General features: G+C 72.1%; 382 protein-coding genes, 11 pseudogenes and 3 riboswitches (1 of these 396 only partly in view). Of the genes and pseudogenes, 199 read left to right on the top strand and 194 right to left on the bottom strand.

All coding sequences use genetic code 11. From position 1 onward, the window contains the following. The 6 genes from cbiQ to dhaK all read right to left on the bottom strand — a co-directional run. On the bottom strand, positions 1-400 hold the 5' portion of the coding sequence (cbiQ, locus tag ACZ3IJ_RS11860) for a cobalt ECF transporter T component CbiQ (protein WP_467467523.1). 350 nt of this gene lie to the left of the window's left edge; only the first 400 of its 750 coding nucleotides appear in the window; its start codon is at positions 398-400; the stop codon falls past the left edge of the window. A 6-nt stretch (positions 401-406) separates the two neighbouring features. After that, a complete protein-coding gene (locus tag ACZ3IJ_RS11855) occupies positions 407-808 on the bottom strand; it encodes an energy-coupling factor ABC transporter substrate-binding protein (protein WP_467467522.1) in 402 nt (133 codons plus the stop codon). After that, positions 808-1,506, bottom strand: a complete 699-nt coding sequence (locus ACZ3IJ_RS11850) for an energy-coupling factor ABC transporter permease (protein WP_467467521.1) — start codon at positions 1,504-1,506, stop codon at positions 808-810. The genes ACZ3IJ_RS11855 and ACZ3IJ_RS11850 overlap by 1 nt, the downstream gene beginning before the upstream one ends. A 29-nt stretch (positions 1,507-1,535) precedes the next feature. Continuing rightward, a riboswitch (cobalamin riboswitch) is annotated at positions 1,536-1,731 on the bottom strand. A 113-nt stretch (positions 1,732-1,844) separates the two neighbouring features. Continuing rightward, entirely contained in the window at positions 1,845-2,258 is a 414-nt protein-coding gene (locus ACZ3IJ_RS11845; RefSeq protein ID WP_467467520.1) for a PTS-dependent dihydroxyacetone kinase phosphotransferase subunit DhaM, read from the bottom strand. Continuing rightward, entirely contained in the window at positions 2,255-2,869 is a 615-nt protein-coding gene (dhaL, locus tag ACZ3IJ_RS11840) for a dihydroxyacetone kinase subunit DhaL (protein ID WP_467467519.1), read from the bottom strand. The genes ACZ3IJ_RS11845 and dhaL overlap by 4 nt, the downstream gene beginning before the upstream one ends. A 6-nt stretch (positions 2,870-2,875) precedes the next feature. Beyond that, positions 2,876-3,868, bottom strand: a complete 993-nt coding sequence (dhaK, locus tag ACZ3IJ_RS11835; protein WP_467467518.1) for a dihydroxyacetone kinase subunit DhaK — start codon at positions 3,866-3,868, stop codon at positions 2,876-2,878. 509 nt (positions 3,869-4,377) lie between these two features. On the opposite strand from dhaK, the gene ACZ3IJ_RS11830 reads away from it, so the two are divergent. The 3 genes from ACZ3IJ_RS11830 (at position 4,378) to ACZ3IJ_RS11820 (ending at position 9,576) form a co-directional block, all read left to right on the top strand. Beyond that, complete coding sequence (locus tag ACZ3IJ_RS11830; protein WP_467467517.1) at positions 4,378-5,556, top strand: carboxylate-amine ligase; 1,179 nt, start codon at positions 4,378-4,380, stop codon at positions 5,554-5,556. Between the two features lie 226 nt (positions 5,557-5,782). Beyond that, a complete protein-coding gene (locus ACZ3IJ_RS11825) occupies positions 5,783-7,567 on the top strand; it encodes an N-acetylglutaminylglutamine amidotransferase (RefSeq protein WP_467467516.1) in 1,785 nt (594 codons plus the stop codon). Then, a complete protein-coding gene (locus ACZ3IJ_RS11820; protein ID WP_467467515.1) occupies positions 7,540-9,576 on the top strand; it encodes a S9 family peptidase in 2,037 nt (678 codons plus the stop codon). Before ACZ3IJ_RS11825 ends, ACZ3IJ_RS11820 begins: the two co-directional genes overlap by 28 nt. A gap of 36 nt (positions 9,577-9,612) precedes the next feature. Here ACZ3IJ_RS11820 and ACZ3IJ_RS11815 read toward each other — a convergent pair whose 3' ends face one another. Next, positions 9,613-10,824: an amidohydrolase gene (locus ACZ3IJ_RS11815; RefSeq protein WP_467467514.1), complete on the bottom strand. Its 1,212-nt coding sequence runs from the start codon at positions 10,822-10,824 to the stop codon at positions 9,613-9,615. A 137-nt stretch (positions 10,825-10,961) separates the two neighbouring features. Between ACZ3IJ_RS11815 and ACZ3IJ_RS11810 the strand changes: the two genes are divergently transcribed. Then, positions 10,962-11,402 carry an HD domain-containing protein gene (locus ACZ3IJ_RS11810; protein ID WP_467467513.1) on the top strand — a complete coding sequence of 147 codons (441 nt, stop codon included), beginning with the start codon at positions 10,962-10,964 and terminating at the stop codon, positions 11,400-11,402. A 10-nt stretch (positions 11,403-11,412) separates the two neighbouring features. Here ACZ3IJ_RS11810 and ACZ3IJ_RS11805 read toward each other — a convergent pair whose 3' ends face one another. Further along, positions 11,413-12,330, bottom strand: a complete 918-nt coding sequence (locus ACZ3IJ_RS11805; RefSeq protein WP_467467512.1) for a LysR substrate-binding domain-containing protein — start codon at positions 12,328-12,330, stop codon at positions 11,413-11,415. 72 nt (positions 12,331-12,402) lie between these two features. Between ACZ3IJ_RS11805 and ACZ3IJ_RS11800 the strand changes: the two genes are divergently transcribed. From ACZ3IJ_RS11800 to ACZ3IJ_RS11785, 4 genes are all read left to right on the top strand, one after another. After that, positions 12,403-13,902 carry an aminotransferase class I/II-fold pyridoxal phosphate-dependent enzyme gene (locus tag ACZ3IJ_RS11800; RefSeq protein ID WP_467467511.1) on the top strand — a complete coding sequence of 500 codons (1,500 nt, stop codon included), beginning with the start codon at positions 12,403-12,405 and terminating at the stop codon, positions 13,900-13,902. Between the two features lie 136 nt (positions 13,903-14,038). Beyond that, a complete protein-coding gene (locus tag ACZ3IJ_RS11795; RefSeq protein ID WP_467467510.1) occupies positions 14,039-14,989 on the top strand; it encodes an ABC transporter substrate-binding protein in 951 nt (316 codons plus the stop codon). Positions 14,990-15,019: 30 nt separating this feature from the next. Then, positions 15,020-15,961 carry an amino acid ABC transporter permease gene (locus ACZ3IJ_RS11790; protein WP_467467509.1) on the top strand — a complete coding sequence of 314 codons (942 nt, stop codon included), beginning with the start codon at positions 15,020-15,022 and terminating at the stop codon, positions 15,959-15,961. A gap of 5 nt (positions 15,962-15,966) precedes the next feature. Continuing rightward, positions 15,967-16,719 (top strand): amino acid ABC transporter ATP-binding protein, encoded by a 753-nt coding sequence (locus tag ACZ3IJ_RS11785; RefSeq protein WP_467466956.1) that lies wholly within the window; start codon positions 15,967-15,969, stop codon positions 16,717-16,719. Between the two features lie 325 nt (positions 16,720-17,044). Here ACZ3IJ_RS11785 and ACZ3IJ_RS11780 read toward each other — a convergent pair whose 3' ends face one another. The 3 genes from ACZ3IJ_RS11780 to ACZ3IJ_RS11770 all read right to left on the bottom strand — a co-directional run bounded on the left by ACZ3IJ_RS11780 (position 17,045) and on the right by ACZ3IJ_RS11770 (position 21,077). Beyond that, positions 17,045-18,586 carry a hypothetical protein gene (locus ACZ3IJ_RS11780; protein ID WP_467467508.1) on the bottom strand — a complete coding sequence of 514 codons (1,542 nt, stop codon included), beginning with the start codon at positions 18,584-18,586 and terminating at the stop codon, positions 17,045-17,047. After that, positions 18,583-20,580 (bottom strand): P-loop NTPase family protein, encoded by a 1,998-nt coding sequence (locus ACZ3IJ_RS11775; RefSeq protein WP_467467507.1) that lies wholly within the window; start codon positions 20,578-20,580, stop codon positions 18,583-18,585. The genes ACZ3IJ_RS11780 and ACZ3IJ_RS11775 overlap by 4 nt, the downstream gene beginning before the upstream one ends. A gap of 140 nt (positions 20,581-20,720) precedes the next feature. Continuing rightward, positions 20,721-21,077, bottom strand: coding sequence for a PRC-barrel domain containing protein (locus tag ACZ3IJ_RS11770; protein WP_467467506.1), 357 nt, complete (start codon positions 21,075-21,077; stop codon positions 20,721-20,723). A gap of 182 nt (positions 21,078-21,259) precedes the next feature. Here ACZ3IJ_RS11770 and ACZ3IJ_RS11765 point away from each other — a divergent pair, with 182 nt between their 5' ends. Both ACZ3IJ_RS11765 and ACZ3IJ_RS11760 read left to right on the top strand, forming a co-directional pair. Further along, entirely contained in the window at positions 21,260-21,883 is a 624-nt protein-coding gene (locus ACZ3IJ_RS11765; RefSeq protein WP_467467505.1) for a flavodoxin family protein, read from the top strand. 112 nt (positions 21,884-21,995) lie between these two features. Beyond that, positions 21,996-23,807: a thiamine pyrophosphate-requiring protein gene (locus ACZ3IJ_RS11760; RefSeq protein ID WP_467467504.1), complete on the top strand. Its 1,812-nt coding sequence runs from the start codon at positions 21,996-21,998 to the stop codon at positions 23,805-23,807. A gap of 9 nt (positions 23,808-23,816) precedes the next feature. Here the strand turns inward: ACZ3IJ_RS11760 and ACZ3IJ_RS11755 are convergent, their stop codons facing one another. Both ACZ3IJ_RS11755 and ACZ3IJ_RS11750 read right to left on the bottom strand, forming a co-directional pair. Next, positions 23,817-24,059, bottom strand: coding sequence for a DUF6480 family protein (locus ACZ3IJ_RS11755; RefSeq protein ID WP_467467503.1), 243 nt, complete (start codon positions 24,057-24,059; stop codon positions 23,817-23,819). A gap of 75 nt (positions 24,060-24,134) precedes the next feature. Next, on the bottom strand, positions 24,135-24,599 hold the full coding sequence (locus ACZ3IJ_RS11750) for a DUF5709 domain-containing protein (RefSeq protein WP_467467502.1): 465 nt from the start codon (positions 24,597-24,599) through the stop codon (positions 24,135-24,137). 320 nt (positions 24,600-24,919) lie between these two features. Here ACZ3IJ_RS11750 and ACZ3IJ_RS11745 point away from each other — a divergent pair, with 320 nt between their 5' ends. Further along, the gene (locus ACZ3IJ_RS11745) at positions 24,920-25,315 is read left to right on the top strand and encodes a hypothetical protein (RefSeq protein WP_467467501.1); all 396 of its coding nucleotides are present in this window, start codon (positions 24,920-24,922) and stop codon (positions 25,313-25,315) included. A 194-nt stretch (positions 25,316-25,509) separates the two neighbouring features. Here ACZ3IJ_RS11745 and meaB read toward each other — a convergent pair whose 3' ends face one another. The 5 genes from meaB to eno all read right to left on the bottom strand — a co-directional run bounded on the left by meaB (position 25,510) and on the right by eno (position 33,361). Beyond that, positions 25,510-26,532 (bottom strand): methylmalonyl Co-A mutase-associated GTPase MeaB, encoded by a 1,023-nt coding sequence (gene meaB, locus ACZ3IJ_RS11740; protein ID WP_467467500.1) that lies wholly within the window; start codon positions 26,530-26,532, stop codon positions 25,510-25,512. Then, positions 26,529-28,703: a methylmalonyl-CoA mutase gene (gene scpA / locus ACZ3IJ_RS11735; RefSeq protein WP_467467499.1), complete on the bottom strand. Its 2,175-nt coding sequence runs from the start codon at positions 28,701-28,703 to the stop codon at positions 26,529-26,531. Before scpA ends, meaB begins: the two co-directional genes overlap by 4 nt. Next, positions 28,703-30,511: a methylmalonyl-CoA mutase family protein gene (locus tag ACZ3IJ_RS11730; protein ID WP_467467498.1), complete on the bottom strand. Its 1,809-nt coding sequence runs from the start codon at positions 30,509-30,511 to the stop codon at positions 28,703-28,705. The genes scpA and ACZ3IJ_RS11730 overlap by 1 nt, the downstream gene beginning before the upstream one ends. 96 nt (positions 30,512-30,607) lie before the next feature. Next, positions 30,608-31,933, bottom strand: coding sequence for a nicotinate phosphoribosyltransferase (locus ACZ3IJ_RS11725; RefSeq protein ID WP_467467497.1), 1,326 nt, complete (start codon positions 31,931-31,933; stop codon positions 30,608-30,610). 120 nt (positions 31,934-32,053) lie between these two features. Beyond that, positions 32,054-33,361 carry a phosphopyruvate hydratase gene (gene eno / locus ACZ3IJ_RS11720; RefSeq protein WP_467467496.1) on the bottom strand — a complete coding sequence of 436 codons (1,308 nt, stop codon included), beginning with the start codon at positions 33,359-33,361 and terminating at the stop codon, positions 32,054-32,056. A gap of 195 nt (positions 33,362-33,556) precedes the next feature. On the opposite strand from eno, the gene ACZ3IJ_RS11715 reads away from it, so the two are divergent. From ACZ3IJ_RS11715 to ACZ3IJ_RS11705, 3 genes are all read left to right on the top strand, one after another. After that, positions 33,557-33,982, top strand: coding sequence for a MarR family winged helix-turn-helix transcriptional regulator (locus ACZ3IJ_RS11715; RefSeq protein WP_467467495.1), 426 nt, complete (start codon positions 33,557-33,559; stop codon positions 33,980-33,982). 212 nt (positions 33,983-34,194) lie between these two features. Beyond that, positions 34,195-35,214 (top strand): ion transporter, encoded by a 1,020-nt coding sequence (locus tag ACZ3IJ_RS11710; RefSeq protein ID WP_467467494.1) that lies wholly within the window; start codon positions 34,195-34,197, stop codon positions 35,212-35,214. Between the two features lie 51 nt (positions 35,215-35,265). Beyond that, a complete protein-coding gene (locus tag ACZ3IJ_RS11705; protein WP_391799295.1) occupies positions 35,266-35,565 on the top strand; it encodes a DUF1876 domain-containing protein in 300 nt (99 codons plus the stop codon). Positions 35,566-35,797: 232 nt separating this feature from the next. Here ACZ3IJ_RS11705 and ACZ3IJ_RS11700 read toward each other — a convergent pair. The 5 genes and pseudogenes from ACZ3IJ_RS11700 to ACZ3IJ_RS11680 form a co-directional block, all read right to left on the bottom strand. Beyond that, a pseudogene (locus ACZ3IJ_RS11700) lies at positions 35,798-36,412 on the bottom strand (CBS domain-containing protein); the annotation flags it as partial. A 320-nt stretch (positions 36,413-36,732) separates the two neighbouring features. Beyond that, positions 36,733-37,989, bottom strand: coding sequence for a glycoside hydrolase family 64 protein (locus ACZ3IJ_RS11695; RefSeq protein ID WP_467467493.1), 1,257 nt, complete (start codon positions 37,987-37,989; stop codon positions 36,733-36,735). Between the two features lie 119 nt (positions 37,990-38,108). Continuing rightward, positions 38,109-38,669, bottom strand: coding sequence for a 3'-5' exonuclease (locus ACZ3IJ_RS11690; RefSeq protein ID WP_467467492.1), 561 nt, complete (start codon positions 38,667-38,669; stop codon positions 38,109-38,111). A 74-nt stretch (positions 38,670-38,743) separates the two neighbouring features. After that, the gene (locus tag ACZ3IJ_RS11685) at positions 38,744-39,409 is read right to left on the bottom strand and encodes a GntR family transcriptional regulator (protein ID WP_467467491.1); all 666 of its coding nucleotides are present in this window, start codon (positions 39,407-39,409) and stop codon (positions 38,744-38,746) included. 115 nt (positions 39,410-39,524) lie between these two features. Beyond that, complete coding sequence (locus tag ACZ3IJ_RS11680) at positions 39,525-40,700, bottom strand: CaiB/BaiF CoA transferase family protein (RefSeq protein WP_467467490.1); 1,176 nt, start codon at positions 40,698-40,700, stop codon at positions 39,525-39,527. Between the two features lie 136 nt (positions 40,701-40,836). Between ACZ3IJ_RS11680 and ACZ3IJ_RS11675 the strand changes: the two genes are divergently transcribed. Then, positions 40,837-42,042 carry an acyl-CoA dehydrogenase family protein gene (locus tag ACZ3IJ_RS11675; RefSeq protein ID WP_467467489.1) on the top strand — a complete coding sequence of 402 codons (1,206 nt, stop codon included), beginning with the start codon at positions 40,837-40,839 and terminating at the stop codon, positions 42,040-42,042. A 22-nt stretch (positions 42,043-42,064) separates the two neighbouring features. On the opposite strand, the gene ACZ3IJ_RS11670 is transcribed toward ACZ3IJ_RS11675, so the two are convergent. Together ACZ3IJ_RS11670 and ACZ3IJ_RS11665 are read right to left on the bottom strand one after the other, a co-directional pair. Then, entirely contained in the window at positions 42,065-42,607 is a 543-nt protein-coding gene (locus ACZ3IJ_RS11670; RefSeq protein WP_467467488.1) for an FBP domain-containing protein, read from the bottom strand. Positions 42,608-42,614: 7 nt separating this feature from the next. Beyond that, positions 42,615-43,910 (bottom strand): DUF6777 domain-containing protein, encoded by a 1,296-nt coding sequence (locus ACZ3IJ_RS11665; protein WP_467467487.1) that lies wholly within the window; start codon positions 43,908-43,910, stop codon positions 42,615-42,617. A gap of 119 nt (positions 43,911-44,029) precedes the next feature. On the opposite strand from ACZ3IJ_RS11665, the gene ACZ3IJ_RS11660 reads away from it, so the two are divergent. Further along, the gene (locus tag ACZ3IJ_RS11660) at positions 44,030-45,355 is read left to right on the top strand and encodes a streptophobe family protein (protein WP_467467486.1); all 1,326 of its coding nucleotides are present in this window, start codon (positions 44,030-44,032) and stop codon (positions 45,353-45,355) included. Between the two features lie 65 nt (positions 45,356-45,420). Here ACZ3IJ_RS11660 and ACZ3IJ_RS11655 read toward each other — a convergent pair whose 3' ends face one another. Continuing rightward, positions 45,421-46,017, bottom strand: a complete 597-nt coding sequence (locus ACZ3IJ_RS11655; RefSeq protein ID WP_467467485.1) for a TetR/AcrR family transcriptional regulator — start codon at positions 46,015-46,017, stop codon at positions 45,421-45,423. Between the two features lie 102 nt (positions 46,018-46,119). On the opposite strand from ACZ3IJ_RS11655, the gene ACZ3IJ_RS11650 reads away from it, so the two are divergent. Beyond that, on the top strand, positions 46,120-47,025 hold the full coding sequence (locus ACZ3IJ_RS11650) for an NAD(P)-dependent oxidoreductase (RefSeq protein WP_467467484.1): 906 nt from the start codon (positions 46,120-46,122) through the stop codon (positions 47,023-47,025). Between the two features lie 52 nt (positions 47,026-47,077). Here ACZ3IJ_RS11650 and ACZ3IJ_RS11645 read toward each other — a convergent pair whose 3' ends face one another. The 3 genes from ACZ3IJ_RS11645 to ACZ3IJ_RS11635 form a co-directional block, all read right to left on the bottom strand. Beyond that, positions 47,078-48,082 carry a serine/threonine-protein kinase gene (locus tag ACZ3IJ_RS11645; RefSeq protein ID WP_467467483.1) on the bottom strand — a complete coding sequence of 335 codons (1,005 nt, stop codon included), beginning with the start codon at positions 48,080-48,082 and terminating at the stop codon, positions 47,078-47,080. Next, entirely contained in the window at positions 48,082-48,756 is a 675-nt protein-coding gene (locus ACZ3IJ_RS11640) for an SH3 domain-containing protein (protein WP_467467482.1), read from the bottom strand. Before ACZ3IJ_RS11640 ends, ACZ3IJ_RS11645 begins: the two co-directional genes overlap by 1 nt. 114 nt (positions 48,757-48,870) lie before the next feature. Further along, a complete protein-coding gene (locus ACZ3IJ_RS11635; protein WP_467467481.1) occupies positions 48,871-51,705 on the bottom strand; it encodes an FHA domain-containing protein in 2,835 nt (944 codons plus the stop codon). A gap of 89 nt (positions 51,706-51,794) precedes the next feature. On the opposite strand from ACZ3IJ_RS11635, the gene ACZ3IJ_RS11630 reads away from it, so the two are divergent. Next, the gene (locus ACZ3IJ_RS11630) at positions 51,795-52,421 is read left to right on the top strand and encodes a TetR/AcrR family transcriptional regulator (protein ID WP_467467480.1); all 627 of its coding nucleotides are present in this window, start codon (positions 51,795-51,797) and stop codon (positions 52,419-52,421) included. A gap of 46 nt (positions 52,422-52,467) precedes the next feature. On the opposite strand, the gene ACZ3IJ_RS11625 is transcribed toward ACZ3IJ_RS11630, so the two are convergent. Next, positions 52,468-53,274, bottom strand: coding sequence for a class II aldolase/adducin family protein (locus ACZ3IJ_RS11625; protein ID WP_467467479.1), 807 nt, complete (start codon positions 53,272-53,274; stop codon positions 52,468-52,470). 141 nt (positions 53,275-53,415) lie between these two features. Here ACZ3IJ_RS11625 and ACZ3IJ_RS11620 point away from each other — a divergent pair, with 141 nt between their 5' ends. Together ACZ3IJ_RS11620 and ACZ3IJ_RS11615 are read left to right on the top strand one after the other, a co-directional pair. Continuing rightward, positions 53,416-54,096, top strand: a complete 681-nt coding sequence (locus tag ACZ3IJ_RS11620) for a ThuA domain-containing protein (protein ID WP_467467478.1) — start codon at positions 53,416-53,418, stop codon at positions 54,094-54,096. Between the two features lie 104 nt (positions 54,097-54,200). Next, positions 54,201-55,592, top strand: coding sequence for an NADP-dependent succinic semialdehyde dehydrogenase (locus ACZ3IJ_RS11615; RefSeq protein WP_391799277.1), 1,392 nt, complete (start codon positions 54,201-54,203; stop codon positions 55,590-55,592). 37 nt (positions 55,593-55,629) lie between these two features. On the opposite strand, the gene ACZ3IJ_RS11610 is transcribed toward ACZ3IJ_RS11615, so the two are convergent. Together ACZ3IJ_RS11610 and ACZ3IJ_RS11605 are read right to left on the bottom strand one after the other, a co-directional pair. Beyond that, positions 55,630-56,643: a PHP domain-containing protein gene (locus ACZ3IJ_RS11610; protein ID WP_467467477.1), complete on the bottom strand. Its 1,014-nt coding sequence runs from the start codon at positions 56,641-56,643 to the stop codon at positions 55,630-55,632. A gap of 19 nt (positions 56,644-56,662) precedes the next feature. Beyond that, positions 56,663-58,744: a SpoIIE family protein phosphatase gene (locus ACZ3IJ_RS11605; protein ID WP_467467476.1), complete on the bottom strand. Its 2,082-nt coding sequence runs from the start codon at positions 58,742-58,744 to the stop codon at positions 56,663-56,665. A gap of 96 nt (positions 58,745-58,840) precedes the next feature. Between ACZ3IJ_RS11605 and ACZ3IJ_RS11600 the strand changes: the two genes are divergently transcribed. The 3 genes from ACZ3IJ_RS11600 (at position 58,841) to ACZ3IJ_RS11590 (ending at position 63,957) form a co-directional block, all read left to right on the top strand. Continuing rightward, positions 58,841-62,284, top strand: coding sequence for an ATP-binding protein (locus ACZ3IJ_RS11600; protein WP_467467671.1), 3,444 nt, complete (start codon positions 58,841-58,843; stop codon positions 62,282-62,284). A gap of 108 nt (positions 62,285-62,392) precedes the next feature. Next, entirely contained in the window at positions 62,393-62,593 is a 201-nt protein-coding gene (locus ACZ3IJ_RS11595; RefSeq protein ID WP_352191786.1) for a hypothetical protein, read from the top strand. A 185-nt stretch (positions 62,594-62,778) separates the two neighbouring features. Further along, complete coding sequence (locus tag ACZ3IJ_RS11590; RefSeq protein WP_467467475.1) at positions 62,779-63,957, top strand: acyl-CoA dehydrogenase family protein; 1,179 nt, start codon at positions 62,779-62,781, stop codon at positions 63,955-63,957. 48 nt (positions 63,958-64,005) lie between these two features. Here ACZ3IJ_RS11590 and ACZ3IJ_RS11585 read toward each other — a convergent pair whose 3' ends face one another. After that, complete coding sequence (locus tag ACZ3IJ_RS11585; protein ID WP_467467474.1) at positions 64,006-64,419, bottom strand: DUF4345 domain-containing protein; 414 nt, start codon at positions 64,417-64,419, stop codon at positions 64,006-64,008. A gap of 89 nt (positions 64,420-64,508) precedes the next feature. Here ACZ3IJ_RS11585 and ACZ3IJ_RS11580 point away from each other — a divergent pair, with 89 nt between their 5' ends. From ACZ3IJ_RS11580 to ACZ3IJ_RS11535, 10 genes are all read left to right on the top strand, one after another. Continuing rightward, positions 64,509-65,138: a TetR/AcrR family transcriptional regulator gene (locus ACZ3IJ_RS11580; protein ID WP_467467473.1), complete on the top strand. Its 630-nt coding sequence runs from the start codon at positions 64,509-64,511 to the stop codon at positions 65,136-65,138. A gap of 127 nt (positions 65,139-65,265) precedes the next feature. After that, a complete protein-coding gene (locus tag ACZ3IJ_RS11575) occupies positions 65,266-66,156 on the top strand; it encodes an aminoglycoside phosphotransferase family protein (RefSeq protein ID WP_467467472.1) in 891 nt (296 codons plus the stop codon). A gap of 273 nt (positions 66,157-66,429) precedes the next feature. Further along, positions 66,430-67,473: a GNAT family N-acetyltransferase gene (locus ACZ3IJ_RS11570; RefSeq protein WP_467467471.1), complete on the top strand. Its 1,044-nt coding sequence runs from the start codon at positions 66,430-66,432 to the stop codon at positions 67,471-67,473. Positions 67,474-67,623: 150 nt separating this feature from the next. Continuing rightward, positions 67,624-68,520 carry an oxygenase MpaB family protein gene (locus ACZ3IJ_RS11565; protein ID WP_467467470.1) on the top strand — a complete coding sequence of 299 codons (897 nt, stop codon included), beginning with the start codon at positions 67,624-67,626 and terminating at the stop codon, positions 68,518-68,520. Continuing rightward, positions 68,502-70,772, top strand: a complete 2,271-nt coding sequence (locus tag ACZ3IJ_RS11560) for a serine/threonine-protein kinase (RefSeq protein ID WP_467467469.1) — start codon at positions 68,502-68,504, stop codon at positions 70,770-70,772. The genes ACZ3IJ_RS11565 and ACZ3IJ_RS11560 overlap by 19 nt, the downstream gene beginning before the upstream one ends. 100 nt (positions 70,773-70,872) lie before the next feature. After that, positions 70,873-72,411 carry a phytoene desaturase family protein gene (locus tag ACZ3IJ_RS11555; RefSeq protein WP_467467468.1) on the top strand — a complete coding sequence of 513 codons (1,539 nt, stop codon included), beginning with the start codon at positions 70,873-70,875 and terminating at the stop codon, positions 72,409-72,411. Between the two features lie 168 nt (positions 72,412-72,579). Then, a complete protein-coding gene (gene tdh, locus ACZ3IJ_RS11550; protein ID WP_467467670.1) occupies positions 72,580-73,608 on the top strand; it encodes an L-threonine 3-dehydrogenase in 1,029 nt (342 codons plus the stop codon). 20 nt (positions 73,609-73,628) lie between these two features. Next, positions 73,629-74,828, top strand: a complete 1,200-nt coding sequence (locus tag ACZ3IJ_RS11545) for a glycine C-acetyltransferase (protein WP_467467467.1) — start codon at positions 73,629-73,631, stop codon at positions 74,826-74,828. A gap of 4 nt (positions 74,829-74,832) precedes the next feature. Further along, positions 74,833-75,741: a LysR family transcriptional regulator gene (locus ACZ3IJ_RS11540; protein ID WP_391799261.1), complete on the top strand. Its 909-nt coding sequence runs from the start codon at positions 74,833-74,835 to the stop codon at positions 75,739-75,741. A gap of 106 nt (positions 75,742-75,847) precedes the next feature. Further along, entirely contained in the window at positions 75,848-76,747 is a 900-nt protein-coding gene (locus ACZ3IJ_RS11535; protein ID WP_467467466.1) for a proline iminopeptidase-family hydrolase, read from the top strand. A gap of 71 nt (positions 76,748-76,818) precedes the next feature. Here ACZ3IJ_RS11535 and ACZ3IJ_RS11530 read toward each other — a convergent pair whose 3' ends face one another. Further along, complete coding sequence (locus ACZ3IJ_RS11530; protein ID WP_467467465.1) at positions 76,819-78,609, bottom strand: serine hydrolase domain-containing protein; 1,791 nt, start codon at positions 78,607-78,609, stop codon at positions 76,819-76,821. A 170-nt stretch (positions 78,610-78,779) separates the two neighbouring features. Here ACZ3IJ_RS11530 and ACZ3IJ_RS11525 point away from each other — a divergent pair, with 170 nt between their 5' ends. From ACZ3IJ_RS11525 to ACZ3IJ_RS11505, 5 genes are all read left to right on the top strand, one after another. Further along, positions 78,780-79,889 carry an NAD(P)H-dependent flavin oxidoreductase gene (locus ACZ3IJ_RS11525; protein WP_467467464.1) on the top strand — a complete coding sequence of 370 codons (1,110 nt, stop codon included), beginning with the start codon at positions 78,780-78,782 and terminating at the stop codon, positions 79,887-79,889. Continuing rightward, complete coding sequence (locus ACZ3IJ_RS11520; protein ID WP_467467463.1) at positions 79,886-81,433, top strand: acyl-CoA synthetase; 1,548 nt, start codon at positions 79,886-79,888, stop codon at positions 81,431-81,433. The genes ACZ3IJ_RS11525 and ACZ3IJ_RS11520 overlap by 4 nt, the downstream gene beginning before the upstream one ends. A gap of 67 nt (positions 81,434-81,500) precedes the next feature. After that, positions 81,501-82,526, top strand: coding sequence for an aldo/keto reductase (locus ACZ3IJ_RS11515; RefSeq protein WP_467467462.1), 1,026 nt, complete (start codon positions 81,501-81,503; stop codon positions 82,524-82,526). A gap of 149 nt (positions 82,527-82,675) precedes the next feature. Then, the gene (locus ACZ3IJ_RS11510; protein WP_467467461.1) at positions 82,676-83,773 is read left to right on the top strand and encodes a calcium:cation antiporter; all 1,098 of its coding nucleotides are present in this window, start codon (positions 82,676-82,678) and stop codon (positions 83,771-83,773) included. A gap of 71 nt (positions 83,774-83,844) precedes the next feature. Next, positions 83,845-85,347, top strand: a complete 1,503-nt coding sequence (locus tag ACZ3IJ_RS11505) for a fatty acyl-CoA synthetase (protein WP_467467460.1) — start codon at positions 83,845-83,847, stop codon at positions 85,345-85,347. Positions 85,348-85,385: 38 nt separating this feature from the next. Here ACZ3IJ_RS11505 and paaK read toward each other — a convergent pair whose 3' ends face one another. Then, a complete protein-coding gene (paaK, locus tag ACZ3IJ_RS11500; RefSeq protein WP_467467459.1) occupies positions 85,386-86,675 on the bottom strand; it encodes a phenylacetate--CoA ligase PaaK in 1,290 nt (429 codons plus the stop codon). Between the two features lie 160 nt (positions 86,676-86,835). On the opposite strand from paaK, the gene ACZ3IJ_RS11495 reads away from it, so the two are divergent. Both ACZ3IJ_RS11495 and ACZ3IJ_RS11490 read left to right on the top strand, forming a co-directional pair. After that, positions 86,836-87,651, top strand: a complete 816-nt coding sequence (locus tag ACZ3IJ_RS11495; RefSeq protein ID WP_467467669.1) for a bestrophin-like domain — start codon at positions 86,836-86,838, stop codon at positions 87,649-87,651. 132 nt (positions 87,652-87,783) lie between these two features. Beyond that, positions 87,784-88,561 (top strand): annotated as a pseudogene (locus tag ACZ3IJ_RS11490) (GNAT family N-acetyltransferase). On the opposite strand, the gene ACZ3IJ_RS11485 reads toward ACZ3IJ_RS11490, so the two are convergent. Next, positions 88,558-89,373, bottom strand: a complete 816-nt coding sequence (locus ACZ3IJ_RS11485) for a pentapeptide repeat-containing protein (RefSeq protein WP_467467458.1) — start codon at positions 89,371-89,373, stop codon at positions 88,558-88,560. The pseudogene ACZ3IJ_RS11490 and the gene ACZ3IJ_RS11485 sit on opposite strands and share 4 nt — an antisense overlap. Positions 89,374-89,474: 101 nt before the next feature. Here ACZ3IJ_RS11485 and ACZ3IJ_RS11480 point away from each other — a divergent pair, with 101 nt between their 5' ends. Further along, positions 89,475-90,995, top strand: a complete 1,521-nt coding sequence (locus tag ACZ3IJ_RS11480; protein WP_467467457.1) for an alpha/beta fold hydrolase — start codon at positions 89,475-89,477, stop codon at positions 90,993-90,995. 16 nt (positions 90,996-91,011) lie between these two features. Here ACZ3IJ_RS11480 and ACZ3IJ_RS11475 read toward each other — a convergent pair whose 3' ends face one another. Together ACZ3IJ_RS11475 and ACZ3IJ_RS11470 are read right to left on the bottom strand one after the other, a co-directional pair. Continuing rightward, entirely contained in the window at positions 91,012-91,626 is a 615-nt protein-coding gene (locus ACZ3IJ_RS11475) for a dihydrofolate reductase family protein (RefSeq protein ID WP_467467456.1), read from the bottom strand. 113 nt (positions 91,627-91,739) lie between these two features. Further along, a complete protein-coding gene (locus tag ACZ3IJ_RS11470) occupies positions 91,740-93,377 on the bottom strand; it encodes an acyl-CoA synthetase (RefSeq protein ID WP_467467455.1) in 1,638 nt (545 codons plus the stop codon). Positions 93,378-93,560: 183 nt separating this feature from the next. On the opposite strand from ACZ3IJ_RS11470, the gene ACZ3IJ_RS11465 reads away from it, so the two are divergent. From ACZ3IJ_RS11465 to ACZ3IJ_RS11425, 9 genes are all read left to right on the top strand, one after another. Further along, positions 93,561-94,361, top strand: coding sequence for a crotonase/enoyl-CoA hydratase family protein (locus ACZ3IJ_RS11465; protein WP_467467454.1), 801 nt, complete (start codon positions 93,561-93,563; stop codon positions 94,359-94,361). Between the two features lie 225 nt (positions 94,362-94,586). After that, positions 94,587-95,546, top strand: coding sequence for a Zn-ribbon domain-containing OB-fold protein (locus tag ACZ3IJ_RS11460; RefSeq protein WP_467467453.1), 960 nt, complete (start codon positions 94,587-94,589; stop codon positions 95,544-95,546). Further along, positions 95,543-96,619: a thiolase domain-containing protein gene (locus ACZ3IJ_RS11455; protein ID WP_467467452.1), complete on the top strand. Its 1,077-nt coding sequence runs from the start codon at positions 95,543-95,545 to the stop codon at positions 96,617-96,619. The genes ACZ3IJ_RS11460 and ACZ3IJ_RS11455 overlap by 4 nt, the downstream gene beginning before the upstream one ends. After that, positions 96,612-97,778, top strand: a complete 1,167-nt coding sequence (locus ACZ3IJ_RS11450; RefSeq protein WP_467467451.1) for a thiolase domain-containing protein — start codon at positions 96,612-96,614, stop codon at positions 97,776-97,778. The genes ACZ3IJ_RS11455 and ACZ3IJ_RS11450 overlap by 8 nt, the downstream gene beginning before the upstream one ends. A 78-nt stretch (positions 97,779-97,856) precedes the next feature. Next, positions 97,857-98,099 (top strand): DUF397 domain-containing protein, encoded by a 243-nt coding sequence (locus tag ACZ3IJ_RS11445; RefSeq protein WP_391799243.1) that lies wholly within the window; start codon positions 97,857-97,859, stop codon positions 98,097-98,099. A 52-nt stretch (positions 98,100-98,151) separates the two neighbouring features. Further along, positions 98,152-98,562, top strand: a complete 411-nt coding sequence (locus tag ACZ3IJ_RS11440; RefSeq protein WP_467467450.1) for an ACT domain-containing protein — start codon at positions 98,152-98,154, stop codon at positions 98,560-98,562. 414 nt (positions 98,563-98,976) lie between these two features. Further along, positions 98,977-101,814 (top strand): ATP-binding protein, encoded by a 2,838-nt coding sequence (locus tag ACZ3IJ_RS11435; protein WP_467467668.1) that lies wholly within the window; start codon positions 98,977-98,979, stop codon positions 101,812-101,814. A 152-nt stretch (positions 101,815-101,966) separates the two neighbouring features. Beyond that, positions 101,967-102,467 (top strand): hypothetical protein, encoded by a 501-nt coding sequence (locus ACZ3IJ_RS11430; RefSeq protein ID WP_352189247.1) that lies wholly within the window; start codon positions 101,967-101,969, stop codon positions 102,465-102,467. 16 nt (positions 102,468-102,483) lie between these two features. Beyond that, entirely contained in the window at positions 102,484-102,849 is a 366-nt protein-coding gene (locus ACZ3IJ_RS11425; RefSeq protein WP_467467449.1) for an RNA-binding S4 domain-containing protein, read from the top strand. A gap of 8 nt (positions 102,850-102,857) precedes the next feature. Here ACZ3IJ_RS11425 and ACZ3IJ_RS11420 read toward each other — a convergent pair whose 3' ends face one another. From ACZ3IJ_RS11420 to ACZ3IJ_RS11400, 5 genes are all read right to left on the bottom strand, one after another. Then, the gene (locus tag ACZ3IJ_RS11420; RefSeq protein WP_467467448.1) at positions 102,858-104,111 is read right to left on the bottom strand and encodes a Gfo/Idh/MocA family protein; all 1,254 of its coding nucleotides are present in this window, start codon (positions 104,109-104,111) and stop codon (positions 102,858-102,860) included. Between the two features lie 48 nt (positions 104,112-104,159). Further along, positions 104,160-105,308 (bottom strand): ROK family transcriptional regulator, encoded by a 1,149-nt coding sequence (locus tag ACZ3IJ_RS11415; protein ID WP_467467447.1) that lies wholly within the window; start codon positions 105,306-105,308, stop codon positions 104,160-104,162. 187 nt (positions 105,309-105,495) lie between these two features. Then, positions 105,496-107,685 (bottom strand): terpene synthase family protein, encoded by a 2,190-nt coding sequence (locus ACZ3IJ_RS11410; RefSeq protein ID WP_467467446.1) that lies wholly within the window; start codon positions 107,683-107,685, stop codon positions 105,496-105,498. A 159-nt stretch (positions 107,686-107,844) separates the two neighbouring features. After that, positions 107,845-109,767 carry an N-acetylmuramoyl-L-alanine amidase gene (locus tag ACZ3IJ_RS11405; RefSeq protein ID WP_467467445.1) on the bottom strand — a complete coding sequence of 641 codons (1,923 nt, stop codon included), beginning with the start codon at positions 109,765-109,767 and terminating at the stop codon, positions 107,845-107,847. Between the two features lie 330 nt (positions 109,768-110,097). Continuing rightward, positions 110,098-111,222 (bottom strand): aminoglycoside phosphotransferase family protein, encoded by a 1,125-nt coding sequence (locus tag ACZ3IJ_RS11400; protein WP_467467444.1) that lies wholly within the window; start codon positions 111,220-111,222, stop codon positions 110,098-110,100. A 234-nt stretch (positions 111,223-111,456) separates the two neighbouring features. Between ACZ3IJ_RS11400 and ACZ3IJ_RS11395 the strand changes: the two genes are divergently transcribed. Beyond that, the gene (locus ACZ3IJ_RS11395; protein WP_391799234.1) at positions 111,457-112,950 is read left to right on the top strand and encodes a DNA-binding protein NsdB; all 1,494 of its coding nucleotides are present in this window, start codon (positions 111,457-111,459) and stop codon (positions 112,948-112,950) included. 258 nt (positions 112,951-113,208) lie between these two features. Here the strand turns inward: ACZ3IJ_RS11395 and ACZ3IJ_RS11390 are convergent, their stop codons facing one another. Continuing rightward, entirely contained in the window at positions 113,209-114,678 is a 1,470-nt protein-coding gene (locus ACZ3IJ_RS11390) for a PP2C family protein-serine/threonine phosphatase (protein ID WP_467467443.1), read from the bottom strand. A gap of 227 nt (positions 114,679-114,905) precedes the next feature. Beyond that, positions 114,906-115,556, bottom strand: a complete 651-nt coding sequence (locus tag ACZ3IJ_RS11385) for an NADPH-dependent F420 reductase (RefSeq protein ID WP_467467442.1) — start codon at positions 115,554-115,556, stop codon at positions 114,906-114,908. 161 nt (positions 115,557-115,717) lie between these two features. On the opposite strand from ACZ3IJ_RS11385, the gene ACZ3IJ_RS11380 reads away from it, so the two are divergent. Further along, positions 115,718-116,218 carry a GNAT family N-acetyltransferase gene (locus ACZ3IJ_RS11380; RefSeq protein WP_467467441.1) on the top strand — a complete coding sequence of 167 codons (501 nt, stop codon included), beginning with the start codon at positions 115,718-115,720 and terminating at the stop codon, positions 116,216-116,218. A 19-nt stretch (positions 116,219-116,237) separates the two neighbouring features. On the opposite strand, the gene ACZ3IJ_RS11375 is transcribed toward ACZ3IJ_RS11380, so the two are convergent. The 5 genes and pseudogenes from ACZ3IJ_RS11375 to ACZ3IJ_RS11355 all read right to left on the bottom strand — a co-directional run bounded on the left by ACZ3IJ_RS11375 (position 116,238) and on the right by ACZ3IJ_RS11355 (position 120,006). Beyond that, positions 116,238-116,816, bottom strand: a complete 579-nt coding sequence (locus tag ACZ3IJ_RS11375; RefSeq protein ID WP_467467440.1) for a YdeI/OmpD-associated family protein — start codon at positions 116,814-116,816, stop codon at positions 116,238-116,240. Between the two features lie 79 nt (positions 116,817-116,895). Further along, a pseudogene (locus ACZ3IJ_RS11370) lies at positions 116,896-118,189 on the bottom strand (ATP-binding protein). A 199-nt stretch (positions 118,190-118,388) separates the two neighbouring features. Next, positions 118,389-118,745, bottom strand: coding sequence for a DUF805 domain-containing protein (locus ACZ3IJ_RS11365; protein WP_467467439.1), 357 nt, complete (start codon positions 118,743-118,745; stop codon positions 118,389-118,391). Between the two features lie 209 nt (positions 118,746-118,954). Further along, the gene (locus ACZ3IJ_RS11360; protein ID WP_467467667.1) at positions 118,955-119,197 is read right to left on the bottom strand and encodes an SPW repeat protein; all 243 of its coding nucleotides are present in this window, start codon (positions 119,195-119,197) and stop codon (positions 118,955-118,957) included. 428 nt (positions 119,198-119,625) lie between these two features. Then, complete coding sequence (locus ACZ3IJ_RS11355; protein ID WP_391799225.1) at positions 119,626-120,006, bottom strand: VOC family protein; 381 nt, start codon at positions 120,004-120,006, stop codon at positions 119,626-119,628. A 326-nt stretch (positions 120,007-120,332) separates the two neighbouring features. On the opposite strand from ACZ3IJ_RS11355, the gene ACZ3IJ_RS11350 reads away from it, so the two are divergent. Together ACZ3IJ_RS11350 and ACZ3IJ_RS11345 are read left to right on the top strand one after the other, a co-directional pair. Then, positions 120,333-120,704, top strand: coding sequence for a cupin domain-containing protein (locus ACZ3IJ_RS11350; RefSeq protein WP_467467438.1), 372 nt, complete (start codon positions 120,333-120,335; stop codon positions 120,702-120,704). A 431-nt stretch (positions 120,705-121,135) separates the two neighbouring features. Continuing rightward, a complete protein-coding gene (locus tag ACZ3IJ_RS11345; protein WP_467467437.1) occupies positions 121,136-121,666 on the top strand; it encodes a GNAT family N-acetyltransferase in 531 nt (176 codons plus the stop codon). Positions 121,667-121,861: 195 nt separating this feature from the next. Here ACZ3IJ_RS11345 and ACZ3IJ_RS11340 read toward each other — a convergent pair whose 3' ends face one another. Further along, complete coding sequence (locus ACZ3IJ_RS11340; protein ID WP_467467436.1) at positions 121,862-122,233, bottom strand: hypothetical protein; 372 nt, start codon at positions 122,231-122,233, stop codon at positions 121,862-121,864. Between the two features lie 139 nt (positions 122,234-122,372). Between ACZ3IJ_RS11340 and ACZ3IJ_RS11335 the strand changes: the two genes are divergently transcribed. Continuing rightward, complete coding sequence (locus ACZ3IJ_RS11335; RefSeq protein ID WP_467467435.1) at positions 122,373-123,818, top strand: carboxylesterase/lipase family protein; 1,446 nt, start codon at positions 122,373-122,375, stop codon at positions 123,816-123,818. Between the two features lie 30 nt (positions 123,819-123,848). Here ACZ3IJ_RS11335 and ACZ3IJ_RS11330 read toward each other — a convergent pair whose 3' ends face one another. Together ACZ3IJ_RS11330 and ACZ3IJ_RS11325 are read right to left on the bottom strand one after the other, a co-directional pair. Then, a complete protein-coding gene (locus tag ACZ3IJ_RS11330) occupies positions 123,849-124,478 on the bottom strand; it encodes a type 1 glutamine amidotransferase domain-containing protein (protein ID WP_467467434.1) in 630 nt (209 codons plus the stop codon). A 150-nt stretch (positions 124,479-124,628) separates the two neighbouring features. Then, positions 124,629-125,069, bottom strand: a complete 441-nt coding sequence (locus ACZ3IJ_RS11325) for an OsmC family protein (protein WP_383221726.1) — start codon at positions 125,067-125,069, stop codon at positions 124,629-124,631. A 150-nt stretch (positions 125,070-125,219) separates the two neighbouring features. Between ACZ3IJ_RS11325 and ACZ3IJ_RS11320 the strand changes: the two genes are divergently transcribed. Both ACZ3IJ_RS11320 and ACZ3IJ_RS11315 read left to right on the top strand, forming a co-directional pair. Next, positions 125,220-125,606, top strand: a complete 387-nt coding sequence (locus ACZ3IJ_RS11320) for a hypothetical protein (RefSeq protein ID WP_467467433.1) — start codon at positions 125,220-125,222, stop codon at positions 125,604-125,606. Positions 125,607-125,783: 177 nt separating this feature from the next. Then, positions 125,784-126,701 (top strand): glutamate ABC transporter substrate-binding protein, encoded by a 918-nt coding sequence (locus ACZ3IJ_RS11315; protein WP_467467432.1) that lies wholly within the window; start codon positions 125,784-125,786, stop codon positions 126,699-126,701. Positions 126,702-126,796: 95 nt separating this feature from the next. Here the strand turns inward: ACZ3IJ_RS11315 and ACZ3IJ_RS11310 are convergent, their stop codons facing one another. Further along, a complete protein-coding gene (locus ACZ3IJ_RS11310; RefSeq protein WP_467467431.1) occupies positions 126,797-127,459 on the bottom strand; it encodes an NADPH-dependent F420 reductase in 663 nt (220 codons plus the stop codon). 201 nt (positions 127,460-127,660) lie between these two features. On the opposite strand from ACZ3IJ_RS11310, the gene ACZ3IJ_RS11305 reads away from it, so the two are divergent. The 7 genes from ACZ3IJ_RS11305 (at position 127,661) to ACZ3IJ_RS11275 (ending at position 136,361) form a co-directional block, all read left to right on the top strand. Next, a complete protein-coding gene (locus ACZ3IJ_RS11305; protein WP_467467430.1) occupies positions 127,661-130,024 on the top strand; it encodes a molybdopterin cofactor-binding domain-containing protein in 2,364 nt (787 codons plus the stop codon). Between the two features lie 15 nt (positions 130,025-130,039). Next, positions 130,040-130,519: a (2Fe-2S)-binding protein gene (locus ACZ3IJ_RS11300; protein WP_391799214.1), complete on the top strand. Its 480-nt coding sequence runs from the start codon at positions 130,040-130,042 to the stop codon at positions 130,517-130,519. Positions 130,520-130,812: 293 nt separating this feature from the next. Further along, positions 130,813-132,090: a YncE family protein gene (locus ACZ3IJ_RS11295; protein WP_467467429.1), complete on the top strand. Its 1,278-nt coding sequence runs from the start codon at positions 130,813-130,815 to the stop codon at positions 132,088-132,090. Between the two features lie 144 nt (positions 132,091-132,234). Beyond that, positions 132,235-133,188, top strand: a complete 954-nt coding sequence (locus tag ACZ3IJ_RS11290; protein ID WP_467467428.1) for an alpha/beta hydrolase — start codon at positions 132,235-132,237, stop codon at positions 133,186-133,188. After that, complete coding sequence (locus ACZ3IJ_RS11285; RefSeq protein WP_391799210.1) at positions 133,181-134,338, top strand: acyltransferase family protein; 1,158 nt, start codon at positions 133,181-133,183, stop codon at positions 134,336-134,338. The genes ACZ3IJ_RS11290 and ACZ3IJ_RS11285 overlap by 8 nt, the downstream gene beginning before the upstream one ends. Positions 134,339-134,355: 17 nt before the next feature. Further along, a complete protein-coding gene (locus ACZ3IJ_RS11280; protein WP_467467427.1) occupies positions 134,356-135,687 on the top strand; it encodes a sensor histidine kinase in 1,332 nt (443 codons plus the stop codon). Further along, on the top strand, positions 135,684-136,361 hold the full coding sequence (locus tag ACZ3IJ_RS11275) for a response regulator (RefSeq protein WP_467467426.1): 678 nt from the start codon (positions 135,684-135,686) through the stop codon (positions 136,359-136,361). Before ACZ3IJ_RS11280 ends, ACZ3IJ_RS11275 begins: the two co-directional genes overlap by 4 nt. A gap of 118 nt (positions 136,362-136,479) precedes the next feature. Here ACZ3IJ_RS11275 and ACZ3IJ_RS11270 read toward each other — a convergent pair whose 3' ends face one another. The 3 genes from ACZ3IJ_RS11270 to ACZ3IJ_RS11260 all read right to left on the bottom strand — a co-directional run bounded on the left by ACZ3IJ_RS11270 (position 136,480) and on the right by ACZ3IJ_RS11260 (position 139,027). Beyond that, entirely contained in the window at positions 136,480-137,301 is an 822-nt protein-coding gene (locus ACZ3IJ_RS11270; RefSeq protein WP_467467425.1) for a hypothetical protein, read from the bottom strand. Then, entirely contained in the window at positions 137,301-138,575 is a 1,275-nt protein-coding gene (locus ACZ3IJ_RS11265; protein WP_467467424.1) for a VWA domain-containing protein, read from the bottom strand. The genes ACZ3IJ_RS11270 and ACZ3IJ_RS11265 overlap by 1 nt, the downstream gene beginning before the upstream one ends. A 233-nt stretch (positions 138,576-138,808) precedes the next feature. Continuing rightward, positions 138,809-139,027, bottom strand: a complete 219-nt coding sequence (locus tag ACZ3IJ_RS11260) for a hypothetical protein (RefSeq protein ID WP_467467423.1) — start codon at positions 139,025-139,027, stop codon at positions 138,809-138,811. Between ACZ3IJ_RS11260 and ACZ3IJ_RS11255 the strand changes: the two are divergent. Then, a pseudogene (locus ACZ3IJ_RS11255) lies at positions 138,999-140,015 on the top strand (DNRLRE domain-containing protein); the annotation flags it as partial. The gene ACZ3IJ_RS11260 and the pseudogene ACZ3IJ_RS11255 sit on opposite strands and share 29 nt — an antisense overlap. 76 nt (positions 140,016-140,091) lie before the next feature. On the opposite strand, the gene ACZ3IJ_RS11250 reads toward ACZ3IJ_RS11255, so the two are convergent. The 5 genes from ACZ3IJ_RS11250 to ACZ3IJ_RS11230 all read right to left on the bottom strand — a co-directional run bounded on the left by ACZ3IJ_RS11250 (position 140,092) and on the right by ACZ3IJ_RS11230 (position 145,388). Further along, a complete protein-coding gene (locus tag ACZ3IJ_RS11250; RefSeq protein ID WP_467467422.1) occupies positions 140,092-140,808 on the bottom strand; it encodes a flavodoxin family protein in 717 nt (238 codons plus the stop codon). A gap of 137 nt (positions 140,809-140,945) precedes the next feature. After that, positions 140,946-141,890, bottom strand: a complete 945-nt coding sequence (locus ACZ3IJ_RS11245) for an endonuclease/exonuclease/phosphatase family protein (protein WP_467467421.1) — start codon at positions 141,888-141,890, stop codon at positions 140,946-140,948. 257 nt (positions 141,891-142,147) lie between these two features. Then, on the bottom strand, positions 142,148-143,362 hold the full coding sequence (locus ACZ3IJ_RS11240; protein ID WP_467467420.1) for an amidohydrolase: 1,215 nt from the start codon (positions 143,360-143,362) through the stop codon (positions 142,148-142,150). Positions 143,363-143,427: 65 nt separating this feature from the next. Then, the gene (locus tag ACZ3IJ_RS11235) at positions 143,428-144,768 is read right to left on the bottom strand and encodes a hypothetical protein (protein WP_467467419.1); all 1,341 of its coding nucleotides are present in this window, start codon (positions 144,766-144,768) and stop codon (positions 143,428-143,430) included. Continuing rightward, positions 144,765-145,388 (bottom strand): ankyrin repeat domain-containing protein, encoded by a 624-nt coding sequence (locus tag ACZ3IJ_RS11230; RefSeq protein ID WP_467467418.1) that lies wholly within the window; start codon positions 145,386-145,388, stop codon positions 144,765-144,767. The genes ACZ3IJ_RS11235 and ACZ3IJ_RS11230 overlap by 4 nt, the downstream gene beginning before the upstream one ends. A gap of 265 nt (positions 145,389-145,653) precedes the next feature. Here ACZ3IJ_RS11230 and ACZ3IJ_RS11225 point away from each other — a divergent pair, with 265 nt between their 5' ends. Together ACZ3IJ_RS11225 and ACZ3IJ_RS11220 are read left to right on the top strand one after the other, a co-directional pair. Continuing rightward, positions 145,654-146,874: an RNA ligase gene (locus ACZ3IJ_RS11225; protein WP_467467417.1), complete on the top strand. Its 1,221-nt coding sequence runs from the start codon at positions 145,654-145,656 to the stop codon at positions 146,872-146,874. Between the two features lie 3 nt (positions 146,875-146,877). After that, a complete protein-coding gene (locus ACZ3IJ_RS11220; protein WP_467467416.1) occupies positions 146,878-147,795 on the top strand; it encodes a phosphatase domain-containing protein in 918 nt (305 codons plus the stop codon). A 6-nt stretch (positions 147,796-147,801) separates the two neighbouring features. On the opposite strand, the pseudogene ACZ3IJ_RS11215 reads toward ACZ3IJ_RS11220, so the two are convergent. Continuing rightward, a pseudogene (locus ACZ3IJ_RS11215) lies at positions 147,802-148,503 on the bottom strand (alpha/beta fold hydrolase). A gap of 66 nt (positions 148,504-148,569) precedes the next feature. Between ACZ3IJ_RS11215 and ACZ3IJ_RS11210 the strand changes: the two are divergent. Together ACZ3IJ_RS11210 and ACZ3IJ_RS11205 are read left to right on the top strand one after the other, a co-directional pair. Continuing rightward, on the top strand, positions 148,570-149,682 hold the full coding sequence (locus ACZ3IJ_RS11210) for a CapA family protein (RefSeq protein WP_467467415.1): 1,113 nt from the start codon (positions 148,570-148,572) through the stop codon (positions 149,680-149,682). 55 nt (positions 149,683-149,737) lie between these two features. Further along, positions 149,738-151,015: a phosphoribosyltransferase family protein gene (locus ACZ3IJ_RS11205; protein ID WP_467467414.1), complete on the top strand. Its 1,278-nt coding sequence runs from the start codon at positions 149,738-149,740 to the stop codon at positions 151,013-151,015. Between the two features lie 8 nt (positions 151,016-151,023). Here the strand turns inward: ACZ3IJ_RS11205 and ACZ3IJ_RS11200 are convergent, their stop codons facing one another. The 4 genes from ACZ3IJ_RS11200 to ACZ3IJ_RS11185 form a co-directional block, all read right to left on the bottom strand. Further along, positions 151,024-151,890, bottom strand: coding sequence for a transglycosylase SLT domain-containing protein (locus ACZ3IJ_RS11200; protein WP_467467413.1), 867 nt, complete (start codon positions 151,888-151,890; stop codon positions 151,024-151,026). Between the two features lie 4 nt (positions 151,891-151,894). Beyond that, a riboswitch (cyclic di-AMP (ydaO/yuaA leader) is annotated at positions 151,895-152,051 on the bottom strand. A gap of 316 nt (positions 152,052-152,367) precedes the next feature. Beyond that, a complete protein-coding gene (locus tag ACZ3IJ_RS11195) occupies positions 152,368-154,392 on the bottom strand; it encodes a phosphocholine-specific phospholipase C (protein ID WP_467467412.1) in 2,025 nt (674 codons plus the stop codon). A 183-nt stretch (positions 154,393-154,575) separates the two neighbouring features. Further along, the gene (locus ACZ3IJ_RS11190) at positions 154,576-156,219 is read right to left on the bottom strand and encodes a SpoIIE family protein phosphatase (RefSeq protein WP_467467411.1); all 1,644 of its coding nucleotides are present in this window, start codon (positions 156,217-156,219) and stop codon (positions 154,576-154,578) included. A gap of 11 nt (positions 156,220-156,230) precedes the next feature. Then, positions 156,231-156,485 carry a LapA family protein gene (locus tag ACZ3IJ_RS11185; RefSeq protein WP_391799191.1) on the bottom strand — a complete coding sequence of 85 codons (255 nt, stop codon included), beginning with the start codon at positions 156,483-156,485 and terminating at the stop codon, positions 156,231-156,233. 136 nt (positions 156,486-156,621) lie between these two features. Here ACZ3IJ_RS11185 and ACZ3IJ_RS11180 point away from each other — a divergent pair, with 136 nt between their 5' ends. Next, entirely contained in the window at positions 156,622-158,847 is a 2,226-nt protein-coding gene (locus ACZ3IJ_RS11180; protein ID WP_467467410.1) for a PAS domain-containing protein, read from the top strand. 99 nt (positions 158,848-158,946) lie between these two features. Here ACZ3IJ_RS11180 and ACZ3IJ_RS11175 read toward each other — a convergent pair whose 3' ends face one another. From ACZ3IJ_RS11175 to ACZ3IJ_RS11145, 7 genes are all read right to left on the bottom strand, one after another. Further along, entirely contained in the window at positions 158,947-160,374 is a 1,428-nt protein-coding gene (locus ACZ3IJ_RS11175; protein WP_467467409.1) for an FAD-dependent oxidoreductase, read from the bottom strand. A gap of 109 nt (positions 160,375-160,483) precedes the next feature. Then, complete coding sequence (locus ACZ3IJ_RS11170; RefSeq protein ID WP_467467408.1) at positions 160,484-161,626, bottom strand: PP2C family protein-serine/threonine phosphatase; 1,143 nt, start codon at positions 161,624-161,626, stop codon at positions 160,484-160,486. A gap of 65 nt (positions 161,627-161,691) precedes the next feature. Further along, entirely contained in the window at positions 161,692-162,600 is a 909-nt protein-coding gene (locus tag ACZ3IJ_RS11165) for an NAD-dependent epimerase/dehydratase family protein (protein WP_467467407.1), read from the bottom strand. After that, positions 162,597-163,952 carry a cytochrome P450 gene (locus ACZ3IJ_RS11160; protein ID WP_467467406.1) on the bottom strand — a complete coding sequence of 452 codons (1,356 nt, stop codon included), beginning with the start codon at positions 163,950-163,952 and terminating at the stop codon, positions 162,597-162,599. The genes ACZ3IJ_RS11165 and ACZ3IJ_RS11160 overlap by 4 nt, the downstream gene beginning before the upstream one ends. Then, on the bottom strand, positions 163,949-165,430 hold the full coding sequence (locus ACZ3IJ_RS11155) for a class I adenylate-forming enzyme family protein (protein ID WP_467467405.1): 1,482 nt from the start codon (positions 165,428-165,430) through the stop codon (positions 163,949-163,951). Before ACZ3IJ_RS11155 ends, ACZ3IJ_RS11160 begins: the two co-directional genes overlap by 4 nt. Next, the gene (locus ACZ3IJ_RS11150) at positions 165,430-166,173 is read right to left on the bottom strand and encodes a glycosyltransferase (protein WP_467467404.1); all 744 of its coding nucleotides are present in this window, start codon (positions 166,171-166,173) and stop codon (positions 165,430-165,432) included. Before ACZ3IJ_RS11150 ends, ACZ3IJ_RS11155 begins: the two co-directional genes overlap by 1 nt. Further along, positions 166,170-167,198: a 3-oxoacyl-ACP synthase III family protein gene (locus tag ACZ3IJ_RS11145; RefSeq protein WP_467467403.1), complete on the bottom strand. Its 1,029-nt coding sequence runs from the start codon at positions 167,196-167,198 to the stop codon at positions 166,170-166,172. Before ACZ3IJ_RS11145 ends, ACZ3IJ_RS11150 begins: the two co-directional genes overlap by 4 nt. A gap of 181 nt (positions 167,199-167,379) precedes the next feature. Here ACZ3IJ_RS11145 and ACZ3IJ_RS11140 point away from each other — a divergent pair, with 181 nt between their 5' ends. The 4 genes from ACZ3IJ_RS11140 to ACZ3IJ_RS11125 all read left to right on the top strand — a co-directional run bounded on the left by ACZ3IJ_RS11140 (position 167,380) and on the right by ACZ3IJ_RS11125 (position 173,805). After that, positions 167,380-168,483, top strand: coding sequence for an enoyl-CoA hydratase/isomerase family protein (locus tag ACZ3IJ_RS11140; RefSeq protein WP_467467402.1), 1,104 nt, complete (start codon positions 167,380-167,382; stop codon positions 168,481-168,483). A 427-nt stretch (positions 168,484-168,910) separates the two neighbouring features. Next, positions 168,911-170,992, top strand: coding sequence for an elongation factor G (gene fusA / locus ACZ3IJ_RS11135; protein ID WP_467467401.1), 2,082 nt, complete (start codon positions 168,911-168,913; stop codon positions 170,990-170,992). Positions 170,993-171,088: 96 nt separating this feature from the next. Further along, on the top strand, positions 171,089-171,523 hold the full coding sequence (yidD, locus tag ACZ3IJ_RS11130) for a membrane protein insertion efficiency factor YidD (protein ID WP_467467400.1): 435 nt from the start codon (positions 171,089-171,091) through the stop codon (positions 171,521-171,523). A 146-nt stretch (positions 171,524-171,669) separates the two neighbouring features. Then, on the top strand, positions 171,670-173,805 hold the full coding sequence (locus tag ACZ3IJ_RS11125; RefSeq protein ID WP_467467399.1) for a SpoIIE family protein phosphatase: 2,136 nt from the start codon (positions 171,670-171,672) through the stop codon (positions 173,803-173,805). 35 nt (positions 173,806-173,840) lie between these two features. Here ACZ3IJ_RS11125 and ACZ3IJ_RS11120 read toward each other — a convergent pair whose 3' ends face one another. Together ACZ3IJ_RS11120 and ACZ3IJ_RS11115 are read right to left on the bottom strand one after the other, a co-directional pair. Beyond that, complete coding sequence (locus tag ACZ3IJ_RS11120; RefSeq protein ID WP_467467398.1) at positions 173,841-174,566, bottom strand: transporter substrate-binding domain-containing protein; 726 nt, start codon at positions 174,564-174,566, stop codon at positions 173,841-173,843. 10 nt (positions 174,567-174,576) lie between these two features. Beyond that, entirely contained in the window at positions 174,577-175,080 is a 504-nt protein-coding gene (locus ACZ3IJ_RS11115; RefSeq protein ID WP_467467397.1) for a MarR family winged helix-turn-helix transcriptional regulator, read from the bottom strand. Between the two features lie 145 nt (positions 175,081-175,225). Between ACZ3IJ_RS11115 and ACZ3IJ_RS11110 the strand changes: the two genes are divergently transcribed. Continuing rightward, positions 175,226-176,746 carry an MFS transporter gene (locus tag ACZ3IJ_RS11110; protein WP_467467396.1) on the top strand — a complete coding sequence of 507 codons (1,521 nt, stop codon included), beginning with the start codon at positions 175,226-175,228 and terminating at the stop codon, positions 176,744-176,746. 150 nt (positions 176,747-176,896) lie between these two features. Further along, positions 176,897-177,664: an NPP1 family protein gene (locus ACZ3IJ_RS11105; protein ID WP_467467395.1), complete on the top strand. Its 768-nt coding sequence runs from the start codon at positions 176,897-176,899 to the stop codon at positions 177,662-177,664. A gap of 38 nt (positions 177,665-177,702) precedes the next feature. On the opposite strand, the gene ACZ3IJ_RS11100 is transcribed toward ACZ3IJ_RS11105, so the two are convergent. Further along, positions 177,703-177,921 (bottom strand): DUF6296 family protein, encoded by a 219-nt coding sequence (locus tag ACZ3IJ_RS11100; protein ID WP_352191332.1) that lies wholly within the window; start codon positions 177,919-177,921, stop codon positions 177,703-177,705. Positions 177,922-178,091: 170 nt separating this feature from the next. Here ACZ3IJ_RS11100 and ACZ3IJ_RS11095 point away from each other — a divergent pair, with 170 nt between their 5' ends. Beyond that, positions 178,092-180,194, top strand: coding sequence for a hypothetical protein (locus ACZ3IJ_RS11095; RefSeq protein ID WP_467467394.1), 2,103 nt, complete (start codon positions 178,092-178,094; stop codon positions 180,192-180,194). Here the strand turns inward: ACZ3IJ_RS11095 and ACZ3IJ_RS11090 are convergent. Beyond that, a complete protein-coding gene (locus tag ACZ3IJ_RS11090) occupies positions 180,115-180,777 on the bottom strand; it encodes a TetR/AcrR family transcriptional regulator (protein ID WP_467467393.1) in 663 nt (220 codons plus the stop codon). The two genes, ACZ3IJ_RS11095 and ACZ3IJ_RS11090, sit on opposite strands and share 80 nt — an antisense overlap. 91 nt (positions 180,778-180,868) lie before the next feature. Continuing rightward, positions 180,869-182,860: a galactose-binding domain-containing protein gene (locus ACZ3IJ_RS11085; protein WP_467467666.1), complete on the bottom strand. Its 1,992-nt coding sequence runs from the start codon at positions 182,858-182,860 to the stop codon at positions 180,869-180,871. 307 nt (positions 182,861-183,167) lie between these two features. On the opposite strand from ACZ3IJ_RS11085, the gene ACZ3IJ_RS11080 reads away from it, so the two are divergent. The 3 genes from ACZ3IJ_RS11080 (at position 183,168) to ACZ3IJ_RS11070 (ending at position 186,448) form a co-directional block, all read left to right on the top strand. After that, positions 183,168-184,391, top strand: a complete 1,224-nt coding sequence (locus ACZ3IJ_RS11080) for a cytochrome P450 family protein (RefSeq protein ID WP_467467392.1) — start codon at positions 183,168-183,170, stop codon at positions 184,389-184,391. Positions 184,392-184,554: 163 nt separating this feature from the next. After that, the gene (locus ACZ3IJ_RS11075; RefSeq protein ID WP_467467391.1) at positions 184,555-185,286 is read left to right on the top strand and encodes a VOC family protein; all 732 of its coding nucleotides are present in this window, start codon (positions 184,555-184,557) and stop codon (positions 185,284-185,286) included. Between the two features lie 106 nt (positions 185,287-185,392). Next, positions 185,393-186,448 (top strand): NAD-dependent epimerase/dehydratase family protein, encoded by a 1,056-nt coding sequence (locus ACZ3IJ_RS11070; RefSeq protein ID WP_467467390.1) that lies wholly within the window; start codon positions 185,393-185,395, stop codon positions 186,446-186,448. Here ACZ3IJ_RS11070 and ACZ3IJ_RS11065 read toward each other — a convergent pair. Continuing rightward, positions 186,423-187,535 carry a sensor histidine kinase gene (locus ACZ3IJ_RS11065; protein WP_467467389.1) on the bottom strand — a complete coding sequence of 371 codons (1,113 nt, stop codon included), beginning with the start codon at positions 187,533-187,535 and terminating at the stop codon, positions 186,423-186,425. The genes ACZ3IJ_RS11070 and ACZ3IJ_RS11065 overlap by 26 nt on opposite strands. Positions 187,536-187,538: 3 nt before the next feature. Beyond that, positions 187,539-188,285: a response regulator transcription factor gene (locus tag ACZ3IJ_RS11060; protein WP_467467388.1), complete on the bottom strand. Its 747-nt coding sequence runs from the start codon at positions 188,283-188,285 to the stop codon at positions 187,539-187,541. 116 nt (positions 188,286-188,401) lie between these two features. Between ACZ3IJ_RS11060 and ACZ3IJ_RS11055 the strand changes: the two genes are divergently transcribed. Genes ACZ3IJ_RS11055 through ACZ3IJ_RS11045 form a run of 3 tightly spaced genes read left to right on the top strand, consistent with a single transcriptional unit; the run spans position 188,402 to position 190,649 of the window. Then, positions 188,402-189,142, top strand: coding sequence for a glycosyltransferase family 2 protein (locus ACZ3IJ_RS11055; RefSeq protein WP_467467387.1), 741 nt, complete (start codon positions 188,402-188,404; stop codon positions 189,140-189,142). Beyond that, the gene (locus ACZ3IJ_RS11050; protein ID WP_467467386.1) at positions 189,139-189,840 is read left to right on the top strand and encodes a TIGR04282 family arsenosugar biosynthesis glycosyltransferase; all 702 of its coding nucleotides are present in this window, start codon (positions 189,139-189,141) and stop codon (positions 189,838-189,840) included. The genes ACZ3IJ_RS11055 and ACZ3IJ_RS11050 overlap by 4 nt, the downstream gene beginning before the upstream one ends. Continuing rightward, on the top strand, positions 189,837-190,649 hold the full coding sequence (locus ACZ3IJ_RS11045) for a class I SAM-dependent methyltransferase (RefSeq protein ID WP_467467385.1): 813 nt from the start codon (positions 189,837-189,839) through the stop codon (positions 190,647-190,649). Before ACZ3IJ_RS11050 ends, ACZ3IJ_RS11045 begins: the two co-directional genes overlap by 4 nt. On the opposite strand, the gene ACZ3IJ_RS11040 is transcribed toward ACZ3IJ_RS11045, so the two are convergent. Further along, on the bottom strand, positions 190,625-191,023 hold the full coding sequence (locus ACZ3IJ_RS11040; RefSeq protein WP_467467384.1) for a hypothetical protein: 399 nt from the start codon (positions 191,021-191,023) through the stop codon (positions 190,625-190,627). The genes ACZ3IJ_RS11045 and ACZ3IJ_RS11040 overlap by 25 nt on opposite strands. 2 nt (positions 191,024-191,025) lie before the next feature. Further along, positions 191,026-192,168 (bottom strand): molybdopterin-dependent oxidoreductase, encoded by a 1,143-nt coding sequence (locus ACZ3IJ_RS11035; protein WP_467467383.1) that lies wholly within the window; start codon positions 192,166-192,168, stop codon positions 191,026-191,028. A gap of 113 nt (positions 192,169-192,281) precedes the next feature. Between ACZ3IJ_RS11035 and ACZ3IJ_RS11030 the strand changes: the two genes are divergently transcribed. Next, positions 192,282-193,832 (top strand): glycosyltransferase 87 family protein, encoded by a 1,551-nt coding sequence (locus ACZ3IJ_RS11030; RefSeq protein ID WP_467467382.1) that lies wholly within the window; start codon positions 192,282-192,284, stop codon positions 193,830-193,832. Further along, complete coding sequence (locus ACZ3IJ_RS11025; protein WP_467467381.1) at positions 193,816-194,376, top strand: DM13 domain-containing protein; 561 nt, start codon at positions 193,816-193,818, stop codon at positions 194,374-194,376. Before ACZ3IJ_RS11030 ends, ACZ3IJ_RS11025 begins: the two co-directional genes overlap by 17 nt. A 51-nt stretch (positions 194,377-194,427) precedes the next feature. Here ACZ3IJ_RS11025 and ACZ3IJ_RS11020 read toward each other — a convergent pair whose 3' ends face one another. Both ACZ3IJ_RS11020 and ACZ3IJ_RS11015 read right to left on the bottom strand, forming a co-directional pair. Continuing rightward, a complete protein-coding gene (locus tag ACZ3IJ_RS11020) occupies positions 194,428-194,913 on the bottom strand; it encodes an SRPBCC family protein (protein ID WP_467467380.1) in 486 nt (161 codons plus the stop codon). Positions 194,914-194,973: 60 nt separating this feature from the next. Then, the gene (locus ACZ3IJ_RS11015; protein WP_467467379.1) at positions 194,974-196,425 is read right to left on the bottom strand and encodes a purine-cytosine permease family protein; all 1,452 of its coding nucleotides are present in this window, start codon (positions 196,423-196,425) and stop codon (positions 194,974-194,976) included. Positions 196,426-196,494: 69 nt separating this feature from the next. Here ACZ3IJ_RS11015 and ACZ3IJ_RS11010 point away from each other — a divergent pair, with 69 nt between their 5' ends. Then, the gene (locus ACZ3IJ_RS11010; RefSeq protein ID WP_467467378.1) at positions 196,495-197,187 is read left to right on the top strand and encodes a TetR/AcrR family transcriptional regulator; all 693 of its coding nucleotides are present in this window, start codon (positions 196,495-196,497) and stop codon (positions 197,185-197,187) included. A gap of 328 nt (positions 197,188-197,515) precedes the next feature. Next, positions 197,516-199,159: an amidohydrolase gene (locus tag ACZ3IJ_RS11005; RefSeq protein ID WP_467467377.1), complete on the top strand. Its 1,644-nt coding sequence runs from the start codon at positions 197,516-197,518 to the stop codon at positions 199,157-199,159. Positions 199,160-199,162: 3 nt separating this feature from the next. On the opposite strand, the gene bla is transcribed toward ACZ3IJ_RS11005, so the two are convergent. Continuing rightward, the gene (bla, locus tag ACZ3IJ_RS11000) at positions 199,163-200,092 is read right to left on the bottom strand and encodes a class A beta-lactamase (RefSeq protein ID WP_467467376.1); all 930 of its coding nucleotides are present in this window, start codon (positions 200,090-200,092) and stop codon (positions 199,163-199,165) included. A 189-nt stretch (positions 200,093-200,281) separates the two neighbouring features. Here bla and ACZ3IJ_RS10995 point away from each other — a divergent pair, with 189 nt between their 5' ends. Next, complete coding sequence (locus ACZ3IJ_RS10995; RefSeq protein ID WP_467467375.1) at positions 200,282-205,195, top strand: hypothetical protein; 4,914 nt, start codon at positions 200,282-200,284, stop codon at positions 205,193-205,195. 321 nt (positions 205,196-205,516) lie between these two features. Here the strand turns inward: ACZ3IJ_RS10995 and ACZ3IJ_RS10990 are convergent, their stop codons facing one another. From ACZ3IJ_RS10990 to ACZ3IJ_RS10975, 4 genes are read right to left on the bottom strand one after another with little or no spacing between them, the layout of a single operon-like run. Then, complete coding sequence (locus ACZ3IJ_RS10990) at positions 205,517-206,722, bottom strand: ABC transporter permease (RefSeq protein ID WP_467467374.1); 1,206 nt, start codon at positions 206,720-206,722, stop codon at positions 205,517-205,519. Then, positions 206,722-207,504, bottom strand: a complete 783-nt coding sequence (locus ACZ3IJ_RS10985) for an ABC transporter ATP-binding protein (RefSeq protein ID WP_467467373.1) — start codon at positions 207,502-207,504, stop codon at positions 206,722-206,724. The genes ACZ3IJ_RS10990 and ACZ3IJ_RS10985 overlap by 1 nt, the downstream gene beginning before the upstream one ends. A 50-nt stretch (positions 207,505-207,554) precedes the next feature. Continuing rightward, a complete protein-coding gene (locus tag ACZ3IJ_RS10980; protein ID WP_467467665.1) occupies positions 207,555-208,616 on the bottom strand; it encodes a peptidoglycan-binding protein in 1,062 nt (353 codons plus the stop codon). Further along, positions 208,613-209,116 (bottom strand): hypothetical protein, encoded by a 504-nt coding sequence (locus ACZ3IJ_RS10975; RefSeq protein ID WP_467467372.1) that lies wholly within the window; start codon positions 209,114-209,116, stop codon positions 208,613-208,615. The genes ACZ3IJ_RS10980 and ACZ3IJ_RS10975 overlap by 4 nt, the downstream gene beginning before the upstream one ends. An 88-nt stretch (positions 209,117-209,204) precedes the next feature. On the opposite strand from ACZ3IJ_RS10975, the gene ACZ3IJ_RS10970 reads away from it, so the two are divergent. Both ACZ3IJ_RS10970 and ACZ3IJ_RS10965 read left to right on the top strand, forming a co-directional pair. Beyond that, a complete protein-coding gene (locus ACZ3IJ_RS10970) occupies positions 209,205-209,864 on the top strand; it encodes a response regulator transcription factor (RefSeq protein ID WP_467467371.1) in 660 nt (219 codons plus the stop codon). A gap of 77 nt (positions 209,865-209,941) precedes the next feature. Next, complete coding sequence (locus tag ACZ3IJ_RS10965; RefSeq protein WP_467467370.1) at positions 209,942-211,216, top strand: sensor histidine kinase; 1,275 nt, start codon at positions 209,942-209,944, stop codon at positions 211,214-211,216. Here ACZ3IJ_RS10965 and ACZ3IJ_RS10960 read toward each other — a convergent pair. Further along, positions 211,164-212,084 carry a glycerophosphodiester phosphodiesterase gene (locus tag ACZ3IJ_RS10960; protein WP_467467369.1) on the bottom strand — a complete coding sequence of 307 codons (921 nt, stop codon included), beginning with the start codon at positions 212,082-212,084 and terminating at the stop codon, positions 211,164-211,166. The two genes, ACZ3IJ_RS10965 and ACZ3IJ_RS10960, sit on opposite strands and share 53 nt — an antisense overlap. Before the next feature lie 91 nt (positions 212,085-212,175). Then, complete coding sequence (locus ACZ3IJ_RS10955; RefSeq protein ID WP_467467368.1) at positions 212,176-212,547, bottom strand: VOC family protein; 372 nt, start codon at positions 212,545-212,547, stop codon at positions 212,176-212,178. Positions 212,548-212,619: 72 nt separating this feature from the next. On the opposite strand from ACZ3IJ_RS10955, the gene ACZ3IJ_RS10950 reads away from it, so the two are divergent. From ACZ3IJ_RS10950 to ACZ3IJ_RS10925, 6 genes are all read left to right on the top strand, one after another. Continuing rightward, the gene (locus tag ACZ3IJ_RS10950; protein WP_467467367.1) at positions 212,620-213,216 is read left to right on the top strand and encodes an HD domain-containing protein; all 597 of its coding nucleotides are present in this window, start codon (positions 212,620-212,622) and stop codon (positions 213,214-213,216) included. 126 nt (positions 213,217-213,342) lie between these two features. Beyond that, entirely contained in the window at positions 213,343-214,506 is a 1,164-nt protein-coding gene (locus ACZ3IJ_RS10945; RefSeq protein ID WP_467467366.1) for a glycosyltransferase, read from the top strand. 103 nt (positions 214,507-214,609) lie between these two features. Continuing rightward, positions 214,610-215,257 (top strand): alpha-ketoglutarate-dependent dioxygenase AlkB, encoded by a 648-nt coding sequence (locus ACZ3IJ_RS10940; RefSeq protein ID WP_467467365.1) that lies wholly within the window; start codon positions 214,610-214,612, stop codon positions 215,255-215,257. A gap of 70 nt (positions 215,258-215,327) precedes the next feature. Continuing rightward, the gene (locus ACZ3IJ_RS10935; protein ID WP_467467364.1) at positions 215,328-217,112 is read left to right on the top strand and encodes a serine/threonine-protein kinase; all 1,785 of its coding nucleotides are present in this window, start codon (positions 215,328-215,330) and stop codon (positions 217,110-217,112) included. 397 nt (positions 217,113-217,509) lie between these two features. Next, entirely contained in the window at positions 217,510-218,886 is a 1,377-nt protein-coding gene (locus ACZ3IJ_RS10930; RefSeq protein WP_467467363.1) for a nucleobase:cation symporter-2 family protein, read from the top strand. 1 nt (position 218,887) lies between these two features. Further along, positions 218,888-219,592 carry a helix-turn-helix transcriptional regulator gene (locus tag ACZ3IJ_RS10925; protein WP_467467362.1) on the top strand — a complete coding sequence of 235 codons (705 nt, stop codon included), beginning with the start codon at positions 218,888-218,890 and terminating at the stop codon, positions 219,590-219,592. A gap of 34 nt (positions 219,593-219,626) precedes the next feature. Here ACZ3IJ_RS10925 and ACZ3IJ_RS10920 read toward each other — a convergent pair whose 3' ends face one another. The 3 genes from ACZ3IJ_RS10920 to ACZ3IJ_RS10910 all read right to left on the bottom strand — a co-directional run bounded on the left by ACZ3IJ_RS10920 (position 219,627) and on the right by ACZ3IJ_RS10910 (position 222,849). Then, complete coding sequence (locus tag ACZ3IJ_RS10920) at positions 219,627-220,493, bottom strand: PhzF family phenazine biosynthesis protein (RefSeq protein ID WP_467467361.1); 867 nt, start codon at positions 220,491-220,493, stop codon at positions 219,627-219,629. 191 nt (positions 220,494-220,684) lie between these two features. After that, a complete protein-coding gene (locus tag ACZ3IJ_RS10915; protein ID WP_467467360.1) occupies positions 220,685-222,253 on the bottom strand; it encodes a glycerol-3-phosphate dehydrogenase/oxidase in 1,569 nt (522 codons plus the stop codon). After that, positions 222,250-222,849, bottom strand: coding sequence for a TetR/AcrR family transcriptional regulator (locus ACZ3IJ_RS10910; RefSeq protein WP_467467359.1), 600 nt, complete (start codon positions 222,847-222,849; stop codon positions 222,250-222,252). Before ACZ3IJ_RS10910 ends, ACZ3IJ_RS10915 begins: the two co-directional genes overlap by 4 nt. A gap of 74 nt (positions 222,850-222,923) precedes the next feature. Between ACZ3IJ_RS10910 and ACZ3IJ_RS10905 the strand changes: the two genes are divergently transcribed. The 3 genes from ACZ3IJ_RS10905 (at position 222,924) to ACZ3IJ_RS10895 (ending at position 226,341) form a co-directional block, all read left to right on the top strand. After that, the gene (locus ACZ3IJ_RS10905; RefSeq protein WP_467467358.1) at positions 222,924-224,519 is read left to right on the top strand and encodes an FAD-binding oxidoreductase; all 1,596 of its coding nucleotides are present in this window, start codon (positions 222,924-222,926) and stop codon (positions 224,517-224,519) included. Positions 224,520-224,563: 44 nt separating this feature from the next. Next, positions 224,564-225,445, top strand: a complete 882-nt coding sequence (locus ACZ3IJ_RS10900) for a diacylglycerol/lipid kinase family protein (protein ID WP_467467357.1) — start codon at positions 224,564-224,566, stop codon at positions 225,443-225,445. Positions 225,446-225,777: 332 nt separating this feature from the next. After that, complete coding sequence (locus tag ACZ3IJ_RS10895; RefSeq protein ID WP_467467356.1) at positions 225,778-226,341, top strand: HPP family protein; 564 nt, start codon at positions 225,778-225,780, stop codon at positions 226,339-226,341. Positions 226,342-226,364: 23 nt separating this feature from the next. On the opposite strand, the gene ACZ3IJ_RS10890 is transcribed toward ACZ3IJ_RS10895, so the two are convergent. Next, the gene (locus tag ACZ3IJ_RS10890) at positions 226,365-227,807 is read right to left on the bottom strand and encodes a S1 family peptidase (protein ID WP_467467355.1); all 1,443 of its coding nucleotides are present in this window, start codon (positions 227,805-227,807) and stop codon (positions 226,365-226,367) included. A gap of 330 nt (positions 227,808-228,137) precedes the next feature. Between ACZ3IJ_RS10890 and ACZ3IJ_RS10885 the strand changes: the two genes are divergently transcribed. The 6 genes from ACZ3IJ_RS10885 to ACZ3IJ_RS10860 all read left to right on the top strand — a co-directional run bounded on the left by ACZ3IJ_RS10885 (position 228,138) and on the right by ACZ3IJ_RS10860 (position 233,029). Further along, positions 228,138-228,872 (top strand): lysophospholipid acyltransferase family protein, encoded by a 735-nt coding sequence (locus tag ACZ3IJ_RS10885; protein WP_467467354.1) that lies wholly within the window; start codon positions 228,138-228,140, stop codon positions 228,870-228,872. A gap of 49 nt (positions 228,873-228,921) precedes the next feature. Beyond that, positions 228,922-229,506, top strand: coding sequence for a hypothetical protein (locus ACZ3IJ_RS10880; RefSeq protein WP_467467353.1), 585 nt, complete (start codon positions 228,922-228,924; stop codon positions 229,504-229,506). Between the two features lie 145 nt (positions 229,507-229,651). Then, positions 229,652-230,455, top strand: a complete 804-nt coding sequence (locus ACZ3IJ_RS10875; protein ID WP_467467352.1) for an SGNH/GDSL hydrolase family protein — start codon at positions 229,652-229,654, stop codon at positions 230,453-230,455. A 183-nt stretch (positions 230,456-230,638) separates the two neighbouring features. Continuing rightward, positions 230,639-231,214 carry a hypothetical protein gene (locus tag ACZ3IJ_RS10870; protein WP_467467351.1) on the top strand — a complete coding sequence of 192 codons (576 nt, stop codon included), beginning with the start codon at positions 230,639-230,641 and terminating at the stop codon, positions 231,212-231,214. 147 nt (positions 231,215-231,361) lie between these two features. Continuing rightward, a complete protein-coding gene (locus tag ACZ3IJ_RS10865; protein WP_467467350.1) occupies positions 231,362-231,730 on the top strand; it encodes a hypothetical protein in 369 nt (122 codons plus the stop codon). A 213-nt stretch (positions 231,731-231,943) separates the two neighbouring features. Then, the gene (locus tag ACZ3IJ_RS10860; RefSeq protein ID WP_467467349.1) at positions 231,944-233,029 is read left to right on the top strand and encodes a S1 family peptidase; all 1,086 of its coding nucleotides are present in this window, start codon (positions 231,944-231,946) and stop codon (positions 233,027-233,029) included. A 79-nt stretch (positions 233,030-233,108) separates the two neighbouring features. On the opposite strand, the gene ACZ3IJ_RS10855 is transcribed toward ACZ3IJ_RS10860, so the two are convergent. Continuing rightward, a complete protein-coding gene (locus tag ACZ3IJ_RS10855; RefSeq protein WP_352192338.1) occupies positions 233,109-233,636 on the bottom strand; it encodes an NUDIX hydrolase family protein in 528 nt (175 codons plus the stop codon). Positions 233,637-233,776: 140 nt separating this feature from the next. Further along, positions 233,777-234,472, bottom strand: coding sequence for an MOSC domain-containing protein (locus ACZ3IJ_RS10850; protein WP_467467348.1), 696 nt, complete (start codon positions 234,470-234,472; stop codon positions 233,777-233,779). Between the two features lie 318 nt (positions 234,473-234,790). Between ACZ3IJ_RS10850 and ACZ3IJ_RS10845 the strand changes: the two genes are divergently transcribed. The 5 genes from ACZ3IJ_RS10845 to ACZ3IJ_RS10825 all read left to right on the top strand — a co-directional run bounded on the left by ACZ3IJ_RS10845 (position 234,791) and on the right by ACZ3IJ_RS10825 (position 241,872). Next, complete coding sequence (locus ACZ3IJ_RS10845) at positions 234,791-236,623, top strand: CAP domain-containing protein (protein WP_467467347.1); 1,833 nt, start codon at positions 234,791-234,793, stop codon at positions 236,621-236,623. Between the two features lie 150 nt (positions 236,624-236,773). Continuing rightward, a complete protein-coding gene (locus ACZ3IJ_RS10840) occupies positions 236,774-237,208 on the top strand; it encodes a VOC family protein (RefSeq protein WP_467467346.1) in 435 nt (144 codons plus the stop codon). Positions 237,209-237,776: 568 nt separating this feature from the next. Continuing rightward, entirely contained in the window at positions 237,777-239,189 is a 1,413-nt protein-coding gene (locus ACZ3IJ_RS10835) for a family 2B encapsulin nanocompartment shell protein (protein ID WP_467467345.1), read from the top strand. Between the two features lie 386 nt (positions 239,190-239,575). Next, a complete protein-coding gene (locus ACZ3IJ_RS10830) occupies positions 239,576-240,961 on the top strand; it encodes a family 2 encapsulin nanocompartment cargo protein terpene cyclase (RefSeq protein ID WP_467467344.1) in 1,386 nt (461 codons plus the stop codon). A 17-nt stretch (positions 240,962-240,978) separates the two neighbouring features. Further along, positions 240,979-241,872, top strand: a complete 894-nt coding sequence (locus tag ACZ3IJ_RS10825; protein WP_467467343.1) for a geranyl diphosphate 2-C-methyltransferase — start codon at positions 240,979-240,981, stop codon at positions 241,870-241,872. Between the two features lie 78 nt (positions 241,873-241,950). Here the strand turns inward: ACZ3IJ_RS10825 and ACZ3IJ_RS10820 are convergent, their stop codons facing one another. The 3 genes from ACZ3IJ_RS10820 to ACZ3IJ_RS10810 all read right to left on the bottom strand — a co-directional run bounded on the left by ACZ3IJ_RS10820 (position 241,951) and on the right by ACZ3IJ_RS10810 (position 244,404). Further along, the gene (locus tag ACZ3IJ_RS10820) at positions 241,951-243,570 is read right to left on the bottom strand and encodes an MFS transporter (RefSeq protein ID WP_467467342.1); all 1,620 of its coding nucleotides are present in this window, start codon (positions 243,568-243,570) and stop codon (positions 241,951-241,953) included. A gap of 151 nt (positions 243,571-243,721) precedes the next feature. Continuing rightward, the gene (locus ACZ3IJ_RS10815; protein ID WP_467467341.1) at positions 243,722-244,144 is read right to left on the bottom strand and encodes an acyl-CoA thioesterase; all 423 of its coding nucleotides are present in this window, start codon (positions 244,142-244,144) and stop codon (positions 243,722-243,724) included. A 26-nt stretch (positions 244,145-244,170) separates the two neighbouring features. Then, positions 244,171-244,404, bottom strand: a complete 234-nt coding sequence (locus ACZ3IJ_RS10810; RefSeq protein WP_383221569.1) for a hypothetical protein — start codon at positions 244,402-244,404, stop codon at positions 244,171-244,173. A 208-nt stretch (positions 244,405-244,612) separates the two neighbouring features. On the opposite strand from ACZ3IJ_RS10810, the gene ACZ3IJ_RS10805 reads away from it, so the two are divergent. Then, a complete protein-coding gene (locus ACZ3IJ_RS10805) occupies positions 244,613-245,698 on the top strand; it encodes an S-(hydroxymethyl)mycothiol dehydrogenase (protein ID WP_467467340.1) in 1,086 nt (361 codons plus the stop codon). A gap of 101 nt (positions 245,699-245,799) precedes the next feature. Here the strand turns inward: ACZ3IJ_RS10805 and ACZ3IJ_RS10800 are convergent, their stop codons facing one another. The 5 genes from ACZ3IJ_RS10800 to ACZ3IJ_RS10780 all read right to left on the bottom strand — a co-directional run bounded on the left by ACZ3IJ_RS10800 (position 245,800) and on the right by ACZ3IJ_RS10780 (position 250,723). Next, positions 245,800-247,557: a lysyl oxidase family protein gene (locus ACZ3IJ_RS10800; RefSeq protein ID WP_467467339.1), complete on the bottom strand. Its 1,758-nt coding sequence runs from the start codon at positions 247,555-247,557 to the stop codon at positions 245,800-245,802. 306 nt (positions 247,558-247,863) lie between these two features. Next, positions 247,864-248,556, bottom strand: a complete 693-nt coding sequence (locus ACZ3IJ_RS10795) for a polysaccharide deacetylase family protein (RefSeq protein ID WP_467467338.1) — start codon at positions 248,554-248,556, stop codon at positions 247,864-247,866. Between the two features lie 11 nt (positions 248,557-248,567). Then, positions 248,568-248,771, bottom strand: a complete 204-nt coding sequence (locus tag ACZ3IJ_RS10790) for a hypothetical protein (protein ID WP_467467337.1) — start codon at positions 248,769-248,771, stop codon at positions 248,568-248,570. A 109-nt stretch (positions 248,772-248,880) separates the two neighbouring features. Further along, positions 248,881-249,921 (bottom strand): vWA domain-containing protein, encoded by a 1,041-nt coding sequence (locus ACZ3IJ_RS10785; RefSeq protein ID WP_467467336.1) that lies wholly within the window; start codon positions 249,919-249,921, stop codon positions 248,881-248,883. Between the two features lie 73 nt (positions 249,922-249,994). Next, positions 249,995-250,723 carry a ribonuclease H family protein gene (locus tag ACZ3IJ_RS10780; RefSeq protein ID WP_467467335.1) on the bottom strand — a complete coding sequence of 243 codons (729 nt, stop codon included), beginning with the start codon at positions 250,721-250,723 and terminating at the stop codon, positions 249,995-249,997. 83 nt (positions 250,724-250,806) lie between these two features. On the opposite strand from ACZ3IJ_RS10780, the gene ACZ3IJ_RS10775 reads away from it, so the two are divergent. Both ACZ3IJ_RS10775 and ACZ3IJ_RS10770 read left to right on the top strand, forming a co-directional pair. After that, a complete protein-coding gene (locus ACZ3IJ_RS10775) occupies positions 250,807-251,904 on the top strand; it encodes a MerR family transcriptional regulator (RefSeq protein ID WP_467467664.1) in 1,098 nt (365 codons plus the stop codon). 163 nt (positions 251,905-252,067) lie between these two features. Continuing rightward, the gene (locus tag ACZ3IJ_RS10770) at positions 252,068-253,615 is read left to right on the top strand and encodes a fused MFS/spermidine synthase (protein WP_467467334.1); all 1,548 of its coding nucleotides are present in this window, start codon (positions 252,068-252,070) and stop codon (positions 253,613-253,615) included. A 3-nt stretch (positions 253,616-253,618) separates the two neighbouring features. Here ACZ3IJ_RS10770 and ACZ3IJ_RS10765 read toward each other — a convergent pair whose 3' ends face one another. Continuing rightward, positions 253,619-254,380 (bottom strand): bestrophin-like domain, encoded by a 762-nt coding sequence (locus ACZ3IJ_RS10765; RefSeq protein WP_467467333.1) that lies wholly within the window; start codon positions 254,378-254,380, stop codon positions 253,619-253,621. Positions 254,381-255,226: 846 nt separating this feature from the next. On the opposite strand from ACZ3IJ_RS10765, the gene ACZ3IJ_RS10760 reads away from it, so the two are divergent. After that, the gene (locus tag ACZ3IJ_RS10760; protein ID WP_467467332.1) at positions 255,227-255,844 is read left to right on the top strand and encodes a suppressor of fused domain protein; all 618 of its coding nucleotides are present in this window, start codon (positions 255,227-255,229) and stop codon (positions 255,842-255,844) included. A 101-nt stretch (positions 255,845-255,945) separates the two neighbouring features. Here the strand turns inward: ACZ3IJ_RS10760 and ACZ3IJ_RS10755 are convergent, their stop codons facing one another. After that, positions 255,946-256,383, bottom strand: a complete 438-nt coding sequence (locus tag ACZ3IJ_RS10755) for a nitroreductase family deazaflavin-dependent oxidoreductase (RefSeq protein WP_467467331.1) — start codon at positions 256,381-256,383, stop codon at positions 255,946-255,948. Positions 256,384-256,648: 265 nt separating this feature from the next. Here ACZ3IJ_RS10755 and ACZ3IJ_RS10750 point away from each other — a divergent pair, with 265 nt between their 5' ends. Next, a complete protein-coding gene (locus ACZ3IJ_RS10750; RefSeq protein ID WP_467467330.1) occupies positions 256,649-256,933 on the top strand; it encodes a hypothetical protein in 285 nt (94 codons plus the stop codon). A gap of 45 nt (positions 256,934-256,978) precedes the next feature. Here ACZ3IJ_RS10750 and ACZ3IJ_RS10745 read toward each other — a convergent pair whose 3' ends face one another. Both ACZ3IJ_RS10745 and ACZ3IJ_RS10740 read right to left on the bottom strand, forming a co-directional pair. Continuing rightward, the gene (locus tag ACZ3IJ_RS10745; RefSeq protein WP_467467329.1) at positions 256,979-257,239 is read right to left on the bottom strand and encodes a hypothetical protein; all 261 of its coding nucleotides are present in this window, start codon (positions 257,237-257,239) and stop codon (positions 256,979-256,981) included. Between the two features lie 410 nt (positions 257,240-257,649). Then, positions 257,650-258,117, bottom strand: coding sequence for a lamin tail domain-containing protein (locus ACZ3IJ_RS10740; protein WP_467467328.1), 468 nt, complete (start codon positions 258,115-258,117; stop codon positions 257,650-257,652). Between the two features lie 581 nt (positions 258,118-258,698). On the opposite strand from ACZ3IJ_RS10740, the gene ACZ3IJ_RS10735 reads away from it, so the two are divergent. Further along, entirely contained in the window at positions 258,699-259,997 is a 1,299-nt protein-coding gene (locus ACZ3IJ_RS10735; RefSeq protein WP_467467327.1) for a GDSL-type esterase/lipase family protein, read from the top strand. 24 nt (positions 259,998-260,021) lie between these two features. Here the strand turns inward: ACZ3IJ_RS10735 and ACZ3IJ_RS10730 are convergent, their stop codons facing one another. Further along, positions 260,022-260,486: a carboxymuconolactone decarboxylase family protein gene (locus tag ACZ3IJ_RS10730; protein WP_467467326.1), complete on the bottom strand. Its 465-nt coding sequence runs from the start codon at positions 260,484-260,486 to the stop codon at positions 260,022-260,024. A 47-nt stretch (positions 260,487-260,533) separates the two neighbouring features. Between ACZ3IJ_RS10730 and pdxR the strand changes: the two genes are divergently transcribed. Next, positions 260,534-261,955, top strand: a complete 1,422-nt coding sequence (gene pdxR / locus ACZ3IJ_RS10725; RefSeq protein ID WP_467467325.1) for a MocR-like pyridoxine biosynthesis transcription factor PdxR — start codon at positions 260,534-260,536, stop codon at positions 261,953-261,955. 18 nt (positions 261,956-261,973) lie between these two features. Here pdxR and ACZ3IJ_RS10720 read toward each other — a convergent pair whose 3' ends face one another. After that, positions 261,974-262,471 carry a cupin domain-containing protein gene (locus ACZ3IJ_RS10720; protein WP_467467324.1) on the bottom strand — a complete coding sequence of 166 codons (498 nt, stop codon included), beginning with the start codon at positions 262,469-262,471 and terminating at the stop codon, positions 261,974-261,976. Positions 262,472-262,745: 274 nt separating this feature from the next. Here ACZ3IJ_RS10720 and ACZ3IJ_RS10715 point away from each other — a divergent pair, with 274 nt between their 5' ends. Next, positions 262,746-263,492, top strand: coding sequence for a class I SAM-dependent methyltransferase (locus tag ACZ3IJ_RS10715; protein ID WP_467467323.1), 747 nt, complete (start codon positions 262,746-262,748; stop codon positions 263,490-263,492). Between the two features lie 38 nt (positions 263,493-263,530). On the opposite strand, the gene ACZ3IJ_RS10710 is transcribed toward ACZ3IJ_RS10715, so the two are convergent. Continuing rightward, the gene (locus ACZ3IJ_RS10710; protein WP_467467322.1) at positions 263,531-263,899 is read right to left on the bottom strand and encodes a winged helix-turn-helix transcriptional regulator; all 369 of its coding nucleotides are present in this window, start codon (positions 263,897-263,899) and stop codon (positions 263,531-263,533) included. A gap of 63 nt (positions 263,900-263,962) precedes the next feature. On the opposite strand from ACZ3IJ_RS10710, the gene ACZ3IJ_RS10705 reads away from it, so the two are divergent. After that, a complete protein-coding gene (locus tag ACZ3IJ_RS10705; protein ID WP_467467321.1) occupies positions 263,963-264,841 on the top strand; it encodes an SDR family oxidoreductase in 879 nt (292 codons plus the stop codon). 5 nt (positions 264,842-264,846) lie between these two features. Here ACZ3IJ_RS10705 and ACZ3IJ_RS10700 read toward each other — a convergent pair whose 3' ends face one another. From ACZ3IJ_RS10700 to ACZ3IJ_RS10670, 7 genes are all read right to left on the bottom strand, one after another. Beyond that, positions 264,847-266,025 (bottom strand): acyl-CoA dehydrogenase family protein, encoded by a 1,179-nt coding sequence (locus tag ACZ3IJ_RS10700; protein WP_467467320.1) that lies wholly within the window; start codon positions 266,023-266,025, stop codon positions 264,847-264,849. A gap of 271 nt (positions 266,026-266,296) precedes the next feature. Continuing rightward, entirely contained in the window at positions 266,297-267,601 is a 1,305-nt protein-coding gene (locus tag ACZ3IJ_RS10695; RefSeq protein WP_467467319.1) for an activator-dependent family glycosyltransferase, read from the bottom strand. Positions 267,602-267,692: 91 nt separating this feature from the next. After that, on the bottom strand, positions 267,693-267,896 hold the full coding sequence (locus ACZ3IJ_RS10690; RefSeq protein WP_467467318.1) for a ferredoxin: 204 nt from the start codon (positions 267,894-267,896) through the stop codon (positions 267,693-267,695). Between the two features lie 5 nt (positions 267,897-267,901). Then, positions 267,902-269,131 carry a cytochrome P450 family protein gene (locus tag ACZ3IJ_RS10685; protein WP_467467317.1) on the bottom strand — a complete coding sequence of 410 codons (1,230 nt, stop codon included), beginning with the start codon at positions 269,129-269,131 and terminating at the stop codon, positions 267,902-267,904. Between the two features lie 253 nt (positions 269,132-269,384). Then, positions 269,385-270,812, bottom strand: a complete 1,428-nt coding sequence (locus ACZ3IJ_RS10680; RefSeq protein WP_467467316.1) for a flavin monoamine oxidase family protein — start codon at positions 270,810-270,812, stop codon at positions 269,385-269,387. A gap of 190 nt (positions 270,813-271,002) precedes the next feature. After that, entirely contained in the window at positions 271,003-271,926 is a 924-nt protein-coding gene (locus tag ACZ3IJ_RS10675) for an NAD(P)-dependent oxidoreductase (protein ID WP_467467315.1), read from the bottom strand. 203 nt (positions 271,927-272,129) lie between these two features. Then, entirely contained in the window at positions 272,130-273,008 is an 879-nt protein-coding gene (locus tag ACZ3IJ_RS10670; protein WP_467467314.1) for an NAD(P)-dependent oxidoreductase, read from the bottom strand. A gap of 409 nt (positions 273,009-273,417) precedes the next feature. Here ACZ3IJ_RS10670 and ACZ3IJ_RS10665 point away from each other — a divergent pair, with 409 nt between their 5' ends. After that, entirely contained in the window at positions 273,418-274,080 is a 663-nt protein-coding gene (locus ACZ3IJ_RS10665; protein ID WP_467467313.1) for a DUF4232 domain-containing protein, read from the top strand. Between the two features lie 109 nt (positions 274,081-274,189). Here the strand turns inward: ACZ3IJ_RS10665 and ACZ3IJ_RS10660 are convergent, their stop codons facing one another. Further along, positions 274,190-274,912, bottom strand: a complete 723-nt coding sequence (locus ACZ3IJ_RS10660; protein WP_467467312.1) for a TetR/AcrR family transcriptional regulator — start codon at positions 274,910-274,912, stop codon at positions 274,190-274,192. Positions 274,913-275,030: 118 nt separating this feature from the next. On the opposite strand from ACZ3IJ_RS10660, the gene ACZ3IJ_RS10655 reads away from it, so the two are divergent. Then, positions 275,031-276,254 carry a saccharopine dehydrogenase family protein gene (locus ACZ3IJ_RS10655; protein ID WP_467467311.1) on the top strand — a complete coding sequence of 408 codons (1,224 nt, stop codon included), beginning with the start codon at positions 275,031-275,033 and terminating at the stop codon, positions 276,252-276,254. A gap of 18 nt (positions 276,255-276,272) precedes the next feature. On the opposite strand, the gene ACZ3IJ_RS10650 is transcribed toward ACZ3IJ_RS10655, so the two are convergent. Next, positions 276,273-276,779, bottom strand: coding sequence for a MarR family transcriptional regulator (locus ACZ3IJ_RS10650; protein WP_467467310.1), 507 nt, complete (start codon positions 276,777-276,779; stop codon positions 276,273-276,275). 100 nt (positions 276,780-276,879) lie between these two features. Here ACZ3IJ_RS10650 and ACZ3IJ_RS10645 point away from each other — a divergent pair, with 100 nt between their 5' ends. Continuing rightward, positions 276,880-277,236 (top strand): HGxxPAAW family protein, encoded by a 357-nt coding sequence (locus ACZ3IJ_RS10645; RefSeq protein WP_467467309.1) that lies wholly within the window; start codon positions 276,880-276,882, stop codon positions 277,234-277,236. Between the two features lie 24 nt (positions 277,237-277,260). On the opposite strand, the gene ACZ3IJ_RS10640 is transcribed toward ACZ3IJ_RS10645, so the two are convergent. After that, positions 277,261-277,869, bottom strand: a complete 609-nt coding sequence (locus ACZ3IJ_RS10640) for a helix-turn-helix domain-containing protein (RefSeq protein WP_467467308.1) — start codon at positions 277,867-277,869, stop codon at positions 277,261-277,263. A gap of 86 nt (positions 277,870-277,955) precedes the next feature. Between ACZ3IJ_RS10640 and ACZ3IJ_RS10635 the strand changes: the two genes are divergently transcribed. Both ACZ3IJ_RS10635 and ACZ3IJ_RS10630 read left to right on the top strand, forming a co-directional pair. Next, a complete protein-coding gene (locus ACZ3IJ_RS10635; RefSeq protein WP_467467307.1) occupies positions 277,956-278,585 on the top strand; it encodes an SAM-dependent methyltransferase in 630 nt (209 codons plus the stop codon). Positions 278,586-278,626: 41 nt separating this feature from the next. Continuing rightward, on the top strand, positions 278,627-279,115 hold the full coding sequence (locus tag ACZ3IJ_RS10630) for a DinB family protein (RefSeq protein WP_467467306.1): 489 nt from the start codon (positions 278,627-278,629) through the stop codon (positions 279,113-279,115). A 28-nt stretch (positions 279,116-279,143) separates the two neighbouring features. Here ACZ3IJ_RS10630 and ACZ3IJ_RS10625 read toward each other — a convergent pair whose 3' ends face one another. From ACZ3IJ_RS10625 to ACZ3IJ_RS10610, 4 genes are all read right to left on the bottom strand, one after another. Further along, positions 279,144-279,428 carry a hypothetical protein gene (locus ACZ3IJ_RS10625; protein ID WP_467467305.1) on the bottom strand — a complete coding sequence of 95 codons (285 nt, stop codon included), beginning with the start codon at positions 279,426-279,428 and terminating at the stop codon, positions 279,144-279,146. A 160-nt stretch (positions 279,429-279,588) separates the two neighbouring features. After that, a complete protein-coding gene (locus ACZ3IJ_RS10620; protein ID WP_467467304.1) occupies positions 279,589-280,233 on the bottom strand; it encodes a GAP family protein in 645 nt (214 codons plus the stop codon). 171 nt (positions 280,234-280,404) lie between these two features. After that, entirely contained in the window at positions 280,405-280,713 is a 309-nt protein-coding gene (locus ACZ3IJ_RS10615; RefSeq protein WP_467467303.1) for a hypothetical protein, read from the bottom strand. A 137-nt stretch (positions 280,714-280,850) separates the two neighbouring features. Continuing rightward, on the bottom strand, positions 280,851-282,812 hold the full coding sequence (locus tag ACZ3IJ_RS10610; protein ID WP_467467302.1) for an acyl-CoA dehydrogenase family protein: 1,962 nt from the start codon (positions 282,810-282,812) through the stop codon (positions 280,851-280,853). A gap of 179 nt (positions 282,813-282,991) precedes the next feature. Here ACZ3IJ_RS10610 and ACZ3IJ_RS10605 point away from each other — a divergent pair, with 179 nt between their 5' ends. After that, positions 282,992-283,819, top strand: a complete 828-nt coding sequence (locus tag ACZ3IJ_RS10605; RefSeq protein ID WP_467467301.1) for a class I SAM-dependent methyltransferase — start codon at positions 282,992-282,994, stop codon at positions 283,817-283,819. A gap of 231 nt (positions 283,820-284,050) precedes the next feature. After that, the gene (locus tag ACZ3IJ_RS10600) at positions 284,051-285,232 is read left to right on the top strand and encodes a PQQ-dependent sugar dehydrogenase (RefSeq protein WP_467467300.1); all 1,182 of its coding nucleotides are present in this window, start codon (positions 284,051-284,053) and stop codon (positions 285,230-285,232) included. A 70-nt stretch (positions 285,233-285,302) separates the two neighbouring features. On the opposite strand, the gene ACZ3IJ_RS10595 is transcribed toward ACZ3IJ_RS10600, so the two are convergent. The 3 genes from ACZ3IJ_RS10595 to ACZ3IJ_RS10585 all read right to left on the bottom strand — a co-directional run bounded on the left by ACZ3IJ_RS10595 (position 285,303) and on the right by ACZ3IJ_RS10585 (position 288,504). Continuing rightward, positions 285,303-286,403, bottom strand: coding sequence for a hypothetical protein (locus ACZ3IJ_RS10595; RefSeq protein WP_467467299.1), 1,101 nt, complete (start codon positions 286,401-286,403; stop codon positions 285,303-285,305). 90 nt (positions 286,404-286,493) lie between these two features. Then, positions 286,494-287,480 carry a glutathione S-transferase family protein gene (locus ACZ3IJ_RS10590; protein WP_467467298.1) on the bottom strand — a complete coding sequence of 329 codons (987 nt, stop codon included), beginning with the start codon at positions 287,478-287,480 and terminating at the stop codon, positions 286,494-286,496. Between the two features lie 64 nt (positions 287,481-287,544). Continuing rightward, entirely contained in the window at positions 287,545-288,504 is a 960-nt protein-coding gene (locus ACZ3IJ_RS10585; RefSeq protein ID WP_467467297.1) for an SMP-30/gluconolactonase/LRE family protein, read from the bottom strand. Between the two features lie 102 nt (positions 288,505-288,606). Between ACZ3IJ_RS10585 and ACZ3IJ_RS10580 the strand changes: the two genes are divergently transcribed. The 3 genes from ACZ3IJ_RS10580 (at position 288,607) to ACZ3IJ_RS10570 (ending at position 290,530) form a co-directional block, all read left to right on the top strand. Beyond that, a complete protein-coding gene (locus ACZ3IJ_RS10580) occupies positions 288,607-289,059 on the top strand; it encodes an Lrp/AsnC family transcriptional regulator (RefSeq protein WP_467467296.1) in 453 nt (150 codons plus the stop codon). A gap of 81 nt (positions 289,060-289,140) precedes the next feature. Further along, positions 289,141-289,776: a hypothetical protein gene (locus ACZ3IJ_RS10575; protein WP_467467295.1), complete on the top strand. Its 636-nt coding sequence runs from the start codon at positions 289,141-289,143 to the stop codon at positions 289,774-289,776. A 109-nt stretch (positions 289,777-289,885) separates the two neighbouring features. Beyond that, positions 289,886-290,530 (top strand): dihydrofolate reductase family protein, encoded by a 645-nt coding sequence (locus ACZ3IJ_RS10570; RefSeq protein ID WP_467467294.1) that lies wholly within the window; start codon positions 289,886-289,888, stop codon positions 290,528-290,530. Positions 290,531-290,584: 54 nt separating this feature from the next. Here ACZ3IJ_RS10570 and ACZ3IJ_RS10565 read toward each other — a convergent pair whose 3' ends face one another. The 3 genes from ACZ3IJ_RS10565 to ACZ3IJ_RS10555 form a co-directional block, all read right to left on the bottom strand. Beyond that, the gene (locus ACZ3IJ_RS10565; RefSeq protein ID WP_352190666.1) at positions 290,585-290,749 is read right to left on the bottom strand and encodes a hypothetical protein; all 165 of its coding nucleotides are present in this window, start codon (positions 290,747-290,749) and stop codon (positions 290,585-290,587) included. Positions 290,750-290,861: 112 nt separating this feature from the next. Beyond that, a complete protein-coding gene (locus ACZ3IJ_RS10560) occupies positions 290,862-291,689 on the bottom strand; it encodes a DUF1206 domain-containing protein (RefSeq protein WP_467467293.1) in 828 nt (275 codons plus the stop codon). Positions 291,690-291,782: 93 nt separating this feature from the next. After that, a complete protein-coding gene (locus tag ACZ3IJ_RS10555) occupies positions 291,783-292,163 on the bottom strand; it encodes a DoxX family protein (RefSeq protein WP_467467292.1) in 381 nt (126 codons plus the stop codon). A gap of 462 nt (positions 292,164-292,625) precedes the next feature. On the opposite strand from ACZ3IJ_RS10555, the gene ACZ3IJ_RS10550 reads away from it, so the two are divergent. The 8 genes from ACZ3IJ_RS10550 (at position 292,626) to ACZ3IJ_RS10515 (ending at position 309,339) form a co-directional block, all read left to right on the top strand. Further along, positions 292,626-299,828, top strand: a complete 7,203-nt coding sequence (locus ACZ3IJ_RS10550; protein ID WP_467467291.1) for an SDR family NAD(P)-dependent oxidoreductase — start codon at positions 292,626-292,628, stop codon at positions 299,826-299,828. A 1-nt stretch (position 299,829) separates the two neighbouring features. Further along, the gene (locus ACZ3IJ_RS10545; RefSeq protein ID WP_467467290.1) at positions 299,830-304,725 is read left to right on the top strand and encodes a beta-ketoacyl synthase N-terminal-like domain-containing protein; all 4,896 of its coding nucleotides are present in this window, start codon (positions 299,830-299,832) and stop codon (positions 304,723-304,725) included. Then, the gene (locus tag ACZ3IJ_RS10540) at positions 304,722-305,045 is read left to right on the top strand and encodes an acyl carrier protein (protein ID WP_391799078.1); all 324 of its coding nucleotides are present in this window, start codon (positions 304,722-304,724) and stop codon (positions 305,043-305,045) included. Before ACZ3IJ_RS10545 ends, ACZ3IJ_RS10540 begins: the two co-directional genes overlap by 4 nt. 3 nt (positions 305,046-305,048) lie before the next feature. After that, a complete protein-coding gene (locus tag ACZ3IJ_RS10535; protein ID WP_467467289.1) occupies positions 305,049-305,927 on the top strand; it encodes an alpha/beta fold hydrolase in 879 nt (292 codons plus the stop codon). Next, a complete protein-coding gene (locus ACZ3IJ_RS10530) occupies positions 305,924-307,120 on the top strand; it encodes a glycosyltransferase (protein WP_467467288.1) in 1,197 nt (398 codons plus the stop codon). The genes ACZ3IJ_RS10535 and ACZ3IJ_RS10530 overlap by 4 nt, the downstream gene beginning before the upstream one ends. Continuing rightward, positions 307,117-308,220: a class I SAM-dependent methyltransferase gene (locus tag ACZ3IJ_RS10525; RefSeq protein ID WP_467467287.1), complete on the top strand. Its 1,104-nt coding sequence runs from the start codon at positions 307,117-307,119 to the stop codon at positions 308,218-308,220. Before ACZ3IJ_RS10530 ends, ACZ3IJ_RS10525 begins: the two co-directional genes overlap by 4 nt. 155 nt (positions 308,221-308,375) lie before the next feature. Further along, positions 308,376-308,714 (top strand): hypothetical protein, encoded by a 339-nt coding sequence (locus ACZ3IJ_RS10520; protein ID WP_391799074.1) that lies wholly within the window; start codon positions 308,376-308,378, stop codon positions 308,712-308,714. An 85-nt stretch (positions 308,715-308,799) separates the two neighbouring features. Continuing rightward, on the top strand, positions 308,800-309,339 hold the full coding sequence (locus ACZ3IJ_RS10515; protein WP_467467286.1) for a 2'-5' RNA ligase family protein: 540 nt from the start codon (positions 308,800-308,802) through the stop codon (positions 309,337-309,339). A gap of 116 nt (positions 309,340-309,455) precedes the next feature. Here the strand turns inward: ACZ3IJ_RS10515 and ACZ3IJ_RS10510 are convergent, their stop codons facing one another. The 5 genes from ACZ3IJ_RS10510 to ACZ3IJ_RS10490 form a co-directional block, all read right to left on the bottom strand. Then, a complete protein-coding gene (locus ACZ3IJ_RS10510; RefSeq protein ID WP_467467285.1) occupies positions 309,456-309,992 on the bottom strand; it encodes a transglycosylase SLT domain-containing protein in 537 nt (178 codons plus the stop codon). 348 nt (positions 309,993-310,340) lie between these two features. Next, complete coding sequence (locus tag ACZ3IJ_RS10505) at positions 310,341-311,258, bottom strand: squalene/phytoene synthase family protein (RefSeq protein ID WP_467467284.1); 918 nt, start codon at positions 311,256-311,258, stop codon at positions 310,341-310,343. Between the two features lie 30 nt (positions 311,259-311,288). Next, positions 311,289-312,602 (bottom strand): MFS transporter, encoded by a 1,314-nt coding sequence (locus ACZ3IJ_RS10500; RefSeq protein ID WP_467467283.1) that lies wholly within the window; start codon positions 312,600-312,602, stop codon positions 311,289-311,291. Further along, positions 312,599-313,213, bottom strand: a complete 615-nt coding sequence (locus tag ACZ3IJ_RS10495) for an ArsR/SmtB family transcription factor (protein ID WP_467467282.1) — start codon at positions 313,211-313,213, stop codon at positions 312,599-312,601. The genes ACZ3IJ_RS10500 and ACZ3IJ_RS10495 overlap by 4 nt, the downstream gene beginning before the upstream one ends. 162 nt (positions 313,214-313,375) lie before the next feature. Next, a complete protein-coding gene (locus ACZ3IJ_RS10490) occupies positions 313,376-315,394 on the bottom strand; it encodes an ABC transporter ATP-binding protein (protein ID WP_467467281.1) in 2,019 nt (672 codons plus the stop codon). A 523-nt stretch (positions 315,395-315,917) separates the two neighbouring features. Between ACZ3IJ_RS10490 and ACZ3IJ_RS10485 the strand changes: the two genes are divergently transcribed. Continuing rightward, positions 315,918-317,435 carry a DHA2 family efflux MFS transporter permease subunit gene (locus ACZ3IJ_RS10485; protein ID WP_467467280.1) on the top strand — a complete coding sequence of 506 codons (1,518 nt, stop codon included), beginning with the start codon at positions 315,918-315,920 and terminating at the stop codon, positions 317,433-317,435. A 26-nt stretch (positions 317,436-317,461) separates the two neighbouring features. Here ACZ3IJ_RS10485 and ACZ3IJ_RS10480 read toward each other — a convergent pair whose 3' ends face one another. Beyond that, positions 317,462-317,839, bottom strand: coding sequence for an FKBP-type peptidyl-prolyl cis-trans isomerase (locus ACZ3IJ_RS10480; protein WP_467467279.1), 378 nt, complete (start codon positions 317,837-317,839; stop codon positions 317,462-317,464). A 230-nt stretch (positions 317,840-318,069) separates the two neighbouring features. On the opposite strand from ACZ3IJ_RS10480, the gene ACZ3IJ_RS10475 reads away from it, so the two are divergent. The 4 genes from ACZ3IJ_RS10475 to ACZ3IJ_RS10460 all read left to right on the top strand — a co-directional run bounded on the left by ACZ3IJ_RS10475 (position 318,070) and on the right by ACZ3IJ_RS10460 (position 321,849). Continuing rightward, positions 318,070-319,473 carry a DUF5685 family protein gene (locus ACZ3IJ_RS10475; RefSeq protein WP_467467278.1) on the top strand — a complete coding sequence of 468 codons (1,404 nt, stop codon included), beginning with the start codon at positions 318,070-318,072 and terminating at the stop codon, positions 319,471-319,473. 247 nt (positions 319,474-319,720) lie between these two features. Beyond that, positions 319,721-320,098: a hypothetical protein gene (locus ACZ3IJ_RS10470; protein ID WP_467467277.1), complete on the top strand. Its 378-nt coding sequence runs from the start codon at positions 319,721-319,723 to the stop codon at positions 320,096-320,098. Between the two features lie 69 nt (positions 320,099-320,167). Further along, a complete protein-coding gene (locus tag ACZ3IJ_RS10465) occupies positions 320,168-320,329 on the top strand; it encodes a hypothetical protein (protein ID WP_467467276.1) in 162 nt (53 codons plus the stop codon). A gap of 14 nt (positions 320,330-320,343) precedes the next feature. Beyond that, positions 320,344-321,849 (top strand): SulP family inorganic anion transporter, encoded by a 1,506-nt coding sequence (locus ACZ3IJ_RS10460; RefSeq protein WP_467467275.1) that lies wholly within the window; start codon positions 320,344-320,346, stop codon positions 321,847-321,849. 111 nt (positions 321,850-321,960) lie between these two features. Here ACZ3IJ_RS10460 and ACZ3IJ_RS10455 read toward each other — a convergent pair whose 3' ends face one another. Then, positions 321,961-323,217: an NAD(P)/FAD-dependent oxidoreductase gene (locus tag ACZ3IJ_RS10455; RefSeq protein WP_467467274.1), complete on the bottom strand. Its 1,257-nt coding sequence runs from the start codon at positions 323,215-323,217 to the stop codon at positions 321,961-321,963. Between the two features lie 41 nt (positions 323,218-323,258). Next, entirely contained in the window at positions 323,259-324,770 is a 1,512-nt protein-coding gene (locus ACZ3IJ_RS10450) for a cryptochrome/photolyase family protein (protein ID WP_467467273.1), read from the bottom strand. Positions 324,771-325,364: 594 nt separating this feature from the next. Between ACZ3IJ_RS10450 and ACZ3IJ_RS10445 the strand changes: the two genes are divergently transcribed. Next, positions 325,365-325,784 (top strand): TOBE domain-containing protein, encoded by a 420-nt coding sequence (locus ACZ3IJ_RS10445; RefSeq protein ID WP_467467272.1) that lies wholly within the window; start codon positions 325,365-325,367, stop codon positions 325,782-325,784. A 90-nt stretch (positions 325,785-325,874) separates the two neighbouring features. On the opposite strand, the gene ACZ3IJ_RS10440 is transcribed toward ACZ3IJ_RS10445, so the two are convergent. The 6 genes and pseudogenes from ACZ3IJ_RS10440 to ACZ3IJ_RS10415 all read right to left on the bottom strand — a co-directional run bounded on the left by ACZ3IJ_RS10440 (position 325,875) and on the right by ACZ3IJ_RS10415 (position 333,649). Then, positions 325,875-327,836 (bottom strand): ABC transporter permease, encoded by a 1,962-nt coding sequence (locus ACZ3IJ_RS10440; RefSeq protein WP_467467271.1) that lies wholly within the window; start codon positions 327,834-327,836, stop codon positions 325,875-325,877. 102 nt (positions 327,837-327,938) lie between these two features. Next, a complete protein-coding gene (modA, locus tag ACZ3IJ_RS10435) occupies positions 327,939-328,754 on the bottom strand; it encodes a molybdate ABC transporter substrate-binding protein (protein ID WP_467467270.1) in 816 nt (271 codons plus the stop codon). Positions 328,755-328,848: 94 nt separating this feature from the next. Then, complete coding sequence (locus tag ACZ3IJ_RS10430) at positions 328,849-329,241, bottom strand: TOBE domain-containing protein (RefSeq protein ID WP_467467269.1); 393 nt, start codon at positions 329,239-329,241, stop codon at positions 328,849-328,851. 109 nt (positions 329,242-329,350) lie between these two features. Then, positions 329,351-329,863, bottom strand: coding sequence for a molybdopterin-binding protein (locus ACZ3IJ_RS10425; protein WP_467467268.1), 513 nt, complete (start codon positions 329,861-329,863; stop codon positions 329,351-329,353). 147 nt (positions 329,864-330,010) lie between these two features. Then, positions 330,011-332,809, bottom strand: coding sequence for a molybdopterin-dependent oxidoreductase (locus ACZ3IJ_RS10420; RefSeq protein ID WP_467467267.1), 2,799 nt, complete (start codon positions 332,807-332,809; stop codon positions 330,011-330,013). Then, a pseudogene (locus ACZ3IJ_RS10415) lies at positions 332,809-333,649 on the bottom strand (FAD binding domain-containing protein). Before ACZ3IJ_RS10415 ends, ACZ3IJ_RS10420 begins: the two are co-directional and overlap by 1 nt. A 225-nt stretch (positions 333,650-333,874) precedes the next feature. Here ACZ3IJ_RS10415 and ACZ3IJ_RS10410 point away from each other — a divergent pair. Next, complete coding sequence (locus tag ACZ3IJ_RS10410; RefSeq protein WP_467467266.1) at positions 333,875-335,398, top strand: PucR family transcriptional regulator; 1,524 nt, start codon at positions 333,875-333,877, stop codon at positions 335,396-335,398. A 122-nt stretch (positions 335,399-335,520) separates the two neighbouring features. On the opposite strand, the gene ACZ3IJ_RS10405 is transcribed toward ACZ3IJ_RS10410, so the two are convergent. Continuing rightward, positions 335,521-335,919 (bottom strand): TOBE domain-containing protein, encoded by a 399-nt coding sequence (locus ACZ3IJ_RS10405; RefSeq protein ID WP_467467265.1) that lies wholly within the window; start codon positions 335,917-335,919, stop codon positions 335,521-335,523. Between the two features lie 110 nt (positions 335,920-336,029). On the opposite strand from ACZ3IJ_RS10405, the gene ACZ3IJ_RS10400 reads away from it, so the two are divergent. From ACZ3IJ_RS10400 to ACZ3IJ_RS10390, 3 genes are all read left to right on the top strand, one after another. Then, entirely contained in the window at positions 336,030-336,722 is a 693-nt protein-coding gene (locus tag ACZ3IJ_RS10400) for a M24 family metallopeptidase (protein ID WP_467467264.1), read from the top strand. Between the two features lie 238 nt (positions 336,723-336,960). After that, entirely contained in the window at positions 336,961-337,200 is a 240-nt protein-coding gene (locus ACZ3IJ_RS10395; protein WP_467467263.1) for a chaplin, read from the top strand. A 231-nt stretch (positions 337,201-337,431) separates the two neighbouring features. Then, positions 337,432-339,024 (top strand): molybdopterin-dependent oxidoreductase, encoded by a 1,593-nt coding sequence (locus tag ACZ3IJ_RS10390; protein WP_467467262.1) that lies wholly within the window; start codon positions 337,432-337,434, stop codon positions 339,022-339,024. A gap of 70 nt (positions 339,025-339,094) precedes the next feature. On the opposite strand, the gene ACZ3IJ_RS10385 is transcribed toward ACZ3IJ_RS10390, so the two are convergent. Further along, complete coding sequence (locus ACZ3IJ_RS10385) at positions 339,095-339,982, bottom strand: DUF4394 domain-containing protein (RefSeq protein WP_467467261.1); 888 nt, start codon at positions 339,980-339,982, stop codon at positions 339,095-339,097. 246 nt (positions 339,983-340,228) lie between these two features. On the opposite strand from ACZ3IJ_RS10385, the gene ACZ3IJ_RS10380 reads away from it, so the two are divergent. The 7 genes from ACZ3IJ_RS10380 to ACZ3IJ_RS10350 all read left to right on the top strand — a co-directional run bounded on the left by ACZ3IJ_RS10380 (position 340,229) and on the right by ACZ3IJ_RS10350 (position 350,377). Further along, positions 340,229-341,323 carry a substrate-binding domain-containing protein gene (locus ACZ3IJ_RS10380; RefSeq protein WP_467467260.1) on the top strand — a complete coding sequence of 365 codons (1,095 nt, stop codon included), beginning with the start codon at positions 340,229-340,231 and terminating at the stop codon, positions 341,321-341,323. 126 nt (positions 341,324-341,449) lie between these two features. Then, on the top strand, positions 341,450-342,760 hold the full coding sequence (locus ACZ3IJ_RS10375; RefSeq protein WP_467467259.1) for an ABC transporter substrate-binding protein: 1,311 nt from the start codon (positions 341,450-341,452) through the stop codon (positions 342,758-342,760). 90 nt (positions 342,761-342,850) lie between these two features. Next, positions 342,851-343,852 carry a carbohydrate ABC transporter permease gene (locus tag ACZ3IJ_RS10370; RefSeq protein ID WP_467467258.1) on the top strand — a complete coding sequence of 334 codons (1,002 nt, stop codon included), beginning with the start codon at positions 342,851-342,853 and terminating at the stop codon, positions 343,850-343,852. After that, positions 343,849-344,784, top strand: coding sequence for a carbohydrate ABC transporter permease (locus tag ACZ3IJ_RS10365; protein ID WP_467467257.1), 936 nt, complete (start codon positions 343,849-343,851; stop codon positions 344,782-344,784). The genes ACZ3IJ_RS10370 and ACZ3IJ_RS10365 overlap by 4 nt, the downstream gene beginning before the upstream one ends. An 86-nt stretch (positions 344,785-344,870) precedes the next feature. Next, entirely contained in the window at positions 344,871-345,848 is a 978-nt protein-coding gene (locus ACZ3IJ_RS10360; protein ID WP_467467663.1) for a hydroxyacid dehydrogenase, read from the top strand. 65 nt (positions 345,849-345,913) lie between these two features. Continuing rightward, positions 345,914-348,808 carry a glycoside hydrolase family 2 TIM barrel-domain containing protein gene (locus ACZ3IJ_RS10355; protein WP_467467256.1) on the top strand — a complete coding sequence of 965 codons (2,895 nt, stop codon included), beginning with the start codon at positions 345,914-345,916 and terminating at the stop codon, positions 348,806-348,808. A gap of 66 nt (positions 348,809-348,874) precedes the next feature. Continuing rightward, entirely contained in the window at positions 348,875-350,377 is a 1,503-nt protein-coding gene (locus ACZ3IJ_RS10350; protein WP_467467255.1) for an HAD-IA family hydrolase, read from the top strand. A gap of 42 nt (positions 350,378-350,419) precedes the next feature. On the opposite strand, the gene ACZ3IJ_RS10345 is transcribed toward ACZ3IJ_RS10350, so the two are convergent. From ACZ3IJ_RS10345 to ACZ3IJ_RS10325, 5 genes and pseudogenes are all read right to left on the bottom strand, one after another. Next, positions 350,420-352,852 (bottom strand): polysaccharide lyase 8 family protein, encoded by a 2,433-nt coding sequence (locus tag ACZ3IJ_RS10345; protein ID WP_467467254.1) that lies wholly within the window; start codon positions 352,850-352,852, stop codon positions 350,420-350,422. 256 nt (positions 352,853-353,108) lie between these two features. After that, positions 353,109-353,999, bottom strand: a pseudogene (locus ACZ3IJ_RS10340) (alpha-L-fucosidase); the annotation flags it as partial. 117 nt (positions 354,000-354,116) lie between these two features. Further along, entirely contained in the window at positions 354,117-355,742 is a 1,626-nt protein-coding gene (locus ACZ3IJ_RS10335; RefSeq protein WP_467467253.1) for a glycoside hydrolase family 13 protein, read from the bottom strand. Between the two features lie 14 nt (positions 355,743-355,756). Then, positions 355,757-357,046 carry an alpha-L-fucosidase gene (locus ACZ3IJ_RS10330; RefSeq protein ID WP_467467252.1) on the bottom strand — a complete coding sequence of 430 codons (1,290 nt, stop codon included), beginning with the start codon at positions 357,044-357,046 and terminating at the stop codon, positions 355,757-355,759. 183 nt (positions 357,047-357,229) lie between these two features. Further along, positions 357,230-357,496, bottom strand: a pseudogene (locus ACZ3IJ_RS10325) (lamin tail domain-containing protein); the annotation flags it as partial. A 360-nt stretch (positions 357,497-357,856) separates the two neighbouring features. Here ACZ3IJ_RS10325 and ACZ3IJ_RS10320 point away from each other — a divergent pair. The 3 genes from ACZ3IJ_RS10320 to ACZ3IJ_RS10310 all read left to right on the top strand — a co-directional run bounded on the left by ACZ3IJ_RS10320 (position 357,857) and on the right by ACZ3IJ_RS10310 (position 361,650). Beyond that, complete coding sequence (locus tag ACZ3IJ_RS10320; protein WP_467467251.1) at positions 357,857-359,086, top strand: hypothetical protein; 1,230 nt, start codon at positions 357,857-357,859, stop codon at positions 359,084-359,086. Next, positions 359,070-359,840 (top strand): hypothetical protein, encoded by a 771-nt coding sequence (locus ACZ3IJ_RS10315; RefSeq protein WP_467467250.1) that lies wholly within the window; start codon positions 359,070-359,072, stop codon positions 359,838-359,840. Before ACZ3IJ_RS10320 ends, ACZ3IJ_RS10315 begins: the two co-directional genes overlap by 17 nt. Before the next feature lie 133 nt (positions 359,841-359,973). Next, the gene (locus tag ACZ3IJ_RS10310) at positions 359,974-361,650 is read left to right on the top strand and encodes a right-handed parallel beta-helix repeat-containing protein (protein ID WP_467467249.1); all 1,677 of its coding nucleotides are present in this window, start codon (positions 359,974-359,976) and stop codon (positions 361,648-361,650) included. Between the two features lie 277 nt (positions 361,651-361,927). Here the strand turns inward: ACZ3IJ_RS10310 and ACZ3IJ_RS10305 are convergent, their stop codons facing one another. From ACZ3IJ_RS10305 to map, 6 genes are all read right to left on the bottom strand, one after another. Beyond that, positions 361,928-363,364 carry a UDP-glucose dehydrogenase family protein gene (locus ACZ3IJ_RS10305; protein WP_467467248.1) on the bottom strand — a complete coding sequence of 479 codons (1,437 nt, stop codon included), beginning with the start codon at positions 363,362-363,364 and terminating at the stop codon, positions 361,928-361,930. Between the two features lie 45 nt (positions 363,365-363,409). Beyond that, the gene (gene galE, locus ACZ3IJ_RS10300) at positions 363,410-364,432 is read right to left on the bottom strand and encodes a UDP-glucose 4-epimerase GalE (protein WP_467467247.1); all 1,023 of its coding nucleotides are present in this window, start codon (positions 364,430-364,432) and stop codon (positions 363,410-363,412) included. Positions 364,433-364,466: 34 nt separating this feature from the next. Then, positions 364,467-366,356 (bottom strand): glycosyltransferase family 2 protein, encoded by a 1,890-nt coding sequence (locus ACZ3IJ_RS10295; protein ID WP_467467246.1) that lies wholly within the window; start codon positions 366,354-366,356, stop codon positions 364,467-364,469. A 137-nt stretch (positions 366,357-366,493) separates the two neighbouring features. Then, positions 366,494-367,588, bottom strand: a complete 1,095-nt coding sequence (locus ACZ3IJ_RS10290; protein WP_467467245.1) for a UDP-glucuronic acid decarboxylase family protein — start codon at positions 367,586-367,588, stop codon at positions 366,494-366,496. A 510-nt stretch (positions 367,589-368,098) separates the two neighbouring features. Continuing rightward, positions 368,099-369,157, bottom strand: a complete 1,059-nt coding sequence (gene ppk2, locus ACZ3IJ_RS10285) for a polyphosphate kinase 2 (RefSeq protein WP_467467662.1) — start codon at positions 369,155-369,157, stop codon at positions 368,099-368,101. Between the two features lie 244 nt (positions 369,158-369,401). Further along, positions 369,402-370,178, bottom strand: coding sequence for a type I methionyl aminopeptidase (gene map / locus ACZ3IJ_RS10280; protein WP_467467244.1), 777 nt, complete (start codon positions 370,176-370,178; stop codon positions 369,402-369,404). Positions 370,179-370,311: 133 nt separating this feature from the next. On the opposite strand from map, the gene ACZ3IJ_RS10275 reads away from it, so the two are divergent. After that, on the top strand, positions 370,312-371,163 hold the full coding sequence (locus ACZ3IJ_RS10275; RefSeq protein ID WP_467467243.1) for a LysR family transcriptional regulator: 852 nt from the start codon (positions 370,312-370,314) through the stop codon (positions 371,161-371,163). A gap of 144 nt (positions 371,164-371,307) precedes the next feature. Here ACZ3IJ_RS10275 and ACZ3IJ_RS10270 read toward each other — a convergent pair whose 3' ends face one another. The 4 genes from ACZ3IJ_RS10270 to ACZ3IJ_RS10255 form a co-directional block, all read right to left on the bottom strand. Then, positions 371,308-371,670: a DoxX family protein gene (locus tag ACZ3IJ_RS10270; RefSeq protein WP_467467242.1), complete on the bottom strand. Its 363-nt coding sequence runs from the start codon at positions 371,668-371,670 to the stop codon at positions 371,308-371,310. A gap of 525 nt (positions 371,671-372,195) precedes the next feature. Next, entirely contained in the window at positions 372,196-375,225 is a 3,030-nt protein-coding gene (locus tag ACZ3IJ_RS10265; RefSeq protein WP_467467241.1) for a hypothetical protein, read from the bottom strand. Next, positions 375,226-377,100: an HSP90 family protein gene (locus ACZ3IJ_RS10260; protein ID WP_467467240.1), complete on the bottom strand. Its 1,875-nt coding sequence runs from the start codon at positions 377,098-377,100 to the stop codon at positions 375,226-375,228. 537 nt (positions 377,101-377,637) lie between these two features. Beyond that, positions 377,638-378,615, bottom strand: coding sequence for a hypothetical protein (locus ACZ3IJ_RS10255; protein ID WP_467467239.1), 978 nt, complete (start codon positions 378,613-378,615; stop codon positions 377,638-377,640). A gap of 328 nt (positions 378,616-378,943) precedes the next feature. On the opposite strand from ACZ3IJ_RS10255, the gene ACZ3IJ_RS10250 reads away from it, so the two are divergent. From ACZ3IJ_RS10250 to ACZ3IJ_RS10230, 5 genes are all read left to right on the top strand, one after another. Then, a complete protein-coding gene (locus ACZ3IJ_RS10250) occupies positions 378,944-380,056 on the top strand; it encodes a hypothetical protein (RefSeq protein ID WP_467467238.1) in 1,113 nt (370 codons plus the stop codon). A 241-nt stretch (positions 380,057-380,297) separates the two neighbouring features. After that, complete coding sequence (locus tag ACZ3IJ_RS10245; protein WP_467467237.1) at positions 380,298-381,815, top strand: aminotransferase class III-fold pyridoxal phosphate-dependent enzyme; 1,518 nt, start codon at positions 380,298-380,300, stop codon at positions 381,813-381,815. Beyond that, positions 381,805-384,471 (top strand): phytanoyl-CoA dioxygenase family protein, encoded by a 2,667-nt coding sequence (locus ACZ3IJ_RS10240; RefSeq protein WP_467467236.1) that lies wholly within the window; start codon positions 381,805-381,807, stop codon positions 384,469-384,471. The genes ACZ3IJ_RS10245 and ACZ3IJ_RS10240 overlap by 11 nt, the downstream gene beginning before the upstream one ends. Further along, complete coding sequence (locus ACZ3IJ_RS10235) at positions 384,464-386,002, top strand: aminotransferase class III-fold pyridoxal phosphate-dependent enzyme (protein ID WP_467467235.1); 1,539 nt, start codon at positions 384,464-384,466, stop codon at positions 386,000-386,002. Before ACZ3IJ_RS10240 ends, ACZ3IJ_RS10235 begins: the two co-directional genes overlap by 8 nt. Next, entirely contained in the window at positions 385,999-387,483 is a 1,485-nt protein-coding gene (locus tag ACZ3IJ_RS10230) for an aminotransferase class III-fold pyridoxal phosphate-dependent enzyme (RefSeq protein ID WP_467467234.1), read from the top strand. The genes ACZ3IJ_RS10235 and ACZ3IJ_RS10230 overlap by 4 nt, the downstream gene beginning before the upstream one ends. A 93-nt stretch (positions 387,484-387,576) precedes the next feature. Here the strand turns inward: ACZ3IJ_RS10230 and ACZ3IJ_RS10225 are convergent, their stop codons facing one another. Together ACZ3IJ_RS10225 and ACZ3IJ_RS10220 are read right to left on the bottom strand one after the other, a co-directional pair. Beyond that, complete coding sequence (locus ACZ3IJ_RS10225) at positions 387,577-389,085, bottom strand: aminotransferase class III-fold pyridoxal phosphate-dependent enzyme (RefSeq protein WP_467467233.1); 1,509 nt, start codon at positions 389,083-389,085, stop codon at positions 387,577-387,579. A 230-nt stretch (positions 389,086-389,315) separates the two neighbouring features. Beyond that, a pseudogene (locus ACZ3IJ_RS10220) lies at positions 389,316-389,464 on the bottom strand (NADPH-dependent F420 reductase); the annotation flags it as partial. Here ACZ3IJ_RS10220 and ACZ3IJ_RS10215 point away from each other — a divergent pair. Next, positions 389,465-389,734: pseudogene (locus ACZ3IJ_RS10215) on the top strand (hypothetical protein); the annotation flags it as partial. It abuts the pseudogene before it with no gap. Here the strand turns inward: ACZ3IJ_RS10215 and ACZ3IJ_RS10210 are convergent. Then, on the bottom strand, positions 389,685-392,036 hold the full coding sequence (locus tag ACZ3IJ_RS10210) for an arylsulfatase (RefSeq protein ID WP_467467232.1): 2,352 nt from the start codon (positions 392,034-392,036) through the stop codon (positions 389,685-389,687). The pseudogene ACZ3IJ_RS10215 and the gene ACZ3IJ_RS10210 overlap by 50 nt on opposite strands. A 435-nt stretch (positions 392,037-392,471) precedes the next feature. Between ACZ3IJ_RS10210 and ACZ3IJ_RS10205 the strand changes: the two genes are divergently transcribed. The 8 genes from ACZ3IJ_RS10205 (at position 392,472) to ACZ3IJ_RS10170 (ending at position 399,981) form a co-directional block, all read left to right on the top strand. Then, a complete protein-coding gene (locus tag ACZ3IJ_RS10205; RefSeq protein WP_467467231.1) occupies positions 392,472-392,960 on the top strand; it encodes an SRPBCC family protein in 489 nt (162 codons plus the stop codon). 214 nt (positions 392,961-393,174) lie between these two features. Then, entirely contained in the window at positions 393,175-394,404 is a 1,230-nt protein-coding gene (locus ACZ3IJ_RS10200) for a PP2C family protein-serine/threonine phosphatase (RefSeq protein WP_467467230.1), read from the top strand. A 189-nt stretch (positions 394,405-394,593) separates the two neighbouring features. Next, positions 394,594-395,958, top strand: a complete 1,365-nt coding sequence (locus ACZ3IJ_RS10195) for a glutamate decarboxylase (RefSeq protein ID WP_467467229.1) — start codon at positions 394,594-394,596, stop codon at positions 395,956-395,958. Between the two features lie 349 nt (positions 395,959-396,307). Further along, positions 396,308-397,663 (top strand): hypothetical protein, encoded by a 1,356-nt coding sequence (locus tag ACZ3IJ_RS10190; protein WP_467467228.1) that lies wholly within the window; start codon positions 396,308-396,310, stop codon positions 397,661-397,663. 175 nt (positions 397,664-397,838) lie between these two features. Next, a complete protein-coding gene (locus tag ACZ3IJ_RS10185; RefSeq protein ID WP_467467661.1) occupies positions 397,839-398,270 on the top strand; it encodes a DUF6325 family protein in 432 nt (143 codons plus the stop codon). A gap of 6 nt (positions 398,271-398,276) precedes the next feature. After that, positions 398,277-398,552 carry an SHOCT domain-containing protein gene (locus tag ACZ3IJ_RS10180; RefSeq protein ID WP_467467227.1) on the top strand — a complete coding sequence of 92 codons (276 nt, stop codon included), beginning with the start codon at positions 398,277-398,279 and terminating at the stop codon, positions 398,550-398,552. Positions 398,553-398,803: 251 nt separating this feature from the next. After that, complete coding sequence (locus tag ACZ3IJ_RS10175) at positions 398,804-399,220, top strand: DUF7144 family membrane protein (RefSeq protein WP_467467226.1); 417 nt, start codon at positions 398,804-398,806, stop codon at positions 399,218-399,220. Between the two features lie 431 nt (positions 399,221-399,651). Beyond that, a complete protein-coding gene (locus tag ACZ3IJ_RS10170) occupies positions 399,652-399,981 on the top strand; it encodes a hypothetical protein (protein ID WP_467467225.1) in 330 nt (109 codons plus the stop codon). Positions 399,982-400,292: 311 nt separating this feature from the next. Here ACZ3IJ_RS10170 and ACZ3IJ_RS10165 read toward each other — a convergent pair whose 3' ends face one another. The 3 genes from ACZ3IJ_RS10165 to ACZ3IJ_RS10155 all read right to left on the bottom strand — a co-directional run bounded on the left by ACZ3IJ_RS10165 (position 400,293) and on the right by ACZ3IJ_RS10155 (position 404,920). Beyond that, positions 400,293-401,711, bottom strand: coding sequence for a DUF2252 domain-containing protein (locus ACZ3IJ_RS10165; RefSeq protein WP_467467224.1), 1,419 nt, complete (start codon positions 401,709-401,711; stop codon positions 400,293-400,295). Between the two features lie 359 nt (positions 401,712-402,070). Further along, positions 402,071-403,594: an acetaldehyde dehydrogenase ExaC gene (exaC, locus tag ACZ3IJ_RS10160; RefSeq protein WP_467467223.1), complete on the bottom strand. Its 1,524-nt coding sequence runs from the start codon at positions 403,592-403,594 to the stop codon at positions 402,071-402,073. Positions 403,595-403,639: 45 nt separating this feature from the next. After that, positions 403,640-404,920, bottom strand: coding sequence for a GAF domain-containing protein (locus ACZ3IJ_RS10155; protein ID WP_467467222.1), 1,281 nt, complete (start codon positions 404,918-404,920; stop codon positions 403,640-403,642). Between the two features lie 240 nt (positions 404,921-405,160). Next, a riboswitch (ZMP/ZTP riboswitch) is annotated at positions 405,161-405,268 on the top strand. 29 nt (positions 405,269-405,297) lie between these two features. Between ACZ3IJ_RS10155 and ACZ3IJ_RS10150 the strand changes: the two genes are divergently transcribed. Beyond that, positions 405,298-406,152, top strand: coding sequence for a bifunctional 5,10-methylenetetrahydrofolate dehydrogenase/5,10-methenyltetrahydrofolate cyclohydrolase (locus ACZ3IJ_RS10150; RefSeq protein ID WP_467467221.1), 855 nt, complete (start codon positions 405,298-405,300; stop codon positions 406,150-406,152). Positions 406,153-406,272: 120 nt separating this feature from the next. Then, positions 406,273-406,854: a hypothetical protein gene (locus ACZ3IJ_RS10145; RefSeq protein ID WP_467467220.1), complete on the top strand. Its 582-nt coding sequence runs from the start codon at positions 406,273-406,275 to the stop codon at positions 406,852-406,854. A gap of 64 nt (positions 406,855-406,918) precedes the next feature. Here ACZ3IJ_RS10145 and ACZ3IJ_RS10140 read toward each other — a convergent pair whose 3' ends face one another. Continuing rightward, positions 406,919-408,277, bottom strand: a complete 1,359-nt coding sequence (locus ACZ3IJ_RS10140; protein WP_467467219.1) for an SWIM zinc finger family protein — start codon at positions 408,275-408,277, stop codon at positions 406,919-406,921. Then, positions 408,274-411,366, bottom strand: a complete 3,093-nt coding sequence (locus ACZ3IJ_RS10135) for a DEAD/DEAH box helicase (protein WP_467467218.1) — start codon at positions 411,364-411,366, stop codon at positions 408,274-408,276. Before ACZ3IJ_RS10135 ends, ACZ3IJ_RS10140 begins: the two co-directional genes overlap by 4 nt. Before the next feature lie 298 nt (positions 411,367-411,664). Here ACZ3IJ_RS10135 and ACZ3IJ_RS10130 point away from each other — a divergent pair, with 298 nt between their 5' ends. The 3 genes from ACZ3IJ_RS10130 to ACZ3IJ_RS10120 all read left to right on the top strand — a co-directional run bounded on the left by ACZ3IJ_RS10130 (position 411,665) and on the right by ACZ3IJ_RS10120 (position 413,603). Continuing rightward, entirely contained in the window at positions 411,665-412,765 is a 1,101-nt protein-coding gene (locus ACZ3IJ_RS10130; protein WP_467467217.1) for a fatty acid desaturase family protein, read from the top strand. A 15-nt stretch (positions 412,766-412,780) separates the two neighbouring features. Then, complete coding sequence (locus tag ACZ3IJ_RS10125; protein ID WP_352192628.1) at positions 412,781-412,963, top strand: hypothetical protein; 183 nt, start codon at positions 412,781-412,783, stop codon at positions 412,961-412,963. 94 nt (positions 412,964-413,057) lie between these two features. After that, complete coding sequence (locus ACZ3IJ_RS10120; RefSeq protein ID WP_467467216.1) at positions 413,058-413,603, top strand: MOSC domain-containing protein; 546 nt, start codon at positions 413,058-413,060, stop codon at positions 413,601-413,603. A gap of 54 nt (positions 413,604-413,657) precedes the next feature. Here the strand turns inward: ACZ3IJ_RS10120 and ACZ3IJ_RS10115 are convergent, their stop codons facing one another. The 4 genes from ACZ3IJ_RS10115 to ACZ3IJ_RS10100 all read right to left on the bottom strand — a co-directional run bounded on the left by ACZ3IJ_RS10115 (position 413,658) and on the right by ACZ3IJ_RS10100 (position 417,227). Further along, a complete protein-coding gene (locus ACZ3IJ_RS10115) occupies positions 413,658-415,049 on the bottom strand; it encodes a tannase/feruloyl esterase family alpha/beta hydrolase (protein WP_467467215.1) in 1,392 nt (463 codons plus the stop codon). 211 nt (positions 415,050-415,260) lie between these two features. Continuing rightward, on the bottom strand, positions 415,261-416,097 hold the full coding sequence (locus ACZ3IJ_RS10110) for a hypothetical protein (RefSeq protein WP_467467214.1): 837 nt from the start codon (positions 416,095-416,097) through the stop codon (positions 415,261-415,263). 123 nt (positions 416,098-416,220) lie between these two features. After that, positions 416,221-416,526 carry a hypothetical protein gene (locus ACZ3IJ_RS10105; protein WP_467467213.1) on the bottom strand — a complete coding sequence of 102 codons (306 nt, stop codon included), beginning with the start codon at positions 416,524-416,526 and terminating at the stop codon, positions 416,221-416,223. A gap of 86 nt (positions 416,527-416,612) precedes the next feature. After that, positions 416,613-417,227, bottom strand: a complete 615-nt coding sequence (locus tag ACZ3IJ_RS10100; RefSeq protein WP_467467212.1) for a class I SAM-dependent methyltransferase — start codon at positions 417,225-417,227, stop codon at positions 416,613-416,615. A gap of 151 nt (positions 417,228-417,378) precedes the next feature. On the opposite strand from ACZ3IJ_RS10100, the pseudogene ACZ3IJ_RS10095 reads away from it, so the two are divergent. From ACZ3IJ_RS10095 to ACZ3IJ_RS10075, 5 genes and pseudogenes are all read left to right on the top strand, one after another. Further along, positions 417,379-418,143: pseudogene (locus ACZ3IJ_RS10095) on the top strand (MHYT domain-containing protein); the annotation flags it as partial. Positions 418,144-418,383: 240 nt separating this feature from the next. After that, positions 418,384-421,428: a sensor histidine kinase gene (locus ACZ3IJ_RS10090; RefSeq protein WP_467467211.1), complete on the top strand. Its 3,045-nt coding sequence runs from the start codon at positions 418,384-418,386 to the stop codon at positions 421,426-421,428. After that, positions 421,425-421,859, top strand: coding sequence for a roadblock/LC7 domain-containing protein (locus tag ACZ3IJ_RS10085; RefSeq protein WP_467467210.1), 435 nt, complete (start codon positions 421,425-421,427; stop codon positions 421,857-421,859). Before ACZ3IJ_RS10090 ends, ACZ3IJ_RS10085 begins: the two co-directional genes overlap by 4 nt. A gap of 15 nt (positions 421,860-421,874) precedes the next feature. Continuing rightward, positions 421,875-422,291 carry a DUF742 domain-containing protein gene (locus ACZ3IJ_RS10080; RefSeq protein WP_467467209.1) on the top strand — a complete coding sequence of 139 codons (417 nt, stop codon included), beginning with the start codon at positions 421,875-421,877 and terminating at the stop codon, positions 422,289-422,291. Beyond that, entirely contained in the window at positions 422,272-422,889 is a 618-nt protein-coding gene (locus tag ACZ3IJ_RS10075) for a GTP-binding protein (protein WP_361444698.1), read from the top strand. The genes ACZ3IJ_RS10080 and ACZ3IJ_RS10075 overlap by 20 nt, the downstream gene beginning before the upstream one ends. 100 nt (positions 422,890-422,989) lie before the next feature. Here the strand turns inward: ACZ3IJ_RS10075 and ACZ3IJ_RS10070 are convergent, their stop codons facing one another. Continuing rightward, positions 422,990-423,415: a PPOX class F420-dependent oxidoreductase gene (locus ACZ3IJ_RS10070; protein WP_467467208.1), complete on the bottom strand. Its 426-nt coding sequence runs from the start codon at positions 423,413-423,415 to the stop codon at positions 422,990-422,992. Positions 423,416-423,578: 163 nt separating this feature from the next. On the opposite strand from ACZ3IJ_RS10070, the gene ACZ3IJ_RS10065 reads away from it, so the two are divergent. The 5 genes from ACZ3IJ_RS10065 (at position 423,579) to ACZ3IJ_RS10045 (ending at position 430,202) form a co-directional block, all read left to right on the top strand. Beyond that, complete coding sequence (locus tag ACZ3IJ_RS10065; RefSeq protein WP_391802171.1) at positions 423,579-423,983, top strand: roadblock/LC7 domain-containing protein; 405 nt, start codon at positions 423,579-423,581, stop codon at positions 423,981-423,983. Between the two features lie 83 nt (positions 423,984-424,066). Continuing rightward, the gene (locus ACZ3IJ_RS10060) at positions 424,067-425,059 is read left to right on the top strand and encodes a DUF6397 family protein (protein WP_467467207.1); all 993 of its coding nucleotides are present in this window, start codon (positions 424,067-424,069) and stop codon (positions 425,057-425,059) included. 204 nt (positions 425,060-425,263) lie between these two features. Next, positions 425,264-425,974, top strand: coding sequence for a DUF6333 family protein (locus ACZ3IJ_RS10055; protein WP_467467206.1), 711 nt, complete (start codon positions 425,264-425,266; stop codon positions 425,972-425,974). A 216-nt stretch (positions 425,975-426,190) separates the two neighbouring features. Next, entirely contained in the window at positions 426,191-428,482 is a 2,292-nt protein-coding gene (locus ACZ3IJ_RS10050; protein ID WP_467467205.1) for an LAETG motif-containing sortase-dependent surface protein, read from the top strand. Positions 428,483-428,654: 172 nt separating this feature from the next. Beyond that, positions 428,655-430,202, top strand: a complete 1,548-nt coding sequence (locus ACZ3IJ_RS10045) for an ATP-dependent DNA ligase (RefSeq protein ID WP_467467204.1) — start codon at positions 428,655-428,657, stop codon at positions 430,200-430,202. Positions 430,203-430,218: 16 nt separating this feature from the next. Here the strand turns inward: ACZ3IJ_RS10045 and ACZ3IJ_RS10040 are convergent, their stop codons facing one another. Continuing rightward, positions 430,219-430,734, bottom strand: a complete 516-nt coding sequence (locus tag ACZ3IJ_RS10040; RefSeq protein ID WP_467467203.1) for a DUF6328 family protein — start codon at positions 430,732-430,734, stop codon at positions 430,219-430,221. A gap of 145 nt (positions 430,735-430,879) precedes the next feature. On the opposite strand from ACZ3IJ_RS10040, the gene ACZ3IJ_RS10035 reads away from it, so the two are divergent. The 4 genes from ACZ3IJ_RS10035 (at position 430,880) to ACZ3IJ_RS10020 (ending at position 433,746) form a co-directional block, all read left to right on the top strand. Next, entirely contained in the window at positions 430,880-431,290 is a 411-nt protein-coding gene (locus tag ACZ3IJ_RS10035; RefSeq protein ID WP_467467202.1) for a hypothetical protein, read from the top strand. 192 nt (positions 431,291-431,482) lie between these two features. After that, the gene (locus ACZ3IJ_RS10030) at positions 431,483-432,286 is read left to right on the top strand and encodes a polysaccharide deacetylase family protein (protein ID WP_467467201.1); all 804 of its coding nucleotides are present in this window, start codon (positions 431,483-431,485) and stop codon (positions 432,284-432,286) included. A gap of 393 nt (positions 432,287-432,679) precedes the next feature. Continuing rightward, a complete protein-coding gene (locus ACZ3IJ_RS10025) occupies positions 432,680-433,381 on the top strand; it encodes a hypothetical protein (protein ID WP_467467200.1) in 702 nt (233 codons plus the stop codon). Continuing rightward, on the top strand, positions 433,378-433,746 hold the full coding sequence (locus ACZ3IJ_RS10020; protein ID WP_467467199.1) for a peptidase inhibitor family I36 protein: 369 nt from the start codon (positions 433,378-433,380) through the stop codon (positions 433,744-433,746). The genes ACZ3IJ_RS10025 and ACZ3IJ_RS10020 overlap by 4 nt, the downstream gene beginning before the upstream one ends. Before the next feature lie 51 nt (positions 433,747-433,797). Here ACZ3IJ_RS10020 and ACZ3IJ_RS10015 read toward each other — a convergent pair whose 3' ends face one another. From ACZ3IJ_RS10015 to ACZ3IJ_RS09990, 6 genes are all read right to left on the bottom strand, one after another. Further along, positions 433,798-434,985: a globin domain-containing protein gene (locus ACZ3IJ_RS10015; protein WP_467467198.1), complete on the bottom strand. Its 1,188-nt coding sequence runs from the start codon at positions 434,983-434,985 to the stop codon at positions 433,798-433,800. Positions 434,986-435,071: 86 nt separating this feature from the next. Further along, positions 435,072-435,524 carry an RrF2 family transcriptional regulator gene (locus tag ACZ3IJ_RS10010; RefSeq protein ID WP_467467197.1) on the bottom strand — a complete coding sequence of 151 codons (453 nt, stop codon included), beginning with the start codon at positions 435,522-435,524 and terminating at the stop codon, positions 435,072-435,074. A 56-nt stretch (positions 435,525-435,580) separates the two neighbouring features. Then, positions 435,581-436,420, bottom strand: coding sequence for a hypothetical protein (locus ACZ3IJ_RS10005; protein ID WP_467467196.1), 840 nt, complete (start codon positions 436,418-436,420; stop codon positions 435,581-435,583). 95 nt (positions 436,421-436,515) lie between these two features. Beyond that, on the bottom strand, positions 436,516-436,911 hold the full coding sequence (locus tag ACZ3IJ_RS10000) for an SHOCT domain-containing protein (RefSeq protein ID WP_467467195.1): 396 nt from the start codon (positions 436,909-436,911) through the stop codon (positions 436,516-436,518). 148 nt (positions 436,912-437,059) lie between these two features. After that, the gene (locus tag ACZ3IJ_RS09995; RefSeq protein ID WP_467467194.1) at positions 437,060-437,515 is read right to left on the bottom strand and encodes a peroxiredoxin; all 456 of its coding nucleotides are present in this window, start codon (positions 437,513-437,515) and stop codon (positions 437,060-437,062) included. 95 nt (positions 437,516-437,610) lie between these two features. Beyond that, positions 437,611-438,180: a PadR family transcriptional regulator gene (locus ACZ3IJ_RS09990; RefSeq protein WP_467467193.1), complete on the bottom strand. Its 570-nt coding sequence runs from the start codon at positions 438,178-438,180 to the stop codon at positions 437,611-437,613. 348 nt (positions 438,181-438,528) lie between these two features. Here ACZ3IJ_RS09990 and ACZ3IJ_RS09985 point away from each other — a divergent pair, with 348 nt between their 5' ends. Further along, entirely contained in the window at positions 438,529-439,323 is a 795-nt protein-coding gene (locus ACZ3IJ_RS09985; protein WP_467467192.1) for an ArsR/SmtB family transcription factor, read from the top strand. An 83-nt stretch (positions 439,324-439,406) separates the two neighbouring features. Here the strand turns inward: ACZ3IJ_RS09985 and ACZ3IJ_RS09980 are convergent, their stop codons facing one another. From ACZ3IJ_RS09980 to ACZ3IJ_RS09965, 4 genes are all read right to left on the bottom strand, one after another. Next, positions 439,407-441,905: an ATP-dependent Clp protease ATP-binding subunit gene (locus tag ACZ3IJ_RS09980; RefSeq protein WP_467467191.1), complete on the bottom strand. Its 2,499-nt coding sequence runs from the start codon at positions 441,903-441,905 to the stop codon at positions 439,407-439,409. A 265-nt stretch (positions 441,906-442,170) separates the two neighbouring features. Then, positions 442,171-443,319, bottom strand: a complete 1,149-nt coding sequence (locus tag ACZ3IJ_RS09975) for an MFS transporter (RefSeq protein WP_467467660.1) — start codon at positions 443,317-443,319, stop codon at positions 442,171-442,173. An 80-nt stretch (positions 443,320-443,399) separates the two neighbouring features. Then, positions 443,400-443,966, bottom strand: coding sequence for a Chromate resistance protein ChrB (locus ACZ3IJ_RS09970; RefSeq protein WP_467467190.1), 567 nt, complete (start codon positions 443,964-443,966; stop codon positions 443,400-443,402). 114 nt (positions 443,967-444,080) lie between these two features. Next, positions 444,081-445,688, bottom strand: a complete 1,608-nt coding sequence (locus ACZ3IJ_RS09965) for an extracellular catalytic domain type 2 short-chain-length polyhydroxyalkanoate depolymerase (RefSeq protein ID WP_467467189.1) — start codon at positions 445,686-445,688, stop codon at positions 444,081-444,083. A gap of 180 nt (positions 445,689-445,868) precedes the next feature. On the opposite strand from ACZ3IJ_RS09965, the gene ACZ3IJ_RS09960 reads away from it, so the two are divergent. Further along, positions 445,869-446,420: a tetratricopeptide repeat protein gene (locus ACZ3IJ_RS09960; protein WP_467467188.1), complete on the top strand. Its 552-nt coding sequence runs from the start codon at positions 445,869-445,871 to the stop codon at positions 446,418-446,420. A 41-nt stretch (positions 446,421-446,461) separates the two neighbouring features. Here ACZ3IJ_RS09960 and ACZ3IJ_RS09955 read toward each other — a convergent pair whose 3' ends face one another. Together ACZ3IJ_RS09955 and ACZ3IJ_RS09950 are read right to left on the bottom strand one after the other, a co-directional pair. Beyond that, positions 446,462-446,779, bottom strand: coding sequence for a cupin domain-containing protein (locus tag ACZ3IJ_RS09955; RefSeq protein WP_391802151.1), 318 nt, complete (start codon positions 446,777-446,779; stop codon positions 446,462-446,464). A gap of 73 nt (positions 446,780-446,852) precedes the next feature. Next, entirely contained in the window at positions 446,853-448,169 is a 1,317-nt protein-coding gene (locus ACZ3IJ_RS09950; RefSeq protein WP_467467187.1) for an amidohydrolase, read from the bottom strand. A 150-nt stretch (positions 448,170-448,319) separates the two neighbouring features. On the opposite strand from ACZ3IJ_RS09950, the gene ACZ3IJ_RS09945 reads away from it, so the two are divergent. Next, on the top strand, positions 448,320-448,661 hold the full coding sequence (locus ACZ3IJ_RS09945; protein WP_467467186.1) for a DUF5713 family protein: 342 nt from the start codon (positions 448,320-448,322) through the stop codon (positions 448,659-448,661). A 131-nt stretch (positions 448,662-448,792) separates the two neighbouring features. On the opposite strand, the gene ACZ3IJ_RS09940 is transcribed toward ACZ3IJ_RS09945, so the two are convergent. Next, positions 448,793-449,377: a TMEM165/GDT1 family protein gene (locus ACZ3IJ_RS09940; RefSeq protein WP_467467185.1), complete on the bottom strand. Its 585-nt coding sequence runs from the start codon at positions 449,375-449,377 to the stop codon at positions 448,793-448,795. Between the two features lie 311 nt (positions 449,378-449,688). Here ACZ3IJ_RS09940 and ACZ3IJ_RS09935 point away from each other — a divergent pair, with 311 nt between their 5' ends. The 3 genes from ACZ3IJ_RS09935 (at position 449,689) to ACZ3IJ_RS09925 (ending at position 452,944) form a co-directional block, all read left to right on the top strand. After that, complete coding sequence (locus ACZ3IJ_RS09935; protein ID WP_467467184.1) at positions 449,689-450,294, top strand: TetR/AcrR family transcriptional regulator; 606 nt, start codon at positions 449,689-449,691, stop codon at positions 450,292-450,294. A 14-nt stretch (positions 450,295-450,308) separates the two neighbouring features. Next, the gene (locus ACZ3IJ_RS09930) at positions 450,309-451,751 is read left to right on the top strand and encodes an MFS transporter (RefSeq protein ID WP_467467183.1); all 1,443 of its coding nucleotides are present in this window, start codon (positions 450,309-450,311) and stop codon (positions 451,749-451,751) included. 89 nt (positions 451,752-451,840) lie between these two features. Beyond that, entirely contained in the window at positions 451,841-452,944 is a 1,104-nt protein-coding gene (locus ACZ3IJ_RS09925) for a PP2C family protein-serine/threonine phosphatase (RefSeq protein WP_467467182.1), read from the top strand. Between the two features lie 7 nt (positions 452,945-452,951). On the opposite strand, the gene ACZ3IJ_RS09920 is transcribed toward ACZ3IJ_RS09925, so the two are convergent. After that, on the bottom strand, positions 452,952-453,365 hold the full coding sequence (locus ACZ3IJ_RS09920) for a cupin domain-containing protein (RefSeq protein ID WP_467467181.1): 414 nt from the start codon (positions 453,363-453,365) through the stop codon (positions 452,952-452,954). Positions 453,366-453,417: 52 nt separating this feature from the next. On the opposite strand from ACZ3IJ_RS09920, the gene ACZ3IJ_RS09915 reads away from it, so the two are divergent. Continuing rightward, positions 453,418-454,434, top strand: a complete 1,017-nt coding sequence (locus ACZ3IJ_RS09915; protein WP_467467180.1) for a GlxA family transcriptional regulator — start codon at positions 453,418-453,420, stop codon at positions 454,432-454,434. On the opposite strand, the gene ACZ3IJ_RS09910 is transcribed toward ACZ3IJ_RS09915, so the two are convergent. Further along, positions 454,431-455,009: a nucleosidase gene (locus ACZ3IJ_RS09910; protein ID WP_467467179.1), complete on the bottom strand. Its 579-nt coding sequence runs from the start codon at positions 455,007-455,009 to the stop codon at positions 454,431-454,433. The two genes, ACZ3IJ_RS09915 and ACZ3IJ_RS09910, sit on opposite strands and share 4 nt — an antisense overlap. A gap of 78 nt (positions 455,010-455,087) precedes the next feature. Between ACZ3IJ_RS09910 and ACZ3IJ_RS09905 the strand changes: the two genes are divergently transcribed. After that, positions 455,088-455,291 carry a cold-shock protein gene (locus ACZ3IJ_RS09905; RefSeq protein ID WP_352192870.1) on the top strand — a complete coding sequence of 68 codons (204 nt, stop codon included), beginning with the start codon at positions 455,088-455,090 and terminating at the stop codon, positions 455,289-455,291. A 50-nt stretch (positions 455,292-455,341) separates the two neighbouring features. Here the strand turns inward: ACZ3IJ_RS09905 and ACZ3IJ_RS09900 are convergent, their stop codons facing one another. After that, positions 455,342-455,713, bottom strand: coding sequence for a hypothetical protein (locus tag ACZ3IJ_RS09900; protein WP_467467178.1), 372 nt, complete (start codon positions 455,711-455,713; stop codon positions 455,342-455,344). Positions 455,714-455,763 lie beyond the last annotated feature (50 nt).

The raw sequence follows: 455,763 nt of genomic DNA, 5'->3' as shown, positions 1-455,763 counted from the left end.
GCACCAGCCGGGGCAGGACGTCCGAGACGGGCGTCGTGAAGGCGAACAGCAGCACGCCCAGCGACGCCGACGAGGTCCGCAGCAGCAACTCGCCCGCGTGCACGGGCCCGTCGTGCGCGAGCGCCACCAGGCCCCGGTCCCCGCCCACCTCGAGGAGCAGCGGGACCGCTCCCGTCACACAGAAGCCCAGCGGGATGCGGAACGCGCGCCACAACTGGCGCCCCGGCACCCCGGCCGGCCCGAGAAGGACGGCCAGGGTGGCCACCGCGACCAGCACGGCACCCGGCCACGGCGGCAGGCACACCGCGCAGAGCGTCAGACCGAAGCCGAGTGCCGCTTTCTCGCACGGGTGACGGCGGCGCCAGCGACTGCTGTGCGCCGCCGCGTCGATCGGCAGCACCGGCGGCTACTCGTCGCCGGACGTGGACGTGGACGTGGCCGTGGCCGTGGCCGTGGACACCGGCGCCGAAGCAGGCTCGGGCACGGACCTCGGCGACTTCGCGAGCGCGCGGGCCTCGCCCTGCCTGCGACCCTTGTGCAGGCCGAAGTAGTAGGCGAGCACTCCGGCGCCGAGCGCAGCCTGCAGGGAGAAGAGCGCCGACTCGATCTCGCCGGACGGGGGTTCGTACAGCGGGGAGAACCACGGCTCGTAGTCCGGGTCGATCTCCGTGATCGCCGTCTCTGCCTCACCGTCGGCGCCGGTGAACGGCTCCTCCTTGTGGTCGCCCAGTCCCAGGACCAGCGGGAGGACGGCCAGCGCTCCGACGACGAGCAGGAGCAGTGCGTTGATCTTCGCGTTCCGGCTCATCAGGCGCTCGCCTCCGCTTTCTCGTTCTTCTTACGGGACGGGAGCAGCACCCCGAGGCGGGTCAGGTCCGCCTTGCTGGACTGCGTGAGCAGCCGCATGACCAGCACCGTCAGCAGGCCCTCGCTGACGGCGAGCGGCAGCTGCGTGACGGCGAAGATGCCACCGAACTTGGCCAGCGCGCCGAGCACACCGCTGCCCGGGTCCGGGAACGCCAGCGCGAGCTGGACGCTGGTCACGCAGTACGTCGACAGGTCGGCGACGAACGCGCCGAAGAACACGCTCACCATGAGCGGGACGTCGAAGCGGCGAAGCAGCCAGTACGTACCGAAACCGGCCCACGGCCCGACGATCGCCATGGAGAAGACGTTGGCACCGAGCGTGGTGAGCCCGCCGTGGGCGAGCAGCAGTGCCTGGAACAGCAGGGTGATCGTGCCCAGGACCGCCATCACCGGCGGCCGGAACAGGATCGCGCCGAGGCCCGTGCCGGTCGGGTGCGAGCAACTGCCCGTCACCGACGGGATCTTGAGCGCGGACAGAACGAAGGTGAACGCACCGGACGCACCGAGCAACAGGGTGGACTCGGGGTTGGCCTTGACCTCACGGGTCAGCGCGCGGACACCGTGGACGACGAAGGGAGCGGACGCGACGCCCCAGGCGGCCGCGTGCACAGGGGGCAGATACCCCTCGGCTATATGCATGGTTGGGAGACCCTCTCCAGCACCTCGTGGATGGACAACGCACCTTGGCCGGTCTCCTGGCTGACGGGTCATGCCGCCGCGGCTCCGCCTTCCCACACCCCCGCGGTCTCCCGCGGCGGTCCAGTGGCTTCCCCGGAGGGATGGAGCCGGACTTCCCGATCACAGTGGCGAGGGCCGCACCGGTACCGCACCGGTTTCCCGTACACCAAGGCGCTGTGACATTAGTGGGTTGACCAGGTACATCACAACACGGGAGGCGCCGCGGACGGTGTGTGACGGATCTCCCGCGCGCCCCACGCACCCCTGTCGCCCCTGTGCACGCCTCCCGCGCCCCCGCCTCACTCCTTCCGGTACGCGTACGCCTCCGAGGCCGCCGCCACCACCGCGTCCAGGTCCCCGCCGGCGCTCGCCGTGACGAGCGCGGCGACGGCGCCCTCGACGAAGGGGGCGTCCACGAGCCGTGAGCCGTCCGGAAGCTCGTCCTCCTCGGCGAGGAGCGCCTTGACGGTCAGGACGGCGCTGCCGAGGTCGACGAGCAGGGCCACTCCGGCGCCCCCGTCGACCGCGTTCGCCGCCTCGACGATCCGCTCGGAACTCGTGCCGAGACCCCCGTCGGGAGTGCCTCCGGCCGCGGCGACGGGAGCGGTCGCCCCGCCGCCCGCGAGCCCCTGGGCCAGGGCGGCGACCGCGTCGGCCACGGCCGCGCTGTGCGAGACGAGAACGATGCCCACCGTGCCCTGCCGGCCCGTCATGCGGCGGCCACCTCCGCGAGCGCGGCGATCAGCAGGGCCGACGAGGTGGCCCCGGGGTCCTGGTGCCCGACGGAGCGTTCGCCCAGATAGCTCGCCCTGCCCTTGCGCGCCCGGAGCGGGACGGTCGCGAGCGCCCCGCGCTCGGCCGCGTCCCGGGCCGCGGCGAAGGAGTCGCCGAGCTCCTCGGCCGCGGGGGTGAGCGCGTCCAGCATGGTCTTGTCCCCGACCTGGGCCCCGCCGAGCTGCGCGACTGCGGCGACCCCGGCGGCCAGCGCCGCGGCCAGGTCCTCCCGTGTCACCGATGCGGCATCCCCGAGCGCCTTGCCGGTCCGCCGCAGCAGCGTCCCGTACAGCGGCCCCGACGCACCCCCGACCGTGGAGATCAACTGCCGCCCCGCGGCCACGAGTACGGCCCCCGGAGTCTCGGGTGGATCCTTCTCCAGGATGTCCCTCACGGCGGCGAACCCCCGCTTCAGATTGGCGCCGTGGTCCGCGTCGCCGATCGCCGAGTCGAGCTCGGTGAGACGCTCCGCCTCACGGTCGACGACCGCCGCGGCACCGGTCAGCCAGCGACAGAAGAACGCGGCGTCGAACTCCTCCGGTTCGGTCATCCCCGCTCACCGGCCCCAGCGCAGCGCCGGCGTCTGCACGGGCGCGTCCCAGAGCCGGAGCAGCTCCTCGTCGGCCTGACAGAGCGTCACCGAGCAGCCGGCCATGTCGAGCGAGGTCACGTAGTTGCCGACCAGCGTGCGGGCGACGGGCACCCCGCGCTCGGCCAGCACGCGCTGCACCTCGGCGTTGAAACCGTACAGTTCGAGCAGTGGCGTGGCGCCCATCCCGTTCACGAGGGCGAGGACGGGACCGGACGGCCGCAGGTCCTCCAGGACGGCGTCGACGGCGACGTCCGCGATCTCGCCCGAGGTCATCATGGGCCGCCGCTCCCGTCCCGGCTCCCCATGGATTCCGATCCCCAACTCCAGCTCACCTTGCGGTAGTTCGAAAGTGGGACTGCCCTTGGCGGGTGTGGTGCAGGCGCTCAGCGCCACACCGAAACTCCGCGACCGTTCGTTCACGCGGCGGGCGAGCGCCTCCACCCGCTCCAGCGGCGCACCCTCCTCGGCGGCGGCACCGGCGATCTTCTCCACGAAGAGGGTCGCCCCCGTCCCGCGCCGGCCGGCGGTGTACAGGCTGTCCGTCACCGCCACGTCGTCGTCGACGAGCACCTTCGCGACCTGGATGCCCTCGTCCTCCGCGAGTTCGGCGGCCATGTCGAAGTTGAGCACGTCACCGGTGTAGTTCTTGACGACGAACAGCACCCCGGCCCCGCTGTCGACCGCGGCGGCCGCGCGCACCATCTGGTCGGGGACGGGCGACGTGAACACCTCTCCGGGGCAGGCGGCCGCCAGCATCCCGGGCCCCACGAAGCCCCCGTGGAGGGGTTCGTGCCCGGACCCGCCCCCGGACACCAGCCCCACCTTCCCGGCGACCGGAGCGTCACGCCGCAGTACGACGCGGTTCTCGACGTCGACGGTGAGTTCGGGATGCGCGGCGGCCATCCCGCGCAGGGCATCGGCGACGACGGTCTCCGGAACGTTGATCAACATCCTCATGGGTACCTCCTGAAGCGATGACGGTCGATCCGCTGAGCCTGCTCCGTTCCGCTCGCGCCCACACGTGCCGGTCGCCGCCGCCGGCACCGCGCTACGGCGCGGGCAGCACCTGCCAAGGGTAGGCTGGGGTGCGACGGCCCCCCGTGAATGCCACGGCAACCACACTGTGTCCGGAGGGATGGAAGAGCTTGCGGGCCGATCCTCTACCTCGTCGGGTGGACCCGTTCCCCCGGCGGGCGGCGCTTTTCGGCGAGCTGTGTCGGGTCCCCTCGGACCGCGGTTCGACGATCGCCAGAGCCGTGATGCCGGCCGAATCTCCGTAGGGCAGCCGCCCTTCCGGCATGTCCGGCTCCCTCGCCGCCCGCGCCCGATTGAGCGGCTGGTGTGACAGGTGAGCGGCCTGTGCTTAGGTCGGCCCCGATGGGGCAGTCGCACTGCAGGACCGGGCAGGGCCGCCGGTCAGGGCGATCAGCCGGCCCGACGATCGTCGATCTCGCACAGGAGGCGCAGTGGTCGTCCGGATGGGTGTCGAAGAAGAGTTCCATGTGATCGATGTCGAGAGCGGCGCGCTGACAGCTCGGGCCGCCGCTGTCCTCGGACGGTTGTCCCCTCACGGCGGCGGCTTCACACGGGAACTGCACCAGTCGGTCGTCGAGTCGAACAGCGGGGTGCACGCGGGCCTCGACGAACTCCACGCGGACCTGTCCGCCTCGCGGCGGCGGCTGAACGAGGCCGCCGCCTCCCAGGGGTTGGCGATCATGGCGGCGGGCGCGGCCCCCGTCGCACGACTCGGAGCCGTACACCCGACCGACGAACCCCGCTACCTGGCGATGGCGGACGAGTACCGCCGGGTCGCCGACGAGCAGCTGATATGCGGCGCCCAGGTGCATGTCGACGTCCCTGACCGGGACACCGCCGTGCGGGCCCTCTGCGCCCTGAGCCCATGGCTTCCGCCCCTCCTGGCCCTGTCCGCGAGCTCCCCCTACTGGCTCGGCTCCGACACGGGCTACGCGAGCTGGCGCACCATGCTCTGGCAGCGCTGGCCCACCTCCGGACCGGCCCCATGCTTCACCGGCGCCGCCGAGTACGACAGCGCGGTGAACGAACTGGTCGGTTCCGGCGTCATCAGCGACCCCGGAATGATCTACTACGACGTCCGCCCCTCCGCGCATCTGCAGACACTCGAACTGCGCATCTGCGACTCCTGCCCGCGCGTCGAGACGGTCGTGCTGGTCGCGGCGCTGTTCCGGGCCCTGGTCACCGACGCCTGCGCACACGCCGAGGCCGCCGGGGACGCCGTCTGTGGCGACCGGCACGAATGGCTGCGGACCGCGACGTGGCGGGCCGCCCGTTCCGGCCTCGAGGGCGACCTGATCGATCCCGTCACCCGCCGGCCCGCCGCGGCCCCCGCCGTCGTACGCACCATGCTGCGCCGACTCCGGCCGACCCTGGAGGCGTACGGGGACTGGGAGACCGCTCACCGTCTCGCGGAGGAGGCCCTGGCCCGCGGCAGCGCCGCCCACCGCCTCCGCCGGGTGGCGGCCGACGACGACCTGCTCGCGGCCGTGGACCTGTTCCTGGCCGAGACCCGCGGCGAGGCCTGGAACCGTCGCAGGCGGCCGCGTTCGCGACGCCCGGCAGCCCGCGCGCGAGCAGGGGGCATGCCCGCCAGGGTCTTCTGGAGATGACTCACCCGCGCTACCGACCCACGCGGCACGCCGGCCGTCGATGCCGCTTGCCGCGGGCCGCCGACGCCTCCGTCGGACGGCACACCGAGGAGAGAGCAGACCATGCAGAAGCCGAGCAACGTCCGGACAGAACAGGACTCATGCGGACACGATTCGTCCCCACCGTCCCGCCGCCTCAAGCGTCTTCGAGGCCCGCGCATGTGTCCGCCCGTCCGGGAGGTGGCGCATGTGCGGCTTGAGCGGTGAGATCCGCTTCGACGGGGGACGGCCCGATCTGGCGGCTGTCGAGCGCATGACCGACCGGATGGCGGCCCGTGGCCCGGACGGCCGGGGAGTCTGGTCACAGGGTGCCGTCGCCCTGGGACACCGGCGTCTGAAGATCATCGACCTGTCGGAGCGCGGGGCGCAGCCGATGACGGACAGCGAAGCGCTGATGACCTGTGTCTTCAACGGCTGCATCTACAACTACCGGCGACTCCGCGACGAACTGCGGCGGCTCGGCCACCACTTCGCCACCACCTCCGACACCGAAGTGGTGATCAAGGCGTACCGCCAGTGGGGTACCGACTTCGTCAGCCACCTCGTCGGCATGTTCGCCGTGGCGCTGGTGGAGCACGAGACGGGCCGGCTCGTACTCGCGCGTGACCGGCTGGGCATCAAGCCGCTGTACCTGGCCGATCTGCCCGGCCGTCTGCGCTTCGCCTCGACGCTCCCGGCCCTCCTCGCGGGCGGCGGGGTGGACACCTCGCTCGACCCGGTCGCGGTGCACCAGTACATGAGCTGGCACGCGACCGTCGCCGCGCCTCGCACCGTCCTCGCCGGAGTACGCAAGCTCCCGCCGGCCACCGTCCGTGTCGTGGAACGCGACGGAACGCAGCGCGACCACCGGTACTGGCAACCCTCGTACACGCGCCGCGCCGAGTTCGCCGGGATGGGACCCGACGACTGGCGGGACGCCGTACTCGAAGCCCTCCGCACGGCCGTCCGCCGGCGGACGGTGGCCGACGTGCCGGTCGGCGTCCTGCTCTCGGGCGGCCTCGACTCCAGCCTCATCGTGGCCCTGCTGGCCGAGGAGGGACAGAAGGACCTGGCGACGTTCAGCGTCGGATTCGAGTCGGAGGCGGGTGAGGACGGTGACGAGTTCGCCTACTCCGATCAGGTCTCGCGGCACTTCGACACCGACCACCACCAGCTGATGGTTCCGTCCGACCGGGTCTCCACCGCCCTGGGCGGTGCGATCGCCGCCATGAGCGAACCGATGGTGAGCCACGACGTCGTCGCCTTCCATCTGCTGTCGGAGCTGGTCTCCAAGGAGATCAGCGTCGTACAGAGCGGGCAGGGGGCCGACGAGGTCTTCGCCGGCTACCACTGGTACCCGGACCTCGCGGCCGCCGAGCGGGCGCAGGAGCCACGGCGCTACCAAGAGGTCTACGTCGACCGCCCGCACGCCGACCTCGCCGCGGTCCTGCAGCCGCACATGCTGCCCGACCACGACACGTCCGCCGCGTTCGTCCACACGCACATGGCCGCACCCGGCGCCGAGACCGCACTGGACGCGGCACTCCGGCTCGACACCCACGTGATGCTGGTGGACGACCCGGTCAAGCGGGTCGACAACATGACGATGGACTGGGGCCTGGAGGCCCGAGTGCCGTTCCTCGACCACGAACTGGTCGAGCTGGCGGCCGCCTGTCCGCCGGAGCTGAAGCTCGCCGAAGGCGGCAAGGGCGTACTCAAGCGGGCCGGCCGCACGGTACTGCCGCGCAACGTCGTCGACCGGCCCAAGGGCTACTTCCCGGTGCCGGCGATCCGTCACATGGCGGGCCCCGTCCTCGAACGCGTACGGGAGACCCTGTCCGCGCCCGAGGCCCGGGCGCGCGGACTCTTCCGCGAGGAGTACGTCGCCACACTGCTGGCGGCACCCGACGACCACCGCACGAACCGAGGGGCGAACGCCCTGTGGCAAGTGGCGCTGTTGGAGACATGGCTGCAGACGCACGGAATCAACTGACCTCTGACCCCGTGTCGACGGCTCCCGTGGCGGAGCCGCTGGTCGACGCGCCCGGTCCGCGGGACGCCCCGCGACCGTGGGTGGCCCACGGCTGCTGGTACCCGTCCGCCGACCCGCGGGGCGAGCAGGTGGCGTTCGTCTGCGACCGCGAGGGCGCGCCACAGCTCTGGGCCGGGCCGGTCGGGAGTGACGACGTACACCTGCTGGACACCAGTCCGGAGCACGTCACGGAGGTCTCCTGGTCACCGGACGGCAGGTGGATCGCGTACACCGTGTCCCCGGGCGGCAGCGGCCACACGCGCGTGCTCTGCGTCCGCCCCGACGGCTCCGGCCGCAGGGTCCTGGCGGGCGCGGAGCCGGGGAGTTCGGCGTATCTGGGGTGCTGGACGCCCGACGGCTCGGCCCTGGCCGTCACGGTCGCCGAGCCCGTGGGGGAGAGCCCCGGTCCGCTCACCGACACGGACCGGCCCGCCGGCTGGACGGAACGCGACGGGCACGCGACCCTCCTCGACGGCGCACGCCCCGGCACGTCGGACGACGGGACGCCGGCGCCCGTCCGCGACCGGCTCACGGCGTACCTCGTCGACCCCGCCGCGGTGTCCGCGCCCCACCTCCTCGCCGACGAGACCGAGGCCGCGACCCTGCGCGTCTGCGACATCAGCCAGGACGGGCGCCTGGCCCTGCTGCGTCGCGGGCCCCGTGGACGGCGCGAGGCCGTGGTCGTCCGCTCGGCGGACCAGACCCCGACGTGCACCCTGCCGGTGGCCGACGGGGATCCGTGGATCGGTCGCTTCTCGACCGACGCCCGCACCGTATGGCTGCGCAGCAACCACGACCGGGAGTTCGCGGCGCTGCTCGCGGTCCACCTCGACGGAGCCGACGAGCGGAAGGACCTCACGGTCGTGACCGCACGCGACGCGTGCGACCTCGAACTGCTCACCCTGGTGGAGAGCGATCGGCGAGCGGCCCTCGCCTGGAACGACGGAGGGACGAGCGTCCTGGAGACCCTCCCGCTGACCGGTGGGCGGACAGACCCGCCCGCCCCGCGCGAGGTGACGCTGGCCCACGAGGTGGTCACCCGCGTCACGCCCGCGGGGCCGAACGGCATGGTGGTCGCGCTCTCCGGCTCCCTGCGCCGACCCGGAGTGTGGTCCGTCCCGGCGTCGGCGCCACCCGCCCGTACCCCGTGGTCGGCGAGCGACGCCGACTCCGTACCCCAGGGGCTCCCGCCCGCACGGCCCGTACCCCTGCGTGCCACGGCTCGCGACGGACTGCTGCTGGGCGGCTGGTACCACCGGGCTCCGGGCCGGGCTCCCGGAGAGCCCGCACCGTGCGTCCTCCATCTGCACGGCGGTCCCGAGGAGCAGGAACGCCCGGTCTTCGACCCGCTGTACCAGGAACTGCTCGGCCGGGGCATGGACGTCTTCGCCCCCGACGTCCGCGGCTCCTCCGGCTGGGGCCGCTCCTTCGTCGACGCCGACCTGGGCGACGGCCGCTTCGCGGCGATCGAGGACGTCGCCGACTGCGCGACCCACGCGGTCGCGTCGGGCCTCGCCGATCCCCGCCGACTCGCCGTGATGGGGCACTCGTACGGCGGCTACCTCACGCTCGCCTCGCTCGTCTGGCACCCCGCCCTCTTCCGCACCGGCATCACGGTGTGCGGGATGTCCGACTTCGCCACGTTCTTCGCCGGAACCGAGCCGTGGCTCGCCGAATCCGCCGCCCACAAGTACGGCCACCCCGAGAGGGACCGCGACCTGCTGCGCGCGCTGTCGCCGATGAGCCGCGTCGACGAACTGCGCGTCCCCCTGCTCGCCGTGCACGGAGAGCACGACACGAACGTCCCGCCCGGGGAGTCCGAACAGATCGTCAGCGCCGCGCGGGCCCGGGGGCTGGTGGCGGAACTGCTCCTGCTGCGCGACGAGGGCCACGACTTCCGGCGCGCCGGCAACCGGCGGCTGTTCCGCCGCGCCGCCGCGGACTGGATGCAGCGGTGGCTGCTCGGCTGAGCCCCGGCGACGCCGTACGGCACCTGGCCGTGTCCGTCACTGCCCGGAGGCGGCCTTCGCCCGCAGGGACGCCCATGCCCGTTCCCGTACGTCCGGACGGAGCAGGACGTCGACCGCCGTGCACGCGAGCGCCTCCGCCGCGGCCAGCATCACGTTCCGCGCCCGGGGCCCCGCCGCCGCCTCCGCGAACTCGGGCGAGTGACGGGACCCGTCCGCATCGTCCATGACGGCGATCCACGGATGGATCCCGGGCACCCGCGTGCTGACGTTCCCGAAGTCGGAGGACCCCAGGTAGACGCCTGGTACCGGTTCCGACAGCGGGATGCCGGCCCGGTCGAGATGCCCGGCGAACAGCCCCGACAGCACCTCGTTGTCACGGACGTGCTCGTACCGCCCGCCCACGTCGGTCACCTCCACCCCGGTACGGGTGGCCAGTGCCACGCCCTGCGCGCAGGAGCGCAACTCCTCCACCAGCTCCTCCAGCGCGGACGTGGTCCCCCCGCGCAAGCCGAACAGCCCCTCCGCGTACTCGGGGACGATGTTCGTGGCACGCCCGCCGTCCGTCACGATGCCGTGGACGTGCGATCCCGGCGGAAGGCGCCTGCTCAGCACGGACAGCGTGTTGAAGAGCTGGATCAGCGCCCCCAGCGCGTCGATCCCCTCCGTGGGGCTGCCGGTCGGGTGCGCGGCGCGGCCGTGGAAACCCACCCGCACCTGCGCGCTGGCCGTCAGCGGCGCCCACCTCCAGTCGTACACACCCGGATGGAACATGAGCGCCGCGTCCACGCCCTCGAACAGACCCGCCGCCACCTGCGCGACCTTGCCGCCGCCGCGCTCCTCCGCGGGTGCGCCGACCGCCAGCAGCGTCCCCTCCACCTCACCGTCGAACGCGGCCCGCACGGCGAGCGCCGCGCCGAGGCCCGCCGACGCGATCAGATTGTGGCCGCAGGCGTGCCCGAGAAGCGGCAGCGCGTCGTACTCCATGAGCAGCGCCGCACAGGGCCCTTCCCGGGTGTCGGCCGCCGACCCCGTCCTGGCCGTGAACGCGGTCGGCAGACCGGCCACCCCGCGTACCACCTCGAAGCCCTCCCGTTCGAGTTCGCCGGCCAACAGGGAGGCCGCCCGGTGCTCTTCGTACGCGGTCTCCGGTTCGCGGTGCAGCGCCAGGCTCACGTCCCACAGCCGGTCGGCGCGGGCGGCCACCTCCTGCCCGACGCGGGCGTGCAGGGACTCCAGGCTCTGTGACACGTGCGCCCTCCTCCGGCTCGGTCGCTCGCCGCGACACCCCACGTGTTCCACGACCGGAGCGGTCGCACACCGAGGGGGCCCGGAGTCCGGCTCGCCGTGACGGGCGACGGCGACCCGGCCCCCGTAGAGTCGTAGCCATGCCGGACCTCACGCTCGACCAGGTCGAGGCCATCGCGCGCGAAGGCCACGCCCACGAGAAGGACGAGACGGGGCGGCCCTACCTGGAGCACGTCCAGGCGGTGGTCGACGGTGTGAGGAAGCGGGGCGGCTCGGACGAACAGCTCGCCGCCGCGTGGCTGCACGACACGATCGAGAACGATGTCCTCTCCCGCGAGTGGCTGGCGGCGGCCGCGCTTCCCCAGCGCGTGAAGGACCTGGTCGACGCCATGACCAAGCGCCCGGGCGAGGACGACGAGGCGTACACGCGGCGGATCCTCGCCACACCGGGCGCGCTCCTCGTCAAGGAGGCCGACCTCGCCCACAACGCCGACCCCGCCCGGCTCGCCCTCCTCGACGAACCGACCCGGGTCCGTCTCGGTGAGAAGTACGCGAGGCTGCGGCGGCTGCTCGGCCTGTGAGGGCCGGACTTCAGGCTGTGGCCCAGCGGTTCTCGATCAGCGTGGCCTGTTCCCGCAGCGCCGAGATCAGCTCCCGGGCGGCCCGGTTCGACGCCGAGCGCGGCACGGCCACGCTGATCTCCCGGGCGAGTACCGGTCCGGCCAGAGGCCGTGCGACGAGGTCGGGGCGCGGGGCTCCCAGGGCGAGCCGGGGGATGAGCGCCACACCCGTCCCGGCGGCCACGAGGCCCTGGACCACCGCGTAGTCGTCCGTGCGCATCGCGTGCAGCGGCTCGAAGCCCTCCTGGCCGCACGCCCACGCCAGCACGCGGTCGCAGGGGTCGTGCGGGTCGGCCGCGCCCACCCACGCGGTGTCGCGGAGATCGCCGAGAGGCACCTGGTCCAGCCCTGCGCACGGATGGTCCTCCGGCATGACCAGGAGCAGCGGGTCGGACAGGAGCGGGTGGACCTCGACGTCCTCCTCCAGGTTGAGCCGGTCGCCGGGCTGGGAGAAGACGAGGGCGGCCTGGAGCTCCCCCGCGCGCAACGCCTTCAGAAGCAGGGGCAGTTCGCCCTCGGTGAGCGAGATGTGGACGCCCTGCTGGTGGAGGCGTTTGACCGCCGGCGCCAGGAGCAGGGCTCCGGCGGTGGGAAAGGTCCCGATGTGGATCGTGCGCATGCCCCGCTCGGCGAGGTTGCGCACCTCCAGCTCGGCGTGGCGAAGGCGTTCGAGCACGACCTCGGCGTGCGGCAGCAGCGCTTCGCCGAGCTCGGTGAGGGTGGCGCCGCGTGGCCCGCGCTGAACGAGCTGGGCGTTGAAGTGCGCCTCCAGAGAGGCCAGATGGTGGGTGATCGTCGGCTGACTGTAGTGCAGCGCCCGCCCGGCGGCGGCCAGCGACCCCTCCTGGGCGATGGAGCGGAGTACCTGGAGATGTCTCACGTCGAGCATATAGAGATCCTATGGAGGGCTCACGAAAAGTCCACCATTCCTCGATGACTCCAGCGGTGTCACGCTCCCGGGGTGAACACGCGAACGACCGATCTCCGCACCCCGATCCCCACCGATCCCGGCTCCGGCCAGCTGTCCGCGCCCTTCGCCGAGGCCGTGCTCGCCCACGCGGCACGGGACTGGCTGAGGCTGAACGTCCCGGGACATGCCGCGGCTCCCGGATCGGACCTCGCCGGGTTCTTCGGCTCGCGGATCACGTCCCTGGACTTCCCCCCGCTGCTCGACGGCATCGACCTCGGCGCGGACACCCCGCTCGACAGGGCGCTGGCGCTCGCAGCCGAGGCCTGGGGCGCACGGCGCACCTGGTTCCTGACGAACGGCGCCTCGCAGGGCAACCAGATCGCCTCGATGGTCGCCCCCTCCCTGGGGCGGACACTCGTCGTCCAGCGCAGTGTGCACTCCAGCGTGATCGACGGGCTCGTGCTCTCGGGCATGGACGCGGTCTTCGTCCAGCCGTCCGTCGACCCCGAGCAGGGCATCGCCCACGGCGTGACCGCCCAGGACGTCGCGGCGGCGCTCCGGCGCACCCCCGACGCGGCCGCCGTGTACATCGTCTCCCCGAGCTACTTCGGCGCCGTGGCCGACGTGCGCGCCATCGCGGACACCGCCCACGCGGCGGGCGTCCCGCTGATCGTCGACGAGGCATGGGGATCCCACTTCGGCTTCCACCCCGCCCTTCCCACGGGCGCGCTCTCGCTGGGCGCGGACCTGGTGACCTCCAGTACGCACAAGCTCGGCGGCAGCCTGACGCAGTCGGCGATGCTCCATGTGGCGGAAGGCCCCTTCGCGGACCGGCTGGAGGCGCTGGTGGACCGGGCGTTCCGGCTCGTGCAGTCCACCAGCGCCAGCGCCCTGCTGACCGCCTCCCTGGATCTGGCGCGCAGGAGCCTCGTCACCGACGCGGACGCGACGGCTGCGTCGGTCGAGTCCGCCGACAAGGTACGCGGGGTGGTGCGCGCGCTGGGCCGCTTCCGGGTCGTGAGCGACGGGTTCGCCGCCTTCCCCGACATCGTCGGCACCGATCCGCTGCGGATCGCCCTGGACACGCGGGCCGGCGGGATCACAGGGCACGAGGCCAGGCGACTGCTCTTCAGGGACCACCAGGTCATGGTCGAGGTGGCCACCGACGCGGCGGTCGTCGCCGTGATCGGCGCGGGTTTCGTGCCCGACACGGACCGGTTCCTGGAGGCCCTGCACACCCTTCCCTCCCCGCTGACCGGATCCGCCGCCGACCCGGCGGCCGTACCGCAGCTGCCGGCGCCCGGCCCCGCGAAGCTCACGGCGCGCGAGGCGTTCCTGAGCCCGACCCGGGTACTGCCCGCGGAGCAGGCCGTCGGACGCGTCTCCGCGGACACGCTGGCCGCGTACCCGCCCGGCATCCCCAACGTCCTGCCGGGCGAGGTCATCACCGCCGAGGTGGTCCGCTTCCTCCAGCGGACCGCGACCGCACCGAACGGCCACGTCCGTGGAGCGCTCGACCTGGGCGTCACCCGGCTGCGCGTCGTCGACTGACCGCTCGACGCGACCGGCGCCCCGCGTCCTGGCACACCCCTGCAACCTCGCCCCGCACCCCCCGCCCCCCCACGACCCGCCCCCCCGCACACCGCACCATCCCGAACCCGCACCGTCCCCGAGAGAGAGCACGACCATGGCCGCACGCAATCCGATCCGTCAGGCGATCGCCGCCGCCGTAGCCGCGACGACAGCCACACTGCTGCTGGGCGCCTGCGGCGACCAGACGGGCACCGGCACAGGCTCAGGCGGCAGCCGGGCCGGTGGAGCACCGAGCGACGCTCCCCTGTTCGACAAACTGCCGAAGAAGTACCAGGACGCAGGTGTCATCAAGGTCGGTACGGACGCCGCCTACGCGCCGATGGAGTTCATCGAGAACGGGAAGATCGTCGGTGTCGACCCCGACATCGCCGACGCCCTCGGCAGACAGCTCGGAGTGAGGTTCGTCTTCACCAGCGGTACGTTCGACAGCCTCATCACCTCCCTCAACTCCGGGCGACAGGACATCGTCATGTCGTCGATGAGCGACACCAGGGCGCGCCAGGAGGGTCTGGACGGGAAGGGCCAGAAGACCGGCAACGGCGTGGACTTCGTCGACTACTTCACCGCGGGCTCCGTCGTCTACGTCCAGAAGGGCAACCCGCGGCACATCGCCTCCATCGCCGACCTCTGCGGGCAGCCGGCGGCGGTACAGCGGGGCACGACGTTCGAGACCGTCGTCAAGACGCAGTCGAAGGACTGTGAGGCGGACGGAAAGCCGGCCATCGAAATCGAGTCCTTCCCGACCGATGCCGAGGCCCAGACCCGGGTGAAGGCGGGCGGAGCCGTCGCCGGCGTGAACGACTTCCCGGTGGCCGTCGACCTGGCGCGCAAGGCCGACGGAGGAAAGGCCTTCGAGGTCGTCGGCGACCAGATCGAGGGCGGCCCCTTCGGCATCGCGGTCGACAAGAGGAACACCCAGCTGCGTGACGCGCTGAAGGAAGCGCTGGACGCGATCATCAACGACGGTTCGTACAAGAAGGCGCTGGACAAGTGGGGTGCGGGCTCGGGGGCCGTGACCTCGGCCGAGATCAACGGCGGCTCCTGACCTCTCGCGTATCACTGAAGGGCAGTCGCTGTGACTGACAAGATCGACACGATTCCGGCCGGGACGGAACCCGTCCCCGCCGGAGTCCGGCCGGTGGCCATCAAGGCCATACCGGTCCGCCACTACGGACGCTGGGTCGCCGGCGTCGTCGTGGTTGCCCTGCTGGCCCTCCTGGGCCAGGCGTTCTCCCAGGGCAACGTTCGCTGGGCCACCGTGGCGGAGAAGCTCTTCGACACCTCCGTGCTGAGCGGCCTGGGCAACACGGTGCTCATCAGCGTCGCGTCCATGGCGCTGGGCCTGGCGCTCGGCGTGCTGTTCGCCGTGATGCGGCTCTCGAAGAACCCGGTGACCAGCGCGGTCGCCTGGCTCTACATCTGGATCTTCCGAGGCACCCCGGTCTATGTGCAGCTGCTGATCTGGTTCAACCTCGCCCTGATCTTCCCGGTCTTCGACATCGGGTTCTACCGGGACGAGATGACCGACGTCATGACCCCCTTCCTGGCCGCCCTGCTCGGGCTCGGCCTGAACGAGGGCGCGTACATGGCGGAGATCGTCCGCGCGGGCATCCAGTCGGTGGACGAGGGACAGACGGAGGCCTCGCAGGCCCTGGGCATGAGCCAGGGGAAGACGATGCGGCGGGTGGTGCTCCCGCAGTCGATGCGGGTGATCATCCCGCCGACCGGCAACGAGTTCATCAACATGCTCAAGACCTCGTCCCTGGTCGTGGCCGTCCAGTACCCGGACCTGCTGCGCGCCGCGCAGGACATCGCCTCGACGTCGTTCGCGGTCATGGAGATGCTCTTCGTGGCGTCGATCTGGTACCTGGCTCTGACCAGTGTGTTCAGCGTGGGTCAGTACTACCTGGAGCGGCACTTCTCGCGTGGTTCGCTGCGGTCCCTGCCGCCGACCCCGCTCCAGCGCATCCGTACTAACCTGAACTTGTTCAAGCGTTCTCCGGAGGCAACGCGATGACGGCCATGGTGAAGGCCGAGGGCGTCCACAAGTCCTACGGCGCCGCGCACATCCTGCGGGGCATCGACCTGGAGGTCGCTCCCCGTGAGGTCTTCTGCCTGGTCGGGCCCTCGGGCTCGGGCAAGTCGACGTTCCTGCGGTGCATCAACCACCTGGAGCGGATCGACGGCGGCCGGCTCTCGGTCGACGGCGAGCTGGTGGGCTACCGCCAGAAGGGCGACAAGCTCTACGAGCTGAAGGACAGCGAGGTCGCGGCCCAGCGCCGGGACATCGGCATGGTCTTCCAGCGGTTCAACCTGTTCCCGCACATGACGGCCCTGGCCAATGTCATGGAGGCGCCGATCCAGGTGAAGGGCGAGTCGAGGGCCGTGGCCCGCGAGCGCGCCGAGCGGCTCCTGGACCGGGTCGGCCTGGCCGACAAGGCCGGGAACTACCCCTCACAGCTCTCCGGCGGCCAGCAGCAGCGTGTCGCCATCGCCCGCGCGCTGGCGATGGAACCGAAGCTGATGCTCTTCGACGAGCCGACCTCCGCCCTCGACCCCGAGCTGGTGGGTGACGTCCTGGACGTCATGCGCGACCTCGCCGAGGACGGCATGACGATGATCGTCGTCACCCACGAGATGGGCTTCGCCCGCGAGGTCGGCGACAACCTCGTCTTCATGGACGGCGGCGTCGTCGTCGAATCCGGCCACCCCCGCGACGTCCTGGGCAACCCCCAGCACGACCGCACCAAGGCATTCCTCTCCAAGGTGCTCTAGGGCGTGTTGCGAAAGTCCCGCCTGCCCCGCGACGCCTGGCACGCACGCTCGCTGCGTTGTCGGGATCGTCCGAGTACACCCGGTACGAGGACGACCCTCCGCCTTGCGATCGCACGCACCAGACGCCGCGGGGCCCGCCCTTCGGGCGGACGGCGCTACTTTCGCAACACGCCCTAGGGGCGGCCACGGTTGGGGACGTACGGGAACCGGCCCGGACGTCCCCTCCTGTCAGGTCGGACCGGGCCGGACGTCGGTGGCGTCAGCCCCGGGGACGGGCGGTCGGGAGGTGCCAGCGCCCGGTTCGGTGCTCCGCGTGGCACCTGTGTCATCCGCGGCTCGCGGTGCAGTCCGCCGGTGTGGGGCGGCCGGTCGGCCAGGCGAGTCCGACGAAGCGGATGCGGCCGGGCGCGTCCGGCGCGAGCTCCACCACGGAGACCGCCTTGTTGTACGGGTTGCCGTAGTTGTCGAGGCAGATCCATCCGCTGGCACCGTCGACCTTGCCCATTCCGTGCAGCCGCAGCCACGAGTCGCTGATACGGCCGAGGGTGGGGATGACCGGGTCGCCGTCGTCGCGCATCCGGATGGCGGTGATCGCGGTGAGCCCGGCGTCGTAGAAGGTGATCGTCCGTGAGTCGGTGAGCTCCACCGGGCCGATGTCCCCGACCTCCTTGCTGCCGGCGAGCGTGGCCAGGGTGCGGAAGGCGGCCGGGGAACCGCCCGTGGTGGGGGCCTTGGGGCCGCTCCAGGCGTCGGGATGGGCGACGGCGGCGTACTGGAGGGTCACGCTCTTGCGGAAGGCGTCCCAGTCGAGGAGCTTGTCCGAGGAAAGCGTGGAGGCGCCCGAGCCGGTGATGATCGTGTACTTCTTCTCGGTGCAGCCCCGGTTGCCCAGTTCGTTGACGAACTGCCGTAGCTGGACCGGTCGTCCGGCGAAGTAGATCACTTTGGCCGCCGAGGTGCAGATGGTGTCGACCATCTGGTCGAAGGCGTTGGCGGTGGTGCCCTCCTCGTGGAACTCCTCGGGCGCGCGGTACTGCTCGGGTGCGCGGGGCGACCCCACGGTCCGCGCGGCGAAGGCCCGCTTCAGCGCGTCGACGTAGTTGTCGCCGGTCCGGATGTCTTCGACGACCAGGGTGTGCCGGGGGTCGATGCCCGCGTTGAAGTGCGACAGGGCCCTGGCCTGGTCGGAGGTGGTGGGGACGACCCGGGCGAGCCCCGGGTAGGCGTCGGGCCGCTGGGCGCTGTTGCCCGAGTCGTCGGCGGTGATGGGGCCGCCGACGACGGGAATGCCGCGCTCGCGGGTGAGGTAGCCGATGGCGGCCTGGGTGGTGGCGGTGGAGACGTCGAAGCCGATGACGGCCCGGAGGTTGTCGGTCGTGGATTCCGACATGGCCCCCAGCTGTTCGGCGACGGGCCGCCAATGGGCGTGGCTGCGGCCGGGGTTGGCGAGCAGAAGCCGGATCGCCGGCTTCTTGCTGTTGGAGTCGTGGTTGGCGCGGTACTGCGCGAGGTAGGCGCCCTGCACCTCGTGGAGCGTCTTCTGCTGCTCGAAGGCCTGCGTCGGTGCCATGGGCAGCATCACGGCGACGGAGACGTGCGGTTCGCCCTTGATCCGCTCGTTCTCCGTCTTGATCCGTGCGCTGACCTCCCTGAGGTTGTCCGCGAAGACGTAGCCCCCGTCGGTGACGCCCGTGCACTCCCGCGAGCCCTCCGGGCCCCGTTCCTCGATGCCCTTGCCGCAGGCCGGGTCGGGCCCGAGGACGAGGATGCCGGCCCATACGGCGGCGCCGAGCACGGCCAGGGCGACGACGAGGGCGGCGGCCTTGGTCAGCGGCCCGCCGGGCAGTCTCGAGATGAACGACGTCATGACGCGGCACCTTCCTGGACGGGCAGGTCGGGAGCCTGTGCCCCGGCCCGCAGGCGGGCGGGCCAGGCGGCGGACGCCTCGCGGTAGGCGGCGTGCGCGGCCTTGTTGCCGTACAGCGTCTCCAGCGCGATGCGGACGGTGGTCAGCTCGTCCTCGCGCGGGGCGAGGGTGAGCGGGTCGGAGAGCCGCCAGAGCAGCGGCACGAGGGAGGCGATCGCGTCGTGGTGCGGTCCGGGAAGGTCGCTGCCGCAGGCCGTGCACGACAGGAACCGGCTCGCGGCGGGGGGCTCGTACCCGGCGCGCGGGTGGGGGGCCGAGCAGACGACGTTGAGCGCGGCCAGCCATGCGTCCGGCGGGGTGACGGTGAACCGGTGGTGCAGGGCGCCGACCACCTCGTCCACCCGGCCAAGCGCCAGCGTGTGGTGCAGGTACGTGTCGCCGCGCGGGTCGCACAGGGAACGCAGCCGGAGCTGGGTGTCGCGCCAGCGTTCGTGGGAGACGGTGGCGGCCAGCCGGTGCCGCAGCAGCAGATCGAGGGCGCGGTCGCCGTCGAGACAGGACCGGGTCCGATAGTCGTCGGCCTCTCGGACACGGACGGCGACCAGCTCCTCGGAGTGGTCCTCCGGGTGGGAGAACGTCCACAGCCCGCGCCGGGTGCCCGCCTCGGCGGCGGCGGAGAGCAGCACGAGGCGCTCCCGTAACACGGGGTCGGGCAGCAGCTTCGCGAGGAGCGCGGGCGCGGCCTCGTCGAGGAGCTCCCCGCCCCGTATCGTGCCCACGTCCTCGACCCTGCGGACGGCCGCGTCCGCCAGGATGCGGGCGCTCGCCGCGCGGCCGCCGCTGTAGCGGGCGACGACGCGGGGCAGGTGGTCGGGATAGTCGACGGGGCTGAGCATCTCCGCGATATGGGCGGGTTCGATGCCGGGGATGCTCAGGACCAGTGGCCGCGCCCGCGGGACGGCGTCACCGCCGACCTCGGTCAGCGGCGGGTGTCCGGACGCCCGGCCGAGCAGCGTGGCGAGGACCACGGGGCGCGTCGGCGCCTTGCCCGGCGCGTCGCCGGGTCCGAGGTCCCCGGCGTCCAGCAGGTCGAGGAAGTCGCGTCCGACGTCGGTGTGGGCGTTGTCCAGGAGCAGCAGCGGCCGCGGCTTCCGGTTCAGCCGGCGCAGCGTGCCGTAGTTGGCGTCGATGTCGCCGAGGAGCGCGGCGACGAGGTGCTCCTCGGCGGTACGCCGGCGGTCGTCGAGTCTGCGGAAGCCGCGGACGAACTGGAAGAGCCGCTGCAGCGAATCGCCCTGGTACCCCTGCGAGCGGTGCAGTCGATCGCCCCACCAGGCGAGCGAGCCCTTGTCCGGCTCGCTCCGCACGAGCTGTGCCCGCGCGGTGTCGAGGACGATCCCGGCGATGGTGTCGAGGCCCGGAACGGCGGACAGGACCAGCGGGAGGTTGTCCGTGACGACGTCGAACCAGCGGCCGAGGCTCTCCCTGCGACGCCGTACGTCGGGGTCCTCGGCGGTGATGAGGGTGCGCAGATCGGCCTCCGCCCGACGCAGGTCGGGCGGTCGCACGTCGGTCTCGTCGCTGTTCAGCGGGCGCCAGGCGGTGACGACGAGAAGTCCGAGGGAGAGCCGAGGGAAGACCATCGGCTTGCCGAAGTGCCTTACGTCCAGGCCTAGTTTGTACGCGAGGAGATACAACAGGTGCGTGATGCGTGAGGCGTTGGGGACGCCGTCGTCGCCGTCGGCCACACCGGGTTCGCCGAACCCCGGTGCGCCGAGGTCCACCCGGGCGAGCGGCACCCGGCCGTTGTACGCGTCGTGGACGGCGCCCAGGAGGGCGGTCTTCCCGCTGCCCCGGCCGCCGACGATCCGTACGACGGGCGAGCCCTTGGGATAGGCGAACGGAACGAGGTACCCGTCCTTGTGATGCAGCCCCACGAGCCGGGGGACGAACCCCTCCTGCAGGGCCTGCTGACCGTACAACCTCCCGCCCATGGCGCTACCGCCTCCCCCTGTGAGCCGCGCGTCAAGAGATCAACTGGTCGTGCACAAGGGGAACTTACCCGAGATGCGCCTGTTCGGCAGTGGGGTTGCGGGCGATCGGAGGGGAAGGGCGCAGCCGCTCGCGGGCGGGCCTACGGGTGGGGGAGCCGGCCGTAGTACATGCCGAACCTCTCGAGGTAGCCCGGCTCGCCGCCGTACTTCGTCGCGTCGAATTCCGGCGCGTCCTTGACCTCGTCCTTCGTCCTGTTGAGATACACCGTCCGATGCGCGGCGTCCACCCGTGTGATCGTTCCCGCCGGCAGGAGAACGCGCTTGCCGAAGATCCACGTGCCCGTGTCGACGACGACGAAGGACGAACCCACGTCGTCCGAATGCTCGTCGATGGTGCCGATACCGCCGTCCATCGCCTCGACGTCGAAGCCGACGAGGTCCCGCCCCGGCTCGTGGCCGGCTTCCGGTGCGTACCGCCAGATGTTCTCGCCGGTCATGGTCCCCAGCTCCTCTCCGGCTCCACGGTCCCGCTCGGCCAGGTGGACGGGGCGGGGCCGCATACGCGCGGACCGCACGAGAGCGGCTACCCGCATCGGCGGCCTTGATGCGGGTAGCCGTGTACGTGCCGACGAGGGAGATCCGGTGCGGTGAGCCGTGGTCCGCTGGGTAGCCGCGCCGTATGGAACCCTATGAGACCGTCCCGCTCAGCGCCGTCGCGCTCGTCTGCACGCTTTCCCCGTCCCCCGCACCGTCCAGCTCGCACCTGCTGGCCGAGCAGACCATGGCCGCTCTCCGGCAGCACGGGGTCACCGGAAAGGTGATCCGCATCGCCGACCACGACGTCAAGCCTGGCGTGGAGGTGGACATGGGCGACGGGGACGACTGGCCGGGCATCCGCGAGGCCGTCCTGAACGCGGACATCCTCGTCCTGTCCACGCCGATCTGGCTCGGCCACCCCTCCAGCATCGCCCAGCGCGTCCTGGAGAGGCTCGACGCCGAGCTCGGAGAGAGCGACGACGAGGGCCGCATGCTCACCTACGGCAAGGTGGCCGGTGTCTGCGTGGTCGGCAACGAGGACGGCGCCCACAAGGTCGGCGCCGACCTCTTCCAGGGCCTGAACGACGTCGGCTTCACCCTCCCGGCGAACGCCGTCACCTACTGGGTCGGCGAGGCCATGCAGGGCACCGACTACCAGGACCTGGACAAGGTCCCCGCGAAGACGGCGGCCACCACCGCCACCCTCGCGTCCAACGCCTCCCACCTCGCCCGCCGCCTCAAGGGCACGCCGTACCCGCCGAGCTGACCCGCGCTCTCGGCCGCGTTCCCTGCAGACGGCGTGCCGGACGCCGCGCACGGAGGAACGGCCGTCCTGTCGGCGTTCACCTCGTAGGAACTCATCGGGAGAGGAAGCAACCGTGTCGACCAAGGTCTCCGACTTCATCCTCCAGCGTCTGCGCGAGTGGGACGTGGATCATGTGTTCGCCTACCCAGGCGACGGCATCAACGGCCTTCTCGCCGCCTGGGGCCGCGCCGACGACAAACCCAGGTTCGTCCAGGCACGCCACGAGGAGATGTCCGCTTTCGAAGCCGTGGGGTACGCCAAGTTCTCGGGCAAGGTCGGCGTGTGCGCGGCCACCTCGGGCCCGGGAGCGATCCACCTCCTCAACGGGCTGTACGACGCGAAGCTCGACCACGTTCCCGTGGTTGCCATCGTGGGACAGACCGACCGCAGCGCCATGGGAGGCTCATACCAGCAGGAGGTCGACCTGTTGAGTCTGTACAAGGACGTAGCCTCCGCGTTCTGCGAGATGGTGACCGTCCCCGAGCAGCTGCCGAACCTCATCGACCGTGCCGTCCGGACGGCCTACGCCCTGCGGACCGTCACCGCCATCGTCGTCCCCGCCGACGTGCAGGAACTCGACTACTCCCCACCCGAGCACGCGTTCAAGATGGTCCCCTCCAGCCTCGGTACGTCCTCCTACGCTCCCGTCCCGGCCGAGAGCGAGATCATGCGCGCGGTCGAGGTGCTCGACGCCGGCGAGAAACCCGCCGTCCTGATCGGCCAGGGGGCGCGCGGCGCACGCCGGGAGGTCGAGGAGATCGCCGACGTACTGGGAGCGGGAGTGGCGAAGGCGCTGCTCGGCAAGGACGCACTCGGGGACGACCTCCCCTATGTGACCGGCTCGATCGGACTGCTCGGCACCCGGCCCTCGTACGAGATGATGCGGGACTGCGACACCCTCCTCGTCGTGGGCTCCAGCTTCCCGTACACGCAGTTCCTGCCCGAATTCGACCAGGCGCGCGCCGTGCAGATCGACATCGATCCCTTCATGATCGGGCTGCGCTACCCCTTCGAGGTGAACCTGGTCGGAGACGCGAAGACGACGCTCAGGGCCCTCCTGCCGCGGCTGAGGCGGAAGAAGCACGGGGGGTGGCGCAAGAAGATCGAGAAGGAGACCGCGCGCTGGTGGGAGGTCATGGAGCGCCGGGCAGCCGTGGACGCCGACCCCATCAATCCCGAGTACGTCGTGCACACTCTCGACGCCCTCCTGCCGGACGACGTCGTCCTCGCCGCCGACTCCGGTTCGGCGGCCAATTGGTACGCCAGGCACCTGCGGATGCGGGGCTCGATGCGGGGCTCGCTGTCCGGCACGCTCGCCACGATGGGTCCTGGGGTGCCGTACGCGATCGGCGCCAAGTTCGCTCATCCCGACCGGCCCGCCGTCGCGCTCGTGGGCGACGGCGCGATGCAGATGAACGGGATGGCCGAACTCGTCACCGCCGCCAAGTACAGCTCCTCGTGGCAGGACCCGAGGCTCGTCGTGGGAGTGCTGAACAACCGGGACCTCAACCAGGTCACCTGGGAGATGCGTGCGCTGACCGGAGCGCCGCAGTTCCTGCCCTCCCAGGAGCTCCCCGACGTCCCGTACGCCGACTTCGCCCGCTCCATCGGCCTGGGCGGGGTCCGGGTGGAGAAGCCGGAGCAGGTGGAGGCCGCCTGGCGGGAGGCGCTGGCGGCCGATCGTCCCTTCGTCATCGATTTCCGCACCGATCCGGCGGTGCCGCCGATTCCTCCGCACGCGAGCCTCGATCAGATCGAGGCCGCCGCGGCGGCCGTCGTGAAGGGCGACAGCGACCGGACCGGCATGATCCGGCAGGGCCTCAAGGCCAAGGTGCAGGAGATGCTGCCCGGCCGCCGCCACCGCGAAGGTGACGACGGGCCGTGACGGGCCGGGTCAGAGCGCGAGCACGATGGCGTAGACGAGGAAGAACAGGGCGACCAGCACGGCCAGCGCCACGATCAGCACGAGCGGACCGCGCCCCCATCCGGCCTTGAGAGGTCGGTGGGGGCCGGTGGCCGTGCCGGTGCCCGCCTCTGCGGGGGGAGTCTCGCCGGGCGGCACCCCGCCACCCGGTTCGAGCCCTGAGGTCGTGCGGGGGTCGGGATCTGGATTCGCATCAGGGTACTTTTCGGTCATGCCGGGCGGCTCCCCGTCGCGGCCGAGACCATGCCTGGCGGGCGCCACGGGTTCGTCACCGCTCCGGCTCGGCGGTCAGACGCCGTCGATGCCCGTCTCCTCGTGGACCGCGGCCTCCTCGGCCGAGGTGATGCCGTCGTCCGGGCCCACGTCGTCGGCCACGATCGTGGTCGTACTGCCTCCGGCGGGCACGGCGAGACGGCCGGCGCGCGACAGGCCCGACTCTGCGTCGACGGGCTCTCCTTCCCCGTCCGGGAGGTCGCCGATGTCGTCGCCGTCCGGGGTCGCGACGTCGGGGCTCTCCTGGGCGAGGCGGTCGTCCAGCGACTCGCCCTCGCGCTGTTCCCGTACGGTCGTCCCGTACCGGGTCACGCCCCGAGGGTGATCCGGTGGGGAGTAGCCGGGTTCGCCCATGTCCTCCGTGACCGGTGTGCCGAGGGCGTTGTCCGGATCGAGCTCGCCGTCGGGGTAGTCCCCACTTTCCGCGTCCGCGGGCTGGTAGACGTCGTCTCCACGGGAGGTCGGCTGGTTCTCGGACATGGTCCGGATCTCCTCTCGGTGCGGTCGTACTCCGCCCCGTCCAGGGCCGGCGACAGGCCGTCCCCGTTTCCGTCCCCGTGCTGATCCGCATCCTCAGGGTATCTCCGGCGACGCCGCCAGGGCGGATCTCGCCCTGCTCTCGCCTGCCCGGCCCCGCCCCTCTCATGCCCGGGCGAGCGCTCTCCTGCTCGACCTTGCATATGTCAGGTCTCAGCCTCCAAACACCTCATAGACGCACACGGCTTCGGCTGCGACGGTACGCAGCTGCCGCCCGCCGCACTGGGCTGCGTCCCCTGCGGAGATCCCAGGAGACGGATCCCATGCACTCTGTCGTCCACCGCCGTTCCCGGACCCGGCGCACGGCCAGGGCCCTCGCCCTCGTGGCGGGAGCGGCCCTCGCCGTGACCGTCCCGTTCGCCGCGTACGCCAACTCTGTCGGCGTCACGGTCCGCACCCCCGGTGCCACCACCGGGCCCGCTTCCACGTTCGCCGAGATCATCACCGACGCCACCTGCTCCAGCGGCCTGATCTACGGCGGCGGCATCAGCCAGACCATCGGCACCGGCACCTCCTCCAACGGCAACGAGATCAACGGCACCGTGCCCAGCCCCGACGGAAGCACCGAGTTCGCGACGACAGGGCCGGTCGTCCTCTGCGAAGCGGCGCGGTCACCGGCCCGGCCACCTTCGACTCCAACACGGGCGGCACCACGCTGAACGGCACCACCGTCACCGGCCCCTCGAGGTGCGAGGGCAACACCCCCGCCCCCGAGACGACGGGCGTCACCGGGCGCGGACCGCGCCACGGTCAGTGCCGCTGACACCGGCGGACCGACGGCACCACCGCGAACGCCGACGCGGGCCGGAGGACGTCCGTCCTCCGGCCCGCGTCCGGCATGCCGACACCTCGGCTACGCCTCGCCGGCGTCCCGCCCCGCGTACACGTCGTCCGTCCCGCCGGGCTCCCCGAACGCGCGGAGGAGGCGTTCGGCCGCCGTCGTCGCCGTCAACTCACCCTCCCTGACCTGCTGTTCGAGGCCGGGAGCCAGAGCCCGTACGGCCGGGTGGGCGTGCAGGCGCCCCAGCAGCTCCTCCCGGACCATCGTCCAGGTCCAGTCGACCTGCTGGTCGCGCCGGCGGGCCGCGAGGCGGCCCGTCGAGTCGAGCAGCGTACGGTGCTGTTCGAGGCGCTCCCAGACCGTGTCGAGACCGGTCGACTCGCGGGCGCTGCAGTGCAGCACCGGCGGAGTCCAAGCGGCGTCCGCGCCGTGCATCAGCCGCAGCGCCCCCGACAGCTCACGAGCCGCCGCGCGGGCGTCCCGCTCGTGCGGTCCGTCCGCCTTGTTGACGGCGACCACGTCCGCCAGCTCAAGCACGCCCTTCTTGATGCCCTGCAGCTGGTCTCCCGTCCGCGCGAGCGTCAGCAGCAGGAACGAGTCGACCATGTCGGCCACGGCGGTCTCGGACTGTCCGACACCGACCGTCTCGACCAGGATCACGTCGTAACCGGCGGCCTCCATCACGATGATCGACTCGCGGGTCGCCTTGGCGACCCCGCCCAGCGTCCCGGCCGTCGGCGACGGCCGTACGAACGCCGCCGGGTCCACCGCGAGCCGCTCCATCCGCGTCTTGTCGCCCAGGATGGAGCCGCCCGTCCGGCTCGAGGACGGGTCGACGGCAAGGACCGCGACCCGGTGGCCGAGACCGGTCAGCATGGTGCCGAACGCGTCGATGAACGTCGACTTCCCGACCCCCGGCACGCCGCTGATCCCGATCCGCCGCGCCTTCCCGCTGTGCGGCAGCAGCTCGGTGAGCAACTCCTGTGCCAGGGCGCGGTGCTGGGGGCGGGTGGACTCGACGAGCGTGATCGCGCGGGCCACGATCGCCCGCTTCCCGCCGAGTACACCCTTCACATACGCGTCCCGGTCGATCACAGCTCGTGCCCGAGACCGTCCGAGAGCCGCTTCACCAGGTCGTACGCCGCGTCGGGGATCACCGTCCCGGGCGGGAAGACGGCCGCCGCGCCCATCTCCAGGAGGGTCGGCACGTCCTGCGGGGGGATCACGCCGCCGACGACGATCATGATGTCCTCACGCCCCTCCGCTGCCAGCTCCTCGCGCAGCGCCGGTACGAGGGTGAGGTGTCCGGCGGCCAGCGACGACACCCCGACGATGTGCACGTCCGCCTCGACGGCCTGCCGCGCGACCTCGGCGGGCGTCTGGAACAGCGGGCCGACGTCCACGTCGAAGCCCAGGTCGGCGAAGGCGGTGGCGATGACCTTCTGGCCGCGGTCGTGGCCGTCCTGGCCCATCTTCGCGACCAGGATGCGGGGGCGGCGGCCCTCGGCCTCGGCGAACGCGTCCACGAGGGTGCGGGTGCGGTCGACGGAGGGGGACTCGCCGGCTTCGTTGCGGTACACACCGGAGATCGTACGGATCTGGCTCGCGTGCCGTCCGTACACCTTCTCCAGGGCGTCGGAGATCTCGCCCACGGTGGCCTTGGCGCGGGCCGCGCGCACGGCGAGCTCCAGCAGGTTGCCGTCGCCGCCGGCCGCCCGGGTGAGCGCGTCGAGCGCGTCCCTGCAGGCGGTCTCGTCGCGCTCGTCGCGCAGCCGTCGCAGCTTGGCGATCTGCTGGGCGCGCACGGAGGAGTTGTCGACCTTCAGCACGTCGATCTGCTCGTCGGAGTCGACGCGGTACTTGTTGACGCCGATCACGGGCTGCCGGCCGGAGTCGATACGGGCCTGGGTGCGGGCCGCCGCCTCCTCCACGCGCAGCTTCGGGATCCCGGCGTCGATGGCCTGCGCCATGCCGCCCGCCTGCTCGACCTCCTGGATGTGCTGCCAGGCCCGGCGCGCCAGGTCGTACGTCAGCTTCTCCACGTAGGCGCTGCCGCCCCAGGGGTCGATCACCCGCGTCGTGCCCGACTCCTGCTGGATGAGGAGCTGCGTGTTGCGGGCGATGCGCGCCGAGAAGTCGGTCGGCAGGGCGAGCGCCTCGTCGAGGGCGTTCGTGTGCAGCGACTGCGTGTGCCCCTGCGTGGCCGCCATCGCCTCCACGCACGTGCGCGTGACGTTGTTGAAGACGTCCTGCGCGGTGAGCGACCAGCCCGACGTCTGCGAATGGGTGCGCAGCGAAAGGGACTTGGCGTTCTGCGGGTCGAACTGCTTCACCAGCTTCGCCCAGAGCAGCCGGGCCGCCCGCATCTTGGCGATCTCCATGAAGAAGTTCATGCCGATCGCCCAGAAGAAGGAGAGCCGGGGCGCGAAGGCGTCCACGTCCAGGCCCGCCTCACGTCCGGCGCGGATGTACTCCACGCCGTCGGCGAGGGTGTACGCCAGCTCCAGGTCGGCCGTGGCACCCGCCTCCTGGATGTGGTAGCCCGAGATGGAGATCGAGTTGTAGCGCGGCATCCGCTGCGACGTGTACGCGAAGATGTCGGAGATGATCCGCATCGACGGCTTCGGTGGATAGATGTACGTGTTGCGGACCATGAACTCCTTGAGGATGTCGTTCTGGATGGTCCCCGCGAGCTTCTCCGGCGGCACGCCCTGTTCCTCGGCCGCCACGATGTAGAGCGCGAGCACCGGAAGCACCGCGCCGTTCATGGTCATCGACACGGTCATCCTGTCCAGGGGGATGCCGTCGAAGAGCTGACGCATGTCGTAGATCGAGTCGATCGCCACACCCGCCATGCCGACGTCGCCGGTCACCCGAGGATGGTCGCTGTCGTAGCCGCGGTGCGTGGGCAGGTCGAAGGCGACCGAGAGGCCCTTCTGGCCGGCCGCCAGGTTGCGCCGGTAGAACGCGTTGGACTCCTCGGCGGTGGAGAAGCCCGCGTACTGGCGGATCGTCCAGGGCTGGTTGACGTACATCGTCGGGTACGGTCCGCGCAGATACGGAGCCATGCCCGGATACGTCCCCAGGAAGTCCAGGCCCTCCAGGTCCTGCCCGGTGTACAGCGGCTTGACCGCGATGCCCTCCGGGGTCTCCCAGAGCAGGTCGTCACCCCCGGCGGCCTTCTTGACGGCCGTCCGCCACTCGTCGGCGCCGGCCGCGGCGGTCGGAGTCCCCAGACCGATCGCGGAGAAATCGGGGATGGACATCAGGACACTCCCATGCGGTCGAGCGTGGCGGAGAGTACGGCGACGGCGTCGCAGCCGGCGAAGACGTAGGAGTCGACACCGGCGTACGCGGCGGGCCGCCCGGCGAGGAACACATGGCGGGCGCCCAGCGCCCCGAGCTCGGCGGCCCGGTCCGCGGCCTGCTCCTCGTACAGCGCGTCGCTGGAGCAGAGGCAGGCCTCGGTCGCCCCGCTCTCCTCGAAGGTGCCCTCCACGACGGGCTCGATGCCGCCCGCCTGGAACAGGTTGGCGGCGAACGTGGCGCGCGCCGTGTGCGCCGCGGCGGGGCCGAGCGTGGCCAGGAAGATCCGGGGCCGTGCGCCGGTCGCGGCGAGATGCGCGTCGGAACGGGCGCGCAGCTCCTCGAAGGCGTCGTCGCGGCGCACGCGCGGCAGACCGCCGGCCGGCCGCTCGGGCGCGGCCTCGCGGACGACGGGCTTCTCGGTGAGGTTCGGGAACTCGCTGACGCCCGTGATGGGTTCGCGCCGCTTCGCCAGCTTCGCGCTGCGCGCCTCCCAGGTGGCGGCCAGTTCCTGCCCGAGACGGCCCGAGCGCAGGGTAGCGGCCTGACCGCCCGTCCGCTCGATGCCCTGGAAGAACTCCCAGCCGGCCTCGGCCAGCTCGTCCGTCAGCCGCTCCACGTACCAGGATCCGCCCGCCGGGTCGATCACCCGGGACAGGTGCGACTCCTCGATGAGGATCGTCGAGGTGTTACGGGCGATACGGCGGGCGAACCCGTCCGGCAGCCCCAGCGCGTGGTCGAACGGCAGCACGGTGACGGAATCGGCCCCGCCCACCCCGGCGGCCAGCGTGGCCACCGTCGCACGCAGCATGTTCACCCACGGGTCGCGACGCGTCATCATGACCGACGACGTCACCGCGTGCTGCGTCTGCGCGCCGGCCGCGCCCGCTCCGCACACCTCGGCGATCCGGGCCCACAGCCTGCGTGCGGCCCGCAGCTTGGCGATCGTCAGGAACTGGTCGGCGGTGGCCGCGTAGCGGAACTCGAGCTGCCCACAGGCCTGTTCGACGCTGAGCCCCGCCTCGGTGAGCTGCCGCAGATACGCGACGCCGGTCGCCAGCGAGCACCCCAGCTCCTGCGCGGCCGAGCCTCCGGCCTCGTGGTACGGCAGTGCGTCGACGGTCAGCGCCCGCAGGCCCGGGTACTCCTCGGCGCACCGGCGCGCGAGAGCGGCGACGGGAGCGAAGCCGAACGACCGGCCCGTACGCGCCTCGAAGCCCAGCGGATCCGCGCCCAGACCGCCGCGCGCGGCCTCCTTCGCGACGCCCCGCTCCTCGTACAGGCGCAGCAACTCCCGCGCGGCGTCCTCGACGTCGGCGCCCGCGTCGAGCACGACGGGTGCGAGGTCGAGGTACACACCCTCCAGGACCCGAGCCAGCGACGACACGGGGACGCCGCCCTCGCCGACGAGCAGCCAGAGCGACGTGACGCCGTTCTCCAGGTCGGTCAGCACCGCCTCGCCGTCGGCGACCGAGTGGCGCTGCCGCACGTCCCAGCCGCCCAGCGTGTTGCCCTCGGCACGGCCTGACCGCACGAAGGGCGCGAAGCCGGGGAAGCCGGGGTCGGACGCGGTGTCTTCGGCGGCGTACAGGGGACGGACGCGAAGCCCGTCCTCCAGAGTGGTCGTCAGGACGTCCTCGGCCGCCGCGCCCTCCACGTCCTTGCCCGACTTGCTCAGCACGCCTGACACGAGGCGCTGCCACTGCTCACGGGTTGCGTCGGAGAATTCGGCGGCGAGGCTGAGCCCGTCGTCGGGAAGGACTGTCATGCTCGGATGCTAGGCCAGGTGAACAAAGGTGCAGCAGGGCACACGGCTGTGACCTTGCCCTCCTTGAAGCACGGGCCGATTCCGGGTTAGGCGGGTCTAGGGCTTCGGACGCGCCTCGATCCGGTGCCGGACGATCGTCGAAAGTACACCCAGTCGCGTCGACATGCCCGGGACGGGGGCCGCGGGGTCCTCGATCCGGCGGGCCGGTTCCGGAAGCAGCGCGAGATCGGCCTCGAAGCGGGCCCGCGCCGCGTCGAGGGTGTCCGGCGGCTCTGTCCGGAGCCCCCCGCGCATCACGGTCCGCAGCTGCGGCTCCGTACCCGCCGGCGGCTCCTCGTTGGCCAGACCGATGACGTCCCGGAGACCGGGACCCCGGAACACCTGCTTGGGGCCCGGCGCCGTCGCCTTCCCCGGCGAGAACTTCATGACCGGCGTGCCGTCGTACTCGACCAGCTTGTACGCCGCGTCCAGGTACGGGGCGTCCGCCGCCACCCCCACCCGCGTCCCCACCGCGAAGACGTCGATCGGCGCCCCGTCGCGTACGAGCCCGGCGATCGCGTACTCGTCGAGACCGCCGCTCGCGATGATCCCGACGTCCCGGAGCCCCGCCGCGTCCAGCGTGGCGCGGGCCCGGCGGGCCAGGGCGGCCAGGTCACCGCTGTCCAGGCGGATCGCGCACCCCGGACCGCGCTCCAGCTCGGCCAGGACGCGCGCGGCCGTTCCCACCCCGCGATCGGTGTCGTACGTGTCGACGACGAACGTCACCGGGCCGGGATGGGAGCGGGCGAACGCCCGGAAGGCCTCCTCCTCGGACGGGAACGCCTGGACGTACGAGTGGGCCATCGTGCCCGAGCCGGGGATGTCGTACCGGACCGCGGCGGCGACGTTGCTGGTCCCGGCGAAGCCCACCAGCGCGCCGAGCCGCGCCGACTGCATGCCGGCCGCCGGTCCGTGGGAGCGGCGGAGCGCGAAGTCCACCAGGGGCTTCCCGCCGGCCGCCAGCACGCACCGCGCGGCCTTGGAGGCGACCGCCGTCTGATGGCAGAGCAGCGAGAGCAGGTACGTCTCCACGAGCTGGGCCTGCGGCAGCGGCGCGGTGACCTCGACGAGAGGCTCGCCGGCGAAGACGAGCCGCCCCTCCGGGACGGCGCGGACCTGCCCGTCGAAGGACAGGCCGTGGAGCGGTTCGAGCGTCTCCACGGGCCACCCGAGGACCTCGGCGAACTCCCGCACGTCCGCCCGGCCGATCCGGAACCGGGAGAGGTGGTCGAGGACCGGCTCCAGTCCCGCGGCGACGAGGAACCCACGGCCCGGCGGGAGGTCGCGCACGAAGAGGCTGAACGTGGCAGGGGCCCGCATGCCCTCCCGTAGGTACGAGAGCGCCATCGTGACCTCGTACAGGTCGGTGGTGGTCACCTGCATGCTTCGAGCATGCGCGGCCGGCCGGCGCCCCGCACACGGACGGGCGCGGGGGAGGGCCCGGACTTCGGCGTCGGGGTCGAGCGGGCTCCCGGTCGTGAGCGGGGGGCCTGGAGGCCCGGGTCAGGCCCGACGCAGTGCCGAGCGCCCCGCGAAGCGCCCCGTGGCGCCCAGCTCCTCCTCGATTCGGATCAGTTGGTTGTACTTCGCCGTACGGTCGGAACGGGAGAGCGAACCGGTCTTGATCTGACCGCACCCCGTCGCCACCGCCAGATCCGCGATGGTGGTGTCCTCCGTCTCGCCCGAGCGGTGCGACATGACCGCCGTCCAGCCCGCCTCGTGGGCCACGGCCACCGCGGCGAGGGCCTCGGTCAGGGTCCCGATCTGATTCACCTTGACCAGGACCGAGTTGCCGACGCCGGTGCGGATGCCCTCGCGCAGCAGCGTCTCGTTCGTGCAGAACACGTCGTCGCCGGTGAGCTGGCAGCGGTCGCCGACACGGGCGGTCAGCTCGCGCCAGCCGTCCAGGTCGTTCTCCGCCATCGGGTCCTCGATGGAGACGATCGGGTAGGCGTCGATGAGCTTCGCCAGATGGTCGGCGTGCTCGGAGGGGGTGCGGCGCACCCCCTCGCCCGCGTAGTCGTAGACCCCGTCGCGGAAGAACTCCGACGACGCCGGGTCCATGACCAGACCGATGTCCGCACCGGGGCGGTAGCCGGTGCGCTCGATGGCGGCCATCACGAAGTCGAGCGCCTCCTCGGCGGTACGCAGCGCGGGCGCGAAGCCGCCCTCGTCGCCGACGCCCGTGGAGTGCCCGGCGGCCAGCAGATCGCGGCGCAGGGTGTGGAAGACCTCGCTGCCCATGCGCACGGCTTCGGCGAAGGAGTCCGCGCCCACGGGTGCGATCATGAACTCCTGGAAGTCCAGCGGGTTGTCGGCGTGGGCGCCGCCGTTGACGATGTTCATCATCGGCAGCGGCAGAAGGTGGGCCTCGCTCCCGCCGAGGTGGCGGTAGAGGGGCCGGCGGTGGGCCGCCGCGGCGGCCTTGGCGACGGCGAGGGAGACGCCCAGGATCGCGTTGGCGCCGAGCCGGGACTTCGTGGCCGTGCCGTCGAGGGCGACCAGTGCCGCGTCGAGAGCCGCCTGGTCGACCGCGTCCCGGCCGTGCACGGCCGCCGCGATCTCCCCGTTCACGTGGGCCACCGCCCGGTCGACGCCCTTGCCGTGCCAGCGCGCCGGGTCCCCGTCGCGCAGTTCCACGGCCTCCCGGGCGCCGGTGGAGGCGCCGGAGGGGACGGCTGCACGTCCCAGTGATCCGTCCGCCAGGACGACGTCGACCTCGACCGTGGGGTTGCCACGACTGTCGATGATGCGGCGGGCGGTGACGGTCTCGATGGTGGCGTCGACGGTTCCGACTGCCTGTGCGGACATGGGAGGTCCTTCCCGTTGTCGTGTGCCGTGCCCTTGCTGCGACAACGCTGGCGCCGAGCCCGACGGAGCGAAACCATACAGCAATGCTGTTCAGTTTGGCTGAGCAGTATTGCTGTACAGCATGGCTGTGCAGTGCGGCTGCGCGGTACGGCCCGGATGACGCATCCGTTCCTGACCAGCGAGGTAAGGTGCCCTATGCCCACCTCGGAAGCCGCCGCCATCGCCGCAGAACTGCGCACCGCGATGGGCAAGCTCACCCGACGCGTCACCCACGAGGACCGCATCCCGCTCGGCCAGGTCGCCGTGCTCGGCGCGCTCGACCGCAACGGCGCCATGACCACCAGCGACCTCGCGGCCGATCAGCGCGTACGCCCCCAGTCGATGGCGCGTGCGGTGGGCCTGCTCATGGACCAGGACCTGATCACGCGCCGCGCGCACCCCACGGACGGCCGGAAGTCGCTGGTCGAGCTGACGGACGCGGGCCGGGCCGCGCTCGAAGCGGAGCGTGGCCGCAGGGTCGGCTGGCTCGCGCAGGCCATCGAGGCCGAACTCACGGATGAGGAGCAGGTGTTGCTGGCCCGGAGCGCCACCCTGCTTGAGCGGCTCGCCGCACGGCGGTAGGCCCTGTTCGGACCAGGCCCGCCGGCGCCTCCGAGCGCCGGTGGGTCCTCGGTCCGCGTCCCGCTGATGCGCTCCGGCGGATGATCAGCAGCGCGAGCCGACTGGAGAAGCCCGGGCTCGACGCCACTCGCTCGGCGGTCCGTACCCAGAACCCTTGCGCGCCCTCGCCGTTGGATCACGTGAGCATGGTCAACGAATTGAGGAGCATCGACATGTCGGATCAGTCGGCTGTGGTGGGCCGCAGTCACCGCGTGCGCGTGGCGGAACGATGTCGCGAGATCACCGAGGCCCGCTGGTTCGCCACCGCCGTCTTCCTGCTCGTCCTCGGCAACGCCGCGGTGCTCGGGGTGGAGACGTACGCCGGCGTCAGCGCCCGTTGGCACACCCAGCTGCAGGCGATCGAGCACCTGTTCCTGGCGGCGTTCACGGTGGAGATGGTGCTCCGCGCGGGAGCGTACGCCGCGCGCCCGCTCGACTTCTTCCGGGACCCGTGGAACCTCTTCGACCTGCTCGTCGTCCTCGCCGCGTTCGTCCCCGCCGCCCGCGAGAACTCCACCGTGCTGCGACTGCTCCGCCTCGCCCGCGTGCTGCGCGCCGCACGCTTCCTCCCCCAGCTGCGGATCGTCCTCGTCGCCGTCGGCCGGAGCCTGCCGGGCACGGTCAGCTTCCTGCTGGTCGGCGCGCTGCTGCTGTACGTGTACGCCATGGTCGGCTGGGTCTTCTTCGCCGGCCACGACCCCGAGCACTTCGGCTCCATCGGGCGCGCCGTGCTCACCCTCTTCCTCCTGATGACCCTCGACGGACTGGGCGACGCGGTCCACGCGGGCCTCGAGATCTCCCGGTGGAGCTTCCTCTACTACGTCTCGTACGTCCTCATCGCCTCGTTCGTGCTCGTCAACGTGCTCATCGGCGTCGTGATCAATTCCCTGGAGGAGGCCCGGGAGATCGAGAAGGCGGAGATGGAGGCGGTGGAGAAGAGGGATGCCGAGAAGGCGGCGGTCGTGAAGGGGGCGCTCGTGAAGGAGGTGGTCACAGCGGAGGAGGCCGGGACGGACGTCTCCGACACGGCGGTCCGCGGCGCGGTCGACGGGACCGTCCTCGGGACCGTCGACGACGCGGGGCTGCGCGAGCGGATCGCGGTCGCCCGGCGCGCCCTCGACGACGTCGAGTCCGCCCTCTCCGCGCTCCCGCCGCCGCGCGCTCACGCGCGCGTGGACGGACCATGGGAGTAGCAAGGGATGCGCGGCGGCCCCACGCGTCCCGACGGTGCGAGGAGGCAGACCATGACACGGACCCTTGAGTGGACGGTCGGCCTGGAACTGGTCGAAGAGGACGGCAGGACCAAGGCCGAGGCACATCTCAACACCGGCACGTCGACCCTCACCGGCCACGGCAGCGCACGGTGCAACCCGACGGACGTGGACGTGCCCGCGATCGGTGACGAACTCGCCGCGAGCCGCGCCATGAGGGACCTTGCCGGGCAGTTGATGCGCGAGGCCAACCGCGAGATGGAGGCGGTGGGCGCGGGAACCGTACCCCAGCACACCGGCCCCGGCTACGGCTGGCCGGAGGCGGTCTCGTAGCGGGAGCGCCTCAGGCGCCGGGGCCCCGCCCCGCCCTCGGGCGCCGGTGCGCCTCGCCCACCGGGCCCGCCGGAGCCGCACCGGCGGGCGCGGTTCCGCGTCACACCCCGGGAGGCCGCAGATCCTCGACCGGGACACCGTGATCGGGCTCCCCGTCGAACTCGGGCCGCCCGAGCCCCCGGGCCCCGTCTCCGTCCACGACATGAGGCTCGGCGTCGTCCCCGGCCCCGGTTCCGGCCCCGGCTCCGTCCGCCTCGTCCTCGTCCTCGTACGCCAGCCGGTCCACGACCTCCACGACGCCGTCGACGCTCTCGCAGAGCCGGACGAAGACGGGTGACAGACTCCTGCGCGCCAGCGTGCCGCTGAGCGTCACCCGGCCCTCGTCCACGTCGACGTGGAGCGAGGCGGGGGAGAGGCCGAGGATGCGGACGACGACGTCCTCCAGGATCTCCTCCTGGATCGCGCGGTCGCGACGCAGGAACAGCTGCAGCAGATCGCTCCGGCTGAGCACCCCGATGAGCTGACCACCGGCGTCCACCACCGGCAGCCGCTTCACCCGGTGCCGCTCCATCAACCGTGCCGCCTCCACCGCCGTCCAGGACGGGCGGGCCACCACCACCGGGCTGGACATCATCGCCCCGGCGGTGCTCGGGCCGTCCTTGGCGGTGTGGCGGCGCAGCAGATCCGCCTCCGACACCACGCCGATGGGCCGGTTGGCCTCGTCGACGACCGGTACGGCGGTGATGCCGTACTCGTCGAGCAATCGCGCGATCTCCTTGAACGACGTCCCCGGCTGCACGGCCACCGCGGTCGGCGTCATCAGGTCGGCGACAGTGCGGTTCCGCATCGTCCGTTCCGTCCCTTCTCCGCTCCTCCTTCCATGATCCCTCACGTGGCGGGATCGCCTGTGCCGCGGATGCTCCGCTGCGCGTCGGACGCGATACGGCAGGCCCGGGATCCGCCGCTAGGGCCTGTCTTCCGGATCAGGCCCTAGGGCGTGTTGCGAAAGTCCCGCCTGCCCCGCGACGCCTGGCACGCACGCTCGCTGCGTTGTCGGGATAGTCCGAGTACACCCGGTACGAGGACGACCCTCCGCCTTGCGATCGCACGCACCAGACGCCGCGGGGCCCGCCCTTCGGGCGGACGGCGCTACTTTCGCAACACGCCCTAGTTGAACGGGTCGAGCGTCACGTACGCCTGCTGCGGGTTGCCGTCGTGCACCAGGGACTCGTGCGCGCCGACGTCGTCGAAGGCGAAGCCGTAGGCCTTGCCGTCCGCCATGCGCGCGTGGATCTCCCGCGCGTAGTGGTTGGTGACGGCGTCCTGGTAGAAGCCGGCCGGCGTGGTGTCCGGCTGCTGGGGGTTGGTGAGGAGGGTGGTGCGGTTGTACCCCGCGCAGAGGGTACGGGAGATGGGGCCGCGGACCTGGTCGTTGGGCGCGTCGAGCCGCTTGTAGCAGCCGAAGACGCTGTCGGAGTCGGGCTTCTGGAACGAGGTGACGACCGCGCCCGAGGTGTCGGTGAAGTTCATGACGTTGCCCGAGACACGGCCGAAGTACTTCACGGACGGCTGATTGGCGAAGGGCGTCACGGTGAGCGTCGAGGAGCTGTACTTCGTCCAGACGCGGTTGATGTAGTCGTCCATCACGGTGGACGGCAGCGCGCCGGCCTCGATGCCGTGGCCCGGTGCGAGGGTGCGCAGCACGGTGCCGTCGGAACGGGTCTGGATCAGGTTCGCCCAGCCGCCCGGGCGTGAGCGGAGCGCGTCGAGGAAGCCGTTGTACCCGCCGGGCTTGAGCCGGCCCGTGGTGGTGACGCTTCCGTCGGGGCGCCGGACGCCGACCGCGTACGGGGCCGAGACCATGTCGACCTGCGTGCTGTTGAGCCAGAGGCCCGAGTCGTTGAGCGTGTACTCGGACCAGTTGAAGAGGATGTTCCGGTTGGGGTCGCTCGGGTTCTGGACGGCCGGCTGGACGAGACCGCCGGTCGCCAGCTTGAAGACGAGCTTCTGGCCGTAGCTGAAGTAGATCCGGCCGGAGAACTTCGGCAGCCGGATCGTCATGGACTGCCCGCGGGCGGGGCCGGGGATGGCCGCGTCGGGCGCGGGGACCGGGACCGAGCCTCCGGCGGGCCAGGGGTGGAAGGTGCCGTTCGCGTCCGCCCAGCCCTGGCGGCCGGTGGAGAGCTCGGTACCGAGGTTGTAGACGTAGATCTGTTCGTTGCGACCGGAGTTGTTGGTGAAGGTGAGCGGAATGGTGGCCGGAACGGCGGCGGCCCCCGCGGTGTCGGTGTCGGAGGCGGTTCCGGTGGACGCGGCCTGGACCGTGGGGGAGGGGCCGGCGAGCGTGACGGCGGTACCGATCAGGGCGGCGGCGGTGACGGGCGCCAGCAGGGCGAGCCTGCGGCGACGGCGGTGGGTAGGCACGGCTGGGGCTCCTCGAGTGTGGGGTGCGAGGGCTCAAAGGGGACTGAGAGCGCTCTGAGAGCGCTCTCAGGATGGTGAGGATGATATGACCCTGTCAATGCTCTCGGACGTCCGGGATGCTAGGCGAACGGCCAGGCGCCGCGGTCGTTCAGCTGAAGGACGAGTGCGGCGATGTTCCAGGCGTCGTCCTCGCCCCGGTGGTGCCGGCCCTCCAGCGGGAGACCCGCGATCTCCAACGCGCGTGCCATGCCCGGGCGTTTGGCCAGGCCGTTCGCCTCGGTGAAGACGGCCTTGGCGTTGGTGTGCCGGTGACCGAAGGGGTACTCCGTACCCGTCACCCGGCACTGTTCCGCGAACTGCTTGCGGTCGTAGTCGCCCCAACTGGCCCACGGGCGCAGCCCGCCGGCGTGCTCGACGGCCAGCTGCCGACAGGCCGTGGCGAAGTCCACGCCCGTGTCGACCTCCGCCTGCGTGAGACCGGTCAGTTCGGTGCAGAACGGACTGACCGCGGACCGGGCGGGCCTCACCAGGATGCGGTGGCGCCCCGTCCGCTCGCCCGCGTCCAGGTCGACGACGGTGAGCCCGATCTCGATGATCTCGCTCACGGCCCCAGGCGGCCGCTTTCCGTTCCAGCAGGTCGCCTCGACGTCGACGATGTTCAGCAGGCGTCCATGGCTCATGGCGACGAGGCTAGAGCGGGGATGCGCAGTGGGTCACCCGGTTTTCGGTGGACAGGCCTGCGGCGCACGGGGGTTCACTCCAGGTCCAGGATCTCCCGCAGCGCGGCGACCGCGTGGGCCCGGTGCTCGTCGAGCCGGCGGACCGCTGCCTCCTCGTCCCCGTTGCGTACCGCCGAGATCACGGCGCGGTGCTCCCGTACCGCCAGCTCCCGGTTCGCCACCTCCGTGTAGTACAGCGACCGGTAGGCGTCGGTGGCGTCCCACAGGGTGGTGATCAGCCGGACCAGACGCGGCATGCCGGACGCCTCGATCAGGGCGAAGTGGAAGCGGCGGTTGGCCGTGGCCATCACCGTCACGTCCCCGGCGTCGGCGGCCCGTTCCACCTCCCGCTGGATCTTCTCCAGGGAGGCGAGCAGTCCGTCCTCGCCCCGCCGGACACCCATGCGGACCGCCTCGGTCTCCAGGAGCTGCCGGATGCGGTAGACCTCCTCCAGGTCCGCGAGCGAGAGCTCGGCGACGAAGTAGCCCCGGTGGATGTGGTGGACGACGAGGCCCTCGCCCTCGAGGATCTTCAGCGCTTCCCGCAGGGGCACGCGGCTGACGTCGAGGCGGGCGGCGAGCGCGTCCTGGCGGATCTGCCCGCCGGGCCGCAGCTCGCCGGCGGTGATCGCGCGCCGCAGCTCCGCCAGGACGAACTGCTGGGCGGTCGGCGGCCGCCCCTTCTGCACCGCGCTGCTCATCGCCTGTGACCTTCCGTCGTTCGGTGGTTCGGTGGTTCGGTGGTTCGGTGGTTCGGTGGTTCGGTGGTTCGGTGGTTCGGGCGTTCCGTGTTCCTGAACGTATCCGTATATCTTCCTACGGACCGTCGGGCGCCTCTTCCAACTCGTCGCGCACGGAGGCGGTGTGCTGTCCCAGGCGCGGGGGCGCGGCGCGATAGGAGGGCGGGGTGACGCCGAGGGTGATCGGGTTGACGACCTGTCCAGGCCCTGCCGCTTCGGCCGGCACCCGGGGCGCGAGACCCAGCCGGTCCGCCAGGTCGAAGGCGGCGGCGAGATCATTGATCGGGCCGCAGGGCACCCCGGCGGCGGTGAGTTCCTCGAACCAGTGGTCGGCGGTGTGCTCGGCGAGGGGGCCGGCCAGCGCCGCGACCAGCGCCTCGCGGTGGGCGACGCGGTCGGTGTTCGTCGCGAAGCGCGCGTCGTCGGCGAGGCCGGGCCGGCCGAGGCGTGCGCAGAGCGCCCGGAACTGACGGTCGTTCCCCACGGCGAGGACCAGGGGGCGGTCCCGCGCGTCGAACACCTCGTACGGAGCGATGCTCGGGTGCCGGTTGCCCATGGCCCGGGGGACGACACCGGCGCCGAGGTGGGCGGCCGACTGGTTGGTGAGTGCGGACAGGAGCGAGGTGAGCAGCGAGACGTCCACCCGCTGGCCTTCGCCGGTGCGTTCCCGGTGCCGCAGGGCGGCGAGGACGCCCATGCCCGCGTGGAGGCCGGTGATCACGTCGACGAGCGCGACCCCCGCCTTCGTGCCCGGCCCGTCCGGCTCGCCGGTCACGCTCATCAGCCCGCCCATCGCCTGGACGAGGAGGTCGTAGCCGGGCAGGCCGGCGCCCTCGGCGGTGCCGAATCCGGTGACCGAGCAGTAGACGAGTCCGGGGTTGGACGCGCGCAGGTCCTCGTAACCGAGACCGAGCTTCTCCATCGTGCCGGGCCGGAAGTTCTCCACGAGCACGTCGGCGCGCTCCACGATCGCCCGGGCCGTGGCCAGATCGGCCGGATCGGTGAGGTCCAGGGCGACGGACCGCTTGTTCCGGTTCACCCCGAGGAAGTAGGTCGCCTGGCCGTCGGCGAAGGGGGGACCCCAGGCGCGGGTGTCATCCCCGGATCCGGGCCGCTCGATCTTGATGACATCGGCGCCCAGATCGGCCAGCAGCATCGTCATGTACGGACCGGCCAGAACGCGCCCGAAGTCCGCCACCACGATTCCGGACAGGGCCCCGGGACCGGGCGTCACCTGCTGATCTGCGCCCATCACGCTCTCCTCCGCCGATGATCGGATCCAGCTGGAACGTACGCATCGGAGATCCGATATTCAATACTGGATCCAAAATCCGATCTGCGGATACGCTTCGGAGCGCCGCATAGCCGCACCAGCCTGGAGGCCGTCCGTGAAGCCGTCGCCGCAGTCGCCCAACGCGTCGAAGCCGACTCCCGTCCACCCCTTCGATCTGCTGGCGATCGACGGCCTGCTGAGCGACGAGGAGCGCGAGATCCGCCGGACCGTGCGCACCATGGCGGACAAGGAACTGCGCCCCCACGTCGCCGAATGGTTCGAGGCGGGCGCCATCCCCGCCCGGGAACTCGCCAAGCAGCTGGGCGGCATCGGCGTCCTCGGCATGCATCTGGAGGGCTACGGCTGCGCGGGCACCAACGCCGTCGCGTACGGCCTGGCCTGTCTGGAACTCGAAGCCGTCGACTCCGGCCTGCGCAGCCTGGTCTCCGTCCAGGGCTCCCTGGCGATGTACGCGATCTGGAAGTTCGGCTCCGAGGAGCAGAAGCAGCAGTGGCTGCCCGGCATGGCCGCGGGCGACTACATCGGCTGCTTCGGGCTGACCGAGCCGGACGCGGGATCGGATCCCGGAGCCATGCGCACCCGCGCTCGGCGCGACGGCGACGACTGGGTGCTCAACGGCACCAAGATGTGGATCACCAACGGTTCGGTCGCCGACGTGGCCGTCGTCTGGGCCCGGACGGACGAAGGCGTCCGCGGCTTCCTGGTGCCCGCCGGAACCCCCGGCTTCAGCGCGCCCGAGATCAAGCAGAAGCTGTCCCTGCGCGCGAGCGTGACCAGCGAACTCGTCCTGGAGGACGTACGGCTGCCGGCCGACGCGATGCTGCCCGGCGCGCGCGGGCTGTCCGGCCCGCTCGGCTGCCTCAACGAGGCGCGGTTCGGGATCGTGTTCGGCGCCCTCGGCGCGGCCCGCGACTGTCTGGAGACCGCGATCGCGTACGCGGGCGACCGCATCGTCTTCGAACGGCCCCTCTCGTCCTACCAGCTGACCCAGCAGAAGCTGGCGGACATGTCCCTCGAGCTCGGCAAGGGCATGCTCCTCGCCCTGCACCTGGGACGCCTCAAGGACGCGGGCGGCCTCACGCCCGAGCAGGTCAGCGTGGGCAAGCTGAACAACGTCCGGGAGGCCATCTCCATCGCCCGCGAGTGCCGCACCGTCCTCGGTGCGAACGGCATCACCCTGGAGTACCCGGTGATGCGCCATGCCAACAACCTGGAGTCGGTCCTCACCTACGAGGGCACCAGCGAGGTCCACTCCCTGGTCATCGGCAAGGCGCTCACGGGCGAGCAGGCCTTCCGCTGAGCGGGGCCCGCCCCACCGCTGCTCACCGGCCGGCCGTCACCTTGGCGAGGAACGCGTCCAGGTTGGAGGTCGTACGCTCGATCCGCTGCTCCAGCGTCAGCGACTCCTCCTGGCGGCCGGCCCGCAGCCTGGGCTGGCGCCTGCCGCGGACGTACAGGGAACAGGCCAGGTCGGAGCAGATGTAGATGCCGACCGTGTTCCCCTCGCGTCCGCGGCTGCCGGCGAGCGGTGCCGCCAGCAGGGTCACGCCCGACGAGGCGTGCCCCGTGAGGCAGACCTGACACAGGCTGGACTTGACCGCGCTCGTGCGGCTCGTGGCGGGCACCCGCAGCGTGATGCCGAGCGGACCGTCCTCGCGGGCCACCACGAGGTGGGCGCGCAGCGGCGCGCCCGGGTCGACCCAGCCGAGGAAGTCGAGGTCCTGCCAGGGCACTTCGGCGAAGTCCAGCGGCAGCTTGAGTCTGCTCGCCTCGCCCTTCGTGCAGTTCACGAAGGACGAGCGGATCTGTCGGTCGGTGAGAGGTTCCACTCGGTGGACCGTACACGGATCGTGCGGCCCGGGCATCCGGATTTCACCGGGCGGCCGGTGCCCCGCCGTCGGCCGCTTGCGGGCTCACCACGGACGCCGACTGGTCCGTCGCGCCGCCGGTGGGCGGCCCTTCCGTGGCCGTGTCGCCGGTCGCCGGTCCGGAGGGCGTGCTCGTGCCGGGCGAATCCGGCGACGCGGGCGACTCGGGGGCCGGCGGGGACGAAGGCGTGGAGGTCGAGGGGGCCGGCGAGGTGGGGGATCCCGTTCCCGAGTCCGAGACGGAGGGCGACGGAGGCGCCGTCGGCGGGGTCGTCGGCTTGTCCTGGTCTCCCGTGTCGCCCGGCTCACGGGCGAACCAGCCGTCGGTCTCGGGGTCGTACACGATGAAGACGTTCACCACGGTCACCGAGGGCGCCACGACGACCACCTGGGAGGGCTGGTAGCCCGCCCACCGGGTGCCCGTGGTCTTCGGCGACTGCTGGGCGACCGGCGGGGTCAGCGGATTGCCGCAGGCGCAACGCACCCGGGGCACGCCCCTTTCGTCGACGAGCACCGCCGTACCCGCCTGGAGGACCGCCTGGTACGAGGTGGCGTCGCCGTTCCGGAAGCCGTGGTTCGTCACCCGCGTGTCGACGCGGAGCTGCAGCGGGGTCAGGGAGCGCAGATAGCCCGGGACCTCGTTCGCCGAGATGCCGAGGGTCGAGGCGAAGGCCGCGTTCTTGGCGGGCTGGTCGGCGAGGTAACTCACCTGCTGCTCGACGTCGCAGCTCGCCACGTTCCGCGTTCCCCCGTACAGACCCGCCGACGCACCCGACACGCTGCGCGTGGCGGTGGCGTCCGCGGACCTGGTCGCACTGGGCAGCGGGGCGGGGGACTGCGAGGGGTCGGCGTCGTTGGCCGTCGACTTGGTGAAGGGGTCGGGCCCGGTGGCGGAGGCGTTCTGCAGGAACACCTCGCCGCCTCCCGCGCCGCCACCGGCGTCACTGTCGCCGTCCGGACGGGTGAGGACGACCACCAGGGCGATGGCCGCGACCAGCACGGCGGCGATGGACGCCACCTTGGGTACGGAACGCCACCAGGGGCCACCGCCGCCCCCTTCGCCGCCCGCGCCGCCGGCTCCACCGTCGCCGGGGCCGCCGGGCACGCCACCGCCACCGGTTCCACCGCCACCGGTTCCGCCGCCGGGACCGCCCGAACCTCCCCCCGAAGCGCCGCGCGGCGGCCCGGAGGGTGGCGGGGGTCCGGCCGCTCCCGGTGTGGTGCTCGGGCCCGAGAGCGGACCCGAAGGGGGACCCGAGGGGGGACCCGAGGGACGGTCGGACGGCGGGTGGGAAGTCACGTTTTTCCCTTTCTTCCGTTCCGGGCCCATTGTGTGCGTGGAACCGGGGCCGCCCGCAAGCGGACGGCGCCCACCCATCGGGACTGCGGAGGTCAACCACCGGTACTAGCGTGGAGACCGTGAGCAGTCGGCTCCCCACCACATCCGGCCCGGCGCACGACGCCCAGCACCTCGCCCGCCACTGGGGCGAGGCGTTGGCAGCCGTCCTCGCCGGGTTCGTCGCGATGGCGGTCGTCGCCGCGCTCGGCCTCTGGGCCGCGGGCGCCGCCGACCTGCCCGGCGGTTTCGTGAACATCGTCGCCGCGGTCGTCGTGATGGCCGCGGGCGGTCAGATCGGTCTCTCAGGCGACGCCGGCGCACTCGCCGGCACGAACGCCGATCTCACCGCCATGCCCCTCACCGTCACCCTGGTGGGTGCACTGGTCACGGGCTTCTGTTTTCTGCTCCCACTGCGCCATCACGCCGTCGCCAGGACCCGTGACCTGCTCGCCCGCGTCGCACGCACCGTCCTGCTCTGGCTGGCCGGGCTCGCCGGTCTGTCGGCGCTCGCCCGCCACGACTTCCCCGTCTCGATCGGAGGCGGGGAGAGCCAGGACGCCATGTCCGACCTCTTCGGCGAACTGCTCGACGCGGTGGACCCCACCGTCGGATTCCGCGCCGAGCTGGGACCCACCCTGTTCTTCGGCCTGCTCTGGATCCTCGGCGTCCTCCTCATCGCCCTGCTGGTCTCGCGCGGGACCCCGCTCCCGCCCCGGCTGGTCCGCTATCACGAGTCCGTACGGCCGGTCGCCTCCGCGATGCTGCTCCTGCTCCTCGCGTACGTGCTCATGGGCCTGGTCATCGGGATCGTCGTGGCGGCGACCCGGGGGCACGCGTCCGAGACCCTCGCCGTGATCCTCCTCGGCCTGCCCAACGTCAGCTGGCTCGCCCTCGGGGTCGGCATCGGAGGGTCCTGGGAGGGCACGGTCGAGGGGCCGTTCGGGCTGCCGATGCCCCCGATCCTCGACGCGGTGCTGCGCACGGACACCGGCAACCTCTCCACCGTGGACCTGTCGTCCCTCGCCTCGTACGACTCCCGGGCCTGGTGGATGCTGCCGATCGCGGCGGTCCTCGTCCTGGCCGTGGCGTTCGTGGCCGCCGTCCGCTCGCCGTCCCGCACACGGCTCTGGCAGCACGCGGTCCACCTGGGCGTCGCCTTCGCCCTGACGATGCTGGTGGTCGCCCCGATCACCCACGTGGAAGCGCGCTTCGGGCTCTCCATCCTCGGCATCGGCGAACTGGAATCCCTCGGCGGTCAGGTCGTGCTGAGTCCGCACGTCTGGAGGACGGCGGGCTTCGCCCTGCTCTGGGGGCTCGTCGCCGGCTTCCTCGGCGGGCTGCTCGCTTCGCGCGTCCACCGCCGCGGCGAGGTGGACACCCCCGAGCGGCAGCGCCCGAAGGGCTGAGGGCGACCCGCGTCACGCGAGTAGGCCGCTCGGTGGTACGAGGCGAGTCAGCGGTACGAGGCGAGTCAGCGGTACGAGGCGACGAGGCGCGCCAGATGGCGTCCCGCGACCTCCAGCGGCACCGCGCTGCGGGCGGTCTGCGCCGCCAGTTCGGCGCCCTCCAGGGTGGCGACCACCGTGTGTGCCAGCTCCTCGGCGTCCGTCGCGGCGAACCCCGCCGCGGCCAGCTTCCCCGCGACCACCGTCCGCCACCTCGCGAACGCCTCGGCGGCCGCCTGCTGGATGTCGGGGGCCGTGGTCGCCGTGCCCACGACGGCGGAGGTGACCGGGCACCCGTCGAGCCAGTCGGACTCCCGCAGCCCCTGTGCGAGGGCTGCGGTGAGCGCGACGAGGGCCTTCTCCGGCTCGGGCTCGGCTTCGAGCGCCTCACGCAGGAAGTCGCTGAACTCCTCGTCGCCGAGCCGCACGGCGGCAGTGCCGAGCTCCTGCTTCCCGCCGGGGAAGAAGTGGTACAGCGATCCGAGCGTCGCCCCGGCCTCGCGCGAGATCTGCTTGATGCCGGTGCCCTCGTAGCCCTGGCGCTGCATCAGGCGTGATGCCGTCCGCACGATCCGCTCGCGCGTTCCGGCGGTCTCGGGATCGTAGGCAGTCGTCGTCTTCACCCCGTCACCGTACCGAACTTGAACGATCGCTCTAGCCACCGTGCTACGGTCCTCCCTAGTTAGAGCGTTCGTTCTAGAGCGCTCCGGGGAAGGGGAACATCCATGAGTACGTCCGCTGTGAACACCCAGTCCGTGACGGTCATCGGGCTCGGCCCGATGGGCCGGGCGATGGCAGGTGCCTATCTGGACGCCGGCTACCGCGTCACCGTCTGGAACCGCACCGCCGCCCGAGCCGACGACCTGGTCGCCCGGGGCGCGGTGCGCGCCGCCACCGTCGAGGAGGCGCTGACGGCCAACAGGGTGGTGGTGCTGAGCCTGACCGACTACGCCGCCATGTACGCCATCCTGGAGCCGGCCGCCTCGGCGCTGGAGGGCCGCGTCCTGGTCAACCTCAGCTCGGACACCCCCGACCGGGCCCGCGAGGGTGCCGCATGGGCGGCACGGCACGGGGCCCGCCATCTCACCGGCGGAGTCCAGACGCCGCCTTCCGGCATCGGCTCGACGGAGTTCGACACCTACTACAGCGGGCCCCGGGACCTCTTCGACGCGTGCGAGGCCACGCTGAAGGTGATCACCGGTACGGACTACCGGGGTGAGGACCCCGGGCTGGCCGCGCTCTACTACCAGCTCCAGATGGATCTCTTCTGGAACGCCCTGACCGCCTGGCTGCACACCGTCGCGCTGGCGGAGGCGCACGGCATCAGCGCCGCCGAGATCAGGCCGTACGCGGCCGGGACGCTGGGCGGGATGAGCCGGTTCCTGGACTTCTACACACCCAGGATCGAGGCGGGGCAGCACGGCGGAGACGTGGAGCGGGTCTCCATGGCCGTGGCCAGCATGGACCACGTCGTGCACACGACGCGAGCTGCCGGCGTGGACCCGGCACTGCCCGCCGCGACGCTGGAGGCGTTCCGGCGGGCGGCGGCCGAGGGGTACGGGGACGACAGCCTGACCCGGCTGATCGAGGTGTTCGGAAAGGGCGCGACGGCGGAGAAGCCCCGGAGTTGAACGGAGGGAGGGGCGGGCGGAGGCGGACGTCGGCGCGCGTCCCGGCGTCGGGTCAGTGCCAGGTCGGGGGCGGAGTCCGGAAGACCGGACGGGCCCAGGCAGGGGGTTCGGGGGGCGGTGACGGGGGCTCGGGACCGAGCGGGCCGGCGCCGCCGCCCGGGCCGGGTCCGCCCCGCTCCAGGGCCGCCCGCAGCGCCGCGACGAACTCCAGGCACGTCCCGTAGCGCTCCTCCGGAGTCTTGGCCAGCGCCTTGGCCAGGACCTCGTCCGCCGCCTCCGGAAGCTCCGGACGTTCGGCGGACGGCGGGGGCGGGGGATCGTACTGGTGGGCCCAGAGCAGCGCCATGTCGTCGTCGCGGCGGAACGGCGGCATGCCGGTGAGCGTCTCCTGGACCACGCACGCCAGGCTGTACACGTCGCAGCGGCCGTCCACCGGTTTCCCCGAGATCTGTTCGGGCGCCACGTAGTCGAGCGTTCCGACGAACTGGCCGACCGTCGTCAGACCGGTCAGCGACAGCGACTTCTTCGTCAGTCCGAAGTCCGTGAGGTACACGTGCTCCGGATGGTCGCGGTCGGTGCCCTCGGCGACCAGGATGTTGCCCGGCTTCACGTCCCGGTGGACCAGGTCGTGGGCGTGCGCCGCGTCCAGGGCGGACGCCACCTGGACGGCGATCCGGCCCGCCGTCACCGGCTCCAGCGGCCCCTCGCGGTCGAGGAGCGCCCGCAGGTCCCGCCCGGCGACGTACCGCATCGCGATGTACAGCACGCCCTCCGTCTCGCCGGCCTCGAAGACCGGCACGATGTGCGGATGGTCGATCGCGGCCGCCACCCGCGACTCGTGGGCGAACCGCTTGCGGAAGGTGTCGTTGCGGGCCAGCTCGGGGGCCAGCAGCTTCAGCGCGACGGTCCGGTCCAGCCGCAGGTCGCGTGCCCGGTACACGACCGCCATCCCGCCACGGCCGATCTCGGCCTCGACCGCGTAGCCCGCGATCTGCTTGCCGACCAGTCCCGACTCCCGGCCGGCGGGCAGATCCGCGTTACGGGCCGCGCCGGCCATCAGCGCTCACCCTGCTGGTCAGCCCGGTTCACGATCCGGGTGGGCGGCGGTCCCGCCGGGGGCTCCGACGGACCGTCGCCCTCGTCGAGTCGGGGCACCACCCGCGTCGGCTCGTGCCCGGCCTCCGCCACCCCGCCCTCGGGCGGGGTCGCGGCCGCCGAGGGGGCAGCCGAGGCCGCGTACGTACTCAGCGCCGAACCGTCGCAGTAGACCCAGCGCTCGTGTTCCGCGTCGAAGAGCCAGAGCGACTCCCCGTCGACCACCATCCCCACCCGCAGTCCGTGCGTACGCCGCCCGAAGGTGTCCCCGTCCGCCCCGCCCGCCGCCAGCTCCTCCGCCGCGCGCCGGTAGCGGCCGAGCGACTCCTCCGCCCGGGCGATCAGCGGCCGGGGGTCGGCGGTCCTGGCGAGCTGCTGTCGGGCCTCGGGCGGATCCACCGGTACGGCGACGAGGAGGCGCGCGTCGACCCAGGCGGTCCACCCGTTGGAGCACAGGATCTGGCCCCAGTCCCCGACACGGTCCGTGAGCTGCACCGGCAGGAACGCGTCGAGCGGCACGGTCGGCAGGCCCGGGTCGGGGGTCTCCCAGGTAGGAAGACCGTCGCGCGGTACGACATGGGTCGGACGGAAGTCCGGAATGTCGTCCGGTACCGGGGGAGTGACCGGGATGCCCATGGGCGGCCTGCCTTCACTGTTCCGGATATTGGATATCGGATCCTGGATATCTGATCCTGGATCCAGGACCGTGGATCCTGGATCCGGAATCCGATGTCGGGTCGGGGGAATCGGCTACTTCCGCATGATCACCGGCTCCTGCCGCCGCAGCAGCCGCGCCACGAGGAACCCGAGGACGACACAGAGCACGACCAGCATCCCCATGTCGAAGAGCCAGGCGCTCGCGGTGTGCTCCATGAGCGGATCCGCCGTCTTGTCGCTCGGTGCGATCTTCCCGATGTCGATGGTCGCCCCCATCGCGGCGAACGCCCACCGCGACGGCACCAGCCACGCCAGCTGTTCGAGTACCGGCGTGCCCGTGACGGTCAGCAGCGCCCCGCAGAACACCACCTGCACGATGGCGAGGAGGACGAGCAGTGGCATCGTCACCTCCTCCTTGCGCACGAGGGCGGAGACGAACAGCCCGAGCATCATCGCCGTGAACGACAGCAGCGCGACCGCCAGCGTGATCTCCACGAGAGGCGGCATGAGCACGCCCTTGCCGTCCGGGACGTTCAGCGGCACCCCGATCAGCGCGACCAGCGTGAGGACCACGGCCTGGACGACGGTGATCAGCCCCAGGACGACGACCTTCGACATGAGGTACGCGGAACGGCTCAGGCCGACGGCTCTCTCGCGTCGGTAGATCGTGCGTTCCTTCACCAGCTCCCGTACCGCGTTCGCGGCCCCCGTGAGCACGCCGCCGACACAGAGGATCAGCAGCACGTTCAGCGTCGACTCGGGGTTGAGGCTGCCCTCCGACAGCGCCCGGGCCATCGCGCCCATCACGAACGGCAGCGCGATCATGATGGCGATGAAGGTCCGGTCGGCCGAGAGCGCCGCGGCGTAACGCCGGACGAGGGTGCGCAGCTGAGATCCCCAGCTCTGCGCCTTCCGCGGCGGACCGGGCTCCGGCGCGCCCTCCTCGGGCGCCAGCCCCGGCCGCTGCATCGCGTCGGCGATGTACCGGCGGTGGTGCCGCGACGCGCGGTACTGCTCCGCCCAGTCGCGGCGCCGGTCGGTCTCGAAGGCCTCGAACGCCTCCGGCCACTGGGTGAAGCCGAAGAAGTCCAACGACTCGTCCGGAGGCCCGTAGTAGGCCACGCGGCCGCCGGGCGCGAGCACGAGCAGCCGGTCGCAGACGTCCAGGCTCAGCACACTGTGCGTGACGACGATGACCGTACGGCCGTCGTCCGCGAGCCCGCGGAGCATGTGCATCACCGAGCGGTCCATGCCCGGGTCGAGCCCCGAGGTCGGCTCGTCCAGGAAGAGCAGCGACGGTTTGGTGAGCAGTTCGAGCGCGACGCTGACCCTCTTGCGCTGGCCGCCCGAGAGGCTGTGGATGGGCTGATCGGCCCGCTCGACGAGGCCGAGCTCGCCGATCACCTCGTCGACCCGGGCCCGGCGCTCGTCGGCGGCGGTGTCCTCGGGGAAGCGCAGCTCGGAGGCGTAGGTCAGGGCCCGCTTCACGGTGAGCTGGAGGTGGAGGATGTCGTCCTGCGGTACGAGACCGATGCGCTGGCGCAGCTCCGCGTAGTCCCGGTAGAGGTCCCGGCCGTCGTAGAGCACCGTGCCGTGGTCGGCGGGGCGCTGGCCCGTCAGGGCGCCGAGCAGCGTCGACTTGCCCGCCCCGGACGGCCCGACCACCGCGAGCAGACACTTCTCCCCGACCGGGAACGACACGTCCTCCAGGAGGGTCTTGCGCCCCTGGTCGACCGTGACGGCCAGATCCTGCACGTCGAGGGAGACCTCGCCGGTGTCGGTGAACTCGACGAGCTGCCCTCCGATGAGGCAGAACGCGGAGTGTCCGACGCCGACGATGTCGTCCGGGGTGACACGGGCCTCGGCGACGGGACGGCCGTTGAGGAAGGTGCCGTTGTGACTGCCGAGGTCCTGGATCCAGTACGTCCCGTCGCCGCGCGCCTTCAGTTCGGCGTGGTGCCGCGAGACGACGAGGTCGTCGACGACGAGGTCGTTGTCGGGCGCGCGCCCGATCCGCACGGTGCGCGTCGGCAGCGGCCGCACGGACGTGGGCTGCCGGAAGGTGCCGGTCGCGGCCGGATGCGAGACGGAGGAGGGTCGGGGCGGGGTCCGCGGCGGCGCGGGGGCCGGGGGCTCCGGGCTGGGTACGGGAGGGGGCGAGGGAGGCGTCTCCGGGCCCGGTACGGGTGTGGGCACCGGTGTCACGGGCCCGGGCTCCCGCGCCGGAGCCTCACGAGACCCGGCGGATGGGGCTTCCGTCGAGGGGGGCTCCGCCGCACGGGGCTCGGCGGAGGGCGCCGCCGCTGATGCAGCCGCCGCTGAAGCCGCCTCCGCCGACGGGGCCCGCGCGGCAGGCGCCGCGGGCTCGGGATCAGGCGGCGCGGGCGCAAACGCCTCGCGCTCCGCGCGCACGGGCGTCGGCCCGGGGTTCCGGGGCTCTGCCCGTAGGGGCGCGGCCGCCGGTTCCTGGGGCTCTGCCCGTACGGGTGTCGCCGCCGGTTCCTCGGGCTCTTCACGTACGGGCGTCGGCGCCGGTTCCTGGGGCTCGGGCGCGGTGCCTGCCGGCGCCTGCGCCGGCGCCTCGGGTCTGGGTGGGGCCGCACGTGCGGCCGTCCCGGAGAGGACGGCCCGTGGACCGTCTCCCGGGTGCCCGAACCGTATGACCGTTCCCGGACCGACCTCGCGCACGGCGATGCGGTGGCTGTCCGCGAACGTGCCGTTCGTACTGCCCTCGTCCGCCAGCGTCCAATGGTCGCCCACGGCCCGAAGGACCGCGTGGTGCCAGGACGCCCGGTCGTCGTCGAGGACGATGTCACTGGTGGGGTCGCGCCCGATGCGGTAGACCCGGCTCGGACTCATCACGGTCGCGTCCCCTGCGATCTCGAGGACGAGCTCGGGTGCGGCGGGCGCGACGGGCCGCTCTCCCATGCGTGAATTTTATCTTCCGGGGCAGATCCGTGCCTGCGAGAGCCGCCGGTATCGTGGGCGCCTCCACCGCGACCGAAGGAGCTCACCCCGTGCCGAAGGGTGTCACCAAGCGCCGTCCCCGGACGCGGGCGGCCCTGCTGAAGGCCGCGTTGGAGACCTTCGCCGAGCACGGCTTCCACGCCACCTCGATCGAGCAGATCTGCGACCGCGCCGGCTACACCCGGGGCGCGTACTACTCGAACTTCGCCAGCAAGGAAGAGCTCTTCCTCGCCCTCTTCGACGAGCACAGCGAGCGGACCGTACGACGCCTCGCGGAGGCCGTCGACGGCCTCGCAGACGAGGAGTACACCCTGGAGCGGCTCGCCGAACTCGCCTCCCGTATCGAGCCTGACGAGCGCGACTGGTACCTCGTCACCACCGAGTTCACCCTGCACGCCATCCGGGACCGGCAGGCGGCCTGGGTGCTCGCCCAGCACGACGCCCGGCTGCGGGCCGAGATCGCCCGGGGCCTGACGACCGTACTGCGCAGGGCGGGACGCGAACTGACCGTGGACGCGGACCGGTTCGCCCGGATGCTGATCGCCCTGCGCGAGGGCGGACTCGCGCAGAGCTACGTGGAACCGGAGGAGTTGCCGCCAGGAACTCTGGAACGGGACTTCCTGGCGCCGCTGTTGGAGGCTTCGACGCGGGAGACGGACACCCGGGCGCAGGGCTGAGTCCGAAAACCCGTGGCGCGGGTCAGCCGAAAACCCGTGGCGCGGGTCAGTCGAAGAGGTCGGGGTCCGACGCGGTGATCTGGTCCCAGAGCGGGCGGGCCTGGAACCAGCCGGCCAGCGGGGTGCCGACCTGGCCCCGGGTGATCAGCGCCGTCTCGCGGTCGATCAGCTGCGGTGTACCCGCGGCCATCGCCAACAGCTGTGCCTGGCACGAGCGTTCCATGGTGATGAACCACCAGACGGCCTCGGCGACGGAGTGGCCCACCGTGAGCAGTCCGTGGTTCTTGAGGATGACCGCCTTGTGTCCGGCGAGTGCCTTCGCGACCCGCTCGCCCTCGTCCAGCTCGTTGACCACGCCGCGGTAGTCGTCGTAGACGCCGTGGTCCTCGAAGAAGGCGCACGCGTCCTGTGTGATCGGATCCAGCGGAATGCCGAGGCTGGAGAACGCCTTGCCGTGCAACGAGTGCGAGTGCGCGGCGGCGACCGCGTCGGGGCGGGCCGCGTGGACCTGGGAGTGGATGACGAACGCGGCGCGGTTCACAGGGCGGTTGCCGGAGAGCAGAGTGCCGTCGTGCCCCACGAGGATCAGGTCGGAGGCCTTGATCTGGCTGAAGCTCATGCCGAAGGGGTTCACCCAGAAGGCGTCGAGCTGCTCGGGATCACGGACGGTGATGTGCCCGGCGACCCCCTCGGAGAACCCGAACCTGCCGAAGAGCCGGAACCCGGCGGCGAGTTGTTCCTTCCGGTACCGGCGCTCCTCCTCGACGGTGCCGAAGGTGGGCGGCAGGGGGAGCGTGACCCCGTCGGGCAGCGGGCCCACGGCGGCGGCCAGGGCGGGCGGGAGAGTGCTCACGGGGGTGCTCCTCACGGTGGCGGGACGTGCTGCCGCCAAAAGATACAGAGGTGTATCCGATTCGCCAATGGTTGCGGCGCGAGGGCGTCGATCGCTACGGTCGAGCCAGAAAGCGCTTACTTCCTCCAGGGAGCCCATCTCGTGCCGATCGCGGACGTCCTGATCTACACCCGCACCGCGGGCTACCGGCACGACTCGATCCCGGCGGGCGCGAAGGCGCTGGCGGAGCTCGCGGGCGCGGCGGGGTACGAGGCCGAGGTGACCGAGGATCCGGCCGCCTTCACACCGGAGCGGCTCGGACGTTGCGCTGCTGTGGTCTTCCTGTCGACGACCGGAACCGTCCTCGACGCGCCCGGCCGGGCGGCCTTCGAGGCGTACGTCAGGGGAGGCGGAGGCTTCCTCGCGATCCACGCGGCTGCGAACGCCGAGCCCGACTGGCCCTTCTACGGGGAACTGCTGGGCACACGCTTCGACGGCCACCCGGAGATCCAGCCGGGCGTGGTGTGTGTGGAGGCCTCCGACCACCCCGGAACGGTCGCGCTGCCGGGTCGCTGGGCGTGGACGGACGAGTGGTACAACTTCACGTCGAACCCCCGGGACGCCGGCGTACGCGTCCTGGCCCGCGCGGACGAGGCGACGTACCGGGGCGGGACCCTGGGCGCGGACCACCCTCTGGTGTGGTGCCGCGAGGCCGGCGCCGGCCGGGTCGTCTTCACGGCGCTGGGGCACCCGGTGGAGGCGTACGAGGACGGGACGTTCCGGGACCATCTGGCCGGGGCGCTCCGCTGGGTGTCCGGCGGGCACCGCTCCCTGGAGCCCTGACGTACCGGACACCCCGGGCCGTCACCCCCGTGCCCCCTCCCCGATTGCGATCGACGGCCGGGCGCGGGAGGGTTCCTGTTGGACGGACGGGCAGGAGGAGACCCATGGCCATCGCCACCGTGAATCCCGCGACGGGCGAGACACTGCGCACGTACGACGCGCACGGGCACGACGAGATCGAGCGGCGGATCGACGCCGCGCACGAGACCTTCCGGCAGTACCGCACCACCTCCTTCGCCGAACGCGCCCGCCTCATGCGCCGTGCCGCCGACCTCCTCGACGAGGACGCCGAGGACGTCGCCCGCACGATGACCACCGAGATGGGCAAGACGATCACGTCCGCGCGCGCCGAGGCCGCCAAGTGCGCCAAGGCCATGCGCTGGTACGCCGACCACGCCGAGGCGCTGCTCGCCGACGAACACCCGGCCCCGGGCGACGTCCGGGACTCGGGTGCCGACACCGCCCGGGTCCACTACCGACCCCTCGGCACGGTCCTCGCCGTGATGCCCTGGAACTTCCCCCTCTGGCAGGTCATCCGGTTCGCCGCACCCGCCCTCATGGCGGGCAACACCGGCCTCCTGAAGCACGCCTCCAACGTGCCCAGGACCGCGCTCTACCTCGGCGACCTCTTCCGCCGTGCAGGCTTCCCCGAGGGCTGTTTCCAGACCCTCCTCATCGGCTCGGGCGCCGTCGAGTCCGTCCTGCGCGACCGCCGGGTCGTCGCCGCCACCCTCACCGGCAGCGAGCCCGCGGGGCGCTCGGTGGCGGCGATCGCGGGCGACGAGGTGAAGAAGACGGTCCTGGAACTGGGCGGAAGCGACCCGTACATCGTGATGCCCTCGGCGGACGTGCCGCGCGCCGTCAAGACCGCCGTCACAGCCCGCGTCCAGAACAACGGCCAGTCCTGCATCGCGGCCAAGCGCTTCATCGTCCACGGCGACGTCTACGACGACTTCGCCGAACGCTTCACGGCCGCCATGACCGCGCTCACCGTCGGCGACCCCCTCGACGAGTCCACCGACGTCGGCCCGATCGCCACCGAGCAGGGCCGCGCCGACCTGGAGGAGCTCGTCGACGACGCGGTACGGAAGGGTGCGACGGTCCTCTGCGGCGGCTCGCGTCCCGAGGAGTTCCCGCGCGGCTGGTTCTACCGCCCGACCGTGCTGACCGACATCACCCCCGAGATGCGCATCCACCAGGAGGAGACCTTCGGCCCGGTCGCCACGCTCTACCCGGTGAGCGACATCGAAGAGGCCGTGGCCGTCGCCAACAATTCGCCGTTCGGACTCAGTTCGAACGTGTGGACCCGGAACGACGCCGACATCGACTTCTTCGTACGGGACCTGGAGGCGGGTGGCGTCTTCGTCAACGGAATGACCGCCTCCCACCCGGCGCTTCCGTTCGGCGGGGTGAAGCGCTCCGGCTACGGCCGCGAGCTCTCCGGCCACGGCATCCGCGAGTTCTGCAACGCGACCACGGTCTGGCAGCGCTCCTGACGCCCTCCCGACGGGTGCCGGGACCGGCTCCGGCGGTCTACCGGTCCCGTGTCCACTCCAGCAGCCGGTCCGCGGACCAGGTGTTGATCACACGCTCCGCCGGCACCCCGCACTCCTCCGCCCGCGCGCACCCGAAGATCTGCCACTCCAGCTGACCCGGCGCGTGGGCGTCCGTGTCCACCGCGAACCAGACGCCCGCCGCCACCGCCTGCCGCAGCAGCCGACGCGGCGGATCGAGACGCTCCGGGCGGCTGTTGATCTCCACCGCCGTCCCCGACTCGACGCAGGCCGCGAAGACCCGCTCCGCGTCGAAGACCGACTCGGGCCGCAGCCGGCCCCCGCTGACCAGCCGCCCGGTGCAGTGCCCGAGGACGTCCATCAGCGGATTGCGTACCGCCCTCTCCATCCGCCGCGTCATCGCCGGCGCGTCCATCCGCAGCTTGGAGTGCACCGAGCCGACCACCACGTCCAGCCGGTCGAGCAGCTCCGGCTCCTGGTCGAGCGAACCGTCCTCCAGGATGTCGCACTCGATCCCGGTCAGCAGACGGAACGGCGCCCACTCCTCGTTCAACCGCTCCACCACGTCCAGTTGCTCCCGCAGCCGCTCGGGCGAGAGACCGCGGGCCACCTTCAGGCTGGGGGAGTGGTCGGTCAGGACCGCCCACTCGTGACCGATCCGCGCCGCCGTACGGCCCATGTCCTCGATCGGGCTGCCGCCGTCCGACCACTCCGAGTGCAGATGGCAGTCGCCCTTCAGCGCGGCCCTCAGGGCCTCGCCGCCGACGGCCTCCGGCACGGGGATCTCGGCCTCGAGCCGCTCCAGGTACTCCGGGATACGCCCTTCCAGCGCCTCCCTGACCACCGCCGCCGTCTTGGGCCCGATGCCCTTGACCGACTCCAGCGTCCCCGCCGCGACGCGACGGCGCGCCTCGTCGTCCCCCATGGCCGTGACGGCGGCGGACGCGGTACGGAACGCCCGTACGCGGTACGTCGGCGCCTGCGAGCGCTCCAGCAGGAAGGCGATCCGGTCCAGCGCCGCCACGGGGTCCATCGCCGCTCCTCACCCACACTCAGGCCGACGGCCCGGGCGCGACCTCCGCGTGCACCGGGCCGATCTCGCACCACACCGCCTTGCCCTCGCCACGCGGCTCCACACCCCACCGCGACGCGAGGGCGTCGAGCAGCATCAGGCCTCGCCCCGAGGTCGCCGCCTCGCCCGGGGTACGCCTGCGAGGCCAGGCGCTCGACCGGTCCTGCACCGACAGCCGTACCCGGCGGACCGGTTCCGGCAGCACCTCCAGCGTGAGCACCGCGCCGCCCTCGGTGTGCAGCAGCACGTTGACGAGCAGCTCGCCTGTCAACAGCTCGGCGTCGTCGGCCAGTTCGGCCATGTTCCAGTCCCGCAGCGCCTGCCCCACCGCCGCCCGCGCGTCCGAGAGGCCCTGGGGATCCGCCTGGTGGATGTACTGGTGGATGCGCGGCGCCCGAGGCGTGCCGGGGTCCGGGCTGCGCCGCAGCACGAGCAGCGCCACGTCGTCGCCCGCGCCCCACCGCTCCCACAGCTGCTCCGACAGATGGTCCGCGAGCGCCTCCGCCTGCGGCGGTCCGCTGCTCACCGCCGCCGACAGCGCGTCGAGCCCGGACTGGATGTCCGAGCCCGGCTGTTCGACGAGACCGTCCGTACACAGCACCAGCGTCTCGCCGGGCACGAGGTCGAGCCGGGTCTCGGGGAACTCCTCCTCCCCGAACACGGTCGCAAGGCCCAGCGGCAGCCCGCCCCGGAGCTTGGGCTGCCCGACCCTGCCGTCGGTGTGCCGGATCAGCGGCCCCAGATGGCCGGCGCGCACCGCGCGCACGGTCCCGGTGCCCAGGTCGACCTGGGCGTACGTGCAGGTCGCGAACCGGTTGGTGTCCAGTTCGGCGAGGAAGCGGGAGGCCCGCGCGAGTACGGTCGAGGGCGCATGGCCCTCACCCGCGTACGCCCGCAGCGCGATGCGCAACTGGCCCATGATCGCCGCCGCGTGCGTGTCGTGGCCCTGGACGTCCCCCACGACGATCCCGACCCGGCTGCGGGGCAGCGCGATCACGTCGTACCAGTCACCGCCGACCTGCCGCCCGCTCCAGGCCGCGTGGTAGCGGACCGCGATCTCGCCGCCGGAGATCGCCGGGATGCGCCGCGGCAGCATCGTCTCCTGCAGCCCGGTCGCCAGCTCCCGCTCCTCGTCGAACAGGATGGCGCGCTGCAGCGACTGCGCGACGATCGCGGCGAGCCCCAGCAGCAGATTGCGTTCGTCCGCGTTGAACGCCGAGCGGCGCCGGTAGAACAGCGCCATCCCGCCGAGCGAACGCGCCTGCGCGACGAGCGGCAGATAGCAGGCGGACTTGAACCTCAGCCGTTCGACGTACGGCTCGAGTACGGGGAAGTCACGTCCGATGGCGGGGAACGAGGGCACGAAGCGCGGCCGTCCGCTCAGCACCGTCTCGGCGAGGGGCAGTCCCCGGTCGAGGCGGCGCGAACGGAAGTCGTTCAGCGCGTCCAGGGACTCCCCGCTGAGCGCGATGATGTTGAGCGATCCGTTCTCCACCAGGCCGAGCGCGAGTCCGTCCGCGCCGAGCCGGGCGAGCCCGCCCGGCCCGGTCATGGCCGCCGTCACGTCGTCCACCGTCACGGCCCGCGACAGCGCGTGCGTGGTCCGCTCGACGATGCTCGTCTGGACCTCGCGGCGCTTCTCCAGGTCGAGGACGAACTCGGAGTGCGCGACCTCGGTGGTGGTGTCCCGGACGATCCCCACGATGCGGTGCGCCATGCCGTCGGGCGTCCGCAGGATCCGCGCCTGCACGTGCGTCCACTGGGGTGCGCCGTCTTCGTCCTCGGTCTGGAAGTGCGCGGAGTACGAGGTCTCGCCACTGGTGATCGCGTGCCGGATCACCTGGGCCAGCCGGGTCCGCTCCTCCTCGTCGAGGCGCTGGATGAGTGTGGTGGGCCGTCCGTCGAACCCGGTCGACTCCAGCCCGAAGACCAGCAGCCCGGCCTCGTCGACGTCGATGGTGCCCGTGTCGAGATCCCAGTCGAAGCTGCCGGTCCGGTTCATGGCGAGCCGCTCGGTGGGCCCGATCTCGCCACTGTGCGTGCTCCGGTCGTCATCGGTCATCCCCACCATTGTCGAACCCGCACCCCTCCGACGCCATGGCGGCGACACACCGAGTGCCGGAGTTGTGACCCGGCGAGGGAGAATGGGCCGGTGATCATCCCGTACCGCGTCCTCGGCCCGAGCCGGGCCCTGCTGCCCGACGGCCGGGAGGCCCCGCTCGGCGGCGCCAGGCTGAGGGCCCTGCTCGCGGCGTTGGCCGCAGCCGGCGGGCGGGGCGTCCGGACGGGTGAGCTGATCGAGCTGATCTGGGAGGACGATCCCCCCGGTGACGGCACCGAGGCGCTCCAGGCGCTGGTCGGGCGGCTGCGCCGGGCGCTGGGGCGGGAGGCGGTGGTCTCGCTCGCCGGCGCCTACCGGATCGCGGCGGACCCCGAGGACATCGACCTGTACGTGTTCGAACGACTGGCCGCCGAGGGGTCCGCGGCGCTGGCCGCCGGGGAGGCGGAGCGGGCGGCGCGGCTGCTCGACGACGCGCTCGGACTGTGGAACGGGCCCGCGCTCGCGGATCTGCCGGGCCGGGACGATGATCCGCTGGTCGTACGGGTGGAGCAGCGCCACACGTACGCCCGGCGGGACCGGCTCACCGCGGCCGTCGCCCTGGGCGAGGCGGACACCGCTCTCCCGTCGCTGGAGGCCCTGGCCGCCGAGTACCCCCTGGACGAGCCGCTTCAGGCGCTCCGTATCCGCGCGTTGCGGGCGGCGGGCCGGGCGGCCGAGGCGCTGGAGGCGTACGAGAAGGTCCGTGCCCTCCTCGCCGACCGCCTGGGAGTGGACCCGGGGAGCGAACTGCGCTGCCTGCACGCGGAGTTGCTCGCGGGTCAGGAGCCCGCGGGGCGCCCGCCGGCTCCCCCCGCCCGACTGACCTCCTTCGTCGGGCGCGGAGGTGAACTCGGATCTCTGATGGCCGAGCTGGGTGAGCGCAGGCTCGTCACCCTGCTCGGACCCGGTGGGGTGGGCAAGACACGGCTGGCCCTGGAAGCCGCCGGAGGCATGGTGGACCGGCAGCCGGACGGGGTACGCGTCGCCGAACTGGCCGCCGTACGCGAGGCGTCCGACGTCGCCGACGCCGTCCTCACCGCTCTCGGCGGCCGGGAGACACAGCTCTGGGGCGGGGCCGCGCGTGACACCCTCACCCGGATCGTGGAGTACGGCGCGCCGCGCCGCCTGCTGCTGCTCCTGGACAACTGCGAGCACGTGGTGGGCGCGGCGGCGCAGCTGGTGGAGCAGGTGCTGGCGCGCTGCCCGGGAGTGACGGTTCTGGCGACGAGCCGCGAACCACTCGGCGTACCGGGGGAGTTCGTGCGTGTGGTGGAGCCACTGCCGCAGGACACGGCGCTCCGGCTCCTCGCCGACCGGGGTGCGGCCGCCCGTGCGGGCTTCGCGCCGGCCGACGACCCCGAGGCGTGCGCCGAGATCTGCCGGCGCCTGGACGGGCTCCCGCTCGCGATCGAACTGGCGGCGGCCCGGCTCAGACTGCTGTCCCCGCGCCAGATCGCCGACCGCCTCGACGACCGCTTCCGGCTCCTGACGTCGGGCGCACGGACCGTCCTGCCCCGGCAGCAGACGCTCCGGGCGGTCGTCGACTGGTCCTGGGACCTCCTCACCGCACCCGAACGCGCCGTGCTGCGCCGCATGTCGGTCTTCACGGGCGGCTGCGACCTGGAGGCGGCGGAGGCGGTCTGCCCGACGACGTACGAGGGGGAAGGTCCGAAGGCCGCTCCGGCGGCCGGCGGCCCGCCCCCCGGACGGGTCGCCGCGGACACCGGTGGCGGTCCGGGCGGCGGTGGGCCTCCGGGCGGCTGTGGCCGTCCCCGCGGTGGGCCTCCGGGCGGCGGTGGGCCCGGCGCCGGTGCCGTGGGGGGTCCACGCGCTGGTGCCGACACCCCCGTGAGAGCCGAGGCGTCGTGCGGCGACGTTCTCGATCTGCTCGGTTCGCTCGTCGACAAATCGCTCGTCGTCGCCGCGCCCGGCGATGACGGGGCCATGCGCTACCGGCTCCTGGAGACGGTCGCCGAGTACGCCGGTGAGCGGCTCGACGAAGCCGGGGACCGGGGTGACGCCGAGTACCGGCACCTCGTCCACTACCGGGAGCTCGCCCGCACCGGGGACCCCGCCCTCCGGGGCCCCGGGCAGGACCTCTGGCTACGCCGTTTCGAGCGCGAGCACGACAACCTCACCGCCGCCCTGCGGACCGCTGTCGAGCACGGCGACGAGGAGGAAGCGCTCTGTCTCGTCCTCTCCCTGAGCTGGTTCTGGCAGCTCAGGGCCCGCCAGGCCGACGCCCGTGCCTGGTCCCGCGCCGCGGCCGCCCTCGGACCCGACCCGTTCGTTCCGCCCGTACGCCCCGCCGCTCCCCTCGCCGACCGCTGCACCGACACGCCGCCGCCGTGGTCCGGGGAACAGCTGTGGGAGGCGCGACGAGGGTGCGGGCTGCTCGTGCTCGCGTCCGAGGGCGGCGAAGGCGCCACCGCCCTTCAGCGGCCCGGGATCCGCGCCCGACTCGACGCCGTCGTCTCCGCCTACCGCCCCGGCCTCCGGCAGAACTGCCGGCAGCCGGGGACCATGTGGTTCTTCGCCCGCCTGATGACCGGGGAGTTCCACAGCCTCGACGAGACGCTCGGCGCGCTCCTCGCCGCCTGCCGCGCCGAGGGCCTCGACTGGGACCTCGCCTTCACCCACCTCGTGCGGGCGAAACTCCTCGGTGGCCGTCCGGACGACGCCGAGGAGGCTCTCACCCGTTTCGAGCGGCTCCAGGACGCCTGGGGCATCGCCGAATCCCTCTCCGCGCGCGGCGAGGCGTACGAGCGGTCGGGACGGCTCGCCGAGGCCGCCGCCGACTTCGAGCGGGCCTCCCTCGCCACCGCCGGCCTCGGCGCCCGTTCCCAGCTGCCCGCCTTCAAGGCCCGGCTCGCCGCGGTACGCCTGAGGATCTCCGCCGACCCCGCGGCGCGGTCCGCGGCCGAAGAGCTCCTCGTCGAAGCGGCCGGGGAGGCTTCGAACGAGCCCAGCGGCGAGCCGGTCAGCACGGCGCGTCTGCTTCTCGCCCAGCACTACGGACACACCGGACGCACCGCCCTCGCCCGCGAGCAGCTCGACCGCATCGAGGAGGAGTTCAGTGGTGACACGCCCGACCTCTTCATCGGCCTCTCCGGGGGACTGCGCGGCTGGCTCGCGTGTCTGGACGGCGCGTACGACGAGGCCGCGGCGCGGCTGACCCGTTCGGTACGGGACGTGGAGAGCCTCGCCTACCTGGTGGCCCCCTACCTCGTGGTCGGCCAGTTCACCACGGCCGCGTGGGCCAAGGCCGGACTCGGCGCGCCGGGCGCCGCCGAGGACGGTGCCCGCCTCCTGGGCGCGTACGACGCCCATGGCACGGACCTGGGAGGCGGCGGTCTCGGCCCCCTCACCCGGCAGACCGAGGCGTCGGTACGGGAGCGCGCGGAGGACGCCCTGCGCACGGTCCTCGACCCGGAGACGTACGAGCAGCGGTACGCGGAAGGCGGCGGCCTCTCCGTGAAGGAGGCCGCCGCCCTGGTCTGAGCCCGAGGCCGGTCCCGTGCCCGAGGCCGGGCCCGGGCCCGGCCCGGATGCGGTCCCGGGGCCCGGACACGAGAATGGCCGGTACCGGAAGAACTCCTAGGAGGCGGCATGAACGCTGAGTCCGACAAGACATCTCCGGGGGACAGCCCGACGCCCGACCGCCTCTTGCATGCCGGGTCGGAGGGCGAATACACGGCGGAGGACCTCGTCCTCGCCTCAGGTCGTGACGTGAATCCGAAGAGCATCGCGTGGGCGGAGCGCCGCATGGCGGAGAAGGGACGCGCATCCCTGGACGAGCTCCTGCCCTGACCCACGCCCGGAAGAATTCCCGACCGCCCTCGGTCCGGCCTCATCCCCCACCGGGCCGGGGCGGTACTCGGTCTTTCCCCCGCCACCGTCCCGGGACGGTCGTGGGGCTTCCCCATTTGTGGAACACGTTCTACCGTGGCCGCCGTCGCGCGCACGGTACCCAGGACGCCGCCACGGGAGGCCCCATGCACCTCGAGTACACGCCCGCCCAGCACCGCCTGCGCGAGGAGCTGCGTGCGTACTTCGCCGAGCTCGTGCCGGAGGACGTCCACGCGCGCTATGCCGACCCGGCGGCACAGAAGCGGTTCTACCGCGAGACCGTCCGCCGGCTCGGCACCGACGGCTGGCTCGGCGTCGGGTGGCCCGTCGAGTACGGCGGACGCGGGCTGAGCCCCATGGAGCAGTTCATCTTCTTCGACGAGGCCGCCCAGGCCGGTGTGCCGCTGCCACTGATGGCCCTGAACACCGTCGGCCCGACGATCATGCAGTTCGGCAGCGCAGAACAGAAGGCGTACTTCCTGCCGAAGATCCTCTCCGGCGAGATCGACTTCGCCATCGGCTACAGCGAGCCGGACGCCGGCACGGACCTCGCCGCCCTCAAGACGCGGGCGGTCAGGGACGGCGACGAGTACGTCGTCGACGGGCAGAAGATCTGGACGACCAACGGCGACACCGCGGACTGGGTCTGGCTCGCCGTCCGCACCGACCCGGATGCCCCCGCCCACAAGGGCATCACGATGCTCCTCGTGCCGACGAGCGACCCCGGCTACTCCTGCACCCTCATCAACACCCTCGCCTCGCACGACACCACGGCGAGCTACTACGAGAACATCCGCGTGCCCGTCTCCCGTCGCGTCGGGGAGGAGAACAAGGGCTGGCGGCTCATCACCAACCAGCTCAACCACGAGCGGGTGACCCTGGCGGCCCACGGCACGATGGCGATCCGCGCCCTCCACGACGTCCAGCGCTGGGCCGCCGACACCAAGCTCGCCGACGGCCGACGGGTCATCGACCTCGGCTGGGTCCGCCGGAGCCTCGCCCGGACGCACGCCCGGCTCGACGCGATGAAGCTCCTCAACTGGCAGATGGTGAACGCCGTCCAGCAGGGCACCCTCACCCCGCAGGACGCCTCCGCCGTCAAGGTCTACGGCTCCGAGGCCCGCCGCGACGCCTACGCCTGGCTCATGGAGGTCGTGGGCTCGGCCGGGGCCCTGAAGGAGGGCTCGGCGGGCACGGTCCTCCACGGCGAACTCGAACGGGGCTACCGCTCGGCCGTCATCTTCACCTTCGGCGGCGGCAACAACGAGATCCAGCGCGAGATCATCTCCTGGATAGGCCTCGGCATGCCCCGCGTCCGCCGCTGAGCCCGCCCGGCGCCCCGCCCGCCCGGCGCCGTGCCCGTCCGGCCGGGCTCAGCCCTCGGCGGGCGCCGTCTTCCGGGGCGTCCGTGCGGCTCGTTCCTCTGCGCCCGCCAGCAGGAAGAGGATCGGGGGCAGGGCGAGTTCGATCACCGTCAGGGCTGTCTGGAACCCGTGCGGCCGGCCGTGGACGGCGAGCGAGAGCAGGCGGCCCACCCCGCCCAGCAGGAAGACGGCGGTCAGCCACCGTACCGCCCGGGCCGGGACCGGTCGCTGCCGTGCGGCCCACAGCCAGGCCAGTCCGTAGCCGACGAAGGCCGCCCCCATGAACCGGCCCCAGCTGTCCACCGTCGCGCCGGCGGCGCCGATTCCCGGGGTCGCCGCGTTGCCGAGTGCCACATGGAGCAGGCCGATCGCGACGCAGGCCCAGCCCATCAGGTGCGCGAGTGCCCGCAGAACCTTGACCATCGTCCCCCCAAGCCGCCGAGGCGGCGTCTAGTTGACATGTGTCTACTACAGTGGAGCGCTAGTAGACGCATGTCAACTAGACTCCGTCCGTGACCCCTCGCCAGCGACTCACCCCCGCCGACCGCCGCGCCCAGCTCCTCGCCGTCGGCGCACGGCTCTTCGCCGCGCATCCGTACGGCGACGTGCTGATGGAGCAGGTCGCCGAAGAGGCGGGCGTCTCACGGGCCCTGCTCTACCGTCACTTCCCCGGCAAGCAGGAACTCTTCGCGGCCGTGTACCGGCAGGCGGCCGACCAGCTGCTCGCCCGGACGCGGTTCGACCCCGCCGACTCCCTGGTGGAGCAGCTCATCCAGGGCATGGACGTCCATCTCGACTACTTCGTGGCGAACCGCAACGCCGTCCTCGCCGCGAACCGGGTCCTCGCGGGAGACCCGGTGATCCAGACGATCATGACGAACGAGCTGGACGCGCTCCGCGCGCGGCTGCTGGCCGTTCTCCCCCTCGCGGACGAGGGGGCCCGCGAGGCCGTGTCCGGTGTCCTGAAGAGCTGGCTGGTCTTCGTCCAGGTCCTCTGCGTCGACTGGCTCACCCACGAGACCTGCACCCGCACCCAGTTGCGCGACGTGTGCATCGGCGCCGTCGTCGGTGCCCTGCGGCCGCTGCTCGCCGCGGACCCCGCGCCGGACTGGCCCCGACACGCGCACGGCGCGGAGACCTAGAGGGCCGTGCGGCCGGAAGCGCGTGCTTTTCGGATGAAAGGTGGGCGCGGGTCGCGTAAGGGCGGTGGCGGCGCGGGTAGACCGGTACTCCGAGTGCCGCCGTCTCCCACCGAGAAGAGCCCCCTACGTGCCGGTCGACGCCCCCCTCCCCGCGGATCTGCGGCAATGGGTCACGCGCCGGTTGCCCGGGCTCGCCCACGTCCTCGACGTCTCCTGGTCCCGCGGGGACTCCAGGGTCTGGCGCGTGGACTCCGGGACGGAGGCGGCGTACGTGAAGCTCAGCCCGAACCCGGAGAACTTCGCCCGCGAGGTGCGCGGCTACGACCACGCGTCCCGATCGCTCGCCGAGGGGGAGGCCCCTCGGCTCCTGGCCTGCGACCCCGCTCTGCGGGCCATCCTGAGTTCGCCGCTCCCCGGTCGGGTCGTCAGGGGCCTCCCGCTCACGGCCGGGGAGGAGACCCGCGTACACGAACTCGCCGGCCGGCTGCTCCGCAGATGGCACGACCACCCGGTGCCGAGGACGGGCCGGGAACGTACGGAGATCCTGGCCGCGGTAGCCCGGCAGGCGGACGAGGCCGCGGCCTGTCTGGAGCGCACCGCCGACCACCTCACGGCCGCCGAGCGGGCCCTCGTTCAGCGCGTGAGCGACGAGCTGCCCCGGCTGGCCGAGGACCTCCCCGTCGTCTTCCGGCACGGCGACTACTCGACCCGCAACTGGCTCTGGGACGCCCGGCGCGGCACCCACAGCCTGATCGACTTCGAGAAGTCCGACCACGGCATCGCCGTCGAGGACCTCGTGTGGCTGTGCTGCGCGGCCTGGCCGCCGCGCCCGGAGCTCGCGCCGGCCTTCTTCGGCGGATACGGACGGGGGCTCTCCGACACCGAGCGGCGGGCCCTGCCCCTCTTCACCGCGCGCCTGGGCGTCTCCTACCTCGACACGGGCGTCACCGGGCGGGACCCGAAGCTCGCCGACCGCGGCCGGACCATCCTCACGCGCATGCTCGACGTCACGGCCTGACCACAGGCCCTGGGGGCGTCCGGCGGATCATGCCGGGCTCGCGGCGTCCACAAGACACCCCCTGGGGGCGTACCCCGTCCACGCCGATGCGCAGATGACGCGGGCAGCGCAGCACCGCGCTGTGGCGGTACGGCGGCGGGTCCTCGACGGCACGCGCCCCGAAGTCCCGGCCCCGGGAGCCCGGAGCCCGCCCCGAAGCTTCGGCGACCCGCTGGAGGACGGCCCGAACCGTACCCGGCAGACTGTGGGGTTCACCGCGCGAACGGAGCCCCCATGACGGACGTACCCGACCTTCCCCAGCCGGCCGGCCCCGCCGACCCGACCGCCGACGGTGCGCCCGTCCACCCGCCGTACCCGGTGCGGACGAAGCGGCTCGGCCTGCGGCCCGTGCGCATGGACGACGTCGAGGCCGTCCACGCCCACCGCTCGCTGCCCGAGGTCGCGCGCTACCTGCCGCACGAGCCGCACACGCGGGAGGTGACCGCCGAGGTCGTGGAGCGGGTCATCGCGGGGGAGTCGCTCGCCAAGCCCGGTGACTGGCTCGACCTGGCCGTGGAGAACGAGTCCGGCCGGGTCGTGGGCGAGGTGCTGCTCCGTCGTGAGCCCGACGAACCGGACACCGGACAGGTGGGGTTCGCCTTCCACCCGGACGTGCACGGGACCGGCATCCCCTCCGAGGCCGTCGCCGCCGCGCTCGACATCGCCTTCGAACACTTCGGCTGGCACCGCGTCATGGGGATCTGCGACATCCGCAACCGGGCCTCCGCCGCGCTGATGCGCCGGATCGGCATGCGCCACGAGTCCGTCCTGCGCGACGCCACCTTCCTCAAGAACGAATGGTGCAGCGACTCGGTGTTCGCCGTCCTCGCCCACGAGTGGCGCAGGACCCCGGAGCGCTCCACCGACGAGCGAGCCGTCGACACGGCGCTCATCGCCTTCCTCTCCGCCTTCACCCGCCGCTCCGGAGAACCGGTCAGCCTCGACGCGGCCCGCGCGGTGCTCGCCCCGGACGCCGTCATCGCGTACGCGGCGGCGGACGGGAACCTCACCCGCATGGACGTCGAGGAGTTCCTGGTGCCGCGTCAGGAATATCTGAACGGACCGGAGTTGACCGACTTCGAGGAGTTCGAGGTCCAGTACTCGACCGTCGTCGCCGACGACCGGGCCCTGCGCACCTCGCTCTACCACAAGCACGGCATCCGCGGCGGCGTCCCCTTCTCGGCGTGGGGGCGCAAGCACACCGAGATCAAGCGGGCCGACGGCGAGTGGCTCATCGACTCCCTGACCTGGACCGACGACCCCGAGGTCCGCGGCTGAGACGGACCTGGTGACGGTACGGAAGCGGCGCGGCGGGGCGGCGGTCGCCGCGCCCGCCGCGGCCGCGGCGAGAACGCCGGAACCGGAGCGTTCGGCTCTCCTTCGGCTCCTCCCGGACGATCCGCCGTCGCCACCCGTAGCCTGGACGTCATGAGGCAGGACGCCGACCCCGGGCTCTTCGGTCCCGACTCCGTCACCTGGCAGCTGCACGGCGACCCGGTGATGTGGATCGCCGGCGTCCGCGCCCTGTACCTGCAGGCGCTGCACCCCGTCGCCGTACGCGGCGTCATGATCAACAGCGACTTCAGGAACGACGCCTGGGGCCGGCTGCTGCGCACCGCGGACTTCGTCGGCACGATCAGCTACGGCACCACCGATGCCGCCGAGGCCGCCGGCGCACGCGTACGGAAGATCCACCGGCTGCTCGGGGTCGACGACCCCGAGCTCCTCCTCTGGGTGCACTGCGCCGAGGTCGACTCGTACCTGTCGGTCGTACGCCGCTCAGGCATCCCCCTCACCGACGCCCAGGCCGACCGCTACATCGACGAACACCGCGTCTCCGCCCGGCTCGTCGGACTCGACCCGCGTACCGTCCCCGCCACCGCCGGCGAACTCGCCTCCTACTTCGAGGACGCCCGGCCACAGCTCGCGGCGGGCGAGGACGCCCGCACGGTGGACGCCTTCCTGCGCCGCCCACCCGTCGGATCCGCCCTCGTCCCGGCGCGCGAGATCATCTGGCGGCGCGTGGCAGCACTCGCGTACGACTCCCTGCCCCACTACGCCCATGAGCTCTACGGCAGGGCCGCGCCGCCTGCCGACACCGTCACGTACCGGCTCACCGCCACGGCCAATCTGCTGCGCTCCGTCCCGGCCGGGCTCCGCTGGCGGCTGCCGCCAGGTCACATCTTGAAAGCGATGGCACGGCTGGGCCCCGAAGCGCGCCCCGCGCCGTACACACTCAGGCACAAGGCGGCCATACTGGACCCGCCGGGGAGGGCGCGGAACATCAACGGGGGCGACAGCACGCGATGGCGGACACCAGGCTGATCCAGGGCCGGTACCGGCTGCACGACGTGATCGGGCGGGGCGGTATGGGCGAGGTGTGGCGTGCCACCGACGAGTCGCTCGGCCGCAGGGTCGCGGTCAAGTGCCTCAAGCCGCTGGGGCCGCAACGGGATCCGGCCTTCATGACGGTGCTGCGCGAACGGTTCCGGCGGGAGGCCCGGGTCGCCGCCTCCCTCCAGCACCGCGGTGTCACCGTCGTCCATGACTTCGGCGAGTACGACGGCGTGCTCTTCCTCGTCATGGAGCTGCTGGAGGGACACAACCTCAGCCAGCTCCTGGAGGAGAACAAGCAGCACCCGCTGCCGGTCCACGACGTCGTGGACATCGCGGAACAGGTCGCCGAGGCCCTCGCCTACACGCACCGCCAGGGCATCGTCCACCGCGACCTCAAGCCCGCCAACATCATGCGACTCGGCGACGGCGCCGTGAAGATCTGTGACTTCGGGATAGCGCGCCTGGGCGCCGACATCGGCTTCACCTCCAAGCTCACCGGCACGGGCATCGCCATGGGCACACCGCACTACATGTCGCCGGAGCAGATCAGCGGCGGCGAGATCGACCACCGCAGCGACCTGTACTCGCTCGGGTGCGTGCTGTACGAGATCGCCACCGGCGCCCCGCCCTTCGACCTGGAGGACGCCTGGGCCATCCTCGTCGGCCATCGCGACACCCCGCCCGAACCGCTGCGGACGCACCGCGCGGAGCTTCCCGACTACCTGGACCGGATCGTCCTCGACCTGCTCGCGAAGACGCCGGACGGGCGGCCCACGGACGCGAGCGACCTGCGCCGCAGGATCGTCACCGCCCGCACGGGCCCGGGACCGGTGTCCGCGTACGGCCCGGTGCCGGGGCTCGGTCCGGCGTACGCCGGGACGCGCGACCGGGAGCCGGCATCCCGCCCGCTTCCCTCCTGGGCCAGGGGGATGACCACCGGACTCCGCGTCACCACCGTGTCCCTCGCGCTGCGCACCCTGGCGTCCGACCCGGCCGCCGAGCTCACGGGGGAGTGGACGACCGCGTCGCCCGTGCCGCCCCGGCGGACCGCCGAACGCGCCGAACGGCCCGCTCCGGCGCCGGAACTCCTCGCCGTGCTCGCCAGCCGGCACAAGGCGGGGCTCAGCCTCGGCAGGCTCGGCCGCTGGCGCGAGGCGGAGGACGTGCACCGGTCCGTCGTCGAGGACCGCCGCCGCGCCCTCGGACCCGACCACCCCGACACGCTCACCAGCGGGTACGAACTCGGGTTCACGCTCAGCAGGCTCGCCCGGCCGTCCGACGCCCTGCGCGAGTTCGGTCGGGTGGCCGAGGCGCGCGAGCGGGTCCTCGGCGTGGACCACCCCGACACCCTGGCCGCGCGCCAGGAGACGGCGTACGTCCTGGGCCGCCTCGGGCGCCATGCCGAGGCGCACGAGGTCTACGCGGGAGTGCTCGCCTCGCGTGAGCGCACCATGGGCCCGGAGCACCCCGACACCCTGCGCTGCCGCCACAACCTGGCGTTCAACCTGGGCCGGCTGGGGCGGCTCGACGAGTCGTACCGGATGGCGGCGGAGGTGGCCGAGGCGCGTGCCCGGCTGCTCGGGGACGACCACCCCGACACGCTGGTGACGCGGTACGAAGTGGCGTACAACCTGGGCCGGTTGGGGCGCTGGGCGGAGGCGCTCTCCACCTACCGCGAGGTCGCCGCGGCGCGGGGCGCCGTCCTCGGCCCGGACCACGGCGACACCCTCGCCGCCCGCTACGAGGTCGGCATCTGTCTGGGCCGCCTCGGCCGGAGCGCCGAGGCCCTCGACGTCTACCGCGCCCTCGTCGACGCCCGCACGCGTGTCCTCGGCCCCGAGGACCCCGAGACGCTGCGCGCCCGTCACGGCCTCGGCGTCAACCTCGGCCGTCTCTCCCGGTGGGAGGAGGCCGTGGAGGAGGCCCGCGACGTGTGGTCGATCCGCGAGCGGGTCCTCGGCGAGGACCACCCGGACACACTCGTCAGCCGTCGCGAGATCGCCGTGGGCCTCGGCTGGCTCGCACGCTGGGAGGACGCGCTCGCGGTCTACCACCACGTCGCCCGGGCACGCGCGCGTGCGCTCGGAGACGACCACCCGGACACCCTCGCCAGCCGCCACGACGAGGCCGACTGCCTCGAACGGCTCGGCCGCCACACGGAGGCCGTCGAGCTCTACCGCAGGGTCGCCACCCCGCAGGACACCGACGGCCCCCAGGCCGCCCGGGAGCACACGCCCTAACTCCCCCGTTTCGTGCCGGCCCCGCCGCCGGCGGCGGCGCGTCCGGCCCATCCGCGCACGCGGGGTTCCGCGGGGCGATCTTCGCGTGTTAGCAAGAGACATGACCGCACAGCGCTCGTACGACGCCGTCATCGTCGGTGGTGGCCACAACGGACTGGTCGCCGCCGCCTACCTGGCCCGCGCCGGACGTACCGTCCTCGTCCTGGAACGCCTCGGCTCCACCGGTGGAGCCGCCGTCTCCACCCGGCCCTTCGCGGGGGTCGACGCCCGGCTCTCCCGGTACTCGTACCTCGTCTCCCTGCTGCCGCCGAAGATCGTGCGTGAGCTGGGCCTGCGGTTCGCGGTGCGGAAACGGTCCATCTCCTCGTACACCCCGAAGGGCGACGGCGGCCTGCTCGTCGGCGGCGGCGAGGCGCGCACCCGTGCCTCCTTCGCCGCGCTCACCGGCTCCGACCGGGAGTACGAGGCCTGGCAGGCCTTCTACGGCCGTACGGGAGAGGTCGCCGAACGCGTCTTCCCCACGCTCACCGAGCCGCTGCCGTCCCGCGAGGAGCTGCGCGCCCGCGTGGCCGACGAGACCGCGTGGCGGATGCTCTTCGAGCAGCCGATCGGCGCCGCAGTCGAGGAGACCTTCGCCGACGACCTCGTCCGGGGCGTCGTCCTGACCGACGCGCTGATCGGCACGTTCGCCGACGCCCACGACCCCTCGCTGCTGCAGAACCGCTGCTTCCTCTACCACGTCATCGGCGGCGGCACCGGCGACTGGGACGTCCCCGTCGGCGGCATGGGCGCACTCACCGACGCCCTCGCGGCCGCCGCCCGCGCCGCGGGCGCGGAGATCCGCACCGGGCACGAGGTCACCCGGATCGAGACCGACGGGGTCCGAGCCGAGGTCTCCTACCGCACGGCCGAGGGTGAGGGAGTCGTCGCGGCGGCGCACACGCTCGTGAACGCCTCACCCCAGGCGCTCGCGGCCCTGCTCGGCGAGGCACCCCCGACGCCCGCCGAAGGCGCCCAGCTCAAGGTCAACATGCTCCTCACCCGGCTGCCGAGGCTCCGTGACCGGTCCGTCGACCCGCGCGAGGCGTTCGCCGGCACCTTCCACATCGCCGAGGGCTACGGCCAGTTGGCCACGGCCTACGCCGAAGCCGCCGCCGGCCGGCTGCCGAGCGCGCCGCCCTCCGAGATCTACTGCCACTCGCTGACCGACCCGAGCATCCTCGGCGCGGACCTCGCCGAGCGCGGCTACCAGACCCTCACGCTCTTCGGACTGCACACCCCCGCCCGGCTGTTCGCCGCCGACAACGACTCCGCCCGCGCCGCTCTCCTCAAGGCGACCCTGGCCGAACTCGACGCCGTGCTCGACGAACCGCTGGCCGACTGCCTGGCCGTCGACGACGAGGGCCGCCCCTGCATCGAGGCCAAGACCCCGCTCGACCTCGAACGCGACCTGCGGCTGCCCGGCGGTCACATCTTTCACCGCGACCTCTCCTTCCCCTACGGGGAAGAGGGCACCGGCCGCTGGGGCGTCGAGACTGAGCACGCCAACGTCCTCCTCTGCGGCGCGGGCGCGGTCAGGGGCGGCGGAGTGAGCGGCATCCCCGGCCACAACGCCGCCATGGCGGCCCTCGGACGCTGACGGGAGGCCGCGTCCTGCCGACGGCGTGAAGCTCACCTGTGGCGGTGCTTAAGAAAACCTCGATGGACCGGGAGCCTGACGTACGGAAGATTTCCTTCGGGGATCTTGGGCGCGAACCCGCGCCCGGACCCCGAAGGTCACAGGACACGCACGTCGGGAGCCATGGCATTGAAGGCGCTGGTCAAGCAGAACGCGGAGCCGGGACTCTGGCTCATGGACGTACCGGAGCCGGAGATCGGCGCCGGAGACGTACTGATCAAGGTCAAGCGGACCGGTATCTGCGGGACGGATCTGCACATCCGCTCCTGGGACGGGTGGGCACAGAAGACCATCGCCACGCCACTGACCCTCGGCCACGAGTTCGTCGGCGAGGTCGTCGAGACCGGCCGTGACGTCGCCGACATCGCCATCGGCGACCTGGTCAGCGGCGAGGGCCACCTCGTGTGCGGAAAGTGCCGCAACTGTCTGGCCGGCCGCCGCCACCTCTGCCGCGCCACCGTCGGCCTCGGTGTCGGCCGCGACGGCGCGTTCGCCGAGTACGTCGCCCTGCCCGCGTCCAACGTCTGGGTGCACCGCGTCCCCGTCGACCTCGACGTCGCCGCGATCTTCGACCCGTTCGGCAACGCCGTGCACACCGCGCTCTCCTTCCCGCTCGTCGGCGAGGACGTCCTCGTCACCGGCGCGGGCCCGATCGGGATCATGGCTGCGGCCGTGGCCAAGCACGCCGGCGCGCGCAACGTCGTCATCACCGACGTCAGCGAGGAGCGCCTCGCGCTCGCCCGCAAGACGGGCGTCTCCCTCGCGCTGAACGTCGCCGAGCAGACGATCGCCGACGGCCAGCGCACGCTCGGCCTCAAGGAGGGCTTCGACGTCGGCCTGGAGATGTCCGGCAACCCGCGCGCGATGCGCGACATGGTCGCGAACATGACCAACGGCGGCAAGATCGCCATGCTGGGTCTGCCCGCGGAGGACTTCTCCGTCGACTGGGCGAAGATCGTCACCTCCATGATCACGATCAAGGGCATCTACGGCCGCGAGATGTTCGAGACCTGGTACGCCATGTCCGTCCTTCTGGAGGGCGGACTGGACCTCGCCCCGGTGATCACCGGCCGCTACGCGTACACCGACTTCGAGGCCGCCTTCGACGACGCCGCGTCCGGCAAGGGCGGCAAGATCATCCTCGACTGGACCGTCTGATCCCCTCAAAGGACCGAACCATGTTCACTTCCGTACGCGACGACCTCCGTACCACCCTCGACGAGATCCGCGCCGCCGGGCTGCACAAGCCCGAGCGCGTGATCGGCACGCCCCAGTCCGCGACCGTCGCCGTCACCGCCGGTGGTCAGCCGGGCGAGGTGCTCAACTTCTGCGCCAACAACTACCTCGGCCTCGCCGACCACCCCGAGGTGATCGCCGCCGCCCACGAGGCGCTCGACCGCTGGGGCTACGGCATGGCGTCCGTGCGCTTCATCTGCGGCACGCAGGAGGTGCACAAGGAGCTGGAGGCCCGTCTCTCCTCGTTCCTCGGCCAGGAGGACACGATCCTCTACTCCTCCTGCTTCGACGCCAACGGCGGTGTCTTCGAGACGCTGCTCGGCCCCGAGGACGCCGTCATCTCCGACGCCCTCAACCACGCCTCGATCATCGACGGCATCCGCCTCTCCAAGGCCCGCCGCTTCCGCTACGCCAACCGCGACATGGCCGACCTGGAGCAGCAGCTCAAGGAGGCCACGGAGGGCGGCGCCCGGCGCAAGCTGGTCGTCACCGACGGCGTGTTCTCGATGGACGGCTACGTCGCCCCGCTCGGCGAGATCTGCGACCTGGCCGAGCGCTACGACGCCATGGTCATGGTCGACGACTCCCACGCCGTCGGCTTCGTCGGCCCCGGCGGTCGCGGCACCCCCGAGCTGCACGGCGTCATGGACCGGGTCGACATCATCACCGGCACCCTCGGCAAGGCCCTCGGCGGCGCCTCCGGCGGCTACGTCGCCGCCCGCGCCGAGATCGTCGCCCTGCTGCGCCAGCGCTCGCGCCCGTACCTCTTCTCCAACACCCTGGCGCCGGTCATCGCCGCCGCCTCCCTCAAGGTCCTCGACCTGCTGGAGTCCGCCGGCGACCTGCGCGAGCGGCTGCGCGCCAACACCGAGCTCTTCCGCACCCGCATGACCGCGGAGGGCTTCGACATCCTCCCCGGCGACCACGCCATCGCGCCCGTCATGATCGGTGACGCGTCCGAGGCCGGACGGATGGCGGAGCTGCTCCTGGAGCGCGGTGTGTACGTGATCGGCTTCTCGTACCCGGTCGTCCCGCAGGGCCAGGCCCGCATCCGGGTCCAGCTCTCGGCGGCCCATTCGTCCGATGATGTGAACCGGGCTGTGGACGCGTTCGTCGACGCGCGCGCCGCCCTGCGAAACTAGGGGCATGATCGAAGCGCGGCGGCTGCACATCCTCCGGGCGGTGGCCGACCACCGCACCGTCACGGCGGCTGCCGCCGCGCTGTATCTCACCCCCTCGGCCGTCTCGCAGCAGCTCGCCGCCCTGGAGCAGGAGACCGGCCACCGCCTCGTCGAGCGCAACGCCCGCGGGGCGCGTCTCACCCCGGCGGGGGAGATCCTCCTCAGCCACGCCAACGCGGTCCTCGCCCAGCTGGAGCGTGCCGAGTCCGAGCTCGCCGCCTACGGCTCGGGCGAGGCCGGCACGGTCACGGTCGCGGCCTTCGCCACCGGCATCGGCCTCGTCGTCGCCCCCGCCATCAGCGGTCTCGCCCGCACGTCGCCCGGCATACGCGTCCGGGTACGGGACGCGGAGGGCGACGAGAGCCTGCTGATGGTCCTGGACCGCCAGGTCGACGTCGCCGTGGCCGTCGAGTACCGGGGCGCTCCCGGCGAGGACGACGCCAGACTCACCCGCGTACCGCTGTACGCCGAGCCGTTCGACGCCGTCCTGCCGCCCGGGCACCCGCTCGCCGGCGACGAGCGGATCGCCCTCGCCGATCTCGCCAAGGACGCCTGGATCGGCCAGTCCGCCGGGAACCCCTGCCATGACGTGACCGTCCTGGCCTGCGAGTACGCCGGCTTCGAACCCCGCCTCGAGCACTCCTCCGACGATTTCCGGGCCGTCGTCGCCCTCGCCTCGGCGGGCGCGGGCGTGGCGCTCGTGCCGCGCTCCGCGCTGCGCGGCGCGCCCCTCGACGAGGTGGTGATCCGCCCGGTGGACGGCGTGGCGCCCACCCGCCGCGTCTTCGCCGCCGTGCGCAGAGGAGCCGAGGAGCACCCCCTCATCAGCCCGGTCCTCGCGGCCCTGCGGGCGGCGGCCGCACCGGCAGGCTGAGGCCGGCGGCCGCACCGGCAGACCGAGGCCCGCCGGGGCCTGCGCGTGCGCGCTCCCGCGCGCCCTGCCCATGATGGGAGGAACGCCGATCTCCCCAGGAGGCGCCATGGCCGTCACCGAAGGCACCGTGCCGTTCCGCGGCTACCACACCTGGTACCGGGTCGTCGGCAGGCTCCCCGGCCCCGACGGGAAGCCGCCTCTCCTCGTGGTGCACGGCGGCCCCGGCCTGTCGCACGACTACCTGGAGGACCTCGGGGCGCTCGCCGACGGAGGCGGTCGCGCCGTCGTCTTCTACGACCAGCTCGGCTGCGGCAGGTCCGAACAGGCGCAGGACCCCGCGCTGTGGACCCTCGAGACCTTCGTGGCCGAGATCGGCGCACTGCGCCGGGAGCTGGGGCTCGACCGTGTCCATCTGCTCGGCCACTCCTGGGGCAGCCAGGTGGCCCTGGAGTACGTCCTCGGCAGGCCGTCCGGCGTGGCGGGCCTCGTCCTGGCGGGCGTGGTCGCCGACGCGCCCGCGTACGCCGCCGAGGCGCGGCGGCTGAAGGACTCCCTCCCCGCCGAGCTCCGCGAGGTCATCGACCGGAGCGAGGCGGAGGGGACGACCGACGACGACGCCTACCTGGGGGCCACCATGGCCTTCTACCAGCGCTGGCTCTGCCGCCTCGACCCCTGGCCCGAGCACCTGGTGCGCTCCGTGCTCGCCATGCGGGAGGACGTGAACGCGGCGCTGTGGGGGCCGGAGTGGAACGTCACGGGCAGTCTGAAGGACTGGAGCGTCGCCGACCGGCTGGGCGAGATCGACCTGCCGGTCCTGGTGACCTCGGGCCGCCACGACATGGTGACCCCCACGGTGGTCCGCCCCGTGGTGGAGAGCATTCCGGGCGCCGTGTGGACACTCTTCGAGGAGAGCGCCCACATGGCCTCCGCCGAGGAGCCGGAGCACTACCGCCAGGTGGTGGAGGGCTTCCTCTCCCGGGTGGAGGCCGAGCAGGTCGCGGCCTGAACCTGGCTGCCCCCGCCTCGCGCGACCGCACCCCGCCTCCGCGCGACCGCACCCCGCCTCGCGCGAGCGGCTCAGTCCGCCGACCCGGCCCAGCCCACGGCCTCGATCCGGGACGCGTCCGCGGGGCGCGAGGCGTCGAAGATCGGGTGCCCCGAGCGGCCGAGGACCCGCAGGCCGTCGACGTACACGCCGCGTCCGACGTAGAGCCTGTCCGTCGTGTACCGCCACCGCAGCCGTACGGAGGCGGCGCCGCTCAGGGCCGTCAGGTCGGCGACCGCCTCGTGCCAGACGCGCCCGGACCAGCCGCTCACCGAGCCGGCCGGGCGCTCCCGCGGCTCCTGCCCTCTCCGTACGGTGGTGAACGGGACCGGCCCCCAGGTCGCGCCGCCGTCCGTGGACGCCTCCAGGAGGGCGGCGTCCACGCCCGGCTCGGTGTCCCACCACAGGGCGCACTCCAGCCGTCCCGCACCGCCGAGCGGCGGCAGTGTCAGGGTGGAGGTCGTCGCGCTCGCCATGCCGGAGAACCAGGCCGCCCGGCCGTGCGTCGGGCGGACGGGCACCGCCCTGGCCAGGTTGTTCGCCGCGGCGACCCGGGGCGCCGAGCCGGTACGCCACGAGCGGACCGGGTGGACGGAGTTTCCGAGCACGACGAGGAACGCGTCCGTCGTGGGGTCCAGGACCAGGCTCGTACCGGTGAACCCGGTGTGGCCGGCCGAGCGCGGGGTCGCCATCGCGCCCATGTACCAGTGCTGGTAGAGCTCGAAGCCGAGACCGTGCTCGTCGCCCGGGAAGTCGGTGTTGAAGTCGGTGAACATCAGCTCCACGGACTCGGGGACCAGGATCCGGGCGTCGCCGTACGCACCGCCGTTGAGCAGGGTGCGGGCGAGGACCGCGAGGTCCCAGGCGCAGGAGAACACGCCCGCGTGGCCGGCCACCCCGCCCAGGGCGTAGGCGTTCTCGTCGTGTACCTCCCCCCAGACCATGCCGCGGTCCAGGCCGGACCAGGGCAGCCGGGCGTCCTCCGTCGCCGCGATCTTCGGCCGCCAGGAGAGCGGGGGGTTGAAACGCGTGCGGTGCATCCGAAGCGGAGCGGTGATCTCGTTCCGGAGCAGGACATCCAGGGTGCGACCGGTGATCTCCTCCAGGACCAACTGGAGCGAGATCAGGTTCAGATCCGAGTAGAGGTAGCGGGTCCCGGGCGGGCTGGCCGGCGTCTCCGCCCAGAGCAGCCGCAGCTTCCCCTCCCGCGTCGGCTCCTTGAAGAGCGGGATCCAGGCCCGGAACCCCGAGGTGTGCGTCAGCAGCTGACGGACCGTGACGTCCTGCTTCCCGCCGCCGCCGAACTCCGGCAGATACCTCGTGACCCGCGCCTCCAGATCGAGCGCCCCGCGCTCGATCTGCTGCACCGCCAGGATCGAGGTGAACAGCTTCGAGACGGACGCCAGGTCGAAGACCGTGTCCGCCGCCATCGGGATCTGCTGGTCCGCGGGCAGTTCGATCCCGCTGTCCGTCGTCTCGTCGTACCCCGCGTACCGCACCGCCGCCCCGATCGGCCGGTGCAGCGCGACCGTTCCGCCGCGCCCGGCGAGCAGGACCGCTCCCGCGTACCAGGGGTGCCGGGGGGAGGGGCCGAGAAACGCCTCGGCGTCGGCGACCAGCCGGTCCAGGTGCTCCGGCAGCAGCCCGGCCCGCTCGGCGGACCCGTGCCGCAGGGTCGTCCGTCCGCCCCCGGGTGCGGAGGCCGCGGCGGCCCCCGGGATCGAGCCGACCATCAACGCACCTCCCAGGGCGAGCACCCGGCCGCCGAACGCCCGGCGACCGATGCCCCGGCCCACCGCGACTCCTGCCGATTCCTCCGTCATGCCTACCCTCTCCCACGCCTCTGAAAGAATCCTTCGGCCACACGCGCAACGGCTGAAACTTTCTTACCGGGGTGAGGGGGCGTCAAGGAAGCGGGCGGTCGGGCAAAGAATCTGACACTGCATCAGAAAATCTCTTCCCTCGGCCGATCCCCTGCGGCATCCTGCCGCCCATGAAGACGGAGCTGAGCCAAAAACTGGGGATCGAGCACGCCATCTTCGGCTTCACGCCCTTCCCCGCGGTGGCCGCCGCCATCACCAGAGCCGGCGGCTTCGGTGTCCTCGGAGCGGTCCGGTACACCGCCCCCGACGAGCTCGCCCGCGACCTCGACTGGATGCAGGACCACACCGACGGACTGCCGTACGGGCTCGACGTCGTCATGCCCGCGAAGAAGGTCGAAGGGGTGAGCGAGTCCGACGTCGAGGCGATGATCCCCGAAGGGCACCGCGAGTTCGTCCGCACCACCCTCGCCAAGCACGGCGTACCCGAACTCGCCGAGGGCGAGGCCTCCGGCTGGCGCATCACCGGCTGGATGGAGCAGGTCGCCCGCAACCAGCTCGACGTCGCGTTCGACTACCCCATCAAGCTCCTCGCCAACGCCCTCGGCTCCCCGCCCGCCGACGTGGTCCGGCGAGCCCACGACCACGACGTGCTCGTCGCGGCGCTCGCGGGCAGCGCCCGGCACGCCCGCCACCACGCCGAGGCAGGCATCGACGTCGTCGTCGCCCAGGGGTACGAGGCCGGCGGCCACACCGGCGAGATCGCCTCCATGGTCCTCACCCCCGACGTCGTCGACGCCGTCTCCCCGCTGCCCGTCCTCGCCGCCGGCGGCATCGGCAGCGGCGAGCAGATCGCCGCCGGGCTCGCGCTCGGCGCCCAGGGCGTCTGGCTCGGCTCGCTCTGGCTCACCACCACCGAGGCCGACCTCCACTCGCGCGCCCTCACCGCCAAGCTCCTCGCCGCCGGCTCCGGCGACACCGTGCGCTCCCGCGCCCTGACCGGCAAGCCCGCCCGCCAGCTCCGCACCGAGTGGACCGACGCGTGGGACGACCCGGCGGGCCCCGGCACCCTCCCCATGCCACTCCAGGGGCTGCTGGTCGCCGAGGCCGTCTCCCGTATCCAGAAGTACGAGGTCGATCCGCTGCTCGGCACACCGGTCGGGCAGATCGTCGGCCGGATGAATTCCGAGCGCAGTGTGCAGCAGGTCTTCGACGAGCTCACCAGCGGGTTCGAGAGGGCCGTCGACCGCATCAACCGCATCGCCGGACGGAGTGCCCCGTGAGTGAGACGAACGGTTTCTGGTCCCAGGCCACCGCCGACCCCGCCCGTACGGTGCTGATCGCGCCGGACGGCGAGCAGTGGACGGCAGGACGGCTCCACGCCGACGTGAACCGCCTGGTCCACGGGTTGCGCGCGGCCGGCCTGGAGCGGGGCGACGCCTTCGCCGTCGTCCTGCCCAACGGCGTGGAGTTCCTCGCCGCGTATCTCGCCGCCTCCCAGGCCGGGTTCTATCTCGTCCCCGTCAACCACCATCTCGTCGGACCCGAGATCGCCTGGATCGTCGCGGACTCCGGTGCCAAGGTCCTCGTCGCCCACGAGCGTTTCGGGCCCGCCGCGACGGCCGCCGCCGACGAGGCGGGCCTGCCCGCCACCCACCGCTACGCCGTGGGAACGGTGCCGGGGTTCCGGCCGTACGCCGAACTCCTGGACGGCCGACCCGAGTCCGTCCCGGAGGACCGCACCCTCGGCTGGGTCATGAACTACACCTCCGGCACCACCGGCCGCCCCCGCGGAATCCGCCGCCCGCTGCCGGGAAAGCTCCCCGAGGAGACGTACCTCGGAGGCTTCCTCGGCATCTTCGGGATCAGGCCCTTCGACGGAAACGTGCACCTCGTCTGCTCGCCGCTCTACCACACGGCCGTGCTGCAGTTCGCCGGCGCCGCGCTCCACATCGGCCATCCGCTCGTCCTCATGGACAAGTGGACCCCCGAGGAGATGCTGCGGCTCATCGACGCCCACGACTGCACCCACACGCACATGGTCCCCACCCAGTTCCACCGGCTGCTCGCGCTGCCCGAGGAAGTACGGAGCCGGTACGACGTCTCGTCGATGCGCCACGCCATCCACGGCGCCGCGCCCTGCCCCGACCACGTCAAGCGGGCGATGATCGACTGGTGGGGGAGCTGTGTGGAGGAGTACTACGCGGCCAGCGAGGGCGGCGGCGCCTTCGCCACGGCCGAGGACTGGCTGAAGAAGCCCGGCACGGTCGGCAAGGCCTGGCCCATCAGCGAACTCGCCGTCTTCGACGACGACGGCAACCGCCTCCCGGCCGGCGAACTCGGCACCGTCTACATGAAGATGAGCACCGGCGGCTTCTCGTATCACAAGGACGAGGCGAAGACGGCGAAGAACCGCATCGGCGACTTCTTCACGGTTGGCGACCTGGGCGTCCTCGACGAGGACGGCTATCTCTTCCTCCGCGACCGCAAGATCGACATGATCATCTCGGGCGGGGTCAACATCTATCCCGCCGAGATCGAGTCGGCGCTCCTGACCCATCCCGCGGTCGCCGACGCCGCGGCCTTCGGCATCCCGCACGCCGACTGGGGCGAGGAGGTGAAGGCCGTCGTCGAGGCGGCCGAGGGCCACGAAGCCGGCGCCGCGCTCGCCGCGGAGATCCTGGCGCACTGCGAGGAGCGCCTCGCCGGCTACAAGCGCCCCAAGTCGGTGGACTTCATCGCCGCCATGCCCCGGGATCCGAACGGCAAGCTCTACAAGCGCAGGCTCAGGGAGCCCTACTGGGAGGGTCGCGAGCGCCCGCTCTAGCCGGCTTCCGGGCCGGGTCACGTACAGTCGAACCGTCGTGCCCCGGCCCCGGAAGGTGTGTTCCGCTGTGCGCTACCGACTCTTCGGCCGAACCGGCCTGCGCGTGTCCGAGCTGATGCTCGGCGCGATGACCTTCGGTGAGGAGGGCGGCGTCGGCACCTCGCCGGAGGAGGCCCGCAGGATCGTCGACCTGTACGCCGACGCGGGCGGCAACGCCATCGACACGGCCGTGAACTACCAGGGCGGCGAGAGCGAGACGATCCTCGGCGAGCTGCTCGCCGGGCGTCGCGACCGGTTCGTCCTCGGCACCAAGTACACCGTCACCCGCGACGCGACCGACCCGAACGCGGGCGGCAACCACCGCAAGAACCTCGTCCGCTCCCTGGAGACGAGCCTCAGGCGGCTGCGCACGGACCACGTCGACGTCTACTGGGTCCACATCTGGGACCGGCACACGCCGATCGAGGAGACGATGAGCGCCCTCGACGCCGCCGTGCACGCCGGCAAGGTCCTCTACGTCGGCATCTCCGACGCCCCCGCCTGGCTCGTCGCCCGCGCCAACACCCTGGCGGAGTGGCGCGGCTGGCAGCCCTTCGCGGGACTTCAGGTGCCGTACAGCCTGCTCCAGCGCGACGCCGAGCGCGAACTGCTGCCGATGGCAGAGGCGTTCGGCATGAGCGTCACCGCGTGGAGTCCGCTGGCCGGCGGCGTCCTGTCCGGCAAGTACACCCGGCCGGGCGGACCGGGCGCGACCTCGCGGTACTCCGTCGACTCCCTCTCCGACCGGGACCTCGCTGTCGCGCGCGCGGTGCAGGACGCCGCCGACGAACTGGGAGTCACCCCCTCGCAGGTCGCGCTAGCCTGGGCGCGCCACCGGTCCCGGGCCGTGCTCCCGATCGTCGGCGTCCGCTCGGCGGACCAGCTCAAGGACAACCTCGGAGCACTCGAGGTGACGCTGCCCCAGGAGGTCGTCGAGCGGCTGGAGGCGGCCACGGAGTTCACGCGCGGCTTCCCCCACGACTTCATCGACGGGACGAGTCCGTGGGTGTTCGGCGACAGCCACCCGAGGGTCGACGGGCGCCGGCTCGGCTGACCGACGCAGCGGCCGGTCCCGGACCGCGGGGGCACGGGGGCCGCCCGGAGCGCGGAGCCGGGTGGACCACGGAGCCGAGTGGACCACGGAGCCGGGTGGAGCATAGGCCGCAAGTCGGCGCATGTCTCCTTTATGGCAGGATGCAGGGCATGAGTTCGAGCGAGGCGGGACTGGTACGGCAGTGGACGACGTGGGGACCGGTCCTCGCGGCCGTCACTCTCGGGCTCACATGGGGACGCGGTCTCCCCGGCTTCGTCATCGGTCTCGTCGCGGCCTGTCTGTTCGCCGCCGTCCTGGCCGCCGTCCATCACGCCGAGGTCGTCGCCCACCGCGTGGGCGAGCCCTTCGGGTCGCTCGTCCTCGCCGTCGCCGTCACGGTCATCGAGGTCGGACTGATCGTCACCCTGATGGCAGGCGGCGGCGACAAGGCCTCCACCTACGCCCGTGACACCGTCTTCGCCGCCGTCATGATCACCTGCAACGGCATCGTCGGTCTCTCCCTTCTCGTGGGCGCCCTGCGCAACCGCGTCGCCGTCTTCAACGCCGAGGGGTCCGGCGGCGCCGTCGCCACGGTCTGCACGCTCGCGACGATGACCCTGGTCCTGCCGACCTTCACCACCAGTCACCCCGGCCCCGAGTTCTCCGGGGCGCAGCTCGCCTTCGCCGCCGTCGCCTCGCTCTGTCTGTACGGAGTGTTCGTCGCCGTCCAGACGTTCCGGCACCGCGACTACTTCCTCCCCGTCGCGCGTCCCGGGCACGAGTCCGAGGACGACCACGCCGATCCGCCGAGCGTCCGGGAGACCGTGGCGAGCCTCGGTCTGCTCCTGCTGGCGCTCGTCGCTGTGGTGGGTCTAGCCAAGATCATCTCGCCGACCATCGAGGACGGCGTCGAGTCGGCCGGCCTGCCCAAGGCCGTCGTCGGCGTGATCATCGCCCTGATGGTGCTGCTCCCCGAGACGCTCGCCGCCGTGCGCGCCGCACGCCGGGACCGGATGCAGACCAGCCTCAACCTCGCCTACGGCTCCGCGATCGCCAGCATCGGCCTGACCATCCCGGCGATCGCCCTCGCCTCGATCTGGCTCTCCGGGCCCCTGATCCTGGGCGTCGGTGCCGTCCACATGGTCCTGCTCGTGCTCACCGCCGTCGTGAGCGCGCTGACCGTGGTGCCCGGCCGGGCCACCCTGCTCCAGGGCGGCGTCCATCTCGCGATCTTCGCCGCGTTCGTCTTCCTGTCGTTCAGCCCCTGACACGGGCTCGGCAACGCAGCCGGCCCGCTCCGGTACTTGACCCGTCGCACGGGGCCGCCGAGGATCCCGGCATGGAACGACTCCTCACCCGGACCGTCGACGGCGTCCTGCGCATGAGCGCCCAGCGCACCCCCGAGCGGACCGCCCTGCGGTACGCGGACCGCGCCTGGACCTATGCCGAGCTGGACGCGGCCGTGACCACCGCGGCCGCCGTTCTGCGCGAGCGGTACGGGCTCGGGGAGCGGGCCCGCGTCGCGACGTACGCCCACAACTCCGACGCGTACCTCATCGCCTTCCTCGCCTGCTCCCGCGCGGATCTGATCCACGTCCCCGTCAACCACCACCTCAGCGGCGACGACCTCGACTACATCCTGCGTCAGTCGGGCAGTTCGCTGGTCCTCGCGGACCCCGCGCTCGCCGACCGGGTTCCGGCCGACCTGCCGGTGCGGGCCCTGCGGGACACCGAGGACTCCTTCCTCGCGGCGCTCGCCGAGCCCGAGACGTACGACACCGACCGCGACGCGCGCGAGTACGTCCAACTGCTCTACACCTCCGGCACGACCGCCCTGCCCAAGGGCGCCCGGATGACCCACCGGGCGCTCGTCCACGAGTACGCCAGTGCCATCGAGGCCCTCGACCTGCACGAGGACGACAAGCCCGTCCACTCGCTGCCGCTGTACCACTCCGCGCAGATGCACGTCTTCCTGATGCCCTACCTCGCGGTCGGTGCCGAGAACACCATCGTCGACGGGCCCGATCCGAAGGCGCTCTTCGACCTGATCGAGGAGGGCCGCGCCGACAGCCTCTTCGCGCCGCCGACCGTGTGGATCGGGCTGTCCGACCACCCGGAGTTCGCCGGCCGCGACCTCTCCGCCCTCCGCAAGGCGTACTACGGTGCGTCGATCATGCCGGTGCCCGTGCTGGAGCGGCTGCGCGAACGGCTGCCCGGCCTGCGCTTCTACAACTGCTTCGGTCAGAGCGAGATCGGTCCGCTCGCCACCGTCCTCGGCCCCGACGAGCACGAGGGGCGGATGGACTCCTGCGGGAAGCCGGTGCGGTTCGTCGAGGCCAAGGTCGTCGACGAGCACGGAGCGGAGGTTCCCGACGGCACACCCGGCGAGATCGTCTACCGCTCACCGCAGCTGTGCGACGGCTACTGGGACAAGCCGGACGAGACCAGGGCCGCCTTCCGCGGTGGCTGGTTCCGCTCGGGCGACCTCGCCGTGCGCGACGCGGAGGGCTACTACACGGTCGTGGACCGCGTGAAGGACGTCATCAACTCCGGCGGTGTGCTGGTCGCCTCACGCCAGGTCGAGGACGCCCTGTACACCCATCCGGGGGTGGCCGAGGTCGCCGTCGTGGGTCTGCCGGACGACCGCTGGATCGAGGCGGTCACGGCCGTCGTCGTCCCCCGCGCGGCCGGGGTGACCGAGGCCGAACTCCTCGCCCACGCCCGTGAGAAGCTCGCCCACTTCAAAGCCCCGAAGAAGATCCTCTTCGTGGACGAGCTGCCGCGCAACGCCAGCGGAAAGATCCTCAAGCGCGAGCTGCGCGACCGCTTCGCCGCCTCCTGACGGCGCGCGACCGGCTTGCCCTCCGGAGAAGAAGCCGGTCAGTGCTCGCCCCGCAGGTCCACGATCCGCTTGATCTTGCCCACCGACCGCTCCAGCGTCTCGGGGTCGACCACCTCGACCGCGACCGAGACCCCGACGCCGTCCTTCACCGCCTGCGCGATCGTCCGGGACGCCTCCGCCCGCTGTTCTGGGGAGGCGTCAGGGCGCGCCTCGGCCCGTACGGTCAGCGCGTCGAGCCGCCCCTCCCGGGTCAGCTTCAGCTGGAAGTGCGGGGCCACCGCCGGCGTCCGCAGGACGATCTCCTCGATCTGGGTGGGGAAGAGGTTCACCCCGCGCAGGATCACCATGTCGTCGCTGCGGCCCGTGACCTTCTCCATCCGCCGGAACACCCGCGCCGTGCCCGGCAGCAGCCGGGTCAGGTCGCGGGTGCGGTACCGGATGACGGGCATGGCCTCCTTGGTGAGGGAGGTGAACACCAGCTCGCCCTCCTCGCCCTCCGGCAGGACCTCTCCCGTGAACGGGTCCACGATCTCCGGGTAGAAGTGGTCCTCCCAGATGTGCAGGCCGTCCTTGGTCTCCACGCACTCCTGCGCGACGCCCGGGCCCATCACCTCCGAGAGCCCGTAGATGTCGACGGCGTCGATGGCGAAGCGCTCCTCGATCTCCCGGCGCATCGCCTCGGTCCACGGCTCGGCGCCGAATATCCCGACCTTGAGCGAGGTCGTCCGCGGATCCACCCCCTGCCGCTCGAACTCGTCGAGCAGGGTGAGCATGTACGAGGGCGTGACCATGATGATCTCGGGTTTGAAGTCCTGGATCAGCTGCACTTGACGGGCCGTCATGCCACCCGAGGCGGGGATGACCGTACAGCCGAGCCGCTCCGCGCCGTAGTGCGCGCCGAGACCGCCGGTGAACAGGCCGTACCCGTACGCCACATGGACCTTGTGGCCCGGCCTGCCGCCCGCCGCGCGGATCGAGCGCGCCACGACGTCGGCCCAGGTGTCCAGGTCGCGGTCGGTGTAGCCGACCACCGTCGGGCGGCCCGTGGTCCCGCTGGAGGCGTGGATGCGCCGGACCTCGGACTGGTCGACCGCGAACATCCCGAAGGGGTAGTGGTCCCGCAGGTCGGTCTTGACGGTGAACGGGAAGCGGGCGAGGTCGGCCAGCGAGCGGCAGTCGTCGGGGTGCGTCCCCGCCTTGTCGAAGGACTGCCGGTAGAAGTCCACGTTCTCGTACGCGTGGCGCAGCGTCGCACGCAGCCGCTCCAGCTGGAGTGCCTCAAGCTCCTCGCGCCCGAGCCGTTCGCCGCTGTCCAGCAGATCCGTCATGTGCCGCCCACTCCCGTCCGAACGCCCTGAACGTCTGAAATCGGACTACCGATCATTCGGTAGATGTAGTGAGGTCAGTAAATCCGGCCGGACCCGGCCCATGGCAAGAGGGCGGCGACGATTTTCTGCTCCCGTGATCACTCCCCTACGCTGAGTGACCGTGATTCTCTGGCTGCTCAACCACGTCGGTACCCTCACCCTCGCCGTCCTGATCGTCGGCGGCACCGTACTCGCGGCACTCACCGGCAGCGTGCTGCTGCGCCGCAGACACCCCCGGCTCGCCGACGGCGAGCACAACGACATGGTGGGCGTCGTCCTCGGGATGTTCGGCGCCATCTACGGGATCATCCTCGCGTTCGTCATCGTCACCCTGTGGACCCAGATGGAGAACACCCAGAACGTCGTCGCGGCCGAGGCGACCGGTGTCGCGCTGATCGTGAGGGACGCCCGCGCCTTCCCGCCGGCGGAACAGGCCCGGGTGAACGCGGCGGCCTCCGGCTATGTGCACACCGTCGTCGAGGTGCAGTGGCCGCTCATGCGTGAGGGCACCGCGGACTACTCCGTCACCGGACGGAGGCTCGAGGAGCTGTACGACGCCCTGCAGGCGTACGAGCCCGTCACCGAGTCGCAGAAGACCTTCTACGCCCAGGCGGTCGCCACGCTGGACGAGGTGGCCGGCGACCGCCGGGCCCGGCTCACCATGGCCGGCCAGCAGCTGCCGCCCCTCCTTCAGGTGCTCGCCGTCGGAGGCGCGCTGGTGATCATCCCGTTGACCTTCCTCTACGGCATGCGGAGCCGGCGGATGCAACTGCTCTTCGTCGCTTCGGTGGCGGCGCTCATCGGCTTCAGCCTCCTCCTGGTCGTCGTCCTCGACCGGCCCTTCGCGGGGGAGCTGAGCGTCAGCCCCGCTCCGTACCGGGAAGGCGCGCTGGCGCAGTTCTGGGAGCCCGTCCGGGAGGCGTCCGCCGTGCGATGACAGGGCGTCCCCCGTGCGACGCCGCACGGACGGCGGAGCCCGCGCGCCTCACCCCACGGTGCACGTTCCCCGGCTCGTCGGGGCGCGGAAATCCACTTGCCGCGCCCCGGCACGGGTGCTGGAGTGCCGTGCATGGACCACGCAGCGCTCCGCGCCCTCTTCGACCGTCAACTGCGCCTCGGCGCCCGCCCCGACGGGCCCGGCGCACGGGTGGAGCGGGTCGGCCCCGTGGTGCGGCAGACCGGCCCGGCCCACGCCTGGAACGGGGTCCTCTGGTCCGGTCTCCAGGAGCGGGACGCCGACGAGGCCATCGCCGGACAGATCCGGCACTACACGGAGCTCGGTCTGCCCTTCGAGTGGAAGGTGTACGGACACGACGGCCCGGCCGACCTCGCCGAGCGCCTGCTCGCCGCCGGCTTCACCGCCGAGGAGCCGGAGACCCTGATGGTCGCCGAGGCCGCCACGCTGCCCACCTCCGTGGACCTTCCCGAGGGCGTCGAACTGGTCCCCGTCACCGACGCCGCCGGGGTGAAGCTGGTGTCCGAGGTCCACGACCGGGCCTTCGGCGGTGACAGCTCCCACATCGGCCGCCAGCTCCTCGACCAGCTCGCCGCCACCCCCGACACCGTCGCCGCCGTACTCGCCATGGCCGGCGACGAACCCGTCAGCGCCGCGCGCCTCGAGCTGTACCCCGGCACGGACTTCGCGGGCCTGTGGGGCGGCGGCACGGTCGAGCCGTGGCGGGGCAAGGGCCTGTACCGGGCGCTTGTCGCCTTCCGCACACGGATCGCCCTGGAGCGGGGCCACCGCTTCGTCCAGGTCGAACGCGGCCGAGACGAGCCGCCCCATCCTCCAGCGCCTCGGCTTCGCCGCCCTCACGACGACCACGCCGTACGTGTACGCCCCCTAGCCTGACGGCTGGCGCGCCCAGTGGGTGGGGCGTTCGAAGCCTTCCGGGAGGCGGGTCGTGCCGTCGCCGCGGGCCGCGTTCAGCTGCGGCTGGGTGAGGAACAGGGCGCCGGTGAGGTCCGCCCCGGACAGCTCGGCGTCGCGCAGATCCGCGCCGATCAGATCGGCGAGGGACAGGTCCGCGCCCGTGAGGTCGGCGGCGATCAGCAGAGCGCCGCGCAGGTCCGCGCCCCGCAGCTCGGCTCCTCTGAGCCGTGCCCCCATCAGGTCCGCGCCCCGCCGGCTCCTGGCCTTGCCGCCCGCGGTCGCCCGCACCAGCGTGCTCGTCCTCAGGAGGAGCGGGTTGACCTCGCCGCGCACGGCGGCGACGTCGAGCTTCTCCAGGTCGTCCGCCGACCCCTCCGTCAGCCGCTCCACCCGGGCGAGGGCGTGCCGCAGCTCGCCGTGGACCGGGCGGGCGGCGGGTCGGGCGAGGGCCTCGGTGAGGTAGCGCAGCAGCTCGTGGAGCTGGCGCATCACGGGGAACACCTCGTACATCTGGCGCGAGGTCTCCGGGGCCTCGCGCCAGGAGACACCGTGGAAGGTGACCTGGGAGACCTTCTGGCCCGCTCCGAAGCAGTCGTAGACCGTGCACCCCGAGAACCCGCTCGGCCGCAGCCTGGTGTGGATGGAGCAGCGGAAGTCCTCCTGGAGGTTCCGGCACGGCTCGCCCGAGGACTTGCTCACCGCGAAGTCCGCGGACTTCGCGAAGGGGAGCGCGACGCAGCAGAGTCCGAAGCAGTCGGCGCAGTCGCCTCGGAGGGTCTCGGGCATGGGTGTGCTGTTCCTTCGTCGACGGGGGTGGATCCCCACCGTATCGCGCCGTGGGAGAAATCGGTTGCGAAGATCATCGGGCATCGCCGACGATCGGTGCCATGCCGACCTTCACGACGTACGACGGGACCGAACTCGCCTATGACGTACGGGGGGACGGCGAGCCGCTCGTCTGTCTGCCCGGCGGCCCCATGCGCGACACCGCGTACTTCGGCGAGCTCGGCGGCCTTGCCGCGCGTCGCAGGCTGATCGTGCTCCACCTCCGCGGTACCGGTGCGAGTGGCGCACCCGCGGACCCCGCCTCGTACCGCTGCGACCGGCAGGTGGCGGACGTCGAGGCGCTCCGCGACCATCTCGGCCTGGACAGCGTCGACCTGCTCGGCCACTCGGCCGCCGGGAACCTGGCCACCCTCTACGCGGCGGCGCACCCCGAGCGGGTCCGCTCCCTCGTCCTGGTCACCCCGGGCGCTAGGGCGGTGGGCATCGACATCACGGACGAGGAGTGGGACAGGGCCGGCGAGGTCTTCGCCGACCAGCCCTGGTACGCCGGGGCGCGGGCCGCCCTCGCGACGATCGACACCGACACACCCATGGTGCGGGTCATGGAGATCGCCTCCCCCTTCGCCTACGGACGGTGGGACGAGGCCGCCCGGGCCCACGCCGCCGCGGCGGTCGACGAGATCCACTGGGACGCCGCGGCCGCCTACTACGCACCCGGCGCCTTCGACGCCGGGGCGACCCGGGCGGCGCTGAGCGCCCTCACCGCGCCGGTCCTGATCCTGGCGGGGGAGTACGACGGCGGTCCCTCCCCGGCGCGGGCGGCGGAGCTCGCGGAGTGCTTCCCGCACGCCGAGGTGGCGGTCCAGCGCGGCGCTGGGCACTTCCCCTGGGTCGACGACGCGGCGGCCTTCGCCCGTCCGATCGCCGCGTTCCTCGACCCGGAGGTGCGCACGGTCGCCGTGGACGGGGTGCGGCTCGCGTACCGGGTGTGGGGTGAGGAGGGTGCCCCGCCCGTCGTGCTGGTCCACGGCCGCGGCGGGAGCGGCGCCGACTGGGCGCGGATCGCCGAGGAGCTGGCCGGCGACCGACGTGTGTACGCCGTCGACCTGCGCGGGCACGGCCTCAGCGACTGGACCGGCCCGTACGGCTTCGACGCGTTCCGCGACGAGCTGCGCGGGTTCATGAAGGCGCTGGATCTCGGCGGTGCCGACGTGGTCGCCCACTCGATGGGCGGCGCCGCGGCCTACCTCCTCGCCATGGACGACCCGGGCCTTATCGGCCGGCTGGTCCTTGAGGAGGCGCCCGTCTTCTTCCCGCTGGACCCGCCGCGCGGCCAGGCGGACCGCCCCGAAGGCCCCCCGGTTCTCGACTGGGATGTCGTCCTCGCCACCGACGCCCAGCTGAACGAGCCGGACCCCGCCTGGCGCGAGGGCGTCACCGGAATCACCTCACCGACCCTGGTCCTGGCCGGGGGCGAGAGCAGCCGCCTCGCGCAGGAGCGGCTGCTCTGGATGGCGGACCGACTGCCCGAGGGCCGACTCGTCACGATCGGGACCGGTCACGAGATCCACACCTCCCGGCCGGCCGAGTTCCTCGCCGCGCTGCGGGAGTTCGGCATCTGACCCCCCGGGGCGGCGGTCAGAGGACGTCGTACATCAGGTGCGTCGCGGTCGATGTCGGGGTCACGCTCCGCCGCACCAGCGTGCGCGGGGTTCCGCCGGTGAACAGGGGCGTCCCGGAGCCCAGGACGACGGGCGCGAGGTGCAGGGACAGCGCGTCGACGAGCCCGGCCTCGAAGGCCGAGCCGATCGTCGCACCGCCGCCCATGAGGACGACGTCGAGGTCCTCGTCCCTGACCGAGGAGGCCGCTTCGGCGCGTTCGCGCGCGACGGCGACGGCCTCGGGGAGACCGCCGGTGACGAAGGTCCAGTCGAGATCGGTGAGACGCACCGATTCCGGTGGCGAACTCGTCACGACCACGAACGCGGGCCTGCCGACCTCGCCGGCGCCGTAACCGGTCGTGTCGTCCCAGCCCTGCGGCCCGTCCACGAGGTCGAAGAGGCGACGACCGAGAACGACGGCCCCCGAGCGGACGGTCCCCTCGCGCAGGATCCGGCGGTCCTCGGCGTCGTCGGAGAACGCCCAGGTGTGCAGGGCCTCGCCCCCCGTGCCCAGACCGCTCTCCGGACCGGGATCGGGACCGGTGACATAGCCGTCGAGCGAGACCGAGATGTCGGCGATGATGCGCGTCATGTCCGAGTCATATCAGGACGGCCTCGCCCCACCGGCCCCCTGCGACGACGCCGCGCCCGGCACGCCTCGATGAGGTGGTTCGGCAGGCCCGGAGTGCACGGCGGCGTCGGTGCTCAGGAGCGTGAGGGGGACCGCGGGTCCTCGGCGGCGGCCACCGAGCGGGCCCAGCGGTAGTCCGCCTTGCCGCTGGGGGAACGCTCGATGCGGTCGGTGATCACGAGCTGGCGGGGGATCTTGTACCCGGCGAGCCGGGTACGGCAGTGGGCCTGGACGGTCTCCAGGTCGAGCGCGGGGGCCCCGGCGCGCAGCTGGACGACGGCCGCCACATGGTTGCCCCACTTCGCGTCGGGAACCCCGGCCACGAGCGCGTCGTACACGTCCGGATGGGACTTGAGCGCCTGCTCGACCTCCTCCGGGTAGACCTTCTCGCCGCCCGTGTTGATGCACTGCGAACCGCGGCCGAGGACCGTGACGATGCCGTGCTCGTCGACGGTCGCCATGTCGCCCAGCAGGACCCACCGCTCGTCGCCCTTCCGGAAGAAGGTCTCGGCCGTCTTGGCCGGGTCGTTGTAGTAGCCGAGCGGCACGTGTCCGCGCTGGGCGAGGCGTCCGGGCTCGCCCACGGCCACCTCCTCGTACGTCGCCGGGTCGACCACCCGCGTCCGCTCGTTCACCTCCAGGCGGAAGCCCCTCTCCGGGCCCGAGTCGTCCGTCGCCTTTCCGTTGGAGCCGGACTCCGAGGAGCCGAAGTTGTTCAGGAGCAGGACGCCGGGCACGAGCGCCTGGAACTGCGCCCGTACCGTCTCCGACATGATCGCCCCGGACGAGGAGACGCTGAAGAGGGAGGAGAGGTCCGTGCCCTTGAGTGGCCCGTGGAGCGCGTCGATCAGCGGCCTGAGCATGGCGTCACCGACCAGCGACACACTGGAGACCTTCTCCTTCTCGATCGTCCGGAGCACCTCCTCGGGCGCGTACTTGCGGTGGATCACCACCCGCTGGCCGTAGTTGAAGGCGATGAACGAGGTCAGGGTCGAGGTTCCGTGCATCAGCGGGGGAGCGGGGAAGAACGTGATCCCGGCGCCGCCCGCCGCCACGCGCTCCGCGAGCTCCTCCGGCCGCTTGACCGGCTCGCCCGCCGGGTCGCCGCCGAAGAGCCCGGCGAAGAAGAGGTCCTCCTGGCGCCACATGACGCCCTTCGGCATCCCCGTGGTACCGCCGGTGTAGATGATGAAGAGGTCGTCCGCGGAGCGCGGGGCGAAGCCCCGTTCCGGCGAACCGGCCGCCTCCGCCTCCGTGAAGGGCACGCAGTCGAGCGCGGGCGCGTTCTCGCGCGGGGTCCCCACCCGCACGAGGTGCCGCAGCTTCTCCGTCTGCGGCAGCGCGGCCGCGACCCGTCCGGTGAACTCGGCGTCGAAGACGAGCGCGGCCAGATCGGCGTCCGTGTAGAGGTAGACCAGCTCCTCCTCCACGTAGCGGTAGTTCACGTTGACCGGGACGATCCGTGCCTTGAGACAGGCCAGGACGGTCTGCAGGTACTCGATCCCGTTGTAGAGGTGCAGGCCCAGGTGCTCGCCCGGCCGGATCCCGGCGTCGATCAGATGGTGGGCGAGACGGTTGGCCGCGGTGTCCAGCTCCGCGTACGTGAGCCGGCGCTCCGCCCCCGTGCCCGGGTGGTCGACGTAGACGAGCGCCTCGCGCTCCGGGACCACGTCCACGACCGATTCGAACAGGTCGGCAAGGTTGTACTCCACCGTTCCTCCTGACCTCGCTGGTCGTCCTGGCCCGAACTGACTCCGACTCGGCGGTCATTAGAGCGCCGGGCGGCGGAGGTGGGAAGGGGGCGCGCAGAAGAATCTGACTGGGTGTCAGAAAACTATTGAACTGGACCCGCGCCTCCTGCAACCTGTTCTAGGTCTGGAGACGGGAGAACGTCCATGGGTGGGACAGAACACCTCACCGTGCAGCGCGAAGGCGCCACACTCGTGCTCACGCTCAACCGGCCTGAGGCCAAGAACGCGCTCTCACTGCCCATGCTGGTCGGGCTCTACGACGGCTGGCTGGAGGCCGACGCCGACGACACGATCCGCTCCGTCGTCCTCACCGGCGCCGGCGGCTCCTTCTGCGCCGGGATGGACCTGAAGGCGCTGGCGGGCAAGGGAATGGAGGGCGAGCGGTACCGGGACCGGATGAAGACCGACCCCGACCTGCACTGGAAGGCGATGCTGCGCCACCACCGCCCCCGCAAGCCCGTCATCGCCGCCGTCGAGGGGTACTGCGTCGCGGGCGGCACCGAGATTCTGCAGGGCACCGACATCCGCATCGCGGGCGCCACCGCGACATTCGGACTGTTCGAGGTGAAGCGCGGGCTGTTCCCGATCGGCGGCTCGACGGTCCGTCTGCCCCGCCAGATCGCCCGGACCCACGCGCTGGAGATGCTCCTCACCGGGCGTCCGTACGGCGCGGAGGAGGCGGCCCGGATCGGACTGGTCGGCCGCGTCGTCCCCGACGGGACCGCACTCGAAGCGGCCCTGTCCGTCGCCGAGCAGATCAACGCCTGCGGGCCGCTCGCGGTCGAGGCGGTGAAGGCGTCGGTGTACGAGACGGCGGAGATGACGGAAGGGGAGGGGCTGGCGGCGGAACTGAAGCGCGGCTGGCCGATCTTCGAGACGGCGGACGCGAAGGAGGGGGCGCGCGCGTTCGCGGAGAAACGCCCGCCCGTCTACCGCCGGGAGTGAGCTCCCTTCCCGGGCCGGGGGCTCCCCGTCCCGGGAAATCCCGGGACCTCAGCCCGGTTCGGGGTGAGCTCCCTTCCCGGGCCGGGGGCTGCGCCCGCAGCTCCGCGGTTCAGCCCGGTTCGGGAGTGACCTCCCCTCCCGGACCGGCGCTCCTTTCCGGCTCCGCGCCTCGAACGCCGGCGGGGCTGGATTCCCCTCCGCCCTCGCCCCCACCCAAGGAGTCCCATGTCAGTCGCCCCCGCGCCGGACACCCTCCGCGCGCCCCTCGTCGTCGAGTTCCCCTTCACCCGGTCCCTCGGGCCCGTGCAAGCCGCCTTTCTGACCGGGCTGCGCGAAGAGACCGTGCTCGGCGTCCGGGCCGAGGACGGGCGCGTGCTCGTACCGCCCGTCGAGTACGACCCCGTGACCGCCGCCGAACTGCGCGAACTCGTCGAGGTCGGCGCCACCGGCACCGTCACGACCTGGGCCTGGAACCCCGAACCCCGCCCCGGACAGCCCCTGTCCACCCCCTTCGCCTGGGTCCTCGTCCGACTCGACGGCGCCGACACCGCCCTCCTCCACGCCCTGGACGCGCCCGGACCGGAGGCCGTGAGCACCGGCACGCGGGTCCGGATCCGCTGGGCCGCCGAACGGGCCGGCGCCATCACCGACATCGCCTGCTTCGAGCCGTACGACGGCGAGCCCGTGACCGGCGCCCGCCACCACGACGGCACCTTCGACGACCCCGTCACCGGCATCGTCGCCCCCGCCCGGCTCGACTACACGTACAGCCCCGGCCGCGCCCAGACCGCCTATCTCCACGCCCTCTCCGAGAACCGGACCGTCGGCGAACGCTGCCCGTCCTGCACCAAGGTCTACGTCCCTCCCCGCGGCGCCTGCCCCACCTGCGGCGTGGCCACCACCGAACGGGTGGAGGTCGGCCCGCGCGGCACGGTGACCACCTTCTGCATCGTCAACATCAAGGCCAAGAACCTCGACATCGAAGTGCCGTACGTGTACGCCCACATCGCCCTCGACGGCGCCGGGCTCGCGCTCCACGGCCGGATCGGCGGCATCCCGTACGACCAGGTCCGGATGGGTCTCCGCGTCGAACCCGTGTGGAGCGAGGACGGCCGCTTCCCCGACCACTACCGGCCCACCGGCGAACCCGACGCCGACTACGACACGTACAAGGAGCTGCTGTGACGCCGGACCGATCGGACCGACCGGACCGCGAGGTGGCGATCGTCGCCTTCGCCCAGACCGACCACCGGCGGCGCACGGACGACCTGTCCGAGGTCGAGATGCTCATGCCCGTCCTGCACGACGTGCTGCGTCGGACGGGCCTGAAGACCTCCGACATCGGGTTCACCTGCTCCGGGTCCTCCGACTACCTCGCCGGGCGCGCCTTCTCCTTCACGATGGCCCTCGACGGCGTCGGTGCCTGGCCGCCGATCTCCGAGTCCCACGTCGAGATGGACGGCGCCTGGGCGCTCTACGAGGCCTGGGTGAAGCTGCTGACGGGCGAGGCCGACACCGCGCTCGTCTACTCGTACGGCAAGTCCTCACCCGGCTCCGTGCGCGACGTCCTCACCCGGCAGCTCGACCCCTACTACGTCGCCCCGCTCTGGCCCGACAGCGTCGCCCTCGCCGCGCTCCAGGCACAGGCGCTCATCGACGCCGGACACGCGGACGAACCCGCGCTGGCCGCCGTCGCCGCCCGCAGCCGCCAGGACGCGACCGCCAACCCGCACGCCCAGCTGCCCGGCGCCCGTGACCAGGGCGAGTACCGCGTCGCACCGCTGCGGACCGGCGACTGCCCGCCCGTCGGCGACGGCGCGGCCGCCGTGATCCTCGCCGTCGGCGAGCGGGCCCGCGAACTGTGCGAGCGCCCGGCCTGGATCCGCGGCATCGACCACCGGATCGAGGCCCACTCGCTCGGCGTACGGGACCTCACCGACTCGCCCTCCACCCGCCTCGCCGCCGAACGCGCCGGGGCCTTCGACCGGCCCGTCGACACGGCGGAACTGCACGCGCCCTTCACCTCCCAGGAGATCGTGCTCCGCCGGGCCCTCGACCTCGACGAGAGCGTGAGGGTCAACCCGTCCGGCGGAGCGCTCGCCGCCAACCCGATGATGGCCGCCGGTCTGATCCGCCTCGGCGAGGCCGCCGCCCGCATCCACCGGGGCGCCTCCGACCGCGCTCTCGCCCACGCCACCTCCGGGCCCTGCCTGCAGCAGAACCTGGTCGCCGTCCTGGAAGGGGACCCTCGTGTCTAAGGAGCCCGTGGCCGTCGTCGGGATCGGCCAGACCAAGCACGTCGCCGCCCGGCACGACGTGTCGATCGCCGGACTCGTCCGCGAGGCCGCCCTGCGAGCCCTGGAGGACGCCGGGCTGACGTGGGCGGACATCGACGCCGTCGTCATCGGCAAGGCCCCCGACTTCTTCGAGGGCGTGATGATGCCGGAGCTGTACCTCGCCGACGCGCTCGGAGCGGTCGGCAAACCGATGCTCCGCGTCCACACCGCCGGCTCCGTCGGCGGGTCCACCGCGCTCGTCGCCGCGAACCTGGTCGCCGCCCGCGTCCACCGCACCGTCCTGACCCTCGCCTTCGAGAAGCAGTCCGAATCCAACGCGATGTGGGGCCTCTCCCTGCCCGTCCCGTTCCAGCAGCCGCTGCTCGCCGGGGCGGGCGGCTTCTTCGCCCCGCACGTCCGCGCCTACATGCGGCGCACCGGCGCCCCCGACGGCGTCGGCTCCCTCGTCGCGTACAAGGACCGGCGCAACGCCCTGAAGAACCCGTACGCCCACCTGCACGAGCACGACATCACCCTGGAGAAGGTCCAGGCCTCGCCGATGCTCTGGGACCCCATCCGCTACTCCGAGACCTGCCCGTCCTCCGACGGAGCCTGCGCGATGGTCCTCACCGACCGGGCGGGCGCGGAGCGTTCGCCCCGGCCGCCCGCCTGGGTCCACGGCGGCGCGATGCGCAGCGAGCCCACGCTCTTCGCGGGGAAGGACTTCGTCTCGCCGCAGGCGGGCAAGGACTGCGCCGCCGACGTCTACCGGCAGGCCGGGATCACCGACCCGCGCCGGGAGATCGACGCGGTCGAGATGTACGTCCCGTTCTCCTGGTACGAGCCGATGTGGCTGGAGAACCTCGGCTTCGCCGAGGAGGGCGAGGGCTGGAAGCTGACCGAGGCCGGAGTGACCGAACTCGACGGCGACCTGCCGGTGAACCCCTCGGGCGGGGTGCTCTCCACCAACCCCATCGGAGCCTCGGGCATGATCCGCTTCGCCGAGGCGGCGCTGCAGGTGCGCGGGCAGGCGGGCGAACATCAGGTGGAGGGCGCGCGCAGGGCGCTCGGGCACGCGTACGGAGGGGGCGCGCAGTTCTTCGCCATGTGGCTCGTGGGCGACCGTCCGCCCGGCGCGTGAGGTCTGTCGGCGCCAGGTCCCCCTCGCTACCCTGAGCCCCGGAACGACGACGTTGCGCTATGCGGGAGGAGCACGGACGTGGCGGAGAGCACCACCACTCAGCAGGCCTTCACGGGTGGGGACAAGCCCGAACTCGACCTCAGCGGCGCCGACTGGAGGTCGGGCAGCCAGGGCGCGGGAGACGTCCAGATCGCCTTCGTCGAGGGCTTCATCGCGATGCGGAACGGAGGCAGCCCGGAGGCGCCGTCGCTGATCTTCACGCCGGCCGAGTGGCGGGCGTTCGTGGTCAACGCACGCGAGGGCGAGTTCGACCTGACCTGACACCTCGTCCGCGCCCCGCTCTCCCGGTCCCGCCCGTCCTAGGGTGGTGATCATGAGTGCAGAACGTGATCTGACCCGGCTCGTCGCCGGGATGCGGCCGGAGCTCAACTCCGGCCGCTACGTCTTCACCACCGTGGACGGCCCCGCTCCGGCGGGGGTCGTCCCGGTCGCCACCGTCGCCGAGCGCGAAGGGCTCACGCTGGTCGTACGCCAGGAGGAGGCGGACGACGCCGGTCTGGCGTACGACTACGTGGCCGCCTGGATCACGCTGCGGGTCCACTCCGCGCTCGACGCGGTCGGACTGACCGCGGCCGTCTCGCGGGAGCTCGCCAGGGCCGGACTGAGCTGCAATGTCGTGGCGGGTTTCCACCACGACCACCTGTTCGTCGAACATGCCCGGGCGGAACAGGCGTTGGCCGTTCTGAAAGAACTTGCGGAACACCCCGACCGGTCCGCCGTCTGACCCTCGCAGGGGGCGTATACGGGCGTACGCTGGGGTCTTCGCGGGGCCCAGCGGCCCGGCCGCACTCATCCGCGCGCCGGGTGTGCGCCCCCGGCGTGGGGGTGGAGGAACGTGGCAGTGCAGAGTGGCGGAGCGGGCCGCCGGGGATTCGGCCTCTTCGAGCGCGAGGCGGAACTCGCCGCGGCGGAAGAGGCGTTGAACCAGCTGACCGGTCTCGGCGACGACGAGCCGTGGCCGGAACCGGACGATCCGGACGAACGGCTCCCGCTCCCGCGCGAGGCACCCGGCCCCGAAGCGCCGGGCGGGCTCCCGCGGGAGGGCTCGGCCGGGCCGGAAGCCCCGGCGCTGCGGCTCCTGCGCGGCGTGCCCGAACCGGCGCGCCCCGCCGGCCGCCAGGAGCAGGCGGCGGTCCCGGTGCCTGCCGGGTACGCGTCGACGGGACGCGCCACCCCGCCGCCCTTCCGTACGCCCCGCGGTGGCGTCCTCGCCTACGCCGCGCCCGCCGGCCTCGGGAAGACCACGCTGCTCGCCGAGATCCGGCGGCGCGCCGCCGGCAAGGGATGCACCGTGCTCGCGGCGCGCGGCGGCGACCAGGAGCAGCGTGTCGCCTTCCACGTCGCGCGGCAGCTCCTGCAGCCGCAGCTCGCCGCGGCGTCCGACACCGAACTCCGCGCCCAGCTCGGCAGTTGGTACGACATCGTCGGCCCCGCCCTCGGGCTCTGCGCCGCCGGCGACGGCGGACCACCGGACCCGCAGGGCCTGCGCGACGGGCTCGACTGGGTCCTGACCCACCTGGCCGTCCGGCGCGCCCCGCTCGTCGTCGTCCTCGACGACGCCCACTGGGCCGACCCGGAGTCCCTCGGCTGGCTCTCCGCCTTCGCGCCGCGCGCCGAAGAGCTCCCCATGCTCCTGGTCGTTGCCTATCGGCCCGACGAACTCCCGGACAACGGCGACGAGTTCACCGGACGACGGTCCGGCAGGCGGCCCCTCGGCCTCGAACCCCTCACCTCCTCCGCCATCGCGAGCCTCGTCCGCGACCGGGTCGGCTCGCACGCCGACGACACGTTCTGCCGTGAGTGCTGGACCGTCACCTCCGGCAACCCCTTCGAGGCCGTCGAACTCGCCGCCAAGGTCCGCGACCGGGGCCTCGAACCCCGGGCCGAGGCCGCCCACGAACTCCGCGACCTCGCCGCCGCCGTCAAGGGCAGCGGCCTCGTGGCGACCCTGGAACGGCTCGGCACCGCGACCGTCCGCCTCGCGTGGGCCTGCGCCGTCCTCGGCACCGAGATCTCGCCCCAGCTGGCCGGCGCCGTCGCGGGGCTGGGCGGCGAGGCGGTCGCCGACTGCGCCGGACGCCTGCGCGACGCGCGCGTCCTCGCGGGCACCGAGACCCTCGAGTTCGTCCACCCGCTGATCGCCACCGCCGTCTACAAGGCCATCCCCGCCGCCACCCGTGTCGCACTGCACGGGCAGGCCGCCTGGTGCGTCATCGACGCCGGACTCGGCGCCACCGCCGCCGCGCGCCACCTCCTGGAGACCCACCCGGAGGGCGACCCCTGGGTCGTCGGCCATCTGCGCGAGGCCGCCCGCGAGACCCTGCGCGCCGGCGCCCCCGACGCGGCCCGCCGCTTCCTCGCCCGCGCCCTGCGCGAGCCTCCCGCCGACGAGGAACGCGCCGCCGTCCTCTTCGAACTCGGCAGCGCCTCCCTGCTCACCGAGCCCGCCACCACCGTGAACCACCTCCGCGCCGCCCTGGAGGAGCCCGTCTCCGACCCGGCGCTGCGCCACGGCATCGTCTACCGCCTCTCCCAGGTCCTCGCCCACAGCGACCGGCTCGTCGAGGCCTCCGAACTCCTCGGCCGCGAGTCCCGGCTCACCACCGACGCCCGCAGCAGGCTCCGTATGCAGTCCGAGAAGTTCATGTGGGACGCCTTCCGGGCCGACGAACCCGACTCGCCCGCCCGCTCCCGCCGACTGGCCCGCCTCGCCGACCGGCTCACCGGCCGCGACCTCACCGAGCGGTACGTCATCGGCCTTCGCGCCTGGGACGCCACCCTGCGTGCCGAACCCTCGGCCGTCGCCGTCGACCACGCCGACCGCGCCCTGGAGGGCGGCCTCAGCTGGGCCGACGAGAGCCGGGGCTTCGAGGTCCCGGTCCTGGTCGCGCTCACCTTCCTCTACGCCGACCGGCCCGGCCGTGCCGAGGAGCTCTTCGCGGCCGGCACCGCCGAGTTCGAGCGCCAGGGCTGGCGCGGCGCCCACCTCTCCTTCGCGTACACACTCCAGGGCTACATCCGGCTGCGCCGCGGCCGGCTCGTCGAGGCGGAGGACTTCGTCCGCGCCGGCCTGCGGCTCGCCGAGCGCGTCGGACCCCGCACCCCCGCCCACTGGTACGCCGTGGGTGTCACCATCGAGGTGCTGCTCGCCCGGGGCCGGGTCGAGGAGGCCGCGCGGATCGCCCGGACCCACGACTTCGGCGAGCCCTTCCCCGCCGCCGTCACCTTCCCGGACTCCCAGACCGTCCACGCCGAACTCCTCCTCGCCACGGGACGCGTCGAGGAGGCGGCGGCCGAGCTGGCCGCCGTGGGCCGGCGCCTCGACCCGCGCGGCATGCGCAACCCGGCCTGGTGCCCCTGGCAGTTCCACCTCGCCCTCGCCGAGGCGCGGGAGACCCCGGAGCGGGCCACCGCGACCGCCCTGGAGGCCGTGGCCCGCGCCCGCCAGTACGGCGCGCCCTCCACGATCGGCCAGGCGCTGCGCGTGACGGCCGAGGTCGTCGGTGGCGACGAGCGCGTGAAGCTCCTGGAGGAGTCCGTCGACTGGCTGGAGCGGTCACCCGCGGCGTACGAGCTGGCCCGCTCCCTCGTGGCCCTCGGCGCCGCGCTGCGCCGCACCGGACGCACCGGCGAGGCCGCCGACTACCTCTACCGGGGCCTGGAGGCCGCCCAGACGTGCGGGGCGGACGGGCTGGGGGACGAGGCCAGGGCGGAGCTCGCCGCCGCCGGGCTCAGGCCCCGGACCCTCCACCCGGCCGGCACGGACACACTCACCGCGCGTGAACACACCGCGGCCGAGCTCACTGTCCGTGGCGAGGACGCGGCGGCCGCGCTGGGCGCCGACGAGGCGGCGGTGACGCAGCTGCTGTCCGCCGTCTACCGCAAGCTCGGCACGGATCGCGCGGGCCTCGCCCAGGCCCTCGGAAAGACCGGCCGGGAGCCCCACGAGAGCGGGAGCCCCGGCCGCCCCGACTGAGCTGCCCGGCGCCCTCGTCGTCCCTGCTCACCGGCGGTGAGCAGGCCCGCCGTGGTGCGCGTCGCCCGGGTGTCGCGGCGTGTCGCCGAGGTGCCTCGGCCGGAGGCGCCCCGGCGCGTCGCGGTGGGCGCCGGGGCACGTACCATGGCCGTATGTCCTTCCTCCGCCGCCGCAGCGCCGCCACACCCGCGGGCCCGGACTTCGACGTCCTGGCCATGGACCCGGGGGACTGGCCCGGCAATCTCGGCGCCGGCCTGCTGCCCGCGCCCGACGGAAGCTGCCAGGGCGTCTTCCTGCGCTACGACCTGTTCGGCGGCCGTGGTCCCGCGATGATCATCGGCAACCTCCCGGAGGGCTCCCCGGCCCGCGAGCTCGCCGAGGGCCAGATCCCCTTCGAGGTGGCCCAGCTCCTCGCGGCGCTGGACAACGACGAGCCCGTCGAGGTGCTCGACACCGAGGACATGCCGGTGATGCAGGGAGACAACCTGCTGATCGTGCGCCGCCTGAAGCTCTCCGAGAGCCGTATCGCCTGCGTGCAGTTCGACCGCAGCGACAACGTCCTCGTCACGATCGCCAGTTGGGACCGTCCCATCACCGACGATCTCTACGCGCTGCTCAAGCCGCTGCCCGCCGAGCTGTTCCAGCAGGGTTGACGAGAGGCGGGGGCCGATGAGCGCACGCGTCGACAGCTGGATCTGGGCGGTCCGCCTCACCAAGACCCGCTCGCAGGCCGCCGCCGCCTGCCGGGCCGGGCACGTCAAGGTGAACGGCGACCGCGCCAAGCCCGCACAGCCGGTGAAGCCCGGCGACGAGGTGCGCCTCTTCCACGGCGGCCGGGAGCGGATCGTCGAGGTCAAGCAGCTCCTCACCAAGAGGGTCGGCCCGCCCGTCGCCGCCGAGGCGTACGTCGACAACAGTCCGCCGCCGCCCCCGCGCGAGCACGTGGCGGTGGCCGCGGTCCGGGACCGCGGCGCCGGCCGTCCGACCAAGCGCGAGCGCCGCGAACTGGACCACCTGCGCGGCCGGTCCGCCTGACGTCGGGCTCAGGACACCTCGACGACGGTTCCCGTCTCGCGGGCGCGCTCCGCGGCGAGCACGGACAGGTGGCTGAGCAGCGACTCACGCGGGCCTGACGAGACGAGCGAGGGGTCCTCGGCGGCGACCGCCGCGACGAACGCCTCCATGAGGCCCTCGTCGCCGCCGCCGTGACCGCCCGAGGCGGACATGTCCCCGGCGGGGACGGTGTCGATCTCCTCGGTGGCCCCGGTGCGGAAGTCATGGATGTGCAGCATGCGGCCGTCGCCCCGGATCTCGCCACGCGTGCCGAAGATCCGGGTGTGACGGTTGGCCATCTCCGTGAAGCCGGTCATGGTGAAGGTGGCGGTGGCGCCACCGGCGAACTCCATGGCGACGACCTGATGGTCGACGACGTCGTTGTCGCAGGCGTACACGCAGCGCCCGTACGGGCCGGTGCGAAGCGCCTCGTCCAGGGCCGGCCCGGTGAATTCGTCGAGCACGACCGACAGCGGCCAGCCCTTCTCGCCGGCGGCGAGCCGGTCGCCGTAGATCCGCACGGCGTCGAAGGCGCACTCGCCGCGCACGGGGCACTCCACGCACCGGTCGGCGGCGTCCTGGGGGCGGTTGGCGGGCGTGAAGTGCGTCAGACGGCCGAAGCTGGAGACGCGGGCGGGCGGCTCACCGATGATGTGCTGCAGCCAGTCCAGGTCGTGGCACGACTTCGCCATCAGCATGGACGTGGCCTCGTCCGAACGCCGCCAGTTGCCACGGACGTAGGAGTGCGCCTGGTGCCAGTGACCGACCGGCTCCAGATGCTGCACGCTGACGACGTCCCCGATGCGGCCCGCGTCGACGAGGCCCTTCAGCACCCGGGTGTACGGGGTGTACCTCAGGACGTGGCCCACGGCCAGGATCACTCCGGCCCGCTCGACGGCGCCGACGATGGCGCGACAGGACTCCTCGTCCAGGGCCATCGGCTTCTCCAGCATGATGTGGTACCCCTGCGCCGCGAACGCCAGAGCGGGCTCCAGATGGTCGCGGTCCAGGGTGCAGAGCAGGACCGCGTCCGCGACGCGGCCGCGCTCCACGATCCGGCGCCAGTCCGCCACGGCTGCGTCGGGGGCGAGGCCGTGCTCGATGGCGAAGCGTTCGCGCCGTACACGCAACGGCTCGGCCACGCCCACGACCCGTGCGCGGTCCGGATGGTGCAGGGCGTAGCGGGCGTGCCGGGTTCCGCGGTCACCCGCGCCGACCACCAGCAGCGTTGTCGCGTCGGACATGTGTCGCTCCTTCTTTCACAGACATCCGGGGGAGGTGACGGCTGTTCGTCAGGTCATGGGAGTCAGTGACTCGGGATCGTCGAGGAGTTCGCGGTTCACGGCGTCCAGAGCCCTGCGGACGGCGCCGCGCGCCACCACCGCGTCGCCCAGGGTGCTGGCGGTGATGGGCGGCACGTGCTGGGTCATGTGGTCGAGTTCCTCGGTCAGGGAGGGGACCAGGGCGTCGGCCAGGGGGCTGATCCCGCCGGCGAGGACCACGAGCTCGGGGTCGACCGCAAGGATCAGGGCCGCGATGCCCGGGGCCAGCCGCCGTGCGAAGTCGTGGACGGCCGCGAGGGCCTGCGGGTCCCTCTCCGCCGCCGCGCGGGTGAGCGCCTCGATGTCCGACTCCCCGGGCAGCCGCTCACCGTTCCAGCGCAGGGACTCGCGGGCCGGCCCCAGGCCGAGGTGGGGAAGCGTGCTCATCTCGCCCGCACCGCCGCGGCGCCCTCGGTGCAGACGCCCCGACAGCAGCAGCCCGGCGGCGATCCGGCGACCGGCCAGGATGCAGACGGCGTCGTCCACCAGCGCGGCCGAGCCGCGCCAATGCTCGGCGACCACGGCCAGGTTGGCATCGTTCTCGACGAGGATCCGGCACGGGAACGTGTCCGCGAGCCGCCGGGAGAGGTCGACGTCGTTCCACTCCGGGATCACCAGTGACCTGACCCGGCCCGTGCTGTCGACCATGCCGGGCACGCCGACCGCGATCGCGAGCAGCCGGTCGGAGGACACGGAGTGCGCGGCGAGGAGTGCGGCGAGACGGGTGCGCAGGAAGTCGAGACGCGCCAGCCCCGTCATCTCCGGATCGGTGTCCGCACGTACCCGGGCGACCGTCTCGCCCGCGAGATCGGACAGGTCCATCACGACCTTGTGCAGGCCGATGTCGACGCCCACGACGAGGCCCGCCTCACTCCGGAACCGGAAGGAGCGGGCGGGCCTGCCACCGGCCCTTCCCGAGGGGATCCCCTCGGTCTCCGCCACCCATCCGCGCGCGGACAGGGTCTCCACCAGGGCCTCGATCGTGGGCCTGGACAGCCCGGTGGCGGACGTCAGCTGACTGACCGTCTGGGGACTACGGGCGTGCAACGCGCGGATCACCACCGCGGTGTTCATCTTCCGCAGACCGGCCAGGTCCTTGCCCCGTATGCCACTGGGCACGTCCGCCTCCTCCATCGGCCCCTCGGGGGTGGGCCTATGAAAGAGAGTTACACAACCTCGGCCGGGGACGCCAATGGCATTCCAGGAAGCGGACAGCTGCGGTTCCCGGGGTTCTACAAGAGACTTGGCTTACCTCCTTGACGAGGTCGCCCGGGGAGAGACATGCTCTCCCCGAGCTCGCCACGGCCTACGCAGAGAACAGGGCGGTCAGCCGCGCCGCCGAGGTACCGATGCCGGTCGGACCTCGCCGGGCCAGTGACGTACCACTGCCGGAGCGCACCTCGTCGGGGCCGTAACGACGCACCCCCCGGTGCCAGTTGAGGATCCCCGCGAGCCAGTCCTCCAGCTCGCGCACATACGACTCGAAGGCGGCGCGCCCTTGCGCATCGAGACCGAAGTCCTGGTACAGCAGCGGCAGTTCGTGCCTCTTCACATGCTCGAACTGTCGCAGCCGTCCGTGCATCAGATCGTCGACCATCGACACGGCCGTCGGGTAATCGCAGTCGAAGAACTTCTGCAGGACGAGGACACCGTTGTGGACCTCGCCCTCCACCTCGATCTCCTTCTGGTACGAGAAGAGATCATTGAGCAGGGCCGCGTAGTCCGAGGCCGAGTTCTCCAGCGCACGGACCGTGCCGCTGTCGAAGATCCCGGGCGGCAGCCCGTCCGTGCGCCGCAGTCTGCACAGCAGCATCGTCATCTCCGAGCCGAAGGTGCGGCGCCGCATCTCGATGTAGTCCACGGGGTCGGGGACCCGGTGCTGCGCCTGGTTGTGCAGCTCCCACATCCAGCTGTCGAGCATCCCGTCCATGGCGCAGCGGAGCCGCGCCCTGGCGTCCAGGCCCATCGGACCCGCGGTCCGCGTCCACAGATCGGCGAGGGCACGCTCCATCGGACTCACGGCCGATACCCGCCCCGCGTCCGGATCGGTCACCGACATCGTGGACTTGAGACGCTCGGTGCACTCCTTCGCGCCGATCAGGTTCCGCGGCCGGCCGAAGACCAGCGGGTAGTAGTCGTCGCCGTACGTGCCCCACGTCAGCCACTCCGCGCTGAGCTCCAACTCCTCCACCGTGGCGTCGGGGTCGAGCCCCGCCGAGCAGAGCGCGAGGTCGAAGCCCTCCATCATCGGGCGGTCCCAGATGTCGTCCAGGAGCCCCATCCGATCCGCCCAGTCCTCGGACCGGCGCTTCGCCTCCTGGTGGTGCGGGTTGACCGTCAGTGGGTAGGGCAGGTCGAAGTCGGGCAGCAGCGACGCGCCCACCCGCTGGTGGGGGACGTGCGTCAGGGCGCGCAGACGGGCGGCGGCGGGTCGGCCGAAGAGGGTCGCGATGTCCAGGGCGGAGGTGCCGATCACCCCGTCGAAGTGTGAAGTCCCGGTGGTCAGTCCTTCGTTCATGTACCGGCTGGAGCGCAGGTGCCATTCGTGGCCACCCGACTGCCAGTCCTGCAGCCCCTTCGTGTACGCCGCGACCGCCGCGCACTCCGCGGGGCTCAGCCTCTCCTCCAGGCACAGGCCCGGGACCTCGGTCAGCGCCGTGTTCTCGAACTGGTGGAGCCGTGAGGTGAGCAGGTCGTTGACGGCCTCGGCCGCCTCCTGCGTCGTACAGCCGAGAAACTTCTCCAGGACGAGCACACCGTTGCTGTTCTCGCCCTCGTCCTCGACCTCCCGCTGGTACGAGAAGAGGTCGTTGCGCAGGTGGACCGCGTCGGAGAACGTGTCGCGCAGCACCAGCAGCGGCCGGGAGTGCGCCACCTGCTCCGGCACCTCGGCGCCGGCCGCGTACTCGACAAGTCCCGCCGACCAGGGCGCCCCGCCCACCTTGCGGCGCATCTCGATGTACTCGACGGGGTTGGCGATCCGGCCCTCGTCGATGTTGTCGAGCTCCCACAGGGACTCGTACAGCAGAGCCTCGGTCGCCGTGGCGAACCGTTCCCGCCAGGCGGCGGACATCGACGGGACCGTACGCCGCCACAGGTCCGCCAGGCCGGCCTCCACCGGGTTGGTCGGCTCGGGCACGGGTGAGGACGGGCCCTTCGGCATGAACAGCGGAAGCCGGTCCAGATACGCCTTGCTGCCCGGCCGGTCCGGGGTGCGCTTGAAGACCTCCAGGAAGTGGTCGTCGAAGAAGAAGACCCACGTGTACCAGTCGGTGACGAGGGACAGCGCCTCGGCGTCGCAGTCGGGGTGGGTGTACGCGCAGAGCAGCGCGTAGTCGTGCGAGTCGAGGTCGTGCTGCTCCCAGATGCCGGAGCCCTCCAGCATCCCCATCTCCCGCGCCCACTCCCGGGTGTGCGTGCGGGCGGTCTCCACGTGGGGATTGAGCCGCGCCGGATACGGGACATAGAAATCCGGCAGGACGAAGGGCTGAGCCATGCGTGCGGGGCCTTTCGATGGGCGTGGGCGTCGACCGGCCAAGCCCTACCCCCGGCCCGGGAGACCCACGCGGCACCGAAACTAGTCATATGAACGACGTGAGGGTGTCGCCGGCCCCCTCCTCCGGCGACACCCCTCCGCGCTCCGTCCGGACGCCGCTCAGGCCCGGGAGACCCGCACGTCAGCGGCCTTCACGAAGGCGACCCGATGACCGAACTGGATCTCGTAGTACTCCTCCTGGCCCCGGACGACCCGGTGCCCCGCGGTGTCGAACACCGGAGCGAAGTAGTACTCGCCCGGGGTGCGGCCGCCCACCACGTACGACTGGCCCGCGAGCAGCCTGTACGGCAGCGGCGACACCGCCTGGACCGGCACTCCGGCCGGATACGCCGAGGCCTCCGGATAGGCCCGCCCGTACACCGGTACCTCCGCCAGGCCCTCCCTCGGGGTCAGCACCGGCCCCCGGGAGCCCACCGCCGTACGCTGCGCCTTCGGGTCGTGGAACCAGGCCTTCTGACCCAGGTACCAGATCGCCGTCCAGTCGCCCCGCCGCTCCGCCACCGCGTACTGCTGGCCCGTCGAGGCCCGGGCACCGGTGTCGTCGACCCCGGTCGTCGAGTCCTGGCCGTCCGGCCGCAGCCCGACGTCCTTCACCAGCGGGGCGTCCGCGTCCGGCGCCGTGTGCAGCCGGACGGCGCCGGAGCCGTGCGGGGCGCACGCCTCGCCGGCCTTCACACACCCCGTGTAGACCGGCTGGTGCGCGGTGTACTCCGGGCGGATCGTCACCACTCGCGCGTCCGGGCCCGCGGTCGGCGTGAAGGGCCTGCCGAGCAGCCTGAAGTAGTGCGCCCAGTCCCAGTACGGCCCCGGATCGGTGTGCATGCCGCGGATCGTCGACGTCGTCGTGCCCGGCACGTTGTCGTGTCCGAGGACATGCTGCCGGTCCAGCGGGATGCCGTACCGCCGGGCCAGGTACCGCACCAGACGCGCCGAGCTGCGGTACATCGCCTCCGTGTACCAGGAGTCCGGCTCCGTGAGGAATCCCTCGTGCTCCAGGCCCACCGACTTGGCGTTCACGAACCAGTTGCCCGCGTGCCAGCCGACGTCCTTCAGCGGCAGATGCTGCGCGACGTGGCCGTCCGACGAGCGCAGCGAGTACTGCCACGACACGTACGTCGGGTCCTGCACCAGCTGGAGCGTGACGTCCCAGGTCGCCTCGGTGTCATGGACGACGATGTATTCGATCGACTGGGACGCGGGCCGGTCCGCCTTGTCGTGGTTGCCGTAGTCCCCGTCCCCGAACTCCTCGTACGGCGCCGGGACCCACTCGCAGGCGACCGTCCTCGGGCACTCGGTCCGACCCGTGTCCGCCGTCCGCAGCCCCAGCGACGCCACCTGCCCGGTCTCGGGCACGAGGTCCGCGTCCGCCTTCAGTGTGACCACCTGCCCGCTGTCGGTACGCCGGGACTCACCGGACCGGATCACGTCGAACACGTCGTTCGCGTACGTCGTGGCCGTCGCCGTGTCGTCGGCGCCGGAGTAGCGCGCCACCGCGCCGAACCAGTCGGCCGGGTCGGCGCTGAGCGGCCGCCCCGAACCGCGCTGAGCCGCGGCGAGGAGGGCCGCCCCGCCCTCGATGTTCGCCGAGGTGCTGGTCCGCAGCTCCCGCGCGGGAATCCCGGTCAACGCGGCCGCCCGGTCCAGCGTCCTCAGCCGCTCCGGCAGCCGTGCCGCCGTGGGCGGTGCGGGCCGCGTGTCGGAGCCGGCCCGCGGCGCGCGGGAACCGTCGCCCCGCGCGTCCTCCTCCCCGTGTGAGTGGTGCGGGGCCTCCGCGAGCGCGGTCGCCGCGTCCGTGAGGTGCATCGGGCCGTAGCCGCCGGTGACACTCGGGGCGCCGCCGTGCGCGTCCCACCGGGACTGGAGGTACGCCACCGCCAGCAGCACGCTCGGCGGCACGCCCTGACGTTCGGCGGCCGCCGCGAACTGCCGCTGGAGCGAGCCGGCCGCCACCGGCTCTGCCGTGGCAGGCGGCGCGGCCGACAGGAGGGGGAGGAGCAGGGCGGCGGACGCCGCTGCGCCCACCGCTCGGGGAACCCGTCTGCGCGACACGGAACGGTGCAAGGCAGCCTCCGAGACCAGGGGTGACGAGGGGCGTGCGGGGCCGGACCCGTACAGGGGTATCGGCTTCCGGACGATCCGTCAATCACCCCTCGACGCACGGAACTTCCCATGTCAGATGGGATGCCGGGAGAGTCGCACGGAGTTTCGCGGCGACGGCTCGCGGGCCTGCGGCGCGTCAGAGGCGTGGACCAATGGGCGGAGCGCACGGCGAACGGCAGAACGCCGCGCACCCGGTGTGTCGGCACCGGGCGCACGGCGTGTCACCACCCCCGTGGAACGGTCGGCGCGGCCTCAGCGCGTACCGACCGCGGCGCGCACGGCCCGCCGTGCCATGGCGCAGTCGTCGTGCAGCCGCCGCAGCAGCCGCCGCTGTTCCTCACCGGGCGAGACCGCACCGGAGGGGACGGGTACAGAACCGGCCGGCGGAGCCTCCTTGATGGTGCGCTGCACCGCGGTCTCGTACGTACGGATCTCCCTGGTCAGGACGATCATCAGGTTCACCAGGAAGGCGTCCCGGGACGCCGCCCCCGCCTGCTGGGCGAGCTGACTGATCTGACGCCGGGCCGCCGGCGCGTCACCGAGCACCGACCACAGGGTGGCCAGGTCGTAGCCCGGCAGGTACCAGCCCGCGTGCTCCCAGTCGACCAGGACCGGTCCCGCGGGCGAGAGCAGGATGTTGGAGAGGAGGGCGTCCCCGTGACAGAACTGCCCCATGCCCTGCCGGCCACCGGCGTGCGCCAGGCCGTGCAGCAGTTTCTGCAGGTCGTCCCGGTCACGGTCGGTGAAGAGGCCCAGTTCGTGGTAGCGCGCGATCCGGGACGGGTAGTCCAGCGGCGCGTCGAAGGTGCCGGCCGGCGGCCGCCAGGCGTTCAGCCGGGCGATCGCGCCGAGCGCCGCGCGCAGATCCGTGCGGGGCGGAGCCTCGACGGGGTGGCGCGTCAGCGCCGCCGCCCGCCCCGGCATCCGCTCGATCACCAGCGTGCAGTTCTCCGGGTCCGCGGCGATCAGCCGGGGCGCTCGCACCGGGGGCCGGTGCCGGACGAAGGAGCGGTAGGCCGCTATTTCGTGCTGGAACCGCTCGACCCACGCGGGGGAGTGGTCCAGTAAACACTTCGCCACGGCCGTGGCGCGCCCGGTGGTGCCGACGATCAGCACGGAACGCCCGCTCCGTCGCAGGACCTGCACGGGGTTGAACTCCGGGCAGATCCGGTGGACGGACGCGATGGCCATCCGCACCTGGGCCCCCTGCGGGCCGGACAGGTCGATTCTTCCGCTGAGCGGCTGAGCGGCACTGCCCGCCCATCGCCTCGCGCGGGCCGCCGGAACGACGGGGGCGAGGTACGGTCCGCTGCCGACCGGTACGGGACGGTGCTGCGGCCGGGGCGGGGCGGACACGGAGGACGATGCTGTGTACATGGAGGAGACAGATCCCTTCGTGTGCCGACAAGTTGCGTGCGTCGCCCCGCCCGACCTCCGGGCCGCACCCTGGGGAATGTGGGCCGGTTGCCGGGGCGGGGTGGCGCGTTCCTACCTGACACCCCGGCGCGGGTGGCGGAACATCGGGCGCACCCTGGCGAAGCCTGGCGAATAGTCGCCAGCCCTATGACAGGGGGTTACTGTCAACTCAGCCGAGAACCTGGGGGCTTAGACGTGACCGGACAGACCAACACCCGCCTGGCAGACCTCTTCGGCCTCGCCGGCTGGTCCAAGGGAGAGCTCGCGAGACTCGTCAACCGGCAGGCGGCGGCCATGGGCCATCCGCAACTGTCGACCGACACCTCACGGGTGAGGCGATGGATCGACATGGGGGAGACCCCGCGCGACCCCGTACCCCGGGTGCTGGCTGCACTGTTCACCGAGCGACTCGGCCGTGTCGTGACCATCGAGGACCTCGGGTTCGTACGACACGGGCGCGCCGGGAGACGGCAGAACGTCAGGAACACCGACAACCCTGACGGGCTGCCCTGGGCGCCCGAGCGTACGGCAGCGGTCCTCACCGAATTCACGGGAATGGACCTCATGCTCAACCGACGCGGCCTGATGGGCGCGGGCGCCGTGCTCGCCGCCGGCTCCGCACTCAGCAGCGCCATGCACGACTGGCTCCACACCGACCCCGCACGCGCCGCGCAGGCCCCCCGTGCGAACGATCCCCTCCACGCCGACCCCGCTGGGTTCGACCGCTACGAGGCCGCCCCCATCGGGTCGGAGGAGATCGAAGCACTGGAGCGCTCGGTGGAGGTGTTCCGAGCGTGGGACGCCTCCCGTGGCGGCGGTCTCCAACGCAAGGCGGTCGTAGGCCAGTTGAACGAGGTGGGCGGCATGCTCGCCTACCGCCACCCCGACCACCTCCAGCGCCGCCTCTGGGGCGTCGCGGCCAACCTGGCCGTCCTGGCGGGCTGGATGTCCCACGACGTGGGCCTGGAACCCACCGCCCAGAAGTACTTCGTCATCGCCGCCCACGCGGCCCGTGAGGGCGGCGACCGGCCGCGCGCCGGGGAGGCACTGTCCCGCGCGGCGCGCCAGATGGTCCACCTGGGCCGGCCCGACGACGCCCTCGACCTGATGAAGCTCGCGAAGTCCGGCTCCGGCGAGGAGGTTCTGCCGCGTACGCAGGCGATGCTGCACACCATCGAGGCATGGGCGCAGGCGTCCATGGGCAAGGGCCAGGCCATGCGCCGTACGCTCGGCGAGGCCGAGGACCTCTTCGTCTCCGACCGGTCGGACGTGCCGCCGCCCAGCTGGATGCAGAACTTCGACGACGCCGACATGCACGGCATGCAGGCCCTCGCGTACCGCACCCTCGCCGAACACGACCCTGCCGCCGCGGTTCCCGCGCAGCGCCACGCCAAGCTGGCCCTGGACCTGCGCCGCAGCGGTCACAACCGGTCCAAGCTCTTCGACTACATCTCCCTCGCCTCGGCCTGCTTCATCGCCGACGACCCGGAGCAGGCCGACCGGTACGCGCGGCTCGCCCTGGTCTCCATGGGCGAGACCTCGTCCCACCGCACCTGGGACCGGCTGCGTGAGATGTACCGGCTGACCGGGCAGTACGCCGGCTACGCCAAGATCGAGGACCTGCGCGAGGAGATCGCGCTCGCGCTGCCCGAGCCTGCGGCGAAGCGGCCGAGGGCCCGCGGGATCTGAGGGCCGGTCCGACTCCCGACCGTACGAGCAAGGGCACACCGGCACGTGCCGGTATGCCCTCCTGAGAGGTGCTCGCCAAGCGTGCTCGCTCCGTGGTGCGGGGTGGCACCGACGGCGCGCGACCCGCGAGCCGGCGGGCGGCGTGAGCTGGTCTCGGCACGAGGTCGACGGCCCGGCGCGGAGCCTGCGTGTGCTGTGGGGCCCGTGCGTGCTGTGGAGCCCGTGCTCCCGAGGCGGAGCCAGGGGCTCGCGGCGAAGCTAGTGGCCGACGCGGACCACCATCAGGCAGGCGTCGTCCTCGCGCGGTGCCTCACCGAACTCCTCCACCACCGACCGTACACAGTCCTGCGCGTCGCGGGCCCCGGCCAGCCGCGGAGCCAGCGCGAGCAGTCGCTGCGTACCCGTGTCGTCCAAGCCGCCGCGGCGGGTCAGCCCGTCCGTGTGCAGCATCAGCAGGTCCCCGGGGAGCAGCCGGATCTCGGCCTCCTCGTACGTGGACCCGGCCGTCGCTCCCAGGAGCACGCCGTCGGGCCGCTTCAGGGCGCGTCCCGTCCCGTCGCGGAAGAGCAGCGGGGCGGGGTGCCCTGCCTGAGCCCAGGAGAGTGTCTGGCTGACCGGTTCGTAGCGGCAGCACATCGCGCTGCCGAGCGCCGGCTGCACCGCCGACTCCAGCAGTTGGTTCAGATGGCCCATCAGGGCGCCAGGGCGAATTCCGGCCACGGCCATGCCGCGCAGCGCGCCGAGGAGCATCGCCATGGAGGAGGTCGCCGAGACCCCGTGACCTGTGAGGTCACCGACCGTCAGGAGCGCGTCGCCGTCGGGGAGCGCCAGCGCGTCGTACCAGTCGCCGCCGATCAGACCGGTCGAGGCGGCGGGCAGGTAGTGGCCCGCCACGTCGAGCGGGGCGCCCGGGCCGCCGTGGGCGAAGCGCAGGGAGCCGCGCCAGGGCGGCAGCACGGCCTCCTGGAGCTCGACGGCGACGCGACGCTCGGTGCGCTCGATGTGGCGACGGCGCTGCAGGCTGTCCCGGGACTCGCGGACGGCGCGCTCGCTTCGGCGCAGCTCGCTGACGTCACGCAGGACGGCCCACATGGAGGCCGTGCAGCCGTCGGAATCGAGGACCGGCTCGCCCATCATGTGGAGCGTACGGACCCGGCCGTCGGTGCGGACGATGCGGAACTCGCCGTCGATGGGCTTCCCGTCGATCAGGCAGTCCGTCACCATCGCCTGGAGCACGGACTGGTCCTCGGCGAACACCATCGAGGGAAGTTCGTCCAGCGACATCGGGCCGCTCTCGGGGGTCCGTCCGAAGATCTGGTACAGCTCCTCGGACCAGCTCACCTCGTCGTTCAGCAGGTTCCACTCGGCGCTGCCGACGCGGCTGAGGAGAGAGCCGGTGCGCGCGGCCGGGACGCCGTAGGCGGCGCCGGGATCGGAGACGCCTTCGGCCTCCACCTCGATGACATCGGCACCGGGCGTGGCGGGGAGCTCGTCGGGGATGCCGGCCTTGAGCTGGCCCAAGTGGGCGCCCAGGTCGTCGAGCTGATGTACGGCCAGATCGCAGAGCGCACGCTGCCAGCGGTTCTTCGGGTCGTCCTCGTCCAGGACCGCGTCCCGGCGCACGGCGTCCACGTCACCGCGCAGACGGCGGGTCTGCGAGATCAGCGCGTCCACGGTGCCGGGCTCCGGCGGCTGGGCTGGACGGTCCGCGTAGAGAGGGGACGGCATGTCGTACTCCGATACAGGCGCGACGCGGGCGAGCGGTGGAACAAGGCCCGGATACGACTGTTGCACAGGCGGAGACACCCCGTAAGGGATTTGGCAACACTCGATACGGTGGTGCTTCTGACATATGCCAACGGCCTGTCGATTATCGGCCATCGAGGTGGTAACGGCGCGACACCGTGGGAAGGTTACGGTGCTGGTGTGGTGAACGACGAGGGCGGACCGGTCTTCTAGGCGGGCGCGGGACGGACCACCCGGATGCCGAAGCCGAAGGTCTTCGTCGACAGGGCGATCCCGATGAAGAGGAGTGCGAAGTGCTCCTGGCCGCGGGCGGTGGCGATACCGCCGAGGTCGAGCAGTGAGTCCTGGGGCCAGCCCAGATCACGTAGCAGACCGCTCACCGTCTCCTTGGCCTCGGCGTCGTCGCCGGACAGGAAGAGCGTGCTCGGCCCCTCGAGGGAGCGCGGTGCGACCATCACGACCCGGTCGACCGTGCAGAGCGTCTTGACGACGCGCGTCCCGGGGAACGCCCGCTGGATCTCCTCCCCGAGGCTGACCACCGGGTGCGACAGCGACTCGTCCTCCAGGAAGCCGACGGCGACGTCCAGCAGTACCTTCCCCTCCAGCGCGGACGCGCCGACCGACTCCAGGAGCGGCACCGAAGCAGTCCCCGGCGTGGCGTTCACCAGCACCTCCGCGTGCGTCGCGGCCGCCGCCGGATCACCGACCCGGACCCCCGCGTCCAGCAGCTCCCTCAGTTCCGTGAGCAGTTGCGGGTCCTCGGGCCGCCGTGACCCGAGGACGATGTCATGGCCCGCGCGAGCCCAGCCCGCCGCCAGCGCCCGTCCCACATTCCCTGTGCCGAGAATTCCGATTCGCATGGCCACGACGCTAGGCGCCACCCGCCCCGTACCGCATCGGACGATGGTCGGGCCCGCGCGGCTGACTGGCGTAGGCCCCGTGGCCTAGGGCCGGACCGGGCCGACGCCACGCGCCGCGCTGCCTGAGCGGCCGGAGGGTCCGGGCTGCGATGATCGTACGTATGCACGCCTCTTCCTCCTCCGCGCCGGCCGACGCCCTCACCACCGAGCGCCTGCTGGTGCGTCCCGTGCGCGCGGCCGACGTGCCGGCCGTCACCCGGCTGTGGACCGACCCCGAGGTACGGCGGCATCTCGGCGGGCCGGTGACCGAGCAGGTCGTACGGATCCGCCAGCGGCGAGTCGTCGGCGCGGCCGGCGTGCACGCCGTGGTGCGGGCCGCCGACGGGGTGCTGCTCGGTCTCGTGACCGTCGAGCCCGGGGCAAGGGACGGGGAGACGGAGATCTCGTACCAGTTCCTGCCCGAGCACTGGGGGCACGGCTACGCCCGCGAGGCCGTCGCCGCCGTCCTCGACGCCACGCTCCGCGACACGCCGAGTGTCGTCGCCCTGACGCAGGAGGCGAACCGACCCTCCCGGCGACTCCTCGAAGCCGTCGGCATGACCCACACCGCGTCCTTCGTCGAACACGAAGCCCACCAGGTCCTCTACCGGCGCCGGCGCTGACCCCCTCCGCCCGCCCCCCTCACCGGACCTTCTCGCCCGCCGCCAGCTTCGCCACCATCCGCTCGAGCCGCTGCGCCCGGCCCTTCGGCGTGCGGGCCTGCCACAGCCGAAGGATCACCAGGTACTGATCGGTCCTGCCGAGCCCCTCGTAGAAGAGCCGTGCCCGCTCGTCGGCCGCGAGGGCCGCCGCCAGATCGTCCGGTACGGTCGCCTCCGCCTGCGACGGGTACGCGGCGTCCCACCGGCCGTCCGCCTGGGCGGCGGCCACCTCGGCGAGCCCCGGCGCGCGCATCCGGCCGGCCGCCGTGAGCGCCTCGACCTTGCGGACGTTCACCCGCGACCAGAGGCTGCCCGCTCTCCGCGGGGTGTACTTCTGTACGTAGTACACGCCGTCCCCGCCCTTGCGCTGCCCGTCGATCCAGCCGAAGCAGAGCATGCAGTCGAGGATCTCCGGAATGGTCAGCGACTCGCCTCCCCCGCCCTTCTTGGCGATCCGCAGCCAGACCCCGGGTGTGTCGGCGTGGTGGGCCTCCAGCCACGCCTCCAGCTCCGTGGTCTTCGTGACGGTGATCAGTTCGAGTCCCTCGTACCGCTCCATGGGACCACGATATGCGCCGGCCCCGGCCCCGGCCCCGGACGTACGAGCGGCCTTCTCACCAGGCCGTAGTGACGCTGCGTCAGAACCGGGCGTGGGTGGTGATGTCCGACTCGAACTGAGTGATCATCTCCGGTGTCACCGTCGGCCGGCACTGGCCGATCGCCTCCAGGTAGTCGTTCGTGGTCGCGCCCGGCAGCCGGTCGTCGTTCACCGGGCGGCCGCCGACGGCGACCAGATCGCGCTCGAAGGAGTTCTGGGCGGCGATCCGCGCGGCATGCTCGATGTCGGCGGGCGTGAACAGATCGCTCGCGGAGACCAGTTCGTCGATGTCGACGTCGGACCGGCCCTCCGTGTACCGCGCCCAGATCGCGGCGCGGGCCGCCTTGTCCGGTGTGCCGATCGGAATCAGGTAGTCGAAGCGCCCCGGGCGCAGAAAGGCCGGATCGAGGGAGCGGATCGAGTTCGTGGCGCAGACGAGCAACCGCTCGTCCCGCTCACGGAAACCCGGGATGAGCTTGAGGAGTTCGTTGGTCACACCGTGCATGCCACCGGGCTGCGCGGGCTCCTGACGGACCGGGGCGATCTCCTCCACCTCATCGATGAAGACGAGTACGCGCTCCAGTTCGGCGATCCGCGCGAACGCCGAGCGCAGGGCCGCCGCGAGATTGCCCTCGTCGGCGAGCCGGGACGGCAGGATCTCCACGAACGGCCAGCCGAGCCGCGAGGCGATGCCCCGGGCGAACGTCGTCTTGCCGGTGCCCGGCGGACCGAAGAGTCCCACCGCGCCGCGGCGGCCGAACTCCGTGCCGAGCCGCCCGCTCGGGCTCGGCCAGCGGAAGCACGACGCGCCGTTCGATCAGGTCCTTCTCCCGCTCCATGCCCGCGACCTTGGCCCACAGGTCGCTCGGCAGCAGCCGGCCGCCCAGGTCGTCGAGGAGGTTGGCGGCCGGGCCGTGCAGCGGCTCGACCTTCTCGAAGTACGCGACGGCGGGCTGGCGGGTGTAGCCGGCGTTGAGCAGGCCCTCGCCGAGCAGGTCCTCCTCCGGCAGGACGTACGCGATGCGCCCGACCCGCGCCGCGACCAGCCGCCGTTCCAGCTCGACGAGCAGCGCGCTGGCGAGCCCCCGGCCACGCCAGGCGGAGGAGATCGCGATCCGCATCACCCAGGCCCGTTCGCCCGAGACACAGGCGAGGGCCGCTCCGATGGGGACGCCCTGGTGGACGGCGACGACGGCGGGCTGGCGGGAGGTCAGGGCGCTGATGCACTCGGCCAGGGAGAACACGGACTCCTGGCCGAGCTCGGCCGTGGTGTCGATCAGATGGACGACCGCGGCGAGATCGCTCTCGCGGTAGTCGTGGATGAGCCAGTTCACCGGTACCGCCCCTCGTTCGTTCGATTTCGAACCGTTGCGGCGAGGCTAGGGGCGGGGGAGGGGGCGGGTCGTGCGCCACGGTGCACAAGGCGCGGGCAAGTGCTACGAAGCGTCACTGGCCGGACGGGGCGCGCGTGCGCGTCCGGAACGGGCGAAGCCCCCGGAGGTGAATCCTGCGGGGGCTTCGCCGTGGTGCGGCTCAGTACGCGGGCGCGAGCTTCGGGTTCGGGCCGTAGGCGTTGTCGGCCTGGTTGCCCTCGGTCGCGTAGAAGACGATGAGGATGATCCCGCCGACCAGCGGGATCAGGCCAATCAGGATCATCCAGCCGGAGCGGCCCGTGTCGTGCAGACGGCGGACTGTCACGCCGAGCGTCGGCAGCAGCACAGCCAGCGCGTAGATGCCGGTCAGCAGCGGTGCCGTGGTGAGCACCGCGTCGAGGATCGCCAGGACGACGTACGCGATCAGGTTGAACAGCATGTACATCCAGTATTCCTGGCGGCGCGCACGGCCGGTGAATACCGCGTACTTCTTGAGAACGTCGAGGTACCAGTTCACTTAGTCCCCCCAAGGACTGGGAAACGCAAGCGGGAGCCTGTCTCTGTGGAGCAAGCTTGCGCAGAACTCCAGTGGCCGAAACGCCATCGGGTAATTCGTTACCTGAGGTGGGGTGTTGGTGGCTGATGTGACTGGTATTGCGCATGGGACAGGCGACGGCGCCGTATCCCGTGCGGGATACGGCGCCGTTCTGGGAGAGGATCAGAGCTCTATGCCGCTCTCCTGGACTTGCTCATGAGAAGTCCGCCCGCTGTGAGGGCGAAGAGGCAGACGCACGCGCCGGTGATGACGTTGCTGACGATCGCGCCCGTGTCCACGTCCCGGGCGACCACCCAGGGTGAGATGATCAGCCAGACGCCGGCGAGCAGGGCGACGAAGTTCAGGTCCTGCGACCGTTCCGGAGCCATCGACATACAGAGCCCGAGCCCCGCGAGGGCGATGCCGACGATCAGGTTGCTGAGGGCGAGGTCGGGGTGGAGGCCCGCGAAGTGGACCGTGTAGGCGGAGATCGCCCCAGATACCGGCCACCATGATCAGTTCCTCGACCGCGGCGACACCACGGGTCTGGAGCACTCGGGAGTAGCGGTCACGCATTTCCGATGCGTCGGGGTGTCCCCTCATGTCACCAGGACGGTGAGAGACGTCAGACATACGACTCGCCTCCTTCTGGCGTCTTGCACGTCTGATCGCGCTTGCGGCATCGTGCCGCGGTTTCATTGTGCGCTTATCTGGCCTTTATGTGTAGATGTACCCGATAAGGGATTCACACAGAATTGTCGGCACGGATATGCGCGTAACCACCAAAGAAATGATCTTTGAAAGAACATTTCCCGACGTCACGCGCATCACCGTGCCGACATGCGGACAGCCTCGTCGGTGATCAGCCGCGGCTGTACGGACGGGTGATGATCTCCATGTTGTGACCGTCGGCGTCGTCGAAGTAGGCGCCGCGGCCGCCGAAGAGGTGGTTGACCTGCCCGGGCTCGGTGTGGCTCGGGTCGGCGTAGTACGTGACCCCCATCCGCTCGAGCCGCCCGATCATGGCGTCGAACTCCTCGTCGGGCACGAGGAAGGCGTAGTGCTGCGGGGTGAACGCGTCCGCCGACTCGTAGTAGTCGAGGGTGACGCCGTTGCCGGTCTCCACCGGCAGGAACGGGCCGAAGGGGGCGCCGACCTCCAGGCCGAGCACCTCGGCCAGGAACGTGGCGGAGGCCCGCCTGTCACGGGCGTATACGACAGTGTGGTTGAGCTCGATGGCCACGAAGGGTCCTCTCGAAAAGACTGCGTCGGTGTCTTCCTGATGGGGCTCGTCGCGTGCGTACAGGGCGTGGGAACGCGTACGCGTGCGTGGAAGACGACCGAGGCGGGCCTCGCGCCCGCCCGGCGGCGGTCACGCCAAGGCCGGGTGCCTCACTCGCTCACGGCCCATGGCCGACCCGGCAGTCATACGAACACGCTAACCCATGATCATCGGCGTCGGCAACGGCGTTCCCGGCCGGGCGGCGACAGGTCCCGCCGGGCCCACCGGCGTAATCTGGAAGTGGACTCGGGGGCTGCAACGTCCCACCGCCCGGAAGGCGGACGAACATGACCGGAATCGTGTCCCGGAGCTTCGACTCCGCAGATGAGACGCGTCCCTTCGAGGACTCCAAGGGCAGGCTCGACCTGATCAACGACGAGAGCGGTCCGGTCGGGCGTGCCGTGTTCGAGCCCGGCTGGCAGTGGTCCAAGCACGTGAAGCCCCTTGCCGGGACGGACAGTTGCGAGGCGTCGCACGTCGGGTACGTCGTCAGCGGTCGGATGAAGGTCGTGATGGACGACGGGGAGTCGGCCGAGATCGGCCCCGGCGACTTCATGGCCGTCAAGCCGGGACATGACGCGTGGGTCCTCGGCGACGAGGCCTGCGTCGTGGTGGACTGGGCCGGCTTCCTGAACTACGCGGCACCGAAGAAGAGCTGACGGGGCGCGGGGGGACGGCAGCCGGGACGCGGTGAGTGCCTCGCCGGCCGCACCCGCGGCCGCGCGCACCGCTGGCCGCCCGCCCCCGCGCCCGCCCCCGCGCCCGCACCGGCGGCCGTCCGCGCCCGCGCGCACCGCTGGCTGCCCGCCCCGTCACCGCCCCCGCGTCCGCACCGGCGGCCGTCCGCACCGGCGCCCGCCCGCGCCCGCGCACCGCTGGCCGCCCGCCCCTGCACCCGCGCCCGCCCGCACCCGCGCCCGCCCGCGCCCGCCCGCACCCGCGCCCGCCCGCACCGGCGGCCGTCCGCCGGACACCACCGCACCCCGGCCGCCCGCCGGACATGCCCGCACCCCGGCCGTCCCCCGGACACGCCCGCACGGCTGCCGAAAGCCCTGATCAAAGGGGTCATCGGCCTGTTATCGTCGCGCGCATGCCCGAACTGGTCGCCCCCACAGCTCGCCTTCATCGCTCCTGGCTCGAAGCACACGCCGAGTGGAGCCCCGGCGCCCATCAGTCCGGAGCGGGGATGAGGCTGGCTGAGGAAGAGGCCCTCGCCGTGCCCGAGATCTTCGCTTCGTGGGTCGGCCGACTGCGGGAACAGGGCGACCCGACAAGGCCGTTGGCCCAGGGGCGGGTGCGCGCCACGCACTGGTGGATCGTGGAGGACGGGGCGTACGCCGGCGCGATCGACCTGCGCCACGAGCTCAACGACTTCCTGCTCAGGGCCGGCGGACACATCGGCTACAGCGTCCGGCCCTCCGCCCGCCGTCGCGGACTCGCCACCTGGGCCCTCGGGGCGGTCCTCCCCGAGGCCCGAGCTCTCGGCCTCGACCGGGTCCTGGTGACCTGCGACGACGACAACGTGCCCTCCGCCCGCACGATCGAGCGCAACGGCGGGGTGCTCGAAGACACCCGCGACACGGAGATCGGCCGCAAGCGCCGCTACTGGATCACGCTGTGAGCCCGGTGGCGGCCGTCACGCGCCCACGGCGATCACGCCGACACCGATCCCGACAGCCCTTTCGGCCCCTCGGCGCGTCCCCGCGCACACCTCCGACCCGCTGAGCGCCCGGCGCCGGCCCGCGCCGCGGCGCCCGGCTCAGCGCGGCCGGCGAGTCGGAGGTGCCCCGGAGCTCGGGCCCAGGGCGATGGCCCGTCAGCCGTACGCGTCCGTCACGCAGTCCCGGGCGCACGCGCCGCGTTCGTACGCGTCACGGAGCGCGGCCGCCGCGAGACGGGGGTCCATGTCCGGGTGGGCGAGGTGTTCGTCCGCCAGGCGCAGCACGTCCTCGACCGTGACGATCACCGGCTCTCCCGCTCCCGCCGCCGCGCGGGCCGACCCGATCGCCATGACGGCCGCCCTCCGCAGCACCCGCTCCTCCCTGCGCCGGGCGGCGGCCCACGCCCGCGCCGGGCCGGGCGGCCGGACCGCGCGGCCCTGACGGACGGCGCCCAGCGCCATGAGGCCGGCCCCGGCGGCGACGACCAGCATCCCCACGAGCGTCTCCGCGTGCAGTCCCGTCGCCACCCGACCCCCTCGCGTCGAACGACCCGTACCCAGGGCGACCCGATTTCAGGCACAGCCGCTGCTGACACGCGTAAGTGACACGTGTCACCTTCCTGCTTCAGGCGTTGACGCGGCCGATCTACGGCCGGACTCTGCTCCCATGACCGTCACCACCGTCACCACCACCCGCGGCCCCGTACGCGGTGAGCGCCGCCCCGACGGAAGCCTCCGCTTCCTCGGCATCCCCTATGCACAGCCGCCCGTCGGCGCCCTCCGGTTCGCGGCGCCCGTGCCGCCGGAGCCGTGGACCGAACCGCTGGACGCCACCTCCTACGGGCCGACCGCCCAGCGCCGGCCCTTCGCCGACGTCACCACGATCCCGGAGCCCTCCGTCCCGGGCGCCGGGGTCCTCAATCTCAACGTCTTCACGCCGCGCACCGACCCCGAGGCCGGGCTCCCCGTCCTGGTGTGGATCCACGGAGGCGGTTACGTGGCGGGGTCGGCGGCCAGCCCCTGGTACGACGGATCGGCCTTCAACCGTGACGGCGTCATCCTGGTCTCCCTCGGTTACCGGCTGGGCGTCGAGGGCTTCCTGCACCTCGACGACGCTCCCGACAACCGAGGCGTCCGGGACTGGATCGCCGCCCTTCAATGGGTCCGCGACAACATCGCCCGCTTCGGCGGCGACCCGGCCAGGGTCACCGTCGCCGGCCAGTCGGCGGGCGGCGGTGCCGTGCAGACCCTGCTCGCCGTTCCGGCCGCCCGCGACCTGTTCCGCGGCGCGCTCTCCGTCTCCGGGGCCGTCATGCGTCCCGACGGCCCCGAGGTCGCCCGCGCGGCGTCCCGCCTGTTCACGGCGCGTACCGGCGTACCCGCCACCGCCGCGGCGCTCCGCGACCTGAGCGACGACGAACTCCTCGACCTGCAGGACCGGATGGGCGCACCGGGCCCCGACCGCGAGGGCCTGCCGCCGCTGCTGTCCCTGGCGCCCTTCGCGGACGGCGAGCTGATCCCGGAGCCGGTACTCGACGCGTTGACGACCGGCGAGGCGGGCGCGGACGTCCCGCTCATGCTGGGCTTCACGGCCCACGAGTTCAACGCCTTCCCCGCCCCGGGCCCCGACGGCCCGCCTGTGCCGGTCCTCCTGGGGGCGCTCGGGCTGCCGGAGGACCGGCTCGACTCGTTCACGACCGCCTACGGGTCCGGTGACCCGGCCGCCCTGTTCGGCCAGGCCCTGACCGACGTCACCTTCCGTGCCCCGTCGCTGGCCGTGGCCGACGCCCGGGCGGCGCGCGGGCGCCCCACCTGGCTGTACGAGTTCGTGTGGGAGTCGCCCGTCAACGGCACGGCGTTCCACTGCCTGGACCTGCCGTACGCCTTCGACCTCCTGGACGCGGAGGGTGTCACCGCCGTGGCGGGGGAGGCCCCGCCCCGCGTCCTCGCCGAGGCGATGCACCACGCCTGGGTCTCCTTCGTACGGGACCAGGACCCGGGGGCACTCTGGCCGTGCTACACGGCCGGCGAGCGCGCCACGATGGTCTGGGACGCCGAGCCCCGCGTGGAACTCGACCCGCTGCACCTGGTCCGCGAGATCTGGCTCGACTGACCCGCCGAGCGGGCTCCCCGAGCGCCGCTCTCACGTCGGCGCGGGGAGCCCCGTCTCGGTGAGTCCCGTCTCGGCGTCGCGCGGCCGAGGGCTCTCCGGTCCGGGCGGGCCCGCGAGGAGCGCCTCGACGACCGCCTCCGCGAACGGCCGCACATCGGCCGGCGTGCGCGAGGTGATCAGGCGGAATCCGCCCGAGGCGTCGACGACGACCTCACTGTCCCGCCAGGTCCCGCCCGCGTTCACGAGATCGGTCCTGACCGACGGGTAGGAGGTGAGCTCCTTCCCGGCGACCAGCCCGCTGTCGATGAGCAGCCACGGTCCGTGACAGATCGCGGCCACGGTCTTCCCGGCGTCCGCGAAGGCGGCCACCAGCCGCTGGGCCGTCATGTCCGTCCGCAGCCGGTCCGCGTTGACGGTCCCGCCCGGCACGACCACCGCGTCGTACGCGTCCGCCGACACCTCTTCGTACGACGTGTCGGGGTCGACGGCATCGCCCGGCCGCCGGTCCGACACGACCGTCACGACGGGTTCGGCCTTCTTCGCCGCCACGGTGACCTCGGCGCCCGCCTCGCGCAGTGTGGCCACCGGCTTCGTCAACTCGTCCTGCTCCGTGCCGTAGTTGGTCGTGAGAAAGAGGACTCGCTTTCCGTCGAGCGTCACAGCCGACGCCTCCCGTCCGGTCTCCGTCAGGTGGCCGTGGTCCGGCCACACTCCCGCGACTGACCACCCGCGCCGGTCCTAAACGAACGGATCGACGGATCGGAACCGAACGCGCCCCGGCCGTGTGGCGCCCCGGCCGCGCGGCGGCCCTCAGCCGGCCCGGAAGCCGATCGTCCCGTCGGGCAGGACGGCCTCCACCGTCGCGCCGTGCTCGACCGTGCGGCTCACCGTGCAGAACTTCTCGTGCGTGAGCCGCACCCCTCGGGCGAAGACGTCGGCGGCCCGCGGGTTGCTCTCGGGCAGTTCGAACTCGTAGCTGACCCTGATCCGGCCCACCCGGCCGTCGTCCTCCGGTCCGGAGACCGATTCCACGACGATCCGCAGGTCGTCGTGGTCCACCGCGCGCGCCGTCCGGTCCACCACCATGCCGCCGCAGCCGCCCATGGCCGCGAGCAGCAGCTCCACGGGGGTGAACGAGGGCTGCGCGTCCGGGTCGTCCGCCGCCCCCATGCGCACCTCCGCGCCTCGGTCGTTGCGGGCGATCCACTGCCGGTAGCCGGTGCGGAGGGTCTCGATGCGGTAGTCGGCCATGGTGTCCTGGGCTCCTCGGTGTGCGTACGGTTCCGAACGTGCGGCGCGGGGCATCCGGCACCCCGCGGTCCCCACCTGAGTACGTGGCCAGGTCCCGAGTGAGTACGTCGTCCGATACCCGGCCCCCAGCCGCGCTGGTCGAATAGCACCATGATCTCCGACGCCCGGCGCACCAGCCGCATGCAGCACGTCACGACCACCGGCGCGGCGCTGGCGGGCGCGCTGCTCCCGCTCGCCGTCGGCATGCTGCTGGCGCGGAGCGTGGGGGCGGACCCGATGGCTCCGGTGAACGCCCTGATCACCAGTGGCGGCCAGCGCGCCCGACTGGATCGCTGCCAGCTGCGCGCCGTACGGCCGACGCGTGAGGGTGGGCCCGGGGTGTCCGGCCCGACCCGCGCGGTCCTCACACGCCGGGCACTGCCCGACCTTATCCGCGCGGGCAGGTCCGACCTCTCGGTCCGCGCGGGCAGGCCCGTCCGGACCGCGCTGCGCACCCTGCCGCGTCTGCGTGACCTGGCCGCCCTGCCGCCTCGGTGAAACCTGAGTCAACACCTGGCCAACTCCCGGTATGTGCGCCCGTGTTGGGTCATGAATGCGTAGCCTTGGGGGAGGGGAGTCGGCTGCGCGGGGGTGGGGCGTGTGACTGCTGGATCCGAGTCGGCACCGCGGGGGAGGGGTCTGTCGCGAGGCCGCTTCGCCTTCTGGCTCCTGCTCATGGCGACCCTTCTCACCGCGGTGCCGGCGGCCGCCGGCACGGCCGGACCCGCGGACGCCCCACGCCCCGCCGTCCTGAGGACCGCCGCCGCGCCGGCCGCACGCGAACCCTCCTGCGACCCACGGCGGGCCGGACCGAGCCCCTCACGCGTCGACGGCGAGGCCGTGCGACGCATCCGTGAGCGCGGCCATCTCGTCGCCGGCGTGGACCTCAACAGCCATCTCTGGGCCTCGCTGGACCAGGACGCGCAGGAGCCGGTCGGCTTCGACGTCGACCTCGTACGGGCGATCGCCCGTGACATCCTCGGCCCGAAGGCCACGGTCCGTTTCGTCAGCATGCCGCCGAGCCAGCGGATCCCGCGACTGCAGGCCCGCCAGGTCGACGTGATCGTCCGCACCATGAGCATCACCTGTGAGCGGCTGGCCGATGTCGCCTTCTCCAGCGTGTACTTCGAGACCGGCCACCGCCTCCTGGTGCCCGAGGGCTCTCGGATCTCGGGCTTCGACGCGAAGCTGCGCGGCAAGCGGGTCTGCCTCAGCAGGGGCAGCTCGGCGGTCGACCTGCTCGGCTCCTCGGGTATGGGCGCCGTCGCCGTGGAGACGTCGAGCCACTTGGACTGTCTCGTCGAACTCCAGCAGGGGGCCGTGGACGCGATCCTCACCCACGCCACGCTCGCCGCCGGACTCGCCGCGCAGGACCCCACGCTCCGGCTCGTCGGACCGCGCCTGGACACCTCTCTGTACGGCGTCGCCATGAACAAGGGCGACACCGACCTCGTCCGCCGCGTCAACGCGATCCTGGAGGACTACCGCGCGGGCGGCGCGGGCAGCCCGTGGATGGTCTCGTACAACCGATGGTTGGCCCCGACCCTCGGCGCCCGTCCCGAGGGCCCGCCGAAGGCCGAGTACGCCGACTGAACCCACGGCTGGCAGACCCCGGCCCGGCAGACCCCGGCCCGGCACCCGCCGGCCCGGGCACGCCGTGGCCCGGCGCGGCGCGCGGACCCGGACCCTCAGCCCCTGAACGGGGCCGGTCGCTCGGGGGAGGCCTCGGCGAGAGCCTTCGCCACCGCCTCCGCTCCGGCTCGCAGACCGTAGACCGGGGTGTCGGGCTGCTGGCGCCAGGAGTCGTCGATGCCGCCGGCGTCGACCGTGTCGAAGCCCAACTGGTCGATCAGGGCGCGGACCCTCTTCTTGGCCACCTCGTCGTCGCCCGCGACGGGCAGCGCCATGCGCTCCGGGTCACCGGCCGGGAGCGGCCGGTCGAGGATGTCCTCGGCGTAGGTGCCGTTGAACGCCTTGATCACCGGGTGTCCGAGGTGACGCTCGACCCAGCGGCTCTCCGTCAGGCCGTCGTCCTCGATGGCGGCGATCCGGCCGTCGCGCTGCTGCGGGTAGTAGTTGTGGGTGTCGATGACGGCGAAGCCCTCGGCGGCGCCCTCGAAGAGACCGGAGGGCAGGTCGGGGACCGCCTTCAGCGGAACCGTCACGATCACGATCTCCGCGCCGCGCGCCGCCTCGCCCACCGGGACGGGTGTCGCGCCCGTCTCCTCGGCGAGGGCGGTCAGGGTCTCCGGGCCACGGGAGTTCGCCACGGACACCTCGTGGCCGAGCGCCGCGAGGCGGCGGGTGAGGTTGCCGCCGATGTTGCCTGCGCCGATGATGCCGATCTTCATGGAAACGTCCTTCCGAGCGGGTGCGGCGGGTGCCACGCAAGACCGGAACCGCGGCGCAGAGTGGCCTATTCCCCGCTCCAGTGCCGCCGCGACGTGAGGGATCGGCGCGCCCGGAGTGAATCCTGCGATGTTCCGGGGGGACAGGGGTCATCAAGTGCGCGATGATCCTGACGACTTCGAGGTGCGTCGAGAGGACAGCCGATGACAGTGCGCGACGAGGCGCGGCAGCATCCGCAGCACGGGGAGACCGTCCCGGCCGACGGCACGGGCCGGCGCCGGTTTCTCGGCTACGTCCTCGCGGCGCCGACCCTCACCGTCGCAGCCCAGCTCGGCGAGGCGGTCCTCGCGCCCGTGCCGGCGGCTGCCGCGCCCCCCGCCCTGGTGCCCTCGCCGCCCGGGCCGTCCGAGATCTACGACCTCAACGACATGCTCACGCACGCCGCGCTGCCCACCGCCGGCCTGATCACCATCCGGATCGAGGCCGACGGCACCGCCTCCTTCGCCCTGCCCCGGGCCGAGGTCGGCCAGGGCATCACCACCTCGACCGCGATGGTGATCGCCGAGGAGCTGGACCTGCCCCTGGAGAAGGTGCGGGTGACCCTCGCCGACGCCCGCCCCGAGCTGCTGTTCAACCAGATGACGGGCGCCTCCAACACCACCATCTCCACGTTCACCCCCATCCGCGTCGCCGCCGCCGTCGCCCGGGGCCGGCTGTTGCGTGCCGCCGCGCTCGAACTCGGAGAGCTGCAGGGATCCCTCACCGCGAAGGCCGGGGCGGTCGTCTCCACGGTGACCGGTCGGAGCGTCGGCTACGGCGAACTCGCCGCGAAGGCGGCCGCCGACACCGACACCCCGGTCGGGGTCGCGCTCAAGAAGCCGTCCGAGTTCACGGTCATCGGCACCTCCCGGCGCCGGATCGACGCCCTGGAGGCCGTGACGGGCCGCAAGACGTTCACCATGGACCTGCAGGTGCCCGACGCCCTGCCGACGATGGTCTGCCGGCCTCCGACGATCAACGGCACCGTCCGCTCGGTCGACAACCTGGGCGAAGTCCGGGCCATGCCCGGCATCACCGACGTCGTACGGATCTCCACCGGCGTCGCCGTCCGCGGCCGCACCTTCGGCCAGTGCATCGACGCCGTCCGCGCCCTCACGGTCACCTGGGGACCCGGCACCGCCGAGGGCGATTCGGACGCGTCCGTCCAGCGGAAGCTGCGTGCCGCGGAACTGCCGCTGGTCGTACCGCCGTTGCCCCTGCTCACCAAGGCCGTCGACGCGCGCTTCACCTTCGGCTTCTCCAGCAACAGCGCCCTGGAGACCAACTGCGCCATCGCGGACGTACGGACGGATTCGGCCGAGATCTGGGCGAGCCTGAAGACACCGATCGTCGCCCAGGAACAGATCGCCCTCGAACTCGGGCTCCCGCCCACCGCTGTCACGGTCCATGTCACCGAGGGCGGCGGGTCGTTCGGCCGCAAGCTCTTCTTCGACGCGGCCCGCGAGGCCGCCGAGATCTCCCAGGCCATGGGCAAGCCCGTGAAGCTGATGTGGCACCGGACCGACGACTTCCGGCAGGGGCGTACGCACCCCATGTCGACGTCGCGGGTCCGGGCGACGTACACGCTCGGCGAGGTGCTCTCCTACGAGCTGCGCCACACCTCCGTGGCCACCGACTTCGGCCACGGGCTCGGCGAGATCATCACCGGCGCCGCCGCCCAGCTGCCCGTGGGGGACCTCACGTTCTCCGAGACGATCTTCCAGCTCACGCAGCAGAGCCCGTACCACCTCGGCGCCACCACCCAGCTGCTCGGCGAGACCGACAAGGGCTTCAACACCGGCTCCATGCGGGGCATCTACTCGCCCAACGTCCGCACCGCCCAGGAGCTGGTCGTGGACGAACTGGCCCGGCGCACGGGCAAGGACGCGTACGAGTTCCGCCGCGAGCACCTCAAGGACGAGCGTGCCCGAGCCGTCCTCGCCAAGGTCGCGGAGGTGGGCGGCTGGGGCCGGTCCCTGCCCGCCGGTGTGGCCCAGGGCATCGCCCTGCACCCCGAGTACCACGCGTTCGTCGCCGTACTCGCCGAGATCGACTGCCGGCCCGGGACGACCGGCCGGAAGGTCCACGACGCCTACACCGGCCCGCGCGTCACCAAGGTCGTCTGCGCCGTCGACGTCGGTCTGGCCGTCAACCCGCGCGGCCTGGAAGCCCAGATGGCGGGCGGCATCGTGGACGGGATCGCCCTGGCACTCACCTCCGGACTGCACCTCCGCGACGGACACTTCCTGGAGGGCAGCTGGGACAACTACTTCTACACGCGACAGTGGAACACCCCGCCCGAGCTGGAGATCGTCGTCATGCCGCCGACCTCCGACCGCCCTGGCGGCGCCGGCGAGCTGGCCGTCCCCGCCGCGATGGCCGCCGTGGCGTGCGCGTACGGCCGGGCCACCGGCACCATGCCGACGAGCTTCCCCGTCAATCACGCCGAGCCGCTCGCCTTCGAACCGCTGCCCACCACCCCGCCGATCCCCGCGTCGCCGGTCGACGGCCTCGACCGCGTCCTCTAGGAGCCAGGAGCCACCGTGCCGCACCACACCTTCATCCTCAACGGCAAGGCCGTCACGGCCGAGGTCGAGGACGACGTCCGGCTGCTGTGGGTGCTCAGGGACGTCCTCGGCGTCACGGGCCCCAAGTACGGCTGCGGGCTCGGCGTCTGCCAGGCGTGCACCAGCCACATCAACGGCAAGGCGTTCAACCCCTGCTCCGTCCCGGTCAAGGACATCGCCCCCACCGACGAGATCACCACCATCGAGGGACTTCCCGCCACCGTGGGCGAGGAGCTGCATCCGATGCAGGAGGCCTGGCTGGATCTGGATGTGGTCCAGTGCGGCTACTGCCAGCCCGGACAGATCATGACGGCCGTCGCCAAGGTCCGCGCCGCGCGGGAGGCCGGCCGCGAGATCGGCGACGCCGACCTCGACGAGATCCGCAACATCTGCCGCTGCGGGACCTACAACCGGATCCGTGAGGCGATCGTGGCGGGAGCCCGCCGCATGCCGTAACGGGACACGGCGACCGGCGCGCCCGCGGGGGATCGAGCCGCCCGGGACGTACGGCCCCGAGTCCGGCCGTGCCTGGACGCGCCGCCGCGACCTCTACCTGGTGCACGTCATGTCGGCACAGGGGGCCGTCCTGCGCCAGAAGCTGATCGCGCGCCTTCCCCCACGGCTGACGCCTCATGTGACAGCAGACGCGTTCCGAGTCTTGTGGGCGGCGCGGGTACTCCTTACTGTCGGGTAAGTTGCCCTGGGTAACAGGGCAGTTGGTGCCGCACGCCCTCATGGAAGGAAGACCGATGTCTGCTGCCCGGACGCGAGGCGCACGCCGCCTCCTGCTCGGTTCGTTCGCCGCCGCACTGGTGCTCACCGTCGGTGGCGGCGGCACCGTGGCCGCCGCCCCGCCCGCGGGACCGACGGCGCCCGGAGCGCTGCGCGAGGTCATGTTCGTCGGGAACAACTGGGACGGCACGGCCGACGTCATCGAGTCCTCCGGCGACTTCGCGCGCATCGGCCGGATCAACGTCATACCGGACCGTGAGCGCCGCATGTGGGAGATCGGGCTCAACCCCCTCAAGCTCGCCTTCTTCCTGGGCATCCGTCAGGGACCCGGCGAGGGCCACGACCAGTTCGTCGACGACATGTACGCCACGCCGGACGGCTCGGCGATGGTCGTCTCCCGGCCGAGCTTCGCCGACGTCGTCTCCATCGACCTCCGCACCGGCGCGCTCAACTGGCGCTTCCCCGTCTCCGGTTTCCGCTCCGACCACATGGCCGTCTCACCCGACGGCACCCGCGTCGCGGTCTCGGCCTCCACCTCCAACACCGTGCACGTGCTGGACATCACCACGGGCAGGCAGGTCGGTTCCTTCGCCACCGGCGACAAGCCGCACGAGAACGTCTTCTCGGCCGACGGGCGACACCTCTGGAACATGGCCATCGGCGAGGTCACCACCGCCCTCGACGACCCGTTCTGGGACTGGACCAAGGGCGATCGCCGCATCACCGTCGTGGACGCCCGCACCTTCGAGCAGGTCCGCGTCATCGACATGCGCGCCCGGCTCGACGCCTTCGGCCGCAAGGACCTCTCCGACGCCGTCCGGCCCGTCGCCTTCACCCCCGACGAGTCGAAGCTCTACTTCCAGGTCTCGTTCTTCAACGGCTTCCTCGAGTACGACATCGCCACCGACCGGATCACCCGCGTCAAGACGCTACCCGAGAACCCGGCCACCGACCCGGACCGCACCACCTGGGTCAACGACTCGCGCCACCACGGCATGTCCATGAGCCCCGACGGCTCCAAGCTCTGCGTCGCCGCCACGATGGACGACTACGCCACCGTCGTGGACCGCGCGTCGCTGCGGGAGGGACCGCTGGTGGAGGCGTCCAAGCCCTACTGGGCGACGGTCAGCGGAGACGGCCGCTCCTGCGTCATCTCCGAGAGCGGTACGGACCGGGTGACGGCGATCGACTTCGCGACCGGCCGCAAGGTCGCCTCCGTCCCGGTCGGCGACCACCCCCAGCGCGTCCGGCTCGCCCGCGTCCCCGCCGACTGGACCGGCCCGACGGCACGCTGACGGCCCGGGCGCCGCCTCCACCCCTACTCGTAGTACTTCGGAGCCACCCGCGGACTGTCCCCTCCGGCGGGACGCCGACGACGGCGCGTGATCCCTACCTTCTCCACCGGAACGACGAACCACTCCGGTACGGAAGGACACGCCATGGCGTCCCGCCCGCGCAGCCCTCGGCTGCGCCGCACCCTGCTCACCGCGCTCGTCATCGCCTCGGTGGCGGTGCCGACGGCGGGCGCGGCCCGCCCCGCCGCCGTCCCGGCGCCCCCGCCGCCCGTGCTCGGGCCGCTCGCCCCCGTCACCGAAGGCACCCTCGACGCGCGGTACACCGCCACCCGGGACGCCGTCCTGGCCGCCGAACGGACCGCCGCGGACTACGGCGACCTGCGGCGGGCGGCCGCCCTGCACGCGATGGCGGACAGGGGCCGCCGTCTCCTCGCTTTCGACGGCCGTGACGGCGGCCGCAGCGTGGAGGTCGTCGGCGACCTCGCGCGCGCCGACCGGATCGCCGTCCTCGTCCCCGGATCGGACACCCCGCTCGGCAGCGAGCGCTTCCGGGACGGCGCCGTCGCCCTCCAGCGCCGGCTGGGCGAACGCGGCGCCGTCCTCGCCTGGCTCGGCTACCCGACCCCCGCCACCGCGAGCGCGGCCGCCGTCACCCCGGGCCGGGCCGAGGAGGCCGCCCCGGGACTGCGGGACTTCATAGCCGAGTTGAGAGCCGCACGACCGGCAGCCCGCCTCACCCTCCTCTGCCACTCCTACGGCTCCGTCGTCTGTGCCGAGGCGGCCCCCGGGCTCCCCGTCGCCGGGATCGTCCTCTACGGAAGCCCCGGGACCGGCGCGGACAGCGCCGCGGACCTGCGGACCACGGCCACCGTCTGGGCCGGGCGCGGCCGATCCGACTGGATCGCCCACGTGCCCCACGTCCGCCTGTCCCTGCCCTCCGGGGAGATGGGCTTCGGCGCGGACCCCCTCGCGCCGGAGTTCGGCGCCAGGGTCTTCGACGCCGGCGACGGCGGACACAGCGACTACCTCCTCCCCGGCTCCGTACCGCTGGCGAACCTCGCCCGGATCGTCGAGGGACGGGAGCCCGTCGATGCGTGACCTCGCCCGCCGCATCGACGCCGCCACTCCACCCGGCCGCGACCGCGCCCTGGACGCCCTGCGCGCGCTCGCGATCCTCGGCGTCGTCCTCGGACACTGGCTCGTCACCGCCCTGGTCGCCGACAGCGGTACGGTGCGCGGTGCCAGCCCCCTGAACCACCTGCCCGAATTCACCCCTGTCTCCTGGGTGTTCCAGACCCTGGCCGTCTTCTTCCTGGTCGGCGGAGCGGTGTCCGCCCGGGGCCTCGCCGCCGCCCGCGACCGCCGCGAGCCCTACCGGGCCTGGCTCGCGGCCCGCCTCGGCCGGCTCTTCCGGCCCGTCGCCGCCCTGCTCGCGGTGTGGACCGCGGTGGCGCTCGCGCTCCTCGCCTCCGGAGTGCCCTGGCAGACCGTGTACACCCTGGGGAAGCTGGTGCTCTCGCCGCTCTGGTTCCTGCTCGTCTTCGCCGCGCTCACCGCTCTGACCCCGCTCGTCGCCCGCGTACACCCGCTCTGGCCGCTCGCCGTCGTCCTCCACGTCGACCTGATCCGCTTCGGTCTCGACGGGCCCGCCTGGATCGGATGGATCAACGTGGCCGCCGGCTGGCTCGTCCCGTACTGCCTCGGTGCGGCCTGGGCCCGCCACGGTCTCAAGGGCCGCACCACCGGCCGGATCCTGCTCGGCGGCGGCGCGGCGACCACCGTGCTGCTGGTGCTCTTCGCCGGCTATCCCGCCGCGATGGTCGGCGTGCCCGGTGCCCCGGTGTCCAACCTGAACCCGCCCACGCTCGCCGCCGTCACGTTCGGCCTCGCCCAGTGCGGCGCGGCGCTGCTGCTCCTCGACCCGCTGCGCCGAGCCCTGCGCGGACCCGCCGCCTGGGCCGCGGTCGCGCTGGTCAACCTGGGCGCGATGACGGTGTTCCTCTGGCACCAGACCGCGATGATCGCGGTCACCGTCACCGGGCTCCTCGCCGGCGAACTCCTCGGCCACGGACCGCTGCCGGGTCTCCACGCCACGCCCGACGGATACGGCTGGGTCCTGGCCCGCATCGCCTGGCTCCCGCTCTTCGCGCTCGCGCTGCTGGTGTGCGTCGGCGCGTTCCGCGCGTACGAACAGGGCGGTCGTCGCCCCTTCGGCAAGAAGCGACCCGATCATGAAGCGACCCGATGAGGAGAGGGAGATCCGACGTGCCTAGGCTGGACGCAGCGGACAAGGGGGAACAGGTGGGGGAGGGGAGCGGGCGGTCGCTGATCGGCGCCCTGGGACGGGTGCCGCGCGCCCTGCGCGAGGACCTCTGGACGATGGCCCGCGATCCACTGCCCCGCCAGGCGTGGTTCGGCTGGCTGCCGCACGGGCACCTGGTGCTGCTCGCCCTCGTCTCGGGCGCGGCGAAGATGGCCGAGTACGGCAGTGCGATGCCCGTGCTCACGGGGCCGATGCAGTTGCTCGTCGTCCTTCAGGCCGCCTCTCTGGTCCTCGCTCTGAGCCGGCCCGTGCCGGCCTGGTGGCTCTCGACGGTCACGCTGTTCCTGACCGCGCAGGTCGGCGATTCGATCGTCGGACCCGACCTGGTGTGGCCCTGGAGCCTCTGGGGCATCGTGGTGCACACCTTCGTCGTGCTGCTCCTCGCCCTGCGGGTCCCGCTGCGGGTCACGGTCGTCACCCTCGTGATCACCGTGCTGTCGGGGCTCGTCAACACGGTCGTCCCCACGGGCTTTCCCCACAACGAGGACCTGGGCGGCGGAGCCATCGCGTTCGCCACCGCGGCGGTGGTGGGAGCCTCGCTGCGGATGAGCCGGGTGGCGCGGACGCAGCTCGTCGCCCAGGAGGTCATCACCGCCGAGGAACGGTCACGGCGTGCTCTGCTGGAGGAGCGCGGCCGGATCGCCCGCGAGCTGCACGACGTCGTCGCCCACCACATGTCGGTCATCTCCATTCAGGCGCAGGTCGCCCCCCACCTGGTCGAGAATCCCTCCGACGAGCTGAGGGAGAACCTCGCGGGCATCCGCCAGAACGCAGTCGAGGCGCTGACCGAACTGCGCCGGGTCCTCGGTGTCCTGCGGTCGGAGGACCCGGCCGCCGACGGTGTCCGGCACAGCCCCCAGCCCACCCTGGACCGGCTCGACGAGCTCCTCGACAACGTCCGCGCCACCGGACTCGCCGTCGAGGCGGTCACCACCGGAGAACGTCGCCCACTCTCACCGGGCGTCGAACTCTCCGCGTACCGCATCGTCCAGGAGGCACTGAGCAACGCGATGCGGCACGCACCGGGCGCGCGGGTGCGCGTGGAGACCGGCCATCTCGCGGCCGGACTGACGCTGCGGATCACCAACACTCCACCGCCCCGGCCCGTCGGTCCCTCGCCCGCCCCGCTCGCGCCGGGACCGGGACACGGGCTGCTCGGGATGCGGGAGCGCACCGCCATGCTCGGCGGCGAACTCACGACCGGACCGACCCCGGAAGGCGGCTACGAGGTGACCGCCTCCCTCCCCGTCGAACCTCGCAAGGAAGGCATATGACGACCAGTCCGATCAGGGTTCTCATCGCCGACGACCAGATGATGGTCCGTCAGGGCTTCACCGTGCTGCTCAACGCGGAACCCGGCATCGAGGTCGTCGGCCAGGCGGTCGACGGAGACGACGCCGTCGCCCGATCGGCCGAACTCGCCCCCGACGTCGTCCTGATGGACATCCGCATGCCGGGAACCGGCGGCATCGAAGCCACCCGCACGCTCACCTCCGTCGCCGGCTCGGCCGTCAAGGTGCTCGTCCTGACCACCTTCGACCTCGACGAGTACGTCTACGAGGCGCTGCGAGCGGGCGCGTCCGGATTCCTCCTCAAGGACGCGTCCGCCGAGGAACTCGCCCACGCGGTACGGGTGGTGGCCGCAGGTGACGCCCTGCTCGCGCCGCACATCACTAAGCGGCTCATCGCCGAGTTCTCGCGGCTCAGCGCGGCCCCCCGCGCCCCGCTCAAGGACCGGGTCGGCGATCTGACGGAGCGCGAGACCGAGGTGCTCGCCCTGATCGCCAGCGGTCTGTCCAACGCCGAGATAGCGGCCCGCCTGGTCCTGGCCGAGCAGACGGTCAAGACCCATGTGAGCCGCATCCTGATCAAACTGGGCCTGCGTGACCGTACCCAGGCAGCCGTCCACGCCTACGACATCGGTCTGGTGCGCCCCGCGGGGAGATGAGCGGCCCGGCGCCGGACGTGGGCCACGGGCCTGCTCGACTCCGGTCCGGCTCGGGCCCGTTCGACGCGTGAGGCCCCGGATCCCTCAGGACCCGGGGCCTCACGCGCGCGTGTTCGTGTCAGACGGCGGGCGGAACCCGCGAGGGGCGGCCGGCTCCCCTGGTCAGGGTGTATCCGCCGATGCCGGCCAGCGCGCCGAGCACGCCCCCGACGGCCGTCCAGATCCAGCGGTCGGACCACCAGCCCGAGGCCCAGCCGCCCTCGGGCGCCCGCGCCTCCACGGCGGACGGCGTGCCGGCCGAGGCCGCGTCCTCCGTCGTGGCGCCGGGCACCAGCGGCGCCGCGAGGGAGCCGCCGCCCGCGTACGCGCCGCCCTTCTCCACCGAGGTCGCCCCGATCCTGGCGGTGAACGGCTGCCCGAGGTCCTCCTCGGGGAGGCCGGTGACCGTGAGCCGCACGTAGTAGCTTCCGGGCAGCGGGTCGTCGTCCCAGGTGTCGGCCCAGGGACGGACCGGGCGCAGGGTGCAGGCCAGCTCGACGGTCGCGGCCTCCTGGGCCGCGGCCCTGGACTGCATCCCGTACATGCACGGCTGACGGCGGCGCAGGCCGTCGTAGACGTCGATCCGCCAGGTGGAGGCGCCGTGCCGGACGGCGGACTCGGGCAGGGTGACCGAGGCCGTCACGGTGGGACGCTGTCCGGTGTCCGCAGGGAAGACCCAGTACAGGTAGTCACCCGTGGAGGCCTCCGCGGTGGCCTGCTGACCCTGCCGGAAGAAGGCGGCGGTACGGAACGTGGTGCCGGCCTCGGTCGGCCCGGCCGCCGCCTCGGCGCTCGCGCTGCCGCTCGGGGTGGGGGTGTCGGCCAGGACCGGCACGGCGGCCGGTCCGAACAGGGCGGCTCCGGCCAGGAGGACGGCGCTCAGCGCGCGTACGGTACGCATCAGTTGGTCCTCCAGACGGCGACGCGCCAGCGGGACAGCCAGCCCCACAGCAGACCGCCCACGAAACCGGCCAGAACGAGCACGCCGAGCAGCCACCAGCCCCTGCCGAGACCGAACGCGGCCACGTCGGAGGCCTCGTCCGGCGCGTCGACGATGTCGACGGCCAGCTCGATCGGCATACCGGGCGTGGTCTTGACCGACGGCGGAGCCGAGAACGAGTTGCTGATCTGCAGGCAGACGGTCTCCGCCGCGGGCTTGTCCGCGTCGGCCCCGTCCACCTCCCGCCTGGGATAGCGCAGTCCCGTCGAGATGACGTCCGTCCGCCCGTCGCCGGCCTCCGAGCCGCGGACGATCTCACGGCCGCGCAGGGTCACCGCCCGCAGCAGGACGCCGTAGTCGTCGTTCACGGCGCGGTCGGCGGAGACGCTCACCGAGGCGCGGAGCTCCTGGCCGGGCAGGACGTCCACCCGGTACCAGCGATGCTGGCCGAAGGTCTCGCGGTCGGTGTACACGCCCGGCTTCAGGGTCGGGGCGTCGGCGCAGCGCGCGGTGCCCTCGGCAGCGACCGGGGTGACGACCGGGTCGGCCGCGCGGTCGACCAACTGCTTCACCCGCTTGGAGAGTTCATCGGTGTGCCGGACCGAGGTGTACGTACCGCCGGTCGCCTCCGCGATGCAGGTGAGCTGCTGGCGGATCTTGGCGTTCGGCACCAGGCCGAGGGTGTCGATGGTCAGGTGGATGCCCCGGGCGGCGATGTCGCGCGCCACCTCGCAGGGGTCGAGCGGGGCGCAGGTGTCCTCCCCGTCCGTGATGAGCACGATGCGGCGGGTGGCGTTGTCGTCACCCTTGAGGTCCTCCGCCGCACCGAGCAGGGCTGGTCCGATGGGCGTCCAGCCGGTGGGGGCGAGGGTGGCCACGGCGGTCTTGGCCTCGGTGCGGTCCAGCGGGCCGACCGGGTAGAGCTGCCGGGTGTCCTTGCAGCCCGTCTTGCGGTCCTGCCCGGGATAGTTCGCGCCGAGGGTGCGTATGCCGAGCTCCACCTCCTCGGGCACCGCGTCGAGCACCTCGTTGAAGGCCTGTTTGGCGGCGGACATCCGGGACTGGCCGTCGATGTCGCGGGCACGCATCGAGCCGCTGACGTCGAGCACCAGCTCGACCTTGGGGGATTCCTTGGCCACCGGTTCGTCGGCGGCGGCGCCGGTCGGGAACAGCCCGACGGCCAGGACGGCGAGCAGCGCGCAGGCCCCGGTCGACAGCCGTTTTCTCGTGATCATGGGCGGATCGTAGGGATGATCGTCCGACAATCCAAAACGGCCCCGTGCGCGGGGGCCTGAGGGGGCGTCCGCGCGTCCGAAACGTCCACTACACGTTCATCGCGCCATGGAACCGGCCGCCGGACGTGGGACACGGACGACCGTGCACATCGCGAAGGGCCCGCACCCCCTGGAGGAGGTGCGGGCCCTTGCCCTTGTCGTGCCGTCCTACGAAGCCGACTCGCGAAGCCGCCTCACGAAGCCGTCCAGTCGGCCGGGACCGGCAGGCCCCAGTCCTCGCAGGCCCTGACCATCACCGCGCGGACCTTGGGACCCGCATGGGCGTAGGAGAGCGGGCCGTCCCGGCCGATCAGGTAGTCGCCCGTCAGGCCGCCGAGGAACTCGCGGACGACCGGCTCGGGCGAGGCGGCGACCCGCTCCAGGCACGTGCGAGCGGTCGACGACGCGGGCAACCCGTCGCAGCCGACGAAGTACCTCTTCTACGTGACCCCTCGGGACCAGGCGGACCACCCTGGTGACTTCACCGGCGACAAGCTGCCCGACCTGATGGTCGTGGACGGCAACGGAAACCTGCGGCTCTACCCGTCGGAGGCTACGACCGACCTGGTGAAGGGCACCGGCGACCTGGACTACTCGATGTCGGGTTCCTACCGCGGCAATCCCGCCAAGGACCCGAACGGCGACGACGGGCTCCCGCAGTACGTCTCGGCACCGTCCGGCTACTGGAAGAACACGCTGATCACGCACCTCGGCGACATCTACGGCGGGGACGGCCTCCAGGACCTCGTCGCGCGCCGTGAGGGCAGGCTGTGGGTGTACCCGGGCGACGGCTACGGCGGCGTGAACGTCGACAAGCGGCAGGAGATCCTGTTGCCGTCCAACGCGCCGGCGCCGGACACCATCACCCAGATCGTCTCCGCCGGAGACGCCACGGGCGACGGCAAGACGGACTTCTTCCTGAAGGTCGGGGACGCGCTGTGGGCCCTTGTCGGCTACAACGGCGCCAGCATCGAGACGGCCGTCCAGCTGTCCAGTTCGCCCTGGCTGGAGCGTGACATCGTCACGGTCCAGGACATCACCGGAGACGGGGTGACCGACATGATCTACCGCACCGACGTGTCAGGCCGCCTGCTGCTCCGTACCGGCAAGAAGGACGCCGACGGCAGCGGCGTGGAACTCACGTCCCTCGCGTCCGCCGCCAACTCCGCGACCGGGGTGGACGCCCAGTACGGCGCCTCGGGCTGGGGACGCAGCAACATTCGGCTGTTCTACGGCACTCCGGACGCCAACGGCGACGGCATCCCCGACATCTGGACCCTGCGGGTGGACGGAGCGGTGCGCTTCTACGCCGGCAGCCGCGGGGAGATGTCGGGCAGCGGAGTCGAGATCGTCGGCAACAGCGACGGCGTGGGCTGGAAGAACAAGCTCGCCATCGGGTGACGTGACACCTGAGCCACCACGGCGGGGCCCGGCCGGTCGGCCGGGCCCCGCCGTGTCGTGTCGTGTCGTCGACCGTTCAGCGGTGCTCGGGGTTCTCGAAGTCGAAGCGGCAGCCGGCGTCCCACTCGGAGCGCTGGTTTCCGTGGGCGGGGACGCCCCCGGCGTCCTTGAGCATCCTCGCCAGGTGAAGCTGGTTCCAGGTCATGAAGGTCGTGTTGCGGTTCGTGAAGTCGTTGTCCGGCCCGCCCGACCCCGCGTCGAGGTAGGAGGGCCCGGGCCCGGCCTCGCCGACCCATCCGGCGTCGGCCTGCGGGGGGATCACGTACCCGAGGTGCTGGAGGCTGTAGAGGACGTTCATGGCGCAGTGCTTGGCGCCGTCCTCGTTGCCGGTGATCAGGCAGCCGCCCACACGACCGTAATAGGCGTACTGACCCTGTTCGTTGAGGATCGAGGAGCACGCGTACAGCCGCTCGATGATCTTCTTCATGACGGAAGAGTTGTCTCCCAGCCATACAGGTCCAGCCAGGGTGAGGATGTCCGCGGCCATCACCTTCGAGTAGATGACCGGCCACTCGTCCGTCTCCCACCCGTGTTCCGTCATGTCCGGCCAGACACCGGTGGCGATGTCGATGTCCACCGCCCTGAGCACCTCGACCCGCACGCCCTGGCGCTCCATGATCCCGGTGCTGATGTCGATCAGCCCCTGAGTATGGCTCCGCTCCGGAGAACGCTTGAGCGTGCAGTTGATCACCAGGGCGCGAAGGTCCGTGTAGGAAGTGCCGGAGTCGGTCATCGAGGTGTCGTCTCCTTGCCGGGTGGGTCCGCCGGAGTGCCGCGGTCCGTGTCCCACGCCACCCCACCAGCCTCGGCGACACCGGGCGGCGGAGCCAACGCTGGGCGACCGACCGGATGACACGCGCGGGGCCGCGCTCAGAGCCGTACGCGCGCCGCCACCGGAAGGTGGTCGCTGCCGGTGTCGGGCAGCGTCCAGGTCGTACCGACCTCCGCGTCGCCGCGCCCCAGTACGTGATCGATCCGGGCGAGGGGCAGGTTCGCCGGCCAGCTGAACGCGAAGGCCTCCCGGTTGCCGCGCACCTGGGAGAGGACGGGAGCCAGGCCCCGGTCGTCGACGGTGCCGTTGAGGTCGCCGAGGACGAGGACCGCGGCGGACCGGTCGGCCGTCAGGGCGCGTCCGAGCCGTGCGGCGCTCTCGTCGCGCCACGCGGTCGCGTAGCCCTGCGTGGCCCGCACCCTGACCGAGGGCAGGTGTGCCACGTACGTCGCCACCGGCCCGTGCGGACCGCGGACGACGGCCCGCAGTCCCCGCTCCCAGCCGGCAGGCACCTGCGCGGGCTTCAGGTCGACGCGGGCGACGTCCGTCAGCGGGTACTTCGACCACAGCCCGACCGTCCCCACGGTCGCGTGATGCGGATGCGTGGCCGCGAGAACGAGTCGGAAGGCCGGCAGGCTCGACGGCGTCAGCTCCTGGAGCGCGACGAGATCGGGGTCGGGACCGAGGAGGATCCGCCCGACCCGCGAAGGGCTGGTGTTCTCGTCGCTCACGTTGTGCTGCACGACCGTCAGGTCGTACGACCGGGAGGCGTCCGGCGCCGACGACGCCAACGGCTCCTGGAACACCCCCAGCCAGACGGCGCCCACGACCAGGCACGCCACGGCGGCGAGGACCGAGCGGCGCAGGGCGGCGACGACGAGCCCGAGGGGGACGGCGAGGCCGAGCCAGGGCAGAAACGTCTCTGCCAGACCGACCGGGTTGCCCGGAAGCCGCGGCAGCAGGTGATGAACGAGCAGCAGCAGGCCGGCCACGGCGACGACGGCCGCCGTCAGCAGCCCGCGCCTTCTTCGTGTCCCCTCCACGTTCCCCCCTTCGGGGGAGGGGACGCCGGCAGGGGAGATCCAGTTCCCGGCAGAGGCGCGGGCGGCGCCGGGCCGGGCCGGCGCGCCCCGCACCACGCGCCCCGCACCACGCGCCCCGCACCACGCGCCCCGCGCCCCGCGCCCCGCGCCCCGCGCCCCGCGCCCCGCGCCCCGCGCCCCGCGCCCCGCGCCCCGCACCACGCGCCCCGCGCCCCGCGCCCCGCGCCCCGCGCCCCGCGCCCCGCGCCCCGCGCCCTTCACACCAGGCGGCCGTCCCTCGCGACCACACGCCCGGCGCGTACCACCACGTCACGGCGCGGCTGGTCGACCACGACCTGAGGCACGCACTCGCCCTCCACCAGCATGAAGTCGGCCGGAGAGCCGGCACGGAGATCGGCGCGCGGAAGGCCCAGCAGATCCGCGCCGCCGTCCGAGGCCACCCGGAAGCAGGCCTCGAGCTCCTCGTCGAGCCGCACGTCCAGCGCCCAGCCCGCCAGCCATGCGCGGTGCAGCATGTCCGCGTTGCCGAACGGGCTCCAGTTGTCCCGTACGCCGTCCGAGCCGAGGCCCACTCGGACACCGCGCTCGGCGAGGCGACGGAACGGAAGGACCGTGCTCGCCGACAGGGCGACCGTCGTCAGGGAGACCCCGGCGTCCGCGAGGACGTCCGCGATCACGTCCAGCTCTCCGCCGGACAGCTCGGCCACCGCGAACCCGTGCCCCACGTTGACCTTCCCCGCCAGACCCAGCGCCTTGGTGCGGGCGGCGATGTCACGCAGCGGCCCGAGGCCCCGCTCGCCCCTGTCGTGGAGGTGGATGTCGAGCCCGAGGCCGTGACGCTCAGCGATCCCGAAGACCGTGCCGAGCTGCCCGCCGTCGCGCCCCGCGCCGTCGAGGTCGAAGCCCGCCGGGTCGATGCCCCCGATGTGCGTGACGAGCCCGCCGGCCGCCGCCTCCTCCAGGAGCTCGGCCACGCCCGGCGTACGCCCCACCCCGTGCTGCGGGAAGGCGACCGCCTCGACGTCGAGGACTCCGCGCAGCTTCTCCCGCGCCGCGGCCAGGGCCTCCACGCCTTCGAGACCGTACGCGGGAGCGACGTCGACATGGGCCCGCGTCGCCCGGGTGCCCTGGGCCGCCGCGTGCGACAGCAGCCGCAGCGCCCGCTCGGCCACGGGCGTCCGCTGCGCCCGGTGCAGCACCACGTCGCCCTCGACGTAGGCCGCGATCCCCCGTGCGGGGCGCCGACTGTGCCAGGGCTCGCCCCACGTCGTCTTGTCGGGGTGCAGGTGCGCGTCGACGAGGGTCGGCAGCGCCAGCCGGCCGCCTCCGTCGACGTACTCCACGGCGGCCTCCTCGGGGACCGTGCCCGCCTCCGCCAGGATGCCGTCCACCGCCGTCAGGTCGGTTCGCGGGCCGCCCCAGGGCCGGACGTCGCGGAAGACGGTGACGACGGGCGAAGCGTTCGGGACCACGGTGGGAACCTCTCGGTGAGCGAGCGGGGACGTCTTCGGATGGTGGTGTACCACGGGCAGGCCGGCTACAGGACCGCGATGCCGAGCGGGCGTTCACCCGCGGGAATCCGCCGTGTCTCGCCGCTCTCCACGTCGACGACCGTGATGCCGTCCCACCAGCCGTCGCGGGTGAAGCCGCCCGTGACGTACGCGGTGCGGCCGTCCTCGGATACGGCGACGTCCTCGTGCGGACCCTCCAGCGGGTACACGCGCTCGGTGCCGTCGGGCGCCCGGACCGTCAGTGAAGGGCCCTCGTCCTCCGACGGGTCGATCGGCCCCGTGCCGACGACGAACAGCGTGCCGTCGGCGGTGATCGTGGCACCGTGCTGGTGCGTGTCCGCGGTCATCGGCGCGATCTCCGTACGGCCGGTGCGCGGGTCGACCACCGCGAGGCGCTCCCCCTCGAAGGGCAGCAGCAGCCGGCCGTCCGAGGGCCGTACGACTGCGTAGTGCGGCTTGAGCCACGAGCCGAGACCGCCCTCCGTGCCGTACGGGGCGACCTCGATGCGGCGCGCGTCGAGCGTGTCCGCCCGGACCACGGTCACGTCGAACGAGTCGTGGTCCGTCGCGTACACCTCGGAGCCGTCCCGTGCCACGTCGACGTCGAAGGGCCGCCGGCCGACGGGGACGGTGCCGGTCACCTCCCGGCGCGCGGTGTCGACGAACTCCAGAGTGCCGTTGCCGCCGGGGACGTTGACGCCGACGTAGACCCGCCCGCCGTCGGGGGAGAGGGCGATGCCCATGCCCCCGCCCCGGTACTCGCCCGTGGTGACGGGGCCGGTGTCGGTCTCGTACGGGATGAGGGCGAGCCGTTCGCGGGTGCGGGTGTCGACCACGGCGACGCCCTCGGCGGTGGCCACCCAGGCGCGCCCGTCGGCGCCGACGACCAGACCGTACGGAGCCGTCCCCACCTCGACGGAGCCGAGCGTGCCGCGCTTCGGGTCGACGAACGTGACGGTGTCGGAGCCGAAGTCGGCGACGAGGAGTGTCCCGTCGGGCGTCGGCGTGGGAGCCGTACCCGGGGGAGTGGCGGGGGAGGAGTTCGCGGGGTCCGACGACCGCGCGGCGGTGGAGGCCTCGCCGGTCCCGGCGTGGACAGCCTGGCCCGGTGCGCACCCGACGAGGACGGCCGCGACCGCGGCGGCCCCGGCCAGGACCCGAGCCCCCGTCAGGATCCGAGCCGCCGCTGGGGTCCGCGAGCCCGCCAGGGCCCGAGCCCCCGTCAGGATCCGAGCCCCCGCCAGGACCCGAGCCCCCGTCAGGATCCGAGCCGCCGCTGGGGTCCGCGAGCCCGCCAGGACCCGAGCCCCCGCCAGGGCTCGCCCTCCCGTGCGGGCGGGTGACGTCACCGTGCTCGTGCGCGTCATCGGACCGCCCTCCGTCCGGCGCGCGCCGACGCGGCCGCGAGCAGGCCGGCGATGCCGTCGAACCCACGTCGTCGCGCGTGGTCGAGCGGGGTCGTCCCGTCCTGGTCCGCGAGCAGCGGATCCGCTCCCGCGGTGATCAGCAGTTCGACGACCTCCTCGTGCGCCCGGCCGCCGTCGCCGAGGATGACCGCCTCCAGCAGGGCGGTCCAGCCGAGCCGGTTGACGTGGTCGACGTCCATGTCCGTCTCCCGCAGCACGGCGCGTACGTACGCGACATGGCCGCACTCCGCGGCGGGGATGAGCGAGGTCCCGCCGAAGCGGTCGGTGAGCGTCAGGTCCGGGTGCGCGCGGAGCAGCACACGCATCATCGGCACACTGCCCGTCACCCCGGTGATCAGCCACGGTGTGTCCGCCCGGCTGTCCCGCGCGTCCGGATCGGCGCCCGCCTCGACCAGCAGGGCGGCGGCGTCCACCCGGTCGGCCCGCGCGGCCAGCAGCAGAGGCGTGCGGCGCTCCGCGTCACGGCACTCGACGTGCGCGCCGGCGGCGAGCGCGGCGCCGACGCCGTCGGTGTCCCCCCGGTGGGCGGCCGCGAGCAGCAGCCGGTCGTACGGATCCATGGCGGTTCTCCTTCTCACGGCTGTCGGCAGCATGGACGTCGTCCCTTCCCGTCGGACGGCGGAGGCGGGCGGTCCGCCCTCCTCACCATCGTGCGGCCGCCGCCGCGCGCCACCGGTCGGACCAGTGGATCCCCCGAGGGAGCCGACCGGTGGACCCGGGGTCGACCGATCGGATGACCCCCGGGTTCACGCGGGCGCCGTGAAAAGCAGTGTCGGGCCGGGGTCTCCGCAGGTCAGAATGGACCTTCACCGACCAGGAGGAACCATGAGCCAGGCGTCCCTGACTCTCCGGGAGCTGCTGCCCCCGCAGGCGTTGGCCGAGGCCATCGATGCCGGGCACGTCACCCGCAAGGCACACCCCGAACTTCCGCTGTCGATCTACACGTACACGCGGACGTGCCAGTACGAGCGGATCTGGAACCAGGTGACGACGCGCTGCCGGGGGCTCGTCGCCGACGACGCGACCGGCGAGATCGTCGCGCTGCCCCTGCCGAAGTTCTTCAACATCGGTGAGCACGAGGCCGGTCAGCCCTACGCACCCGCCCTGCCCGACGAGCCCTTCGAGGTCTACGACAAGGTCGACGGCAGCCTCGCGGTGATCTTCCACTACGCGGGCCGGTGGCGGGTCGCCTCCAAGGGCTCCTTCATCAGCGCGCAGGCGACCTGGGCGCAGCGCCGGCTCGACGGCCGGGACACCGGTGCGCTGACCCCCGGCGTCACCTACCTCGCCGAGATCCTCCACCCGCAGAACCGGATCGTCGTCGACTACGGCGACCGGCGTGACCTGGTGCTGCTCGCCGCCTTCGGCCCGGACGGCACCGAGGTCCCGCTCGCCGAGGCGGCCGCCGACTGGACCGCGATCGGCTCGGTCGTGCGGACCTGGCCCGCCATGCCGCTGGACGAACTGCTCGCCCTGACCGAGGCGAACACCCTGCCGGGCGGACAGACCGCCACCGGCACCGACGCCGAGGGCTTCGTGCTCCGCTACGCCTCAGGTGTGCGCGCCAAGGCCAAGCTGAGCGAGTACGTACGCCTCCACAAGGTGCTCACCGGCGTCACCGAGCGGGACATCTGGCGCAGCCACGGCATCCAGCGCTTCGCGGGAACGTCCGTCAAGCGCCTGGCCCAGGGCCTGGGTTGCTCGGTCGCCGAGCTCGGCGGCGTGAAGTCCGCGGGCGGCCGGCCGCTGGACGCGCTCCTGGAGCAGGTGCCGGACGAGTTCGACGCCTGGGTGCGCGGGGTCATCGCCCGTCTGGAGGACGAGGCGGCGGCCCGCGAGCGCGCCATCGACGAGGCGTACCGGGGCGTCGCCCACCTGGCGGGGGACCGGGGTGCCTTCGCCCGGGCCGTCAAGGCCCTGCCGGTCGACGGCGACCTCCGGTCGGCCCTGTTCCTGCGCCTCGACGGGCGCCCCACGGACCTGTTCGTCTGGCGCTCCGTCAGGCCCGAGGCGTCCGACCCGTTCACGACCGATGTGGAGAACTGAGCCGTGCCCGACGTACACGTCATGACGGGGCTTCCGGCCTCGGGGAAGACGACGGCCGCCCGACGGCTCCAGACGGAGGCCGAGGGCCGGATGCGTCGAGTCAACCTCGACGACCTGCGCACCATGCTGGACATCCCCGCTCCCGAGCGGGGCCGCTCCCACGCCCACGAGCGGACCGTCCTCGACATCCAGGACGCGGCGGTCCGCTCGGCCGTCGAGGGCGGCTTCGATGTCGTCGTCGACAACACCCACCTGACCCCGCACATCCCCAAGCGGCTGAAGGCGGCCGTCGTCGGCCTCGACGCCCGTTTCGTGGTGCACGACTTCACCGACGTACCGGTCGAGGAGTGCGTACGGCGCGACGCCGCGCGCGAGCGGCCCGTCGGGGAGGAGATCATCCGCATCCTCGCCGACAAGCACGCCAAGGCCACCCGGGGCGGCTGGCGGCTGACCGCCGAGTGGCTGGGCGAACGGCCCGCGGCCGTGCCGTACGTCCCCGACCCGGCGCTGCCCTCGGCCGTGCTGTGCGACATCGACGGCACCCTCGCGCTGCGCGGCGACCGCGGCCCGTACGACTTCACCCGCTGCGACCTCGACCTGCTCAACGTCTCCGTCGCCCGCGCGCTGCGCGCCTTCCGCAGCGCCGAGAACGACACGATCGTGCTGCTGTCCGGTCGCAGCGAGGACCACCGCGCCCTCACCGAGTCGTGGCTCGCACGCCATGAAGTGCCGTACGACGAGCTGTGGATGCGGGCATCGGACGACGGGCGCGGCGACGACATCGTCAAGGCCGAGCTCTTCGACGCGCACATCCGCCACCGGTTCGCGGTACGGGTCTCGCTCGACGACCGCGACCGTGTCGTCGCCCTCTGGCGCCGCATGGGCCTGCCGACCTGGCAGGTCAACTACGGCAACTTCTGAGCCGGGTCACGCCGGCGTCACCGCGCCGTCGAGGAGGATCCGCGCCGGCTCGCGCGGCTGGGAGAACATGGGCCAGTGGCCCGTGTCCCTCCGCACGAGCCGATCGCTCGCTCCTCAGCAGCGCCGCCACGTCGCCCGTTCGGTTCGGCGCCGTCCAGCAGGCACTTGACGTACGTCGCCGGCAGCTCACCGAGCGGGTGGGCCGGCTCGGTCGGCTCGGTGAGCGTCGCGCCCAGGTGGGGCGTCGCGCCGGCGACGAGACGCGCGATCTGCTCCTCGTCCATACCCTGGCCCTCGAACTCCGCGGCGTCGAGCGGCGGCCAGAAGCCCCCGTTCTCGGCGATCGCCCCCTCCACCATGGCCCGGCCGTCCGGCCACGCGGACACGAACGACTCACCGTCCGCCGGCACATTGGAGTCCACGAACACCACACGGGACATCCGGTCGTCGATCCGCTCGGCGGCCTGACCGACCGATGCCCGCGTAGCTGTGCCCCACCAGGACGACGTCCCGCAGATCGCGGCCCTCGACCACCTCGACGACGTCCGCCACGTGCGTCCGCTGCCGCGCCGTCACACCCCGCCGCTCGGCGACACCGGAGAGCGTCACCGCGTGGGCCCCGTGACCGGCGGCCCGCAGCTCGGGAACCACCTCGTCCCACGCCCACGGTCCGAGCCACGCGCCTGCGACCAGAACGAATTCAGTCATGCCGCCAACGTAGCGAAGGGGTCCGACAATCCGGCCCGCCCGCGTCGCCGCGTCTACCCTGGGTGTATGGGCGGTGACCTGGTCCGACTCTTCCTCTGCGGCGACGTGATGCTCGGCCGCGGAGTGGACCAGATCCTTCCCCACTCCGGCGACCCGGCGCTGCACGAGCGGTACGTGCATGATGCACGGTCCTATGTGGCGCTCGCCGAGGAGGCCAACGGCCCCATCCCGCACCGCGTGGACTACACCTACCCCTGGGGCGTCGCGCTCGACGTCCTGGACGCCGAGGCGCCCGACGTCCGTGTCACGAATCTGGAGACCGCGGTCACCACGAGCGACGAGTTCGCGCCCGGCAAGGCGGTCCACTACCGCATGCACCCCGAGAACCTGCCGAGCCTGACCGCCGCCCGCCCCGACGTCTGTGTCCTCGCCAACAACCACGTCCTGGACCACGGCCACCAGGGCCTGAACGACACCCTCGACACCCTGGCCAAGCACGGCGTGGCCACGGCGGGAGCGGGCGAGGACGCCGAGGAGGCGGCACGGCCCGTGGTCGTCCCCCTGCCCGGGGGAGGACGGTTCGTCGCGTACGCCCTGGGCATGGCCTCCAGTGGCATTCCGCGGGACTGGGCCGCCACAGCGCGGCGCGGCGGCGTCCACTTCGCCTCGGGGCCAGGCCACTCCGCCGCCACCGGCCTCCTCACCCGGATCCGGGACACCAGGCGCCCCGGCGACATCGTCATGGTCTCGATCCACTGGGGTTCGAACTGGGGGTACGCGCTCTCCCGTGCCGACGTCGACTACGCGCACGAGCTGGTCGACGCGGGTGTGGACGTCGTGCACGGCCACTCCTCGCACCACCCCCGGCCCCTGGAGGTCCACCGGGGCAAGCCGGTCCTCCACGGCTGCGGCGACCTGATCAACGACTACGAGGGCATCACGGGCTACGAGCAGTACCGCGACGATCTGCGTCTCCTCTACCTCGTCACGCTGAGACCCGAGGACGGCCGCCTCCAGGAGGTACGCATGATTCCCCTGCGGGCCCGCCGCCTGCGGCTGGAGCACGCCCCCCGCCGCGACGCGCGCTGGCTCCACGACGTACTGGGCCGGACCAGCCGGCCCTACGGAACGCGGGTGGACCTCGACGAGGACGGGACCCTCGTCGCACGCCCCGCCTGACGGGCGGCGGCACGCACCCGCCCGCACACACGCTCCGACCAGGGAGACGAGCGGGATGTACTTCACCGACCGCACCGACGCAGGACGGCAGCTCGCCGCACGCCTGGAGCATCTCAAGGGCCACGACGTCGTGGTTCTGGGGCTTCCGCGCGGCGGGGTGCCGGTCGCCGAACAGGTCGCCGACGCACTCGGCGCGCCCCTGGACGTCTGTCTCGTACGCAAACTGGGGGTGCCGTTCCAGCCGGAGCTCGCCATGGGAGCCATCGGCGAGGGCGACGTCCGGGTCCTCAACGACCATGTCCTGGCGGACACCCGTGTCTCCGGAGGCGATCTGGCGGCCGTCGAGTCACGCGAGCGCGCGGTCCTCGCACAGCGGGCCCGGCGCTACCGGGGCGACCGCCCGCCGGCCCGGCTCGACGGCCGCACGGCCGTGGTCGTCGATGACGGACTGGCGACGGGCGCCACGGCGGTCGCCGCCTGCCGGGTCGTGCGCGCCCAGGGGGCCGCGCGGATCGTCCTCGCGGTGCCGGTCGCGCCGAGCGACTGGCCCGAACGGATCGGCCGGGAGGCGGACGAGACCGTCTGCGTGCACGAACCGGCGTTCTTCTACGCGATCGGCCAGTTCTACGAGGACTTCTCACAGACCCCGGACGAGGACGTCGTCGCCTGTCTGGAGCGCCACCACTCCGGGCGGGGGGCGGACGCCCGGGATCCGGAGGTGCGCATCCCGGCCGGGGAGGTGCGGCTCGCGGGCCAACTGGTGGTGCCCGACGGCGCCCCGGGGATCGTGCTGTTCGCCCACGGCAGCGGCAGCAGTCGGCACAGCCCGCGCAACCGGGCCGTCGCGGAGAGCCTGAACCGTGCCGGTCTCGGCACGCTGCTGTTCGACCTGCTCACCGAGGAGGAGGCCGACGACCGCGGCAACGTCTTCGACACGGAGCTGCTGGCCGGCCGGCTCGCCCGGGCCGCGCACTGGCTGGGGGGCCGGCCCGGCCTCGACGGCCTGCGGATCGGCTACTTCGGCGCCAGCACCGGCGCCGCGGCCGCTCTCTGGGCCGCGGCGGACCCGCTCTCCGACGTGGCCGCCGTCGTCTCACGCGGCGGGCGCCCGGACCTCGCCGGAGCGCGCCTCGCGCAGGTACGCGCTCCGACGCTGCTGATCGTGGGGGGCCGCGACCCGCTCGTGCAGGAGCTGAACGAGTCGGCCCAGGCGCGGCTCACCTGCGAGAACCGGCTCGTCGTCGTCGCCGGTGCCGGGCACCTCTTCGAGGAGCCCGGCACGTTGGAAGAGGTCGGCCGACTGGCCTCGGGCTGGTTCGCCGACCACTTCTAGGGCGTCCGTCAGTACGGTCCGTTGACGTTGTCGATGGAGCCGTAGCGGTCCGCGGCGTAGTTGCAGGCCGCGGTGATGTTGGCGACCGGGTCGAACAGGTCCATGGACGTTCCGGGCACGTGGTACGCCAGGAAGGTCGGCTCGATCACCTGCAGGAGGCCCTTGGACGGGGTTCCCTTGACGGCGTTGGAGTCCCAGAGGTTGATGGCCTGGGGGTTGCCCGAGGACTCACGCATGATGTTGCGGTGGATCCCCTCGTACGAACCGGGGATGCCGTACTTCTGCAGGACGTCGAGCGACTCGCGGATCCAGCCGTCGAGGTCGTTGGTGTAGCTCTTGGCGGCGACCGGCGCGGCCTTGGCCGGGGCGGCCTTGGTCACGGTCTTGGCCGATGCGGCGCCGGGCGCGGCACTGCGCTGCTGCGAGCGGTCGGCGCGGTCCGTGCTCGTCGTACGCGCCGGGGCCTTCTGCTGCTTCGTCGCGGCCGCGGGCTTCCCGCTCAGCGTGAGTTCCAGACCCGGACGAATAAGTGACGGATTGTCACCGACGGCCTTGCGGTTCGCCTTGTACAGCGCCTTCCAGCCGCCCCGCACACTCTGTTCGTGCGCGATCACGGAAAGGGAGTCGCCGCGGACGACGGTATAGATCTTGGCAGCGGAATTCCCGGCGGTGGGAATCGATTCGGCGATCTTCGCCGGGCTGCTGAAGACGGTCTTCTCGAGGGGCGCGACGGCCGGGGCCGTGTTCGGCGCCGCGTGCGCGGTGGCCGTGGCCACGAGGGGGAGAGCCAGCGCGGCTCCACCCGTGCTCGCGAGGGCGATACCTCGGCTGAGGGGACGTCGCTTGGGGCGCCGGTGCTTACCGTGAGCGGACATGCGGGATTCCTCTCCGGCGCCTGCGGGGTGAGCTGTCGGGTTCGGGCTGGAGCTGCCCGGCCGCACGCGTGCGGCTACACCCCAAGCCGGTCCGGAAATCCGGGACGGCGAAAAAACTGGGTCCCCCGCTCCTGCCGACGGGTGAATGGCTGGTCTTTTTCGGACGGTGGCAGGATTCGGCGATCCGTCCGGGTCGAGGTGACCGTAGGCGAGGAATGTCGGACGGAACAAGGTGGGGCATGGATGCGAAATGAACAGGAAATTCAGAAATGCGTTCCAGGTGATCACGGCCGAGCCGAACTGCCGTGCGGCACAAGGGGAAGGCGCCCCTCCGCATAGGTTGCGTCCTCTTCGCGTGATTCACGTCACCCGTGATCCCAAAACGGTCATACGGGCAATTTCATCCCAGCCAAGAAAAGGGACACAAGGGCATGAAATTGCCCTTGTGTCCCTTTTTGTCGGAAGTGGTGGTGTGTGTCAGCCCGTGACGCTGGGTGTGCCGGTCTCGATGTGGCCGGTGTAGCGGCGTGACCAGGTGCCGTCCACGTCGGCCGTGATCGTGAAGTCGTACCAGCCGTTGCTGTACGCCACCGCGTTGAAGAAGTCCTCGCGCGACGAGCCGGCCGGGACCGTGTACGTCCACGGCCCGTCCGTGCGGTAGGCGTTCGAGCGGATCGTGAAGGTCACGGGACCGGGGGAGGTGTTGGTCAGCCTGAGGTAGAGCGCCGACTTCCCGGTGCCCGGCTCGGTCGCGAACCGCGCCGCCACCTCGATCGCCTTGCCGGCCTTGGACGCGTCCCCGATGAAGCGCCTCAGGAAGCGGTTGGGGCCCATCATCGAGATGTCGTACTTGCCCGACCCGGACCCGAGCCCGATGTTGAAGTAGTCCGTGGCGGTCGCGCCCGGGTCCACGGTGTACTGCCAGGCCGCGGTGTCCCGGTGCTGGTGCGGGTGGATCGTGAAGTGGGCGGCCCGCTTCGCCTCCGCGCCCTGGTTCGTCATCGAGAACCAGGCGAGGATCTTGCCCGCCGCCCCGAACTCGAACCGGTCGAGGTTCCCGTTGACCTGGTACGGCACGGCGCGCGCCGGCCGGGTGCCGGTCTCCTGTGCGGGCAGGGCGTTGTCCTGGGGCACCGGGTTCGGCAGCGGGCCGCAGGTGGACTGCCCGATGACCTTGGCGGTGGAGGGGAGGCCGGTGGGAACTCCGTACACCGGGCGCGCGAAGTCGAAGACTCCCGTCAGGTCCCCGGTGACCTTCCGCCGCCAGGCGCTGATGTTCGGGCAGGTCGCCGGGGTGCCGAGGGCGGCCGTCCAGGTCTCCATGAAGCGCAGGACCGAGGTGTGGTCGAAGACCTCGGAGCTGACCCAGCCGCCACGCGTCCAGGGCGACATGACGAGCATCGGGACGCGGAAGCCCAGGCCGATCGGCACGCCGTCGATGTACTCGCCCGCGGTGCCCGGCGGGGCGACCGGCGGCGGCACGTGGTCGAAGAAGCCGTCGTTCTCGTCGTAGTTGAGGAACAGCACGGTCGAGTCGAAGACCTCGGGGTTCGCGGCCAGGGCGCGGTAGACCAGGTCGACGAAGTGCGCGCCGTCGCCCGGAGGGGCGTAGGGGTGCTCGGAGAAGGCCTCGCTCGCCACCACCCAGGAGACCTGCGGAAGCGTCCCGGCGACCGCGTCGGCGCGGATCGCGGCGGCGATGTCGTCCGGGGTGGACCCGGTGACCTTCGGTACGGAGCCCATGCCGCGGTCGTACAGGGGGTTTCCGGGCCGCGCGTCGGTGAACTTCTTGAAGTACGCGAGACCGTTGTCGCCGTAGTTGTCCTGGGCGTTCTGGTAGACCTTCCAGCTCACACCGGCCCGCTGGAGCGCCTCGGCGTACGTCTCCCAGGTGAGCCCGGACTCCTCGCCGCCGTCCTTGCTGGAGGCGTCGATCTTGCCGCTCCAGAGGAAGGTGCGGTTCGGTCCCGTGGCGCTGAGCGCCGAGCAGAAGTACGCGTCGCAGACGGTGTAGTTGTCCGCGAGGGCGTAGTGGAACGGGATGTCGCCGCGGTCGAGGTAGCCGAGGGTGCGGGTGTTGCCGACGCCCGTGACCCAGTTGTCCATCCGGCCCTTGTTCCACGCCGCGTGCTGCGAGGTCCAGCTGTGCGGCAGGTCCCCGTTGCACTGAGCCAGGGTCTCCCCGTCGACCCCGCCCGCGGGCGGGGTGGCGCTCAGCTTCCACGGGTACTGACGCCCGCCCCAGTTGGGCTGGTTGAACATGCCCCAGCCGCCGGGGATGTTTCCAGCCGCCCGGTCGGCGAAGCCCCGGACGCCGCGGAGTCTGCCGAAGTAGTGGTCGAAGCTGCGGTTCTCCTGCATGAGGATCACGACGTGCCTGACGTCGGTGATGGTGCCGGTCGCGGCGGTGGCGGCGGCCGACGCCGTGCCCGCGGGCAGCGTCGCTCCCGCCACGAGCCCTGCCCCGATCCCGACGAATCCCCTGCGGCTGATGGGAGTCATGCCCCGCCTCTCGTGTCACCGCGTGCCCGCTTGGCACACGGTGGACAGGATGAGGGAGGTGCATCTAAAGGTATACGGCCGTGCGGTAATTCTTTGGTGAACTTAAGAAGGGCAGCAGGTCGCGGAGGTTTGATTGGTCCCCAATCGAACCAATGCGACAACGTGCGCCCTGCGGTCGGTCGTCTACGGGAGGGCTTCGGCGCCGTCCCGGCGCAGCATCAACAGCGCCGCGTCGTCCTCCGCGTGCGGTCCGCCCGCGAGGGAGCCGAGGAGGTGGTCGGCCAGCTCCTCCAGATCCGGAGGCCCGTGGGAGAAGGCGGCGGCCAGCCGCGAGAGTCCGACGTCGAAGTCCTCGCCCGGCTTCTCGACCAGTCCGTCGGAGTAGAGCAGCAGCGTCTCGCCCGGCGCCAGATGAGCCGTCGTGTACGGATACGGGGCGAGCCCCCAGTCAGAGGGGAGCCCCAGCGGCGGGCCTCCCGCGAGGCGCAGGCGTTCGACGGTGCCGTCCGCGTGGCGGAGCAGCGGCGGCGGATGGCCCGCGTTCGCCGCGCACACCTCTCCCGTGGCCAGCGCGACCCGCAGATAGGCGCAGGTCGCGAAGCGGTCGGCGTCCAGGTCCGCGAGGAACGCCGACGCCTTTCCCAGCACGCTGTCGCACCCGTGGCCCTCCGCCGCGTACGCGGTCATCGCGACGCGCACCTGCCCCATGAGCGCCGCGGCCTCGATGTCGTGCCCTTGCACGTCACCGATCGCGAGCCCCAGCCCCCCGTCGGGCAGCACCACCGCGTCGTACCAGTCGCCACCGACCCGCACCCCCTGTCGTGCCGTCCGGTAGCGCACCGCGATCCGGCCCCCGGGGATCGCCGGGATCCGTCGCGGCAGCATGGAGTTCTGCAGACCCGAGGCGATCTCCCGTGAACGGTCGAGCGCCAGCACGCGCTGGACCGCTCGGGCGACCGCCTTCGCCCAGGCCTTCATCAGGGTGTGGTCCGCCAGGGTGAAGACGGACCGGTCGTCGTAGAAGATGCCCAGGGCGCCGAGGGGACGCCCGTCGTCGACCAGCGGCAGGAACGCGCCGGCCGTCGCGTCGAAGCCGTGCCGATGGCGGGCCAGTCGCGGATAGCGGTCCAGGAAGGCGTGGACCGAGGTGAAGAAGAGCGGGCGGCCGGTGCGTACGGCGTCGTTCAACGGCCAGGAGTCCGCGAGCCGCGACTTCCGAGGGAACCCCGCCGCGTCCGGAGCGAGGACGGTGCGCACCATCTGAAGACGCCCCTGTTCCAGCACCCCGAGCGACATCGCCTTCGCGCCGAGCGGGCGCAGGCCCACCTCGTCGCCGAGGACCGCGGAGACCTCACGCACACTCATGGCCCGGGCCAGTGCGAGCGCGCCCTCGCCCAAGGCGCGCAGCGGATCCTGTGCCTCCTCGCCCGGTAGTCGCAGCGCGGAGTGCGCCAGGTCCGGCGTGGCGTCCCCGACCACCCCCACCACCCGGAGGCCGCCGTGTGGCTCCCTTGCGACGCTGCCCCGGGCGTGCGTCCAGCGGTTGCTCCCGTCCCGGGGCAGCACACGGAAGAAGGCGCTGAACGTGTCGCGCCGGCCCGCGAGGAGATCCGCCGAGAGGCCGGAGAGCAGAGACCAGTCCTCCGGCTGGATCCGCGGGCGCAGAACGTCGGCGCGGCCGGTGAGCTCCGCCGGCAGCAGATCGAACACGGTCCGGGCGACGGCGTCCAGGGTCAGGCGCCCGGTCGCGGGGTCCCAGGCGAAACAGCCGACGCCGTTCGCCGTGAGCGCCTCGCCGGGCTCCAGCCTCGGCCCCCTTTCGCCCATGCGGGTGCCGGTCAGCGCCGGGCGCGCCGACGGGCGATGTACAGGCCGAGGACGATCCCCACGAGCAGAGTGACCGTGAGCACGCTCCAGAGCGGCAGCGTGACCTCCGGGATCCACAGGCGGATCGTCACCGAGCCGGTGTTCGCGGCGATGAACCAGATGGCGAGAGCCGCGAGAACCAGGAAACCGATCGTGCGCAGCCGCATGTCCCGGCCCTTGACGGTCACGGTCGGGGGCGGATGCGGCGCTGATTCCTTACGGGCCATGAGGCCTATTATCGGACGTTCCGGGCGAGTGTGCTGGCTGTCGTGCGCCCGTCCTGGCCGGGATGCCCCGGTCCGCGCCCGGGGTTACGCTGCTTCGACGACCGCAGACGTCAGTCGACGCCGAGTGCGAGGCACGATGGCAGAGCGTGAGGAACGGGCGGAAGAGGAAGCCTCCGAAGGACGCCGTGGCGACCTCCATGGGCGTGAGGCCGTCGCCGTCTTCGACGCGAGCGGCGTCGTAGCCGTCTGGACGCCGGCCGCCGAACGCCTCCTCGGCGTCGAGAGCGCCAAGATCCTGGGCCGCCCGGTGACCGAGCTCCTGACGCTCGTCGATGTCGAGATGCTGACCCAGGGCGTCACGATCGGGCCCGTGGGGGAGGGAGAGCCTCCCGGCCGCTGGGGTCTTTGGCCCGCCGGCCCGCTCCCGGGAGGCATCCGCTCCGGAGTCCTGGACGCCGTCTTCACCCAGTCCCCGGTCGGCCTGCACGTGCTCGACCTCGATCTGCGCGTCCTCCGGATAAATTCCGCGGCCACCGGGATGCGCGGGGTCCCCGAGCAGGAGATCGTCGGCCGGCCGTTCGCCGAGGTCTACTCCCGCTTCGCCACGGGATCGATGGAGGACGCCCTCCGCGAGGTCCTGGCTTCGGGCGTGCCCCTCTTCGACCGTCGAGTCACGGGATACCCCCGTGAGGATCCCGCCCGCGAGCACGTCTTCTCCGTCTCCGTCTTCCGGCTGGAGGACGACCTCGGCCGCCCCCTGGGCCTCGTCGCCTCCTCCGTCGACGTCACCCCGCGCGTACGGGCGGGCGGCCGCCTGGCCGTGCTGCACCATGTCCACGCGCGGATGGGGCTCCGCCTGGACGCCGTGCAGTGCGCCCGGGAGCTCGTCCGGGCCGTCGTGCCCACCGTGGCCGACATCGCCACCGTGGCCCTCACCCCCTCCGAGCTGCACGGCTTCGACACGGACGCGACCTCGTCGGTCGACGCCACGCCGCGTTGCGTGGCCAGATGGCCCCCCGAGGCCGACGAGGTCCCGGAGGTGGGGGTCGCCCTGGACGTGCCCGGCGGCCACGTGCGCGACTCCGCCCCGTACGTGGAGGAGTCGGACCCGGCCGGGCCCACCCTCGTCGTGCCCCTGACCGTGCGCGGCACGCTGCTCGGTGTCGCCCGCTTCTCCCGCTCGCGCAGGCCCGACCCCTTCGAGGACGACGATCTGCGCCTCGCGGCGGATCTCGCCGCGCACACCGCCGTCTGTGTCGACAACGCCCGGCGCTACGAACACGACCACGCGGTGGCGCTCGCCCTGAAGGGGAACCTCGTCGGGGGCGGCCGCACCGGCCGGAGCGCGATGGAGACCGCACACCGCTACCTCCCCACCGGCCTCGGCACCGGCGCCTGGTTCGACGTCATCCCGCTGTCCGGCAGCCGCGTCGCCCTGACCGTCGGTCATATCGTGGGCGTCGGCCCCGACGTCATGGCCGCCATGGTCCAACTCAGGTCAGCCGTACAGGTGCTCTCCACCCTCGACCTCGACCCGCACGACCTGCTCGCACGACTGGACGACACCACCCGCCGCCTCGGCGAGGAACGGGTGGACGCCGGTACGGGCGGGCCGCTGACGGCCACGTGCGTGTACGCCGTGCACGATCCGGTCACCGAGACCTGCGCGATCGCCCGCGCAGGTGATCAGACCGTCCTCCTCGGCCAGCCCGACGGGAGCTGGTGGAACGGTCTCCTGGAGGAGACCACCGCGCTGGGCGCGGAAGGGCCGCCGTTCGCCGCCGACGAGATTCCCGCGCCGCCCGGCAGCGCCCTCGTCCTGCTTTCCGGCCGGGCCGACCCCGACGATCCGGAGCTGACCGCGCTGCGCGCGCGGCTGGCCGGCGCGGACCCGCCCCGGCCGCTCAGCGCCTCGGACCTCCACGACCTGCCCCTCGACCAGGCGGCCGTCCTCGTCGCCCGTACCCGGCCCCTCGACGCGGACGACGTCGCCTCAAAGGAGGTCACACCCAGCCTCACCGCCGTCTCCGGGGCCCGCCGCTGGGCCGTCCGCCGGCTGGACGACTGGGGCCTGTCGGAGACGGCGTTCGCCATCGAACTCATCGTCAGTGAGCTGGTGACCAACGCGATCCGGCACGGCGTCCCGCCGATCCGGCTCCGGATCATCCGCAACCCCGCCGACCACACGGTGACCTGCGAGATCTCCGACGCGGGAACCGCCGCCCCTCATCTGCGACGGGCCCGCGCGTCCGACGAGGGCGGGCGCGGCATCTTCATCTCGGGCGAACTGTCGGACCGCTGGGGCGTGCGCTGGACGGAGCAGGGCAAGACGGTCTGGACCGAGACCTCGTACACACCGTGAAGCCTCGGGGCCGGCGTCCGACGCGTGGCCTGCCGACCCGCGCACCGGCGTCGCGGAGACGCCGAAGTCCTCGTCCGGGCCCGGGTCGAGTCACGGCCGTCAGGTCCGGTCCCCGCGTTCCGGGAGCTCCAGGGGGCCGGTCGCCGGCCCCTGCAGCACGCGGCCGTCGGACGCCGCGAACCGGGAGCCGTGGCAGGGGCACTCCCAGGTGTCCTCCAGCTCGTTGAACCCGAGTTCGCAGCCCATGTGGGTACAGCGCGGCGGACGGGCGACGAGGTAGTGGCGGGCCACCGAGGCCTGGGCCCTGACGACGTCGGGGTACTCCCGCAGCGGCAGCGTACGGCGCGGGTCGAAGAGCTCGGTCCAGTCCGGACGAGGCCCCCCGGTCACATGGGCGGCGAGCAGCCGGCCCGCCATCACCCCGTTGCTCATCCCCCAGCCGCCGAACCCCGTGGCCACGAAGACGTGCTGCGTGTCCGGGTGCTCGTGGCCGACGTACGGGAGGTGGTCCGCCGACCGCACGTCCTGCGCGGCCCACCGGTACGTCGTCCGCGCCTCGCCGAACCCCGGGAAGATCCGGCGCGCCCAGCCCGTGAGTCGTTCGAGGCGCTCGCCGGTGTGATCCGTACCGGGCTCGAAGGCCTCGCCGGTGACGATCAGCAGCCGACGGCCGTCGTCGTACGGCGCGGTACGCACCGAGCGGGTGCGGTCCTCAGGCGTGAGATACATGCCGTGCGGAGCCCGGTCCTCCGGCACCGGGGCCGCCACCACGAGTTCGCGCCGCACCGTCAGCCTCGTCAGGAGCGAGCTGTGCACGGTCAGCGGGAAATGGGTCGCGACGACGACGTCCCGCGCGCGGACGGTGTGACCGGCCGCGGTGGTGATCCGGCAGTCCGCGTGCTCCCGCAGTTCCGTGACCCGCGTGTGCTCGTGGACCGTGCCGCCGCGGGCGACGAGGTCCTCCGCGAGACCGACCAGGAAGCGGTGGGGGTGGAAGAGGAGCTGGCGGTCGAGGCGTACCGCCGCGGCCACCGGGAAGGGGAGTTCGGTCTCCGTCACGTACGCGGTGTCGAGACCCGCCTCCAGGGATGCGGCCGCCTCGGACCGGATCTCGTCCGCGCGCCGGGCGTCGGTCACGTACGTGTAGGCGGGGGCCCGCTCCAGCTCGGCGTCGACGCCCGTCTCCTCGCAGAGGCGGACGACGTGCTCCAGGGCCTCCCGCTGGGCGCGGGCGTACCGGGCGGCGGCCAGGATGCCGTGGGTGTCACGGATCCGGGCGTAGGTGAGGCCGTGCAGGGCGGTCAGCTTCCCGGTGGTGTGGCCGGTGACGCCGCCGCCGATGCGGTCGGCCTCCAGGAGCACCACTTCGCGCCCGGCGCGGACCAGCTCGTGCGCGGTGCAGACGCCCGCGATGCCCCCGCCGATGACGACGACGTCGGCCGTGAGGTCCTCGGCGAGGGCCGGACGGTCGGGAGGGGCGGTGCCCCGCATCCAGTACGACATGCCGAAACTCGCGTCCGCCGGCATCGCGCGCTCCTTCGGGCCGGGGCGGGGACCGTCGGCCCGCGTCTGCCCGCCAGGTTCCGGATCACGCGCGGCCCTGGAGCTGCGGCCGGGGGCTACGACTACGACCAGGCTACGGCTTCGGGGCGAGGCGCTCGACCGCGACGAGCGCCGCGTCGTCGCCGAGATGGCCGCCCGCGTACGCGCGGAGGTCGTCCCGCAGGCGGCCGAGCAGAGTCGGCGGATCGTCCCCGACCCAGGCCGCGAGCCGCTCCACGAGCGGGTAGAAGGCGCGCGTGCGGTCGCGGGCCTCGATGACGCCGTCGGTGTAGAGCAGGAGCACGTCGCCGACGTCGAAGGGGAAGGTCTCGACGGTGACGTCGGGGGACAGCACGTCCGCCAGTCCGAGGGGCGGGCTCGCGTCGGGTGTGTCGAGGGAGACCACCCGACCCTGGCGCAGCAGCAGGGGCGGCGGGTGCCCGCAGTTCACGAGCCGTACCACCGGCTCCCGGTCGGGGACGTCGAGGACCAGCGCGGTGACGAAGGCCTCGTCGGCGTCGTCGGCCGGCTCGTCGGCGTCGGCCCCGGGCTCCGTCACGGCCTGCGGCTCCTCGGCCGACCCCACGCCCGCCTCCAGATGCCCGACCAGCGCGGGCAGCTCCGTCTCCCGCCGCGCCGTGACCCGGAACGCGCCCAGGACGAGCGACGCCTCGCTGATCGCGTCGAGCCCCTTCCCCCGGGCGTCCCCGATCAGCAGCCGGGTCCCCGTGGCCGTCCGGGCGGCCGCGTAGAGGTCGCCGCCCATCTGCGCCTCCTCCTCGGCCGCGAGGTAGACGGACGCGATGTGCAGCGGGCCGGCGCGGTGCGGCAGCGGGCGCAGGACGACGCTCTGCGCGGCCTGCGCGATCGACCGCAGCCGCGACACCCGGATCTCGTCCCGTTCGCGCAGGTAGGCGAAGAACGTGACGATGACCGTGATCAGGACCAGCGCCACGATCTGGTACGTGTGGTTCAGGTCGGTCAGGCTCGTCCGCAGGATCGCCACCACCGCCTGTGCGAGGATCGCGACAGCGCCCACGAACGCCGTCATGCGCGGCCCCGCGAACGAGGCCGTCACCGCCGGCGCGGCGATCAGGAACGGTCCCAGATGGACCTCGGGCGGAGCCAGGACGTCCACCACGGTCACCACCGCGATCAGCGCGAACGACGCCGTGAGCAGCAGCCGCCCGCCGCGCCGGGAGAGGCGTGGTGTGGCGTCGCGTCGGCGGGCATCCATGTGAAAGGCATACATCAGGTGATGGGGCGTGTCCTGTTGCCGCGCTCCCCGGTGCGGCGTGCGCCTCAGGCCCGGCACACCGCCGCGTAGTCGGCGAGGGTGCGGGCGGCCCGCCAGCCCTGGCCCTGCGCCTTCGTGACGTCCAGGACGACCCGGTGCGCGAGCTGATCGACGGCGTACCTCGTCAACGGAGGCTCGGCGGCCGGGCGAAGGCGCGCCACGGCCTCGGCCGCCGTCGCCGCCCCGCGGGCCAGCGCCAGAGGCAGATGACGGATCCGGGCGCGCACTCCGTGGGCCCGCAGGACCGTCCCGATCGCCTCGTCACGGCGGTACGGCACGGGGTCGGCGATGTTGTAGGCGCCGGGGCGCCAGCCGGCCGCGCGCAGGGACGCGTCGGCCAGGTTCTCGACGGCTGTCAGGCTCAGGACGACGTCGGGACCGGGCAGCAGCACCCGGCCGCCGCGCACTCGCGCGAGGAGACGGGGGACCAGGTGCGGGTCGCCGTGGCCGTAGACCGCGCGCGGCCGCAGGACCACCGCGCCTGCCGCGAGCGCCAGGGCCTCGCCCGCCGCCTTCGTCCGGCCGTAGGCGTTCAGCTGCCCCCGTACCGGGTGGTCCTCGGTGATCCGGTCCCGGCCCGGACCCGGCTCGTACACGCTGGCGCTGCTCACCCAGACCACCGGGCGGCCCGCCGCCGCCTCCAGGAGCCGGGCGGTGCCGTCGACGTTCACGGCCCGCATCGCCGCCTCGGCCGGCGAGCCGGGCACGGGGTCGCCGACCGCCGCCGCGCAGTGCACGACGAGATCCGCCCCGGCGAGGTCGGGCGGTCCGGCCTCGGCGTCCCACGGCACGTGGCGGCCCACCGGCCCGGGCCGGCGCCCCACGCAGAGGACGTCGGCGCCCCGCGCGGCGGCGAGGGCGGCCACATGGGAGCCGCAGAAGCCGCTCGCACCGGTGACGGCGATCGTGGTCATGCGGGGTCCTCCGTGAGGGGTCGGGGCGCGGCCGTCGCGCGCACGGTCAGCCGGCGCCAGCCGGGCAGGGCGGCGCGCCGGTCCACACGGGCGTCGACGACGCTCGGACGGTACGGGGCGAGGGCGGCCAGGACGTCGTCGAGCTGCGCGAGCGCGAGCCGCGCCCCGGGGCAGGCGTGCGGACCGGCACCGAAGACGAGCCGGGCGACGGCGGGAGGGGCGGGCCGGAGGGCGTCCGGCGGTTCGCGGTCGGCTCCCACGGCATGCCGCGCCACCAGCAGGAGCCGGTCCCCGGCCTTCACCGGGAACCCGTCGAGCACGGCATCGGCGGCCGCCACGCGCGGCAGCAGCGGGGACGGCGCGGTGACGCGCAGCAACTCGTCGACGAGCGCGGGCCGCAGCCGTGCGTCGGCCGCCTGCTCCCACAGACCGCCGTCGGCACACCACGCGACGGCGCGCGGAACCGCGGCGACGGTGGTGTTCACGGCCGCGACGGCGATCATGGCGCGCAGGGCGTGCGGGGCCGTCGACTCCCCGGGACCGTCGGCCAGGAGCGCCTCCAGCCGTGCCGTGGCTCTCGCCGCCGCGCGGGCCGAGCCCGGTGGCCGGGGACCGGGGAGGTGGTCGCGGACGGCGGCGGCCGCGGCCGCCGCCGCCGCTTCGGCGAGGGCCGAGGCGTCGGCGCGGGACTCCAGGAGGGCCCGGACGGTCGCACCGGCGAGCTCGCGGGCCAGCGGGACGAGGTCGACGGGACGCCCCGCCGCGAGCGGGGCGAGACGGCGGACCAGCACGGCCCGCCACACAGGGCGCAGCCGCTCCACACCGGCGGCGCCCAGGTCACCGGCGACGGCGCGGCGGGTGTCGCGGTGGTCGCCCCCGTCCTGATCGAACAGGGTTCCCCCACCGGAGAGTTCACGCGCGGCGCCCCCGGTCGTGCCGGCCGCCGCACGGTCCAGCGGGATCCTGGTGAGGGCCTCGCGGTACGGTTCCGTACCGCTCACCACCACCACCGCCCGCCCGAGCCGTGTCACCGCCCGCCCGCGGACCGCCCCGAGCAGGGCGAACAGCAGAGGGTGCGCCCGCACATACACCCGCCGGTCGCGCCGCCGCGCCCGCCGGAGAGCAGCGGACGCCGGACAGGCCCCGGACGCCGCCGCGTCGTTGGCCGCGGCGAGCGGGTCGCGCGGCGCGGCCCGTAGTTCGGTACCGCCGTCCCGCGCGGCGGGCGGGGCGGGCGTCGGAGGTGGGGACGCCGGGCCGGGCTCGGGTGAGGCGGCCCGCACCCTCGCCCGCTCTACCGTCGGCGCGCCCGAATCCGGCGCCGCGTTCCCGTCCGTCGCTGTCGACGTCATCGGACCGACTCCGTCGGACGGGTCGCCGCCAGTCTGGACGTCGCCGCGCGGTCCGGCTTCAGGGACCGGCCGGACAGCGGGATGTCGGCGAGGAGGACGGCGTCCGGGCGTGCGGTGCCCATGCGGCGCAGCGGGCCCGCCAGCGCCGCCCGGACGTCGCCGCGGTCGGCCCCGGGGCGCGGCTGGACCACGGCGACCAGGCGCTCGTCGCCGTCACCGGCCGGGACGCCCACCAGGAGCGCGAGTTCGACACCCGGCACGTGCAGCGCCGGCTCGTAGAGACCCGGGTAGATGTTCTCCGCCCCTCTCAGGACCATGTCCTTGCAGCGCCCCGCGAGCACGATCCGGCCGCGCCCGTCCAGCAGCCCCCGGTCGCCGGTGCGGACCCAGGGGTCGGGCTCCTCGCCGAGGTAGCGGTTCCGGGCCCCTGGCCCGGACAGCAGCAGCTCGCCGTCCGGCCCGGTCCGCGCCGTCACCCCGGGCAGCGGCGCGCCCACCAGATCGCCGTCGCCCGCGAACGCCGCCTTCTCCGCCTGCTCGACGGCCGCGGCCGGGAAGAGCTCGGTGAGCGCGTACACGCCCCACGCCTCGTCCGCGCCGGCCCGCCGCACCCGCGTGAGCAGCTCCGCGCTCGCCGGGGCGGAACCGGTCCACACCCGACCGCCGAACCGCGCGTCCGCGGCCAGCGCCGACCTCAGCTGAGGCGGTGTCAGATAGGTGGCCTGCGGGGCGAGACGGCGCATCTGACGGGCCAGTACCCGCGGCGACCGGGCCGGCAGCGCGACCGGCGCGCCGCTCGCGAGCGACGGCACGAGGACGAAGAACGTACCGCCGAGCACGGGGAGCCCCGGTTCTGGACGGACGAGACCGGTCACCGTCGCCATTCCGGCGGCGAGCGACGCCCGCGTGTGCACCACCGCGCGCGGGCGCGAGGTCGTGCCCGAGGTGAAGACGATCACCGCGTCCCCGTCCTCGTCGATCGCACGGGGCAGCACCGACGTCCCGGTCACCGCCTCCAGCGCCGGAGCGCACCCCGGAAGTCGGCGCCCCACCGTGGCCACGGGCCCGCCCAGCTCCGCGAGGTCCGGAAGCGCGAGTCGGGCCCGGCGGGCGAGCGGCCGCGCCCAGCCGGCGACCGCCTGCGCCGCCGCGTCGGCGAGTACGACGGCCGGGCGGGCCAGCGCGAGGCGGGCCCGCAGCACGTCGGGACCGGCGCCCGGGTCGAGCACGGCCGCCCGCAGCCCGAGCCGGTGCACGGCCAGCATCACGGCGAGCGCCCGCGGCCCGGGCCGTACCGCGACCCCGACCGTGTCGCCGCGCCGCAGACCCCGCGCGTGCAGCGCGGTGGCGTAGCGGTCCGCGAGGTCGGCGAGCTCCCCGCAGGTGGCCTTCGTCCGGACGGCGCCGGACCGGGTGGTGCCGAGCACGGCCGGCCGGCCGGGGTCCGACCGCAGGGTGTGGGCGAGAGCATCCAGCATCAGCGAGGGTCCTCCCCGTGCCGCCCCGGTCCCCGGTCCAGGTACCAGCGGGCGGTTCCGACGATTCCGTACGCCCGCAGGCGCCGGGTGGAGTTCTCCACCACCATGTCGCGGGCGTGCACGATGGCCGTGGTGCGCCGTCGCACCCGGTTCAGGAAGAGCCGGTCGGTGGGGGAGGGGCGGCGGGGCATCCCTCCGACGGCCTCGTACAGCCGCGCGGTGATGGCCATGTTGTTGCCCGCGTGCATCCGGTACGGCGCGAGGTAGCCGTGCCGCCGCCGGTGGGCGGGCCGCACCCGGCCGAAGAACGCGGCGACGCGGACGAGGGTACGGAACAGGGCGCGGCCGACCGGCCCGTGCTCGTCCCTGCGGGCGTCGATCTTGCCGCAGACCAGCCCCGCGCCGCCGCGCAGCGCGGCCCGGGCGGCGGCGCTCCAGCCGGGGTGCGGAAGACAGTCGGCGTCCGTACGGGCGAGCAGCGCGGCCCCGTGCGCGATCGCGTACCGGAACCCGGTGTCCACGGCGCACCCCACGCCCTTGTCCCGCTCGTCGAGCACATGGACGGGGAACGGCGCCCGCCGCGCGAACGCGCGGGCGATGGCGGCGGTGTCGTCCTCGGACGCGTTGTCCACCACGACCAGCTGGAAGTCCCGGTCGTCCTGGGCTGCCAGCGCTTCCAGCGTGGCGCCGATGCGCGCGGCCTCCTGGTGGGCGGGCACCACGACCCACAAAGCGTCGTTCACGCCTTCTCCCAGACCATCGTCATGATGCTGACGCCGCCGCCGAGGCCGACGAACAGGACGCGGTCACCGCTGCGCAGCCCGGCCTGGACCCGCTCCAGTTGGACGCCCAGGGTGGCGCTCGCGATGTTGCCGAGCTCGGGGACGGTGACGACGAGCCGGTCCTCCGGAACGCCGGTGATCTCCACGAACCGCCGCAGGTACGGCACGGTGACCTGGTGCACCAGGACGTACCGGAAGTGCCGCCACTCGAGTCCCGTACGGTGCAGCACCCGGTCGACGACCGACGTGCCCACCTTCTCGAACACCTCGCGCAGCTCGCCGCCGTCGCCCCTGAAGTAGGTGTGCTCGTCACCGCGCGGATGGCGCGAACCGCCCCCGAATATCCCGCCCACCGGCCAGTGTTCGGAGTGCGTCTCGGTGTCCACGTCGAGGATCCCGCCGCGGTCCACCGCCTCCAGGACCACCGCGGCGCCGGCGTCGCCGAAGGTGTAGCCGGCGAACCCGTCCCGGAACTGGGCCGGATCCGACGGGTCGTGGCGTACGGCACGGCTCGGCGTCTCCCCGGTGACGACGAGGGCCCGCCGGGCCCGCCCGGCCAGGATCATGCTCCGGGCCAGGTCGATTCCGTTGACGAAGCTGTTGCAGGCGTTGGTGACGTCCAACGCATGGGCCCGGCATCCCAGTTCGGCCTGCACGATGTGCGCGGTGGCCGGTTCGACCATGTCACGCGTGGCGGAGGCGAACACCAGCAGATCGATGTCCTGCGGCTCGGCCCCGGCCCGGGCGAGGGCCTGCCGGGCGGCCCCCACCGCCAGCGTGGAGGCGTACTCGCCCGGCCCCACGACACGCCGGGTCACGATCCCGGTGGCCCGCTCGAACACCCCCGGGGGCAACGCCATCCCGCTGTCGGCCACGACCCGCTGCCGCAGCCGCTCCGAATCCATGACCCGATCGGGCAGGCACGCGCCGACCCCGGTGATCCCGATACGGAGAGGGCCGTCCGCGACGGCCTGATGACTGTTCATACGCCGGAGGCTACGAAGGACGACGGCCCCCGGCCTGAGTGTCCGTACTCAACCTCCCTGAGGAAAAGACCCGTCCCCGGGCACGGTCCGGCCTCCCGATACGGTGGGTGGAAGATCGTCCGGCGGAAGGTGACGGAAACATGCGACTCATGCAGGCCCCCGGCGTGACGGAGCCCCCGCGATGACGGCGGAGTCCTCCGGGGCGCCCGGCGGAACCCCGGCGACGGACGCGACGGATGCGGCGTACGCGACGGAAGCTCCGCACGTCCTGGTCCGCACGGAAGGGCGGGCCGGGTTCCTCACCCTGAACCGGCCCCGGGCCATCAACGCGCTCACCCACCCGATGGTGCTCCGCATGGAGGAGGCGCTGACCGCCTGGGAGCGCGATCCGGCCGTCGAGACCGTCGTGCTCCAGGGCGCCGGGGAGCGCGGACTGTGCGCGGGCGGCGACATCCGGGCCATTCACGAGGACGCCCGCTCCGGCGGCACCGCCACCCTCGACTTCTGGCGCGACGAGTACCGGCTCAACGCCTTCATCGCCCGCTACCCCAAGCCCTATGTCGCCTTCATGGACGGCATCGTGATGGGAGGCGGAGTCGGCGTCTCGGCCCACGGCTCCGTCCGCGTCGTCACGGAGCGTTCCCGTGTCGCGATGCCCGAGACGGGCATCGGCTTCGCCCCCGACGTCGGCGGCACCCACCTGCTGGGCCGGGCGCCCGGCGAGCTGGGCACGCACCTCGCCCTCACCGGCGCACAGGCCGGCGCCGCCGACGCCCTGCTCACCGGCCTCGCCGACCGTTTCGTACCCTCCCAGGACCTGCCCCGTCTGGCCGACGAACTCACCAGGGCCCCCGCGCACGAGGTGCTGCCCCGGTTCGCGCGGACGGCGCCGCCCGGCCGACTGGCCGCCGCGCGCGAGTGGATCGACGCCTGCTACGCGGCCGACACGGTGGAGGAGATCGTCGACCGGCTCCTCGACCACGGCGCCCCCGAGGCGAAGGAGACCGCCACCGTCCTCCTCACCAAGTCGCCTACCGCACTCAAGGTGACCCTCGCGGCGGTCCGCCGCGCCCGGACCCTGGAGTCTCTGGAGGCCGCCCTCGACATGGAGTTCGGGCTCTCCCGCACCGCCCTCTCCTCCGCCGACCTCGTCGAGGGCATCCGCGCGCAGGTCGTCGACAAGGACCGCGACCCGCGGTGGACACCGCCCACGCTCGCCGAGGTGACGGACGCCGACGTGGCCCGGTACTTCGCCCGGCCGAGCGACCCGCGAAAACTCCGGTGACGCGACCGGGCTCCCTTCCCTAGACTCGCCGCACGTGCCGCCGAGATCACGGCGCGCGCCGACGACCGAAGAGGGGAGCCCGACCATGTGTCGCCACACCGCTGTCGTCGTGCCCCGGTCCCGGTACGACGTGATCCTGATGTCTCTCCCTGCCCGGTGCCGGCTGCGCGGCCGCCACCGGAAGCCCGTGACGAACGCCTGACCCCTCCTCACCTCCGAGGAGCCTCCGGGCCGCTCGGCCGGCACACCCGCGACCGCCTGGCACGGCCCCGTCGCGACGCCCTGGCGACCCAGGAGCCTCGCGACGTGAAGTCCGCCTGCGCGCACGCCTCGTGCCGTCCGGTGGGGTCATCGCTCCGCCCGCCTCCGGGCCGCTTCGTCCGGGAATCGCGCCGCCCTTTCTCTTACCCACCGAAAGGTCCGGGCCGTGCGTACCCACCTTCCCCGTCCCCTCACCACCTCCCTGAATCGCGTCCGCAACCTGGGCATCCTCGCCCACGTGGACGCCGGCAAGACCACCGTCACCGAGCGGATGCTCTACCTGACCGGCGCCATCCACAAGCGCGGCGAGGTCCACGACGGCACCACCGTCACCGACTTCGACGCGCAGGAACGTGACCGCGGCATCACCATCTTCGCGGCGGCGGTCAGCTGCGTGTGGGCCGACCACCGGATCAACCTCATCGACACACCCGGACACGTCGACTTCTCCGACGAGGTGGAACGCTCACTGCGCGTCCTCGACGGCGCGATCGCGGTGTTCGACGCCGTCGCCGGGGTCGAACCGCAGAGCGAGACCGTCTGGCGCCAGGCCGACCGGCACGGCGTCCCGCGGATCGCCTTCGTCAACAAGCTGGACCGCGCGGGCGCCGACCTCGACACGGCCGTGGCGTCGATCCGGGACCGCCTGCACACGGTTCCGCTCGTCGTCCAGCTGCCGATCGGGCGCGAGGACGAGTTCAGCGGTGTGGTCGACCTCGTCCGCATGCGCGCCCTTGTCTGGGCCGCCGGCGCCGACACGTACGCCGAGGGCCCCGTGCCCGAGGCACTCGTGGACGAGGCGCGGCGCCGACGCCGCGCGCTCGAAGAGGCGGTGGCGGAACTCCACCCGGCCGCGCTGGAGGAGTTCTGCGACACCTCCTCGCTCGGCGAGCGGACCCTCACGGCCGCGCTGCGCGACCTGACCCGGACCGGGGACGCCGTCGTCGTGCTGTGCGGCTCGGCGTACCGCAACCGCGGAACGGAGCCGCTGCTCGACGCCGTCGTCACCTACCTGCCCTCGCCCCTCGACGTACCGCCCGTACGCGGCACGGCGGACGGCGCGGAGCAGGAGCGGGCCGCCGACCCGGCGGAACCGTTCGCCGCGCTCGTCTTCAAGGTCAACTCCACCGCCACCGGGCGGCTCACGTACCTCCGCGTCTACGCGGGGACCATCGGAAAGGGGGATGTCGTGCTCGATGCCGCGGCCCGTCGCACGGAGCGGATCGGCCGGATCCTGCGCGTGCAGGCCGACCGGAACACGGAGGTGGACCGGGCCGTGGCCGGGGACATCGTTGCGGTCGTCGGCGTGAAGGAGGCGCGCGCGGGTACGACGCTCTGCGCGCCCTCGGCCCCGCTTCTGCTCGAACCGCCCACGGTGGCGGACCCCGTCGTCTCGGTCGCGGTCGAGGCGCGCCGGAGTCTCGACACCGACCGGCTGGCGTCCGCGCTGGCCCGGCTCGTCGAGGAGGATCCCTCGCTGACCGTCAGGACCGACCCGGAGACGGGTCAGACCGTGCTCTCGGGCATGGGCGAACTCCATCTGGAGGTGGCCGTGGAGAAGATCCGTCTGGCCCAGGGCCTGGAGATCGTCGTCGGCAGACCGCAGGTGGCCTACCGGGAGACGGTCGCCCGGGGGGTCTCGGGGCTGGTGTACCGGCACGTCAAGCAGGACGGGGGTGCGGGGCAGTTCGCCCATGTCGTCCTCGACGTCGAACCGCTCGACGCCGAGGAGCCGGGCGCGGGGGAGTTCGCCTTCTCCTCCACCGTCACCGGCGGCCGCGTGCCGCAGGAGTACGTCCGCGCGGTCGAGGCCGGCTGTCGGGACGCCCTCGCGGAGGGTCCCCTCGGAGGCCATCCGGTCACCGGTGTGCGGGTGACGCTCACGGACGGCGCGACCCACTCCAAGGACTCCTCGGAGATGGCGTTCCGTACGGCGGGCCGCTTCGCGCTCCGCGAGGCGCTGCGCGCGAGCGCGATGACGCTTCTGGAACCGGTCGTCGAGGTCACGGTCACGGTGCCCGACAGCGCCGTGGGCGGTGTGCTCGGTGACCTCGCGGCGCGCCGGGGCCGGGTCTCCGGCTCGACGGCGCGCGCCGGGACGGCGGTCCTCACGGCGACGGTGCCGCTGGCCGAGCTGTTCGGCTACGCGTCCCGCCTGCGCAGCCGCACCCAGGGCCGGGGCACGTTCACCACCCGGCCCACGGGTTACGCACCCGCGCCGGGCACGGTGGCCGGTACGAGGACCTGACAGCGGCCGAGGGGCCCGCTTCCCCGCTGGGGGGCGGGCCCCTCGGGCCGCCCATCGCGCCGCACCTATGATCATGTCGGCGAACGGAGGGGCGGGATGACGAGGGCGAACGGGTCCGCGCGGTCGCGGCGCAGCCAGCGGCGCGAGGAGAAGGAAGAGGGCTGCTGCGCAGGGGCCTTCGACGACTGCACCTCGTGGTGCGCGATGCACTGCCCCCAGATGGCGCTGGTGCTGCTTCCGACCCTGATCGCGGCGCTGCTGCGCCCCGCGCCCGGCCCGCGCGCGACGGCGGACCGGCCGCGGGGGCGGGTGGCCGGGGCGCTGCACGCGGGCGTCCAGCACTACCGGGAGGAGATCAGCCCGACCCGCCCGCCGTGCTGCCCGTACACGCCGAGTTGTTCCACGTACGCGGTCACGGCACTGCGCCGCCACGGCGCGCTCCGGGGCGGGCGACTGACGGTGGCGCGGCTCCTCCGCTGCCGCCCGGAGGCGGCCCGCCGCCGCGGCTTCACGGACCCCGTCCCGGACTGAGAGCCCGGCCCGGCGGCCCACGGACCACAGGGTCCGCGCCCACGGCAGCCCACGTGCCCGACGGCCTCCGTTCCGCCGGGTGCCACAGCTCCGCGGGCCCGGGGCGGGGGCCGCGGGATAATGGGGCTGCGACGCTGGAGGTGTCTGTGACCAGCACGGTCGGTCCGGCCCCGGGCGCCGGTGCTGTGGACACCGCTCTCACCGAGACCGTCCGCCGCACCGGGGCCTCCGTCGGCGGCGTCTACCTCTTCGGCCCCGACCCTCAGGTCCTCTGCCTGGACGCGCTCTGCGGCGCCCCGGCCGAGTTCGCCGCACCCTGGACGCGGGTGCCGCTGGCCTCACCCGCCCCGGTGGCCGACGCGGCCCGTGAGGACCGTCTGGTCTGGATCGGCAGCCAGCAGGAGATGGCCCGCTCCTATCCACGGACGGCGATGGCCCTCCCGTACCCCCTCGCCCTCGCCGCCGCGCCGATCACCGGCACACGGCGCTGGGGCACGCTGCTCCTGTTGTGGCCCGCCACCCGCCCGCCGCGGCTGAACCGGCGGGAACACGGCTACGTCGTCTCCTGTTGCCGCCGCCTGGCCCGCCTCATGGACGAGGCCGCCGCGTCGGGACAGCCCTACGTACCCGAGGACCGGCCCCGCGAAGTACCGCTCGACACCCGCCGCCGCGCCACGGCTCCCGCCCAGGTGGCCGCCGACTTCGCCGAGCGCCTGCCCGGCGGCAGCTGCGCCCTGGACCTGGAAGGGCACATCACCTTCCTCAGCTCGGGCGGGGCCGGACTGCTCGGCCGGGACGCCGACGCCCTGCTCGGCACGCTGCCGTGGGTCACCCTGCCCTGGCTCGACGACCCCACCTACGAGGACCGCTACCGCGCCGCCGTGATCAGCCGCGAACCCGTCTCCTTCACGGCCTGCCGTCCGCCCGACACCTGGCTGGACTTCCACCTCTACCCCGACGCCCGCGGCGTCAGCGTCCGGATCGTCCCGACAGGCGCCCCGTCCCCGCCCGTTCCGGCGCCCGGGCTGGCCCCCAGCTCCACCGCGCCCGCCCGCGCGGGGCAGCTCTACCAGCTCATGCACCTGGCCGCCGCCCTGACCGAGGTCGTCGGGGTGCAGGACGTCGTCGATCTGGTCGCCGACCAGATCATGCCGGCCTTCGGTGCCCAGGGCCTGATCCTGTCCACGGTCGACTCCGGCCGTCTGCGGATCACGGGGCACCGCGGCTACTCCGGCGCGTTCGTCGAACGTTTCGACGCGCTGCCGCTCGGGACCGCCTCCACCCCCGCCGGACAGGCGCTCGCGAGCGGCATCCCGTCGTTCTTCGCCGACCTGGAGGAGATGCGGCGGATCTACCCCGAAGGACTGCCGAACAGCAGCAAGCAGGCGTGGGCCTTCCTGCCCCTGATCATCTCCGGCCGGTCCGTCGGCCTGTGTCTGCTCTCCTACGACCGGCCCCACGCGTTCCCGCGCGAGGAACGCGCCGTCATGACCTCGCTCGCCGGCCTCATCGCGCAGGCGCTCGACCGGGCGCGTCTCTACGACACGACGAAGCAGCTGGCCCACGGCCTCCAGGAGGCCCTCCTGCCCCACGGCCTCCCCACCGTGCCCGGACTGGACGTGGCCGCGCGCTATCTGCCCGCCACCCGCGGCATGGACATCGGCGGCGACTTCTACGACCTCATCCGGCTCGGCGACTCCGCCGTCGCGGCCGTCATCGGCGACGTCCAGGGCCACAACGTCGCCGCCGCCGCGCTGATGGGCCAGGTCCGCACCGGGGTCCACGCCCACGCGACCCTCGGCGAGGCGCCCGACCGGGTCCTCTCGGCCACCAACCGGCTGCTCGTCGACCTCGACCCCGGCCTGTTCGCCAGCTGCCTGTACGTCGACGTCGACCTCGCCGGCCGCCGGGTGCGCCTCGCCGGCGCGGGCCATCCGCCGCCCCTGCTGCGCCACCCCGACGGCCGGACCTCGCCGCTGGACATCTCACCGGGTCCGTTGCTCGGCATCGACCCGGAGGCCACCTACCCCGTCACCGAATTCCCGCTCGTCCCCGGGCAGTTGCTCCTTCTCTACACCGACGGCCTCGTCGAGACACCGGGGACCGACTTCGACGACTCCCTCGCCGAGCTCGCCGGCCATCTCGCCGACGTCGACGACCGGGACCTGAGCCTGCTCATCGACACCCTCCTGGCGCGGGTCCGCCCGGCCTCCCGGCGCACGGACGACATCGCCGTGCTCGGCTTGAGGAGTTCGGACACCGAGGGCCGGACCTCCGTGTAGCGCGCCGGATCCACCGGACCGGTCGACCGGTCGAGTCAGTCCCGGGGCGGGGCCACCAGGGTGGGGGACCGGTCCGCGCGTCGCAGTGCCTCGGCGACGAAGCCGGAGGCCTTCAGCTCCTCGACGAGGTCCGTGAGGAAACGCACCGTGCCGGGACGCCGCGCCGGAGTCGTCCCGACGGCCTGGCGGATCTCCATGAACCGGTCCTCGATCAGCCGGACGTCGGGGTGCGCGCCGACGTACGCGGTCATCGGCTGCCGGATCCCGGCCGCGACCTCCAGGTCCTCCGCACGGAACGTGTCGACCCCCTCCTCGCCGCGTACGACCGTCGCGTGCCGCAGCGTGCGCGTGAGGTACAGGTCGTAAGCGGAGCCGCGCTTCACACCGATCCGTACCCCTTCCCGGTCGACGTCGGCGGGGGTGGCGAACCCGGAGCCCGCGGGCACGGCGAACACCCCCTCGATCAGGACGTACGGGGAGGTGAAGGCGACCTCGGCCTCGCGCGCCGGGTCCACCGCGAGGAAGCAGACGTCCGCGCGGCCCGTGGTCATCGCCTCGTACGAACTGCGGGCCGCGTCGAAGCAGACGAACTCGACGGGCAGGCCGAGGCGCGCGGCGATCTCCCGGGCGATGTCGACGGTGACCCCGCCGGGGGCGTCGGGCGTGCCGTGCGCCAGGACCGGGTTGCCCAGGTTGATCGAGGCCCGGAGCACGCCGGTCGGCGCGAGATCCCGGGCGATGTCCGCGGTCGCAGTCGTCATGCGGCGGAGTCTAGGACAGTCGTTCGGGGGGTGTCGGTCCGCCGCTCGGGTCGCTGGTCCTGGGGCGCGGCCAGGGACGTCCCTCCAGGCGCTCGATGTCGCTGTTGAAGCGCCGGAGATACGCGGCGAAGTCGGCGACCTCGTCGGCCGTCCAGTTCTCCAGGACCCGCTCCAGGCCGTGGACGTTCGCACCGCGGTCGGCCCCCAGCCGCCGCCGGCCCTCGGCGGTGATGCCGAACTTGCGGGCGACGCCGCCGTCGGGGTCCGGGATGCGCTCGACGACGCCGGCCTTCAGCATCGCCGTGGTCTGCCGGTGGAGCGTGGAGGCGTCCAGGCCGAAGGCCTCGGTGAGCTGTCCGATGGACAGCGGCCCGTCGATCTCGATTCGGCTCAGCAGTACATAGGCGCTCCGGTCGAGCCGCCCGTCGGCGCCACGCGCCCGGGGGTCGAACAGATGTGAGTGGCGCCCGACGAGCATGGTCTCGAACTCGATCAGGTGCGTGGGCTTTTCCATGTGCCCCATCCTCCCAACCCCGCGCCGCGCCCGGTCGCACGGCGGGTAGGGATATGCATCATACAAGTGATGTGTATGCTGCAATTCTTATGCATCATGCAATTCGCCGAGACGTGGCCCCCGCCCAGCTCCCAGGGAGAACCCCGTGACCAGCTCCAAGACCGACGCGCGCCCCCGTGGCGTCGTCGGCGTCCTCGCCTTCGCGGGCATCGTGGCCGCGCTCACGCAGACGCTGGTGGTGCCCCTCCTGGGCGACCTGCCCGGGCTCTTCGGCACCTCCGCGTCCAACGCCTCCTGGGTGGTCACGGCCACCCTGCTCTCGGCGGCCGTGGCCACGCCGGTCGCCGGACGGCTGGGCGACATGTACGGCAAGCGGCGGATGCTGCTCCTGTCCCTCGCACCCCTGGTGGTGGGCTCGGTGGTCTGCGCCCTGTCCTCCTCGGTCGTGCCGATGGTCGTGGGCCGCGGTCTTCAGGGCCTCGGCATGGGCGTGGTGCCGCTCGGCATCAGCCTGCTGCGCGATGTGCTGCCGGCGGAGCGGATGGGCGCCTCCATCGCCCTGATCAGCGCCTCGATGGGAGTGGGCGGCGCTCTCGGGCTGCCGTTCTCCGCCGCGGTCGCCGAGAACGCCAGCTGGCGCGTGCTGTTCTGGGTCGTCGCGGCGCTGGCCGCAGTGGTCGGCGTCCTCGTCCGGCTCCGCGTCCCCGCGGGACGCACCGCGCCGGACGCGGGCCGGTTCGACGTGCCCGGCGCGGTCGGCCTGGGCGGCGCCCTGGTCTGTCTGCTGCTCGCCGTCTCTAAGGGCTCCGACTGGGGCTGGACGAGCGGCACGACGCTCGGTCTCTTCGCCGCCGCCGTCGCCACACTGCTGGCCTGGGGCCGCTGGGAACTGCGCACCGCCGAACCGCTGGTGGACCTCCGCGTCACCGCCCGTCCGCTGGTCCTGATGACCAACGCGGCCTCGGTGCTGGTCGGTTTCGCGATGTACGCCCAGTCGCTCGTCGTGCCCCAGCTGCTCCAGCTCCCCGAGTCCACCGGCTACGGACTGGGGCAGTCCATGCTCGCGATGGGGCTCTGGATGGCCCCGGCCGGACTGATGATGATGGTCCTCGCGCCCCTCGGCGCCAAGCTCACCGCCGCCCGCGGCCCCAAGATCACCCTCGGCGTCGGCAGCCTCGTGATCGCCTTCGGGTACGCGTGTGCTCTGCCGCTCATGGGCTCGACCGTCGGACTGCTGATCGTGACCCTCGTCTGCAACACCGGTGTGGGCCTCGCGTACGGTGCGATGCCCGCCCTCATCATGGGCGCCGTGCCCCGCTCCGAGACCGCGTCGGCCAACAGCTTCAACACGCTGATGCGTTCCATCGGCAGCTCCGTGTCCGCGGCGGTGACGGGCGTGGTCCTGGCGCAGATGACCACCGACTTCGCCGGCCATCTCCTGCCGTCCGAGGGCGCCTTCCGTGTCGCCCTCCTCATCGGCAGCGGAGTGGGCCTTGCCGCCGCGGTCGTCGCCCTCCTCATCCCCGTCGCACCGACGGTCGGTAACGAAGGTGCCGACGACGCCGACGACGCCGACGACGCCGACGACGCCGACGACGCCGACGACGCCGAGGGGGTCGACGAGGCCGCCGCCTCGCCGCACCTGCCGTCCGGGGCCCCTGCCTGACGGGCCGTCGACCGCCACCCTTCACCGCGCCGTCACCGGCCGGTCCTCCTGGCGACAGCGGGGTTCGAGAGAACTGATCTGGGCATGTCAATCGAGCAACCCCCACATCATCTCTGGCGCCCCGCACGGCGGTCCCTCAGGAGGACGCAGTTGAAGACGAGTTCGTGGACCCGCAGGGTCACGTTCACCCTCGGCAGCAGCATCGCGCTGGTCGTCGCGGTCTCGGGCAGCGCGTTCGCCGCGCCGCCCCCGCCGCTGCCCGCCAACGCCGACGGGCTCGACCGGACGTTCCAACCCGCGTTCGACTACGACACGGACGGCTGCTACTCCTCAGCGGCCATCGGCCCCGACGGCACGGTCAATCCGGGTCTCAAGCCCACGGGCGCCCTCAACGGCTCGTGCCGGGACGCCTGGGACCTGGACAACACCAACAGCTACTCCCGCTCCAAGTGCAACAACGGCTGGTGCGCCGTCCTCTACGGGCTCTACTTCGAGAAGGACCAGGCGATCCCCGGCATCTCCCTCGGCGGCCACCGCCACGACTGGGAGCACGTCGTGGTCTGGATCCAGGACAACCAGCCCAAGTACGTCTCCACGTCCGCGCACGGTGACTTCAACACGTACGGCCGCGACCAGATCCGCTGGGACGGGACGCACCCCAAGGTCGTCTACCACAAGGACGGTGTGAGCACCCACTGCTTCCGCCCCGCCAACGCGAACGACGAGCCGCCGGAGAACCACAAGGGCCAGTGGCAGTTCCCGGCCCTCGTCGGCTGGAACGGCTACCCCGCGGGCGTCCGCGACAAGCTGGTCCAGACGGACTTCGGGAGCGCCCACTTCGGCCTGAAGGACGGCAGCTTCGCCCCGCACCTCGCCGAGGCGAAGCCCGCGGGCATCCCGTTCGACCCGTACGCCTGAGCGGCCCACACGCCCGCCGCGCCGCCCCCGGGGACACCTCAGTCCACGGGGACGGCGCGAGTGGGCACATCGAGACTCTGGTGTCCGCCGCTGGCCAGCATGCGCACGTTGCCGTCCTCGTCGATCTCGGCCTGCACGATGCCCGTCTCGTCGGAGTACACGGGGTGCCCGCCCGCCCCCTTACGGTCCGTGCGGGTGACGACGATGGAGTCACCCGAGGTCGGGAAGGTCAGCTCGAACCGCTCGGCATGCTGCATGCGCCTGTTTATACCGACACCTGACGCCGAATCGGCGGTCCGCGGGGCACCGCTGCCCGGACGGACGCCGGAAACCGATCATTCGGCGGCGCTCACCCGAGGCCGAACCGCACGTCGCCCCGAGAACTGGCCGCTCTCGAGTGGGCATGCCCCATTGGCATAATCCAGCCATGCACAGAGGTGAGCCGATCCGTTACGTGCCCGACAGGAAGATGGTGGTGATCCCACCGGGCGACCCGAAGGTGACGACGACCATCGCCGTCTTCGACGACTCCGTGACAGCGCTGCGCACCTTCGTCCTCGGCCACCTCGAGCAGCGCGACGCCCGTCTGCCGGCTCCCGGGGGCGTGGGGTGCGACGCCCTGATACCCGTCGTCGTGAGCCTCGTCCCGCGCCCCGACAACACCTACAACTCCCGCGCGATCTCCGTCGCGGCGCCGGAGCCCCAGGGCGGCTCGGCCGCCGAGCGGCACATGGGCTATCTCTACGACAGCTTCCTCCACTTCCAGGGGGAGGACCTGCACCGTCTCGCCGAAGCCTCGCCCGCCCCGCTCGGGTGCCACGGCTGGATCGCCCTGCACCTCATGGACGAGGACGAGGACGAGCGCGCGGCCGTGGCCGATGCGCAGGGCTGGACCCCCGACCGCCACGAGCCGTTCAGCGGCGCCGAGCAGCGGAACGCGGGCCACTGGATCGGCGACATTCGTCTGAACCTCCCCGGCCGCGACGAACTACGATCGCTCGTCGCAGGGTTCGACCCGTCGGCCGTCCCCGCGAGCCCCGCCGCGCCGCGGCCGACGCCGCCGCCTCCCGCCCCTCCCACCTCGCGGGCGGACGACGAGGCCGCTTCCCGACTCCGTGCCTGGGAGCGATGGCGCCGTCGCCCTCACGACTACGAGGACCTCCGCGCCGTCAGCCGTACCGTCTACGGCCGCCCCGGCGTGCGTGTGGTCGACGGCGCGGGGCTCCAGGTGGGGGAGTACCACCTGCCGGACGGGCCGCTGACCCTCATCGACGAACGGACCCGCCCCGAGGCCCTCGACGCCCTGAGGCGCCACGGCGTCGAGCCGCCCACGACCGTGGACCTCCCGGGCCTCGACGACTTCCCCGACGCGTACGTCGTCCCCGACAGCGCCTGGTCGATCCGGCTCGTCGAGGAGTCGGTGGCCCTGCGCGACCTGCCCGAGGCCGGATCGTACGACCCCGGCACGGGCACCCTGACGGTCTACGCCCACCCGTACGCGCGGCCCATGACCACGCTCCTGCGCCGCCACGGCGTCGAACCCGAGACGGTCCTGTGTGCGGCTCCCGGCCGGGCCACCGAGGAGCACAACCGGCGGGCCGCCTCCGCCGCCACATACGCGGGACCGTTCCGGAGTCCCTCCCGGCTCACGGCGAGGGCCCTGGAACTCGTCCCCGAGCGCCACCGGACATGGCTCAACGCCCAGCGGGTGAGCCCCGCTCCGGGCCGGGTCGGCAGGGTCGCGGACACTCCGTACTACCGGCGGGAACAGGAGGCGATGTTCGGCGCACAGGTCGTTGCGGACCGTGTGTCGCCGTGCAGGCTCTGTGGGACACCCGCCCACGAGGCCGGCCCCGGTCTCGCCTACTGCTTCGGCTGCTGCCGCCTCGCCCGGCGCGGTGTGCTCCGGGACAACGGCACCGACGGACCCTGGACCGACGCGATCCTCCACGCCGTGCGCCGGCTCGCCGAGACCGAGTTCTCCGGTCCGCCCTCACTCGCCCAACTGGACCGGATCACCGTCACGGACCCCGATCTCGCCGACGAGGCGATGCTCTGCCGCTTCCTGATCCCGCGTCCCGTCGCCAAGCTCGCGACCGCCCGGCCGGCCAGGCGGCTGCGCTCCTGGGCCGAGTGGCTCCAGCTCGCCGGCGTCCTGACGGACGGTGTGCGGCAGGCGCGCGGCACGCTCACCGTCGCCACGGACGGACACCTGTGCCGGTCCATGCTGGAACGACACGTCGACGATTTCTTCCACCACTGGGGCATCGGGCACGACCCTGAGCCGCACTACCCGCGCCACCCCGAGCTGAACACCACCGGTCTGCGCGCCGACTGGGTGCTCGCCGACGGCACGTTCGTCGAAGCCCTGGGTCTGATGGAGCAGGAGCGGTACGCCGAGAAGGTGCGGCGCAAGGCCGAGTTGGCGGAGCTGACGGACATCCGCCTCGTCACGGTCGGCGCAGCGGACCTGGACAGGCTTCCGGAGATCTTCGCGTACTGGCTGCGGCGGCGCCGGTCCCGTCCCTGACGAGGGCCGCCACCTGGTCGGTGACCAGGTCGAGCAGCGCCGCCGACTCCTCGTCGTGGCCCAGGACGAGGATGTTCAGGGTCAGACCGTCGGTGACCGACGCGAGATAGCGGGCCAGCACCGGCACGGGGACCAGGATGTCGAGCACCATGCTCGCGTCGAGCTCCTCGATGAGCTCCCGGTAGATCTCGGCGTACCGCTCGTGCTGACGGCGCGCCAGCTCTTCGAAGCCCGGGGTGCGCAGCGCGTGCTGGGTGAGCTCGTAGGTCAGCATGTGCTCGCCCGGATGGGCGCGGACGTGCTCCCAGTACGCCTCGAATCCGGCCCGCATGGTCTCCCTGAACGTCGCGCGCGGCCGCAGCGCCTTCTTCACCGTGCCGACGTAGTGGTCGGTGATCGCCGTGATCACCGACTCCAGCAGGGCCTGCTTGGAGTCGAAGCAGTAGTGGAAGACGCTCAGCGACACGCCCGCCTCCGCCGCGATGGACCGGGTCGTCGTGCGCGGCACGCCGTCCCGGGTCATGGCGCGGATGGCCGCCTCGGTCAACTGCCGGCGCCGTTCGGCGAGCGGCATTCGGGGCATGCGGTGGTTCCTTTCTGGTGCGGCCCGGGTCCGAACGGCCCCGGGCGGGGCGACGAGGCGTTCAGTCCCGTCACCCCGCCCGGGCCGGCTCTCAGCCGCTGAAGACGCCGACCTCGCGGAGGGAGTACCCCCAGTCGGTGCCGCGTTGCTGACCGAAGATCCGGACGTACCGCGCCGTCGTCCCGGCGAACGTGACGGTGTCGAGACCGCCGTCACCGCTCGTGGTCGACCAGGCGGTACGCCAGGCCGCGCCGTCGTCGGAGACCTCGATACGGTACGCCTTGCCGTACGCACGCTCCCAGTCGAGCGTGACCTTCTTGACCAGTTGCGGCGAACCCAGATCGATCCGGAGCCACTGGCCGTCCTTCCACTCGCTCGCCCAGCGGGTACCCGGGTCGCCGTCGACGGCCCGGCTCGCGGCGAACGTGGTGAAGGGGTTCCACCACTCCGTGGTGGACGCCGCCGCCGGCTTCGCCGAGGCGAGGTTCACGCCGGCCCGGTGCCGCTCGGAGGCGCCCCAGGTGTCGAGGTAGGACTCGGCACCCCGGAACAGGTCGCTCACCACGTCCTGGCCGCCGACCACCCGGATGTCCTCGATCCAGTCCGGCACCATGCCGTTGTGCGCGGCGCCGTCGGTGTTGAGGTCCCAGGTCCGCTGCCCTGTCTTCTGCCGGTCGATGACCGAGCCGCCGTCGGTGCTGCGGAAGGGGTACTTCACCGGGTTGGGGGTGTCCGCGCCACGCGGGCCCGGCCAGCCGCCGACCCCGTTCATGTCGGTGCCGTAGCCGTACCCCACGCCGTACTTGTCACGCAGCGCCTCGGTCCGCTTCGCCTCCGCGATGAAGCCCTCGGAGCCGTTCATGTACTGGGCGATGAAACCGCCGAGCCCGTAGACGCGCTCGGTCCAGTTCAGGTCCATCCAGCTGTGCGACGAGATGACGCCCGGGTAGTCCGCGGACTCCATGATGTCCAGCGCGCGGCCCGTGGCCTTGACGCTCATGTGGTCGATCTCGAGCATCATCTTGCGCTGCATCATGCCGCGCACCGCGTACTCGCCGAGTTCGGTGAGACCTCGCGTGTTGCACTGCGCGTCGGCCGCGTACCCGGGGACCGTCACGCCTGCCGGGAGCTGCTTCTCCGCCTGCGGCGCCGCGGCGAGCCCGATCGGGTTGTCGTGCTGCGGGCCGGTGCACTTCTCGGTCTTCCAGAAGGTGCCGGTCGACAGGAACTGGCCGACGTTGATCGCGGTCCCCAGCGCGCCGCTGTCGAACCGCACCCCGCACAGGGCGTTGTCGAACTTGTGGCACAGGAACATGCTGCGCACGCCCAGCTGGTGGAGCTCGTCGAGGCCGCGGTCGATGTCGGCCCGGCTGCACTGCGCGACGTCGAGGATCATCTTGCAGCCGAAGGGCTCGGAGGTCTCGACGCCGAGGACGACCGCGAGCTTGCCCTGCTGGATGACGTCTCGGGCCTGCTCGGAGTCGGTGACGATCCGGAACCAGCCCTTGCCCGGGCCGCCGAACATCCTGTCGATGTAGTCCTGCATCTCGTACGTCTTACGCGCCTGCAGGCGGATGGAGGTCATCTCGTCGCAGCTGCGGTCCTTGAAGAAGTAGACCGAGCAGATGACCCCGTTGGTGACGAGGTCGTTGACGAGCACCCGCTGACCGCCGCGCCAGGCCCGCTCCACCCAGGCGTAGTAGTTCTGCTGGTGGGTGAGCGAGTCGTGGGCGGGCCAGTCCTTGAACGTCGGCCACCCGTTCGGGTCGTGCTTGCCGTCTCCGCCCTTGGTGATGAAGTCGAAGACCGCGAGCGAGCCGTCGGGGTAGTGCTCGGGGCAGTCCTTGAGGGCGTCGGCCACGCCCTGCTCCGAGAAGTTCTTGCCGCAGATGAGGCGGCCGCCGAAGGCCTCGTTGGACATCAGGTGGTTGTGCGCGTCGACGAAGCCGCGCACTTCGCCCCGTTCGTTCGTTCCCTTGAACGGGGCGCCCGTGACGTTGATCTCGGAGTCGGGGGCGGGCCGGGCCGTCGGGTCCCACCAGGAGCTGTCGGCGGCCGAACCGGGCGCGGGCCCGAGCAGCATGGCCACCGTGGCGAGCAGCAGCGACAGCACGGCCAGCGGCCCGCGCCTGCCGGACGTACGGCTGTGCGTGGGGGGAATCATGGACATCACTCACGTCTTCGGTCGGGGAATTGTCATGTTCCGCGCGAAAGGTGTGGTGAAGGATCCCGACTCCGGGTAAGGGAGTCAAGAGTCCGGGACAGATGACCTGATGCGAGAGGGTGGCGCCTCGATTCGGCCATCGGGGCGGCTTTCTGATCTTCCGTCAGGAGCGTGGGACCCCCAGGCTGGGAACCGCTCGCTCCACGCGCCGCCGAAAGGACTCCCCGTGAACCGGCCGAACACCCCGATCGTCCTCGACCCGACAGGGGCGGACCGCCACGCCGAACACCGGCTGCTGCGCGCCCGCGGCGCCGCGACCCTCGTGGACGTCCTCGGCGTACAGGCGTGGTCCGTCAGCGACCCGGTCCTGCTCAGGAAGCTGCTGACCGGCCCGGACGTCTCCAAGGACGGCCGCCGCCACTGGCCGGCCTTCGACGAGGCCGTACGCGACTGGCCCCTCGCCCTCTGGGTCGCGGTCACGAACATGTTCACCGCCTACGGAGCCGACCACGCCCGCCTCCGCCGCCTGGTCGCCCCCGCCTTCAGCGCCCGCCGGGTCGCCGCCCTGCAACCGGTCGTCGACACCCTCGTGACCGGGCTCCTCGACGAGCTCGCGACCGAGCCGCACGGAGACGTCGTCGACCTGCGCGAACGTCTCGCCTACCCCCTGCCCATCGCTCTCATCGGCCACATGATGGGCGTCCCCGAAACGCGCAGGGCCGGCTTCCGCGCACTCGTGGACGGCGTCTTCGACACCACGCTCACGGCGGAGGAGGCCGCGGCCAACGCCGGACGCCTCTATGGGCTCCTCGACGACCTCATCGCCGCCAGGCGGGCCGAACCGGGCGACGACATGACCTCGCTCCTCATCGCCACGCACGACGAGGAGGGCTCCGCCCTCAGCGAGGCCGAACTGCGTGACACGCTCCTCCTGGTGATCAGCGCCGGGTACGAGACGACGGTCAACGTCATCGACCAGGCGGTCACCTCCCTGCTGACCCACCCGGACCAGCTCGCCCACGTCCGCGCCGGCCGGTCCGGCTGGAACGACGTGGTGGAGGAGACCCTCCGCCTCGAACCGGCCGTAGCGCATCTCCCGCTCCGCTACGCCGTCACCGACATCGCGCTCCCCGACGGCCGGATCATCGCCCGGGGCGACGCCGTCCTCGCCTCCTACGCGGCGGCCAACCGCCACCCCGACTGGCACGGCCCGACGGCCGACGCCTTCGACGTCACCCGCCCGGCCAAGGACCACCTCACCTTCGGCCACGGCATCCACTACTGCCTGGGCGCCCCCCTCGCCCGGCTGGAGGTGGCCACCACGCTGGAGCACCTCTTCACCCGCTTCCCCCACCTCGCCCTCGCCGTCGACCCCGCCGAACTCCGCCCCCTTCCCTCGCTGATCAGCAACGGACACCAGTCCCTGCCGGTCCGCCTCCACCCGAAGTAGACCCGGCCTCGACGGTGCCCGCGCGGACGCGCGGGCACCGTAAAACGAGTTGACCGGCTTGGCCGTCCCCGGTCAGGCTGCGCCACGACTGGCCGCACACATGTCCGGCGACGGCCCGAGGCGATCTGCTCGGGCGACGAGCCGGCGGATCGGAGACCGAGGGATGACATCCCGCCTCCACGCCCTCTGTTACGACGCGCACGACCCGGAGCGTCTCGCCCGGTTCTGGGGCGAGTTCCTCGGCTGGAAGACCACCGACGACCCGGACGGCGGCATCGTCCTCCGGCCGGCCGACGACACGGGATTCCTGGTCCGGTTCCTCCCGGCCCCTGGACCGAAGACGGACCAGAACCCGCTCCACTTCGACCTCACGAGCAACTTCGACGACCAGCGGCGGATCGTGGCCAGAGCCCTCGAACTCGGCGCCCGCCACATCGACATCGGCCAGAGCCCCGACGACGGGCACGTGGTCCTCGCCGACCCCGAGGGGAACGAGTTCTGCGTCATCGAGCCGGGGAACGCCTTCCTCGCCGAATGCGGCTTCATCGGAGCGCTCGCCTGCGATGGTTCCCAGGAGGTCGGCTACTTCTGGAGCCGGGCACTGGGCTGGCCCCTGGTCTGGGACCAGGACCAGGAGACCGCGATCCGCTCGCCGCACGGCGGGCCGAAGATCACCTGGGGCGGGCCGCCGTACATGGACAGGACCGGAAGGGCCCGCCTGCGCTTCGACCTCGCCCCGCCCGCGGACGGCGACCAGCACACCGAGGTCGAACGTCTCCTCTCCCTCGGAGCCACGCGCCTCGACCACCCCACCGCCACCACCACGGGCGAGCCGGCGCCGGTGCTGCTCGCGGACCCCGACGGCCAGGAGTTCCGGGTCCTGCCTCCCCGCTGACGACCGGTCCCCCCGCCCGGCCGACGCGGCGGCCGGGACCTTACGAATCCCGGACGTCGGCGCGCACGTCACCCGCGGTCTCCGCCCGCTCCGTACGGTGATCCCCATGCGTGTACTCGTCACCGGCGGCGCGGGCTTCATCGGCTCCCACATCGTCGACGCCCTCGCCGCCCGCGGTCATCACCCCGTCGTCCTCGACGCCCTCCTCCCGGCGGCCCACTCCGGACCGCCGCCGTCACCGCCCGCGGCGGCCGAGTGGCTGCACGGTGACGTGCGCGACCGGGACACCGTCGCCCGCGCGCTCGACGGTGTCGACGCCGTCTGCCACCAGGCCGCCATGGTCGGCCTCGGCAAGGACTTCGCCGACGCCCCCGACTACGTCGCCTGCAACGACCTCGGCACCGCCGTCCTCCTCGCCGCCATGGCCGAGGCCGGGATCGGCCGCCTCGTCCTGGCCGGCTCCATGGTCGTCTACGGCGAGGGCCGCTACGACTGCCCCACCCACGGGCCCGTGCGCCCCGGCCCCCGCGCCGAAGGCGACCTCGCGGCGGGCCGGTTCGAGCCCCGCTGCCCGCGGTGCGGTGCCGCCCTCGCGCCCGGGCTCGTCGGCGAGGACGCGCCCGCCGACCCCCGCAACGTGTACGCCACCACCAAACTCGCCCAGGAACACCTCGCCGCCTCATGGGCCCGCACCACCGGCGGCCGTGCCGTCTCCCTGCGGTACCACAACGTCTACGGGCCCCGCATGCCCCGCGACACCCCGTACGCCGGAGTCGCCTCCCTCTTCCGCTCCGCCCTGGCGCGCGGCGTGGCCCCCCGGGTCTTCGAGGACGGCGGACAGCGGCGGGACTTCGTCCACGTACGGGACGTGGCCACCGCCAACGCCCTGGCCCTGGAGGCCCTCGACGACCGGGCGCCCGCCTCTCTCACCCCGTACAACACCGGCAGCGGCGACCCCCGCACGGTCGGCGAGATGGCGACGGCGCTCGCCGGCGCCCACGGCGGACCGCCGCCGGTCGTGACGGGGGAGTACCGCCTCGGCGACGTACGCCACATCACCGCCGACCCCACCCGCCTCCGGGCCGACCTGGGCTGGCGTCCCGCCGTCGGCTTCGCCGAGGGCATGACCGAGTTCGCTACGAGCGAGCTGCGGGGAGCGTGACCTCGAAGCAGCAGCCGCCCTCCACGTTGCGCACGTCGGCGCGGCCCGCGTGGGCCTCCACGATGCCCTGCACGATCGCGAGACCGAGTCCCGCCCCACCGGGCGGGGTCCGGGCCTCCGTGCCCCGCCACCCCGTGTCGAAGACGCGCGGCAGCTCGTCCACGGGGATGCCGCCACAGCCGTCCGTGACCGACAGGACGACGGATTCGGCGCGGCGCTCGGCGGCCACGGCGACCGTGCCGTCGGCCGGAGTGTGACGGATCGCGTTCGCCAGCAGGTTCGCCAGCACCCGCGTCATCTCCCGGCCGTCCACCTCCACCGGTTCGGGAGCGACCTGCTCGCCCACCAGCCGCACCCCCTGCTCGCGCGCGAGCGGCACGGCGCCGGCCAGCGCGTCGCCCACCAGGTCGTGGACCGAGACCCGGACGGGGCTCAGCGTCAGCGCCCCCGCGTGGATGCGGGAGAGCTCGAACAGATCGCCCACCATGCTGTTGAGCCGGTCGACCTCCGTCCGGATCTGCCGGTGGTAGCGGACCGGATCGGCGACCACCCCGTCCTCCAGGGCCTCCGACATCGCCCGGAGACCGGCGAGCGGCGTGCGCAGATCGTGCGAGATCCAGGCGACGAGCTCACGCCGGGACGCCTCCAGGGCGCGCTCGCGCTCCCGGGACTCGGCGAGCCGCGCACTGGTGGCCGACAGCTCACGGCTCAGTGCCGCCAGCTCGGCGGGGGCCGGCACACGAGGTGCGGCGAAGACCCCGCCCTCCCCGAAGTCCCGCGCCGCGACAGCGAGTTCCCGGCAGCTGACGACCACATGGCGACCCAGGAGCAGCGCGGTGCCGAGTGAGGCGGCCGCCGCCATCGCGACGACCGTGGTGACGACGAACAGGTCGTGCGCCGACAGGAACATGGCCCATGCCACGGCGAGGGTCCCGGAGAGCATCGCCGTCACGGCGACGCTCGCGACGACCGTGAGGGACACGGCGACCGAGCGGCTGCGCAGCAACCGCAGCAGCCCGGCCCCCAGCAGCCCGGCCGCGGCCGCGCCCAAGAAGGCGTACAGGGCGATGAGGAGTATGTCGCGCACGGCTCAGCCCTCCGTCGGCGGCGCGGGGGCGGCCGGCCGGTCGGCGGCCGCCTCGAAGCGGTAGCCGACGCCCCACACCGTCTGGATAAGCGTCGGACGCGCCGGATCCTCCTCGATCTTCCCCCGGAGCCTGCGCACATGGACCGTGACCGTCGACAGATCGCCGAAGTCCCACCCCCACACCTCCCGCATCAGCCGCTCGCGGTCGCACACCTCCCCGGCGTGCAGCAGGAAGTAGCTCAGCAGGTCGAACTCACGCAGCGTCAGCGCCAGCGGCCGCCCGTCCCTGGTGGCGCGCCGCGCCGCCGGGTCGACCTCCAGGCCGCCGGCCCGCAGCAGCGGACCGGGCCGCCGGACGGTGGTGTGGCGGCGGAGCACGGCCTCCACCCGCAGGACCAGTTCACGCGGGCTGAACGGCTTCGTGACGTAGTCGTCCGCGCCGATCTCGAGGCCGAGGATGCGGTCCTCCTCGTCGGTGCGCGCCGTCAGCATGATCACCGGGACCGGGCCGATGCTCCGCAACCGCCGGCAGACCTCCAGGCCGTCCATGCCCGGAAGCATCAGATCGAGCACCACGAGATCCGGCCACCGTGCCCCCGCGGCGGCCAGCGCGGACGGCCCGTCGGCCACCCGGTCCACGGCGAATCCGGCCCGCTCCAGATAGCCGGTGACCACCTCGGCGACGGTCGGATCGTCGTCCACCACCAGGACGCGGGGTGGTGTCTCCTCGGACTGCTCAGGCTGCCGCATGGGGGCCAGCCTCGCACCGGTCCGTGGCGTTCGGGCACCTCGGGGGTGGCGCAGGCGAGCGACGTCCGCGTTTCGTAAGGTCCACGGATCCCTTTTGTCCCGTCCGGATTCGTACGGTGAAATCCGTGACCGAATCGCCTTCCGCGTCCACGTACGCGGTGAACGTCGTCCTGCCCTGCCTCGACGAGTCCCGGGCGCTGCCCTGGGTCCTGGAGCGCGTGCCGCCCGGCTGGCGGGCGATCGTCGTCGACAACGGATCGACCGACGGCTCCCCCGAGATCGCCCGTGACCTCGGGGCGACCGTCGTCACCGAGCCGCGCCGCGGCTTCGGCGCCGCCTGCCACGCCGGGCTGCTCGCCGCCGACGCCGACATCGTCTGCTTCTGCGACTGCGACGGCTCGCTGGACCCCGGCCTGCTCGTCCCGTTCGCCGCCCAGGTGGCCGCGGGCGAGGCCGACCTCGTCCTCGGCCGCCGACGACCCGCGTCACGCGACGCATGGCCGGCGCACGCACGGGCCGGGAACATCGCCCTGGCCCGCATGCTGCGCCGCCGCACCGGACTCCGCCTCCACGACCTCGGCCCGATGCGCGCCGCGCGCCGCGACGCGCTGCTCGCCCTGGACCTCACGGACCGGCGCAGCGGCTACCCCCTCCAGATGGTGGTGCGTGCCGCGGACGCGGGCTGGCGGGTGGCCGAGCGGGACGTCCCGTACCTGTCCCGTACGGGAAAGTCCAAGGTCACCGGCACCTGGCTGGGCACCTGGCATGCCGTCCGCGACATGCGCGAGGTCCTGCGCGAGACGCCCCCGGCCACCGAGGAGACCGCCCCGGCAGCGCGAGTGGAGGCGAACCGGTGAGCACCCTCCTCGTCATCGCCAAGGAACCCGTACCGGGCCGGGTCAAGACCCGGCTCACCCCGCCCTTCAGCCCGCAGGAGGCTGCCCGCCTCGCCGAGGCGGCGCTCGCCGACACCCTGGCCACGGTGCTCGCCACCCCGGCCGACCGCCGGGTCCTCGTCCTCGACGGCGCACCGGGCGACTGGCTCCCGTGTGGCTTCGAGACCGTGCCGCAGAGCCCCGGCGGCCTGGACGCGCGCCTCGCCGCCGCGTTCGCGTCGTGTACGGGTCCCACCCTGCTGGTCGGCATGGACACCCCGCAGGTGTCCCCGGAGCTCCTGCGCACGGGACTTGACTTCAGCGGCTGCGACGCGTGGTTCGGCCCGGCGGAGGACGGCGGCTTCTGGGCGCTCGGCCTCGCGACACCGGACCCCGCCCTGCTGCGCGGCGTCCCCATGTCCGTCCCCGAGACCGGGACGGTGCAGCGCCGTCGCCTCACGGACGGGGGTCTGCGCGTGCGCGATCTGCCGTGGCTCCGGGACGTCGACACGGCCGCCGACGCCCAGGCCGTCGCCGAAACCGCCCCCGGCACGCGCTTCGCCGCCACCCACCACGCGCTGACGGCGACGGCGACCGGGACCGGGACCGGGACAGGGACCGGGACCGCGGCAGCGACCAAGCCCGCGGCCGTGCCCGCGACGGCGACGGGTGCCGCATGAGCGCGCTGGAATCGGAGTGCGGTACGGCGGACACCTTCGGGACCGCGGGACCGTACGCCGATGACGAGGTACGCACAGCACCGCCCGTCCAGACGGCCGGAGCGCGACGCATCCCGGCCCGTACGCCGGTCACCGCCCGCGTCCCGTCGTCCCCCGGCGGGGGCCTCGTCGACCCCTGGCTCGCCGACCCCTGGGCGGACGCCCTCCGCTCCGGGCGCGGCCCTGTCTTCCTCCGGCGCGACGACGGCTGGCTGCTGCCCCTGGAGGTCGAACGCTGGTGCGCGGTCGCCGATCCGGCCGACGGCACGGTGCTCGACCGCTGCGAGGGCGCGGTCCTGGACGTCGGCTGCGGACCCGGGCGCCTGGTGCACGCGCTGGCCGCCGCCGGGCGGCCCGTCCTCGGCATCGACGTCTGCCAGGAGGCCGTCGACCGTACCGTCGACGGCGGCGGCACCGCCCTGCTGCGGTCCGTCTTCGACCCGCTGCCCGCCGAGGGCCGCTGGGGCACCGTCCTGCTCATGGACGGCAACATCGGCATCGGCGGCGACCCCGGACAGCTCCTCGCACGCGCCGCGGAACTGGTCGAACCCGAGGGACAGCTCCTCGTGGAGGCGGCCGTCCCCGACGTCGACGAGCGGGTCGCCGTCCAGGTCGTCGACGGCCGCGGAGCGCGCGGCGCCGACTTCCGCTGGGCCCGCGTCGGTGCCCGGGCCCTGCCCGCGTACGCCGACGCCAACGGGTGGCGGGTCGAACGCCGCTGGCGGGCCTGGGACCGGAGCTTCCTTCAGCTCCGGCGACGCCGCCGCTGAGCCAGCATCCGGCGTGCGCCGAGCATCACGCCCGTCCCGATCGCCACCACCCCCATCAGCACCAGCCAGTTGCGGACGTAGTCGAGGGGGAGGGCGGTCGGGTTGGGCGGGGCCCCCGGCCGCACCATGAGGGGGAGCGCGATCAGGGTCAGGCTCCCCGCCACGATCAGACCACCGCGCACCGCGCCCCGCGCGGGCACCGCGGCGATCAGCAGCCCGATCCCGAGCACGACCGGCGCGATCACCCCGTCGTGCAGCACGATCGCCCCCGCCAGCCAGAGAACCACCTCACCGACCGTTCCGGTCCGCACCACCAGCACCGCCCCGAGCGCCATGAGCGCGACCCCCAGCGCACCGCACACATACCGGACCACGCTCACAGCACCTCCAGCCCGGCGACCCACTTGGTCTGCAGCACACCAGGCCGGTTCGGCGCGATGATCCGTGCCGGAAAGCCGTGGTCCAGCGACAGCGCCTGACCGTTCAGGCGCAGCGCCAGCAGCGTCGCCGGATCCTCCGCGTACGACGCTCCCATATCCATGACCCGGTACGCGCCCCGGCGTTCCAGGGACACCACCCGTACCCGTGACCGCGGTGACGCCCCCGCGCGCTCCAGCAGATCCCGGATCCGTACGCCCGTCCAGCGTGCCTCCACGCTCCACCCCTCCACGCAGGCGATCGGCAGCCGGACATCGGTCTGCGGCAGCGCGCGCAGCTCCTCCAGGCCCAGCGCGTACGACCGGGGCCCGGCGACCGTCAGCCGCCAGTCACGTGTGGCCGCCGCGGTCACCCCGGCGGCGACGGCGGTCCGGTTGACCGGCAGGCCCTGCGTGCCGTGGTCCGGATGACGCGGCGCCAGCAGGTCCAGGCGCTTCAGCGGCGTGAACGACTGGCCGGCCGTGGTCAGCGTGACCGCGGCCACGCCCGCCGCGACGCCCGTCAGGAGCGAGCGCCGGTCCGGCTCGTCCTCGGCCGGAAGAGTCAGCGTGCCCGGGGAGCGGCGCCCCCAATGGGACGTGATGTCCGGCCACCTGACGACGACGTGCAGCAGCAGCGCGCCGGTGAGCAGCCACGCGACGGCGAAGTGCACGGGGACGAAGGAGAACGGCCACGGGTACCACTCGACGATGTTCAGCAAGCCGGTGAACAGCTGGAACACTCCGGCCGCGACCAGGACGGCCACGGACAGGCGCTCCAGCGCGTGCCGTACCGACCGCAGCGGCGGCCGGACGAACAGCCTCGGGTAGACGGCCCACAGCTTCGCCATGAGCAGCGGGATCGCGGCGAGGCCGCTCGCCACGTGCAGCCCCTGGCTGAAGCGGTAGCCCCACGTCGGCCGGCTCGGCAGGACGTCGGCGAGCCAGTCCGGCGGCCGCTGCAGATAGTGGCTCGTGACGCCGGTGACGAAACAGACCCCGAGGGCGAGCCCGAGCCAGCGGCCGATCGCCGTGGCCGTTCTCGCGTCATGGAGACGGCCGCGGAAGGTGGGCAGGGGCGGTGTCGCGAGGCGCGGTTTCATGCTCCCATCTCACCGCGCACCGGGCCCCGGAAGGCGGATCGACTCCTTACGGAACTCGGACGGCCGGGGCGGCGGGCCCCTCGGGGCGGCGTCCGGCTGCGACGCTGCGGAATGTGATCTCTCCCCGTACCGCGGTGGCCGGCGGCCTCCTGGCCGTTCTCGTCACGGTCCTCGCGTGCACCGTCCGGCAGGACGGCTACTACGCCGATCCGGGCCGCCTGTCGTGGTGGTACGCCGCCTCCTGGGCGCTCTTCGCCGCGGCGGTCCTCGCCCTGCGCAAGGTGCCGCCCCGTCAGGCGGTCGTCCTCGTCCTGGCCGGATCGGCGCTGGTCGCCGCCACCGGCCTGCTCGCCCCGCCGCGTACGAGCACCGACGCGTACCGCTACGCCTGGGACGGCCGGGTACAGGCGGCGGGCATCCCGCCCTACGACCACGCTCCCGCGGACCCCGAACTCGCCCCGCTCCGGGACGACTGGCTGTTCCCGAGCGGCGCCGCGGCCTGCCGGCGCCCGGACCTCGCACGGGTCCCGGCGACGCTCGACGCCGCCGCGACCCCCGCCCCCGCCGCACCCCACTGCACCCGCGTCAACCGCCCCACCGTGCACACCATCTACCCGCCGATCGCCGAGGGGTACTTCCTCGGAGTCCACCTGCTCGCCCCGGACGGCGCCCGCCTGAAGCCGCTTCAGATCGGTGGCGCGCTCCTGTCCGTCGGCATCACCGGGCTCCTGCTGCGGATCCTGCGCCGACGCGGAGATCCCCGTACCGCCGTCTTCTGGGCCTGGTGCCCCGCCGTCCCCCTCGAAGCCGTGAACAACGCCCATGTCGACACGCTGGGCGTGCTGTTCGCCGTGGCCGGACTCGGTCTCGTCGCCGACCGCCGCCGGGTCGCGGGCGGCGCGTTCGTGGGAGCCGCCGTCGCCGTGAAGCTGATGCCCGCGATCGTGCTGCCCGGGGCGCTGTCCGGGGTCCGGCGCGTGCGGGACGCGGCCGCGATCCTGCTGCCGGCCGGGGCCGTGACGGTACTGGCCTACCTGCCCTACCTGCTGATCTCCGACGGCTCCGTCCTCGGCTACCTCGGCGGCTATGTCGAGGAGGAGGGGTACGACGACGCGGACGCCGGCAACCGCTACGCCCTGCTCCGGCTCGTGCTGCCCCCGTCGTGGGCCGTGCCGGCGCTGGTCGCCGCCCTGCTCGTGGGCTGCGCCCATGTCGTACGGCGCGGCGATCCCGAACGCCCGTGGAGCGGCGCGCTCCTGGTCACCGGCACCGCCTTCCTGCTGCTGACCCCGGGATACTCCTGGTACGCCCTGCTCCTGGTCGCCCTCGTCGCCCTGGACGGCCGGTGGGAGTGGCTGCTCGTGGCGGTGGCGGGGGCGGCGAAGTACGTGGCGGGCAGGGCGTTCGACGACCCGAACGCGGTGGGGACCCTCGCGTACGCGGTCGCGGCCGTCGCCGTCCTCGCGGGCGCTCTGCTGCGTCGTCGCGGTGGGGGAGCCGCCATGCCGCGCGGACGGCGGGCGGCCGACGCCGTCGATCCCGCGCGTGACGTAAGACTTTCGTCATCGGGGCGCATGTGGCGCGCCCCGCGCGCGGTGGGATGGAATGCCCAGGACCGAGGTACGACAGCACGGAACGAGGACGATCGTGGCACGTGGGGGTAAGAAGTCGCTGCTCTGGGGCGCGACGGCGGTGGCGGCGGTCTTGGCCACCCTGGCGCTCTACTGGTTCCAGCCCTGGAAGCTGTGGCAGGACGAGACGGTCGACGAGGCCCTTCCGACGGCGGTGCCCGGGGCCACGTCGTCGCCCGGGAGCACAGCGCTGCCCGGCGGCTCGGGCGCGAGCCCCGCGGCCGGGCCGCAGACGGTCGCGCAGGGCGACCTGATCAGCCACGAGCACCGCACCACCGGTACGGCGAAGCTCATCCGCCTTGCCGACGGCAGCCTGACCCTGCGTCTGGAGGACCTGAACACCAGCAACGGCCCGGACCTGCGCGTGTGGCTGACCGACGCCCCGGTCAAGGAGGGCGTGGCGGGCTGGCGGGTCTTCGACGACGGCAGGTATATCAGCCTGGGCAAGCTGAAGGGCAACAAGGGGGACCAGAACTACCCGCTCCCGCCCGGGACCGACCCGTCCGCCTACACGAGCGTCACCATCTGGTGCGACCGCTTCGACGTCTCCTTCGGCGCGGCCGGCCTGCGGGTCTGACATGTCAGCCCGGGGGGACCTGCGCCGACGCGCGGCCCCCCGGGCGAGGCACTAGGAGACCGGGGCGGCCACGGTGCGCGCGATCCGGTCGAGGGTCGTCCGCATTCCTTCGCGGTTGACGGCGATCCGGCGCTCGGGGTTCGTGCCCGCGAAGACGGTGCCGAGGACCTCCGCCAGGCGCGAACCCCGGCCGGTCCGCAGGTCCTGCCAGGTCTCCGTCACTCGGGTACCCGTCCCCTCGGCTGCGAAGCGATAGCCCCAGCGGGCGATCGGCAGCCCGAAGGCGCCGACGTCGAACGTGAACTCCTCGCCCTCGCGGGCGACCGACACCCGCCCGGTCGTGAACCAGACGAAAAGCCCACGCCGGTTGAAGCCGACGAACCGGCTCCCGGCGGCCACGGGAGGGCGCGCCACCCAGACCCCCCGGCACTCGGGACTCCACCGGCCCATGTCCCGGAGGTTGGCCACCAGCCGGTACACGACCTCCGGCGCGGCGTCCACCACGACGGACTCCTCAAGACTCCACTGGCGCCCCATCGACGACCTCCCTGTCGCTGCGTCGGACTTACCGGCGGGTAGGGTAGCGGACCGACCCGGTCACGCGGCAGTGGCGGAGCGTCCCCGGACGGACGTCCGCGTCAGGAGCGCGTAGCAGGCCGAGGTGACGACGATGCCGACGGGCAGGGCGAGGTCCACTCCGCCCAGGGCGGCGGCGATCGGGCCGGTGTAGAGGGTGTTGACGCACAGGGCGGCCCCGGCGACACCCGCGCCCAGCGCCGTCGCGCCGGCCAGGTTGAACCCGCCCGCGTACCAGAACGGGCTGTCCGGGGTCTCGTCCGTCAGCGCGAGGCCGTCGTAGCGGTTGCGGCGCAGTGCGATGTCGGTGGCGTAGAGGGCCATGGCGGGTCCGAGGAGGGCGACGGTCAGCTGGAGGACGTTGCTGACGGTGTCGAGGAAGTTGGAGACGAGCAGGGCGTACAGCGTCAGGGCCGAGGCGACGGCGCCGTCCACGATGACGCTGAGCGAGCGGCGGATGCGGATGCCGACCGCCTGGAGGGCCAGGCCCGCGCTGTACGCGGTCAGGGCGTTGATGGAGATCGTGCCGAGGACCAGGGCGAGCAGGAAGACCGGGGTGAACCAGCCGGGCAGGATCTGCTCCAGCGCGGTCTGCGGATCGGTCATGTCGACGGCCGTCGCGGCCAGCGCGCCCAGCGAGCAGACGGCGACGCTGGGCAGGAAGCCGCCGAGCGCGGTCCAGCCGGCGATCGCCCGGGACGACGCCGTACGCGGCAGATAGCGGGAGAAGTCGGCGCTGGTGGTGTACGACAGCGGGCCCGCGGCGATGACCGTGACGCCCGCCAGAAGCGTCGCCCAGAGGTCCACCCCGCTCAGTGACGCCTCGGGGGAGTGGCCGACGTCGGCGTTCCGCAGCACCGCGTACGCCACCACGCCGAACGCGGCGGTGAGGGCGATGGTGATCGGGAGGTAGAGCTTCACGATCAGCGCGTGTCCGTAGACGCTGATCGTGAGCGTGGCCGCCGCGATGGCCAGCACGACGGCGATCTTCACGACCGTGTTCGTGGGGAGACCCGTCCTGGCGACGAGGGCGAAGGCGGCGGACGCGGCGGCGGCCAGATTGAGGGCGAAGTAGCAGACGGAGATCATCCAGCCGGTGACCGCGTTGTTCACCCGGTTGCCCCGGACGCCGTACATGGCCCGGGTGATCACCTCGCTGGGCGCGCCGGCCGCCGGCCCGGAGATCGCGAGCACTCCGGTGAGCAGCCAGAAGAGGTTCCCCACCACGATCACCGCGAGGGCCTGCGCCAGGCTCAGGCCCATCAGGACCAGGGCGCCGCCGATGACCAGACTGAGGTAGTTGACGTTGGCCGCGGCCCACACGGCGAACAGTTCACGGGGGCGTCCATGGCGCTCGGTATCGGGGATGTGGTCGATGCCGTGGGCCTCGACCCGGCCCGCCCGGTCGGTGCCGGGCGGCGTGCTGGGCGCGCCCTGAGCGCCGGGGCGGGGATCGGGAATGGTGGAAGCCATGAGGCCCTCCGGATGCGTGTCGTGCCCACCTGCTTGCTTATTGGTCGCACACTCAATAGCATCGCCGGTATGTCGTCAAGCGTCCAGCGCAAACGAATCCGCAAATCTCCGGAGGCCCGGCGGGCGGAGATCGTCGAGTCCGCCGCCCGCGTCGCCCTGACCGAGGGACTCGAATGCGTCACCCTCCGCCGGATCGCGGAGGAACTCGACGTACGCCCCGGTCTGATCAGCCACTACTTCCCCTCGGCCGAAGAACTGGTCGCCGAGGCCTTCGCGACCGCGGCCACGGGTGAGCTCGACGCCCTCCTCCCCGCCGACCGGCCCGACGGGACGCCGACGGAACACCTCGCGCGATACTTCGCGCTCTCGGCGGGAGAGGCGTACGACGACATCAGCCGGCTCTGGATCAACGCCCGCCATCTGAGCCGCTACCGGCCCCTGTTGCGCGACCGGGTCGCCGAACAGGAACTCGCCTCCGACGACCGACTGGAGGGCCTCATCCGCGACGGGGTGGCCCGGGGCGAGTTCCGTACGGACGACCCGCGCGCGACGGCCATCCAGATCCTGGTCGTCCTCGACGGCCTCGGCGCCCACGCCAACACCGACCGGAGCAACCGTCCCGAGGTGGTGACGCGGATGGCCCTCACCACGGCGGAACGCGAACTCGCCCTCCCGAACGGCACGCTCGACACGAAACGGCCGGCGGCGCCGGCCGCCGAATCGATTCCCGATGCCGAGGCCGAAGCCGAAGCCGGCGCCTAGGCCGATGCCGGACGCCTAGGGCGTGTTGCGAAAGTCCCGCCTGCCCCGCGACGCCTGGCACGCACGCTCGCTGCGTTGTCGGGATCGTCCGAGTACACCCGGTACGAGGACGACCCTCCGCCTTGCGATCGCACGCACCAGACGCCGCGGGGCCCGCCCTTCGGGCGGACGGCGCTACTTTCGCAACACGCCCTAGGCCGGTCCGCAGCCGACGCCTGGGCCGATGCCCACGCGGCTGCCCCAGGCCGGGGCGGCCGCCCGCGTCGGTGTGACCGCCGATCCCGGCCGGAGCCGACCTTCCCTCCCACCCGTACTTCCTGGAGCCGTTGTGCGCCCCTCCCTCGTCCTGCTGTCCGCCCGTCTGCTCGACCCGGCCACCGGCCGCCTCCTGCCGGAGACCGCCCTCGCCATGTCCGGCGGCCGGATCGCCGCTCTCGGCGTCGACCGGGAGATACGCGGGCTCGCCGATTCCGCCACGACGGTCCTCGACCTCAAGGGCGCCGTCGTCACGCCGGGCCTGACCGACGGCCACCTCCACCCCGTCTCTGGCGCCGAACTCACCCACGGGCTGGACCTGTCGGGCTGCGACGACCTCGGCTCGCTGCGCGAGGCGCTCGCGCGCGAGATCCGGACGCTCGCCCCCGGGGCGTGGCTGTCCGGCTGGGGCCTGGACCCGAACGTGTTCGGCGACCGGCCCGTCGCGTACGCCGCACTCGCGCCCGTCCTGGACGGCGTACCCGCGCTGCTCCAACTCTTCGACGCCCACTCGATGCTGGCCAGTCCCCGCGCTCTCGAACTGGCCGGCATCGACGGACCCCGGACCTTCGACCAGGCGGCCGAGATCGTCTGCGACGAGGCGGGCAGGCCCACCGGACTGCTCCTGGAGGACGCCGCCTGCGAACTCGTGGAGCGCGCGGCGCCGCAGCCCACGCACGCGGAGCGTCGCGACCGCCTCGCCGTCGCGCTGCGCCGGATGGCCGCCGCCGGCCTGACCGGCGGGCACGCCATGGACGCCAACGGCGACAGCCTCACCCTGTACGCGGAGCTCGAAGCCGCCGGCGAACTCCCGCTACGGCTGCGGGTCGCCCCCTGGTGCCAGCCCGGCATCGACGAGGAGGGGCTGCGCTCCCTCATCGCGCGGCAGGGCGTCGGCGGGGAGCTGTGGCGTGTCGCGGGGGTGAAGCTGTTCATGGACGGCACGATCGACAACGGCACGGCCTGGCTCGAACGGCCCGACTGCCACGGCGAGTCGACGCACGCCTTCTGGCCCGACCCCGAGGTCTACACCCGGATCGTGGGCGAACTGCACCGCGCCGGCGTGCCGACCGCCACCCACGCGATCGGCGACGCGGCCGTACGGCACGTCCTCGACGCCGTCGAGAAGGCCCAGGCCGGACACGGCGGAGGCGGCGGCGCCGGCGGCGGCGTGGTCCGGCACCGGATCGAACACATCGAGAGCGTCCCCGACGACACACCCGCCCGGTTCGCGGAGCTCGGAGTCCTGGCCTCCATGCAACCCACCCACTGCTGCGACTTCACCCGCGCCGACCACACCGACAACTGGTCCCGTCGGCTGGGCGAGGAGCGCGCCTCGCGCGCGTGGCGGTGCCGTGACCTGTGGGACGCCGGGGCCACGGTCGTCCTCGGCTCCGACTGGCCGATCGCGCCGTTCCCGCCGCTGGGCGTGATGGCGGGGGCCCGCCACCGCCGCCCGACCCGTGACCTCACCCAGCCCCCGCACGGCCCCGAGCAGGCGCTGACCGCCCTGGAGGCGCTCCAGGGGGTGACGACGGGTCCCGCGTTCGCTGCGGGGGAGGAACACGAGGCGGGCCGTATCGCCGTCGGTCACCGTGCCGACCTGACCGTCCTCGCCGACAGCCCGCTCGCCGTCGCAGCGACCGACCTCGCGGACCTCCCCGTGCTCCTCACCGTCCTCGACGGGCGCCCCACCCACCGCGACGCGAGCCTCTGAGGGTCAGGACAGGGCCTCGGTGGCGGCCGTGGCCGCCTCGGCGATCAGCCTGTCGTCGTACGAGGCGTCGGCGGTGAGACGGTTGGACAGGACGGCCAGGACGACGGGGGCGCGGCCGGGCGGCCAGAGGACGGCGATGTCGTTCCGCGTGCCGTACGTACTGCCTGCCCCTGTCTTGTCGCCGACCGTCCAGTGCTCGGGGACACCGGCGCGGATCAGTTCCGCGCCGGTGGTGTTGGTGCGCAGCCAGGTGGTCAGCGTGGCGCGCCCGTCGGGCCGCAGCGCGTCGCCGAGGACGAACGTACGCAGGCTCCCCGCGAGAGCCCGTGGGGTGCTGGTGTCACGTGTGGCGCCGGGCTCCCACTCGTTGAGCTCGGGCTCGCGCCGTTCCATCCGGGTGACGCCGTCGCCCAGCTCCGCCAGCGTCGCCTCCAGCCCCTCGGGACCGCCGATCCGGTCGAAGAGCAGGTTGGCGGCGGTGTTGTCGCTGTACCGTACGGCGGCGTCGCACAGCTCGGTGAGGGTCATCCCGGTGGCGACGTGCCGTTCGGTCACGGGGGAGTGGGCGACCAGGTCGTCCCGGGAGTACGTGACCACCCGCTGCATGCCGGCACCGGGGTTCTCGCGCAACACGGCGCCCGCGGCGAGGGCCTTGAAGGTGGAGGCGTAGGGGAACCGGGCGCTGTCGTTGTACGCGACCTCACGGCCGCTGCCGGTGTCGAGGGCGTACACGCCCAGCCGGGCACCGTAGTTCCGCTCCAGCGCCCGGAACCGTGCCCGGGCCGAGGCCACGCCGTCCGGTGCGGTGGCCGACTCCCGCGGCGGCGGCGCGCTGTCCGCGGGAGGACGGGTGTCGCCGCATCCGGTGAGCGGTACGAGCGCGAACGCGGCCAGTACGGCGAGGAGTCGGTGCCGGGGACGGTGGAGCCGCATGGGGGAGGCTTTCTGGTCGGGTGTGGGGCGTTCGGGTGTATCCGCTCCACTCTGCCACCGGGCCGCCCCGCCGCGACGCCGCGGCTCGGCGGTCGGTGTGTCTCGCACCGGACGCGGTCTCCGACGTGCCGCCCGCGCCCGGGTGGACGGCCCGCGGTGGTGTCAGTGGGACATGCGACGATCCACGGCATGATCGTCTCGCTTGAAGGCCTGTTGCCCGCCTCCGGTACGCACGTCTCGACGACCTACGCCGACTGGGTCGCCGCGCACGACCCGGACGCCGAGGCGATGGCGCGTGGCCTCGTCCAGGACATGGGGGCGGAACTCAACCGGACCTGGACCAAGCCCGGTCGGTTCGTCGACACGATGGCGGCGCGGGCGCGCGGGCTGCCGCCGGCGCACCTGCCGTGGTTCTGGGACACCGTCGGTCACCGGCTGATCGGTTACGGGAGCCGGCCGGGCGCGCGTGCCTTCGTGGCGGCGCGGGCGGCCGAGGCCCGGCACGGGCTTCCCGTCGATCCCGCCTACCGCCGCGCCAACGCGCTGCTCTTCGCCAGCGGCGGGGCGATGCCGGCCAAGGAGTTCGGGGCCCATCAGCGCTTCCTCGCCGAGACGTTGGAGCCGGCGGACGCGCACGCCGCCCTGGACGCGTTCCTGACCGCCTGGGCGGGCTCGGCGGCCGATCTCCCGGCGGATCTCGTGCGCAGGGTGCGGACGTCGGCGAAGGCGGCCGGGCACGGGAACGAAGAAGTCGCACGCGTCGTGGGCACGATCCTGTCCCTCACGCGCGGGAAGTCGGTGCCGGACGCGCTGCTGACGGCCGCCGCCCCGGTCCTTCGGGCCCATCCGCCGACGGACGCGGTCCTCGCCGGGCTCGTCGAGGTCTTTCCGGCCGGGGTGACCGACGGTGGGGCGTGGCTGCGGATGCTGATCGCGAGCGGCGCGACGGAGGCGATGGAGTCCGGGCGGGTCGTACCGGAGGGCGGGCTGCCGCGGTGGCTGGGCGACTTCGTGCGCATGTACCAGTACGCGGCGCGGTCCGGCGGCGGGGTCGCACGCCAGCCGCTGCCGACGGAACTCCTCGACCTGGTAGGGCGGTTGGGGCCGCGGCTGCGGGCCGCGGGCGACGCCGTGACGCTGCACACCACCCGTCACCACTACACGGGCTTCGACGCGGACGTGCTGGACGCCTGCCTGGCGGCCGGGGTCGCGGTCGTCGACCCCGGCCCGGAGACGCGGATGCGCTTCTGGGGCGAGCGGTCCCGGCGGGACCTCGTCGCGCTCGCCGCCGATGCGGTGTTCGGTCCCCGGCTGGAGGGAACCGTACACGCGAACCTGCGGTCCGACCGGTCCATGGCGCGCCCACGGCAACCCGGCTCGGCGGTGACGCTCCTGCCGGGCAACGAGGGCATCGCCCAGGAGGTCGCCGCGCGGGTCGGCAAGCTCGTCGGCACGGTCGCGGGCGGTGGCATGGCGGGGGCGGAGGAGGCCGTGGCCGAGCTGGAGGTCCTGCTGGACCGCCCGACGGTCACGGCGCTCGCCGGGATCGTCGACGCCCTCGCCGAGGCGGGAGGCGCGGGAGCACTGCGGCGTTCGCTGACGGCCGGACTGCCCGAGGAACTGGCCTGGCCCGAGCTGGAGTCGGTGTACGCCGAGTTCGCGGCGGAGGCCGGGGCCACGGCGGCCACGGAGGGAGCCGCGGACGACGCCACCACGGATGCCGAGGCGGGCTCCCGCTCCGGCGCGGGATCCGGCAGCGGTTCCGGCTCCGCCTCCGGTGAGACGGTGGACGGTCCGGCCGCGGGAGTCGCCGGGGTCACCTGCACCTGGCCGGTCCTGACGGTCTTCGGGAAGGACCGGGCCGTGGCCGTGGCCCCCGACGGGGTGCGCGGCTCCTGCCGGTTCACGGTGCCGGAGGACGCCACCATCTTCGCCGTCCACTACGTGGGCGGATCCTTCCTGGTGAGCTGGTCGCTCAAGCGGAGCCCCTACTACTGCGACACCGCCGTCTGGGCCGACCGTCCCGAGGAGCCCTTCACCCCCGAGCAGCTCAGCGGCCTCGTGCCCTTCGGCGGCAGTCTGGACGGGGCGTACGGCTTCCAGTTCGAGACCGCGGACGGGGGCGGCCGACACGGTGGCGGCCATGCCCTGCGCCCCGGCGGCACGGAGGGCATCGACGGCGACGAGCTCCAGCTCGGCGACGGCTCGCGGATCTGGACCAACGCCGTCTTCGGCAGGCGGCCGTGGGAAACGGTCGACCCGGTCACCGGGGAGCGTCAGGGAGTCGTGGACCTGCCCGGCTTCCCGGGCCGCGCCCCGGACGCGGACGGGGAAGGGGAAGGCGATTCCTCAGAGACGGGGATGTCCCTCGCGAGGGAGGCCCTGCAGCTGGCGCCGCTGCCCGCCGGTCTTCCTGACTCCCCGCTGGGCAGCAGGGACGGGCTGGTCGGCACCCGGGTGCTGTTCCGCACCCGGTACCGCGACAACGCCCCCGACCACTTCCTGCTGGAGAGCGTGGACGGGCGCACCGCCCGCTTCGACATCGACCGGCCGGGCCAGGAGCCTTGGGGCCTGTGGGCGCCACCGGAAGGGGCGGTGGAGGACGTGGTCCTCGCCGAGGCACAGACCCGGACGGGGGTGCGCGCGTACACGGCCGACGGCAGCCTGCTGTGGGAGCTGGACGGACATCACGCACCCCAGGACCGGCGGGTGCGTCCGGTCCGGCGGGCCACCGCGTCCGGAGGCGTGGCGCTGCCCCCGGCCTTCTGGTACCTCCTGCGGACCCGTGACGCGGTCGGCTCCCGCGCACTGCGGAGCCTGGGACAGCAGACAGCCGATGCCCTGCTGGCGGCGGCCTTCGACGGCGCCGAGGCGCTGCGCGCCGCCCTGGCCCGGGAGTTGCCGGACGTCACCGACCCGGTGCTTGTGGAGGCCGTCGCGGCGGTGGCCGGACGGGCCGTGCGCGTGGAGGAGCGGCGCCGCGCCCTGCACCGGCGCGTCACCCTCCTCGCCGAGGCGCCGCCGGTGCTGCCGCGCCGGTCCGCACCCGACAGCGAGCTGATGCCCGGTCTGCTCGGCCTGGTCTCGGACGGCGAGCGCGACCCGAGGCGACGGACGTCGCGGGTCGCGCTGCCGGCCACGCTGAACGCGCTCGCCGCCGACGGCGCCTGCGTCACGGGGACGATCGCGGAGGAGGTGCGGCGGCTCTCGCCGCCCGCCGCCCCGCACGACTGGTCGCAACTGCTCGGCGCGATCGACGCCGTGGGGTGGCGGGCCGCGGTGGCGCCCACCCCGGACACCGAGCGGGCGGCTCTGCTGGCCCTCCTCGACACCTGGGCCGACCAGCCGTTCGCCCGGGCCGGCAGCCGCTGGTGGGTCGGCCGCGTCTCCGACGGCGCGGTTCTGGACGGGCTGCGCGAGAGGGGGATCCCGGTGGTGTCCGCCGAGCTGCGTGCCGGAGGCGCGACGCTCTGGTTCGTGGCACCGGCAGCGGGGGACGGGGACGGGGACGACGAGGACGCTGACAGGGCCGGGACCAAGGCCGGGGATCCCGTTCCGGCGGCGGTTCCGGAGGCACGGCTCGTCCGGGTCGGGCGGGACGACGCCACCCGCCTCCGGGCCCTGGTCGCGGCCGTCGAGGCGCACGGACCCGTTCCCGTACCGGAGTCCGCGGCCGCGCGCTTCGCCGAACTGACAGGCGTACGGAGGGCCGTGGCCCGCCTCGTGGTGGCCGGCATCGTCGGCCGCGCGGGCTGGGACGAGGGCCGTGCGCTGGCGGGCAAGGCTCCCTACAAGGCGAGCCCGAAGACGGCGGAGGCCTACGAGAAGCTCCGTGCCCGGCTCGGCGGCGAGGGTCGGCGGGCCGTCCTGGCCGCGGCGCTCCCCGAGGACCCGGCCGAGCTGTGGCAGCCCGGCGGCGTCGACGCGGCGGCCGACCGGATGGCGGCGGTGTGGCGGGAACGGATCGGCGCCCTGCCCGCCGTGCACGACGAGGCGGCCGACGCCCTGGAGGCCGACCTCGGCCTCGCCGAGGTGTGGGCCAGGCGTCTGGCCGGCGGCTACGAGGCCGCCGCCGACGCGACGGTCGAGGCGGCCGGCTGGGAGCTGTCGGGGACTCCGTACGGAACGGGCGTGGAGGTCCTGCCGGTGCCTCCGGAGGGGCCCGCGCTGCCGTACGGAACCCCGGTGGGCCTCCCGCTCGTCCAGATCGCGGGCGCGCTGGTGTGGGCGTGGACGGACCGGCCGGTCGGCGACCCGGCGGTGGCCGGCGCGACGGCCCTGTACGAACGCCTGCGGGCCGAGTTGGAGCGCCCCGAACTCCTCCTGGCGCTGCACGGGGGACGGGTCAAGGACACGCCGGAGGGGATCGCCGAGAGGTTCGGGCCCGGGCGGCTGCCGGTGGCGAAGGGCCGCCGCACGGAAGAGGGCCCGGTGGCGGTGACCGCGTACGACTCCGGTGCCCTGGTGGTGTGCGCGCCGGGCGGCGGCTCCTTCCTCCGGCCCGCGGCGTGCGCCGACCCGGAGGTGTGGCGTCAGGTCCGCGAGGTCACGGACCTGACGGCGGAACTGGACCGGGTGGCACCGCTGCTGGCCGGCGGAGGCCTGGAGCGCATGATGCGGCGCGCCCGCTCGGGCGCGGTACCGGCCGGCGCGTACGAGGCGGATCCGAGGCAGTCCTGCCCGGACCTGGTCGCGCGGGCGGCCGGGCACCTCGGCGTCGGTCCGGACGCGGCGGCGCTGTACCTCCAGGTGGCGACACTGGCCGAGCCCACCGACCGCAAGGTGCGACGGTGGAACGGCTGGTCGGCCAAGCGCCTCGCGGAGGTCCGCGCGGAGCTGGTCGCCACCGGGGCCGTGGTGGAGGCCAAGCGCGCGAGGGCGGGCAGGACGGTGTTCCTGCCGGGGGAGTGGACCGAGCTGAAGGCCCCTCACCTGCCGCTGGAGGCAGCGAAGCTGGCGACGTACGGGGCGCGTCCGCGTTGGGGGAACACCGTCGACTCCCTCTTCGGCCGGCTCCTGCCGCCCGCGCCCCTGCACGAGCTGTTCGCGACGACCTGGGAGCGCCTGTCCCGGGAGGGCGATTGGGGCGTGTTGCGAAAGTAGCGCCGTCCGCCCGAAGGGCGGGGCCCGCGGCGTCATGAGGGTCCCCCCTGCTCGAGCGCAGCCGAGAGCTGGGGGAGCGTGTGATCGCAAGGCGGAGGGTCCGTCCTCGTACCGGGCGTACTCGGACGACCCCGACAACGCAGCGAGCGCGCGTGCCAGGTGTCGCGGGGCAGGCGGGCTACCGCAACGCGCCCGAGCAGCCACGAGCCCGGCCGGCCGCGGCCGGCCGGCCACGCGCGTCTCCGTTGCCCGTGCGGCGAGGCCCGGGGCAGCAGCCCCGGGCCTCGCCGTCGAGGAGCCGGCGGGCGCGCCCTCCTCCCGTCACGCCGCCGCGAGCGCCAGCGTCGGGGAGAGCCGTGACGCCCGGACCGCCGGGTACAGACCCGCGACCGTGCCGATCGCCAGGGTGGCGGCGAAGCCGCCGGCGACCGCCCACGGCGGGACCACCCAGGGCAGCCCGCCCGTGTACGCGTACACCCCCGTCGCCGCGCCGCCCAGCGCCACGCCCGCGACGCCGCCGAGACCGGAGAGCATCAGGGACTCCGTGACGAACTGGATCCTGATCTGACCCCGCGTCGCGCCCAACGAGCGCCGCAGGCCGATCTCGTGGCGGCGTTCGAGCACCGAGATGATCATGGTGTTCGCGACGCCTACCCCGCCCACCAGCAGGGCGATCCCGCCCAGACCCAGGAGCAGGGTGGAGAACGCGCCCTCGGTGGCCGCCTTGGCCTTCAGGGCCGAGGACGGGTCGCTCACCTGGACGTTCTGCGGGTTCCGCGGGTCGATCGTCGGGGCGAGCAGCTTCTGGACGGTCGGCACGGACGCGTCCGTGGACCGCTCGTACACGGCCGTCGGATGTCCGTCGAAGCCCAGCAGCTTCCGCGCGCCCTCCCAGCCCACCAGCGCCGAGCGCTCGATCTCCGGCGCGAGGGGCAGCGGGTCGAGGATGCCGACGACCGTGAAGTACCGGCCGCCGATCCAGACCTGACGACCCGGCTCGGTGATCCCGAGCCGCTCGGCGGCCACATGGCCGAGGACGACGGAGGGGTAGCGCCCGTTGGCGGCGTTCAGCCAGGTGCCGGTGGCCACGCCGCCCCGCAACACGTCGAGCAGCCCCTCCGTGGTGGCCTTCACCGCGATGCCGCCGGTCTCGCCCTCGGGGATCTTCTCGGAACGCCGTACCGTGTGGGTGAGCTCGCCGGTGGCCCCCACGCCCTCGACGCCCTCGATCCGCCCCACCATGCCGACCGCCTCCTTGGGCAGCTTGACCTCCTCCCCGCTGAACATCCCCTCACCCGGCTTCGCCACCAGCATGTTCGTGCCGAGAGCGTCGAGCTGGCGGATCAACTGGGCCTGGCTCGAAGCCGAGATGCCCACGACGGCGATCATCGTGGCGATCCCGATGGCGATGCCGAGCGCGGACAGCACCACCCGTACGGGACGGCTGCGCAGTCCGGCCGACCCGACGTGGAGGACGTCACGCGGAGTGAGCCGGGCGGCCCTGAGCGGCCTGCGTGTACGGGGCATCAGACGCCGGCCTTTCCGACCGCGCTGCCGTGCGCGGCGCCCGCCGTGCTCGAGGTGCCGGCCGTACCCGCCCTACCAGGCGTACCCGCCCTACCAGGCGTACCCGCCGTGCCCGCCGTGTCCGCCGTGACCCGCCCGTCGCGGATGCGGACCTGGCGAGGCAGGCGTCCGGCGATCTCCGTGTCATGGGTGATCACCGCGATCGTGGCGCCCTGCGCGTTGAGTTCGTGCAGCAGCTCCATCACCGCCTCCCCGGACGCCGAGTCCAGCGCGCCGGTCGGTTCGTCGGCGAGGAGCAGATCCGGCTCGCCGACGACCGCGCGGGCGATGGCGACGCGCTGCTTCTGCCCGCCCGACAGTTCGTGCGGCCGGTGCCCCATCCGGTCGGCGAGCCCGACCCGGTCGAGGGCGTCCGCGGCCATCGCCCGCCGCCGGGCCCGGGGGAGTCCGGAGTAGAGCAGTCCCTCGGCCACGTTCTCCAGCGCGCCGACCCCGGGCACCAGGTGGAACGCCTGGAACACGAAGCCGATGTGCCGGGAGCGCAGCGCGGAGAGCCGCCGGTCGGTCAGCGACGCCACGTCGTGCCCCGCGATCTCGACGGTGCCGGCACTCGGCCGGTCCAGGGTGCCGACGATGTGCAGCAGGGTGGACTTGCCCGAGCCGGACGGTCCGACGATGCCGAGGAGTTCCCCCGCGCCGACCGTCAGGTCGACCCCGTCGAGCGCGCGGACCCCGCCCGCGTACTCCTTGGTGACGCCGGTGAGCCGTACGACCGTACTCATGGCTCCGGCATCGGTTGTATCGGGTGTGCCAGTCATATCGGTAATGTCGGTCATTCGGACGGCACCCCGACCTTCATGCCCTCCCGCAGCCCGCTGCCGCTGATCTCCACCCGGCCCTGGCCGAACATGCCGAGCTCCACCTCGACGTCCCGCGCCGTGCCGTCCTCGACGACCTGGATGCCGAAGCCGCCGCCCGGCAGCGCGAGCAGCGCGTTGACGGGGACCGTGAGGACGTCCTTGCGTGTCTCGCCGGTGAGCTCGACGGTGACGGGGGACTGGTCGACTCCCGTGACCTTCTCCGGCGCGTCGAAGGAGACCCTGACGTCGATCTTCGGCGTCCGGTCCTGGGGATCGTCTCCCGCGGAGGCCGTTCTGCCGACGGAGGACACCTTCCCCGGGGCGCGCGTCCCGTCCGGCAGCTGGACGACGACCCGGGTGCCGGCCTTCGCCAGACCCGCGTCCGCGACCGGGATCCGGAACCGTACGACACGCTCGGACCCCGTCACCGTGAGCACCGGCCGACCGGGGGCGACCTGGTCGCCCGACGCGGCGCCCGCCTCCTTGACGCGGACCGCGCTGCCGGCGAAGGCGATCGTGTCGGGACCGACCGTGCCCGTCCGCTTCAGGTCGTGGGACTTCTGCCACCGCTTGACGGCGTCGGCGGTCTTCGCCGAGAACTCCTCGTCGACGGTGAAGCCGACATACCCCAGGGCGGCGAGGTTCTCCTCCAGCTGGCGGACGTCCTTCCCCTTGTCGCCGGTCTTCAACGTCCGGTACATGGGTTCGGCGCCGTACAACAGCCGGACCGGCCTGCCGTCGACCTCGTACAGCCGCCCGTCCCGTTCCACGGTCGAGCCGCTCGGCGCCAGCCAGGTGAGAGTGCCGGCCGAGCCCGCGTTGATCTTGCGCTCCCCGAGGTGGCCGAGCGTGCCCTCCTGCTGGGAGCTGTCGCTGAGGTCGCCGCGGGTCAGCGGCACCGTCGAGGGCGGCAGTCGCGGGTCGGCGACGGCCTGTCGACCCTCGCCCGGATCCAGCGCGGTGACGGCCACGCCGCCGCCGGCGACCGCCGCGATCGTGGCCAGGGCGGCCACCAGCCTGCGCCGCCCGCTCATCGCGCCACGCTCTCGCACGCCTTGTCGGCCTTCTCGAACTTCTTCATCTCCGCGCCCTGCGGTATGGGCCGCGCGGCCGACACCCCGCCCTCGCCGAAGGTCGGGTCCGGCATGTCGAAGCCGTTCTTCCGCATGCACTGGGCGTACTTGACCATCTTGTCCTTGTCGGCCTGGGTCAGCTCCTTGCCCATGCCGGCCCCGCCCTTGTCCCGGCAGGCCTTGAACGCCTTCTCCATCTTCTCCTTGGACATGCCGTCGCCGCCGATGGTCAGGCCGACGCCTTCCTCGCCCGGCTTGGGCTCGGGCACGTCGAGGCCCTGCTCGCGCAGACACTTCCGGTGCTCCAGGGCCTGGTCGGCCTTCTTGCCCTCCTCGCTCACGGTCTCGCCGCCGGACGTGCCGCCCCCGTCGGCGGTGCAGGCGGTGGCGAGGAGACAGAGGGCGGCCAGGGAGGCCGCGGCGGCCAGCTGGAGGGTCTCTCGGGTACGTCGAGTCGTCATGCCCCGGATCGTGCGGGCGGGACGTGTTTCGTTTCTCTCAGCGGATCGGTTAACAGAGACGAAAGGTCTCTTCCGATACACAGGGTGCATGCGTGTACTAGTGGTGGAGGACGAGGCCTTCCTCGCCGAGATGATCGCCGAGGGGCTGCGCCGTGACGCGCTCGCCGTCGACGTGGCCGGCGACGGCCTGGAGGCGCTGCGGAAGATGCGCTTCGGCGAGTACGACGTCGTCGTCCTCGACCGCGACCTGCCGGGGATGCACGGGGACGACGTGTGCCGCAGGGTCGTCGAGCAGCGCCTGATGACCCGAATCCTGATGCTGACGGCGGCGGGAACCGTACGGGACCGGGTCGACGGCCTCGGCCTCGGCGCCGACGACTACCTGACCAAGCCCTTCGCGTACGACGAACTGCTCGCCCGCGTCCTCGCCCTCGGCCGACGCGCCCGGCCCGCGCTGCCGCCCGTCCTCGAACGCGCGGGGATCGTCCTGGACACCGCGCGCCGCCAGGCGAGCCGCGACGGCCGCCATCTGCAGCTGTCGCGCAAGGAGTTCGCGGTCCTGGAGGCCCTGCTGCGCGCCGACGGTGCCGTGGTCAGCGGTGAGGACCTGATCGAGCAGGTGTGGGAGGAGCACACCAGCTACCGCACGAACGCGGTCCGGGTGACCCTCAGCAAACTGCGCGCCAAGCTGGGTGAGCCGCCGGTGGTGGAGACGGTGCCGGGCGCGGGCTACCGGATCGCGTCGTGAGCCGCCGGAAACCGGAGAGGAGCCCGGACGCTCGGCCGGCCGGGACCGAGCCGGGCGGAGCGGGCACCCGGAGGATCGTGGGCGGCGCGGGAACCCGCCGGATCACGGCGGTGGCGCGGCGCGTCGCCGGCGGCGAACGCTCGCGGCTGACGGCGCTGTACGGCGGCCTGCTGCTGCTGGCCGGAGCGCTGCTCACGGGAGTGGTGTACTTCCTGGTCAAAGAGGGGCTCTACGCCTCGATCAGCGTCGCGATGACCACCGCCGTACCCGCGCAGCGCCTCGAAGACCTCCCCGCCACCGCGCAGACCCCGGACCCCACCGCGTCACCCCTGTGGCGGGAGGCCGTTCCCGCGAGCCCCGGCCCGTTGCCACCCGGTGTCAGCCGTGGAATGGCGATCACCCGGACGCTGAGCGACGCCGCCGAGAGCGCCGCCCTGGAGCGACTCCTGACGGTCTCCCTCGTCGTCCTCGCCGTCTACGCGATCGTGTCCGTCGTCCTCGCCTGGTGGATGGCGGGCCGGGTCCTGCGGCCCGTCGCCGTGATCACCGACACCGCCCGCCGCCTGTCGGGAGAGAACCTGCACGAGAGGATCGCCCTGGAGGGCCCGCCGGGAGAGCTGAAGCACCTCGCGGACACCTTCGACGACATGCTCGGGCGCATGGAACGGCTGGTGTCGGCGCAGCAGCGGTTCGCCGCCAACGCTGCGCACGAGCTGCGGACCGCGCTCGCCGTTCAGCGGGCCGCGGCCGAGATCGGGCTCGCCGGCGAGCCGGAGCCGCAGCGGGTCGCCCGCATCCGGGCGAAGCTGATCGAGGTCGCCGACGACAGCGAACGGACCATCGACGGGCTGCTGCTGCTCGCCGCCTGCGACCAGGGCCTGCGGGAGCGGCGGCCGGTGGCCGTCCACGAGGTCGCGCGCAGGGCGGCGGAGGCGCTGGAGGCGGAGGCCGGGGAGCGCGGCGTGACCGTCGGGCTCGACGCCCGCCCCCTGACGGTTCCGGGCGACGGCGTCCTGCTGGACCGCCTGCTGCACAACCTCGTCGCGAACGCGGTACGCCACAATCTGCCGGGCGGCCGCGTCCTGGTCCGTACGGGACCGGAGGGCATCGAGGTGGAGAACACCGGCCCGGCGGTACCTCCCGACGTGGTCCCGTTGCTCTTCGAACCCTTCCGCCGCCTGACCGAACGCACGCACGCCCCGGGAGAGGGCGCGGGCCTCGGCCTCTCGATCGTCGACTCGATCGCCCGCGCCCACGGCGCGACGGCGGAGGCCTCCGCCAACACGGAGGGCGGCGGCCTCACGGTCCGGGTACGCTTCGCGTCCCCGACCGGGCGTGGTTCCAGCCGGTGAGCTCGGCGGGGCGGTTGGTGATGACGCCGTCGACGCCGTACTGCTCGTACCTGCTCCACCTGTCGGCCGTGTCCACCGTCCACACCCACGTGGCGACGCCCGCCGCGTGCAGGTCGGCGACGATGCCGGGCCGGGCCTCCAGCGCCGCTCCGCTGGGGTTGTACGAGGCGAGGTGGAGGTCCTTCGAGACGGCCACGGGGTCGGCGTCCAGGGCGCTGCGGAGGAGGGCCAGGGGGAGCCCGGGGGCCAGCTCGTGGACCCAGCGCAGGTGCCGGGGCTCGAAGCTCTGGACGAGGACGCGGCCCGTCATCCGCTCCGCCTCGACGACGTCGAGGACGGCCGCGACCTGCTGGAGGGTGTCGGCCCGCTTGATCTCGAGGAGCAGGTTCCCGCCGCGGGTCCGCAGGTCGGCCAGCTGGGCGGCGAGGGTGGGGACGCGGGCACCGGTGAAGACCGGGGCGAACCAGGACCCGGCGTCGAGCCGGTCGAGCTGGGCCGACGTCAGCGTGGTGATGTCCCCGCTGCCGTTCGTCGTGCGGTCCACGGTCGCGTCGTGCATCAGGTAGGGCACGCCGTCCCGGCTCAACTGGACGTCGTTCTCGATGTAGTCGGCCTCGGAGCGCCGTCCGACCTCCTGGGCGACCATCGTGTTCTCCGGCGCGAGCGACGACGCACCGCGATGGGCGACGACCGTCATCGGCGCCCCGGCGGCGCGGACGAACGGCGAGGCGACGGAGCCGGCGTCCTCGCGGACGTCGACGTCCGCCGACGCCGGGGGACGCGTACCGGTGGCGGTGGCACCGGTGAGACAGAGCAGGGTCACGGCTGTGGCCGTGACCAGGGCGGTGCGGAGGTGTGCCGGACGCATGCGGCGAGGCTAGTACGGCGGGCGGCTCCGCACGGCGGTCACCACACCGGAGCACACCCCCGCCACGCCGTCGGCGTACGCACGGGGAGTCTCAGCCGCCTGCGGTGGTGAGGCAGAAGGGATGCCCGGCCGGGTCGACGAGGACGCGCCACCGTTCGTTCGGCTGGTGATCCGGCCTGGTCGCGCCCAGCTTCAGCAGACGACGCTCCGCCTCGTCGAAGTCGTCGACGGCGAAGTCCAGATGGAGCTGCTGCGGCACGTCCTGGCCCGGCCACTCGGGTGCCCGGTGGCCGTCGACCCGCTGACATCCGATCAGCAGCCCGTCCGCCCCGACGACACCGGCGAAGTCGCCGTCGGACGCGGGGTGCAGGTCGAGACCGGTGGCCTGCTGGTAGAAGACGGCCAGCGCCAGGGGATCGGCGCAGTCGAGGGTGACGGCCGAAAGCCGCATCAGCGGGGACATGGGAACAACTCCTCGGTGCTCGCGACACCGCCGGGTGCCGCCCTGATCCGGACGGCCTCTACTCTCCCAGGCATGAACTGTCCCTCGGTCGACGAGATCCGCTCGCTGCACCTGAAGCACGCGCCGAGCGCGGAGGCCTTCGAACTCGTCTTCACCCACTGCGAGATCGTATGGAAGATCGCGCGGCAACTGCTCCCCGTCACGGACCTCACCGTCGACGGAGACCTCGTACGGGCGGGCAGCCTGCTCCACGACATCGGCGTCTACCGCCTGTACGACGCCGACGGCCGGCTGGACCACCGGAACTACGTACGCCACGGAGTGCTGGGCCACGAGATCCTGGCGGAGGAGGGGCTGCCGGAGGCCCTGTGCCGGTTCTGCTCCTGCCACACAGGGGTGGGACTGAGCCGGCACGACATTCGTGAGCAGGGGCTCCCGCTGCCGCCCGGGGACTACCTGGCGGCGACCCCCGAGGAACGGCTCGTGATGTACGCGGACAAGTTCCACAGCAAGACGACCCCGCCGACGTTCGTGCGCCCTCACACGTACGCCGCCCACCTCTCCCGCTACGGCGCGCACAAGGTCCAGGTCTTCGACGAGCTGCGTGCCACGTTCGGCGACCCGCTCCTCGGGCCGCTCGCGGAGGCTCACCGGCATGCCCTGACCTGAAGGGCGCGGGGGGACGGCCCCGGAGGTGACGCAGAATGGCTGCCGAGATCGGAGCCGGCTGGAACGGGAGTCGCCGAAGTGCGTGTGCTGTTGTCGATGTATGGGGCGCGGGGAAGCGTCGAGCCGATGGCGGGACTCGCGGTGCGGCTCCGGGAGTTGGCGGCGGAGGTACGGGTGTGCGCGCCGCCGGACGAGGAGTTCGCGCGGCTCTTCGCCGATGTCGGCGTGCCGGTGATCCCGGTGGGCCGGCCCGTGCGTCAGGTGGTGACCTCGGTGGAGCCCGGGTCGGCGGTGGGGCTGGCGGAGCGTGCCGCCGAGTTGATCGCCGCGCAGTTCGGCCCTGTGGCCTCGGCGGCAGAAGGGTGTGACGCGCTGGTTGCGTGCGGCCCGCTGCCGGTCACGGCGGCCGCGCGGTCGGTGGCCGAGAAGCTGGGCGTTCGCCACGTACACGTGAGCCACCAGCCGGTCGTCCTCCCGTCGCCGTACCAGCGACCGCCCGGCCGTCGGGGCCGGCCGTTGTCACCGGGGGTGACGGACAACCGGGCGCTGTGGGCCGAGGACGCCCGGAACGCGAACGAGATGTTCGGCGACGCGATCGACACGCACCGTGCGGCGATCGGCCTGCCCCCGCTGGACGACGTCCGCGACTACGCGTTCACCGACCGCCCCTGGCTGGCGACGGATCCGGTCCTGAGCCCGTGGCGGGCGACGGAGCTCGATGTCGTCCAGACCGGTGCGTGGATCAGGCCGGACGACCGTCCGCTGCCGCCCGGGCTGGTGACGTTCCTGGACGCCGGGTCACCACCGGTCTTCGTCGGCTTCGGAAGCACGCCCCTCGGCGCCCCCGAGGACGTCGCCCGGGCGGCCGTCGAGGCGCTCCGGGAGCAGGGCCGTCGCGTGGTCGTGTCGCACGGCTGGGCCGACCTGCCCCTGATCGACGACGCGGACGACTGCTTCGCCGTCGGGGAGGTCAACCACCAGGCCCTGTTCACCCGGACGGCCGCGGTCGTCCACCACGGCAGCGCGGGCACCACGACGACGGCCGCCCTGGCCGGGACGCCTCAGGTGGTCGTACCGCAGGGCGCGGACCATCCGTACTGGGCGGGCAGGGTGTCCGAGCTGGGCATCGGCGTGGCACACGACGGTCCGACGCCGACCGCCGCCTCCCTCTCGGCCGCGCTGAGGACGGCTCTGACGCCCGGGTCGCGGGTACGGGCAGAGGCGGTGTCCGGCACGGTCCGCACCGACGGCGCGGCCACGGCCGCCCGGCTGCTGCTCGACGGGATCTGACCGGCGTCGTTCCCCTCGCGCACATTCCGACGAGGCCGTCACCCAGGGGTCGCCGCCCGCGCTGATTCGCTCATACGTGCGAATATTCGTCTACGCTGGAACCATGACCGCACCACGACCACAGATGCCCGGTCTGCAGGGCTCGCTCTTCGACCAGGGCGGCGACAGCCGGCCCGGTCCGCTGGACGGGGTCCGGCGGACCGCTCTCGACGGCGGTGCCTGGGTCGACCACCTCCCCGGGTGGTTCCTCGGGGCCGACGCGCTCTTCGAGGAGCTGGCCGGGGAGGTCCCGTGGCAGGCCGAGGAGCGCACGATGTACGACAACGTGGTCGCCGTACCCCGCCTCCTCGCCTACTACCGTGAGGGCGTCCCCCTCCCGCACCCCGCCCTCCTCGAGGCCCGGGAGACGCTGAGCGCCCACTACGCCTCCGAGCTCGGCGAGCCCTTCGTGACCGCCGGTCTCTGCCTGTACCGCGACGGCCGCGACAGCGTCGCGTGGCACGGCGACCGGACGGGGCGCTCCGCCACGCACGACACCATGGTCGCCATCCTCTCCCTCGGAGACCCCCGCGACCTCGCCCTCCGCCCCCGCGGCGGTGGCCCCGTCGCCCTCCGGCTCCCCCTCGGGCACGGCGATCTCGTGGTCATGGGCGGCTCGTGCCAGCGCACCTGGGAGCACGCGGTCCCCAAGACGAGCCGCGCTGTCGGGCCGCGTATCAGCGTCCAGTTCCGCCCCCGGGGCGTGGGCTGACCCGCGCGCACGGGCGGCCGGCGACCGCCGACGTACGGCCTGTCACCGGCACCGCATACCATGACCGCTCATGAGCGCGAGCGAGGACCGAAGACCCCTGGTCGACGGGCGTTTCCACCTGATCTCCCGACTGGGCAGCGGCGGCATGGGCACCGTCTGGCGAGCACGCGACATCGCCTTGGAGCGCGATGTCGCCCTCAAGGAGGTACGTCCGCCCGACCCCGCCATCGAGGAGGCGAACCCCGGACTCGCCGCCCAGATGCGAGAGCGGGCCGTCCGCGAGGCACGGGCGCTGGCGCGGCTTTCCAATCCCCACGTCGTGACGATCCACCACATCGTCGAGCCCCAGGACGGCTCGCACCCCTGGATCGTCATGGAGCTCGTCGAGGGATGCTCGGTGTACGACCGACTCGCCGTGGGACCCATGCCCGTTCCCGAGGTCGTCACGCTCGGGCGGCAGGTTCTCTCCGCTCTGCGCGCCGCGCACTCCGCCGGCATCCACCACCGCGACGTCAAACCCGCCAACGTGCTGCTCCGCCCCGACGGCAGCGCCGTCCTCACCGACTTCGGCATCGCCGTGATCAGCGAGGCGACGTCGAGGCTCACGGCCACGGGCGACCTGATCGGCTCGCCCGAGTTCATCGCCCCCGAGCGGGTGCGCGGCGAGGAGGGCAACCCGGCCTCCGACCTCTGGTCCCTCGGAATGCTCCTGTACGTCGCCGCCGAGGGCCACCACCCGCTGCGCCGGTCCACCAGCCTCGCGACGGTCGTCGCCGTGCTCGACGACCCGATCCCGGCGCCGGTGAGGTCCGGTGCGCTGGCGCCCGTACTCGCCCAACTCCTCGTACGCGACCCGGCGTCGCGTCCCGACGCGGCGCGACTGGAACAACTGCTGGCCGAGGCGGCGACCGGGCACTCCGGCACGAGCGCGCCTGGGGAGGCGGCCCCCGGCCCCTTCGGCCCGCCGCACCCGCAGCCGCACCCCCACCCCCAGCCGCATCCCCCGTCGCATCCCCACCCCGCGTACGCGCACCCGCAGCAGCAGCCCGTCGCGCAGCCGTGGGGCACCCCCACCGTCCCCTCGCACGCCTCCCCGCAGGTCGGCGGATTCGGTGCCGGATTCGGTGGCGGGTTCGGGCCGCCCACGCGGCCCGCTCCCTCCGGGCCCCGCACACCCCCCACCCGCCGCCGAACCGCCGTGCTCGCCGTCTCGCTCGTCCTCGCGGCGGCCGTGGTCGCCGTCGGCGTCGTGAACCTGTTCCCCGACGGCGGTACCGGCTCCGAGGGCAAGGGAGGCACGACTCCCACGACAGCGGGCCGGACCCCGGGCGCCGGCGTCTCGGCCACCGGCGCCGGGAAGGGCGGCGGTACGCAGACCGACACCGCGCCCACGCCCCGCGGCACTCTTCTCACGACGGCGAACGTCCGCGCCGTCATCGCGGCGCTCCGTGAGGCGAGTGGCTCGGCCACGATGAAGGAGCTGACGATCTACGAGGAGTACGCCCTCGCCGAGATCCCGACCCGGCCCGGCGCGAAGACCTACGACGCATACGAGTACCGCAACGGCGTGGCCCGGAGGACCGGCCCCGGCGGAACCATCTCCGCGGACGCCGCCGACGAGCAGCCGTTCGACGTCTCGGCCATGGCCTGGGACGGTCTCCCCGCGCTGATGAAGCGCGGGGAGAAGGAACTGAAGGTCGACAACCCGAACATGCGCTACGTCATCGTCGACCGCTGGACCTTCAACGACGACCGCCCGACCCTGCGCTTCTACCTCATCAACGAGTACAGCGCGGTCGGCTACCTCGCCGCCGACACCGGCGGAAAGGTCGTGTCGAGCCACCCGGCGTCCTGAGCAGACGTGTGCCGGCCCGTCCAACGGTCGGTTACACGGCAACGAAATCCGCACCTGAAGCACTCCATGGCCACTGATTCCTAAGTTACTTCAGGGTTTTACTTCAAAAAGCATGGTGCACGGTCTTGCGCGGCGCCGGACACGTCCGTCAGGATCGGTGTCCGGCCCGGGCCTCATGGCCCCGGCTCGACACGCCTCCATGTCTGGACGCCTGGCCGCGCACCGGTAATCCCGTGCCGCCAGCCGGTGAACCGCCCGATCAGCGCGGCCGCCCGGATGCCCCCTTCGAGGCCTTCCCGCGCGACCGGCGTCGCGCCTTCTCATTCACCTACCCTCAGGCAAGGCAGAGATGGCACCACTGGCCCCCCGCCGACGACCCCGCACCACCACGCATCCGGTGGACGAGGTTCTTCCGCTCCCCACGCTCACGCTCTACGGATTCCAGCACGTTCTGGCGTTCTACGCCGGTGCGGTGCTCGTGCCGGTGATCCTGGGCAACAGCCTCGGACTCTCGCGGCAGGAGCTCGTCTACCTCATCAACGCCGACCTGGTCACCGCGGGCATCGCCACCATCATCCAGGCATGGGGCTTCTGGCGGATCGGCGCCCGTCTGCCCCTCGTGCAGGGAGCGACCTTCACGGCCGTCTCACCGATGATCGCCATCGGCCAGGGCGCGGGCGGCGGCACGGCCGGTCTTCTCGTGGTGTACGGCGCCGTGATCACCGGCGGTGTCGCGATCTTCCTCCTCGCCCCGTTCGCGGGCAGACTCACCGCGTACTTCCCCCCGATCGTCACCGGAACCCTCCTCACGGTCATCGGCGTCGTCCTCATACCGGTAGCGCTCCAGGACGTCGGCGGCGGCGCCGCGCTCAACGGCGGGCCCCGCTACGGCGACCACGCCAGCCTCGCCTACGCGGGAGGGACACTGCTCTTCATCCTGCTGGTGGTGCGCTTCGGCGGCCCGTTCCTGCGCAGTGTCGCGGTCCTCCTCGGGCTCGTGGGCGGCACCGCGGTCGCCTGGCTGCTCGGTGACGCGGACCTCGGCGCGGTCGAACAGGCCGACTGGCTCGGCGTGAGCACCCCCTTCCACTACGGGATGCCGCACTTCTCCGTCTTCCCCATGATCGCCATGGTCGTCGTCATGCTCATCACCATGGTGGAGACGACCGGAGACGTCTACGCCATGGGGGAGATCACCGACCGGCGGGTCGACGGCGAAACGGTCGGCCGCGCCCTGCGGGCCGACGGTCTGGCCACGGTGCTCGGCGGAGTGTTCAACTCCTTCCCGTACGTGGCGTTCGCCGAGAACATCGGTCTGGTCAGGATGTCCCGTGTCACCAGCCGGTTCGTCGTGGTGGCGGCAGGCGTCCTGATGATCCTCCTCGGCCTCGTACCGAAGGCGGGCGCGGTGGTGGCCTCCGTTCCCCACCCCGTCCTCGGCGCGGCGGCCGTCGTGATGTTCGGCATGGTCGCCACCGTCGGCATCCAGATCCTCGCCAAGGTCGACCTGAGGCAGGAACGCAACGCCCTCATCCTGGCCGTCAGTCTCGGCGCGGCGATGCTCCCGACCGCCGTGGCGCCCTTCTTCGAGCGTATGCCCACCGAGGTGCGGGCCGTCCTGGGCAGCGGAATCACCCTCGGCACGCTCTCGGCGGTCCTGCTGAACCTCTTCTTCCACGCGTTCGAGCGCCGGCGTGGACGGGAGGCCATCGACTGGGACGGCCTCGCCGTACACGACGACGGTACGAGCCCGCAGACGACCACGGCCCGCTGAGATGTCCCACCCCCCGTTCTCTCCCGACCGGGCCCGGGCCGCACGGCTGCGCATCGGTCTGGCCCCGGAACAGGTCGTCGCCGCCATGGCACAGCTGGGGGTGCATCGCTCCGTGACGGCCGTACTGGCCTGGGAGACAGGGGCGATGACACCGTCGGAGGCCGAACTCTTCGCGCTGGCCGACGCGCTCTGGTGTCCCACCCCCGAACTCATGGCGCGGCACCCGAGATCCCTGCGTGAGCACCGCCTCGCCCGGCAGTTCAGCGCGGAGAGACTGGCCCGGCGTATCGGCATGGACGCCGACGCCTACGCGCGCGCGGAGAGGGACCACCGCTGGGGCGGAACCGACCGCCAGACGCTGGGTCTTGCCGACGCCCTCGGGCTCGCACCGGACGAACTGCTCCGCGTCATACGGCGGGCGGGCGATCTCGACGAGCTGCTCCGCCTCGCCGTCGAAGGCCGGTGGAAACAGCACACCGCCCCGCTCGCGCGGCTCGTCGCCGCGCCCGAGAGCAGGGTGGCCCAGGCGCTCCGCGCCCTGCACCAGGAGTACGCCCGGTTCAACGAGCGCTACATGGGCCACCTCGTCGCCCGCAACGACAACGCCCGGCTCAGGGAACTCGCCACGGAGCGCGCGGATTGGCTGGACGACCTGCCGGACCGGTTCCTCCACCTCGTCGGCCACCATCCCGAGCCGCCGATGTGAGTGGTCACCGCGCCACGCGAACGAGGGCGGCCTCTCAGACGATGCGGGTACCCGTCCCGCTGACCCGCACCCGGGCCTCGCCCTCGCGCAGTTCCACCGTCAGCAGGCTCGGGCGGCCCATGTCGGCGCCCTGGTGGAGAGTGAGGACCGACGTCCCGGGGACCAGGCCGAGTTCGCGGGCGTACGCCCCGAAGGCACCGGCCGCCGCGCCCGTCGCGGGGTCCTCGACGACGCCGCCGACCGGGAACGGGTCGCGCACGTGGAAGACCGTCCCGGACTCGCGCCACACCAGCTGCACGGTGGTCAGGTCGAGCCGGTGCATCAGCGCTTCGAGCCGCGGGAAGTCGTACGCGAGGTCGGCGAGCCGCTCGCGCGTCGCCGCGCCGAGGACGAGATGGCGGGCGCCCGCGAAGGCGATGCGCGGGGGCAGTGCGGGGTCGAGGTCCGCGGGCGGCCAGCCCAGAGCGGCGAGCGCCTCGACGAGGTCCGCGTCGCCGATCGTCTCGACGTACGGTTCGACGGTGGTGAGTGTGGCCCGGACGGCGCCGGCGTCCTCGGTCACGCTCACCGGCACGGTCCCCGCCCGTGTGGCGAAGACCAGTTCGCCGGAGCCGATCCGCTCGCCGAGGGCGACGGCGGTCGCCACCGTGGCGTGACCACAGAACGGGACCTCGGCCTTCGGGCTGAAGTACCGGATCGTGAAGGCCCGTCCGTCCGCGCCGTCGAGGTCCGCGGGCGGGGCGGTCAGGAACGCCGACTCGCTGTAGCCGAGGTCCGCGGCGATGGCGAGCATGGCGCTGTCGTCGAGCCCTGCCGCGTCCAGGACGATGCCGGCGGGGTTGCCGCCTGCCGGGTCGGTGGAGAAGGCGGTGTAGCGCAGGACTGCGTGCTGAGTCGTCATGATCGGCACAACTCCGGAACCGGTCCGGCTGTTCCCGTCGCCATGCAGCCGCGTCGGCCGCGTCGGCCGCGTCGGCGGCGACGGCGGCGACGGAGTCGGACGCGTCGGACCGCCCGGCAGCCCGCGCACGCTCCGCCCGGCGGGAGACTTCCCGCCGGGCGGAGCACCGGGCCTTCGGGGGTGCCCGGGCGTCAGGCCGTTCGGGCCGTTCCGGCCAACGCGTCGAGCGCCGCCGCCTCGGCCGTGTCACGGTCCTCGGCGACGAGCCCGATGCGGGTGCGGCGGTCGAGGAGGTCGGAGGCGTCCAGCGCCCCTTCGTGGCGGACGGCCCAGAGCAGTTCGGCGCAGGTGACGGGATGGCCGGGAACGACCGGCCGGGCGAGCTCCGGGTTCTCGACGCCGAGCTCGTGCACGGCCGTCGCCTCGGTGCCGTACCGGCGGACGAGGCGTGCGGGCACGTCGAGCTGGGCGAGGGTCCGCGGCCGTGCCGCGCCGACGAGCGGCGTGGAGGCGGTGCGGCAGGGGCCGGCGGTGAGCCCTCGGGCGGCCACGGCGGCGTCGATGGCGTCCTGCGCCATGCGCCGGTACGTGGTGAGCTTGCCGCCGACCACCGTGACGATCCCGTCGGGCGAGGTGAGCACCGCGTGCTTCCGTGAGATGTCGGCGGTGCGGCCTCCCTCCCCGCGGGTGTCGAGGAGGGGCCGCAGACCCGCGAAGGCGCCGACCACGTCCGCGCGTCGGACGGTGACGTCGAGGGCGGAGCCGAGGACGTCGAGAAGGAAGCCGATGTCGGTCTCCGGCACCTCCGGCACGTCGGGTACGTCGCCGTCGACGGGCTCGTCGGTGAGTCCGACGTACACCCGCCCGTCCTGCTGGGGGAGGACGAGGACGAATCGGTTGGTCTCGCCCGGGATCGGGATGTGCAGGCCCGCGGAGAGCCGGCCGAGGTCCACGTCGCGCAGCACGAGGTGGGTTCCGCGGGAGGGCCGCAGCCGTACGTCCTCGACGAGGCCGCCCGCCCACACACCGGTCGCGTTGACGACGACGCGGGCGCGGATGCGCAGCTCCTGGCCGGTCGTCTCGTCGCGTACCCGGGCGCCGTCGCCGGTGAGTTCGAGGGCGCGGGTCCGGGTGAGGACACGGGCTCCGTGCGCGGCGGCCGTGCGCGCGATCGCGGTGACCAGCCGGGCGTCGTCGGTGAGCTGGCCGTCCCAGGAGAGCAGTCCGCCGCGCAGTCCCGTGGGGCGCAGGGCGGGGGCGAGGTGGCGCGTCTCGACGGCGGAGAGCGTGCGCGGGGCCGGCAGCGTCGTGCGCGCCGTTCGGGCGGAGACGCGCAGCAGGTCGCCGGCGAGGAACCCGGCGCGCGCGAGGGCCGCCTGCCCGCGGCTGACGAGCGGGGTGAGGGGGAGGACGAAGGGCTGGGCGCGGACCAGGTGGGGAGCGGTCCGCTCCATCAGGATCCCGCGTTCGACGGCGCTCTCGTGGGCGACGTCGAGCTGTCCGCTCGCGAGGTAGCGCAGCCCGCCGTGGATCAGCTTGGAGCTCCAGCGGGACGTGCCGAACGCGAGGTCGTGGGCGTCGATCGCGGCGACGGAGAGCCCGCGCGTCGCCGCGTCGAGCGCGGCTCCCGCGCCGGTGGCGCCGAGTCCCACGACCAGGACGTCGACCTCGGCGCCGTCGGCGAGTTCGGCGAGCTCACGGCTCCGGCGCTCCGCGTCGAGCGAGGAGCCGGGCAGGGAGGGGCTGCTCTGGGAGTTCATGGGGTGAGGGTCCTCTCCAGCAGGGTGCGCAGCTCGTCGAGGAAGGCGGCTTCGCTCAGGTCGGGATCGCTCTCGTCGGTCATGGTGCGCAGCGAGAGCGTGAAGGACTGCACGACGAGCAGCAGGGACCTCGCCTGCAGGTCCGCGGGGGCACGGCGCACGGACCCGTCCGCGTGCCCCTCGCCGAGCGCCGTGACGAGGAGCCCGAGGAAGGCCTCCTGGCTCGCGCCCCGGCGGTCGAGGATGTAGGGCAGCAGCAGCTCGGGATCCACGTCGAGGATCTTGTGGAAGAGCGGGTGCGCGCGGAACGCGGCGGCGCCCGCGACGAGCCCGTCCACCATCCGTGACCGCACCGGCCGGCCGTCGCCCGAGGCCGGCATGGCCTGGGCGGCGACGGCGATCCACTCACGGGTCATCAGGTCGCCGACGAGGCTGCGGACGTCGGGCCATCGCCGGTACAGCGTCATCCGGGACACGCCCGCGCGCCGGGCGACGTCGGTCAGGGTCGTGCGCCGTACGCCGACGGCGAGCACGCAGTCGCGTGCGGCGTCCAGCACGGGATCTGCGTCCGAGTGGTTGTGACGAATGGGCGTCATCTGTCACAGTGTAATGCCAGTACGGGCCGAGCGGCAGCACCGTCCGTGAATCAGACCGAGAGGAACATCTCGAAATGGACATGTTGTGGAGTGGCTGGGGCGACCCGGCCAAGGCGGCCCCCTTGCCCGAAGCGGTGACCGGCCTGCTGCGCGACCTGCTCGGCGTCACCCCCCGGGAGAGCGGACCCTCGACCCTCGAAGAGATCGAGCTCCCCGCCCCGGTCCTGACCGACGAGGCGCGCACCGCGCTGCGGTCGGCGCTCGCGGCCGAGGACGCGCTGCGCGACGACGCCGAGAGCCGGATCCGGCACACCCGCGGCAAGTCCACCCCCGACCTGCTCCGCATCCGCGCCGGCGAGGTCGAGGACATCCCGGCCGCCGTGGTCCTCCCCGCCGACCACGACGAGGTGCTCGCCGTGCTGCGCGCCTGCGCCGCCCACGGCCTTCCCGTCGTCCCCTTCGGCGGTGGCACCTCCGTCGTCGGCGGCCTCACGCCCGAGACGAAGCGCCCGTTCGTCGCCCTCGACCTGCGCCGCCTCGACCAGCTGCTGGCCGTCGACGAGGTGTCCCGTACGGCGACGCTCCAGCCGGGCCTGCGCGGACCCCGCGTCGAGGCGCTGCTGAACGAGAAGGGCTGGACCCTCGGCCACTTCCCCCAGTCGTTCGAGTGGGCGTCCGTCGGCGGCTTCGCCGCGGCCCGCTCCAGCGGCCAGGCCTCCGCCGGGTACGGACGCTTCGACGAGATGGTCCTCGCCCTCACCGTCGCCACCCCCGAAGGCACGCTCGAGACCGGACGCGCCCCGCGCTCGGCCGCCGGCCCCGACCTGCGCCAGCTGATCCTCGGCTCCGAAGGAGCCCTCGGAGTCATCACGGCCGTCACCGTGCGGATCCGTCCCCTGCCGCGGAAGCGGGTCTACGAGGGCTGGCGCTTCGCCTCCTTCGAGGCCGGGTCCGCCGCCCTGCGCCGGCTCGCGCAGGACGGCCCGCGCCCCACCGTGCTGCGGCTCTCGGACGAGACCGAGACCTTCATCGGACTCGCCCAGCCGGACGCGATCGGCGCCGCCGACACCCCGGCCGGCTCCGGCTGCATGGCGATCACCGGCTACGAGGGCACCGAGGAGGAGACGGCCGCCCGGCGCGCCGCCGCCCGGGAGATCCTGCTGGCCTGCGGCGGCGAGTACGTCGGCGAGGAACCGGGCGACCGGTGGGAGCACGGCCGCTACAACGCGCCGTACCTGCGCGACGCCCTGCTCGACGCCGGCGCCTTCGCCGAGACGCTGGAGACCGCGGGCTTCTGGTCCACCCTGCCCCAGCTGTACACGGCGGTACGCGAGGCACTGACGAACTCCCTCACCGAGGCGGGAACCCCGCCGCTCGTCATGTGCCACATCTCGCACACCTACGAGAACGGCGCCTCGCTGTACTTCACCGTCGTCTCGGCCCAGGGAGAGGACGCGGTCGCCCACTGGGCCCCCGTGAAGCGTGCGGCCAACGACGCGATCCTCGCGGCCGGCGGCACCATCAGCCACCACCACGGCGTCGGCACCGACCACCGCGACTGGTACGCCCGCGAGATCGGCCCGCTGGGAGTCCGCATGCTGCAGGCGGTCAAGGCGGAGGTCGACCCGTCGGGCGTGCTCAGCCCCGGGGTGCTCATCCCCGTCCGCTGATCGTCCCGTCGACCGACCCCTTCTCCCGTCCGGAGGCCTGATCAATGCGACAGTTCACCGCCGTCGTCAACCCCACCGCAGGGGGTTCCAGCGGGACCGCGGCCCTGCTCCCGCTGGCCCGGCTGCTGCGTGAAGCGGGCGCGCGGCTCGACACCGTGTACAGCCGCAGCCTGGAACACGCGCAGGAACTCGCCCGCCGGGCGGGAGCACAGGGCCAGGTCGTGCTCGCGGTGGGCGGCGACGGGATGGCCGGGTGCGTCGGCGGCGCGCTCAGCGGTACGGACACGGTGTTCGGCCTGGTCCCGGCGGGCCGCGGCAACGACTTCGCCCGGGCGCTGGGGCTTCCCACCGACGCCCCGGGGCTCGCACGGGTGCTGCTCCACGGCGCACCGCGCGCGGTCGACACGATCGAGGTGGAGTCCGCGACGCACGCGCGGATCTCCGTCCTCGGCAGCGTGTACGCGGGCGTCGACGCGGTCGCCAACAGCCACGCCAACGCCTCGCGTCTGCTGCGCGGTGCCGCGTCGTACTACGCGGGCGGCCTGCGGGCCGTGCTCGCCTGGCGAACGGCCACGTACCGGATCACCGTCGACGGGGTAACGCACGAACGCTCCGGCTACACCGTGGTCGCGGCGAACTCCGGCTTCTACGGCTTCGGACGCAACGTCGCGCCCGGCGCCAGCGTCGACGACGGGCTGCTGGACGTCGTGGTGATCGGTGACGCGCCCAAGCGGCACTTCTTCGCGACGATGAACGAGCTCAAGACCGGGGCGCACGTGAACCGCCCCCAGGTGGAGATCCTGCGCGGCAAGGAGATCCGCATCGAGGCGGACCGCCCGCTCCCGTACGGCGCCGACGGCGAGGTCGACGCGACCCTGCCGGTGACGGTGCGGGTGCAGCCGGGGGCGCTCAACGTCCTGGTCTGACCCCTCCGCCCTTCTGACCCCCCACGGGACGGAAGGGCCGCGTCCCGGCCGTCCCAGACCCACGGCCGGGACGCGGTACCCCGTCCTCTTCATACGACCACGGGCCGCCCGCCCACACAGCGGGCGGCCCGTCCTCATGTCGCGGGGCACCCACCCCGCCACGAACGGCGACAAACCCGCAGGTTAGAGTCGTGGACGGTCGCGCCGCCGCACCAGGGCGATGCGCAGGGCCGGGCCGGCTGTCGATCACAGAGCCCCAGGACGTCCTCGCGTCCGCCGTACCGCCACCGCCCCGACCGGCCCCCGGCCGCCTGCCACGGAAACAGCAACAGATGACGACCGACGCCCCCTCGCGCCCCCAGCCCGCCCGCGCCGCCCTCGACGCTCCCCGCCGAGAAGGCCCCGCCCGCTTCACCGGCCGCGCGCCGGCCAGGCCCACTCCGGTGGCCGCGTTCCACAGCGTGAGCGCCGCGACGGCCGTTCTGCTGACCCTGGTCGCGATCGGCGCGGTCATCCACGAACCGGTGCTGATACCTCCGCTGGCCGCCAGCGCCGCGCTGGTGCACGCCGCGCCGACGCTGCCCCTGGCCCAGCCCCGCAGTGTCGTCGTCGGCCACCTCCTCGGCGCCGCCACGGGGTACGCCGCCCTCGCCGTCGGGGGCGGCAACGCGTGGACCGCTGCCGTCGCCGCCGGCCTCACCCTGGCGCTCACCACCTTCGCGCGCACGCCCCACTCCGCCGCCTGCGCGACGGCCGTCGTCATCGTGCTCCAGACACCCGCCCCCGCCCGCTTCGTCCCTCTGCTCTTCGGTGCGACGGTCCTGCTGGTGCTGACGGGGTACTCCGGCTCCCGCATCCGCCGCACCTCACCGAGGTACCCCGCCTACTGGTGGTGACCCGTTCCCGGTCCGCCGGAGAGTCAGGCCCATGTCTGGGAGTAGTAGTCCTGGTAGTTGCGCCGGCCCTGCCTGGCCTCGATCCAGCGGCTGATCAACAGCAGGACGAGACTCGCCCCGACGACGCCGAGGCCCGGCGCCACACCCCCCAGAGGCCCGAAGTCGTCCGCGATCCCGGAGACGGTGCCCGGGCCCGAACCGCCCCCTGTGCCGCCCGCCCCCGGTGGCGCTCCGGGAGGACCCGCCTGGGCGTCGGCCGAGGAGGTGGGCCGCGGCGAGGGGGAGTCCGTGGTGGAGCCGTCGGAGGGGAGCCCGGACGTGGGGGAGGGCAGGCCGGGACTCGGCTGCCGGCCGGGGTCGGTGTCCCGGTCGACCAGCCTCACCCCGAGCGTCTGCATCGCCGTCAGCGCGGGCTGGAAGTAGGTGATGCCGCCCCGCGCGCAGTTTCCGTTGCCGCCGGAGGTCACGCCGAGGGCGAGCCCCCGGGAGAACAGCGGGCCGCCGCTGTCGCCGCGTTCCGCGCAGACCGTGGTCTCGATCAGCCCGGTGACGGTGCCCTCGGGGTAGTTGACGGTCGCGTCCAGCGCGGTGATCCGGCCGGTGCGCAGCCCGGTGGTGCTGCCGCTGCGGAAGACCTGCTGACCGACGACCGGCTCGGCCGCACCGACGATCCGAATGCCCCGCCGCCCGCCGAGCGTCACCATGTCGGCGCCGTCGAGCGACGCCCCGTCCTCGTACCGTACGAGGGCGAAGTCCCCGCCCGGGAAGTCGGCGGTGACGGTGGTGCCGAGCGGGCGCGAGTCGTCCGGGTTCCGGAACCACGTCGTTCCGGCGCCGCCGCAGTGTCCGGCGGTCAGGATGAAGACGTCACGCCCGTCGGTGACGTTGAAGCCCGCCGAGCACCGGCCGCCGTCGGTGAAGATGGGGGACGCCGCGCTCACCCGGGTGGTGAACCTGCCCTCCGTACGTTCCATCCGCACGACGTCCCCCATGCTCCCGGCCACCCCGGAGAGCCGCGACCAGTCGCCGGCGGAGACGGTGCTGTCGGCCCGGACGACGATCCGGTTGGAGGAGTAGTCCGTCACCCAGGCGGTACCCGGAACCCGGGGCTGCGCCGCGAGGGTCTCGGTCGCGGCGCGCAGGCGGTCCATGCTGTGGCGGACCATCTTCGGCGCCACACCCGCCCGCCTGGCCTCGGCCGCCGCCGCGGCGTCCGTCACCCCGACCACCGTCCGGCCGTCCGCGCCGGTCCAGCTGCCGGCGGTACGGGTGTCGCCCAGCCGGGTCACGATCTCCGCCGCCGCCCGTGTCGGATCACTTCCCGCCCGGAGAGTCCCGACCGTGCCCGTGCCCGCTTCCGACGGTTCGCCGGCCACCGCGTACGAGACCATCAGCGAACCGCAGACCAGCCCGCCTGCGGCGGCGAGCCGCATCACCCGCCTCACGCCCCGTCGTGCGTGCCTCATCCCGCTCCCTCGTCGTGCCGCCGCGCCGCTTCGACCACCTACGGCCCCGCCGACCGGGGCCCGACCGTCAGTACGTGCGGGAGGAGGCGCGTGTTCAGTCCGAGCCGCATCTTCCGTTCCCGGCAACGGAGTTCGCCGCGAATCGGGGCTCGTGGCTTGTGACTCGCGGCTCGCGACCCGGGCCGATGAGCTGTCGGCGGCGTGACGCACGTACTCAGCCCTGGGTCCGGGGACATGCGCGCGGATGAGTACGGGCGCTCAGGTCCGCCGCGGTGCCGTGGTCCGACGATGAGGGCCTGCACCCGCGACCGTCAGTCAGGAAGGCCCCGCATGCTCAGCCGCCTCGCCTCCGCAGTCGTCCCCCTCCTGGGACGGCTGGCCGTCACTGCCGACATCCCGCGGGTACCCGAGGGCGGCGCCGTGATCGTCGCCAACCACACCAGCCTCGCCGACCCGCTCGTGGTCCTCGCGGGCCTGCGCCGTATGGGCATCGAGCCCGTCGTGCTCTGCGCGGCCGGCCTCTGGCGCATTCCGCTCCTGGGCCGCGCCCTGACCCGCGAGGGATACGTGCCGGTGCGCCGTGGGACCGCGCGGGCCGCCGAGGCACTGGCCGGAGCGGAGGCCGCGCTGCGCGCCGGACGCCACGTCCTGGTCTACGGCGAGGGCTGCATCCCGGACCGCCCGGACTCGGCGGACGCGCCGCCGCAGGCCTTCCGCAGCGGCCCCGCCCGGCTGGCAGCGGCCGCCGGGGTACCGCTGGTCCCTCTCGGCCAGGCCGGTGCCCGCCGCATCACCTCGGGCGGCGCCACCAAGCAGCTGGCCGGACTGCTGACCGCGCCGCTGCGCCGGCCGCGCCTGCACGTCCACATCGGGACGCCACCGCGGCTGCCCGCCGACACGGCCGCCGCGACCCACACGGCCCGGCAGTCCGTGACGCACGCGTGGAGCACGGCCGCCCAGCGGTGCGCGGCCGGAGGCTCACGACGGTCCGGCCGAGGGCGGGCCGCCACGATCGGCGCGCGGGACAACTCGGCCGCGCACGGAGCTACTCGGCACAGTGCATGACCGGCCATACTCGGGGCGGCGGCGGGAGTGACGGCGGAGGGGCCACGGCATGGGCGGAGACGAAACGGGCCCGGTCCACGAGCTGTTCACCCTCGGCAGGCTGATCCTCGCCGAGCCGAAGCGGCCGGTCCTGCGCCGCTATCACGGTCCCAGGATGCACGTGGCGGCCGAGGACGGCACGGTCCTGGCGCACCTGCACGAGCACGGAACCCTCGCGTACGTCCTCCAGGACCTCGCAGGCCGGTCCGTGCTGGGCGTCGACCTCGTCTCCAAGGGGGTGATCGCCCGGCCGCGCTTCCGGCTGACCGACGGTGACGGCCTGCCCGTCGGTGAGGCCCGTGCACCGGGCCGGGTCAACCGCACGCGTCGGCTCGACGTACGGACCGGGAGCGGTGCCCTGCGACTCACCCGCACCGCGGTGATGGGCCGGACCTGGCTCGTCCAGGACCAGCTCGACCGCGCGGTGGGCCGGGTGACGGTCTCGACATGGCGCTCGATGGACGGTCTGCAGCGTTACGAGGTCGAACCGGACCCGCGGGCCGAGAGCGAGCAGCGGCGTCTCCTGGTGGCCGCGACCGTCTGTCTTCAGGTGATCCGGCGCTGGTCGTCCGCCCCTTACGGCACGGCGGCCTGACACACCCTCATCCGAGGCTCGGGGTGTGTCGGGGGCCCACGGAAACAATCCGATCCACGCGTCTATCGCGAGGGCGTCGATCACTGCTACAAGAGTGACGCTTCAACAACTCCTGCCCCCACACCATCCCATGGAGCTGTTTGTCATGTACGCATCCAAACTGAGATGGGTTCTGCCCGCATTCCTCGCCATGGCCGCCACCGCCCTCGGCCTCGCCCAGCCCGCCTCCGCCGCCACGGCGGCAGGGGAGCGCTACGTCGCCGTCGGCGACTCCTACTCCTCGGGAGTGGGCGCGGGCAGCTACCTGTCCGACAGCGGCAGCTGCCAGCGCAGCAGCAAGGCCTATCCGTCCCTGTGGGCGGCGGCCAACGCGCCGGCCTCGTTCTCCTTCACCGCCTGTTCGGGAGCGACCACCAGTACGGTCAAGAACAGCCAGCTGACCCCGCTCAACAGCTCCACCACGCTGGTCAGCGTCACCGCCGGCGGCAACGACGTCGGGTTCGCGAACATCATGCAGACCTGCGTCCTGCAGAGCGAGGCGACCTGCGTCAACGCGGTGAACTCCGCGATCTCGCAGATCGACAACACCCTGCCCGGCAGCCTCTCGTCCCTCTACGCGTCCATCCGCAGCAGGGCCCCGCAGGCTCACGTCGTTGTGCTCGGCTACCCGCGCTTCTACCAGCTCGGCGGCAGCTGCATCGCCGGGCTGAGCGAGACCGAGCGTGCGGCGATCAACCGGGGCGGTGACGCCCTCAACGGCATGCTCGCGAAGCAGGCCGCCAACGCGGGATTCACGTACTCCAGCGTCGTGGACGAGTTCACCGGCCACGAGATCTGCTCGGGCAACGCCTGGCTCCACAGCCTCACGGTGCCCGTCTCCAACAGCTACCACCCGACAGCCGCGGGCCAGTCCGGCGGCTACCTCCCGGCGTTCCGCTCGGCCGCCTGACCTTCCTGCCCCGGCGTTCCAGGGGCCGTGTTCCAGGGTCTCCCGCGCCCCGGAGTCGACGCGGGTAGACCCTCCGGTCCGCCAGCTCCACCAGCTCCACCAGCTCCACCAGCGCCACCAGCGCCACCAACTCGAAAGGCTCCACGCTTCCATCCGCCGCAATCCGCACCAGGAGGAAAGCTCATGAAGCATCCACAGGCCCCGAACACCCCTCGGGCCGCCGACACGGCCACGAGCCGGACGCCGGGAACCGCTCTTCGCGCGGTCCTCACCGCCCTCGCGCTCGTGCTCGGCGCGTTCCTCGCCCCCGGCGTGGGCGTCATCGGCGGTGCGACCGACGCGCACGCGGCGACCAAGATCAGCCACGCCACGGCCACCTCGATGTTCCGCAGTTCCGGGATCACCTGGTCCTCGTCCGGCGGCTGCTCCGACCGGAACAACCCCACCTGCACCTCCTTCGAGCAGCTCAACCTCGCCACCGCCCAGGGCGCCCAGACCCTCAGGAGCGCGAGCGGCTGCGCCCTGAACATCACGGGCGGCACGGAGACCGGCCACGCCTCCGGCACGTACTCGCACTGGAACGGCTACAAGCTCGACTTCTCCAAGGCCACCTGCGTCACGAACTACGTGAAGAACACGTTCACCTACATCGGTGTGCGCGGGGACGGCGCTCCGCAGTGGAGGTCCGGTGCCGGCAACGTCTACGCCGACGAGGGCAACCACTGGGACGTGACCTTCTACAACTGCGGCGGCTGCTGACCCGGCGACCACTGTGTGACGGAGCGTCCGGGCGGCCCGCCCGGACGCTCCGGCGGGCGTCCGACGCGGGCGGGCGGCCGGGTCCACCGGCGCGCCCCGTCGGGCGGGTCCCGCGACGACGGGCTCCGAGCGGCGACGATGGCGGGCATGACCACTCAGCATCCCGCGCAGCGGAGCGGTGACGGGCATGACTGGTTCGCCGCCTACGCCGAGCGGGCGTCGAACGTCACCAGCTCGCCGCTGTTCTACGTCCTGTGCGTGCTCCTGGTCCTCGGCATGATCGCCGTGCACTTCGCGCACCTGCCCGTGCCGTGGCTGATCTTCGCGGGGCATCTCATGACGGCCGTCAACCTCCTCCTGCTCACTCTGCTGAAGAACACCGAACGCCGTGACACACACGCCATCCAGGCCAAGCTGGACGCCATCGCGGCGGCGCTGCTGGAGCAGCGTGAGGGGGACAGCAGGGAGGCGGCGGACGAGCTCCGGCAGGCCATCCGCATGGAGAAGGACCAGTGACGGGACCGCCGCCCGGACGTTCGCGGGAGTGGGACAAACCCTGCCCAGGCCGGACCGCGACGTGAAGGACCTGTGAACGCAAGCGAGTTGTCGCGTGTGCGTCTGCAATGGGCTCTTGTGTGCGACTGTGACGCGTCGGAATAGTGCGGCGGGTCATCCTCCGTACCCGGACACCCCTCATCGTCCGGGCACGGCCCCCACAGGAGGTCAATTTTGAAGCACCGTCGCATAGCCAGGCGAAAGACCGTCGTGGCGGGTGGCGCGGTCGCCGCCCTCGTCGTCGCCGGTATCACGTTCCAGAGTGCGAACGCCAGCGACAGCACCGAGCAACTCTCCGTCAAGACGCTGACCGCGCCCGCCGCCGGAACGCTCGCCCTCTCCCTCAAAGTGGACCTCGGTACGGCCGAGGCCGGCACCTACTACGACGCCGCCACCAAGGCGCTCGTCGTCAACGTGGTGTCCGAGGACGCCGCCCGGACCGTTCGCGAGGCAGGCGCCAAGCCCCGCATCGTCGAGAACACCCTGGCCGAACTGACCGACGCGCGGCAGACCCTGACCGACAAGGCGACCATCCCCGGCACCTCCTGGGCCACGGACCCGGTCACCAACAAGGTGGTCGTCACGGCCGACCGCACCGTCACGGGCGCCGAGCTCACCACCCTGCGGCAGGTCGTCAAGGGCCTCGGTGGCAAGGCCGAACTCAAGCGCACCGCCGGTGAGTTCAAGCCCTTCATCTCCGGCGGCGACGCCATCCACTCCGGCGGGGGCCGCTGCTCCCTCGGCTTCAACGTGGTGAAGGACGGCGAGCCCCACTTCATCACCGCCGGACACTGCGGCGAGACCGGCAGCGAATGGTCCGACTCGGCCGGTGGCGCCGCGATCGGCGCGATGGTCGACTCCCAGTTCCCCGGCAACGACTTCGCGCTGGTGAAGTACAGCGGCGACACCCCGCACCCCAGCGAGGTGGACCTCTACAACGGCAGCGCCCAGCCCATCACCAAGGCGGGCGACGCCACGGTCGGCATGCAGGTGCAGCGCAGCGGCTCGACCACCCAGGTCCACGACGGTCAGGTCACCGGCCTCGACGCGACCGTGAACTACGGCAACGGCGACATCGTCGAGGGCCTCATCCAGACGTCGGTCTGCGCCGAGCCCGGCGACAGCGGCGGCTCGCTCTTCGCCGGCGACACGGCGATCGGCCTCACCTCGGGCGGCAGTGGCGACTGCTCCTCGGGCGGGGAGACGTTCTTCCAGCCCGTGACCGAGGCGCTGTCGACCTTCGGCGCCGAGATCGGCTGACCCGCGGGATCGACAGCGCGGCGGGCCCGCCTCCATCGGGAGGCGGGCCCGCCGTCGTGGTCGCGGGTGCCCAGAGGCGTCAGTAGGCGTGTCCCACATGGGCGAGGGCCTGCTTCAACAGCACCCCGTGGCCGCCCGGCATCTCACCCTGCACAGCAGGGGAGGCCGCCTCCTGCGGGCTGAACCACACCAGATCCAGCGCGTCCTGGCGCGGGCGGCAGTCACCCGCCACCGGCACGATGTACGCGAGGGACACGGCGTGCTGACGCGGATCGTGGAACGGGGTGATGCCCGCCGTGGGGAAGTACTCGGCGACCGTGAAGGGTTGGAGCGAGGCAGGAACGCGGGGCAGGGCCACCGGGCCGAGGTCCTTCTCCAGATGGCGCAGCAGCGCGTCACGGACCCGCTCGTGGTGCATGACACGCCCGGAGACCAGCGTACGGCTGATCGTCCCCTCCGCACCCATCCGCAGAAGCACTCCGATGCTGGTCACTTCGCCGCTGTCGTCCACCCGCACGGGCACGGCCTCGACGTACAGGATGGGCATCCGGGCCCTGGCGACATCAAGCTCGTCCGTCGTCAGCCAGCCGGGCGTGGTCTCGGTCATGTCAGACATCGCTTGATCATACTTTCCAGGCCGGCTTTCGGCCCAGATCGCGTGTCTGCCAGGCGGGTGGGAATGCGGGCGGACGACGGCATGCCGGGCGAGGCGGACCCCCGGGGGAGCGCCCCGCCCGGCGAGAGGCGTCAGGGCACCAGGTACGGCGCCCCGACGATCCAACCGCCGCGCACCGGCTCCGGCCACTCCTCGTCGGTCAGCCGGACCTCGTCGCCCTCGGTCACGGTGCCGGGGGAGGCCACCCAGCAGTCCAGCGCGAACGTCCCGTCGTACAACCGGTGGATGTCGCGCAGCACGTCGTGGTTCCGCTCGCCCGTGTCGGGGTCGACCGTCGTCATGACACAGCGGGACCGCAGCTTGAGGACGCCGATGACCGCACCCCCGATGCGCAGCGTACGGCCCGGCCAGTCGCGTTCGGCGAGTCCGGGTACGCCGCCGATCACCAGGTTGGAACGGAGCCGCCGCGGGTCGTGGCCGAGGGCCTGCGCCGCGCCGTCGGTGATGACGGTCAGGTTGAGGACGTCGAACCTCTCCCGGCCGGTGTAGCGCACCGCCTCCGCGTCGGGGCCGGCCGCGCCCCGGATCAGCGCCGCCGCCTCCGGGCCGTCCCACGGATGCCCGTCGACGAGCACGCCGCCGTCGTCCGACGTCGTCGCCGACAGGCCGAGCAGCCGCGAGCGCACCCGGGCGGTCAGCAGACCGCGGGAGTCGCGCACGTGGATGTGCCGGTCACCGGTCAGACCGTTGTCGGTGAGCTCGACGCTCTTCAGCCGCTCCCCGCGCATGGACTTGACGGGGAATCGCCAGACTTCTCGAAGGTGCACGTGAATCTCTCTCGGGTCCCGGACCGGCGCTGTCAGACGGCATTCTCGTGCCGCCGGCCCCGGGGCTCCAGTACCTCCCGGGACACCTGTGGCCGACTTCCCGCCATGCGTACCCGGCCCGGCGCCGGGCCGCGGTGAGACAGGCCCGGCGTTCGCGCCGTATATGCATGGGGAGCCGCGCTGTTGCCCGCGGGCGCGGACGAACGTCGTCCAGGTCGAGTGACCTACATCACGTCAAGGGGGCGTCGTTTCCCGTTATCCGCAGGCCGCGCCGGCATCTCCCGTGTGCCGACATCTTCAACAGGCAGGACAGACAGCGTGAATCAGGGCATAGGTACGGAGCAGGGGCACCATACGGAGCTGGTCAGGGCGGCACAGTACGGCGACGCCTGGGCACGGGACCACTTGGTCGCCACTCATCTGCCCCTGGTCTACAACATCGTCGGGCGCGCCCTGAACGGACAGCAGGACGTCGACGCCCTCGCACACGAGACGATGCTGCGGGCCCTCGACGGCCTGGCCGGCCTTCGGGACCTGGACGCCTTCCGTCCCTGGCTGGTGGCCATCGCCGTGGACGGCGTCCGCAGGCACATGCAGCACAGCCGGCTCCTCGGCGACGCGGCCGCACTCCCCGCCCCCGGCACGGACTTCGCGGACGCGACCGTGGGACACCTCTACCTGACCGGTCAGCAGCGCGAGGCCGCGGAGGCGGCCCGCTGGATCGAGCCCGAGGACGCCGACCTGCTGGCGCTGTGGTGGCTGGAGTGCGCCGGAGAGCTGAGCCGGTACGAGGTCGCCGCGGCCCTCCAGTGGTCCGTCGAGAACACGGCCGTACGGGTGGAGGGCATGCGGGCCCGGCTCGACGCGGCACGGGTCGTCGTCGGCGCGCTCGCGACGAACCCGCTCTGCCCCGCCCTCGGTTACGAGGCGGGAACCTGGGACGGCCGCCCCTCCGCCCCCTGGCGCGAGCACCTGGCCCGGCACGCCGGCGGCTGCGTCCAGTGCGCCGCCCGCTGGCGCGGCCTCGTGCCGACGGAGACGCTGCTGGCCGGACTGCCCCTGGTCCCCCCGCCGACGCGGCTGCTCATGGGGCTGACGGCCGCCGAGAACCCGAAGACGACCTCGTACGCGCGGACGGCGTACGCCTCCCCGGCGCCGCACCCGTTCGCGGACGGCGTGGGCAGCCACGATCCGGCCGCCGACCTGGACGAGGCCGACCAGACCCAGCTCATCGGTCACGTCGACCTCACCCCGCCGTACGCACCGGGAGTGCCGCAGGATGCGCACGCGGCGTGGACCGGCGGGCCCGGCCCGCGGGCGGCCCGGAACGCGCGCCGCCGCCGCCGTCAGGAGCGCGAACGCAGCCGCCGCAAGGTCGCCGTCACCGCGGGGATGGCCGTCGTGGCCCTCACCGGCGGATCCTTCTACCTGAGCGCAGGACGCGGGGGAGAGGGCGAACTCCTCGAAGCGAACCGCGCGGCGGCCCCGGCCCCGGACCTGCCGCTCGCGCAGGAGCCCAACGGCCTCTCCGCGACCCCCTCGACGGCCTCGGCTTCCGCCTCGGCCTCCGCCTCGACGTCGGCATCGCCCAGCGCCAAGGCCACCACCGCATCGCCCCGCCCCAAGAGCACCGCCACGTCCGAACCGACCAGGACGGCCGCCCCCCGCACCTCGTCGCCCAAGCCCAAGACCACGCGGCCCGGAAGCGGCTCCGGCAATGGCTCGGACACCGGGACAGGCGCGGGCAAGCAGGGCGGCTCCGGTTCGGACTCGGTCGCCGACCAGGTGATCAGCCTCGTCAACGCCGAGCGTGCGAAGGCGGGATGCGGCCCGCTCTCGGCGAACGCGACCCTGACCAGGGCGGCCCAGGGCCACTCCGACGACATGGCGGCGCGCGACTACTTCGACCACACCAACCCCGACGGCGACGGACCCGGCGAACGCGTCACGGCCGCCGGGTACCCCTGGTCGACCTACGGCGAGAACATCGCCATGGGCCAGAGCACCCCGGAGCAGGTCATGAACTCCTGGATGAACAGCCCCGGACACCGCGCGAACATCCTCAACTGCGACTTCAAGGAGATCGGCATCGGCGTCCACGACGAAGGCGGTCCCTACTGGACCCAGGTCTTCGGCGCCCGCCGAGGCTGACGCCCGCGAGGCAGGGCCGGCCACCCCGGGTGGTCGGCCGCCCTCCTCCCTTTCGCCATACCAGGTGTCAGAGACCGGTGCGAGGATGGCCGGGCTCCCCGGGAGACGCCCCGGGCGAGGACTGGCAGAGTTCGAGCGGTCGGAGGCGGCATGGCCAAGGAATTCCAAGTGACGTACGACTGCGGCGATCCAGGTGCGCTGGCAGCGTTCTGGGCCGAGGCGCTGGGGTACCGCCTCGCACCGCCGCCCGAGGGCTTCCCCGACTGGACGGCCGCCCTGTCGGCGTGGGGCGTACCGCCCGAGAAGCACAACGACCGGTCGGCCATCACCGATCCGGACGGCCGGGGGCCGAGGGTGTTCTTCCAGAAGGTCCCCGAGGGCAAGACGGCGAAGAACCGCGTCCACCTGGACGTGCGTGCCGCGCCCGGCCAGACCGGGGACGAGCGGATGGCCACCCTGGAGGAGGAGGCCGCCAGGCTGGAGGCGCTGGGAGCCAAGCGGCAGTACCGGCTCGATCCCGACGGCATCGACGAGGGGATCATCGTGATGGAGGATCCGGAGGGGAACGAGTTCTGCCTCGACTGAGGCAGGGCCCGCCGTGCGCCGCCAACTGCGCTCGGCGCACGGCCTCTTCGATGTGACGTCGTGTCCGTCGGCCGCCCCCGCGCGCTGGGCCGGAGATGCCTGCCCGTACGACTCGAACGGACCTACGGGCAGGCGGCTTCGGCGCCGACCAGGCCTGACCTCCGCCCTGGCCGGATCAGGGCGCCCGCTCTCTGCCGGGCGTCGAGCCGAGCGCCGATCCGCCAGGCCCGCCCGAGGACGCCAGGCGTGCGCGGGCCCCTCCGCGCGTCGGCGAGCCGCACCCGAGACGTCTCCCCGCGGCGCGTCACACCCCTGCCTCGCACGTGTCCGGATGTCGTCCATTCCCGGGGTAAACACGGCGCCGAGCAAGATCACTGCATCTGGGTAACCATGCCCTCTGCCGGGGCGAGCCGGGCTTACCGGACGTTATTGTTCCACGGGATCTGGAGGAATTCCCGGTACGCCCCTCTTCCTCCGCTTCTCTCCCTGATTCCTCTCCGTCGTCCTTCTTTTCACCGGTTGGCGCGTGTGGACGCCGATCATCGCCTCGCGAAGGAGCGCTCGCCCGATGACTGTCGAGACCAGCCCGGAAGCGCAAGTAGAGCCGCCCCGGCCCTCCAGTCTGAGTACTGCGGCTGCCCGTAACCTCGCCACAACGACCAAGTCCGCCCCGCAGATGCAGGAGATCTCCTCTCGCTGGCTGCTGCGGATGCTCCCCTGGGTGGAGACCAAGGGCGGCGCCTACCGAGTCAACCGCCGGCTCAGCTACACCGTCGGTGACGGACGCATCGAGTTCGTCCAGGACGGTGCCGACGTCCGCGTGATCCCCCGCGAGCTCGGCGAACTCGCCCTGCTGCGCGGCTTCGACGACGTGGAGGTGCTGACCGCGATCGCCGGCCGGTGCGTCCAACGCGACTTCCGCGAGGGTGAGGTGCTCGTCGAGCGCGGAACCCCCGCCGAGCACATCCACCTGATCGCCCGCGGTCGCGTGACCCAGAGCGCCCTCGGCAAGTACGGCGACGAGGTCGCCGTGGCCGTCCTCGCCGACGGCGACCGGTTCGGGGACCACGCCCTCCTCGACGGCGGCGGTACCTGGGACAGCACCGCCGTCGCCGCCACCGCCGGCACGCTGCTCAGCCTGTCCCGGCGCGACTTCGACGCCGTGGTGGCCGCGGCGCCGCATCTCCACGCCCACATCCAGCAGTTCAGCTCGCTTCCCCGGCAGCGGCAGAACAAGCACGGCGAGGCCGAGATCGCGATGTCCGCCGGTCACGTGGGCGAAGCCCGGCTCCCCGGCGCCTTCGTGGACTACGAGCTCAAGCCCCGCGAGTACGAACTCTCCGTCGCCCAGACCGTCCTACGGGTGCACACCAGGGTCTCCGACCTGTTCAACGGGCCGATGAACCAGGCCAAGGAACAGCTCCGGCTCACCATCGAGGCGCTGCGCGAGCGCCAGGAGCACGAGCTGATCAACAACCGCGAGTTCGGCCTGCTCGCCAACGCCGACTTCAAGCAGCGCATCCAGACGCACTCGGGACCACCCACCCCGGACGACCTCGACGAGCTGCTCTGCCGCCGCCGCAGCACCAAGCTCTTCCTCGCCCACCCCAGGACGATCGCGGCCATCGGGCGTGAGCTCAACGCCTGCGGGGTCTACCCGGACACCGTCGAGCTCCACGGGGAGCGCGTCCTCGCCTGGCGTGGGGTCCCGATCCTGCCCTGCAACAAGATCCCCATCAACGAGGACAACACCAGCTCGATCCTCGCCATGCGGACCGGAGAGGACAACCAGGGCGTCATCGGCCTCCACCAGACCGGGCTGCCCGAGGAGTTCGAGCCCGGCCTCTCGGTCCGTTTCATGGGTATCAGCGAGCAGGCCATCACCTCGTACCTGGTCACCACGTACTACTCCGCCGCCATCCTGGTGCCCAACGCGCTCGGCGTGCTGGAGAACGTTCAGATCGCGCGCAGGCGCGACTAGGACGTGATCCACGGCCGGGGCCGAGGACGGCGCCGGGGTCGGCGCCAGGCCCACGCCACCCGGCGCGCGGCACCTCGCCGCGCCGCCGGGGCGCCCGAACAGCGTCGGCCCCGGAGCGCACCGGTGCGGGCGCCGCTCACCGACCGGCCCGGGTGTGGCACTCCGCCCCCGGCCGGAACCCCCTGAGCACGAGTCGGGCCGAGCCTGAAGGCAGAGTCCGAGCCTGAAGGCAGAGCCAGAGTCCGAGCCTCGCGCCCGTTCCCGATCCCGACCCACAAGACACCCCTGGACGATCGTCCGGCGGCCGCGACGGCCCCGACGCACCCGGTCCGGGCGTGCGCGTCCGGAACCAGGGACTGCCCACCCACCTCACCAAGGAGCCACGGATGCCCGATCCCGGGCTTTCCCCGCTGCAGTCGAGCCTGCCCACCGCCGCGGCCCACTTCGGGGCCCACCTCCTCGCCACCACCCTCGCCACCGCTCCTGCCACCGACACGCCTCCCACCGCGGCGGACACCCCACCCCTGCCCGACACCGCGTCGGCCCCCGCTCTCCCCGGGCCGCCCGCCCCGCTCACCCTGCCGCTCCCCGCAGCGGCAGCGGCACCAGTCGCCGGGCCCACCACCGACGCCCCGACCGCCGCCGTGGCCGAAGCCGCGCCCCACGCCGTCGCCGATCAGGCCGAGGCCGCCCTGGAGCGGGTCCTCCGCGGACCGAGCGGCCTGGGCACGGCAGGCCTGCACCTGACCCTGAGCGAGGAGGCCGTCCCGGCGGCGCCCGGCGCCCCGGCGGAGGGCACCCCCATCCCCGGCCTCTACTTCCACCCGGTGGCCGAGCCCGACCCCGTACGGGTCGAGGAGATCAGCCGCAGGATCAAGTCCTGGGCGGTGGACGAGGTACAGGCGGTTCCCGAGGAGTGGGAGGACCAGTTCGACGGCTTCTCCGTCGGCCGCTACATGGTCGCCTGCCACCCGGACGCGCCCACCATCGACCATCTGATGCTCGCCACCCGGTTGATGGTCGCGGAGAACGCCGTCGACGACTGCTACTGCGAGGACCACGGCGGCTCACCCATCGGCCTGGGCGGCCGGCTGCTGCTCGCGCACACCGCCCTCGACCCGGTGCACACCACGAAGGAGTACGAGGGGGCCTGGGCCGACTCGCTCCACGCGGACGCCCCCCGGCGCGCGTACCGCTCCGCCATGGAGTACTTCCTTCAGCAGGCCACACCCTCCCAGGCGGACCGGTTCCGGCACGACATGGCCCGCCTTCACATGGGGTACCTCGCCGAGGCCGCGTGGTCCGAGACCGACCACGTCCCCGAGGTGTGGGAGTACCTGGCGATGCGCCAGTTCAACAACTTCCGCCCCTGCCCCACCATCACCGACACCGTCGGCGGTTACGAGCTCCCCGCGGACCTGCACGCCCAGCCCGCCATGCAGCGGGTCATCGCGCTCGCCGGGAACGCGACCACGATCGTCAACGACCTCTACTCCTACACCAAGGAACTCGCCAGCCCAGGCCGGCACCTGAACCTGCCCGTGGTGATCGCCGAACGCGAGAACCTCTCCGAACGGGACGCCTACCTCAAGGCCGTCGAGGTCCACAACGACCTCATGCACGCCTTCGAGGCGGAGGCCGCCGCCCTGGCGGCCGCCTGCCCCGCCCCGAACGTCCTGCGCTTCCTGCGCGGCGTCGCCGTGTGGGTCGACGGCAACCACTACTGGCACCAGACCAACACCTACCGCTACAGCCTGCCCGATTTCTGGTAAATACGAAGGAACCATCCATGACCACTGAGCTCACCACCACCTCCGTCTCCACCTCCGCCGGCTCTCCCTTCGTCCCCTCCCCGGCCTCCCCCTACCAGGGCGACATCGCCCGGTACTGGGACCACGAGGCCCGACCCGTGAACCTCCGCCTCGGCGACGTCGACGGGCTCTACCACCACCACTACGGCATCGGTGACATCGACCACGCAGCCCTCGGTGACCCGGCCGACAGCGAGTACGAGAAGAAGCTGATCGCCGAACTCCACCGCCTGGAGTCGGCGCAGACCGACATCCTTCTGGACCACCTCGGTGCCATCGGGGGTGACGACACCCTCGTGGACGCCGGCTGCGGACGCGGCGGCTCCCTTGTCATGGCCCACCAGCGGTTCGGATGCAAGGTCGAAGGCGTGACCCTCTCCGCCAAGCAGGCCGATTTCGCCAACAACCGCGCTCAGGAGCTCGGTATCGGCGACCACGTCCGCGCCCGGGTCTGCAACATGCTCGACATGCCCTTCGAGACCGGGCAGGCCGCGGCCTCCTGGAACAACGAGTCGAGCATGTACGTCGACCTGCACGACCTGTTCGCCGAGCACTCCCGCATCCTCGAGGTCGGTGGCCGCTACGTCACCATCACCGGCTGCTGGAACCCGCGGTACGGCCAGCCCTCGAAGTGGGTCTCCCAGATCAACGCCCACTTCGAGTGCAACATCCACTCGCGCCGCGAGTACCTGCGCGCCATGGCCGACAACCGCCTCGTCCCGCAGGCCGTCATCGACCTGACGCCGGAGACCCTGCCCTACTGGGAGCTGCGGGCCACGTCGTCGCTGGTCACCGGCATCGAGGAGGCGTTCATCAACTCGTACAAGGACGGCTCCTTCCAGTACGTCCTCATCGCCGCCGACCGCGTCTGATCCCACCGCCCCGAGGGGCCGGGCCCGCCGCCGACGCGGACCCGGCCCCTTCGGCGCGCGGCGGACCGGCCCCGGCGGTCAGCTCCGCGGCGCGGACTCCCCGACCGGGACATCCTTGCTCCGATCCGCCGTGACCTGGGTTCCCGGGTGGGCGAGCGCGCACACGAAGGCGACGGCCAGCGCGATCGCCATGCCGTAGAAGACCCACTGGTTCGCCTCGGCGAAGTCCAGCCGGATCGCGTCGCCGGCCCCCTTGAGCGCCTGGGCGACCGGCCCGTCCCCGGACGGGCCTTTCCCGTCCGGGTGCCCGGTGACCGCCTCCGCGACATGACGGGCCGTCGATCCGGCCTCGGCCGGCGGCAGACCGCGCTGCTGCAGCGTCGCGGTGACCCGGTCCGTCGTGACGTGGGTCAGGACCGTGCCGAACACGGCCATGCCGATCGCGGCCGCGTAGTTGCGGATCGTCTGGGTGATCCCGGTGACCTCGCCGTACGAGGCGTCGATGGAGCGGTTGACGGCGTCCGTGGAGGCGGGGGCGAGGAGGAAGCCGATGCCGGCGCCGGCCATGGCGGCGTACGGCCACTGGTCGTGCATCGACAGGTCGGTGAGCTCCTCCGCCCAGAGGTAGAAGCCCACCGCGCCGAGCGCACAGCCGATCTTCATCGCGGGCCTGGCGCCGCGCTTGTCCAGGATCTTGCCGCCCCACTGCGACGCGATGCCGAAGCCGATGAAGAAGTACAGCAGGAACAGCGCGGCCTGGTTCGGCGAGGCGCTCAGCGACACCTGCGCGTACACGGAGGCGAAGAAGAACACCGGCACGAAGGCGAGCATGGCGAAGAACAGCACGAGGCTGTCGACGGTGAAGGCCCGGTCCCGGAAGACGTCGAAATCGATCAGCGGGTGGCTGACCCGCCGCTCGTAGCCGTAGAAGACCGCCAGGATCGCCAGGCCGCCGACGATGCAGGCCCAGGTCGCCACGCTGCTCCAGCCCCAGGCGGCGGCCTGCTGAAAGCCCAGCACGCTCAGGCCCATACCGGCCGCCACCAGTACGGCACCGACGACGTCGAGCCGTTCGGCCCGGCGCTTCTCCGGGATCCGGGCCAGCACGGCGAGGACGATCGCCACGACGGCGACGGGCACGTTCACCCAGAAGATCGCCCGCCAGGTCCACTGGGTCAGCCAGCCGCCCAGAAGGGGCCCGACCGCTGTCAGGGCCCCCGACAGACCGAAGAAGAGAGCCAGGGCCCGCCCGCGCCGGTCGACGGGGAAGACGGCGATGACGACGGCCAGCGCCGCCGGGAACATCAGCGCCGCGCCCAGGCCCTGGGTGGCCCGGAAGAGGATGAGCCAGGCCTGCGCGAAGCCGCCGGAGGGGACGCAGCCGCACAGCACCGAGGAGACGACGAAGACGACCGTGCCGATCAGCATGATCCGGCGGTGTCCGAAGAGATCGGAGAGCCGTCCGCCGAGCGCGAAGAACGCGGCGAGGGAGAGCAGATAGGCGTTGACCACCCATTGCATGCCTGAGGCCGAGAGGCCGAGCTGGTCGGTGATGGTCGGCGCCGCGATCGACACGATGGTCTGATCGATGAACGTCATGGACACCGCGAACAGCATCGCCGTGAGGGCGAGTGTCTGGCGGGGCGCCCCCGCGCTGCTGTCGCGGGCCGTCTCGGGGGGTGGGGGAGTACCTGCCATGTTCGGATGATCACCCCGGACCCGCCCCGACGCATCCGGGCCCGAGCCCCCGACGCCGCTGTCCAGGGCGATCAGGGCGGTCTCGGGCCCCGCGCACGGCCGGGGGAGAGTCGCCCCCGTTCGGCCGTGCGGGTGTACGGCTCCGCCCGGGTCAGAGGCCGAACTCCTCCGGGGACGCGGCCAGCTCACGGAAGTACGCGCGCGGATCGGCGACCAGCTTGCGCGCCTGCAGATCCAGCAGACCGCCCACGCCGGTCACCTCGGCGGCCACGGTGCCGTCCGCCTTGCGGATCGTCTGCTCGATGTGGAAGGCCTTGCCCTCGCCCCAGACGAAGGTGCAGGTGACCTCCACCTCGTCGCCGGCACGCAGCTCCCTCAGGTACCGCACCGTCACCTCCAGGGCCACCGGCCCCACACCCTTCTCCAGCAGGTCCTTCTGCCGGATGCCTGCCGTCTGCAGCAGGGACCAGCGGGCGTGTTCCGCGTACTGGAGGTAGACGGCCTGGTTCAGATGGCCCTGGGTGTCGGTCTCGTACCCGCGTACGACGACGGGTACGTAAAACGGATCTGCCACGGTGTGCCTCTCGGTGGGGTCGGGTTTCAGAGGATGTGGATGCGCTCGAGCGCACCCTCGGTGTCACGGATCATCAGGTCGTGGCCCTTGGCGCGCTCGCTTTCGACGAAGCCCAGGAGGAGGATCGCCCGGTTGATGACGTCCGCCTTGCTGACCCCGCCGGCCGCGGCGAGTTCCGCCACGGCCGTCACGGCGGGCGGGCAGAGCGTCACGGAGAGCCGTTCGCTGTCGGGATGGGAGGGGAGCTGGTTCACGGTCATGATGCCTTCCGGTTCGGATGCCGAGCCACGCACCACGATGATACGGATCTGGTGCGGAAATGCATCAGAATTACACCGCGCTCGCACCGCGCGGCCGCTGGAGAACGCCCCGCCCCGGAGGCGTGGCCGCTGCGGCTTCGTACGGAATTCGCCATCGAGGCAGCACGGCACACCATGAACGGGTCCGAGAGGGGGAAGAATCGGCCGTATGACACAGCGGGTTCAGGGCGTGGTCGTCCTCGGCAGGAACGAGCCGGTGCGGGTGGAGACGGTGCTGGTGCCGGATCCGGGGCCGGGTGAGGCAGTGGTCAAGGTGCAGGCCTGCGGGGTCTGTCACACGGATCTGCACTACAAACAGGGAGGCATCAACGACGACTTCCCGTTCCTTCTCGGCCATGAGGCCGCCGGGGTCGTCGAGTCGGTCGGCGAGGGCGTCACCGACGTCGCGCCCGGCGACTTCGTCGTCCTGAACTGGCGTGCGGTGTGCGGACGTTGCCGCGCCTGCCTGCGGGGACGCCCCTGGTACTGCTTCGACACCCACAACGCGCGGCAGAAGATGACGCTGGCCGACGGCACGGAACTCAGCCCCGCACTGGGGATCGGTGCGTTCGCGGAGAAGACCCTGGTCGCCGCCGGACAGTGCACCAAGGTCGACCCCGCCGTGTCGCCGGCCGTGGCGGGGCTCCTCGGCTGCGGCGTGATGGCGGGCATCGGCGCCGCGATGAACACCGGCGACGTCGGCCGCGGGGACACCGTCGCCGTCATCGGCTGCGGGGGCGTCGGGGACGCGGCGATCGTCGGAGCACGGCTGGCGGGCGCGGCCCGGATCATCGCCGTCGACATCGACGACCGCAAGCTCGAGACGGCGAGGACGATGGGCGCCACCCACACCGTCAACTCCCGTCTCTCCGATCCGGTCGCGTCGATCCGCGAGCTGACCGGCGGCTTCGGCGCGGACGTCGTCATCGAGGCGGTCGGCCGGCCCGAGACCTACGAGCAGGCCTTCTACGCCCGCGACCTCGCGGGGACCGTCGTCCTCGTCGGCGTCCCCACCCCGGACATGAAGCTCGAACTGCCCCTGCTCGACGTCTTCGGCCGCGGCGGCGCCCTGAAGTCGTCCTGGTACGGCGACTGCCTGCCCTCGCGCGACTTCCCGATGCTGATCGACCTCCATCAGCAGGGCCGTATCGACCTCGGGGCCTTCGTCACGGAGACGATCGGGCTCGACGACGTCGAGAAGGCCTTCGCCCGTATGCACGAGGGCGACGTGCTGCGCTCGGTGGTGATCCTGTGAGCGGTGGAGGCCTCGCCGCTCCTCCCGCCACGTGAGAAGGCCTCCCCGGAGCGAGACGCCACGGGGAGGCCTTCGGGTGAGCGTGCGCTACGGACGTACCGTCAGTTCGCGTTCACCAGGTCGTGCGCCGGAACCGTCACCGTCCGCTTGCCCGGCTTTCCGCCGAGCACGACCTTCCGCAGGGCGCTGTTGTTGGCGGTGCTGGTCTCCTTCAGCCGGTTCTCCGGGTTGGCCAGCACCTGGATGTAGTACGTGCCGTTGGGCAGGTCGGTGATGTCGAACGACTGGCCCGGCAGGTCCTGCGTGTAGGTGTCACCGGAGCCGACGTCCAGGACCTCGCGGACGGAGATCGAGTTCTCCTGGCCGCAGGCGGTGGACAGATCGGTGTTGTACGGGTGCCAGTTGGCGTTCTTCACCGTGTAGTCGACCGCGTCGGTGTTGGCCAGACAGAAGGCCTCCTTGCCGCTGCGCACGGTCTCCTTCTTGTCCGCCTTCAGCAGCCGGTAGCTGGCGAAGTCGGTGAAGTGCCAGTGCACGTGACCCGGCCGGGGGTCCCATTCCATGGTGCCGGTCGGGGTGTACCCGACCTGCTTGCCCTTGGCGTCGTAGAAGTACTGGTAGGCGTCCATCTTGGCCTTGCCGGGCGAGCGGAAGCCGTCCACCACGAGCTGCGCCGGGCCCGCGTTCCAGACGTTGGCGCTGAAGGCCAGGTAGTCCTTGCCGGGGACGTCCTCGTAGCCGTCACTGATGGTGATGCCGTAGGCCGGCAGCGACCGCAGGTCGGGCTTGGGGACGTCGGGGACGGAGGCCTTGCCGGTGGGCCGCTTGGACAGCGGTCCCAGGGCGGGTGCCTTGCGCGAACCGTCCGTCTGGCCCCCGGTGTCGCCGACCTCCGTCGCACGCGCCGACATCTGCTGCTTCTTCAGCGCCCACGGCAGGGCGGGCGGGGCGGCCTTGAGCGGGCCGTGACCCACGTTGTACGAAGGACCCGCGCCGCTCGTCAGGGCCGCGCCGGCCTGGGCGGGCGTCGGCGCGTGCCCCGGACCGTGGCCGGCGTGCGCGCCGCCTGCCGCCGTCGCCTGGTGACCGGAGCCGTGGCCGGCGTGCCCACCCGGGCTCGCGGTACGAGCCGCGACACCCCGGCCGTCCTCGTAGCTGCGCTCCTGCACGGTCACCTTCACCGTGGCGGGCTTGTTCGCGATGCCGAACAGATCACGGTACTTCTTGGCGACCGAGACCTTGGCGGTGTACGTGCCGGCCGGCAGCTTGACCGGCTGCGTGTAGGAGCCCGCGTAGGTGTTCGCGGCCCAGCCCTTCTCCACGCCCCAGACGGAACCGAGGGTGAAGGGATTGGTCGGGCAGCTCTCCGGATACTTCGAGGTGGCGGGCGCGTCGGGCCGCACGCGGCCACTGGCGTTGTTCGGGCAGAAGCTCTCGGTACGGCTGAGCACCTGCTTGCCCGCCTTGTCCGTGACGGTGATCTCCGCGAAGCCCGGCAGCCCGGAGAAGTCCTTCACGGTGCCGTTCGGCAGTGCCTTGGCCTTGGCCTTGCCGCCCTCGAACACGGTCTGGGTGATGGTCACCGGGTCCTTGTAGGACTTCCGGGTCACCTTCAGCTCCAGCGGCGACCCCTCCGCCGTGAGGTAGGTGCCGAGATCCAGGTAGACGCCCGGCTCCTCCTTCCAGGAGGTGAGCGTGATCGAGTTGCTCGCCGCGATGAGGCTCAGTCGGGGCCCCGCGGCGGCGTTCGCCGACTTCGACGTGGTGGCCACGAATCCGGCGGTCACGGCCATGACAGCGATGGCCGTGGTGCCCGCGAGCAGCGGACGCCGCAGTCGGGTGGTACGCGTTCTGGTCATCGTTCCCTCGTCTTCCGGGTGCTGTGAGAAGGAAGCGGGCAGCGGCCGTTCACGGCTTCGACAGAGGACGTCCGCCTCCTTGCGCGGTGAGAGGAGAGGGCCGGGCGCCCGGTTGTCCCCAGGGAAGAAATCGCCGCGACATTGGCCGGATAGTGCCGTTACGGAGAAAACGGACGGACGTCGTCCGCGTTCGCGGGGGCGGCGCGCGGAAACTTGCCTACGGCCGGAGGTCGTTGAGAGCGGAGGCCCCCGACGGTCCGGGCTGTCGTGACAGGGGCCAGGGGCCAGGGGCCAGGGCCCGGCGGCTCAGTGTCGCGGCGGATGCGTGGCGAGCCAGTGACGTGCGATCTGCTCGCGCGTGGCGACCCACGCCCCGCCGCGCCGCGCGACATGCCGCAGAAAGCCGTCGAGCGCGCGGATCCGGCCGGGGCGGCCGACGACCCGGCAGTGCAGGCCGACACTCATCATCCGCGGCCGGTCGGCACCCTCGGCGTGCAACGTGTCGTACGTGTCGATCAGGTACGCCAGCATGTCGTCGGCGGTCGTGAACCCGTGGACGAGAAGGAACTTGAAGTCGTTCGCGTCCAGGCTGTACGGGAGGACGAGATGCGGTCGTCCGGCCGCCTCGACGTAGAACGGCAGGTCATCCGCGTAGTCGTCGCTGTCGTAGAGGAAGCCGCCTTCCTCGGCGACGAGCCGCCGTGTGTGCGGACTCGTCCGGCCGGTGTACCAGCCGACGGGGCGCCGCCCGACGAGCCGCTCGATCGTGGCGACCGAGCGCGCGATGTCGGCCCGCTCGACGTCCTCGGGCACATGCCGGTAGTCGATCCAGCGCCAGCCGTGGCTCGCCACTTCCCAGCCCGCGCCGGCCATGGCCCGCGCGGCATCCGGATTGCGCTCCAGCGCCTGAGCCACGGCGTAGACCGTGAGCGGGGCACGGTGCGCCGCGAGCGTCCGGTGGATGCGCCAGAAACCGGCACGCGATCCGTAGGCGAACATGGACTCGACGTTCAGCTCGCGTCCCCCGACCACCGGCGGTGCGCCGACGATCTCGTGCAGGAACCCTCGGAGGCGGCGTCGCCGTCGAGAACGTTCTGCTCGCCGCCCTCCTCGTAGTTGAGGACGAGGCTGACGGCCACGCGGGCGCCACCGGGCCAGGAGGCGTGCGGCGGCTCGGCCCCGTAGCCGACGAGGTCACGTGGATGCTCGGACACGGGCGGCACGCTACCCGCCGCGCCCGCCGGGCCGGCACCGCGACGCGCCCCGCGCCTCCGCGACCGGCGCGGTCAGGGGCGAGCCGTCCTCCGCTCGGCTGACATCAGGTCAGAGCATCAGCAGAAGCCGCGTGTTCGCCACGAGCTTCCGGTTCACGCTGGTGCTCTGCACGAAGATCGTGAAGTCGTCGTTGTGGTCCGGCCTGACGCGCACCTCGACGTCCGGCAGCCCGAGCAGCGCCCGCGCCTCGGGCCCGGTGTACACCCGGTCGGTCTTCTTCTCCAGCACCGCGATCTTCTTCTGCGCCTGGACCTTCTCCGACTTGCTCAGCTGGTAGAACGCGCCACCGGTGCGGTACGTGTGCCCGCACTCGACGACCCAGTCCCGTATCCCCGCGTCACGCGCCACCGGGATCAGCTGGTACCCGGACGGATCCACCGGGACGAGACCGGCCGCCTTGACGGTCTCCTTGTTCACGGCCTCCCCGCCCGTGGAGAACACCGCGCGCGAGCCCCGGATGCCCCGCGCCCGACCCACCATGAACTTCTCGGTGGCCTGCTGGATGACCTGGCCGGCCTCCTCGAGGCCCTGCGTGCTGGTGGCGTTCCAGATCGCGATGTTGTCCTTCGGGAAGCCGCCCTGCATCGCCTCGCGCTTGCCCATCTGGTCCGGCACAAGGACGGCCAGCGTCCAGTTGTCCTCCTGCGCCCTGATCATCTCGGCCACGGCGTCCACCAGCTCGCGCGGGCTCTTGGACGGGGTGTCGGGGCAGCGATGGCTCGCGTTCTCCTGTCCGTCGGTGAGCACGAACGTCAGGAAGCTGTGGTCGCCGTACAGCTGAGCCGTCTGCGCCAGCTCTCGCTGCGACTTCAGGGCGGCCGCCAGCAGAGCCGTCATCCCGCCGACCCGGTACAGCTCCTTCAGGGACGGCATCCGCAGCACGTCCTTGTCGTAGATGACGCACTCCACCTTGTCGGCGAAGACGTACACCGTGACACGCGTCTCCTGCTCGAGCTCCCTCGACCGGCGGGCGAGATAGGCGATCTGCTGGTCGGCGACCTCGACGACCTTGCCGCGCAGGTGCGACATGGACGAACTGGCATCCAGCACCAGGGCGACGTGGTTGATGTAGTTCTGGCTTCCGGACATGACGGGCTCCCCCTCGTTCGCTCCGAATCGATGGCTCCACCGTCTCACCCACCACTGACAATCGATCTTGAAATCAGCCCGCCGCGGTGACGCAGCCGGGGTGACCCCAGCCGTCGGGGTTCTTGGCGATCGTCTCGCCCTTGGCGTACGGCGTTCCGCAGCGGCACCGGCCGGGGAACTTCGCCTTCACCGAACCGCCCGAGGACCGCTCGCCCGAGGAGCGCGTCCCGGAGGACCGCTCGCCCGAGGAGGTCCCCGTGCGCCTGCGGGCCGTCGCCCCGCCGCGCTTCGACCCGCCCGGCGGGGCGGTCTCGGGCGGAGGCAGAGGCGACCCCGCGGCCGAGCCGACAGGCTGCTGCGTACGGGCTGAGTGGCTCGCCGCGCGGTCCGCGGCGTCGTTGAGACGGTCCCCGTCCACCTGGTGCGCGGGGGTGTACACGAAGTCGACGCGCCGGTCGGTGAGCAGCTCGTCGATCCGGACCACGAGGTCCTTGTTCGCGACCGGGGTGCCGGCCGACGTCTTCCAGCCCTTGCGCCGCCAGCCCGGCAGCCAGGTCGTGACCGCCTTCATCGCGTACTGCGAGTCCATCCGCACCTCCGCCGGCACACCCGGGTCGAGGTGCTCCAGGAGCTTGAGCAACGCGGTCAGCTCGGCCACGTTGTTGGTCGCCCTGCCCAGCGGGCCCGCCTCCCAGCGACCGACCTCGCCGTCCGCCCCGGCGACGACCCACGCCCAGGCCGCGGGCCCCGGATTGCCCTTCGACGCGCCGTCGCACGCCGCGATGATCTTCGTTTCCGTCATCCCACGATCCTGACATGCCTCCATGCCTTGAGCCTCACGCGGCGTCAGGCTCCATAGTCGGTGCCGTGGAGGACTACTGGACCGTGGGTCGCGTGGCCGGGCTGGCCGGGGTGAGCGTCCGCACGTTGCATCACTACGACCAGATCGGGCTCGTTCGCCCGTCGGCGCGGACCGTGGCCGGGTACCGCGCCTACGCGGCCTCCGACGTGGAGCGGTTGCGGGAGGTGCTGGCCTATCGCCGGCTGGGCTTCGGGCTGCGGGAGGTCGCGGAACTGGTCGGCGACCCGACCACCGACGCGGTCGCGCACCTGCGCCGACTGCGCGTCCTGCTGCGTGAGCGGCGCGATCGCGCCGAAGCGATGATGGCGGCCGTCGACAGGGAACTCGAGGCCCGGGCGAAGGGAGTGAAGGTGACACCGGAGGAGCAACTGCAGCTGCTGGGTGCACGGTTGTACGACGAGATCGGCGGTGCCTACACGGCGACACGGCGCACCGAGCCGCGGATCGCCACGCAGATCTGGAACGCGCTGGGGGACGCGCAGACGGTTCTGAACGTCGGGGCCGGCACCGGATCCTACGAGCCCGCCGACCGCGACGTGACCGCGGTGGAGCCGTCGGCGGTCATGCGGTCGCAGCGGCCGCCCGGATCGGCGCCGTGCGTGGCGGCCTCCGCCGAGAGCCTGCCGTTCGAGGACGCGTCCTTCGACGTCGCGATGGCCGTCTCCACCGTTCACCACTGGGGTGATCCGATCGCGGGGCTGCGCGAGATGCGGCGGGTGGCCCGCCGCGTGGTGGTGCTCACCTTCGACACGGACGAGCCCGGATGGCCGGACCGCTTCTGGCTCACCCGCGACTACCTGCCCGAATTCGCGGCCGTCCTCGCGGACTTCCCGTCCCTCACGGCCATGGCCGAGGCTATCGGCGCCCGCGCCGAGCCGGTGCCCGTCCCCTGGGACTGCGAGGACGGCCTGTTCGAGGCGTACTGGCGCCGACCGGCGGCGTACCTGGAGGATCCCGTACGCCGTGCGATGTCGGTGTGGACGAAGGTCGGCCCTGAGGCCGAGCGGCGGGCGGTACGGAGCCTCGGCGACGATCTCGACTCCGGCCGCTGGGCCGAACGCAACCGCGCCCTCGCCGGCCTCGACGCGGCAGACCTCGGTCTCCGCCTGCTCGTGGCCTGACCACCGGACGCGGCCCGGCCGAGGCCCGACGGCGGCAAGAGCTCCACACCACGGGAGAGTGAAGCCACCGGGTTACGGTAATCCCAGGCGCCGGCTCCGGGACCATGGTTCCGTTGTGCGCGCCGAGTTGTGACCAGGCTGTTCCGTTGAGCCGTAAGCAAGGATGTCTCCCGTGACCGGATTGTCCGCCAAGCCCGTGGTCGAAGGCCCGCCCCGCCCTCACGGCATGGGCCCTTGGACCGCCGCCCTGCTCGTGTTCGGGTCGTCGGCCGCGGTCCTGGTGGTGGAGATCGTCGCTCTACGGCTGCTGGCTCCCTACCTCGGACTCACCCTCGAAACCAGCACGTTGGTGATCGGCATCGCCCTCACGGCGATCGCCGCCGGCTCCTGGCTGGGCGGGCGAATCGCCGACCAGGTCGATCCGAGCCGCCTGATCGGCCCCGCACTCGGCTTGTCGGGAGCGGTCGTCGCGCTGACCCCCCTCGTGCTGCGCAGCACGGCGGAGTGGGCGCCGGAGCTGCTCCTGCTGATCGCGTCGCTCACCATCCTCCTGCCGGGCGCGCTGCTCGCCGCGGTGACCCCGATCGTGACCAAGCTGCGTCTGACCAGCCTCGCCGAGACCGGGACGGTCGTCGGCCGACTCTCCGGCGTCGGCACCTTCGGCGCCATCGTCGGCACGATCCTCACCGGCTTCGTCCTCATCTCCCGACTGCCGGTCAGCGGCATCCTGATCGGCCTGGGATCGCTGTTGGTGGCCGGGTCGGCCCTGATCGAGCTGCGCCGCACGCGCGGATGGCGCGGCACGGCGGCCCTGACGCTGGTGGTCGTGGGCGGCGGCCTCGCCACCACGGTCGCGCCCGGTGCCTGCGACACGGAGACCCGGTACCACTGCGCACGGGTCGTCGCGGACGCCGACCGGGACAGCGGCCGCACGCTCGTTCTGGACGGCGTGCGGCACTCGTACGTCGACGTCGACGACCCGACGTTCCTGGAGTTCGAGTACGTACGCGCCATCGCGGCGGTGGTCGACACGGCCTTTCCCGCGGGTCAGCCGCTCGCCGCCCACCACGTGGGCGGCGGAGGGCTCACCTTTCCCCGCTACCTCGCGGCCACCCGGCCCGGAACGCGCAGCCTGGTGTCCGAGATCGACAGTGGCGTCGTGCACCTCGACCACAGCCGACTGGGTCTGAGCACGCAGAGCGGTATCGACGTGCGCGTCGAGGACGGGAGGCTCGGCCTGCGGCGACTGGACGACGCCGGCCATGACCTCGTCGTCGGCGACGCCTTCGGGGGCGTCAGTGTGCCGTGGCACCTCACCACCGTGGAGGCCATGGCCGACGTACGCCGGGTGCTGGACGACGACGGCCTGTACGTGGCCAACCTCATCGATCACGGAGGCCTCGCCTTCGCCCGTGCCGAAGTGGCCACCCTCGGGGCGACCTTCGAGCACGTCGCCGTCCTCGGCGAACCCGCCGACATCGGCCTCGACCCGACCGCCACCTCCAAGGGAGGCAACCTCGTCGTGGTCGCCTCCGACCGGCCGCTCGACCTGCGCGCGACCCAGGAGGCGCTGGACGCCCGAGGAACCGGCTGGAAGATCGCCACGGGCGCCGACCTCACCTCCTGGATCGGCGACGCCCGACAACTCACCGACGACTACGCACCCGTGGACCAGCTCCTCCAGCCGTACCGCCCACAGAGCACCCGGTGACGCTCAGACCGCGGTGGTGATCAGGTCGCTCAGCGGCTGGGCCGAGTCCGTCCCGGAGTGACCGAGGGGCGCGTCGAAACTCCAGACGAGGAAGAGCAGGAAGACCACCAGGGCGCTGAAGGTGGTGGCAAGCAGCAGTTCGCGCGCGGAGCGGCGGATCTGCAGGGTGTACAGCAGGCCGAGGGTGACCATGGCGCCGGCGACGAGGCCGAACCAGAGCGCGGCGGGCAGCGTCGTACCGGAGGTGTCCAGCCGCTGGTGACGGGCGTCGTCCGCGGCCGCCACCTGGTCAAGGAGCGGCTGATAGGCCTGAGCCTGGAGTTCGTCGGCCGGCGCGCGGTGGGCGATGTCGCTGCGGATACGGCCCAACAGCTCGGCGCCGGTGTCGTCGACGGGCGTTCCGTCCTTCAGAGCCGGCCATTCCGCGGTGACGGCGTGCCGGGCGTAGGCGTCGATGTGTGTCTTGATCTGCGTCCGGAACGCTGCGGGATAGACGTCCAGGCGTTGGTCGATCTCGTACAGGGCCTGGGCCTCGCGCTGGACGGTGTCCTCGGCCGCGCTACGGGCCTCCCACACGCCGGCGATCGCCAGACCGAGCACGATGGCGTAGACGACGCCGACCATCATGACCATGTACTCCAGCACGTCCGGGGTCTCGGAGGTGTCCTCGTCGACTGCTACGCGCCGGTGCCGTACGACGGTCGCCGTGACGACGAGAACGCAGACCAGGACAGAGGCCAGGGTGTAGACGAGCCATTCCGGCATAGGACAACTCCATGACAGGTGAAGCGATGTGGACGAGGGGCGGGCCGACGCGGCGGGCCGGGCGGCCGGGGATCCGCGGACCCATCGGGGAGACGACGGTCAGCCACGGCCGCGGCGACGGGACCCCGGTCGGAGGGCGGCTGCGGCGAGAACAGCCGGGAGGGTGACCACGACCGTGGACATGGTCATCGAGATCCTGGCGGGAGCCGGTCGCGACGGACCGCCGGTGTAGTGCGACCGCGGCACCCAACGGAAGGCCTGGGGCGCGTCCGCCGGTCGTGAGGAGGGCGGGGCCGGAGCGGTGCTCGGCACGGGGGCCGACGGCGGTGCCGGCGCGGGAGGGGGAGCGGGCGCGGGCGGAGCAGCCACCAGCGGAGCCGAGAGGACGGGGCCGGACGTCCTGTGCGGCGTCGGCGGCGTCGGCGGTGTCGGCGGTGTCGGCGGTGCAGGCTCCGGGGCCGACGGTGCCGGGGGCGAGGGCGACGGCCGCACCACAGGCGGTGGAGTGGCCGGCGGGGACGACGGTGTGCACGCCGGTGGTCGGGGTCCGGGCCCCTCATCGCCGTAACCCATGTCGACGCTGACGTCCGGGGCACACACCACCAGACGATGGCCGGTGAGGTCGTGTCCCATGACGACGGAGACGTCGCCGTGCTGCGGCAGCGGGCACAGGGCAGCCGCAGCCCCTAGACCGACACTGATCCAGCCACCCACAGGTCGTTCCTCACCGTCGGCCCAGTCGTACGCGCGCCCAGGCCCCAAGGCCGGAGGACGCAGCCACTGCGGGTAACGATCATGACCGGGGGCCGGTCACGGGAGCCGTGCCTGCCGTCAGGGTGAACCCCCATGCGCGCCCTGTGGGAAGGCCTCGGGCATCATGATCGGATGCCGGACACCGCAGCACGCACTGCTCTTCTCGATCACCTCCGTCGGAGGCTGCCGGGGCGCCTCATCGATGAGGTCCCGGGCGTGGCGGGGCCCATCGAGGATCGCGTGCCGGGATTCCGGGTGTTCCGGGTTCATCCCGCGCATCCGGGCGACTGGTGGCTGTATGTGACGTCGGGTTGCTGGGAGGCGACTCAGCACGACGGCCATGGCACGGAGTTCTTCCTTGCGGCACCGGGCGACGAATGGATCAACCTGGAGAGCGTCACCGTCAACGCGTACTACCACTGCGGACCGGTACACCAGCGACTCGACGTCGGACACACCGTCCCCATCGGCCGACCGTGGCTCGACGACTCCGACTGCGACCACTACCTGGTGAGCCTGCCGTATCCCTTCGGACCCGACTTCGAGGTCTGCGAGTGGGACGGCGGACCCCATGCCCGGATCCTGTGGCTGCTGCCCATCACCGCAGCGGAGAAGGACTACCGCCGGGAGATGGGTCTCGAGGCGCTCGAAGTCCTTTTCGACGAGCACGAGATCGACCCCGTCGATCCAGGGCGCGCCTCCGTGGTCTGAGCCGGGCGGCCGGAGCCGGTGCGACGTGCGCGCCCCCACGACAGATGTCCTGGGGGCGCGGGGCGTGCTGCGACGGGTCCGGTCCCCGTCCGGAGTCCGGCCTAGGCGGTCCGCTCGACGACGAAGACGGGAATCTCCCGATCGGTCTTGCGCTGGTAGTCCGCGTAGTCGGGGAAGGCGGCCACCGCGCGCTCCCACCACGCCCGCCGCTCCTCGCCGGTGACCAGGCGGGCCTTCATGTCCCAGACATCCTGGCCGTCGCGCAGTTCGACGAGAGGAGAGGCGACCAGATTGTGGTACCAGACCGGATGCTTCACCGCGCCGCCGTTCGACGCGACGAGCGCGTAGGCCCCGTCGTGCTCCACCCGCATGAGCGGCGTCTTGCGGATCTTGCCGCTCTTCGCGCCGACGTTCGTCACCAGGACGACGGGCAGGCCCCGCATCGTCGTTCCCTTCGTCCCGCCTGACGACTCGTACAGCTCGACCTGATTCCGTACCCACTGGGCCGGACTGGGCTCGTATACGCCTTCGAGTGGCATGGACACCCTTCCCTGAGATCAGGCGACACCGGATCCCGTTGACGCCAGCCGACAACCGCCGTCGGGACTGTCTCCATGGCAGCGCCGCGTGGCGACCACCATCTCCCCGCCGACGTACGGTCCAGCCGATCGCGCACCGGGAGTATTCCCGAGGGCGCACGCCGACGGCGAGATTCACCCACCCGGCTCCCGTGGGTTCCGGCTCGGGGCCGGTCGCTACGATCATCGGACGACAGGCGGCGAAGAGGGCGACGGGAGCCGGGGCATGAGTTTCTTCAGCGGAGTCGACGACCTCGAACTCTTCCTCTCACGCAGCCGCATGATGACCGTCATGTCGGTCCCGGCCTGTGTGGCCGTGATGGTCTTCTTCATCCGCGAGGAGGGCTGGCGCTTCAGCCTGTCGCTCTGCTGCGCCCTTCCGCTGATCGCCGCCTACCTGGGGGTCCGTGGCAAGCGGGAGATCCGCGGCGGGTTTGCCGTGGCGGGACTCGCGCTCGCCGTCGTCACACTGCCCCTGACCCTCGTCCTGGCGTGGCTCGAAGGGGTGTAGGAGGGCGTGGACCCGCTCTCCACCCACGGAACGCCGAGCCGCTCGTCACCCGGTCACGATGATTCTCAGGGTGTACGGCGCGCCGGTACTGATCGCCTCAGCCTGCTCGCGCAGGTCGGCCGGCGTGAAGCCGAGCAGGGCCTGGTCGGCCGCCGCACGGAGCAGCGGCAGGATCTCCGGCGCCGGGCGGCCGCGGTGCGACGCGGCGAGCGCGGCGAAGGCCTCCTGGTACGGCTTGCCGTACGGGCTGGCGCTGTCGGCCAGCAAGTGGTCCAGGTGCGCTCTGTCGACACTGATCTCGCCCATGACCCGCTCCGGTGCTCCGGTGGCCGGCGTGCTCCGGCCCTCGTTCACGACGTTACGAGGGGGGTCTGACAATCCGGGCGCACGCCTGGACCCTTCCCGTGGGGAGCCGGGAAGGGGCGGCGTGGTCCCGACCGCCGGACGGCAGGCGGAACCAGGGGCGCGGTCCCCTTCCGGGGTGGTGTGCGGGGACCGCGTACGGACACATTGCCACCGGCAGCCCGGCGTGCGACAGGGGCGTGCACGGAGAACATGGGCATATGCCAGCACCCGCCCCGTCCCGCCCCACGCGCGTGCGCCGGACAGCTCAGGCTGCCCGGCGCACGCACTCTCAGAAGGGGCCGATCACGCCGACCCGGCCGGCCTGGCGGTCCGCCGTGGACGAGCGGAGACCAGGTTGCCGGATCGTCGGGTCAGCGGTGGTGGTGGCGGCTGCCCCAGGACTCGGTGTCGACGGTGCGGCCGTGGTCGTCCTTGAGGGTGGCCTTGTCGCGGTCGTCCCAGACGTAGTCGCGGCGGTCCTGGTAGAGGTCGGTGCGGGTGTCGCGGCCCTGTCCGGTGTGGATCCGGACGGTGGCGCGGCCCCGCAGACGGTAGTCGTCGAAGCGGTAGCGGTTGCCGTCGCTGTCCCGCAGGGTCCAGCCGTCCAGGTTCACCGCGTGGCGGGAGTTGTTGGTGATCTCGACCCATTCGCCGTTCAGCGACCGGTTGGAGCGATTGTCGCGCCCGGGGCTGTCGGCCTGGACGCGGCTGATCTCCACCCGCTCCTGGCGGTGACGGTCGCCGTCGTGCGCGGCGGCCGGCAGGGCGGCGACGGAGACCATGGCGCCGGCCGCGAGGGCGGTGGCGGCGATACGGCGGGCGGTCGAAGAAGCAGACATGTGTGATGTCTCCTCGAGAACGGCGCCTCACCAGCAGCAACTCGCTGGTGAGAGCGGTGTGGATTCCGGTCCGGTGCGGGCCGGGTGACGCAAACTGTGCCGCCTCTCCGGACGCGTCGGAACGCCCACCGAGCTCAGTTACCGATTACGGACATTTCCGTAACTGTCGCCTGTATCGATCAAGCATCCCGGCGGGCGTGGCCCTGACATTCACTGACCGTTGCACCCACCCGTCACATCGTCGACGGCAAGCCCTTGCGGGCTTCGGCGCGCCACCGATCGCGCCACCCGACATGCTCCGCCGAACAGGTGGCGGGCCCGCGTAACGGCCGTTCTTCACGTTTCTTCGCACACGTGTCAGGCCCTCGCACGGTAAGGCGACCCAGCGCGGTCCGCCGCCGTCTTCTGCTCTCCGTGTGCCGTACGCCTACGTGACGTGCGCTCGCCTTACGACACACCCCTGGCTGTCGTAGCGTCAGGCTGCGGTTACGCGGGAGAGTTCGGGTCCCACGTCGCCGCGCGGCAGTTTCACCGAGGCAGGCGCTCGGTGCGAGCGCCCCTCCGACCGCAGAGGAATCACTGTGCGCAGACGATCCGTCCTCTTCGCCGCGGGAGCCCTGCCCGTCCCTCTGGCCACGCCCTTCAGACGGGCCTTCGCGGTTTCGCCGATGCCGCCCGTGCTGGACCACCGGGTCGAGAGGGTCTACGACGGGCAGTCGTTCACCGACCTGTCCAGCGAGGTCTCGAAGGTACGGGGACTCGCCGCCGGCACGATCCTGGTCACCTTCGGCACGACCAGCCGCAACCCGGGGATGACGCTGGTCAGCGCCTCGGACCCGACGAGGCCGGGGGCGGACGTCGCCGTCTGTGTCAGTGCCGGCAGGCTGCAGTTCTCCGTGCGCGGCAACGGAGCCGTCAAGCAGAACCACCTCACGCGCACCATGTACGACGACGGCATGCCGCACACCGTCGCGATCACCGTGAACAGCGGCGGGACCACCTTCTACGCCGACGGCCGACGCGTCCTCACCACGTCTCAGGCGAACTTCTTCGCCGACGCGGCCAACCTCACCGCGCTCAACATCGCGCGGAACGTCGACAGCGATCACCCCGGCGGCGCAGGGTTCTACACCGGCACCATCAAGCGCGTCGCCGTCTACGGCAGGGTCCTGTCGGCGAGGGAGGTGGCCTCGGTGAGCGTGCGCCTCGACCTCGTCGACTTCGGCACGCTCTCCTCGATCCTCAACTCGAGCACTCCCACCGTCTGGCTGACCACCGGAGACAGCATCACCCACGGCGCGCTCTGGACCAACGGCTGGCGCAGCTACTGCGAGCACTTCCAGGAGCGACTGCGCTGGGAACTCGGCAAGCCCAAGCACAGCGACTTCGTCATCGACACCGGCGTCAGCGCAAGCACCACCAACGACCTGGTGGCGAAATTCGCCGACCGCGTCACCGCGTTCCAGCCCAAGGTCGTGTCGGTCATGCTGGGTACGAACGACGCCGCCACGACCGCGACCGGACGCGACGTGTACCGGGCCAACCTGCGCAAGCTCGTGGCGAACGTCCGCGCACTCCCCGGCGGGGCCGTACCTGTGCTCCAGACCCCGAATCCGGTCGACCTGAACCGGTGGCCGGCCCACGCCGCCCTCGCCGACTACGTCACGATCATGCGCGAGGTCGCGACGGAGCTCGGTGTCGTGCTCATCGACCACCACGCGCACTGGCTCGCGAGCAACGGTGGCACGGTGCCTCTGAACCTTCTCGGCGACGGGCTGCACCCGGACCAGCGGGGCCATCTCTTCCTCGCCAAGAAGATGATCAGAGACCTGCGCCTCTTCGACCCTGCCAGCCGGGTGTGCTCGCTGACCATTCCGTAGGCGACAGGCCGCAGTCGAGGCGACCTATCGGCGATCGTCCGTGCCGGCCACCTTCGCGGTGCTGACAGCGATGCGGTTCCAGGTGTTGATGGCGAAGACGACCGCGAGGACGTGGGCGAGTTCGGCGTCGTCGAACTCGGCGGCCGCCTGGGCGTACACCTCGTCCGGGACGCCGTCGGCGGAGATCAGGGTGACCGCTTCGGTGAGGGCGAGCGCGGCCTGCTCTCTGGGGGTGAAGAAGTGCCTGGCCTCGCGCCAGAGCGCGACCATGTGCAGACGCAGCGCGTCCTCGCCCGCCTTGAGGGCGTCTCCGACGTGCATGTGCAGGCAGTAGGCGCAGCCGTTGAGCTGGGCCGAGCGGATCTGGATGAGTTCGACCAGAGCCGGATCGAGCCCCTCGCGGGCCGCGCTGTCGAAACCGACGAGTGCCTTGAACGCCTTGGGCACGGTGGCGGCGAAGTCGACTCGGGGTGCGGTGGTGTTCTGCATGGTCACTAACCTAGGGAACCCACAGACTCCCCGAGAGGTGCATTCAGGTGGCGGAATCCTGGGTCAATCTGGCCGAGCGCATCGGTGCCGACCTGCATCTTGAGCTGGCCGGAACGGGTTCGCGCCGGGCCGCCCTCGCCCGGGCTCTGCGCGAGGCGATCCAGGAAGGGCGGCTGGCCGCCGGCGTTCGGCTGCCGCCCTACCGCTCGCTCGCGGCCGACCTCGGCATCTCACGGAACACGGCCGCCGACGCGTACGCGGAACTGGTCGCCGAGGGCTGGCTGACGGCCCGCCAGGGTTCAGGAACCCGGGTCGCGGAGCGCGCAGCACCCGCCAGGACCGTGCGCGTGCCGAAGAAGGCGCCCGCGGGACCGGCCGCGCCCGTACACAATTTGATGCAGGGTCAGCCGGACGCCTCGTCGTTCCCGCGGAACGCATGGTCGACCTCGACCCGCAGAGCGCTCACCGCGGCCCCTGACGACGCCTTCGGTCCGGGCGACCCGCAGGGCCGGATCGAACTGCGCACCGCGCTCGCGGACTACCTCGCCCGGGTACGGGGCGTGCGTACCGGCCCCGAGCGGATCGTGATCTGCTCGGGTTTCTCCGACGCCCTGAGGCTGCTGTTCGGCGGCGGTGTGCTGCGCGGAACGCTCGCCGTCGAGGCGTACGGCCTGCCGTTCCACCGCTCCCTGCTGACGGCCGACGGAGTACGGACGATTCCGCTCGGCCTGGACGAGTCCGGCACGAGAACGGAGGACCTGGACGGGCGCCGCGGCGTGCGGTCGGTCCTGCTCACTCCGGCCCACCAGTTTCCCGTCGGCGGGCCGCTCGATCCCGCGCGGCGCAACGCGGCGGTCGACTGGGCGCGCGCCCGGAGCGGCGTGGTGATCGAGGACGACTACGACGGCGAGTTCCGGTACGACCGCGAACCGGTCGGCGCCGTCCAGGCGCTGGATCCCGACCACGTCGTATACGTCGGTTCGGCCAGCAAGAGTCTGTCGCCCGCCCTGAGGCTGGGCTGGATGGTGCTGCCGGAGCATCTGGTCGGTCCGGTCCTCGCGGCGAAGGGGAGGCGGGAACGCTGGACCAGTGCGGTGGACCAGCTCACCTTCGCGGACCTGATCGCCTCCGGTGCCTACGACCGGCACGTCCGGCAGATGCGCCAGCGCTACCGGGACCGCCGGAACCGACTGGTCACCGCCCTCGCCGAACATGCGCCGCACATCGAAGTCACCGGCATCGCGGCGGGGTTGCACGCCGTACTGCGGCTGCCTCCCGGCACCGAGGCCGCCACCGTGAACGCCGCCACCTGGCTCGGCCTCGCCCTCGACGGCCTCTCCGGCTTCCGGCACCCCGCCACCGGGACCGTGCTCTTCGACGGGCTGGTCGTCGGCTACGCGACCCCGCCCGACCACGCGTACGCCGCCGCCCTGGACGCGCTCTGCCGGATCCTGCCGCCTCCACCGTGACACCCACGGTGGGTGAGTTCAGCGCCGGGCCAGCTCCGCCTGCCAGACAGGGCTCTCGAAGTAGTGGTTGTCGAAGTGCTCGGAGCTGTCGCGGATGTCCTGGATCGTGGCCTCGCCCCGGTAGACGCGCTCCAGGAGCCGGTAGTAGTCGAACCGGTCCATCCCCGGAGTGAAGACGACCAGCATCTCGGCCCCACTGTCCGGGGCCGGTGCGAAGGCGTGCGGCACGGTCGGCGGGACGGTCAGGAAGTCGCCCGCACCGAGCGTGAGCACCGTGTCGTCGAGCAGGATCCGCATGGACCCGTCGAGCACGTGGAACATCTCGGTGGCGCGGGTGTGGAAGTGGGCGGGGGCGCCCGGCGAGCCCTTCCGCAGCGTGGCGCGATTGGCGGTCAGCGCACCGCCGGTGGCGTTCGCGTCGGCCAGCAGCGTGATCAGGCTGGTCGCTCCGTCCTGCAGGCTCTCGGCCTCGTCGGCGCGGACGAGGACGGGCTTCGGGGTGCTGGTGAACGTCATGGTGACTCCTGGATCTCCGTGGGTCCGCCGCCCGGTGTTCCTGGCGACACCCAAGAATCTAGTCTCCGGAAAGACCCATGGAAGGGTGCATTGGAGGCGGGAGAACGTGGGTCAATTCGAGCGCGCCCGACGGGGCGTGGGGCACGGTAATTCGTCTGTCCAACGGGCCGGTTGACCGTTCTTCGTCGCATCTGCCAGTGCGAGCCGGCCTTCGGGTGTGGAGAGACTTCCGATGTCGCCCGGGGATCGGGCGGCCTCACGGGAGGAGTGTGCGATGAGCACGCAGGAGCTGTACGACGAGATCGGTGAGGCCTTCGAGGGGTTCAAGGCTCTGCCGCTGGCCCGGTATGTGGAGGCGCCCAGCTTTCTCGGCATGGTCGGGGATGTCGCGGGACGGAGGGTCATCGACCTTGCGTGTGGTACCGGCTTCTACACGCGTGAGCTGAAGCGGCGCGGTGCGGTGGACGTGTTCGGCATCGACGTGTCCGGGGAGATGATCCGCGCCGCGGAAGGCATCGAGCGGGCGGCCCCGCTGGGCGTGCGCTACGAGGTCGGTGATGTGGCCGACCTGGCCCCGGTGCGAGCGCGGTTCGACGTGGCGACCGCGGTGATGTTCCTCAACTACGCGGAGACGGTGGCCGAGTTCGAGCACCTGTGCCGGAAGGTGCACGGGAGCCTGCGGAGCGGGGGCGAGTTCTTCATGCTCCACCAGACGCCGGACTACGACTTCTCCGGCCCGTCGCCGCGTGAGTACGGGTTCCTCACGGAGCTGACGGGCGAGGAGGGCGGCACCGGCCCGCGGGTTCGGATCACCGCGTTGCTGGAGGGGGCGCCGATCACGTTCACCGCCGGCCTGGCGCGGCGCGAGGTGTTCGAGACGTGTCTGTCGAAGGCGGGGTTCAGCGAGATCGAGTGGGTGCCGACGGAGGTGTCGCCTGCCGGAGTGGCCGCGCACGGTGACGCGTTCTGGGCGGACTACCGCACCAATCCGGCGTTCGAGATGCTGCGCTGCCGCGCCTGACGAGGAGCGCGGGCGGGCCCCCCGGGCGGTGGCGTGCCCTAGACCGCTCGGGGAGCGTCCGTGTCCGCGTCGGCCTCGTCATCGGAGGAGGCCGGGTCCGGGATCGACGTGGCCCATGCGGCCATCGTCTCGAGGACGGGGCGCAGCCCTTCGCCGAGCGGGGTGAGGCGGTACTCGACGCGCGGGGGGATCTCAGGGAAGGCGGTACGGGTGACGAGGCCGTAGGTCTCGAACTGGCGTAGACGGCTGGTGAGGGTGTGCGGGCTGATGCGGGGGAGCGCCTGGCGCAGCTCGGTGAAGCGGTGCGGGCCGTGGAGCAGCTCGCGCACGATGAGGGTCGCCCACGGACCTTCGAGGAGGGCGAGGAACCGGGCGACACCGCATTCGGGCAGGGGAGTGGTGGTCACGATGCCACGGTAGCCCATTAGTGCAGTTGAAGTAACCGGTGCAGTGTGTGCACTAATGGATTCATGAGCTACGTGATCCACGGCGCCACCGGCGCCCAAGGCGCCCCCGTCGTCGCCGCCCTCGCCGCCCTCGCCGCCTCCGGCGCGTCCGTGACCGCCCTCACCCGCAACGCCGACGCCGTCGTGGCGGGCGCGCGGGTCAGGGCGGTCGACCTCCACTCCGTCGAAGCGCTGACCGAGGCCTATCGCGGGGCCGAAGGCGTCTTCGTCCACCTCCCGCTCGGTGCGGAGGAGGACCGGCTGGCGTACGCGCGCAACGTCGTCACGGCCCTGACCGCCGCCCGCCCGGCGCGCGTCGTGTTCTCCACGAGCGGCGGTACGCCCGTCGAGATGGCCGACCGCGCGGTCGTGGCGGTCATCGACGGGCTGAAGACAGGCGGCCTCTCCCACGCGGTGCTCGCACCGCGACTGTTCCTGGAGAACCTGCTCCTGCCGCCGGTCGTCACCGGTGCCCGCGAGCAGGGCGTGCTCCGCTACCCGCTCCGCGGCGACTACGCCGTCTCGTGGGCCTCGCACCTCGACGTCGCCGATGCGGCGGTGGCCCTCTTCGGGCGCCCGGACATCACCGGCCTGGTCGAGGTCGGCCACGATCCCGGCACCACCGGTCCGGAACTGGCCGAGGCCTTCGGGACCCGCATGGGACGCGAGGTCACCTACGAGGCCCTCACGCCCGCGGCGTTCGCGGAATCCCTCGCACCTCTGCTGGGCAGCGGTGCGGCGGCCGGCGTGGCGGGACTGTACGACTTCCTGGCCACGCTCCCGGACAACGCGATCGCCTCCGCCCACTCGGCCCAGAAGCTGCTCGGCCTGACCCCCCGCACCACCCTCCAGTGGCTGGCGGACACCGGCCCGGCCCCCTCGGAAGGAGGGAGCCGGGCCTAGAAGGTCTACAGGTAGTCGGTGTCCGGGTCGAGTCCGACCAGGACTCGGCCGTGGGCTTCCAGGCTGCCCAGGGGCGTCATCAGGCCGTGCAGGTACAGTCCCTCGATGTCGCGGTGGACGCGCTGGAAGGGCACGGCGCGCTGGATGATCGAGGCGCCGCTCACGTCGTGGAGGACGCCGACGGCCTCCTTGGCGAGCTGGACCGCGTACCCCATCTGTCCGCGGATGGCCACCCGCTGCTCCATCGGCAGCTGTTCCCCGGCATCGGCCGCCTCCTGCATCCGGTGCAGCCAGCCGGCCGCGAGTGCCTCGGCCGCGGTGATCTTGTTCGCCGCCGTGGCGACCTGGATCTGCGTGTAGGGGTGCTCACGCTGCTCGGCCCAGTGGGTGTAGGCGATGCCGCGTCCGGGGAGCCGCTCCAGGAAGAGTTCCAGAGCGGCGCGCGCGAGTCCGATGTAGACGGGGACGGACAGTCCCATCACCAGCGCCGTGAGGCCGTAGTTGCGGCCGGTCGCGCCGGTGTTGCTCCGGCCCTCGACGAGGCCTTCGAGCGCTTCGACGGCGCCGGCGACACGGTGCGCGGGGACGAACACGTCCTTCAGACGCGTGGTCGAACTGCCCGTGCCGGATGCCGACGAGACGTGCCAGTCGTCGAGGATCTCCACCTCCGAAGCCGGCACGATGGCGAAGATCTCCTCGTCCTCCTGGCCGGGCCGCTCGAGCATGGCGGCGTGGACGTTCCAGTGAGAACCGCGGATGCCGGTGTTGAAGCGCCAGCTGCCGTTGAGGATGTACCCGCCCTCGGTCTCCACCGCCGTCCCGGTCGGGGTGAAGCCGCCGGAGATACGGACGGCGCCGTCGGCGAAGATCTCTTCCTGAGCCTTGTCGGAGTACTGGGTGGCGATCCACGCGCTGGAGATCCAGGAGCACAGGATCCAGCCGGTGGAGCCGCAGCCGCGGCCGACCTCCTCGATGATCCGCGCCTGGTCCGCGACCGGCAGGTCGAGCCCGCCGAATCGCTTCGGGACGGCGATCCGGAAGACGTCGGCCTTCTCCAGAAGCTCGATGTTCTCGTCCGGGATCCAGCGGTTCTCTTCGGCCTTGATGCCATTCTCACGGAGCCGGGGGACGATTTCTCGCACTGCGTCCAGTATCGAATCCGATTCAATTGCAGGCGTGGTCATCCTGACTCCTCAACTCTCATGGGCGTCGATGTGCGAATGCTTGCGACACGAGCTTTCAACGCGGCTCTGCTCCGATTATGGGAGCGCTGGGTTCGTGCCGAGTAATGTCGGGGTAATCGCGTTGTCCACCCCCGGGCGATGAGTCTTCCGTTACCGAAGGATGTGCCCCGCCCGGCAGGAGGCGGCCGGCAGTTCCCGTACGGAGGAAGACGGTTGCCCCCCGCTCCCGTCGTTCGGGAACGTGGGGGCAACCGCTCGACGCGCAGGCTGGTCAGACGCTGCGCCGGTACTGCGCCGTGAGCCCTTCGAGGACGGACACCGTCTCGCGCGGGCCGGGTGTGGAGAGCAGGTCCCGGTGGATGTCCGCGGCGCCCTGGCGGAACGACGGCTCGGTCAGGACGCGGTCGATCCGCTTCTGCATGTCGGCCGCGGAATGCGCCTCCCGCCTGATCACCAGGCCCGCTCCGGACTCGGTCACGAACCGGGCGCTGAGCGGGCCTTCCATGCCCTGGTAGTTGTCCATGGCGACGATCTGCGGGATGTTCGCCGCGGCGGCGGCGCACATGGTGCCGTAGCCGCCGTGGTGGATCAGTGCCGAGCACGTCGGGAGAAGCTGGGCCAGCGGCACGTAGTCGACGGTGCGCACATTGTCGGGAACGTGATCGATCCCCTCCAGCTGCGCCTGGTTCAGGGTCGCGACCACCTCGACGTCCAGTTCACCCAGCGCCCTCAGCAGATTGGCGATGAGCGCCTCGCTGTCCTTGGAGAAGACCCGGATCGAGGCACCCAGGGAGAGCGCCACCCGGGGGCGTTCCGGCTTCGCGTACAGCCACGGGGGCAGCACGTCCGCTCCCGAGTATGGAACCCAGCGCATCGGCACCGTACGGACGCCGGAGGGGAGCCGGGCGGAGGTCGGCATGGGGTCGACGGTCCACTGGCCGTTGAGGAGCTCGTCGTCGACCTCGAAGCCGTACCGCTCCGCCATCGGCCGCAACGAGGCGATCTGCGGCTCCTCGTCCGTCAGCGCCGGGCCGGGCTGCCTGGTGCGCTCGGTGTAGAGGTCCCTGGCCCAGGTGAAGTGGTCGAGGCCCCACAGGAACCGCGCGTGGGCCGCGCCGGAGGCACGGGCGGCCACGGGCGACGAGGGCATCGTGGGGTCCCACAGCACCAGGTCGGGCTGCCAGCTCCGGCAGAACCTCACCAGCTCGTCAAGCAGCGGCTGAGGGTCCTGGGCCGTCACGTCCACCGGGTGGAAGTCACGGATCGCGGGCAGCATGTACTCCCGGTGGAACCGCCAGGCGTGCTCATCGGCCGGGTCGATGGCCAGCGCTCGGGTGATGCGGTCCAGGACCCGCGTCGTCTCCGCGGTCGGGGGCTTGCCCGCGCCGAGCGGCGGGGGCAGTGTCGTCTCGTCGCCCAGTGAGACCGCTGTCAGGCCGACCGAGTTGACGGCCGGCGCGACGGCCGGATGAGAGGCCACGACCACCTCGTGCCCCGCGGCCTGCAGTGCCCAGGCCAGCGGCACGATCGGGTAGACGTGGGCCGTCGCCGGCCAGATGGTGAACAGGACACGCATGGGGTCTTCTCCATGGGGTGCGTGGACGGACTCCACCGCCGCACGGCGACCCGGCGGGGCGGGGCCGCTCCGTCGGCCGGTGCGGATGTCGTCATCCGGATGTGAGGGTGATCGCCTCGGTGGGGCAGCACGCGACGAGGTCCTCCACCGCGGCGATGTCGTCGGCGTCTTGGAGCTCGGTCGCCAGGGCGACGGCGTGACCGTCGTCGGAGAGCCGGAAGAGTTTCGGATACGTGATGGCACACAGCCCGCCGCCACCGCAGACGGTGCGATCGATCGTCAGTCTCGAGGTCACGGCGTTCACCCGCCGGCCCGGTGGGACCTGCTCGCGCCCAGATCGACGGGGAGCGAGACGAGGCCGCGCAGCAGCCAGTTCTCCGCGTACGTGACGTCGTCGCGCGGGACGGCCAGCGACAGGTCGGGGAAGCGTTCGAAGATCGCGGGAATGGCGATCTGGGCCTCCAGCCGGGCGAGCGCGGCCCCGAGGCAGTTGTGCAGTCCGTGCCCGAGACCGAGGTGGCGGGGGCCGCTGCGGGTGAGGTCGAGGCGATCGGGATCGGTGAAGCGGTCGGGGTCACGGTTGGCCGACTGCAGCGCGGCGACGACCGGGGCGCCGGCGGGCAGCTTCGTACCGCGGAAGTCCATGTCCTCCTTGGCGAAACGGAAGACGCCCACGCACAGGGCGCCCTCGTAGCGGAGGAACTCCTCGACGGCCGTCGCCTGGATCTCGGGCCACTTCGGCAGCAGCAGCCGCTGGTCGGGGTGGTCGAAGAGGGCGAGGATCGAGGAGCCGATCAGGTTCCGCGTGGTGTCGAGACCGGCCATGATCATGAGGGCGAGCATGGCGACGAGCTCGTCCTCGTTGAACCGCTCGTCCCCGTCGCGCGCCTCGATGAAGCTCGACATCAGGTCGTCCCCGAGCATCGAGCGCTTCTCGATGATCAGGGTGCGTCCGTAGTCGGCGATCTCCTCGAACGCGCGCTGCGCGCTGCCCTTGTCGTCGTCCGGGTGGAACGCCCGCTCGATCGCGTCGAGCATCTCGTTGTACTGGCTGAGCGGAATGCCGAGGATCTCGCCCATGACGGCCGCGGGGATCGCACTCGCGTACGCCACGGCATCAGGGCTCTCCTGCTTCTCGAGCCGGTCGAGTTCCGCCTGGACGACGCGTTCCGTGGGTTCGCGCCACTGTGCGGTCCGGCGTGGGGTGAAGGATCCCATGGCCAGTTTGCGGATGCGGGTGTGGTCCGGCGGGTCGAGCACGGTCATGATGCGCGAGACGACCGTGTCGGCGCCGAGGATCATGCCGGACTCTTTGAACTCGGCACTTCCGTGGGTGGGCGCGAAGTTGCTGAACCGCGGATCGGCCAGCACGGCCTGCACGTCGTCGAAACGCGACACGATCCAGGTGCGTATGTCGCCGACGGGGAACCGGAACTCGTGAATGGGCGCGTTCTCGCGCAGCCACGCGAAAGCCTTGTACTGGTTCTGGTAATACTCCGGAGTGAAGAGCGATGGGATCGAAGAAGTCATGGATAGATCTCCTGAGTCCGGACGTTCGGAGTCTGATCTGCGTGCGACCTGCGGGTGAATCGGCCTCTGGCCTGGGGCGGTTATCCATTGACGCGCAGTGTTGTGCATGGAACGTACACAGCCGCCTCAAGTGCGCAGTAACAGCCCGATCACTGGCCTCTCCGCGCCGAACCGGCCCCGCACCGCGCGGTCCGGTGGGCCGTACAGGCACCGGCGGGAGCCCGCGACGCCGGCACGGCCCGAAGGGGGCCCGCTAGCGGGTCACCGCTCGGGAGGCCTGCGCCGCGGCTTCGACGCCTCGCTCGATGGCTCCCTCGACGAACCCGGACCACCCGGTGGCGATGTCGCTGGTGGCGAAGGAGATCCGTCCGTGGGGCTGCTGGACGGCCCGCAGCAGCTTGATCATCTGCCCCTGCTGCATCCAGGACCACGCGCCCTGGGAGAACGGCTCCAGGCCCCAGCGGGCCGCCTTGACCGCCGTGACCCGGGCTTCCGGCACCAGGGACTGGACGGCGGCCTGTACCTGGGCCACGTTGCCGGTGTCCAGCGTCGCGTCGGAGCTGAAACCGGCCATGAGAAGGCCGTCGGGGGTCTGCGCCCAGGGAACGGCGGTCAGCAGCGGGTGGCCCTCGGGCGGCTGGGCGACGAACCGCCCCACGTCACCCTGGACGTTCATCATGAACTTCTGACCCGCGGTGACGGACATCGTCTCCTGGGTGGCGGTCGCGTGCGCGGCCGGAAGTGAGGGCGTGAACTGGATCGACTTCCATACGTTCACCGGAACGGCGACGACGACAGCCGCCGCCGAGTAGGACTGGCCCGCGCGGGTCGTGACGGTGACCTTGGAACCGTTGTCGCGGACGGACCGGACCGGGGAGGCGAGCTTCAGCTGGGCGCCCGAGCTGTCCAGCATCCGCTTGAGGAGCGGGGTCATACCGCCTTCAGGGCGGTAGGTGTTCAGACCGAGGTAACCCATGTAGCTGTAACCGCACAGGGCGTGGGTCTGGCAGAGGTCGGCCAGTCCGCCGCGGGCCGCGCCGCCCTCGACCGCGGTGACCGGAGTGATCCAGTCCTCCTCCTCGGGCGTCAGGCGCATCTGCTGGAGCCGGTCCCGGAGGGTGAGCCTGTCGAGTTCCGCCACCACGTCGGCCCGGAGGAAGGGCTGCTCGGGCTGCGGGAAGGCGTCCTTCGAGCCCGCGACGAGACGCTCGAAGAGCTCGCCCTGGCGACCGAAGGCCTCCTCCGGGGTGAACGCCCTGAACTGGCCGGAATTACGGAAGATGACCTTCTCCGGCGCGGGGTCCTCCAGGATCCGGACCCCGTGCCGCTTGATCTCGGCCTGGATCAGCGGCTGCTTGGCATCGACCCAGGTGCCGCCCATCTCCACCATCTGCCCCTGGAACGTGGTGGTCCAGGTACGCCCGCCGATACGGTCACGCGCCTCGAGCAGCAGGGTCCTCCTGCCCGCGGCCTGCAGCTCGCGCGCCGCGGTGACACCGGCGAAGCCCGCGCCGATGACGATCACGTCGAACGTGGCGTCCGCCTTCGTGCCGGCGGCCCGCGCCGTGGAGGCAGCCGCGGTCGCCGTGCCTATTCCGGCCAGCCCGGCGACTTTGAGCAGTGTCCTGCGGCGCGGTGTGTAGGCGTGGCCCGGGCGGGGAATGCTGTTCTCCGGTTGCATGACGCTCCTTGCGCTGAGTGATCCGCTGCTGGCCTGAATTCAGCCAGATGAGCGACCAGCGCCCGTCCATCGCGTCCCCATGCCCTGGTAACGGGGCGGTAATCGGCTGGCTCCCGGGGTCTCCCGCATGCACGAAGAGGGGCCGTCGGCGAACCGACGGCCCCTCGAAGAGACGTGTGTGCTCAGACGATCACGCCTTGGGGTTCTTGATCCCCTCGATCAGCCGGGCGAGGCTGTCCGCGCCGTGACCCGCCTCGACCTGACGGTCGATGAGCTCGGCGATGGGCTTCATGACATCGGTGCCGATGCCCTGGTCCTCGCTGATGTGGATGATGTGGTCCAGGCCGCCCTTGTTGAACGCCAGGCTCTGCACGTCGGTGGTGTAGTCGCCCTTGTCGATGAACTCGGCCTGGCCGGGCAGGAACGTGGTCATCGCCTTCAGCCACGGCACGGCCAGCGCGGTGAACTCCTCGGCCGTGACGCCCTGCGTGCCGACGAGCGCCGCACCGTGGAAGAACCCGGCGAACATCGAGTACATCGATGCCAGGAGACCCGTCTCCAGCAGCGACGCACGGGCGGCGACGTCACCGAGGTACGTCGACGTGCCCAGCAGCGCCAGCGCCGCCTTGTGCTTCTCGAACACGGCGGACGAACCGGCGTACAGCAGCGACGCCTCGTCGGGGTTGCCGATCAGGTCCGGGGTGGCCATGATGGCGCCGCCGAGGAACGCGATGTCCTCCTGGGCCGCCCATGCGGAGGTCTCCTCGGCCTCCGTGGGGGAGAGGCTGGTGAGCATGAGCAGGCCGCGCCCGGCCAGCCGGCCGGTGAGCGGGTTCAGGATCTCCTGAGCCGCGTCGCGGTCCAGTACGCAGACGACGACGAGTCCGCCGGCTTCGACCGCCTCGGCGGGGGTCGTGGCGAGGGTCGCGCCCTGGGAGACGAGGGCGTCGGCCTTGGACGCGGTCCGGTTCCAGACGGTCGTGGGGTGGCCGCCCGCGAGGAATGCACCGGCGATCGCCTGCCCCATCGAGCCGAGGCCGATGACGGTGACAGGTGTGGCCTCAGCGGGCTGGGGGGCGTACTCGTTCATGATCGTGGTCTCCATCTTCCGCATGGGTTCGTTCCTTGGCCAACCGGGACGTCAGCCGCACGTGGGGGGTCGGATCGACTGCCGCACCCAGGGGCTGGAACGATCCTTCCGCCGATCTGACGGGTTGCCAAGTGCGCACTATTTTGTAAGCACTTACCTGGAGGTAAGGGAGGGCCGCACTCCGGCCGCCGTGAGCACGCCGGCCCTCCGCCGCGCGATCGAGCAGGTCAGGACGGCTTCCTGAACTGCTCGATCATCGCTGCGTAACTGTCCTTGCCATGGCCCGCCGCGATCGCACGATCCGTCAACCGAGCGACGAACTCCGGCAGTTCGACCGGGACACCGGTGGCCTTGCTCTCGTGGATCAGGTGGACCATGGTGGCCCAGTGCGTGTTGATCGTGGCGTCGTGCGCGGGGTACGCGCCTTGGTCGATCTGTTCCGCGTAGGCGGACACGAAGTTCGTCACCGCGCCGATCCACTGGTTGGCCAGCGGGGAGAAGGTCGTCGCCTTCACGCCCGCCGTCTCCAGCAGCGCGACGCCGTGCAGGAAGCTGTTCAGGACACCCCACATGATGCTGAGCAGGGCCACGTCGTAGAGCGACGCCAGCCCGTGGTCGGCGCCGAGATGGGTGGCGGCGCCCAGGCGGGCGAGGGTGGCCTCATGGGCGCCGAACACGTCCTCCGGACCGCTGTAGAGCAGTACCGCGTGCTCCGTGCCGATGACGGGCGGAATGGCCATGATCGCGCCGTCGAGATACGAGATCCCCAGGCCGGCGGCCCATTCTGCCGTCTCCCTGCCTCCCTCGGAGTGCCCGGAGGTGAGGTTCACCAGGGTCTTGCCCCTGAGGGCGGAGCGGACGGGCTCCAGGACCTCGCGTACGGCGTCGTAGTCGGTCAGGCAGACGATCACCAGCGGGGCGGCGGCGATCGCATCGGCGACCGAGGGGGCGAGCGTGGCGCCGTCGGCGACGAGCCCGTCGGCCTTCTGGGGGGACCGGTTCCACACGGTCGTGGCGTGCCCGGCACCCAGGAACGCGCCGGCCAGTGCCTGGCCCATGAGCCCCAGGCCGATGACCGTGACCGGAGTGTTGTCGTCCATTGCCATCACACCGTCCCGCCTTCAGGGTGGTCCGCTGCCGAACTCCTCGGGAAACCGGCGGTGTCTGCAGTGAGACTCATAGGAAAATGGCACCATCTTCTCTGATTCGAATGGGCGCCGGCATGCGACGCTCCACATGAGTGGGCTGTCCAGAAGCTAGTGGCCCGCCGGAAGTCGCCCCTCATCGATCGGTAACCAGCGGGTCATCAACCGGAGACCGGCGGCAGGGAGAGGCCCCTGCGCTGATCGAGGGCCGGCCGCTTCCGCACGTCGTCGGGGGACGCTCGAGCCCCTGGAGGTCCGCGAGATGAACCGTGGTGGATTCGGCAAGGCGCTGTCACCGAACTGTGAAGCACGCGCGGGAACCTGGAGTCCACCAGAGGAACGTCTCACGCCGTCATCGGGGGAGTACACCATGAGCACCTTGAGCAGAGCCTTCGCCGCCGTCACCGTCGTCGCCGTGTCCGCGCTGGCCCTGACCGCCTGCGGTCCCGGCGAGGACGGCGCCGCGGGCGGGGCCGACGTACCGTCGGCGACTCCCGCATCGCCGTCGCAGCCCGCCGAGTCCTCCGCGCCTGCCAAGCCGTCCGCGCCTGCGAAGCCGTCCGCGTCCGCCAAGCCGTCCGCGCCCGGCAAGCCGGCGTCACCGTCGGTGGATCCGGACTACGACGTCTTCCCCTGCAGCACCTTCGACGTGACGTTCACCGCGAGCCTGGCAGAGCCCACGACCAGCAGCTACCTGCTGAAGGTCACCAACAAGTCCGGCAAGCCGTGCCGGGTGCTCGGCCACCCCGTCGTGACCTTCGGCGACCTGGACGGGCAGGCGACGGAGCGCGGTACGGCCCCCGGCATCGAGGAGGCCATCCGGCTCGCACCGGGCCAGTCCGCCTATGCCGGCCTGATGGGCGGCCTGAAGGGCGCCAAGAGCAAGACGGTCTCCTCGATCGCGATGACCATGAACACCGAGTCCGACCTGAAGCAGGTGCCGCTCAAGGCCTCGACGCCCGGACTCAACGTCTCCGACGACAACTCGGTCACCGCGTGGATGGACAACGCCGAGGACGCGCTGAGCCTGTAGCCGGTCTCCTGCTCGGGCGCCTCCGCCGCACGGCGGAGGCGCGCGCGGGCGGAGAGCCGTCGGGGCGCAGGCTGCCGTCGGCCTCCATGTCCCGTCGTCGGCTCTCCCTTCACGCCGCGCCGGCGCCGTTCCGCGCGGAGGCCAGCCATGCCTCCGCGCTGCCCAGGAGAGTGTCCAGCACGACCGGATAGGCGCTGCGATTCATCCGGTCGGCCAGGAGGTGTGCGGTGGCGGCGATGTGCGGATGGGTCTCGACCGGCAGCCGGGCGTAGGTGGAGGACCACATGTCCTCGTCCGCCTCCCTGACCTCGTCCTTGATCGCCAGCGCGCCCGCGTCCAGGGCGGCGAAGGCCAGGGCCAGGTCGATGAAGGCGTGGTACACGCCGACGGCGTCCGGCTCGCCGAAGCCCGCGCCGCGCAGGATGCCGAGGATCGTCTCGTCCACCTCGATCTCCCGGGGGCGGCCGGTGACACGGCTGGCGGTCAGCAGGGCGGCCTGCGGGTGGGCGAGGTAGGAGGCGTGGATGGCCAGGCCCAGAGAACGCAGGTCGGTACGCCAGCTCCCGGTGGCCGTCCAGCTGTCCAGGGCGCGCCCCATCAGTTCCTCGCCGATGGCCCGGGTCAGACCGTCCAGGCCCGCGAAGTACCTGTACAGGGTGCTGGGGTCGGCCCCGAGAGCGGCGCCGAGCCGGCGGGCGGTCAGACCGGCGCTCCCGTGCTCGCGCAGCATCCGCAGCGCTGTCTCCACGATCAGTCTCTCCGACAGCACGGAGCCCTGCCGGGTCGGCCGTCGCCTGCGCCGTTCCGCCTCCGGAACCACCTTCTTCGGCATCACACCACCGTCCCGTCGCTCCTTATGCCAACGCCGTAGACCTTAACCGCCGGGACCCTGTTGCATCGAGGTGTTCCCAGGCGCTCGCCGGGACCGTCTAGCGAAAGTGGTGTGTGACATGCGCGTACTTCTCGTCGGCGCGGGTGGCGTCGGAACGGCCGTCACCCGTATCGCGGCCCGCCGCGGCTTCCTGACCCGCATGGTCGTGGCCGACTACGACCCGGCCCGGGCCGAGGCCGCCGTGGCCGCGCTCGACGACCAGGAGGGCCGCTTCAGCGCCCACCGTCTGGACGCCTCCGACGAGGCCGCGGTCAGGCGCCTCCTCGCCGAGGAGAGCTGCGACGTGCTGCTGAACGCGACCGACCCCAGGTTCGTGATGCCGCTGTTCAACGCGGCGCTCGCCGCCGGTGTGCACTACGTCGACATGGCGATGTCACTGTCCGTTCCGCACCCCACCGCACCGTACGAACAGTGCGGGGTCAAGCTGGGCGACGAGCAGTTCGCGCTGGCCGAGGCCTGGGAGAACGCCGACCGCCTCGCCCTGGTCGGCATGGGCGTGGAGCCCGGCCTCTCCGACGTGTTCGCCCGGTACGCGGCCGACGAACTCTTCGACGAGATCGAGGAGATCGGCGTCCGCGACGGCGCGAACCTCACCGTGGAGGGCTACGACTTCGCGCCTTCCTTCAGTATCTGGACCACCATCGAGGAGTGCCTCAACCCGCCCGTCGTGTACGAGAAGGGCCGCGGCTGGTTCACCACCGCGCCCTTCAGCGAGCCGGAGGTCTTCGACTTCCCCGAGGGCATCGGCCCCGTGGAGTGCGTCAACGTCGAGCACGAGGAGGTCCTTCTCATGCCCCGCTGGGTGGACGCCCGCCGGGTGACGTTCAAGTACGGCCTCGGCGACGACTTCATCGCCAAGTTGAAGACCCTCCGCGAGCTGGGGCTCGACTCCACGGCCAGGGTCACCGTCCCCGGCGCCGACGGACCGGTCCAGGTCTCCCCGCGCGACGTGGTCGCCGCCTGTCTGCCCGACCCCGCCACGCTCGGGGACCGGATGAAGGGCAAGACCTGCGCGGGCACCTGGGTCAAGGGAACCAAGGACGGCGCGGCGCGGGAGGCGTACCTGTACCACGTGGTCGACAACGAGTGGTCGATGCGCGAGTACGGGTCCCAGGCGGTGGTCTGGCAGACCGCCCTCAACCCGGTGATCGCCCTGGAACTGATCGCGGACGGTACGTGGAAGGCAAGCGGCGTCCTCGGCCCCGAGGCGCTGCCGCCCCGGCCGTTCCTGGACCTGCTCGGCGCGTACGGGTCTCCGTGGGGGCTGCGCGAAGAGAGCTGACCCGCCCGCCGGCGGCGGTCAGCGGTCGGAGGGTGACGATGCGGAGACCCCCGTGCGGATCTCGTCCAGTGAGTCCTGCAGCAGAGCCTTGGCGCGGGTGAACCAGTCCGTCAGTACGGCGACCTCGTCAGGGCTGTAGTCCGCGAAGAGGAGGCCCAGGCGCTCGTAGAAGGGGCCGTACGCCTGGAGGATGCGCTCCAGTGCGGACTCCTCCATGACGAGCCGGACCTTCCGGCGGTCCTGAGGGTCCGCCTGGCGCCGGATGTACCGGGCCTTCTCGAGGCGGTTGAGGACGCCCGTCACCGCACCGGTCGTCAGCCGGGCCCGGTCGGCGAGGTCGCCTGCCACCAGCGACTCGCCGGCCGTGGCGGCTTCGACGAGGAAGCCGAGACAGGTCAGATCCGTGACGTTGAGACCGAGGAGCCGCGCGATGTCCTGCTGCCCGAACTGCGCGGTCGCGATCATCCGGTCCATCGCATACAGCGCCTGCTCCGCCGTCGCCGCCGGACGTGCCTTGCCCTGCACCACATTTCCCCTTAGCATCTAAGTAAATTATCTCGCGAGGTAAGACATCTGTGGCGGGCCGTGGCCCGCCACCTGAGCATCCCATTCCCGAGGAGGCGCCGTGAGCGCGCACGGAGACCACGACCTGGGCCACACGGTCGCCGGCTGGACAGGCACCGGCATCGCCACCATCGGTTGTACGGCGACGGGTGTGGCGCTCGCCGCCCACTCGACCGCGGGGCTGCTGCTGGGCGCCGCGGTCGTGGCCCTCGCCGCGTTCACCACCTGGTGTCTCCACCTGGCGGGATGGGGCAAACCCTCCGGACCCCGGCCGGCCGGTCAACAGCACTGGCGCGTCCGAGACGCGGCGGCTCGCCGGGGGCATCCCGACTGCCTCGGCTGCCGCCTTGCGGGCCGTAAGCCCGCCGAGGCCCCGACCGCGGCGATCGAGCCCGCACTCGCGGGACAGTCGTCGTAGCAGGGCCGCCCTTCGGGGGGACCATCAGCTCTTCGGGGCACGGCGGCCGGTGACGACCGGGTCGGCGCGTACGTGCGCACGTACCCCCTGCAGGCCGAACAGGACGAGGAGCTCGACCGCGCCTCCGTCGGCGCTGCCCAGCCAGTGAGGCATCGACGTGTCGAACTCGGCCGCCTCACCGGACGGCAGCGTCAGGTCGCGCTCGCCGATGACGAGCCGCAGGCGTCCGGTGAGTACGTAGAGCCATTCGAAGCCTTCGTGGGTCTGCGGGGTCGGCTCGAGCGGTTCACGGGTGGCAGGGATGATCATCTTGAACGCGTGCACCCCGCCCGGCCGCCGGGACAGGGGCACGAACGTCATGCCGAACCGGCTGATCGGCTTGAGGTGTATCCGCGGATCACCCGTGCGCGAGGCACCGACGAGATCGTCCAACGGAACGTCGTAGATGCGCGCCAGAGGCAGCAGCAGCTCCAGGCTCGGCCGGCGGTGCCCGCTCTCCAGCCGGGACAGAGTGCTCTCCGACACGCCCGTCGTCGCCGCGAGGTCGGCGAGAGTGATGCCGCGGGCACGGCGCAGTGCGCGAAGGCGCGGCCCCACCGCGTCGAGCACGTCCTCGTCCGTCGTGTGATCCATCAGGCCATCTTGCAGTAACCGCAAGATTCCGTGCCTTGTCGTGGAGGCCTGGCGAGACTCGGTGCGTACCGACACAAGGAGTCTTGATGAACAGCAGGATCGATGCGGTCGCCTTCTGGGACGGCGTCCACGCGGCGCGAGCGGAGGCCGGCGAGCGGCGGCCGAATGCCCGTCTCACCGAGACGGTGACGGGTCTGCCGCCCGGTGACGCGTTGGACCTCGGCTGTGGGGCGGGCGGCGACGCGCTGTGGCTCGCCCGCGCGGGATGGCGTGTCACCGCCGTCGACGTCTCGGGGGTGGCCGTCGAACGGCTCGCCGCCATCGCCCGCTCGCACGGCCTGGACGACCGCGTCACGCCCGTGCGGGCCGACTTGCGGCGGACGTTCCCACCCGGCGCATTCGACCTGGTCTGCGCGCACTACCTGCACACTCCCTTCGACCTGGACCGGTCAGCGGTCCTGCGCTGCGCCGCGCTCGCACTCCGCCCGGGCGGGCGGCTGCTGGTCGTCGACCACGGCTCGGTCGCGCCATGGTCGTGGGACCAGGGTTCCGACGTTCGCCCTCCGACCCCGCGTGAGGTCGCGGCGGGTATCGGTCTGGCGCCGCAGAGATGGACGGTCGAGCGTGCCGACGCGCCCCGCCGGATCGCGACCGGCCCGGACGGAAGCACCGCCGAGGTCACCGACCACGTCCTCCTCGTCCGCCGCACCGCCTGACACCCCGGCCGGCCCCCATCGACAGAGCAAGGGAGATCCCGATGTCCAGCCCCAGGCGCCGCGACACCCCGCCGCCACGGACCGGAAACGACGAGGCGGAGGTCCTGCGCGGATTTCTCGACCACCTCCGGAACTCGATCGCCGCGAAGGTCGAAGGCGCCCCCGAACCGCACGTGCGAACAGCCGCGGTGCCGTCGGGCACGAACCTGCTCGGCCTGCTCAACCACCTGACGTTCGTCGAGCGCTCGATGTTCCTCGGGGACGACGTCGCCGACTGGGAGGCGACGTTCCGCGCCGCACCGACGGACACCGTGGCCGACGTCCTCGCCCGCTACCGGGACGCGGTCGAGCGCGCGAACGGCGTTCTCGACACGTGCACCGATCTCGGCGCGCGGGTTCCCCGACCGCGGCCGGGCCGCCCCGCTCCCAGCATCCGCTGGGCGCTCACCCACATGATCGAGGAGACCGGCCGGCACGCGGGCCACGCGGACATCCTCCGCGAACTCATCGACGGCACGACCGGCCGCTGACCCCGTGCCTCCAGCGCGCGTTCGGCCGTCAGGCGGAGGCCACGACCTCGCCTGCCGTGACCTGGGGAGGGTGGGGGAGCAGCGAGGCGAGGTTCTCCGCCACGAAGTCGGCCGCCCTCGCGATGGACTCCTCCGCGCCGGACCGGTCCTGGAAGACGCTGGTCGAGACCATCACCCCGTCCCCGGCGTCCACCCAGTAATAGGCCACGAAACCGGAGACCTGGCGCATGAGCGGCACGAACCCCTCGCTCACGACGCGCCCTGCCTCGGCAGGATCGGTCACCCCTTCGTACCTCCGGACAGCTGCGTACATCGCCATAGCTCCTCAGCGCAGGGATCGACTGGTGCTGAGGAGTCGTACCCTGCGACACCTGTCCGGATCATGAGGCGTACGACAATCACCTGAAGAGCCGACGCCGAACCGGTCGTGACCCCCGCTCCCCGGATGGAGGCGGCCCTCCGGGCCGTCCGTGTCAGGCGACCAGCTCGTAGATGCTCCGGCCCGACAGCCACAGGCCGACCACCAGGGCCAGCGTGACCACCAGCTGTTCCTGGTGGTGCTCCAGCCAGCTCCTCAACGCGTTCAGGCGGGCGTTCGCGACCGCGGGCGACCAGACCACGTACATCTCCATGACGATGAGGCTGAGCGTGGCCAGCAGGCAGTAGCCCGACAGCGCCAGCCAGTCGGTGACGGTGGAGAGATCCGCGTCGAGCGCGGTCGCGGCGCCCGCGGCCACCAGGCCCCAGGGCTGCAGCAGCCAGGCCAGACCGGCTGCAGTGACCGCCGACGCGTTGTCGATCCGGGCGGTCCAGCGGGGCGGGCCGTGCGGGCGCGGCGGCCGGCGGTGCCGGTACCCGCCGTACAGCACCAGAGCCAGGCCGATCGCGAGCTTCACGGCGATCCCGGCGGTCGAGGGCGCGCTGTGACGCGCAGGAGGCTGACCGCCGGTCAGCAGCACCACGACGGCGATCACCGCGACCAGGTTGGCCAGCCACGACAACAGGAACGCCAGACCCTGACGGACACCGCGCCGGGAGGAGAGCAGCAGGATGAAGGCGCTGTTGTGCAGGGGCCCCAGGGTGATGGCCGTACCGATCATGATGAGGTCGAGGACCATCGGACCGGACGCTCCTTGGTCTCGAGGGTGTCCGCAACGGGGGCAGGGGGCCGACCAGCGCGGTCACCGCGTCGTGTGGGACCGCATTCCGACTTTGCAGGCGGCGGCCCGGCCGGTCAAGCCAGCCACGCCCGTGGACCCCGGCGGCCGCTCCGCCCCGACTCGGGCAGGTCAGAGGTCGCTGTCGATGCCCGTGACCGCCGGCGGGCCGAGGGGTGCGTCGCCTTCCGCGATGCCGGCGTCCTTCAAGGCGGCCGCGACCAGACGGGTGGCGTCCAGTTCGGCCTCGTACCGGTCCCGCGCGTCGATCTCGAGGCGGATCGAGAAGGTGCCGTCCCCGTTCAGCGTGAGGAGGTCCAGGCCCTCGCTCTCGCTCACGTCGGTGTGCTGGGACGCCAGCTCCCGTTCGAGGACCGAGCGCGCGGAATCGGTGATCCGCGTAAGGAACGTGCCGGGAACGGTGATGACGAACGTGGTCATGGCGACTCCTCGCATAGGCCAGAGTGTGCGTGGCGTACTGCTTCCCCCGTCCGTCGTGCCGAAGCCGCCGGTACGCCGGCCGGCCCACCGGCCGCCCACCTGTGCGCTCACTCGGCACGCCCCGGGGCCGACCTGCATCAGCCCACCAGATCCGGTGCGCGCAGCATCTCGGGCGGGATGCCCCACGCGTCGACGAGGTCGACCGCCACAGGCCGGACCTTGCGGCAGAGGTCGTTCACCTCCCGGCTGATCGCCTTGGAACGCTGGACCGTCAGCCGGCCGTGCTCCATGAACCAGGCCCGGTCGGCCTCGATCGTCGACAGGGCGAACAGGTCGCACAGCAGGGCCAGGGCCACCCTCTCGTCGCCCTCGGGCATCGCCCGCACCTTGTCGACGAAGGCCTCCGTCACCAGCCGTTCGACGTGGGCACGGGCGAGCGCGATGACATGGTCCTGCACCTGTGAGAAGACGGCGCCGGGGTCACGCTTCTGGTCGATCCCTCGTTTGATCCGGCGGGCCAGCCCGGCGAGCATGTGCTCCTCCCGGAAGCGGACCATGGCCAGCTGGTACTCCGAGTCGCGCAGACCGGCTTCCTGGTCCCACTCGTCGCCGCCGGGCAGCAGGTCGCGTACCCGCTCGAGCAGCTTGTGGGCGGAGGTGCGCTCGATGACCGTCTCCACGGCGAGGTTGGTGAGGTAACGGACCGTGCCGAGCTGGTCGAGGTCCTCGAACTCGCTGGCGTAGTCGGTGAGCAGCCCCTTGGCCACGAGCTGCAGCAGGACGTGGTTGTCGCCCTCGAAGGTGGTGAAGACGTCGCTGTCGCTCTTCAGCGCGGCGAACCGGTTGACGGCGAGGTACCCGGCGCCACCGCAGGCCTCGCGGCACTCCTGGACGACCCTGGTGGCGTGCCAGGTGGCGAGCGCCTTGAGGCCGGCGGCCCGCGATTCGAGCCGGCGCCGCGCCTGTGCGTCGTCCTCGATGCCGGAGAAGACGTCGTGCAGGTGCGAGCGCACGACGTCCTGCGCGAAGTGCAGGGCGTACGTCCGGGCGAGGAGCGGCAGCAGCCGGCGCTGGTGCAGGCCGTAGTCGAGCAGCACCTGCTCCTCGGCGCCGGAGGTGGCTTCGAACTGCCGTCGCCGCGCGCCGTATTTCGTGGCGACCGCCAGAGCGACCTTGGCGACGCCGACCCCGGCGCCGCCGACACTCACCCGGCCCTGCACCAGCGTGCCGAGCATGGTGAAGAAGCGCCGATTCGGGTTCTCGATCGAACTCTCGTAGACGCCTTCCGGGCTGACGTCGGCGAACCTGTTGAGGAGCGCCTCGCGCGGGATCCGTACATCGTCGAACCAGATGCGACCGTTGTCGACGCCGTTGAGACCCATCTTGCGGCCGTCGTCCTCGATCCGGACGCCGGGCGCCGGCTCGCCGTCGACCCGGACGGGCACGAGGAAGGCGTGCACGCCCTCGGACCGGCCGTCCACCTCCAGTTGGGCGAAGACGACCGCCAGCTCGGCGTGGCGGGCCGCGTTGCCGATGTAGTCCTTGCGCGCCCCGTCGTCGGGGGTGGTGACGACGAACTCCTGGCGTGCGGGGTCGTACCGCGCGACGGTGCCCAGCGCCTGGACGTTGGAGCCGTGACCGGTCTCGGTCATCGCGAAGCAGCCCATCAGCTCGCCGGTGATCAGCCGTGGCAGAAGGGCCTCGTGATGGCGCTCGGTGCCCAGGTGCAGGACCGCGCCCCCGAAGAGCCCGAACTGCACACCGGTCTTCACCAGCACGGACAGGTCGCCGAAGGCCAGCGTCTCGAAGGCGGCGATCGAGGCTCCGACGTCACCGCCGCCGCCGTACTTCGCCGGGAAGCCCATGCCGGTCTGGCCCGTCGCCGCCATCTCGACCACGATCTCGCGCACCCGCTCGCGGAACGCGTCCACGCCGAGCTCGTCGGCTTCGTCGAGTACGGAGGCGTGCGTCGCCAGATTGCTCCGGACGAGGTCGCGAATCCCGGCGTACTCGCCGTCGAGTACGGCGGCCAGTGTGCGGACGTCGATGTCGGGCTGTACGTAGCCGGTCGTCGTGGAGGGTGAGTTGTCGAGGGCCATGCGGCTTCGCTACCCCGCCGCGGCAAGATCAACCGGGGCCGGCCGAGTGGCGGGCCGGAGCCGTCGGGCGGCCCGGCGGGCACCTCGGCTTCCGGAGCCGCCCCATTCGGGTCGAGTGGGGCGGGGCGTCGTCGACAGGGGTGGCTCCCGGCACCAGACTGTTCGCGGAGGTGACGCGAGTGGTGGAAGAATCGGTGGAAATGCGGGCCGCCGTCCGGGAGACGTACGGTCCGGCCGACCTCAGTTCGGTCCCGGTGTTCGCCGGAGGGTTCATCAACTTCGGGTACTGGCGCTCGATCGACCTCGCCGGACCGATCACGGTCGACGACCGGGTGCGCAGTCAGCGGGACATGTACCGGCAGGTGCTCGACGCCGCCGGTCCGCTGGCCGGCCGCCGGATCGTGGAGGTCGGCTGCGGGCTCGGTGTCGGCTGCGCGCTGGCCCTGCGCGAGTACGGACCGGAGCAGGTGACCGGTATGGACATCCATCCGCAGCAGCTGGACCGCGCGCGCCGGACCAACGCGGAGCTGTTGGAGACCTCACCGACGGGGCTCCGCTTCGTCCGGGGCGCGGCGGAGGAGATGCCGTTCGCCGACGGGGAGTTCGACTGTGTCTACAGCGTCGAGGCGGCCCAGCACTTCGACGACATGATCGCCTTCACCCAGGAGACGGCCCGCGTACTGCGGCCCGGTGGCCGGGTGGTCGTCGCCAGCTTCTTCACCCCGGACGACGATCCGGGAAACGGAGCCCGGCTCGCGTCCTGCCTGGAGTCGTACGCCGACGGGCTGGACATCGCGCGCCCCGTCTCGCTCGTGACCGACGCGTTCAGCCGGGCGGGCCTGACGGACGCCCAGGCCGTGTCCATCGGGCCCGATGTGTGGCAGGGCTGGGACCGCTGGCTGTCGGAGCAGTGGAAGCCGGGCACATGGCCGCGCAACTTTCTGAAGGCCTACGAGCAGGGCAGCCTCGACTACTACGTCGTCACGGCCACGCGCCCGCAGACCTGATCCCGAGAGACCGGGACCGCCGTCGCGCGACCCCGCACCCCGCACCCGCCGCCCGTGCGGGGGGCGGGGTGCCGCACTTGGCCTATACCAATCGCCCGAGTCCCCGTAGTCTCCTCCGTGGCCAGCGGTACCCCCTTCCCCCACCCCGGCCGCGTGCTGGTGCGCGCGACGCCGCCCCCACGTCGCCTCGAGCAGCCGGGTTCCCCCGTCGCCGTCTCCAGGAGGATCACGGTGAACATGCGTACCAGAGGCTCGGCGATCATCTGCGCCCTCGGTGTCGTCGCCTCCCTCGCCCTGACCACGGCCTCCGCGGAGAGCCGTGACGCCCGCCGGTCGACCGCGACGACCGCGGCGACCGCGAAAGTGACGCACGGCGCGCACGCCGCGAAGATCAGGCTCACCGGTGTCGCCACGGCGCGCAATCCGACCGCCGGTGCCGCCGGACCCGGTGGCACCATCTGGATCGCCGAACGCGCCGGAACCGTAAGGGTGCTGGGCGCCCAAGGCCTTGGTGAACCAGTGCTCGACATCTCCGCCGAGACCACCACGGACGGGGAACGCGGCCTCCTGGGCATCGCGTTCGACCCGGCACGCGCACACCTCTACATCTCGTACACGAATCTCGAAGGCACCAGCACCATCGACGAGTTCGCCGTCCGCAAGGGCATGCTCCGGCCGGAGACCCGGCGCACCGTCCTCACCCAGACGCAGCCGTACTCGAACCACAACGGCGGCGACATCAAGTTCGGGCCCGACGGATACCTCTACATCGCGTTCGGTGACGGAGGCGCCGGCGGCGACCCGCACGGCAACGGGCAGAACCTCGACACGCTGCTCGGCAAGCTGCTGCGGATCGACCCGCGCGGAGGCACGCCGTACGCGATCCCCTCGGACAACCCCTTCGTCGACGACCCGGGCGCGCGGGACGAGATCTGGGCCTACGGGCTCCGCAACCCGTGGCGGTTCTCCTTCGACTCGCGTACGGGTGACCTGCTGATCGGCGACGTCGGTCAGAACGACTGGGAAGAGATCGACTGGGCGCCCGCGAGGAGCAGGGGCGGTGAGAACTACGGCTGGTCCCGGATGGAGGGCAACCACCCCTTCCGGGGCGGCACCGAGCCGGCGAACCACGTGCGCCCGATCCACGAGTACGCCCGAACCGGTCTGGGCTGCGCGGTGACCGGCGGGTTCGTGTACCGGGGGAGCGCGATCCCGGCACTCAGGGGTCAGTACGTGTTCAGTGACTACTGCGACGGCACCATCCGATCCCTCGCGCTGAGGAACGGGAAGGTGACGGCGGAGAACGACCTCGTCGTCAACGGTGGCGAGGTCATCTCCTTCGTGGAGGGCCGCGCGGGCGAGCTGTACGTCCTCGCGATCGGCGGCGGCATCGCCCGTATCGACCCGGCGTAGCCGACGAGCGCCGTGTGCCGTCCGGCTCTCCGGTGGGAGGCGAAGCCGGACGGCACACGGCGGCGAGAGGCTACGACCGCGTCGCGGTCCCGCATCCCCCGTCCGGCCCCGTGCGCTCGGCCATCGACGTGCTGCGGTCGTAGGGATCCACAGTGGATCCGTTCGTCTCCGCGTCCGTGCTCGAACGGTCGAAGTCGGGGGTGAGGAAGCCGGTGACGGGGCCGCAGCCGCCGTTGGTCATGTCGGCCTTGTACGAGACGAGGGAGAACGTCCCCGGCTCGGTGACGATCTTCGCGGGATCGTCCCAGCTGACCACCACCTCGCGCCGCACGATGGTACGGACGACGTCCTCGCTGCCGCCCTCCGCGCGGACCACGGGGTACACGTAGGTGACGTCCCCCGTGACCCGTACCGAGCCCTTGGGTCCTTCCTCGAAGGTCAGCCGGCCGCGGGTCTTCACGGTCTCGCCGACGAGTCGCGTCGTGGACGGGTCGAACCGGCTGAAGAGCAGGACGGGGTCGTTCTCCCGGTCGGGCTTGCGGAACGCGGAGCCCAGGAAGGCCTGGACGTCCCGCTGGTGAGGGTTGATCAGGGAGATCGCCCGCGCGGGACGCTTCCCTTCGAGTACCTGCCGGTCCAGATTCGACCAGGTGAGGAAGTCCCGCGTCCGGTCCAGCGCGCGTCCGACCTGCTCGCTGTTCATCCAGCCCGTCGCCTCGGGGCGTGGCATGCCGACCCCGGCCGCGCCGTCCGCCCAGCGCGCCGCAGGTGAGCCGAGGAACGGCTCCGCGAGCGTCGCACGGCGCGGGGTCTCCGGCGGGGGCGCCTGGTCGGGGCGCCCCGATTCCACGGCAAGCGGCCTGATGTCGCCCGCGCCGAACCAGTCGGTGAGGAGCCCGGGCGTCAGCGACGCGGCCAGCACCGCCACCGCGGCGGCCAGGCCGGCGACGTACCATCCCTTGCCCCGACGGCGAGGCCGGGCGGGTGCGGACGCGCGCCAGACCGGTGGACCGCCGACGGGCCGCCGCTCGGGCGACTCCGCGGTCCTGCCGCGCTCATCGGCCGACAGCTCCCTGGGGGCATCCGCCGTCCCGGCCACCGAGTCCCGAAGGAACCGCTCCCATTCCTCGTCGGGCACGGCCGAACCGCCCCGCCCCCCGCCCGCGCTCACTCCGTACTCCTCAGCTCCGCGTGATCCGGTCTCCCCGTGATCGTGATCCCGATGATCGCACAGCCGTTCGTGGTGCCGTGGTGGGGTCGTTCAGGGGAGCGTGGGCACTCGCTCGGACCGCGGCGGCGGACCGGGCGGTGTGCCGTCGCCGAACGGCCGTCCACCGAGAGCGTCCCGACCGTGCGGAGTGAGCCAGCCGCTCGTGTCGGGGCCGCCGGGGACGATCCCGGAGGGGTTGATGGTGTGGTGCACCACGTAGTAGTGGGCCTTGATCTGGTCGAAGTCGATCGTGTCGCCGAAACCGGGCGTCTGGAACAGGTCCCGCGCGTACGCCCACAGGGCCGGCAGCTCCGTCAGTTTCTGCCGGTTGCACTTGAAGTGGCCGTGGTAGACGGCATCGAACCGGACCAGAGTGGGGAAGAGCCGGACATCGGCCTCGGTGATCGTGTCACCCACCAGGTAGCGCCGGCTCGTCAGTCGCCGCTCCAGCCAGTCCAGCCGCTCCCACAACCGCTGGTACGCCCTGGCGTACGCCTCCTGCGAACGCGCGAAGCCACACTTGTAGACACCGTCGTTCACATCGTGGAAGACCTTGTCGGCCACGTCGTCGATCTCGTCGCGCCGTGCCTCCGGGTACAGCTCCGGCGCACCCTCCCGCTGGTGCGCCGCCCATTCGTGGCCCAGGTCGAGCGTGATCTGCTCGAAGTCGTTGGTCACCACCTGCCCCGTGGAGACCTCGACGAGCGCGGGCACGGTGATGCCCAGCGGATAGTCCGGCCGGCGGGCGAAGAACGCCTCCTGCAGCCGTTCGATGCCCAGCACCGGGTCCCTGCCGCCCGGGTCCAGGTGGAACGACCAGCTCCGCTCGTCGTGCAACGGCCCGGCGACGCCCATCGAGATCACGTCCTCGAGGCCCATCAGGCGCCGGACGATCGCCGCCCGGTTCGCCCAGGGGCACGCCCGGGCGATGATCAGGCGATAGCGCCCGGGCTCCACGGGATAGCCGTCGCGGCCGTCGGCCGTGATGCGTGTCGTGATGTAGCGCTTGTCCCGCTTGAACTCACCGTCACCAGCCATACTCCGAGCCTAGCCATGGGGAGCCACATGTACGCCTGTCCCGTCGCCTGTGTTCCCCGCAAGGTCACCGAGGCGCGGAATCCAGCCAGGGCCGGCGCCCCGGTCCGGTCGGGTGGGTGCCCGTGACCCCCATGACCACCGAGTAGAGGCTGGTCTCCGCGGCGATGAAGAGACGGTTGCGCTTCGCGCCGCCCCAGGTGATGTTGGCGACGGTCTCCGGAACGTCGAGCCGCCCGATCAGAGTGCCGTCGGGGTCATAGCAGTGCACTCCGTCGTCCATCGCGGCCACCCAGAGCCGGCCGCCGTCGTCGAAGCGGAGGTTGTCGAAGCGTGCGGTCCCACGGGCGGCGGCCGTGGCGAAGACCTCGCCGTCGGACAGTGTGCCGTCGTCGCGTACGTCGAAGACCCGGATGAGGCCCGCCCGGGTGTCGGAGACGAAGAGCTGGCGTTCGTCGGCGGAGAAGACGAGTCCGTTCGGGGCGCCGAAGCCGTCGGCGACCAGCCGCACGTCACCGGTGGCAGGGTCGATGCGGTAGACGTGGTTGGAGCCGATCTCGCTCTGCGCGCGGTGGCCCTCGTAGTCGCTGGTGATGCCGAAGTCGGGGTCGGAGAACCAGACGGAGCCGTCGGACTTGACCGCCGCGTCGTTCGGACTGTTCAGACGCTTGCCCTGCCAGCGGTCGGCCAGCACCGTGAGCGTGCCGTCGTGCTCGGTACGTGTCACCCTGCGGTTGCCCTGCTCGCAGGTGACCAGCCGGCCCTCGCGGTCAAGGGTGTTGCCGTTGGTGTGACCGGCGGAGCGGCGGAAGACGCCGACGGCGCCGGTCTCCTCGTCCCAGCGCAGCATCCGGTCGTTGGGGATGTCGCTCCAGACCACCTGCCGCCAGGCAGGCACATAGATCGGCCCCTCGGCCCAACGGCAGCCGGTGTAGAGGACTTCCAGGCCGTCATCGCCGTTCATGCATCGACCGGTGCGGAACCGGTCGTCGAACATCTCGTACAGCGCGGGCCGCTCGGTGGTCATGCTGGTTCTCCCCATCCAGGCAAGTGCCGAATGAAGTTCGGCATATCAGGGAGACTGAAGGATGAGGTATGGTCAACGCAAGGTCTGTTCGAACGGAGAGTCGTGGATCACATCGATCGCTCCCTGCTGGCACTGCTCCAGCAGGACGCCACCCGGTCCTACGCCGCGCTGGGCGAGGCCGTCGGTCTCTCGGCCGGCGCCGCGCATGAGCGCGTACGGAAGCTCCGCGAACGCGGAGTGATCCGGCGCACCGCGGCCGAAGTGGATCCGGCGGCGGTGGGCGGCGGCGTGCTGGCCTATGTGACGGTCGACTCGACGTCCTGGATGGGGGACACCGCCGAGAGTTTCGCCGCCCTCCCCGAGATCCTGGAGGCGCACATCATCGCGGGCAGCGCATCGGTCCTGGTGAAGGTCAGGACCGCGACCACCGAGCAGCTGCAGGACGTACTGCGCCGGATCTACGGCATCGACGGGGTGAGCGGCACCCAGGCCACGGTGGTCCTGGAGACCTTCTTCGAACGGCAGGTCTCGCCGTTGACGGCCCTTCAGGGGTGATCGCGTGCGCCGCCGCTGCGGATCAGGATGTGATCGGCTGCCGTGGGCACGCCCGCCCTCTTGTCGGACCTCGCTGTTACGTTGACGCGAGGATCTTGCCTGGACTTCCTGAGAGGGCACATGTACGAGGAACGGCTCGCCGAGTTCTCCCGCGAGCGGCTGGACGGCAGACCGATACCCGACGATCTGCGCGTGCTGCTGGTGGCGCAGTGGGACGGCCGCACCGACTTCACTCACCTTCTCGACCTCGACTTCTTCGAGGCGGGAGAGGTCCACCCGCTCCTGGACACCAGTTATCTGAGCGAAAAGGAACTCGCGGACCCGGAGATGCAGGCCGTCAACGCCGGAGCCGCGGAGATGGCCACGTACGCCAAGCTCGTGGCGAAGGGCGGCAAGGGGTGGACGGGCTACTGGCTGCACCCCGACGAACCCGCGGACCGCGCGTGGCGCCTCGTGGAGCTGGACACCGAGTTCACCTTCTGGCGCGTGGCCGGACGCACTCTGACCGAGGGGCGTGCCGCCGAGCAGGCGTACTGTCAGGACGAGCCCGACGAGCGCGTCGCGTTCACCCGACTGGCCGCCGATCTCGCCGAGCTCGGCCTGCCGCTGAGCACCGAGGACCACGACGCCCTCGACGACACCGAGTTCACGGTGGACCCGGAGGAACTCATGGAGCGGCTGATCGAGGCCGAACGCGAGAAGCGCGGTCTTCGCTGACGGGGTGTTGCTGGCGGCGACCGGCGGTCCCGGGCGGCAGAATGGCAGCGGCGCGAGCCGGGCGGGCGTCGCTCGCGGCGGGCGGCGTCGTGGAGCGCAGGAGGAACACGTGGCTCAGCTGCTGAGGGTCCAGAACTTCAACGTCTCGAGTGACGGAATCGGCGCCGGCGAGGACCAGACCCTGGAGAGGCCGTTCGGCCATGTCGATCCAGGGAAGCTGTTCGCCTGGGCGGGCGCGACGGCGAGCTGGGCCATGCGCACCGAACCCGGGGGCAGCCGTGGGCTCGACGACTACTTCACGCGTGACTACGACCGCAACATCGGCGCCGAGATCATGGGCCGAAACAAGTTCGGGCCCCAGCGCGGCCCCTGGCCGGACCTCGAGTGGCAGGGCTGGTGGGGCGACGAGCCCCCGTTCCACACTCCGGTGTTCGTCCTGACCCACCACGAACGGCCTTCGTTCACACTCGCCGACACCACCTTCCACTTCGTCGGCGGCGACCCCGCCACGGTCCTCGAGCAGGCCAAGGAGGCTGCGAACGGCAAGGACGTCAGACTCGGGGGCGGGGCGAGCACCATCCGGCAGTTCCTCGACGCCGATCTCGTCGACACCCTGCACGTGGTGGTCTCGCCGGTGAAGTTCGGATCGGGAGTGCGACTCTGGGAGTCACCCGACGAGCTGCTCGACCGGTTCCATCTGGACGTGGTGCCCAGCCCGAGCGGGGTGACGCACCACCTGTTCTGGCGGAAGTGACCGGTCCGGACAGCCTGGGCCCGGGGCTGGGGGCAAGCCGTGCCCGAGGTCCGTTCAGATGGTGCGGACCGAGCTGAAGTCGACAGCCCGGTCCGCTTCCTCCAGCACCCGAGCGGCCACCTGCCTCGCCTCCGCCGGAACGTCTCCGCGCTCCCGGACGAGGGTCGCGTAGATCGGAGCGTCGGCCGCTGCCCGGCCCATGGGGTCGTACTGGTTCACTGCGCTGGTCCTTACCTGCGGTGGAATCGGCTCATGAGTGTACGGGGGTCGCTGTCCGCCCCACACGCCTGCCGTCCGACCCCACACGCCTGCCGTCCGCATCCCGCGAGGGTCAGACCTTCCGCCACTTCGCCTGACCGAACGAGAAGACGCCGAACAGGACGAGTCCGACCGACACAGCCACGAGCAGCCACGGGCCGGCAGGCGTCTGGGCGAACGAACGGATCGCGTCGTCCATGCCCTTGGCCTCCGCCGGATCGAACTCGACCGCCGCCTTGATCCCGAACCAGCCCACCGCCGCGAAGACGCAAGCCCGCCCGACCCCACCGACCGTGCCGGTGACGTCCATGAAGCGCCGGGCCTTGCGGGACATCTGCCCCCACGTCAGATGCTTGCGGTACTTCCGCATCACCGCGCTCCCCGCCATGCACAGACCGGCCGACGCGAAACCGACGGCCACCGCGCCGACCCACCACTGGCCCCCCGGCAGCCCGAGCAGCCGGCCGGTGATGTCCTGGCTCTGCTGGTCGCTCGACCCCGCCCCGCTGTCCCGAGAGCCCGCCGCGAAGGAGAACACGAGGAAGGAGGTGACGCCGTAGAACACACAACGCGCCCCGGACATGGCCCGCTTGGGTGCGCCGTCACCCTTGGGGCCGGCGGCGCCGAACACGGCCTCCGACAGCCGCCAGAGGGCCATACCGGCGAGGCCCACCCCCAGCGCCCACAGCAGTACCGCGCCGAACGGGGTCCCCGAGACTTCGGCCAGGGCCCCGCCCCGGTCCGCCTGCTCGCCCGTACCCGTCACGCCGATCCGTGCGGCCAGCGCCCCGACGAGCAGATACAGCACCCCACGCGCCACGAAACCCATACGCGCCCCGCCACGGACGGCGTCGCCGCGGGCCATTCTTCTCGCCACCGTGGACGAGCTCGCTGCGGTCATCTCCGGTCACTCCCCTCCTGGTCAGGACCATCGGGTTCCCCGGCTCCCCCGGCCCAACCCCCGCTCCTGGGCCGGGACCGGACCGCCAGGCGCTCAGTCCTCGGCGCGAGCCGCCTTCCTGGCCCAGAGGATGAGGGGCACCTGGAGGGGGAGTCGGGCGTAGGCCAGGGTCCTGGCCGCGGTGGGTCGGTCGCGCCAGTCGTACGCCATCTTCACGTTGGCCGGGAAGACGGCCGCGAAGAAGAGGGCCGTCGCTCCGGCGCTCGCCCTGCGCGTCGCCGGAATCGCGAGCCCCGCGGCCAGCATCAGTTCGGCGACGCCGCTCGCCTTCGTCCAGGCCCGAGGGCTGCCGGGCAGTGTCTCGGGGACGATGGCGTCGAACTGCCGCGGTGCGACGAAGTGTGCGGTGCCCGCGGCGGCCAGCAGGCCGGCGAGGAGGAGGGCGGGACGGGCGGGACGGGTGGGCCGAGGCATGGCGCTCCTTCGGGAAGCGGCGGGCACTGACGTGTTACCGGTGAGTATGTACCCATGCCCCCGGCCGCCGCTCCGCGGGGGAGCGAGGGTCTGCCCAAGGTCGTGAACCGGACAGAGGGTGAATGCGCGCCGCTGGACCGCGACCACCTACTGGCCAGTACTTATGGCTTCTCGAGGCGTGCGGATGTGCATTGCATTCGCGCCGCTTTTTCTCCGTGACGTGTGGGGCGAAGGGCGTGTTCCTTTAGCCTCCATCGCCCCGGGGCGGTACCTCGCCGGCCGCCGGTACCGCTCTGATCAGGGTCAGGACGTTGACCCTTCAGTAACTTGGCGCTACTTTCGCTGCGTCCACCGAACGGCCCGATCTTCTTGCCGCGGGCCCGCGCGACCCCATGCCTTTTGTTCGGCTCTTTTGTTTGACCGAAATTATTCCCGGGCAATGCATCGCACATTCGGAGAATTATGACGTCAGCAGAGTACGTCCTGGACCTGGTCATCGGAGTGACTCCTTTCGCCGAGCCCGACGCGCGCCTCGCGGCCGCCGTCACGCGCGGGGGAGGGCTCGGCGTGCTTGACCTGGGTACCGGAGACCGTGTGGCCAGGGAGGCGTGGGCGGACCTGCGCAGGTGGCTCCCGGCACGTCACGGGATCCGCGTCGGACCGCGGTGCCGATTACCCGTCGACAGCCTGATGCGCGGGAGCGTTCTGCCGCACACCGTGGTGCTCGGCCTTGGCGCCTCCTGGCGGCCCGGTGAACTCCCCGACGGTGTCCGCGTGCTGGCCGAGGTCACGGATGCGGACGAGGCCCGGGACGCCCTGGCCGCCGGCGTCCACGGACTCGTCGCCCGGGGCAGCGAGTGCGGTGGACGGATCGGTGAACTCGGCACGTTCGTCCTGCTCCAGCGACTCCTCGACATGCTCGGCCCCGACGGGCCGCCGGTGTGGGCCTGCGGCGGCATGGCGCCGGACACGGCGGCCGCCGCCGTGGTGGGCGGGGCGGCGGGGGTGGTGCTCGACAGCCAGCTCGCGCTCCTGGCCGAATCGGCGGTTCCCGCGCCCGTCGCGTCCCTCCTGCGAGGGATGGACGGCTCCGAGACCACCGTACTCGCAGGTCACCGGTTCCTGCGCCGCCGCGTTCCCGGGGACGGTCGCGCGGACGAGGCGCCCGACGATCCGGAGCGGGTGGCGGCCCTGCTGGGAGGCCGCGACCCGGTGAGGCAACTGCTGCCCGTCGGACAGGACGGCTTTCTCGCACTCCGCTTCGCCGACCGGTTCCGCGATGCCGCGGGCGCCGTCCGCGCCGTCACCCAGGCGGTGTCGGCCGCCGTCGAGGGGGTCGGAGCCGCGGACGTCCTGCGCCCCGGATCGCCCATGAGCCGCGCGCTGGGGACCGAACTGCCCATCGTGCAGGGCCCCATGACCCGGGTCAGCGACGGTGTCGACTTCGCCGCCGCCGTGTCCGACGGCGGGGGCCTGCCCGTCGTGGCCCTCGCGCTCGCCGGCCGTGACCAGGCCCATGCGCTGCTGGCCGAGGCGGGCGCCGCACTGGCCGGCCGGCCCTGGGGCGTCGGCGTGCTCGGCTTCGCACCCGAGGAGACCCGCACCGCCCAACTGGAGGCCGTACGCGCCCACCGGCCCACACACGTGATCATCGCCGGGGGCCGGCCCTCGCAGGCACACGACCTGGAAGCCGACGGCATCAAGGCCTTCCTGCACGTGCCGTCGCCCGGTCTGCTGCGCCAGTACCTGGAGCAGGGCGCCCGGCGGTTCGTCTTCGAGGGCGCCGAATGCGGTGGCCACGTCGGACCCCGTAACAGCTTCCCGCTCTGGGAGGCCCAACTGGCCGTGCTCGGCGACTGGGCGGACCAGAACCCGGAAGGCGCGGCGGCCGTCGAGGTGCTGTTCGCCGGTGGCGTCCACGACGCCCGCTCCGCCGCCATGGTCGCCGCGCTCGCCGCCCCCCTCGCCGCCCGCGGCTGCGCGGTGGGCGTCCTGATGGGCACCGCCTACCTGTTCACCGAGGAGGCGGTCGCGTCCGGCGCCGTACAACCGCTCTTCCAGAGACAAGTCCTCGCCGCCGAGCGGACCGCGCTGCTGAGGACCGCCCCCGGGCACGCGACCCGCTGCGTCCCCAGCCCGTTCAGCGACGGCTTCGGCGACCTGGAGGCCGCGCTGCGCGCCGAAGGCGTCCCGGGCCGCGAGGCATGGGAGCGGCTGGAACGCCTCAACGTCGGCCGGCTGCGCATCGCCAGCAAGGGCGTCGAGCGCACCGCGGCCGGAGACCTGAAGCCCGTGGACGAGTCCCGCCAGTACGCCGAGGGAATGTTCATGGCGGGCGAGGTGGCCGTGCTGCGCACGACGACCACCACGGTCGCCGCACTCCACGCGTCTGTCACCGACGATGCGGTCGCCTTCCTCGACCGGCGCTCCACCGAGCTCCGCGAACGCCTCGCACCTGACACGGAGAGCGCGGCGGCGCCCGTGCCCCCAGCCGCGCCGCTGGACGTCGCGATCGTCGGCATGGCCTGCATGTTCCCGCAGGCGCCGGATCTGGCCGCCTTCTGGGCGCTCGTCCTCGACGGGCACGACGCCGTCACCGAAGTCCCCCCGGAGCGCTGGGACCCCGCCGTGCACCACTCCACGGAACCGGGGGCCGCGAGCGCCTCGCGGTGGGGCGGGTTCCTGCCCCGGATCCCCTTCGACCCGCTGCGGTACGGGATCCCGCCGGCCTCGCTGGGCAGCATCGAGCCCGTACAGCTCCTGGCGCTCGAAGCCGCCCGGCACGCGCTGCACGACGCCGGGTACGGGGAGGAGGGGCGGGTCTTCGACCGTACGCGGGCCGGTGTGGTGTTCGGAGCCGAGGCGGGCAGCGACCTCGCCAACGCCGCCACCCTGCGCGCCGTGCTCCCCTCCTACTACGGGCACCTCCCCGCCGGCCTCGACGAGCAGTTGCCGCGGCTCACCGAGGACTCCTTCCCCGGCATGCTCGCGAACGTCATCTCCGGGCGGGTGGCCAACCGTCTCGACCTGCGCGGCGCCAACTACACCGTCGACGCCGCCTGTGCCTCTTCCCTGGCCGCCGTCGACGCCGCCTGCAAGGAGCTGGTGCTCGGCACCAGCGACCTGATGCTGTGCGGAGGCGCCGACCTGCACAACGGCATCAACGACTACGCCCTGTTCACCTCCGTGCACGCGCTCTCCCCGACCGGCCGCTCCCGGCCCTTCGACGGGAGCGCCGACGGCATCGCGCTCGGTGAAGGCGTCGCCTGCGTCGTCCTCAAGCGCCTCGCGGACGCCGAACGCGACGGCGACCGCGTGTACGGCGTCATCAAGGGGGTCGGCAGCTCGAGCGACGGCCGGTCCCTCGGGCTGACGGCCCCGCGGCCGGAAGGCCAGCGCGCCGCGCTGGAACGCGCCTACCGCAACGCGGGCGTCTCGCCCGCTCAGGTCACCCTCCTGGAGGCCCACGGAACGGGCACCGTCGTGGGCGACCGTACCGAACTGGGCGTACTCACCGAGGTGTTCGACCAGGCGGGTGCCTCACCCGGTGCCTGTGTCCTCGGGTCGGTGAAGTCGCAGATCGGGCACACCAAGTGCGCCGCGGGGCTGGCCGGGCTGATCAAGACCGCCCTCGCCCTGCACACCGGGGTACGGCCGCCCACGCTGCACCTGGAGCGGCCCCTCGCCGTATGGAAGCAGGACGAGAGTCCGTTCGCCTTCCACCGGGAGGCGCTGCCGTGGCCCGCCGCGCCCGGACAGCGGCTCGCGGGCCTGAGCGCCTTCGGCTTCGGCGGGACCAACTTCCACGTCGTCCTCGCCGCGCACGACGGCGACGGGCCGCCGCCGGTCCACTCCAGGGACCTCTGGCCGGCCGAGCTGTTCACCTTCCGAGGCCCCACGCGCGCGTCGGCCCGCCGCGCGGTCGCCGAGCTGCTCGACCTCGCCGCCGCGGCCGAGGCGGGCACCGCCCCCTGGCGGCTCCGCGACCTCGCCGCCACGGCCTCGCACCGCGCGGGCCGCACCCACGGACGCGTGCACACGGCCTTGGTGGCCCACGACGTGACCGAGCTGTGCCACCGGCTTCGGCACGCCCTCGCCGCCCTGGATTCCGGGGCATCCGACGTGGCGGGGGCGAGCGACGCGGCGGGGGTGTCCGACGTGGCGGGGACGGGTGACGCGGCGGGGACGGGTGACGCCCCGCTCCCCGCGGGGCGCGAGAGCGCCGCCGGGGGCCGGCGGGCCTCCGCACCGGCAGGCCCGCCGTTCGGGTTCCACCTCGCGGCGGAGGAGGCCGTCGACCCCGGTCTCACGGCGTTCCTGTTCCCCGGGCAGGGCAGCCAGCGCCCGGGGATGTCCGCGCACCTGTTCACGGCCTTCCCGGAACTCGGCCGACTGCTGGACACCGGCGACGGCGCCCGCATCGCCAAGGTCCTCTACCCGCCTGCCGTGTTCGACGACGCCGCGAGGGAACGTACCCGGCAGGCCCTGACGGACACCCGGGCCGCCCAGCCCGCCCTGGGCGTCGTCGAACTCGCCCTGTACGACCTCCTCGCCCGCTCCGGTGTGCGCCCCGACCTGGCCGCCGGCCACAGCTACGGCGAGCTGGTCGCCCTGTGCGCGGCGGGCGTCCTCGACCCCGACGCCCTGCCCGGCCTCAGCGCCGCGCGCGCGGCGGCGATCCTGGACGCGGCCGGCGACGATCCCGGTGCCATGGCCGCCGTCGCCGCCACACCCGAGGAGATCCACACGGCCCTCGGCGGTCAGATGCCGGACGGCCTCGTCGTCGCCAACCACAACGCCCCACGGCAGAGTGTCCTGTCCGGCCCGACGGCCGCCGTCGAAGGGGCGCTGGGGAGACTGCGGGACGCAGGCCACGGTGCGAAGCGGTTGCCGGTCGCCTGCGCCTTCCACAGTCCGCCGCTCGCCGCCGCAGGCCCCGTCTTTCGGCAGGCGCTTGGGCAACAGCCGCTCCACGCACCGGAGTTCCCGGTGTGGTCGAACCGTACCGCCCGCCCCTACGTCTCCGATCCCGACCTCGTACGCGACGAGCTCGCCGCCCAGATCGGCGCCCCGGTGCGTTTCGTGGAGCAGATCGAGGCGATGTACGAGGCCGGTGCGCGCATCTTCGTCGAGGTGGGGCCCGGCCGCGTCCTGACCCGCCTCGTCGCCGACATCCTCGGCGGGCGCCCGCACCGTGTCGTCGCCTGCGAGCCGCGTGACGACGGCGGGTTGGCCGGCCTCCTGGACGCGCTCGCCCGGCTCGCCGCCGCCGGGCTGCCGGTGGCGACGGACTGGATGTTCCGGGGCCGCGAAGCCGTCGCCATCGACGGCGGCAGGGGCTTCGACGTCGACGGCGGCAGTCGCTTCGATCAGGCAACCGCACCGCGCCGACCCGGCTGGACGGTGGACGGACACCTCGTCCGCACCGCCGCCGGCGATCCGCTCCCCGGCGCCCTCGCGCCGGCCAGACGAGTCGTGGAGACACCCGTGACGACGAATCCCGGTCAGACACCGGCCGGTGAGGCCGACGCCCTGGTCGCCGAATTCCTCCGGACCAGCCGGGACATGATCTCCGCGCAACGCGACGTCCTGCTCGCCTACTTCGGCGCCGCCGCAGGAGACAGACCCCCTCTGCCCCGTACCTCGCCGACGACGCCGCACGAGCCGGCAGGCCTCCCGGCCGCCGCGCCGCCGTACGCCGAGCTCGCCGCGCCCACCCCTGCCCCCGCCCCCGTGCCCGTACAGTCGCTCGCGCCTGCGGCGGCGTCCGGAACCGCCACGGCCGCGGATCTCACCGAGGAAGGTGTGCTGCGCACGGTCCTGGAACTCGTCAGCGAGCGCACCGGCTACCCCCTGGACATGGTGGAGCCCGACCTCGACCTGGAGGCCGACCTGAGCGTCGACTCCATCAAGCGCGCCGAGATCGCCGGTGAGCTGGCCAGACGCCTGGGCGGCACGGGTGACGCCGCGCCGGTTCTGGACGACGGGGAGTTGGAGGAGCTGACGGGTGCCCGGACGGCGTCGGCGATCGCGAGCTGGATGTACAGCCGCGCTTCCGGTGCCGGTGGGATGCCCTCGTCGGCGGCTTCCGACGCCGGTGGGACGATCTCGTCGCCGACCCCCGGCCCCGCGGCGCCCGGACCCGACGCCGCCGCGGACGAAGGGCCGCGGATCGCCGCGCCCCGCCGCTTGCGGATGCTGCCCGTGCCCGCTCCTGTTCCCGCGCCGGTGCCGGGAGCCGGACCGGACGGGCTGGCCGGGTCCCGGTACGCCCTGATCGGCGACGGCACCGGCGTCTTCCGCGGTGTCGCCGCCGAACTGTCCGCCCGCCTGGCCCGGCTGGGCGCCGAAGCGATCGTCCTGGACGGCGATCCCGTACCGGGTGAGGTGGACGAGTCCCTGGACGGCGTCGTCCTTCTCGCGGCCCTGGGGGAGGACGGCGCACCGTTCCTGCCCGCGGGATTCCCCCTCGTACGGGACCTCCTTCAGCGCGCACCCCGGCGGCTGCTCCTGGCCCGCGCGGCGGACGGGGTCCGGGCCGCCGGGGCGGACGGGCTCCTGCGGACCGCCGCCCGGGAGTACCCGGCCGTGGGCGTACGCTGCGTCGCGCTCGACCCGGGCACCGCCGAGGCCCCCGCCCACGCGGTCGACGCGCTGGCGGCCGAACTCCTCGCGGACGACGCCCTGCCCGTCGTCATGCGCACCCCGGCGGGGAGGTTCGCTCCCGAACTGACCGCGCAGCCGCTCGGCGCGCTCGGTACGACGGGAGGGGGCCCCTCGGGCGAGGGGGCCGCCGAGGCGGAGGCGCTGGGCCTGGACCGGGAGAGCGTCGTGATCGTCGTCGGCGGAGCCCGTGGCATCACGGCGCGGTGCGTCGGTGCCTTCGCGACCGCCTCTCGGTGCCGCATCGAGCTCCTGGGCCGCACCCCGGCACCCGACGGGCCTGAGGACCCGCAGACCGCGGGCGCGCCCGACAGGGCCGCGTTGCGGTCCGTACTGGCGGGTACCGGGCGTTACGACGGCCCCGCCGCGGTCGAGCGTGCCGCCGATCTGATCCTGGCCCGACGCGAGGTGACCGCGACCCTGGACGCGCTGCGCGCAGCGGGGAGCCGGGCCAGGTACCGCAGCGTGGACTGCCGGGAGTCGGCCGCCGTGCTTCAGGCGGTCAAGGAGATCCACGCCGAGTACGGGCGCGTCGACGGTGTGATCCACGCCGCCGGGATCATCGAGGACCGGCTCATGGAGGAGAAGACTCCCGAGTCGTTCGGGCGTGTCTACGGCACCAAGACCGACAGCGCGGCGGCGCTGCTCGCCGCCGTGGAGCAACTGCCCCGGCCGCCGTCCTTCGCCGTGCTGTTCGGCAGCGTCGCCGCCGTACTCGGAAATCGCGGCCAGGCCGACTACGCGGCCGCCAACGACGCCCTGGAGACCCTCGGCGCCGCCTGGGCCGCACGGACGGGCCGACGTGCGCTGACGGTCCACTGGGGTCCGTGGGCGCCGTCCGACGACCACACCGGCATGGTCGGTCCCGAGCTGGCCCGCAGCTACGCGCGGCGCGGGATCACGCTCATCGATCCGGAGGAGGGAGCCCTGGCGCTGCTGCGGGAGCTGGCCTGGGGCGAGGAGTCGGCCCGCTCGGTCGTCCACACCGCCTCGGAGTGGTGAGATGACCCTCCCCGCCCACCCGTCGTACGCAGGTGCGGCCCACGAGCCCGTCGCCATCACCGGCATGGCGGTGATGCTGCCCGGCGCGCCCGACCTGGCGACGTACTGGCAGAACCTCACCACCGGCGCCGACATGATCGGCGACGTGCCTCCGGGACGCTGGGACAGCGCGTACTACCACCCGGGCAGTGCCTCGGAACCGGCCGTCGCCGACCGGGTGTACTGCCGGCGTGGTGGCTTCGTCGACGCCGTCGCAGAGGTCGACGTCACGCGGTTCGGCGTCATGCCGCACTCGGTGCCGGGTACGGAGCCCGACCAGCTCATCGCCCTGCACGTCGCGGCGAGCGCCCTCGCCGACGCGGGCGGAACGGATCGGCTTCCCGACCGCGACCGGGTCGGGATCGTCCTCGGCCGCGGCGGCTACCTCACGCCGGGCCTGGTCCGCCTCGACCAGCGGGTCCGTACGGCCCGGCAGCTCGTCCGCACACTCGGTGATCTCGTGCCCGGCCTGGACGAGGAGCGACTGGAGCGCGTACGGGAGGCGTTCACCGACCGTCTCGGGCCCGGGCGGCCGGAGGACGCCATCGGTCTGGTGCCCAATCTCGCCGCCTCCCGGGTGGCCAACCGTCTCGATCTGCGCGGCCCGGCCTACACCGTGGACGCGGCGTGTGCCTCGTCGTTGCTCGCCGTGGACCAGGCGGTGGCCGCGCTCGTCTCCGGACGCTGTGACGTGATGCTGGCCGGTGGTGTGCACCACTGCCACGACATCACCTTGTGGAGCGTCTTCGCGCAGCTGCGCGCTCTCTCGCCCAGTGAACGGATCCGGCCCTTCCACCGGGGCGCGGACGGCATCCTCATCGGTGAGGGCACGGGAGTGGTGGTGCTCAAGCGCCTCGCCGACGCCGAGCGGGACGGTGACCGCGTCTACGCCGTGATCCGGGGCACCGGTGTCAGCAGCGACGGCCGCACGTCGGGGCTGGTCAATCCCGATCCGGCCGGGCAGACCCGGGCGGTCCGGGCCGCGTGGCGGGCCGCCGGTCTCGATCCCGCGGAGCCGGGATCTCTCGGTCTGCTGGAGGCCCACGGCACCGGTACTCCTGCCGGTGACGCCGCCGAACTCGCCACGCTCCGCGAGGTGTTCGGGCCGCCAGGGTCACCGGAGCCGGCGGGGCGGTCCGGAGTGGCGACGGCGGACGCCACGGATCCGTCGGATCGAGCCGACCCCGGTAGCCGGCCGGTGATCGGCTCGGTGAAGTCCATGATCGGGCACGCCATGCCGGCCGCCGGCGTCGCGGGACTGGTCAAGGCCGCCCTCGCCGTCCACCACGGCACGCTGCTGCCCACGCTGCACTGTGAGGACCCGCATCCGGCGCTGGCCTCCACCCGATTCGCCCCGCTCTCCCAAGCGGTTCCCTGGGTGCACGGGCCGGGTCGGCCGCGACGGGCCGCCGTGAACGCGTTCGGCTTCGGTGGCATCAACGCCCATGTCGTCCTCGAACAGGCGCCCGCGACCTCCGGTGGCCCCGCCCTCACGGCGGCGCACCTCGCCGCCCCGGCGGGACGGCGCCGGGCCGTGGTCCAGGAGAGCGAGCCCCTGCTGCTGGTGAGCGCGACGACGCCCCAGGCGCTCGGCGCGCTGCTCGACGCAGCCGACCCGCGCACTCCGCCCGGTGCGGACGCGGGACCCGTACGGCTGGGCATCGTCGGCCCCACGCCCAAGCGGCTCGCGCTGGCCCGCCGCGTCGTCGCCAAGGGGGAGGCCTGGCACGGTCGCAACGACGTCTGGTACCGTCCCGGCCCCCTGCTCGGCGGCGGCGCGAGCGGCAGGACCGCCTTCCTCTTCCCCGGCCTGGAAGGGGAGTTCGCGCCCCGCGTCGACGACATCGCCGATCACTTCGGGCTGCCCCGACCGCTCCTCCCCTCGCCCGCGCCGGACCTCGACGGCCGGACGCGCGAGCCCGGTGGCGGCCTCGGCCGTCACGGGCTCGGTGTCGTCGCCGTCGGACGGCTGCTCGACACGGCCCTGCGCCGCATCGGCATCGTCCCCGACGCCGTGGCCGGGCACAGTGTCGGCGAATGGACCGCGATGGCCGCCGGCGGGCTCTACGAAGAGGCGGCCGTCGACGCGTTCATGACCGCCCTCGACCCCGAGTCGGTCCGGGGCGTCGACCTCGCGTACGCCGCCGTGGGCGCCCACGCGGACCGGGTGACCCGACGCCTGGCCGACGGCGGACATCCGTCCGTCGTCCTCTCCCACGACAACGCCCCGAACCAGTCGATGGTGTGCGGCCCTCCCGAGGCCGTGGAGAGGTTCGCGGCCGGACTGCGCGCCGAGGGCGTCCTCGTCCGCGTCCTGCCGTTCCGCTCGGGCTTCCACACCCCGATGCTCGAACCGCTCCTGGGGTCCATCAGGGCGGCCGCCGACGGAATGCGGCTGCGGGCCCCTCACGTTCCTGTCTGGTCGGGCACGACGGCGGGGCCCTTTCCCAGAGAAGAGGCCGCGGTCCGCGCCCTGTTCGTACGCCATCTCCTCGAACCGGTCCGCTTCCGGAGGCTGACCGAGGCTCTGTACGGAGCGGGCTTCAGGGTCTTCGTACAGGCCGGGCCGGGGCAGCTCGGCTCCCTCGTCGGTGACACCCTGGCCGGTCGGGACCACCTGGTCGTGGCCGCCAACTCCCCGCACCGCTCCGGCCTGGCACAGCTCCGAAGGGTGGCCACCGCGCTGTGGACGGCCGGGGCGCCGACCGACCCCCGCCTGCTGAACGCACCCGGGCCGTGTGTCGCCGCCGCCGCGTCGTCCGCCGTACCGTCGTCCCCGCCCGTCCCCGCGTCGGCCGGGCAGCGTGTCCGCCTCGACCTGGGCAGCGCGCTGGTGAACCTGACGCCGGACCCGGCGTTCGTGGCCGCGCTGACCCCGGATCAGGCCGCGGATCGGACCGCGGATCCGGCTGCCGCTCTCGAACCCGCCGCGACCGTGTCGCCGGTGGCCGGCGAACTGTCGGCCCTGCTGAGGGAGACCGCCCAGACGGCCGCGACCCTGATGGCAACGGTGGCAACGGCGGGCACGCCCCGTACGTCCGGGCGACCGGTGACAGCGCCGGTCAGGAGGACCGCCGCCCCCCTGACCGAAGTCCCCGTGCCCGCACCGTCCTTGCCCGCACCGTCCGTGCCCGTGCAGTCCGAGGCCGGGTCCGGGTCCGCGTCGGCCGACCCAGGAGCTCCCGGCACGGTGTGGCACGACCACGTGCGGGTCGGCGTGGATCAGATGCCGTACCTGCTCGACCACTGCTTCTTCCCGCAGCGCGCAGGCTGGCCCGACGTCGCCGACCGCTGGCCCGTCGTGCCGGCCACCACGATCGTGGCGCACCTGATGGCGGCGGCCGAGAGGGCCGTGCCGGGCGGCGTGGCCGTGGCGGTGCACGACGCGTGCTTCGACCGGTGGCTCACGGCAGCCGATCCCGTGGACGTGCCCGTGACCGTGACCGCGCAGGGGCGGGGGCGGGTGGCGGTGTCGTTCGGACCCGACGCCCGCGCCGTGGTGGAGCTGGCGGACCGTCACCCCGAGGCGCCACCTGCCCCTCCGCCCCCCGACCCCGGCTCCGAGCGCGTGCCCGCGCACACCGCCGAGCAGGTCTACCGGGAGCGGTGGATGTTCCACGGCCCGTCGTACCAGGGCATGAGCCGGCTGACCGCCATCGGCGACCGGCACGTGCGCGCCACGCTGACCACCCCGTCGGCACCGGGCGCTCTGCTGGACAACGTGGGACAGGTACTCGGCTACTGGATCATGGCGACGCACACCGAACGCACCGTGGTCTTTCCCGTGCGGATGCGCCACATGCGCTTCTTCGGACCTCACCCAACCCCCGGCACACCGGTGGAATGCGAGATCCGGATCGTGTCCCTCACCGACACGGTCCTCGAAGCGGACGCGGTGCTCACCGTCTCCGGGCGGGTGTGGGCACATCTGACCGGCTGGCAGGACCGGCGCTTCGACAACGATCCGCACACGCGGCCGGTGGAGCGGTTCCCGGACCGCAACACGCTCTCCGCCGTCCGGCCCGGCGGCTGGTCACTGGTCTTCGAGCGCTGGCCCGACCTCGCCTCACGGGAGCTGATCATGCGCAACGCGCTGGGCGGCGCCGAACGTTCGGCGTACGCGGAGCGGTCACCGCGGGGCCGCCGGCAGTGGCTGCTCGGACGGATCGCGGCCAAGGACGCCGTGCGTCGCCTGCTGTGGGCGGACGGGGAGGGCTCGGTGTACCCCGCCGAGCTCGTCGTCGGCAACGAGGCGTCGGGGCGTCCGTACGTCACCGGCCGTCACGGGCGGGAACTCCCGCCGCTCGACGTGTCGGTCGCCCACTGCGCCGAGGCCGGTGTCGCCCTCGCCCGGCACCGGCACCGAAACCCGCACCCGCACCCGCACCCGGACCGGCCACCGGGCGCGGAAGAGGGCTCCGGCGCAGGCGGATGCGGCGTGGGGATCGACATCGAGGAGGTGACCGTGCCCGGCGGGGCGACCGTCGCCACCGCGCTCTCCCCGGCCGAACAGGAACTGCTGGCGGCCCGCCAGGCCGTCGGCGGGGGCGGGGGCGGGGAACAGGCGGCGCTGTGGTTCACGCGCTTCTGGGCGGCGAAGGAGGCGGTCGCCAAGGCCGAGGGCACGGGCCTGGGCGGACGGCCGCGCGCCTTCGAGGTGACGGGGGCGGAGGGCAACCGGCTGACCGTGACCGTGCGCCCGCCGGACGCGCCCACCCGGACGTACCGGGTGAGCTGCGAACGCGTCGCCAATCCGCCGGGCCTGCCACCGCGCGTGTACGTCGTCGCCTGGACCACCGGCCCGGACCCGGAGCAGCCGGGGGCGGGCACCGAACGTGACGAGAGGGATCAGACGTGACCACCACCCAGCCCTTCGACTCCGCGCGGGCGGACGAGGCAGCGGTTCTCGCCGAACTGACGGACATGATCGAACAGGTCCTGGTGGAGTACGAACTCGACGACACCGAGATCACGATGGAGACGCGCTTCGGCCGCGACCTCGAACTGGAGAGCATCGATCTGGTGACGCTCGCCGGGCTGCTCCGGGACCGTTACGGCAGCACCGTCGACTTCGCCGAGTTCGTGGCCTCCATGGAGCTGGAGGAGATCGTCGAACTCAGCGTGGGGCGGCTCGTCGAGCACGTCTGTCTGTGCCTGAAGGCCGAGGGGCGGGACTGAGCCATGGCGATCGTCGACACCGGCGACGTCCGGTTGCACGTCCAGCGCCTGGCCGCCCGCCCGGCAGCCGCGAGCCCCGCCGACGGAACGGCCGCCACCCCCCTCGGCGATCGAGCCGCCGCCCGGGACGCCACGGTCGTCCTGCTCCACGGGCTGCTCACCGACAGCCTGGCCAGCTACTACTTCACCGTCGCTCCGGCCTTCGCGGCCGCCGGCCTGGACGTGGTCATGTACGACCACCGGGGCCACGGCCGCAGCGGACGGCCCGAGCGCGGCTACACGCTCGGCGCGTTCGTCCACGACCTGGACAGTCTCCTGGACCGACTCGACATCCAGAGCCCGGTCCACCTGGTGGGCAACTCCTTCGGCGGTACGGTCGCGTTCGGATACGCGCTGCTCCGGCCGGAGCGGGTCGCCGGCATGGTGGTGATCGAGTCGGAGCCGGCCACTCCGTCCTGGGCGGTCAAGCTCGGGGGTCTGCTGGAGCGGGTCCGCCATGAGATGAGTGTGAACGAGGACGCCGCTCTCGACTGGATCGCCACCCATCACGGGGGCCACACCGCCCGGTTGGCGAAATCCGCCGGCCGGCTCGTCCGTGACACCACCCTCGCCCTGGACATCCCGGCGAGCGCGGTCCTGGGCGACGACGACGTGCGCGCGATCCGCTGCCCGGTCCTCGCCCTCTACGGCGCCGACTCGGATCTGGCCGCGCAGGCACCGCGGATACGGTCGCTGTTGCCGTACTGCGCGACCGAATCGCTCCCAGGTCACCAGCACTCGGTCCTGGTGGAGGCGCCGGGCCGGGTACGCGATCTCGTCCTGGACTGGGTGGGCCGGCACTCGTCCCCGGCCGGCGACCGCGACGCGGTGCGTGTCCGGTGAGCCGTTTCCTGTTCGTCGTGCCGCCGCTGGTGGGGCACATCAACCCGGCCGTGGGCGTCGCGGCGGCGCTCACCGCCCGGGGCCACCAGGTGGCATGGGCGGGCGAGCCCGCCCTCGTACAGCGCCTCGCGGGCGGGGACGCGACCGTCCACCCGTGCCCACCGGCCGACGCGGCCGCCGGGGGCGCGGAACAGAGCGCACGGCCCTCGGAGATCCGTGGCCCTGAGGCGCTGCGGTTCCTGTGGGAGCGTTTCCTCGTCCCGCTCGCCGAGGCGATGGCACCCGGCGTCCGGCGGGCGGTCGACGCCTTCCGTCCGGACGTGGTCGTCGCCGACCAGCAGGCACTGGCAGGCGCCCTTGTCGCCGAGGATCTGGGCCTGCCGTGGGCCACGTCGGCGACGACCACGGCCGAGTTCACGGACGCCCTGGCGTCGATGCCCCGCGTCGCCGCCTGGAACGCGGCGTTGCTGGGGGAGCTGCGTGCCCGGATCGGCGATCCGGCGGGGAGCGGCGACCCGCGTTTCTCCCCGTACCTCGTGCTCGCCTTCAGCACCCCGGAGTTGGCGGGGCCTCCCGCGCGGGGCGGCGACCGGGTGCGCTGGGTCGGCCCTTCCCTGACCGCCCGGCCTTCCGCCGCCGTCTTCCCCTGGCAGCGGCTCGATCCGCGACGGGCACTGGTCCTGGTCACCCTGGGCACCGCCAACACCGATGCGGGGGCGCGTTTCCTGGACCGTGCGGCCCAGGCGCTGCGAGCCCGGTCCGACCGGGTGCAGGCCGTCGTCGTCGATCCGGAAGGCGCCCTCGGCACCGGACCTGAAGACCGGGATGTGATCACCCTGCCCGTGGTCCCTCAGCTGGAGTTGCTCGCGCACGCCGACGCCGTCGTCTGCCACGCGGGGCACAACACCGTGTGCGAGGCGCTCTGGCACGGCGTCCCCCTGGTGGTGGCGCCCATCCGGGACGACCAGCCGGTCGTCGCCGCCCAGGTGGCCGATGCCGGGGCCGGTGTTCGGATCCGCTTCGGCCGGGCGTCCTCGGACACGATCGGGGCGGCCGTCGACACCGTCCTCTCCGACCCACGTCCCCGGGACGCGGCCCGCCACGTCGCACGGGCCTTTCGCAGCGCGGGCGGCGCCACGGCTGCCGCCCTCCATCTGGAACGGCTGGCCGAGGGCAAGAAGGAGGACGCATGAGTTCCGTATCCCGCGAGGCCCACACGCTGCGGGTGGCCGCACTGCGGTCCGCGTACGGCAAGGATCTGGCCGAGGGCACCGGCGCCTTCTTCGCCCCGCGCGCCCTTGCGTGTCCCTGGTGCGGCTCGTCCCGGCTCGGCGAGCATCTGCGCACCACGGACCTGCTCCAGCACAAGCCCGGCGTCTTCACCCTCGACCGCTGCCACGACTGCGCCCACGTGTTCCAGAATCCCCGGCTGAACGAGCGCGGACTCGCCTTCTACTACCGGGACTTCTACGACGGTCTCGGCGAGGAGCGCCTCGGCGGCCTGTTCGGCGGGCGCGTCGCGGCCTACCACTCCCGGGCGAGGTCCCTGCGGCCGCACCTCGCGGGAGCCGCCGCCGAGTGGCTGGACGTCGGCACCGGACACGGCCACTTCTGCGAGAACGCCCGGACCGTGCTGCCGGCAGTCGTCTTCGACGGCCTGGACCGCTCCGAAGGCGCCGAACTCGCCGAGCGGGCCGGCCGCGTACGCCGGGGCCATAGGGGAACGTTCGCCGAACTCGCCGAGCCGATGGCCTGCTCGTACGACGTGGTGAGCATGTTCCACTACCTGGAGCACTCCACCGACCCCTGGCGGGAGCTGGAGGCCGCGCACACCGTGCTACGGCCGGGCGGGCTGCTGGTGATCGACGTCCCGGACCCCGAGAGCCGGTTCGCGCGGCTGCTGGGACGCTGGTGGCTGCCCTGGCTCCAGCCGCAGCACCTGCACCTCGCACCGGCGGCGAACCTGCGCCGTCGGCTGACCGAGACGGGTTTCACCGTCCTCGCCGAGGAACGCACCGAGGCGCACGACGCGGTCGACCTGGTGGCCGCGACATGGATCGCACTGGACGCGCTCGCCCCACGAGAGGACCTGCCGTGGCTCTCCTCCCCGCCCGGCCCGTGGCGCCGAGCGGCGAGGACGGCCGTCCTGGTCGCCGGCATACCTCTGCTGCTGGCGGCCACGGCTCTGGACCGCTTGGCGGCCCGCCCGCTCGCCGGCCCGCTGCGGCTGACCAACGCGTACCGCCTGATTGCCAGACGGCGACCCGACAGCACCTCGTACGCGTCCGACTGATCGGCTGCCCGGAGAGGGGGACGAAGTCTGGTCGCTCTCGACCGTCGGTCGCCTCCCGCAACCGAGTTCGCGGCGTGCGCGAGCGGAGGTGGAGACTGCCCGTCCACCGTGGGCCTAGGCTCTGTCGGATGCAGCGAGCTGAGGTTCTGAAGCGAGTGATCGGCATCCTGACGGAGGCCGCGGAGATCCGCCGGGCCGCGGAGGCGGGGGAGAACGAGGACAGCTCCGAGTTCGGATCCAGCGTGGTGACGCAGATGTTGAACGAGATGCTGCCCTCCATCAGGGTGCCGGCCGATGCCACCCCGCAGGAGGTGGCCCGGCTCGTCGCTTCGGCTCTCGGACCCGCGTTGCAGACCATGGTCGCGGGCTTCACCTTGGCCTTCACCAGCCTGGCCATGACGCACGACAGCGGCCAGAGCGACATCTCCTCGACCGAGGTGCTGCAGACGCTGGCCTTCCAGGTGGAGGCCGGGCTGTTCGACGAAGGTCCCTGAGGGCTTCCCCCGACGGGCCCGGGGAAGACCGAGCAGCGGAATCGGAGCCGCGCCTTCTGCGGCTGCCATGACACCCTCTGGTGCCATGGCAGATGACAGGAGCCGTGGATTTCAGGCGGGTACGACGGCGCTCATCGTCCGGATTCCGGAGGCGGAGCCGGTGGTCCGCGGGTGGCGTGAACGGCTCGACCCCTCGGCACGCGCCGGGGTCCCGGCCCACGTCACGGTGCTCTTCCCGTTCCTCGACGAGAGCCGGACAGACGCGCTCGTCCACTCCGCACTCGCCGAGGTGCTGGGCAGCCACCCGGCGTTCGACCTGCGGTTCGAGAGATGCGGACGGCTTCCGGAAGTGCTCTTTCTCGTCCCCGAACCCGACACGCCGCTGCGGCGGCTCACGGAGGCGATCGCCGACCATTGGCCTGAGGCACCGCCGTACGGCGGCCGCTTCGCCGACATCGTGCCGCACCTGACCATCTCTCAAGGGCAGGACGACACCGTCATGGACGAGATCGAGGCCGACCTCGTCGGCAAGCTCCCTTTCACTTCGCGCGTCTCGTCGGTCGAACTCATCGTGCACGACGGGACGAAGTGGCAGGAACAGGCGTCGTTCTCGCTCGGAGGATGATCGGCTCGAATCCTGTGCCGCTACCGCAGACGAGGGGCCCGGCGCAGCCGGGCCCCTCGTCGTGTTCCTCCGTCTCGCGGCCGCCGGCAAGGCGGCTCTCGGGCCGGGGGAGGTGATCAGTAGGCGGAGTCGACGTTGTCGATCGAGCCGTACTTGTCGGCCGCGTAGTTGGCGGCCGCAGTGATGTTGGCGACCGGGTCGGTCAGGTCGTGCGGGGTGCCGGGGACGTGGTAGGCGTCGAACGTGGGCTGGATGACCTGCAGCAGGCCCTTCGACGGCGTGCCGTTCTGCGCGTTCACGTCCCAGTTGTTCTGGGCGTCGGGGTTGCCGGAGGACTCACGCATGATGTTGCGGTGCAGGCCCTCGTAGCTGCCGGGGATGTCCTCGGACTTCATGATGTCCAGGGCTTCCTTGATCCAGCCGTCGAGGTTGTCGGCGTACTGCTTCTTCGCCTTCTTGGCCTTCTTCGCGACCGGAGCGTCCACCGCCGACACCTGGGACGCCGAGACGTTCGCCGATACCGGGGCGGCCTGCGCGGGCGAGGGGGCCAGCGTGAGCGCCGCGGCTGCGGCACCGGCGGTGGCTATGCCCGCGACGGACAGCTTGCGGAAGCGGACGATGCGGCGGGTGGTGTTCTGCGTGGGGGCGGTCATACGCGAGTGACTCTCCATCTGGGGACGACGTGGGGATTCCGGCCGAACGCGGTACGGCGCGAGAAGCGGCTCTCCGCGAGGCGGCCGGGGGATCGGGGCGGTCGGGCGAACGTGCTGTGCTCCGGCCCGCACCGGGATCCCCGCAACGACAGCCATGGTTAGGGCCCCACGGATCGCGGCGCAAGGATGTGACGTACTACCCCATCACGTAGCAAATGCCCCGCCGGTCGTACGCAAGGCGCCAGGGCGCGGCACCGCGGAGCGCCGCAGTACTACCTCCCCTAAGACGTGACGTGGCTCCTGTGCGGGGCATCACAGCCACGCCTCCCGCCCGGGCTTCCGCATGACTCAGCGGTCACGCGAGATCACCCTCCGTGCGCTCGCCGTCCGCGCGGCCGTCTCCCGCAGCAGAAGCAGGGCGGCCGCCGGCGCCGAGGGCCCGGAGCCGCGTGTCGCCAAGGACGCGCCCGCCCGGCGTACCCCGTCGAGGCGGAGGTCCTGGACGCCCACGAGGGCGCGGATGAAGGGCCGGTACGGCGGCTCCACCACGCCCGCGAGGGCTCCGGCCGCCGCAAGGTCGGTGGCCGACCGGGCCGCCTGCTCCTGGACGAGCCGGCCCAGCGCGGCGTCGGGCCGGGTGAGGTCCGCGCGATGGCGTGCCACCGCGTCGGCGGGGACGCCCGTCCGGCCCCCGCGCACGTCCTCGGCCAGATCCTCCAGGAAGTCGATGCGCTGCATGGCGCGGATGAGACGGTGACAGCCGTCCGTGAACGCTTCCCGTTCCCCCGCGTCCGCGGGGGTGAGGAGACCGGCTGTGAGCATCAGCGCGGGCAGCGAGTACGCCCGCACATAGCGCTCCAGATCCTCCTCGTCCGCGAAGGTGCGCCACGCCACCTCGAGCTCGCAGCCCCGCAGGAACGCGTCCACGTGGGCGCGCACGCTCGGGTGCCGCTCGGCGGTGCTCACCAGACAACGCAGTACGGGCAGTGCGGAGCCACCCTCGGCGAACGCCTTCCGTACGAGCCCGCCCCACTCCGCGAGCGCGGCCGCACGAACGTCCGGCGCCCCGCGATCGATCCGGTCGTCGGTGTCGTGCATGAAGGCGACAGCGGCGACGACATGGGGCAGCAGTGCGGCGGGGAGCAGCAGCCGCGCGGCCGCGTACTCGGCGGTCGCGAACCTCCGCACCGCCCGCCGCTGCTCCGTGTAGTCCCGCCGTAGCCGCGGCTCCCTGACCCCGGCCCGGTCGAGATGCCGCTTCCACATACCGATCCCCTCTCCACACCCGCCGAGAGCCTACGACGAGGCCTGTCGACCCACCCCGGACGCCCCCTGGTCGGTGCCAGGCGGGAGACTCCGGCCAGCCGGCGATGCGGACCTGGGCGGGTGGAGTTCGGCGCGCCGCAGCACGGGGACCGAGAGGCCGATCGCTGCCGCCAACAGGAGGATCGTGCCGCATCCGTAGAAGAACACCTCCGCTCCCCAGAGGGCTACCGTGATGCCGACGGCGGGGAAGAGCACGGGATCCAGGCCCAGCGTGCACAGAGTCGTGAGCGAGGTGACCCGTCCGAGGTAGCGGGGATCTGTCTCCGTCTGGACCAGGGCGCCGGTCACGGTGGTCGTGAACCCGCTGGTCAGCCCAATCAAGGAACTGAACATGACGGCGGCGGGCAGTGAGGTCGCACGACCCAGGGCGACCGCACCCGCAGCCGTGGCGAGCAACACGCCGCACATCGTCGGCCCGGCACGCGGTATGCGGGGCGAGACGGTGAGCAGCAAAGCCGAAGCCGCGGCTCCGAGACTGAACGCGCTCGCCATCCACCCCATGCCCGAGGCGCCCCAGCCGCGTTCATCGGCCAGGAGCACCAAACCGGTGGCGACCGGACCGCTGAAGCACATCTCGCTCAGCCCGATCAGCGTGACCAGCGGGGCGAGCATCCGGTGCCGGCGGACGTATCGCAGACCCTCGCCCAGTTCACGCCAGGCGGAGCCGCTCCGGGGCTCCCCCGTCAGTGGAGTGATCCGCACGGCTAGCAACAGGACGAACGAGAGAGCGAAGAGAGCGGCAGCGGCTGCGAACGCACCGGGCGCGCCGCTGATCACCGTGACAGCTCCCGCAAGGAGGGGGCCGACAGCATTGCTCAGCCGGATCGACAGACCGCGCATCCCCTGGACGCGGGTGAGCTGGCCAGGTGCCGTGATACGTGGCGGGAGCGCGCCCACCGCCGGCATGAACACCGCGTCCACCACGCCGAAGACCGACGCGACCGCCACCAGCAGCCAGATGCCCGGGGACGCCAGCATGAGTGCCGCCGCGGCAGCGAGGATCACCGCACAGCGCACCGCGTCGCTGACGACGGCGACCCGGTGCGGCCCGAACCGGTCGGCCACCACGCCGCCGCCGAGCATGAGCACCGCACGGGGAAGAGCTCCGGCAGCGAACACCAGGCCCACCTGCGACGGCCCTCCTGCGCGTGTCGCGGCCCACGACAGGGCGAGAAAGTACACCACGTCACCGGTGACCGAAGCCGTGTACGCGGCAAGCCAGCGCAGGACGTTGGTGTCCCGGTAGGCGGGCCGCGCGACCGCGGCCATGCCGTGCGCGTTCATGCGTCACCGGTCGGCGGGAGGGCCGTTCCGGGCACCGGAAAAGCCTGCAGTTGCAGTGCTACCGGCGCAGCGCCTTCGGTCGCCTCGTCCTCCCCGTCCCGGTATCGCAAGATCACCTCGAAGATCTCGGCCCGCAGCCGGTCCAGGTCGCCCGGGGCCAGATGCAGGAGGAAGTCGCTGTAGGCAGTGACGTCGAGCCACTCCTGAGGAAGTAGCGGCACCTCGTGTGCGGCCCTGCGCAGGCGATCCGCAGCGGCGAGGGCGGCTGCGTGGGTGTATGCGCGTCCGCTCGCACGCTGCTCCGCGGGCGCGGTGGCGAGATCATGGATCGACTGGCGATGGGCCGATCTCCACCACCGCTCGCGGCCGGTGCCGCGGTCCGACTCCTCCAGGATGAGTCCCCCCGACGCAAGGCGACGCAGGTGGTAGCTGGCCGCGCCGGGGTTGATGCCGAGCTCTTCGGCGATCCGGGTGGCCGTGGAGGGACCACGTTCGCGCAGCAGAGTGAGTACGTTCACGCGCATCGGGTGAGCGAGTACGCGCAAGGCAGCGGTGTCGAGTTCGACGTCCTGTCCCGAAGGCCCGGCGGATGCGGGCGAGGAGGCGACCATCCGCCGAATGTAGACCTACAACAGGTGTTTCGAAAGAGATGTTGTGAGAGGAAGGGAGCGTCAACCCGAGCCTCGCGTCCGAGAATTGACTTGAGCAGGGTGCATCCGGATCCGCGCCGACAGGAAGTCCGGCAGGAGCACCGAACGCGAGGGACCGAGTGGTTACAGTTCCTGCCCCTCACCGACGCCGCCCGTCGCCTGGCTCGCTGTCACGTCGACCGGGGCGGGCTGCGCCGGCACGGGCGGGTGCAGGAACTGGCGGGCCTGCAGTTCGTACATCTCGCGGAACAGGCCGACGCCGGTGGTGGGGTCCATGAGCTCGGTGAAGGTGCCGTGTTCGACGACGCGGCCCTCGTCGAGTACGTAGATGAGGTCGGCGTGCCGCACGCTGTGCAGGCGGTGGGTGATCAGGACCGTGGTCTGGCCCTGACCGGACAGCTGGTGGATCTGGTCGAAGACCCGCTGCTCGGCAGCCGGGTCGAGCGCGCTGGTCGGCTCGTCCACGATCAGGACGGTGCCGTTGCGGTACCTGGCTCGCGCGAGGCCGATCTTCTGCCACTGCCCGCCGGAGATCTCCTGGCCGCCCTTGTAGCCGCGGGAGAGCAGACTGTCCAGGCCGCGCGGGAGGCCCTTGACCACCTCGTCCGCTCCCGCGTAGGCAGCGGCGGTCTCGACGGTCCGGTCGTCCATCGTGGCGTGACTGCGGCCGATGCCGATGTTGACGCGGGCGGTGAACGGCCAGCGGAAGAAGTCCTGGGCGACCATCGCCACACGGTCGAAGATCTGCGCGCGGTCGGCTTCGGAGGTGCTCACGCCGCCCCACAGCACTCGGCCGGAGTCGGGGAGCCGAGCGCCGCTCAGCAGGCGGACCAGGGTCGACTTGCCCGAGCCGTTCCTCCCGACCAGGGCAACGGTCCTGCCCCGCGGGATGACGAGGTCGACCTCGTGCAGCGACGGCTTGTCGGCACCCGGGTAGGTGAAGGTGACCCTTTCGAACCTGATCTCCTCCGCGTCCTCGGGCAGGGCGAGCCCGCCGGAGGGGATGGCACGCCGGACCGCCTCCTCGCACAACCTCTCCAGGTCGGCGACGAACAGGGCCTCCTCCTGGACGTCGGTGACGCGCAGGACCAGGTCCGTGATGCTCGCAGCTCCCGTACGGATCGCCAGTACCGCCGTGCCGGCGACGGCAAGGCCCGTCTGCCCGTGCCACAGCAGCAGCCCGAGGACGCCGTACGTGGTGAGGGTCGCCACGCCGCGCGCCGAATCCGCGACCAGATTGGTGCGGGCGCCGGTCCACGCGAGCCGGGTCTGCTCCCGCTCGCTCGTCTCGGCCATCTGACGGAAGTGCTTGAGCAGGAACGGCGCCGCGTCGTGGACCCGGATCTCAGCGGCTGCCTGCTGGTTGATCAGCAGTTGGCTGATCAGCTTGGCCGCTCGCACGTGCTGGACGAAGCGGTGCCAGCTGATGTACCGGTGCCGGGCCATGGTCAGCGCACCCCATGCGCTCGGCAGGGCCATCAGGGCGAGGAGCGGCAGAAGGACCGGGTGCAGGACGGTCAGCACGCCGGCGGCCGCGATCAGTGAGATGGCGGAGGTGACCACGGCGGTGCAGTAGCCGACCATCCGCCGCGCCGAGTCGGCGCCCCACTGGGCGGAGTCCATGAGCTTGTGGAACGCGTCGTCCTCGATCGCCTCCAGCTCCACCCGCGCCACCAGGCCCAGATAGCGCTCGGTCGCCACCCGCTGTGCCTTCGGCTCCAGGATCCCCGTGGCGGCGGACGACGCCGACCGGCACACCGAGCCGACCACCGCGAGGACGGCGACCAGCACGAGCGACGGCAGCGCCGCCCGGAGCCGGCCGTTGATGTCGCCGGCGGCGAGCAGCTCGACGAGCAGGGCGTTGACCGCGATCAGGGCCACGGCCTGGGCGACGCCCCGGGCGACCTCGCTCACGGCGACGGTGACGAAGGCCCGTGGATCGGCCTCGCGTGCCAGCCTGACCGCCACCGCGACCTGCCTCGGCAGCGAGCCGGCCATGGCGCGCAACCCCAGCTTCAGCCAGGCGCCGTCGTGGGCGCCCCAGCCGTAGTCGTAGGTGAGCTCGCCCCCGAACAGCAGCTGCTCCGAGTCCGACGGGCTGCCCGCCGCGGCCGCCAGGGGGTCACTGTCGAGGTTCGTCATGCCCCCCACCTCCCATCCGTCCGTGCCGAGCGAGAGGCACGGACGGTGCTCAGGGAGGACGCGAGGCCGAGCCGGAGAAGGCGGCCGGGCGCGGCGACGGGAGTGGCAGGCAGGGGAATCAGGGTGGTGGGCACGGGGTACAAGGCGGGCTCCATGAGACGTAGTCGGGGCGTCGCGAGGCTCAACGACGCTGCCCGGCGCTTCGAACACATGTGTTTCGGACGCCGTCCGAACCCCATGAGCAGGCGAATGCGCGTTCGTGCCGTATGCATCGACCCGTGCCGGAAGAGGGCGGCGGCAGCACCGGCCGATGGCCGAAACGCCGACACCGACCCGCCAGGCCTTCGCCTCGTACCGCCGCAACGGTCGAGGACCGTCTCCCCGACCGTTCCGACGCCGTTCGCGGCGGCCGTTAAATGGCTTGAGCTCGGGCGGTGGGACGGACAGGATCGGTGAACACCGATGAGTTCTTTCCGGCGCCGCGGTCTGTCGGTGTGACCTGCTACGCGCGGAGGACACTCACATGACGGAAGGCGCCATGCTCGCACCCCAGGCAACACCCGCCCACTCGCCCGACCGTGTCGCCGCCGTGCTGCGGATCCTCGTGCTGTCCACGTTCGTCGTTCTCCTCAACGAGACGATCATGGTCAACGCGATTCCGCGGCTCATGCGCGAGTTCGAGGTCACGGCGGCAGCCGCGGGGTGGCTGTCCACGGCCTTCATGCTCACCATGGCCGTCGTCATCCCGGTGACCGGGTGGTTCCTCCAGCGCGTGACGACCCGGACCGCCTTCGGCCTGGCCATGGCGCTGTTCCTCGCCGGTACGGCGCTGGCCGCGGCTGCGCCCGCCTTCCCCGTGCTCCTGGTCGCGCGTGTCATCCAGGCCAGCGGCACCGCCGTCATGATGCCGCTGCTCATGACGACGCTGATGACCCTCGTGCCGCCGCAGGACCGCGGCCGGGTCATGGGCAACATCACCCTCGTCATCTCCGTCGCGCCCGCCCTCGGTCCGGCGGTCTCCGGCGTGCTGCTGCAGCTGGGCAACTGGCGCCTGCTGTTCCTGGCGGTCCTTCCCATCGCCGCGGCCATGGCGATAGTCGGTCAGCGCAAGCTGGTCAACATCGGCGAGCCGCAGGCCGGTCCGATCGACTGGCTGTCCGTCCCTCTGGCGGCAGCGGGCTTCGGCGCCCTGGTCTACGGCCTGAGCGGCCTCGGTGCCGGGGACGAGGCATCGGCGGTCGTGCCGCCGGAGGCCACGACCCTGGTCGGTGCCGTGCTGGTCGGCCTGTTCACCTGGCGGCAGCTCGCTCTGCAGCGCTCGTCCACGCCGCTGCTCGACCTGCGCGCCCTGACGTTCCGGCACTTCTCCGTGGCGCTCGGCCTGATGTGTCTGTCCTTCATGGCGCTCATGGGTGCGTTCATCCTGCTTCCGATCTACCTGCAGGAGGTGTGCGGCCTGACCTCACTGCAGACCGGGCTGCTCCTCATCCCGGGCGGGCTGACGATGGGCCTGCTCGGACCTCAGGTCGGGAAGCTCTACGACCGGCTCGGCGCGCCGCGGCTGGTCGTCCCCGGAGCCGTACTCACCGCGCTCTGCCTCGCGCTGTTCGCCCTCACGGGCGAACAGACGTCTCCGTGGGTCGTGCTCGCCCTTCACGTCGCCCTGAGCGTCGGCATGGCGTTCGTCTTCACCCCCGTCTTCACCTCGGGCCTGTCCGTACTTCCGCCGCACCTCTACCCCCATGGCTCCGCCATTCTGGGCTCGCTCCAGCAGGTCGCGGCCGCCGCCGGCACCGCCCTGGTCATCAGTGTCATGTCCGGGCGCGCCGCCACGGCAGCAGCCGACGGCGCCGGCCCGACGGAGGCCCTGGCCACGGGTATCCGGTGGGGATTCGGCATCGGCGCCGTACTCGGAGGGCTGACGGTCCTGGTCGCGCTGCTCGTCCGTACGCCGCCCGTCCCGCAGGCCCCCGCTGCGCCGGAGACCCAGGACGAAGACGGCACCACGGCGACCAAGACCGCGCACACGCCCACCACGTAGGTGCTGCACGGGCAGCCAGGCCCTCCTCAGGCCACGGAGAGCAGGTCCACCACGAAGACGAGCGTGGAACCGGCCGGGATCAAGGGAGTGGGGGACTGGTTGCCGTAGCCGAGGCGCGGGGGAACGATGATCTCGCGCCTGCCGCCGACCTTCATCCCCCTGATTCCCCGGTCCCAGCCCTTGATGACCCTGCCGCCGCCCACGGCGAACTTGAAGGGTTGGTCCCGGTCCCACGAGGCGTCGAACTCCTTGCCGGACGCGAAGGTGACTCCGACGTAGTGAACCCGGACCACCCTGCCCGGCTTCGCCTCGGGCCCGTCCCCGACGACGAGGTCCCGGATGGTCAGCTCTGTGGGAGCCTCGCCCTCCGGAAGGTCGATCTCGGGCTTTGTCGGTTCGCTCATGTCCTGCCGCCTCGTTCCTCTCCACCGGCCCGCCCTGTACGGGCCGGCCGGCTGCACGGTGACCCCCGTGCGCTCGAGGATCACGCTACCGAGAGAGCATCTAAAATGACCGCACGTCGACGGCGCATGCCGTCGGCGTCCCATGCCGGTCGGACCAGTTGCGCGGACCTTCGTCCGCGAGTCGTCCGACCGGCTGCGTTCAGGCAGCTGTTTCTACGGGGGAAGATCCGGTGTTCGGAATCATCAGGCCATGCCGTCATCGGCTGGGCGAGGGCTTGCGTACCGAGTGGATGGCGCACCTGTGCGGGCTGTGCCTGGCGCTGCGCGGCGAGTACGGGCAGTTCGCGAGGGTGGCAACCAACTACGACGGTCTGATCATCTCGGTACTGACCGAAGCTCAGTCGGAGCGATCCGGCGACTGGCGGCGGGAGGCCGGTCCGTGCCCGCTGCGCGGGATGCGGTCGGCCGACGTGGCGCAGGGCGAGGGCGCACGGCTTGCGGCGACGGTGTCGCTGGTGCTGGCCGCCGCGAAGATACGTGACCATGTGGCCGACGGCGACGGCCTGTTGGGGCGTCGCCCGGCGGCGCTGGCGGCACGCCGGATCGCCCGGGGCTGGGACCGTGCAGGCGCCGCGGGTGGCGAACGGCTCGGCTTCGACACCGCGGTGCTGCTCGACGCGGTCGAGCGCCAGCCGCAGATCGAGCGGTCGACCGTCCGGGGCGGCTCGCTGTTGACGGTCACGGAGCCCACGGAGACGGCGACCGCCGCCGCTTTCGCGTACACCGCCGTACTCACGCACCGCCCGGCCAACGCGGAACCGCTGGCGGAGGCCGGTCGTCTGTTCGGCCGACTGGCGCATCTGCTGGACGCCGTGGAGGACCTGGACGCGGACGAGGCGTCGGGCGCGTGGAACCCCGTCGCCGTGACCGGCGCGGACCGCGCCGAGGTCCGCAGGCTCTGCGACGACGCCGTCCACGGAATCCGCCTGTCCCTGTCCGACGCCGAGTTCGTCGACGGCCGGCTGGTGCGGGCGCTTCTGGGCGGCGAGCTGGAGCGTGCCGTCGACCGGGTCTTCGACCCCCGGCATCGCCACCATCGGCACACCCGCCCGGCGCGCGGCGTGCGCATGCTGCCCTGGCTGGGCCGCCGTACGGTGACGGAAGAGCCCTCGCAGGCCGGTGCGGGGGAGGCCTGCGGTGTCGGCGTGCTCGCCGTCGCGGGCCCGGAGGGCGTGCCGACGGCATCGGGCCGGCCGCCGGAGGGGCAGTGCCGCCGCTGTCGCGAGGTGCGCCGACTGTGTGGCGATTGCAGGCTTTGCTACAACTGCTGCCGCTGCGACGACGACGCGGACCCGGGTGAGGGCGAGTCCTGGCAGTTCGGCGACGGCAACCGCAACGGCGGATCCGGCCGGGACGCTTCCGGGAGGGACGGGTCCGGCAGGGACGGGGCCGGGGGTGAGGGCTGGTTCGGCGGCAACTCCGGTGGCTCCTCGGGTGGTTCGGGCGGTTCGGGCGGAGGGCACGGGTCGGGTGGTTCCGGCGGTGGCTCCGGTGGTGGTTGCGGCGGCTCCGGTGACGGCTGTGGCGGAGGCTGCTGCAACCCGTGCAAGTGCTGCTGCGACTGCTGCGACTGAACCACGGAGGAGCCATGCGGAGGAGCGGCCCACCTGGATTCCTGGTGGGCCGCTCCGTTCGTGCGATGCGCACGCGTGTCGATGCAGCCGTTCGCGTCAACTTCAGGCTGATTCCATTCGAAAACCTTCGTACGGCAAGGGTGTTGCGGAACACCGTTCACTTGGGCGTATTACTCTTCCTTGACCCGCACTTGGGCTTGCTTTGGTGAAGCCTGGAGATGGTTCGACCGGAGGGAGGCGCGCTCGGATGTGGTCCGTCCGCGTGTCCGCGGCGCTGCGCGCGGCCCTCCTCTGCGTCCTCGCCCTCGTCTGTGCCGGCCTCTCACTCACGCCCGTCGCGTCCGCCACACAGCTTCCCCGGCCCTGTGCCCAGCAGGTCGCGCCGGCCGCGGCGTTCGAGTCCGCGCACGCGGGGGGCGGCGAGGCCGACACCTCCGGCGGGTCCGTCCTCCACCGTGACCGGCGGCGGCCCGTCACCGTGAACGCAGGCCTTCCCGGCCCGCCGCCGGCCACCCGCGCCGTCCCGCTCGTGGATGCGCCGGCGGCGGGCCCCGGTGACACGGACACCGGGCCGAGACCGCACGACCGCCACGACTCCTCCGCCCTGCAGGTGTTCCGCTGCTGACAGGCGCTGCCGACCTGCGCCGACCTGTCAGCCCGTCGCGCCCCCACGGCGCGCCAGGAGGAATCATTCATGCAGCCACTCGTCGACATCGCCCGCCGATACGGACAGCGTTCTGAGGAGTTCGCCGCGCATGCCGCGGGCCGGTCCCCGGCCGTCCTGTTCGTCACCTCTTGCGACTTCAGGGTCGTACCCGTCCCGATCACCGGGTCCGACGCCTTCGAGGCGCTGTGAGGAAGGACGTCCCGATGCTCCGCTCCTTCCCCTTCCTGCGGCAGGACGTCGCCGCCTCGCTCGTCGTCTTCCTCGTCGCCCTCCCGCTCTGCCTCGGCGTCGCCGTCGCCTCGGGTGTCCCCGCCGAACTGGGCCTCGTCACCGGCATCGTCGGCGGTCTCGTCACCGGCCTGATGCGGGGCAGCAGCCTCCAGGTCTCCGGCCCGGCCGCCGGCCTCACCGTCCTCGTACTCGAAGCGGTCCGCGCCTTCGGCCTCGCCGCGCTCGGAGTCATCGTGCTGGCGGCCGGAGTGCTGCAGATCGCCATGGGCCTCCTCCGGTGGGGCCGGTGGTTCCGCGCCATCTCCCTCTCCGTCGTCGAGGGCATGCTCGCCGGCATCGGCCTGGTCATCATCGCCGGGCAGCTCTACGCCGCGGCGGGCATCCCCGCCCCGGACTCCGGTCTCCACAAGCTCGCCGGACTGCCTGGCGCGCTGGTCGAGGCACTGGGCAGTCGCACGGCTCTCGTGTCGCTCGCCGTCGCCGCCGGCACCGTTCTCCTCATCGTCGGCTGGCGACGGATGCCCGGCAGGGTCCGGGCGGTTCCCGGAGCCCTGGTGGCAGTGCTGCTGGCCGCCCTCGCGACCGCCGTGTTCGGTCTTCCGGTGGAGACCGTGCGGGTCGGCGGCGTGCTGGAGGCCGTCCGTCTGCCGGGTTCGGAAGCCCTCTCCTCGCTCGCCGATCCGGCCCTCCTCGGCACGGTCCTCGCCTTCGCCCTGATCGCCTCGGCCGAATCGCTGTTCAGCGCGGCGGCGGTCGACCGGCTCCACGCGGGTCCCCGCACGGAGTACGACAAGGAACTCGTCGCCCAGGGCGCGGGCAACACACTGTGCGGACTGCTGGGTGCGCTGCCGCTCACCGCGGTCATCGTGCGCAGCTCGGCCAACGTCGAGGCCGGCGCCCGGACCAAGGCGTCCCGGATCCTGCACGGCCTCTGGCTGCTGCTCTTCGTCGCCCTGCTGCCCGCCGTCCTCGCGTACATCCCGCTGGCGGCGCTGGCCGGGATCCTCGTGCACGCCGGCTGGAAGCTCATCCCCTTCAAGGGCGTACTGACGCTGTGGCGACGCCACCGGGGCGAGGCCGTCGTCCTCGTGGCGACGGCGGCGGCGATCGTCTCGGTCGGCATGTTCGAAGGCGTCCTGATCGGCCTCGCCCTGTCGGTCGGAAAGGCCGCGTGGGAGGCCTCACAGCTGCGGATCGAACAGACCGACGACGGTCGCGGAGTGGTCCGCGTACGGATTCAGGGGACGGTCACCTTCCTTCGGCTGCCCCAGATACTCGACAGCCTGGAAGCCCTGCCGAGCGACCGACGGGTGGTCCTGGACCTCACCGGTGTCCACCACCTCGACCACGCCTGCCGGGCCGCGCTGGAGACATGGGCGGAACGGCATGGCGGCGCGGACGCCGAAGCCGTGCGAGCGGCCACCGCACCCGACCGCCCTGAGGGCGCGGCCGCGGCCCCGGTGGGCCCCTCGCGCTGACGTCCGGTCTCGTGCCGGGACCGCCGGCCGGGATCAAGCGGCCAGGGCCTGAGCGGCCGCGTCCGCAGGTCGGTTCGTGAAGGCGTACGTCGGCCCCGCGGCGCGGCCACCTCAGACCGCGCCCGAGCGGAGGTCCTCCAGGACCGTGCGGGCCGCCCGCGCCCCCGACGCCAGCGCGCCCTGGAGGGAACCGGTCGCCCGGTGATCCCCGCACACGTACCGGCCGGGCGCCCACCGCGCGGTGCGGGAGAGCGGCGTCGGGCCCGGCATCGCCGGCAGCGCGTCGGTGACCGTGACGCGGTGCACCAGCTCCCAGTCGGCCGTGTCCGCTCCGTACACCTCGCCCAGGGCACGCAGCAGGGGCGCCATGTCCGTCGCGCCGGGGGAGCCCAGCACCGAGGTGGACACCAGTGCCCGGCCGTCGGTGGAGAACCCCGGCTGGACGGCGGTGAGGACACACGTGTTGAGGAACCTGCGCCGGGAGTCGACGACGAGGACGGGCTCCTCCGACGGAGGCCGCGCCGCCGCGTGGTACACCGTGGTGACGGTCCGTCCGTCCGGGACGCGAAGCCCAGGCAGCAGCTCCGCCGCGACCCGCTGCCCGGTCGCCACGACGACGGCGCGGGACGGCACTTCGCTGCCGTCGGCGAGGGCCACGCCTCCGGGTGTCAGCGCGGAGACCGGGGTCTCGGTACGCAGCACGCCCCGCGGCAGCCGAGACGCGAGCTGGACGGGCACGGCGCCGATCCCTCCGGCGGGGAGGCAGAGCGTGCCGCGCAGCATGCTCCGCCACACCAGGTGGAAGAAGCGCGCCGAGGTCTCGAGCCGGTCCTCCAGAAAGACGCCGGACAGAAACGGCCGGAAGAACGTCTCGACCAGTCGCGGAGACACGCCCGCCGCGGCCAGGGCGTCGAGGGTGGTCCCGTCGGAGCCACGCCGCAGCACCGACGCCGGGGCCAGCGCGTCCCGGGCCGACAGGGCGGAGAGGGCGAGCAGGTCGCGACCGGACGCCAGCCGTCCGGGGAGCAGATCCCGGCTCTCCTTCGGGCGCCGACTCGGGTCGGTGAACCGGCGAGGCCCGTCTTCGGTGTGCACGAGCACCCCGGGGGTGAACGGCCGCAGCCGCAGCGCCTTCAGGTCGATCCGGCGCTTCACCTGCGGATACGACGTGTTGAAGACCTGGAAGCCGCGGTCCACGGTGAATCCGGCCACCCGGTCGGTGCGCATCCGCCCGCCTACCGCGTCGCCTGCCTCCAGGAGCACCACCCGCAGGCCCTCCGCACTCAGGTCACCGGCGCAGGCCAGGCCGGCGGCGCCTGCTCCCACGACCACCACGTCGTACGTTCCGCTGTTCGTCGTCTGTTCCATGCCGTCCTCTTTCACTGTGGCGTCCTCCGCGGGGAGGCCGCTCATGGCGGCGTGTCCCGCTGCGCGCGCTCCCGCTCCCGCTCCTGCTCCAGGAGGGCGGACAGGTCCCCCAACCGGTCGAGACCTCGCACCGCTTGGGACATCCGGGCGTTGTGGCCGAGGCTGTCCCGATGCCGGTGGAGGAAGGCCCAGTACCCCGCCGTGAACGGGCAGGCGTCCTCGCCGACGCGCCGGTCCGGGTGGTAGGGGCAGGGCCCGCACAGGTCGCTCATGCGGTCGATGTAGGCGCCGCCGGAGGTGTACGGCTTCGTCGTCATCCGGCCCCCGTCGGCGTACTGCGACATGCCGACCACGTTGGGCAGCATCACCCAGTCGTATCCGTCGACGAAGCTGCGGTGGAACCAGTCCGTCACGGCTGCCGGGTCCCAGCCGCGCTGGAGGGCGTAGCTGCCCAGGATCATCAGGCGCGGGATGTGGTGCGTCCATCCGGTGTCCCTGACCTGGCGCAGTGCCGTCGCCACGCACCGGGCCGAGACGGCGTCCGCGTCGAGGTCGTCCCACCAGTCGGGCAGCCGACCGGTGTGGCCGAGGGCGTTCGACGTCCGGTAGTCCTCGCCGAAGTACCAGTAGAGCTGCCAGACGTACTCGCGCCAGCCGGCGACCTGCCGGACGAACCCCTCGACCGAGTTGAGCGCCGCGTCACCCTCCCGCCAGGCGGCCTCCGCCCCTTCCACGCACTCGGCCGGGTCGAGCAGCCCGAGGTTCAGGGACGAGGACAGCAGACTGTGACTCATGGTGGCGTCGTCGGCGAGCATGGCGTCCTCGTACGCGCCGAACCCGGCGAGCCGGTGGCTCAGGAAGCGCCGCAGCGCGGCCAGCGCCTCCCGGCGGTCCGCCGGGAACGCCCGCGGACCGTCGCGGCCGACGAAGGCGACGTCCCCGTCGCGTTCCCAGCGGTCAAGGTCGTGCCGGACCTCCTCGTCGATGGCGTCCTCCCGGGGCCGGTACGGCGGGGACGCGCCGAGCGACCGGGCCCCACGCGGCGGCGGCCGACGGTTCTCGTGGTCGAGGTTCCAGGTGCCGCCGGCCGGCTCCCCGCCCTCCATCAGGAGGTCGTGGTCACGGCGGACCTGGTGGTAGAAGGCTTCCATGCGGAGCGTGCGCCGGCCGGCCGCCCAGGCGGCGAAGTCCTCCTGTCGGACCAGGAACCCGCGAGGAGGCAGCACCGTGACGTGGTCCAGCGACCGTACGAGACGCAGGGCCGCTCGTGAGGTGGGGTGGTGCACCGTCACCCGTTCGCGGCCGACGGCCTTCCGGAGCCCTTCCCGGTAGGTGTCCGCCCGCAGGTACGTGACCCGGTCGCCGAGCTCGGCGGCGCGGTGCCGCATCGCCGAAAGGATCAGGTGCGCCTTGGCCCGGTGGAAACGGCGGCGCCGGAAGACGGAACGCGATTCGATCATGACCACGGGCGCGTCCCGGGCGGGCCCGCCGTCCCCCGCCTTGAGAAAGGAGGGACCCAGCTGATCGCCGAAGAGCCAGTGTGGGTTCGTCATGCGCGTCCGTCCATGCGTGCGCGGCGCACTGTCGCACCGTCCCTTCACCTTCGCCCCGCGGGCGCCCGGCGGATGCGGCAGACGCGGGGCGGGGTCAGGGAGTCGGCCCCTGCGCGCCGAACATCGCGAATCGACGCGCAGGGCCCTCGTGGCCCGGTCGACCCGTCGCGGCGAGAGCCACTCCGCCGCGACGGGGCCGGTGAGGCATAGTCAAGCAAGCGGCAGGCCGTTCGGGCGACTGGATCAGGACACAGAGTTCGGCTCTCGCCGTAGGCCTCGATACGGTGAATCACCCAAGAGGTAAACAGGGCGACCTGGTACTCATCTGCGACTACTACGCGCGCATGAGGCTCGCTGATGTGGACCGATCCGGTGTCGGCGACCGACGAGAACTCGGCGGAGCGTCAGGTTCATGGGCCCGTCCGACGGACGGGGATCAGCAGTCGGCCCGCGAATTCGCGAGGGCATCGCGTCCATTCGGCTGGTGGGTGCGACGCGTGTCGACGCGGGGGATTTCCCGTCCACTAGCGTCAGTGATGACGCAGGTCACAGATGTGACGGCTGCTCCGTTTCCGGCTTTGCGAGGCGTGTCCCATGACCCTGTCCATTCGTAACCAGCTCTCCGGCACCGTCACCGCCGTCACCTCGGGCGAGGCGATGGCGTCCGTGAAGGTGCGCCTGGCCGGCGGTCAGAACGTCACCGCCGCGATCACCGTCGACGCCGTCGAGGACCTGGGCCTGGCCGAGGGCTCGGCGGTCAGGGCGCTGGTGAAGTCCACGGAGGTCGCTCTCGCGACCGGTCCCGTCAACGGCATCTCCATCCGCAACCAGCTGGCCGGCTCGGTCACCGAGGTGTCCACCGGTGGGGCGATGAGCTCGGTGAAGGTCTCCGTGGAAGGTGGCGACCTGACCGCCGCGATCACGAACGACGCCGTCGAGGACCTCGGCCTGAGCGCCGGCACGTCCGTCGTCGCGCTGATCAAGTCGACCGAGATCTCTCTCGCCTCCGCCTGATCTCCCGCCCGGGCGCCGAGGCCAAGGGCGGAGACGCCCTGCCGCCGAACCGTTGATCTCGGCATCGCGTTCTCTCGCTTTTTCGGCCGGTCACAGTGCCACGACCGTGGCCTCGGTCGCCTTGACGCTGGTCCAGACGGACACGCCGTCAGCGAGGCCGAGTTCGGCGGCGGCCTGGGGTGTGATCTCGGCGACGAGGTCGGGGGCCTCGTCGGAGGTGACGAGGACCCGCAGCCTGCTCCCGCTGGCGGTGATCTCGCGGACGGTTCCGGGCCACACGTTACGGGGGCTGCCGGCGGGCTTCTCGCGGTGGACGGCCACCGCTTCGGGGGCGATCACGGCGACGGCTTCCGTGCCGGGCTCCAGCGGGTCGGCGGTCACCAGGGAGCCGCCCGCGTCGAGTGCGAGGCCGTGGGCCGTTGCCCTGCCGACCCAGGCGTTGCGGCCCAGCATCCTGGCGACCCAGGGGGAGCGGGGGTGCCGGGTGACCTCGCTCGGGGTCGCGTCCTGTAGCGCGCGCCCTTCGTCGAGGACGAGGACACGGTCCGCGAGGGAGACCGCCTCGACGGGGTCGTGAGTGACGATCAGGCAGACGCCGCGGAAACCCGCCAGATGGGCGCGAAGGGTGTGGCGGACGTGGGCGCGAGTGGTCTGGTCGAGGGCGGCGAGCGGCTCGTCGAGAACGAGGAGCCGGGGGCGGGCGGCGAGCGCCCGGGCCAGGGCGACGCGCTGGGCCTGCCCGCCGGACAGCTGCGTCGGCCTGCGGTGGGCCAGATGGCCGACGCCGAGCCGGTCGAGCCAGCTCTGGGCCTCGCGCCGGGCTTCGGAACGGGAGACGCCTTGGGCGCGCAGACCGTACGCGGTGTTCGCGAGAGCCGACATGTGGGGGAAGAGCGCGCCGTCCTGCGGTACCCAGGCCACGCGTCGCCGGTGGGGCGGCAGCCCGGTGACGTCGATGCCCCCGAGGGTGAGCTCCGCGTGCGCCCGGGGAGTCAGACCGAGCAGGGCGCGCAGGAGGGTGGTCTTGCCTGCGCCGTTGGGGCCGACGACAGCGATGGTGGTGCCGGGTTCGGCGTCGAGCGTCAGGTGTGTGAAGCCGGTGACGTCGGCGTGCAGCGCCCAGCGCTCCCCGGCCGGAACCGACGGCGCGGGCGCGGTGCCCGGCTGGGCGACCTCCGTCGCCACGGGGTCCGCAGCGGGCTCGGGGTTCGCGCCGGGCTCGGGGGCCGTGCGGCGCGAGCGGTCGGCCGGGGTGCCCGTCCACCGCCCGCGGAGGGCGATGAGGACTCCCATCGCGATGGCGAGCAGCAGTAGGGAGACGGACGTCGCCGCTTCCGGCTCGTCCTGGAGCAGCAGGTACACCTGGAGCGGCAGGGTCTGGGTGGTGCCCGGCAGATTGCCGGCGAAGGTGATCGTGGCGCCGAACTCGCCGAGGGCGCGCGCCCAGGTGAGCGCCGCGCCCGCGACGACTCCGGGCGCGACCATGGGGAGGGTGACGGTGAAGAACACGCGTACCGGTGAAGCGCCGAGCGAGGCCGCCGTCTCCTCGTAACGGGGGCGCAGTCCGCCGAGCGCGCCTTCCAGGCTGATGACGAGGAACGGCATCGCGACGAACGTCGCCGCGACCACGGCACCGGAGGTGTGGAACGGCAGCGTGATCCCGAAGGTGTCCTCCAGCCACGGCCCGAGCAGCCCGCGCCGGCCGAAGGCGAGCAGCAGTGCGACACCGCCGACCGTCGGCGGCAGCACCATGGGCAGCAGCACGAGCGAGCGGACGAACGCCTTGCCGGGGAACGGCACCCGGGCGAGGAGCCAGGCGAGCGGCACTCCGAGGACCAGCGAGAGGCCGAGAGCCCAGAACGAGACGAGCAGCGACAGCTTCAGCGCCTCGACGGTGCCCGGCGAGCTCAGATGGTCGGCGAGTTCGCCCCACTCGGTCCGAACGAGGATGCCGAGCAGCGGCAGGGCCAGGAAGGCCACGGCCGCGAGCGCGGGCAGCGCCAGCGTGAGGGGCGGACGCGCGCCGGACGTGCGTACGCCTGATCGTTTCATCGATGACCCCGAAGACATGAAGCACCTGCACTCATGAGGAGGGGCTGTCCGCTCCCCCCGGACGGACAGCCCCTCACGACCTGACCGATCCCGGTCCGTCCGTTACGGCTTCTGGAAGCCGGCGTCCTGCAGGATCTTCTGGCCCTCCGGCGAGGACAGCCAGGCCACGAACGCGGCCGCGGCCTCGGCGTTCTCGGAGTCCTTCAGTGTGGTGGCCGGGTACTGCGCGACGGCGTTCTGGGCGTCGGGGATCTCGACGGCGTCGACCTTGTCCTCGGCGCTCTCGGCGTCGGTCTTGTAGACGAGCCCGGCGTCGGCCTCGCCCAGCTCGACCTTGCTGAGCACGGCGCGCACGTTGGGCTCCTGGGAGACCGGCTTCACCGTGATCTTCTGGGCGTCGAGGATCTGCTTGCTGTACTTGCCGGCCGGCACCTCGGGAGCCGCGAGGACGACCTTGAGCTTGGTGTCCGCGAGGTCCGTGAGGTCGTCGACCTTGTGCGGGTTCCCCTCGCCGGTGGCGATGACCAGACGGTTCTTCGCGATGATCACCGGAGTGCCGGTGTCGGCCTTCACCTTGTCCATGCTCTTGGTGTCGGCGGTGACCAGCACGTCGGCGGGCGAGCCCTGGGACACCTGGGCGACGAGTTCCTGCGAGCCCGCGAAGGAGAACGTGATCTTCGTGCCGGGGTGCGCCTTCTCGTACGCGGCACCCGCCGTCTTGAACACGTCGGTCAGCGAGGCGGCCGCCAGGACCGTCAGTTCGGCCGCGGGCGCGGCGCTCGCGGAACCGGAGGGCGTGGACCCGCCGGTGCCCTTCTTGGCGTCGTCGGACGAGCAGGCCGCGAGCGGGACGAGCAGCGCGGCGGTGAGCGCGGCGGCAGCGGCGCGGCGTCTCGCGACGGTCAGGGTGAGGGACATGAGGGTCTGAACTCCTTGGGGACGAACGGAACGTGCGGACGGGCCGGTCGCGCCGACGGCCGAGGTGTCTCGGTACTGCGTGAGGGGTCAGTTCTCAGGTGCGGTCGATGTGCACGCTGGTCGACTTCACGCGGGCGGTGGCCTGCATGCCGACTTCCAGTCCCAGTTCCTCCACTGCCTCACGGGTGAGGAGGGAGACCAGCCGGTGCGGACCGGCCTGGATGGTGACCTGGGCCGCGATGTCACCGAGCTTGATCCCCGTGACGATGCCGGGGAACGCGTTCCGCGCGGACGTGTACGACGCGTCCTCGTCGTCGTCGCCCTGCGCGATCTCCGAGGAGAACGCCGCCAGCGACTTGCCGTCGATGACGCGCCGGCCGCTCTCGTCGCGGTGGGTGGCGACACGGCCCGCGTCCGCCCAGCGCCGCGCGGTGTCGGGGCTGACGCCCAGAAGTCGTGCGGCCTGCCCGATGGTGTAGGACTGCATGTGCGACACCGTAGGGCGCTCTCACTCGTATCTGCAACTACATCGTGGGAGCCTCCATCGCGAATGAGAGGTGAGTTGGAGGAAGGGACGAGAACCTCCGCCCGGGGTCTCAGCCCTCGGACAAACGGCTTCCCGGAAGACGAGGGCTGCCGATCCAGATCGCGGTCACGGCGCTGACGTAGCGTGCGCCGCAGCGGTCCGACGGCACGACGAGCTGGGTGCCGGCGGCGTCCAGCTCCTCGTCGTCCATACGGGTGGCCAGAAGCACGGGCGCGTCGCCGAAGTCCGGGTCGATCTCCGCCCAGGAGAGGACGGTGTGGTGGCCGTCGCCACCGCTCACGGCCAGCAGGAAGCGGGAGCGCTCCTTGCGGCGTACGGGGTCGAAGCCCGGTTGTGCCACGGCCGCGACCTCGCGCAGGAGCGGCCCGACGAAGGTGTGGCGCTGCGGTCCCGCCGTGGCGCAGTCGAAGACCACGTCGGCCCGGTGCTGCTCCCAGCCCTGCCGCAGGTCGGCGACGGTGAGGATGGCCGGGTGGGCCACGTCCCCCCCGAGGTCGAAGGTTCCGGCGCGGGCGGGCGGGGCTACGGGCGCGGAGTGGGGTGCGGCGCTCGGTCGGCTCATCGTCTGTCCCCTCGGGAAGGTCGGTGCAGCGGCTGCGCGCAGTGATACCCGACGGCAGAGCCGAAGAATCATTTCTGCCACTTGATCGAGGCCTCATCCCCGGCATTTGTGAGCTTGTTACGAGCCGGGCCCTCGCACTCTGCCGGTTCATCGACCGACGTTCCCAGCCTGCTGGTCGAGGGCCAGCCACACACGGTCGCGGGTCACGGGCAGCTCGGTGAAGCGGATGCCGGTGGCGTCGCGGAGCGCGTTGGCGAACGCGGGGGCGACGGGGTTGAAGGGGCTCTCGCTCATGGACTTGGCGCCGAGCGGGCCGATGGCGTCGGACGTCTCGGTGAAGTGGACCTCGGTGCGCGGAACGTCGGCGTACTGGGGGAGCCGGTAGCGTCGGAAGGCCGCGGTGGTGACCTCGCCGCGCTCGTCGATCCGGACGGTCTCGAAGAGCGTCGCGCCGAGGGCCTGGGCGACTCCGCCCTCGACCTGCCCACGGCACTGCATGGGGTTCATGACCTTGCCCGCATCGGCGGCGTGCACGCTGCGCAGGATGCGGATCTCTCCCGTGCCGGGGTCGACGGCGAGCCGGAACCACTGCGCGTTGAAGGCGACCGAGCGCGGAGAGCCGCCCCAGTGCCCGTCCGCCGCCAGCTCCTCCGCCGCGCCGAGGGCGTGCCCCGCCTCGTACAGCTCCTTGAGCGTGACGACGCGCCCCGCGCAGTCGACGGACTCGGCCCCGAGCGCGCACAGGTGCCGGGCGACGCCGCTGTGGCGGGCGGCGAGGGCGCGCAGCCGTTCGGCGAGCGAGGTGGCGGCGAGGAGCACGGCCTTGCCGGCGACGACGGTGCCGGCGGAGCCGAAGGCGCCGGTGTCATGACGGACGACGTCGGTGTCGGACTGCCGGACGGTCAGCCGGTCCTCGGTGGTGTTCAGGGCGCCGGCGGTGATCTGCTTGTGGACGGTGGTGGTGCCGTTGCCGAACTCGGTGGTGCCGACGGCGATGTCGTACCTGCCGTCCTCGAGGAGCGACACGCGGGCGTCGGCGTAGTGGCCGCCGGGCGGACCGGTGGCGATCATCGCCATCCCGGTGCCCTGTCCGACCAGCCAGCCCTCGGGCGCCCGCTCGGCGCTGCGGTCCTCGGCGATGGCCTTGCGTACGACCGACAGGCACTGGTCGAGGCCGTACGAGGCGATGTGCAGGTCCTCCTCCTCGCCGATGGGGCTGTGCATGGTCTCCCCCGGGCCGATGATGTTCTTCTCGCGGAAGACGAGCGGGTCCATGCCGAGCAGCCGCGCCAGCTCGTCCATCACGGACTCCACGGCGAAGGTCACCTGGCCCAGGCCGTAACCGCGGAAGGCACCCGCCGGTACGACGTTCGTGTAGACGGAGTAGGCGTCGACCTTCTTGTGCGGGGCGCGGTAGACGGCGAAGGACTCGCCGACGCTGTGGAACATGACCGCCGGACCGTGGTTGCCGTACGCGCCGGTGTTGGACACCACACGCATCTGCACGGCCGTCAGCGTTCCGTCCTGCCGCGCTCCGGCCTTGATGCCGATGGTGAACGGGTGCCGGGTGGTGGCGCCGTAGAACTGTTCGGCGCGGGTGTACTCCAGCTTCACCGGGCGGCGCAGCTTCAGCGCGGCGAGCGTGACGATGTCCTCGGTGAGCATCTCCTGCTTGCCGCCGAAGCCTCCCCCCACCCGGCCGGCGACGACCCGGACCTCGTCCTCCGGCAGGCCGTACAGCGCGCACAGCGCGCGGCGGGTCAGGAAAGGTGTCTGCGTGGAGGACCGTACGGTCAGCCGTTCACCGGTGCCGTCCTCCTTCGGCTCGAAGTACGCGACGCAGCCGTGCGTCTCGAGGCTGGCGTGCTGGATCCGCTGGGTGCGGAAGGTCTCCTGGTAGACGACGTCGGCCTCGGCGAAGCCCAGCTCGACGTCGCCGATCTCGCCGTGCACCTCTCCGGCGACGTTGTTCTCGACCCGGGCGATGCGCATCTCCGGTCCCTTGCCCTCGTGGACGACGGGGGCGCCGGGACGCATCGCCTCCTCCGGATCGACGACGTACGGGAGTTCCTCGTACGTCACTTCGACCGTGCGGCAGCCCTCCTCGGCGGCCTGCTCGCTGTCGGCGACGACGGCCGCGACCCGCTGGCCGACGTAGCGGACGACATCGTCGAGGACCCGGGTGTCGTCGGGGTCCTCCGTGGGATGCTCGTGTCGCGCGGAGGAGTACAGCGTCGCCGGCGCGTCCTCGTGCGTGAGCACGGCCACCACCCCGGGCACGCGCAGGGCCGCCGAGGTGTCGATCGCGAGGATCCGGGCGTGCGGGTGCGGGGAGCGGAGCAGCTTCATGTGCAGCACGCCCGGGACCTCGATGTCGAAGGTGTAGCGGGCGGAGCCGGTGACGACCTGCGGTCCGGCCGGCGCGCCGACGTTCCTGCCGACGGCCTTGCCCGCGCACGGCCGCTCGGTGTGCTTCACACCCCGTACCGAGTCCTCGATCGCGCGGTAGCCGGTGCAGCGGCAGATGTTGCCCTTGAAGGCGCGGGGCAGGTCGTCGAGCTTGCCGTCGTCGTGCTCCGTGCCCTTCTCGGCTTCGAGCGCGGCGGTCGTCATCAGGAAGCCGGCGGTGCACATGCCGCACTGGTAGCCCTGGGCGTCGAGGAACCTCTGTTGTACGGGGTGGAGTTCACCGTCCGGAGAAGCCAGCCCCTCGACCGTGGTGACGGACCGGCCCTCGGCCCGGACGGCCGGGTACAGGCAGCTGTGCACCGGCTCCCCGTCGACGTGCACGGTGCACGCGCCGCAGTCCCCGGCGTCGCAGCCCTTCTTCACCCCGAACCAGCCGCGCTCCCGAAGATAGGTCCGCAGACACTGACCGGCGCGGGGATCGTCGTCGTGCGTCCGGCCGTTCACCCGCAGCTGGAACCGCTCGGTCTGGTGGCTCATCAGGCTCCCTCTTCCGTCTCGTTCGTCGGGCTGGTGAGTTCGCGGCGGACCTCTTCCGCGAGGCGGAGCGCCATGTGCCGTCGCCACCGGGGCAGTCCGTGGATGTCGTCGAACCATGCGTCGGGACGGACCGCACCGTCGATCGCCAGGCGCAGCCGCTCGAGGTCCGGCGGCAGCGGGAACCAGAGCCGGAACGGCCGTACGGTCGCGGCGCTGACCGTCACCGCCAGCGAACCGTCCACCGGGTCGAGCGTCCCGATGACCAGCGCGCCGGAGCGGCCGAGCCCGTAGAGCGAGGCCTGCCGGAACGCCGTACGGCACTCCAACGCCCGGCCGGGCAGCGTCACCGAGCGCAGCAGCTCGCCCTCGGCGAGGTCCTTGATCCCGGCGCCGACGACGAAGTCGGCCACCTTCACCCGTCGCGTCGAGCCGCCCTGCGCCTGGAGCAGACAGGTGCCGTCGAGCGCGGCGGCCAGCGAGATCATCGGGCCGGCCGGCAGGCCGTTGCAGAGGTTCCCGCCCACGGTCGCCATGTTCCAGATCTTGAACGAGGCGAGGAAGGCGCGGCAGCACTGCTCGACCAGCGGCGCCGCGGGCGCGTAGGTGCCGCCGGCCGAAGCGGGAGAGCTGCGCGATCGTGCACGTGGCCGCGATCTCGAGGGAGCCGTCCGGGTGCCGGGTGAGCGGTTCCCAGCCCATCCGGCTCAGGTCGACCAGCCGGCGCAGATGGGGCTGTGGCTCGGAGAACAGGTACGTGCCGCCGCCGAGCCACGCGTCACCACGCCGCCACGGCTCGCGCCGTCGCGCGTCCCTCACGTCCGCGATCGTGTTCAGATCCATTCCTACCCACGCCTTCCGACCGGTGTCTTCAGGCCAGTGAAGCCGGGCGCGAGCGACGGAACGACTGGACGCGTACCTGGAAAACGTCCACCTAGCGGCGGTGTGCTCTGGAGGATCAACCAAGAGCTGTTTTCCCTCCGATCTTTGGCATCTACGATGCCTTGTCTCGCATTGGCCTCGTGAATGTGGGGGCGGGCTGTCCCGCGACCGCGCAAGGAGTCTCGTATGCACGTCGACCACCTCCTCCGTCTCGACCGACTGGACCTCTCCCTCGTCTGGGGCGACGAGGTGCTGCTCGGCCAGGAGATCGGCGGCGTGACGGCGACCGACCTGGAGGACCCGGCACGGTTCCTCCAGCCAGGAGAGATCGTGCTCAGCGGACTCGTGTGGTGGAGCCGCGACGCCGGTCCGGAGAAGACCGAGCGCTTCGTGTCGGCCTTGCGCGAGGCGGGCGCGGTGGCACTGCTCGCGGGGGAGGAGACCCACGGCGAGGTGCCCAGGGAACTGGCCGAGGCGTGCCGGAGCCACCGCGTCGCCCTGATCGCCGTGCCGGCCCAGACGAGCTTCCGGGCCATCACCGAAGCGGTCTACCTCAGGCAGTGGGGCGACCTCAGCCGCCGCCCCACGGACCACTACGCGCTGCCGGAGAACGTCCGCCTGGACCTCGACCGCGCGCTGGAGAACGGCGCGACGACCGGGGAGTTGCTCGACCGGGCCTTCGCGCATCTCGGAACGCCCGCCTGCCACCTGCTGACCGGCAGCGGCCGTACGGTCGCCAGGACCAGCGCCGCTCCGGCGGAACTGCCCGCCCGGCAGGCCGCCGAACTCCTGCGCGGCGGGCACGGCACGACGGTGCGCGTCGAGGCCGACGGCACCGCGTTCGACACCTGGCACCTCCACCTGCCCGAGGCGGGCCAGGTGCCTCCGCGGGTCCTCCAGGAGATCGCCGAGTTCCTCGGCCGGCACAGACGGCGGCAGGACCGGGACCGCGCGGCGAACAGAACGGCGGTCGAGGACCTCGCGGATGCCGTGGGCGCCTCGTACGTCGACGCGCACCGCGTGCGGAGCGCGCTGGCCGCCTGCGGCCTCGGTGACGCGGAGGCGTACACCGTGGTCGTCGCGGCCTCGGAGCCGTACGGGGAGGCCCGGTGCGGCGCCGCGCTGCGGGAGGCGCTGCAGCACCTGCCGACCGCCGCCTTCGCCGTCGCCGACCGCCCCGGTGGCGAGGCGGCGGCGGTCGTCGCCCACGAAGGAGCGTTCGACATGCGGGGGAGGCTGGGCGAGGTGTGGCCGCTGATCCATGCCTGCCGCCCGGAACTCGCGCTGCACGTCGGCGTCAGCGCGCCGGCCGCCGGCTCCGCGGGGCTGAACACGGCGCTCTCGCAGGCCCGTTACGCGCTGGCGTCAGCGCGAACGGCGGGACCCTCCTCGGCGAGCGTCGCCGGCCTCGACGACCTCGACGGGCTGCGCAAGCTGATGGCCGGAATCCCCGTCGGCGTACGGAACGTGTACCGCGAGAAGACCCTGGGGCCGCTCGTCGGCGCCGGCCGGGGATCGAGCGCGATGCTCCTCGAGACCCTGGAGGTCTTCCTGGCGAACGACTGCTCGTGGGCGAGGACCGCCGAGGCCCTCCACATCCACGTCAACACGGTCCACTACCGCGTCGAACGCATCGAGACCCTCACCGGCCGGGACCTGTCGCGACTCGACCACAGGGTGGACCTGCACGCGGCACTGCTCTGCCGCTGAAAGCCCGCGGGGGAGAGGGCCGTGGCGGAGGGGCCGTGGCGGAGGGGGCTGTGGCGGAGGGGGCTGTGGCGGAGGGGACTGTGGCGGAGGTGTCCGTTCCAGGAGGGGGCCGTGCCGGAGGGTCAGGGCACGTCGATGTGCACGCTGGTCGACTTCACCCGGGCGGTCACGGTGACGCCCACGGCGAGCCCCAACTCCTCGACCGCCTCCCGTGTCACCAGCGAGACCAGCCGATGCGGACCCGACTGGACCTCCACCTGCGCGGCCACGTCGTCGACCCGTACGGCGGTCACGATCCCCACGAAGGAGTTACGGACCGAGGTCGGCACGTCACCCTCGGGGACGGCATGGAGACCGGCACCCCGCTCCTGAGCGAAGCGGGCCAGGGCCGCGCCCGCGATCACCCGATTGCCGGACCCTTCCCGCTCCATGCCCAGCTTGCCGCCGTCCGCCCACCGGCGAACGGTCTCCGAACTCACTCCGAGCAGCTGCGCGGCCTGCCCAATGCTGTACGACGGCACACCCGCACAATAAGCCACGTCGTCGGCTCGACGTCGCCGCGGGTTCGGAGCTCGTGCGACGCCGGCAGGCGAAATGATCTCTGTAGATCCCAACCTGGAGGGGGATGGTCATGGCAGATGAGGTGACCCAGCGTGCCGCCGGCCTGGTCGCGGCGCAGGAGAAGGCGATCGCGCTGTTCGCGGAGGTGGAGGCACGCGGTCTCGTCGCACCCGGCCGGGGTGAACGCGAGGTGAGCGATGCGATCCGCGACCTGGCGAACCACATGTTCGGCACCACCAGGCACTGGCACAAGCGGATCATCCGCTCCGGCCCCAACACACTCCGGCCCTACCAGGACAACCCGCCGGACCGCGTCATCGGCGAGGACGACATGGCCTTCGCCGACTTCGGCCCGGTCTTCGAGGAGTACGAGGCCGACTTCGGACGCACCTACGTCTTCGGCGACGACCCCGACAAGCACCGGCTCCTCCACGACCTACCGCGCATCTTCGACGCCGGCCGCGCCGTCTTCCGGGCCGACGAGGAGATCACGGGCGCCCAGCTGTACGCCGAGGTCGAGCGCCTCGCCGCCGACGCCGGCTGGGACGTCGGCATCTGGCACGCCGGCCACCTGGTCGGGGAGTTCCCCCACGAGACGAACGACGGCGCGAAGGCCGAGTCGTACATCACCCCCGAGAACACCACCCGGCTGCGTCGCACCGACCGGACCGGACGCCGCTGCCACTGGATCCTCGAACTGCACCTCGTCGACCGGGCGAAGGGGTTCGGCGGCTTCTACGAACAACTTCTCGACCTGGGGTGACCGGGGCGGTCCCCGGTGTCGTCGCCGCGGTTGCGCGGCCGTGAGGGCGATCTCCGTCACCCCCTTCCGTCACCCCACCCACGTCGATTGCCCCGTTCGAGGGAACCAGGGCCCGCCGACCCAGCCGCCGGGTCGGCTGCGCCGAAGGCACGGGTGAGGGACGGCGTTCCGCGGTTCCCTCACGGCGTCGGGCGGACCCTCCGCGCGGCGCGAGGAATTCCCATAGGAGGTAGTGGAAATGGTTCGTGTGCGACGAGGTCTCGCGGTGGCGATGGCGGCCGGAGCCGTCGTGGTGGGCGGCGCGTCGATGGCCTCGGCCGACGCCGGGGCACAGGGTGTGGCCGCGTACTCGCCGGGCGTGGGCTCGGGCAACCTCATCCAGGTGCCGATCCACGTTCCGGTCAACGCCTGCGGCAACACCGTCAGCGTCATCGGGCTGCTGAACCCGTCCTTCGGCAACACCTGCGTCAACGCCTGATCAGGCAGCGGGAGAAGCACCCTGGCCCGCCGCCGAGCACATGGCGGAGGCCGGGTGACCCGCCCGGCACCGGGAACTGCACGTAGCAGGTGAGGTGTTGCGCGCAACCGTGAACCGGTCGGGTCGACTGCGGGTGGCTGTCACGACAGCCACCCGCAGGCCCTGAAGGCCGGGAGCCGAGCTGGTCACTCCTTCGGGCGTCGGACCAATCCGCCGGTCGGGTGCCGCCGAATGCCGGGAGTGAGCAGCTTCCGCAGCACCCTCTCCCGCGCCGCCCTGGGCGCAACAGCCGGACTACTGTCCGCCTTCACCGCACTGGCCGTCGCCGAGCTCGCCGCCGGACTGGTGCGGCCCGCCGCAGGACCGGTGACGGTGGTGGGCGGCGCGGTGATCGACCGGACCCCGGCCGCGGTGAAGGACTTCGCCATCCGCACGTTCGGGGAGAACGACAAGACGGTCCTTCAACTCGGCATCGTCGCCGTTCTGGCGGTCATCGCCATCGGCCTGGGTGTGCTCAGCCTGCGTCACCGCGCTGCCGGCGCCGTGGGCGTACTGCTCTTCGGGTTCGTCGCCGCCGCTTCGGCCCTGGGCCGGCCCGACTCCACCGACATCGGGGACGTGCTCCCCTCGATCGCGGGAGCGGTCGCCGGCGCACTCGCTTTGCACCTCCTCTCCTCCAGGGCAACGTGCGCACAGGTCAAGGCACTTGAAGGCGACGAGAGCCGCCGCGGCGGGTGGAACAGGCGCGGCTTCCTCACGGCCGCCGCGGTGACCGCCGGCGCGGGAACCTCGGCGGGCGTGCTCGGGCGCTTCTTCTCCGCGCAGCACGGCAGGGGCGCCATCGCCTCCCGCGAGGCCCTGGTCCTCCCCGAGCCGGCTTCGCCGGCTCCTCCTGTCCCGGCCGGAGCCCGCTTGAAGGTGCCCGGCATCAGCCCGTTCACCACCCCCAACCGCGACTTCTACCGTGTCGACACCGCCCTGACCGTTCCCAAGGTCGACGCCCGGACGTGGCGGCTGAGGATCGACGGACTCGGCGTCACCCGCCCCCGCACCTACACCCTCGAGCAGCTGCTGGCCCGCCCGCTCATCGAACGCGACATCACGCTGACCTGTGTGTCCAACGAGGTCGGCGGCCCCTACCTCGGTAACGCCCGCTGGCTCGGCGTCCCGCTCGCCGCCCTCCTCCGGGACGCCGGCGTGCTGCCGCCCTCGAAGGGAGGCGCAGCGGATCAGCTGGTGGCCCGCTCCGTGGACGGCATGACGCTGGGTTCCCCGGTCGAGGACCTCATGGACGGCCGCGACGCCATCCTCGCCGTCGCGATGAACGGAGAACCCCTGCCCTTCGACCACGGCTTCCCCGTCCGCATGCTCGTGCCCGGGCTGTACGGCTACGTCTCGGCCTGCAAGTGGATCACCGATGTCGAGCTCACCACCTTCGACGCCTACGACCCGTACTGGGTCAGGCGCTCATGGGCCCGCCGGGCGCCGATCAAGACCCAGTCCCGCATCGACACACCCAAGCCGTTCGCCCGCCCCGCCGCCGGCCCGGTCACCGTCGCGGGCGTCGCCTGGGCCCAGCGCCGCGGCATCACCCGCGTCGAGGTCCGGATCGACGACGGACCCTGGCAGGACGCCGACCTCGCCGTTCGGGACACCGTCGACACCTGGCGCCAGTGGTCGTACCGCTGGAACGCCGTCCCCGGCGGCCACACGATCACCGTCCGCGCCACGGACGGCACAGGAAGCGTGCAGACCGAGCGGAGGGCCCGCACCGTCCCCGACGGAGCGAGCGGCCTGCACAGCGTCTTCGTCACCGTCTCCTAGCCCCTCGCCGACCGGCCCGGCCCGCGCCACGGCAGAACCCGTGACGCGGGCCGGGTCGCGAACAGGCGGGCTACTTCTGCTTGATGGGCAGGGCCAGGTCGGTGACCTGGTACGACTTCGGGAAGGCACCCTTGCTGGTGGCTTTGCCGGTCAGCACGTCGACCGAGTAGAGGCTGTAGGCGCCGCCGGTGCCGATGGTCGCGAAGCCGTGGTTCATGCCGGTGGAAGGCATGTAGTGGATGTCGAAGCCCGCGTCCGGGGCGGCTTTCACACCAAGGCTTCCGGTGGGGGCGAGGGTGCCGGCATTGGCCGGGGACTGCAGGGAGATGCTGTCGGCCGTCGTGTCCAGGTCGAACAGTGTCGTCGCGGTAGCGGCGTTCAGGTCGTTGTTGGTGTACGCGGCGCCTGTGACCCCGAGGGCTGTCGACGGCGGCATGGTCGGGTTGGTGAGGCTGCCGTCGACGGTGGTGGTCAGCGGGGCGGCCGCGTCGTCGATGTTGTGGCGCAGGTTCTGGCCGCTGTCGGAGATCACTCGGAGCCGGTTGGCCGCGGGGTTGAAGTCCACACCGAATGCGGTCCCGGTCAGGGCTACGGTCAGCTGGGACACCTTGGCGGCCCTGGCGGCGGTGGTGTTCAGGGTGTACACGCCGCCCTTGTCGCCGACGCCGTACAGCTTCTCGTTCTGCACGCGGAAGTCGATCCCGACGAGCTTCGTGTCGCCGGACAGGCCCGAGACCTTGCCGAGCGACCAGATCCTGGACGGCCTGTCGACGTCGAACTCGACGAGGCGCTGGTCGCCGGTCAGGCCGATCGCGGTCAGAGTCCTGTGGCTGTGGCTGTGGCTGTGGCTGTGGGTGGGTGCGGTCTGCGGCTGAGTCGCGGACGCCGCCAACGCGGGTGCCGCGCAGAGGGCGGCCAGAACGGCCACGGACGCGGCGGTCGCGGTGCGGTTGCGCATGTGTGCTCCTTCGTCGGGCCTCGGCCGGTGCGGTCGGAGGCTGGTGAAGGGGGTTCGTCGCCACTGACGCCGAGGACAGGTGCCCGGGGCGAATGCCACCCGCATGGCTCACAGGCCATGGCGCCCCGGTCGGCGTGGGCTTTCACAATCTCCGCATCCCCATTCTGATCGATTCGATCGCAATCGATCGATACGCTAGCGCCAAAGGCGTACGGTGACGCCTCCGTGAATGCTCCAGGGGGAGCCATGCGACACCATGTCGACCATCGCCACGACCGGGTCCTCGAGCTGGTCAGGGAGCGGGGCAGCATCCGCGTCACCGAGCTCGCGGCGGAGTTGGGTGTCTCCCCGGTGACCCTGCGGCGGGACGTGGACACGCTCGCCAACCAGGGCAAGGTGCAGCGCATGCACGGAGCGGTCGTCTGGCCGGGCGAGGCGGCCCGAGCCGAACAGCCGGACACCGGTGGCCGGGTGATCGGAATGATCGTGCCGACGACCAGGTACATCTTCGGCGACGTCGTCAGCGGTGCCCGCAGGGCCGTCGAGGCGCAGGGGGGCCGGCTGGTGCTCGGTGTGTCCGGGTACGTCGACAGCGAGGACCCCGTCCAGGCCGAGCATCTGCTGAACAGCGGCGCCGAAGGCCTGCTGGTGGCGCCCAGCTGGTTCGCCGGGGCGCCCGCCGACGGCCAGGAGGAGTGGCTGATGGCCTGCGGGGCGCCGACCGTACTGGTGGAGCGTACGGCGCAGGCCGCCAACCCGGCGGCCCTGCTCGACCGGGTGCGCACCGACCGCGCGCACGGCGCCGCGCTCGCGGTGAGCCATTTCGCCTCGCTCGGCCACCGCTCGGTCGCCGCCGTGCTCCAGGAGGGCCCGCACGCCGCGGGCATCACGTCCGGATATCTGGATGCGGTGCGGTCGCTCGGCCTGGAGACCGTCCCCGGGTCCCCGTGCGTCCGGCGGTCGGGTCAGGAGTACGACGAGGTAGCGGAGTATCTCGTCGAGGCCGTCGAGCAGCACGGGGTGACGGCGGCCCTGGTGCACAGCGACGAGGACGCGATCGTGCTGGTCCCCCGGCTGCAGGCGCGCGGTGTCGCCGTGCCGGAGGACCTCGCGCTGATCGCGTACGAGGACGAGGTGGCCAACCTCGCGGACGTTCCGCTGACGGCGATCGCCCCGCCGAAGCAGGCGGTCGGTGAGCTGGCCGCGAAGCTCCTGCTCCAGCGCCTGGCCGAGCTGAGCACGGGCAGGGAGCCGGAGCCCCGCCAACACGTGGACCTGCTGCCGAAGTTGAGGGTCCGGGCCTCCTGCGGGGCGCTTCGCGGGTCGCAGGAGAGCGAGTGACCTTGTTGATCGTCTAGCGATCATTTTGATTGTCTTGTGCGTTTGCTCTTGACGGTGATCGAGTTGGCGAAAAGGATATGCCTCGTTCGCCTCTCTCCCCATCGAGGTTTCCGTAGGAGCCGTGCCATGCCGCGCACTTCACGATCGTTCCGCACAGCCGCCACCGCCACCCTCGCCGCTCTCGGCCTGTTCGCCACCGCGTGTGGTGGCGGTGAGGGCGACTCGGCCGACTCCGCCTCCGACGGCAAGCCGGTCACGCTCACCTACTGGACCTGGACGGGTGGCGCCAAGGCCACGGTCGACGAGTTCAACCGGACCCACAAGGACATTCAGGTCAAGTTCACCGAGATCCCCGGCGGCGCGGAGGGCTACGGCAAGCTGGCCAACGGCGTGAAGGCGGGCAACGCGCCCGACGTGGCCACCATCGAGTACCAGATGGTTCCCGAGTTCGCGAGCCAGGGATACCTCGTCGACCTCACGAAGCCCGCCGGTGACACCGTCAAGGAGAAGTTCCCCAAGGCCATCCAGGACCTGGTGACCTTCGGCGGCAAGACCTGGACCGTTCCGTTCGACGCCGCGCCGCAGGTCTACTACTACCGCACGGACCTGTTCAAGAAGTACGGCATCGAGGTCCCCAGGACCTGGGACGAGTTCAGAGCCGCCGCGGAGAAGGTCAAGAAGGCCGACAAGAACGTCCGTCTGGCCAACATGACCAAGGCCGACCCCGCCCTCCTCGCCGCGCTCTCCTGGCAGGCCGGCGGCAAGTGGTTCAGCACCCAGGGCGACGCGTGGAAGCCCGGCGTCGACGACGCCGCGTCCAAGAAGGTCGCGGCCTACTGGGACGACCTGGTCAAGAACGACCTCGTGCAGACCTACACCGGCTGGAGCCCGGAGGAGACCAAGGCACGCGTCGAGGGCAAGACGCTCTCCATACTCGGCGCCTCCTGGTCCGCGGCCGGCATGAAGACCAACCTGCCGGACCTCCAGGGCAAGTGGGCCGCCGCCCCGATGCCGAACTGGGGCACCCCTGCCAGCGGCAACTACGGGGGCAGCTCCTACGGCGTGCTGAAGGGCAGCAAGAACGTCGAGGCCGCGGCCGAGTTCATCAAGTGGATCACCACCAACGGTGACGCGGTCGAGGCGCGGCTGAGCGACCCGACCAAGCCCAGCAGCGCCCTGCCGGCCAACCCGGAGATGCGCGCCGTGGCCGCCGCGAAGTTCGACACCGCCTACTTCAACGGCCAGGACCTCTACAAGCTGGCCTCGGAGCAGGTCGACACGATCGTCCCCGGCTGGACCTGGGGCCCGAACCAGATGGACGTCTACACCGCCATCCAGGACGCGAGTGCCAAGAGCGGTTTCACCGGCGGCGTCGCAGCCGGTCAGGCGAAGGCCACGACGGGCATCCAGGAGCGCGGGCTGAAGCTCGCCGAGTGACCCGGCGGGGCCCGGCCGCACCCTGGCCCCGGCCGGGCCCCGCCGTTCCACCCCCCCGGACCCGCAGCGCCCACACGCCAAGGAGCACCCGTGGCAGCACCACTCGCGAAGGCCGCACCCCCGCCGGCGGCCGACGGCAGCCGTACCGGCAGCCCGATCACCGGCCGCCCGCGCACCGGCCGCACCCCCAGAGGCAGTTCACCGCTGAGGCGCAACCAGCGCGCCGCGGCCGCCCTGTTCATCGTTCCCTTCTTCGTGCTCTTCGCCCTCATGACGGCGGCGCCGATCGTCTACGCGGTGTGGATGAGCCTCTTCACGGAGCGGTCGTCCGGACTCGGGTTCGGCGGCACCGAGCGGGCGTTCACCGGCCTCGAGAACTTCTTCCGGGCGCTCTCGGACGAGGGCTTCCGCGAGTCGTTCGTGCACATCGCCCTGTACTGCACGCTGTACATCCCGGTGATGATCGGCGGGGCGCTCGCCCTCGCGCTGCTGGTCGACTCGGCCGTGGCGCGGGCCCGGCGCTTCTTCCAGCTCGCGCTCTTCCTGCCGCACGCCATCCCCGGCCTGATCGCCTCGATCCTGTGGATCTACCTCTACACCCCGGGGCTCAGCCCGGTGCTCGACTGGATCGAGGCCGCCGGCGGCTCATGGGACTTCTTCAGCTCGGACCACGTGTACTCGTCCATCGTGAACCTCACGGCCTGGCAGTGGACGGGGTACAACATGATCATCTTCTATGCCGCGCTGCAGGCCATCCCCCGCGAGCTCATCGAGGCCGCGGACATGGACGGCGCCGGGCCGATCCGCACGGCACTGCAGATCAAGGTTCCCATGATCACCTCCGCGGTCGTGATGGCCGTCCTGTTCACCTGTGTCGGCGCCATCCAGCTCTTCACCGAGCCCAAGCTGCTCGGCCAGCGCGGAACCTCCGCCGTCGACACGGAGTGGTCGCCCACCATGTACATCTGGAAGGCGGCGTTCCTGCAGCACGACTACGGCCTCGCCGCCGCCGCGTCCCTCCTGCTCGCCGCGCTCGGCGTCGCGCTCTCGTACATCGTCACCAAGATCGGAAACCGGTGGAGGGCGGCATGAGCACGCACACGGTCATCCAGGAAACCTCGGCCGGCGAAGCCCGCCCCGCCGCGGCCGCCGCGGCAGGGAGGCGCCGCGAGCCCCGTAGGAAGCGTCCGGGCAACCTGCTCTCCAAGGGCGTCGTCAACGGCGTGCTCCTCGTCGCCTCCTTCTACATGCTGATGCCGGTGAGCTGGCTGCTGTTCGCCGCCACCAAGGACCACGGCGACCTCTTCTCCAGCGACGGCTTCGCCTTCGCCGACTTCAACCTCTTCTCCAACCTCGCCGCGGTCTTCACCTTCAACGACGGCATCTACCTGCGCTGGCTCGGCAACAGCGTCGTCTACTCCGTCATCGGCTCGGCCGCCTCGACGCTCCTGTGCGTCGCCACCGGCTACGCCTTCGACAAGTACGAGTTCCGTGGCAAGGAGAAGCTGTTCGGCGTCGTCCTCGGCGGCCTGCTCGTCCCCGCCACGGTGATCCAGCTGCCCATGTACCTGCTGGCCTCCAAGGTCGGCCTGGTCAACACGTACTGGGCCCTCCTCCTGCCCGCGCTCGTCAACCCGTTCGGCGTCTACCTCGCCCGGGTCTTCTCCGAGGGGTACGTGCCGAACGAGGTGCTGGAGGCCGCCCGCGTGGACGGCGCCGGCGAACTGGGCACGTTCACACGGATCGCCCTGCCGATGCTCTCGCCCGGTTTCATGACCATCTTCCTGTTCTCCTTCACCGGAAGCTGGAACAACTTCTTCGGCGCGCTCGTCATGCTCAACGACGACACCCTGTACCCGGTCAATCTCGGCCTGTTCATGTGGAACAGCACCACGCAGCTGCAGCCCGAGTTCTACTCCCTCGTGATCACCGGTTCGCTCGTCGCCGTCGTGCCGCTCATCATCGCCTTCATCTGCCTGCAGCGCTTCTGGCGCTCGGGCCTCACGGCGGGCGCGGTGAAGTGACCGTGCCCGTACCGGAAGCCTCCCTCCTCCACGACGGTCACACGACACCCGCGCCCCGCGTGCACCGTCCGCGCACCCTGCTGGCCATGGGCGCCGCCATCCACGCCCAGCTGCTGGCCGAAGGAGCCCTCGACCGGCTGGCCGCTGTCGCGGCCGTGGACACGGGTTGCTTCGTCAGCGACTTCGCCGACGCCGACCCGGCCGCACTCGCCGACACCGAAGTGCTCTTCACCCACTGGGGCGCCCCGCGGCTCACCGCGGAAGCGGTGCGCGCGATGCCCCGTCTGCGGGCGGTCGTCCATGCCGCCGGCTCGGTCAAGCACCACGTCACCGAGGCGGTGTGGGAGCGCGGAATCGCCGTCTCGACCGCGGCGGGCGCCAACGCGCTCCCCGTCGCCGAGTTCACACTCGCCGCGATCCTGTTCACCGGCAAGCGGATCCTCGACAGCGCCGGTGCCTACCGGGAGGCCCGCGACCAGGTCTCCCTCCTGCCGTACTTCGCCGGTCACGGCAACTACCTCCGTACCGTCGGCATCGTCGGCGCGTCACGGATCGGCCGCCGGGTGCTGCAGCTCCTGCGTCCCTTCGACTTCGAGGTTCTGCTGTACGACCCGTACGTGGAGGCGGACGAGGCCGAGACGCTCGGCGCGCGTTCCGTCGGCCTCGACGAGCTCGTACGGCGCAGCAACGTGGTCTCCATCCACGCTCCGCAGCTCCCGGAGACGCGGCACATGTTCGACCGGCGGCGGCTCGGACTGCTGCGGGACGGGGCGACGCTCATCAACACCGCACGCGGCTCCCTCGTCGACACCGCGGCGCTCACCGAGGAGCTGCTGCACGGCCGGATCCACGCCGTCCTCGACGTCACCGAGCCCGAGGTGCTGCCCGCCGGGTCGCCGCTCTACACGCTGCCCAACGTGCTGCTCACCCCGCACATCGCCGGATCGCTCGGCAACGAGCTCGTACGGATGGCCCACTGGGCGACCGACGAGGTGCAGCGCTACGCCGAGGGCCGGCCCCTCGCCCACGGCGTCGGCCCCGACGAGCTCGCCCGCTCCGCCTGACGACCGCCGCTCCGGCCGGGCGGCAAACGACCGCCGCCCGGCCCGAAGACCCCACAGGACACGCCATGCACGAGCCGCACGGAACCCACTACGTCGAGGACCGTTCCCCCGGCAGCGGCCGGCTGGCACCGCGCGCCGCCTTCGGCTCGGACGCCCCCGCCGTCGGTCTGGACGGCGCGTGGCGCTTCCGGGCCGCCACCGGGCTGGGGGACCTCACCGAGGGGTTCGAGGACCCCGCGTTCGACGACACCGCCTGGGACCGGCTGCCGGTACCGTCCTGCTGGCAGCTCCAGGGGGTCGGATCGCCCGCGTACACCAACGTCACGTACCCCTTCCCCCTCGACCCGCCGCGGGTGCCCGACGAGAACCCGACGGGGGAGTACCGCAGGGACTTCACGCTCCCCGACGGCTGGCCCCGGGGACGCAGCGTGCTGCGCTTCGACGGCGTCGACTCCTGCTTCGCGGTCTGGCTCAACGGCGTCCGGCTCGGTGACGGCAAGGGCAGCCGCATCCCCACCGAGTTCGACGCGACGGACGCGCTGCGGCCGGGCCGCAACGTCGTCGCCGTGCGCGTCCACCAATGGTCGGCCGGCAGCTATCTGGAGGACCAGGACATGTGGTGGCTGTCCGGGATCTTCCGTGCCGTACGGCTGCTGTCCCGGCCCGAGGACTGCGTCGAGGACTTCTTCGTCCACGCGGACTACGACCACCTCACCGGCACCGGCACCCTGTCCGTCGACGCCTCCGGCCCCGCAACGCTCTCCGTGCCCGAACTCGGCCTCGTCGACGCCGACCCCTCGGGGCCGCACACCTTCGCGGGCGTCGAGCCGTGGAACGCCGAGCAGCCGCGCCTGTACGAGGGCGAGCTGACGTCCGCCGGCGAGCGGATCCCGGTACGTGTCGGCTTCCGGCGGGTCGTCGTCCAGGACGGCCTGCTCAAGGTCAACGGCCGACCCCTGCTGCTGCGCGGTGTCAACCGGCACGAGTGGGATCCGGAGACCGGCCGGACGCTCTCGTACGAGACGATGCTGCGCGACGTGCTCCTCATGAAGCGCCACAACATCAACGCGGTCCGCACCAGCCACTATCCGCCGAGCAGCGACTTCCTCGCCCTGTGCGACACGTACGGGCTGTGGGTGGTCGACGAGTGCGACCTGGAGACCCACGGCTTCGAGCGGGTCGGCTGGCGTGGCAACCCGAGCGGTGACGCGCGGTGGCGGGAAGCCATGCTCGACCGGATGCGCAGGGTCGTCGAACGCGACAAGAACCATCCGAGCGTCCTCATGTGGTCGCTCGGCAACGAGAGCGGCACGGGGGAGAACCTCGCGGCGATGGCGGAGTGGACGCGCACCCGGGACCCCTCGCGCCCCGTCCACTACGAGGGTGACCGGGACAGCGGCTACGTCGACGTCTACAGCCGGATGTACGCCGACCACGCCGAGACCGAGCAGATCGGCCGGGGCGAGGAACCGCCGACGCGGGACCCGTCGCTCGACGCGCACCGGCGCGGGCTGCCGTTCATCCTGTGCGAGTACGCGCACGCCATGGGCAACGGCCCGGGAGGACTGAGCGAGTACCAGCGCCTGTTCGAGAGGTTTCCGCGGCTCCAGGGCGGCTTCGTCTGGGAGTGGATCGACCACGGCATCGCGCGGCGCACCGCGGACGGGCGGGTGTTCCACGCCTACGGCGGCGATTTCGGGGAGCCGGTGCACGACGGGAACTTCGTCGCGGACGGCCTGGTCCTCCCCGACCGCACGCCCTCACCGGGGCTCCTCGAGTACAAGAAGGTGATCGAGCCGGTCACGATCGTCGTCGTCGTCGTCGACGCCGCCGGCCCGGACGTGGAGGTCCGCAACGGCCACGACTTCCGTGACACGGCCCATCTGCGCTTCCGCTGGTGGGCGGAGGACGACGGGGAACGCGTCGCCGACGGTGTGCTCGACGTCCCGGTCCTCGCGCCCGGCGAGCGCGCGCGCCTCCCGCTGCCGGAGCTTCCACCACACAAGGACGCGGAGCGCGCCCTGACGGTCGTCGCCGAGCTCGCCACCGCCGAGCCCTGGGCTCCGAGGGGGCACGAGGTGGCGTGGGGCCAGACCGTCCTCGCCCCCGCCGCCCCGGCCCGGGAGCCCGGCCCTGTCCTGCCGGCGGCCCCGGGCCGCGAGGGCCGGCTCACCCTCGGACCCGCCGCGTTCGACGCGCACAGCGGGCGGCTGCTCGCTGTCGGCGGGCTCGACGTCGGGGCGCTCCGGCTCGACCTGTGGCGGGCGCCGACCGACAACGACCTGCTCGGTGACCGGATCGCCGACCGCTGGCGCGCCGCGGGACTTCACCGGCTCACCACCAAGGTCCTCGGCGTCGCGGCGACGCGAGAGGGTCTGACGGTCACCACGCGGACGGCGCCCGCCGGCGCGGACCACGCCGTCCGAGCCGCCTACCACTGGCGGTCGGACGGGCGTTCGCTCTGGCTGGACGTGGACATCGCTCCGGAGGGCGAGTGGCCGTGTCCGCTGCCCAGGGTCGGTCTCGGCTTCTCCCTCCCCGGGGGGATCGACACCGTCGACTGGTACGGGCTCGGGCCCGGCGAGTCGTACCGGGACACGTCCGCGGCGGCGCGCCTCGGCCGCTACCGGCACCCGGTCGACGCGCTCCAGACGCCCTACGTGCGCCCACAGGAGAACGGCAACCGCCGTGCCGTCCGCCGGGCCGTGCTCTCCGGCGACCGGGGCGGTCTGCTGATCGGCGGACGGCCTTCGTACGACCTCACCGTCCGCCGCTGGACCGGCGCGGAACTGGGATCCGCCCGGCACACCACCGACCTGAGGGCCGGAGACAGGGTGCACGTCAACGTCGACGTGGCGCACCACGGCATCGGGACCGCTTCCTGCGGTCCCGGTCCACTGCCGCAGCACACGCTGGAGGCGGGACCCGCGGTGCTGCGCCTGGTGCTCCGCGCTGTCTGACGAGCCGCCACCCGGCGCCGCCGCCCGCCCACTCGCCCCACCGCCCGCCCGATCCGGAGGAAACCCATGCACCTTGCCGCTCGCCGCCGCCGCGTCCTCGTCGTCGGCATCGACGGTGTGCGCCTCGACATCCTGGGGCGGCTCGACACCCCGCATCTGGACGCCCTCGCGGCGGACGGGTTCCTCGCGCCGGTGGTCGTCGAGCCCGGCACCCCGACCATGTCGGGGCCGTGCTGGGCGACGATCGTCACGGGGGTGACCGTCGACAAGCACGCCGTGTGGAGCAACGACTTCGGCGGCAACCGCCTCGCGATCTTCCCCGACTTCGCGACCCGGCTGAGGGACGCCGGCCGGCGGACCTACGTGGCAGCCGCCTGGGAGCCGCTGATGACGGTGGCGAACGGCGGGCCCCTCTTCCGAGGCCCCGGCCGGGTGACCCACGTCGCCCCGTCCGCCGACGACTGCGAGGGGTGGGAGGAGGCCGACGAGCTGATCACCGCCGAAGCTGTGCGCGTCCTCACCGAGTACGACCCCGAGGCGTCCTTCGTCTATCTGGGAGCCGTCGACGAGACGGCCCACATCCTAGGCTGCGGCGAGGAGTACGAGCGGGCCGCCGCCCGCGCCGACGAGCGGCTCGGCCGCCTCCTCGCCGCGGTGCGCGGCCGGCCCTCCTACGCCGAGGAGGCCTGGACCTTCATCGTCGTCACGGACCACGGTCACCGTGACGAGGGCGGTCACGGCGGCCGTTCGGAGCTCGAGCGCACCGCGTGGATCGCGTGCGCGGGGCCCGACGTCCCGGCGGGAGCGCGGGTGGAGGGACTCCTGCACCAGGATGTCGCAGCTCAGGTGTTCGCGTCCCTGGACCACCGCCCGGACTCGCACTGGACCCTGGACGGGCGCCCCTTCGGCACCGAACCGCGTGCCGTCCTGGTGGACATGGACGGCACACTGGTCGACACCGAGGCCCTGTGGTGGCGCACCGCACAGGAGGTGGCGGAAGGGGTCGGACACCGGCTGACCGACGCGGACACCCCCGAAGTGGTGGGGCGCTGCGTGGAGGACACCGCCGTCCACCTGCGGCGGGTCTCGGGTACCGATCGCCCGCTCGACGCCCTGGTCGCCGAGCTCGAGGCACGCTTCCTCACGGCGGTCGAGGCAGAGACGACCGTGCTGCCGGGCGCTCGCGAACTCCTCGGCACACTGGGGGACATGGGCATCCCCGTGGCTCTCGTCACCGCCTCACCCCGGGCCGTCGTGGAGTCGGTGCTCAAGCTGCTCGGCGCCGAGTCGTTCCAGGTGACGGTGACCGCGGACGACACGGACCGGACGAAGCCGCATCCCGAGCCGTATCTGGCCGCCGCCCGTGCGCTGGGCGTCGCCCCGGCGGGCTGCCTCGCCGTGGAGGACAGCCCCCCGGGCATCGCCGCGGCGGAGGCCGCGGGCTGCAGGGTCGCCGCCGTCCCCTCGCTCGTACCGGTCGAGGCGCGCCCCGGCCGGCGCGTCCTGACCGGCCTCCCGGAGCTGGTGGAACTCCTGGAGGCCGGCCGTAGGCCGCGCGGACGGGAGTGACGGCGGGAGGGGCACCCGTCCCGACGGCGGGTGCCCCTGCGCTCAGCCCAGCCGGACGGTGATCCTCTGGGTGGCCCCGAGGGTTCCGCTGAGGTCGCCGAACGTCAGGCCGAGCGAGGAGCCGGTTGTCGTTCCGGTGACCGTGGACGGCTTGGAAGTCACGGAGGCCACGGCCCGGTTCCAGGTGAGCGTGAGACCGGTCTGCATGCGCATCGGATCGCTGACGCAGATCACCGCGGTGCCGTCGCTCTTCTCGGAGATCATGACGGAGCAGGGCGCGCTCGCCGTGAGCGCCCCGACGGTGCCGCCGAACCAGAAGTTGACGCCGGTGAAGCCCAGCGGAGGCACGCGCACGCCCTGCTGGGCGTCCGTGTTGGCGAGGATCTGCATCCAGCCGGTGTCGGCCGCGCGCGCCGCGGTCTGCCCGGTGCCGGCACCGGGCATCAGGACGTACGCGTAGGTCGCGTCGAACGGGTTGGTGCCGTGGTCGACGTACAGGGTCAGGTACCGGCGGGTGACGGCGGTGGTGGCCATGCCACGGTTGATGACGCTCCACCGGCCGGTGCGCTCCTCGCGCAGCGCCTTGACCGTCGCGCCACCGGGGAAGACGTATCCGCCCATGCCGCCGATATGGGCCCAGGTCGCCCCGGTCAGCGTCTCCGACCAGGGGTGGCCCACCGGCTTCGCGGTGCCGTCGACGGTGAGCGCGTGGGTGCCGCCCGCTCCGAGGTTGCGGTTCTCCACGACGGACTCGACCGCGGCGCCGTCGGTGCTCTTGATGCCCGCGCCCAGACAGACGATGGCGTCGTCCAGGCAGAACCAGGACTTCTTCGCCATCAGGGTGCTCTGCAGGCCTTTGAGGTACTGGCCGACGGCGGCCCGGGTGCCGTCGGTCGCGCCGCCCACCCAGTTGACGTCGGGCTTGGGCGCGCCCCAGTCGCCACCGGCGCCGTCGGCGAGAGGGATGCGCGAGGTGGTGGTACCGGGCAGCCGGTAGGGGTCGACGGTGGGCCAGAAGGCGTCGCTGTACTGCCCGTTGGCGTAGGTGTCGCCCCACCAGTAGAGCATTCCGGAGCCGGTGTGCCAGCCGCGCAGGTTCTCGCCGTTGCCGGTCTCGTAGTGGGTGATGCGCTTGCCGGCCATGCTGATCGAGGCGGCCCAGCCGGGTCGGCGGTGGGTGGCCCGCGCCATGGCCGGGAAGAGCCGGTGCCCGACGGGTTCGGCGATCGCGGAGACCGAGGTGTCCTCCGCGACGGACTTCAGCCGCGCGAGTCCCACGAGGCCGAGCGAGGGGTCGCTCAGCGGCGGGCTGTAGTAGTCGCGCTGGATCCAGCCCTTGACCAGGCCCCTCCAGCGCGCGTTCTCCGCGGCGCTCGCACCCTGCCCGAGCAGCACGATGGAGGCGAGGATTCCGTGGCCGCGCAGATGGTCGTCCGCCTGGACCTGGCCGGGGTCGCCGAGGCTGATGCCGCGGCTCATCCCGCGCCCGGACACGTTGTCCATGACGAGCCCGTTGTAGAGGAACGGGGCCCAGGCGTTCTCGACCGCGTTCAGCACGATCTGGCGGTTCGGGTCGGTGACGGCCCAGCTGGACCCGCTGAGCAGCGCGAAGAGTATGCCGAGGCCGCCGAGCATGACCGCGCCGTACGTTCCGGCGTACGGGACCGAGGAGTGCTGGACGAAGGAGCCGTCGGCGTAGAGGCCGTCGCCGGCGGTGACGTACGGGAAGACGGGCGAGAGCGCGTTCCGGCCGAGGGCGATCTTGGCGGAGCTGCCGCCGACGACGCCACGCAGGATCAGCACCCGGCAGAGGTCGACACGGTTGGCCCCGGTGCTGGTGCCGCTGTAGCTCGAGACGGCGGAGTCCGGGACGAAGTGGTCGACGGCACGGCTGTAGTTCGCGATCTGCGTGACCGTCAGCCGGTCGTACAGGAGCACGCAGGTGTCGAGGAGCGCCTGGGGTGCGCCGATCTGCCAGTTGTACCAGTTCCCGAAGCGTGCCCGGCCCTCGTTGTAGACCCGGGCGTACAGGTGGTCGAGGCCGGCGACGATGTCGTCCGCGAGAGAGGAGTCGCCGGTCAGACCGGTGCCCGGCTGGGAGTACGCCTGAGCCATCGTGAGCAGGCGGTAGTAGCTCTCGTTCATCTTCGCCGAGTAGCCGTACGACTCCTGGTCCGTGTCCGGCTCGGGGTCGGTCCACACCGCGTCGGGCCACAGGGACCCGTCGGCGGGAGCCATCGTCGACCGGAGCTCGGCGGCGCGGGTGCCGAGGGCGGCCAGCTTCGTCCTGAACGGTTCCGCGGTGGGACTGAAGCCCTCACCGAGCAGCAGGGTGCGCCAGACGGCTCGCAGCGTGCCGAACTCGTCGGCTGCCATGGCCTGTCCGGACAGCGGCGGACTTCCGACGGCGCCGAGGGCGAGCGCCGTACCGCCGGTGGTGCGCAGAAAGGTGCGGCGGGACCAGGATCGCGTCATTGCGGGCTCCTGCTGGGTGAGGGGGCACTGCGGCGAGTGCCCGGGAGCGCGGGTGGGTGTGTACACCGGAGAGCGGCGGAGACAAGTCGCGGCTGGCTGGTTTCTAACATGCGCACGCTCAAACGATCCATACTGATGACGAAATTGAGCGTTTTGATCGTTTCGCTCTGCTGGTCGGTTTCTCCTGTGACGGAGGGTGGCCGGGTGCGCCTGGGTCGGTCCTGCGCGGCGGCGCGAGCGGCCGGGCCGGAACGACTCAGTCCCGGCCCGTTCCCCGGTAGAGGTCGAGCTCCCCGTCGAGTTCGACCGCGAGCACGGTCGCTGCATCGTCGACGTCCGACCCCTCCGGAGCGTCGATCCACAGCACACCGGGAACCTCGTGGAGGCCGCCGGTCACCCGATGGCCCAGCTCCGCGCCGGTGCCGAGCACCGTCACCCGCTCCACCGCGTTGCGCAGACCGCGCAGCGAGACCGAATCGCGTGGAGCGTCGAAGCAGACCAGGTAGAGCGTGCGCCGGTCGGCGGAGAGCGTGCTCGGGCCGTAGTGGTGCCCCGCCGGCAGCCCGGCCACCGTGCCGTGCACCGCGCGCTCGTGCCGCGCGATCCAGGCCCCCAGACCCTCCAGCCGCTCGACCTGCTCCGCCGGGATCGTCCCGTCCTCCCTGGGCCCGACGGCCAGCAACAGATTGCCGCCCATGCCGATGGTCTCCGTGAAGTAGCGCACCAGCTGACGGACCGACTTCTGGTTGTGGTCCCGGTGCTGGAACCCCCAGGAGTCGTTCATGGTCAGACACAGCTCCCACGGCCCCTCAGGCGGCAGGACCGGCACACCCTGCTCCGGCGTGGCGTAGTCGCCGTGGCTGAGCACGCGCGCGTTGAGGACCGTCTCCGGATTGCCGGAGAGGATCCGCTCGGCGAGCACGTCCATGCCCCACTGCTCCTCGCTGCGCTCCCACGCGCCGTCGGATCACAGCAGATCCGGGCGGAAGCGGGAGACCAGCTCGCCCACCTGGGCGTCCCGGTACGCGACGAAGCGGGCCCAGGCCTCGGGGTCCTCGGCCCCGTCCTTCGGGGCGACGAGGGGATGGGCGTTCGCGTCCTCGTTCGGCGGCTCGGGGTGGGTCACGCTCGCGTAGTCGGGGTGGTTTGGGCAGGGGATCAGTCCTCGGTGCAGGTGGGAGCGGGTGGGGTGGGTGCGGAGAGGCTCCGCGGCGCCGGGCTGGGCCCGCCACGGCGTCGTTCGCGGACTCCCGGGACTCCGGTGTCAGTCGGTTCGGAGCCAGACCGTGGTGTCGGGCGGCAGCAGTCCGCCGTCGAGCGGACCACTGGCCAGCATCAGCTCGGTGTGGGCGGGCAGCTCGACGGGGGACTCCGAGAAGTTGACGACGCAGGCGAAGCCGGAGCCACGTGTGAAGGCGAGCATTCCGTCCCGCGCGGGGAGCCAGTCCAGCGTTCCGTCGCCGAGGGCCGGTTCCGCGCCGCGGATCCGCAGCGCGGTGCGGTACAGCTCCAGTACCGAGTCCGGGTCGCCGCCCTCGGCGGCGACGGTGTGGTCCTTCCACGCCGGCGGCTGGGGCAGCCACGGCTCCGCCTCCGTACCGGCCGGGCTGAAGCCGAACGGCGCCTCGTCGCCTTCCCACGGCAGCGGGACGCGGCAGCCGTCGCGGCCTAGGTCCTCCCCGCCCGACTGGTGGAGAGTCGGGTCCTGACGGTGGTCGAGCGGTATGTCCTCTACCTCCCACAGGCCCAGTTCCTCGCCCTGGTAGACGTAGACGCTGCCGGGCAGGGCGAAGCTGAGGAGCGCCGCGGCGCGGGCACGGCGGAGACCGAGGCCGAGATCGACGGGGAGGCCGTGCCGCCGCTCGATGTACGAGGTGTCGGTGCGGCCGTAGCGGGTGACGACTCGGGTGATGTCATGGTTCCCGAGCACCCAGGTGGCCGGGGCGCCGACGGGGGAGTGCTGGGCGATCGTCTCGTCGATGACCGAGCGCAGACCGGACACGTCCCACGGGGCCTGCATGAAGGGGAAGTTGAAGCCCGTGTGGAGTTCGTCCTGCCGCAGGTAGCGCGGCAGGGACTCGGAGGAGACCCAGAGCTCGCCCACGAAGACGCGTTCGCCCGGGTAGGAGTCGGCGATCTTCCGCCAGGAGCGGTAGATCTCGTGCACCCCGGGCCGGTCCGCGTCCGGTGCGGGTGCGTCTTCGGGCAGTGAGGCCTTGTCGGGCAGCCCGTCCTGCTTGATCAGCAGGGACGCGACGTCGATGCGGAAGCCGTCCACCCCGCGGTCGAACCAGAAGCGCAGGATCGACTCGAACTCCTCCCGGACCTCAGGGTGCTCCCAGTTCCAGTCGGGCTGTTCCGGCGTGAACAGGTGGAGGTACCACTCGCCCGGTGCGCCGTCCGCGTCGGTGGTGCGGGTCCAGGCCGGGCCACCGAAGCAGGACTGCCAGTCGTTGGGGGGAAGTTCACCGTGCCCGCCCTTGCCGGGGAGGAAGTGGAACAGCTCTCGCGCCGGTGATCCGGGACCGGCGGCCAGGGCAGCCCGGAACCAGGGATGCTGATGCGAGCAGTGGTTGGGCACCATGTCGACGATGATCCGCAAGCCCGACGCATGGGCCTCGGCGACGAGGGCCTCGGCCTCCTCGAGGCTGCCGAAGAGCGGGTCGATGTCGCGGTAGTCGGCCACGTCGTAACCCGCGTCGGCCATCGGCGACACGTACCAGGGAGAGATCCACACCGCGTCGACCCCGAGGTCCTTCAGGTGCGGAAGCCGGGCCCGGATACCGGCGATGTCGCCGATCCCGTCCCCGTTCCCGTCGGCGTAACTGCGCGGGTAGATCTGGTAGATGACGGCGCTGCGCCACCAGGGGCGGCTGGGCTTACGGGACACGGACGTGTCACCTCCTACGTGGGCGTGCCGGCGGCGCTGGCCGGCGCGGGCCCGAACTTGTCGGTCATGACCTCAGGCTGTTCCTCGATGTCCGGAGCCGAGGAGCAGCCGGTGTGGAAGCCGGTGACCCGGCCGATCCGCGCGCCGTCTCCGACAAGCCTGATCCGCACCTCGGAGACGGTGACGGGCTCGAAGGCGTGGACACGGCGGACGCCGACGGTGTGGCCGGAGGCGATCAGCTTGCCGTCGGCACGGATCTCGTGGACCGTGACGCGCTGGCCCCGGACCAGGTCCTCCCGCAGCTCCAGGTGGTCGACGAGGACAGGCCGGGGGAAGCGGGCCACCATGTCCTCCCCCTCCGTGGTCAGTCGGGCAGGTTCGGGGTGGGCGAAGCGGCGGGCCACCTCGTCGGTGAACTCCAGCAGACGGGCTCGGTCGGCGTCGTCGATCAGGCCGCGCCGGTCCGGCGGCACGTTGAGCAACAGCCCGGCTCCCAGGCCGACCGAGCGGTACCAGATGGCGAGAAGGTGGTCACGGCTCTTGAGGGTATGACCGTCGTCCGGCTGCCAGAACCAGTTGCGGCGGATGGGTACGTCGCACTCGGGCGGAAGGTAGCGGGCCCGGTCGAGGGCTTTCGCGCCGTCGTCGTGGATGGAGACGCCGGTGGCCTGCACGACGTACGCGCAGGGATCGGCGGCGAGACCGTCCTCGTTCCCGACCCAACGGATCGTCGGGCGACCCATGTTGAAGACCATGGCCTGGGGCTGGTGGGTGTCGATGACGGCCATGACGGCGTCCCAGTCGTACGCACGGCCCTCGGAGCCCGCGCCGTCGAACCACAGCTCGTACAGGGGTCCGTAACGGGTGCACAGCTCGGTCAACTGGCGCAGGTAGAAGGCGTCGTAGGCGGGCGGATCGTCGTAGCAGGGGGCGTTGCGGTCCCAGGGGGAGAGATAGAGCCCGAACCTGACTCCGGCGGCGCGGCAGGCCTCGGCCACCTCGCCGACCACGTCGCCCTGGCCGCCACGCCAGGGCGAGGAGGCCACCGAGTAGTCGGTCGTCGCGGTCGGCCACAGGCAGAATCCGTCGTGGTGCTTGGCCGTGAGGACGACGTACGCCGCCCCGGCGGCGACCGCTGTCCCCACCCACTGCCCGGCGTCGAACGCGCTCGGTGCGAACGTCGCCGGATCGAGGGTGCCGTCACTCCATTCCCGGCCGTTGAACGTGTTGACACCGAAGTGGAGGAAGAGGCCGAATCCAGCGTCCTGCCACTCCAGTTGGCCCTGTGTGGGGGCAAGAGGCATCGGGTCGTCCTTCGGGCGCGGCGGGTCGACCACCGCCGGGTCGGGCGGGCCGGACCGGTCCGGCAGATCCAGCGAGGAAGTGGATAGAAAGCGCTTTCCCGCTGCTTCCGACGCTACCGCTTCCGGCTCGACCGGTCCAGAGCGTCCCTGCGGAATTCGGCCGCCACGGACACGGCGTCCGGCTCAGCAGGTGACGGTGCCCCTGCGGATCGCGTGACCACTGGTGTTGCTGTCGTCCGCCCAGTACACGGGCTTGGTTCCGCCGACGCACTCGTCGGGCCCGGCGAGCGCGAAGCCCTCGTTGTTCAGGTTGGTCATGCCGCTGGGCCGGTTGTAGACCGCGGTGAGGGCGAAGGTGCCGCCGGCGCCGATCTTCATCGTCCTGTGCGCGCCGGAGCAGGTGTCGTCGCAGACCAGCCACAGCCGTGCGGCCTGCGCCTTCCACACGAGGGTCCCGGCGGACGCCGAACGCCGTTCGGCATCCGCCCGGTTGCCATGTGAACGCACGCCGAACGACAGACCGACCGGTCCGCCCTCCGCCCGCCCGCCGACGCCGGAACGGCTTCGCTGCCGGCGGCACCCGACAGGTCTCGTCGTGGAGCGAGGTCTGCGTCTCGCGACCGCCCGCCTGCCGCGCAGAACGCGTTGCTCGGCGTCGAACCCCCGTGAGAGCATCGAGTTTCGACGGTCCGCGTTCCTGCAGGTGCGCTCTCGCGGCGCACCTGCAGGAACGCGGACCGTCGCCATGTCCACGGTATGTCCGGGGTCTTACGTACTCCGCGAAGATCTGCGAATGACAGGTGGCGTCTGATGCCCACGACAGAGCTGAGAGAAGCCTGCATCGACGATGCGAGCAACGTCCTGGTCGTTTCTTCGGCGTCTGACGAAGACGACTTGGTCAGGAACTTCTTCGGGTCCGTGATCACACCGGAGGACCTTGCCTCTGGTTCGACCGACGTCACACGGAAGTCGGTGTACCTGTGTGGTGACGTGTCCGGCATCAGCGCTCTCCAACTGCGTTCGGCTGAACGCGTGTTCGTGGTCCGGGAGTTCGCGCACGGGTACCGCGAGGGTGACGACGAGCGGTGGAGTCTGGTCGACCTCGGGCGAGTTCCCGTCCGCGTGCACGGTGTCGGCGTGTACTACCGCCGCTTCTTCGGACTCGACGCCGATCACTTCGGACGGATCCGTGCCGAGCACACGTTCCAGGCGCTGACGGAGTCCACCAAGCCGGGGACGGCCCGTCGCAGCGGGATCTACCTGACGCCCGTCACGCGAGACGGCGACGAACTTCATTTCCGCCTGCTCCGGTGCTCCACGAATCTCTCGGGGCCGACCGAGAACTTCCGGCCGACCGACACGCGCATCGTGGAGGCGCTGAACCGCGAGGCCGCCTCCGTCTTCCGCCACCAGGCACCTCTGAACCACGTCCTCGCGCAGATCTACCACAACACCGCCGCCACGGCTGAGCGCAAGCAGTCCAAGGCCAGGATCTCGGCCCATGCCGACAAGACCAAGGACATGCCCGTCAACGGAATCATGGCCTTCTGTACCTTCTACGACCGGCTCGACAACCTGCGGCCCTTGGCCGAGGACGCCTTCGACTACGGCGTGAAGAACGTCAGTGGATTGACCAGGCTCCACTTTCGCCTCAAGGAGCCCTCCGGCGAATGCGACGGGGGTCAATTGCCCTCGCAGTTCACCGTGACCCTCTATCCCGGCTCGGTGTTCTTCATGCCGCTGTCCACCAACCGCCTGTACACGCACGAGATCAAGCCCTCGACGCTGTCCGCCGAGCTGCTCCCGACCCGCCTGGGGTACGTGGTGCGCTGTTCGGGCGCCGAAGCCGTTCACCAGAACGGCAGTACGTTCCTCAAAGTCGCCGGAGACGTGGTGGAGCTCGGGCCACCCACCGCGGCCGGCCTGAGAGAGCTGCGCAGACTGTACGCCGAGGAGAACAGCACCTCGTCCTCCGTCGACTACGGCGACGAATTTCTCTTCAGTATGAACGAGGGAGACTACGTTGCCCCACGGGTCTAGGATCTCGGGCGAGATCATCTCATGCACCCTGCCCGCCGAGGAGAATCTCTTTGCCGAGCTGTCGGCCTCGGCTCGTTGGGAAGACGTGGGGAAGGGCCGGCGAGGCGCCGTGCTGGCCAAGGTGGACGAGGCGGGAACTGTGCCTCTCGTGCGCACGACGACGCGGTACAGCGGCGCGGCGCAGCGCTTCCGCGCTGTGCACGACAGGCTGGCGCGACAGATCCAAGAGCGTGCAGCGCTGCCGGTGGCTTTCAACAACGCCCTTGTCGAAAGCTACACGAACGCCTACAGAACCATGGGCAGCCATTCCGACCAGTCCCTCGATCTGGCCGACGACTCGTTCATCGCCGTTTTCTCCTGCTACGAACACCCCGAGGCAGGCCCTCCGAGAAAGCTGATCTTCGAATCGAAGGGGTCGGGCGGCGGAAGGCTCGAGGTGCCTCTCGTTCACCACGGTGTCGTGGCGTTCTCCGTCGATGCGAATCGGCGACTCAGGCACAAGATCGTTCTGGATCCGCCTGTTCGCGCGGTGGAGAATCAGTGGCTGGGCATTACCTTTCGAACCTCGAAGTCACTCGTTCGATTCCGGGACGGGTGTCCCTTCCTGCCGCAGGGTGCGCGCCTCGTGCTGGCCGACGACGAGCAGAGGCGCGAGTTCTACCGGCAGAGGCGTCGTGAGAACGACGAGGCGGACTTCACCTACCCTCCGCTGACGTACACCGTCAGCGAGAGTGATCTGATGCCGCCCGTCTGACCGCGGGCTGAAGGTGTCACGCGCCACGTGACTCGGATGCCGCACGTTCGATGACGCTCCATAAGTCCGGTATGTGACAGTCTGTTGCTTCATTTGCCTGATATGGCGCTGGAACGTCCCTCAGGGGGTGCGGATGAACGCGGTGACACGTTGCCGGACGACGAGGGCCGCGGCGGGAGTCTCGGCCTTGGTGCTCCTGCTGCTCACGGGGTGCGACGTGCCGGGGGTCTACCGCCCGGCCCGCCCCGCGAGCGGCGGTCCCTTCACCTTCTACGTGAGTCCGGACGGCGACGACCGGAACGACGGCCTGTCGCCGGAGAAGCCGTGGAAGACCCTGGACCACGCGAACACCGTGAACTTCCGGCCCGGTGACAGGCTCCGGCTCAAGGGCGGCGAGCGGTTCCGCGGCGCCGTCACCCTCGGAGAGGGGGAGGCGGGTAGTGCGGCGCGTCCGGTCGTGATCGATTCGTACGGAACGGGTCGCGCCACGATCGCTCCCCGCGGAACCTCCGGCATCGCCGTGCGCGACACCGCGGGCGTGGAGATCAGGAACATCGCGCTGGTCGGCGACCGCAAGGCGCTGCGCGAAGGGGTCGGGATCTCCTTCCGTGCGACCCGTCCCGGGAAGCGGCCGCTCGCCCACGTCAGGATCGCGAACGTGGAGGCGCGGGGCTTCCAGAACGGGATCAGCGTCGGCGCGGAGGGCGACACCGTCACGGGCTACAGCGACGTGCGTATCAGCGACGTCTCCGTGCACCACAACCTGGAGGCCGGACTCGCGTTCTACGGACCGGAGTTCGAGGCGGACGATCCGGTCTACGCCCACTCCGGAGTGCGCATCGAGCGGGTCACCGCGGCCTCCAACACCGGCACCCCGGGCAGTGACGGGCGCAACACCGGCAGCGGCATCGCTCTCGGCAGCGTCCGGGACGCCAAGGTGCGGCTCTCGGTGGCCCACGACAACGGCGCGCGCTCCGCCCTCGACGCCCCTGAGGGCCCCGAGGGCATCTGGGCGTACGACTCCACCGGTGTGGTCCTGGAGAACAACCGCTCCTACCGCAACCGGACCGGATCCCGGGTGGACGGCGGCGGTTTCGGCCTCGACAACAACGTGTCCCACTCGGTCATGCAGTACAACTTCGCCTACGGCAACGACGGGCCGGGGTTCCTCGTCTACTCCGGAGAGGCGACCGGCGCCCACCGTGACAACATCGTCCGTTTCAACATGAGCTGGGACGACTCACGGAAGCTTCCCGCGTACGGCGGCATCGTCGCCTACGGCTCGCGAATGAAGAACCTGGACATCCACCACAACACGGTCGTGATGCGGACGAGGGACCTCGCCTCCGCGCGGGCCGCGGGAATCCGGCCTCCGGCCCTGCGGCTGCGCGACGGTATGAGGGGGGTGAAGGTCCACGACAACATTTTCGCCACCGACGGGGGTCCCCTGGTCGACGCGCAGTCCTCGTACCTCTCCCGCACGCACCAGTTCCGGGGCAACCTCTACCACAGCGAGGGTCCCTGGTCGCTGAGTTGGGGGAGCCGGCGCTTCACCGACCTCGCCGACTGGCGAACCGCCTCCGGCCAGGAGCTCCTCGACGGTGAGCCGACCGGCACCGGCGACGACCCGTGCCTGCGCGCCCTCACCGTGCCCGTCACCGACCCGGCCGGGGCCCAGAACCTCGTGCCACGCTGCGAGGACGAGGTGTCCGTGAGCATGGGCCCCCAGGACTCGGGGGTCGACGCGGGTCTTGTCGACTACTTCGGCAACCGCCTCCCGGACGCTCTGCGCCCCGGCGCCGCGCAGTAGCGCACCGCCCGCCCGGCCCGACGTGCCGTGACGCCGCACCGCCCGCACGGTCCATGACCGGGCGGGCGGTGCGGCGTCGGCGTGCTGGGAGTCGGTACCTCTAGGGCGTGTTGCGAAAGTCCCGCCTGCCCCGCGACGCCTGGCACGCACGCTCGCTGCGTTGTCGGGATCGTCCGAGTACACCCGGTACGAGGACGACCCTCCGCCTTGCGATCGCACGCACCAGACGCCGCGGGGCCCGCCCTTCGGGCGGACGGCGCTACTTTCGCAACACGCCCTAGACCCTGCCGGTCGGCAGCGCCGGGGGCAGGAGGTCGGGGTGGTTCGCCTCGACGGGCGGCGAGGCGATCGTGGTCCGAAGCGGCTTCCCGGCCCGGGCGGCCGGCGGCCCGTCCGCCGGTGCGGGACGGCCGAGCGCCTTGACGGTCCAGCCGGCGGCCCGCCACTCGTCGTGCGGCAGCGCGTTGCGCGCGTCGACCAGGACCGGCCTGCGGACCACCTGGGCCAGCTTCACCGGATCCAGCGTGCGGTACTGCTCCCACTCCGTGAGGTGCAGTACGAGCTCCGCCCCTTGGCAGGCCGTCAGAAGGTCCGCCTCGCAGCGCAGTTCCGGGTGGGCGCGGCGCGCGTTCACGGCGCCCTCCGGGTCGTGCACCCGGATGTCGGCGCCCTGCCGGTGCAGCGCCGCCGCCACCGCCAGCGCCGGCGAGTCACGCACGTCGTCGCTGTTCGGCTTGAAGGTGGCGCCCAGGACGGTCACACGGAGGTCGGTCAGGCTGCCCCCGGCCAGCTGACGGGCGAGTTCGACGGTCCGCGTCCGCTGCCGTTCGTTGATCTCGTCGACCTGGTCCAGGAAGGCCACCGCGGGGCCGACGCCGAGCTCCTGGGCGCGGGCGGTGAACGCCCGGATGTCCTTCGGCAGGCAGCCGCCGCCGAAGCCGAGTCCGGCGTTGAGGAACCGCCGGCCGATCCGGGTGTCGTGGCCGATGGCGTCGGCGAGGGTGACCACGTCCGCGCCTGCGGCGTCGCAGACCTCGGCCATCGCGTTGATGAAGGAGATCTTCGTGGCGAGGAAGGAGTTGGCCGCGACCTTCACGAGCTCGGCCGTGCTCGGATCGGTGCCGATGTACGGGACGCCCGCGTCCAGAATCGGAGCGTACAGTCGACGCAGAGTCTCGTCCGCCTCCCGGCCGGCCGTGCCGACGACGATCCGGTCCGGTCGCAGGGTGTCCTCGACGGCGAAGCCCTCGCGAAGGAACTCCGGGTTCCACGCCAGGTCGACCCGTACCCCCGCCGGGACGAGCTCCTCGATACGTGCGGCCAGGCGCGAGGTGGTGCCCACCGGGACCGTCGACTTGCCGACCACCAGACACGAGGCCGGCAGGTGCGGCACGAGCCCGTCGACGACGGCGTCGACGTACCGCAGGTCGGCCGCGTGGGAGCCGGCCTGCTGAGGAGTGCCCACGCAGATGAAGTGGACCTCGCCGTGCGCCGCCGCTTCGCGGAGGCTGGTGCCGAAGCGCAGTCGTCCGGAGTCGAGGGCGCGGGTGAGGACTTCGTCGAAGCCGGGTTCGTAGAAGGGGGGTCGCCCCTCGCCGAGTGCCGCGATCTTCTCGGCGTCGACGTCGACGCCGAGGACGTCGTGTCCGATGTCGGCCATGCAGGCGGCGTGCACAGCTCCGAGATAGCCAGTTCCGATGACGGTCAACCGCATGCGGTGATCTCCTGTCTGAACGCGGGTGGGGTACGGCGCGAGGGGTCAGGGCGCGTAGCCGTGCGGGTTCTGCTGCTGGAAGGTCCACGCGTCACGGCACATGGCGGCCAGGTCGCGCCGGGCGGTCCAGTTCCAGGCCGAGGCGACCTTCGTGGGGTCGGCGACGAGTTCGGCGACGTCACCCGGGCGGCGCCCGGTGACGCGGTGCGGGATCGGCCGCCCCGACACCTCCTCGAAGGTGCGCACGAGCTCCAGGACGGACGCGCCGCGCCCGGTCCCCAGGTTGAAGACCCGCATACCCGGCTCGTCGTCGATGTGGTCCAGGGCCGCGCGGTGCCCCTCGGCGACGTCGACCACATGGACGTAGTCACGGATCCCGGTGCCGTCCGGGGTGGGGAAGTCGTCGCCGAAGACGCTGAGTTCGTCGCGGCGTCCGACGGCGATCTGGGTGAGGAACGGCATGATGTTGTTCGGCACGCCGCTCGGGTCCTCGCCGAGGAGCCCGCTGGGGTGGGCACCGGCCGGGTTGAAGTACCGCAGGGCGAGCACCCGGAGCTCGGGCACGTGTCGGCAGACGTCCGCGAGGATCTGCTCGCAGGTCCACTTCGTGGTGGCGTACGGGTTGGTCGGCGCCGCCGGCGACTCCTCGGTCAGCGGGACGGTGGTGACGTCGCCGTAGATCGAGCAGGAGGACGAGAACACCAACCGGTGCACGCCGTGCTCGTGCATCGCGGAGACCAGGGCCGTCGTACCGCCGACGTTGATGTCGTAGTACGCGAGCGGGATCCGCACCGATTCGCCGACGGCCTTCTTCGCGGCGAAGTGGATCACTGCCTCGATGGGGTGGCTCGCGAAGACGGCGTCCAGGGCCCTCCGGTCGCGCACGTCCGCGACGTGAGCCGCCGCGATGGGGCGGCCCGCGATCTTGGCGACCCGTTCGAGGACCTCGGGCGAGCTGTTGGAGTGGTCGTCGAGCACGACGACCTCGTGGCCGGCTCGCAGGAGCTCGACGCAGGTGTGGCTGCCGATGAAGCCGGCACCGCCGGTGACCAGGACGGTCTGGGGCACGGGAACCTCGATTCTCGATCGGCCGCAGGGGCCGTCACCAGGCGTAGAAGCCGGCGAGATAGGTGGGGAAGACGCCGACGGCGAGCGCCAGCGGGAGCAGGGCGACGAGCCCCGCGGTGAGCGGGACGGCTGCGGTGCGGAGCGCCCGGTGCCGCGGCACCCCGGCGGCGCGTGCCGTCTCTCCGACGTGCAGGGTGCAGACCGCGAGGGTCACCATCGCGTACGACAGGGCGCCCAGGATGCAGAGGAACACGTAGCCGAAGGCGGGGCCGGAGAACTGGCCGACGACGGCGGAGCAGGAGAGGAACAGCGTGATCACCAGGTACGGCGCCACAGCGCGCAGCGGCAGCGGTTCCAGGCCGTCCCGCTTCTTCGGCGTGACCTTGAAGGTGACCGGGCGGGGCCGCAGCTTCTGCACGGCTGCCGCCGCCACGCCCCAGGCCACGTACGGCCAGCGGGCCAGGCCGAAGAGCCAGATCTCCCAGCTGATCACGGGCGAGTCCTTCGGGCGCAGCAGGCCGAGCCTGCGGCACAGCAGCGTGAGGAGCATCAGCCAGACGGACATGGTCCAGAAACGGGCCAGGAACTCGAAGTAGTTGACGTTGATCCACGGAACACCGGTGACCGCGGCGATGGGCGGCAGCATGATGCCGATCACCGTGGTCAGGGCGAGCAGCGGGTAGTACAGCAGCGCGCAGGAGAAGCGGATCCGCAGCTTTCCGGGCATCCGGCTCAGGTGACGCGGCATCATCCCGAAGAACATCACGGCCAGGCTGCGCGACCACTGGAACTCCTGGGTGACCATCGCTCCGAAGGTGATCGGGCCGTCCCCGTGCGCTTCGGCATCGATCGCGAACGCGCCCTGCCAGCCTGCCGAATTGAGCAGGAAGGACGTCGAGAAGTCCTCGGCGAGCTCGGGGCCGAGGCCACCGATGTCCCGGAGAGCCTCGGTGCGCACGGCGTAGTGGGAGCCGATGCACAGCGGAGCGAGCCCGGCGGAGTAGCCGAGCTGCACGGGGCCGTGGAAGAGCGCCTCCCGCTGCAGACGGCCGCGCGCCGCCCACGACTGGTCGGCGTTGGCGTCGCAGACGCTCGGGGCGGCGACGTAGCCGATGGCCGGGTCGGCGAAGGGCCGGACGACCTCGGCGAGGTAGCGCGGGTGGGGCACATGGTCGCAGTCGAGCTGGGCGACGACGTCGTAGTGCTCGTATCCCCAATGGTCGTAGAAGAAGGCGAGGTTGCCCTCCTTGCACCGGGTCCGCCGCGGCCAGGCGGCCCGGTGGTAGTCCGCGCGGCCACGGCGGCAGGAGAGGCCGACACCGTGGGCCACGCACCAGTCGGTGATCTCCTCGGTGGGATCCTCGTCGCACAGCCATACGTCGTAGGCGTACGGGTAGTCCTGGCCGAGCATCGCCTCGAGGGTCTTGCGGGCGATGTCCCAGTGCTCGGACGGGGCGCGGGTCACCACGAACGCGGTACGCAGCCGCGGCACCTCGACGGCCGGGTCGAAGCGCCGCATCCGGATCAGCGCGACGAGGAAGTGCACCGGCAGATAGGCCAGGTAGAGCAGCAGGGCGCTGTTGATCACCAGACCGGTCCAGCCGATGCGGTGCGAGGGCTCGAGCCACCACACCCAGAACCACACCAGGCAGGCCGCCCAGCCCAGCGACAGCAGGGCGACCAGGAAGCGGTGGGGGCCCGAGAACGCCCGGACGAAGCTGGACGGGCGCGGGGTGAGCCCGCGCGCCGGGAGCGCGAGGACCGGGCCGTCCGGACCGATGGAGGCCACCGCGCCGTTCGACAGGGCGTGGATCTCCGCCCCCAGCGCCTCCCACTCCGCCGGTGACCCGGGAGCCGGTGAGGGGAGCGGGGGTTCCTGGGCGGTGCCGGTCCCGTGTGCGGGACCTTGCTCCAAGGACGTCATGGCAGCTGGTTCTCCAGGCGGTGCGACAGGGTGAGAACCCGGGGGAGCCCGGGGGAGGCCGGGGAGCCCGGGGGGAGCAGGCTCGGCGGACTCAGGGCCGCGGCGGGACCGGCGGTAGGCCCGCCGCGGCGTGTGGGTCAGCCACCCGCGACAGGGGCCCCGGGCGCGGTGGAGGCGACGCCGGTGGGGGTGCCGGCCGGACCGGGGATCGTCTGCGGTGTGAGGGGCGCCGATGGCGCCGCGGCCAGTGGCATCGTCTCGTCCTGGCCGCCGCGGATCGACGCGGCCGACGCGGCGAGGCGGTCCGCGTGGGAGGCGAAGTACGCGACCGTGCGACGCAGGCCCTCGGTGATGTCGATCTCCGGCTCCCAGCCCAGTACCTCGCGGGCGCGGGTGATGACCGGGCGGCGACGGACCGGGTCGTCGACCGGCAGCGGGTGGTGCTTCACCTCGGATGCCGAGCCGGTCATCTCCAGCACGATGTCCGCGAGTTCGGAGACGGTGCGCTCGACAGGGTTCCCGAGGTTGAAGGGGCCCAGTTCGGAGGAGTCGAGGAGCGCGACCAGGCCGCGGACCAGGTCGTCGACGTAGCAGAAGCTGCGGGTCTGGCCGCCGTCTCCGTAGATGGTGAGCGGCTCGCCCGTCAGAGCCTGGGTGATGAAGCTGGACACCACCCGACCGTCGTGGGGGCGCATGCGGGGGCCGTAGGTGTTGAAGATCCGGGCGATGCCGACGTCCACTCCGTGCGTGCGGCGGTACGCGGCGGAGACCGCCTCGGCGTATCGTTTCGCCTCGTCGTAGACGCTGCGCGGGCCGATCGAGTTGACGTTGCCCCAGTACGTCTCCTCCTGCGGGTGGACCATCGGATCGCCGTAGATCTCGCTCGTCGACGCGAGGATGAAGCGGGCGCCGTGACGCATGGCCAGGCGAAGGGCGTTCTCGGTGCCGCGGCTCCCGACCGCGAGCGTCTCCAGCGGGTGGCGCAGATAGTCGGGAGGGGAGGCCGGGGAGGCCAGGTGGGCGACGGCGTCGATGTGGCCGGCGACCTTCACGGACACGCTCACGTCGGCGTGCTGGAACTCGAAGGCCGGGTGGGCCAGGAGATGGGCGATGTTTTCCGGGTCGCCCGTCGAGAAATTGTCGAGGCACACCACGGAGTCGCCGCGCCGCAGAAGCGCCTCGCAGAGGTGTGAGCCAAGGAAACCACCGCCACCGGTCACGGCAACGCGCATGTGTTCTCCAGGAATGAGAAGCGGAACAACCTCGAGATCCGCTCGCGCTTACAATCGAATGCCGGATTGGCCTGACTGTTCGAAAAGCCGAGCCATCCCGGAAGATGTAGAACGAGAGTATGGGCATACGTAGTCATTTTTGCGGAGTGACTCGTGAGCTGGGCTGATCGGCGGGTCGGTCGCCGGGGAGTGTGCGCCGCCACCGACTAGTTCGCGCTTATGCCGCATGTCGAACGGCGCAATCGGACGGTGTCACCCGCACGTGTCTGCATCCGCGTCCGCGGCCCCCCGGAGACATCTCGATTGCACGCCACGTCGGCGATCCCCGACGCTCCGGATGCTTTCCGGGGACCGCTTCCGCGACAGGCAGTCATGTGTGCCGCGAAAGCGGGTGAATCCAAGGGGCGGAGCCGTGGCCTGACCCGGGCGCCGGGGATTCAGGTGGAAAGGGCGTGAGCGGAGACACACCGCCGCGGAAGAGCCGCGCTCCGTGCCTGCCCGTCGGCCTGGTCAGGGAGAGGTTCGATCGGAGGGATCGCGCTCCTGTGGAGCAGGGGAGGGATCGCCCTCCTGCGCAGAAGGGTCGGAAGCCGAGGGGCCGGTGGCCGGGGAAGGGTGGTGACCGGGGCCGACGGTCACACCGGCCAGGGGCGTGGGGGAAAGGCCGGCAGGGTCCTCACCGGCTTCGAGGAGGGTGGCGGCGGCCCCTGCGATCAAGGGGTCCGGGCGGCCGACCGCCGCCTCGTCCTTCTTGGCGTAGTCGATCCGCCACAGCAGGCTGCGCATCGCTTCCAGGCGTGCACGTCGCTTGTCGTTGCTCTTCACCACGGTCCAGGGCGCATGGGCGGTGTCGGTGGCACGGAACATGTCCACCTTGGCGGTGGTGTAGGCGTCCCACAGGTCCAGCGAAGCCAGGTCGGTGGGTGAGAGTTTCCACTGGCGCACGGGATCGACCTGGCGGATGGCGAAACGGGTGCGCTGCTCGGCCCGGGATACGGAGAACCAGAACTTGACCAGCAGGATGCCGTCCTCGATGAGCATCGCCTCGAAGGCCGGACATTGGGTGAGGAAGAGCCTGTACTGGTCGTCGGTGCAGAAGCCCATGACCTTCTCCACACCCGCGCGGTTGTACCAGGAGCGGTCGAAGAAGACGATCTCCCCGGGGCCGGGCAGGTGGGCGACATAGCGCTGGAAGTACCACTGGCCCGTCTCCCGCTCGCTCGGCTTGTCGAGGGCGACGATGCGGGCGCCGCGGGGGTTGAGGCGTTCGGTGAAGCGCTGGATCGTGCCGCCCTTGCCCGCGGCGTCACGGCCTTCGCAGATCACGACGAGCCGTGCTCCGGTGTCCTTGGCCCAGCGCTGGAGTTTCAGCAGCTCGATCTGGAGGATCCGCTTGGCCCGCTCGTACTCGGCCCGCCGGATCTTGCGGTCATAGGGGTAGTTCTCCCGCCAGGTGCGGATGGGCTTTCCGGCCCCGTCCAGCAGCACCGGCTGCTCGGGTCGGCTCGCGTCCACGCTCAGGCCCGCGAGCAACGCCTCCTGCGGTTCTGGCCCGCGCCGTCCCTCCATGCTCACGCAGGTCGTATACCCCGTCTCGTCCGTCACTATCGTCCCAGCGCCCCCCGGGGGTCACATCGCTCCGGCTGGGCGGTTCGGCGCGGACACGCGGGCGGCGACCCGTCGCACCGCCGTCCGCACGGAAGCCGCCGCACGGAAGCTCAGGCGTTGGACGGACGACGTGGTCCTGTTGTGGAACAGCCGAGGGGGTGTGCCGCGCCCCGGACTGCCCGGAGCCCTGAGGTATCCCCTGCGGCTACGCCGGCGTCGGCAGCGTGAGGATCTCGGCTCCCGCGTCGGTGATGGCGATCGTGTGTTCGCTGTGTGCCGTCCGGCAGCCCGTCGCGCTGCGGAGCGTCCAGCCGTCCGCGTCGATGACGAGGTCGGCGGTGTCGGCCATGACCCACGGCTCCAGCGCCAGCAGCAGTCCGGGGCGGAGCTTGTAGCCGCGGCCCGGTCGCCCGGTGTTCGCGACGTGCGGGTCCTGGTGCATGGTCGACCCGATGCCGTGGCCCCCGAATTCAGTGTTGATCTTGTATCCGGCCTGACCGAGGACGGTGCCGATGGCGTGGGAGATGTCGCCGACGCGGGCTCCGGGGCCGGCGGCGGCGATCCCTGCGGCCAGTGCGCGTTCGGTCACCTTGATCATCTCGATGCTCTCCTCGGGCCTCGCGTCGCCGACGAGGAAGCTGATGGCGGCGTCGGCCGCGACTCCGCGCTTGGAGACGGCGAGGTCGAGCGTGAGCAGGTCGCCGTCGGCGAGGGCGTAGTCGTGGGGGCGGCCGTGGAGTACCGCGTCGTTGACGGCTGTGCAGACGTAGTGCCCGAACGGGCCGCGGCCGAAGGACGGCGCGTAGTCGACGTAGCAGGACGAGGCTCCTGCCTCGGTGATCATGGTCTTGGTCCACCGGTCGATGTCCAGGAGGTTCGTGCCGACCGTGCTCCGCTCCTTCAGTGTCTGCAGGATGTCTGCGACCAGGACGCCCGTGTCTCGTGCCCGGGCCAGCAGGGCAGGGTTCAGAATCTCGATCATGTGCCGCTCTCCTCGTGGAGTCCCATCTCGATGCCGGTAAAACTATACCGGTATTTGAATGGGTGGATGCCCGGCCGCCGGCGTGACCCTCGCACCGGCCCGGGCTGATACCGAACGGGTATCGTCAGCGGTCATGGAGCTGCGCACCCTTCGCTACTTCGTGGCCGTGGCCGAGGAACTCCACTTCGGTCGCGCCGCGGCACGGCTGCACATGAGCCAGCCTCCGCTGAGCCGGGCGATCAAGCAGCTGGAGGCCGACCTCGGTGCCTCGCTGCTCGAACGCTCCCCCGCGGGAGTCACGCTCACCCCACCCGGCGCGACGCTCCTCAACGAGGCGAGAGCCCTGCTCGACCGGGCCGATCAGGTGCGGGCGCGGGTCGCCGCGGCCGCCGGGGCATCCGTCCTCACGGTCGGCATGCTCGGTGACGGCACCGACCAGGGTGCCCAGAGGCTGGCCGTCGCGTACCGGCGCCGCCACCCGGACGTCGAGGTCCGCATCCGCGAGACCGACCTCACCGACCCGACCTGCGGACTGCGCGCCGGACTGGTCGACGTCGCCCTGACCCGGGCACCGTTCGACGAGACCGGCCTGGCCGTGTGCGAATTGCGCGCCGACCCGGTGGGCGCGGTGCTCCGTGCCGACGACCCGCTGGCCGGCCACGACCATCTCGAACTGGCCGACCTGGCGGGGCGGGACTGGTTCCAGTTCCCCGACGGCACGGACCCGCTCTGGCGGTCGTACTGGAACGGCGGTGAACCGCGCCGGGGTCCCGTCGTCCGGGGCGTTGCGGAGTGCGTGCAGGCCGTGCTGTGGAACGGCACCGTAGGCATGGCACCGCTGGGGCACGACTTGTCCGAGGAACTGGCCGTCGTCCCGCTGACCGACATGGCGCCGAGCCGCGTGGTGGTGGCGTGGGACGAGCGCCGTACGAGCCCACTGCTCCAGTCGTTCGTACGCATCGCCACGGCCGCCTACCGCTCCTGACGCGGTGAAGATGCCCCTCGGCCGGTCCGCCTCACGGTCGACCGGCTGGGCAGTTCCTTACGGACACGTCAGCGCGCACAGCTCGGCGGTCCAGAGCCCGCGGACCTCTGCCGGGGCTGGGTGGGCACCCTTCGCCGCACGGTGTCACAGCCACGTCGTGGCCAGTCCGCCGATGACGGCCGCTGCGAGCAGGAGTGTGACGTTGAGGGCGATCCGACGGTCACCGCGGTGCAGGTGGACCCCGGTCGCGCCGATCTGCAGGCCGACGAATCCGAGGGCCGCGGCCAGGGCGAGCCAGGGCGCGACGCCGGTCAGCGGCGGCAGGACCAGACCGAGCGCGCCGAGCACCTCGATCACGCCGATGCCCCGGACAACCGGCATGGGAGTACGGTCCATCCACGCCATCATCGGCAGAAGCCGTTCCCGGCTCCACACCACCTTCACCCCGCCCCCGTAGAGATAGAAGAGGGCGAGCAGGCCGGCCACGGTCCAGTAGGCGACGTTCACGCTTCCCCTCCACCGCAGGCCCGGGCGAATCCGGAGGCGGCGAACGCGGGTGGGCCACTCGCCCTGCCGACCGTGTGCCGAACGCCCGGCGGTACCGCCCGGACCGTCAGCGCCCTCCCGACATCGCCGACCTTCCCGGTCGCGGATCCCGCCGCCCTCGAAGGGGCCGGAAGCCCGTTACCGCCCGCTCCGCCCGCTCCGGCCGCCGACGCGACGCAGACCGTCGTCAGCCCGCTGTTCTTCCGTTCGTCATTCATGTCTCGATTCCACTGCGGTGGAAGGGCCGGGTCCAAGACCGATTCCGAGGCCTCGATGCCGTACGGGTATCACCCCTGATCACGGAGGCTCACGCGCCGCCTCTCGATCAAGCTCCACCTCATCGGCGGGCGGGAGCCGACGTCGGTCGTCACGATCCCGGAGGCTGGTCCGCCAGGGCCCTCTGTCCCGGACCCCGCACGGATTCGCCGGCGGCGGCGCCCCGGCCTCCGGACCGGTGCGCCGCCCCCTTCGTCGTCCTGCCGTCACTCAGCGCGTGCGGAGGTCCTGGCGGAGGGTGTCCAGGACGTGGGCCGCCTCGGGGTGGCCCGCCTGTCGGCAGCGGGCCGAGGCAGCTGTCAGGCGGATGACGGCGTCGGCGGCGCGGTCGAGGCCGTTGCCTTCGATCAGGGCCGCGAGGCGGACCGCCTCGGCACGGGGGAGTTCGCCCCGTTCGCCGCCCTCCTCGTGTGCGGCGATGGCGGCCTCGGCCTCCGGGAGGGCCTCGTCGAAGCGCCCCGCCTCGGAGAGGATCCGGGCACGGCGGTAGTGGTTCTCGCCTCGTTCGTACCAGACCGCGAAGTCCTGCTCGCCGGAGGGCAGGTCGGCGAGGACGGCGTCGGCGCGGGCCAGGTGCTCCAACGCCGCCTCGGTGTCCTCGCCGTCGCGGGTCTGGAGGGTGAGGCGGGCGAACTCCCGCATCATCAGGGTGACGAGCGGAGGGTTCGGGGCCTCGGCGTGGGCGACGAGGGCGCGGTCGTACGCCGTGTCCGCCGCCTCCCAGCGCTCGGCGAGGGCAAGGGTGGTCGCCGCTTCGGCCGCCACCAGCGTGAGGACTCCGCCACGGTCCTCCTCGGACCAGCCCGCGACGGTGTCGGCGAGGCGGAGCAGCTCCTCGGCCGCCGGGAGGTACTCCTCCAGGTCGCGCAGGCCGCGTCCGAGGGTCAGGCGCCCCTGGGCCAGCATGCGTTCGTCGACGGTGGGCGGCACGTCGGTGAGGGCGGACTCCAGCACCGCGACGGCGTCGTCCGGCCGGCCGGACCGGGCAAGGACGTCGGCGAGCTGGAGGCGCGCCTCGACGGCACCGCCGGGGTCGTCCTCCTGGTCGAAACGGGCGGCGGCCTCCGAGAGGTGGCGTACGGCTCCCTTGACGTCGTCGAGGTGTGTGGCGGCGTGGCCGAGCAGCAGGTACGCCGGGCCGAGCCGGAAGGTGGGGTCGTCATGGGCGACGGCATCGGCGATCGCGGAGTGGATCAGGTCCGTCGCCTCCTCGGGCCGGTCCTGGGTGAGGAGCAGCTGCGCGAGATGGACGGACGGGCGCGGCCGGCGCCAGGGCCGGCCGGCGGACTCGATCTCCTGGAGGGCGGTGCGGAGTTCCCGTTCGGCGTCGGCGAGGGAGCCACGGCGGGCCAGCAGGTCGGCGCGGAACTGACGTGCGGTGGCGGCCTGCTGGGGCTGGCCGAGGCGGGACGCCTCGGAGCAGAGGGTGTCGACGCTCCTCTCGAACCGCTCGGTGATGCTCTCGATGCCGTCCGTCGCCTCCGGTGCCTCCTGGTCCTCCGCAGTACGGCCCAGCGCGGCGTGCAGCTCCTGGTGTGCGGCGAAGGCCACCGAATAGTGGAGGGAGAGGTACGCGAGGACGCGTTCGGCGCGCAGGTCGGTGCCGAAGGCGGCCTCGGCCTCCCCGAGGGGCTCGGCGTCGAAGGGCGTCGAGGCGACCAGCTTCTCCGCCTCGCGGAGCATGTCGTCGAGGGCGGTCCGGATCTCGACGAGGTCAGGGGCGGCCCCGTCACCGTCGCGGGAGCCCGGGGCGGCCGTCCACGCGCGCGAACGGGCCTTGGCGGCGAGCGCGTGCCAGGGCATGTCCAGCCGCTCGAAGTGCCGCACGGCCGTGTCCAGTTCGGCGGCCCCACTCACGTGGCGATCCTTGAACCAGAGCTGCGTTGCCCTGTGTTCGGCGAGCTCCGCGGCCAGGAGGTCTTCGGGGCCGAGAGTGGCGTCGTACGGCTCGGTGGCGTCGGCGAGCCGTTCGGCGACGCACGTCCACAGCCTGCTGTCGCCGGGGTGGCCCTCCCGTGCCAGGCGGCGGGCCTCGCGCACCAGGGCGGCGAAGTCGTCGGGGATTCCGATTCGTGCGGGGGCGGAGGCGGAGGCGGGAGTGGCGGGCGCGGCGCCGGCCGACGCGGTGCGGGCCGGCGTAGCGCGCAGACCGAGAGGCAGGGGCTCGTCGAGCAGCGGGGCCAGGGCGAGCCGGGCCCGTCGGCGGTCGCCGACGGCCGTGGTGCCGTTACGGGTGTCGAAGGCGGTGGCGAGGAGTTCGGCCTCTCGACGCACGTGCGTGAGGAGCTCGGCGGCGGTCCAGGCGCGGCCGGGCGGGCCGGCGACGGCGGTGTCGTCGTGGCCGGCCTCGACGAGCCGGGCGATGAGCACCTCCGCGCCGGTGAGGAAGCTCAGGTGGTCGAGCGGGGCGCCCTTCGCCTCGAAGAGGGGCCGGTTCTCCGCCAGGATCTCCAGGCCGCGGCCTTCGTTGCGGGAATGGGCGCAGAACTCGAGGTGGTAGCCGACCTCGGCCTGCGTGCCGGTGGTGCCGCGCACCTTTCGGTAGCCGGTGAGGTGGTGGGAGCGCGCCTCGTCGGTGCGTCCCGCGCGCAGCAGCGGGAGCAGCGCACGCGCCTGGCTCATCTGCGGCTCCTCGGTGCAGCCCTGCTCGCGGTCCAGGACCGGCCGCCAGATGTCGAGGGCTGCGGTGTCGTCGCCCCCGGAGAGGTGGTGCCAGGCGTGGTGCCGGGTCTCGCAGGCCTCGCAGTCGCTGAGGTCGGTCCGGGGGCGGGTGGCCCAGAGTTCGTACGCGTCGGCGACGCCGCTGCCGGTGTGCTGCGCGAGGTGGAAACGCATGGCCGCCACGGGCTGGACGGCGTGGTCGGCGGCCTCGTACCGGCTGCGCATCTGGTCGATCCAGCCGACGATCGACGCCAGGGGCACCTCGGGCACCTGCAACAGCGACGTGGTCACCCACTTGAAGCGCCAGAAGACCTGGTGGGCCTCGTAGGGGCTGAAGGACTCGGAGGCGCTGTCCCACAGCTTGAGGACGCGGGCGAAGACGACGGGCGACTTGCGGTGCTCGCCGGTGTACTCGTACGCCGTCATGAGCTCCAGGAGCGCGGTGACGAGTACGTCGGACTTCTCGAAGGCTTCGGCGGCCTCGACGAGTTCCTCCGCTGTGACGGTGCGCGCCAGTCCGTGGGGGCGCTCGTGGTTCTCGCGGAGCGCCTCGACGACCGCCTCGGGGGTGTCCAGCATTTACAGTTCCTTCCGGGGCTCGGAGCCGGGGGTCGCCTCGTCGGGCCGGTGCATGGCGTGGGTGAGCAGGCCGATGAAGGCCCGGTTGAGCAGGGCGCTCTCGCTGGCGCGCAGCGGACGTCGGCTGAGCAGCAGCGCCTGGCCGTACAGGGCTTCGGCGGTGGCGACCGCGAGTCCGTGCTCGTCGATGGTGAGGGCCTGACGGACCAGCGGGTTGAGGTGGTTCAGGACGAGCTGGGCGCGCGGGGTCTCCTCGCGGAGGGAGTTGAGGATGTCGCCCCACAGGCCGTCGCTGTCGGCGGCGAGGCTCGACCGCGTCCGTTCGTGCCGGGCGTCGCGGTTGTCGAGGAGCAGGGCGGGGGCGGTGACGGGCTGGAAGTCGCGCAGGACGACGTCGCAGTCGTGGACGCCGATCGTCTCGCGGGCGACCGCGAGGAACGCGGCGGCCCGCAGCTCGGCGCCGGGGGCGACCGCGTCGAGGTGCGCGGTGACGGTGGTCGGGTCGAGGTCGACGACCGTGGTGCCGGGCCTGACCTCGGGCAGCCGGTGGACGAGGTCGCGGTCGTACGTGTAGCCGCCGTTGACGACGCCGAGTCCGGCCGCCGAGGCGATCGGCGCGACCTGGCGGAACTCCTCGACGCTCCGGGTCACGAGGAGCGTGGGGTGCGTCCGGGCGAACTCCTCCAGGGTGACGTTGCCGTCGGTGGTCTCGAACGGCAGCCAGGGAAGCACCATGCGCAGCAGCTCGTCGTCGTGGCGGGCGAGCGCCTTGACCGCGAGGTGGTGGCTGTCGATGAAGCGGTGCAGGAGAGCGGGGTCACGAGCGGCGAGTCCGGTGATCCACTCGCGGATCCGGTCACCGAGGGCATCCCGCACGGCGGACAGCGTGCCGTCCTCGTACAGCGACTCGCGGGAGGCGGTCGGCCGCAGGCTGGTGGTGTCGACGACACAGCGGACGAAGAACGCCCAGTCGGGGAGCAGTTCGGGAGCCTGGTCGGTGAGGAGCATGCCCTTGAGGTGGACGCGGTGCCCTGCGCGCTCGGCCGGGCTGACCGCCGTCGGCAGGACGTAGGCGACACCGCGCAGGCCGGCGGCCGGCAGGTCCAGCTCGATGGTGTCGAGCGGGGCGAAGTCGAAGAGCTCGCGGCAGTACGCGGTGTACGCCTCCCGCTTGGCGAGCGGGGAGCGATGCGTCCGCTCCCACGGCGGCGCGGCGTTGATCCGATGGCTCTCGCCACGCGTGTCGACGACGGTGACGTCGTGGCGCAGGAGTCCGCCGTAGTGCCGGGCGAGGGAGATGACCCGCTGGGGAGTGGTCCATTCGGCGTTGTCGGCGCGCGGGACGAGCGTCACGGTGGTGCCGGGCTCGGGAAGCGTCGCGGACGGCAGGGTGCGGATGGTGTAGCGGCCGTCGGAGTGGCCCCGCCATTCGACCGTGGGCGCGCCCGGGTCGGCGGCGGACCGGCTCAGCACGGTGATCTCGTCGGCGACGACGAAGCAGGCGAGCAGGCCGATGCCGAACTGGCCGATGAACTCGCCGCGTGCCGCGTCGAGTCCCGCGCCGTCGAGCGCGCCGTCGACGGTCCGCTTGGAGCTGCGTCCGATGGTGGCGAGGAACCGGTGCACGTCGGCCTCGGACAGGCCGATGCCGGTGTCCGTGATGGTCAGCGTCTCCCCGGTGCGCACGGTGATCGCGCCGACGGCGTCGGGAGTGAGGGCCTGTCGGGCCGTGATGGCGTCCACCGCGTTCTGCAGCAGCTCGCGGAGATAGACCCGTGGGCTGGAGTAGAGGTGGTGGGAGAGCAGGTCGACCAGGCCGCGCAGATCCACTTGGAAGGTGTGGGCGGTCGGGGAGGTCTCGGGAGTCTGGAACACCTGGGGCGGTCCTTCGGTGCGTGCCCGCCGCTCGGTGGCGCGGCGGGGGGTGATCGGGTGTGTCGTACGGGTGGGTTGGGGCGGCGGGCCGGGCTTGCGGGGTGGGGCGGGCGGTCGCGGTGACCGGATGCTGCGTGCGTCAGGAGACGCTGTCCCGGACGGCCGGGCAGAACGGCGCACGGAGGGGGCGCGGCCGACCTGGGTTCTGCAGGCGGGGGCTGTCGTGGGCCCGCGCTGCGGGCGGTGTGCGTCCGGGCTGTGAACGGCTGGGGAATCGGGCTTCGCAAGGCCTGGGATGCAGACCGTGGGTGAGCTCGCGCCCGCCTGGTGCGCGGCCCGGGACACGGCTGGTGCACCGCACGGAGCGCCGAATCCGACGGCGGGCGTGGCGAGGGCCGTCGGAGGACCCCCGGGCGCCGCCGGGGCGGCGGGCCGTGGGTGAGGAGGCTCTGCTCCCGCACCCGGCTTCCTCCGGTCCCCGACCGGCCCGTGCCCGACCGGCCCGTGCCCGACCGGCCCGTGCCCGTCCCGCTCCGGTCAGCCTCCGCTGTAGGCGCGGTACCTCTTGTACGCCTTGGCCGGGTCGGAGCCGTCGATGTAGTACCAGGGAAACTCGGTGACCCGCCCCTCCGTGGCCCGGAAGCACTCGCGCGCGGAGGCGACGTCGCCCGCCAGCGAGAACGCCATGGCGAAGGTGTTGTAGACCTGGAGCCAGCCGCGTCCCCGTACGAAGTCCGGATGCCGGATCGAGTGGTCGGCTGCCTCGTTCAGCGAGGCGACCACCTCGTGGCGCGTGATGTAGCGGCCGTCGGCGCCGGAGTCGAGGGCCAGCCAGTGCTCCAGGTGCGCGACCGCGACGAGCTGGCCGAGGAGCGTTCCGCCGGGCGCCGCGGAGACCGACGCGCGAGCGAACGAGTGCATCTCCTCGTGGGAGCCGCTCCACTTCTCACAGACCTGCTGCAACCGCTGCAGGTGTGCGCCCAGGTGGTGCCGGTCGCGGCGTACGGTCGCCTCGAAGCGACGCCGTGCCACGTCCCGCTCGACCTGGAGCCCCCGTCCGGTGACCTGGAGGCCGTACCAGGGGGAGGTCCAGCCGGGTTCGCGCTCGGCGACCTCGTAGAGCCAGGTCTCGGCCGTGGCCAGCCGGTCGTGGAAGAGCTGGAACTGCTCGCGGGACACGTCTGAGGCACGGGCGCCCGTCCGGGCCTCCCAGGCCCAGCTGATGTGGCGAACGGCAGCCACCAGCCGCGGCAGTGGGGCCTGGGGGTCCGCCGCCACGACGTCCGCCATCCACCGTTCCGTGCCGGCGACATCGCCGACGGCCCACAGGAGGCCCGTCCGGTCCTCGCTCTCGGGCCGTGCGTCGAGCACGTCCCGTACGGTCGTCCAGTCCGCCGCCTCGGCGGCCACGCGGACGCGCCGGGCGTCCGGATCGCCGGAGTCCTTGTCGACGTGCGCGACGGGCCTGCCCGTCCATCGCCCCAGCGTGTTCCCCAAGTCCCGGAGCAACGCCATATCCCCACCCCTTGCAGTAGCGCACAGGTGGTTGATGATCGCCCCACCCGTGGGTGTAGTGACTATCACGCGCGACCGACAATCGCACACCTGTATCGAGGCGATGACGGGTGCGCTCGAGTGCGGCACCATCCGGCTGCCCGCGAGTCGGGTCCCAACGGTCCGCGAACCGTGGACGGAGCGATGCGCGGGGTTGGGTGGGCCCTCGCTCACGGTCACCGCACGCTCGGCGGCCGAGGAGGTCAGCCCGCCTCCTGGACTCTGACCTCGCCTTTTCATTGGCCTGAACTATTGCGGAGAGTGATCGGTTCAGGAATGATCTCCCGCCGTGACACTCCTTCTCGGCGCCGTGCTCGCGGTGCTCCTCGTCGGGCTCTACCGCGTCCTGGTCAGCCCCCATCGCGCCAACACCTGGGTCGCGGAGCACTTCGTCGCCACCGACTTCGGGCTTCCGCCCCGCGAGACACTCGACTCCCGACGCCCCGGCCCGCCGCCGGCGGCGCACCGCCAGGAGGAGCGGCAGGCCGTGGCGGACGCGGCCTGGCAGGGGAACTGGAAGACCGCCGCGCGCTACGTCGGCGAGGCGGGCGAGGATTGGGACGAGCGCTGGGCCCGGCTCGAGCTTCTCCAGCATGTCGCCGAGGAGGACTCCGCCTGGCTCGACGCCTGGCGCGGCGCCGAGCCGGACAACTGCGACGCCGCGACGCTCAACGCGAGCCTGATGGTCCACCGCGCGTGGGCGATCCGGGGCAGCGGGTACGCCCACGAGGTCATGACCTCGAACATGGAACGCTTCAAGGCACTGCTCCCGGCGGCGATCGAGGAGGCGCGCAAGGCGGCACTGCTCGACCCCGCGAACCCGGGCCCGTGGGTCGTCATGATCACGGCGGCACGGGGTGCCCAGTACGGTCGTGCGCAGTTCAGGCCGCTCTGGGACGGGCTCGTCGCCCGCGCGCCGCACCACTACGAAGGACACTGGCAGGCTCTCCAGTACTGGTGCGCCAAGTGGTTCGGCAGCGACCGGCGCATGATGCGGTTCGCCCGTCAGGCGGTCCGCAAGGCCCCGGTCGGCAGCCCGCTCGCCGGGATCTACCTCCACGCGCTCGATGAACTCACCGAGCGGTCCTCCTTCGAGTCCGTGCCCGTCACTCCGTGGTCCAGGAACATGCTCAAGCGAGTCGCCGTCTCGTTCGACCAGGTCGCGCCCGACGACGAGCGTCTGCCGCTCCTGCGGCACCTCCTGGCCCACCGCATGCTGAGGTCGATGCTGTACGCGGACGCCCTGGAGCAGTTCCGCCAGATCGGACCGTGGTGCGGAGCCCCGCCCTGGCGGAAGGACGGCAACGCGGTCGTGGCCTTCGAGAACGCTCGCGGAACCGCCGCGAAACTCTCCCGCACCCGCCCCACGCCGGCACCCCGGACCCACGGCATCGTCCGTTGACCACAGGCACCGCTCCGCGGACGGCACGCGCAGCCTCCCTTTCCGCTCGACCTCATCGCGCCCCCTGACGGCAGCGAAACCAGGGGCACGGACTCCACGTCGCGTCCATGTCCTTGGCCACCTGGCGCGGCGGCGCATCCGGGAGCTCTGCGGTGAGGGTGGTTTGTCCCGGATATCCGGTGGTGTGCCTGACCGATCGGAGACCTGTTCAGCATGGGAAGGCCGCAGTACGCTCGCCCCCGTGGCTAAAGGGGATGGGCTGACATCGTCCGAGAGCGTCGACTGTGCAGAACGATTCCACCTGGAGGACCTGACACACGTCCGCGCCCTTCTGTCCGACTTCGACGGCACGTGTCTGGATTCGGACCGGCCCAGGTCGGCCTTCGGGCCGCTGGAGCAACTCGCAAGCAACAGCGCGCTGTTCACGACCGGATCTGCTCCACGGGACATCTGGGCCCACTCCGGTCTGGGAGCGACGGTGGACGCGACCGTGGTGGCCACGGACACTCCGCTCACCCTCATCGACCTGTGCTCCATGACCGCGAACACGATCCTGGGGATCAACGACCCGTGGGTCAGGCTGAAGCAGGCGTCGTTCCTGATCTCGTCCCAGCCGCACTACTTGACCGCTCGGCTGGGGCACGACCTGACGTACCGGATAGCGCGGCGGATCCTCGGCTGCTTCCAGGACGATGACGGTCCCGACGACTACGTGGTCAACTTACGGCAGTGCAATGGCTCCGACGCCGTCGAGCTCGCTCTCCACGCCGCTTGGAAGGCCGCTGAGCCGACTCCCGAACGCCGCAGGCTGGCGACCTTCCGTGGCTCGTACCACGGAGAGAGTCTGACCGCGAACTGGGTGAGCGAGCACCAGCCCGGTCGCCTGCTGGCCGACGCGCCCGACAACGTGGTCTTCTTCCCCGCCCCGGAAACGGACGACGACCAGGAGCTGAGCGCGAGCGCCCTGTCGACCCTCGAAACCCTCGAACGGGACGGCGACTCCTACTTCGCCGTGATCATCGAGCCGATCCAGTGGCGCAACTCGGTGCACACGGTGCCGCTGGAGTTTCTTCGCCGATTACGGGATGTGTGTACGCGGAAGTCGGTCTGCCTCATCTTCGACGAGATGCAGAACGCGTTCGGATACACCGGTTCCATCAGCTATGCGCGGACCTCAGGCGTCAGCCCCGACATCAGTGCGATCAGCAAGGCTCTGACCTCGGGGCACGGTTCGCTCGCCATCATCGTCGCGCGGCGCAGGTACCGGGAGACAGAGAGCCCGTTCGGTGCCAAGTCCAACTCCGGCAACATGCTGGCGCTCGTGGCTGTCGACGCCGTTCTGGATCGGCTCTTGGGAGTGGAGCGGGCGGAGGGGGAAATGCTGCCCGCCTGGCTCCCGTCGGGGCTGGCGGCCGAGCTGCGGGACGGCCTGCTCGCGTCCGCGTACCCGCGCGCCGTCGCCCTCGTCGACGAGCTGCTCGCCGAGCTCCGCCGGCGCTTCCCGACACTCATCGGTGCACCCCGGGGCGTGGGGCTCGTGCGGGGCCTCGTGCTGCTGGACGCGGACGGTCAGCCGTCCACGCGTCTCGCTGTGGCGGCAGCCAAGGTCTGTCTGGCGCACGGGGTGTACGTCCGTCAGGCCGATACCGCCGTTCTGCTCAAGCCTTGCATCGTGTTGAACCCCGCGGAGACAGCGGTCGCTCTGGATGCACTCACGAAGACGTTCGACGACGTCCTGCGGCTTCGTGATGGGCGCTGACGGAGAGGAGCGGTCTGATCACTTCGACCCGGTGATCGGCGCTCCGGCGCACACGGCGAAGACGCTGACGGTGAACTGTCTGGACCAGGTGCGCATCTGGATCAGCTCCGACGGTCTCCCGGCGAAGCACCGGGCCCGGCTCACTCGTCTGCGCGCCATGAACGGCGGCGGTCGCATTCTGCTCATCGTCGCCGGTTCGGTTCTCGAGCCGGCCGCCGCGAAGGAGGTGTTCGACTTCGCGAGTCGGCTCGACATCCACGTGCGCGACGTGAGCACGATCCCGGCCGCCGACGCGGACGAGCGCCTCATTCTCGAGCACATTCACGCCGAGATCGATGCGCACTTCTTCAGGCCCGAGGAGGCCAAGGGCAATCTTTCCGTGGTGTCGGACTACGCGCGCCTGCTCAGCTTCGTGATCGAACGGGGCCTGTGCACCGACATGGACGTCGAGTTCACGAGCTCCCTGGTCCCGGCCGCGGCGAGTACCCCCTGCCCGTTGGGGATCCTCGCGAGATTCAAGGACAACGGCTGTCTCAGCAATGACGTGACGGCAGGCATCCCCTCGTCGGAACCGTTTCGGGCAGCCAGACGCAAGATCGCCGCCCTCGTGACCGGCTACCGCGAGGCTGCGTGCCGTTTCCTGGCTGCCGTCCACGGCGACTCCGTCGACCCCAGCGTGGTCAGCGACCATCCGCGCTTCTTCCAGCTGCGCAATCTCCGACACGACTCGGCGTTGACGGGAACGGCGCGGTTCAGCCTCGCCGGGGGACCCGACAACCTCGCGATCGCGTTCCACGAGGCGGGGCTCTTCTGCGGATACGAGCGCGGAGTCGAGCGTGGAGTCGAGGCGGGCGAGCTCACCTCCGACCACGTGCCGCACGCTCTGGTGACAGGCGCGTCCGCCACCGGCCTCGCCTACGAGCCGTTCGACTTCGGGCCGCCGCCGACCGCTTGCGTCCGGGCGGAACAACGAGCGCAGCTGTGGCCCGACGTCCTGCCGGAGGCCATCTGCCACTGGGACCACAGTTGGATCACCGACCACCACGACTGGCAGGCGCTGACCTACCGCGAGCGGTTGCTGCTCGCCACCCTGGACGGAGACGCCTGGCGCCGTGACGAGGCCGTGTCGATCGCCGAGCGCCGTGCGCCGGCCCGCTGCCTCGTCGACCCGCCGGACAACGCCGCTCCCGAACCCGTGGTGCGTGAGGGGGGACCGGTGCTGTCCATCCTGGCGCACGAGCAGACGCCCGTGCGGCGGGGTGTTCGCAGCGCCTCGACCGGAGAGTCGACGCGAAGGCGACACGGGGTCTCCGAGGAGAGCGCATTCCGGGACAACGGAATCGCCGCGGTCGGCGGTCTCGTCGACGACGCCATGCTCCTCGGACTGCGTGAGCGCTTCGAAGCCGAGATCGGCAAGAAGGGCAGAACGACGTCCCTGCAACAGCTCTCGTTCAACCTCGCAGTCGACGAATGCGCCCGTAGCACCGTCGAGATGATCAGAGACCTCGCCGGCATCCCCGCCCTGACGGAGATCCTGGACCGGTACTTCGACGGCCCGTCACGGTTCGTGTCGGCACGGGGATACCGGCAAGGCCCGTGCAAGCCGCTCAGATACCGCGCATGGGACTACCACCAGGACATGAAGACCAAGGGGCCGTTCGAAGAGGTGAAGGTCATGGTCCTGCTGACGGACGTGACACCCGACGGTCAGGCCCTGCGCTACGCCTGCGGCAGCCAGAAGGTCGAGTGGAACTTCGCAACGCAACGAGAGACGAAGTTCACGCTCGACGAAGCACTCCGGTGCGGGAACGGCGATCTGTTCCTCGGCTACGGAGCGTCCGGGACCTGCGTCCTGTTCGACACGAACGGTGTTCACTCAGGGCACCGAAACCTCTCGCAGACCCGCGATGTGCTCACCCTCAACTTCGCGCGCGAGTCCGCGGAGACCTTCTACATGTTCTCCGACCCGATCCTGGTCGGATCGGCCCCCACCGATGTCACTGCCAGGCACGGGGGCCGATCCCCCACCTGGCGCACTGCGGTGGAGAACGAGGATCGCCTGGCCGCGATGTGCGCCGAGTACAGGTCGACTCCCGACCTGTCCGCCACGAGACTCCGGTGGACCGGCGATGCGCTGGACCTGGTCGACATCATGGCAGCGGATCTCAACGCGGACCTCGACCTGCGGCTGTCCGCCCGGTTCGAGGACGACCGCGGTCGCGACATCGCCCTGGTGAGAATCCGGGATGCAGCCCTGGACGACGAGCAGTACGCCGAAGCCGCGGCACGCCTTCATGGGGTGGCGGGGACCGGACCGTGTCTCTGGAGGAACAGCGATCCGCCGGCCGCTGCGGGTGAGCTGGCCGAACGCGCGCGGGATGCTCTGTCCTCCCACGCGCGGGGAGAAGCGGCGGCGAACTGCTCCGCCCTGCTCGGCGACCTCCGCGACGCACTCGGGCGCTGCGAGGGAGCTCAGCGCCTCCGTACCACCGCGGCCTACCTGTACTTCACGTGCGCGTCTGCTCATCGACTGCTGGTGGCGCACGGGGGTGACGGCTTGGAGCAGGAGTGCCGGCAACTTCTGGACCTGTTCGCACACATGGTGGCTGCGGACACCTTCACAGAGACAGGGGAGGCGATCCGATCAGATGCGTGATCCGCACGCGGGGGAGGAGCACGTTGCCCTCGACAACGCGCCGTTCCACCTCTCGAACGTCGAGTCGATCCGTCAGGTCGTCACCGAGTTCGAAGGCGGTTACCTGGACCCCCGACGCCGCCTGACCGTGCTCACACCTCAGGAGCACCTGGACGACAACGCCAGACTCTTCACCGCGGGAGGCTCACTCGCGCGCGGGTTCTGGGCGGACACAGCCCTCGGCTCGCGGATCCAGGGCACGTCGGCCGAGACCGCGACACCCCTCGAGATGGTTGATCTCTGCTCGATGACCTGCAACACGGTCCTGGGCGTCAATGATCCGTGGGTGAAGCTCAGGCAGGCTGCCTTCCTGCTCTCCTCGCAGCCCCACTACCTCCCGGCCCGGATCGGAAGCGACCTCTTCTACCGTGTCGCCCATCGCATCCTGGGCCGGCTGAGTCGCTTCGGGCCGCCCGACGCCTTCGCGATCAACCTGCGCCAGTGCAACGGCTCGGACGCGGTGGAACTCGCGCTCCACGCCGCGTGGCTCGCGGCCCGCGGCGCTCCGCGCCGACGCAGACTCGCGACCTTCCAGGGCGGATACCACGGTGAGAGCGTGCTGGCCAGCCTCGTCTGCGAGGACGATCCCGGCTACGGTGCCGGGCGCGCGCTGGTCGATCGTGTCGACAACGTGGTGCACTTCCCTTCGCCCAGGAGCGGGGACGGCGGCCGCCTGAGTGCCGAGGCGCTCGCCACGCTCGACGCCCTGGAGCGTGATGGCGAGGAGTACTTCGCCGTGCTCATCGAGCCGATCCAGTGGCGCAACTCGGTGCACGCCGTACCGCTCGAGTTCCTCCGACGGCTGCGCGACGTGTGCACGCGGAAGTCGATCTGCCTGGTCTTCGACGAGGTGCAGAACGCGTTCGGCTACACAGGGACGGTCTTCTTCGCGGAGAGCAGCGATGTCTGCCCGGACATCGTGGCCACGGGCAAGGCGTTGACCTCGGGCCACGGCGCCCTGGCGATCGTCGTCGCCCGACGGGAATTCGCCGAGGTGGAGGCTCCGTTCGGAAGCAAGACCAACTCGGGGGACATGCTGTCCTTCGTCGCCGTCGACGCGGTGATGGACCGGCTCACGGGCATGCTCCCGGAGGAGTACGGCAAGCTGCCCACCTGGCTGCCGCCCGGGCTGGCCGGGGACCTGCGCGAGGGCCTTCTCGCGGTCACCTATCCCCGTGTGGTCGGGATGCTGGAGGACTTCCTGGCCGATCTGCAGGGCCGGTTCCCCTCGCTCGTCGGTCCCGTGAGCGGCGCCGGCCTGATGCGCGGTGTCGCCATGCTGGGGCGGGACGGTCGACCGTCCGGGGCGGTGGCCGGCAAAGTCTCCGACATCTGCCTGAAGCACGGCGTGTACGTCCGCCGAGCGGGCCACTGCGTCTACGTCAAGCCCAGCCTGTCGACGACCGAGGCGGATTTCGAGCTGGCCGGAGCCCGGTTGGCTGCCACCTTCGAGGACGTTCTGCACCGTACAGCTCGGGAGGAGGCGAAATGAGCGGTGACGCCGAGGACACGGAGCCCGCACTGGCCGACGTACAGGCCCTCAAGCCGTTGGTGACCGCGCTCCAGGGGACCGTACTCGACCCCACGCAGCCGCAGTACCGACGATCGGACGGACTTGCGTACGACCACGAACCCGACATGTTCACGCGTGGGTCGGCGCCGCGACCCCTGACCGCCGTGGCCGGCCGCGGAGCCACCCTCCGACTGTCCGACGGATCGGAGCTCATCGACCTGTGTGCGATGACCGAGAACACCGTGCTCGGTCTCAACGACCCCTGGGTGAAACTGCGTCAGGTCTCACACGTGCTGTCGGAACGCCCGCACTATGTGACCGTCCGCTTCGGGAACGATCTCTACTACCGGGTCGCGCACAGACTCTCGCGGCATTTCAACCAGACCGGTGGTGGCAGGGACTACGTCCTGAACATGCGCGAGTGCACGGGATCGGGTGCGGTCGAGTTGGGACTCCACGCCGCCTGGACGGCGGCGCGCAAGTCTCCCGGGCGCCGCAAGCTGGCCTCGTTCGTGGGCGCGTTCCACGGGTCGAATCTCGGTGGGATTCTCGCGAGCGACCACCAGCCCGAACGAGGCTCCGGCCGAGTCCTCCTGGACCGTGCCGACAACGTCGAGCAGTTCCCTGTCCCGGAAGCCGGTCCGGACGGACGGCTGAGTGCGGCCGCCCTGGAGACGCTGGCAGCCCTCGAGCGTGACGGTGAGCAGTACTTCGCCGTGATCATCGAACCTATCCCGTGGCGCAACGCTGTCCATGTGGTGCCGGTCGAATTTCTCCGGAGACTTCGCGAGATCTGTACCGCGCAATCGATCTGCCTCGTTTTCGACGAGGTGCAGAACGGTTTCGGATTCACCGGGACCATCTGGTACGGAGAGACAGCAGGTGTGCATCCTGACATCGCGGTGCTGGGCAAGGGGCTGACCTCCGGACACGGAACGCTGTCCATGATCGTCGCCGACCGGGCGTTCGGCACCGTCGAGTCGCCCTTCGGATTCAAGTCGAACTCGGCGAACATGCTCTCGCTCGTGGCGGTCGACGCGGTGCTCGACCGGCTGCTCGGAGTGGAAGGGCTGGATGCGGAGTCGCTCCCGGACTGGCTCCCCACCGGTCTGGAACAGGAGTTGCGCGAGGGCCTTCTTCCGAGCGCCTACGCCCATGCCGTCAGGATGATCGACGAGATGCTGACCGAGCTGCGTCGCCGCTTCCCCGCGATGGCGGGGCAGGTGCGGGGGCTCGGGCTGATGCGCGGGCTGGTGATGCTCGGCGCCGACGGGCTTCCGTCCTCGGCGGTCGCAGGCGAGGTGGCGAGAGTGGGCACCGGCCACGGTGTCCACGTCAGGCAGGCCGGCACCGCACTCTTCCTCAAGCCCTGTCTGGTCATCACCCAGGGGGAGGTCGACCGGGCGCTGACCGCGCTGACCAGGACGCTGGAGGCAGTGGCCGACTCGCGGGCCGGTTGAGAGCGGTCGACGCCCGCTGCCCGGGTTCGGAGCAGCCCGGCTGAGATGGCCGGTCCAGGTGCCGACGCTGTCGGCTGCTCGACCCTCCTGGGCTCACTCGTACTTGGCCTCTTCACTCGGGCCCTGCGTCACCTGGGTCAGGGTCCGGGAGAGACCGTCGAGCGCGATGTCCGCCTCGGCAGGGCTGAGGACAAGGCTGGGCTTGACGAACAGGGCGGTGGCCGCCTGTCGCACGTAGATCCCGTTGGCGAGGCCCTGCTTCGCCACCGCTGACGCGACCGCCTCGGACGGCCGGCCGGACTCGTCCAGCATCACCAGCCCGCGCACCAGCCCCAACCCGGTAGACGCGCCGACAACGCGAGGGAACCTGCGCCTCAGTTCGAGGAAGAGCGAGTCGACCAGCGCCACGGTGCGGTTGTAGGCGGTGTCGAGCAGGCCTACGCGGAGCTCAGCGGCCAACTCGTCCGGCAGCCAATCGGGGATCGCGTCGATGTCGTCGGGCTCCACTCCCAGAAGCCGGTCGAGCACCGCGTCGATCGCGACCAGTGACGTCATGTCCGCGGCGTTGGACTTCCCCGCGAACGGTCCGTCGATCTCGCTGAAACGCCTCTTGGCGACCATGATCGCGAGGGAACCGTGCCCGGAGGTGAGCCCTTTGCTCATCGCCGAGATGTCGGGGCACACCCCGCTGTACTCCGCGAAGCTGATCGTCCCTGTGTAGCCGAAGCCGTTGTGGATCTCGTCGAAGACCAGGCAGATCGACTTGCGGGTACAGACGTCGCGCAACCGTCGCAGGAACTCGAGCGGAACGGCGTGTACCGAGTTGCGCCACTGGATCGGCTCGATGATCACGGCGAAGTAGTCGTCGCCGTCACGCTCCAGCGCATCGAGTGTGGCAAGGGACTCGGCACTCAGCGAGCCGTCCTCCTCACACCTCGGGGAGGGGAAGAACGTCACGTTGCCCGCCTTCTCGACGAGCAGTCGCCCGGAACCGTGCTGGGGTTGGTGCTCGCTGATGAGGCTGGCAGTCAGGCTCTCGCCGTGGTAGGACCCGAGGAACGTCCCCAGCCTGCGGCGGCTCGGCGTATTTCCAGCCGCGTTCCACGCTGAGTGCAGAGCCAGCTCGACCGCGTCCGACCCGTTGCACTGGCGCATGTTGATGACGTAGTCGCCGGGTTCGCCCAGCCCGTCGAAGCACTTCAGAATCCGCCGGGCGACTCTGTAGTACATGTCGCATCCCAGGCGGATCGTGACGTGGTGCGGACTCCGGGACAGCACGTAGGCCAGCTGCTTGAGTTTCACCCACGGATCGTTGATCCCGAGGACCGTGAGGATGGTGCAGAGGTCGATCAGCTCTTGCCGATCACCCGTGTCGACCAGGACGGTGTCGAGCGTGGCCCCCAACCCACCGGTGACCCACACATCTCGTGGCCAGGAGCCGCCCTGGGTGAAAAGGTCCGGGTTTCTCGCGACCAGCTCTCGAGGATCTCCCTCGGAACTCGGCAGGTGGGGGTCGAGACAGGAACCGGAGAGCGCCTCGGCGAATCTGTGGATGGGATTCAACGTCGCAAGATGGAACAACGAGCTCTCGTTGACCGGCATACGACGGTTCTAGCACATACCGGCAGGGTCTGACCGGCGCGAGGAGGGGTGCATTACCCGCAGTGCGTGGAGTGGCCGATTCCACCGGGGTGATGGTGGCCGACCGAGCGCCGAAGCCCTACAACCGCTCTGATTTGCGGGGCACTTGACGGAGTTCCGCCGAACGCGTCTTGTGCGCGGCCCGGGTCCTCGGAGGGCCTGAACGCGAGACCGCCCCGGAACCCGCGGGGTCAGCGGGCGATGGAGAGCGCGAACGGTGCGAATCCGTCGGAGCGGATCACGTGCGGCACGAACAGGATCGCGGCCTCCGTGGCGCGGGCGGTCCTGATTCCGCCGAGGTCGGTGATCCGCTCCCCTTCTGCCAGCCGAGGTCGGTGAGCGCGGCTCCGATCCGGTGATCAGCGTTCCCGAGGCCACCGCGCGCTCTGCGGCTGCCGACCTCGGCCTGGTCGTCCTCCCCTTGCCGCTCGAACTGCCGTCGGCTCCGGTATACCTTTCATGGCATCAGCGCTACGACATCGACAGCGCCCACGCCTGGCTGCGCAAACGGGCGCGAGAGGCGCTGGCTTCGGTCGCCGCACCGAGCGGTGGCACCACGTCTACTGCCGGGCCATGTGCATGCGCATCTCGCTGTCCGCGTCGACGATGAGTTCGCCCGACAGATCGATGGTCACGGAGTGCAGCGTGCCGCTGAAACGGAACGGCGCCTGATAGTCGGGTGTGACCGGCTGGCCGGGATTGGCGCCGCACGTCAGACCGCCGGGGTTGAACATGACGGGAGTCGTCACCGGGAAGTTCGCCTCCCCCACCAGGCGGCGATCGACGTAGAGCTGGGCGAGCCCCGGTGTGCCCTTGCCGGCGGCGAGGTCGGGCTTGCCCGTCGGTTCGAATTCGAACCGCAGCTCGTGGCGGCCCGCGGGCACCGGGTCGGTCGAGGTCACCGTGTAGAAGCCTCGCCGCAGGTAGTTGTGAACGTACGTCAGCTTGCCGTCCTTGAGGTAGAAGCTCCAGCCGCCGGCCATCGAGCCCTGACTCATGAGGACGCCTTCGGCGCCGTCGCCGGGGATCTCCACGTCGGCGGTGACACTGTGCGGACGGTTGAGGACCCTGGGGGCGACGGACGGCGGCAGGGACTGGGTGCCGGGCCGGAAGGTGTAGCTGGTTCGTGGCGTGGCGATCGTCGGCCGTTCGACGGTCATCCGGGCGAGGGCGCTGCCGTCGATGGGCAGCACGCCGTACCTGCCGGCCTCCACGTACCACAGGGAGATCAGCTCGATGGCCTTGTCGCGGTGGTCCGCGGCGAGGTCACGAGTCTCCGCGAAGTCCTCGTCGATGTGGTAAAGCTCCCAGGAGTGGGCATCGAGTTCGGAGAGGGTCTCCGCACTGATGGGGGTGCCGAACGGCCGGCGGGCCTCGGTGAAGGACGGGCCGGGCCAGGGGCATACGGCGCGCCATCCGTCGTGGTCGACGGCCCGGTGGCCGAGCATCTCGAAGTACTGCGTCCGGTGGCGCGTCGGCGCGGCCGGGTCGTCGAAGGTGTGGGCGAAACTGACACCGTGCAGGGGCGACTGGGTGACGCCCTTGATGGTCTCGGGCGGCTCGATCCCGAGGACGTCCAGGACGGTGGGGACGATGTCCACGAGGTGGGCGTACTGGGTGCGCACCTCACCTCGTGCCTCGATGCCGCGCGGCCAGTGAACGAGGAACGGGTCGCTGGCGCCGCCGCGGTAGGTCTCCCTCTTCCAGCGACGGAACGGGGTGTTGCCGGCCCATGTCCAGCCCCACGGATAGTGGTTGAACATGGTCGGGCCGCCGAGTTCGTCGATCCCCTTGACGCTCTCCTCGAGCGGCTCGGGGGCGTTGTTGAAGAACTGCGACTCGTTGGTGGTTCCGGTGACGCCGCCCTCCGCGCTGGCTCCGTTGTCGGAGACGACCATGATCAGCGTGTTGTCGAATTCGCCGGTCTCCTGCAGGAAGTCCAGCAGCCGCCCGATCTGGTGGTCGGTGTGGGAGAGGAAGCCGGCGTAGACCTCCATCATGCGCGCGGCGAGACGTCGGGCGTCGGGGGAGAGGGAACTCCATTCCGGGACGTCCGGGTCGTGGCGCGAGAGCACCGCGTCGGCGGGGACCACGCCGAGGTTCTTCTGGTTGGCGAACGTCACCTCGCGGTAGGCGTCCCAGCCGTCGTCGAACTGGCCCCGGTACCGATCGGCCCACTCCCGCGGTACGTGGTGCGGTGCGTGGGTGGCGCCGGGGCAGAAGTGGAGGAAGAACGGCTTGTCGGGGGCGACCTGCTTGGCGTCGGAGATGAAGAGCATCGCCTTGTCCACGAGGTCCGGCGTGAGGTGGTAGCCCTGTTCCGGCGAGGCGGGGGGTTCCACCTGGTGGTTGTCGTACACGAGCTCCGGATACCACTGGTTCGTGTCGCCGCCGAGGAAGCCGTAGAAACGCTCGAAGCCGCGGCCCAGCGGCCAGCGGGTGTAGGGGCCGGCGGGCGACTCCTGCGCCGAGGGCATCAGGTGCCACTTGCCGAGCATGTACGTGTTGTATCCGCGCTCCAGCAGCATCTCGGACAGGAACCCGTTCTCGAACGGGATGTTGCCGTTGTAACCGGGGAAGCCGGTTGCCAGTTCGGTGATCGCCGCCATGGCGTTGGCGTGGTGGTTGCGGCCGGTGATGATGCACGAACGCGAGGGCGAGCACAGCGCCGTGGTGTGCATGTTGTTGTACAGCAGCCCGCCCGCGGCCAGTCCGTCGAGGCGCGGCGTCTTCATCGGGCTGCCGTAGCAGCCCAGCTGCCCGTAACCGGTGTCGTCGAGCACGATCGTCAGGACGTTGGGCGATCCCGGCACCGCACTCAGCGGCTCGGGCCACGCCGGGCTGGACACGTCCGTGGTTCGCCCGATCACTCCGGAGAAGGCACTCCCCGGCTTGTACTCGTTGACTGCCATCGCGCCCGTCCTTCTTCGTGTCAAGCCGTTGATCGGCTCTGCCCGGTGAAGCGATGCGTGCGGCCCTACGGCTGACTTTCGCGATCGCGCATGCGTCGGCCGCGCCGGAAGGGCTGTCGCCGAAAGGCGGCCGCATGGGAACTTCGCATGCTCGAACGGAAGAGCGTGCGCTCACAGATCGGAATCTCTTCGCTGCACACAGTCCGAGGAACGCGCCGGTATGTCCCTGATGTGGTGGCCGACGGCCTGTCGGGTTGCGACCGAATGCAGGGGCCTTCTCCCACGCTAAATCTCTTGGAGGGGGGCTGCCACTGGTGCTGTCGAGAACCGTTACGCGCCGTGGCACTTGAACGAGCGGGAAGCGGAGACTCGATCAGTCCCGACCTCTCCGCTCCAAAAGGTGTAGCTCTCACCGGAGTCGATGGAGCATGAGTCATGGCCCCGCACTGGTATCCCCTCGTCGAGCGCGGAGACGCGTTCCTGGAGTCCGCGCCCTTCCGCTACGTGCATTCCGTGGAGATCACGGCTCCCGCCGAGCGCATCTGGGAGGTCATTACCGGCGACGCATGGGTCCGCTGGGTGCCGGGGTTCACCGGTGTGCGCTGGGGTTCTCCGCGCCCTTTCGGGGTCGGCACGGTACGCGAGGTCACGGTGCTGGGGGTGCTCTCCGCCCGTGAGCGGTTCTTCCGCTGGGAGGAGGGACGGCGGTATACGTTCAGCACCTTCGCGGTCTCGCTGCCCGGCCTGCGCCACGCAGCGGAGGACTGGCTCATCGAGCCCGCACCCGGTGGCTCGCGCCTCACCTGGACGATGGCCGTCGAAGCCCGTCCACTGGCCACGCCGCTGCTGCGGCCGATCAGACCGGTCATCAGACGGGTGCAGCGGCGTGCGCTGCGTGCCATCCAGAGCCATACGGGGAACTGATCCCGGGCCCGACTCCGATCCCCGTCCCTCCCCCTCCAGAACGGGTACGGCGCTCACCTCGAACCGGTCCACGAGCGCGACGATCTCCTTGTTCCGCCGGGGCCGGAGAAGGAAACCGCCCGTGACGGCCAGGAGTCGTGACCCGGTTTCGGAAGGCGCCACTCCTATCGTGGGGCATCAGCAAACCGACGGGCGGCGCCGAGGCGGGCAGTACATGAGGAATCCGCAGATCGACTACGGGGCGGTCTTCCGTGCCCTGCCCGGCATGGTGGCTCTGCTCACTCCCGAGCTGCTGTACGCGGACGCCAACGAGGACTTCCTCCGGCTCGCCGGCCGCACCCGGGACCAACTGGTGGGCCGCTACATCTTCGACGTCTTTCCCGAGCACCCCGACGAACCGGCCGCGGCCGGCATGCGGGAGACCCGGGATTCGATGCTGCGCGTGGTGGCCTCCGGCGAGCGCGACACCATGGCGCTGCTGCGGTACGACATCGAGGACAGCGAACGGCCCGGACGCTGGGTGGAGCACTTCTGGAGTCCGGTCAACGCGCCCGTGCTCGGCCCGGACGGAAGCGTGGTGCTGATCGTGCACCGGGTTGAGGAGGTCACCGAACTCATCCGCGCCCGCGGCGGCCCCGGTGGAGACGCCCGCGCCCGCGTCATGGAGGCCGAGCTCTACACCCGCGCCCGTGAACTGCAGGACATCAACGAACGCCTGCGCCGTTCGCAGGCACGTGACCGTGAAGTCGCGCTGGCCCTGCAGGCGGCGATGCTGCCCGCCCCCACACCGGTCGGGCACCACCCGGTAGCCGTCCGCTACCAGCCCGCCGTCGACGCCCTGAACGTGTGCGGCGACTGGTACGACCTGGTGGTCCTGCCCGGTGACCGCATCGCGGTCGCCGTCGGCGACGTCGTCGGCCACGGCCTGGAAGCGGCCTGCGTCATGGGGCAGCTGCGCAGCGCGCTGAGCGCCGCCGCCCGTGTCGCCGACGGTCCGGCCCGGGCCCTGGAGGCCCTCGGGCTGTACGCCCGCAGTGTCGAGGGCGCCGAGTCGACCACCGTGGTGAAGACCTTCATCGACTGGGACACCCACACCATCACGTACAGCAGCGCGGGCCATCCCCCTCCGGCCCTGCTCGATGCCGACGGCACCGTGACCTTCCTCGACCAGGCGACCGATCCGCCACTGGGCGTGCGCCTCGAACACGAGCCGCGACCGGAGGGCAGCAGGGCGTTCACCGACGGCGCCACTCTGGTCCTGTACACCGACGGCCTGATCGAGCGCCGTACGGAGGACATCGACACCGGACTGGGCCGCCTCGCCGCCTCCCTCACCCGGCATGGACGAGTCGGACCGGAGGACCTGGCCGACGCCCTTCTCGCCGACCTGCTCCCGTCCGACGGCAACACCGACGACACGGCGCTGGTCGTCCTGCGCCTGTGATCCGCGCCGTAGGAGGACGGGTGCGCAGCGGAGGCGGTCCCGACGTGACGCGCCGAGGCCGGGGGGCAGGAGGCTGCTGCCCGACGGCCGGCAGCGGCGGTGCGCAGATACGTCCATGACGAGCTCCGCGTCGCTCCGCCTCGGCGTGTCCGTCTGAGAAGGGGTCTCCGGCGCTGTTTGAATCGGTGGATGACCAAAAGCGACGAAGCGGACCTTTTCGGTAACCGATTCTTGACCGTGCCCGCTCCCTCGGAGACTTTCCCCGAGGAGGGCATGTCCGCGACGGACGCGATGAGGCTCGTGGATGTGGATCTCGCCATGGAGGGAGACCCGCAGCGCAACCTCGCCACCTTCGTCACCACGTGGATGGAGCCGGAGGCGCAGAGGCTGATCGCCGAGAATCTCCACCGCAATTTCATCGACCACGCGGAATACCCGATCTCCGCCGAGATCGAGCAGCGTTGTGTGCGGATGCTCGCCGATCTCTTCCACGCGCCGGGCAGGACGACCGGATGTCGGACTCAGGGTTCCTCCGAGGCGATCATGCTCGGTGCGCTGTCGTTGAAGTGGAAGTGGCGGGCGCGCCGCCAGGCGGCCAACCTGTCGGTCGACCGCCCGAACCTGGTCTTCGGCGGGGACGTCCATGTCGTCTGGGAGAAGTTCTGTCGCTACTTCGACGTCGAGCCGCGGATCGTGCCGCTCGCCGAGGGCAAGTACACGATCGGCCCGGAGGACGTGGAACCCCACCTCGACGAGAACACGATCGGCGTCGTCGCCGTCCTCGGCACCACGTTCACCGGTCACAAGGACGACGTCGTCGGGATCGACAAGCTCCTGCGGGACATCCGCAAGGAGCGGGACCTCGACATCCCGATCCACGTCGACGGAGCGAGCGGCGCCTTCGTGTGGCCCTTCCTCTACCCGGACTCGACATGGGACTTCCAGCTGGAGCAGGTCCGTTCGATCAACGTCTCGGGGCACAAGTACGGCCTGGTCTATCCCGGCATCGGCTGGCTGATCTTCCGCGAAGAGTCCGACCTGCCCAAGGATCTCGTGTTCTACGAGAACTACTTGGGCAAGACCGACGCGACGTTCACGCTGAACTTCTCGACCGGTGCGTCGATGGTGCTCGCGCAGTACTACAACTTTGTCCGCCTCGGCCGCCAGGGCTACACGTACGTCATGAAGGCGATGCAGGCGAACGCCCACGTGCTGGCGGAGAACCTGCTCAGCAGCGGCCGGTTCGAAGTGATCGGAAGGGGCCTCGAGCAGCTGCCGCTGGTCGCCTTCCGCCTCGCCGGCCAGCATGCCTACGACGAGTCCGACGTCGCCTGGCAACTCGCGGCAGAGCGGGGCTGGATGGTGCCCGCGTACACGCTCCCGCCCAACGCGGAGGGGGTGAAGATCATGCGTGCCCTGGTCAAGGAGACGCTGAGCCGCGAGCACATCGACCGCCTGAGTCAGGACATCGCCGACGCGTGTCGGACGTTGGACGACAAGGGCGCGGCGCACGGGATCGAACGCGCTCAGGTCAAGCGCGGCACCGGCTACTGATGCGCTCCCACCCGGTTGCCCGCCCGTCGGATACCTGATCGACGCGGTGACGCTCCCCGGACGCCCTGGGCCCGCCGGCGTACCGGGACGTGCGGGACCGAGATGAGCCCGTGCCCGTCGCCGCGGGTGGGCCGGAGTCGTGACGCGTTCGGCGAATGACGCTTCGTCGGGTGCTTCGAGGCGCGAGTGCCCGGCCCGATCTCTTCCCGGAGCTCATCCTGGCCGGCACGCCAGAGGCGGGCTGACCGATCGCGTCCGCCGGTCACTCCGACGGTCCCCGAGAGCTCGCGCAAGGCCGCGATCAGGGTTCTGCTGGCATCGAACCGACAGGCATATGAGAGGTCGCGCCATGCCGAACGACGGATCAGCGGGCCCCGGTGGAGAACAGGGCGCGTCGAGCGCCGACGACGGGCGCTCCGAGCTGGAGCGTCTACGGGACCGGGTCACCACTCTGGAGGCCGACAAGGCGGCCCGTGCCCCTCATCACCGGTGGCGGTCGTTCTTCTCCGCGCTGCTCATCGTCATCGGCTGCGTCCTCGCCCCGCTGGCCGCGGTCGCAGCCTGGACCGCGGACGAGATCGGCGACACCGACCGGTATGTCGACACCGTCGCCCCGCTCGCCTCCGACCCCGACATCCAGGCCGCCGCCGCGAACCGGGTCACCAACGCGGTGATGGAACACATCGACCTGCCGACGCTGCTGGAGGGCGTCGCGCCCGCCGACCGGCCGCTCGCTGAGAAGGCGCTCGGCAAACTCGGCGACGCGCTGGAAAACGCCGTGCGCAGCTTCGTCCACGACAAGACGGAGGAGATCGTCTCCTCCGAAACCTTCGAGGACTTCTGGACCGAGGCCAACCGCCGGATCCACTCGACCGTCGACAAAGCCCTGACAGGCAGCGGTGGCGGCGCGGTGAAGATCAACAACGACTCGGTCACCATCGACCTCGGCCCTGTCGTCGCCCAGGTCAAACAGCGTCTCATCGACGAGGGAATGACCGCGGCGTCGAAGATCCCCGAAGTCCACACCGACTTCACGGTGCTGCGCGCCGACGACATCGGCAAGGTCAAGACGTACTTCCGGATCCTGCAGCTGGCCGGGTTCTGGCTGCCCGTCCTCTCCGTGCTGCTCATCGCCGCCGGAGTCCTGGTCTCCACGCACCGCCGCCGCGTCCTCGTGGTCGCCGCGCTCGCCTTCGCCTTCGCCATGCTGCTGCTCGGCGGCGGCCTGACCGTCTTCCGCGAGGCGTACCTGAACGCACTGCCGGACACCGTCTCGCAGCCCGCCGCCGAGTCCGTCTACGACACGCTGACGCGCTACATGCGCACCACGGTCCGCATGGCGGTGACGGTCGGCGTGGTGGTCGCCCTTGCTGCCTGGCTGAGCGGTCGGGGCCGGCGGGCGACGTTCGTACGCCAGGCGTGGCACTCCGGCATCGGCTCCGTGCGCGCCACCGCCGACCGCGCGGGCATGCGCACCGGCCCGGTCGGACCGTTCATCCGGCGCCACCGCACCTGGATCACCTGGGTCCTGGTGGCACTGGCTGTGCTGACGGCCATTCTGTGGAGCTACCCCACAGCCCTGGTCATCGTCGGCATCGCGGTGGTCTGGCTCCTCGTGATGGCTCTGGTGGAATTCCTCGCGGGGAACCCGGAGGACGAAGGCGCACAAGCGACCGGCGCTCCGCCGGCGCGGCCGACCGGTTGATGACGGTCGCCCCCAGAACGTGCGAAGGCGCAGCCGTGGTGTTGGACTGGCGGGGAGGGCTCTCCGGTCGCCGTGCCAACGGCATCGCCCGCCACCAGGCGGCCGGGCCCAGCCCCTGACCTCTACCCGCTCGTGAGGAGTGGCCGTGAGTGACGCGCTTGCTGATCTGGAAGAGATGGGGCCCGTTGATTACCTGATCGTCGAGTTCCCCGGCAACAAGATGACGGGCGAGGGCTTCCCTCTTCTCCTCGACCTGGTCGATCGCGGCGTGATTCGCATCCTTGGCCTTCTCTTCGTCCGCAAGAACGACGACGGCTCGGTCGTCGCAGCGGAATGGAGAGACCTCGGTGACGAGACGGACCTCTCCGTCTTCGAAGGCGCCTCGTCGGGGCTGCTGGACCAAGAGGACATCGACGAAGCCGGTGCGGCTCTGGAGCCGGGGAACGCGGCGGGCATCCTCGTGTACGAGAACGTCTGGGCAGCCCCCTTCGCCCAGGCCATGAGACGCAGCGGTGCGCGGCTCGTCGCCAACGGCCGCATTCCCGTCCAGGCCCTGCTGGCCTCGCTCGAAGCCGCCGAAGCCGCGGGCACGTCATCTGGGAGATGATCGAACATGCCAGGACTTCTTCGTGGCGTCGCGCGTACAGCCGTGGTCGCCGGAACCGCCACCGCGGTATCCAACCGCGTGTCCCGGAGGCAGGCGGGCCGATGGGCGGAACAGGACGCCCAGCAGCAGCAGCCGCCGCCGCAACAGCCTGCACCGCAGGCCCCGGCTCCTGACGAGATGAGCAGCACCATCGACAAGCTCAAGGAGCTGGGTGAGCTGAAGGCCCAGGGAGTGCTGACGGAGGCGGAATTCGAAGCACAGAAGCGGAAGATCCTCGGCTGACTCGGGTGCCGCGACGGGGCGGACGCCGTCACGGTGCCGGCCACGAGCACGTTCGACGGTGGCAGGAAGGCGGGAGGGCCTGTTGACGACCGGGCCCGCCCGACTCTCTGAGCCGTCCGGTGCTTCGGTGCTTCGGCGCCGGACGGCTCCGAGATGCGCGGTCGGCCGTGGGGAGCGATGTTGGAAGTGACCCGATCGGCCGAACCGAACCCCGTCCGGCCCATGCGGACCTCCCACACGATGGAGCGGTCATGACGAGCCAAATGAGCGGCGCCCGAACCGGCGGTTCGACAAGACGCGGAAGCGGCTGGCTGGTCTTCGCAGCAGTCATGATGATCTTCGGCGGCCTGATGGCCGTCTTCTCGGGCATCTCCGCCATCGCCGATGACGACGTGTTCGTGGCCACCCGGAACTACGTCTTCGAGTTCGACCTCACCAGCTGGGGCTGGATCCATCTGATCCTCGGGATCGTGATCGTTCTCGCCGGAGCGGCGCTGTTCCAGGGCGCCACCTGGGCCAGGGTCGTCGGTGTGGCGCTTGCGGGCCTCGGCATGATCGCGAACTTCCTCTGGCTGCCCTACCAGCCGTTCTGGGCGATCGTGCTGATCGCCATCGACGCGTTCGTCATCTGGGCACTGTGCGCGGCTCCCAGTCCTTCGGAGGGCTGAAGTCGGGACCTCGTCCTCACACCGCGGTTCGGTCCAGCGGGCCGAGCCCGCGGCGGCCGGAGGTCTCGCGTACGAGCCCTCGCCAGGTCGACGACTGCGGCCTGCTCGGACGGCGGTCCCACCTCTGGTGGCCGGTACACGGCGACAGTCGCCCCCTTGATCCCCGTGCTCAGGGGGGCGCAGCTGGTGGGCGGGTCGCTCAGCAGGGAGGCGCGGAGATCCGGTCGCGGTGGCTGTCGTTGTCCGGGAGGAACGACGACGGCGCCGCCCTCCGGTGCTCGGCGACGGTGCTCGGCGACGGTGGTGCGGTCGCTCGGAGAGGCGGCGTAGCGGTGACGACCGCGGGAGCGAGATCCAGAGGTGGCGCAGCCACCCTCCGGTGCCACGATGGAGGGAAGGGGCTTGTCACCGGGCGCTTCAGGAAGGCGATCATGGGCCGCGAGTATCACTTTCACTGCGAGCACGCCGGCTGCTCGGTCACCGTGGGCCTGCGGATGGGCGGGACGCGGGAGCTGGAGCTCCTCGTGGACGGGAAGCAGGTCGCCGCCGCCCGCGCCCATGGCCACCACGCCCAGACGACAGTGCTGACCACGACCCTGCCCACGGACCCGCCTCGCGGCATCGAGGTCGAGGTGACGCTCCCGGGCGCTCTCGGCGGCGATCCGGCAAGCACCCTGCTCGCCGATGGCGAACGCAGGCCCATGCCCGCCCGGGATGTGCCCCGGCGAGCGCGGCCGGCGGAGGCCGACTGGTACTCCTGACCGTGTCGTGGCGCCCGACAAGAGGGATCGGTCGACGTCTCCGCCGCCGGAGACGCCCGAGGCCGGGAAACGGGGACGGACCACCACGCAGCTGTGCCGGTGACGCGCGTGCGCAGCGCCCGCAGGCAGGTGTCATGCAGCCGGATCCGCGGGACTAGGCTTCGACGCGGGGGCGCGCTGTACCGACCGAGCGTCTCCGGGGACCCGGCCTGACGGTCGGGTGGCCAGGGCGGCGTGGTGGTGTGCCTGTTCGGCCCGGCTGGGGTGCGGCTGCCACGCTGGGGTGCGGCTGCCACAGGGACACAACAGGTTCACGCGGCTTCCGCGACGAGCCGACCGGAGCCGACCGCCTCGACCAGAGCCTCGTGGTCGCGCTCGTTCTGGTCCGCGTAGGTCTCCGCGAAGTCGGTCAACGCCCGGTCGAAGGATTCGCCGCCGCCCAGGTAGGCCGCGATGGCGATCCGGTCGCCCGACCGGGCATGCGCCCGGGCCAGCGAGAAGCCGCACAGCTCGCCGAGAATCCGTACGCCTTCGGGCAGCATCACCGCGGTGTCGAAGCTGCCCTTCCAGTCCCGCAACTGCCGGACGTAGAAGTCCCGCTCGCGGCCGTCGATGCCGGCGGCGCGCTCCCAGCCGAGGAAGATGTCACTGGCGGCCTGCATCAGCCGTTGTCCGGCGACCACGCGCTGCCCCTGGTTGTCGTACTCGCTCTCTCCGGTGTACTCGGCGAGTACCGACCGCTCGGCTTCCTTGACCTGGATGAGCAGCGGATCCTCCTCGTCCCTGCCGAGCATGAGGATGATCCAGCAGCGGGTGCCTACACTGCCCACGCCGACCACCTTGCGCGCCATGTCGACCAGACGGAACTGCGAGAGCAACTGCCGGTGGTCCGGCCGCAGCGTGCCCGCGTACCGTTCGATCAGCTCGCGGATCTCGTGCTCCAGGGCGGCGCGCTCCACATGGGGGAGCAGGTCGCCGATCGGCACGATGAGCGGCGGGGCGGGGATGATCCGGCGCTCCCCGTCGACGATGCCGGTGAGTTTCTCGAACGCCTGGATGCTGTCCCGGCCGCGGGCCTTCTCCAGGACTTTGGAGAGCTTCCTGCGCCTGCCCTTCCCGAGCTGGTCGGCCACGAGGGCCTCGATCCGTTCCGTCTGGGTCTGGGCGTACCAGACGTCGAGGTTGTGCATGCCCGCGAAGGTCCGGATCCACTCGCGGTACGAGCGCACCGCGGCCGAGGTGATGGCCGCGCGCTCCTGATCGGTGAAGCCGTTCTCCCGGCCGGCGATGGCCAGGCTGGCCGCAAGTCGCTTGACGTCCCACTCCCAGGGGCCTGGCAGGGTCTCGTCGAAGTCGTTCACGTCGAACACCAGGTGGCGCTCGGGAGACGCGAAGAGCCCGAAGTTCAGGACATGCGCGTCGCCGCACAGCTGGACTCTGATCCCGGTGGCGGGGGTGTCGGCGAGGTCGGCCGCCATGGGCGCGGCCGCGCCCCGGTAGTACCGGAACGGCGACTCCGCCATCCGGCTCCGGCGGATCGGAACCAGCTCCTGGACCCTCGCGGTGGCCTGCCTCTCGAGGATCTCCAGCGGATCGACTCGATGCTCCGAGGGCGAGTACTCGGCATGGCTCGACCGAGGCACCCGGGCGCGTGCGGCCTTGCCGACCGCAGCGCGCTCACGGGGGCTCGGACGAGGGTGGCGCTGAAGGGAGCCGGTGTCGTCGGTCATCGGGATGTCCTCCGTCCTCGGACGAGGTACACGCGCTGTGTTCCGGATCTCCCCGTCCCACTCTAGGCCGGTGCGGAGAGCGGCGCCCGTCCGGTCCGCTCCCGGACGGGGCCTGCGCAACGCTCTGCGCCGCCAGGGGCTTCACCGATGAGCATCGGCTCCGCGCTCGCCGGAGTGCTGTCGAAGAAATCGGGGGCCAGGTAGCAGGCTGTCTCCCGGTCGCGTTCGTCGTCCGACGGGGTCTGGACCGCGGTGAGGCGGCCGTCGGCTATCGTGACGCGTCGATCTGATCACCGAGTGACTGTTGTGAGTTGCTGTAGGGGACGTATTGCCCATCCCCGGCACCGGACTTCACTCCTCTAGAAGAGCCCAAGTGCCTTGGGGGAGTAGCTCACCAGCAGGTTCTTGGTCTGCTGGTAGTGGTCCAGCATCATCTTGTGGGTCTCGCGGCCGATGCCCGACTGCTTGTAGCCGCCGAATGCCGCGTGGGCCGGGTAGGCGTGGTAGCAGTTGGTCCAGACGCGGCCCGCCTGGATCGCGCGGCCCGCGCGGTAGGCCGTGTTGCCGTCGCGGGTCCAGACGCCCGCGCCCAGGCCGTAGAGGGTGTCGTTCGCCGTGCGGATCGCGTCGTCGAAGTCCGTGAAGGAGGTGACCGCGACGACCGGGCCGAAGATCTCCTCCTGGAAGATCCGCATACGGTTGTCGCCCTCGAAGATCGTCGGCTGGACGTAGTAGCCGCCCGCCAGCTCGCCGTCGTACTCGATGCGCTGACCGCCCGTCAGGATCTTCGCGCCCTCCTGCTGGCCGATGTCCAGGTACGAGAGGATCTTCTGGAGCTGGTCGTTCGAGGCCTGGGCGCCGATCATGGTGTCCGTGTCCAGCGGGTGGCCGGGGACGATCCGTTCCGTGCGGGCCACCGCCGCCTCCAGGAACTCGCTGTAGTGGCCGCGCTGGATCAGGGCGCGCGACGGGCATGTGCAGACCTCGCCCTGGTTGAGGGCGAACATCGTGAAGCCCTCCAGCGCCTTGTCGCGGAAGTCGTCGTCCGCCGCCCACACGTCGTCGAAGAAGATGTTCGGCGACTTGCCGCCCAGTTCCAGCGTGACCGGCTTGATGTTCTCGGAGGCGTACTGCATGATCAGTCGGCCCGTCGTCGTCTCGCCCGTGAACGCGATCTTCGCGACGCGCGGTGACGACGCCAGCGGCTTGCCCGCCTCCACGCCGAAGCCGTTGACGATGTTCACCACGCCCGGCGGTAGCAGATCGGCAATCAGACTCATCCAGAAGTGCACGGATGCCGGCGTCTGTTCGGCCGGCTTCAGGACGACCGCGTTGCCGGCCGCGAGCGCCGGGGCCAGCTTCCAGACCGCCATCAGGATCGGGAAGTTCCACGGGATGATCTGCGCGACGACCCCCAGCGGCTCGTGGACGTGGTACGCGACGGTGTCGTCGTCGATCTCGCTCAGCGTGCCCTCCTGGCCGCGCAGCGCCCCGGCGAAGTAGCGGAAGTGGTCGATCGCGAGCGGGATGTCGGCGGCCAGCGTCTCGCGGACGGGCTTGCCGTTCTCCCAGCTCTCCGCGACCGCCAGCTCCTCCAGGTGCGCCTCCATCCGGTCGGCGATCCTGAGAAGGACTCCGGCGCGCTCCGCGGGCGCCGTGCGGCCCCATGCCGGGGCCGCCGCGTGCGCCGCGTCCAGGGCGCTCTCCACGTCCTCCGCCGTGCCGCGGGCGATCTCGGTGAAGGGACGGCCGTCGACCGGGCTCGGGTTCTCGAAGTACCCGCCCCGGGCCGGGGCCACGTACTCACCGCCGATCCAGTGGTCGTAGCGGGACTGGTACGACATGATCGCGCCCTTGGTACCGGGTGCGGCATAACGGGTCATGGACATGGCCTCCCTCGGACCGCGCCCGCCGTCCCTGGCCGGCGCTCACTGCCGAGTCTGCGAAGCCGTACGTTGCAAACCTGTTGCGCCCGCCGACAGTTCGGCGTCCAGACTCCGAAGCCGGGCCACCACCGGGGGTCGCCCCTCAGCCGGAACGACCTCCGACAGCGCCCGCCACATCTCGACGTCGTCCTCGCCCCAGGAGCTGTACGTCCAGTCCGCGAGGAGAGCCGGATCTCCCCGGTCCACCAGCGCCGCCCGCAGCCGGTCCGCGAGCCGCTCGCGCAGCCGTACGACCCCGGGGGCACGCGACGCCGGCAGCAGTGGACCCGCGTAGTCGGCGAGCGCACCCGACAGCGCACCCGAGCCGAGACGCCGGTCCACCGTGGCGAAGTCCGCGTCCACCGTCGTGGCCAGCCGGTACGGGCGGGAGCGCAACAGCTCCGGACCGAGCAGCCCGCGAAGCCGGGACAGTTCGGCCCGCAGCGTGACCGGGGTGACCGACTCGTCCTCGTACAGCAGCGTCAGGAGTTCGTCGCCGCCCACCCCCTCCGGGCGGTGGACGAGCATCACGAGGATCTCGCTGTGCCGCCTGCTCAGCCGCAGCCGCCGGCCGGCGACGCTCAGCAGGGCCTCGTCCCGGCCGAGCGCCGCCAGCCGTACCCGGTCCGCGGCCGGCGCCGGCGCGAGGAGGGCCAACTGGGACTCCGCCGCCCGCGCCACCGCCTGCACGAACGCCAGGCTGTGCGGATGCGCCAGCCGGTCGCCGCCGGTGATGTCCACCGCGCCGAGCAGCCGCCCGGTGCGCGGATCGTGTACGGGAGCGGCGGCACACGTCCACGCCTGCACCGGCCGCCGGAAGTGCTCGGCGCTGAACACCTGGACCGGCCGGTCCACGGCGATCGCGGTGCCGGGAGCGTTCGTCCCGGCCACCGACTCCGACCAGCGCGCCCCGGCGACGAAGTTCATCGCCCGCGCCCGCCGCAGCGTCCCGGGGTGGCCCTCCACCCACAGCATCCGTCCGGCCGCGTCGCAGACCGCCAGCAGATGTTCGCCGTCCGTCGCATACGTGCCCATCAGCTCACGGATCACCGGCATCGCCGCGGAGAGCGGATGCTCCTCGCGGTGCCCCGCCAGCTCGTCGTCGGCGAGCTCCACACAGGCCGCACCGTCCGGGCTGACCCGCGCCCGTGCCGAGCGCCGCCACGACTCCGCCACCAGCGGCCGTACCGGAGGAAGGTGGACCTGGCCGCCGCTGGTGAACACCTCGTGCGCCCGGCGCAGCGCTCCGGCGTCCGGCTCCGGAGCCACCCACGCATCGCTCAACTCGGCCTCCACGTCGAGGTCCCACGGTCGAACCGGCCCGTTTCGTCGAACCGCCCGAATCGTCGAACCGCTCGCATCGTCGGTCCGTCGGTCCGCCCGGTCCGTCGAACCGCCCGGTCCGTCTCTCCGTCCGTCATCGTCGTGCGTGCCGAGCGTGTCGACAAGCTCCCCGGCGCCACCGCGTACGCACCCTGTCCGGACACCGCCCCTGTGGGCTCCCTCGGGCCTCACGTAGAGTAGGGCTCGGGCCGTGACTGGCGCTTGAGGTGGATCACCACCGGGGAGCGGTCCCGCCGGACCCCGCGCACCCGCGCGGATCCGACGCTGCCGTGCGCCTGGGCGATCTCCCTGTCATCGACGACGCCCAGGAGTGGCCCATGTCCACCAGCACCGCATCCCTCATGGACGGCACCGCGCTCGCCCGCCGTACGGTCGAGGAGACCGCCGCGCGTGCGGCCGAGATCACCCGCCGCACCGGCGTCACGCCCTGTCTCGCCACGGTGCTCGTCGGCGCGGACCCCGCCTCCGTCACGTACGTGAAGATGAAGCAGAACCGCTGCGCGAAGGCCGGAATCCGCTCCAAGCACGTCGAGCTGCCCGCCGAGACGACGACCGGGGAACTCGTCGCCGCGATCACCGCGCTCTCCCAGGATCCAGAGGTCCACGGCATCCTGCTCCAGCATCCGGTGGGTCCGCACATCGACGAGCGCGCCGCCTTCGAGGCGATCGCGCCGGAGAAGGACGTCGACGGCGTCACCATGGCCTCTTTCGCCGCCATGGGCTTCGGCCTTCCCGGCTTCGTCTCCTGCACGCCCGGTGGCATCATGCGCCTGCTCGACGCGTACGACGTCGAGCCGAGCGGCAAGCGGGCCGTCGTCGTCGGCCGCTCCGCGATCCTCGGCAAGCCCGCCGGCCTGCTGCTGCTCGGCCGCGACGCCACCGTCACGTACTGCCACTCGCGCACCACCGAGCTCTCCTCGATCGTCCGTGAGGCGGACATCCTCGTGGCCGCCGTGGGCAAGCCGCGCTTCATCAAGGGCGAGGACGTCAAGCCCGGCGCCGTCGTGATCGACGCGGGCTACAACCCGGGCAACATCGGTGACGTCGACTTCGAGTCGGCCGCCGAGCGCGCCTCCCTCATCACCCCCGTGCCGGGCGGAGTCGGCCCGATGACGATCGCCGTGCTCCTCGCCCAGACCGTCGAGGGCGCGGAGCGTCAGCTCGGCCTCTAGCACGACGCGAGCCGCCAACAGCCCGTACAGGTAAGGGAATTGTCACAGTCCTGTGCGGGCCGTGCTGCAACGGGACAGCCGGCCGGGTGTGGTGGGGCGCTTCGGGCGACCCTGGTCGCCATGTCCCCGCGCATCGGCGAGCTGTCGTCGCCCCTCCGTCACCTCCTCGTGCCACTCCTCCTCCTGGCCGTGGCGATCGTGCTGGCGAGCCGTCAGGACGCGGAGGGCCGGTTCTCGACCGCTCCCGGGGCACGGTCGGCCGCTTCGGACGACGTCACCGTCGACGCCGCGCCCGCCACGGGCGGACGGCTCGCACCACAGGGAGGGGCGGCCGACGGGCCCGCCGCCGTCCCGTACGACCGCCTGAGGGCCGGGCAGTGCTTCGACATCGACCGGGCCGAGCCGGGCACCGTCGTACGGCGCGCCTGCGACCGGCCGCACGACGCCCAACTCGTCACCGTGTTACGGCTCGCGGGCGACCACCGCACTGACAGGGACATACGGGACGCGGCAGCGGCCCTGTGCCGCGAGCCGCTGCACCGCGAGGCGGCACGGCAACCGTCCGGTACGCGCTGGACCACGTTCGTCCAGTACCCGTACCGCACCGGCTACCTCCTCGGCTCCGACACGGTGGCCTGCAGCCTCACGGCGTACACCCGCCCCGGCACCACGGCGCGCCCCCTCACCGCGCCCCTGCTGTGAACGGGCCGTAGGCCGCTACCGCCGCCCTGCCGGCCCCCGCGCCCCGCCGGACACCGCCCTCCCGTCATTCCTCCCGCGCCGACAGCGCCGCGAGCGCGGAGGCAGGGTCCTGGTCCGCGGGGCCTGCCGGGATCCACTGGTCACGCTCCTTGCGGAACGGCCACCAGCGACCGTCCTCGCCCAGACGCAGTTGCGCCTCCGCGCCGACCACCGTCCAGCGCGCCGCCCCGGCCTGTCGCAGCACGGGCCGGGCGTCGTCCTCCCAGGCCTCCGCGAGCACCGCCCTCGCCCGCGCGAGGGCCTCCGCACAGGGCGTCCACTCCTCCTCCAGCACGGCGAGGGCGGCAGCGCCCCCGAGCCGCCAGGCGCGCGCAGCCACGTCCAGCTCCGACCGCCGTCGGCCGGACCCGTCCGCGAGACGCGCCGCGATCCACGACGGGGGATACCCGGCGGCCAGCCGCACCGCATCCTGAGCGACCGTCAGGACCTGTTCCGCGCCAGGGCCCGTTGCCGCCACCGTGCCCATGCGCGACCCTGTTCCCGACCGCGTGCCCGACCCCGTTCCCGAGCCTGCTCCCGATCGTTCCCGCCCCGGAGCGGCGAGCGCCTCGGCGAGCAGCCGGTGCGCGCGGGCGGCGGCGTCCGCCGCGAGGACCTCCAGCGCCGACGGGTCGATCCCCGGCTCGGGCGCGGTCTCGGTGTCCAGGGACGGCGGCTCGCCGGGCGTCGGCGGGAGCACGGGCGGAGCCGGCAGCGGGGGAAGGATGTCGCGTGCGGCGAAGGCCTCCTCGGCCGGTACGCCCTCAGGAACCGATTCCTCGACCGCGGACTCCTCCGTCCCCGCCCGCGCCGCGCTGCGCTCCTGGAGCGCCTCGACGAGCGCCCGCTCACCGCGCCCTCGCATCAGCAGCAGTACGAACGGGTCCTCGTCCAGCAGCCTGGCCACCTGGTAGCAGAGGGCCGTCGTGTGCGGGCAGTGGTCCCACGCCTCGCACCCGCACTCGGGGTCCAGATCGCCGATGCCCGGCAGCAGTTCGAGCCCGGCCGCTGCCGCGTCCTCCACCAGGTGCGGCGGCATCTCGTGATCGAGCAGGGCGGCGATGTGTCCCGCGCTCTCCACCGCCAGGTCGAGCAGCCGGTCCCAGTCCTCCGCCGAGAGCTCGTGCAGCAGGACGTCACTGCGGTACGAGGAGCCGTCACGGTCCTTGACGACCGCCGTGATCCGGCCCGGACGCACCGACACCGCGCCCACCGCGCCCGCCCTCGCCTGCCGCCGCCCCTGCTTCAGCTGCTCGCCGTCGAGCGCCGTGTCCTCCAGGGCCTTCAGCCACGCCCGGCCCCACCATGTGCGGGCGAAGGCCGAGCCACGCGCCGGCGGCATCGCCGCGAAGGTCCGCTCGTCGTCGTACGCGTACCCGCTCATCGTCCGTCCCCGTTCCCGTGCCGGTCCGCGTTCCCGTGCCGGTCACCGCCGTCGTCACGGCCACCGTCGCTGTCGCCACCGCCGCTGTCGTCGCCGCCTCCGCGGAGCCGGACCAGGTCCGCCAGCTCGGCGTCCGTCAGTTCGGTCAGGGCCGCCTCGCCCGAGCCGAGCACGGCGTCGGCCAGCGCCCGCTTCCGCAGCAGCATGTCGGCGATACGGTCCTCGACCGTGCCCTCGGCGATCAGCCGGTGGACCTGCACCGGCTGCGTCTGCCCGATCCGGTACGCCCGGTCGGTGGCCTGGGCCTCGACCGCCGGGTTCCACCACCGGTCGTAGTGGACGACATGCCCGGCGCGGGTCAGGTTGAGCCCGGTTCCGGCCGCCTTCAGTGACAGGAGGAAGACCGGCACCTTACCGGCCTGGAAGCGCGCGACCATCGTCTCCCGCTCGGCGACCGGAGTGCCCCCGTGCAGGAACTGCGTGCGGACGCCCCGCGCCGCCAGATGCCGTTCGAGGAGCCGCGCCATCTGCACGTACTGGGTGAAGACCAGCACGCTCGCGTCCTCGGCGAGGATCGTGTCGAGCAGTTCGTCGAGGAGTTCCAGCTTTCCGGAACGGCCGTCGACGCGCGGCCGTTCCTCCTTCAGGTACTGGGCCGGGTGGTTGCAGATCTGCTTGAGCCCCGTCAACAGCTTCATCACCAGACCGCGCCGCTCCATGCCGTCCGCATCGGCGATCGCCGCGAGCGTCTCGCGTACCACCGCCTCGTAGAGACCCGCCTGTTCCTTGGTCAGGGAGACGGCCCGGTCGGTCTCGGTCTTCGGCGGAAGCTCGGGCGCGATGCCCGGGTCGGACTTGCGACGGCGGAGCAGGAAGGGGCGGATCAGCGCGGCCAGTCGCTCGGCGGCCGCCGGGTCCTCGCCTCCCTCGACGGCGGCCGCGTACCGGGACCGGAACGTGCCGAGCCGGCCGAGGAGGCCGGGCGTCGTCCAGTCGAGAATGGCCCACAGCTCGGAGAGGTTGTTCTCGACCGGGGTGCCGGAGAGGGCGACGCGCGCCTTGGCGCCGATGGTACGGAGCTGCCGGGCGGTGGCCGAGTACGGGTTCTTGACGTGCTGGGCCTCGTCCGCGACGACCATTCCCCAGGTGCGGGCGGCAAGTTGCTCCGTGTCCAGGCGCATGGTGCCATACGTCGTGAGGACGAACTCGCCGTCGGCCAGGGCCTCCAGACTGCGCGCCGGACCGTGGAAGCGGCGCACGGGCGTGCCGGGGGCGAACTTCTCGATCTCCCGCTGCCAGTTGCCCATCAGAGAGGTCGGGCAGACGACGAGGGTGGGTCCCGCGGCCGACGGCTCGCTCTGCCGGTGCAGATGGAGCGCGATGAGGGTGATGGTCTTGCCGAGCCCCATGTCGTCGGCGAGACAGCCGCCGAGACCCAGCGAGGTCATCCGGTGCAGCCAGTTGAGGCCGCGCAGTTGGTAGTCGCGGAGCGTCGCGGCGAGCGCGGCGGGCTGCGCGACCTCCTGCGGGCCGCCCTCGGGGTCGTCGAGGCGGGCGCGCAGCTGCTCGAGCCAGCCGGTCGCCTGGACCTCGACCCGTCGGCCGTCGACCTCGGTGGTTCCCGTCAGTACGGCCCCGAGCGCGTCCACCGGGGTGAGCTTGTGGTCCCTGGCGGCGCGGGCGCGGCGTACCTCGGCCGGGTCGACGAGGACCCACTGGTCCCGCAGCCGGACGACCGGGCGTCCGGCCTCGGCGAGCTGGTCGAGCTCGGCCCGGGTGAGCTCCTGGTCGCCGATGGCGAACCGCCAGTTGAAGGCGAGCAGCGCGTCGGCGGAGAGGAAGGAGGGGAGCGCGGAGGAGCGTCGGCCGGAGGAGCGGGGGGCGTCCTCGTCGGCCTCGTCCCGGGCGCCCGCGCAGGTGGTGTCGTCCCAGGGCCCGAGTCCGGCCTGCCCGCCGGCGTCCTGCCCACTGCCGGCCTGCGCGCGGCCGTCCCGCCGGCCGCTCTCCGGCGCGCCGCCGGCCCGCTCGCCGCCGACGTCCGGCACGCCGATGACGGCGCGGGCGGTGAGGCGGTGGGCCAGGTCGCGAGGCCAGTGGATCTGGAGACCGGTGGCGGCGAGCGCCCGGGCAGCCGGGCCGAGCAGCTCCGTGACCTCCTCGTCGGCCAGCTCCACGGCGTCCGGCACGGCTGCTGAGAGCAGCGGTGTCAGCGGTGCCCAGGCGCGGGCGGCGCGGCGCAGCGCGAGCAGGGCGTCCATCCGGGCCCGGGGGCCGAACGACGCGCCTGCCGGGCTCGAAGCGGCCCAGACCTCGGACGCGTCCGCGACGAGCGCAGGGTCGGCGACGCTGTGCATCTGGAGCACGGCCCGGAAGGCCGGCGCTTCCCGCTCGTCGAGCCCGGGCAGCTCCAGCCGAAGCGAGAGCCGTACGCCCGCGTCATGTCCGGCGGCCACGTCCGCCGCCCAGGCGCGCTGCCCGGGCAGCTCCTGGGGCTCGTCGGCGGCGAAGGCCGGCCCGCCGGCGGCGAGAGGGGCGGCGGGGGTTCGCGGCAGACCGTCCACGACGGCGTCGACGAAAGCGCGCAGCAGCCTCTCGGGCTCGGGGAGGAACAGCGATTCGGTGTCCGGCGCGGATCCGTGGCCCGACAGGGGTACGGCGTGGGCGGCGGGCGGCATCGACGCGGCGAGCGCCCGGAGTTCGGCCAGCTCCTCGGGGCCCAGCGGTCCGGCCCGCCAGGCGTCGCGGTCGGTGGCCGTGAGGCCGGGCAGCAGCAGACCCCGCGCCGCGAGGTGCAGCGCGAAGAGGGTGGCGGCGCCCCAGAACGCGGCCGCGGGCGAGGCTCCGTCCGAGAACCGGGCGCGTGTGAGGAGCGGCAGGGCGTCCCGTACGGGGATCAGGGCGGCCGCGACCGTCTGCGGGCGCACGTCGTCCGCCACCACGGTCAGCCGGTCCGCCATGACCGGCAGTCCGTCGGCGGGCGGGGTTCCTTCGGCGGACCAGAAGGCGATGCGGCCCGCTCTGGGCGGATCGGCGGGCAGGAAGACGGCGGAGCAGCGGGCGAGTTCATCGAGTCTCTGGGACGGCGACAACACATTCCTCAAATTTGACTACTGGGGCCGAGCGGCCGAGGGTACAGGAACCGTCCGGGCATCCGGGAGCGGGATCGCCGTGACCTGGCTCACCTTCCGCGCCCTCCGAGCCGGGAGCGAACCCTCACGGGCAGTGAGCGAACCCCTGAGGGTGGAGCCAGCCCCACCCCGGCCCCGGGGGCAGCCCCCTGGCACCTCGGGGGGTGACGCCATGGCTGCGGAGGATCACCGGTCCGTACGTTCGAGGGAGTCCGGGCGGCCCGCCCGGGCCACCGCCCCACGGACACCGGAGACCGCCATGCCCCAGGCCACCGCAACGCTCACGGCGCCCGATCGGAGCCACGCGACCCGGCGCGGCGGCGACCGCGGTGGCGACCGCGGCGGCAGTGAGTTCGCACCGCTGCTGCGGACCATCAAGGAGCAGGGACTCCTGGAACGCAGGGCCGGCTGGTACGCGCGCGGCATGGCGGTCAATCTCCTCGGTCTCGCCGCCGTCGTCGCGGGCCTCGTCCTGCTCGGCCCCTCGTGGTGGGCCCTCCTCCTCGCCGTGCCGCTCGCCCTCCTCTCCGCCCGCGTCGCCTTCGTCGGCCACGACGCCGGACATGCCCAGATCAGCGCGGACCGCCGGCGGAACCGGATGATCCAGCTCGTCCACGCCAACCTGCTCCTCGGCATGAGCCAGGAATGGTGGAACGACAAGCACAACCGCCACCACGCGAACCCCAACCACCTCGAAAAGGACCCCGACGTCGCGGCCGACATCCTCGTCTTCGCCCAGCACCAGACGGCCGGTCGCGCCGGGTTCCGCGGCTGGCTCACGCGCCACCAGGCCTGGCTCTTCTTCCCGCTGACCACCCTGGAGGGCATCGCACTGAAGGTGTACGGGTTCCAGGCCCTGTTCTCCGGGGACGGGCCGTACCGGAACCGGCGCGAGCGGCTCGTCGAGGGCGCCCTGCTCCTCGCCCACGTCGTCGGCTACGCGGCGCTGCTCCTCACCACCCTCTCCGTCGGCCAGGCCCTGGTCTTCGCCCTGATCCACCAGATGCTCCTCGGGCTCCACCTGGGCATGGCCTTCGCACCCAACCACAAGGGCATGGAGATGCCGGACGCCCACCCGGACGGCGAGAACTGGGGGCATCTGCGACGCCAGGTGCTCACCTCGCGCAACATCCGGGGCGGACTCCTCACCGACTGGTTCCTCGGCGGACTGAACTACCAGATCGAGCACCACCTCTTCCCGAGCATGCCGCGCCCGCACCTTCGGCTCGCTCAGCCCGCCGTGCGTGCGCACTGCCGTACGGTGGGTATCCCCTACACAGAGACCGGTTTCGTCGAGTCCTACCGACAGGCGCTCGGACATCTGCACGAGGTCGGGGAGCCGCTGCGCTCGGCAGCGTGAGAAGGAGGCGTCGACATGTCGACACGGACGAAGATCGTGATCGGGGGAGTGGCCGTCGGCCTCCTCCTGATGCCCCTCATCGGCTTCTGGATGTCCCTGCTGGTGGTGCTCGGCGTCCCGGCCGTGGCCTATCTGGCCCTGGACCCCGGCCAGCGGCGCCGACTGCGCCGGATCTCCCGCAAGGAGCTCAACCGCTGAGGACCGCGCGGCGCCGGCCTCGACGTACGTCTGGCGTACGCTCGACGGTGATCACAGCCATGTGATCATCGGATCGGAGAAGGGGGCTCCCGTCATGAGCAGCGCCACCGTCACGACGGTCAGCAGCAACGGCGTCTACTCGTTCACCAAGCCGAACCGGGACAGCGTCACGCTGCTCGCCGGTCTCGGCGTGGAGGGGGACGTCCATGCCGGTGTCACGGTCAAGCACCGTTCCCGCGTGGCCAAGGACCCGACCGTGCCGAACCTGCGTCAGGTGCACCTGATCCACGCGGAACTCCTCGACGAGGTCGCCGGCGCCGGCTTCGAGGTCGCCCCCGGCGCGCTCGGCGAGAACATCACCACCCGGGGCATCGACCTCCTCGGCCTGCCCGCCGGCACCCGGCTGCACCTCGGAGCCGAGGCCGTCGTCGAGGTCACGGGGCTCCGCAACCCCTGCGCCCAGATCGACACCTATCGGCACGGGCTGCTGAAGCAGGTCCTCGGCCGGGACGAGAGCGGGCGGGTCGTCCGCAAGGCCGGGATCATGAGCATCGTGCTCGCCGGTGGCGAGGTGCGGCCCGGCGACCCGATCAGGGTCGAGCTGCCGGCCGAACCGCACCGCCCCCTGGAGATGGTCTGAGCCCCGGTCCGCCGATGCGCGTTCTGGACCGTCCCGGGGCCGTGCCCCGTCGCCCTAGGGGCGCGGCAGCGCACAGGAGTTGACCACGTCCTCGCCCGCCTGCCGTGCGATCGTACGGCTCGCGGGCGGCGCCGTACCCTCCTCGACCCACCCGCGCAGCGCGGCGAACGCCGAGCGGTAGCAGGGCAGGATCGGCCGCAGCCGGTCCGGGTAGGTGTCGTACAGCCCGTCCGTGTGCGTCCCGTCCTGGACCGTGTAGTACCGGTGCTTCCCGGACCGGCCGCGCGCGTCGACCATCCCGGTGTACACGTCGGAGTCGGTCGCGATCGGCAGCAGTGTGTCCAGATCGCCGTGCAGGGTGATGAGCGGCTTGCCGATCCGCCCCGTCAGCGCCACCTCGGCGACCGCGCGGCGGACGGACGCGGGGCGGGAGGCGTAGTCGTACGAGGCGTCGGAGGAGCAGGGGGCGAGGATCTCCTCGACCGTCGAACCGGCCGTCGTGCCTGGGCACGCGGGGTCGTACGCCGGATCGAACTCGGCTCTGAAGCTCTTCTGGGTCACGCCCCAGTACGCCTTCTCGTGGTACGGCCAGAGAAAGCGGGAGCCCTCCGCGAAGCCGGCGTCGATCAGGTCCTCGTCGGAGGCCCGGCCGAGTGAACGGGCGACAGTGACCGGAAGGCTCGTCAGCAGGTTGGGCCCGTGGGCCGTCCAGAGGACGCCCTCCCAGTCGACGCCGCCGTCGTACAGCTCGGGACGGTTCTCCAGCTGCCAGCGGGTCAGATATCCGCCGTTGGAGATGCCCGTCATGTACGTGTGCCGGGGCGCACGGCCGTAGTGCTGCCGCACGGTCTTCTTGGCGGCCCTCGTCAGCTCCGTCACCCTCCGGTTCCACTCGGCGACCGCGTCGCCCGGCTCGCGCCCGTCGGTGAAGAAGTCCGGACCCGTGTTGCCCTTGTCGGTGGCCGCGTAGGCGAAGCCCTGGGCCAGGACATGGTCGGAGATGAGGGTGTCGGTGGCGTACTGGCGCCGGGTTCCGGGCGCGCCGGTGACGACCAGACCGCCGTTCCAGTGCTCGGGGAGCCGGATGACGAACTGGGCGTCGTGGGACCAGCCGTGCGTGGCGTTGAGGCGGGAGTCGTCCGGGAAGTAGCCGTCGACCTGGACGCCGGGGACGCCGGACGGATTCCGGGTCCCCGTCGCGGAGAGCCCGGCCTGGTCGGCCATGTCGGTGTACCGGGTACCCGCCAGGCCCGCGGTCGTCAGATCGGCGAGGCACGCGGTCTCCTGGTGCGCGGCCCCGGGGACATCGACGGGGCGGACGCCCGCGCAGCCGGGCCGGGTGGGACCGGACTCGGCCCCGGCCGGTACGGCCGGGCCGGCGACGGTCAGCGCGGCCAGGAACGCGGTGAGGAGCGGAACGCCTCGGAACAGGCGCGTGGACGGCATGGACAGCCTCCGATGGGACGACGGGAAGGGGTGCGCGCCACATCGTGCGGCCACCTCTTCCCGAGCGGCCATGGTTCCGCGCCACACCTCGGGTCCGTCTGCCATGTGTGGGAACAGCCAGGGGCGGACCGGGTGGGCAGGCCCGGGGCGGACCGGTGGACGTACCGGGGCGCGGGCCGGTAGACGGATCCGGTGAGGGAGGAGCGGCGGATCAGGCGGGGCGCACCGCGATCGCGTCCAGGGCCTGCAGGAGCGCGGGCAGCTTGGGGCCGCGGGCCACGGGGAGGACCTCGCGCGGCTCGTCGTCCAGGAGGACGAAGGCCATGTCGTCGGTCCGCGCGACCAGGGACCAGCCCGGTCCGTCGGCCCGGAGCATGCGGGCCTCACCCGTCGCGAAGCTCGACCGCACCCGGCCGACCGGCGGGGCGTCGTCGAGGTAGCCGCGCAGCTCGCCGAGGGCGCGGCGCACCCCGTCGTACGGGTCGTGGGAGGCCTCCGTCCCCGAGCCGTCGGCACCACTCGCCCCGCCCGACGTACCCGCCCCGGCCGCTGCTCCGTCAGGCGTCGCGTCGTGCTCATCCATCTGGGCCCGCCAGGCGGCCCACTGGAGTGCCACCTCGTCCGCACCGAGCCTGCGCTGCGCGGGACCCCAGCCGTCCTCCTCGGGCGGGGACAGCGGAGCGCGGTCGCCCTCCTCCGGCTCGGGGTCGTGCGGGGCCGGCAGGCCGGGCGCGGCCGAGGCGACGGCGAGCGGCCAGCCGGGGAGCGCCGCCACCACCGAGCGCTCGTCGGGGGAGAGGTCGTACTCCATCCCGCAGTCCCAGGAGGCGATGGCCACGGCGACCAGCGAGACGTCGTCGACGATCACGGTCCAGCGGGCTCCCTCGCCGTCCTGGCCGAGGACCAGCCCGTACCCGCCGGCGTACGGTTCGATCTCCAGCGCCGCGCACGCCGCCGGGTAGTCGTCGCCCAGCACGCTCGGAAACTGCGCGGGCGTGAGCAGCACGGCGGTCAGCACATACAGCGCGTCGTCGTCGGCGGTAGCCACGGCAGCCTCCCCATCTGGTCGTCGGCGCACCTTAACCAGTGGGTAACCCGCGCGTCGAGAGTCTCCGGGAGGGAATGTGGACCGGAGGGCGACGGAGGGGTCGCGCGGTCCCTTCCGTGCGGTTCAGGCCGGGGGCAGTCCGAGCAGCGACCGTGCCACGGTCTCGGGTGACTCGTTCCGTTCGCGCGCCAGCACGATCACCGCCCGGCAGGCGAGCTCGTTGATCCCGAACGTCATGGCTTCGGGAGAGACCCAGGTGACGGCCTCGTCGATCCGGTCCTGATCGTCCTCCACACAGCCCGCGACATACGTCGCCGCCGCTTCGAAGATGTTGTGCTGCCGTCGTACCGGGGCGGGTTTGCCCGGTGCGTCCGGTGCCCTTCGCGCGGCCGGCAGGAGGGCGTTGAACAGTGCGCGCACACGGGCCATGGCCTGCCGCCTCTCCCGGACACGGCTGCCCGGCCCTTCCACGGTAGACAGGTAACTGCCGGGAAAGAAGGGTGCGTCGGGCGTCTCTAGGACGGAACTTCGTCGTCCTGGCGTACGGCGAGCACGAGGTAACGGTCGTCCTCGTCCACGTAACTGACCATCCGCCAGCCGGAACCGGCCAGCAGCGGACGCACGTTGGGTTCGGCGCGCAGGTCGTCGTCGGTGATCTGCCGCCCGTGCCGGGCGGCGAGCGCGACCCGTCCGATGGGATGGAAGAGGGCGAGTCTGCCGCCCGGGCGCACGACCCGGGCCAGTTCGCGCAGGTCGGCGGCCGGGTTCGCCAGATGGGAGATGAGCCCGGCGCCGAACACGGCGTCGAGAGCGCGGTCGCGCAGGGGCAGCCGGGCGACGTCGGTCCTGATCAGCTCCCCGGCCCCGTCGCGCCCGGCCCGTACCGCCTCTTCGAGCATCTCGGGGGTGAGGTCCGCCCCGATGACCGTTCCCGTCGGGCCCACGGCCGTGCGCAGCGCGGGCAGCGCCCTGCCGGTTCCGCACCCCGCGTCGAGTACCGCGTCTCCGGAGCGCAGGCCGAGATCGGCGACGGCCGCGGCGTACGCGGGGCCGTCGTCCGGGAAGCGGGAGTCCCAGCCGGCGGCGCGGGAGCCGAAGAACTCTTGGACACGGGTGGGATCATCGCTCATGCGTGCATGATGCCTCAGCCTCAGGGGTGAGCGCCGGGTGTCCATGTTCGAGCGCGGCACGATCGTTCTGGAACATCTCTGCGTCATATTCCATCAGCTTTCGAAATGCGCCCCTGATGCGCCCCCCTGTGCGGTCTAGCGTCCCTGGGTCATGGGACACCTGGACCACGCCGCCTTCGGCTGGCTGACACCTGTGCTGTCGTACGCGATGGCCTGCATAGGCGCCGCCCTCGGGCTGCGCTGCACCGTACGGGCGCTCGACGCGACCGGCCGATCCCGACGCAACTGGCTGCTCACCGCCGCGTCCGCCATCGGCACCGGCATCTGGACGATGCACTTCGTCGCGATGCTCGGCTTCGGGGTCACGGGAACCGACATCCGCTACGACGTTCCGCTCACCATTCTCAGCCTGCTCATCGCCATGGCGGTGGTCGGCGTCGGCGTCTTCGCCGTCGGCTACGGACGTGAACGGGGCCGCTCGCTCCTGATCGGCGGACTGACGACGGGAATCGGCGTCGCGAGCATGCACTACATGGGCATGGCCGCCCTGCGCCTGCACGGCCAGGTGACGTACGACCCGATCCTGGTCGGGCTCTCCGTCGCCATCGCCGTCGTCGCCGCGACCGCCGCGCTGTGGGCCGCGCTCAACATCCACGCGCCGGCCGCCGTGGCGCTCGCCGCGCTGGTCATGGGTGCCGCCGTCAGCAGCATGCACTACACGGGCATGTTCGCCGTCGAGGTCGCGGTCGTCCCGTCGAGGGCCGGACTGCCCGGAGCCACCGCCATGCAGTTCATCTTCCCGCTCGCCGTGGGCCTCGGCTCCTATCTCTTCATCACCTCTGCCTTCGTGGCTCTCTCCCCGACCGCCAAGGAGCGCGCCGCGTACGCCTCGGCCGAGCGGATCACCGAGCCGGACGAGCGCGCGGTCGACGTGGCGCCCCCCGGCTTCCGCACCCAGCTACGGGGAGACGACATCGCGGAGCCCGGGACCACAGGGCCGGGAACGGCCGTCGCCCCGCCCTCCTACGCGTACCGGGCCCGCACGGTCGACTAGGACCCCGCCCCCTCGTAGGCGACGCGCCCACCCGCTCGGAACGCCGTCGCCCGCCCCGCACGCACATCGCACCAGGACAGACGCAGCCGGAACGAGGAGGCCATGCGAACTCCCCGCAAGACCGAGGACGCCCGGACGGCGGCGCCGCCGCAGGCGGCGCGCGGACGGCGCGCGCACGCGGGGCCTCCCGCCGACGAACCACCGGCGCACGCCGCCGAGGCAACCCCCGGCGGTGCCGCCTCGCCCGGGCGATCGGCTCCCACCGTGCCCTCCGACGCCTCCGGATCCGCCGCTCCGTCCGGACCTTCCGTTCCGTCCGGATCCTCCGCGCGGGCCGTGCCGTCGGGGCGTCGCGGGCTGCGCCCCCGGACCGTCCGCGCGAAGATCGTCTCGCTGCTGATGGTCCCGGTCGTCTCCCTGCTGGCCCTCTGGGGATTCGCCACGGTCACCACCGCCCAGGACATCGCCCGGCTGCGCCAGCTCCAGAGGGTCGACGCGGAGATCCGCGAACCCGTCGCCGCCGCCGTCACCGCGCTGCAGGCCGAACGCCGCGCCGCCGTGCGCCAGGTCGCCTCGCCCGGCACGGGACGGGCCGCCGAGCTCAAGGACCAGGCACGGCGCACCGACGCCGCCGTGGCCCGGCTCCGCCTCGACGACGGACACACCGTCGGCGACAGGGGCGACCTGCCCCGGGACGTCGCCGACCGGATCGGCCGGTTCGTCTCCAAGGCCGAAGGCCTGGGCGGTCTTCGTACCGCAGCCGCCGCCGGCAAGGGCGACTGGGACCAGGTGTACGCGGAGTACACCGCCGCCATCAGCGCCGCCTTCGACGTCGGCGGCGCCCTGACCGGCATCCAGGACGCCGAGGTCGGCGCCGACGCGCGCGTGCTCCTCGAATTCGGCCGCGCCGGCGAGATGCTCGCCCGCGAGGACGCCCTGCTCGGCTCGGCCCACCTCGACGGCGAGCTGAGCGCGGAACGACTGCGCCGGTTCACCGGAGCGGTGGAGACGCGCCGCTCGCTCATCGAGTCCGCCACCGCCGACCTGCGCGGCCCCGAGCGCGCCGCCTGGAAGGAACTCGCCGACCAGCGCGGCTACCAGCAGCTCACCACCGCCGAGGACCGCATCGGGGCGGCCGCCCCCGGCCGTAAGGCGGTCCAGGCCGTGCCCGCCGCCACCTGGGACGACGCCATGGCGGTCGTACGGGGCGGGCTCGCGTCCATCGAGACCGACGCCCGCCGCGCCGCCGCCGACCGGGCGGACCCGTTCGGCGGCGGCGCCTTCACCGCCGGTGGCGCCGCCGTACTGCTCGGCCTCGCCGCCGTCGCCGCCTCCCTCGTGATCTCCGTACGGATCGGCCGGGGCCTGGTCATCGAGCTCATCAGCCTGCGCAACACGGCCCTCGGGATCGCGCGGCGCAAACTCCCCGGCGCCATGCTGCGGCTGAGGGCCGGAGAGGAGATCGACGTACAGGCAGAGGCCCCGCCCGGTCCCGCTCCGCAGGACGAGATCGGACAGGTCGGAGAGGCCCTCACCATCGTCCACCGGGCCGCGCTCTCCGCCGCCGTGGAACGCGCCGAACTCGCGAGCGGCATCTCCGGAGTGTTCGTCAACCTCGCCCGCCGCAGCCAGGTCCTGGTCCACCGTCAGCTCAACCTGCTCGACAGCATGGAGCGTCGTGCCGACGACCCGAACGAACTCGGCGACCTGTTCCGGCTCGACCACCTCACCACGCGCATGAGACGCCACGCCGAGAGCCTGATCATCCTCTCCGGCGCCGCCCCGGGCCGCGCCTGGCGCATGCCGGTGCCGCTGACCAACGTCGTCCGGGCCGCCGTCTCCGAGATCGAGGACTACGCGCGCGTGGAGATGCGCCAGCTCCCCGAGACGTCGGTCATCGGCGGCGCGGTCGCCGACCTCACCCACCTGCTGGCCGAACTCATCGAGAACGCGGCCCAGTTCTCCCCGCCCCACACGAAGGTGCGGATCAGCGGGGAGCCCGTCGGCAACGGCTACGCCCTGGAGATCGAGGACCGGGGGCTCGGCATGGGCAAGGAGTCCCTCGCGGAGGCCAACACGAGGATCGCGCAGTCAGAGGCGCTCGACCTCTTCGACAGCGACCGGCTCGGCCTGTTCGTGGTCAGCCGGCTCTCCTCCCGCCACGACATCAAGGTCCATCTGCGGACCTCGCCGTACGGCGGCACGACCGCCGTCGTCCTGCTCCCCACCGACGTGCTTCAGGGCGCGCTCCCGCCCGGGAGGAGCACGGCGCACGGGCGGCCGGCGGAACCGGCGCGCGGGGACGACCCGCGGGAGTACGCGGTGCACCGCGAGCGGCCGGGCGCCGAGGAGGGGCCCTACCCGCGCCACCGCGCGCAGTCGCCCGCCTCCGTGGGCGCCGTACCGCCCCCGGCCCAGACCCAGGCGCTGCCCCCGTCCCGGAACGCGTCCTCGCCCCGCGCGCAGTCGTCGCCCGCGTCGCCGTTCCCGTCGGCGTCCCCCGCGCCCGCGCCGCCCTCCGCTCCGCAGCCGCGGTCGCCGTCGCAGACGTCGTCGTCCTCGATGCCGCGGCCGCCCCGGATCCCCGCCCTCTCGGGGCAGTCGGAGTCGCAGGATCAGGGGTCCCCCGAGCAGCCACCGGCCGGCGTCACGACCCTGCGTCAGCGCGGCCGCTCCTCCACTCCGCCGCCGCACACACCCTCCGCGGCGCCCGCGCCCGGTCCGCCGGAGCCGCCCTCGGACGACTCCGGCGACCTGCCCCGGCGGATACGCCAGGCCAGTCTCGTACCGCAGCTGCGCGAGGCGCCACCGGCGGACCTGCCGCCGACCCCGGCTGTCCAGGGCGCGGAGGAACGCACCCCCGAGCAGGTCAGGGACCGGATGACCGCCTACCGCGACGGCTGGGCCCGGGGCGGCGGCCCGGCCCCCGGCACCAGACGGCCACTGGGAACGGGCTCCGGCCGTGAATCCGGGCGCGATCCCGGCCGTGGAGCCCGTCACGAATCCGGCCGTGACGCCGGCCGTGAATCCGCTCCGGGCTCCGGCCGCCCCGACTTCGGCCCCGACTCCGGCCCCGACTTCGGCAACGTCTCAGACCACGGCCGCCACTTCGGCCACGACTTCGGCAGTGAAGGAGACCACGCATGATCGACCACGAGAGGATGTCCCACCACCGCTCCGGTGAACTCGACTGGCTGCTCGACGACCTCGTCGTCAGGGTCCGGGAGGTCCGGCACACGGTCGTGCTGTCCAACGACGGACTCGCCGTCGGCTCCTCCAGCGGACTCAGCCGCGAGGACGCCGAGCATCTGGCCGCCATCGCCTCCGGCTTCAACAGCCTCGCCAAGGGCGCGGGCCGCCAGTTCCACACCGGGGGCGTACGCCAGACCATGGTGGAGATGGACGACGGATTCCTGTTCGTCGCCTCCGCAGGTGACGGCTCCTGCCTCGCCGTTCTCAGCTCCGTGAGCGCCGACATCGGCCTGATCGCCTACGAGATGGCCCGGCTGGTGAAGCGCGTCGGCGAGCATCTGCACACCCCGCCGCGGCTCGCCGCCACCCCGCCGGCCGCCGGCTGACCGGAGACGCCATCCATGAACGAGGACAGCCCCGGCGACGGCCAGGCCCCGCCGGGCAGTCAGTGGTACGACGCGGACGCCGGGCCGCTCGTCCGTCCGTACGCCATGACCGGCGGCCGCACGAAGCCGGGGCCCAGCAACGTACGGTTCGACCTCATCGCACTCGTCGTCGTCGACGACGACCCGCCCGGCCGGGCCGAGGAGTCGCTCCTCGGCCCCGAACACCGGGCCCTGCTCACCCTGTGCAGGGCGGAGACGCAGTCGGTGGCCGAACTCGCCGCCGACGCCGATCTGCCCGTCGGCGTCGTCCGGGTCCTCCTCGGCGACCTCCTCGAAGCGGGCTTCGTCAGGGTCAGCCGACCCGTGCCGCCCGCGCAGCTGCCCGACGAACGGATCCTGAGGGAAGTCATCGATGGCCTACGAGCGCTCTGAGAGCACGGGTGCGGGCGGCGGCGTGGACACCACGGCCCTCGCGTTGAAGATTCTGGTCGCCGGCGGATTCGGCGTGGGCAAGACCACGCTGGTGGGCGCCGTCAGCGAGATCCGTCCGCTGCGCACCGAGGAACAGCTCAGCCGGGCCGGGGAGTCGGTGGACGACACCGGGGGCGTCGACCAGAAGACCACCACGACGGTCGCCATGGACTTCGGCCGCATCACGATCCGCTCCGGCCTCTCCCTGTACCTGTTCGGTACGCCGGGACAGGACAGGTTCTGGTTCCTCTGGGACGAGCTCTCCCAAGGGGCGCTCGGAGCCGTCGTCCTCGCCGACACACGACGGCTCGAGGACTGCTTCCCCGCCGTCGACTACTTCGAGCACCGGAAGATCCCCTTCGTCGTGGCGGTCAACTGCTTCGCGGGGGCACGGAACTACGGAGCGCACGAGGTCTCGCGGGCGCTGGACCTGGACCGCGGCACGCCGGTGGTGCTGTGCGACGCGCGCGACCGGGACTCGGGCAAGGAGGTGCTGATCAGACTGGTCGAGTACGCGGGACGCATGCACACGGCGCGGTTGCTCGACTCGGTCGGGTGAGGCGACCCGCGGCGGCGATCGCGCGCGGGTGCCGGGTCGTGCGGGTCGGCCAGGTCGGCCAGGTCGTGCGGGTCGTGCGGGTCGGCCAGGTCGCGCGCGGTCAGTCGGAGATGCCGCTCTCGGCGGTCACCTTCTCGATCCGCAGGCGCACGAGGAGTTCGCCGGGGACGCCGTTGCGGGCGCCGAACTCCTCGGCGCGTTCCTCGCCCATGTAGCGGGCACCGATGCGAGCGGCCCAGCGGCGCAGCTCACCCGGGTCCTCGCTGATCTCTGCGCGGCCCCGGAGCGAGACGAAGGCGAACGGCGGCCGGTCGTCGTCGACACAGACGGCGGCCCGTCCGGTGCGGGCCAGGTTGCGGCCCTTGACCGTGCCCTTACCCGTATTGAAGACGATGTCGTCACCGTCGAGCACGAACCAGATCGGGACCACGTGCGGACTCCCGTCGTCGCGTACGGTCGCCAGCTTTCCCGTGCGCGTTCCCTCGGACACGAACGCCCGCCACTGTTCCTCGGTCATCTTCGGCATACCTCCATGGTGCGCCACCCGGGCATGCGCGGCGTGCCCGCCACCCCCGGCATCGCCAGGGGTGCTTGCTCTGTCCACGACAGTGGGTAAGGCTTGCCACGACAGGCGGACCGCGGGGACTGCGGGGTCACGGGGACGCCACACACAGGGGGAAGGACCACAGATGGCGCTGGACAAGGAACTGGACTGGCTCCTGGACGACTTGACCCGGCGGGTCGAGTACATCCGGCACGCGCTCGTACTCTCCAACGACGGGTTGGTCACAGGAGCGAGCAGCGGCCTGGAACGGGAGGACGCCGAGCATCTGGCCGCCGTCTCCTCGGGCCTGCACAGCCTTGCGCGCGGCTCGGGCCGGCACTTCCAGGCCGGGCGCGCACGGCAGACGATGGTCGAGTTCGACGAGGCCCTGCTGTTCGTGACGGCGGCGGGCGAGGGCAGCTGCCTGTGTGTGCTGAGCGGTGCGGACGCCGACGTCGGTCAGGTGGCGTACGAGATGACGCTGCTGGTCAACCGGGTCGGCGAGCACCTCGGGGTGGCGGCGCGACAGTCGGGAGTCGGCGGTCTGTGAGTTGTCCACAGGCCGAGCGGGAGCCCGCCTGACGGAGGTACGGTCGTCACCGAGAGTAATCGTCGCTCACGGGGGAGACCGCCATGACAGGAGAAGAGACCACTCGCGTCGCGCCCGCGCCGGCCGGGCCGCCCACGCCGGCACCCATGCCCGCGACGGCGTCGGCGCCCGCGCTGGCGCTGACGCGGGCAGCGCAGGAACTGGAGCTGCGGCGGGACGAGTTCCAGCTCGCCGTCCAGCTGGGTCTGGTGAGGACCGTGCCGGCAGGTGTCGGCGCGCGAGGCGGACGTCGACGTGTGGAGCGGTCGGAGATCGACCGACTCAGGGGCGCGCCGGACTTCCCGCACGGACTGCGCGACCGCGTTCGCACGGTCGGTACGGGCGAGGCCGCCGCCTTGCTCGCCGTGCCGCCGGAGCGCTTCACCAGGCTCGCGAGGACCGGGCACTTCACCCCGGTGCGGTTCTATCTCAACCGCTACCGCGCGGTGGCCTGGCTCTATCTCGCCGGTGAGCTGGGCGAGTTCGCCCTGACCCATCCAGGGCTGCTCACCGGGAGACTCCCGAGGGAGACCAGGGAGCGCCTCGACGGTGGAGAGGACCGACGGCCGCGCAACTGGCGCGCCCGCCGCCTGGGGCTCCTGCTCCGGTCGGCCGAGGACCCCTGGGCGCGGGCAGCGGCCATCGCCTCGTTGCTCGACCCCGGGCAGTTGTCCGAGGTCGTCGACGACCCGTACGAACGCACCCACCTCGACCGTCTGCGCCCCGAACCTCCCTCGGGGCGAACGGAGTCGGCGGCCGCGCGCGACATCGTGGACCGGCTGACCGTGGCGGACGACCCGGACGAGATCCTCTGGCATCGCATGAGCCTCGCCCTCGCTCTGGACGAGGCCCGAGCGGACCGTCCCGCCCCGCGTCCCGACGCCGCGCCCGCGCCGGACGCGCCGACACCGCGCCCACCCCACTCCTCCGTCCTGATCCGCCCGCCCGCGCACCGTTCGCGCCGCAGTCTCCTCGACCGTCTGAGGCGCGGTAAGGGGATGGCCGGCGCGGAGCCGGAGGGGAGGCCACGCGGCTAGCTGCCGTGGGCTAAGACGGGCGTCCCGGCACGTCATCGACGGCCACGACCAGCACGTTCGCTCCGTAGCGGACGGCAAGGGCCGGGCGTGTGGACGGACCGGCGGCACCCTTGCGGCAGCAACCGCTCCCGCCCGCGGCCGATGAGACCGCTGCGTGATCCGTCGTCGCTCTCTCCGCCGTCGCCCGCACTACGGTGGATGGCTATGACCGACGACACCCTCTGGGACTCCCCGCCCGACGCCCCCATGCTCCGCGGCGGCACCTACACCCTCACCGTCATCGACGAGCCCTCGCTCCACGAGGTCCAAGCACTCCCCGCACACGATCCCGCACGTGCGCGAGAGGTGGTCGCGTCCCTGATCACCGTCGCCGGCGTCGCCGCGGAACTGGCTCCGCAGCCCGCCACGGAACTGGTGCCGCAGGACACCCGCGCCGACCTCGATCGGGTGCGGGTGGGCTGCTGGGGGCCGGTCACCGAGATCACCGACGCGGCGCTGGCCTTCCGGGGCGGCTGCTTCCCGTTGGACGACCAGGCGGCCGCCTTTGCCCGGCGACACCCGGGGGCAGCCGTGATCGGGTCGGTCCGCGTCGACTTCCCCATCCGGTACGGGGCATGGGTCTTCCTCCACCCCGACGGAACTCGCCTCTGGGCCGAAGGATGGTCGGGTGAGGGCCCGTGGAACGTGCAGGGAAGCGTCGAAGCCATCCTCGACGCCTTCCAGGCGCGGACCGCTCTCGACGCCGACTTCGACCTCGACGCGGAGCCGCCGGCGATGGACTTCAGCGAGCTGGAAGACGCCGTGCTGCGCACGATGATGCCCCTGGACCGGCGCGAGCGCGTCCTGTCGGTCTTCCGCGTCGCGCGCACGCCCGAGGCCGTCGATCACCTGGAGGAGACCTGGATGGAAGAGTAACGATCGGGAAACATAAGGAAGTTGTCAGCAATCGATCGTCGTGTTCTTGCCTTCGCACTTGCTACGTCCCCTAGGGTGGTCGGTCTCCAGTGCCGCACCCATCGCCGATCTCAGGAGCCCCGCGCGGCGCTGTACACGGGCTCTCCCAGGGGGACAAAGAACGTGACTGCACAGATACGGCCCTTAGGTCGCACCCGTCGACTGTGGCCACGCACCGTGCTGGCTCTGAGCGCGGCGACCGCCATATCCCTGACCGGGCTTCCGGGGCTGCCGGGCTTCCAGATCGACGAGGCCGAGGCGGCGCCCAAGCCGCAGCGCTGCGACGAGATGTACCTGGGGCACAGCTACGGCAGGACACCGGCCAACTCCGGCCCGCCGATGACCGGTGACTACGACCCGTTCCCGACGGACGAGAACTACACGTACGTCAACCCGGCCAAGGACTTCGACGGGGTTCTCGCGCCCACCGACAAGCAGCGCGAGAAGGCGGGCACGAACTACCGCAAGTGGCAGCGGCTCTGGGAGAAGAACGGCAACCCGGCCGACCGCGTCATGGAGATGTACGCACGCTACAACGCCCAGTACAACAACTCCACCGGCTACAAGAACTGGGACGACTGGAAGCAGATACGCTGGCTCGCCCCGCACGGGAACCCGCCGCGCGGCTTCGCGTTCATGCAGCGGATGGTCAAGAAGTACAACATGATCGGCCCGGACTGGTGGTGCGAGGACACCCTCGAATACACCGACGAGAAGGGCAACAAGCAGGAACGCCGCATCGACGCACGCAACCGGGTCAAGGGCGTCAACGTCGAGGCGAAGTCCAACGGACACATCGAGAACGACCAGTTGAAGGGCGACAAGGCGCTCGCCAAGCAGTACCCGAAGGACAAGTTCCAGTACCTGACGGGTCAGACGACCGAGAAGGGCACCAAGGAGAAGGTCGACGCCTTCAACAAGGAGATGAAGGCGGACCGGGGCACCAGCGCGCGGCAGGCCAACATCGTCGAGCGCCGCTCGAACGCCATCGAGCGCCCGCTGAAGCCGAACGTCTACACCGCCGCCGACCCGCGCTTCAACGCCGACCCGCTGAAGGCCGGTCGCTCCTCGATCATGGACCAGGCACTCCGCTCGGGGAAGACCCCCGCGGAAGCCCTCCGTATGCAGAAGCAGTACGAGGCCAACAACCGGGGCGGCTACTTCAACCGGGGCCCCGGCGGCATCGACTTCTCCAGCATGGAACTGAACTACGTCTCCACCCCCGCCAAGGGCAAGGGGATGCGGTACTCCATGAAGACGACGTACGTCCCCGACGCCGAGGCCAAGCCCGGCTGGGGCGGTGAGGCGCGCCTGAACCTCGCCAACGACGCGTTCTTCACCTGGCTGGCGCTGACCCCCGACAAGTTCTGGGTGAACCTCAACCCCGTGCAGCCCGACGTCATCATGGACAAGGAGTTCGCCAAGACCGACGCGGGCCGCATCCTGCTGGAGGCGGACCTCACCCTCAAGCACGACTACGCCGACGCCATGAACCCCGACAAGTACGAGCGCGGGGAGCGATTCTGGCGTGCCGCGCCGCGCACCGCCGAGGGTGCGCCCTGCCTGCCGATCATCCGGCAGTGGATCACCCCCAAGACGGCGACGGTCCGTGAGCAGGACGGCGGCATCTACATCCTCGACGCGCCGCTGAAGGTCAACATGGAGGTGGCCAGCGGTCCCGAGAAGCCTCCGAACACTTGCGACATCACCGAGGCGCAGTCCAAGCAGGCCGAGGCGCTCATCCGCAGCGAGATCCTGCCGGAGGTGGAGCGCCGCGTGAACCAGGAGGCCGGCTACGCCGACCTGCGCTACGTCTACCGTTCCCGCGTCGCCGCCGAGCACGTCCGCCGCGCGGACGCCGCCCAGCCCACCGACTTCCGCACGGTCATCAACAGCAACGACGTCAAGCGGTGGCCGCTGAGGGGCGAGAACAAGGACTGGGACAAGAAGACCGTCTACGACAAGTACGTCCACTCGTTCAAGAACGGCGACTACAAGTTCGAGCGGGTCTACGACGGCAAGGTCTGGATCCTGTCCATGGGCGGGGTCGACTTCTCCAAGTCCCCCAAGCGCAACATCACACGGACCGAGTTCAACGTCCAGCACCGTGACCTCGACAGGACCACCAGGACATCTCTGCAGACCGAGACGACGCACCGCGGTACCGAAGAGGTCTTCCTCGGTTCGTCCGGTGAGCGTGACGGTGGCGGCGGTCCCACGCCGACGCCCACGCCGACTCCGTCGGGCACCGGCAAGCCCACCGAGCAGCCGACCACTCCGGCACCCGGCCCCTCCACGCCCGGCGGTGACCACAGCGCGCCGCCGGCGACGAAGGATCCGGAGGGCGACCTCGCCGACACCGGCAGCAGCACCCCCGTCGGCATGATCGTGGGCATCGCGGCGGTCCTCGCCGTGGCCGGCGGAGCACTGCTGTGGTGGATGCGGCGCCGCAGGACGGCCGGCGAGTAGGCCGTCCGAGGGAATGACGGAACCCGGCGGCGGGCCGGTGGGCGCAGAACAGCGCCCGCCGCCCGCCGCCGGACCTGTGCGCCGGATACTCGATCGCGCCGAGATCCCGGTTCCTGTAGGTGACCCAGTGTCCGACGTGCGGCCCGCGCCACCGGCGGGGGAGTATGGGCGCATGCTTCTGGCACGACTCGCCGACGCGTCCCAGCAGGTCACCGCCACGTCCGCCCGCTCGCGGAAGATCGCGGTGCTGGCCGAGCTGTTCTCGGAGGCCGTGCCCGAGGAGAGCCCGCTCGTGATCGCGTACCTCTCCGGCCGGCTCCCGCAGGGGCGCATCGGCGTGGGCTGGGGCGTGCTCAAGAACGTGGTCCCACCGGCCGTACCGCCCGCCGCGCACCCCGGCCTGACCCTCGCCGGCACCGACGCCGTCATGACGGAGCTGGCCGCCGTCTCCGGCGCCGGGTCGCAGGCCGAGCGCGTCCGTCTCGTACACGAGCTGATGGCCGCCGCGACCGTGGAGGAGCAGGAGTTCCTGATCAGGCTGCTCTCCGGGGAGGTACGGCAGGGAGCCCTGGACGCCATCGCCCTCGAAGGGGTCGCGCGCGCCGCCACCGTGTCCTCGGCCGAACTGCGACGGGCCGTGATGCTGGAGGGTTCGCTGCCCCGTGTCGCCCAGGCGGTGCTGGCCGAGGGGACGGCTGGTCTCGAAGGCTTCGCGCTGCGGGTCGGTGTCCCCGTCCAGCCGATGCTCGCCCATACGGCCGCCTCGGTCACCGAAGCCGTCGCGGGTCTCGGACGGTGCGTGGTCGAGGAGAAACTCGACGGCATCCGGATCCAGGTGCACCGCCGTGGCGACGAGGTGAGGGTGTTCACCCGCTCCCTGGACGACATCACCGGCCGGCTGCCCGAAGTCGTCGCCGTCGCCCGGGAGACGGCCGCCGACCCGTTCATCCTCGACGGAGAGGTGATCGCCCTCGATCCCGCCACCCGTCGGCCGCTCGCCTTCCAGGACATCGCCTCGCGTGTCGGCTCCCGCGTCGACGTCGCCGCCGCCAGCGCCACGGTGCCCCTCTCACCCGTCTTCTTCGACGTGCTCGCCGCCGACGGGGAGGTGCTCATCGACCGGCCGGGCGAGGAGCGCCACGCCGCGCTGGCCCGGCTGCTGCCCGAGAACCGGCGGGTCCGTCGCTTCGTCGTGGACGATCCCGGCGTGCCCGGGCAGGTGGAGGCGGCCGAACGGTTCTTCACGGACACGCTGTCCCTGGGGCACGAAGGCGTCCTGGTGAAGGCCCTGGACGCGCCCTATGTGGCCGGTCGCCGTGGCCGTACCTGGCTCAAGGTCAAACCGGTCCACACGCTCGACCTCGTCGTCCTCGCCGCCGAGTGGGGCCACGGCCGCCGCACCGGGCTGCTCTCCAACCTCCACCTCGGCGCCCGGGCCGCCGACGGGACCTTCGTGATGCTCGGCAAGACGTTCAAGGGCCTCACCGACGAGATGCTGCGCTGGCAGACCGGGAAGCTGGGCGAACTCGCCGTGGACGACGACGGCTTCACCGTACGCGTACGGCCCGAGCTCGTCGTCGAGATCGCGTACGACGGTGTCCAGCGCTCCACCCGCTACCCCGCAGGGGTCACCCTGCGCTTCGCCCGCGTCCTGCGGCACCGGCCGGACAAGCCGGCCTCCGAGGCCGACACCGTGGAGCGTGTCGTCGCGGGATCATGACCGGGCGTGAGTTCGCTCAGTCTCCGCTGGTGTAGCGGCGCCGGACCCAGAGCGGGAGCACGTACCAGCACAGCAGGTACCAGGCGACCAGACCGGTCACCAGCCACGGCACGTACCCGTCGTGCGTCGCCACCCGCAGGACGAGCAGCAGCGCCGAGGTCAGTGTGGCGAGCAGCAGCACGAGCCCCACGAACGTCAGCCGCGAGGCCCAGACCACGGTCTCCGGTTTGATCCGGCGCCCCGCCACGATGCGGTGGAACGAGACCGGCCCGATCAGCGCCCCCGTCGCCGCCGCGCCCAGTGACACCGTGACCACGTAGATGGCCCGATCGGTGTCCGACAGGTCGGCGAACCGGGGCGCGAAGACGACCGTGAGCAGGAAGCCGAACAGGATCTGCACGCCCGTCTGGGCGACCCTGATCTCCTGCATCAGCTCGGCCCAGCGCCGGTCCGCGCGTTCCTCCTGCGTCTCGTGACGACCACGGACGAGGTCACCGCCGTCGGACTGTTCCCGGACCGGTCGTGTGGACACGGAACCTCCTGTTGTCGGTCCCCTCTTCGCGGGTAACCGGTCGGAGCCCGCTTCAATCCCGGGCCGCCCGAGCCAGGGGGCGGCCGCGCCCGCCCGGGTGCACGGGGACGTCGCGGGACGCTCCGGCGCGAGGGATGCTGGAAGCGTGGCAGGACGACCCACGCCTGGCAGCGAGGAGATGAGCTACGTGTACGACCACCACATCGACACCGACGTCACCGTGCAGCTGAGCGACTGCGACCGCCAGGACGCCCAGGCGGTCTTCGACGTCCTCGACCATGTCTACCGGCTCGAGGACATGAGCGCTCCCGGCCCGAAGGCGGCCTCGGCGCCCGCCCCCACCGTCTGGATGGCGACCTTCGACACGGCCGAGGCGCGCGGGGAGGACGCCGGTCCGGTGCATCTGGCCGGACAGGTCGGCGCGCTGCTGACCGGTGGGTACCACGCGGTCGAGGAGGTCGAGAAGACGCTCGCCGCCACCTTCGCGGTGCGGTCGACGCAGTCCGTCTCGGGCGACCAGGAGACCGAGGCCCGCCTGCTCCTCGCATCCCGCTGACCCGGCCGGCCCTGCCGGCCCACTGACACCCCGGACGGAGCGGACGGGCGCCGTCCGGGGCACATGCATGTCCCACACCCCCTATGCATCGCGTGTATACACGCTATGTAGAGTGCTCCGTACACCGCGACGGCGCCCTGACCAGGCGCATGTCGCCCTTCGAAGCCATCTACGGGGAAAGCGGGTTGCAGCATGTTCCGAACCGATACGGGGAAGCGCCGGGCATCGGCCGCCGCCCTTCTGGCGGCGGCCTCACTCGTGCTCGCGCTCAGCGGGTGCGGGGTCGATCCGATCACCCCGGCCGAAGCAAGGGGCAAGGCGGCCGGGTCGGACGACAAGCGGGGCGGGGAGGGTGCCGAGGGATCGGGCGGTCCGGCCGGCCCCGTCGACTGCACCAAGGCGAAGTGCATAGCCCTGACCTTCGACGCGGGTCCCGGCAAGGACACGCCTCACCTCCTCGACGTGCTCAAGGAGAAGAAGGTCCCCGCCACGTTCTTCCTGCTCGGCAAGAAGCATGTCGATCGGTATCCCGACGTCGTCAAGCGCATCGCGGACGAGGGGCACGAGGTCGCGAACCACACGTGGACGCACCGCATCCTGACCGACCTGGAGGCCGGGGAGGTGCGCGAGGAGCTGTCCCGCACCCAGGACGCGATAGAGAAGATCACCGGAAGCCGGCCGACCCTCATGCGGCCTCCGCAGGGGCGGACCGACGACACGGTCTCGGGGGTGAGCCGGGACCTCGGGCTGGCGCAGATCCTGTGGAGCGTCACGGCCAAGGACTACTCCACTACCGACTCGGACCTCATACGGAAGCGAGTGCTCGAAGGGGCGCAGGGCGACGGGATCATCCTGCTGCACGACATCTACGACGGCACCGTCCCCGCCGTGCCGGGCATCATCGACGAGCTGAAGGAACGGGGCTTCACTTTTGTGACGGTCCCTCAGCTCCTCGCCCCCGGCAACGCGGAGCCGGGGTCGGTCTACCGTCCGTGATGTGAGACGCACGAACGGTAAAAAAGGGGGTGAGGTGTCTCACATCGGGCACCCTGGAGTCCTCGGAACTCGTCTTGAAGGTTTATCGTTCATCAATGTGTGATGGCGGAGGGGCCCGGTCCCCAGGTCCCCCCCTTGCGGTGACCGCTCTTCGTCGTCGCGGCAATCGGCCCCGGTTGGAATCCCCCGTCCAACCGGGGCTTTGTCGTTCCTCGGGCCGTGTCCGCCGTCGAGTCCCGGGCGCGTACCGCTCGTGAGAGGCGCACGCTCCGGCGCGTTCAACTCCTTCGGGTGACCCCCTGCATGCCCCGTCTGTGACCGGGCAAGATCGTCACGGGCTGTGACTGACCCGTCACGCACCCCGCTGACCTGGGACGTCACGAGAGGGCCGCCATGCCGGACACGATCGCGCACATCCGCCGTGCCGTCGGCGCCCTCGCCGCCGGGCTGCTGCTCGCGGGATGTGTCACGACCGAACACGGTCCGACCGTTCCGCGGACTCCGCACGCGCAGGACACGCTGCTCAGGGCAGTGGAGCGCACCCTGGTCGACCGCTGCCTGGACGCCCGAGGGCTCACCCTCGCCCGGCGTCCGGACACCCCGGAGGAAGACCGGCGCCTCCAGGGGGCACTCTTCGGCACCGGCCCCCGCGAACTGTCGCTCACCCTGGCCACCGGCCACACCGTCACCGCCCACACCGACGGCTGCCTCGCCTCCGCCCGCCGGACCCTGTACGGAGACCAGACGCGCTGGTTCCGCGCGCAGGTGACCGTCGACAACCTGCGCGCCGAGGCCCAGAACCGGATGAAGGACGACCCCGCCCACCGGGCCGCCCTCGCGCGCTGGAACCAGTGCGCGGCCCCGGCCGGCCGCCCGCGCACCGAGCGACCCGACCCCGCGGTCGTCGCCCGCTGTGACCGGGAGAGCGGCCTCGCCGCGGTGCGCGCGCGGCTCGAACCCGCAGAGCTGGCGAAGGTGCGCGCACTGCGCGGCGACCAGCTCACCACCTACCAGCAGCTGCGCGCCCGCGCGCTGCGGCGGGCAGCCGAGCTGTCCGCACCCGTCACCGCACAGGAAGGCAACAACGCTTCATGAAGCGCATCCTCACCACGGCCGTCGCCCTGCTCGCCCTCACGGGCGGACTCGCCCTCACCGCACCCGCCCAGGCGGCCGACTGCCCGAGTGGCGAGTTCTGTGCCTGGGAGAACGCCGACTTCGGCGGCCAGCGCGCCAACTGGAGCGGCGACGACGGCTGGTGGGAGAGCTGGATCGCCGACACCGACTCCTCCTGGGCCAACCACGGCATCTCGGGACCGGGCATCAAGGACCACGTCCGGGTCTACGAGAACGCCCATCAGGGCGGCGCGATGACCATCTGCCTGATTCCCGGCCAGGAGGTCGGGTACAACGGTGTGGCCAATGACCGCGGCGACTCCCACACCTGGGCGATGAGCTGCTGAGCGGTTCTCCCGCCATGACGCGCCCCTGCACCTCTCCGGGTGCGGGGGCGGTCAGTTCCCGGCGCCCAGCCACAGGTCCGGGCCGAAGACCTCGTAGTGGACGGCCGAAGCGGCGACGCCGCCCGCCAGCAGGTCACCGCGCACCTGGCGCATGAAGGGCAGCGGGCCACACAGGTACGCCGTCACGTCCGACGGGAGGTCGAGCGTGGCCACGTCCGCGCGGCCGAGCTGGGCGTCCGCCCCGCCCGGCTGTTCGTACCAGAGGTGCAGGGAGCCGTTCGGCAGTGCGTCGACCAGTCGCCGCAGCTCCTCGCGGTGCGCGTGGTCGACGGAGGAGCGGTCGGCGTGCACGACCGTGACCGGACGGCGCGAGCCGGTGGCGGCGAGGTGCTCGAGCATGGCCAGCATCGGCGTGCTGCCGATTCCGGCGGAGGCGAGAAGCAGCGGCCCCTCACCCTCCGGCAGGACGAGGTCCCCGAACGGCGCGGACACCTCGACGGTGTCGCCCACGCGCGCGTGTTCGTGCAGCCAGGTCGACACTTCGCCCGCGGGGTCCCCGTCGATCCGCTTGACCGTGATCCGCCACTGAGGGCGCCCCGGTGCCGAGGAGAGGCTGTACTGACGGATCTGCCGGGCGCCGTCGGGCAGTGTGACGCGCACGCTCACGTACTGCCCCGGCCGGAAGGATCCCGTGGGGCGTCCGTCGGCGCGGCGCAGGACGAAGGAGACCGTGTCGGCCGTCTCCTGGTGCCGTCCGACGATCTCCATGGGCCGGCGTACCCCGCCCTCCTCGACCCCCGTCTCCTCGTAGAGCCGGGACTCCAGTGCGATGAGGGCGTTGGCCATCAGCCAGTAGACCTCGTCCCAGGCCTGGGCGACCTCGGGTGTGACGGCGTCGCCGAGCACGTCGACGATCGCGGCGAAGAGGTGCTCGTGGACGACTTTGTACTGCTCGGACGTGACACCCAGCGAGGCGTGCTTGTGGGCTATGCGCGAGAGCATGACGTCGGGCCGGGTGCCGGGGCTCTCCAGGAGCGCCCCGGCGAAGGCTGCGATCGAGCCGGCCAGTGCCCGCCGCTGGTCGCCATTGACCTGGTTCCCGCGGTTGAAGAGGTCGCGGAGCAGCTCGGGCCGGGCGGCGAACATCCCGGCGTAGCAACGCTCGGTGATCTCGCCGAGCGCGGCCCCGACGACGGGGAGGGTGGCGCGGACGACGGGGGTGGCCTGCTCGGACAGCATCGAAGCTCCTATTGTGGTAGATGATCTACGTATTTAAGGGCGTGGGTGGACAGGGGCAGGGGAGTCCCATGGGTCGAGGGTGGGCGTCAGCCGTCGTGCCGGATGCCCAGTGAGACGAGCACCGGTCCCGTGGGCGACTCGACCAGGTCCGCCACGGTCAACGGGTCGAGCGACGCGTAGAACGCCTCCTGTGCCTGGCGCAGCGCGCCGCGCAGCCGGCAGGCCGCGCGCAGGGGGCAGGGGGTTTCGCCCTCGCACTCGACGACCTCCTCCTCGCCCTCCAACGTTCGGACCAGCCACCCCACCGAGGCCCGTCGCCCGGTCTCCGTGAGGGTCAGGCCGCCGCCGCGTCCGCGTCGCGCCTCGACGACACCGAGGTGCTGGAGCCGTGTGACGACCTTCGCCATGTGGGCGTAGGGCACGGCCATCACCTCGGCCACCTCCCGCGTGGTGATCGCAGGTTCGTGGCCGGGTGTTCCGGGGACCGCCAGACGCATCACGGCACGCAGCGCCAGGTCGGTGAATTTCGTCAACCGCACACCGGGACCGTAGCAAACAAGTATTTCGGATACGTATTAGGGGGGTGGGTCTCTGCTCAGTGCGAGCGGCGAGCCGAGAGATGGCGCCAGAGCCACGTGCCGCCCACCACCAGGGGAGTGACCACCAGGACCAGAGCGAGCAGCGGCCACCGCCCGCCGCCGAGTTCCCGGTCCGTGAAGAGAACCACGATCACCGCCACCAGGGGGAGCACGATCGACGCCAGCGCCCGCAGCGAGGCCACCACCATCTCCGGCTGAAGTCGCCCCGCTCGCGGCGGAGGAGGGTCCGGGCTGCCGCAGTAGAAGACGACGGCGCGATGCAACAGCTTGGTCGTGGCCTTGTGGTACGAGACCCCCATGTACGGCAGCCACACCAGAGGCGCCACCAGGCCGGTCAGGAGCACCGCGATCAGCAGCAGCCACTGACCGATCCGGGCGAGCCTGCCAGGGCCGTCGCCGTCCGGTGTGACGAGGCCGAGAAGACGGGCCATCCGCAGGGTCAGCTTCCAGAGCGCCGCGACCCGGCCCCGGCGGGGCTCTGTGTCGTCGGCGGGAGCCGGGCGGGCGCGCAGACCGGCCGCGGCGGCCGTCGTGTCCGCGTACACCCCCTGCAGGACCAGGAGCTCGGCGGCGCGTTCGAAGTCGGTGGTGTCCCGGCCGTCCAGACCTGCCAGGACGAGGATCGCCCGCGCCTGGAGCAGCAGCGCTCCGCAGAAGGCGACGGGGATCAGGAGCATGAACGGCCCGCCCACGAACGCCCCTTCGGCGGTGACCGCCCGCCGGCCGCGTGCCGCGACCAGGGCACGCAGTTCGGCGGGGGTCGCCTCCGGATGGTCGCGGCGCAGCCGCTCCACGGCCCGCCCGGCCGGCGGGCCCATGTGCCGCAGAGCGAACATGGCGAGCAGTTCGGGCAGCCGGCCGGGCTGGGCCCATGCCTCCCGCAGCAGCGAGCGGGAGAGAACAGGAGCCGGTGTCTCCGCGGCGCCCCTCCTCAGGACAGGACCTTGGCCTTCGCCTTCTCGAACTCCTCGTCCGTGATGGCGCCCCTGTCCTTGAGTTCGGCGAGCCGTGCCAGTTCGTCGGCATGACCGCCGCCGCCACCCGTACCCGCCGTCTTGCGGATGTACGACTGGAACGCGGCCTCGTTCTCCTTGGCCTGCGCCATGTCCCGCCGGGTCATGCTCTTGCCGCGGGCGATCACGTAGACCAGAACGCCGAGGAAGGGGAGCAGGATGCAGAAGATCAGCCACCCCGCCTTGCCCCAGCCGCTCATCTCGTGGTCGCGGAAGATGTCGGTGATGACCCTGAACAGGAGGAACAGCCACATGATCCAGAGGAAGAACCAGAGCATGGTCCAGAAGAGGTTGAGTGCGGGGTAGTCGTCCATTCCTGCGCTCCGTTCCTGCGGTGGCCGCCCGAAGTCGGCCACTCGTATGAGCGAGTTTCGCCCACCCCCCGCCGGCCCGCATGTCGAAGGCTCCCCGGATCGTGGATATGGGATCCACGGTCCGATATCCACGATCCGACATCCACACTCAGGCCGTGCGGGCCCTCAGCGCCGCCAGGGCACGGTCGGCGTGGGCGCTCATCCGCAGCTCGCTGCGGACGACCTCCAGGATCCGGCGGTTCTCGTCGATGACGAAGGTGACCCGCTTGGTCGGCGCGAGCGAGAAGCCCCGCTTCACGCCGAACCGGTCGCGGACCGAGCCCTGGGGATCCGAGAGCAGCGGATAGCCGAGGGAGTGGCGGTCGGCGAACTCCTGCTGTCGCTCGACGACGTCGGAGCTGATACCGACGGGGCGCGCTCCCGCCTCCTGGAACTCGGCGGCCAGGTCACGGAAGTGGCAGGCCTCCGCCGTGCAGCCCGCCGTCATGGCCGCCGGGTAGAAGAACAGGACGATAGGTCCGTCCGCGAGGAGGCCGACCAGCGATCGGGGTGTCCCCGTCTCGTCCGGAAGAGTGAAGTCCTCGACGATGTCACCGACGTTCATCCGGCCCGCCCCTTGTCTCCGACCGGTCCGTCCGGTCGTCGACGGGTGACGCTACCGCAGGGTAGGAACGTGCGTCACCGGCGGGCGGACGCGGCTCAGGCCCGCTGCCGCGCGGCGAGCCGCCGGTCCAGGATCGCGAGCACCTGCTCGCCCCAGCGCAGGTTCTCCTCTTCGAGGTAGCGGCCGCGCATCAGCGTGAGATACGGCCCGATCCGCTCGGCCTCGCGCAGATACGTGGCCTCGTCGCGGCCGGCGAGCATCCACTCCCGCAGCCTCTCCCACCGGGCGAGCTTGCCCCGGGCCCACTCCATCCGCTCCTGGACGAAGCCGCGTACCGCTTCGGTGTCGCCCTCGTCGCAGGCCTGCACCTGGACCATCAACTCGTCCCGGATCGCGGTCGGGCGCGGTGGCTGGGCCGTGTACGCCATGAGGTCCTGCCGGCCCGTGTCGGTGAGGGAGAACATGCGCTTGTTGGGGCGCCGTTCCTGTTCCACGACGCGTGCGGCGATCAGTCCGGCCTCGGAGAGCCGGTCGAGCTCGCGGTAGAGCTGCTGGGGCGTGGCGGCCCAGAAGTTGGCCACGGACACGTCGAAGATCTTGGCCAGGTCGTATCCGGACGCCTCGCCCTCCAGGAGGGCTGCGAGGACCGCGTGCTTCAGGGACATCCGGACACGCTAGCAGCCCGGTTGACCAGGTGGTTTCGCGTCTGCTCGACGGGTTGGGGCGGTGTGGTGGGTTCCGCGGGGCGCGGCGGGTCCGGCCGGGGTGCCGCACCCGTTCGGCCCTGCCGTGCGGACCGGTCCCACGCCCGCGCTCGCCCCGCGTGCCCGTCGAGAGCGTGCGGGACCCCGGACTCCGCGAAATCCTGGTCCTACGGGAGAAGTCTCCGCGGAGGAGGTGGACGGCCTGGTGGTGGCGGCCTGCGGCCTGGCGGCGCGGTCTCGGCGTTGACATGCAGCCGATAGGCTGCCTATCGTAGAGGCAGTCAAAAGGCTGCATGTTGAGGTGGGGCGATGGATGAGGTGTTCAAGGCGCTGGCCGATGCCAGCCGGCGACGGCTGCTCGACAGCCTGAACGCCCGCAACGGCCAGACCCTGCGCGAACTTTGCGCGGGCCTGGACATGGCACGGCAGTCCGTCAGCAAGCACTTGGCGCTCCTGGAGGCGGCTGGGCTGGTGGTCACGGTGCGGCGCGGGCGGGAGAAGCTGCACTACCTGAACGCCGCTCCGATCCACGCCATCGGGGACCGCTGGATCAGCCGGTACGCCCGCGAGCGCGTCAGCGCGCTCGCCGACCTGAAGTCAGCATTGGAGCAGAGCCCGATGGACAGCAACGCGTTCGTCTACACCACCTACATCCGCACCACGCCCGAGGAGCTCTGGCAGGCGCTCACCGACCCGGACTTCACCCGGCGCTACTGGGGCGTGGCGTTCGAGACGACCTGGACCGCCGGATCCCCGATGGTCTGGGACGAGGGCGGCCGCAGGACGAGCGACCCCGAGCAGGTCGTCCTCGCCGCCGACCCCGGCCGCCGCCTCTCCTACACCTGGCACACCTTCACGCCCGAGTGGGCCGAGGCGGTCGGGATCGGCGACGAGGTGTACGCCAAGCTCGCCAAGGAACGCCGCTCGAAGGTCACCTTCGACATCGAGCCGGCCGGCGACATGGTCAAGCTCACCGTCGTCCACGACGACCTGGAGCCCGGCGGCACCATGCGCGGCATGATCGGCGAGGGATGGCCGGCGCTGATCTCCAGCCTCAAGTCCCTGCTCGAGACGGGCGAGGAACTCCCGGAACCGCCACGCTGACCTTCCGCCGGGTACGGGACATCATGGCCGCGGGGCCTGAAGCCGAGGACAACACGCTTCAGGCCCCGCGGGGTTAGAGGGCGTCAGCGCGTGGCGGCTTCCTGATGCTGCACCTGGCACACCAGCGCGTCGTTCACGACGTCCGCCACGATCGTGTCGCCCGGGTCCGCCTCACCGCCCAGGAGCAGGTCGGCGATCCGGTTGTCCAGCTCCGTCTGGATCGTGCGGCGCAGCGGCCGCGCGCCGAACTCCGGCTGGTACCCGTGCGCGACGAGCAGCTTCTTCGCCGCCTGGGTCACCTCGAGTTCCACTCCCTGCGCACGGACCCGGCGCTCGCTCTGGCGCAGCAGCAGGGTGAGGATGTCCCCGAGATCGTCCTCGCCCAGACCGTGGAAGATGATCGTCTCGTCGATGCGGTTGAGGAACTCCGGCGTGAAGTGGCCGCGCAGATCCCCCCTCAGATCGTCGCGGATCTCCGAGACGTCGCCGTGGTGGGTCAGGATCCGCTGGGCGCCGATGTTCGACGTCATGATGACCACGCAGTGACGGAAGTCGACCGTCCGGCCCTGCGAGTCCGTCAGCCGCCCGTCGTCCAGGACCTGGAGCAGGGTGTTGAAGACGTCAGGGTGGGCCTTCTCCACCTCGTCGAAGAGCAGGACGCTGTAAGGCCGGCGGCGCACCTTCTCGGTGAGCTGGCCCGCCTCCTCGTGTCCGACGTAGCCGGGCGGCGCCCCGACGAGCCGGGAGACCGTGTGCTTCTCCTGGAACTCGCTCATGTCGAAGCGGACCATCCGCGTCTCGTCGCCGAACAGCAGCTCCGCCAGCGCTTTCGCGAGTTCGGTCTTGCCGACACCGGTCGGGCCGAGGAAGAGGAAGGAGCCGACCGGACGGTTCGGGTCGCCCATGCCGGCCCGGTTGCGCCGCACGGCCTGCGCGATCGCCGTGACGGCCTCGTCCTGGCCGACCACCCGGCTGTGCAGGGCGTCCTCCAGCTTGAGGAGCTTCTCCTTCTCGCTCTGGGTCATCTGGGCCACGGGGATGCCGGTACGGCGCGAGAGCACCTCCGCGATGTCGTCGACCGTCACCTCCATCACGCCCTCGCGCCGCTCCGCGAGCCCGGCCAGTTCGGCCTCCAGCCGCGCGATCTCGTTCTTGTGCCCGTTGGCCTTCTCGAAGTCCTCGGCGGCGACGGCCTCGTCCTTCTCACGGCGCAGCTTCGCCAGCCGGTCCTCGCGGTCGACCACCTCGGTCGACTTGCCCAGTGAGCGCAGCCGCACCCGGGCGCCGGTCTGGTCCATCAGGTCGATCGCCTTGTCGGGCAGGAAGCGGTCGGTGACATAGCGGTCGGAGAGCTCGGCGGCGCCCGTGAGCGCGGCATCGCTGTAACGGACCTGGTGGTGGGCCTCGTAGGAGTCCCGCAGCCCTTCCAGGATCTGGACGGTCTCCGCCACCGACGGCTCCGGGATCAGCACGGGCTGGAAGCGCCGTTCCAGGGCGGCGTCCTTCTCCACGTACCGGCGGTACTCGTCGATCGTCGTGGCGCCGACCACATGCAGTTCACCCCGCGCCAGCGCGGGCTTGAGCATGTTGCCCGCGTCCATGGCACCCTCGCCCGCGGCGCCCGCGCCGACCACGGTGTGCAGTTCGTCGATGAAGAGGACGGTCGAGTCGGCGTCGGCCTTCACCTCGTCGATGACGTTCTTCAGCCGTTCCTCGAACTGGCCGCGGTACTGGGCGCCGGCGACGAGCCCGGACAGGTCCAGGGCGATGACCCGCTTGTCCTCCAGCGTCTTCGGGACCTCGCCCGCCACGATCCGCTGGGCGAGCCCTTCCACGATCGCGGTCTTGCCCACGCCCGGCTCGCCGATCAGCACCGGGTTGTTCTTCGAGCGGCGGGAGAGGATCTCGACGGTCTGCTCGATCTCCTCGCCCCGCCCCACCACGGGGTCGAGCTTTCCCGCCCGTGCCTCCTCCGTCAGGTCCCGGCCGTACTCGTCGAGCGTGGGAGTCCTGCTCTCCGGCCGTGGCGTGGCGGCGCCGTCGGGCCGTAGCGCGCGCTCGGCGGTCGACCGCAGTCCGCCGACATCCGTCCCGTACGCCGTCAGCAGTCTCGCCGCCGCCGAGTTCGGGTCGTCGAGGAGCGCGCCCAGGATGTGCTCGGGGCCGATGTACGAGACCCCCGAGGCCTGGGAGCGCTCGTATGCCCGCAGCAGGACGCGCTTGGCCGACGGGGTGAGTCCGGGCTCCGCCGACGGGATGCCGCTCTCGCCGGGCAGCGCGCCGGCTATCGAGGTGGCCAGCTGGTCGGGATCGGCGCCCGCCCGGGCGAGCAGGGAGCGCGCCGGATCGATCTGGGTGCAGGCCCAGAGCAGATGCTCGGTGTCCAGGTCGGCGCTGCCGGCCTCGGAGGCGCGGACGGTGGCCCGGCCGATCAGGTCCCGCGCCGAGTCCGTCAGGAGTCTGCCGATCGGAACGCGCTGCACGGCCGGGGGCGAGGCGGCCGGCGACATGCCGAAGAAGCGGTTGAGAAGGTCGTTGAACGGATCCGATCCACCGAGGGAACCGAAAGGGGACATGGTCATGTGGTGCCGTCCAGGTGCGTCGACGTCCGGGCAGTACTCCCTACCACTGGACCAGCCGCCGGCCGACATCACCTGCCGAGCCGTGGCCGCGGGGCGCGGCGGAGACGGGCACCCGCCGCCCCGGCTCTCGCTCTCGGCGGTCCGCGCCGAGAGCGAGGCCTCGGCCCACCTGGTCCGCCGATCGGGTGAGCCGTGCGAACCGCGACCAGGGTGCCCCACCCGACGCGCGTGGCGCGGCGGGGAATCCAGGTAGGTGCCCCACCGGTCAGCGCGGCGCCTCGGCGTTGCGGGGTCGCAGCGAGGCCAGGGTGAGCAGCGGGCCGACGGCCAGGAGTACGGCGAGGGCCGCGAAGCCGTACGTCAGGGTGGAGACGGTGGCGACGGCGGCCACCAGCAGGGGCCCTCCGGCATCGCCGAGTTCGCGACCGAGCTCGGCCGACCCCATGGTCTGGCCCATGCGCTCCTCGGGCGTGCTGGTAGCGAGGGCCGTGAAGCCGAGCGGAGTGATCAGCCCGGTGCCCGCACCGATGAGCACCGCCGCGCCGAGGACGCCGGCCAGACCGGGCAGCGTCGCGCAGAGCAGGCCGGCGGCGGTGGTCGCGAGCCCCACGGCGAGACCGGCACGCGTGGTCAGGCGGCCTGCGTCCAGGGCGCGTCCGGCGTACGGCTGGACGACGGCGGCGCACGCGGCCAGGACGGAGACGGCCGCGCCGGTGGCCACGGTGCCGAGGCCGGCCACGGCGCCGGAGACGGGCAGGAAGCCGACGCCGACCGACAGCGCGGCCGTGGCGGCGGCCAGCGCCGCGGTGGGGGCGAGGAACGAGCGGTCGGCCAGCCGCCGGGCCAGATCGGCCAGGGTCTGCCGCCGCTTGGGCAGCGGCGGCACGGCCGGTACGGCGAGCAGGGCCCACAGCGCGACCGCCGCGCCGAGCACCGCCAGGACCGTGAACAGCAGACGCAGCCCGCCGGCCCAGACCAGAAGCCCGCCGAGGAGCGGCCCGAGGGTGTAGCCGATGGACTTGTAGAAGCCGTAACTGCCGAACGCCCGGCCCCGTTTGGCGGCCGGGTTGAGCCGGGCGACGAGCGCGGAGGCCGAAGGGGAGAACGCGGAGGCGGCGGCGCCCTGGCCGAGCCGGGCGGCCCAGAGCCAGCCGGGGCTGCCGGCGACGGCGTACAGGGCGGAGGCGGCGGCGAAGAAGAGCAGACCGCCGAGCAGGACCGGCTTCGCACCGATACGGTCGGCCAGGGACCCGAAGACCGGCTTGAGGACGACCTCGGCGCCGTCGTACAGCGCGAGGAGTCCGCCGAGGACGAGCAGGGACGTGACGGGGTCGTCGGAGAAGCCGCCGAGGTTGGCGGCGATGCCGTGGGCGCCGAACGCGGTGGTGAACCCTGCCGCGTACAGCGGCCACATGGACCGCTTCGGCGCGGCGGCCCCACCGCCGGCGGCTCCGGAGGATGCCGGAGGTGTGCCGGGGGTCGGGGGTGTCCCGCTCATGACCGCCCCTCCTGACCGCCGTGCAGAGTGGCGAAGACCCGCTCGGCGAAGTCCTCGCACACCGCCGCGCACACCTTGAGGCGGTCGCCCGCCTCGCGCGCATCGGGGGCCCCGAAGACATCGCGTGCCGTGAGGTCCCGGTGCCAGCGGCGCAACCGCTCCAGGCTCTGCTCCTCCTCCTCGAGTTCGGCGAGCGTGAACTTCTCGTTGCGGATCTCCTTGGCGATCTCCTGCTCGAACTTCCCGCAGTCGGCCAGGAACTCGACCCAGTCGGCGCTGCGGGCCGCGGTGAACATCGCTTCGAAGGCCGACGCGTCCTCCGGCGAGCGCCCGGCGGCCTGCAGGGTCACGGCGTGCCCGCCGCCCGTGCGCGTCAACTCGATGGCGCGCGCCACACCGTCGGCGAAGGCCGGCACGTGCGGTACGGCCCAGACGCCCTGCCCCAGGGAGAGAGCACCGGCCTTGCGCAGCTCGCGCCAGACGGCCACGCGGTGCCGGGAAGGATCGGCGGGCACTTTGAGGACCAGGATCAGCCACCGTGTCTGCGCGTCAGCTCTCGTCACGCTGTGAAATGTAGCAGGCGTTACATCAGTCCTGGTCATCCGGCTGAGTGAGGTTCGGGCCAGTCGAACGGCCCCCGGGGATCGGTCCGCGGGGGCCGTTCGTCGTCGGGTCGGTCAGCGGTACTCGACCGTCAGTGTCACCGGCGTGTCCCTGTTCACGAAGAGGTACGCGTTCGAGGTCGGGGCCGACTCGAACCGCAGACGGACCTGCGTCGTACCGCTGCGGTCGAGAGCCGCGAGGGCCGGGGCCGACAGGTCCGTGGAGGCAGCGGAGCCCGAGGAGAACGCCGCGACCTGAGCCCCGCCCGGGACGGTCGCGGGCGCCGACCAGTCCGGCGGCTCCACGGCGCAGCCGCCGAAGCAGCCGGTCCTCACGTCCGCCAGCAGCCGGTTGCCGGCCGGGGAGGTCCAGGGGTCGCCCGCACCGCTGCTGCGCGCCATCGACAGGTACGCGCGGGTGATCTCCTTGCCCGCCGGGATCCTCGACGTGTCGAAGGAGAGCAGCGTCCGGTTCACCTTGGCGTCCGTGCCGCGGCCGAGCGCGAGCCCGTACGTGTCCTCCAGCGTGCCCACCGTCGCCCCCGTGCCGTCGGCCGAAGCCTTCACGTAACCGTCCTGCGCGTTGAGGCTCGGCAGCGTCACCCGGTCGGCCACGGGCGGGGGAGTGGAGCCGCGCAGCGCCCGGACCATGGCCATGATCGTCTCGATCTGGTCGCCCCCGTGCCGGGCGTAGTCGGAGTCGCCGAGATAACCCCACCAGTTCCAGCAGCCGTTGGGGTTCTCCAGCGTGGTCGTCGCCCTGGCCTGCGGATAGAGCACGATCATGTCGTTGGTGTCGGCGTACTCGTTGAGATGCGCCTTGTCCACGAACTGGGTCCCGAAGCCCTGGTATCCGTAACCCTGCTTGCAGCCGTGCAGCGCCACCATCAAGGAACAGGAAGCACCCTCGGAACAGGACCTCGGCACGTATACGAAGCCGCTGTCGTCGAGCGACAGCGCCGAAGCGGATCCGCCCGGGGCGTAGGCGTTCTGGTCGAACCGGATCAGCGTGCCGCCGGGGGTCGTGCCGGGCGGCGCCACGGAGCCACGCAGGTGGCCGAGGAGATCACGCTCGGCGTCGAAACCGCAGTTGTTGATGAACGGACTCTGCGTGACCGTGCAGGAGTTTGGGCCGAGCGGACTGATCCAGGCGTGACCGGCCGCCGTGCCCCGGTTGTACTGGACGCGCGCGCCGAACCGACCGTAGTAGTCCGCGAGCGCGTCCGCCACCGGCCGCTTCACGGTCGAGTCGCCCGAGCCGCTGAAGACGTACACCGGATCGCCCGCGAGGTTCGCGACCGGGTCGACGAGTCCCTGCGCCGACCAGTTCCGGGTGGTCTGCTCCAGCTGTGCGAGCTGGAGGTCCTGGACGGTGTTCATACAGGCGTTGAGGGCGGTGGCGAGTGTGTTCTGGGCACAGTCGTACGGCCCGGAGGCGAACACGGCCGAGCCGCTGAACGTGCCCGAGTACGCCACATGGAGCTGCGTGGCCATGTAGCCGCCCGACGAGATGCCCGAGCTGTAGACGGCGTCGATGTCGTACGGCAGCAGCTCACCGGGGACGGGTACGGGGGCCGCGGCCACGGCGGGTGTCACGGACGGGAACAGGGCCGCGGCGGCGCACAGCAGCAGGGCTGCCAGCCGGCGTGGCCCGCGCGGGCGGCGGGGACGGGGTGGACGCATGGGATCTCCCGGGCGGCTCGGTCATGCCGTCGGCATGTCGGGGTGGTGGCCGGGAGATTAGGGGCGGGCGACCGGGGCCTTCTATGGGGCCGGGCGCCACAACCGGCGGGCAGGAGTATGGCGTTCCGTCATCTGGCAGCCGCCCGCACGCCCTCGTGGTCGACCTGCGACGATGCCACCATGAGCGACTCCCTGAACGACGAAGGCCCCGCGCACGACTCCCGCTCCGGCCCCGAACGGGACGCCCTGCTGACCGCCGCGGTCGGACTGCGTGAGCAGGGCCGTCAGGAGGAGGCGCGGGACCGCCTGGTGGCGCTCGCCGCGCGCCACCCCGACGACGCCGAGGTGGCCTACCAGACAGCCTGGGCGCACGACGTGCTCGGCCTGGAGGCCGAGGCCGTGCCCTACTACGAGCGGGCGCTGAAGGCGACCACCGGCGCGGGGCTCTCGGAGCAGGACCGCAGGGGCGCGCTGCTCGGCCTGGGCAGCACCTTCCGCGTCCTCGGCCGGTACGAAGAGGCCGTCGCCACCCTGCGCGGAGGCGTCGAGGAGTTCCCTGACGACGGCGCCTTGCGCACCTTCCTGGCGATGGCCCTGTACAACACCGGCGAGCACCACGAATCGACGCGTCTGCTGCTGCGCCTGGTCGCGGCCACGAGCGAGGACCCCGGCGTCCGCCGGTACCGCCCCGCCATCGAGCACTACGCCGAGGACCTGGACGAGACCCTCTGAGCGTCGGGGCCGGGGTTCGGGGATGGAGATGGGGACCGGGATCAGTCCATGACCGCGGTCAGCAGGACCACCGCGTCCTCCAGGGCGGTGAGCCCGTGCCGCTCCTTGGGGATGATCTTCAGCTCCCCCGTGCCCAGCTCCTCCGACCACTCCGCCGCCGTCAGCTTCACCCGCCCCCGCAGCACCTGCAGACTCGCCGCGGGCGGCGCGGTGTGCTCGTCGAGAGAAGCGCCCGCCAACAGGGCGATCACACTCTGCCGGAGCACGCCGTCGTGCATCACGACCTGGGCGCTCCGTTCGTGCGGCGCGGTGCGCGCGGCGGCCAGATGCTCGTCGGCGAGGGCTGCGAGGTCACTCATCGTCTCTCCCTGGTTCCAGTTCCAGCCTCTCGCCTGTCACGCGTGGCGCAACTCGGGACTTTCGCCACACGCCCTAGGGGGTCAGTGCGCCGGTCAGATGGTCGTACGCCATGTGCGCGTGCAGCCGGACGCCGGTGACGAGGGTGTCGTCGTCGGCGTAGAAGTGCGGATTGTGGTTGGTGACCAGGCCACGCCCGCCGGGCAGCGGGACGGGGCGGCCGTCCGCGTCCAGTGAGGCGTCCTGGACACCGAGCATCACGTACAGGCCGCCGAATCGGTTCACGAACTCGGACACGTCGTCGTACCCGAGCGTCGCCCCGGTCTCGACCGTCCGCTCCTCGCCGACCACCCGGCGGATCGTCGGAAGCCCCGCCGCGACCCACTCCGCGCTGTTGTGGACGGGCGGGACCGGCTGCAGGTACTCGACCGCCGCCGTGGCTCCGTACGCGGCGGCCGAGTGCTCGGCGAGCGTGGCGAGCCGCCGCTGCACCTCTGCCATGTCCGACTCGACCGCGCAGCGGACCGTGCCCCACAGGGTGACGGTCTGACCGATGATGTTGAACCGGCCGACGTCCTCGATGTGACCGATGGAGACCGTGACCGGGTCGAACGCCGAGACCTGCCGGTAGAGCTGACCGATGCCGGTGAGCACCGCGCCCACCGCGGGCATCGGGTCGACGCCCTGCCAGGGTGTGGAGCCGTGGACCTGCTTGCCGGTGACCACGATCTTCACCAGGGTGGAGGCGCCGTACTGGTTGCCGACCCGGTACCCCACGTACCCCTTGGGGTACGGCGTGACGTGCATCCCGAACGTCATCGTCGGCACCGGGTCGTCGCACGCGCCCGCGTCGAGCATCGCCCGCGCCCCGCCGCGCTCGGTGACCGGCGGGCCTTCCTCGGCGGGCTGGAAGACGAACAGCACGGTCCCGGGCAGCCGGTCGCGTACGCCGGCGAGAACGGAGGCGGCGCCCATGAGCATCGCCGTGTGGCAGTCGTGTCCGCAGGCGTGCGAGACGGGGAAGGGGCCTCCGGGGTAGTCGGTGTCGACGGTCCGCGAGGCGAAGTCCTCACCGCACAGGTCCTCGACGGGCAGCGCGTCGATGTCGGCGCGCAGCGCCACCACGCGTCCGGCCCGCCCGCCTCCGGCCGCCGATCCTCCGCCGCTGCCGCCGCCACCGTGCAGCACGCCGACGACCCCGTGCCCGGCGATGCCCGTACGGACCTCGTCCAGATCCAGGGAGCGGAGATGACCGGCGATCAGCCGGGCGGTACCGGCCTCGCGGTTGGACAGCTCAGGGTGCTGATGCAGATGGTGCCGCCAGGCGACGACCTGAGCGGCCGTCTTCTCGGCGCGTTGGTCCAGCTCCTGATGGATCGGATCGGTGCTCAAGGGCCACCCCTCGTCGTCGGACCGTCCCCTCAGGGTGCCACTCCGGTCCTGCCGCGCCCACGAGACGGACCGGCTCCGATCGGGGTGGCGTTGTCAGTGGCGTGGTGCACGATGGGGAACGTCCGGTGATCATGCGGGGAAGGGACACACATGACGATCACGAACGAGCAGGTGGCGGGTTACGCCTTTCTCAAGGCGCTGTACGAGGACGGGTACTACCCGGACCACGTCGTCGACAAGGGGCGGGACATCCTGCTGAGGCTCTGTGCGCGGATCGAGGCGGAGCAGCCGGGCGACCTCACCGGGCTGTACGCGCTCACGGAGGTGGCCACCGAGGAGTTCAACGCGCTGGAGGCGGACTTCGACGAGGCGGGGAGCGAGATCGAGACCGTCGCGCGCGAGGAGATCGCCGAGAACTTCTGGTTCGTGGCCACGGCGTACGGTTTCGCGGACGCCGACGTGGAGGAGCTCGTGGCCGCGCGCGAGTGGTGACGGCGACGACCGCGCGCACTTGGACGGCGTAGCCGGCCCCGGCCGGCAGTCGGCCGACCGGGGCGGGGCGGGGTGTCAGGTCGGGGCGCTGTCAGGTCGGCCGAGGCCGGCCGGCCGGAACGGGTACCGGGTCAGCCGACGAAGATCTCGGTCAGCGACCAGATCGCCAGCGCCGCCATGCACAGACCGCCGATCCGCTGGACCGTCTTCAGCGGCACACGCTTGGCGATGAAGCGGCCCGCGATCAGGGCGAGGGCCGAGACGCTCATCAGGGCCGCAGCGGAGCCGATCGCCGTGGACCAGGTGCCGTTGGTGGCGGCGAGGTTGGCCGTGGTGATCTGTGTCAGATCGCCCCACTCGCTGATGAAGACGGCCATGAACGCGGTCGAGTAGACCGGCCAGAAGCCGGTCACCGTCCTGCCGCCTGCCGCGTCGTCCTCGTCGTCGCCCCCGCCGCGCAGCAGCATGAAGGCGCCGAAGGCGAACAGCAGGGCAGAGATCAGCTTCACGGTCCAGTCGGGCAGCAGCCCGATGAGGCTGCCGGCGCCCACGGCGATGGCGACATGCGCGATGAACGCGGTCGAGGTGCCGAACCAGACGTACAGCGGACGCATGCGCGTGCCCATGGCGAGGGACGCGAACATCGTCTTGTCGGGCAGCTCGGCGAGGAAGATCAGCCCGAAGGCGGTGAGGATCGCCAAGGGGTCGAGGTGCATACCGGGGGCTCTCTGTTCGATCCGGGCCCGGGATCCGCACGGCACCACGCGAGGCGACGGGAAGAACCACTCGGCCCGGCATGACGGACCACGCCCACAGGATGCGGACATGGCGAATGCCTGACCGAAGGTCTCGCCCGTCCGCGCTGTCGCACGGACCCGGCCACCGGGAACCCGAGGGCTCCAGTGTGTCGACGACCGGTTCGCAGGGCTACTCCCCTTCGCTGTCGAACAGTGTAGCGGAGCGCGCTCTCGATCTTGCTTCGGGCGATTCGTAGACAGTGTCTACGACCTCCTGGTAGACAGTGTCCATGAACGACGAGACCGAGGCCGGGCTACGCGGCCGACTGATCGAGGCCGGCGTCGAGCTGGTGCACACGGAAGGCGCACAGGCGCTGTCCCTCCGCGAGATCGCCCGGCGCGCCGGCGTCTCCCACGGAGCGCCCCGTCGGTACTTCCCGACCCACCTCGACCTGTTGTCGGCCATCGCCCGCGAGGGCTTCACCGAGCTCGCGGGACGGATCGCCGCCACCGTGGGGGCGGAGGCGGAGACCCGCGACGGAGCGCGTGCCCAGCTCGCCGCCCTCGCCCGCGTCCACCTCGACTTCGCGCTGACCAGGCGCGGCATGTACGAGCTGATGTTCCGGCACGATCTGCTGGAGAGCGGCCGCCTCGGGCTGCGCGAGACGAGCCTGCCGCTCTTCGACCTCCTCGGAAGGCTCGTCGCCCGCGCCCGCCCTGACGCGGCCGTCCCGGGACCGGCCGTCGTAGCGGCCGCGCTCTGGGCGAACCTCCACGGCATCGCCCAGCTCTGGGCCTGGGGCAGTCTCCAGCTGGCCGCGCGCACCGACGACGTCGAGCCGGTGCTCCGGGCCGCCCTCGACGCGCACCTACGCCCCGCGGGGCGTGACCGGTGATACGCCAACGGTGGGTGACCCTCGCCTGCAGTGTGGTGGGCGCCGCAGTCGTCGCCCTCGACGGCACGCTGCTCACCATCGCCCAGCCCACGCTCCAGCGCGACCTGCACGCGGACTTCGCCGAGGTCCAGTGGACCAGCACCGGATACCTCGTCGCGGTCGCGAGCCTCCTCGTCTTCGCGGGCCGGCTGGGAGACGCGTACGGCCACCGGCGGCTCTTCGCCCTCGGCACGCTCGGTTTCGCCGCCACCTCCGCGGCGATCGCCCTCGCGCCGGGGATCGGCTGGGTGATCGCCCTGCGGGTCCTCCAGGGCGTGTTCGGCGCACTGCTGCAGCCGGCCACCCTGGGCATGCTCCGGGCGGCCTTCCCACCCGACCGGCTCGCCATGCCCATCGCTCTGCGCATGAGCGCGATCGGCCTCGCGGCGGCCCTGGGCCCGCTCGTCGGCGGCGCCCTCGTCGCGGCCTTCGGATGGCGCGCGGTCTTCGCCGTGACGGCGATCCCCGCGCTGGCGATCGGAGCCCTGGCAGCCGTCACCCGTCCGACGGACCCGTCGCCCGCCCTCGAGGGCGGCCCGGCGCGTCCGGGCGGGCGGGGCGGCGGTCAGGTGAAGACGGCGGCGGACTCCCGGTCCGCGCTCGACCTGCCCGGTGCCGTCCTGCTCGCCGTGACGCTCGCCTGTCTGGTCCACGTGCTCGTCGCGGTGTCGGAAGCGGGCTGGACGGCGCCGACAGGCCTCGCCCTCGGCGGCGCCGTCGCTGCGGGAGCGGCCTTCGCCCGGCACGAGAGGCGTACGGCCCGGCCTCTCCTGCCCGCCGCCCTCCTGAGGTCCCGGCCCGTCGTGGCGGGCCTCGCCACGCTGCTCGCCACCTCGGCCGTGCTGTTCGGGGCGCTGTTCGTCGCGACCTACTTCCTGCAGGACGTCCGCGGACTGGACCCCCTGTCGACCGGCCTGTGGGTGCTGCCCCTCGCCGTCCTCATGGTGCTCGGCGCGCCCGCCTCGGCCCTGCTGCAACGGCGGTTCGGTCCTCGCCGTACGACCGTAGGGGGCGCAGCCCTGCTCGCCGCCGGTGTGCTCCTGCTCTCCCGGCTCGACGAGTCCGCCACCGCGGCGACGACGGGTGTCTGCTTCGGGCTGCTGGGCGCCGGGTTCGGCACGGTCATGGCCACCGCCACCGCCGTCGTCGTGCACGAGGCTCCGGTGGCCGACGCCGGAGTCGCGGGCGGACTCCAGCAGACCGCCATGAACGTCGGCCCCGCGCTCGGCGTCGCCGCCGCGACCCTGCTGATGACGCTGGACCCCGACGCGGGCTTCGTACCGGCGATGAGGACGGCGCTGCTCGTGCTGACCGGTCTCGCGGCGCTCGGCGCCGCCGCCGCGTTCGGGCTGCCAGGGCGGCGAGTCTCGACCTCGACCTCAGCCTCACCGTCCACCTCGGTCTCCACCTCAGGCTGAGCCTTCGCCGCGCCGGCGTCTCCGGACCGGACACGCCAGCGCGGCGCGGGCACCCGGGCCGCACCACCACCGCTCCGTACGATCACGAAATGCCCTCTGGTACTCACCGTGGCGGCCCCAGGAAGCGGCCGCGCAAGCAGATCGTCATCGGCCGGGTCCTGCCGGTGCTGGTCATGGCCGTGACGGTGGTCGCCGACCTCCTGGCGGCGAACGAGGAACGCTACGACCGGCTCCTCGGCGCCGCCCCCGCGCTCGCCGCCGTGACGTGGAGCGTCCGGGGAACCGTCCTCATCGGCGTGGTCGCGATGGCCCTGGGCGCGCTGCTCGGGGTGACCAGCGAGGACCCCTTCTTCCCCGTCATCGCGGCCAACATGGTGGCGTTGGCGGTGGTGACCGTGGCCGCCGCGTACGTCAGCCGGGCCCGGCTCCGCTACGAGCGGGACCTGCGCGAGGTGACCGCCGTCGCCGAGGTCGTCCAGCGGGTCGTGCTCCGCCCCCTGCCGCCGCGGCTCGGACCCGTCGACCTCCACCTGCTGTACGTCGCCGCCGCGGCCAAGGCCCGGATCGGAGGCGACTTCTACGAGGCCGTGCACGTGCCCGGGGGCGTACGGATCATGCTGGGAGACGTCCAGGGGAAGGGGCTGAGCGCCGTGGAGACCGCGTCCGTCCTGCTCGGCTCCTTCCGTGCCGCGGTCGACGGGGCGCCCGACCTTCCGGCCCTCGCCGACCGCCTGGAGGAGGGCCTCGGCCGTTACTCGGCTTGGGACCCCGACTCCGACGCGGCCGAACGCTTCGCCACCGTCGTCCTCGTCGAGATCCCCGACGACGAGGACGTCGCGCGCCTCCTCAGCTGCGGGCACCCGGCCCCGCTCCTCCAGCACGGCGCCGACGTGCGGCCGGTCCCGTTCTCCGACCCGTCCCTGCCGGTCAACCTGTCCGGCCTGCTCGACTCCGGCCATCACGTGGAGGAGGTCCCCTTCGTGCCGGGGGACCGGTTGCTGCTCTACACCGACGGGGTGAGCGAGACCCGCGACCGGGAGGGCACCTTCTACCCCCTGGAGGAGCGGATGCGTCACTGGGTGGACGAACCGGGCGCGCGCGTTCCCGCCCTGCTCCACGACGAGCTGACGGCCTACGCGGACCACGGTGTCGACGACGACGTCGCCGCCGTGCTCGTGGTACGGCAGTCATAGCCGGCTCTCACGTGTCCAGGGCGTGGCCCGTCGTCGCGTCCACGTGGTCGGGGATCTCCTCGTGGCGGTCACCCACCGAGAGGGTCCCCGTGGGCTCGAACATCAGGATCGACGCGCCGGCGGGGGCGTACGGGCGGTGCTCCACGCCCTTGGGGACGGTGAAGACCGAGCCCCGGGGGAGGGCGACCGTCCGCTCCGCGCCGTCCTCGCGCAACGAGATGTGCAGCTCTCCCTCGACCACCAGGAAGAACTCGTCCGTGTCGTCGTGGGCGTGCCACACGTGCTCGCCCGCGACCTTCGCCACGCGCACGTCGTAGTCGTTCACCCGCGTCACGATGCGCGGGCTCCACAGCTCCTCGAAGGACGCGAAGGCGGTGGCGAGGGCGATCGGAGCGCTGTCATCAGCGGTTTTCCTGCTCATGAAGCCATCCTGGCCCGTGGCGGTCACCCAGCGTGAGTGCTAGAAATAGCATATGCCGCAAGGATCCTCGCACGGCGGGACGCACCGCGTCGTCGTCATCGTCGACGCCGACTCCAACCCCTTCGAACTGGGCTGTGCGACCGAGGTCTTCGGCCTGCGCCGCCCCGAACTCGGCCGCGACCTGTACGACTTCCGGCTCTGCTCGCCGGAGCCGGAGACCCTCATGCGCGACGGCTTCTTCACGCTCAGCGGTGTCTCGGGCCTCGAGACCGCCGACACGGCGGACACGCTCATCGTTCCCAACCGACCCGACGTCGCGGTACCCCGCAGGCCCGCCGTACTCGACGCCGTCCGCCGCGCCCACACGCGCGGCGCCCGCCTGATCGGCTTCTGCAGCGGCGCGTTCACCCTCGCGGAGGCAGGGGTCCTCGACGGCCGGCGGGCCACCGCCCACTGGCAGTGGGCCGACCGCTTCCGCGCCCGCTTCCCCTCCGTACACCTCGAACCGGACGTCCTGTTCGTCGACGACGGCGACATCCTCACCTCCGCCGGCAGCGCCGCGGCCCTCGACCTCGGGCTCCACGTCGTCCGCCGCGACCACGGCGCCGAGGCCGCCAACGCGGTCAGCCGCCGGCTCGTCTTCGCCGCCCACCGGGACGGCGGCCAGCGGCAGTTCATCGAGCGGCCGGTCCCCGAGACCCCCGACGAGTCCCTCGCCCCGCTCCTGGCCTGGGCGCAGGAGCGTCTCGGCTCCCCCCTCACCGTGACCGACCTGGCCGCCCGGGCGGCGGTCAGCCCGGCGACGCTGCACCGCAGGTTCCGCGCGCAGCTCGGCACCACCCCGCTCGCCTGGCTCACGCGCGAGCGGGTGACACTCGCCTGTCGGTTGATCGAGCGCGGTGAGTCCCGGTTCGACGTCGTCGCCCGCGCCAGCGGGCTGGGCACCGCCGCCCATCTGCGGGCCCTGATGAACCGCGAGACGGGGCTCTCCCCGTCCGCGTACCGCCGGCGCTTCGGCCCGGTCACGTCCGTGTCCGCGCGGCCGGCGCCCGGAGCGGCGATCCTCTAGTACGGGGTGTTCTCCGCCGCCCACCGCGCAAGCGCTCGGGCGCACTCCGCGACCGACTCCCGCCAGGTCCTGGCCGCTCCGTCGCCCGCCTCGTCGCTCACATGCTTGACGATCCGGATCGGCACCCCGGCGAGGACCGCCGCGCTCGCGAGGGCGTAGCCCTCCATGTCGACCAGCGGAGCACGGGCCGCGAGCCGGGCGCGGGCAGCCTCGTCCGAGATGAAGGCGTCGCCGGTCGCCAGCGTCACGTCGCCGCCGTCCGGCAGGCTGAGCGGCGCCCCGTACGTCTCACCGGTCAGGGTCGCGAGCAGCTCCCCGTCGAGATCGTGCTGGATCACCGTGCCGACCGCGTGCGTACCCGTCCACCCCGGCCGCAGCGCACCGGCGGTCCCCAGGTTGACGACGCCCGACGGGCGCGGACCCCGGCCCAGGACGGTGGCGAGCGAGGACGCCGCGTTCACCTTGCCCATGCCGGTGAGCAGGATCGGCAGATCCGTGTCGAGGAACTGCGCCTCTTCCTTGACGGCAAGGACGAGCAGGGGCCGGTCGGCGGTGATGTCTCCGATGAGTTCCATGCCGCCACGCTACCCGCCGGGACTTCCGGCCCGAGCCGAGGGAGGATGGAGGTGTTCGCCCGTGCCGAGGAGATCACCATGGCAACCGGAACAGTGAAGTGGTTCAACGCCGAGAAGGGCTTCGGCTTCATCGAGCAGGACGGCGGAGGCCCGGACGTCTTCGTCCACTACTCGGCCATCGCCACCACCGGCTATCGCGAACTCACCGAGGGGCAGAAGGTCGAGTTCACCGTCGTGCAGGGCCCCAAGGGACCCCAGGCCGAGAACGTCAGTCCCGCCTGAATCCGTCAGAACCGCCTGGCCACCTCTCAGCCGCCACCTCGCGGCGGCCCTTATCCCAGCAGGTCCGTGGGGACGTGCGGGGCGAGTTCCCGTACCGCCCGCTCCGGATCGGGATCGGAGACGGCCAGCCGGCCGAAGGGGGCGTCCCGGCGCAGCTCGACGCAGACCACCGGAGTGCCCGGTTTCACCACCACGAAGTCCCGGCCGTCCGGCAGGACGCGGATCCCGACGCAGATCCGGTCGGGGATCCACAGCCCGCGGCCGCGGCCTCCGCGCAGCGCGCGCCACCAGTCGGGCTCGATACGTACCTCCCGCAGGGCGCCGACCGGCACTCGTACGTCGCGGCGGCGCGCCGCCAGCTTCTCGCGCGAGGAGAGCCGGACGACGACATACCCGGCGTCGTCCACCGTGACCCGCGCCATCGCACCTCACCGACCGTTTCGGACCTCGACCGAATCGGGACATCTCCCTC

The organism is Streptomyces sp. NPDC013317 (assembly GCF_055563155.1).
Note: the sequence above shows the minus strand (reverse complement) of the source record. Positions and strands in the feature narration are given on the sequence as shown.

Bases quoted from the DNA above. Each gene is read 5' to 3' on its own strand.
- ACZ3IJ_RS11855 (WP_467467522.1), bottom strand. From the start codon at position 808: ATGAGCCGGAACGCGAAGATCAACGCACTGCTCCTGCTCGTCGTCGGA.
- ACZ3IJ_RS11850 (WP_467467521.1), bottom strand. From the start codon at position 1,506: ATGCATATAGCCGAGGGGTATCTGCCCCCTGTGCACGCGGCCGCCTGG.
- ACZ3IJ_RS11845 (WP_467467520.1), bottom strand. From the start codon at position 2,258: ATGACGGGCCGGCAGGGCACGGTGGGCATCGTTCTCGTCTCGCACAGC.
- dhaL (WP_467467519.1), bottom strand. From the start codon at position 2,869: ATGACCGAACCGGAGGAGTTCGACGCCGCGTTCTTCTGTCGCTGGCTG.
- dhaK (WP_467467518.1), bottom strand. From the start codon at position 3,868: ATGAGGATGTTGATCAACGTTCCGGAGACCGTCGTCGCCGATGCCCTG.
- ACZ3IJ_RS11825 (WP_467467516.1), top strand. From the start codon at position 5,783: ATGTGCGGCTTGAGCGGTGAGATCCGCTTCGACGGGGGACGGCCCGAT.
- ACZ3IJ_RS11820 (WP_467467515.1), top strand. From the start codon at position 7,540: ATGGCTGCAGACGCACGGAATCAACTGACCTCTGACCCCGTGTCGACG.
- ACZ3IJ_RS11810 (WP_467467513.1), top strand. From the start codon at position 10,962: ATGCCGGACCTCACGCTCGACCAGGTCGAGGCCATCGCGCGCGAAGGC.
- ACZ3IJ_RS11805 (WP_467467512.1), bottom strand. From the start codon at position 12,330: ATGCTCGACGTGAGACATCTCCAGGTACTCCGCTCCATCGCCCAGGAG.
- ACZ3IJ_RS11795 (WP_467467510.1), top strand. From the start codon at position 14,039: ATGGCCGCACGCAATCCGATCCGTCAGGCGATCGCCGCCGCCGTAGCC.
- ACZ3IJ_RS11785 (WP_467466956.1), top strand. From the start codon at position 15,967: ATGGTGAAGGCCGAGGGCGTCCACAAGTCCTACGGCGCCGCGCACATC.
- ACZ3IJ_RS11780 (WP_467467508.1), bottom strand. From the start codon at position 18,586: ATGACGTCGTTCATCTCGAGACTGCCCGGCGGGCCGCTGACCAAGGCC.
- ACZ3IJ_RS11775 (WP_467467507.1), bottom strand. From the start codon at position 20,580: ATGGGCGGGAGGTTGTACGGTCAGCAGGCCCTGCAGGAGGGGTTCGTC.
- ACZ3IJ_RS11770 (WP_467467506.1), bottom strand. From the start codon at position 21,077: ATGACCGGCGAGAACATCTGGCGGTACGCACCGGAAGCCGGCCACGAG.
- ACZ3IJ_RS11765 (WP_467467505.1), top strand. From the start codon at position 21,260: ATGGAACCCTATGAGACCGTCCCGCTCAGCGCCGTCGCGCTCGTCTGC.
- ACZ3IJ_RS11755 (WP_467467503.1), bottom strand. From the start codon at position 24,059: ATGACCGAAAAGTACCCTGATGCGAATCCAGATCCCGACCCCCGCACG.
- ACZ3IJ_RS11750 (WP_467467502.1), bottom strand. From the start codon at position 24,599: ATGTCCGAGAACCAGCCGACCTCCCGTGGAGACGACGTCTACCAGCCC.
- ACZ3IJ_RS11745 (WP_467467501.1), top strand. From the start codon at position 24,920: ATGCACTCTGTCGTCCACCGCCGTTCCCGGACCCGGCGCACGGCCAGG.
- scpA (WP_467467499.1), bottom strand. From the start codon at position 28,703: ATGTCCATCCCCGATTTCTCCGCGATCGGTCTGGGGACTCCGACCGCC.
- ACZ3IJ_RS11730 (WP_467467498.1), bottom strand. From the start codon at position 30,511: ATGACAGTCCTTCCCGACGACGGGCTCAGCCTCGCCGCCGAATTCTCC.
- ACZ3IJ_RS11725 (WP_467467497.1), bottom strand. From the start codon at position 31,933: ATGCAGGTGACCACCACCGACCTGTACGAGGTCACGATGGCGCTCTCG.
- eno (WP_467467496.1), bottom strand. From the start codon at position 33,361: ATGTCCGCACAGGCAGTCGGAACCGTCGACGCCACCATCGAGACCGTC.
- ACZ3IJ_RS11715 (WP_467467495.1), top strand. From the start codon at position 33,557: ATGCCCACCTCGGAAGCCGCCGCCATCGCCGCAGAACTGCGCACCGCG.
- ACZ3IJ_RS11710 (WP_467467494.1), top strand. From the start codon at position 34,195: ATGTCGGATCAGTCGGCTGTGGTGGGCCGCAGTCACCGCGTGCGCGTG.
- ACZ3IJ_RS11705 (WP_391799295.1), top strand. From the start codon at position 35,266: ATGACACGGACCCTTGAGTGGACGGTCGGCCTGGAACTGGTCGAAGAG.
- ACZ3IJ_RS11690 (WP_467467492.1), bottom strand. From the start codon at position 38,669: ATGAGCCATGGACGCCTGCTGAACATCGTCGACGTCGAGGCGACCTGC.
- ACZ3IJ_RS11685 (WP_467467491.1), bottom strand. From the start codon at position 39,409: ATGAGCAGCGCGGTGCAGAAGGGGCGGCCGCCGACCGCCCAGCAGTTC.
- ACZ3IJ_RS11680 (WP_467467490.1), bottom strand. From the start codon at position 40,700: ATGGGCGCAGATCAGCAGGTGACGCCCGGTCCCGGGGCCCTGTCCGGA.
- ACZ3IJ_RS11670 (WP_467467488.1), bottom strand. From the start codon at position 42,607: ATGCCCGGGCCGCACGATCCGTGTACGGTCCACCGAGTGGAACCTCTC.
- ACZ3IJ_RS11650 (WP_467467484.1), top strand. From the start codon at position 46,120: ATGAGTACGTCCGCTGTGAACACCCAGTCCGTGACGGTCATCGGGCTC.
- ACZ3IJ_RS11645 (WP_467467483.1), bottom strand. From the start codon at position 48,082: ATGGCCGGCGCGGCCCGTAACGCGGATCTGCCCGCCGGCCGGGAGTCG.
- ACZ3IJ_RS11640 (WP_467467482.1), bottom strand. From the start codon at position 48,756: ATGGGCATCCCGGTCACTCCCCCGGTACCGGACGACATTCCGGACTTC.
- ACZ3IJ_RS11635 (WP_467467481.1), bottom strand. From the start codon at position 51,705: ATGGGAGAGCGGCCCGTCGCGCCCGCCGCACCCGAGCTCGTCCTCGAG.
- ACZ3IJ_RS11615 (WP_391799277.1), top strand. From the start codon at position 54,201: ATGGCCATCGCCACCGTGAATCCCGCGACGGGCGAGACACTGCGCACG.
- ACZ3IJ_RS11610 (WP_467467477.1), bottom strand. From the start codon at position 56,643: ATGGACCCCGTGGCGGCGCTGGACCGGATCGCCTTCCTGCTGGAGCGC.
- ACZ3IJ_RS11605 (WP_467467476.1), bottom strand. From the start codon at position 58,744: ATGACCGATGACGACCGGAGCACGCACAGTGGCGAGATCGGGCCCACC.
- ACZ3IJ_RS11595 (WP_352191786.1), top strand. From the start codon at position 62,393: ATGAACGCTGAGTCCGACAAGACATCTCCGGGGGACAGCCCGACGCCC.
- ACZ3IJ_RS11590 (WP_467467475.1), top strand. From the start codon at position 62,779: ATGCACCTCGAGTACACGCCCGCCCAGCACCGCCTGCGCGAGGAGCTG.
- ACZ3IJ_RS11585 (WP_467467474.1), bottom strand. From the start codon at position 64,419: ATGGTCAAGGTTCTGCGGGCACTCGCGCACCTGATGGGCTGGGCCTGC.
- ACZ3IJ_RS11570 (WP_467467471.1), top strand. From the start codon at position 66,430: ATGACGGACGTACCCGACCTTCCCCAGCCGGCCGGCCCCGCCGACCCG.
- ACZ3IJ_RS11565 (WP_467467470.1), top strand. From the start codon at position 67,624: ATGAGGCAGGACGCCGACCCCGGGCTCTTCGGTCCCGACTCCGTCACC.
- ACZ3IJ_RS11560 (WP_467467469.1), top strand. From the start codon at position 68,502: ATGGCGGACACCAGGCTGATCCAGGGCCGGTACCGGCTGCACGACGTG.
- ACZ3IJ_RS11555 (WP_467467468.1), top strand. From the start codon at position 70,873: ATGACCGCACAGCGCTCGTACGACGCCGTCATCGTCGGTGGTGGCCAC.
- ACZ3IJ_RS11545 (WP_467467467.1), top strand. From the start codon at position 73,629: ATGTTCACTTCCGTACGCGACGACCTCCGTACCACCCTCGACGAGATC.
- ACZ3IJ_RS11540 (WP_391799261.1), top strand. From the start codon at position 74,833: ATGATCGAAGCGCGGCGGCTGCACATCCTCCGGGCGGTGGCCGACCAC.
- ACZ3IJ_RS11535 (WP_467467466.1), top strand. From the start codon at position 75,848: ATGGCCGTCACCGAAGGCACCGTGCCGTTCCGCGGCTACCACACCTGG.
- ACZ3IJ_RS11530 (WP_467467465.1), bottom strand. From the start codon at position 78,609: ATGACGGAGGAATCGGCAGGAGTCGCGGTGGGCCGGGGCATCGGTCGC.
- ACZ3IJ_RS11525 (WP_467467464.1), top strand. From the start codon at position 78,780: ATGAAGACGGAGCTGAGCCAAAAACTGGGGATCGAGCACGCCATCTTC.
- ACZ3IJ_RS11510 (WP_467467461.1), top strand. From the start codon at position 82,676: ATGAGTTCGAGCGAGGCGGGACTGGTACGGCAGTGGACGACGTGGGGA.
- ACZ3IJ_RS11505 (WP_467467460.1), top strand. From the start codon at position 83,845: ATGGAACGACTCCTCACCCGGACCGTCGACGGCGTCCTGCGCATGAGC.
- paaK (WP_467467459.1), bottom strand. From the start codon at position 86,675: ATGACGGATCTGCTGGACAGCGGCGAACGGCTCGGGCGCGAGGAGCTT.
- ACZ3IJ_RS11485 (WP_467467458.1), bottom strand. From the start codon at position 89,373: ATGCCCGAGACCCTCCGAGGCGACTGCGCCGACTGCTTCGGACTCTGC.
- ACZ3IJ_RS11480 (WP_467467457.1), top strand. From the start codon at position 89,475: ATGCCGACCTTCACGACGTACGACGGGACCGAACTCGCCTATGACGTA.
- ACZ3IJ_RS11475 (WP_467467456.1), bottom strand. From the start codon at position 91,626: ATGACGCGCATCATCGCCGACATCTCGGTCTCGCTCGACGGCTATGTC.
- ACZ3IJ_RS11465 (WP_467467454.1), top strand. From the start codon at position 93,561: ATGGGTGGGACAGAACACCTCACCGTGCAGCGCGAAGGCGCCACACTC.
- ACZ3IJ_RS11460 (WP_467467453.1), top strand. From the start codon at position 94,587: ATGTCAGTCGCCCCCGCGCCGGACACCCTCCGCGCGCCCCTCGTCGTC.
- ACZ3IJ_RS11440 (WP_467467450.1), top strand. From the start codon at position 98,152: ATGAGTGCAGAACGTGATCTGACCCGGCTCGTCGCCGGGATGCGGCCG.
- ACZ3IJ_RS11430 (WP_352189247.1), top strand. From the start codon at position 101,967: ATGTCCTTCCTCCGCCGCCGCAGCGCCGCCACACCCGCGGGCCCGGAC.
- ACZ3IJ_RS11425 (WP_467467449.1), top strand. From the start codon at position 102,484: ATGAGCGCACGCGTCGACAGCTGGATCTGGGCGGTCCGCCTCACCAAG.
- ACZ3IJ_RS11420 (WP_467467448.1), bottom strand. From the start codon at position 104,111: ATGTCCGACGCGACAACGCTGCTGGTGGTCGGCGCGGGTGACCGCGGA.
- ACZ3IJ_RS11410 (WP_467467446.1), bottom strand. From the start codon at position 107,685: ATGGCTCAGCCCTTCGTCCTGCCGGATTTCTATGTCCCGTATCCGGCG.
- ACZ3IJ_RS11400 (WP_467467444.1), bottom strand. From the start codon at position 111,222: ATGTACACAGCATCGTCCTCCGTGTCCGCCCCGCCCCGGCCGCAGCAC.
- ACZ3IJ_RS11390 (WP_467467443.1), bottom strand. From the start codon at position 114,678: ATGCCGTCCCCTCTCTACGCGGACCGTCCAGCCCAGCCGCCGGAGCCC.
- ACZ3IJ_RS11385 (WP_467467442.1), bottom strand. From the start codon at position 115,556: ATGCGAATCGGAATTCTCGGCACAGGGAATGTGGGACGGGCGCTGGCG.
- ACZ3IJ_RS11380 (WP_467467441.1), top strand. From the start codon at position 115,718: ATGCACGCCTCTTCCTCCTCCGCGCCGGCCGACGCCCTCACCACCGAG.
- ACZ3IJ_RS11375 (WP_467467440.1), bottom strand. From the start codon at position 116,816: ATGGAGCGGTACGAGGGACTCGAACTGATCACCGTCACGAAGACCACG.
- ACZ3IJ_RS11350 (WP_467467438.1), top strand. From the start codon at position 120,333: ATGACCGGAATCGTGTCCCGGAGCTTCGACTCCGCAGATGAGACGCGT.
- ACZ3IJ_RS11345 (WP_467467437.1), top strand. From the start codon at position 121,136: ATGCCCGAACTGGTCGCCCCCACAGCTCGCCTTCATCGCTCCTGGCTC.
- ACZ3IJ_RS11335 (WP_467467435.1), top strand. From the start codon at position 122,373: ATGACCGTCACCACCGTCACCACCACCCGCGGCCCCGTACGCGGTGAG.
- ACZ3IJ_RS11325 (WP_383221726.1), bottom strand. From the start codon at position 125,069: ATGGCCGACTACCGCATCGAGACCCTCCGCACCGGCTACCGGCAGTGG.
- ACZ3IJ_RS11320 (WP_467467433.1), top strand. From the start codon at position 125,220: ATGATCTCCGACGCCCGGCGCACCAGCCGCATGCAGCACGTCACGACC.
- ACZ3IJ_RS11315 (WP_467467432.1), top strand. From the start codon at position 125,784: ATGGCGACCCTTCTCACCGCGGTGCCGGCGGCCGCCGGCACGGCCGGA.
- ACZ3IJ_RS11310 (WP_467467431.1), bottom strand. From the start codon at position 127,459: ATGAAGATCGGCATCATCGGCGCAGGCAACATCGGCGGCAACCTCACC.
- ACZ3IJ_RS11305 (WP_467467430.1), top strand. From the start codon at position 127,661: ATGACAGTGCGCGACGAGGCGCGGCAGCATCCGCAGCACGGGGAGACC.
- ACZ3IJ_RS11295 (WP_467467429.1), top strand. From the start codon at position 130,813: ATGTCTGCTGCCCGGACGCGAGGCGCACGCCGCCTCCTGCTCGGTTCG.
- ACZ3IJ_RS11290 (WP_467467428.1), top strand. From the start codon at position 132,235: ATGGCGTCCCGCCCGCGCAGCCCTCGGCTGCGCCGCACCCTGCTCACC.
- ACZ3IJ_RS11285 (WP_391799210.1), top strand. From the start codon at position 133,181: ATGCGTGACCTCGCCCGCCGCATCGACGCCGCCACTCCACCCGGCCGC.
- ACZ3IJ_RS11275 (WP_467467426.1), top strand. From the start codon at position 135,684: ATGACGACCAGTCCGATCAGGGTTCTCATCGCCGACGACCAGATGATG.
- ACZ3IJ_RS11270 (WP_467467425.1), bottom strand. From the start codon at position 137,301: ATGCGTACCGTACGCGCGCTGAGCGCCGTCCTCCTGGCCGGAGCCGCC.
- ACZ3IJ_RS11265 (WP_467467424.1), bottom strand. From the start codon at position 138,575: ATGATCACGAGAAAACGGCTGTCGACCGGGGCCTGCGCGCTGCTCGCC.
- ACZ3IJ_RS11250 (WP_467467422.1), bottom strand. From the start codon at position 140,808: ATGACCGACTCCGGCACTTCCTACACGGACCTTCGCGCCCTGGTGATC.
- ACZ3IJ_RS11235 (WP_467467419.1), bottom strand. From the start codon at position 144,768: ATGACGCGCACGAGCACGGTGACGTCACCCGCCCGCACGGGAGGGCGA.
- ACZ3IJ_RS11230 (WP_467467418.1), bottom strand. From the start codon at position 145,388: ATGGATCCGTACGACCGGCTGCTGCTCGCGGCCGCCCACCGGGGGGAC.
- ACZ3IJ_RS11225 (WP_467467417.1), top strand. From the start codon at position 145,654: ATGAGCCAGGCGTCCCTGACTCTCCGGGAGCTGCTGCCCCCGCAGGCG.
- ACZ3IJ_RS11210 (WP_467467415.1), top strand. From the start codon at position 148,570: ATGGGCGGTGACCTGGTCCGACTCTTCCTCTGCGGCGACGTGATGCTC.
- ACZ3IJ_RS11205 (WP_467467414.1), top strand. From the start codon at position 149,738: ATGTACTTCACCGACCGCACCGACGCAGGACGGCAGCTCGCCGCACGC.
- ACZ3IJ_RS11200 (WP_467467413.1), bottom strand. From the start codon at position 151,890: ATGTCCGCTCACGGTAAGCACCGGCGCCCCAAGCGACGTCCCCTCAGC.
- ACZ3IJ_RS11195 (WP_467467412.1), bottom strand. From the start codon at position 154,392: ATGACTCCCATCAGCCGCAGGGGATTCGTCGGGATCGGGGCAGGGCTC.
- ACZ3IJ_RS11190 (WP_467467411.1), bottom strand. From the start codon at position 156,219: ATGGGCGAAAGGGGGCCGAGGCTGGAGCCCGGCGAGGCGCTCACGGCG.
- ACZ3IJ_RS11185 (WP_391799191.1), bottom strand. From the start codon at position 156,485: ATGGCCCGTAAGGAATCAGCGCCGCATCCGCCCCCGACCGTGACCGTC.
- ACZ3IJ_RS11180 (WP_467467410.1), top strand. From the start codon at position 156,622: ATGGCAGAGCGTGAGGAACGGGCGGAAGAGGAAGCCTCCGAAGGACGC.
- ACZ3IJ_RS11175 (WP_467467409.1), bottom strand. From the start codon at position 160,374: ATGCCGGCGGACGCGAGTTTCGGCATGTCGTACTGGATGCGGGGCACC.
- ACZ3IJ_RS11170 (WP_467467408.1), bottom strand. From the start codon at position 161,626: ATGGATGCCCGCCGACGCGACGCCACACCACGCCTCTCCCGGCGCGGC.
- ACZ3IJ_RS11165 (WP_467467407.1), bottom strand. From the start codon at position 162,600: ATGACCACGATCGCCGTCACCGGTGCGAGCGGCTTCTGCGGCTCCCAT.
- ACZ3IJ_RS11160 (WP_467467406.1), bottom strand. From the start codon at position 163,952: ATGACGTCGACAGCGACGGACGGGAACGCGGCGCCGGATTCGGGCGCG.
- ACZ3IJ_RS11155 (WP_467467405.1), bottom strand. From the start codon at position 165,430: ATGCTGGATGCTCTCGCCCACACCCTGCGGTCGGACCCCGGCCGGCCG.
- ACZ3IJ_RS11145 (WP_467467403.1), bottom strand. From the start codon at position 167,198: ATGAACAGTCATCAGGCCGTCGCGGACGGCCCTCTCCGTATCGGGATC.
- ACZ3IJ_RS11140 (WP_467467402.1), top strand. From the start codon at position 167,380: ATGACGGCGGAGTCCTCCGGGGCGCCCGGCGGAACCCCGGCGACGGAC.
- yidD (WP_467467400.1), top strand. From the start codon at position 171,089: ATGACGAGGGCGAACGGGTCCGCGCGGTCGCGGCGCAGCCAGCGGCGC.
- ACZ3IJ_RS11120 (WP_467467398.1), bottom strand. From the start codon at position 174,566: ATGACGACTGCGACCGCGGACATCGCCCGGGATCTCGCGCCGACCGGC.
- ACZ3IJ_RS11115 (WP_467467397.1), bottom strand. From the start codon at position 175,080: ATGGAAAAGCCCACGCACCTGATCGAGTTCGAGACCATGCTCGTCGGG.
- ACZ3IJ_RS11100 (WP_352191332.1), bottom strand. From the start codon at position 177,921: ATGCAGCATGCCGAGCGGTTCGAGCTGACCTTCCCGACCTCGGGTGAC.
- ACZ3IJ_RS11095 (WP_467467394.1), top strand. From the start codon at position 178,092: ATGCACAGAGGTGAGCCGATCCGTTACGTGCCCGACAGGAAGATGGTG.
- ACZ3IJ_RS11090 (WP_467467393.1), bottom strand. From the start codon at position 180,777: ATGCCCCGAATGCCGCTCGCCGAACGGCGCCGGCAGTTGACCGAGGCG.
- ACZ3IJ_RS11085 (WP_467467666.1), bottom strand. From the start codon at position 182,860: ATGCTGCTCGGGCCCGCGCCCGGTTCGGCCGCCGACAGCTCCTGGTGG.
- ACZ3IJ_RS11075 (WP_467467391.1), top strand. From the start codon at position 184,555: ATGACATCCCGCCTCCACGCCCTCTGTTACGACGCGCACGACCCGGAG.
- ACZ3IJ_RS11070 (WP_467467390.1), top strand. From the start codon at position 185,393: ATGCGTGTACTCGTCACCGGCGGCGCGGGCTTCATCGGCTCCCACATC.
- ACZ3IJ_RS11060 (WP_467467388.1), bottom strand. From the start codon at position 188,285: ATGCGGCAGCCTGAGCAGTCCGAGGAGACACCACCCCGCGTCCTGGTG.
- ACZ3IJ_RS11045 (WP_467467385.1), top strand. From the start codon at position 189,837: ATGAGCGCGCTGGAATCGGAGTGCGGTACGGCGGACACCTTCGGGACC.
- ACZ3IJ_RS11035 (WP_467467383.1), bottom strand. From the start codon at position 192,168: ATGAAACCGCGCCTCGCGACACCGCCCCTGCCCACCTTCCGCGGCCGT.
- ACZ3IJ_RS11020 (WP_467467380.1), bottom strand. From the start codon at position 194,913: ATGGGGCGCCAGTGGAGTCTTGAGGAGTCCGTCGTGGTGGACGCCGCG.
- ACZ3IJ_RS11015 (WP_467467379.1), bottom strand. From the start codon at position 196,425: ATGGCTTCCACCATTCCCGATCCCCGCCCCGGCGCTCAGGGCGCGCCC.
- ACZ3IJ_RS11010 (WP_467467378.1), top strand. From the start codon at position 196,495: ATGTCGTCAAGCGTCCAGCGCAAACGAATCCGCAAATCTCCGGAGGCC.
- bla (WP_467467376.1), bottom strand. From the start codon at position 200,092: ATGCGGCTCCACCGTCCCCGGCACCGACTCCTCGCCGTACTGGCCGCG.
- ACZ3IJ_RS10995 (WP_467467375.1), top strand. From the start codon at position 200,282: ATGATCGTCTCGCTTGAAGGCCTGTTGCCCGCCTCCGGTACGCACGTC.
- ACZ3IJ_RS10990 (WP_467467374.1), bottom strand. From the start codon at position 206,722: ATGCCCCGTACACGCAGGCCGCTCAGGGCCGCCCGGCTCACTCCGCGT.
- ACZ3IJ_RS10985 (WP_467467373.1), bottom strand. From the start codon at position 207,504: ATGAGTACGGTCGTACGGCTCACCGGCGTCACCAAGGAGTACGCGGGC.
- ACZ3IJ_RS10980 (WP_467467665.1), bottom strand. From the start codon at position 208,616: ATGAGCGGGCGGCGCAGGCTGGTGGCCGCCCTGGCCACGATCGCGGCG.
- ACZ3IJ_RS10975 (WP_467467372.1), bottom strand. From the start codon at position 209,116: ATGACGACTCGACGTACCCGAGAGACCCTCCAGCTGGCCGCCGCGGCC.
- ACZ3IJ_RS10970 (WP_467467371.1), top strand. From the start codon at position 209,205: ATGCGTGTACTAGTGGTGGAGGACGAGGCCTTCCTCGCCGAGATGATC.
- ACZ3IJ_RS10960 (WP_467467369.1), bottom strand. From the start codon at position 212,084: ATGCGTCCGGCACACCTCCGCACCGCCCTGGTCACGGCCACAGCCGTG.
- ACZ3IJ_RS10955 (WP_467467368.1), bottom strand. From the start codon at position 212,547: ATGTCCCCGCTGATGCGGCTTTCGGCCGTCACCCTCGACTGCGCCGAT.
- ACZ3IJ_RS10950 (WP_467467367.1), top strand. From the start codon at position 212,620: ATGAACTGTCCCTCGGTCGACGAGATCCGCTCGCTGCACCTGAAGCAC.
- ACZ3IJ_RS10945 (WP_467467366.1), top strand. From the start codon at position 213,343: ATGGCGGGACTCGCGGTGCGGCTCCGGGAGTTGGCGGCGGAGGTACGG.
- ACZ3IJ_RS10940 (WP_467467365.1), top strand. From the start codon at position 214,610: ATGACCGCACCACGACCACAGATGCCCGGTCTGCAGGGCTCGCTCTTC.
- ACZ3IJ_RS10935 (WP_467467364.1), top strand. From the start codon at position 215,328: ATGAGCGCGAGCGAGGACCGAAGACCCCTGGTCGACGGGCGTTTCCAC.
- ACZ3IJ_RS10925 (WP_467467362.1), top strand. From the start codon at position 218,888: ATGTCCCACCCCCCGTTCTCTCCCGACCGGGCCCGGGCCGCACGGCTG.
- ACZ3IJ_RS10920 (WP_467467361.1), bottom strand. From the start codon at position 220,493: ATGACGACTCAGCACGCAGTCCTGCGCTACACCGCCTTCTCCACCGAC.
- ACZ3IJ_RS10915 (WP_467467360.1), bottom strand. From the start codon at position 222,253: ATGAACTCCCAGAGCAGCCCCTCCCTGCCCGGCTCCTCGCTCGACGCG.
- ACZ3IJ_RS10910 (WP_467467359.1), bottom strand. From the start codon at position 222,849: ATGACGCCCATTCGTCACAACCACTCGGACGCAGATCCCGTGCTGGAC.
- ACZ3IJ_RS10905 (WP_467467358.1), top strand. From the start codon at position 222,924: ATGGACATGTTGTGGAGTGGCTGGGGCGACCCGGCCAAGGCGGCCCCC.
- ACZ3IJ_RS10900 (WP_467467357.1), top strand. From the start codon at position 224,564: ATGCGACAGTTCACCGCCGTCGTCAACCCCACCGCAGGGGGTTCCAGC.
- ACZ3IJ_RS10895 (WP_467467356.1), top strand. From the start codon at position 225,778: ATGACGACCGACGCCCCCTCGCGCCCCCAGCCCGCCCGCGCCGCCCTC.
- ACZ3IJ_RS10890 (WP_467467355.1), bottom strand. From the start codon at position 227,807: ATGAGGCACGCACGACGGGGCGTGAGGCGGGTGATGCGGCTCGCCGCC.
- ACZ3IJ_RS10885 (WP_467467354.1), top strand. From the start codon at position 228,138: ATGCTCAGCCGCCTCGCCTCCGCAGTCGTCCCCCTCCTGGGACGGCTG.
- ACZ3IJ_RS10880 (WP_467467353.1), top strand. From the start codon at position 228,922: ATGGGCGGAGACGAAACGGGCCCGGTCCACGAGCTGTTCACCCTCGGC.
- ACZ3IJ_RS10875 (WP_467467352.1), top strand. From the start codon at position 229,652: ATGTACGCATCCAAACTGAGATGGGTTCTGCCCGCATTCCTCGCCATG.
- ACZ3IJ_RS10870 (WP_467467351.1), top strand. From the start codon at position 230,639: ATGAAGCATCCACAGGCCCCGAACACCCCTCGGGCCGCCGACACGGCC.
- ACZ3IJ_RS10865 (WP_467467350.1), top strand. From the start codon at position 231,362: ATGACCACTCAGCATCCCGCGCAGCGGAGCGGTGACGGGCATGACTGG.
- ACZ3IJ_RS10855 (WP_352192338.1), bottom strand. From the start codon at position 233,636: ATGACCGAGACCACGCCCGGCTGGCTGACGACGGACGAGCTTGATGTC.
- ACZ3IJ_RS10840 (WP_467467346.1), top strand. From the start codon at position 236,774: ATGGCCAAGGAATTCCAAGTGACGTACGACTGCGGCGATCCAGGTGCG.
- ACZ3IJ_RS10835 (WP_467467345.1), top strand. From the start codon at position 237,777: ATGACTGTCGAGACCAGCCCGGAAGCGCAAGTAGAGCCGCCCCGGCCC.
- ACZ3IJ_RS10830 (WP_467467344.1), top strand. From the start codon at position 239,576: ATGCCCGATCCCGGGCTTTCCCCGCTGCAGTCGAGCCTGCCCACCGCC.
- ACZ3IJ_RS10825 (WP_467467343.1), top strand. From the start codon at position 240,979: ATGACCACTGAGCTCACCACCACCTCCGTCTCCACCTCCGCCGGCTCT.
- ACZ3IJ_RS10820 (WP_467467342.1), bottom strand. From the start codon at position 243,570: ATGGCAGGTACTCCCCCACCCCCCGAGACGGCCCGCGACAGCAGCGCG.
- ACZ3IJ_RS10810 (WP_383221569.1), bottom strand. From the start codon at position 244,404: ATGACCGTGAACCAGCTCCCCTCCCATCCCGACAGCGAACGGCTCTCC.
- ACZ3IJ_RS10805 (WP_467467340.1), top strand. From the start codon at position 244,613: ATGACACAGCGGGTTCAGGGCGTGGTCGTCCTCGGCAGGAACGAGCCG.
- ACZ3IJ_RS10800 (WP_467467339.1), bottom strand. From the start codon at position 247,557: ATGACCAGAACGCGTACCACCCGACTGCGGCGTCCGCTGCTCGCGGGC.
- ACZ3IJ_RS10795 (WP_467467338.1), bottom strand. From the start codon at position 248,556: ATGTTCGCCTACGGATCGCGTGCCGGTTTCTGGCGCATCCACCGGACG.
- ACZ3IJ_RS10785 (WP_467467336.1), bottom strand. From the start codon at position 249,921: ATGTCCGGAAGCCAGAACTACATCAACCACGTCGCCCTGGTGCTGGAT.
- ACZ3IJ_RS10780 (WP_467467335.1), bottom strand. From the start codon at position 250,723: ATGACGGAAACGAAGATCATCGCGGCGTGCGACGGCGCGTCGAAGGGC.
- ACZ3IJ_RS10770 (WP_467467334.1), top strand. From the start codon at position 252,068: ATGTCTCCCGTGACCGGATTGTCCGCCAAGCCCGTGGTCGAAGGCCCG.
- ACZ3IJ_RS10765 (WP_467467333.1), bottom strand. From the start codon at position 254,380: ATGCCGGAATGGCTCGTCTACACCCTGGCCTCTGTCCTGGTCTGCGTT.
- ACZ3IJ_RS10760 (WP_467467332.1), top strand. From the start codon at position 255,227: ATGCGCGCCCTGTGGGAAGGCCTCGGGCATCATGATCGGATGCCGGAC.
- ACZ3IJ_RS10755 (WP_467467331.1), bottom strand. From the start codon at position 256,383: ATGCCACTCGAAGGCGTATACGAGCCCAGTCCGGCCCAGTGGGTACGG.
- ACZ3IJ_RS10750 (WP_467467330.1), top strand. From the start codon at position 256,649: ATGAGTTTCTTCAGCGGAGTCGACGACCTCGAACTCTTCCTCTCACGC.
- ACZ3IJ_RS10745 (WP_467467329.1), bottom strand. From the start codon at position 257,239: ATGGGCGAGATCAGTGTCGACAGAGCGCACCTGGACCACTTGCTGGCC.
- ACZ3IJ_RS10740 (WP_467467328.1), bottom strand. From the start codon at position 258,117: ATGTCTGCTTCTTCGACCGCCCGCCGTATCGCCGCCACCGCCCTCGCG.
- ACZ3IJ_RS10730 (WP_467467326.1), bottom strand. From the start codon at position 260,486: ATGCAGAACACCACCGCACCCCGAGTCGACTTCGCCGCCACCGTGCCC.
- ACZ3IJ_RS10720 (WP_467467324.1), bottom strand. From the start codon at position 262,471: ATGACGTTCACCAGCACCCCGAAGCCCGTCCTCGTCCGCGCCGACGAG.
- ACZ3IJ_RS10715 (WP_467467323.1), top strand. From the start codon at position 262,746: ATGAGCACGCAGGAGCTGTACGACGAGATCGGTGAGGCCTTCGAGGGG.
- ACZ3IJ_RS10705 (WP_467467321.1), top strand. From the start codon at position 263,963: ATGAGCTACGTGATCCACGGCGCCACCGGCGCCCAAGGCGCCCCCGTC.
- ACZ3IJ_RS10700 (WP_467467320.1), bottom strand. From the start codon at position 266,025: ATGACCACGCCTGCAATTGAATCGGATTCGATACTGGACGCAGTGCGA.
- ACZ3IJ_RS10695 (WP_467467319.1), bottom strand. From the start codon at position 267,601: ATGCGTGTCCTGTTCACCATCTGGCCGGCGACGGCCCACGTCTACCCG.
- ACZ3IJ_RS10685 (WP_467467317.1), bottom strand. From the start codon at position 269,131: ATGACTTCTTCGATCCCATCGCTCTTCACTCCGGAGTATTACCAGAAC.
- ACZ3IJ_RS10680 (WP_467467316.1), bottom strand. From the start codon at position 270,812: ATGCAACCGGAGAACAGCATTCCCCGCCCGGGCCACGCCTACACACCG.
- ACZ3IJ_RS10675 (WP_467467315.1), bottom strand. From the start codon at position 271,926: ATGCGGAAGATGGAGACCACGATCATGAACGAGTACGCCCCCCAGCCC.
- ACZ3IJ_RS10670 (WP_467467314.1), bottom strand. From the start codon at position 273,008: ATGGCAATGGACGACAACACTCCGGTCACGGTCATCGGCCTGGGGCTC.
- ACZ3IJ_RS10665 (WP_467467313.1), top strand. From the start codon at position 273,418: ATGAGCACCTTGAGCAGAGCCTTCGCCGCCGTCACCGTCGTCGCCGTG.
- ACZ3IJ_RS10660 (WP_467467312.1), bottom strand. From the start codon at position 274,912: ATGCCGAAGAAGGTGGTTCCGGAGGCGGAACGGCGCAGGCGACGGCCG.
- ACZ3IJ_RS10655 (WP_467467311.1), top strand. From the start codon at position 275,031: ATGCGCGTACTTCTCGTCGGCGCGGGTGGCGTCGGAACGGCCGTCACC.
- ACZ3IJ_RS10640 (WP_467467308.1), bottom strand. From the start codon at position 277,869: ATGGATCACACGACGGACGAGGACGTGCTCGACGCGGTGGGGCCGCGC.
- ACZ3IJ_RS10635 (WP_467467307.1), top strand. From the start codon at position 277,956: ATGAACAGCAGGATCGATGCGGTCGCCTTCTGGGACGGCGTCCACGCG.
- ACZ3IJ_RS10630 (WP_467467306.1), top strand. From the start codon at position 278,627: ATGTCCAGCCCCAGGCGCCGCGACACCCCGCCGCCACGGACCGGAAAC.
- ACZ3IJ_RS10625 (WP_467467305.1), bottom strand. From the start codon at position 279,428: ATGTACGCAGCTGTCCGGAGGTACGAAGGGGTGACCGATCCTGCCGAG.
- ACZ3IJ_RS10620 (WP_467467304.1), bottom strand. From the start codon at position 280,233: ATGGTCCTCGACCTCATCATGATCGGTACGGCCATCACCCTGGGGCCC.
- ACZ3IJ_RS10615 (WP_467467303.1), bottom strand. From the start codon at position 280,713: ATGACCACGTTCGTCATCACCGTTCCCGGCACGTTCCTTACGCGGATC.
- ACZ3IJ_RS10610 (WP_467467302.1), bottom strand. From the start codon at position 282,812: ATGGCCCTCGACAACTCACCCTCCACGACGACCGGCTACGTACAGCCC.
- ACZ3IJ_RS10590 (WP_467467298.1), bottom strand. From the start codon at position 287,480: ATGGCTGGTGACGGTGAGTTCAAGCGGGACAAGCGCTACATCACGACA.
- ACZ3IJ_RS10585 (WP_467467297.1), bottom strand. From the start codon at position 288,504: ATGACCACCGAGCGGCCCGCGCTGTACGAGATGTTCGACGACCGGTTC.
- ACZ3IJ_RS10560 (WP_467467293.1), bottom strand. From the start codon at position 291,689: ATGACCGCAGCGAGCTCGTCCACGGTGGCGAGAAGAATGGCCCGCGGC.
- ACZ3IJ_RS10555 (WP_467467292.1), bottom strand. From the start codon at position 292,163: ATGCCTCGGCCCACCCGTCCCGCCCGTCCCGCCCTCCTCCTCGCCGGC.
- ACZ3IJ_RS10550 (WP_467467291.1), top strand. From the start codon at position 292,626: ATGACGTCAGCAGAGTACGTCCTGGACCTGGTCATCGGAGTGACTCCT.
- ACZ3IJ_RS10545 (WP_467467290.1), top strand. From the start codon at position 299,830: ATGACCCTCCCCGCCCACCCGTCGTACGCAGGTGCGGCCCACGAGCCC.
- ACZ3IJ_RS10535 (WP_467467289.1), top strand. From the start codon at position 305,049: ATGGCGATCGTCGACACCGGCGACGTCCGGTTGCACGTCCAGCGCCTG.
- ACZ3IJ_RS10525 (WP_467467287.1), top strand. From the start codon at position 307,117: ATGAGTTCCGTATCCCGCGAGGCCCACACGCTGCGGGTGGCCGCACTG.
- ACZ3IJ_RS10515 (WP_467467286.1), top strand. From the start codon at position 308,800: ATGGCAGATGACAGGAGCCGTGGATTTCAGGCGGGTACGACGGCGCTC.
- ACZ3IJ_RS10510 (WP_467467285.1), bottom strand. From the start codon at position 309,992: ATGACCGCCCCCACGCAGAACACCACCCGCCGCATCGTCCGCTTCCGC.
- ACZ3IJ_RS10505 (WP_467467284.1), bottom strand. From the start codon at position 311,258: ATGTGGAAGCGGCATCTCGACCGGGCCGGGGTCAGGGAGCCGCGGCTA.
- ACZ3IJ_RS10500 (WP_467467283.1), bottom strand. From the start codon at position 312,602: ATGAACGCGCACGGCATGGCCGCGGTCGCGCGGCCCGCCTACCGGGAC.
- ACZ3IJ_RS10495 (WP_467467282.1), bottom strand. From the start codon at position 313,213: ATGGTCGCCTCCTCGCCCGCATCCGCCGGGCCTTCGGGACAGGACGTC.
- ACZ3IJ_RS10490 (WP_467467281.1), bottom strand. From the start codon at position 315,394: ATGACGAACCTCGACAGTGACCCCCTGGCGGCCGCGGCGGGCAGCCCG.
- ACZ3IJ_RS10485 (WP_467467280.1), top strand. From the start codon at position 315,918: ATGACGGAAGGCGCCATGCTCGCACCCCAGGCAACACCCGCCCACTCG.
- ACZ3IJ_RS10480 (WP_467467279.1), bottom strand. From the start codon at position 317,839: ATGAGCGAACCGACAAAGCCCGAGATCGACCTTCCGGAGGGCGAGGCT.
- ACZ3IJ_RS10470 (WP_467467277.1), top strand. From the start codon at position 319,721: ATGTGGTCCGTCCGCGTGTCCGCGGCGCTGCGCGCGGCCCTCCTCTGC.
- ACZ3IJ_RS10465 (WP_467467276.1), top strand. From the start codon at position 320,168: ATGCAGCCACTCGTCGACATCGCCCGCCGATACGGACAGCGTTCTGAG.
- ACZ3IJ_RS10460 (WP_467467275.1), top strand. From the start codon at position 320,344: ATGCTCCGCTCCTTCCCCTTCCTGCGGCAGGACGTCGCCGCCTCGCTC.
- ACZ3IJ_RS10455 (WP_467467274.1), bottom strand. From the start codon at position 323,217: ATGGAACAGACGACGAACAGCGGAACGTACGACGTGGTGGTCGTGGGA.
- ACZ3IJ_RS10450 (WP_467467273.1), bottom strand. From the start codon at position 324,770: ATGACGAACCCACACTGGCTCTTCGGCGATCAGCTGGGTCCCTCCTTT.
- ACZ3IJ_RS10445 (WP_467467272.1), top strand. From the start codon at position 325,365: ATGACCCTGTCCATTCGTAACCAGCTCTCCGGCACCGTCACCGCCGTC.
- ACZ3IJ_RS10440 (WP_467467271.1), bottom strand. From the start codon at position 327,836: ATGAAACGATCAGGCGTACGCACGTCCGGCGCGCGTCCGCCCCTCACG.
- modA (WP_467467270.1), bottom strand. From the start codon at position 328,754: ATGTCCCTCACCCTGACCGTCGCGAGACGCCGCGCCGCTGCCGCCGCG.
- ACZ3IJ_RS10430 (WP_467467269.1), bottom strand. From the start codon at position 329,241: ATGCAGTCCTACACCATCGGGCAGGCCGCACGACTTCTGGGCGTCAGC.
- ACZ3IJ_RS10425 (WP_467467268.1), bottom strand. From the start codon at position 329,863: ATGAGCCGACCGAGCGCCGCACCCCACTCCGCGCCCGTAGCCCCGCCC.
- ACZ3IJ_RS10420 (WP_467467267.1), bottom strand. From the start codon at position 332,809: ATGAGCCACCAGACCGAGCGGTTCCAGCTGCGGGTGAACGGCCGGACG.
- ACZ3IJ_RS10410 (WP_467467266.1), top strand. From the start codon at position 333,875: ATGCACGTCGACCACCTCCTCCGTCTCGACCGACTGGACCTCTCCCTC.
- ACZ3IJ_RS10400 (WP_467467264.1), top strand. From the start codon at position 336,030: ATGGCAGATGAGGTGACCCAGCGTGCCGCCGGCCTGGTCGCGGCGCAG.
- ACZ3IJ_RS10395 (WP_467467263.1), top strand. From the start codon at position 336,961: ATGGTTCGTGTGCGACGAGGTCTCGCGGTGGCGATGGCGGCCGGAGCC.
- ACZ3IJ_RS10390 (WP_467467262.1), top strand. From the start codon at position 337,432: ATGCCGGGAGTGAGCAGCTTCCGCAGCACCCTCTCCCGCGCCGCCCTG.
- ACZ3IJ_RS10385 (WP_467467261.1), bottom strand. From the start codon at position 339,982: ATGCGCAACCGCACCGCGACCGCCGCGTCCGTGGCCGTTCTGGCCGCC.
- ACZ3IJ_RS10380 (WP_467467260.1), top strand. From the start codon at position 340,229: ATGCGACACCATGTCGACCATCGCCACGACCGGGTCCTCGAGCTGGTC.
- ACZ3IJ_RS10375 (WP_467467259.1), top strand. From the start codon at position 341,450: ATGCCGCGCACTTCACGATCGTTCCGCACAGCCGCCACCGCCACCCTC.
- ACZ3IJ_RS10365 (WP_467467257.1), top strand. From the start codon at position 343,849: ATGAGCACGCACACGGTCATCCAGGAAACCTCGGCCGGCGAAGCCCGC.
- ACZ3IJ_RS10360 (WP_467467663.1), top strand. From the start codon at position 344,871: ATGGGCGCCGCCATCCACGCCCAGCTGCTGGCCGAAGGAGCCCTCGAC.
- ACZ3IJ_RS10355 (WP_467467256.1), top strand. From the start codon at position 345,914: ATGCACGAGCCGCACGGAACCCACTACGTCGAGGACCGTTCCCCCGGC.
- ACZ3IJ_RS10350 (WP_467467255.1), top strand. From the start codon at position 348,875: ATGCACCTTGCCGCTCGCCGCCGCCGCGTCCTCGTCGTCGGCATCGAC.
- ACZ3IJ_RS10345 (WP_467467254.1), bottom strand. From the start codon at position 352,852: ATGACGCGATCCTGGTCCCGCCGCACCTTTCTGCGCACCACCGGCGGT.
- ACZ3IJ_RS10330 (WP_467467252.1), bottom strand. From the start codon at position 357,046: ATGCCTCTTGCCCCCACACAGGGCCAACTGGAGTGGCAGGACGCTGGA.
- ACZ3IJ_RS10320 (WP_467467251.1), top strand. From the start codon at position 357,857: ATGCCCACGACAGAGCTGAGAGAAGCCTGCATCGACGATGCGAGCAAC.
- ACZ3IJ_RS10310 (WP_467467249.1), top strand. From the start codon at position 359,974: ATGAACGCGGTGACACGTTGCCGGACGACGAGGGCCGCGGCGGGAGTC.
- ACZ3IJ_RS10305 (WP_467467248.1), bottom strand. From the start codon at position 363,364: ATGCGGTTGACCGTCATCGGAACTGGCTATCTCGGAGCTGTGCACGCC.
- ACZ3IJ_RS10295 (WP_467467246.1), bottom strand. From the start codon at position 366,356: ATGACGTCCTTGGAGCAAGGTCCCGCACACGGGACCGGCACCGCCCAG.
- ACZ3IJ_RS10290 (WP_467467245.1), bottom strand. From the start codon at position 367,588: ATGCGCGTTGCCGTGACCGGTGGCGGTGGTTTCCTTGGCTCACACCTC.
- ppk2 (WP_467467662.1), bottom strand. From the start codon at position 369,157: ATGGAGGGACGGCGCGGGCCAGAACCGCAGGAGGCGTTGCTCGCGGGC.
- map (WP_467467244.1), bottom strand. From the start codon at position 370,178: ATGATCGAGATTCTGAACCCTGCCCTGCTGGCCCGGGCACGAGACACG.
- ACZ3IJ_RS10275 (WP_467467243.1), top strand. From the start codon at position 370,312: ATGGAGCTGCGCACCCTTCGCTACTTCGTGGCCGTGGCCGAGGAACTC.
- ACZ3IJ_RS10265 (WP_467467241.1), bottom strand. From the start codon at position 375,225: ATGCTGGACACCCCCGAGGCGGTCGTCGAGGCGCTCCGCGAGAACCAC.
- ACZ3IJ_RS10255 (WP_467467239.1), bottom strand. From the start codon at position 378,615: ATGGCGTTGCTCCGGGACTTGGGGAACACGCTGGGGCGATGGACGGGC.
- ACZ3IJ_RS10240 (WP_467467236.1), top strand. From the start codon at position 381,805: ATGGGCGCTGACGGAGAGGAGCGGTCTGATCACTTCGACCCGGTGATC.
- ACZ3IJ_RS10235 (WP_467467235.1), top strand. From the start codon at position 384,464: ATGCGTGATCCGCACGCGGGGGAGGAGCACGTTGCCCTCGACAACGCG.
- ACZ3IJ_RS10230 (WP_467467234.1), top strand. From the start codon at position 385,999: ATGAGCGGTGACGCCGAGGACACGGAGCCCGCACTGGCCGACGTACAG.
- ACZ3IJ_RS10225 (WP_467467233.1), bottom strand. From the start codon at position 389,085: ATGCCGGTCAACGAGAGCTCGTTGTTCCATCTTGCGACGTTGAATCCC.
- ACZ3IJ_RS10210 (WP_467467232.1), bottom strand. From the start codon at position 392,036: ATGGCAGTCAACGAGTACAAGCCGGGGAGTGCCTTCTCCGGAGTGATC.
- ACZ3IJ_RS10205 (WP_467467231.1), top strand. From the start codon at position 392,472: ATGGCCCCGCACTGGTATCCCCTCGTCGAGCGCGGAGACGCGTTCCTG.
- ACZ3IJ_RS10200 (WP_467467230.1), top strand. From the start codon at position 393,175: ATGAGGAATCCGCAGATCGACTACGGGGCGGTCTTCCGTGCCCTGCCC.
- ACZ3IJ_RS10195 (WP_467467229.1), top strand. From the start codon at position 394,594: ATGACCAAAAGCGACGAAGCGGACCTTTTCGGTAACCGATTCTTGACC.
- ACZ3IJ_RS10190 (WP_467467228.1), top strand. From the start codon at position 396,308: ATGCCGAACGACGGATCAGCGGGCCCCGGTGGAGAACAGGGCGCGTCG.
- ACZ3IJ_RS10185 (WP_467467661.1), top strand. From the start codon at position 397,839: ATGGGGCCCGTTGATTACCTGATCGTCGAGTTCCCCGGCAACAAGATG.
- ACZ3IJ_RS10180 (WP_467467227.1), top strand. From the start codon at position 398,277: ATGCCAGGACTTCTTCGTGGCGTCGCGCGTACAGCCGTGGTCGCCGGA.
- ACZ3IJ_RS10175 (WP_467467226.1), top strand. From the start codon at position 398,804: ATGACGAGCCAAATGAGCGGCGCCCGAACCGGCGGTTCGACAAGACGC.
- ACZ3IJ_RS10170 (WP_467467225.1), top strand. From the start codon at position 399,652: ATGGGCCGCGAGTATCACTTTCACTGCGAGCACGCCGGCTGCTCGGTC.
- ACZ3IJ_RS10165 (WP_467467224.1), bottom strand. From the start codon at position 401,711: ATGACCGACGACACCGGCTCCCTTCAGCGCCACCCTCGTCCGAGCCCC.
- exaC (WP_467467223.1), bottom strand. From the start codon at position 403,594: ATGACCCGTTATGCCGCACCCGGTACCAAGGGCGCGATCATGTCGTAC.
- ACZ3IJ_RS10150 (WP_467467221.1), top strand. From the start codon at position 405,298: ATGTCCACCAGCACCGCATCCCTCATGGACGGCACCGCGCTCGCCCGC.
- ACZ3IJ_RS10145 (WP_467467220.1), top strand. From the start codon at position 406,273: ATGTCCCCGCGCATCGGCGAGCTGTCGTCGCCCCTCCGTCACCTCCTC.
- ACZ3IJ_RS10140 (WP_467467219.1), bottom strand. From the start codon at position 408,277: ATGAGCGGGTACGCGTACGACGACGAGCGGACCTTCGCGGCGATGCCG.
- ACZ3IJ_RS10130 (WP_467467217.1), top strand. From the start codon at position 411,665: ATGCCCCAGGCCACCGCAACGCTCACGGCGCCCGATCGGAGCCACGCG.
- ACZ3IJ_RS10125 (WP_352192628.1), top strand. From the start codon at position 412,781: ATGTCGACACGGACGAAGATCGTGATCGGGGGAGTGGCCGTCGGCCTC.
- ACZ3IJ_RS10120 (WP_467467216.1), top strand. From the start codon at position 413,058: ATGAGCAGCGCCACCGTCACGACGGTCAGCAGCAACGGCGTCTACTCG.
- ACZ3IJ_RS10115 (WP_467467215.1), bottom strand. From the start codon at position 415,049: ATGCCGTCCACGCGCCTGTTCCGAGGCGTTCCGCTCCTCACCGCGTTC.
- ACZ3IJ_RS10105 (WP_467467213.1), bottom strand. From the start codon at position 416,526: ATGGCCCGTGTGCGCGCACTGTTCAACGCCCTCCTGCCGGCCGCGCGA.
- ACZ3IJ_RS10100 (WP_467467212.1), bottom strand. From the start codon at position 417,227: ATGAGCGATGATCCCACCCGTGTCCAAGAGTTCTTCGGCTCCCGCGCC.
- ACZ3IJ_RS10090 (WP_467467211.1), top strand. From the start codon at position 418,384: ATGCGAACTCCCCGCAAGACCGAGGACGCCCGGACGGCGGCGCCGCCG.
- ACZ3IJ_RS10085 (WP_467467210.1), top strand. From the start codon at position 421,425: ATGATCGACCACGAGAGGATGTCCCACCACCGCTCCGGTGAACTCGAC.
- ACZ3IJ_RS10080 (WP_467467209.1), top strand. From the start codon at position 421,875: ATGAACGAGGACAGCCCCGGCGACGGCCAGGCCCCGCCGGGCAGTCAG.
- ACZ3IJ_RS10075 (WP_361444698.1), top strand. From the start codon at position 422,272: ATGGCCTACGAGCGCTCTGAGAGCACGGGTGCGGGCGGCGGCGTGGAC.
- ACZ3IJ_RS10070 (WP_467467208.1), bottom strand. From the start codon at position 423,415: ATGCCGAAGATGACCGAGGAACAGTGGCGGGCGTTCGTGTCCGAGGGA.
- ACZ3IJ_RS10065 (WP_391802171.1), top strand. From the start codon at position 423,579: ATGGCGCTGGACAAGGAACTGGACTGGCTCCTGGACGACTTGACCCGG.
- ACZ3IJ_RS10060 (WP_467467207.1), top strand. From the start codon at position 424,067: ATGACAGGAGAAGAGACCACTCGCGTCGCGCCCGCGCCGGCCGGGCCG.
- ACZ3IJ_RS10055 (WP_467467206.1), top strand. From the start codon at position 425,264: ATGACCGACGACACCCTCTGGGACTCCCCGCCCGACGCCCCCATGCTC.
- ACZ3IJ_RS10045 (WP_467467204.1), top strand. From the start codon at position 428,655: ATGCTTCTGGCACGACTCGCCGACGCGTCCCAGCAGGTCACCGCCACG.
- ACZ3IJ_RS10030 (WP_467467201.1), top strand. From the start codon at position 431,483: ATGTTCCGAACCGATACGGGGAAGCGCCGGGCATCGGCCGCCGCCCTT.
- ACZ3IJ_RS10025 (WP_467467200.1), top strand. From the start codon at position 432,680: ATGCCGGACACGATCGCGCACATCCGCCGTGCCGTCGGCGCCCTCGCC.
- ACZ3IJ_RS10020 (WP_467467199.1), top strand. From the start codon at position 433,378: ATGAAGCGCATCCTCACCACGGCCGTCGCCCTGCTCGCCCTCACGGGC.
- ACZ3IJ_RS10015 (WP_467467198.1), bottom strand. From the start codon at position 434,985: ATGCTGTCCGAGCAGGCCACCCCCGTCGTCCGCGCCACCCTCCCCGTC.
- ACZ3IJ_RS10005 (WP_467467196.1), bottom strand. From the start codon at position 436,420: ATGTTCGCTCTGCGGCACATGGGCCCGCCGGCCGGGCGGGCCGTGGAG.
- ACZ3IJ_RS10000 (WP_467467195.1), bottom strand. From the start codon at position 436,911: ATGGACGACTACCCCGCACTCAACCTCTTCTGGACCATGCTCTGGTTC.
- ACZ3IJ_RS09995 (WP_467467194.1), bottom strand. From the start codon at position 437,515: ATGAACGTCGGTGACATCGTCGAGGACTTCACTCTTCCGGACGAGACG.
- ACZ3IJ_RS09990 (WP_467467193.1), bottom strand. From the start codon at position 438,180: ATGTCCCTGAAGCACGCGGTCCTCGCAGCCCTCCTGGAGGGCGAGGCG.
- ACZ3IJ_RS09985 (WP_467467192.1), top strand. From the start codon at position 438,529: ATGGATGAGGTGTTCAAGGCGCTGGCCGATGCCAGCCGGCGACGGCTG.
- ACZ3IJ_RS09980 (WP_467467191.1), bottom strand. From the start codon at position 441,905: ATGACCATGTCCCCTTTCGGTTCCCTCGGTGGATCGGATCCGTTCAAC.
- ACZ3IJ_RS09975 (WP_467467660.1), bottom strand. From the start codon at position 443,319: ATGTGGCCGCTGTACGCGGCAGGGTTCACCACCGCGTTCGGCGCCCAC.
- ACZ3IJ_RS09965 (WP_467467189.1), bottom strand. From the start codon at position 445,688: ATGCGTCCACCCCGTCCCCGCCGCCCGCGCGGGCCACGCCGGCTGGCA.
- ACZ3IJ_RS09960 (WP_467467188.1), top strand. From the start codon at position 445,869: ATGAGCGACTCCCTGAACGACGAAGGCCCCGCGCACGACTCCCGCTCC.
- ACZ3IJ_RS09955 (WP_391802151.1), bottom strand. From the start codon at position 446,779: ATGAGTGACCTCGCAGCCCTCGCCGACGAGCATCTGGCCGCCGCGCGC.
- ACZ3IJ_RS09945 (WP_467467186.1), top strand. From the start codon at position 448,320: ATGACGATCACGAACGAGCAGGTGGCGGGTTACGCCTTTCTCAAGGCG.
- ACZ3IJ_RS09940 (WP_467467185.1), bottom strand. From the start codon at position 449,377: ATGCACCTCGACCCCTTGGCGATCCTCACCGCCTTCGGGCTGATCTTC.
- ACZ3IJ_RS09935 (WP_467467184.1), top strand. From the start codon at position 449,689: ATGAACGACGAGACCGAGGCCGGGCTACGCGGCCGACTGATCGAGGCC.
- ACZ3IJ_RS09925 (WP_467467182.1), top strand. From the start codon at position 451,841: ATGCCCTCTGGTACTCACCGTGGCGGCCCCAGGAAGCGGCCGCGCAAG.
- ACZ3IJ_RS09920 (WP_467467181.1), bottom strand. From the start codon at position 453,365: ATGAGCAGGAAAACCGCTGATGACAGCGCTCCGATCGCCCTCGCCACC.
- ACZ3IJ_RS09915 (WP_467467180.1), top strand. From the start codon at position 453,418: ATGCCGCAAGGATCCTCGCACGGCGGGACGCACCGCGTCGTCGTCATC.
- ACZ3IJ_RS09910 (WP_467467179.1), bottom strand. From the start codon at position 455,009: ATGGAACTCATCGGAGACATCACCGCCGACCGGCCCCTGCTCGTCCTT.
- ACZ3IJ_RS09905 (WP_352192870.1), top strand. From the start codon at position 455,088: ATGGCAACCGGAACAGTGAAGTGGTTCAACGCCGAGAAGGGCTTCGGC.
- ACZ3IJ_RS09900 (WP_467467178.1), bottom strand. From the start codon at position 455,713: ATGGCGCGGGTCACGGTGGACGACGCCGGGTATGTCGTCGTCCGGCTC.